This is a genomic window from Comamonas antarctica (genome assembly GCF_013363755.1).
Taxonomy (GTDB): domain Bacteria; phylum Pseudomonadota; class Gammaproteobacteria; order Burkholderiales; family Burkholderiaceae_C; genus Comamonas; species Comamonas antarctica.
This window is the reverse complement of record NZ_CP054840.1, coordinates 1414609-1866429: the sequence shown is the minus strand read 5'-3', so window position 1 is coordinate 1866429 and position 451821 is coordinate 1414609. Positions and strand designations below refer to the sequence as shown.

The 451821-nt window shown below is 66.6% G+C and carries 419 protein-coding genes, 26 tRNA genes, 1 other RNA gene and 6 pseudogenes (2 of these 452 cut by a window edge); 229 read left to right on the top strand and 223 right to left on the bottom strand.

The window, feature by feature from the left end; translation table 11 throughout:
- From HUK68_RS08930 to uvrB, 14 genes are all read right to left on the bottom strand, one after another.
- A protein-coding gene (locus HUK68_RS08930) for a two-partner secretion domain-containing protein (protein WP_175503876.1) crosses the window boundary here: on the bottom strand, positions 1-6210 show its 5' portion. 2235 nt of this gene lie to the left of the window's left edge; the window shows 6210 of its 8445 coding nt (coding positions 1-6210); its start codon is at positions 6208-6210; its stop codon lies off the left edge, out of view.
- Positions 6211-6221: 11 nt separating this feature from the next.
- Positions 6222-7766, bottom strand: coding sequence for a ShlB/FhaC/HecB family hemolysin secretion/activation protein (locus tag HUK68_RS08925; protein WP_175503875.1), 1545 nt, complete (start codon positions 7764-7766; stop codon positions 6222-6224).
- Positions 7767-8154: 388 nt separating this feature from the next.
- Positions 8155-8229: transfer RNA gene (locus HUK68_RS08920), tRNA-Val, on the bottom strand.
- A 30-nt stretch (positions 8230-8259) separates the two neighbouring features.
- Positions 8260-8334 (bottom strand) — tRNA-Val (locus tag HUK68_RS08915).
- A 30-nt stretch (positions 8335-8364) separates the two neighbouring features.
- Positions 8365-8439 (bottom strand) — tRNA-Val (locus HUK68_RS08910).
- Between the two features lie 45 nt (positions 8440-8484).
- On the bottom strand, positions 8485-9195 hold the full coding sequence (dnaQ, locus tag HUK68_RS08905; RefSeq protein ID WP_175503874.1) for a DNA polymerase III subunit epsilon: 711 nt from the start codon (positions 9193-9195) through the stop codon (positions 8485-8487).
- Position 9196: 1 nt separating this feature from the next.
- Positions 9197-9535 carry an ISC system 2Fe-2S type ferredoxin gene (gene fdx, locus HUK68_RS08900; protein ID WP_175503873.1) on the bottom strand — a complete coding sequence of 113 codons (339 nt, stop codon included), beginning with the start codon at positions 9533-9535 and terminating at the stop codon, positions 9197-9199.
- An 18-nt stretch (positions 9536-9553) separates the two neighbouring features.
- Positions 9554-11422 carry a Fe-S protein assembly chaperone HscA gene (hscA, locus tag HUK68_RS08895; protein WP_175503872.1) on the bottom strand — a complete coding sequence of 623 codons (1869 nt, stop codon included), beginning with the start codon at positions 11420-11422 and terminating at the stop codon, positions 9554-9556.
- Positions 11423-11516: 94 nt separating this feature from the next.
- The gene (gene hscB / locus HUK68_RS08890; RefSeq protein ID WP_175503871.1) at positions 11517-12035 is read right to left on the bottom strand and encodes a Fe-S protein assembly co-chaperone HscB; all 519 of its coding nucleotides are present in this window, start codon (positions 12033-12035) and stop codon (positions 11517-11519) included.
- A gap of 77 nt (positions 12036-12112) precedes the next feature.
- Positions 12113-12436 (bottom strand): iron-sulfur cluster assembly protein IscA, encoded by a 324-nt coding sequence (iscA, locus tag HUK68_RS08885; RefSeq protein ID WP_175503870.1) that lies wholly within the window; start codon positions 12434-12436, stop codon positions 12113-12115.
- Position 12437: 1 nt separating this feature from the next.
- Entirely contained in the window at positions 12438-12836 is a 399-nt protein-coding gene (iscU, locus tag HUK68_RS08880) for a Fe-S cluster assembly scaffold IscU (RefSeq protein ID WP_175503869.1), read from the bottom strand.
- Between the two features lie 55 nt (positions 12837-12891).
- A complete protein-coding gene (locus HUK68_RS08875) occupies positions 12892-14112 on the bottom strand; it encodes an IscS subfamily cysteine desulfurase (RefSeq protein WP_175503868.1) in 1221 nt (406 codons plus the stop codon).
- A 99-nt stretch (positions 14113-14211) separates the two neighbouring features.
- Entirely contained in the window at positions 14212-14748 is a 537-nt protein-coding gene (gene iscR / locus HUK68_RS08870) for a Fe-S cluster assembly transcriptional regulator IscR (protein WP_159913519.1), read from the bottom strand.
- Between the two features lie 208 nt (positions 14749-14956).
- The gene (gene uvrB / locus HUK68_RS08865; RefSeq protein ID WP_175503867.1) at positions 14957-17038 is read right to left on the bottom strand and encodes an excinuclease ABC subunit UvrB; all 2082 of its coding nucleotides are present in this window, start codon (positions 17036-17038) and stop codon (positions 14957-14959) included.
- A gap of 115 nt (positions 17039-17153) precedes the next feature.
- On the opposite strand from uvrB, the gene HUK68_RS08860 reads away from it, so the two are divergent.
- Positions 17154-18350 carry an amino acid aminotransferase gene (locus HUK68_RS08860; RefSeq protein ID WP_175503866.1) on the top strand — a complete coding sequence of 399 codons (1197 nt, stop codon included), beginning with the start codon at positions 17154-17156 and terminating at the stop codon, positions 18348-18350.
- A gap of 248 nt (positions 18351-18598) precedes the next feature.
- Here the strand turns inward: HUK68_RS08860 and HUK68_RS08855 are convergent, their stop codons facing one another.
- The 5 genes from HUK68_RS08855 to HUK68_RS08835 all read right to left on the bottom strand — a co-directional run bounded on the left by HUK68_RS08855 (position 18599) and on the right by HUK68_RS08835 (position 23069).
- A complete protein-coding gene (locus HUK68_RS08855; protein ID WP_175505786.1) occupies positions 18599-19603 on the bottom strand; it encodes a tripartite tricarboxylate transporter substrate binding protein in 1005 nt (334 codons plus the stop codon).
- Positions 19604-19692: 89 nt separating this feature from the next.
- On the bottom strand, positions 19693-20409 hold the full coding sequence (locus tag HUK68_RS08850; protein ID WP_175503865.1) for an SDR family NAD(P)-dependent oxidoreductase: 717 nt from the start codon (positions 20407-20409) through the stop codon (positions 19693-19695).
- A gap of 25 nt (positions 20410-20434) precedes the next feature.
- Positions 20435-21637, bottom strand: coding sequence for a 3-oxoadipyl-CoA thiolase (gene pcaF / locus HUK68_RS08845; RefSeq protein WP_175503864.1), 1203 nt, complete (start codon positions 21635-21637; stop codon positions 20435-20437).
- 75 nt (positions 21638-21712) lie between these two features.
- Positions 21713-22357, bottom strand: coding sequence for a 3-oxoacid CoA-transferase subunit B (locus HUK68_RS08840; RefSeq protein WP_175503863.1), 645 nt, complete (start codon positions 22355-22357; stop codon positions 21713-21715).
- 10 nt (positions 22358-22367) lie between these two features.
- Complete coding sequence (locus HUK68_RS08835; protein WP_175503862.1) at positions 22368-23069, bottom strand: 3-oxoacid CoA-transferase subunit A; 702 nt, start codon at positions 23067-23069, stop codon at positions 22368-22370.
- 88 nt (positions 23070-23157) lie between these two features.
- Between HUK68_RS08835 and HUK68_RS08830 the strand changes: the two genes are divergently transcribed.
- Positions 23158-23955: an IclR family transcriptional regulator domain-containing protein gene (locus tag HUK68_RS08830; RefSeq protein WP_175503861.1), complete on the top strand. Its 798-nt coding sequence runs from the start codon at positions 23158-23160 to the stop codon at positions 23953-23955.
- Between the two features lie 136 nt (positions 23956-24091).
- On the top strand, positions 24092-25018 hold the full coding sequence (locus HUK68_RS08825; RefSeq protein WP_244146293.1) for a CoA transferase: 927 nt from the start codon (positions 24092-24094) through the stop codon (positions 25016-25018).
- 15 nt (positions 25019-25033) lie between these two features.
- Here the strand turns inward: HUK68_RS08825 and HUK68_RS08820 are convergent, their stop codons facing one another.
- Together HUK68_RS08820 and HUK68_RS08815 are read right to left on the bottom strand one after the other, a co-directional pair.
- Entirely contained in the window at positions 25034-27532 is a 2499-nt protein-coding gene (locus HUK68_RS08820; RefSeq protein ID WP_175503860.1) for a YgiQ family radical SAM protein, read from the bottom strand.
- 229 nt (positions 27533-27761) lie between these two features.
- A complete protein-coding gene (locus HUK68_RS08815) occupies positions 27762-27959 on the bottom strand; it encodes a hypothetical protein (protein ID WP_175503859.1) in 198 nt (65 codons plus the stop codon).
- A gap of 117 nt (positions 27960-28076) precedes the next feature.
- Between HUK68_RS08815 and HUK68_RS08810 the strand changes: the two genes are divergently transcribed.
- The 5 genes and pseudogenes from HUK68_RS08810 to HUK68_RS08790 all read left to right on the top strand — a co-directional run bounded on the left by HUK68_RS08810 (position 28077) and on the right by HUK68_RS08790 (position 31778).
- Complete coding sequence (locus HUK68_RS08810) at positions 28077-28667, top strand: IMPACT family protein (RefSeq protein ID WP_175503858.1); 591 nt, start codon at positions 28077-28079, stop codon at positions 28665-28667.
- Positions 28668-28737: 70 nt separating this feature from the next.
- Complete coding sequence (locus HUK68_RS08805) at positions 28738-30174, top strand: dihydrolipoyl dehydrogenase (RefSeq protein ID WP_175503857.1); 1437 nt, start codon at positions 28738-28740, stop codon at positions 30172-30174.
- A 98-nt stretch (positions 30175-30272) separates the two neighbouring features.
- Complete coding sequence (locus HUK68_RS08800; protein ID WP_175503856.1) at positions 30273-30485, top strand: hypothetical protein; 213 nt, start codon at positions 30273-30275, stop codon at positions 30483-30485.
- 30 nt (positions 30486-30515) lie between these two features.
- Positions 30516-30701 (top strand): annotated as a pseudogene (locus tag HUK68_RS08795) (helix-turn-helix transcriptional regulator); the annotation flags it as partial.
- Positions 30702-30794: 93 nt separating this feature from the next.
- On the top strand, positions 30795-31778 hold the full coding sequence (locus tag HUK68_RS08790; RefSeq protein WP_175503854.1) for an aldo/keto reductase: 984 nt from the start codon (positions 30795-30797) through the stop codon (positions 31776-31778).
- Between the two features lie 6 nt (positions 31779-31784).
- Here the strand turns inward: HUK68_RS08790 and rlmB are convergent, their stop codons facing one another.
- Positions 31785-32540: a 23S rRNA (guanosine(2251)-2'-O)-methyltransferase RlmB gene (rlmB, locus tag HUK68_RS08785; protein ID WP_175503853.1), complete on the bottom strand. Its 756-nt coding sequence runs from the start codon at positions 32538-32540 to the stop codon at positions 31785-31787.
- A 196-nt stretch (positions 32541-32736) separates the two neighbouring features.
- Between rlmB and sstT the strand changes: the two genes are divergently transcribed.
- Genes sstT through HUK68_RS08770 form a run of 3 tightly spaced genes read left to right on the top strand, consistent with a single transcriptional unit; the run spans position 32737 to position 35337 of the window.
- Positions 32737-33966, top strand: coding sequence for a serine/threonine transporter SstT (gene sstT, locus HUK68_RS08780; RefSeq protein ID WP_175505784.1), 1230 nt, complete (start codon positions 32737-32739; stop codon positions 33964-33966).
- Between the two features lie 10 nt (positions 33967-33976).
- Complete coding sequence (locus HUK68_RS08775; RefSeq protein ID WP_175503852.1) at positions 33977-34447, top strand: CopD family protein; 471 nt, start codon at positions 33977-33979, stop codon at positions 34445-34447.
- A gap of 53 nt (positions 34448-34500) precedes the next feature.
- Positions 34501-35337, top strand: coding sequence for an ABC transporter substrate-binding protein (locus HUK68_RS08770; protein WP_175503851.1), 837 nt, complete (start codon positions 34501-34503; stop codon positions 35335-35337).
- 176 nt (positions 35338-35513) lie between these two features.
- Here HUK68_RS08770 and HUK68_RS08765 read toward each other — a convergent pair whose 3' ends face one another.
- Together HUK68_RS08765 and HUK68_RS08760 are read right to left on the bottom strand one after the other, a co-directional pair.
- On the bottom strand, positions 35514-35762 hold the full coding sequence (locus HUK68_RS08765) for a DUF3297 family protein (RefSeq protein WP_175503850.1): 249 nt from the start codon (positions 35760-35762) through the stop codon (positions 35514-35516).
- A 62-nt stretch (positions 35763-35824) separates the two neighbouring features.
- On the bottom strand, positions 35825-36742 hold the full coding sequence (locus HUK68_RS08760) for a LysR family transcriptional regulator (RefSeq protein WP_175503849.1): 918 nt from the start codon (positions 36740-36742) through the stop codon (positions 35825-35827).
- A gap of 161 nt (positions 36743-36903) precedes the next feature.
- On the opposite strand from HUK68_RS08760, the gene HUK68_RS08755 reads away from it, so the two are divergent.
- From HUK68_RS08755 to HUK68_RS08725, 7 genes and pseudogenes are all read left to right on the top strand, one after another.
- A complete protein-coding gene (locus HUK68_RS08755) occupies positions 36904-38427 on the top strand; it encodes a CoA-acylating methylmalonate-semialdehyde dehydrogenase (protein WP_175503848.1) in 1524 nt (507 codons plus the stop codon).
- 28 nt (positions 38428-38455) lie between these two features.
- Positions 38456-38866 carry a lysozyme inhibitor LprI family protein gene (locus HUK68_RS08750; RefSeq protein ID WP_175503847.1) on the top strand — a complete coding sequence of 137 codons (411 nt, stop codon included), beginning with the start codon at positions 38456-38458 and terminating at the stop codon, positions 38864-38866.
- A gap of 8 nt (positions 38867-38874) precedes the next feature.
- Complete coding sequence (locus HUK68_RS08745; protein ID WP_175503846.1) at positions 38875-40041, top strand: acyl-CoA dehydrogenase family protein; 1167 nt, start codon at positions 38875-38877, stop codon at positions 40039-40041.
- Positions 40042-40047: 6 nt separating this feature from the next.
- Complete coding sequence (locus tag HUK68_RS08740; protein WP_175503845.1) at positions 40048-40422, top strand: TfoX/Sxy family protein; 375 nt, start codon at positions 40048-40050, stop codon at positions 40420-40422.
- A gap of 21 nt (positions 40423-40443) precedes the next feature.
- Positions 40444-41370 (top strand): annotated as a pseudogene (gene mmsB / locus HUK68_RS08735) (3-hydroxyisobutyrate dehydrogenase); the annotation flags it as partial.
- A gap of 167 nt (positions 41371-41537) precedes the next feature.
- Positions 41538-42098, top strand: coding sequence for a PepSY domain-containing protein (locus HUK68_RS08730; protein WP_175503843.1), 561 nt, complete (start codon positions 41538-41540; stop codon positions 42096-42098).
- A gap of 93 nt (positions 42099-42191) precedes the next feature.
- A complete protein-coding gene (locus HUK68_RS08725) occupies positions 42192-42521 on the top strand; it encodes a cupin domain-containing protein (RefSeq protein ID WP_175503842.1) in 330 nt (109 codons plus the stop codon).
- Here HUK68_RS08725 and HUK68_RS08720 read toward each other — a convergent pair.
- Positions 42518-44011, bottom strand: coding sequence for an aminotransferase-like domain-containing protein (locus HUK68_RS08720; RefSeq protein ID WP_175503841.1), 1494 nt, complete (start codon positions 44009-44011; stop codon positions 42518-42520). The two genes, HUK68_RS08725 and HUK68_RS08720, sit on opposite strands and share 4 nt — an antisense overlap.
- Before the next feature lie 147 nt (positions 44012-44158).
- Between HUK68_RS08720 and HUK68_RS08715 the strand changes: the two genes are divergently transcribed.
- A complete protein-coding gene (locus HUK68_RS08715) occupies positions 44159-44773 on the top strand; it encodes a LysE family translocator (protein WP_175503840.1) in 615 nt (204 codons plus the stop codon).
- Here the strand turns inward: HUK68_RS08715 and mnmH are convergent.
- A complete protein-coding gene (mnmH, locus tag HUK68_RS08710; protein WP_175503839.1) occupies positions 44764-45819 on the bottom strand; it encodes a tRNA 2-selenouridine(34) synthase MnmH in 1056 nt (351 codons plus the stop codon). The genes HUK68_RS08715 and mnmH overlap by 10 nt on opposite strands.
- A gap of 201 nt (positions 45820-46020) precedes the next feature.
- Here mnmH and HUK68_RS08705 point away from each other — a divergent pair, with 201 nt between their 5' ends.
- From HUK68_RS08705 to HUK68_RS08680, 6 genes are all read left to right on the top strand, one after another.
- On the top strand, positions 46021-46713 hold the full coding sequence (locus HUK68_RS08705; RefSeq protein ID WP_175503838.1) for a DsbA family protein: 693 nt from the start codon (positions 46021-46023) through the stop codon (positions 46711-46713).
- Between the two features lie 135 nt (positions 46714-46848).
- A complete protein-coding gene (locus HUK68_RS08700; RefSeq protein WP_175503837.1) occupies positions 46849-48033 on the top strand; it encodes an imelysin family protein in 1185 nt (394 codons plus the stop codon).
- Between the two features lie 61 nt (positions 48034-48094).
- Entirely contained in the window at positions 48095-49516 is a 1422-nt protein-coding gene (locus tag HUK68_RS08695) for a di-heme oxidoreductase family protein (RefSeq protein WP_434082466.1), read from the top strand.
- An 11-nt stretch (positions 49517-49527) separates the two neighbouring features.
- On the top strand, positions 49528-50616 hold the full coding sequence (locus HUK68_RS08690; RefSeq protein ID WP_175503835.1) for an imelysin family protein: 1089 nt from the start codon (positions 49528-49530) through the stop codon (positions 50614-50616).
- A 3-nt stretch (positions 50617-50619) separates the two neighbouring features.
- Positions 50620-51789 carry a DUF1513 domain-containing protein gene (locus HUK68_RS08685; protein WP_434082463.1) on the top strand — a complete coding sequence of 390 codons (1170 nt, stop codon included), beginning with the start codon at positions 50620-50622 and terminating at the stop codon, positions 51787-51789.
- A gap of 112 nt (positions 51790-51901) precedes the next feature.
- Positions 51902-52492 (top strand): hypothetical protein, encoded by a 591-nt coding sequence (locus HUK68_RS08680; RefSeq protein ID WP_175503834.1) that lies wholly within the window; start codon positions 51902-51904, stop codon positions 52490-52492.
- Positions 52493-52528: 36 nt separating this feature from the next.
- Here HUK68_RS08680 and HUK68_RS08675 read toward each other — a convergent pair whose 3' ends face one another.
- Positions 52529-53500 (bottom strand): Bug family tripartite tricarboxylate transporter substrate binding protein, encoded by a 972-nt coding sequence (locus tag HUK68_RS08675; protein ID WP_175503833.1) that lies wholly within the window; start codon positions 53498-53500, stop codon positions 52529-52531.
- 25 nt (positions 53501-53525) lie between these two features.
- Positions 53526-54740, bottom strand: coding sequence for a M20 aminoacylase family protein (locus HUK68_RS08670; protein ID WP_175503832.1), 1215 nt, complete (start codon positions 54738-54740; stop codon positions 53526-53528).
- Positions 54741-54842: 102 nt separating this feature from the next.
- Between HUK68_RS08670 and HUK68_RS08665 the strand changes: the two genes are divergently transcribed.
- Both HUK68_RS08665 and HUK68_RS08660 read left to right on the top strand, forming a co-directional pair.
- Entirely contained in the window at positions 54843-55808 is a 966-nt protein-coding gene (locus HUK68_RS08665; RefSeq protein WP_175503831.1) for a LysR family transcriptional regulator, read from the top strand.
- A gap of 117 nt (positions 55809-55925) precedes the next feature.
- A complete protein-coding gene (locus HUK68_RS08660; RefSeq protein WP_175503830.1) occupies positions 55926-58220 on the top strand; it encodes an FdhF/YdeP family oxidoreductase in 2295 nt (764 codons plus the stop codon).
- Between the two features lie 215 nt (positions 58221-58435).
- Here HUK68_RS08660 and HUK68_RS08655 read toward each other — a convergent pair.
- Positions 58436-58512 (bottom strand) — tRNA-Met (locus HUK68_RS08655).
- Between the two features lie 355 nt (positions 58513-58867).
- Between HUK68_RS08655 and HUK68_RS08650 the strand changes: the two genes are divergently transcribed.
- Complete coding sequence (locus HUK68_RS08650; RefSeq protein ID WP_175503829.1) at positions 58868-59929, top strand: hypothetical protein; 1062 nt, start codon at positions 58868-58870, stop codon at positions 59927-59929.
- A gap of 50 nt (positions 59930-59979) precedes the next feature.
- Here HUK68_RS08650 and icd read toward each other — a convergent pair whose 3' ends face one another.
- Positions 59980-61242 (bottom strand): NADP-dependent isocitrate dehydrogenase, encoded by a 1263-nt coding sequence (gene icd / locus HUK68_RS08645; RefSeq protein WP_175503828.1) that lies wholly within the window; start codon positions 61240-61242, stop codon positions 59980-59982.
- Between the two features lie 221 nt (positions 61243-61463).
- Between icd and HUK68_RS08640 the strand changes: the two genes are divergently transcribed.
- On the top strand, positions 61464-61979 hold the full coding sequence (locus tag HUK68_RS08640) for a DUF192 domain-containing protein (RefSeq protein WP_175503827.1): 516 nt from the start codon (positions 61464-61466) through the stop codon (positions 61977-61979).
- Positions 61980-62059: 80 nt separating this feature from the next.
- Here HUK68_RS08640 and HUK68_RS08635 read toward each other — a convergent pair whose 3' ends face one another.
- From HUK68_RS08635 to xseA, 3 genes are all read right to left on the bottom strand, one after another.
- Complete coding sequence (locus HUK68_RS08635; RefSeq protein WP_175503826.1) at positions 62060-64297, bottom strand: NADP-dependent isocitrate dehydrogenase; 2238 nt, start codon at positions 64295-64297, stop codon at positions 62060-62062.
- Positions 64298-64601: 304 nt separating this feature from the next.
- Positions 64602-65183 (bottom strand): Fe-Mn family superoxide dismutase, encoded by a 582-nt coding sequence (locus HUK68_RS08630; protein WP_175503825.1) that lies wholly within the window; start codon positions 65181-65183, stop codon positions 64602-64604.
- A 202-nt stretch (positions 65184-65385) separates the two neighbouring features.
- On the bottom strand, positions 65386-66699 hold the full coding sequence (gene xseA, locus HUK68_RS08625; protein WP_175503824.1) for an exodeoxyribonuclease VII large subunit: 1314 nt from the start codon (positions 66697-66699) through the stop codon (positions 65386-65388).
- A 133-nt stretch (positions 66700-66832) separates the two neighbouring features.
- Between xseA and HUK68_RS08620 the strand changes: the two genes are divergently transcribed.
- From HUK68_RS08620 to kdsB, 5 genes are read left to right on the top strand one after another with little or no spacing between them, the layout of a single operon-like run.
- A complete protein-coding gene (locus tag HUK68_RS08620) occupies positions 66833-67468 on the top strand; it encodes a MotA/TolQ/ExbB proton channel family protein (protein WP_175503823.1) in 636 nt (211 codons plus the stop codon).
- The gene (locus HUK68_RS08615; protein WP_175503822.1) at positions 67465-67890 is read left to right on the top strand and encodes an ExbD/TolR family protein; all 426 of its coding nucleotides are present in this window, start codon (positions 67465-67467) and stop codon (positions 67888-67890) included. Before HUK68_RS08620 ends, HUK68_RS08615 begins: the two co-directional genes overlap by 4 nt.
- A gap of 26 nt (positions 67891-67916) precedes the next feature.
- Complete coding sequence (gene lpxK / locus HUK68_RS08610) at positions 67917-68900, top strand: tetraacyldisaccharide 4'-kinase (protein ID WP_175503821.1); 984 nt, start codon at positions 67917-67919, stop codon at positions 68898-68900.
- An 18-nt stretch (positions 68901-68918) separates the two neighbouring features.
- The gene (locus HUK68_RS08605; RefSeq protein WP_175503820.1) at positions 68919-69101 is read left to right on the top strand and encodes a Trm112 family protein; all 183 of its coding nucleotides are present in this window, start codon (positions 68919-68921) and stop codon (positions 69099-69101) included.
- Positions 69098-69919: a 3-deoxy-manno-octulosonate cytidylyltransferase gene (gene kdsB, locus HUK68_RS08600; RefSeq protein WP_175503819.1), complete on the top strand. Its 822-nt coding sequence runs from the start codon at positions 69098-69100 to the stop codon at positions 69917-69919. The genes HUK68_RS08605 and kdsB overlap by 4 nt, the downstream gene beginning before the upstream one ends.
- A gap of 70 nt (positions 69920-69989) precedes the next feature.
- Here kdsB and HUK68_RS08595 read toward each other — a convergent pair whose 3' ends face one another.
- Positions 69990-70205 carry a hypothetical protein gene (locus tag HUK68_RS08595; protein ID WP_175503818.1) on the bottom strand — a complete coding sequence of 72 codons (216 nt, stop codon included), beginning with the start codon at positions 70203-70205 and terminating at the stop codon, positions 69990-69992.
- Here HUK68_RS08595 and adk point away from each other — a divergent pair.
- Complete coding sequence (adk, locus tag HUK68_RS08590; RefSeq protein ID WP_175503817.1) at positions 70204-70860, top strand: adenylate kinase; 657 nt, start codon at positions 70204-70206, stop codon at positions 70858-70860. The genes HUK68_RS08595 and adk overlap by 2 nt on opposite strands.
- Positions 70861-70947: 87 nt before the next feature.
- Here the strand turns inward: adk and HUK68_RS08585 are convergent, their stop codons facing one another.
- Positions 70948-71931 (bottom strand): asparaginase, encoded by a 984-nt coding sequence (locus HUK68_RS08585; RefSeq protein WP_244146292.1) that lies wholly within the window; start codon positions 71929-71931, stop codon positions 70948-70950.
- Between the two features lie 93 nt (positions 71932-72024).
- Between HUK68_RS08585 and lexA the strand changes: the two genes are divergently transcribed.
- From lexA to HUK68_RS08570, 3 genes are all read left to right on the top strand, one after another.
- Positions 72025-72699 (top strand): transcriptional repressor LexA, encoded by a 675-nt coding sequence (gene lexA / locus HUK68_RS08580; protein ID WP_175503816.1) that lies wholly within the window; start codon positions 72025-72027, stop codon positions 72697-72699.
- A 107-nt stretch (positions 72700-72806) separates the two neighbouring features.
- Positions 72807-73097 carry a hypothetical protein gene (locus HUK68_RS08575; protein ID WP_175503815.1) on the top strand — a complete coding sequence of 97 codons (291 nt, stop codon included), beginning with the start codon at positions 72807-72809 and terminating at the stop codon, positions 73095-73097.
- A gap of 93 nt (positions 73098-73190) precedes the next feature.
- The gene (locus HUK68_RS08570; protein WP_175503814.1) at positions 73191-73946 is read left to right on the top strand and encodes a PP2C family protein-serine/threonine phosphatase; all 756 of its coding nucleotides are present in this window, start codon (positions 73191-73193) and stop codon (positions 73944-73946) included.
- A gap of 30 nt (positions 73947-73976) precedes the next feature.
- On the opposite strand, the gene HUK68_RS08565 is transcribed toward HUK68_RS08570, so the two are convergent.
- The 5 genes from HUK68_RS08565 to HUK68_RS08545 form a co-directional block, all read right to left on the bottom strand.
- Entirely contained in the window at positions 73977-74732 is a 756-nt protein-coding gene (locus tag HUK68_RS08565) for a hypothetical protein (protein ID WP_175503813.1), read from the bottom strand.
- An 11-nt stretch (positions 74733-74743) separates the two neighbouring features.
- Positions 74744-75847 (bottom strand): cell division protein ZapE, encoded by a 1104-nt coding sequence (zapE, locus tag HUK68_RS08560; protein WP_175503812.1) that lies wholly within the window; start codon positions 75845-75847, stop codon positions 74744-74746.
- Positions 75848-75957: 110 nt separating this feature from the next.
- Entirely contained in the window at positions 75958-77385 is a 1428-nt protein-coding gene (gene lpdA, locus HUK68_RS08555; RefSeq protein ID WP_175503811.1) for a dihydrolipoyl dehydrogenase, read from the bottom strand.
- A gap of 95 nt (positions 77386-77480) precedes the next feature.
- Positions 77481-78746, bottom strand: a complete 1266-nt coding sequence (odhB, locus tag HUK68_RS08550) for a 2-oxoglutarate dehydrogenase complex dihydrolipoyllysine-residue succinyltransferase (RefSeq protein ID WP_175503810.1) — start codon at positions 78744-78746, stop codon at positions 77481-77483.
- Positions 78747-78790: 44 nt separating this feature from the next.
- Positions 78791-81667: a 2-oxoglutarate dehydrogenase E1 component gene (locus tag HUK68_RS08545; protein WP_175503809.1), complete on the bottom strand. Its 2877-nt coding sequence runs from the start codon at positions 81665-81667 to the stop codon at positions 78791-78793.
- A gap of 230 nt (positions 81668-81897) precedes the next feature.
- Here HUK68_RS08545 and HUK68_RS08540 point away from each other — a divergent pair, with 230 nt between their 5' ends.
- The 9 genes from HUK68_RS08540 (at position 81898) to selD (ending at position 93689) form a co-directional block, all read left to right on the top strand.
- On the top strand, positions 81898-82983 hold the full coding sequence (locus HUK68_RS08540) for an AI-2E family transporter (protein WP_175503808.1): 1086 nt from the start codon (positions 81898-81900) through the stop codon (positions 82981-82983).
- A 274-nt stretch (positions 82984-83257) separates the two neighbouring features.
- Positions 83258-86323 carry a formate dehydrogenase-N subunit alpha gene (gene fdnG / locus HUK68_RS08535; protein WP_175503807.1) on the top strand — a complete coding sequence of 1022 codons (3066 nt, stop codon included), beginning with the start codon at positions 83258-83260 and terminating at the stop codon, positions 86321-86323.
- Between the two features lie 10 nt (positions 86324-86333).
- The gene (fdxH, locus tag HUK68_RS08530) at positions 86334-87290 is read left to right on the top strand and encodes a formate dehydrogenase subunit beta (protein WP_175503806.1); all 957 of its coding nucleotides are present in this window, start codon (positions 86334-86336) and stop codon (positions 87288-87290) included.
- A complete protein-coding gene (locus HUK68_RS08525) occupies positions 87287-87913 on the top strand; it encodes a formate dehydrogenase subunit gamma (RefSeq protein ID WP_175503805.1) in 627 nt (208 codons plus the stop codon). Before fdxH ends, HUK68_RS08525 begins: the two co-directional genes overlap by 4 nt.
- 125 nt (positions 87914-88038) lie before the next feature.
- Positions 88039-89004, top strand: coding sequence for a formate dehydrogenase accessory protein FdhE (gene fdhE / locus HUK68_RS08520; RefSeq protein WP_175503804.1), 966 nt, complete (start codon positions 88039-88041; stop codon positions 89002-89004).
- Positions 89005-89019: 15 nt separating this feature from the next.
- The gene (gene selA / locus HUK68_RS08515) at positions 89020-90456 is read left to right on the top strand and encodes an L-seryl-tRNA(Sec) selenium transferase (protein ID WP_175503803.1); all 1437 of its coding nucleotides are present in this window, start codon (positions 89020-89022) and stop codon (positions 90454-90456) included.
- Positions 90453-92387 carry a selenocysteine-specific translation elongation factor gene (gene selB, locus HUK68_RS08510; protein WP_175503802.1) on the top strand — a complete coding sequence of 645 codons (1935 nt, stop codon included), beginning with the start codon at positions 90453-90455 and terminating at the stop codon, positions 92385-92387. The genes selA and selB overlap by 4 nt, the downstream gene beginning before the upstream one ends.
- A gap of 38 nt (positions 92388-92425) precedes the next feature.
- Positions 92426-92521: transfer RNA gene (locus HUK68_RS08505), tRNA-Sec, on the top strand.
- A gap of 100 nt (positions 92522-92621) precedes the next feature.
- Positions 92622-93689 carry a selenide, water dikinase SelD gene (gene selD, locus HUK68_RS08500; protein ID WP_175503801.1) on the top strand — a complete coding sequence of 356 codons (1068 nt, stop codon included), beginning with the start codon at positions 92622-92624 and terminating at the stop codon, positions 93687-93689.
- A 39-nt stretch (positions 93690-93728) separates the two neighbouring features.
- Here the strand turns inward: selD and msbA are convergent, their stop codons facing one another.
- Entirely contained in the window at positions 93729-95534 is a 1806-nt protein-coding gene (msbA, locus tag HUK68_RS08495) for a lipid A export permease/ATP-binding protein MsbA (RefSeq protein WP_175503800.1), read from the bottom strand.
- 120 nt (positions 95535-95654) lie between these two features.
- Between msbA and tolB the strand changes: the two genes are divergently transcribed.
- The 5 genes from tolB (at position 95655) to HUK68_RS08470 (ending at position 99289) form a co-directional block, all read left to right on the top strand.
- Entirely contained in the window at positions 95655-96974 is a 1320-nt protein-coding gene (gene tolB, locus HUK68_RS08490; RefSeq protein WP_175503799.1) for a Tol-Pal system beta propeller repeat protein TolB, read from the top strand.
- A 62-nt stretch (positions 96975-97036) separates the two neighbouring features.
- A complete protein-coding gene (pal, locus tag HUK68_RS08485) occupies positions 97037-97579 on the top strand; it encodes a peptidoglycan-associated lipoprotein Pal (RefSeq protein WP_175503798.1) in 543 nt (180 codons plus the stop codon).
- 8 nt (positions 97580-97587) lie between these two features.
- Positions 97588-98349, top strand: a complete 762-nt coding sequence (gene ybgF, locus HUK68_RS08480; protein ID WP_244146291.1) for a tol-pal system protein YbgF — start codon at positions 97588-97590, stop codon at positions 98347-98349.
- Positions 98346-99167 carry a tRNA threonylcarbamoyladenosine dehydratase gene (locus HUK68_RS08475; protein ID WP_175503796.1) on the top strand — a complete coding sequence of 274 codons (822 nt, stop codon included), beginning with the start codon at positions 98346-98348 and terminating at the stop codon, positions 99165-99167. The genes ybgF and HUK68_RS08475 overlap by 4 nt, the downstream gene beginning before the upstream one ends.
- Positions 99168-99213: 46 nt before the next feature.
- Positions 99214-99289: transfer RNA gene (locus HUK68_RS08470), tRNA-Lys, on the top strand.
- Positions 99290-99368: 79 nt separating this feature from the next.
- Here HUK68_RS08470 and HUK68_RS08465 read toward each other — a convergent pair.
- On the bottom strand, positions 99369-99698 hold the full coding sequence (locus HUK68_RS08465; RefSeq protein WP_175503795.1) for a hypothetical protein: 330 nt from the start codon (positions 99696-99698) through the stop codon (positions 99369-99371).
- A 449-nt stretch (positions 99699-100147) separates the two neighbouring features.
- Here HUK68_RS08465 and HUK68_RS08460 point away from each other — a divergent pair, with 449 nt between their 5' ends.
- Together HUK68_RS08460 and mqo are read left to right on the top strand one after the other, a co-directional pair.
- Positions 100148-101464, top strand: coding sequence for a dicarboxylate/amino acid:cation symporter (locus HUK68_RS08460; RefSeq protein WP_175503794.1), 1317 nt, complete (start codon positions 100148-100150; stop codon positions 101462-101464).
- Between the two features lie 170 nt (positions 101465-101634).
- Positions 101635-103335: a malate dehydrogenase (quinone) gene (mqo, locus tag HUK68_RS08455; protein ID WP_175503793.1), complete on the top strand. Its 1701-nt coding sequence runs from the start codon at positions 101635-101637 to the stop codon at positions 103333-103335.
- A 102-nt stretch (positions 103336-103437) separates the two neighbouring features.
- Here the strand turns inward: mqo and HUK68_RS08450 are convergent, their stop codons facing one another.
- Positions 103438-105723: a DUF6351 family protein gene (locus tag HUK68_RS08450; RefSeq protein ID WP_175503792.1), complete on the bottom strand. Its 2286-nt coding sequence runs from the start codon at positions 105721-105723 to the stop codon at positions 103438-103440.
- Positions 105724-106216: 493 nt separating this feature from the next.
- Here HUK68_RS08450 and HUK68_RS08445 point away from each other — a divergent pair, with 493 nt between their 5' ends.
- Both HUK68_RS08445 and HUK68_RS08440 read left to right on the top strand, forming a co-directional pair.
- Complete coding sequence (locus HUK68_RS08445) at positions 106217-106390, top strand: hypothetical protein (protein ID WP_175503791.1); 174 nt, start codon at positions 106217-106219, stop codon at positions 106388-106390.
- Positions 106391-106485: 95 nt separating this feature from the next.
- Positions 106486-106665, top strand: a complete 180-nt coding sequence (locus tag HUK68_RS08440) for a hypothetical protein (RefSeq protein ID WP_175503790.1) — start codon at positions 106486-106488, stop codon at positions 106663-106665.
- A gap of 20 nt (positions 106666-106685) precedes the next feature.
- Here the strand turns inward: HUK68_RS08440 and HUK68_RS08435 are convergent, their stop codons facing one another.
- The 6 genes from HUK68_RS08435 to mltG form a co-directional block, all read right to left on the bottom strand.
- Positions 106686-107429, bottom strand: a complete 744-nt coding sequence (locus HUK68_RS08435) for an ankyrin repeat domain-containing protein (RefSeq protein ID WP_175503789.1) — start codon at positions 107427-107429, stop codon at positions 106686-106688.
- The gene (locus HUK68_RS08430) at positions 107426-108232 is read right to left on the bottom strand and encodes a TatD family hydrolase (protein WP_175503788.1); all 807 of its coding nucleotides are present in this window, start codon (positions 108230-108232) and stop codon (positions 107426-107428) included. Before HUK68_RS08430 ends, HUK68_RS08435 begins: the two co-directional genes overlap by 4 nt.
- An 84-nt stretch (positions 108233-108316) precedes the next feature.
- Positions 108317-108676 carry a PilZ domain-containing protein gene (locus tag HUK68_RS08425; RefSeq protein WP_175503787.1) on the bottom strand — a complete coding sequence of 120 codons (360 nt, stop codon included), beginning with the start codon at positions 108674-108676 and terminating at the stop codon, positions 108317-108319.
- A gap of 46 nt (positions 108677-108722) precedes the next feature.
- A complete protein-coding gene (locus tag HUK68_RS08420) occupies positions 108723-109721 on the bottom strand; it encodes a DNA polymerase III delta subunit-related protein (protein WP_175503786.1) in 999 nt (332 codons plus the stop codon).
- The gene (gene tmk, locus HUK68_RS08415) at positions 109718-110389 is read right to left on the bottom strand and encodes a dTMP kinase (RefSeq protein WP_175503785.1); all 672 of its coding nucleotides are present in this window, start codon (positions 110387-110389) and stop codon (positions 109718-109720) included. Before tmk ends, HUK68_RS08420 begins: the two co-directional genes overlap by 4 nt.
- A 33-nt stretch (positions 110390-110422) precedes the next feature.
- Entirely contained in the window at positions 110423-111451 is a 1029-nt protein-coding gene (mltG, locus tag HUK68_RS08410) for an endolytic transglycosylase MltG (RefSeq protein ID WP_390887793.1), read from the bottom strand.
- A gap of 9 nt (positions 111452-111460) precedes the next feature.
- On the opposite strand from mltG, the gene ygfZ reads away from it, so the two are divergent.
- Entirely contained in the window at positions 111461-112393 is a 933-nt protein-coding gene (gene ygfZ, locus HUK68_RS08405; protein WP_175503783.1) for a CAF17-like 4Fe-4S cluster assembly/insertion protein YgfZ, read from the top strand.
- A gap of 72 nt (positions 112394-112465) precedes the next feature.
- Here ygfZ and HUK68_RS08400 read toward each other — a convergent pair whose 3' ends face one another.
- From HUK68_RS08400 to HUK68_RS08370, 7 genes are all read right to left on the bottom strand, one after another.
- Complete coding sequence (locus HUK68_RS08400) at positions 112466-113326, bottom strand: YbgC/FadM family acyl-CoA thioesterase (RefSeq protein WP_390887792.1); 861 nt, start codon at positions 113324-113326, stop codon at positions 112466-112468.
- Between the two features lie 4 nt (positions 113327-113330).
- On the bottom strand, positions 113331-114260 hold the full coding sequence (locus HUK68_RS08395) for an alpha/beta hydrolase (RefSeq protein ID WP_175505780.1): 930 nt from the start codon (positions 114258-114260) through the stop codon (positions 113331-113333).
- Positions 114261-114450: 190 nt separating this feature from the next.
- Complete coding sequence (locus HUK68_RS08390) at positions 114451-115122, bottom strand: hypothetical protein (protein ID WP_175503782.1); 672 nt, start codon at positions 115120-115122, stop codon at positions 114451-114453.
- A 48-nt stretch (positions 115123-115170) separates the two neighbouring features.
- Complete coding sequence (locus HUK68_RS08385; protein ID WP_175503781.1) at positions 115171-115653, bottom strand: hypothetical protein; 483 nt, start codon at positions 115651-115653, stop codon at positions 115171-115173.
- A gap of 449 nt (positions 115654-116102) precedes the next feature.
- Entirely contained in the window at positions 116103-118637 is a 2535-nt protein-coding gene (locus HUK68_RS08380) for an AI-2E family transporter (RefSeq protein ID WP_175503780.1), read from the bottom strand.
- A 110-nt stretch (positions 118638-118747) separates the two neighbouring features.
- A complete protein-coding gene (locus tag HUK68_RS23415; RefSeq protein WP_175503779.1) occupies positions 118748-119602 on the bottom strand; it encodes a sensor histidine kinase in 855 nt (284 codons plus the stop codon).
- Between the two features lie 51 nt (positions 119603-119653).
- Positions 119654-120391: a LuxR C-terminal-related transcriptional regulator gene (locus HUK68_RS08370; RefSeq protein WP_175505779.1), complete on the bottom strand. Its 738-nt coding sequence runs from the start codon at positions 120389-120391 to the stop codon at positions 119654-119656.
- A gap of 864 nt (positions 120392-121255) precedes the next feature.
- Here HUK68_RS08370 and HUK68_RS08365 point away from each other — a divergent pair.
- The 4 genes from HUK68_RS08365 (at position 121256) to HUK68_RS08350 (ending at position 125203) form a co-directional block, all read left to right on the top strand.
- A complete protein-coding gene (locus tag HUK68_RS08365; protein WP_175503778.1) occupies positions 121256-121729 on the top strand; it encodes a hypothetical protein in 474 nt (157 codons plus the stop codon).
- A 95-nt stretch (positions 121730-121824) separates the two neighbouring features.
- Positions 121825-122274: a hypothetical protein gene (locus HUK68_RS08360; RefSeq protein WP_244146290.1), complete on the top strand. Its 450-nt coding sequence runs from the start codon at positions 121825-121827 to the stop codon at positions 122272-122274.
- Between the two features lie 77 nt (positions 122275-122351).
- Complete coding sequence (locus HUK68_RS08355) at positions 122352-124055, top strand: DUF4384 domain-containing protein (RefSeq protein ID WP_175505777.1); 1704 nt, start codon at positions 122352-122354, stop codon at positions 124053-124055.
- Between the two features lie 5 nt (positions 124056-124060).
- Complete coding sequence (locus HUK68_RS08350) at positions 124061-125203, top strand: tetratricopeptide repeat protein (protein ID WP_175503777.1); 1143 nt, start codon at positions 124061-124063, stop codon at positions 125201-125203.
- Positions 125204-125224: 21 nt separating this feature from the next.
- Here the strand turns inward: HUK68_RS08350 and HUK68_RS08345 are convergent, their stop codons facing one another.
- The 5 genes from HUK68_RS08345 to HUK68_RS08325 all read right to left on the bottom strand — a co-directional run bounded on the left by HUK68_RS08345 (position 125225) and on the right by HUK68_RS08325 (position 130811).
- On the bottom strand, positions 125225-126049 hold the full coding sequence (locus HUK68_RS08345) for an HDOD domain-containing protein (protein ID WP_175503776.1): 825 nt from the start codon (positions 126047-126049) through the stop codon (positions 125225-125227).
- Positions 126050-126118: 69 nt separating this feature from the next.
- Positions 126119-128461: a Tex family protein gene (locus HUK68_RS08340; protein ID WP_279614299.1), complete on the bottom strand. Its 2343-nt coding sequence runs from the start codon at positions 128459-128461 to the stop codon at positions 126119-126121.
- Between the two features lie 111 nt (positions 128462-128572).
- Complete coding sequence (locus tag HUK68_RS08335) at positions 128573-129823, bottom strand: hypothetical protein (RefSeq protein WP_175503774.1); 1251 nt, start codon at positions 129821-129823, stop codon at positions 128573-128575.
- A 39-nt stretch (positions 129824-129862) separates the two neighbouring features.
- Positions 129863-130309, bottom strand: coding sequence for a type III secretion system chaperone (locus HUK68_RS08330; protein ID WP_175503773.1), 447 nt, complete (start codon positions 130307-130309; stop codon positions 129863-129865).
- A gap of 91 nt (positions 130310-130400) precedes the next feature.
- Entirely contained in the window at positions 130401-130811 is a 411-nt protein-coding gene (locus HUK68_RS08325; protein ID WP_175503772.1) for a type III secretion system chaperone, read from the bottom strand.
- A 148-nt stretch (positions 130812-130959) separates the two neighbouring features.
- Between HUK68_RS08325 and HUK68_RS08320 the strand changes: the two genes are divergently transcribed.
- On the top strand, positions 130960-132033 hold the full coding sequence (locus HUK68_RS08320; RefSeq protein ID WP_175503771.1) for a DUF72 domain-containing protein: 1074 nt from the start codon (positions 130960-130962) through the stop codon (positions 132031-132033).
- A 107-nt stretch (positions 132034-132140) separates the two neighbouring features.
- Here the strand turns inward: HUK68_RS08320 and HUK68_RS08315 are convergent, their stop codons facing one another.
- From HUK68_RS08315 to HUK68_RS08280, 8 genes are all read right to left on the bottom strand, one after another.
- Positions 132141-133619, bottom strand: coding sequence for an efflux transporter outer membrane subunit (locus HUK68_RS08315; RefSeq protein ID WP_279614298.1), 1479 nt, complete (start codon positions 133617-133619; stop codon positions 132141-132143).
- Positions 133616-136789, bottom strand: a complete 3174-nt coding sequence (locus HUK68_RS08310; RefSeq protein ID WP_175503770.1) for an efflux RND transporter permease subunit — start codon at positions 136787-136789, stop codon at positions 133616-133618. Before HUK68_RS08310 ends, HUK68_RS08315 begins: the two co-directional genes overlap by 4 nt.
- Before the next feature lie 14 nt (positions 136790-136803).
- Entirely contained in the window at positions 136804-138054 is a 1251-nt protein-coding gene (locus HUK68_RS08305; protein ID WP_244146332.1) for an efflux RND transporter periplasmic adaptor subunit, read from the bottom strand.
- Positions 138055-138459: 405 nt separating this feature from the next.
- The gene (locus HUK68_RS08300) at positions 138460-139368 is read right to left on the bottom strand and encodes an SDR family oxidoreductase (RefSeq protein WP_175503768.1); all 909 of its coding nucleotides are present in this window, start codon (positions 139366-139368) and stop codon (positions 138460-138462) included.
- Between the two features lie 167 nt (positions 139369-139535).
- The gene (locus HUK68_RS08295) at positions 139536-140555 is read right to left on the bottom strand and encodes an NADP-dependent oxidoreductase (protein WP_175503767.1); all 1020 of its coding nucleotides are present in this window, start codon (positions 140553-140555) and stop codon (positions 139536-139538) included.
- 65 nt (positions 140556-140620) lie between these two features.
- Positions 140621-141013 (bottom strand): PaaI family thioesterase, encoded by a 393-nt coding sequence (locus HUK68_RS08290; RefSeq protein WP_175503766.1) that lies wholly within the window; start codon positions 141011-141013, stop codon positions 140621-140623.
- Positions 141014-141112: 99 nt separating this feature from the next.
- Positions 141113-141904, bottom strand: a complete 792-nt coding sequence (locus tag HUK68_RS08285) for an SDR family oxidoreductase (RefSeq protein WP_175503765.1) — start codon at positions 141902-141904, stop codon at positions 141113-141115.
- A gap of 101 nt (positions 141905-142005) precedes the next feature.
- The gene (locus tag HUK68_RS08280; RefSeq protein ID WP_434082462.1) at positions 142006-143460 is read right to left on the bottom strand and encodes an MFS transporter; all 1455 of its coding nucleotides are present in this window, start codon (positions 143458-143460) and stop codon (positions 142006-142008) included.
- A gap of 186 nt (positions 143461-143646) precedes the next feature.
- On the opposite strand from HUK68_RS08280, the gene HUK68_RS08275 reads away from it, so the two are divergent.
- On the top strand, positions 143647-144219 hold the full coding sequence (locus HUK68_RS08275) for an Lcl domain-containing protein (RefSeq protein ID WP_175503764.1): 573 nt from the start codon (positions 143647-143649) through the stop codon (positions 144217-144219).
- Between the two features lie 93 nt (positions 144220-144312).
- The gene (locus tag HUK68_RS08270) at positions 144313-144618 is read left to right on the top strand and encodes a hypothetical protein (RefSeq protein WP_175503763.1); all 306 of its coding nucleotides are present in this window, start codon (positions 144313-144315) and stop codon (positions 144616-144618) included.
- A 26-nt stretch (positions 144619-144644) separates the two neighbouring features.
- Here the strand turns inward: HUK68_RS08270 and HUK68_RS08265 are convergent, their stop codons facing one another.
- The 3 genes from HUK68_RS08265 to HUK68_RS08255 all read right to left on the bottom strand — a co-directional run bounded on the left by HUK68_RS08265 (position 144645) and on the right by HUK68_RS08255 (position 146280).
- A complete protein-coding gene (locus HUK68_RS08265; protein WP_175503762.1) occupies positions 144645-145118 on the bottom strand; it encodes an ankyrin repeat domain-containing protein in 474 nt (157 codons plus the stop codon).
- On the bottom strand, positions 145058-145672 hold the full coding sequence (locus tag HUK68_RS08260; RefSeq protein ID WP_175503761.1) for an ankyrin repeat domain-containing protein: 615 nt from the start codon (positions 145670-145672) through the stop codon (positions 145058-145060). The genes HUK68_RS08265 and HUK68_RS08260 overlap by 61 nt, the downstream gene beginning before the upstream one ends.
- Positions 145673-145869: 197 nt before the next feature.
- The gene (locus tag HUK68_RS08255) at positions 145870-146280 is read right to left on the bottom strand and encodes a YgiW/YdeI family stress tolerance OB fold protein (protein WP_175503760.1); all 411 of its coding nucleotides are present in this window, start codon (positions 146278-146280) and stop codon (positions 145870-145872) included.
- A gap of 201 nt (positions 146281-146481) precedes the next feature.
- On the opposite strand from HUK68_RS08255, the gene HUK68_RS08250 reads away from it, so the two are divergent.
- From HUK68_RS08250 to HUK68_RS08240, 3 genes are read left to right on the top strand one after another with little or no spacing between them, the layout of a single operon-like run.
- Entirely contained in the window at positions 146482-147360 is an 879-nt protein-coding gene (locus tag HUK68_RS08250; RefSeq protein WP_175503759.1) for a putative selenate ABC transporter substrate-binding protein, read from the top strand.
- Positions 147361-147382: 22 nt separating this feature from the next.
- Positions 147383-148192: a phosphonate ABC transporter ATP-binding protein gene (locus tag HUK68_RS08245; RefSeq protein WP_175503758.1), complete on the top strand. Its 810-nt coding sequence runs from the start codon at positions 147383-147385 to the stop codon at positions 148190-148192.
- Entirely contained in the window at positions 148183-149739 is a 1557-nt protein-coding gene (locus HUK68_RS08240) for a PhnE/PtxC family ABC transporter permease (RefSeq protein ID WP_175503757.1), read from the top strand. Before HUK68_RS08245 ends, HUK68_RS08240 begins: the two co-directional genes overlap by 10 nt.
- Here HUK68_RS08240 and HUK68_RS08235 read toward each other — a convergent pair.
- From HUK68_RS08235 to HUK68_RS08180, 12 genes are all read right to left on the bottom strand, one after another.
- Positions 149708-150061, bottom strand: coding sequence for an ankyrin repeat domain-containing protein (locus HUK68_RS08235; RefSeq protein WP_175503756.1), 354 nt, complete (start codon positions 150059-150061; stop codon positions 149708-149710). The two genes, HUK68_RS08240 and HUK68_RS08235, sit on opposite strands and share 32 nt — an antisense overlap.
- 89 nt (positions 150062-150150) lie before the next feature.
- Positions 150151-151536 (bottom strand): sensor histidine kinase, encoded by a 1386-nt coding sequence (locus HUK68_RS08230; protein WP_175503755.1) that lies wholly within the window; start codon positions 151534-151536, stop codon positions 150151-150153.
- The gene (locus tag HUK68_RS08225; RefSeq protein WP_175503754.1) at positions 151533-152201 is read right to left on the bottom strand and encodes a response regulator transcription factor; all 669 of its coding nucleotides are present in this window, start codon (positions 152199-152201) and stop codon (positions 151533-151535) included. Before HUK68_RS08225 ends, HUK68_RS08230 begins: the two co-directional genes overlap by 4 nt.
- Before the next feature lie 37 nt (positions 152202-152238).
- Entirely contained in the window at positions 152239-154065 is a 1827-nt protein-coding gene (locus tag HUK68_RS08220) for an acyl-CoA dehydrogenase (protein WP_175503753.1), read from the bottom strand.
- Between the two features lie 119 nt (positions 154066-154184).
- The gene (locus HUK68_RS08215; RefSeq protein ID WP_175503752.1) at positions 154185-155360 is read right to left on the bottom strand and encodes an acetyl-CoA C-acyltransferase; all 1176 of its coding nucleotides are present in this window, start codon (positions 155358-155360) and stop codon (positions 154185-154187) included.
- A gap of 37 nt (positions 155361-155397) precedes the next feature.
- Complete coding sequence (locus HUK68_RS08210) at positions 155398-157497, bottom strand: 3-hydroxyacyl-CoA dehydrogenase NAD-binding domain-containing protein (RefSeq protein ID WP_175503751.1); 2100 nt, start codon at positions 157495-157497, stop codon at positions 155398-155400.
- Positions 157498-157861: 364 nt separating this feature from the next.
- Positions 157862-158557 (bottom strand): ABC transporter ATP-binding protein, encoded by a 696-nt coding sequence (locus tag HUK68_RS08205; RefSeq protein WP_175503750.1) that lies wholly within the window; start codon positions 158555-158557, stop codon positions 157862-157864.
- A gap of 2 nt (positions 158558-158559) precedes the next feature.
- The gene (locus HUK68_RS08200; protein ID WP_434082461.1) at positions 158560-159339 is read right to left on the bottom strand and encodes an ABC transporter ATP-binding protein; all 780 of its coding nucleotides are present in this window, start codon (positions 159337-159339) and stop codon (positions 158560-158562) included.
- Positions 159340-159341: 2 nt separating this feature from the next.
- Complete coding sequence (locus tag HUK68_RS08195) at positions 159342-160691, bottom strand: branched-chain amino acid ABC transporter permease (protein WP_175503748.1); 1350 nt, start codon at positions 160689-160691, stop codon at positions 159342-159344.
- Between the two features lie 179 nt (positions 160692-160870).
- Positions 160871-161824, bottom strand: a complete 954-nt coding sequence (locus HUK68_RS08190; protein WP_175503747.1) for a branched-chain amino acid ABC transporter permease — start codon at positions 161822-161824, stop codon at positions 160871-160873.
- A gap of 75 nt (positions 161825-161899) precedes the next feature.
- Entirely contained in the window at positions 161900-163135 is a 1236-nt protein-coding gene (locus HUK68_RS08185) for a branched-chain amino acid ABC transporter substrate-binding protein (RefSeq protein WP_175503746.1), read from the bottom strand.
- A gap of 227 nt (positions 163136-163362) precedes the next feature.
- The gene (locus HUK68_RS08180) at positions 163363-165000 is read right to left on the bottom strand and encodes a 3-(methylthio)propionyl-CoA ligase (RefSeq protein WP_175503745.1); all 1638 of its coding nucleotides are present in this window, start codon (positions 164998-165000) and stop codon (positions 163363-163365) included.
- Between the two features lie 147 nt (positions 165001-165147).
- On the opposite strand from HUK68_RS08180, the gene HUK68_RS08175 reads away from it, so the two are divergent.
- From HUK68_RS08175 to HUK68_RS08155, 5 genes are all read left to right on the top strand, one after another.
- Positions 165148-166641 carry a protein adenylyltransferase SelO gene (locus HUK68_RS08175; RefSeq protein WP_175503744.1) on the top strand — a complete coding sequence of 498 codons (1494 nt, stop codon included), beginning with the start codon at positions 165148-165150 and terminating at the stop codon, positions 166639-166641.
- Positions 166638-167051: a peptide-methionine (R)-S-oxide reductase MsrB gene (gene msrB / locus HUK68_RS08170; protein WP_175503743.1), complete on the top strand. Its 414-nt coding sequence runs from the start codon at positions 166638-166640 to the stop codon at positions 167049-167051. Before HUK68_RS08175 ends, msrB begins: the two co-directional genes overlap by 4 nt.
- A 59-nt stretch (positions 167052-167110) precedes the next feature.
- Entirely contained in the window at positions 167111-167674 is a 564-nt protein-coding gene (locus HUK68_RS08165) for a septation protein A (RefSeq protein ID WP_175503742.1), read from the top strand.
- Positions 167671-167943 (top strand): BolA family protein, encoded by a 273-nt coding sequence (locus tag HUK68_RS08160; RefSeq protein ID WP_175503741.1) that lies wholly within the window; start codon positions 167671-167673, stop codon positions 167941-167943. The genes HUK68_RS08165 and HUK68_RS08160 overlap by 4 nt, the downstream gene beginning before the upstream one ends.
- Positions 167944-168017: 74 nt before the next feature.
- Positions 168018-168803 (top strand): peptidylprolyl isomerase, encoded by a 786-nt coding sequence (locus HUK68_RS08155; RefSeq protein WP_175503740.1) that lies wholly within the window; start codon positions 168018-168020, stop codon positions 168801-168803.
- Between the two features lie 75 nt (positions 168804-168878).
- Here the strand turns inward: HUK68_RS08155 and HUK68_RS08150 are convergent, their stop codons facing one another.
- Together HUK68_RS08150 and HUK68_RS08145 are read right to left on the bottom strand one after the other, a co-directional pair.
- Entirely contained in the window at positions 168879-169118 is a 240-nt protein-coding gene (locus tag HUK68_RS08150; protein WP_175503739.1) for a hypothetical protein, read from the bottom strand.
- Between the two features lie 113 nt (positions 169119-169231).
- Positions 169232-169675 carry a hypothetical protein gene (locus HUK68_RS08145; protein WP_175503738.1) on the bottom strand — a complete coding sequence of 148 codons (444 nt, stop codon included), beginning with the start codon at positions 169673-169675 and terminating at the stop codon, positions 169232-169234.
- Between the two features lie 656 nt (positions 169676-170331).
- On the opposite strand from HUK68_RS08145, the gene HUK68_RS08140 reads away from it, so the two are divergent.
- Positions 170332-170787 (top strand): SH3 domain-containing protein, encoded by a 456-nt coding sequence (locus HUK68_RS08140; protein WP_390887794.1) that lies wholly within the window; start codon positions 170332-170334, stop codon positions 170785-170787.
- A 23-nt stretch (positions 170788-170810) separates the two neighbouring features.
- Here HUK68_RS08140 and thiD read toward each other — a convergent pair whose 3' ends face one another.
- The 4 genes from thiD to HUK68_RS08120 form a co-directional block, all read right to left on the bottom strand.
- Positions 170811-171689: a bifunctional hydroxymethylpyrimidine kinase/phosphomethylpyrimidine kinase gene (gene thiD / locus HUK68_RS08135; protein ID WP_175503736.1), complete on the bottom strand. Its 879-nt coding sequence runs from the start codon at positions 171687-171689 to the stop codon at positions 170811-170813.
- 75 nt (positions 171690-171764) lie between these two features.
- Positions 171765-172562, bottom strand: coding sequence for an ethanolamine ammonia-lyase subunit EutC (gene eutC, locus HUK68_RS08130; RefSeq protein ID WP_175503735.1), 798 nt, complete (start codon positions 172560-172562; stop codon positions 171765-171767).
- Positions 172563-172576: 14 nt separating this feature from the next.
- Positions 172577-173977 carry an ethanolamine ammonia-lyase subunit EutB gene (locus tag HUK68_RS08125; protein WP_175503734.1) on the bottom strand — a complete coding sequence of 467 codons (1401 nt, stop codon included), beginning with the start codon at positions 173975-173977 and terminating at the stop codon, positions 172577-172579.
- 77 nt (positions 173978-174054) lie between these two features.
- Positions 174055-175644, bottom strand: coding sequence for a gamma-glutamyltransferase family protein (locus HUK68_RS08120; protein WP_175503733.1), 1590 nt, complete (start codon positions 175642-175644; stop codon positions 174055-174057).
- A gap of 417 nt (positions 175645-176061) precedes the next feature.
- On the opposite strand from HUK68_RS08120, the gene thiO reads away from it, so the two are divergent.
- From thiO to HUK68_RS08100, 4 genes are read left to right on the top strand one after another with little or no spacing between them, the layout of a single operon-like run.
- On the top strand, positions 176062-177165 hold the full coding sequence (gene thiO / locus HUK68_RS08115; protein WP_175503732.1) for a glycine oxidase ThiO: 1104 nt from the start codon (positions 176062-176064) through the stop codon (positions 177163-177165).
- Between the two features lie 10 nt (positions 177166-177175).
- Positions 177176-177373, top strand: a complete 198-nt coding sequence (gene thiS / locus HUK68_RS08110; protein WP_175503731.1) for a sulfur carrier protein ThiS — start codon at positions 177176-177178, stop codon at positions 177371-177373.
- A gap of 24 nt (positions 177374-177397) precedes the next feature.
- On the top strand, positions 177398-178210 hold the full coding sequence (locus HUK68_RS08105) for a thiazole synthase (protein WP_175503730.1): 813 nt from the start codon (positions 177398-177400) through the stop codon (positions 178208-178210).
- An 11-nt stretch (positions 178211-178221) separates the two neighbouring features.
- Complete coding sequence (locus tag HUK68_RS08100) at positions 178222-179151, top strand: thiamine phosphate synthase (protein WP_175503729.1); 930 nt, start codon at positions 178222-178224, stop codon at positions 179149-179151.
- Positions 179152-179160: 9 nt separating this feature from the next.
- On the opposite strand, the gene HUK68_RS08095 is transcribed toward HUK68_RS08100, so the two are convergent.
- Positions 179161-181611, bottom strand: coding sequence for a hypothetical protein (locus HUK68_RS08095; RefSeq protein WP_175503728.1), 2451 nt, complete (start codon positions 181609-181611; stop codon positions 179161-179163).
- A gap of 309 nt (positions 181612-181920) precedes the next feature.
- Here HUK68_RS08095 and HUK68_RS08090 point away from each other — a divergent pair, with 309 nt between their 5' ends.
- The 8 genes from HUK68_RS08090 (at position 181921) to HUK68_RS08055 (ending at position 192362) form a co-directional block, all read left to right on the top strand.
- Positions 181921-182640 carry a Crp/Fnr family transcriptional regulator gene (locus HUK68_RS08090; RefSeq protein ID WP_175503727.1) on the top strand — a complete coding sequence of 240 codons (720 nt, stop codon included), beginning with the start codon at positions 181921-181923 and terminating at the stop codon, positions 182638-182640.
- A gap of 20 nt (positions 182641-182660) precedes the next feature.
- Positions 182661-183752, top strand: coding sequence for a phosphotransferase (locus HUK68_RS08085; protein WP_175503726.1), 1092 nt, complete (start codon positions 182661-182663; stop codon positions 183750-183752).
- Between the two features lie 93 nt (positions 183753-183845).
- Positions 183846-185120 (top strand): acyl-CoA dehydrogenase family protein, encoded by a 1275-nt coding sequence (locus HUK68_RS08080; RefSeq protein WP_175503725.1) that lies wholly within the window; start codon positions 183846-183848, stop codon positions 185118-185120.
- 332 nt (positions 185121-185452) lie between these two features.
- Positions 185453-187192 (top strand): methyl-accepting chemotaxis protein, encoded by a 1740-nt coding sequence (locus tag HUK68_RS08075; RefSeq protein WP_175503724.1) that lies wholly within the window; start codon positions 185453-185455, stop codon positions 187190-187192.
- 128 nt (positions 187193-187320) lie between these two features.
- A protein-coding gene (prfB, locus tag HUK68_RS08070) for a peptide chain release factor 2 (RefSeq protein ID WP_175503723.1) occupies positions 187321-188425 on the top strand; the annotation gives its coding sequence in 2 pieces (ribosomal slippage) (positions 187321-187401 and positions 187403-188425; 1104 coding nt in all).
- A gap of 12 nt (positions 188426-188437) precedes the next feature.
- Positions 188438-191170 carry an aminopeptidase N gene (gene pepN, locus HUK68_RS08065; protein WP_175503722.1) on the top strand — a complete coding sequence of 911 codons (2733 nt, stop codon included), beginning with the start codon at positions 188438-188440 and terminating at the stop codon, positions 191168-191170.
- A 96-nt stretch (positions 191171-191266) separates the two neighbouring features.
- Positions 191267-192274 (top strand): class 1 fructose-bisphosphatase, encoded by a 1008-nt coding sequence (locus HUK68_RS08060; RefSeq protein WP_175503721.1) that lies wholly within the window; start codon positions 191267-191269, stop codon positions 192272-192274.
- A 12-nt stretch (positions 192275-192286) separates the two neighbouring features.
- Positions 192287-192362, top strand: a tRNA-Thr gene (locus tag HUK68_RS08055).
- Positions 192363-192535: 173 nt separating this feature from the next.
- On the opposite strand, the gene HUK68_RS08050 is transcribed toward HUK68_RS08055, so the two are convergent.
- A complete protein-coding gene (locus HUK68_RS08050) occupies positions 192536-193438 on the bottom strand; it encodes a LysR family transcriptional regulator (RefSeq protein ID WP_175503720.1) in 903 nt (300 codons plus the stop codon).
- Between the two features lie 129 nt (positions 193439-193567).
- On the opposite strand from HUK68_RS08050, the gene HUK68_RS08045 reads away from it, so the two are divergent.
- The 3 genes from HUK68_RS08045 (at position 193568) to HUK68_RS08035 (ending at position 195902) form a co-directional block, all read left to right on the top strand.
- Complete coding sequence (locus tag HUK68_RS08045; protein WP_175503719.1) at positions 193568-194431, top strand: pirin family protein; 864 nt, start codon at positions 193568-193570, stop codon at positions 194429-194431.
- Between the two features lie 135 nt (positions 194432-194566).
- On the top strand, positions 194567-195256 hold the full coding sequence (locus tag HUK68_RS08040; protein ID WP_175503718.1) for a hydrolase: 690 nt from the start codon (positions 194567-194569) through the stop codon (positions 195254-195256).
- Between the two features lie 190 nt (positions 195257-195446).
- Positions 195447-195902 (top strand): VOC family protein, encoded by a 456-nt coding sequence (locus HUK68_RS08035; protein ID WP_175503717.1) that lies wholly within the window; start codon positions 195447-195449, stop codon positions 195900-195902.
- Positions 195903-195928: 26 nt separating this feature from the next.
- On the opposite strand, the gene HUK68_RS08030 is transcribed toward HUK68_RS08035, so the two are convergent.
- Positions 195929-196738: a hypothetical protein gene (locus HUK68_RS08030; protein ID WP_175503716.1), complete on the bottom strand. Its 810-nt coding sequence runs from the start codon at positions 196736-196738 to the stop codon at positions 195929-195931.
- 167 nt (positions 196739-196905) lie between these two features.
- Between HUK68_RS08030 and HUK68_RS08025 the strand changes: the two genes are divergently transcribed.
- Positions 196906-197403, top strand: a complete 498-nt coding sequence (locus HUK68_RS08025; RefSeq protein ID WP_175503715.1) for a flavodoxin family protein — start codon at positions 196906-196908, stop codon at positions 197401-197403.
- A 24-nt stretch (positions 197404-197427) separates the two neighbouring features.
- Here the strand turns inward: HUK68_RS08025 and prpF are convergent, their stop codons facing one another.
- Together prpF and HUK68_RS08015 are read right to left on the bottom strand one after the other, a co-directional pair.
- Positions 197428-198612, bottom strand: coding sequence for a 2-methylaconitate cis-trans isomerase PrpF (prpF, locus tag HUK68_RS08020; protein ID WP_175503714.1), 1185 nt, complete (start codon positions 198610-198612; stop codon positions 197428-197430).
- An 84-nt stretch (positions 198613-198696) separates the two neighbouring features.
- On the bottom strand, positions 198697-199620 hold the full coding sequence (locus HUK68_RS08015; protein WP_175503713.1) for a LysR family transcriptional regulator: 924 nt from the start codon (positions 199618-199620) through the stop codon (positions 198697-198699).
- 111 nt (positions 199621-199731) lie between these two features.
- On the opposite strand from HUK68_RS08015, the gene HUK68_RS08010 reads away from it, so the two are divergent.
- Genes HUK68_RS08010 through HUK68_RS08000 form a run of 3 tightly spaced genes read left to right on the top strand, consistent with a single transcriptional unit; the run spans position 199732 to position 202429 of the window.
- Positions 199732-200724 carry a hydroxyacid dehydrogenase gene (locus HUK68_RS08010; RefSeq protein WP_175503712.1) on the top strand — a complete coding sequence of 331 codons (993 nt, stop codon included), beginning with the start codon at positions 199732-199734 and terminating at the stop codon, positions 200722-200724.
- Positions 200721-201413, top strand: coding sequence for an RraA family protein (locus HUK68_RS08005; RefSeq protein WP_175503711.1), 693 nt, complete (start codon positions 200721-200723; stop codon positions 201411-201413). The genes HUK68_RS08010 and HUK68_RS08005 overlap by 4 nt, the downstream gene beginning before the upstream one ends.
- A gap of 41 nt (positions 201414-201454) precedes the next feature.
- Positions 201455-202429, top strand: a complete 975-nt coding sequence (locus HUK68_RS08000) for a Bug family tripartite tricarboxylate transporter substrate binding protein (protein ID WP_175503710.1) — start codon at positions 201455-201457, stop codon at positions 202427-202429.
- A gap of 57 nt (positions 202430-202486) precedes the next feature.
- Here the strand turns inward: HUK68_RS08000 and HUK68_RS07995 are convergent, their stop codons facing one another.
- A complete protein-coding gene (locus tag HUK68_RS07995; protein WP_175503709.1) occupies positions 202487-203731 on the bottom strand; it encodes an alpha-hydroxy acid oxidase in 1245 nt (414 codons plus the stop codon).
- 94 nt (positions 203732-203825) lie between these two features.
- Here HUK68_RS07995 and HUK68_RS07990 point away from each other — a divergent pair, with 94 nt between their 5' ends.
- Positions 203826-204695 (top strand): LysR family transcriptional regulator, encoded by an 870-nt coding sequence (locus HUK68_RS07990; protein ID WP_175503708.1) that lies wholly within the window; start codon positions 203826-203828, stop codon positions 204693-204695.
- 37 nt (positions 204696-204732) lie between these two features.
- Here the strand turns inward: HUK68_RS07990 and HUK68_RS07985 are convergent, their stop codons facing one another.
- Together HUK68_RS07985 and HUK68_RS07980 are read right to left on the bottom strand one after the other, a co-directional pair.
- Entirely contained in the window at positions 204733-206910 is a 2178-nt protein-coding gene (locus HUK68_RS07985) for a TonB-dependent receptor (protein WP_175503707.1), read from the bottom strand.
- An 81-nt stretch (positions 206911-206991) separates the two neighbouring features.
- Entirely contained in the window at positions 206992-207351 is a 360-nt protein-coding gene (locus HUK68_RS07980) for a DUF2946 family protein (RefSeq protein WP_175503706.1), read from the bottom strand.
- Positions 207352-207499: 148 nt separating this feature from the next.
- On the opposite strand from HUK68_RS07980, the pseudogene HUK68_RS07975 reads away from it, so the two are divergent.
- A pseudogene (locus HUK68_RS07975) lies at positions 207500-208207 on the top strand (class I SAM-dependent methyltransferase).
- Between the two features lie 4 nt (positions 208208-208211).
- Here the strand turns inward: HUK68_RS07975 and putA are convergent.
- The 4 genes and pseudogenes from putA to HUK68_RS07955 all read right to left on the bottom strand — a co-directional run bounded on the left by putA (position 208212) and on the right by HUK68_RS07955 (position 214140).
- Positions 208212-211954 (bottom strand): annotated as a pseudogene (gene putA, locus HUK68_RS07970) (trifunctional transcriptional regulator/proline dehydrogenase/L-glutamate gamma-semialdehyde dehydrogenase).
- Between the two features lie 126 nt (positions 211955-212080).
- On the bottom strand, positions 212081-212716 hold the full coding sequence (gene queE, locus HUK68_RS07965) for a 7-carboxy-7-deazaguanine synthase (RefSeq protein ID WP_175503705.1): 636 nt from the start codon (positions 212714-212716) through the stop codon (positions 212081-212083).
- Positions 212713-213789, bottom strand: coding sequence for a 6-pyruvoyl trahydropterin synthase family protein (locus HUK68_RS07960; RefSeq protein WP_175503704.1), 1077 nt, complete (start codon positions 213787-213789; stop codon positions 212713-212715). Before HUK68_RS07960 ends, queE begins: the two co-directional genes overlap by 4 nt.
- A 108-nt stretch (positions 213790-213897) precedes the next feature.
- Positions 213898-214140, bottom strand: a complete 243-nt coding sequence (locus HUK68_RS07955) for a putative hemolysin (protein WP_175503703.1) — start codon at positions 214138-214140, stop codon at positions 213898-213900.
- 122 nt (positions 214141-214262) lie between these two features.
- On the opposite strand from HUK68_RS07955, the gene HUK68_RS07950 reads away from it, so the two are divergent.
- Positions 214263-215141, top strand: coding sequence for a DNA/RNA non-specific endonuclease (locus HUK68_RS07950; protein ID WP_175503702.1), 879 nt, complete (start codon positions 214263-214265; stop codon positions 215139-215141).
- Between the two features lie 79 nt (positions 215142-215220).
- Entirely contained in the window at positions 215221-215733 is a 513-nt protein-coding gene (locus tag HUK68_RS07945; RefSeq protein ID WP_175503701.1) for a Dps family protein, read from the top strand.
- Between the two features lie 77 nt (positions 215734-215810).
- Here HUK68_RS07945 and HUK68_RS07940 read toward each other — a convergent pair whose 3' ends face one another.
- From HUK68_RS07940 to HUK68_RS07920, 6 genes and pseudogenes are all read right to left on the bottom strand, one after another.
- Positions 215811-218249 (bottom strand): membrane-bound PQQ-dependent dehydrogenase, glucose/quinate/shikimate family, encoded by a 2439-nt coding sequence (locus HUK68_RS07940; RefSeq protein WP_175503700.1) that lies wholly within the window; start codon positions 218247-218249, stop codon positions 215811-215813.
- 208 nt (positions 218250-218457) lie between these two features.
- Positions 218458-218534, bottom strand: a tRNA-Gln gene (locus HUK68_RS07935).
- A gap of 229 nt (positions 218535-218763) precedes the next feature.
- Positions 218764-219165 carry a Bug family tripartite tricarboxylate transporter substrate binding protein gene (locus HUK68_RS07930; RefSeq protein ID WP_244146288.1) on the bottom strand — a complete coding sequence of 134 codons (402 nt, stop codon included), beginning with the start codon at positions 219163-219165 and terminating at the stop codon, positions 218764-218766.
- A gap of 43 nt (positions 219166-219208) precedes the next feature.
- Positions 219209-219781: pseudogene (locus tag HUK68_RS23225) on the bottom strand (LysR family transcriptional regulator); the annotation flags it as partial.
- A gap of 51 nt (positions 219782-219832) precedes the next feature.
- Positions 219833-220042, bottom strand: a complete 210-nt coding sequence (locus HUK68_RS07925) for a helix-turn-helix transcriptional regulator (RefSeq protein WP_175503699.1) — start codon at positions 220040-220042, stop codon at positions 219833-219835.
- Positions 220042-220452, bottom strand: coding sequence for a hypothetical protein (locus tag HUK68_RS07920; RefSeq protein ID WP_175503698.1), 411 nt, complete (start codon positions 220450-220452; stop codon positions 220042-220044). The genes HUK68_RS07925 and HUK68_RS07920 overlap by 1 nt, the downstream gene beginning before the upstream one ends.
- Positions 220453-220618: 166 nt before the next feature.
- On the opposite strand from HUK68_RS07920, the gene HUK68_RS07915 reads away from it, so the two are divergent.
- From HUK68_RS07915 to HUK68_RS07895, 5 genes are all read left to right on the top strand, one after another.
- Positions 220619-221245 carry an ANTAR domain-containing response regulator gene (locus HUK68_RS07915; protein WP_175503697.1) on the top strand — a complete coding sequence of 209 codons (627 nt, stop codon included), beginning with the start codon at positions 220619-220621 and terminating at the stop codon, positions 221243-221245.
- 353 nt (positions 221246-221598) lie between these two features.
- Positions 221599-222843, top strand: a complete 1245-nt coding sequence (locus HUK68_RS07910; protein WP_175503696.1) for a CmpA/NrtA family ABC transporter substrate-binding protein — start codon at positions 221599-221601, stop codon at positions 222841-222843.
- 31 nt (positions 222844-222874) lie between these two features.
- Positions 222875-223813, top strand: a complete 939-nt coding sequence (gene ntrB / locus HUK68_RS07905; protein ID WP_175503695.1) for a nitrate ABC transporter permease — start codon at positions 222875-222877, stop codon at positions 223811-223813.
- A complete protein-coding gene (locus HUK68_RS07900; protein WP_175503694.1) occupies positions 223810-224610 on the top strand; it encodes an ABC transporter ATP-binding protein in 801 nt (266 codons plus the stop codon). Before ntrB ends, HUK68_RS07900 begins: the two co-directional genes overlap by 4 nt.
- 95 nt (positions 224611-224705) lie before the next feature.
- Positions 224706-224915: a hypothetical protein gene (locus HUK68_RS07895; RefSeq protein WP_175503693.1), complete on the top strand. Its 210-nt coding sequence runs from the start codon at positions 224706-224708 to the stop codon at positions 224913-224915.
- Positions 224916-224927: 12 nt separating this feature from the next.
- Here HUK68_RS07895 and HUK68_RS07890 read toward each other — a convergent pair whose 3' ends face one another.
- The gene (locus HUK68_RS07890; RefSeq protein ID WP_175503692.1) at positions 224928-225878 is read right to left on the bottom strand and encodes a LysR family transcriptional regulator; all 951 of its coding nucleotides are present in this window, start codon (positions 225876-225878) and stop codon (positions 224928-224930) included.
- Positions 225879-225985: 107 nt separating this feature from the next.
- Here HUK68_RS07890 and HUK68_RS07885 point away from each other — a divergent pair, with 107 nt between their 5' ends.
- The 7 genes from HUK68_RS07885 to cobA all read left to right on the top strand — a co-directional run bounded on the left by HUK68_RS07885 (position 225986) and on the right by cobA (position 236206).
- Entirely contained in the window at positions 225986-227824 is a 1839-nt protein-coding gene (locus HUK68_RS07885) for a gamma-glutamyltransferase family protein (RefSeq protein ID WP_175503691.1), read from the top strand.
- A 32-nt stretch (positions 227825-227856) separates the two neighbouring features.
- Positions 227857-228825 carry a Bug family tripartite tricarboxylate transporter substrate binding protein gene (locus tag HUK68_RS07880; RefSeq protein WP_175503690.1) on the top strand — a complete coding sequence of 323 codons (969 nt, stop codon included), beginning with the start codon at positions 227857-227859 and terminating at the stop codon, positions 228823-228825.
- The gene (locus HUK68_RS07875) at positions 228818-229351 is read left to right on the top strand and encodes a GAF domain-containing protein (protein WP_244146287.1); all 534 of its coding nucleotides are present in this window, start codon (positions 228818-228820) and stop codon (positions 229349-229351) included. The genes HUK68_RS07880 and HUK68_RS07875 overlap by 8 nt, the downstream gene beginning before the upstream one ends.
- A 299-nt stretch (positions 229352-229650) precedes the next feature.
- Positions 229651-232131, top strand: a complete 2481-nt coding sequence (gene nirB / locus HUK68_RS07870) for a nitrite reductase large subunit NirB (protein WP_175503689.1) — start codon at positions 229651-229653, stop codon at positions 232129-232131.
- Positions 232132-232142: 11 nt separating this feature from the next.
- Positions 232143-232532 carry a nitrite reductase (NAD(P)H) small subunit gene (locus tag HUK68_RS07865; RefSeq protein ID WP_175503688.1) on the top strand — a complete coding sequence of 130 codons (390 nt, stop codon included), beginning with the start codon at positions 232143-232145 and terminating at the stop codon, positions 232530-232532.
- 2 nt (positions 232533-232534) lie between these two features.
- The gene (locus HUK68_RS07860) at positions 232535-235381 is read left to right on the top strand and encodes a nitrate reductase (RefSeq protein ID WP_175503687.1); all 2847 of its coding nucleotides are present in this window, start codon (positions 232535-232537) and stop codon (positions 235379-235381) included.
- Positions 235382-235390: 9 nt separating this feature from the next.
- Positions 235391-236206: a uroporphyrinogen-III C-methyltransferase gene (gene cobA / locus HUK68_RS07855; protein ID WP_175503686.1), complete on the top strand. Its 816-nt coding sequence runs from the start codon at positions 235391-235393 to the stop codon at positions 236204-236206.
- 95 nt (positions 236207-236301) lie between these two features.
- Here cobA and HUK68_RS07850 read toward each other — a convergent pair whose 3' ends face one another.
- From HUK68_RS07850 to HUK68_RS07830, 5 genes are all read right to left on the bottom strand, one after another.
- Positions 236302-236505 (bottom strand): hypothetical protein, encoded by a 204-nt coding sequence (locus tag HUK68_RS07850; protein WP_175503685.1) that lies wholly within the window; start codon positions 236503-236505, stop codon positions 236302-236304.
- Between the two features lie 89 nt (positions 236506-236594).
- Positions 236595-238931 (bottom strand): hypothetical protein, encoded by a 2337-nt coding sequence (locus tag HUK68_RS07845; protein ID WP_175503684.1) that lies wholly within the window; start codon positions 238929-238931, stop codon positions 236595-236597.
- Positions 238932-238946: 15 nt separating this feature from the next.
- Complete coding sequence (locus HUK68_RS07840; protein WP_175503683.1) at positions 238947-239375, bottom strand: type III secretion system chaperone; 429 nt, start codon at positions 239373-239375, stop codon at positions 238947-238949.
- A gap of 29 nt (positions 239376-239404) precedes the next feature.
- Positions 239405-239836, bottom strand: a complete 432-nt coding sequence (locus HUK68_RS07835) for a type III secretion system chaperone (RefSeq protein WP_175503682.1) — start codon at positions 239834-239836, stop codon at positions 239405-239407.
- Between the two features lie 18 nt (positions 239837-239854).
- Entirely contained in the window at positions 239855-240310 is a 456-nt protein-coding gene (locus HUK68_RS07830; RefSeq protein ID WP_175503681.1) for a type III secretion system chaperone, read from the bottom strand.
- Positions 240311-240586: 276 nt separating this feature from the next.
- Between HUK68_RS07830 and HUK68_RS07825 the strand changes: the two genes are divergently transcribed.
- From HUK68_RS07825 to HUK68_RS07785, 9 genes are all read left to right on the top strand, one after another.
- Positions 240587-240982, top strand: a complete 396-nt coding sequence (locus HUK68_RS07825) for a hypothetical protein (RefSeq protein ID WP_175503680.1) — start codon at positions 240587-240589, stop codon at positions 240980-240982.
- Positions 240983-241506: 524 nt separating this feature from the next.
- Positions 241507-241692, top strand: a complete 186-nt coding sequence (locus HUK68_RS07820; RefSeq protein WP_390887827.1) for a YMGG-like glycine zipper-containing protein — start codon at positions 241507-241509, stop codon at positions 241690-241692.
- A gap of 41 nt (positions 241693-241733) precedes the next feature.
- Positions 241734-241892: a DUF3309 family protein gene (locus HUK68_RS07815; RefSeq protein ID WP_175503678.1), complete on the top strand. Its 159-nt coding sequence runs from the start codon at positions 241734-241736 to the stop codon at positions 241890-241892.
- A 242-nt stretch (positions 241893-242134) separates the two neighbouring features.
- Positions 242135-242971, top strand: coding sequence for an STAS domain-containing protein (locus tag HUK68_RS07810; protein WP_175503677.1), 837 nt, complete (start codon positions 242135-242137; stop codon positions 242969-242971).
- Between the two features lie 10 nt (positions 242972-242981).
- Positions 242982-243356, top strand: coding sequence for an STAS domain-containing protein (locus HUK68_RS07805; RefSeq protein ID WP_175503676.1), 375 nt, complete (start codon positions 242982-242984; stop codon positions 243354-243356).
- Entirely contained in the window at positions 243346-243750 is a 405-nt protein-coding gene (locus tag HUK68_RS07800; protein ID WP_244146286.1) for an anti-sigma regulatory factor, read from the top strand. Before HUK68_RS07805 ends, HUK68_RS07800 begins: the two co-directional genes overlap by 11 nt.
- Before the next feature lie 29 nt (positions 243751-243779).
- Entirely contained in the window at positions 243780-244748 is a 969-nt protein-coding gene (locus tag HUK68_RS07795) for an ATP-binding SpoIIE family protein phosphatase (protein WP_175503675.1), read from the top strand.
- A gap of 18 nt (positions 244749-244766) precedes the next feature.
- The gene (locus HUK68_RS07790) at positions 244767-245663 is read left to right on the top strand and encodes a sensor histidine kinase (RefSeq protein ID WP_175505771.1); all 897 of its coding nucleotides are present in this window, start codon (positions 244767-244769) and stop codon (positions 245661-245663) included.
- A 5-nt stretch (positions 245664-245668) separates the two neighbouring features.
- Positions 245669-247645, top strand: a complete 1977-nt coding sequence (locus HUK68_RS07785; protein ID WP_175503674.1) for a response regulator — start codon at positions 245669-245671, stop codon at positions 247643-247645.
- An 11-nt stretch (positions 247646-247656) separates the two neighbouring features.
- Here HUK68_RS07785 and HUK68_RS07780 read toward each other — a convergent pair whose 3' ends face one another.
- From HUK68_RS07780 to HUK68_RS07765, 4 genes are all read right to left on the bottom strand, one after another.
- Entirely contained in the window at positions 247657-248028 is a 372-nt protein-coding gene (locus HUK68_RS07780; RefSeq protein ID WP_244146285.1) for a response regulator, read from the bottom strand.
- Positions 248029-248170: 142 nt separating this feature from the next.
- Positions 248171-249217, bottom strand: a complete 1047-nt coding sequence (locus HUK68_RS07775) for a GGDEF domain-containing protein (RefSeq protein WP_175503673.1) — start codon at positions 249215-249217, stop codon at positions 248171-248173.
- A gap of 49 nt (positions 249218-249266) precedes the next feature.
- Positions 249267-249575: a hypothetical protein gene (locus tag HUK68_RS07770; RefSeq protein WP_175503672.1), complete on the bottom strand. Its 309-nt coding sequence runs from the start codon at positions 249573-249575 to the stop codon at positions 249267-249269.
- Between the two features lie 19 nt (positions 249576-249594).
- Positions 249595-250698 carry a TerB family tellurite resistance protein gene (locus HUK68_RS07765; protein WP_175503671.1) on the bottom strand — a complete coding sequence of 368 codons (1104 nt, stop codon included), beginning with the start codon at positions 250696-250698 and terminating at the stop codon, positions 249595-249597.
- 178 nt (positions 250699-250876) lie between these two features.
- On the opposite strand from HUK68_RS07765, the gene HUK68_RS07760 reads away from it, so the two are divergent.
- Positions 250877-251077, top strand: coding sequence for a hypothetical protein (locus HUK68_RS07760; protein WP_175503670.1), 201 nt, complete (start codon positions 250877-250879; stop codon positions 251075-251077).
- Between the two features lie 83 nt (positions 251078-251160).
- On the opposite strand, the gene HUK68_RS23410 is transcribed toward HUK68_RS07760, so the two are convergent.
- The 8 genes from HUK68_RS23410 to HUK68_RS07725 all read right to left on the bottom strand — a co-directional run bounded on the left by HUK68_RS23410 (position 251161) and on the right by HUK68_RS07725 (position 257676).
- Positions 251161-251295 carry a hypothetical protein gene (locus tag HUK68_RS23410; protein ID WP_279614297.1) on the bottom strand — a complete coding sequence of 45 codons (135 nt, stop codon included), beginning with the start codon at positions 251293-251295 and terminating at the stop codon, positions 251161-251163.
- A gap of 150 nt (positions 251296-251445) precedes the next feature.
- Positions 251446-251625 (bottom strand): CsbD family protein, encoded by a 180-nt coding sequence (locus HUK68_RS07755; protein ID WP_175503669.1) that lies wholly within the window; start codon positions 251623-251625, stop codon positions 251446-251448.
- 157 nt (positions 251626-251782) lie between these two features.
- On the bottom strand, positions 251783-252550 hold the full coding sequence (locus HUK68_RS07750; RefSeq protein ID WP_175505769.1) for an SDR family oxidoreductase: 768 nt from the start codon (positions 252548-252550) through the stop codon (positions 251783-251785).
- Positions 252551-252566: 16 nt separating this feature from the next.
- Positions 252567-253580 (bottom strand): ABC transporter substrate-binding protein, encoded by a 1014-nt coding sequence (locus HUK68_RS07745; protein ID WP_175503668.1) that lies wholly within the window; start codon positions 253578-253580, stop codon positions 252567-252569.
- Positions 253581-253594: 14 nt separating this feature from the next.
- Positions 253595-254371, bottom strand: a complete 777-nt coding sequence (locus HUK68_RS07740) for an ABC transporter permease (protein WP_175503667.1) — start codon at positions 254369-254371, stop codon at positions 253595-253597.
- Positions 254368-255114, bottom strand: coding sequence for an ABC transporter ATP-binding protein (locus HUK68_RS07735; protein WP_175503666.1), 747 nt, complete (start codon positions 255112-255114; stop codon positions 254368-254370). The genes HUK68_RS07740 and HUK68_RS07735 overlap by 4 nt, the downstream gene beginning before the upstream one ends.
- 10 nt (positions 255115-255124) lie before the next feature.
- On the bottom strand, positions 255125-256597 hold the full coding sequence (locus HUK68_RS07730) for an acyl-CoA reductase (RefSeq protein WP_175503665.1): 1473 nt from the start codon (positions 256595-256597) through the stop codon (positions 255125-255127).
- Positions 256594-257676, bottom strand: coding sequence for a LuxE/PaaK family acyltransferase (locus tag HUK68_RS07725; RefSeq protein ID WP_175503664.1), 1083 nt, complete (start codon positions 257674-257676; stop codon positions 256594-256596). The genes HUK68_RS07730 and HUK68_RS07725 overlap by 4 nt, the downstream gene beginning before the upstream one ends.
- Before the next feature lie 345 nt (positions 257677-258021).
- On the opposite strand from HUK68_RS07725, the gene HUK68_RS07720 reads away from it, so the two are divergent.
- Together HUK68_RS07720 and HUK68_RS07715 are read left to right on the top strand one after the other, a co-directional pair.
- On the top strand, positions 258022-258459 hold the full coding sequence (locus HUK68_RS07720; RefSeq protein ID WP_175503663.1) for a YbaY family lipoprotein: 438 nt from the start codon (positions 258022-258024) through the stop codon (positions 258457-258459).
- A 280-nt stretch (positions 258460-258739) separates the two neighbouring features.
- Positions 258740-259549, top strand: coding sequence for a hypothetical protein (locus HUK68_RS07715; protein ID WP_175503662.1), 810 nt, complete (start codon positions 258740-258742; stop codon positions 259547-259549).
- Between the two features lie 455 nt (positions 259550-260004).
- On the opposite strand, the gene HUK68_RS07710 is transcribed toward HUK68_RS07715, so the two are convergent.
- The 5 genes from HUK68_RS07710 to ompA all read right to left on the bottom strand — a co-directional run bounded on the left by HUK68_RS07710 (position 260005) and on the right by ompA (position 263385).
- Positions 260005-260778: a HipA domain-containing protein gene (locus HUK68_RS07710; protein WP_279614296.1), complete on the bottom strand. Its 774-nt coding sequence runs from the start codon at positions 260776-260778 to the stop codon at positions 260005-260007.
- Between the two features lie 93 nt (positions 260779-260871).
- Positions 260872-261249: a transfer-messenger RNA gene (gene ssrA, locus HUK68_RS07705) on the bottom strand.
- Between the two features lie 12 nt (positions 261250-261261).
- Positions 261262-261936: an HAD family hydrolase gene (locus HUK68_RS07700; RefSeq protein WP_175503660.1), complete on the bottom strand. Its 675-nt coding sequence runs from the start codon at positions 261934-261936 to the stop codon at positions 261262-261264.
- The gene (gene ubiG, locus HUK68_RS07695; RefSeq protein WP_175503659.1) at positions 261933-262646 is read right to left on the bottom strand and encodes a bifunctional 2-polyprenyl-6-hydroxyphenol methylase/3-demethylubiquinol 3-O-methyltransferase UbiG; all 714 of its coding nucleotides are present in this window, start codon (positions 262644-262646) and stop codon (positions 261933-261935) included. The genes HUK68_RS07700 and ubiG overlap by 4 nt, the downstream gene beginning before the upstream one ends.
- 82 nt (positions 262647-262728) lie before the next feature.
- Complete coding sequence (ompA, locus tag HUK68_RS07690; protein ID WP_175503658.1) at positions 262729-263385, bottom strand: outer membrane protein OmpA; 657 nt, start codon at positions 263383-263385, stop codon at positions 262729-262731.
- Between the two features lie 227 nt (positions 263386-263612).
- On the opposite strand from ompA, the gene gyrA reads away from it, so the two are divergent.
- The 17 genes from gyrA to HUK68_RS07605 all read left to right on the top strand — a co-directional run bounded on the left by gyrA (position 263613) and on the right by HUK68_RS07605 (position 283367).
- Positions 263613-266309 (top strand): DNA gyrase subunit A, encoded by a 2697-nt coding sequence (gyrA, locus tag HUK68_RS07685; protein ID WP_175503657.1) that lies wholly within the window; start codon positions 263613-263615, stop codon positions 266307-266309.
- 88 nt (positions 266310-266397) lie between these two features.
- On the top strand, positions 266398-267507 hold the full coding sequence (gene serC, locus HUK68_RS07680; protein ID WP_175503656.1) for a 3-phosphoserine/phosphohydroxythreonine transaminase: 1110 nt from the start codon (positions 266398-266400) through the stop codon (positions 267505-267507).
- The gene (pheA, locus tag HUK68_RS07675; protein ID WP_390887769.1) at positions 267482-268618 is read left to right on the top strand and encodes a prephenate dehydratase; all 1137 of its coding nucleotides are present in this window, start codon (positions 267482-267484) and stop codon (positions 268616-268618) included. Before serC ends, pheA begins: the two co-directional genes overlap by 26 nt.
- A gap of 45 nt (positions 268619-268663) precedes the next feature.
- Positions 268664-269647 carry a prephenate dehydrogenase gene (locus HUK68_RS07670; RefSeq protein WP_175503654.1) on the top strand — a complete coding sequence of 328 codons (984 nt, stop codon included), beginning with the start codon at positions 268664-268666 and terminating at the stop codon, positions 269645-269647.
- Positions 269648-269669: 22 nt separating this feature from the next.
- Positions 269670-271679 carry a bifunctional 3-phosphoshikimate 1-carboxyvinyltransferase/cytidylate kinase gene (locus HUK68_RS07665; RefSeq protein ID WP_175503653.1) on the top strand — a complete coding sequence of 670 codons (2010 nt, stop codon included), beginning with the start codon at positions 269670-269672 and terminating at the stop codon, positions 271677-271679.
- Positions 271680-271830: 151 nt separating this feature from the next.
- Positions 271831-273516, top strand: coding sequence for a 30S ribosomal protein S1 (gene rpsA, locus HUK68_RS07660; RefSeq protein WP_175503652.1), 1686 nt, complete (start codon positions 271831-271833; stop codon positions 273514-273516).
- A 139-nt stretch (positions 273517-273655) separates the two neighbouring features.
- Positions 273656-274003 carry an integration host factor subunit beta gene (locus tag HUK68_RS07655; RefSeq protein ID WP_175503651.1) on the top strand — a complete coding sequence of 116 codons (348 nt, stop codon included), beginning with the start codon at positions 273656-273658 and terminating at the stop codon, positions 274001-274003.
- 60 nt (positions 274004-274063) lie between these two features.
- Positions 274064-274378: a LapA family protein gene (locus HUK68_RS07650; protein ID WP_175503650.1), complete on the top strand. Its 315-nt coding sequence runs from the start codon at positions 274064-274066 to the stop codon at positions 274376-274378.
- A complete protein-coding gene (gene lapB, locus HUK68_RS07645; RefSeq protein ID WP_175503649.1) occupies positions 274368-275516 on the top strand; it encodes a lipopolysaccharide assembly protein LapB in 1149 nt (382 codons plus the stop codon). Before HUK68_RS07650 ends, lapB begins: the two co-directional genes overlap by 11 nt.
- Before the next feature lie 131 nt (positions 275517-275647).
- Positions 275648-275980: a ComEA family DNA-binding protein gene (locus tag HUK68_RS07640; protein ID WP_175503648.1), complete on the top strand. Its 333-nt coding sequence runs from the start codon at positions 275648-275650 to the stop codon at positions 275978-275980.
- Positions 275981-276138: 158 nt separating this feature from the next.
- Positions 276139-279063 carry a monovalent cation/H+ antiporter subunit A gene (locus tag HUK68_RS07635; RefSeq protein ID WP_175503647.1) on the top strand — a complete coding sequence of 975 codons (2925 nt, stop codon included), beginning with the start codon at positions 276139-276141 and terminating at the stop codon, positions 279061-279063.
- Positions 279063-279428 (top strand): Na+/H+ antiporter subunit C, encoded by a 366-nt coding sequence (locus tag HUK68_RS07630; RefSeq protein WP_175503646.1) that lies wholly within the window; start codon positions 279063-279065, stop codon positions 279426-279428. Before HUK68_RS07635 ends, HUK68_RS07630 begins: the two co-directional genes overlap by 1 nt.
- Positions 279425-281119, top strand: a complete 1695-nt coding sequence (locus HUK68_RS07625; protein WP_175503645.1) for a monovalent cation/H+ antiporter subunit D — start codon at positions 279425-279427, stop codon at positions 281117-281119. Before HUK68_RS07630 ends, HUK68_RS07625 begins: the two co-directional genes overlap by 4 nt.
- Positions 281116-281604 (top strand): Na+/H+ antiporter subunit E, encoded by a 489-nt coding sequence (locus HUK68_RS07620; protein ID WP_175503644.1) that lies wholly within the window; start codon positions 281116-281118, stop codon positions 281602-281604. The genes HUK68_RS07625 and HUK68_RS07620 overlap by 4 nt, the downstream gene beginning before the upstream one ends.
- Entirely contained in the window at positions 281601-281879 is a 279-nt protein-coding gene (locus HUK68_RS07615) for a K+/H+ antiporter subunit F (RefSeq protein ID WP_175503643.1), read from the top strand. Before HUK68_RS07620 ends, HUK68_RS07615 begins: the two co-directional genes overlap by 4 nt.
- Positions 281876-282274, top strand: coding sequence for a monovalent cation/H(+) antiporter subunit G (gene mnhG, locus HUK68_RS07610; RefSeq protein ID WP_175503642.1), 399 nt, complete (start codon positions 281876-281878; stop codon positions 282272-282274). Before HUK68_RS07615 ends, mnhG begins: the two co-directional genes overlap by 4 nt.
- Before the next feature lie 217 nt (positions 282275-282491).
- On the top strand, positions 282492-283367 hold the full coding sequence (locus HUK68_RS07605; RefSeq protein WP_175503641.1) for an LOG family protein: 876 nt from the start codon (positions 282492-282494) through the stop codon (positions 283365-283367).
- A 17-nt stretch (positions 283368-283384) separates the two neighbouring features.
- Here the strand turns inward: HUK68_RS07605 and HUK68_RS07600 are convergent, their stop codons facing one another.
- From HUK68_RS07600 to HUK68_RS07575, 6 genes are all read right to left on the bottom strand, one after another.
- Entirely contained in the window at positions 283385-284587 is a 1203-nt protein-coding gene (locus HUK68_RS07600; protein ID WP_175503640.1) for an MFS transporter, read from the bottom strand.
- The gene (locus tag HUK68_RS07595) at positions 284584-286197 is read right to left on the bottom strand and encodes a DNA recombination protein RmuC (RefSeq protein WP_175503639.1); all 1614 of its coding nucleotides are present in this window, start codon (positions 286195-286197) and stop codon (positions 284584-284586) included. Before HUK68_RS07595 ends, HUK68_RS07600 begins: the two co-directional genes overlap by 4 nt.
- Before the next feature lie 72 nt (positions 286198-286269).
- Positions 286270-287274, bottom strand: coding sequence for a 2-hydroxyacid dehydrogenase (locus tag HUK68_RS07590; protein ID WP_175503638.1), 1005 nt, complete (start codon positions 287272-287274; stop codon positions 286270-286272).
- Positions 287275-287299: 25 nt separating this feature from the next.
- Positions 287300-288715 (bottom strand): sodium:proton antiporter, encoded by a 1416-nt coding sequence (locus tag HUK68_RS07585; protein ID WP_175503637.1) that lies wholly within the window; start codon positions 288713-288715, stop codon positions 287300-287302.
- A 17-nt stretch (positions 288716-288732) separates the two neighbouring features.
- Positions 288733-289941 (bottom strand): nicotinate phosphoribosyltransferase, encoded by a 1209-nt coding sequence (gene pncB / locus HUK68_RS07580; RefSeq protein WP_175503636.1) that lies wholly within the window; start codon positions 289939-289941, stop codon positions 288733-288735.
- A 94-nt stretch (positions 289942-290035) separates the two neighbouring features.
- Entirely contained in the window at positions 290036-290497 is a 462-nt protein-coding gene (locus tag HUK68_RS07575; protein WP_175503635.1) for an acyl-CoA thioesterase, read from the bottom strand.
- A gap of 242 nt (positions 290498-290739) precedes the next feature.
- Here HUK68_RS07575 and HUK68_RS07570 point away from each other — a divergent pair, with 242 nt between their 5' ends.
- The 4 genes from HUK68_RS07570 to HUK68_RS07555 all read left to right on the top strand — a co-directional run bounded on the left by HUK68_RS07570 (position 290740) and on the right by HUK68_RS07555 (position 293945).
- Entirely contained in the window at positions 290740-291285 is a 546-nt protein-coding gene (locus tag HUK68_RS07570) for a phasin family protein (RefSeq protein ID WP_175503634.1), read from the top strand.
- A gap of 259 nt (positions 291286-291544) precedes the next feature.
- Positions 291545-292594 (top strand): extracellular solute-binding protein, encoded by a 1050-nt coding sequence (locus HUK68_RS07565; RefSeq protein ID WP_175503633.1) that lies wholly within the window; start codon positions 291545-291547, stop codon positions 292592-292594.
- A 134-nt stretch (positions 292595-292728) separates the two neighbouring features.
- A complete protein-coding gene (gene copM / locus HUK68_RS07560) occupies positions 292729-293088 on the top strand; it encodes a CopM family metallochaperone (protein WP_390887768.1) in 360 nt (119 codons plus the stop codon).
- 98 nt (positions 293089-293186) lie between these two features.
- Positions 293187-293945: a 3-hydroxyacyl-CoA dehydrogenase gene (locus tag HUK68_RS07555; RefSeq protein WP_175503632.1), complete on the top strand. Its 759-nt coding sequence runs from the start codon at positions 293187-293189 to the stop codon at positions 293943-293945.
- Positions 293946-293988: 43 nt separating this feature from the next.
- On the opposite strand, the gene HUK68_RS07550 is transcribed toward HUK68_RS07555, so the two are convergent.
- On the bottom strand, positions 293989-295038 hold the full coding sequence (locus tag HUK68_RS07550) for a LacI family DNA-binding transcriptional regulator (protein WP_175503631.1): 1050 nt from the start codon (positions 295036-295038) through the stop codon (positions 293989-293991).
- A gap of 113 nt (positions 295039-295151) precedes the next feature.
- On the opposite strand from HUK68_RS07550, the gene HUK68_RS07545 reads away from it, so the two are divergent.
- The 5 genes from HUK68_RS07545 to HUK68_RS07525 all read left to right on the top strand — a co-directional run bounded on the left by HUK68_RS07545 (position 295152) and on the right by HUK68_RS07525 (position 301340).
- Positions 295152-296180 carry a TRAP transporter substrate-binding protein gene (locus tag HUK68_RS07545; protein ID WP_175503630.1) on the top strand — a complete coding sequence of 343 codons (1029 nt, stop codon included), beginning with the start codon at positions 295152-295154 and terminating at the stop codon, positions 296178-296180.
- 105 nt (positions 296181-296285) lie between these two features.
- Positions 296286-298163: a TRAP transporter large permease gene (locus tag HUK68_RS07540; RefSeq protein ID WP_175503629.1), complete on the top strand. Its 1878-nt coding sequence runs from the start codon at positions 296286-296288 to the stop codon at positions 298161-298163.
- 52 nt (positions 298164-298215) lie between these two features.
- Complete coding sequence (locus HUK68_RS07535) at positions 298216-298758, top strand: VOC family protein (protein ID WP_175503628.1); 543 nt, start codon at positions 298216-298218, stop codon at positions 298756-298758.
- A 10-nt stretch (positions 298759-298768) separates the two neighbouring features.
- On the top strand, positions 298769-300034 hold the full coding sequence (locus HUK68_RS07530) for a ribulose-bisphosphate carboxylase large subunit family protein (protein ID WP_175503627.1): 1266 nt from the start codon (positions 298769-298771) through the stop codon (positions 300032-300034).
- A 7-nt stretch (positions 300035-300041) separates the two neighbouring features.
- On the top strand, positions 300042-301340 hold the full coding sequence (locus tag HUK68_RS07525; protein WP_175505767.1) for a four-carbon acid sugar kinase family protein: 1299 nt from the start codon (positions 300042-300044) through the stop codon (positions 301338-301340).
- Between the two features lie 249 nt (positions 301341-301589).
- Here the strand turns inward: HUK68_RS07525 and HUK68_RS07520 are convergent.
- The 15 genes from HUK68_RS07520 to folC all read right to left on the bottom strand — a co-directional run bounded on the left by HUK68_RS07520 (position 301590) and on the right by folC (position 309856).
- Positions 301590-301666, bottom strand: a tRNA-Asp gene (locus HUK68_RS07520).
- A 47-nt stretch (positions 301667-301713) separates the two neighbouring features.
- Positions 301714-301789: transfer RNA gene (locus HUK68_RS07515), tRNA-Glu, on the bottom strand.
- 30 nt (positions 301790-301819) lie between these two features.
- Positions 301820-301895, bottom strand: a tRNA-Ala gene (locus HUK68_RS07510).
- Positions 301896-301932: 37 nt separating this feature from the next.
- Positions 301933-302009, bottom strand: a tRNA-Asp gene (locus HUK68_RS07505).
- Positions 302010-302065: 56 nt separating this feature from the next.
- Positions 302066-302141: transfer RNA gene (locus HUK68_RS07500), tRNA-Glu, on the bottom strand.
- Positions 302142-302171: 30 nt separating this feature from the next.
- Positions 302172-302247: transfer RNA gene (locus HUK68_RS07495), tRNA-Ala, on the bottom strand.
- Between the two features lie 37 nt (positions 302248-302284).
- A tRNA-Asp gene (locus tag HUK68_RS07490) sits at positions 302285-302361 on the bottom strand.
- A gap of 57 nt (positions 302362-302418) precedes the next feature.
- A tRNA-Glu gene (locus tag HUK68_RS07485) sits at positions 302419-302494 on the bottom strand.
- Between the two features lie 48 nt (positions 302495-302542).
- Positions 302543-302618 (bottom strand) — tRNA-Ala (locus HUK68_RS07480).
- Positions 302619-302692: 74 nt separating this feature from the next.
- A complete protein-coding gene (gltX, locus tag HUK68_RS07475) occupies positions 302693-304096 on the bottom strand; it encodes a glutamate--tRNA ligase (protein ID WP_175503626.1) in 1404 nt (467 codons plus the stop codon).
- Positions 304096-305307 (bottom strand): O-succinylhomoserine sulfhydrylase, encoded by a 1212-nt coding sequence (locus HUK68_RS07470; protein ID WP_175503625.1) that lies wholly within the window; start codon positions 305305-305307, stop codon positions 304096-304098. The genes gltX and HUK68_RS07470 overlap by 1 nt, the downstream gene beginning before the upstream one ends.
- Before the next feature lie 175 nt (positions 305308-305482).
- Positions 305483-306988: an amidophosphoribosyltransferase gene (gene purF, locus HUK68_RS07465; protein WP_175503624.1), complete on the bottom strand. Its 1506-nt coding sequence runs from the start codon at positions 306986-306988 to the stop codon at positions 305483-305485.
- Between the two features lie 73 nt (positions 306989-307061).
- A complete protein-coding gene (locus tag HUK68_RS07460) occupies positions 307062-307553 on the bottom strand; it encodes a CvpA family protein (RefSeq protein WP_175503623.1) in 492 nt (163 codons plus the stop codon).
- Positions 307554-307592: 39 nt separating this feature from the next.
- Positions 307593-308507, bottom strand: a complete 915-nt coding sequence (locus HUK68_RS07455; RefSeq protein WP_175503622.1) for an SPOR domain-containing protein — start codon at positions 308505-308507, stop codon at positions 307593-307595.
- Positions 308508-308530: 23 nt separating this feature from the next.
- On the bottom strand, positions 308531-309856 hold the full coding sequence (gene folC, locus HUK68_RS07450; RefSeq protein WP_175503621.1) for a bifunctional tetrahydrofolate synthase/dihydrofolate synthase: 1326 nt from the start codon (positions 309854-309856) through the stop codon (positions 308531-308533).
- 60 nt (positions 309857-309916) lie between these two features.
- Here folC and HUK68_RS07445 point away from each other — a divergent pair, with 60 nt between their 5' ends.
- The 4 genes from HUK68_RS07445 (at position 309917) to argG (ending at position 313005) form a co-directional block, all read left to right on the top strand.
- Entirely contained in the window at positions 309917-310270 is a 354-nt protein-coding gene (locus HUK68_RS07445) for an ArsC family reductase (RefSeq protein ID WP_175505766.1), read from the top strand.
- A gap of 124 nt (positions 310271-310394) precedes the next feature.
- Entirely contained in the window at positions 310395-311129 is a 735-nt protein-coding gene (locus tag HUK68_RS07440) for a glycine zipper 2TM domain-containing protein (RefSeq protein WP_208458689.1), read from the top strand.
- Positions 311130-311287: 158 nt separating this feature from the next.
- Positions 311288-311605 carry a pyrimidine/purine nucleoside phosphorylase gene (ppnP, locus tag HUK68_RS07435; protein WP_175503620.1) on the top strand — a complete coding sequence of 106 codons (318 nt, stop codon included), beginning with the start codon at positions 311288-311290 and terminating at the stop codon, positions 311603-311605.
- A gap of 62 nt (positions 311606-311667) precedes the next feature.
- On the top strand, positions 311668-313005 hold the full coding sequence (gene argG, locus HUK68_RS07430; RefSeq protein ID WP_175503619.1) for an argininosuccinate synthase: 1338 nt from the start codon (positions 311668-311670) through the stop codon (positions 313003-313005).
- A gap of 73 nt (positions 313006-313078) precedes the next feature.
- Here the strand turns inward: argG and HUK68_RS07425 are convergent, their stop codons facing one another.
- Complete coding sequence (locus HUK68_RS07425; protein WP_175503618.1) at positions 313079-313681, bottom strand: hemerythrin domain-containing protein; 603 nt, start codon at positions 313679-313681, stop codon at positions 313079-313081.
- A gap of 231 nt (positions 313682-313912) precedes the next feature.
- On the opposite strand from HUK68_RS07425, the gene HUK68_RS07420 reads away from it, so the two are divergent.
- Complete coding sequence (locus HUK68_RS07420) at positions 313913-314953, top strand: hypothetical protein (RefSeq protein WP_175503617.1); 1041 nt, start codon at positions 313913-313915, stop codon at positions 314951-314953.
- Between the two features lie 103 nt (positions 314954-315056).
- Here the strand turns inward: HUK68_RS07420 and HUK68_RS07415 are convergent, their stop codons facing one another.
- On the bottom strand, positions 315057-316016 hold the full coding sequence (locus HUK68_RS07415; protein WP_175503616.1) for a LysR family transcriptional regulator: 960 nt from the start codon (positions 316014-316016) through the stop codon (positions 315057-315059).
- 100 nt (positions 316017-316116) lie between these two features.
- Here HUK68_RS07415 and HUK68_RS07410 point away from each other — a divergent pair, with 100 nt between their 5' ends.
- Positions 316117-316884 carry a sulfite exporter TauE/SafE family protein gene (locus HUK68_RS07410; protein ID WP_175503615.1) on the top strand — a complete coding sequence of 256 codons (768 nt, stop codon included), beginning with the start codon at positions 316117-316119 and terminating at the stop codon, positions 316882-316884.
- An 18-nt stretch (positions 316885-316902) separates the two neighbouring features.
- Here HUK68_RS07410 and HUK68_RS07405 read toward each other — a convergent pair whose 3' ends face one another.
- From HUK68_RS07405 to HUK68_RS07395, 3 genes are all read right to left on the bottom strand, one after another.
- Positions 316903-317931 (bottom strand): hypothetical protein, encoded by a 1029-nt coding sequence (locus tag HUK68_RS07405; protein ID WP_175503614.1) that lies wholly within the window; start codon positions 317929-317931, stop codon positions 316903-316905.
- Between the two features lie 369 nt (positions 317932-318300).
- Positions 318301-319371, bottom strand: a complete 1071-nt coding sequence (locus tag HUK68_RS07400) for a hypothetical protein (protein WP_175503613.1) — start codon at positions 319369-319371, stop codon at positions 318301-318303.
- A 130-nt stretch (positions 319372-319501) separates the two neighbouring features.
- The gene (locus HUK68_RS07395; protein WP_175503612.1) at positions 319502-320470 is read right to left on the bottom strand and encodes a LysR family transcriptional regulator; all 969 of its coding nucleotides are present in this window, start codon (positions 320468-320470) and stop codon (positions 319502-319504) included.
- Between the two features lie 186 nt (positions 320471-320656).
- On the opposite strand from HUK68_RS07395, the gene HUK68_RS07390 reads away from it, so the two are divergent.
- From HUK68_RS07390 to HUK68_RS07380, 3 genes are read left to right on the top strand one after another with little or no spacing between them, the layout of a single operon-like run.
- Entirely contained in the window at positions 320657-321880 is a 1224-nt protein-coding gene (locus HUK68_RS07390; RefSeq protein ID WP_244146283.1) for a CaiB/BaiF CoA transferase family protein, read from the top strand.
- The gene (locus tag HUK68_RS07385) at positions 321877-322875 is read left to right on the top strand and encodes a hydroxymethylglutaryl-CoA lyase (RefSeq protein WP_175503610.1); all 999 of its coding nucleotides are present in this window, start codon (positions 321877-321879) and stop codon (positions 322873-322875) included. Before HUK68_RS07390 ends, HUK68_RS07385 begins: the two co-directional genes overlap by 4 nt.
- A gap of 32 nt (positions 322876-322907) precedes the next feature.
- Complete coding sequence (locus HUK68_RS07380) at positions 322908-323888, top strand: Bug family tripartite tricarboxylate transporter substrate binding protein (RefSeq protein ID WP_175503609.1); 981 nt, start codon at positions 322908-322910, stop codon at positions 323886-323888.
- Between the two features lie 28 nt (positions 323889-323916).
- Here the strand turns inward: HUK68_RS07380 and HUK68_RS07375 are convergent, their stop codons facing one another.
- The gene (locus tag HUK68_RS07375) at positions 323917-324816 is read right to left on the bottom strand and encodes a LysR family transcriptional regulator (protein ID WP_175503608.1); all 900 of its coding nucleotides are present in this window, start codon (positions 324814-324816) and stop codon (positions 323917-323919) included.
- A gap of 157 nt (positions 324817-324973) precedes the next feature.
- Here HUK68_RS07375 and HUK68_RS07370 point away from each other — a divergent pair, with 157 nt between their 5' ends.
- Positions 324974-326182, top strand: coding sequence for a CaiB/BaiF CoA transferase family protein (locus HUK68_RS07370; RefSeq protein WP_175503607.1), 1209 nt, complete (start codon positions 324974-324976; stop codon positions 326180-326182).
- A gap of 27 nt (positions 326183-326209) precedes the next feature.
- The gene (locus HUK68_RS07365) at positions 326210-327214 is read left to right on the top strand and encodes a Bug family tripartite tricarboxylate transporter substrate binding protein (RefSeq protein ID WP_175503606.1); all 1005 of its coding nucleotides are present in this window, start codon (positions 326210-326212) and stop codon (positions 327212-327214) included.
- A gap of 134 nt (positions 327215-327348) precedes the next feature.
- Here HUK68_RS07365 and epsC read toward each other — a convergent pair whose 3' ends face one another.
- From epsC to guaB, 4 genes are all read right to left on the bottom strand, one after another.
- Positions 327349-328260 (bottom strand): serine O-acetyltransferase EpsC, encoded by a 912-nt coding sequence (gene epsC, locus HUK68_RS07360; RefSeq protein WP_175503605.1) that lies wholly within the window; start codon positions 328258-328260, stop codon positions 327349-327351.
- A 197-nt stretch (positions 328261-328457) separates the two neighbouring features.
- On the bottom strand, positions 328458-329744 hold the full coding sequence (locus tag HUK68_RS07355) for a M16 family metallopeptidase (protein WP_175505765.1): 1287 nt from the start codon (positions 329742-329744) through the stop codon (positions 328458-328460).
- Between the two features lie 11 nt (positions 329745-329755).
- Positions 329756-331372 (bottom strand): glutamine-hydrolyzing GMP synthase, encoded by a 1617-nt coding sequence (guaA, locus tag HUK68_RS07350; RefSeq protein ID WP_175503604.1) that lies wholly within the window; start codon positions 331370-331372, stop codon positions 329756-329758.
- Between the two features lie 86 nt (positions 331373-331458).
- Positions 331459-332934, bottom strand: a complete 1476-nt coding sequence (gene guaB / locus HUK68_RS07345; protein WP_175503603.1) for an IMP dehydrogenase — start codon at positions 332932-332934, stop codon at positions 331459-331461.
- Positions 332935-333079: 145 nt separating this feature from the next.
- Here guaB and HUK68_RS07340 point away from each other — a divergent pair, with 145 nt between their 5' ends.
- Entirely contained in the window at positions 333080-333757 is a 678-nt protein-coding gene (locus HUK68_RS07340; protein WP_175503602.1) for a DUF4124 domain-containing protein, read from the top strand.
- On the opposite strand, the gene HUK68_RS07335 is transcribed toward HUK68_RS07340, so the two are convergent.
- Together HUK68_RS07335 and HUK68_RS07330 are read right to left on the bottom strand one after the other, a co-directional pair.
- Complete coding sequence (locus HUK68_RS07335; protein WP_175503601.1) at positions 333751-334089, bottom strand: RnfH family protein; 339 nt, start codon at positions 334087-334089, stop codon at positions 333751-333753. The genes HUK68_RS07340 and HUK68_RS07335 overlap by 7 nt on opposite strands.
- Positions 334082-334522 (bottom strand): type II toxin-antitoxin system RatA family toxin, encoded by a 441-nt coding sequence (locus HUK68_RS07330; RefSeq protein WP_175503600.1) that lies wholly within the window; start codon positions 334520-334522, stop codon positions 334082-334084. Before HUK68_RS07330 ends, HUK68_RS07335 begins: the two co-directional genes overlap by 8 nt.
- A gap of 141 nt (positions 334523-334663) precedes the next feature.
- Here HUK68_RS07330 and smpB point away from each other — a divergent pair, with 141 nt between their 5' ends.
- Positions 334664-335137: an SsrA-binding protein SmpB gene (gene smpB / locus HUK68_RS07325; RefSeq protein ID WP_175503599.1), complete on the top strand. Its 474-nt coding sequence runs from the start codon at positions 334664-334666 to the stop codon at positions 335135-335137.
- Between the two features lie 228 nt (positions 335138-335365).
- On the opposite strand, the gene HUK68_RS07320 is transcribed toward smpB, so the two are convergent.
- From HUK68_RS07320 to HUK68_RS07275, 10 genes are all read right to left on the bottom strand, one after another.
- Positions 335366-336460: an enoyl-CoA hydratase/isomerase family protein gene (locus HUK68_RS07320; RefSeq protein ID WP_175503598.1), complete on the bottom strand. Its 1095-nt coding sequence runs from the start codon at positions 336458-336460 to the stop codon at positions 335366-335368.
- 141 nt (positions 336461-336601) lie between these two features.
- The gene (typA, locus tag HUK68_RS07315) at positions 336602-338422 is read right to left on the bottom strand and encodes a translational GTPase TypA (RefSeq protein ID WP_175503597.1); all 1821 of its coding nucleotides are present in this window, start codon (positions 338420-338422) and stop codon (positions 336602-336604) included.
- Positions 338419-339411 carry a tRNA pseudouridine(55) synthase TruB gene (truB, locus tag HUK68_RS07310; protein WP_175503596.1) on the bottom strand — a complete coding sequence of 331 codons (993 nt, stop codon included), beginning with the start codon at positions 339409-339411 and terminating at the stop codon, positions 338419-338421. The genes typA and truB overlap by 4 nt, the downstream gene beginning before the upstream one ends.
- Positions 339412-339413: 2 nt before the next feature.
- Positions 339414-339785 (bottom strand): 30S ribosome-binding factor RbfA, encoded by a 372-nt coding sequence (rbfA, locus tag HUK68_RS07305; RefSeq protein ID WP_175503595.1) that lies wholly within the window; start codon positions 339783-339785, stop codon positions 339414-339416.
- A 3-nt stretch (positions 339786-339788) separates the two neighbouring features.
- Entirely contained in the window at positions 339789-342653 is a 2865-nt protein-coding gene (infB, locus tag HUK68_RS07300; protein ID WP_175503594.1) for a translation initiation factor IF-2, read from the bottom strand.
- A 24-nt stretch (positions 342654-342677) separates the two neighbouring features.
- Positions 342678-344162 carry a transcription termination factor NusA gene (nusA, locus tag HUK68_RS07295; protein WP_175503593.1) on the bottom strand — a complete coding sequence of 495 codons (1485 nt, stop codon included), beginning with the start codon at positions 344160-344162 and terminating at the stop codon, positions 342678-342680.
- 91 nt (positions 344163-344253) lie between these two features.
- Positions 344254-344835: a ribosome maturation factor RimP gene (rimP, locus tag HUK68_RS07290; protein ID WP_175503592.1), complete on the bottom strand. Its 582-nt coding sequence runs from the start codon at positions 344833-344835 to the stop codon at positions 344254-344256.
- 207 nt (positions 344836-345042) lie between these two features.
- Positions 345043-345408: a thioredoxin family protein gene (locus HUK68_RS07285; protein WP_175503591.1), complete on the bottom strand. Its 366-nt coding sequence runs from the start codon at positions 345406-345408 to the stop codon at positions 345043-345045.
- 15 nt (positions 345409-345423) lie between these two features.
- Entirely contained in the window at positions 345424-346695 is a 1272-nt protein-coding gene (locus tag HUK68_RS07280; RefSeq protein ID WP_434082460.1) for a c-type cytochrome, read from the bottom strand.
- Positions 346692-347414 carry a c-type cytochrome gene (locus tag HUK68_RS07275; RefSeq protein ID WP_175503590.1) on the bottom strand — a complete coding sequence of 241 codons (723 nt, stop codon included), beginning with the start codon at positions 347412-347414 and terminating at the stop codon, positions 346692-346694. The genes HUK68_RS07280 and HUK68_RS07275 overlap by 4 nt, the downstream gene beginning before the upstream one ends.
- A 268-nt stretch (positions 347415-347682) precedes the next feature.
- On the opposite strand from HUK68_RS07275, the gene HUK68_RS07270 reads away from it, so the two are divergent.
- Genes HUK68_RS07270 through HUK68_RS07260 form a run of 3 tightly spaced genes read left to right on the top strand, consistent with a single transcriptional unit; the run spans position 347683 to position 349575 of the window.
- On the top strand, positions 347683-348270 hold the full coding sequence (locus HUK68_RS07270) for a lipocalin family protein (RefSeq protein ID WP_175503589.1): 588 nt from the start codon (positions 347683-347685) through the stop codon (positions 348268-348270).
- A gap of 16 nt (positions 348271-348286) precedes the next feature.
- The gene (locus HUK68_RS07265) at positions 348287-349228 is read left to right on the top strand and encodes a DnaJ C-terminal domain-containing protein (protein ID WP_175503588.1); all 942 of its coding nucleotides are present in this window, start codon (positions 348287-348289) and stop codon (positions 349226-349228) included.
- A gap of 14 nt (positions 349229-349242) precedes the next feature.
- Entirely contained in the window at positions 349243-349575 is a 333-nt protein-coding gene (locus HUK68_RS07260) for a MerR family transcriptional regulator (protein WP_175503587.1), read from the top strand.
- Positions 349576-349630: 55 nt separating this feature from the next.
- Here HUK68_RS07260 and HUK68_RS07255 read toward each other — a convergent pair whose 3' ends face one another.
- Positions 349631-349798 carry a hypothetical protein gene (locus HUK68_RS07255; RefSeq protein WP_175503586.1) on the bottom strand — a complete coding sequence of 56 codons (168 nt, stop codon included), beginning with the start codon at positions 349796-349798 and terminating at the stop codon, positions 349631-349633.
- Between the two features lie 168 nt (positions 349799-349966).
- Between HUK68_RS07255 and HUK68_RS07250 the strand changes: the two genes are divergently transcribed.
- Positions 349967-351784, top strand: a complete 1818-nt coding sequence (locus tag HUK68_RS07250) for an ABC transporter ATP-binding protein (protein ID WP_175503585.1) — start codon at positions 349967-349969, stop codon at positions 351782-351784.
- Positions 351785-351957: 173 nt separating this feature from the next.
- Positions 351958-352605: a lipocalin family protein gene (locus HUK68_RS07245; RefSeq protein ID WP_434082459.1), complete on the top strand. Its 648-nt coding sequence runs from the start codon at positions 351958-351960 to the stop codon at positions 352603-352605.
- Here the strand turns inward: HUK68_RS07245 and leuD are convergent.
- Genes leuD through HUK68_RS07225 form a run of 4 tightly spaced genes read right to left on the bottom strand, consistent with a single transcriptional unit; the run spans position 352602 to position 356627 of the window.
- A complete protein-coding gene (gene leuD / locus HUK68_RS07240) occupies positions 352602-353276 on the bottom strand; it encodes a 3-isopropylmalate dehydratase small subunit (RefSeq protein ID WP_175503584.1) in 675 nt (224 codons plus the stop codon). The genes HUK68_RS07245 and leuD overlap by 4 nt on opposite strands.
- Positions 353273-354688, bottom strand: a complete 1416-nt coding sequence (leuC, locus tag HUK68_RS07235) for a 3-isopropylmalate dehydratase large subunit (protein WP_175503583.1) — start codon at positions 354686-354688, stop codon at positions 353273-353275. Before leuC ends, leuD begins: the two co-directional genes overlap by 4 nt.
- A complete protein-coding gene (locus HUK68_RS07230) occupies positions 354685-355590 on the bottom strand; it encodes an alpha/beta fold hydrolase (protein WP_208458688.1) in 906 nt (301 codons plus the stop codon). The genes leuC and HUK68_RS07230 overlap by 4 nt, the downstream gene beginning before the upstream one ends.
- A 47-nt stretch (positions 355591-355637) precedes the next feature.
- Positions 355638-356627 carry a tripartite tricarboxylate transporter substrate binding protein gene (locus tag HUK68_RS07225; RefSeq protein WP_175503582.1) on the bottom strand — a complete coding sequence of 330 codons (990 nt, stop codon included), beginning with the start codon at positions 356625-356627 and terminating at the stop codon, positions 355638-355640.
- Between the two features lie 113 nt (positions 356628-356740).
- On the opposite strand from HUK68_RS07225, the gene HUK68_RS07220 reads away from it, so the two are divergent.
- Positions 356741-357625: a LysR family transcriptional regulator gene (locus HUK68_RS07220; protein ID WP_175503581.1), complete on the top strand. Its 885-nt coding sequence runs from the start codon at positions 356741-356743 to the stop codon at positions 357623-357625.
- A gap of 4 nt (positions 357626-357629) precedes the next feature.
- On the opposite strand, the gene HUK68_RS07215 is transcribed toward HUK68_RS07220, so the two are convergent.
- Genes HUK68_RS07215 through HUK68_RS07200 form a run of 4 tightly spaced genes read right to left on the bottom strand, consistent with a single transcriptional unit; the run spans position 357630 to position 363259 of the window.
- Positions 357630-359255 carry an ABC transporter ATP-binding protein gene (locus HUK68_RS07215; protein ID WP_244146282.1) on the bottom strand — a complete coding sequence of 542 codons (1626 nt, stop codon included), beginning with the start codon at positions 359253-359255 and terminating at the stop codon, positions 357630-357632.
- Entirely contained in the window at positions 359252-360316 is a 1065-nt protein-coding gene (locus tag HUK68_RS07210; RefSeq protein ID WP_208458702.1) for an ABC transporter permease, read from the bottom strand. Before HUK68_RS07210 ends, HUK68_RS07215 begins: the two co-directional genes overlap by 4 nt.
- Positions 360317-360344: 28 nt before the next feature.
- Positions 360345-361376 carry a microcin C ABC transporter permease YejB gene (locus HUK68_RS07205; RefSeq protein WP_175503579.1) on the bottom strand — a complete coding sequence of 344 codons (1032 nt, stop codon included), beginning with the start codon at positions 361374-361376 and terminating at the stop codon, positions 360345-360347.
- A gap of 11 nt (positions 361377-361387) precedes the next feature.
- Positions 361388-363259, bottom strand: a complete 1872-nt coding sequence (locus HUK68_RS07200) for an extracellular solute-binding protein (RefSeq protein ID WP_175503578.1) — start codon at positions 363257-363259, stop codon at positions 361388-361390.
- An 81-nt stretch (positions 363260-363340) separates the two neighbouring features.
- Here HUK68_RS07200 and fabI point away from each other — a divergent pair, with 81 nt between their 5' ends.
- Together fabI and HUK68_RS07190 are read left to right on the top strand one after the other, a co-directional pair.
- Entirely contained in the window at positions 363341-364141 is an 801-nt protein-coding gene (gene fabI / locus HUK68_RS07195; protein WP_175503577.1) for an enoyl-ACP reductase FabI, read from the top strand.
- Between the two features lie 147 nt (positions 364142-364288).
- On the top strand, positions 364289-365335 hold the full coding sequence (locus HUK68_RS07190) for a cation diffusion facilitator family transporter (RefSeq protein ID WP_175503576.1): 1047 nt from the start codon (positions 364289-364291) through the stop codon (positions 365333-365335).
- 11 nt (positions 365336-365346) lie between these two features.
- Here HUK68_RS07190 and HUK68_RS07185 read toward each other — a convergent pair whose 3' ends face one another.
- The 4 genes from HUK68_RS07185 to HUK68_RS07170 form a co-directional block, all read right to left on the bottom strand.
- On the bottom strand, positions 365347-365613 hold the full coding sequence (locus HUK68_RS07185) for a DUF2789 domain-containing protein (RefSeq protein WP_315125448.1): 267 nt from the start codon (positions 365611-365613) through the stop codon (positions 365347-365349).
- A 167-nt stretch (positions 365614-365780) separates the two neighbouring features.
- Positions 365781-366779, bottom strand: a complete 999-nt coding sequence (locus tag HUK68_RS07180) for a Bug family tripartite tricarboxylate transporter substrate binding protein (RefSeq protein WP_175503574.1) — start codon at positions 366777-366779, stop codon at positions 365781-365783.
- Between the two features lie 47 nt (positions 366780-366826).
- Positions 366827-367198: an AtuA-related protein gene (locus HUK68_RS07175; protein ID WP_175503573.1), complete on the bottom strand. Its 372-nt coding sequence runs from the start codon at positions 367196-367198 to the stop codon at positions 366827-366829.
- The gene (locus tag HUK68_RS07170) at positions 367195-368640 is read right to left on the bottom strand and encodes an acyclic terpene utilization AtuA family protein (protein WP_175503572.1); all 1446 of its coding nucleotides are present in this window, start codon (positions 368638-368640) and stop codon (positions 367195-367197) included. The genes HUK68_RS07175 and HUK68_RS07170 overlap by 4 nt, the downstream gene beginning before the upstream one ends.
- A 69-nt stretch (positions 368641-368709) precedes the next feature.
- Between HUK68_RS07170 and HUK68_RS07165 the strand changes: the two genes are divergently transcribed.
- Positions 368710-369645, top strand: a complete 936-nt coding sequence (locus HUK68_RS07165) for a LysR family transcriptional regulator (protein WP_175503571.1) — start codon at positions 368710-368712, stop codon at positions 369643-369645.
- Between the two features lie 70 nt (positions 369646-369715).
- Positions 369716-370156 carry a hypothetical protein gene (locus HUK68_RS07160; protein WP_175503570.1) on the top strand — a complete coding sequence of 147 codons (441 nt, stop codon included), beginning with the start codon at positions 369716-369718 and terminating at the stop codon, positions 370154-370156.
- On the opposite strand, the gene HUK68_RS07155 is transcribed toward HUK68_RS07160, so the two are convergent.
- From HUK68_RS07155 to HUK68_RS07145, 3 genes are all read right to left on the bottom strand, one after another.
- Positions 370137-371030 (bottom strand): dienelactone hydrolase family protein, encoded by an 894-nt coding sequence (locus tag HUK68_RS07155; RefSeq protein ID WP_175503569.1) that lies wholly within the window; start codon positions 371028-371030, stop codon positions 370137-370139. The genes HUK68_RS07160 and HUK68_RS07155 overlap by 20 nt on opposite strands.
- A gap of 97 nt (positions 371031-371127) precedes the next feature.
- Positions 371128-371562 carry a COG4315 family predicted lipoprotein gene (locus HUK68_RS07150; RefSeq protein WP_175503568.1) on the bottom strand — a complete coding sequence of 145 codons (435 nt, stop codon included), beginning with the start codon at positions 371560-371562 and terminating at the stop codon, positions 371128-371130.
- A 138-nt stretch (positions 371563-371700) separates the two neighbouring features.
- Positions 371701-373086, bottom strand: a complete 1386-nt coding sequence (locus HUK68_RS07145) for an aminotransferase-like domain-containing protein (protein ID WP_175503567.1) — start codon at positions 373084-373086, stop codon at positions 371701-371703.
- A gap of 123 nt (positions 373087-373209) precedes the next feature.
- On the opposite strand from HUK68_RS07145, the gene HUK68_RS07140 reads away from it, so the two are divergent.
- Positions 373210-374487: a hydroxymethylglutaryl-CoA reductase, degradative gene (locus HUK68_RS07140; RefSeq protein WP_175503566.1), complete on the top strand. Its 1278-nt coding sequence runs from the start codon at positions 373210-373212 to the stop codon at positions 374485-374487.
- Positions 374488-374660: 173 nt separating this feature from the next.
- Here HUK68_RS07140 and HUK68_RS07135 read toward each other — a convergent pair whose 3' ends face one another.
- The 5 genes from HUK68_RS07135 to HUK68_RS07115 form a co-directional block, all read right to left on the bottom strand.
- Positions 374661-376295 carry an AMP-binding protein gene (locus tag HUK68_RS07135; protein WP_175503565.1) on the bottom strand — a complete coding sequence of 545 codons (1635 nt, stop codon included), beginning with the start codon at positions 376293-376295 and terminating at the stop codon, positions 374661-374663.
- A 19-nt stretch (positions 376296-376314) separates the two neighbouring features.
- Positions 376315-377040: an ABC transporter ATP-binding protein gene (locus HUK68_RS07130; protein ID WP_175503564.1), complete on the bottom strand. Its 726-nt coding sequence runs from the start codon at positions 377038-377040 to the stop codon at positions 376315-376317.
- The gene (locus tag HUK68_RS07125) at positions 377033-378865 is read right to left on the bottom strand and encodes a branched-chain amino acid ABC transporter ATP-binding protein/permease (RefSeq protein ID WP_175503563.1); all 1833 of its coding nucleotides are present in this window, start codon (positions 378863-378865) and stop codon (positions 377033-377035) included. Before HUK68_RS07125 ends, HUK68_RS07130 begins: the two co-directional genes overlap by 8 nt.
- Positions 378865-379785: a branched-chain amino acid ABC transporter permease gene (locus tag HUK68_RS07120; RefSeq protein WP_175503562.1), complete on the bottom strand. Its 921-nt coding sequence runs from the start codon at positions 379783-379785 to the stop codon at positions 378865-378867. Before HUK68_RS07120 ends, HUK68_RS07125 begins: the two co-directional genes overlap by 1 nt.
- A gap of 77 nt (positions 379786-379862) precedes the next feature.
- On the bottom strand, positions 379863-381050 hold the full coding sequence (locus HUK68_RS07115) for an ABC transporter substrate-binding protein (RefSeq protein ID WP_175503561.1): 1188 nt from the start codon (positions 381048-381050) through the stop codon (positions 379863-379865).
- Between the two features lie 277 nt (positions 381051-381327).
- Between HUK68_RS07115 and HUK68_RS07110 the strand changes: the two genes are divergently transcribed.
- From HUK68_RS07110 to HUK68_RS07075, 8 genes are all read left to right on the top strand, one after another.
- Positions 381328-384003 carry a LuxR C-terminal-related transcriptional regulator gene (locus HUK68_RS07110; RefSeq protein WP_175503560.1) on the top strand — a complete coding sequence of 892 codons (2676 nt, stop codon included), beginning with the start codon at positions 381328-381330 and terminating at the stop codon, positions 384001-384003.
- Between the two features lie 102 nt (positions 384004-384105).
- Positions 384106-385158: a phosphotransferase family protein gene (locus tag HUK68_RS07105; RefSeq protein WP_175503559.1), complete on the top strand. Its 1053-nt coding sequence runs from the start codon at positions 384106-384108 to the stop codon at positions 385156-385158.
- Positions 385159-385168: 10 nt separating this feature from the next.
- On the top strand, positions 385169-386416 hold the full coding sequence (locus HUK68_RS07100) for an acyl-CoA dehydrogenase family protein (protein ID WP_175503558.1): 1248 nt from the start codon (positions 385169-385171) through the stop codon (positions 386414-386416).
- A gap of 9 nt (positions 386417-386425) precedes the next feature.
- The gene (locus tag HUK68_RS07095; RefSeq protein WP_175503557.1) at positions 386426-387223 is read left to right on the top strand and encodes an enoyl-CoA hydratase/isomerase family protein; all 798 of its coding nucleotides are present in this window, start codon (positions 386426-386428) and stop codon (positions 387221-387223) included.
- Between the two features lie 9 nt (positions 387224-387232).
- Complete coding sequence (locus tag HUK68_RS07090) at positions 387233-388228, top strand: NAD(P)H-dependent flavin oxidoreductase (protein WP_175503556.1); 996 nt, start codon at positions 387233-387235, stop codon at positions 388226-388228.
- A 3-nt stretch (positions 388229-388231) separates the two neighbouring features.
- On the top strand, positions 388232-389833 hold the full coding sequence (locus tag HUK68_RS07085; RefSeq protein WP_175503555.1) for a class I adenylate-forming enzyme family protein: 1602 nt from the start codon (positions 388232-388234) through the stop codon (positions 389831-389833).
- Positions 389830-390636 (top strand): enoyl-CoA hydratase/isomerase family protein, encoded by an 807-nt coding sequence (locus tag HUK68_RS07080; protein ID WP_175503554.1) that lies wholly within the window; start codon positions 389830-389832, stop codon positions 390634-390636. The genes HUK68_RS07085 and HUK68_RS07080 overlap by 4 nt, the downstream gene beginning before the upstream one ends.
- Positions 390637-390776: 140 nt before the next feature.
- Positions 390777-392081 (top strand): MFS transporter, encoded by a 1305-nt coding sequence (locus HUK68_RS07075; RefSeq protein ID WP_175503553.1) that lies wholly within the window; start codon positions 390777-390779, stop codon positions 392079-392081.
- Between the two features lie 11 nt (positions 392082-392092).
- Here HUK68_RS07075 and HUK68_RS07070 read toward each other — a convergent pair whose 3' ends face one another.
- A complete protein-coding gene (locus HUK68_RS07070) occupies positions 392093-392794 on the bottom strand; it encodes a FadR/GntR family transcriptional regulator (RefSeq protein WP_244146281.1) in 702 nt (233 codons plus the stop codon).
- Positions 392795-392915: 121 nt separating this feature from the next.
- On the opposite strand from HUK68_RS07070, the gene HUK68_RS07065 reads away from it, so the two are divergent.
- From HUK68_RS07065 to HUK68_RS07055, 3 genes are all read left to right on the top strand, one after another.
- Complete coding sequence (locus HUK68_RS07065; RefSeq protein WP_175503552.1) at positions 392916-393884, top strand: Bug family tripartite tricarboxylate transporter substrate binding protein; 969 nt, start codon at positions 392916-392918, stop codon at positions 393882-393884.
- A 6-nt stretch (positions 393885-393890) separates the two neighbouring features.
- Positions 393891-395093: a mandelate racemase/muconate lactonizing enzyme family protein gene (locus HUK68_RS07060; RefSeq protein WP_175503551.1), complete on the top strand. Its 1203-nt coding sequence runs from the start codon at positions 393891-393893 to the stop codon at positions 395091-395093.
- Between the two features lie 109 nt (positions 395094-395202).
- Complete coding sequence (locus tag HUK68_RS07055) at positions 395203-396234, top strand: porin (RefSeq protein WP_175503550.1); 1032 nt, start codon at positions 395203-395205, stop codon at positions 396232-396234.
- Between the two features lie 81 nt (positions 396235-396315).
- Here HUK68_RS07055 and HUK68_RS07050 read toward each other — a convergent pair.
- The 3 genes from HUK68_RS07050 to HUK68_RS07040 form a co-directional block, all read right to left on the bottom strand.
- Positions 396316-396405: transfer RNA gene (locus HUK68_RS07050), tRNA-Ser, on the bottom strand.
- A 62-nt stretch (positions 396406-396467) separates the two neighbouring features.
- Positions 396468-397385, bottom strand: coding sequence for an SPFH domain-containing protein (locus tag HUK68_RS07045; protein ID WP_175503549.1), 918 nt, complete (start codon positions 397383-397385; stop codon positions 396468-396470).
- A gap of 78 nt (positions 397386-397463) precedes the next feature.
- Positions 397464-397889: an NfeD family protein gene (locus HUK68_RS07040; RefSeq protein WP_175503548.1), complete on the bottom strand. Its 426-nt coding sequence runs from the start codon at positions 397887-397889 to the stop codon at positions 397464-397466.
- A gap of 142 nt (positions 397890-398031) precedes the next feature.
- Here HUK68_RS07040 and HUK68_RS07035 point away from each other — a divergent pair, with 142 nt between their 5' ends.
- Positions 398032-400593 carry an arginine/lysine/ornithine decarboxylase gene (locus HUK68_RS07035; RefSeq protein ID WP_175503547.1) on the top strand — a complete coding sequence of 854 codons (2562 nt, stop codon included), beginning with the start codon at positions 398032-398034 and terminating at the stop codon, positions 400591-400593.
- Positions 400594-400853: 260 nt separating this feature from the next.
- Positions 400854-401162: a hypothetical protein gene (locus tag HUK68_RS07030; protein ID WP_175503546.1), complete on the top strand. Its 309-nt coding sequence runs from the start codon at positions 400854-400856 to the stop codon at positions 401160-401162.
- A 15-nt stretch (positions 401163-401177) separates the two neighbouring features.
- Here HUK68_RS07030 and HUK68_RS07025 read toward each other — a convergent pair whose 3' ends face one another.
- The 3 genes from HUK68_RS07025 to HUK68_RS07015 form a co-directional block, all read right to left on the bottom strand.
- On the bottom strand, positions 401178-402077 hold the full coding sequence (locus HUK68_RS07025; RefSeq protein ID WP_175503545.1) for an MBL fold metallo-hydrolase: 900 nt from the start codon (positions 402075-402077) through the stop codon (positions 401178-401180).
- A 486-nt stretch (positions 402078-402563) separates the two neighbouring features.
- Positions 402564-402655 (bottom strand) — tRNA-Leu (locus HUK68_RS07020).
- A 130-nt stretch (positions 402656-402785) separates the two neighbouring features.
- Positions 402786-402861 (bottom strand) — tRNA-Gly (locus HUK68_RS07015).
- 170 nt (positions 402862-403031) lie between these two features.
- Here HUK68_RS07015 and HUK68_RS23405 point away from each other — a divergent pair.
- Positions 403032-403154, top strand: a complete 123-nt coding sequence (locus HUK68_RS23405; protein ID WP_279614295.1) for a hypothetical protein — start codon at positions 403032-403034, stop codon at positions 403152-403154.
- Positions 403155-403203: 49 nt separating this feature from the next.
- Positions 403204-403530, top strand: coding sequence for a plasmid stabilization protein (locus HUK68_RS07010; protein WP_175503544.1), 327 nt, complete (start codon positions 403204-403206; stop codon positions 403528-403530).
- Between the two features lie 150 nt (positions 403531-403680).
- On the opposite strand, the gene HUK68_RS07005 is transcribed toward HUK68_RS07010, so the two are convergent.
- The 8 genes from HUK68_RS07005 to tig form a co-directional block, all read right to left on the bottom strand.
- A tRNA-Cys gene (locus tag HUK68_RS07005) sits at positions 403681-403754 on the bottom strand.
- A 48-nt stretch (positions 403755-403802) separates the two neighbouring features.
- A tRNA-Gly gene (locus tag HUK68_RS07000) sits at positions 403803-403878 on the bottom strand.
- A 64-nt stretch (positions 403879-403942) separates the two neighbouring features.
- Positions 403943-404018: transfer RNA gene (locus tag HUK68_RS06995), tRNA-Gly, on the bottom strand.
- A gap of 64 nt (positions 404019-404082) precedes the next feature.
- A tRNA-Gly gene (locus HUK68_RS06990) sits at positions 404083-404158 on the bottom strand.
- Positions 404159-404264: 106 nt separating this feature from the next.
- Positions 404265-406682, bottom strand: a complete 2418-nt coding sequence (gene lon, locus HUK68_RS06985) for an endopeptidase La (protein ID WP_175503543.1) — start codon at positions 406680-406682, stop codon at positions 404265-404267.
- A 155-nt stretch (positions 406683-406837) separates the two neighbouring features.
- Positions 406838-408100, bottom strand: a complete 1263-nt coding sequence (gene clpX, locus HUK68_RS06980) for an ATP-dependent Clp protease ATP-binding subunit ClpX (protein WP_175503542.1) — start codon at positions 408098-408100, stop codon at positions 406838-406840.
- 101 nt (positions 408101-408201) lie between these two features.
- A complete protein-coding gene (gene clpP, locus HUK68_RS06975; RefSeq protein ID WP_279614294.1) occupies positions 408202-408810 on the bottom strand; it encodes an ATP-dependent Clp endopeptidase proteolytic subunit ClpP in 609 nt (202 codons plus the stop codon).
- Positions 408811-408934: 124 nt separating this feature from the next.
- Positions 408935-410245: a trigger factor gene (tig, locus tag HUK68_RS06970; protein ID WP_175503541.1), complete on the bottom strand. Its 1311-nt coding sequence runs from the start codon at positions 410243-410245 to the stop codon at positions 408935-408937.
- 435 nt (positions 410246-410680) lie between these two features.
- Between tig and HUK68_RS06965 the strand changes: the two genes are divergently transcribed.
- Positions 410681-410757 (top strand) — tRNA-Pro (locus HUK68_RS06965).
- Positions 410758-411269: 512 nt separating this feature from the next.
- Here the strand turns inward: HUK68_RS06965 and HUK68_RS06960 are convergent.
- The gene (locus tag HUK68_RS06960; protein ID WP_175503540.1) at positions 411270-411494 is read right to left on the bottom strand and encodes a hypothetical protein; all 225 of its coding nucleotides are present in this window, start codon (positions 411492-411494) and stop codon (positions 411270-411272) included.
- A 380-nt stretch (positions 411495-411874) separates the two neighbouring features.
- On the bottom strand, positions 411875-412189 hold the full coding sequence (locus tag HUK68_RS06955; RefSeq protein ID WP_175502328.1) for a hypothetical protein: 315 nt from the start codon (positions 412187-412189) through the stop codon (positions 411875-411877).
- A gap of 86 nt (positions 412190-412275) precedes the next feature.
- On the opposite strand from HUK68_RS06955, the gene HUK68_RS06950 reads away from it, so the two are divergent.
- From HUK68_RS06950 to HUK68_RS06935, 4 genes are all read left to right on the top strand, one after another.
- Complete coding sequence (locus HUK68_RS06950) at positions 412276-412857, top strand: cysteine hydrolase family protein (protein ID WP_175503539.1); 582 nt, start codon at positions 412276-412278, stop codon at positions 412855-412857.
- 146 nt (positions 412858-413003) lie between these two features.
- Positions 413004-413378, top strand: a complete 375-nt coding sequence (locus HUK68_RS06945) for an antitoxin Xre-like helix-turn-helix domain-containing protein (protein WP_175503538.1) — start codon at positions 413004-413006, stop codon at positions 413376-413378.
- Entirely contained in the window at positions 413375-414091 is a 717-nt protein-coding gene (locus HUK68_RS06940) for an RES family NAD+ phosphorylase (protein WP_244146280.1), read from the top strand. Before HUK68_RS06945 ends, HUK68_RS06940 begins: the two co-directional genes overlap by 4 nt.
- A gap of 1048 nt (positions 414092-415139) precedes the next feature.
- The gene (locus HUK68_RS06935) at positions 415140-415355 is read left to right on the top strand and encodes a hypothetical protein (protein WP_175503537.1); all 216 of its coding nucleotides are present in this window, start codon (positions 415140-415142) and stop codon (positions 415353-415355) included.
- Between the two features lie 303 nt (positions 415356-415658).
- Here the strand turns inward: HUK68_RS06935 and HUK68_RS06930 are convergent, their stop codons facing one another.
- Together HUK68_RS06930 and HUK68_RS06925 are read right to left on the bottom strand one after the other, a co-directional pair.
- Positions 415659-416690, bottom strand: coding sequence for a phage portal protein (locus HUK68_RS06930; RefSeq protein ID WP_175503536.1), 1032 nt, complete (start codon positions 416688-416690; stop codon positions 415659-415661).
- Positions 416687-418434 (bottom strand): annotated as a pseudogene (locus HUK68_RS06925) (terminase large subunit domain-containing protein). Before HUK68_RS06925 ends, HUK68_RS06930 begins: the two are co-directional and overlap by 4 nt.
- Positions 418435-418753: 319 nt before the next feature.
- Here HUK68_RS06925 and HUK68_RS06920 point away from each other — a divergent pair.
- The 26 genes from HUK68_RS06920 to HUK68_RS06795 all read left to right on the top strand — a co-directional run bounded on the left by HUK68_RS06920 (position 418754) and on the right by HUK68_RS06795 (position 439140).
- A complete protein-coding gene (locus tag HUK68_RS06920) occupies positions 418754-419581 on the top strand; it encodes a GPO family capsid scaffolding protein (RefSeq protein ID WP_175503535.1) in 828 nt (275 codons plus the stop codon).
- 57 nt (positions 419582-419638) lie between these two features.
- Entirely contained in the window at positions 419639-420652 is a 1014-nt protein-coding gene (locus HUK68_RS06915; RefSeq protein WP_175503534.1) for a phage major capsid protein, P2 family, read from the top strand.
- Positions 420653-420712: 60 nt separating this feature from the next.
- Positions 420713-421636: a phage terminase small subunit gene (gene gpM / locus HUK68_RS06910; RefSeq protein ID WP_175503533.1), complete on the top strand. Its 924-nt coding sequence runs from the start codon at positions 420713-420715 to the stop codon at positions 421634-421636.
- Between the two features lie 112 nt (positions 421637-421748).
- Entirely contained in the window at positions 421749-422243 is a 495-nt protein-coding gene (locus tag HUK68_RS06905) for a head completion/stabilization protein (RefSeq protein WP_175503532.1), read from the top strand.
- Between the two features lies 1 nt (position 422244).
- Entirely contained in the window at positions 422245-422457 is a 213-nt protein-coding gene (locus tag HUK68_RS06900; protein ID WP_175503531.1) for a tail protein X, read from the top strand.
- Positions 422458-422510: 53 nt separating this feature from the next.
- The gene (locus HUK68_RS06895; protein WP_244146279.1) at positions 422511-422996 is read left to right on the top strand and encodes a hypothetical protein; all 486 of its coding nucleotides are present in this window, start codon (positions 422511-422513) and stop codon (positions 422994-422996) included.
- On the top strand, positions 422993-423574 hold the full coding sequence (locus HUK68_RS06890; RefSeq protein WP_175503530.1) for a glycoside hydrolase family 108 protein: 582 nt from the start codon (positions 422993-422995) through the stop codon (positions 423572-423574). Before HUK68_RS06895 ends, HUK68_RS06890 begins: the two co-directional genes overlap by 4 nt.
- Entirely contained in the window at positions 423571-424062 is a 492-nt protein-coding gene (locus HUK68_RS06885; RefSeq protein WP_175503529.1) for a lysis system spanin subunit, read from the top strand. The genes HUK68_RS06890 and HUK68_RS06885 overlap by 4 nt, the downstream gene beginning before the upstream one ends.
- The gene (locus HUK68_RS06880) at positions 424059-424559 is read left to right on the top strand and encodes a phage tail protein (protein ID WP_175503528.1); all 501 of its coding nucleotides are present in this window, start codon (positions 424059-424061) and stop codon (positions 424557-424559) included. The genes HUK68_RS06885 and HUK68_RS06880 overlap by 4 nt, the downstream gene beginning before the upstream one ends.
- Positions 424559-425026 (top strand): phage virion morphogenesis protein, encoded by a 468-nt coding sequence (locus HUK68_RS06875; RefSeq protein ID WP_175503527.1) that lies wholly within the window; start codon positions 424559-424561, stop codon positions 425024-425026. Before HUK68_RS06880 ends, HUK68_RS06875 begins: the two co-directional genes overlap by 1 nt.
- A gap of 89 nt (positions 425027-425115) precedes the next feature.
- Positions 425116-425787: a phage baseplate assembly protein V gene (locus tag HUK68_RS06870; protein ID WP_175503526.1), complete on the top strand. Its 672-nt coding sequence runs from the start codon at positions 425116-425118 to the stop codon at positions 425785-425787.
- The gene (locus tag HUK68_RS06865; RefSeq protein ID WP_244146278.1) at positions 425784-426125 is read left to right on the top strand and encodes a GPW/gp25 family protein; all 342 of its coding nucleotides are present in this window, start codon (positions 425784-425786) and stop codon (positions 426123-426125) included. The genes HUK68_RS06870 and HUK68_RS06865 overlap by 4 nt, the downstream gene beginning before the upstream one ends.
- Positions 426122-427039 (top strand): baseplate assembly protein, encoded by a 918-nt coding sequence (locus HUK68_RS06860; protein WP_175503525.1) that lies wholly within the window; start codon positions 426122-426124, stop codon positions 427037-427039. The genes HUK68_RS06865 and HUK68_RS06860 overlap by 4 nt, the downstream gene beginning before the upstream one ends.
- Positions 427032-427580 (top strand): phage tail protein I, encoded by a 549-nt coding sequence (locus HUK68_RS06855; protein ID WP_175503524.1) that lies wholly within the window; start codon positions 427032-427034, stop codon positions 427578-427580. Before HUK68_RS06860 ends, HUK68_RS06855 begins: the two co-directional genes overlap by 8 nt.
- 13 nt (positions 427581-427593) lie before the next feature.
- Positions 427594-430626, top strand: a complete 3033-nt coding sequence (locus tag HUK68_RS23220; RefSeq protein ID WP_175503523.1) for a phage tail protein — start codon at positions 427594-427596, stop codon at positions 430624-430626.
- Positions 430627-430628: 2 nt separating this feature from the next.
- Positions 430629-431447, top strand: coding sequence for a DUF4376 domain-containing protein (locus HUK68_RS06845; protein ID WP_175503522.1), 819 nt, complete (start codon positions 430629-430631; stop codon positions 431445-431447).
- A complete protein-coding gene (locus tag HUK68_RS06840) occupies positions 431444-432634 on the top strand; it encodes a phage tail sheath protein (RefSeq protein ID WP_175503521.1) in 1191 nt (396 codons plus the stop codon). The genes HUK68_RS06845 and HUK68_RS06840 overlap by 4 nt, the downstream gene beginning before the upstream one ends.
- 32 nt (positions 432635-432666) lie before the next feature.
- Positions 432667-433176, top strand: a complete 510-nt coding sequence (locus HUK68_RS06835; RefSeq protein WP_175503520.1) for a phage major tail tube protein — start codon at positions 432667-432669, stop codon at positions 433174-433176.
- A 77-nt stretch (positions 433177-433253) separates the two neighbouring features.
- Positions 433254-433568, top strand: a complete 315-nt coding sequence (locus HUK68_RS06830; protein WP_175503519.1) for a phage tail assembly protein — start codon at positions 433254-433256, stop codon at positions 433566-433568.
- Between the two features lie 8 nt (positions 433569-433576).
- Positions 433577-433696: a GpE family phage tail protein gene (locus HUK68_RS06825; RefSeq protein WP_175503518.1), complete on the top strand. Its 120-nt coding sequence runs from the start codon at positions 433577-433579 to the stop codon at positions 433694-433696.
- A gap of 11 nt (positions 433697-433707) precedes the next feature.
- On the top strand, positions 433708-433875 hold the full coding sequence (locus HUK68_RS06820; RefSeq protein WP_175503517.1) for a hypothetical protein: 168 nt from the start codon (positions 433708-433710) through the stop codon (positions 433873-433875).
- A gap of 42 nt (positions 433876-433917) precedes the next feature.
- On the top strand, positions 433918-436851 hold the full coding sequence (locus HUK68_RS06815) for a phage tail tape measure protein (RefSeq protein ID WP_175503516.1): 2934 nt from the start codon (positions 433918-433920) through the stop codon (positions 436849-436851).
- Between the two features lie 2 nt (positions 436852-436853).
- Positions 436854-437324: a phage tail protein gene (locus HUK68_RS06810; RefSeq protein ID WP_175503258.1), complete on the top strand. Its 471-nt coding sequence runs from the start codon at positions 436854-436856 to the stop codon at positions 437322-437324.
- A gap of 10 nt (positions 437325-437334) precedes the next feature.
- Positions 437335-438486: a contractile injection system protein, VgrG/Pvc8 family gene (locus tag HUK68_RS06805; protein ID WP_175503515.1), complete on the top strand. Its 1152-nt coding sequence runs from the start codon at positions 437335-437337 to the stop codon at positions 438484-438486.
- Positions 438487-438584: 98 nt separating this feature from the next.
- The gene (locus tag HUK68_RS06800) at positions 438585-438857 is read left to right on the top strand and encodes a BrnT family toxin (protein WP_175503514.1); all 273 of its coding nucleotides are present in this window, start codon (positions 438585-438587) and stop codon (positions 438855-438857) included.
- A complete protein-coding gene (locus tag HUK68_RS06795) occupies positions 438838-439140 on the top strand; it encodes a BrnA antitoxin family protein (RefSeq protein ID WP_175503513.1) in 303 nt (100 codons plus the stop codon). Before HUK68_RS06800 ends, HUK68_RS06795 begins: the two co-directional genes overlap by 20 nt.
- Positions 439141-439222: 82 nt before the next feature.
- Here the strand turns inward: HUK68_RS06795 and HUK68_RS06790 are convergent, their stop codons facing one another.
- The 3 genes from HUK68_RS06790 to HUK68_RS06780 all read right to left on the bottom strand — a co-directional run bounded on the left by HUK68_RS06790 (position 439223) and on the right by HUK68_RS06780 (position 440268).
- The gene (locus HUK68_RS06790) at positions 439223-439402 is read right to left on the bottom strand and encodes a YdcA family protein (protein ID WP_175502327.1); all 180 of its coding nucleotides are present in this window, start codon (positions 439400-439402) and stop codon (positions 439223-439225) included.
- A gap of 65 nt (positions 439403-439467) precedes the next feature.
- Positions 439468-439803 (bottom strand): helix-turn-helix domain-containing protein, encoded by a 336-nt coding sequence (locus HUK68_RS06785; RefSeq protein ID WP_175503512.1) that lies wholly within the window; start codon positions 439801-439803, stop codon positions 439468-439470.
- Positions 439804-440010: 207 nt separating this feature from the next.
- A complete protein-coding gene (locus tag HUK68_RS06780; RefSeq protein ID WP_175503511.1) occupies positions 440011-440268 on the bottom strand; it encodes a hypothetical protein in 258 nt (85 codons plus the stop codon).
- Between the two features lie 45 nt (positions 440269-440313).
- Here HUK68_RS06780 and HUK68_RS06775 point away from each other — a divergent pair, with 45 nt between their 5' ends.
- The 13 genes from HUK68_RS06775 to HUK68_RS06715 all read left to right on the top strand — a co-directional run bounded on the left by HUK68_RS06775 (position 440314) and on the right by HUK68_RS06715 (position 447768).
- Positions 440314-440772 (top strand): hypothetical protein, encoded by a 459-nt coding sequence (locus HUK68_RS06775; protein ID WP_175503510.1) that lies wholly within the window; start codon positions 440314-440316, stop codon positions 440770-440772.
- 10 nt (positions 440773-440782) lie between these two features.
- Positions 440783-441328 carry an Ogr/Delta-like zinc finger protein gene (locus HUK68_RS06770; RefSeq protein WP_175503509.1) on the top strand — a complete coding sequence of 182 codons (546 nt, stop codon included), beginning with the start codon at positions 440783-440785 and terminating at the stop codon, positions 441326-441328.
- A gap of 91 nt (positions 441329-441419) precedes the next feature.
- The gene (locus HUK68_RS06765) at positions 441420-441578 is read left to right on the top strand and encodes a hypothetical protein (protein ID WP_175503508.1); all 159 of its coding nucleotides are present in this window, start codon (positions 441420-441422) and stop codon (positions 441576-441578) included.
- Positions 441575-441997: a hypothetical protein gene (locus tag HUK68_RS06760; RefSeq protein WP_175503507.1), complete on the top strand. Its 423-nt coding sequence runs from the start codon at positions 441575-441577 to the stop codon at positions 441995-441997. The genes HUK68_RS06765 and HUK68_RS06760 overlap by 4 nt, the downstream gene beginning before the upstream one ends.
- 2 nt (positions 441998-441999) lie before the next feature.
- Positions 442000-443898: a replication endonuclease gene (locus tag HUK68_RS06755; RefSeq protein ID WP_175503506.1), complete on the top strand. Its 1899-nt coding sequence runs from the start codon at positions 442000-442002 to the stop codon at positions 443896-443898.
- 21 nt (positions 443899-443919) lie between these two features.
- On the top strand, positions 443920-444165 hold the full coding sequence (locus HUK68_RS06750) for a hypothetical protein (RefSeq protein WP_175503505.1): 246 nt from the start codon (positions 443920-443922) through the stop codon (positions 444163-444165).
- A 26-nt stretch (positions 444166-444191) separates the two neighbouring features.
- Entirely contained in the window at positions 444192-444425 is a 234-nt protein-coding gene (locus tag HUK68_RS06745; RefSeq protein ID WP_175503504.1) for a hypothetical protein, read from the top strand.
- A gap of 42 nt (positions 444426-444467) precedes the next feature.
- Positions 444468-444680: a hypothetical protein gene (locus HUK68_RS06740; RefSeq protein WP_175503503.1), complete on the top strand. Its 213-nt coding sequence runs from the start codon at positions 444468-444470 to the stop codon at positions 444678-444680.
- A complete protein-coding gene (locus HUK68_RS06735) occupies positions 444673-444891 on the top strand; it encodes a hypothetical protein (protein WP_175503502.1) in 219 nt (72 codons plus the stop codon). The genes HUK68_RS06740 and HUK68_RS06735 overlap by 8 nt, the downstream gene beginning before the upstream one ends.
- Before the next feature lie 13 nt (positions 444892-444904).
- Positions 444905-445423 (top strand): DUF4406 domain-containing protein, encoded by a 519-nt coding sequence (locus HUK68_RS06730; RefSeq protein ID WP_175503501.1) that lies wholly within the window; start codon positions 444905-444907, stop codon positions 445421-445423.
- Positions 445424-445437: 14 nt separating this feature from the next.
- Entirely contained in the window at positions 445438-445641 is a 204-nt protein-coding gene (locus HUK68_RS06725) for a helix-turn-helix transcriptional regulator (protein ID WP_175503500.1), read from the top strand.
- A complete protein-coding gene (locus tag HUK68_RS06720) occupies positions 445641-447410 on the top strand; it encodes a DNA cytosine methyltransferase (protein WP_175503499.1) in 1770 nt (589 codons plus the stop codon). The genes HUK68_RS06725 and HUK68_RS06720 overlap by 1 nt, the downstream gene beginning before the upstream one ends.
- Positions 447411-447465: 55 nt before the next feature.
- Positions 447466-447768, top strand: coding sequence for a hypothetical protein (locus HUK68_RS06715; protein WP_175503498.1), 303 nt, complete (start codon positions 447466-447468; stop codon positions 447766-447768).
- A 75-nt stretch (positions 447769-447843) separates the two neighbouring features.
- On the opposite strand, the gene HUK68_RS06710 is transcribed toward HUK68_RS06715, so the two are convergent.
- From HUK68_RS06710 to HUK68_RS06690, 5 genes are all read right to left on the bottom strand, one after another.
- On the bottom strand, positions 447844-448080 hold the full coding sequence (locus tag HUK68_RS06710) for a hypothetical protein (RefSeq protein ID WP_175503497.1): 237 nt from the start codon (positions 448078-448080) through the stop codon (positions 447844-447846).
- A gap of 18 nt (positions 448081-448098) precedes the next feature.
- Positions 448099-448332: a hypothetical protein gene (locus HUK68_RS06705; RefSeq protein WP_175503496.1), complete on the bottom strand. Its 234-nt coding sequence runs from the start codon at positions 448330-448332 to the stop codon at positions 448099-448101.
- A gap of 165 nt (positions 448333-448497) precedes the next feature.
- Positions 448498-449514 (bottom strand): tyrosine-type recombinase/integrase, encoded by a 1017-nt coding sequence (locus HUK68_RS06700; RefSeq protein ID WP_175503495.1) that lies wholly within the window; start codon positions 449512-449514, stop codon positions 448498-448500.
- A gap of 185 nt (positions 449515-449699) precedes the next feature.
- Positions 449700-449786 (bottom strand) — tRNA-Leu (locus tag HUK68_RS06695).
- A 92-nt stretch (positions 449787-449878) separates the two neighbouring features.
- Positions 449879-451821, bottom strand: the 3' portion of a protein-coding gene (locus HUK68_RS06690) for an efflux RND transporter permease subunit (protein ID WP_175503494.1). Its footprint extends 1273 nt past the window's final position; only the last 1943 of its 3216 coding nucleotides appear in the window; its start codon lies off the right edge, out of view; it ends in the stop codon at positions 449879-449881.

The window sequence follows — 451821 nt, the reverse complement described above, 5'->3', positions numbered from 1 at the left end:
CGGTGCGACGTTCAGCGTTCCCTGGGTCGGGCCTTCGAGGCGGTAGTTGCCGCTGCCCCAGCCGGCCAGTGACAGCGCAAACGCGTAGCTGCCCGCATTCTGCCGCGCCAGCGCTGCAAGCTGGCCGTCGGCGCCCGGCGCGACCAGCCGGTCGGCCAGGCCCGGGCCGCGCACCAGCACGCCGACATCGTCATTGAACAGGATCCCGCTGGCGTCGAACGTGCCGAAGCTGCCGGCCGTGCCGTAGATGGTGCTGGACTGCGCGGTGGCGGCCACCGCCAGCGGCTTGGGCGCAACCGTCCACTCGCGGTAGGGGTTGGCCAGGGTGTAGTTGGGCGCGGTGCTGCCCGAGAGCGTCAGGTAGTCGAAATAGCGCCCTGCGGGCGTGCGCTCGGAATACCGGGTGGGGTCCTGCTCGAGGAAACCCAATTGCTGGCCCGGCACCACGTTGTCGAAGCTCACCTGCAGTGGCAGATAGGTGCCGTAGGTCCGTTGTCCGACGCCGAAGTCCGCAGTCACCACGCGTTTGTTGACCACCAGTGTGCCGAGCGCGGCAACGCTGTAGTTGCCGGCGCTGGCCCCGGATAGCACGCCGGTGTAGCTGTAGCGCCCCGCATCGAGCATCGGTAGCTGGCTCAGGTCCCGGGCCGCGAGGCTGCCGGTGGCCGTGGCTTCGAGCGGGGTGGCGGTCGGCGTCACGGCCACCGCGTCGCCAGCCAGCACACCGGAAAGCATGCCGGGCAGTGCGATGTAGTCGCCATAGGTCCGGTTCAGGTCGCCAGTGGCAAGGCTGTAGCCCAGCTGTTTCCTGTCGATGGTGTGGACGCTGCTGAAGTTGTAGCCCGCAGGCTGATTGCGCGTCTCGAGGTAATAGTTGCCCGCGGCCGCGCCGGCCAGGCCGGTGATGGCCGTGCCATACGTGCCCGCATCGGTGCGTGGCGCAAGCGTCAGCGACGCGCCCGCGCCGTTCGTGACCGTGACCAGCCCCGACACCTCATCGTCCTCGACCACGCCGAAAAGCCGCGGCGTGGACACCACGGCCTGCGTGCCGTAGGTGCTGCGCGATGCATCGAGCTGCGCGGCCAGCGGCTTGGGCGTGACCTCGAATTTGAACGGAGTCACGTGGGCACGGTAGTTGGCGGCGTCCGCCCCGCCCAGCGCATTGCCCAGCAAGCCAACGCTGTAAGCGCCCACCGCAAGCCGGCTCGGGACGCTCGTGAGCTCGATGCCGCCCGCGGCGACGGCCGCGAATCCGTAGACATCGTCGCCGCCCAGGAACGTGTTGTACATCTGCAGCGTCGTGGCGACGGTATTGCCGTACTGCAGACTGCTGACCGGCGTGGCCTCGCGCCACAGGCCGAAGCGGATGTCGACGTCGCGCGGCCGGATGTTGAGCGTGAAGTCGGTATGGCCGCCGTCGGCAAGCACGTAGTTGCCGGCCTTGTCGCCGGACAATGCGCCCCGGCCCCAGGTATAGGAACCGACGACGTAATTGCCGCCGTTCGACAACCTCAGCGCCGGCGCCGTGGGCTGCATGGCCACGCGCAAGCGATCATCGTTCAGCACGCCGCTGAGCACGCTCGAGGCGTCGAACGGCGCGATGCCGAAGTACGTCCGCAGATCACCGTAGATGTAGTCCTGGCCCAGGCTGCCATTCGAGCGGACCTGCACCGCATAGGTCAGTGGTCGCGGAAGAATGGTGTGCGTGCCCAGCCTCGAACCGGCATCGCTCAGCACATAGTTGCCGGCCTTGCCGCCTTCGAGGCCGCCGACACGGAAGATGTCCGCGTAGGTGCCGGCGTCCCACGGCTGGCTGTAGATCGAGCTGCGCACGGTGGCACCGGCGCGCACGTCGTCGCCAGACAGCAAGCCGGCCAGACTGCCACGCGCCGACAGGTCGGCAACATCGCCATAGATGCTGGTGATGTCGGGCGTCGCATAGGTCAAGGCCCTGGGAGCGATGCTCAGCACCCCGGGCAGGTTGCCGGTGCCAGCCAGCATGTAGTTGGCATTGCCCAGCGCCGTCACCTGCTGCTGGTACTGGCCGGCATCGGTGCGTTCGGTGAGCGTCACCAGCCCGCCGCCGCTGGCGCGGATGGCCAGCGTGGGATTGAGCGTTTCGCCGGGAACCACGTTGGTGAGCGTGATGGCGCCAGCCGTCGCCAGATTGCCATAGGTGACGCCGACATCGGCCACGCTGTAGCCCACGGGCCGCGGCGTGATGACCAGGCCGCCCGCGGCATTGCCGCTGGCCTGCAGCGCATAGTTGCCGCTGGCGCCGCCGCCCAGCGAGGTTACCGCGGCGGTGTAGGCGCTGCCCACCACCGGCCGGCCGACGGTACTGCCGCTGCCATCGATGGCCTGCAACTGGGCGCTGACGTCATCGCCCGCCAGCACACCGCTCAGCGCGGTGGCATTGGACAGCGCATCGCCATAGACCGCCGTGCCGCTGGCGACCTGCCAGGTGACCGGCTTGGGCGCGACCGTCAGCGGAAACAGCGAACTGCCCGCAAACGACACCACATAGTTGCCCGCGCCCAGACCGGTGAGCCCATCGACGCCCCAGGCATAGCTGCCGGCCGGTGTCTTCGCGCCGGGCGCATAGGCGACGCCGACGCGAAACGCGGCCACGCTGCCCGAAATGCGGTCGCCCTCGACGATGTTCGACAACGTGAAATCCGGCAGCACGGGTGCCGTGCCGTAGGTCGTGTTCGACGAACCGCCGCCGAGCGTGAACGTCAGCGGCCGCGGCGTGATGGCCACGCTGTTGGGCGTGTTGCCGCCGGACTGCAGCACGTAGTTGGCGGCATCGTTCCCCGCAAGGCCTGACAGGCCCACCTGGTAGGTGCCGATCGGCAGCGCGCCGCTCTCGCCCGGATTGGCGGCGAAGAACATGTTCAGCTGCTGCGCGCCTGGCCGCACGTCGTCGCCCGGCAGCGTCCCGGCCAGGCCTGGCGACGGCAGTGTGGACTGCCCGTAGACCTGCGTCGACTCGGCGCCGGCAAAGTGGATGGGCTTGGGCGCCACGTCCAGCTGGCCGGCCACATTGCCGCTGGCCGCGACCTGGTAGTTGTCCGAACCCGCACCCGAGAAGCTGCGCACTCCCAGCGCGTAGCTGCCGGCGCGGGTGCGGTCCTCTATGTCATGCGCACCTTGCCAGTCGAATGCCGCGAGATTGCCGGTGATCAGGTCGCCCGCAACCACGTTGCCCAAGCTGGCCGTGGGCAAGCCCGTGGCCGCCGTGCCATAGGTGCTGTTGACCTGCCCGGATACGCCGTAGGTCAGCGGGCGCGGGGTGATGGTCAGCACCGGTGCGCCATTGCCGCTCGCGGCCAGGCTGTAGTTGCCGGCCTGCGCGCCCTCCAGGGAGGTCACGTCGACCGCATAGGTACCTGCCGAGCGCATGCCGCTGCCGCCGGCCGCCTTCACGTCCAGCGCCCGCAGCGCCTGCGTACCGGCCGCCACCGCGTCGCCGGGCAGCACGCCATCGAGGTACATGGTCAGCGGCGTGAACGCGTCGCCATAGACCTGGCTGGCGCTGGACCCGAAGAACGTGACGGGCTTGGGTGCGATGCTGATCAAGCCGCCGATGCCGCGGCTCAGATCGAGCGAATAGTTGCCGGCTGCGGCGCCGGCCAGCCCGGTGAGCGTGTAGGCATGGGTGCCCGCGCCGACGCGGGCTCCAAAACCGTAGCCGGCCCCGATGGCGGACATCGCCACGCCCGTGCTGCTGCCCAGCGTGGCCACGGGCGCCAGCGCATCGCCGTTCACCACGTTGCCAAGGCCCACGGCAGCGGATGGCGAACCATAGACGTAGCTGGGGTTGAGCACCGTGGGAGTCACCACGCGCTTGTCCACGTTCAGCGCCACCGTGCCAGGGCGCAGGTCGATGAAATAGCCGCCGGCCGCGCCGCTGACCGCAGTGCCTTCATCGTTGTACTCCACGGGCTTGAAAGCCACGGATGGATTGGCGGAAAGCGTCAGGCTATGGCTTCCCGCATTTGCCGCGACCCCGGGTCCGGAGACGTTCAGCGAGCCTGCAGCCAGCACCTCGCCCAGCGGCGCGCCGGCCGCAGTGACGTTGTGCGCGGCCTGCTTAAGCTGCAAGGCCCCCAGGGCATACGCCGAGGGATCGGCGTCGCCATAGGTGCGGCTGTAGCTGTCCGCGCTGCCCAGTTCCAGCCGGGTCGCGTCGGCGCCGGCGCCGCCCTTGCCGATGCGCGTGACCTGCCCGTTCTCGATGAACTGGACGATGCCGCCGCGGTAGCGGCCGCCGCTGGTCTCGTTGGTCCAATCGACCGTGGCACCGCGCAGCGTGAGCGTGCTGCCGCCCGCGCCTTGCGAGGCGGTCTGCAGGTTGCCCGTGAGCTGGATGCCCTCGGCCACATCGACATCGTGGTAGAGCAGGATGCGCGCGCCGTCGGCATCCGGCACCGAGGGGTCGATGCTGGCGCTCAGGCCCTTGCCGCTGAATTTTCCGATGCCTATGCTGCCGGCCTGCCGTTCGCTGTTGCCCGCGCCGTCGGCGACGCGCAATGGGAGCTTGCCGTTGTCATTGAGGAACTGGGCTTGCAGCAACTGGATGCCGCCGAAGCCGGCGCCGCGTTGCGCGTCCACCAGCGCAGGCGCGTTGGCCGTCATGCTCCAGTCGCCATCGGCGGTGCTGAACGCGCCCTGCACGTCGATCTGGCGGCCCGCCACCAGATTCAGGTCGCCCGCACGCGCCACGCCCGAATTCTTGGCCACGAACAGGAAGCCGTTGTTCCAGTCGATGTCCTGGTTGGCCTGGAGATTGACCGTGGTCCCCGCGTTGAGCAGCGAGCGGATGTCGTCGTCCGTCAGAAAGGTCGTGGTGGCCGGGTCCTTGTAGCGCGCATTGATCTGGATATCCTGCGGATCCAGCAGAATCTGGCCGCCTGGGCCCAGCTTCAGCTTGTCCAGCGCCACCGTCTGCACCTTGGCAGCCGAGGATATTTCCACCGCGCCGCCAGAAGCCGCGCCCGTGCCGACGACCTGGCCCTGCATTGCGGTGCTTGACTCACTCCAGACCACCGCGCTGCCGCCACGGCCTTCGGCGCCGCGGGCCGACACGTCTATGCTGCTCGCCGAATCGACGCTGGTCTGTTGGGCGCTGTTCAGCGCCGGCGCCTGGATCGCCTGGCCGAAGGCCAGCGCCAGCGGCGCAGCCGGATCGACCTGGGCCTTGCCGCCCTGGAACCCGCCGCCGATGCGCACCGTGCCGCCGGTCTGGTTGCCGCTGGCGTCCAGAACCGCGCCCTGCAGGGCCACGGACTGGCCCGTGATGTCGATGCGGCCGGCGCTGGCCGCGTCGGCGCTGGCCGAGACATCGAGCCGCCCCGCCACCTGCGTCGCGCCGCCGGCTCCGCCATCGAGCACGATCGCGCCGTTGCGGCCCGAGACGCTGCGCGCACTGATGCTGCCCGGCATGTTCACCGCATTGCGCACCGCCTGGGCCACGGTCGCGGCCTGGAGCGTGACCAGGCCGCCCTCGGCCTGGATGGTGCCGCTGTTCGTGACCAGCGCCTGTCCGTCGGCCGTGGTGGCATCCGATGGCAAGGTGACCTGCAGGAAGCCGTCCCCCGACCAGTCCAGCGTCGCCGCCTGGGCCGCGCCCAGGCCAACCTTCCCCAGGGGCGCCATCACGGTGCCGCTGTTGCTCACGGTGCTGCCGATCAGCGCCACCAGCCCGCCCGCTCCGGTCGAGATCCGGCCCTGGTTGGTCACCGCGCCACCGGCACCACTGAACGACAGGCGCCCGGCCATGAAATCGGCTTCACTGAGTCCCAGCGTCGAGGCGACGAATCCACCCGCGGCGTCGATGCGTCCCGTCGGCGTGACATGGATGCCTTGGGGATTGACCAGAAACACGGCGCCGTTGGCATTCATGCTGCCGGCCAATTGCGAAGCCTGGCCGCCGGTGACGATGTTCAATATCGACGCCCCGGGCGCAGCCTGCTTGAACACCACGCTGTTGCCTTGCCCGATGCTGAAATCATTCCAGCGAATGGCGGCGCGCTGGCTGGCCTGGTTGATGAGCAGCGATCCGTTCGCCGGCAGGCCGATGGAGGCCTGGCCCGCCGTGACACGGCCGCCCGACGGAAGCGTCTGCGCGAGCAGCGGCATGGGAATGGCCATCGCGGCCTGCGTGGCGATGACCGGCCAGACAACGGTGCGCCGCAGACGGAACATGGTGGAGCGCTTCAAAATTGCACCTGGCCTTTCACGAAGAACTGGGTGTCATTCAGGGCACTGGGCTGAGTCGTGCGCCGCCCCCACTCCATGGACAAAGACACCGGGCCGAGCGCGGCTCTCAAGCCCACGCCATACGATCGGCTGAAACCATTGGCCGGCAACCCCACTTTTGGACGGGCTTTGCCGCCGGCAAAGAAAACATAGGGAGCCAGTGGCAGCTCCTGCCCGCCGATGGCCCATCCGACCGGACGCGCAAACTCCTGGCGCAGCGTCCAGCCGCTGTCGTTCGACAAGGCGCCGGCGGTGAACGTCGACAACGCATCCTCGCCTTCGAGGCTGAACAATTCGGCGCTGGGCAATACGTTGAATGCCTTCTGCGCACGCAGGATGGAGCGCGACTGCAGCCCCGCAGCCAGCGGCGCAGCGAATGCCGCGCCCAATTCCAGCTTGGTGAAAGCCGGCGTGGCACCGAAGCGCGACAAGGGCACGCCGGAAGCAACGGCGTCGGCTTCGGTGCGGGCGCCCAACGCGTCCAGTCCCCGCGACAAGGTGCCGCTCATGCGCAGGGCCGCGGGTCCCGTGGCGTAGCTCCAGTCGGCACTCGCGCGCAGCACGCGCAGCCGGTCTTCGTTGAGCAAGACACCGAAGTCCGGCGCGGAGTTGCGCTGGTTGGCCACCTCGAAGGCACCGGTGATGTTGAGTTCATTGCCACGCTGCATGACCAGCGGATAGCTCAAACGCAGCGTGGCGCGCTCGAACTCGCTGCGCGTGGGCGGCAAAAAGAACTGCGCAGGCGTGTTGGTGTCCGAGAGCGTGTACTCCGGGTTGAGCGCCAGGCCATTGACTCCCAGAGGAAGGATGACCCCGCCGCCCGCGACACGCCGCGGCGCGTTGCTGTGCAACAGGCGCGCGGGGTTCACCCCACCGGCGAAATAGCCATAGAACTGCTCGCCCCGGCCAAACGGCTGGTTCAGCCGCACCTGCAAGGCCGATTCCCAGGGACCGAGGGTGTCGGAAAGGCGGTTGTCGATGGACAGCGACCCCATCAGCGCACTGAAGCGGCCTTCGACCGCGAGCACCACGCCTCCCGGCTGCAGTCCGGCCGCCAGCGCGCTGCGCAGGCTCAATCCCGGCACACGGCCGGCAAGGGTCAGCGCACGCTCGAGCTCCTCATTGCGCAGCCGGCGCCGACCTTCGAGCGGCGCCAGCAGGGATTCGACAACGGCCCGCGACGCCTCCGGCACGGCCGACAGGTCCACTTTCTCGATGAAGCCATCAACCACCATCAGCTGCAGCGTGCCGCCATCGCGCAGCTGCTGCGGCGGCGCGGTCACTCGGATCAGCGCATAGTCGGCATCGCGGTACAACTGCTCGATGGCTTCGGCCAGCTGGTAGAAATCGGCGACGCTGAGCCGCCGGTCCAGCATGGGCGCGATCAGCGCGCGCGAAGCCGCCGAGAATTCTGGGAAACCATCGATGAGTTCGATATCGGCCAGGCGCACGAACAGATTCTCGGCACCCGCAGGCGCGGTCGCGGGCGCAGGGCGTGGCACTGCTGCCGGTGGCGCTGCGGACGGCGCGGGCCGCAAGTCCCGAGGCGTCACCTGAGGAGCATCCTGGGCCCATGCCCCGGGCATCAAGGCCAATACGGGCCACACCGCCGCCAGCCACGGTGCATTGCTGCGCAAGCTCTGCAGAAAGGAAGTCATGTCCGCCACAACCCACGCTTACTGCAGGTTACCTATTGAAACGATCTGAATCTTACTGATGAGGTTTGGATTTGAATAGTTTTGATCAATATCAAATGTTGTAAATCAAAACGTTTTAACTGTAAGGATTTACATCGTGGTAATCAGTGACATACCCTGGCGTTCGATCGAGGCCGCGATCAATGCAGGCAATAAAAAACCCTCTTGGATCGGGATCCAAGAGGGTTTTGATTGGTGGGCGATACATGGTTCGAACATGTGACCCCTGCCGTGTGAAGGCAGTGCTCTACCGCTGAGCTAATCGCCCGAGTATCCGGACGGAACCGAAACTCGAAAATGGTGGGTGATGCAGGGTTTGAACCTGCGACCCCTGCCGTGTGAAGGCAGTGCTCTACCGCTGAGCTAATCACCCGAGCATCCGGCCGGAACCAGACCTCGAAATTGGTGGGCGATACATGGATCGAACATGTGACCCCTGCCGTGTGAAGGCAGTGCTCTACCGCTGAGCTAATCGCCCTGTCGTTACTGCGACAAGACCTAAATTATGGCACAGCTTTTCGACCTATCCGGCCATGTGGCGCCAAATTGTTTTGTCGCCGCTGGCCTTGTCGATCTGCGCCAGCACGGCTTCGTGCTCCGCGCACTCCTGCTCGCTCGCCCGGATGACCGGCAGCACGATGCTGCGCAGGTCCAGCGCGACGATAGGCAGGCCCGAATCATCCTCTTGCGCGTCGTCGCTGATCAGCAGCGCGTCCTGGCCGCGCGTGAGATTGATGTAGACATCGGCCAGCAGTTCCGCGTCGAGCAGCGCGCCGTGCAGCGTGCGTCCCGAGTTGTCGACGCCCAGACGGTCGCACAGCGAATCGAGCGAATTGCGCTTGCCGGGGTAGCGCTCCTTGGCCATCGCCAGGGTGTCGATGACACCATCGACCCAGCTGCGCAGCGGCGGCTTGCCCGCGCGCTCGAGCTCCTTGTTCAGGAAGCCGACGTCGAACGGCGCGTTGTGGATGATGATCTCGGCGCCCTGCAGGTAGCCGAGGATCTGCTCGACCTGCTGCTCGAAGCGCGGCTTGTCCTTGAGGAACTCGGTGGTGATGCCGTGCACCCGCAGCGCGTCTTCATGGCTGTCGCGCCCGGCGTTGAAGTACATGTGCAGGTTGTTGCCGGTGAGCTTGCGGTTGAGCAGCTCCACACAGCCGAGTTCGATGATCCGGTCGCCGTTCTCGGCCGACAGGCCCGTGGTTTCGGTATCAAGGACGATCTGGCGCGACATCTCAGTGGTTTTCCTTGGCGTGGTTGATCGAGTACTTGGGGATTTCCACCGTCACGTCGTCCTGGGCCAGGATGGCCTGGCAACTCAGGCGCGACAGCGGCTCAAGACCCCAGGCGCGGTCGAGCAGGTCTTCTTCCTCTTCCTCGGCCTCGTTGAGCGAGTTGAAGCCGGCGCGCACGATCACATGGCAGGTGGTGCAGGCGCAGCTCATGTCGCAGGCGTGCTCGATGTTGATGCCATTGTCGAGCAGTGCCTCACAGATCGACGTGCCCGCGGGCGCTTGCAGTTCGGCGCCCTGCGGGCAGTATTCGGCGTGGGGCAGTATTTTGATGACAGGCATGGGTTCTTTTCTTCGAAATCAGGAAATGCTGTGGACGTTCTTGCCCGCCAGGGCCTGCACGATACCGCGGTTCATGCGCTGCGCTGCAAAGGCTTCGGTGCCCTTGGCCAGCGCCTGCGTGGCGGCCTCGACCACGGCCGGGTCGCTCGACTGCTGCTGTTCGCGCAAGGCCGCCATCAGGCCGTCGATGGCCTCGCGCTCGGGCGCCGTGAGCACGTCGCCATCGGCATCGAGCGCGCTTTGCGTGGCAATCAGCATGCGGTCGGCGTCGACACGCGCTTCGACCAGTGCACGCGCCTGCATGTCCTCGCTGGCCGTGGCGAAGCCTTCCTGCAGCATGCGCGCGATCTGATCGTCCGACAGACCATACGAGGGCTTGACGTCGATATGCGCCTCGACACCGCTGATCTGCTCCTTCGCGCCCACCGACAGCAGGCCGTCGGCATCGACGGTGAAGGTCACGCGGATGCGCGCCGCACCCGCCGCCATGGGCGGGATGCCGCGCAGCTCGAAGCGCGCCAGGCTGCGGCAGTCGGCCACCAGGTCGCGCTCGCCCTGCACCACATGGATCGCCAGCGCGGTCTGGCCGTCGACATAGGTCGTGAAATCCTGCGCACGCGCCGTGGGAATGGTTTCATTGCGCGCGACGATGCGCTCGACCAGGCCGCCCATGGTCTCCACGCCCAGCGACAATGGAATCACGTCCAGCAGCAGCAGGTCGCCCGACGCGCTGTTGCCCGCGAGCTGGTTGGCCTGGATGGCCGCGCCCAGCGCCACCACCTCATCGGGGTTCAGATTGGTCAGCGGCGTCTGGCCGAAGAAATCGCCCACGGCAGACTGCACCTGCGGCATGCGCGTCGAGCCGCCGACCATGACCACGCCCTGCACTTCATCCTTGGCAAGATCGGCATCGCGCAGCGCACGGCGCACGGCGGCCAGCGAACGCGCGGTCAGCGCCTGCGTCACCGCATCGAACTGGGCGCGCGTGACTTCGAGCTCCAGCACGCCAGAGGCCAGCTCGGCGCGGAAGACCGCACCAGGCGCATCCGTGAGCGCTTCCTTGCAGCGGCGTGCGGCCAGCCGCAGTGCGGCCTTGTCTTCGGCCGTCTGCGCCTGCGCGCCGCGCTGCTCCAGCACCCACTGCACCAGCGCGGCGTCGTAGTCGTCGCCGCCCAGCGCCGAGTCGCCGCCCGTGGCGATGACCTCAAACACGCCTTGCGTGAGGCGCAGGATGGAGATGTCGAACGTGCCGCCGCCGAGGTCGTAGACCGCATAGACGCCTTCGCTGGCATTGTCCAGCCCATAGGCAATGGCCGCCGCAGTCGGCTCGTTGATCAGGCGCAGCAGGTGGATACCGGCGAGTTGGGCCGCATCCTTGGTCGCCTGGCGCTGGGCATCGTCGAAGTACGCGGGCACGGTGATGACCGCGCCATAGAGATCGTCGTCGAAGCTGTCTTCGGCGCGAAAGCGCAGCGTGGCGAGAATCTCGGCGCTGATCTCGACGGGCGTCTTCACGCCGGCGCGCGTCTGCAAGGACACCATGCCGCCCTGCCCGGCTTCGCGCACGAATTCGTAAGGCAGATTCTGCGCGTCGGCCACATCGGCCAGGCCGCGGCCCATGAAACGCTTGACCGAGACAATGGTGTTCTGCGGATCGGTGCTTTGCGCCGCCACGGCCGCGTCGCCGATCAGGCGCTTGCCCTGCTCGGCATAGCTCACGATCGACGGCAGCAGTACCCGGCCCTGCGCATCGGGCAGGCACTCGGCGACGCCGTTGCGCACCGCGGCCACCAGTGAATGGGTCGTGCCCAGGTCAATGCCCACCGCAATGCGCCGCTGGTGCGGATCGGGGGATTGGCCGGGTTCTGAAATCTGCAAAAGCGCCATGGGAACTCTCGAAAAATGGGATGCAGGCGCCTGCCTCTGCAGTTCGCGCCTTCCAGGGAAACAGCGGATGCGTCAATGCCGCCCGCAGTGATGCCTATTGTTGCAGTTGCTCTCGGCGCGACTCGATGTCGCGCGCAAAACGTGCAACAAACATAAGGGCTCTCACCTGCTGGGCCGCGCCCGCCGGGTCATCGGCTTCGTCGAGCAGGCGCGCGCATTCGGCCAGCAGCCCGCGGCGCGCCGCGCCGACCTCGTCATCCAATGCATCGACATCGGCTTCGGTCTGCGCTTCTTCAAGCGCCTCGCGCCACTCCATCTGCTGCATCAGGAACGCCGCCGGCATGGCCGTGTTGTCCTCGGCGCGCAGCGGCGCGCCGCGCAGCTCGCACAGATAGGCCGCGCGCTTGAGCGGATCCTTGAGGCGCTGGTAGGCCTCGTTGATGCGCACCGACCACTGCATTGCCACGCGCTGCGCGGCTGCGCCCTGCGCCGCAAACCGGTCAGGGTGGGCTTCGCGCTGGAGCTCCTTCCAGCGGCTGTCGATCAGCGCACGGTCTTGCGCGAACCGCGCGGGCAAGGCAAAGAGTTCGAAGTCGTCGGATTGAAGATTCATATCAAGAAAAAACCGCCAGCACGGCAAGTGGTGGCGGTCGTTCGGTACGGGAAAAAAGTCGCCGGCGCCCAGCGCCCTCAGACGCGGAAGCTTTCTCCACAACCACAGCGGTCACGCTCGTTGGGGTTGTTGAACTTGAAGCCTTCGTTCAGGCCTTCGCGCACGAAGTCCAGCTCGGTGCCATCGATATAGGCCAGGCTCTTGGGATCGATGATGACCTTGACGCCGTGGTTCTCGAACACGATGTCCTCGGGCGCCTGGTCATCGACATACTCGAGCTTGTAGGCCAGGCCCGAGCAACCAGTGGTCTTGACACCCAGACGCACGCCGAGCCCCTTGCCCCTTCGGGACAGGTAGCGGCTCACATGCCGGGCCGCGGCCTCGGTGAGCGAGATGGCCATCTCAGGCAGCCGCCACCGCAGCGTGCTTGGCGCGGTAATCGTTCACTGCGGCCTTGATCGCGTCTTCCGCGAGGATGGAGCAGTGCACCTTGACGGGAGGCAGTGCCAGTTCTTCGGCAATCTCGCTGTTCTTCAGCGCCGCCGCCTGGTCGAGCGTCTTGCCCTTGACCCATTCGGTGACCAGCGACGACGACGCGATGGCCGAGCCGCAGCCATAGGTCTTGAAACGCGCGTCTTCGATCACGCCGGTTTCGGGATTCACCTTGATCTGCAGCTTCATCACGTCGCCGCAGGCGGGCGCGCCCACCATGCCGGTGCCGACCGAACCGTCACCCTTGTCGAACGAACCCACATTGCGGGGGTTTTCATAGTGGTCTACCACTTTTTCGGAATAAGCCATGATGTCTACCTCTTCAAATCTTCAATCGTGGAACGGGTCGTGCCGGCGGTGCCGTTCAGTGGGCCGCCCACTGGATGCTGCTGATGTCGACGCCGTCTTGGTACATCTCCCACAGCGGGCTGAGTTCGCGCAGCTTCTCGACGTTGGTGCGGATGGTGCCGATCGCGTAGTCGATTTCTTCCTCGGTCGTGAAACGGCCGATGGTCATGCGCAGGCTGCTGTGCGCCAACTCGTCGCTGCGGCCCAGGGCGCGCAGCACATAGCTGGGTTCCAGGCTCGCCGACGTGCAGGCCGAACCCGACGACACCGCCAGGCCCTTGATGCCCATGATCAGCGACTCGCCTTCGACATAGTTGAAGCTGATGTTCAGGTAATGCGGCACGCGCTGCGTCATGTCGCCGTTGACGAACACCTGTTCGATATCCTTGAGGCCGTCGAGCAGGCGGGCCTGCAGGCGGCGCGCCTTGGCGATGTCCTGGTCCATCTCGAGCTTGGCGATGCGGTAGGCCTCGCCCATGCCGACGATCTGGTGCGTCGCCAGCGTGCCCGAGCGCATGCCGCGCTCATGGCCGCCGCCGTGCATTTGCGCTTCGAGGCGCACGCGCGGCTTGCGGCGCACATACAGCGCGCCGATGCCCTTGGGGCCGTAGGTCTTGTGCGCCGTGAGGCTCATCAGGTCGACGGGCAGCGTGGCCATGTCGATCGGCAGCTTGCCCGTGGCCTGGGCCGCGTCGACGTGGAAAATGATGCCCTTCTCACGGCACAGCGCGCCGATGCGGGGAATGTCCTGCACCACGCCGATCTCGTTGTTGACCAGCATGACGCTGGCCAGAATGGTGTCGGGGCGGATCGCGGCCTTGAAGACCTCGAGGTCCAGCAAGCCGTTTTCCTGCACGTCCAGATAGCTGACTTCAAAGCCCTGGCGCTCGAGTTCGCGCATGGTGTCGAGCACCGCCTTGTGCTCGGTCTTCACCGTGATCAGGTGCTTGCCCTTGCCCTGGTAGAAATGGGCCGCGCCCTTGATCGCCAGGTTGTCGGATTCGGTTGCGCCGCTGGTCCAGACGATTTCACGCGGATCGGCATTGATCAGCGCGGCCACATGGCCACGCGCACGCTCCACGGCTTCCTCGGCTTCCCAACCCCAGGCATGGCTGCGCGATGCCGCATTGCCGAAGTGCTCGCGCAACCACGGAATCATGGCATCGACCACGCGCGGGTCCACCGGCGTGGTAGCGCCGTAGTCGAGATAAATGGGGAAGTGCGGGGTCATGTCCATGGCTGGCTCAATGCAATGTCTGGCTGGCAAAAAACGAAATTTTTCTACACCTCTTTCAGTGCCCCGCCCCCTGGCGCCGGCACCGATCCAGGGCGCGGATTACGACTTGGCGAATACGTTGCCCAGGGCGAACACCGAGTTCGGCGCGTTCACGCGGATCGGCTTGACCACCGGCGCGGTCGAAATCGCACGGCGCACCACGGGCTTGTCTTCGATCTGCACGCCCTTGGCGATCTGTTCGTCGACCAGCTTTTGCAGCGTCACCGAATCCAGGAACTCGACCATGCGCTGGTTCAGGGCGGCCCACAGTTCGTGGGTCATGCAGCGGCCGGCCTCACCCAGACAGTTTTCCTTGCCGCCGCACTGGGTCGCATCGATGGGTTCGTCCACCGAGACAATGATGTCGGCGACGGTGATGTCGGCCGCCTTGCGCGCCAGGGTGTAGCCGCCGCCCGGGCCACGGGTCGATTCGACCAGTTCGTGGCGGCGCAGCTTGCCGAACAGCTGTTCGAGGTACGACAGCGAAATCTGTTGGCGCTGGCTGATGGCAGCCAGCGTGACGGGGCCGTTGTTCTGGCGCAGTGCCAGATCGATCATGGCAGTGACCGCAAAGCGGCCTTTGGTTGTGAGACGCATCGCGAGCTCCTTTGTCAGGCTTGTTCGTTACAGAAATACCCAGTCAGGTTCTTGACCTGTGTGGGCACCGTCTCCGCCCATACTCCGCCCTGCTTAAAGGTCGAGAGCCCTTCTTTCATCGAAGTCTGTTGTTATTGGATGTAGACCCTAGTGTACCACAATCCCCATCAAATTTGTCGGGTACCCCGGACAAACCGCCGGGACCCGCTCACACTACTGGCGACTCGCGGCCGGACGCGCCGAAAAGCCGGGCCTTGAGTTGCGCCAATTGGTCGCGCAGACGCGCTGCCTGCTCGAATTCCAGGTTGCGCGCATGCTCGAGCATCTGCTTCTCGAGCCGCTTGATTTCCTTGGCGACATCCTTCTCGGACAACTCCTCCACGCGCACCCGCTGCGCATCGGCGCGCTGCAGGCGCTCCGCCTCCTTGCCGCTCTTTTCGCTGTAAACCCCGTCAATCAGGTCTTTTACCTGCTTGACAATGGCCTGCGGCACGATGCCGTTGTCTAGGTTGAACTGCGCCTGCTTGGCACGCCGTCGCTCGGTCTCGTCGATGGCCTTGCGCATCGAATCCGTGATCTTGTCGGCGTACAGGATGGCCTTGCCGTTGAGGTTGCGTGCCGCGCGGCCGATGGTCTGGATCAGGCTGCGCTCGGCACGCAGGAAACCTTCCTTGTCGGCATCGAGAATCGCCACCAGCGAGACCTCGGGGATGTCCAGGCCTTCGCGCAGCAGGTTGATGCCGACCAGCACGTCGAACAGTCCCAGCCGCAGATCGCGGATGATTTCCATGCGCTCCACGGTGTCCACATCCGAGTGCAGATAGCGCACCTTGACGCCGTTGTCCGTGAGGTAGTCGGTCAACTGCTCGGCCATGCGCTTGGTGAGCGTCGTGATCAGCACGCGCTCGTCCTTCTCGGTGCGCAGCCGGATTTCCTGCAGCACATCGTCGACCTGGTGCGTCGCGGGCCGGACCTCGATCTCGGGATCGATCAGCCCCGTGGGCCGCACCACCTGTTCGACCACTTGGCTGGCATGGGTTTTCTCGTAGTCGGCGGGCGTGGCCGACACGAACACGATCTGGCGCATGCGCTGCTCGAACTCATCGAATTTGAGCGGCCGGTTGTCGAGCGCCGAAGGCAGGCGAAAGCCATACTCGACCAGCGTGGTCTTGCGCGCGCGGTCGCCGTTGTACATCGCGTTGAGCTGGCCGATCATCTGGTGGCTCTCGTCGAGGAACATCAACGCGTCCTTGGGCAGGTAGTCCGTCAGCGTGCTCGGCGGCGCGCCCGGCGCCGCGCCCGACAGATGACGGGTGTAGTTCTCGATGCCCTTGCAGTGGCCGATCTCGCTGAGCATCTCCAGATCGAAGCGCGTGCGCTGCTCGAGCCGCTGGGCTTCGACCAGCTTGCCTTGCGACACCAGTTGATCCAGGCGCTCGGCGAGCTCGATCTTGATGGTATCGACGGCCGTGAGCACCTTGTCGCGCGGCGTGACGTAGTGGCTGCTGGGATAGACCGTGAAGCGCGGGATCTTCTGTTTGATGCGGCCCGTGAGCGGGTCGAACAGCTGCAGGGTCTCGATCTCGTCGTCGAACAGCTCGATGCGCAGCGCCAGCTCCGAGTGCTCGGCTGGAAACACATCGATGGTGTCGCCGCGCACGCGGAACTTGCCGCGGCTGAAGTCCTGGTCGTTGCGCTGATACTGCATGCGGATCAGCTGCGCGATCACGTCGCGCTGGCCGAGGCGGTCGCCCGCGCGCAGCGTCATGATCATGCGGTGGTAGCTCTCGGGCTCGCCAATGCCGTAGATCGCCGACACCGTGGCGACGATCACCACGTCGCGGCGCTCCATCAGGCTCTTGGTGCACGACAGCCGCATCTGCTCGATATGCTCGTTGATCGCGCTGTCCTTCTCGATGAACAGGTCGCGCTGCGGCACATAGGCCTCGGGCTGGTAGTAGTCATAATAGCTGACGAAATACTCCACCGCATTCTTCGGGAAGAACTCGCGGAACTCGCTGTAGAGCTGCGCCGCCAGCGTCTTGTTGGGCGCGAACACGATGGCCGGCCGGCCCATCTGGGCGATGACGTTGGCCATGGTGTAGGTCTTGCCCGAGCCCGTGACGCCCAGCAGCGTCTGGAACACCTCGCCGTCGCGCAGGCCCTCGACCAGCTGCGCAATCGCCTGCGGCTGGTCGCCCGCGGGTGGATACGGCTGGTAGAGCTCGAAAGGCGAGCCTTCGTAGGTGACAAATTGGCCGGTCAATGGCAGATCAGTGGCTTGTTGCATATCGTGGTGATACTGGCCTGCCGCGCAGGCCGCTAAAATTCGCGGGCTAACCCAAAAGACTAACCGAGCAGCTTGGGGCTGGCAGCACTATTTTCATCCTCCGAGGATTTTTTCCATGTCTTTGTTTACCGCCGTCGAAATGGCCCCCCGCGACCCCATTCTGGGTCTGAACGAGCAATTCGCCTCTGACACCAACCCCAACAAGGTCAACCTGGGCGTGGGCGTGTACTTCGATGACAACGGCAAGCTGCCCCTGCTGCAATGCGTGCAGACCGCTGAAAAGGCCTTGATGGCCCAGCCCACGGCCCGCGGCTACCTGCCGATCGACGGCATCGCCGCCTACGACAACGCGGTCAAGGCCCTGGTCTTCGGCGCTGACAGCGAACCCGTTACTTCGGGGCGCGTGGCCACGATTCAAGCCATCGGCGGCACGGGCGGCCTCAAAGTCGGCGCCGACTTCCTGAAGAAGGTCAGCCCCGATGCCAAGGTGCTGATTTCCGACCCGAGCTGGGAAAACCACCGCGCGATCTTCCAGAACGCCGGCTTCCAGGTGGACTCGTATGCCTACTACGACGCCGCCAAGCGTGGCGTGAACTTCGAAGGCATGCTGGCCAGCCTGAACGCGGCCGCCGCCGGCACCATCGTCGTGCTGCACGCCTGCTGCCACAACCCCACCGGCTATGACCTCACGGCCGAGCAATGGGACCAGGTGATCGCCGTGGTCAAGGCCAAGAACCTCACCGCCTTCCTGGACATGGCCTACCAGGGCTTTGGCGAAGGCATTGCCGAAGACGGCGCCGTGATCGGCAAGTTCGTCGCCGCCGGCCTGGACATCCTCGTGTCGACCTCGTTTTCCAAGAGCTTCAGCCTCTACGGCGAGCGCGTGGGCGCGCTGTCGGTGGTGGCCAAGGACGCCGAAGAAGCCAAGCGCGTGCTGAGCCAGCTCAAGATCGCCATCCGCACCAACTACTCCAACCCGCCGATCCATGGCGGCGCCGTCGTGACGGCCGTGCTCACGAACCCCGAACTGCGCGCGCTGTGGGAAAAGGAACTGGGCGAGATGCGCGTGCGCATCAAGGCCATGCGCCAGAAGCTGGTCGACGGCCTCAAGGCCGCAGGCGTGCAGCAAGACATGTCCTTCATCACCACCCAGGTCGGTATGTTCAGCTACTCGGGCCTGTCCAAGGACCAGATGGTGCGCCTGCGCAGCGAATTCGGCGTCTACGGCACCGACACCGGCCGCATGTGCGTGGCCGCGCTCAACAGCAAGAACATCGACTACGTCTGCCAGGCCATCGCCAAGGTAATTTAAGACACCCCCTGAGCCGCTTTGCGGCGGGGCCGCCCCGGCTTCCCCCTCTCATCCTTCGGTGGAGGGGGACGGCAGCCTCGCTGCGGGGCGGCCCTTGCTCGCTGCCCCCTTGCTGGGCCGCGCCAGTTTCGCAGGACAGGAAACTAGCTGAAAAGCTGCTGATGTCCCTCCCGAGATTCCACAAAAAAACCGCCCTCGGGCGGTTTTTTCATGACCGGCGGACCGAAAAATCTGCCGGAATCATGCGGTCAATCTGCCTGGGCTCCAGACTCGCGCACGACCTTGCCCCACTTGACGCTTTCCTTCTGGATGAAGGCAGCGAATTCGGCCGGGGTCTCGCTGTAGGCTTCGGCGCCCTGGTCGTTGATCTTCTTCTTGGTCTCGGGCTGGGCCAGCACCTTGACCAGCGCGGCGTTGAGCTTGGCGACGATGGGCGCGGGCGTCGCGGCCGGGGCCAGCATGCCGAACCACGACGTGGCTTCATAGCCGGGCACGCCGGCTTCGGCAATGGTCGGCACGTTGGGCAGCTCGGGCGAGCGCTTGGCCGTGGTCACGGCCAGCGGCACCAGCTTGCCCGAGCGCACATGCTGGATGGCGGACGGCATGTTGTCGAACATGATGCCGATCTGGTTGCCCAGCAGGTCGGTCACGGCGGGCGCGCTGCCCTTGTAGGGCACATGCACCATCTCGACCTTGGCCATCGAGTTGAACAGTTCGCCCGACAGGTGGATGGAGCTGCCGCTGCCCGACGAACCGTAGTTCACCTTGCCCGGATTGGCCTTGGCGTAGGCAATCAGCTCCTTGACGGTCTTGTAGGGCTGGTTGGGGTTGGCAACCAGCAGGTTGGGCACGTTGGCCACGCGCGTCAGCGGTGCGAAGTCCTTGACCGGGTCAAAGGACATCTTCTTGTAGAGCGAGGCGTTGATCGCATGCGTGCCCACGGTGCCCATGAACAGCGTGTAGCCGTCGGCCGGGGCCTTGGAGGCCAGCAGGCCGCCGATGTTGCCGCCCGCGCCGGGACGGTTGTCGACCACGACCGACTGGCCCAGCTCGGCCGTGAGGCCCTGCGCAACGATGCGCGCCAGGATGTCGGTGGTACCGCCGGCCGAGAACGGCACGATGATGGTGATCAGCTTGCTGGGGTACGGTGCCTGCGCCAGCGCGGCCGTAGGCAGTGCGGCAGCGCCCAGCGCCAGGCTGGCAAGGGTCGCGAGGGCCGCGCGGCGGCCGGTGAACTTGGCGGTTGTCTTCATCATTATGGTCTCTGTCTCTTTAGTGGTTTGAACCTGCGGCCTTGTGGGCCACAGGTAGTTGGAGGCCCGGGGGCCAATAGCAAGGGGTGCTAGACGCCGGCCACGCCCACGGTCATGCCGCCGCAGACATAGATCACCTGTCCGGTGACGAAGCCGCTGCGCTCGTCCAGCAGATAGGTCGCGGTATGCGCCACATCGTCGGGCGTGCCCACGCGCTTGACCGGCACCGACTCGATGATGGCGCGCGTGCGCGGCGCATCGGGCGGATTGGCGCGGTCGAACAGCTCGGTGCGGATGGGACCGGGGCCGATCGCATTGGCGGTGATGCCGTGGCGGCCGAGCTCCAGCGCCCACACGCGCGTCATGCCGATCAATCCGGCCTTGGTTGCCGAATAGGCGGTGCGCAGCTCCTTGCCCAGCGCAGCGCGCGAGGACATGTTGACGATGCGTCCGAAGCCCGCTTCCTTCATGCCCGGCAGCAGCGCCTGCATGCACTGGAAGGCGCAGCGCAGGTTCAGCGAGATCGCCAGGTCGAATTCGGCCAGGGTCTGGCTCTCGGCATCGGCAGGAACGACCACGCCGACGTTGTTCACGAGGCGCGTGATCGGGCCGCCGGCCAGGGCTTCGCGCAACGCGCGTTCGGTGTCCGCCGCGTCGGACAGGTCGGCACGGATGCCGTCGCCCACGCGGTCGATCACCACGGGCTCGTAGCCTTCGGCACGGCAGCGCTCGGCAATCGCCGCGCCGATGCCGCTGGCGCCGCCGGTGATCAGCACGCGCTGAAGGTTCTGGGATGCATTACTCATGGAAACTCCGGAAAAAACCGCCAGATCAGACGCGCTCGAGGATCACGGCAATGCCCTGGCCCACGCCGATGCACATCGTGCACAGCGCATAGCGGCCGCCAGTGGCGTGCAGGCGGTTGACGGCCGTCGTGGCGAGACGCGCGCCGCTCGCACCCAGCGGGTGGCCCAGCGCAATGGCGCCGCCCCAGGCGTTGACGCGGGCATCGTCATCCTTGAGGCCCAGCGCGCGCAGCACGGCCAGGCCTTGCGCCGCAAAGGCTTCGTTGAGTTCGATCACGTCGATCTGGTCGAGCGTCAGGCCGGTCTGCGCCAGCACCTTGAGCGTGGCGGGCGTCGGGCCGAAACCCATGATGCGCGGCGCGACACCGGCCGTGGCCATGCCGACCACGCGGGCGCGCGGCGTCAGGCCGTACTTGGCGGCGTTCGCTTCGTCGGCGAGCAGCAGCGCGCAGGCGCCGTCGTTCACGCCCGAGGCATTGCCGGCCGTGACGGTGCCATCGGGGCGCACCACGCCCTTGAGCTTGGCCAGCGCTTCGAGCGTCGTCGCCCGCGGATGCTCGTCCTGGCTCACGATGATCGGATCACCCTTTTTCTGGGCAATCGACACCGGCACGATCTCGCGCGCCAGATGGCCTGCGGCAATCGCCGCCGCGGCGTTGATCTGGCTGGCCAGCGCCATGCGGTCCTGGGCTTCGCGCTCGATCTTGAAGTCGTCGGCGACGTTCTCGGCGGTTTCGGGCATGGAATCGACGCCGTACTGGGCCTTCATCAGCTTGTTGACGAAGCGCCAGCCGATGGTGGTGTCATAGACCGCATTGCTGCGGCTGAACGCGCTCTCGGCCTTGGGCATGACGAAGGGTGCGCGGCTCATGCTTTCCACGCCGCCCGCGATCATCAGCCCGGTTTCTCCCGACTTGATGGCGCGCGCGGCGCTGCCCACGGCATCGAGGCCCGAGCCGCACAGGCGGTTGATGGTCGCGCCCGGCACTTCCAGCGGCAGGCCGGCCAGCAGTCCGGCCATGCGCGCCACGTTGCGGTTGTCCTCACCGGCCTGGTTGGCGCAGCCGTAGAGCACGTCGCTCACGGCGGCCCAGTCAACGCCCGGGTTGCGCTCCATCAGCGCCTTGATCGGCAGCGCGCCCAGATCGTCGGCACGCACGCTCGACAGTGCGCCGCCGTAGCGGCCAAAGGGGGTGCGGATGGCATCGCAGATAAAGGCCTGGTTCATGTTTGTCTCCTGAATGGTCTGATGACGAAAAGTGTGCCCCCGCGCAGCTGGCGCGAGGGCCGGTTCAATCGGTGGTCAAGCCTGGATCGGCAAGCCCACGAGCTGTTCGAGTTCGGCGTGGGTGAGGCCAGGCACGAGATCGACCAGCTTGAGGCCTTCGGGCGTGCACTCCAGCGTCGCCAGGTCGGTATAGATGCGCTTGACGCAGCCGATGCCGGTCAGCGGGTAGCTGCACTGCTGGACGATCTTGCTCTCGCCCTTCTTGGTCAGCAGGTCCATCATCAGCCAGGTCTGCTTGGCGCCGATCGCCAGGTCCATTGCGCCGCCCACGGCGGGAATCGCGCCGGGCTCGCCCGTGCTCCAGTTCGCCAGGTCGCCCGTGGCCGACACCTGGAACGCGCCCAGCACGCAGATGTCGAGGTGGCCGCCGCGCATCATCGCGAAGCTGTCGGCATGGTGGAAGTAGGCGCCGCCCGGCAGCAGCGTCACGGGCTGCTTGCCGGCATTGATCAGGTCGTAGTCCTCGCTGCCCGCCGCCGGCGCCGGACCCATGCCCAGGATGCCATTCTCGCTTTGCAGGATGACTTCGCGGCCCGCGGGGATGTGGTTGGCGACCAGTGTCGGCTGGCCGATGCCCAGGTTCACGTAGGCGCCGTCATGGATGTCCTCGGCCACGCGCTTGGCAAGCTCTTCCTTGCTGCGTTTCTGATAGCTGCTCATTGTTCTTTCCTCAAGCTGTCTTCTTGATGCCGCCGGCCTGCGTCGCGACGCGCTCGACACGCACGATCTGGCTCACGAAGATGCCGGGCGTGACGATGTTTTCGGGGTCCAGCTGGCCCAGCTCGACGATGTCGTGCACCGTGGCCACGGTGTGGCGCGCGGCCATGGCCATCACCGGGCCGAAGTTGCGCGCCGACATGCGGTAGTTGAGGTTGCCCCAGCGGTCGCCCTGCTCGGCCTTGATCAGCGCCACGTCGCCGTGGATCGGATACTCGAGCACATAGTGCTTGCCGTTGATCTCGCGCGTTTCCTTGCCCGCGGCCAGTTCCGTACCATAGGCCGTGGGGCAGAAGAAGGCGCCGATGCCCGCACCCGCGGCGCGCAGGCGTTCGGCCAGATTGCCCTGGGGCACGAGTTCGAGCTCGAGCTTGCCACTGCGGTAGAGGCCATCGAACACATGGCTGTCGACCTGGCGCGGGAAGCTGCAGATGATCTTGCGCACGCGGCCGGTCGCGAGCAGCGCGGCCAACCCCACATCGCCGTTGCCGGCATTGTTGTTCACCACGGTGAGGTCACGCGCGCCTTGCGCGATCAGCCCGTCGATCAGTTCGTTGGGGATGCCTGCCGTGCCGAAGCCACCGATCAGCACGGTGGCGCCATCCTTCACGCCGGACAGCGCCTGGGCCACCGAGTCGGCAATCTTGTTGATCATGAAATACGTCTCCTGGAGAATCACGAATGCGCGCAAATGTTCGCTTAGCGAACAAATGTTCGTATAATGAATTATAGAGAGGCACACCATGACCGTCCAGTCTTCCGACCAAGACCCCAAGCCCGGCGACAGCTATGTGCAATCCTTCGCGCGCGGCCTGGGTGTCATCCACTCGTTCAGCGCCGAGGCGCCGCAGCAGACGCTCAGCGAGGTCGCCGCGCGCACCGGCCTCACGCGCGCCGGCGCGCGCCGCATCCTGCTGACGCTGCAGACGCTGGGCTATGTGGAGAGCGATGGCCGGCAGTTCCGCCTCACGCCGCGCATCCTGGAACTGGGGTTTGCCTATCTGTCCTCCATGCCGCTGTGGAATCTTGCCGAGCCGGTCATGGAAGCGCTGGTCGACCAGGTGCACGAGTCCTGCTCGGCCGCGGTGCTCGACGGGCTCGATGTGGTCTATGTGATGCGCGTGCATACGCACAAGATCATGCGCAGCCACCTGGGCATCGGTTCGCGCCTGCCCGCGTGCTGGACCTCGATGGGGCGGGTGCTGCTGGGCAGCCTGTCCGACGACGAACTCGGGCAGCGCCTGCAGGGCCTGGCGGCCGAACCGTTCACACGCCATACGGTCGTCGACACCGACGGGCTGCTGCTGCGCGTGCGCGAAGCCCGGCGCCAGGGCTGGTGCCTGGTGAACCAGGAGCTCGAGGAAGGCCTGATCTCGCTGGCCGCGCCGCTGAAGAACCGTGCGGGCCAGACCGTCGCTGCGCTCAACATCAGCGGTCAGGCCAACCGCACCAGCGCCGAAGTGATGCAGGCGCAAATGCTGCCCGCCTTGCTGCAGGCCGCGCGCGCAATCTCGCAGCGCATGGGAGCGGCGCTGAACTGAGCCTGATGCGCGCTACCGCAAAAAATGTAACTACAACTGCGTAGGTGCAAGCCATTGCAAGGGCTTGTACTGAGGCTGGCCTCCGGGGAGTGTGCGTATAAAGACAGCAACCCGACACACTGGCAGGCGTTGCGCCATGACTATGCACATTCCCTCTTCCTGGTCTGCCATCCCCTTGCAGCCGCTGCGCGGCACGCGCATCCTGAGCCTGGCGCTCAATCTTCCTGGACCGGCGGCGCTGCTGCGCTGCGCAGCCATGGGAGCGCAGTGCACCAAGCTCGAGCCGCTGGCGCCGCAGGGCCACGCCAGCGCCGACCCAATGCACAGCTACTGTCCGCCCGCCTACGAACAGCTGCATGCGGGGATGCGTTGCCTGCAGGCCGACCTCAAGTCGGCCGATGGCCAGGAGCAGCTGCATGCCGAACTGGCACAGACCCAGGTGCTGCTGACGTCCTTCCGGCCCGGCGCGCTGCGCAAGCTGGGACTGGACTGGGAGACGCTGCAGGAACGCTATCCGCAGCTGTCCATGGTGCGCATCTTTGGCGCTACCGGCGCCAGTGCCGACACGCCCGGCCACGACCTCACCTACCAGGCCGAAGCCGGACTGCTGCCCACGGGCCAGATGCCCTCGTCCTTGCTGGCCGACATGACCGGCGCGCTGCTGGCAAGCGAAGCCGTGCTCCAGACGCAGATGCACCGGCTGCGCTGCGGCGCAGGGGCGCTGCTGGATGTGGGCCTGTTCGAAGCTGCGCAGTGGCTGGCCCAGCCGCTGCACTGGGGCATGTCGGCGCCGCAGGGGGTCGTGGGAGGCGCGCACGCGGGTTATCGCACCTACCCCTGCCGCGACGGCATGGTGGCGGTCGCCGCGCTCGAAACCCATTTCGCGGGCCGCCTCTGCGCAGCCGCCGGGCTGCCGGCGGTGGGCGATGTGGCCACCATGCAGCAGGCGGCGACCCACGAGGCCATCAGCAGCTTCCTCTTGGCGCACAGCATGGCCGAGTTGCAGGAGATCGCCGTGCAGCAGGACATCCCGCTGCATGTGATCCCCGCCGCAGCGCACTGAGGCGCTGCCTGCCGCTCAGCGGCCCGGGCGTTTGCCCGTTGCAGGCCGTTGGCTGCCAGCCACCGGGCGGCCGTTGCCTGGCCGTATCGCAGGCTTGGCGCCGGTGCCAGCGCGCGGCGGCAGGCCGGTGTGCTGGGTCAGCAGCTGGCCCTTGACCGGTTTGGCGACGTTGCGTGCGCCAGGTGCCACGGCCTGGGGACGGGCCACGGCCTTGTCCGGCGCGGTGCTGTTCTTGCGCCGCGCACTCTGATAGGTGCCGTCCGTCACCGGCTGGAAGGTCGGAATCAGATGCTGTTTGCCATTGCCGATCAGGTCGGCGCGGCCCATGGTCTTGAGCGCTTCGCGCAGCAGCGGCCAGTTGTTCGGGTCGTGGTAGCGCAGAAAGGCCTTGTGCAGCCGGCGGCGCTTCTCGCCGCGCACGATGTCGACCGATTCGTCCTCGCTGAGCACGCTGCGGCGCACGCGCTTGAGCGTGTTGCGGCCCGAGTGGTACATGGCCGTGGCAGTGGCCATCGGGCTGGGATAGAAGGTCTGCACCTGGTCGGCGCGGAAACCGTTCTTCTTCAGCCAGATCGCCAGGTTCATCATGTCTTCGTCGCTGGTGCCCGGGTGGGCCGCAATGAAGTAGGGAATCAGGAACTGCTTCTTGCCGGCCTCTTCGCTGAACTGTTCAAACATCTTCTTGAACTTGTCGTAGCTGCCGATGCCCGGCTTCATCATCTTCGTCAGCGGGCCCTGCTCGGTGTGCTCGGGCGCGATCTTCAGGTAGCCGCCCACATGGTGCTGCACCAGTTCCTTGACGTACTCGGGCGACTGTACCGCGAGGTCGTAGCGCAGCCCCGAGCCGATCAGGATCTTCTTGATGCCCTTGAGCGCACGGCCGCGGCGGTAGATCTTGATCAGCGGATCATGGTTGGTGGTCAGGTTCTGGCAGATGCCCGGATAGACGCAGCTGGGCTTGCGGCACGCGGCCTCGATCTCGGGCGAGCGGCAGCCCAGGCGGTACATGTTGGCCGTGGGGCCGCCGAGGTCGGAAATCGTGCCGGTGAAACCCGACACCTTGTCGCGGATGTCCTCGATCTCCTGGATGATCGAATCCTCGGAGCGGCTCTGGATGATGCGGCCCTCGTGTTCGGTGATCGAGCAGAAGGTGCAGCCGCCGAAGCAGCCGCGCATGATGTTGACCGAGAAACGGATCATTTCCCAGGCCGGGATCTTGGTCGCGCCGTCATGGCTGCCGTTCTCATCGGCATAGCGCGGATGCGGCGAGCGCGCATACGGCAGATCGAACACATAGTCCATCTCGGCCGTGGTCAGCGGAATCGGCGGCGGGTTGATCCAGACATCGCGCGCGGTCGTGCCTTCGCCATGCGTCTGCACCAGCGCGCGCGCATTGCCCGGGTTGGTCTCGAGGTGCAGCACGCGGTTGGCGTGGGCATAGAGGATGGGGTCGCTCTTGACCTGCTCGTAGCTCGGCAGGCGGATCACCGAACGCTCGCGCGGCGGCACCTTGAGCCGGGTGCGCAGCGCGGGGTTGGCCACGAACTGGATCGGCTGCACGGAATCGCCCTCTTCCACGCCGGCCACAAGCGGAGAGTCGTATTGGCGCCGCGCGGGCGTGTTGCGGCCCACGCCGCAGCTCGGACCCGCGACTTCGGGGATCGCGGCCGCAGCCGCTTCGCCGTCTTCCTTGCTGCAGCTCGCGCCCTGCGCCGCGGCCTGCTCGCTGGTGGTCTGGTAGGGGTTGATATGCGCGTCGACGCGGCCGGGTTCGTCCACGGTGGTCGAGTCGATCTCGAACCAGCCGTCTTCGGAAGCGCGGCGCACGAAGGCCGTGCCGCGCACATCGGTGATGCTCTCGACCGGCTCGCGTGCGGCCAGCCGGTGCGCGACTTCGACCAGCGCGCGCTCGGCGTTGCCGTAGAGCAGCAGGTCACACTTGGAGTCGACCACGACCGAGCGGCGTACCTTGTCGCTCCAGTAGTCGTAGTGCGCGATGCGGCGCAGGCTGCCTTCGATGCCGCCCAGCACCAGCGGCACGTCCTTGAAGGCCTCGCGGCAGCGCTGGCTGTAGACGATGGCCGCGCGATCGGGACGCTTGCCGGCCACATCGCCCGGTGTGTACGCGTCATCCGAGCGGATCTTGCGGTCCGCCGTGTAGCGGTTGATCATCGAATCCATGTTGCCCGCGGTCACGCCCCAGAACAGGTTCGGCTTGCCCAGAGCCTTGAACGCGTCGGCGCTTTGCCAGTCGGGTTGGGCAATGATGCCCACGCGAAAGCCTTGCGCTTCGAGCACGCGGCCGATGACCGCCATGCCAAAGCTCGGATGGTCGACATAGGCATCGCCCGTGACCAGCACCACATCGCAACTGTCCCAGCCGAGCTGCTCCATTTCCTGGCGCGTGGTCGGCAGGAATTTGGCCGTGCCAAAGCGCTTGGCCCAGTACGGACGGTAGCTGGTCAGCGGCTTGGCGGCACGTGCGAAAAAGGAAACGTCAACGGGGGCGTTCATGGCGATGGGCAATCGTGGGAAAGGAACCCGCCAGTGTACGTTTGCATGGGTAGCATTGCTGTGGCAGGGTCTTGCGGCAAGACGGCCTGAGCAACTGCATGGCGGGGAACGCGCCATGGGGGAATGGCCGGATGCCTCGAAACGGGGCCAGCCACGAAATGCAGCAGCTGGAATGTAAATCAAAGCCTGAAAACAGCACCGCCGGCGAGATGCCGGCGGGGGCCTGGTTTCACCACTCTCCCACGTCGCGTATGCGCTGATCGAGATCAGGAGCAGGCATCATTGCCGCCTGCATCTGTTGCCCCGCACTGGCGGCGTCGAACGACCAATCGCGTTCGAGCTGTTCAGGCAGAGGCGGCGGGCTGAAATGGTGGCGCCCGAAAGTGTGCGCGGCCAGGTCAAGGGTTGGGGGTGTGGTACTGGACATGGACGGTCACTCCTATGACCTCGATCCTATGCGTGCATGTCAAGCGTTTTCGTAGGACAAGCGCCAGCAACTTTGTAGCCGTAGAGCCTACCCAGCTGGGTTAAGCTGCGCAGCGCCATGCCCCAGACCCTTGCCGCCCCTGCCCACAGTGAATTGCTGATCAAGAAGAGCCGCTTCATCGGCTGTGTGCAGCCCATGGCCGACCGCGCCAGTGCCCAGCAGGTGGTCGAGCGACTGCGCCGTGAGCATCCCGGGGCGGCCCATGTCTGCTGGGCGCTGCTCGCGGGCGGGCAGTCGGCGGCTGTCGACGACGGCGAGCCCAGCGGCACGGCCGGCCGGCCCATGCTGGACGTGCTGCGCCATCAGGATCTCGAAGGCGTGCTGGCCACCGTGGTGCGCTATTTCGGTGGCGTCAAGCTGGGCGCGGGCGGGCTGGTGCGTGCCTATACCGATTGCGTGGCGCGGGCGCTGCTCGATGCGCCACGGATCGTGCTGCAGCGCATGGTCTGCCTGCGCTGCAGCGTGCCCTATGCGCTCGAGGGCCTGCTGCGCCGCGAGATCGCGGGCGCGCAAGCCGAGCTGATGGAGGTCGCGCACGGCAGCCTGGTGACGCTTCAGTGGCGCATGCCCGAGGCGGCCGGCGCCGCGTTCGTCGCCCATTTGAACGATATCGGCCAGGGCCGCATCGGCTGGCTTGATCCGGAGTAAGCCTGGTCCCGCCGGCGCGCTTCGCGCCTGCCTACAGGGTGCATGGGCCAAGAGCAGGCACAGTGCATGGATGAACGCGCTCCATTCCTACGATTACGACGTACTCATCATCGGCGCCGGCTCGGCAGGCCTAGCGGCGCTGCGCGCCGTGCGCCGCCACACGCAACGCTTTGCGCTGATCGACGCCGGCCCCTGGGGCACCACCTGCGCGCGCGTGGGCTGCATGCCCTCCAAGCTGCTGCTCGAAGCCGCCCATGCCTACGAGCGGCGTCATCAGCTGGAGGCGTTCGGCGTGCACGGCGCCGACCAGCTGCGCGCCGATGTTCCTGCCGTGCTGCAGCGCGTGCGCGACGAGCGCGACCGTTTCGTCGCTGGCGTGCTGAAGTCCATCGAAGCGCTCGGTCCGCGCGCGATCCAGGGCCGCGCCCGCATCGTCGATCCGCATACCGTCGAGATCGACGGCCAGCGGCGGCTGAGCGCGCGCAGCCTGGTCATTGCCACCGGCTCGAAACCGCATGTGCCCGAGGAATGGCAGACCCTGGGCCCGCGCCTGCTCACCACCGACACGCTGTTCGAGCAGCCCGACCTGCCGCGGCGCATGGCCGTGCTGGGCCTCGGGCCGCTGGGTACCGAAATGGCGCAGGCGCTGGCGCAGCTGGGCATCGAGGTCACGGCCTTCCATGCGAGCGCGACACTGGCGGGCCTGGCCGACCCCAAGGTCAACGCGGCGCTGCGGCAAAGTCTGGAGCGGTCGATGCAGTTGCAGGTCGGGCAGACCCCGGCGCTGGGAGAATCCGGCCCAGCCGGCATCACCATCCACGCCGGTGACTTCTCCACGCAGGTCGACGCGGTGCTGGCGGCCACGGGCCGGCGCCCGGCCATCGAAGGCCTGGGGCTGGAGAACCTGGGCATTGCGCTCGACCCGCATGGCCTGCCCGAAATCGACCGCCATACCATGCAGCTCGAACAGCTGTCGGTGTTCTGGGCCGGCGACGTCAATCCCGACCGCGCGCTGCTGCATGAAGCCGCCGACGAAGGCGAGATAGCCGGCAGCAATGCCGTGGCCGAGCATCCGCGTGCCTACAAGCGCCGCACGCCGCTGGCCATCACCTTCACCGAGCCTTCGGTGGCAACGGTGGGCCTGGCCTACGACGACCACTGGAGCGACGAGGTGGCCATTGGGGCAGTGGACTTCGCCAATCAGGGCCGCGCGCGCATGGGGCTGCGCAATGAGGGGGTGCTGCGGCTTTATGCCCGGCGCGACGGCGGCGAGCTGCTGGGTGCGCAACTGTGCGCTCCCGCGGGCGAGCACCTCGCGCACCTGCTGGCCTGGGCCATTGCGCGCGGCAGCAGCGTTGCCGAGCTGCTCGAGCTGCCGTTCTACCATCCCGTGATCGAGGAAGGCTTGCGCACCGCGCTGCGCGACGTCCAGGCCCATGTGCATGCCGCGCGCGATACGGCGCCACCCGCCTATTGCGCCCCGAGCGACCTGGACGGGCTGGAGTGAGGCGCCGAAAAGACGCCTGCACACCGCATTGTTCCGCCCATGGCGCACCCGCAGGACCGCCTACAGTCTCGGCTGCTTCACTCAAGGTCTGCCCCGCCATGGATATCGTCTACGACCGCGCCCTCACCCAAGCCAGCCGCGCCTGGTCGCAGCAACGCGTGGTCGATACCCAGACCCTCGCCGCGCTGCGCCGCGGCGAGCAGACGGCGGCGGACAAGACCGCTGCGGCCACGGCCGCGCAGCAGGCGCTGCTGCAGCCCGAGCTGGCACGCTTCGGCCTGCTGGGAACCCGCCTGAACCTTTTTGCCTGAATCCGGCGGCGATTTCGGGGATGATGGCGCATGACCCATCCCCTGATAGAACAAATGACCCTGGCGCGCAAAGCCGCGCACATGACCCAGGCCGAACTGGCCGAGCGCGCGGGGCTGTCGCGCATGACGGTGCAGCGCCTTGAGAGCGGCGGCCTGGACCCGCGCCTGTCGACCCTGAGCGAGATGGCGCGCGTGCTGGGCCTGGAATTCCATGCGGCCGTGCGCAACGAAGACGGCGCCGCGGCCGGCTAGCCCCTGCGGGGCGGGTTTGCATAATGGTCGGCATTTCCGCACTGCAAAGGAGACCCCATGACCGCCTCCCCGCCCCCGCTTCGAGCGCTTGGCCGCTCGGGCCTGCAGGTTTCGCCGCTGTGCTTCGGCGGCAATGTGTTTGGCTGGACCGCGGATGAACCCACGTCCTTCTCGCTGCTCGACGCCTGGCTGGACGCCGGCTTCAATTTCATCGATACCGCCGATGTCTACTCGCGCTGGGTGCCCGGCCATGAAGGCGGCGAGTCCGAGCGCATCCTGGGCAAGTGGCTGGCACGCAGCGGCCGGCGCGCGCAGGTGGTGCTGGCCACCAAGGTCGGCAAGGACATGGGCAATGGCAAGGTCGGCCTGCGGCCCGAATACATTCGCCAGGCGGTCGAAGCTTCGCTGCAGCGCCTGCAGACCGACTATATCGACCTCTACCAGTCGCATGACGATGACACCGGGGTCCCGTTCGCCGACACGCTGGGCGCCTATGCCGACCTGATGGCCGCGGGCAAGGTGCGCGCCGTCGGCGCCTCGAATTATGGCGCCGCGCGTTTCAAGGAAGCGCTGCTCGCCAGCGAACGGCTGGGGCTGCCGCGCTATGAATGCCTGCAGCCGCTGTACAACCTCTACGACCGCGCCGGGTTCGAGCGCGAGCTCGCGCCGCTGTGCGTGTCGCAGGACATCGGCGTGATCAACTTCTATGCGCTGGCCGCGGGCTTCCTCACCGGCAAGTACCGCAGCGAGGCCGATGCGCGCAAGAGCCCGCGCGGCCCGAACACCGTCAAGACCTACCTGAACGCACGCGGCCTGGCCATCCTGCAGGCGCTGGACACCGTGGCCGAGCGCCAGGCCGTGCAGCCCGGCCAGGTGGCGCTGGCCTGGCAGCTGCAGCGCCCCGCCATCACCGCGCCGATCGCGAGCGCCAGCACGCTGGCCCAGATGGAGCAACTGGTGCAGGCCGCGCGGCTGCGGCTGTCAGCCGACGATCTGGCGCTGCTCAATGCCGCCAGCGCCGAGGACGGCGCGCGCGACTAGGCCGTATCAGGCCGCGGCAATGCGCTGGCGCACGGCCTCGAACAGGCACACGCCGCTGGCCACCGACACGTTGAGGCTCTCGACCGCGCCCTGCATGGGAATGCTCACCAGCTCGTCGCAGGTCTTGCGCGTGAGCTGGCGCATGCCGTCGCCCTCGGCGCCCAGCACCAGCGCCACCGGGCCCTTGAGATCCATCTGGTAGATGTTCTTCTCGGCATCGCCGCTGGTGCCGATGATCCAGATGTTGCGCTCCTTGAGCTCATTGAGCGTGCGCGCCAGGTTGGTGACCATGAAATACGGCACGGTCTCGGCCGCGCCGCTGGCGACCTTGGCTACGGTGGCGTTGATGCCGGCGGCGTGGTCCTTGGGCGCGATGACCGCATGCGCGCCAGCGCCGTCGGCGACGCGCAGGCAGGCGCCGAGGTTGTGCGGATCGGTCACGCCGTCGAGCACCAGCAGCAGCGGGTTCTTCACGCCGCTTTCCTCGAGGTTCTCGAGCAGCTCGTCCAGCGAGGTGACCTGCTTGGTCGCCTCGACGCGCGCCGCCACGCCCTGATGGCCATGGCTGCCGGCCAGCTTGGCCAGGCGCTCGCCATCGGCTTCGACCAGTTTGGCACCGGCCGAGCGCGCACGGTCGAGGAACTGGCGCATGCGCGCATCGCGGCGCGAGGCCTCGTAGTAGATTTCAACGATGGATTGGGGCGCGGTCTTCAGACGCACGCCGACGGCGTGGAAGCCGAAGAGCACTTTGGGGGACGACATAGCCCGCGATTATCGGCGCAAGGGCATGCCCGGCAGATTCCCGGTGGCATCCGCGCAGCCCATGCGGCGCATACCGCGCGCAAATGCGCGGCGCATCAAGGTTTTATACGCAGCGCTTACACTCCGGCTCCCGCAGCACCACCGCCAACTGCGGGACGCCTGCTGCCGCGTCCCCGCCCTTTCGCTCTTCATGTCCATGATATTCAAGTCCTTGCTGCACTGGCTGCGGCGCACCAGTCTCGTCAAGCAAATCGTGATGGCACTGATAGCCGGCATTGCATTTGCCTACCTCTGGCCGTCCGCCACGCCCGCGGTGGCGATTCTGGGCAAGCTGTTCATCTCGGCGCTCAAGGCGGTGGCGCCAGTGCTGGTGCTGATCCTGGTCATGGCTTCGGTCAGCAACCATCGCCCCGGCGAGTCCACGCTGATCCGCCCGGTCCTTTGGCTGTATGCCATCGGCATGCTCTCATCGGCCATCGTGGCGGTGTTTGCCAGCATGCTGTTCCCGTCGACGCTGGTGCTCCAGACCGCGGCGACCACTACGGCGGCGCCGCCGGGCAATGTGCAGGAGGTGCTGCTGGCGCTGCTGCTCAGCGCCGTCGACAACCCGGTCAATGCGCTGCTGACCGCCAACTACATCGGCATCCTGGTCTGGGCGGTGGGCCTGGGCATGACGCTGCGCCACGCCAGCGAAGGCACGCGCCAGCTGCTGACCGACCTGTCGCATTCGATCACGGCCATCATCCAGGGCGTGATCCGCTGCGCGCCGATCGGCATCTTCGGCCTGGTCGCCGCGACCTTTGCCGATGCCGGCACGGCCGCGCTGCTCGGCTATGCCCATCTGCTCGCGGTGCTCGTCGGCTGCATGCTGTTCGTGGCGCTGGTGGTGAACCCGATGATCGTGTTTGCCAAGATCCGCCGCAACCCCTATCCGCTGGTGCTGCTGTGCCTGCGCGACAGCGCCGTGACGGCATTCTTCACGCGCAGCTCGGCCGCCAACATCCCGATCAACCTGGCCCTGGCCAAGCGCCTGAACCTCGACGAAGACACCTACAGCATTGCCATCCCGTTGGGTGCGACGATCAACATGGCCGGCGCGGCGATCACCATCAGCGTGCTGTCGCTGGCGGCGGCGCACACGCTGGGCATCGTGGTGGACATTCCCACGGCCATCCTGCTGTGCATGGTGGCGTCGGTCTGCGCCTGCGGCGCGGCGGGCGTGGCGGGCGGCTCGCTGCTGCTGATTCCGCTGGCCTGCAGCCTGTTCGGCATCTCCAGCGATGTGTCGATGCAGGTGGTGGCGATCGGCTTCATCATCGGCATCGTGCAGGATTCGGCCGAAACCGCACTCAACTCCTCCACCGACGTGATCTTCACCGCCGCGGCCTGCCAGGCCGAGGAGCGCCGGATCGCCGCACTGACCTGAAAGCGCCTGCATGCTTTTCGCGCCGCTGAAATACATCCACCTGCTGGCCGTGATCCTCTGGCTCGGCGGCATGGCGTTTTCCCACTTCTTCCTGCGCCCCGCGGCGCAAACCCTGGAGCCGGCGGCGCGCGTGCCGCTGATGCATGCCGTGCTCAAGCGCTTCTTCGCGGCCATGCTGGTGACGGTTGCCGTGGTGCTGCTGTCGGGTGCGGGCATGGTGGCTTCGGTCTATCACATGGCGTCGCAGGCCGGCCTGCGGTTCCAGATGCCGCTGTCCTGGCATGTGATGGCTGCGCTGGGGCTGGTGATGGCCGGCATCTTCGGCCACATCCGCTTTGCGCTGTTCAAGCGCCTCGACCGCGCCGTGCAGTCCGGCGACTGGCCCGCGGGCGGCAAGGCACTGGCCAGCATCCGTGTCTGGGTCGCCGGCAACCTGGCGCTGGGCGTGGCCATCATCACCGCGCTGCGCCTGGCGCTGTGATGGCGCGGGCGGCGCCACGGCGCGCGTTTCTGCGCTGCCTCGCTGCCGGCGTGATGTCCTGGGCGCTGCTGGCCGCGCCTGCAGCGCAGGCCCACGCCGTACGCGACCAGCAGGGCCGCACAGTGGAAATGGCGCGCGTGCCGCAGCGCATTGTTTCGCTGCTGCCCTCGGCCACGGAATCGCTGTGTGCGCTCGGCGCCTGTTCGCGGCTCGTCGGGGTCGATGCGTTCTCGAACCATCCGCCTGAAATCGCCGCCTTGCCGCGCCTGGGCAGCGTATCCGCACCGCACTTCGAGGCCATCGTGCGCCTCAAGCCCGATGTGGTGCTGATGTCGCATTCACCGCCGCTGATGGCGCGGCTGGCGCAGTTCGGCATTGCGGTGGTGGTGCTGGACGCACAGGATCTCGCGGGGATACGCGCGCAGTGGCAGGTGCTCGACAGCCTCCTGCAGCAGCAACGTGGCGATGACCTGTTCGCACGCCTGCAAGCCGAACTCGGCCGCATTGCCGCCGGCATGCGGCAGCTGCCGGCGCGCCGCGTGTACTTCGAGATCGATGCGACGCCCTATGCGGCGGGCCCGGCGTCCTTCATCGGCGAATTGCTCGCGGCGCTGGGCGCGAGCAACATCGTGGCTCCCGCGCAGGGCGCCTTTGCGCGCCTCACGCCCGAGTACGTGGTGCGCCAGAACCCGCAGCTCATCATCCATACCGCGGAAACAAGCGCCCGCGACCTCGCCCAGCGCCCCGGCTGGGCCGCGACCGATGCCGTGCGCGAAGGCATGATCTGCAGCCTGGGGCGCGCGGACACCGATCTGGTGTCGCGGCCCGGCCCGCGCCTGGCCGAAGCTGCGGCGGTGCTCGCGCGCTGCCTGCAACTGGCGCCCCGATAGGCGCGCAAAAAAAAGCGCCCGCAGGCGCTTTCGGGTGCAGCACGGCGGGGCTTAGAGCCGCCAACACAACCCAGCAAATCGAAGATTTGCGGTTGCTGCTAGGCGCGGAGCCGCAGGCAGTGCGAGTAGCACGACAAGGCGACGCAACGACGCAGCAAGGGTTGTGTTAGCGGCTCTTACTTGTAGAAAGCCTCGACCTTGCCCTTGATCTTGATCAGCAGCGGACGGCCCTTACGGTCGAGCGTCTTGCCGGCGGGCACGCGCACCCAGCCTTCGCTGATGCAGTATTCCTCGACGTCGAAGCGTTCCACGCCATTGAAGCGGATGCCGATGTCATGCTCGAACACCGCCGCCACATGGTGCGGGCTGCGCGGGTCGATGGAGAGATGGTCGGGCAGCGCCGGGGCTTGGGTGGTGTCGCTCATGGAATCCTTTCAGGTGCATCGAAGATGCGTTCAACCCGCCATTTTCGCGGATTTTGCGGGGCTCAGGACGCGCGCTCGTGATTTCCCGGCTGCAGGCGCTGGGCCTCGTCGCGCAGCGTTTCGCGCAGCCAGCGCCAGACGGCCTGGATGCGCGGCACCGACTGGCCTTCCTGCGGCATCGACATCCAGAAGGTGCGCGTGAAGCGCGCCTGCGGCTGGTGCACGCGGCTGAGCAGCGGGTCGCGGTCGGCGAGGAAGGCCGGCAGCACGCCCAGGCCCGCGCCCGCGCGCACGGCCTCGTACTGGGCGGTGATGCTGGTGCTGCGAAAGGCATAGCGCTGTGGCTGGAACAGGCTTTCAATCAGCTGCAGCTCCTTGGTGAACAGCAGGTCGTCGACGTAGTGCACGAACGCGTGGTGGCGCAGATCGGTGGTCTCGCGCACCAGCGGGCGGCGCGCCAGGTAGTCGCGCGCGCCATAGAGATAGAGGTCGTAGTCGGCGAGCCGGCTCACCACCACCGCGCCGCGCTTAGGGCGCTCCAGCGAGATCACGATGTCGGCTTCGCGCCGCGACAGGTGCAGCAGCCGCGGCAGCGCCAGCAGGTCCACCGACAGCTGGGCATGGCGGCAGGTCAGCGCGGCGAGCTTGCCGGCCAGCAGCGAGGTGCCCAGGCCTTCGGTGGTGCCCACGCGCACCAGCCCGCTCGGGCCTTCGGCCGACGCGCCCGCATGGTCGGCGCTGCGCTCGATGCCGCGCGCCGCCTCGGCCATTGCCTGCACCGCGGGCAGCAGCGCGCGCCCGGCTTCGCTCGGCCGCAACCCGCCGGGAGTGCGCGTGAACAACGCCTGGCCCAGGCTTTTCTCCAGCGCCTGGATGCGCCGCGCCACGGTGCTGTGCTCAACCTGCAACACGCGCGCGGCCGCCGACAGGCTGCCTTGCTGGCCCACGGCGGCAAAGAAACGCAGATGTTCCCAATCCATGAAAACCCTTGGTGAATACGCCTGATCCAGCGCTGGCGCGGCCTGTGCGGGCTGTGCATTTTTGCAAAGCCCAAATGCGCAAACCGCTGTTGCCTCGCGAAATATGCACAGCTAGCATAGTGCATCGCTGCTGGATTCCTTACAACACCGGAGACAAAGACATGAACGCCCCTACCGCTGCTTCCGTTCTCGCCCCGAGCGTGAAATTGCTGATCGACGGCCAGATGGTCGAATCGCGCACCACGCAATGGCGCAATGTCGTCAACCCTGCCACGCAGGAAGTGCTGGCGCGCGTGCCATTTGCCACGCCCGAGGAAATCAATCTCGCGGTGAGCAGCGCCAAGAAGGCGTTTGCAACCTGGAAGAAAACGCCCATCGGCACGCGCGCGCGCATCTTTCTGAAGCTGCAGCAGCTGATCCGCGAGAACATGGGCGAGCTGGCCGCGCTGCTCACCGCCGAGCAGGGCAAGACGCTGGCCGACGCCGAAGGCGACGTGTTCCGCGGCCTGGAGGTCGTCGAGCACGCGGCCGGCATCGGCAACCTGCAGCTCGGCGAGCTGGCCAACAACGTCGCCAATGGCGTCGACACCTATTCGATCCTGCAGCCGCTGGGCGTGTGCGCAGGCATCACGCCCTTCAACTTCCCGGCCATGATTCCGCTGTGGATGTTCCCCATGGCGATTGCCACCGGCAACACCTTCGTGCTCAAGCCGTCGGAGCAGGACCCGATGGTCACCATGCGCCTGTGCGAACTGGCCACCGAAGCCGGCTTGCCGCCGGGCGTGCTCAACGTGATCCATGGCGGCGAGGATGCGGTGAACGCGATCTGCGACCACCCCGATATCAAGGCCATCAGCTTTGTCGGCTCGACCCAGGTCGGCACCCATGTCTACAACCGCGCCAGCCTGCATGGCAAGCGGGTGCAATGCATGATGGGCGCGAAGAACCACGCCATCGTGCTGCCCGACGCCAACAAGGAGCAGACGCTGAACGCGCTCGCGGGTGCGGCGTTCGGCGCGGCCGGCCAGCGCTGCATGGCGGTCTCGACGGCGGTGCTGGTGGGCGAGGCGCAGAACTGGATTCCCGAGATCGTCGCCAAGGCGCGCACGCTCAAGATCAGCGCCGGCGTCGAGTCGGGCACCGATGTCGGCCCGGTCGTGTCCTGCGCCGCGCTGGCGCGCGTCGAAGGGCTGATCGCGCGCGGCGAAGCCGAGGGCGCCACGCTCGAACTCGACGGCCGCAAGCCAGAGGTCGCGGGCTACGCCAACGGCAATTTCGTCGGCCCGACCATCTTCAGCGGCGTGAAACCCGGCATGGCGATCTACGACCAGGAAATCTTCGGCCCCGTGCTGTGCCTGCTGGGCGCCGACTCGCTGGACGACGCGATCGCGCTGATCAACGCCAATCCAAATGGCAACGGCACGGCGATCTTCACCCAGTCGGGCGCCGCGGCGCGCAAGTTCCAGGAGGAAATCGACGTCGGCCAGGTCGGCATCAACGTGCCGATTCCCGTGCCCGTGCCGATCTTCTCGTTCACCGGCAGCCGCGCCTCCAAGCTCGGCGACCTGGGCCCCTACGGCAAGCAGGTGGTGCTGTTCTACACCCAGACCAAGACCGTCACGGCGCGCTGGTTCGACGACAGCACCACGACCGGCCGCGTCAACACCACCATCAATCTGCACTGAGGAGCCGCGGCGCTGGGATGATAGGGGCATGAACGTTCTGCTCTCCCCTTCCCTTCTTGGCGCTGGCATGCTCGCGCTGGCGCTGCTGCCCGCCACCAGCCAGGCCCAGGCCGGCGGCGCCTGCGAGCGCGCCTCGAGCGCGGCTGCCGCGCGCAATGCCTGCGCCGTGCTGGACTTCCAGGCCGCCGACACCGCTGGCACCATCCTGTATGGCGACGTCATGCGCGCGCTGTCGGCGCATGAGCGCCCGGCGCTGCGCAAGGACCAGTCGGCCTGGAGCCGTGAGCGCATCACCGGCTGCAAGGCCGCGCATGCGCGCGACGAGGCGCTGGACGACTGGCCCGCGCGCTACCACCATTGCCTGCAGCAGGCCACCGAAGCGCGCCGCGCCGCGCTCATGCACTGGCTGCAAAACGGCGAAGCCCCCCCAAAACAATAGGAACAGCCATGGATTTCGAACTCAGCGACGACCAGCGCGCATTTGCCGACACCGCGCGCCAGTTTGCCCAGGCCGAGCTGGCGCCGCATGCCGCGCGCTGGGATGCCGAGGGCCACTTTCCGCGCGAAGCCATTGCCAAGGCCGGCGAGCTGGGCTTTTGCGGCCTGTATGCGCCCGAAAACGCCGGCGGGCTGGCGCTGCCGCGGCTCGATGCCACGCTGGTGTTCGAGGAAATGGCAGCGGTCGATCCCTCGACCACGGCCTTCATCACCATTCACAACATGGCGACCTGGATGCTCGGCACCTGGGCCCAGGACGCACTGCGCGAGCAATGGGGACCGCAGCTCGCCAGCGGCAGCAAGCTGGCCTCGTACTGCCTCACCGAGCCCGGCGCGGGCTCCGACGCGGCGTCCCTGGTCACGCGCGCCGAGCGCGATGGCGGCCATTACCGCATCAGCGGCAGCAAGGCCTTTATCTCGGGCGCGGGCAGCACCGACCTGATGGTGCTGATGGCACGCACCGGCGAAGCCGGGTCGGGCGCGGCGGGCATCAGCGCGTTTGCGGTACCCGCCGATCTCGAAGGCATCAGCTACGGCAAGAAGGAAGAAAAGATGGGCTGGAACAGCCAGCCCACGCGCGTGATCCACTTCGACAACGTGCAGGTGCCGGCGCAGAATCTGCTGGGCCGCGAGGGCGAAGGCTTCAAGATCGCGATGAAGGGGCTTGACGGCGGCCGCATCAACATCGCCTGCTGCTCGGTGGGCGCGGCCCAGGGCGCGCTGGCCCAGGCCCAGGCGCATCTGCATGCGCGGCGCCAGTTCGGCAAGAGCCTGGCAAGCTTCCAGGCGCTGCAATTCAAGCTGGCCGACATGGCCACCGAACTCGTGGCCGCGCGCCAGATGGTGCGGCTGGCCGCAGCCAAGCTCGACGCCGGCGCGCGCGACGCCTCGACCTACTGTGCGATGGCCAAGCGCTTTGCCACCGACGCCGGGTTCATGGTCTGCAACGAGGCGCTGCAGCTGCATGGCGGCTACGGCTACATCCGCGAGTACCCGCTCGAGCGCCTGATGCGCGACGCGCGCGTGCACCAGATCCTCGAAGGCACGAACGAGATCATGCGCGTGATCATCGCGCGGCGCATGCTCGAGGACGATGCGCCCGATGTGATCCGCTGAAGACCCATGCCACGCGATCCCGATGCCTTTTCCCCCGGCCTGGTGGCCGCGCTGCGCCAGGCGCTGGGCGGCCGCAGCGATGTCGAGGAGCGCCCGCTGTTCGGCTGTCTGTGCTTCATGGTCGGCGGCAAGCTGTGCCTGGGCGTCAAGCGCGACGAACTGCTGGTGCGGCTGCCGCCCGCGCGCCACGACGAATTTCTCGAGCAGCCCGGCGTGCGCGCGCTGTCGCCGCAGGGCGGCATGCCAGGCTACTTCTTCGTCGAACCCGATGGCTATGCGCGCCGCGAACGGTGGGAAGCCTGGATCGGCGAAGCCCTGGCCTACAACCCGCTCGCTCGCGCCACGCCGCGGCGCCGCGCCAAACAAGCTGCCGAAGACTGAGCACCCCACTTCCATCACAACCAGGAGACAAAAATGAAAATCGCCTTCATCGGCCTCGGCCACATGGGCGGCCCGATGGCCGTCAATCTGCAAAAAGCCGGCCACAGCGTTGCGGCTTTCGACCTGTCCAAGCCGGCCTGCGACAAGTTCGCGGCCGCGGGGCTCACGATTGCCGCCAGCGCCGAAGCCGCCGTGCAGGGCGCCGAGGTCGTGATCAGCATGCTGCCCGCGAGCCGCCATGTGCAGGCGCTTTACCTCGGCGCGGCCGGCGCAGGCGCGACGGGCGAAGGCGGGCTGCTGGCGCACATCGCACCGGGCACGCTGGTGATCGACTCCTCGACCATTGCCGCCGCGACCAGCCAGCAGGTGGCGCGCGCCGCCGGTGCCGCCGGCATCGATTTCATCGATGCGCCGGTCTCGGGCGGCACGGGCGGCGCCATTGCCGGCACGCTGACCTTCATGGTCGGGGCGAGCGCAGCGCAACTGGAACGCGCGCGCCCGGTGCTGGAGAAGATGGGCAGCAACATCTTCCATGCCGGGACCGTGGGCGCGGGCCAGACCGCCAAGATCTGCAACAACATGCTGCTGGGCATCCTGATGATCGGCACCAGCGAAGCCATTGCGCTGGGCGTGGCCAACGGGCTCGACCCCAAGGTGCTGTCCGAGATCATGCGCCGCAGCTCGGGCGGCAACTGGGCGCTGGAGAAATACAACCCCTGGCCCGGCGTGCAGGAGAACGCGCCCAGCAGCAAGGACTATGCGGGCGGCTTCGGTACCGACCTGATGCTCAAGGACCTGGGCCTGGCGCAGGAGAACGCAGGCGCGGTGCAGGCCAGCACGCCGCTGGGCGGCCTGGCGCGATCGCTCTATGCCATGCATTCGATGTCCGGCCATGGCGGACTGGACTTCTCCAGCATCGTGCAAAGCCTGCAAAAGCGCGCCAGCTGAGCGCCAGGGGCTGGGCGCCGCGCGGACAATGGGCAACAATGCGGGTCGCGGGCCGGCATGGCGCGCACCGGCGGCCCTGACAGGCGGCGCGGCACGGCCGCGCGGACAATCGGGGCGCGCCACCCCAATCCGCGCGGTGCGCGATTTCCGCCTGAAAGGAGTTTCGGATGAAATACCTGCAACCTTCTGCCATTGCGTCGGCCCTGCGTGCCGGCGGGCTGAGCCTGATCAGCATGGTCGTGATGGGCACGGCCAGTGCGCCCGCCTACGCCGAGACGCCGGCGCAGTGGCAGGCCGCGCTGCAGCAGTCCCGGCTGTCGCTGGGCCAGGCCATCGATGCAGCGGAAAAGGCCGTTCCGGGGCGCGCGTTCGAAGCCCAGCTCGACATCGATAACGGCTCGCCGCACTTCGAGGTCGATATCCTCACCGTCCAGGGCGAGCATGTGGAGGTGCATGTCAACGCCGGCACGGGCGCGGCGCAGCAGCACAAGAACCGCGGCGCGGCCTCGGCCAAGGACAGAAAGCGCCTCGACGCCAGCAAGATCAGCTTGAACCAGGCGCTCGATGCGGCGCTCAAGCACACGCCGGGCACCGCCGTCGATGCCGAACTGGGCAACGACTGGGGCCGCGCGGTGATTGCGGTCGATGTGTTGACCGCCTCCGGCCAGCGCATGGAAATCAAGATCAGCCCCATCGATGGTTCGGTGGTGAGCGCCAAGGCCGACTGACGGCTCGGGGGAAAAGGCAAACGCGCGCGCCGCATCTTGCCGATGGGCGCAAGAACCGCCAGAATTTCCCCATCCCCTTCCGGAGCGCTTGCCATGGCCCTTCCCCACGCCTTGCCCGCCGAGGCCATCGACGTCCTGCCCTTCGGGCCGCAACTGGCCCACGAACGAAGCGTGGCACTGTTCAAGTCGGATGACCTCGAAGTCATCCGCATGGTGCTGCCTGCGGGCAAGCGCATGCCCGAGCACAAGGTCACGGGCGGACTGGTTCTGCACTGCATCGAGGGCCGGCTACGGGTCGATATCGACAGCCGCCAGCATGCGCTGGGCGCGGGCCAGTTGCTGCATCTGCCGGGCAATGTCGCGCATGCGGTGTCGGCGATCGAGGATTCGTCGGCACTGCTCACGCTGGTCGTGCGCCGCTAGGCCTTCGCTCGCGGCCCACCGCCCAGGGACTGCGCCAGCAGCGCCCAGGCCGCGGCGTCATCCACCATCGACACCGGCACGCGCAGCATGCGGCTGGGTTCCGGTTGCGGCGAGAAAAGCACTCCGGGCGCCAGCAGCAGTCCACGCGCCACGGCCTCGGCCGCCAGTTGCTGCGAATCACGTCCGCAATCCGCCCAGACGAACATGCCCGCATGGGGCGGGTGCGGCACCTCGCAGCCCAATTGCACCAGCCCTTCGATGCAGCGGCCGCACGCCTGGTTGATACGCTCGCGCAGCCGGCCGACATGGCGCCGGTATTCGCCATCGGCAAGGATACGGTGCACCACCTGTTCGCCGAGTTCGGGCGAAGTCGGGCCGCCCAGCAGCTTGCCGTCCACAAGGCGGCGTATCAGATCGGGCCGGCCCGCGACATAACCCACGCGCAGGCTGCCTCCGAGGGTCTTGGAATACCCGCCGATCAGCAGCACGCGGCGCAGCCGGTCCAGCGCCGCCAGCCGCACCGGCATGCCGGGGTGGAAGTCGGCAAAGGTATCGTCCTCGGCCAGCAGGAAGTCGAAGCATTCGGCAATGCGCAGGACTTCATGCGCCACGCCGGCCGACAGCGTGAAGCCCGTGGGATTGTGCACCGCGCTGTTGACGATGAACAGCCGCGGCCGGTGGCGCTCGGCGAGCTGCGCCAGCGCTGTGCAATCCGGTCCGTCCTGGCGCCGCGGGACACCGATCACCTGCATGCCCTGGGCCTTGAGCAGGCCGTGCACCAGGAACCAGCCCGGGTCCTCGACCAGAACCGCATCGCCGGGCCGCAACAGCTTGCGCACCAGCAGGTCCAGCCCCTGGGTCACTCCGGCCACGGTCATCAAATGCAGGTCGGGATGGGCGGGCACATCCTGGGCTTGCAGCAGCGTGGCGATCTGCTGGCGCAGCGGCCGATAGCCCAGGGGCGTGCCATAGCTCAACAGGCTGGAGCCGGCCGTGCGGCCCACGCGGCGGATCGCGCTGCCCAGCATCTCCAGGTCCAGCCAGGCGGGGGGCAGCAGGCCTGCGCCCGCGGGGTGCCCGCCATGCCACGGGCCGCTGAACATGCTGCGCAGCAAGAAGGCGGCATCGAATACTGCAGGCACCGCACAGCCGCTGCCGGCCTCACGCTGGCCTTGGGCCGCCGCAGGCCGCGCACAGACAAAGAACCCCGCACCCCGGCGCGACCAGATCAGGCCTTGGGCCTCGAGCAAGCCGTAGGCCTGCACCACGGTGCAGCGGCTCATGCCCGATGCCCCGGCCATCACCCGTACCGACGGCAGGCGCATGCCCGGGCGCAGCCCCTGGTTGTGAATCAGCCCGCCGATGTGCGCACTCAACTGCTCCGCCAGCGTCGGCTGCGCGCCACGCCGGGGCTCCCAGCCGCGGGTGAAACCGCACTGGTTTCCGTCCCGCCCAGGGGGCACGGCATGTCCGGGGTCGTCAGGTGTCATGGTCTTGCGGGCAGGACAGTCAGGCCGAATTATTGCCAAACTGTATCGACATGATTATTTCAATAGTAAATAGCATGGCATAACTCGCGCGGTTTTCCTAGCCCCCGGGCGGGGCCACCGTCCCTTCGATCTCGACAGGAACCAGCCATGAATGCAACCGTCTTCTATCCGCTGCTCATGTTCACCGTTGTCTACTCCATCACGCCTGGACCGAACAACCTGTTGCTGGCGGCCTCGGGCGCGGCCTTCGGCTATCGCCGCAGCCTGCCGCACATGCTGGGCGTGAGCATCGGGTCGGCGCTCATGCTGTGGGTGGTGGGCTGCGGTCTTTGCACTGCGTTCGACCGCGTGCCGCAGCTGCACATGGCGCTCAAGTATCTTGGCGGCGCCTACATGGTCTGGCTGGCATGGGACATCGCGCGCTCAGGCCACGCCGGCCACCGCGAGGCACGCCGGCCGCTGCGCTTTTGGCAGGGGATGGCATTGCAGTGGATCAACCCCAAGACGTGGGTGATGGCGGTGGGCATCGCCGCAACCTACACCCCGCGTGACGGCTATCACGCCCATCTGCTGCAGGCCGGCCTGCTGCTGGCGCTGGTGAGCTTTCCCAGCATCAGTTTCTGGACCCTGTTCGGACAATGCGTGGCCTGCACGCTGCGCTCGCCCGCAGCCGTGCAGCGCTTCAACCGTTGGATGGCCTGCCTGCTGCTGCTGTCGCTGTATCCACTGGGCGTGGAAGTGTGGCAGGGGGCCTATGCCTGATGCAGCGCGGCCACCTGCCGCGCCAATTGCGCGATGCCGGCATCGCTCAGATCCGCACAGGCAATGCGCGTGCGTGCGGGCCAGCCGTGGAAATGGCGCGCCTGCGAACGCTCGTACTGCGGGTCGTAATGCAGTTCCATGAGCTCGGCAAACAGCGGCGCCAGGGCTTGCTCCTGCGCCCATGCCTGCCAACGCGCGACGCAGGCGTTGCCCTGGAGTTCGCGCAGCCGGTCGAGCTGCTGCGAAAGCGCGGCCACGTCATCGCCCAGATAGGCATAGTCGCGCAGAAGATAGTCGAGCCGCGCTGGTGCGGTGGCCTCCACCTCGATGCAGGGTGCGCCGCGCATGCGCTCGACCAGCGCCAGCGGCAGGACGACGCGGCCGATGCGCGGGCTTTCGCCTTCGATATAGACCGGGCGTGCCAGGTCCAGCTGTTCCAGGCAGTCGGCAAGCTGGGTCTCGAAGGCCTTCTGCGAGGGCTGCGCAATGCCCGGCAACTGGCCCAGCAGCGAGCCCTTGTGCCGTGCCAGGCCTTCGAGATCGAGCACCTGCTCGCCCTGCGCGGCCAGCGCATGCAGCACGCGCGTCTTGGCGCTGCCGGTCGCGCCGCACAGCACGCGCAGCTGCAATTGCGGCACCAGCGCCTCGAGCTGCTGCATCACGTGGTGGCGAAAGTATTTGTAGCCGCCCGTGAGCTGTTGCGCATCCCAGCCCACCAGCCGCAGCCAGGTCACCATCGAGCCGCTGCGCAGTCCGCCGCGCCAGCAATAGACCAGCGGCTTCCAGTTGGCAGGCTTGTCGGCGAAGGTTTCGCGCAGATGGCGCGCCAGGTTGGCCGAGACCATGGCCGCGCCCAGGCGCTTGGCTTCGAACGGGCTGACCTGCTTGTAGACCGTGCCGATGGTCGCGCGCTCATCGTTGTCGAGCACCGGGCAGTTGATGGCGCCGGGGATGTGGTCCAGCGCGAACTCGGCGGGCGAGCGCGCGTCGATCAGGGTGTGGAACTGGTGGCGGTCGGTGATGCGCACCGGCGGGCGAGGAGACATGCGAGGCTTTCGGATGGAATCAGGGCATTCCGTGATCGAGCCTCGATACGAACGGAGCGCCGCAACTGCGCGCGCCGTGGGCACGAAACGTACGCCATGCGAGCGGCGGCAGGGGGCGGCCATTGTCGCACTGTGCGCCAGACATTGCTCGAAGGCTTAGCATGGGCCCGCACTCCACTTCGCCACTCCGCCCTTGCCGCCATGCCTTCCAACAACGCTCCCGTCCTGCATTACATCTTCGATCCACTGTGCGGCTGGTGCTATGCCGCCGCCCCGCTGCTGGCGGCCGCGCGCGCGCTGCCCGGGCTTGAAATCCAGTGGCATGCAGGCGGCATGCTCAGCGGCCCGGCGCGGCGCACCATCACGCCCGACTGGCGCGCGCATGTGATGCCGCACGACGAGCGCATTGCCAAGCTCACCGGCCAGCCCTTTGGCGACGCCTACTACAACGGCCTGCTCAACCAGGTGGGCGCAACGCTGGACTCGACACCGCCGATCGCGGCCATGCTGGCCGCAGAGGCCATGGACGGGCGCGGGCTGGATTTCCTGGCGCGCGCCCAGGCCGCACACTATGTCGAAGGCCGGCAGATCGCCACGCTCGCGGTGCTGCAGGCGCTGGCGCATGAGCTGGGCCTGGATACGCTGAGCTTCACCACGCACTATGAGATTGCGCTGGCCGGCGATACCGCGCGCCACATCGAGGAAAGCCGCGAATGGCTGCAGGCGTCGGGCGGCCAGGGCTTTCCGACCTTCGTGTTCGAGTTCACCGACGGCGCCAGCGGCCGGCGCGTGGCCCAGCGCATCGACATGGGCCCGTGGCTGGGCAATCCCACAGGTTGGCAGGAGCATCTGCGCCAGGGGCTGGCCGCAGCCGAAGACGCCGCGCAAGGCTGAACCAGCACGCGCCAGCCGTTACCACAGCATCTGGACGGAATTGCGCTCAACGATGAGAAAAATTCTCATTACAATTTCGGGTTCACCTTCGTCAAACCCTATCTCGTCGGGCCTTGCGCCCTGGCCATTCCAGATATGCACAAACTGCTGTTGATCGCTGCGCTTTTCGCTGTTCCCGCGGCCGCCCCGCTTGCCCAGACCGTGGCCCCCGCCGCTGCCCAGAAGGCGGCCGTCACGGCCCCTCAGGTCGCAAGCCACTACGCCCAGCTGGTGCATGCGGGCTACAGCGATTCGCTGCAGTCGGCCCAGGCCATGCAAAAAGCCATCAACCGCCTGCTGGCCCAGCCCAGCGCCGAATCGCTGGCGGCGGCGCGCAAGGCCTGGCTGCATGCGCGCGACTTCTACGGTCAGACCGAAGCCTTCCGCTTCTACGACGGCCCGATCGACAGCGACGAAGGCCCCGAAGGCCGGATCAACGCCTGGCCCATGGACGAGTCGTATGTCGATTACGTCGAGGGCAACGACACCGCCGGCATCATCAACGACCGCCAGCAGCCGATCACGGCCGAGGCCCTGTCCGAACTCAACGAGAAGGACGGCGAGGAAAACATCGCCACCGGCTGGCATGCGATCGAGTTCCTGCTGTGGGGCCAGGACCTGAGCGCCACCGGCCCGGGCGCGCGCCCGTATACCGATTTCGTCAACGGCAAGAAGCCCAATGCCGACCGCCGGCGCGAATACCTCAAGGTGGTCACCGACCTGCTGGTCAGCGACCTGCGCGACGTGCAAGCCGCCTGGGCTCCCAATGTCAAGGACAACTACCGCGCCGAATTCGTGGCTGGCGGCAATGAGTCGATCCGCAAGATCTTCGTCGGCCTGGGCTCGCTGTCGCGCGGCGAACTCGCGGGTGAACGCCTGGAAGTGGCGCTGGCCAGCCAGGACCAGGAAGACGAACACTCGTGCTTCTCGGACAACACCCACAATGATGCGATTGCCAATGCCAAGGGCATCGAGAACGTCTGGCTCGGCCAGTACAAGCGCCTCGACGGCAAGCTGCTGAGCGGCCCCGGCCTGCGCGACCTGGTCGCAGCCAGCAATCCCGCGCTGGCGCAGGAAACCACGCTGCACATCCGCGCCTCGGTGGCCGCGGCGCAGCAGATTCCCGCCCCGTTCGACCAGGCCATCCAGGGCGAACGCTCGGCGCCCGCACGCGCCAAGATCCAGACCGTCATCGACCGGCTGATCCAGCAGAGCAAGGACCTCGCGGCCTCGGCCCAGGCCGTGGGCATCGAGCGCCTGAACATCGTTCAACCCGAGTGACTTGGCAGTTTCCATGAACCGTTTGACAGGCCGACAGGCCCTGGCCTGGGGCCTGGCAGGCATGGCCGTGCTGGGCATGCAGGTGTATGCCGATGCCCGCCCGGGCGTGGATGCTGCGGCGGGCAAGGCGGCATCTGCCGCGCCCGCCGACCATCTGCCCGGCGGCAACACCACGGTGTTTGCCACGGGGAGCAATGCCTTTTCCTTTCCCGCGGCCAATCTGGCCGATGCCGAGCGCACGCGCTTCGTGATCGGCAACTCCTTCTTCAAGCGCAACTGGGTGCAGGCGCCCGCGTCGACCACGGCGCGCGACGGCCTGGGCCCGCACTTCCTCGCGCGCTCGTGCGGCGGCTGCCATGTGCAGGACGGCCGCGCGCAGCCGCCCGACTTCCACAACGGGCTCGAGCCGCGCGCCGTCGCCGGCCTGCTGATGCGCCTGTCGGTGCCGGGCAGCAATGCCGTGGGCGGCCCGCTGCATGAGCCCACCTATGGCGATCAGCTCAACGACCTGTCCATCAACGGCGTGCGCGCCGAGGGCAAGCTGCACATCCGCTATGAAACGATCGCCGGCAAGTTTGCCGACGGCACGCCCTACACCCTCGAAAAACCCATCTATACGGTGCGCGAGCTGGGCTACGGCCCGCTTTCGCCGGACACGCTGTTCAGCCCGCGCATTGCCCCGCAGGTGATCGGCCTGGGCCTGCTCGAAGCCATTCCCGCGGCCGAGATCGAAGCCAACGCGCGCGCGCAGCAGGCCGCGGGCGGCCCGGTGCGCGGCGAGGTCAACCGCGTGTGGGATGCGTATGCCAACGCCATGCTGCCCGGGCGCTTTGGCTGGAAGGCCAACGTCGCCAGCCTTGCGCACCAGACGGCCTCGGCCTTCCAGGGCGATATCGGCATCACTTCGCGGCTGTTCCCCGACGAGGCCTGCATGCCCGCGCAAAAGGATTGCCTGCAGGCGCCGCGCGGCGCCAAGGGCCAGGGCGTCGAGATCGACGACAAGACGCTCGACGACGTGATCTTCTACCAGGCGACGCTCGCGCCGCCGGCCCGGCGCGATCCGGCCGATCCGCAGGTGCTGCAAGGCCAGCAGATCTTCATGCGCGCGCAATGCGCGAGCTGCCACCGTCCCAGCTACGTGACCGGCGCGCCGCTGTTCCCGCGCCTGAGCAGCCCGGCGCTGTCGGGCCAGACCATCTTCCCGTACACAGACCTGCTGCTGCACGACATGGGCCCGGACCTGGCCGACGGCCGGCCCGACTTCCTGGCCAACGGCAACCAGTGGCGCACGCCGCCGCTGTGGGGCCTGGGGCTGATCAAGGCCGTCAATGGCCACAGCCGGCTGCTGCATGACGGCCGTGCACGCGACCTGCTCGAAGCCGTGCTGTGGCATGGCGGCGAAGCCAGCGCCGCGCGCGACGCGGTACTGCAACTCGATGCCCAGGAGCGTGATGCACTGGTGCGCTTCCTCGAATCGCTTTGAACCGGAATTCCATGAACCACCTCCTGCATCGCGCCCTGCGTCCGCTGGCCTGGGCCGGCACCGCGCTGGCCCTTGCCGCCGGCGCGCTCACGCCTGCCGCCGCCCAGGGCATTCCCGCGGCCTACGCCGAAGTGGCGCTGCCGTTCTACACCCCGCCGCATTTGAGCGCGGGCCTCGTCACCCAGTGGTATGGGACCAATGCCGCGGCCTTTGCCGGCAGCGCGCAGGCGCTGATCGGCGGCTGGCAGCAGTACTGCGCGGGCCAGGGTGCGATCGGTGGCGTGCAGCAACGCTGGCGCGCCGCGGCCACCGACTGGGAGCGCCTGTCGGCCGTGGCGCTCGGGCCGCTGGTCGAGCGCCGTTCGATGCGCCTGCTGGACTTCCAGCCGCTGCGGCCCGCAGCCGTGCGCAAGGCCATCACCACGGCGCCCAGGGATTTGCGCGCCATGGAACGCGTGGGCGCGCCGGCCAAGGGTTTTCCGGCGCTCGAGTGGCTGCTTTGGACCGAACCCGCGGCACCGAACACGCCCGCCTGCAGCTATGCGCTGATGGCGGCGCGTGAAGTCCACGCCGAAGCGCAGGCGCTGCAGCAGGCGTTTGCCCAGCTGGCGCAGACGCCGTGGGACGAAGACGAGTCCGAAGTCGCGCCGAATCTCATGGCCGAGTTCATCAACCAGTGGATAGGCGGGCTCGAGCGCCTGCGCTGGCAGCAGATGGAAAAGCCGGTGCGCAGCCAGGGCAAGGCCGCGGCGCCCGACTACGCGCGCAGCGCCAGCCAGACCAGCCTGCCATCGTGGCGCGCGCAATGGTCGGCGCTGCAGGCGCTGGCCGTGCACCGCGGCGCCGCCGTGCCCGTGCCGGGCAAGGACATCGTGCCGATCGAGCTCTACCTGCGCGGCCGCGGCCTCAACGACCTGGCCCAGCAATGGGTCGATGCCGTGCAGGCCGCCGACCAGGCCATGGCGCAGCTGCAGTCGACCGACAAGGAAGCGGTACTGCAGGCAGTGAAGGCATTGAACCAGGTCAAGCAGCAGATGCAGGACAAGGTGGCTCCCGCACTGCAGGTCAACATCGGCTTTTCCGACGCCGACGGGGATTGAGCCATGCATGAGTCGATGCATCGCCGGCAGTGGCTGCTGCAGGCGCTGGGCTGGTCCATGCTGCCCGCATTGCCCTGGGCCGCGCGCGCGCAGGCGGGTGCGGCGGAGCGGGCCTTGCCGCGCTTCATCGCGGCCTGGCAGCGCGATGGACAGCAGCATATCGGCCAGCTCGGCTGGTCGGGCGCGACGACCTCCGCAACGCCGCAACTGCTGCCGTTGCAGACGCTCGAAGTTCCCACGCGCGCGCACGCGCTGCTGCAGGAAGCTTCGGGCGCCATCGTGGCCGTCGCGCGCCGGCCCGGCGACTGGCTGGTGCGCTGGCATCCAGGCGGGGAGCCGCAATGGTGCTGGATCGAGCCCGACCGCGTGTTCAACGGCCATGTACTGGCCAGTGCCGACGGCCGCCATATCTACACCACCGAAACCGACCTGGCCGACAGCCAGGGCCTGATTGGCGTGCGCGACGCGGCCAGCCTGGAAAAGCTCGCCGAATGGCGTACCGGCGGCATGGACCCGCATCAGCTGCTGCTTGACGGCGACGGCAGTCTGATCGTCGCCAACGGCGGTATTCCAACGCAGGCTGAAACCGGCCGGCGCAAGCTTCGCCTGGACCATATGGACTCGTCTATCGTGCGCCTGGCGCCGCAGGCGCGCGGCGAGCGCGTGGGCCTGTGGCAGTTGGCCGACCCGCGGCTGAGCCTGCGCCATCTGGCCTGGGGCGCTGCGCTGCGCTCCGGCGCGACGCGCCGCTGGCTGGGCGTGGCGCTGCAAGCCGAGCATGACGATGCGCAGGCCAAGCGCCACGCACCGGTGCTCGCGGTATTCGACGGCCAGTCGCTGCGCGCCGTCGCGTCACCCGAGCCGCTGGCGGGCTATGGCGGCGACATCGCCTTCACCGGCAGCGGCTTTGCCGTCAGCTGCCCGCGTGTCGATGGCATCGCGCTGTACGGTTCTTCCGCGCTGAGCGCGGATATCGCCTGGCAGCGCCTGCAGCCGCTGGCTGGCGCCTATGCGCTCGCGGCCGGCGCCGATGCCTCGGGTGCGCGCTTCTGGGTCGGCGGCACGCAGCAGGCGCAAGGCTTCGATGCCTCGGGACATGGGGCGCGCCTCGCGCCCGCGGAAGTGGGCGCCATTCAGATCGACAACCATTGGCTGCGCATGCAGATGGCCTGAACCAGCTGCGGATACGGCGCGAATGCTTACAGCAGCGCGCCCGCATGGATGACGTCGAGAGCGGCGAGAAAATGCGACAGTTGCATGGTCTGATCTTCCATCGAGCACCACCATGGCCTTCCCGCACGCCCAGCCCCTGCCGCCCTCCTCCCTGCCGTTGCGCGGACTGGACACGCATGTCGCCACGGGCCTGAGCTCGCTGCAGGATGAAGCCCAGGCCACGCTCGCGCCGTTTGCGCCCGGCTCCGCCGCCAGACGGGATGGCGCTGGCATGCCCCGGCACACGCGCGCCTGGCAGGCCACGTCGACCGTTCCTGACATGTCGGCAGCATCCGCGCTGCTGCGACTTGCCGCAGACGATGGCGATACCGCCGGGCAAGGCCTGATGACGCTCGATATCGACGACACCGATCCCCTGGGACGGCTCGACGAATTCCTGTGCAGCTTCTGGGACACGCGCCACCTGCTGTTCATGCATCCCCAAGACATGGCGGACCGCGGCCTGGCCGAAGGCGGCGCCGTCCTGGTGAGCGCTGCCACATCGGCAGCGCAGGTGCTGCAGGCGCTGCGCCTGCGCGTCGTTCCTTACGACGTGCCGCGCGGCACCGTGCGCGGCTTTGCGCGCGAATGCCAGCCCCTGCTGGCAGCGCAAGGGGGCGTCGCCGCCGCCCTCAGCGTGCGCGTGGCCAATATTTCCGCGTAGTCCACGCCATCCGCCTGGTCGTGAAGGCGGCCGTCTTCAGTCCTTGATATTGGCGAACTTCACCAGTTCGGCGTACTTCCTGCCGTCTTTCTGGATGATCGCGGCAATATCCTCGTTGCCGGACGCGGGCACCAATCCCCCGTCTTCGAGCCGGCGGCGGTAGGCGGCATCCTGCAGCGCGGCGCGCAGGCCCGCACGCAGCTTCTCGGCGGTCTCTGGCGGCAGGCCGCGCGGTGCGGCCAGCGACAACCAGCCCGTGAGCTCATAGCCTGACAGCGCGGGATGCTCGGCAATTGCGGGCACATTGGGCGCGGCCGGGCTGCGCCTGGCGGAAGTGACACCCAGCGCCACCAGGCGTGCGTTGGCCACGAACGGATTGGCCGCCGTGGTCGTGATCATCGCGAAGTCTAGGTTGCCGCCCACCAGATCGGTCAGCAGCGGCGCCGTGCCACGGTACGGGATGTGGCTCATGAAAAGGCCGCCGCGCTTTTTCAGCAGCTCACCCGCGAAGTGCAGCGTCGAGCCCACGCCCGAGCTGCCATAGCTGTACTTGCCCGGATGCTTCTTCACCAGCGCCAGGAACTCGTCCATGTTCTTCACCCCCAGCTTGGGGCTGGCGACAAACAGCACCGGCGATTCCGACACCATGCCAAGATGCGTGAAGCCCTGGACGGGGTCGTACTTCTGCGCCGGGTTGACATGCGCCGTCGCGCAGAACTCATTGCTCGAGCCGACCATCAGCGTGAAGCCGTCGGCCGGTGATTGCGACACCCGCTGCGCGGCAATGACACCCGCCGCACCCGACATGTTTTCCACCGTGACGATGGCGCCTGCCAACCGCGATGCGAGGAAGTCGGCCGTGGCGCGGCAGGCCAGGTCCACCGAGCCGCCGGGTGCATAACCCACCACCATCTTGATGGGCTTGGCTGTGGGCCAGGCGGGCTGTGCCTGCAGCGCCAGCGGGCTGGCGGCGAGGGCGCCGAGAAGAGAGCGTCGTGTAAGGTTCATGGTGATGCAAGGAGAAGGAAAAGCGTCAGGCCGCGGGCGCCAGAAGGCGCCGCACCAGCTGCACCCAGTAGCTCGAGGCAATGGGCAGGATCGCGTCGTTGAAGTCGTAGCCCGGGTTGTGCACCATGCACCCGCCGGTGCTGTGGTGGCCGCCTTCGCCATTGCCGACGATCAGGTAGCAGCCCGGGGTCTGCTCCAGCATGAAGGAGAAGTCCTCGCTGCCCGTGAGGGGCTGCATGTTCTGGATCAAGGCGTCCTCGCCCAGCCAGTCCGCGGCCACGCTGCGCGCCAGTTCGGTGGCGGCGTGGTCGTTGATCAGCGCCGGGTAGCGCCAGTGGTAGTCGACCTCGGCGCGCACCCCCAGCGCCACGGCCTGGGCCTGGACCAGTGCGGTGATGCGCTCGCGCAGCATCTGGCGCACTTCGGGGCGGTAGGCGCGCACCGTGAGGCGCATCTGCACGCTGTCGGGAATCACATTGGGCGCGTTGCCGCCGTGGATCGAGCCGACGCTCACCACCGCCATCTCGCGCGGATCGTTGTTGCGCGCGACGATGGTCTGCAGCGCCACTACGATATAGGCCGCGGCCACCACTGGATCGGCCGCCTGGTGCGGCGCCGAGCCATGTCCGCCCTGCCCCTGCACGGTCACCGTGACCGAGTCGGACGAGGCCATGAAAGAGCCGCCCAGGAAGCCGAACTTGCCCACGGGAAAGCCCGGCATGTTGTGCAGCGCGAAAATCATGTCGCACGGAAATTTCTTGAACAACCCGTCCTCGACCATATGCCGGCCGCCGCCCAGGCCTTCTTCCGCGGGCTGGAAAATCAGGTGCACCGTGCCGTCGAAATCCGCCGACTGGGCCATCACGCGCGCTGCCGACAGCAGGATCGCGGTGTGGCCGTCGTGGCCGCAGGCATGCATTTTTCCTTCGTTGCGGCTTGCATACGGCAGGCCGGTGGCTTCCTGGATCGGCAAAGCATCCATATCGGCGCGGATACCGATCGAACGCCGGCCCGTTCCCCGCTTGAGCGTGCCGACGACGCCCGTCCCGCCCAGCCCGCGATGCACGGCATAGCCCCATTGCGCGAGGCGGTCGGCCACCAGGTCAGCAGTGCGGAATTCCTCGAACGCCAGTTCGGGATGGGCATGAAGATCGCGGCGCAGGCGCACCATGTCGTCGGCGGCGTCACGGATGGCCGGCAGCACTTTGTCGGCAAGGGCAAATTCAGGGGTGGGATGCATGTTTGAAGTGTATGCATCGATGCTTTGTTGCTATAGATTTGAAAAACCGTTCATTGATTGGATTTGCCATTCAATGACAGCACGGCATGCTAAGTTCCGTACATGAAACTCCATCAGTTGCGCTATCTCGTCGCGCTGGGCGCCGAAGGCAGCATCCGGGCCTCGGCGCGCTCGCTCGGCTTGGCCCAAGCCACCGTCACCCAGGGCCTGAGCGAGCTGCAAGTCAGCGCCGGCGTCGTGCTGCTCGAGCGCCGCGGCCGCGGTGTACAGCTCACGCCCGCGGGGCTTGAGTTGCTGGAGCAAGCCAGAAGCATCGTCGGACAGGTGGCGCTGGCCGAGCAGCGGCTCGAACGCCACCGCGAAAGCGGCGCGCAGCGGCGGCTGGCGGTGGGCGTGACGCCCTGGGTCGGCCAGACGCTGCTGGCGCCCGTTGTATCGGCTTTCAGGAAAGCGCTGCCGCATGTCCGATTGGAGTTCGTCGATGGATTTGCCGCGCTCACCTATCCGCGCCTGCGCGACGGCAGCCTGGACCTGATGATCGGCCGCATCGCGCCCGCAGCGCTGCTGCAGGGGCTGCAGGCCGAGCCGCTGTTTCGCTACGAGATGACGGTCGTGGGGCGCGCGCAGCATCCGCTGGCGAAAGCGCGTTCGTTGTCCGAGTTGCTGGAGACCGACTGGATACTGAGCCACAGCCCGCATGAAGATGAAAGCGTCATGCAGGATCTCTTTGGCAAGCATGGGCTCGCACCGCCGCACGCGCGCATCCAGCTTGCGCATTCGGGCTGGCTGGCACTGGCGCTGATGAAACGCATCGACATGCTCAGCTTCTGGCCCTGGCCGCTGCTGGAAACGCAGAACTTCAACGGCGACTTTGTCGCCTTGAACCTGAACGAGCGCTTCGCCCACCACGAGGTCGGCATCGTGCGGCGTGCGCAGGAGACGGCCAGTCCACCCGCGGCGCTGTTCATCGAACTGTTCCGCGAACAGGTGCGCCAGGCGGCGGTGAGCACCGACCCGGCATGGAAGCGGTTCTTCTACACCCTGGACTGGCTGCCGGGAGACAGCTAGCGGCGCACAGCGGCTGCCCCATCAGCGCAAGCGCCTACGCCGCGTGGTCCGCGTGGATGACGGAGGATGCAAAAGAAAGCATGGACAGTCAATGGTCTCTATTTCACAAGCCGGCCCATGGACTCCCAGAACACTGCACCGACCCTGCCACCCTATCCCCATCCCGCCGGCGGCTGGGGCTCGATCAAGGCGGTGGGCGTCAGCGTCGTGCGCGACGGCGCGCCACTGGCGACCGTCAATGCACTGCGCAAGCAAAACCAGCCCGGCGGCTTTGCCTGCGTGAGCTGCGCCTGGGCCAAATCCAGCAAGCCAAAGCATGCCGAGTTCTGCGAGAACGGTGCCAAGGCCACCGCCTGGGAACTGACCGACAAGCGCGCCGAGCCGGATTTTTTTGCCGCGCATACGCTGAGCGAACTGCGCCAATGGAGCGACCTCGAACTCGAAGGCGCCGGCCGCCTGACGGAACCGCTGCGTTACGACCCGACCACCGACCGCTACCAGAGCGTCAGCTGGGACGAAGCGTTTGCCGGCATCGGCCGTGCACTGGCCGCGCAACGCGCCGCCGATCCTCGGGCCACGGTGTTCTATGCCTCCGGGCGGGCGTCGCTCGAGACCAGCTACATGTACCAGTTGCTGGCGCGGCTATATGGCAACAACAACCTGCCCGACAGCTCCAACATGTGCCATGAAAGCACCTCGGTGGCGCTGCCGGAGACGATTGGCGTACCCGTTGGCACCGTGCGGCTCGATGATTTCGAGCACACCGACGCCATCTTCTTCTTCGGCCAGAACGTCGGCGTGAGCAGCCCGCGCATGCTGCACCAGCTGCAGCAAGCGCGCCAGCGCAACGTGCCCATCGTTACCTTCAACCCGCTCAAGGAAGTGGGCCTGGTGCACTTCGCCAATCCGCAGTCGCCGGTGCAGATGCTCACCCCCGCAGAAACCGCGATCAGCACCCAATACCTGCAGGTGCGCAACGGCGGCGACCTGGCAGCCCTCACCGGCCTGTGCAAGTGGCTCATCGAAGCCGACGATGCGGCGCGTGCGGCGCAGACTGCACCGGTGCTGGACCACGGCTTCGTTGCCGAGCACACGCAGGGCTTCGATGCGTTTGCCGCGGCAATGCGGGCTGCCGACTGGGCCGAGATCGAACGCAGCAGCGGGCTCACGCGCGCCGCGCTCGAACAGGCCGCACGCACCTACGCGCAGGCCAGGGCCGTGCTGGGCATCTACGGCATGGGCCTGACCCAGCACCGCGAAGGCGTGGCCAACGTGCAGATGGTCAGCAACCTGCTGCTGCTGCGCGGCAACATCGGCCGTCCGGGCGCCGGCATCTGCCCGGTGCGCGGGCACTCCAACGTCCAGGGCCAGCGCACCGTGGGCATCACCGAAAAGCCCGAGCTGGCGCCGCTCGACAAGCTGGCCGAACTCTATGCATTCGAGCCGCCGCGCGACAAAGGCCGCAACACCGTGGCCACCTGCGAAGGCATTCTGGACGGCTCGGTACGTGCCTTTGTCGGCCTGGGCGGCAACTTCCTGCGCGCCACGCCCGATACCCCGCGGCTTGCCGCCGCCTGGCGCAAGCTGGACCTGAGCGTGCAGGTGGCCACGCGGCTCAACTTCACGCATGTGGTGCCGGGCGGCGACACCTGGCTGCTGCCCTGCCTCGGACGAATCGAGATCGACCAACAGGCCGGCGGCCCGCAGACCGTATCGGTCGAAGACTCCACGGGCTGCTTCCACGCATCGGATGGCGTGGCCGACCCCGCAGCGCCCTCGATCCGCTCGGAAGCGGCCATCGTTGCCGCCATTGCCAAGGCCAGCCTGCCGCCCAATGCGCGCGTGCCCTGGGATGACTGGGTGGCCGACTACGCGCGCGTGCGCGATGCCATCGAAGCCACCTGGCCCGATGTGTTCGAGGGCTTCAACCAGCGCTTTCGCGCACCGGGCGGCCTGCCCAAGCCGAATGCCGCGCGCGAACGCAAATGGGAAACCGCCAGTGGCAAGGCCCAGTTCCAGCGGCCACCGCCCTTCCCCGCCGAGACCGATGCCCGCGTGCTGCGCCTCATGACGCTGCGCAGCGACGACCAGTTCAACACCTCGGTCTACAGCCTCGACGACCGTTTCCGCAATATCTGGGGCACGCGCAAAGTGCTGTTCATGCACCCGCAGGACATGGCCGCGCGCGGGCTGGCCGACGGCGACATGGCCGAGGTCACTACCGCGATCGATGACGGGTTCCTGCGCCAGCTGACCGATCTGCGCGTAGTGCCCTTTGACCTGCCGCGCGGCAGCGTGGGCGGCTATTTTCCGGAATGCAATCCACTGATGCCCGTGCAGCATCACGCACTCCAGAGCCAGGTGCCGGCCGCCAAGAACATCCCGGTGCATGTCGCGCGCGCCGCCGCATGATGCCACGGCGCAGCGAAAACCCATCCATCTGCCGGCCTGCGCGGCAAGCCATGGCCCGCCGCCCACCGGGCGAACCGGAGGCGAAGTCCTCGCGGGCCATGTCGCCAACGCCGACGGCATATTGACGTCGGCGGGCGCGGTCCCGGGTGCCGGAAATGCAAAAAGCCCACCGAAGTGGGCTTTTTTTTGCATTTCCGGCCGAAGCCAGAACGGATTGGTTGCGCGAGAAGGATTTGAACCTACGACCTTTGGGTTATGAGCCCAACGAGCTACCAGACTGCTCCATCGCGCGGTATTTGATCAGCGGGGAAGCGTTGGCTGCATCCCCTGCGTCGATGAGTGAACTATAGCACAGTGCGGCGCCCCTCTTGGGGCTAGGCGGAAAAAATCAGCCAGAACCGGCCTCCGGACAAATGTCGGCTTCATGCCAAACCATGCAATTAAACTATCACTTTGTATACTTTGATAGTATTATTCAATTTCTCTGAAGCGCTGGTGAAATGCGTTTGCACGTAAGACCGCTTTCCTGCGCAGGTCGAGACCCGCGCGCCTCCAAGTGCCGAGGCGCATTTTTCCGTCCGATTGTCTTTGCCACGACATCTCTCCAAAGCTCCTGCTCGCAGGAGAACCACTGCAGCGATAACCAAATGCCTAAAAAACAACGCGCTTCCGATAAGAACATCCAGGAAATTGAACTGACTGGTTTCCAAGACCCTGCGGCACTCGACGGCGAAGACCAGGACTACGTCATCCTGGACGATCCCGCGTCCCCGTTGGGGCCCCAGGACGACGGCGGCCATGCGCCGCGCGGCATGGAGACAGGGTACGCTGACCCTGCGATTCCAGCACACACTTCGTACCCCGGTGGAAATTACCTGACGCCGATGTTGAACGCCGCTCAGAACTTGCAGAACATCCTGTGGTCGGCAGGCAGTGATGTGTACCGTGGGTCCGAATACATGGGCCCCATGACCAACCACTATCTATCGCACTCGCTGTCCGAGATGCCCTCAGCGCTGTCGGTTCCAATACGTTGGGGTTTCGAGGCCTCCTTTTACCTGTCCTCGCAGATCTTCTCTGCCATCGCCGGAGAGCCCGTCCATACGCCCACCCAGCGCAGCCTGGACCTTGCCGACGCCCCACCGCATTGGACCTACGACGCTCAATGGCACGACGAGGCACAGGCGTTGCACGCGCAGGTACTGGCCCGATTCCCGGGGCTGGACGACATCGACGTAGATGGTCCGGACAGCACTGCAGCTTGGGAAAATCCGAGCGACTCCGACTCCGACTCCGACTCCGGCTCCGGCTCCGGCGGCGATGACAGCTACGATGGCCTCGACAGGCTGCCGCGCGACGACCATGCCGATGCCTCCAGTGGCGCGGCGGGCGCCCGCTCGGCGGGGGCTTTGGAATCTGTCACCGGCGCCGGCGCTGCGTCTCCCGGCAGCGCGCAGCGCCCGGCGCCACCTCATCACACCGCAAGCGTCCCCATGCAGGATGCAGAGCCCTGCGATGCGCTTCTCGCCCCTGCGGCCAGCGCCACCCACTGGCTTGCTGATACCGGCCTGGACCGCGCTGCGCCGGGGCTGACGGTCGGAGCAGCCGTCGTTGCCTATCTGCTGTTCAACGAGGTCCATGACTGGAACGCCGTCGACTGCCATCTCACCGGCAGTCCCTGCAGCCTGTTCTTCGACATGCCCGTCTGATACGGAAACGTTGACCAGGCAGGGCCGCGATGCCGCGACCCGCCGCCGCTTCAGTCCATCTTTTCGATCATCACCGCCCCGAACCCCGAGCATGAAACCTGGGTCGCGCCTTCCATGAGGCGCGCGAAGTCATAGGTCACCTGCTTGCTCAGGATGGCTTTTTCCAGCGCATCGATGAGCAGGTCGGCGGCCTCGGTCCAGCCCATGTGGCGCAGCATCATTTCGGCCGACAGGATCTCCGAACCCGGATTCACATAGTCCTTGCCCGCGTACTTCGGCGCCGTGCCATGCGTGGCTTCGAAGCAGGCGACCGAGTCGGACATATTGGCGCCCGGCGCAATGCCGATGCCGCCGACCTGGGCCGCGAGCGCGTCGGAAATGTAGTCGCCATTGAGGTTGAGCGTCGCCACGACCGAATACTCGGCCGGACGCAGCAGGATCTGCTGCAGGAAGGCATCGGTGATCGAATCCTTGATGACGATATCCCTGCCGGTCTTGGGATTCGTGAACTTGCACCACGGGCCGCCGTCGATGGGCTGGGCTCCGAACTCCTTTTGCGCCAGCGCATAGGCCCAGTCGCGAAAGCCGCCTTCGGTGAATTTCATGATGTTGCCCTTGTGCACGATGGTCACGCTGGGCTTGTCATGGTCGATCGCGTACTGGATGGCCTTGCGCACCAGTCGCTCGGTGCCCTCGATCGACACTGGCTTGACGCCAATGCCCGAAGTCTCGGGAAAGCGGATCTTGCGCACGCCCATTTCCTGCACCAGGAAATCGATCAGCTTCTTGGCCTTGTCGCTGCGGGCCTCGTATTCGATGCCGGCATAGATGTCCTCCGAGTTCTCGCGGAAGATCACCATGTTGGTCTTCTCGGGTTCCTTGAGCGGCGATGGCACGCCCTGGAAATACTGCACCGGGCGCAGGCAGACATAGAGATCGAGCTCCTGGCGCAGCGCCACGTTGAGCGAACGGATGCCGCCGCCCACGGGCGTTGTCAGCGGTCCCTTGATCGACACCACGTATTCGCGCAGCACCTCCAGTGTTTCCTCGGGCAGCCAGACATCGGGGCCGTAGATGCGCGTCGATTTCTCGCCTGCATAGACTTCCATCCACTGGATCCTGCGCTTGCCGCCATAGGCCTTTGCCACCGCGGCATTCACGACCTTAAGCATGACCGGCGTGATGTCCTGGCCCGTGCCGTCGCCCTCGATGTAGGGAATGATGGGTTCGTCCGGCACGTTCAGCGACATGTCGGCGTTGACCGTGATCTTCTGGCCCTGGGCGGGCACCTGGATATGCTGGTAGCGGGTCATTGGCAGAATTCTCCGGTGAGCGCGCCAAACGGATGCAGCGCGCAAAGGCCTTAGGATTCTAGCGACAAAGACCCGCCGGGTTGCACCACGATGGAGCAGCCGCAACTGCCGGATTTGCACGGCGTCTGCACCGGCACACGCCTTCCTCTGGCAGACTAGGCGCAGCCGGTGGCGCCGTCCGCCCGCCCTTCTTCCATCACCGCTTGAACACCGTCCACACCATGCCCGCTTCTTCTGCCCGCCTCGGCCTGCTGCGCCAGGCGTTTTCCCGCCGCGCCGCGCTGCCCGTGGCCGCCCTGTGCCTGTCCGCCCTGCTGGGCAGCGGCGCATGGCGCCCGGTCCACGCCGAAGGCAGGCCCCAGCTGCAACTGCCGCGCACCGAGCTGCGCGCGGGCATGTACCGCATCGATGCCCAGGTCGCGCAGACGTTCGGCGAGCGCCAGACGGGGCTCATGCACCGCGAGCAGATGCCCGCGCACGAGGGCATGCTGTTCGTGTTCGAGCAGCCCGCACGCCAGTGCTTCTGGATGAAGAACACGCTGCTGCCGCTCACCGCCGCGTTCGTCGAAGATGACGGCACCATCGTCAACCTGGCCGACATGCAGCCGCAAAGCGAGGCGTCGCACTGCTCCGCCAAGCCGGTGCGCTACGTGCTCGAGATGAACCAGGGCTGGTTTGCGCAGAAGAACCTCAAGCCTGGCGCCAAGCTCACCGGCCGGCCATTCACCAGCCGCTGAGCGGCGCATTAAAAAAGCCGGCGGTTCCTTTGCGGGAGCCGCCGGCTTTTTGCATGCCCCGCGCACGGGGCGCGCCACGATCAGCCCTGGGCTGCTTCGAGTGCTGCGTTGAGCGTCTTGCTGGGGCGCATGACGGCATCGAGCTTGGCCAGGTCGGGCTGGTAGTAGCCGCCGATGTCGGCGGGCTTGCCCTGCACTTCCAGCAGCTCGGCAACGATGGCTTGCTCGTTGTCCGCGAGCTGCTGGGCCAGCGGTGCGAACTTCGCGGCCAGTTCGGCGTCTTCGGTCTGCGCGGCCAGGGCCTGGGCCCAGTACAGCGCCAGGTAGAACTGGCTGCCGCGGTTGTCGAGCTGGCCGGTCTTGGGCGACGGGTTCTTGTTGTTGTCCAGCAGCTTGCCCGTGGCTTCGTCGAGCGTCTTGGCGACGATCTTGGCCTTGGAGTTGCCGTTCTTGATACCCAGGTCTTCCAGCGACACGGCCAGCGCCAGGAACTCGCCCAGCGAATCCCAGCGCAGGTGGTTTTCCTCGACCAGCTGCTGCACGTGCTTGGGCGCCGAGCCGCCGGCACCGGTTTCATACATGCCGCCACCGGCCATCAGCGGCACGATCGACAGCATCTTGGCGCTGGTGCCCAGTTCCATGATGGGGAACAGGTCGGTCAGGTAGTCGCGCAGGATGTTGCCGGTCACCGAGATGGTGTCCTGGCCGCGGATGACGCGCTCGAGCGTGTAGCGCATGGCGCGCACCTGCGACATGATCTGGATGTCCAGGCCCTTGGTGTCGTGGTCCTTGAGATAGGCCTCGACCTTCTTGATCATCTCGGCTTCGTGCGGACGATAGGGGTCGAGCCAGAACACGGCCGGCATGCCCGAATTGCGCGCGCGCGTCACGGCCAGCTTGACCCAGTCGCGAATGGCGGCGTCCTTGACCTGGCACATGCGCCAGATGTCGCCGGCCTCGACGTTCTGCGACAGCAGCACTTCGCCCGTCGCCAGGTCGACGATGTTGGCCACGCCGGCTTCCGTGATCTCGAAGGTCTTGTCGTGCGAGCCGTATTCCTCGGCCTGCTGCGCCATCAGGCCGACGTTGGGCACGGTGCCCATCGTGACCGGGTCGAAGTTGCCGTTGGTCTTGCAGAAGTTGATGACTTCCTGGTAGATGCGCGCAAACGTGGACTCGGGGATGACCGCCTTGGTGTCCTTGGGCTTGCCGTCGGCGCCCCACATCTTGCCGCCGATGCGGATCATGGCCGGCATGGAGGCGTCGACGATCACGTCGTTGGGCGCATGCAGGTTGGTGATGCCCTTGGCGGAGTCGACCATGGCCAGCTCGGGACGGTGCTCGTGGCAGGCGTGCAGGTCGCGGATGATCTCTTCCTTCTTCGACGTCGGCAGCGTGGCGATCTTGTCGTAGAGGTTGACCATGCCATTGTTGACGTTCACGCCCAGTTCCTCGAACAGCTTGCCGTGCTTCTCGAAGGCTTCCTTGTAGAAGATGCGCACGGCGTGGCCGAAGACGATGGGGTGCGAGACCTTCATCATCGTTGCCTTGACGTGCAGCGACAGCATGACGCCGGTCTTGCGCGCGTCTTCGAACTGGTATTCATAGAAGTCGCACAGCGCCTTCTTGCTCATGAACATGCTGTCGATGATCTCGCCGGCGAGCAGCGAGACCTTGGGCTTGAGCACCACGGTCTTGCCGCTGGCGGTCACGAGCTCCATCTTGACGTCGCGCGCCTTGTCCAGCGTCATCGACTTCTCGCCATGGTAGAAGTCGCCATGCGTCATGTGCGCCACGTGGGTGCGCGAAGCCATGCTCCACTCACCCATGCTGTGCGGATGCTTGCGCGCGTAGTTCTTCACGGCGGCGGGTGCGCGGCGGTCGGAGTTGCCTTCGCGCAGCACCGGGTTCACGGCGCTGCCCAGGCACTTGGAGTAGCGCTGGCGGATGGCCTTTTCCTCGTCGGTCTTGGGATCTTCGGGATAGTCCGGCACGGCATAGCCCTTGCCCTGCAGTTCCTTGATCGCGCTGACCAGCTGGTGCACCGAGGCGCTGATGTTGGGCAGCTTGATGATGTTGGTTTCGGGCAGCAGCGTCAGGCGGCCCAGCTCGGCGAGGTTGTTCGGAACCTTCTGCTCTTCGGTCAGGAACTCGGGGAACTCACCCAGGATGCGGCCTGCGACCGAGATGTCGCTGGTTTCGACATTGACGCCTGCGGGTGCGGTGAAGGTCCGCACGATGGGCAGGAAGGCGCTGGTGGCAAGGCGCGGCGCTTCATCGGTCAGGGTGTAGATGATGGTGGATTGCTGGGTGCTCATCTCTTGTCTCAGGGTAGTAAAAAGGGTGTTCGAGCCGCCGGCCGGCATTTCGCGCCGCGCAGTCCCTCGAGGTAAACCAGCGCATTGTGCGCGCTGTGCAGACAGTCGGCAATTTTTTTGCAACGGCCTCTCACAATGCAAAAATTCTAACCCGAGCGCGTGGGTTTTTTTCTATGTCTTGTATAAGACTTGGTCTTTTTGCGCGCACCGGTGCCGTGCCGTGCAATGGCGCCAACGAAAAAGGCCCGCGGCTTGCACCGCGGGCCTCTTGTCGAGCATGGGCAGCCTGCGCTGCCCGCAGCCATCAGGCGAAGTTGGCCTGGGCGAACTTCCAGTTCACCAGCTTGTCGAGGAAGGTCTCGACGAACTTGGGACGCAGGTTGCGGTAGTCGATGTAGTAGGCGTGCTCCCAGACGTCCACGGTCAGCAGCGCCTTGTCTTCGGTCGTCAGGGAGGTGCCGGCTGCGCCGGTGTTGACGATGTCGACCGAGCCGTCGGGCTTCTTCACCAGCCAGGTCCAGCCCGAACCGAAGTTGCCCACGGCCGACTTCACGAACGATTCCTTGAACGCGGCGTAGCTGCCCCACTTCTGGTTGATCGCGTCAGCCAGCGCGCCGGTGGGCTCGCCGCCGCCGTTCGGGGTCATGCAGTTCCAGAAGAAGGTGTGGTTCCAGATCTGGGCGGCGTTGTTGTAGATGCCGCCCGACGAGCGCTTGATGATCTCTTCAAGCGTCATGGTCTCGAACTCGGTGCCCTTTTGCAGGTTGTTCAGGTTCACGACGTAGGCATTGTGGTGCTTGCCGTGGTGGTACTCGAGCGTTTCCTGGCTGTAATGCGGTGCCAGGGCATCGATTGCGTAAGGCAGTGGTGGCAGGGTATGTTCCATCGTGGTTCCTCGTGGTGGTTTGAATTCTTGCAAGCCCGGCAGGACCTTGCGGCTCGCGCGGCGGATGGGGCCATGCCGCGCTGGCGCGCAGCATGGGCCTCACGACAGCCATTGTAGGAACAACCGCGCGGCATTTGCGGCTGCGGCCCCATGTTTCGCCGGTGTCCGACACCGGGAGCGCAGTTTTGGTGGTGCGCGCGGCCTAAAGCAGCCGGGGCTGGGTCACGGCGAGATCGATATCGCCATCCGACAGCGACGCACGCAGCCGATCGCCGGGCCGCGCCTGCGCCACACGCGTGACGGCGTGGCCCTGGGCATCGGTCAGCAGCGCATAGCCGCGCTGCAGCGCATGGCGCGGATCCAGCAGCTCGAGCCGCAGCGCCGCACGCTCGAGCCGGCGCTGCTGGCCTTCGAGCGCGCGCAGCAGCCCCTGGGGCAATTGCTGCCCGCGCTGCTCCAGGCGATGGCCTTGCTGCTGCAGCCGCAGCTGCACCGCGTGGCGCAGGCGCTGGGCGCTGCGCGCCAGCAGCAGCTGGTTGCGCGCCAGCTGGCCCGAAGGCCGGCCCAGCCGCTGCGTCGCATGGTCCAGCCGCTGCTGGTGGCGGTCGAGATGGCGCTGCGCCGCGGCTTGCAGGCGCTGCGCGCGCTGGGCGAGTTCCGCAAGCCAGCTGTCACGCGGCAGCGACACCAGCTCGGCCGCGGCCGTCGGGGTGGGCGCGCGCAGGTCGGCGCAGAAGTCGGCAATCGTGAAATCGGTCTCATGGCCCACGCCACTGATCAGCGGCACGGGGCTTTGCACGATCAGCCGGGCCAGTTGCTCGTCGTTGAAGGCCCACAGGTCCTCCATCGAGCCGCCGCCGCGCACCAGCAGGATCACATCGATGGCCGGCCCGGCTCCCGGCTCCTCGGCCATGCGGTAGAGCTGCACCAGCGCCTCGCGCAGCGACTGCGGCGCCTGGGCGCCCTGCACCAGCGCCGGCGCCAGCACGACGGGAATGTGCGGCACGCGCCGGCGCAGCGCCGTGACCACATCGTGCAGCGCGGCTGCGCCCGGCGATGTGACCAGGCCGATGCCGCGCGGCATGGCCGGCAGGCGGCGCTTGCGCTCGGCATCGAACAGTCCCTCGGCCTGCAGCTGCGCCTTGAGGCGCAGGAACTGCTCGAACCAGGCGCCCTGCCCGGCGCGCTGCAGGCTGTCGACGATCAGCTGCAGGTCGCCGCGCTGCTCATAGACTCCCAGCTTGCCGCGCAGCTCGACGAGTTCGCCGTCGCGCGGCGTGAAATCCATCTGCAGCGCGGCGCGGCGGAACATCGCGCAGCGGATCTGGCCCTGTGCATCCTTGATGCTGAAGTAGCAGTGGCCGCTGCCGGCACGCGAGAAGCCGCTGATCTCGCCGCGCACCGTGACCGGGTTGAAGCGCGCCTGCAGCGCATCCGCCACGGCGCGGCACAGCGCGCCCACTTCCCAGACCGTGGGCCGCGGCGCTGCACGCGGCGGCTCGAAAAAATCATACATAGGGCAAAACGCTTTCTCAGGGGGCCCGGTCGGCGGCGGGGCCGCAGCCCCGGCATTCGATTGGAATTTGCGCTTCCACGCGCCGGCACCTCGGTCATAATCCCGGCTGCACCCCTTCGCGTGGAGAGAGTAATTGCTGTCGATCATACAAGCCGCAGGCTGGCCCATCTGGCCGCTGATTGCCTGCTCCATCCTGGCGCTGGCGCTGGTTTTCGAACGTTTCATGGCGCTCAAGACAGCGCGTGTGGCCCCGCCGCAACTGCTCAGTGAGGCCGTCGCGGTATCGTCGCGCGGCGTGCCCGCGCCCGATGTGGTGCAGCAGCTGGCGCAGAACTCGGTGCTCGGCGAAGTGCTGGCCAGCGGCCTGCAGACGCTGCATGCCCACCCCAATGCCTCGGAAGAAGAGTTGCGCGCAAGCGTCGAGGGCGCGGGCCGCGCCGCCGCGCACAAGCTGGAAAAATACCTGGCCGCGCTGGCCACCATCGCTTCGGCCGCGCCGCTGCTGGGCCTGCTGGGCACGGTGATCGGCATGATCGAGATCTTCGGCTCCCAGGGTGGCGGCCAGGCCTCGGGCACGGGCGACCCGGCCCAGCTCGCGCACGGCATCTCGATCGCGCTCTACAACACCGCCTTCGGCTTGATCGTGGCGATTCCGGCGCTGATCTTCTGGCGCTATTTCCGCGGCCGCATCGACGAATACCTGCTCACGCTGGAACTGTCGGCCGAGCAGTTCGTGCGCCATCTGTCGCGGCTGCGGGCGGCGCGATGAATTTCCGTCCGCGCCACCGCGATGAACCCGAGATCAATCTGATCCCGTTCATCGACGTGCTGCTGGTGGTCCTGATCTTCCTGATGCTGTCGACCACCTACAGCAAGTTCACCGAACTGCAGCTCACGCTGCCGGTCGCCAATGTCGAGCAGCAACGCAACCGGCCGCAGGAAATCATCGTGTCCGTGGCGGCCGACGGCCGCTATGCGATCAACAAGACCGCGCTGTCGGACACCAGCGTGGCCGCGCTGACCCAGGGCCTCGCGGGCCTGGCGCAAAGCCGCCCCGACAGCGTGCTGATCATCAGCGCCGACGCCACGGCGCCGCACCAGGCGGTGATCTCCGTGATGGAGGCCGCGCGCCGCACAGGCCTGGCGCAGATCACCTTCGCGACGCAGTCGTCGCAGGCCCAGCGGCGTTGAGCACGCGCCGGCCGCCCGAGACTTCCATGCCCTTGGACCTGCGCACAGCCTGGCAGCGGCGCGGTGCGCTCGCCTGGGCCCTGTGGCCGGCGTCGCTGCTCTATGGCGCCCTGGTGCGCACGCGCCGTGCGCTGTACGCCGCGGGCCTGCTGCGCCAGCAGCGCGCCGGCATTCCCGTCATCGTCGTCGGCAACGTGATCGTGGGCGGCGCGGGCAAGACCCCGGTGACGCTGGCCGTGGTGCGCCACCTGCAGCGGCGCGGCCTGGCGGTGGGCATCGTCTCGCGCGGCTACGGCCGCAGCACCGGCGACTGCCGCGAGGCTACCGCCGACAGCACGGCGGACAGCGTCGGCGACGAGCCCGCGCTGCTGGCGCGGGCCAGCGGCGCTCCGGTGTTCGTGGCGCGGGCCCGCATCGATGCCGTGCGCGCGCTGCGTGCGCGTTACCCGGCAACGCAGCTCATCGTCTGCGACGACGGCTTGCAGCACCTGGCGCTGGCGCGCGATGTCGAGCTGTGCGTGTTCAACGACGAAGGCACGGGCAACGGCTTCCTGCTGCCTGCAGGCCCGCTGCGCGAGCCGTGGCCGCGCGAGGTCGACCTGGTGCTGTATGCGGGCCCGCGTCCGAACGGCACCGCCCCCGCATTCGCGCTGCGGCGTGCGCTGGCCAGCCATGCACACAATGCGCGCGGCGAACGCATCGCGCTGGCGGCGCTGCGCGGCCAGCCGCTGCACGCGCTGGCCGCCGTGGCCCGGCCCGCCGATTTCTTTGCCATGCTCGCTGCCCAGGGGCTGACGCTGGCCCGCGCCGAGGCCCTGCCCGATCACTATAATTTTGCGAGCTGGAGCGGCAAGGACGGCGCCGCGGCCGCGTTGATCTGCACGGAAAAAGACGCGGTCAAGCTGTGGACGCGCCACCCCGAGGCCTGGGCCGTGCCGCTGGAAATCTCCATTGCCGAAGGATTTTTTCCCGCGCTCGACCAGGCACTGTCTCTATCATCGAATCACTGATCATCATTTCCAACCGCCATGGACGCCAAATTCCTCGAACTGCTCGTCTGCCCCGTCACCAAGGGCCCACTGACTTTTGACCGCGAGCGCCAGGAACTGGTCTCGCGCAGCGCACGCCTTGCCTACCCGGTGCGCGACGGCATGCCCATCCTGCTGGAAAACGAGGCGCGCACGCTGACCGACGAGGAACTCGAAGCGTGACCGCTGCCGCGCCCGCCCACGCCGCGCCCGCGCTGTTCGCCAGCAGCGGCTTCACGGTACTGATCCCAGCGCGCATGGCGTCGAGCCGCCTGCCCGACAAACCGCTCGCGGATATCGCCGGCCTGCCGATGGTGGTGCGCGTCGCGCAGCGCGCGCTGCTGAGCCAGGCGGCCAAGGTCGTGGTCGCCGCGGACGACGCCCGCATCGTCGCGGCCTGCGAGGCGCATGGCGTGCAGGCGCTTCTAACCCGTACCGACCATGCAAGCGGCAGCGACCGGCTCGCCGAAGCCTGCGAGCAGCTGGGTCTGGACGGCAGCGATTGCGTGGTCAACGTCCAGGGCGACGAGCCGCTGATCGATCCGCAGCTGATCGACGCTGTGGCACAGGTGTTGGCGCAGGTCCCCGAAGCCAGCATGGGAACAGCTGCGCACCCGATTGCCACGCTGGACGACTGGCGCAACCCGAACGTGGTCAAGGTCGTCCTTGACGCACAGGGTCTGGCGCAGTATTTCAGCCGCGCGCCGATTCCGTTCGCGCGCGACCATGCCGACCAGGCATGGTGGAACGATGCTGCGGCACTGGGCGGCCACGCCGGCTTCGCCCCGCTGCGCCATGTCGGCATCTACAGCTATCGCGCGGGGTTCCTGCGCAGCTTTCCCCATCTTGCTGCCGCGCCCACCGAAGCCATCGAGGCATTGGAGCAGCTGCGCGCCCTATGGCACGGCCACCGCATCGCGGTGCATGTCACGCACGATGCACCGGGTGCGGGCGTCGATACCCCTGCCGACCTGGCACGCGTGCGCGCGCTGCTGGGCTGACCCAGGGCTTGAAGGGCAAGGCGATATCCCTGCGCGGCAGCCATGCTTGGCGCCGCAAGAGACGTCCATTTCACAGATAACAGAAAATACGAAAATCTGAGGGAAGGATTGCACCTACAGCGTGCGCTGGCGTGGCGCCTGTCACGAAACCATCACGCGGTAGGTCCCATCGCGGTGCACGCGTGCTATCCTTGCCGCGAAAAAACGCGACATGGACCCGGCCGGCTCGGCTGCCCGCCGGGTCATTTGTTGCCCAAAAGAATTTCAACTCTTCGAGGATTTCCATGAAACTGATTTTGTTGGGCGCGCCCGGCGCCGGCAAAGGCACACAGGCTGCTTTCATCTGCCAGAAGTACGGCATCCCGCAGATCTCCACCGGCGACATGTTGCGCGCGGCCGTCAAGGCCGGCACGCCGCTGGGCCAGCAGGCCAAGGCGGTGATGGATGCAGGCCAGCTGGTCAGCGACGAGATCATCATCGGCCTGGTGAAGGAACGCATCCAGCAGCAAGACTGCGCCAACGGCTTCCTGTTCGACGGCTTCCCGCGCACCATCCCCCAGGCGGACGCAATGAAGGCCGCCGGCGTCAAGCTCGACTACGTGCTGGAGATCGACGTGCCGTTCGAGGCCATCATCGAACGCATGGGCGGCCGCCGCTCGCACCCGGCTTCGGGCCGGACCTACCACGTCAAGTTCAATCCGCCCAAGGTTGCCGGCAAGGACGACGAAACCGGCGAGGAACTGGTGCAGCGTGAGGACGACAAGGAAGAAACGGTGCAAAAGCGCCTGCAGGTCTACAGCGATCAGACCCGTCCGCTGGTCGACTACTACCGCCAATGGGCCGAGCAAGATCCGGCCCAGGCGCCCAAGTACCGCGCCATCAGCGGCATGGGCTCGGTGGAGGAAATCACCGCGCGCGCGCTGCAGGCCCTGGCCGAGTGATCGCCAGCCCGGCGCGGTATTCGCCGCTTCTGGAAAACAGGCCGCGCCTTCTGGCAGCGGCCTTTTTTGTGCCGCGCGCTCGCCGCGTCAGGCACTGCGCGCCAGCAACGCGAGCTGCAGGCTGATGCGTGCCTTGAGCGGCGGCAGATCGACCGGGCGCAGCACCGGCGCATCCAGCGCCCCCTGCGGGCCTTCGGACGCCAACACCAGCTGCCCTTCGGCGCAGCGCGTGCCCATCCAGACCGGCACGCCGGCCTGCAGGGCGCGCCGCAGCGCGGCCTCGAGTGCATGGTGCAGCGTGCCGTTGCCCGTCGCGGCCACCACCAGGCCCTGTACACCGTGGGCCAGCAATGCATCGACCGCGCGGCCATCCGCACCCGCGTGGCTGGTCACCAGCTCGACCCAGGGCCATGGGCCTGCTGCGGCCAGCGCCGCGATGCTGCCCTGCCATGCGGCAGCGCTGTCGGCGCAGGGGCGCTGCTGCCAGCGCACGCGCCCTTCCTCGACCCAGCCCAGCACGCCCAGCCCGGCCGACGAGAATGCATCCACGCGATACGGGTGGAGCTTGCGCACGGCCCGTGCGCCATGCACCGTCCCCGCTGCCACCACGAGCACGCCCGCGGCCTGCGCATCGACGGCGCAGGCCACGGCATCGCGCAGGTTCTGCGGACCGTCGGCCAGCAGCGCTGTGGCGGGCCGCATGGCACAGGTCAGGACCACAGGTTTGCCGGTGCGTGGCAATACCTGCTCCAGGAACCAGGCGGTTTCCTCCAGCGTATCGGTGCCGTGGGTGATGACCAGCGCACGCACGTCATCACGCGCGAGCCAGTGGGCACAGCGCTGCGCCAATGCCACCCAGGTCGCGTTGTCCATGTCCTTGCTGTCGACCTGGGCGACCTGCTCGGCCAGCAGGCCCCCGCCGGCCACCTGGGCCAGGTCGGGCACCGCCGCCAGCAATTGCTCCACCCCGAGCTGCGCCGCCGTATAGCCGACCGCCTGCGATGCATGGGCTGCCGTTCCCGCGATGGTGCCGCCTGTGGCCAATATCACCACATTATTTGAATTGCCCACTTGCGGCTCCTTGAAAACTGGTGAAAAATACAGTCACTGTATAAAAGAACAGATTGATAGCAGCTTGCCGTTGCAAGCCTCTTAAGGACCGCCATGCTCGACCACCCCAAGCTCACACCGCGACAGCAGCAAATCCTGGATCTGATCCAGTCTGCCATCGAGCGCACCGGAGCGCCCCCGACCCGCGCAGAGATCGCTGGCACGCTGGGCTTTCGCTCCGCCAATGCCGCCGAGGAACATCTGAAGGCCCTGGCACGCAAAGGCGTGATCGAACTGGTCAGCGGTACGTCGCGCGGCATCCGCCTGCGGCATGACACCGTGCGCAACATCAACGCGGCGCGCGGCGCGAGCTTCACTTCGCCGCTGGCCGCGGTGGCCTCGCTGGTGCTGCCGCTGGTCGGCCGCGTTGCAGCCGGCTCGCCCATCCTGGCGCAGGAGCATATCGACCAGACCTATGCGGTCGAGCCCACGCTGTTCCAGGCCAAGCCCGACTACCTGCTCAAGGTGCGCGGCATGTCCATGCGCGACGCCGGCATCATGGATGGCGACCTGCTGGCCGTACAGGCCAGCCGCGAAGCGCGCGACGGACAGATTGTAGTCGCGCGCCTGGGCGACGAAGTCACGGTCAAGCGCCTGCGCCGCACGCGTACCGGCATCGAACTGCTGCCCGAGAATCCCGATTTTCCGGTCATCCATGTCCGTCCCGACGAGCCATTCGCCATCGAAGGTCTGGCCGTGGGCCTGATCCGCAACACCCTGTTCATGTAACAGGCGCGCTTTCCCTCGCAGGGCCGCTGGCCCATGCATTGCACCCCTCGACCTTATTGGTCGAAGCACGGCTGCGGCCGTCGTAATCACCTTGCTGGAGATATCACATGCAATTCGCTTTGCAGGCCCTGCCTTTCTCGCGCCACGCCCAAAATGACATGCTTTTCGGCCATGCCCCGGTCGCGCACGGCCTCACCTCCCTGCCGCTGCGCAGCGCTTCGATGCGCCAGGTACGGCATCCCGTACGCCAGGCGCGCCCCTCGGCGGTCCATGGCGGCGTGCGCATCCTGCGCAACGAGGGCCAGACCCAGGGCGGGAGGCTGCTGATCTCAGGCCGCATGGCCGATGTCTGCGCCGCGCTCAACCGGCTGGATTTCAACGAATACGCCTGCGGCTGAAGCCGCTCCAGGTGGACTGCGGGTCAGCGGAAAATCCGGTTGCTACACTCTTGCACTGCACGTTTCGAACAGCCCTTCGGGCCTTCTTGTTCCATGCACTCGTCCTTTCGCCTCTTTGCAGTAACCGGTACCCACCGCGGCGACCGCGCCTATCAGCAGGATCAAGTGGCGTTGCTGCAGCACGCACGCGTGCATGGCTGCGTGCTCGGAGTGGTGGCTGACGGCATGGGCGGACGCAGCGGCGGCCGCAAGGCCTCCGATCAGGTCATGCTGACCTGCCACCAGCTGTTCGAGCGCTATGACCCGGCCAGCGACGATGCGGCCCAACTGCTGCAGAACATGGTGCGGGAGGCGCATACCGTCATTCGCCTCACCGCGATCTCGGCAGAGCAGGAACCGCACAGCACCATGGCGGCGTTCCTGGTCCTGCCCAGCGGAGCATGCCACTGGGTGCATTCAGGCGATTCGCGCATCTACCATTTCGAGCAGGACAAGCTGGTGCACCGCACGCGCGACCACTCCTATGTCCAGTCGCTGGTCGACCGCGGCGAACTGAGCGAAGCCCAGGCGCAGGACCATCCGCATGCCAACATCCTGGCCGGCTGCCTTGGCAGCCACACTTTGCCACCGGCCACGCCGCACCACATCGAGCGGCTGGCGCCCGGCAGCACGCTGCTGGCCTGCAGCGACGGGCTCTGGCACTACTTCGACACCGAGGAGCTGGGCATGCTGCTGCAGGCGCTGGCACCCCGCGATGCGGCCGAATTGCTGGTGCGCCAGGCGCGCATGCGCGCGCAGGGTCGCGGCGACAATCTCAGCCTGGTCATCGTGAAAATCGAGGCGCGGTAAAAACCGCAATGCGGCTCGCGCCGCGGTGGCTCAGGGCGCGGGGGGCCGGGGCAGCGGCGCCGCTTTGGGCTTGTCCGATTCCGCGGCCTTGGCGCGCTGGCGTTCGCGGTTTTCCTGCGCCTCGCGCTGCTTTTCCTCATAGCGCTGGCGCGAGGCTGCGCGGCGCTCGGCCTCGCCGCTTTGCTTGCGGGACTGCTCGGCGGCATGTGCCTCGTTGCGCTGGCTTTGCGCCTGGGCACGCTCGCGCGCCTGCTGTGCGCGCTGGGCCTGCACCTCGACCAGGTCCTGCGCCGTGGGCGCCGCGGGCGTGGACTTGGGTGTGGACTTGGGTGGGGGCGCAGCGCGCACCGTGCTTTGGACGCCCGGCTGGGCGGGTGCCTGCTGGTTTTTTTCCTGGACCTTCTCTTCGATCGAATGCAGCCGTGCCGCCGACTTCTCGCGCCGCTCGACGGCGTTGATGGCACTTTCCTCGTCGCGCAAGGCATTGTCGGCCAGGCGCGCCTGGTTGCGCGCCTCGCTCAGGCAGTTCTCCACCGCAAAGCGCTGGTAGCAGACGGTTTCCTGCTGCTTGAGTCGCTGCTGTATGACCGCACGTTCGGCGGATATGCGCGCACGCGTCGCGTCGCGCTCGGCCTTCACGGTCGCGCGCTCGGCTTTGCTGGCCGTGGGCGGCAATTGCGCGGGCTGGGCCTGCGCCAGGCCCGCCGCCAACGGCAGGGCCAGCGCCACGGCAGTCGTGCGCAGCCATCGCGTTGCGGCAAAGCAAGGGAAAGACAGGCGGATCATGGGCATGGACCTCAGGTCAGGCTGGTGTCGACCAGGCGGTGCTCGAGCGACAGGAACTCCTGCGACTGCATCTCGTTGAGCCGCGAGACGGTGCGCGGGAACTCGTGCGCCAATGGACCTTCAGTGTAGAGCTGCTCGGGAGGCACTGCTGCCGAAAGGATGAATTTCACGCGCCGGTCGTAGAGCACATCGACCAGCCAGGTGAAGCGCCGCGCGGGCGAGGCCATGTTGACCGGCATGAACGGAACATCGGACAGCAGCACGGTGTGGAACTGGGTGGCGATCTCGAGGTAGTCGTTCTGCGAGCGCGGGCCGCCGCACAAGGTCTTGAAATCAAACCAGACCACCCCGCCCGCGCGCCGGCGCGCACGGATCTCGCGCGCCTCGATATGCAGCACCGGGTCCTCGTCCTGCACTTCCGCGAGGCGGTTGAAGGTCTCCTCCATCGCGGCATCGGCTTCGGGGCCCAGCGGCGTGTGGTAGAGCTTGACCATCTCCAGCGTGCGCCGGCGGTAGTCGGTGCCGTTGTCGACGTTGACGATCTCCATGCGCTCGTTGAGCAAGGCAATCGCCGGCAGGATGCGGTCGCGGTGCAGCCCGTTCGGGTACAGGCCGTCGGGCGTGAAATTCGACGTGGTGACGAAACCCACGCCGTTGTCGAACAAGGCCACCAGCAGCCGGTAAAGAATCATCGCGTCGGTGATGTCCGCGACGTGGAACTCGTCAAAGCAGATGAGCTTGTACTTCTTGGCGATGTTCGCGCCCAGCACATCGAGCGGGTCCTGGACGCCTTGCAGCGTGGCCAGTTCGCGGTGCACTTCGCGCATGAATTCATGGAAATGCAGGCGCACCTTGCGCTTGAGCGGCACCGCATTGAAGAAGCACTCCATCAGGAAGCTCTTGCCCCGGCCGACGCCGCCATACATGTAGACGCCGCGTGGAATCTCCGGGCGGTTGATCAGCTTCTTGAGCGCATTCGAACGCTTGCCCTTGTAGGCCGCCCATTCATCCGCACAGCGCTGCAGTGCATCGACGGCACGCAGTTGGGCGGGATCGCTTTGAAAACCCTTGGCAAGCAATTCGGCCTCGTAGGCCTTTCGGACGGACTGGGACATGCGGGCTTGGTATGAAAAGAAAAAAGCCGAAAGCGCCCGGCAAGCAGGCAATTTCGGCCGGGCCGCGAACGGCGGGAGCGGCGGCACAAGCCCCCACAGGCGCAGGCAGATCAGAAGTTCAGCGTGCGCTTGTCCACGGCCAGGGCCGCTTCCTTGGTCGATTCCGACAGCGACGGGTGGGCGTGGCAGATGCGCGCGATGTCTTCGCTCGATGCCTTGAACTCCATGGCCACGACGGCTTCGGCAATCAGTTCGGAGACCATCGGGCCGACCATGTGCACGCCCAGGATCTCGTCGGTTTCGGCATCGGCCAGGAACTTGACCATGCCGGTCGTGTCGCCCAGCGCGCGCGCGCGGCCGTTGGCCAGGAACGGAAAGGTGCCGGCCTTGTACTTGACGCCGTCGGCCTTGAGCTGCTGCTCAGTGCGGCCCACCCATGCAATCTCGGGGCTGGTATAGATGACCCAGGGCAGCGTTGCGAAGTTGACATGGCCGTGCTGGCCGGCAATGCGCTCGGCCACGGCCACGCCTTCTTCCTCGGCCTTGTGCGCCAGCATCGGGCCGCGCACCACGTCGCCCACGGCCCACACGCCCGGCAGATTTGTCTTGCAGTCGTCGTCAACGATGATCGCGCCGCGCTCGTCGAGCGCCAGGCCCACGGCTTCGGCATTCAGGCCGATGGTATTGGCGGTGCGGCCGATCGAGACGATCAGCTTGTCGACGGCCAGCGTCTGGGCTTCGCCCTTGGCATTGGTGTAGGCCACGCTCACGCCCTGGTCGTTGACCTTGACTTCGCCGACCTTGACGCCGGTTTCGATCTTCAGGCCCTGCTTGTCAAACGCCTTCTTGGCTTCCTTGGCGATCTGCTCGTCCACCACGGGCAGGAACTTGTCCATGCCTTCGAGCACGGTGACGTCAGTGCCCAGGCGGCGCCAGACCGAGCCCATTTCGAGGCCGATCACGCCGGCGCCGATCAAGGCCATCTTGGCAGGCACGTTGCCCAGGCGCAGCGCGCCGTCGTTGGACAACACGTTGACTTCGTCGAAGGGCACGCCCGGCAGCGCGCGCGCGTTGGAGCCCGTGGCGACCACGACCTGCTTGGCGGTGAGCGTTTCTTCTTCCTTGCCGGCCACGCGGATTTCGTAGCCGCCATCAGCGGCCTTCACGAACGAGCCACGGCCGTGGAAGAACGTGACCTTGTTCTTCTTGAACAGGTACAGGATGCCATCGTTGTTCTGCTTCACGATCGCATCCTTGCGGCCGATCATCTTCGCCACGTCGATGCCGACTTCGCCGGTCGAGATGCCGTGGTCCGCGAAGTGAAGCCTGGCGTGCTCGAAGTGCTCGGACGACTGCAGCAGTGCCTTCGAAGGAATGCAGCCGACGTTGGTGCAGGTGCCGCCGGGAGCGGGACCGCCCTTTTCGTTTTTCCACTCGTCGATACAGGCGACGTTGAAGCCCAGCTGGGCGGCGCGGATGGCGGCGATGTAGCCGCCGGGGCCGGCGCCGATCACGATGACATCAAATTGCTTGCTCATGTCTCAATACTCTCTCAATGCATTTGGGAAAAAACCCACCGCCGGGCACCTGGCCGCAGGGGGTGGGTTTCTCGAAGACCGTGGACCTGCGGGGATTACAGGTCGAACAGCAGGCGTGCGGGATCTTCCAGCGCGTCCTTCATGGCCACCAGGCCCAGCACGGCTTCGCGGCCGTCGATGATGCGGTGGTCATAGGACATGGCGAAGTAGTTCATCGGGCGCACCACGACCTGGCCGTTCTCGACCACGGCGCGGTCCTTGGTGGCGTGCACGCCCAGGATGGCCGACTGGGGCGGGTTGATGATGGGGGTGGACATCATCGAGCCGAAGGTACCGCCGTTGGAGATGGAGAAGGTGCCGCCGGTCATGTCTTCGATGCCGAGCTTACCGTCCTTGGCCTTCTGGCCGAATTCAGCGATCTTCTTCTCGATTTCGGCAAAGCTCATCTGGTCGGCGTTGCGCAGGATGGGCACCACCAGGCCGCGCGGCGAGCCGACGGCGATACCGATGTCGAAGTAGCCGTGGTAGACGATGTCGTTGCCGTCGACCGAAGCGTTCAGCACCGGGTACTTCTTCAGCGCGTGCACTGCGGCCTTGACGAAGAAGGACATGAAGCCCATCTTGACGCCGTGTTCCTTGGTGAAGTCGTCCTGGAACTTCTTGCGCATGGCCATCACGGGTGCCATGTTCACTTCGTTGAACGTGGTCAGGATGGCGTTGGTCGATTGCGACTGCAGCAGGCGCTCGGCGACGCGGGCACGCAGGCGGGTCATCGGCACGCGCTGCTCTGGACGCTCGCCCAGGTCTTGCTTGCCAGCCGCCGCGGACACCTGCGGCAGCGCCTTGGTGGGCACGCCGGTGGGGATCACGGCAGCGGTGGACTGCACGCCGCCCTTGATCGCGTTCAGGGCGTCGCCCTTGGTCACGCGGCCGTCCTTGCCCGAGCCAGCCACGTTGGCGGCCGACAGGTTGTTCTCGGCCAGCAGCTTGGCAGCGGCAGGCATCGCCACATCGCCCTTGCTGCCGCCGGTGGCGGCAGGCGCTGCGGCGGGGGCCGAGGCGGCTGGTGCCGAAGCAGCAGCGGGAGCAGCGGCTGCCGGGGCGGCAGCGCCGGCAACGGCTTCGGTGTCGATCTTGGCAATCAGCTGCTCGGCGGTGACGGTGGCGCCGTCGCCCTGCACGATCTCGGTGATCACGCCGGCCGAAGGCGCGGGCACTTCAAGCACGACCTTGTCGGTTTCGATCTCGATCAGGATTTCATCGACTGCAACCGCTTCGCCCACCTTCTTCTTCCAGTTGAGCATGGTCGCTTCGGCGATGGATTCGGACAGCTGGGGGACTTTGACTTCTACGATAGCCATGGTTTTTCTTTCAAAAGGTTTGTACTGAGTTCGGGTTTCCGGCCTTACTTGGTCAGAACAAAACCCTTGAGCTTGGTGAATGCGCCTTCGACCAGCGCCTTTTGCTGTTCCTGGTGCAGGTGCGAATAGCCGACGGCCGGCGATGCCGAAGCGGCACGGCCCGAGTAGCCCAGCTTCTGGCCGTCCAGCATGTTCTCGTGGATGTTGTGCTGGATGAAGAACCAGGCGCCCTGGTTCTGCGGCTCATCCTGGCACCACACGATGTCGGTGGCTTGCGGGTACTTCTTCAGTTCCGCGGCAAAAGCCTTGTGCGGGAAGGGATACAGCTGCTCGACGCGGATGATCGCGACGTCGCTCTGCTCGCGCTCGGCACGCTTCTTCACCAGATCGTAGTACACCTTGCCGGAGCAGGCGATCACGCGCTTGACCTTGTCGGCGTTGGCGACGATGGCCTGGTCTTGCTCGGGGATCACGGTCTGGAAGCAACCGGCCGTGAACTCGGACAGCGGCGAGGTCGCATCCTTGTTGCGCAGCAGCGACTTGGGGGTCATGATGACCAGCGGCTTGCGCAGGTTGCGCACCATCTGGCGGCGCAGCACATGGAAGATCTGGCTGGCCGTGGTCGGCTGCACGATCTGCATGTTGGTGTCGGCAGCCAGCTGCATGAAGCGCTCGAGGCGCGCCGAGCTGTGCTCGGGGCCCTGGCCTTCGTAGCCGTGCGGCAGCATCAGCGTCAGGCCGTTGATGCGGCCCCACTTGACTTCGCCCGAAGCGATGAACTGGTCGATCACGACCTGGGCGCCGTTGGCGAAGTCGCCGAACTGGGCTTCCCAGATGACCATGGTGTTCGGATCGTTCGACGAGTAGCCGTACTCGAAGCCCAGAACGGCTTCTTCGGACAGGATCGAGTCGATCACGACGAACGGTGCCTGGTTGTCGGCCACGTTCTGCAGCGGCACGTAGGTGCCGGTGTCCCACTTCTCGCGCTTTTGGTCATGGATGACCGAATGGCGGTGCGTGAAGGTGCCACGGCCGCAGTCTTCGCCCGACAGGCGCACGGGATAGCCCGAAGCGACCAGGGAGGCAAAAGCCATGTGCTCGCCCATGCCCCAGTCGACGTTGACTTCGCCGCGGCCCATGGCTGCGCGGTCGTCATACACCTTCTTGACCAGCGCGTGCGGCGCCACGGATTCGGGGATGGTGGTGATGCGCTCGGCCAGGCGCTTCCACTCGGTCAGCGGGATCGAGGTGTCGCCGGCATCGGTCCAGGGCTTGCCCAGGAACGGGCTCCAGTCCACGGCGTACTGGCTCTTGAAGTTGGTCAGCACCGGATCGGCGGTGTGCTTGCCTTCGTCGAGCGCGGCGCGGTAGGCCTTGGCCATGTCGTCGCCCAGCGTTTCGCCCAGGCCTTGCGTGGCCAGCTTGTCGGCGTACAGCTTGCGCGTGCCGACATGGGCACCGATCTTCTTGTACATCAGCGGCTGGGTCAGCGCAGGCGTGTCCTGCTCGTTGTGGCCCAGCTTGCGGAAGCAGATGATGTCGACCACGACGTCCTTGGCGAACTCCATGCGGAATTCCAGCGCCAGCTCGATGGCCAGGGCCACGGCTTCAGGATCGTCGCCGTTCACGTGCAGCACGGGCGACTCGATCATCTTGACGATGTCGGTGCAGTACAGCGTCGAACGCGTGTCGCGCGGATCGGAGGTCGTGAAGCCGATCTGGTTGTTGATGATGATGTGCACCGTGCCGCCCGTGGTGTAGCCACGGGTCTGGGCCAGCGCCAGCGTTTCCTGGTTCACGCCCTGGCCGGCAAAGGCCGCGTCGCCGTGCACCAGCACCGGCAGCACCTGCTTGCCGTGCGGGTCGCCGCGGCGGTCCATGCGCGCGCGCACCGAACCTTCGACCACGGGGTTGACGATTTCCAGGTGCGAGGGATTGAAGGCCAGCGACAGGTGCACCGGGCCGCCGGTCGTCGACACGTCGGAGCTGAAACCCTGGTGGTATTTCACGTCGCCCGAGGGCAGGTCTTCGGGGGCGGTATGGTCGAATTCGGCAAACAGGTCGCGCGGGGTCTTGCCCAGCGTGTTGACCAGCACGTTCAGGCGGCCGCGGTGGGCCATGCCGATGACGATTTCCTGCACGCCGCGAGCACCGGCGCACTGGATCAGTTCGTCCATTGCCACGATGAAGCTTTCGCCGCCTTCCAGCGAGAAGCGCTTCTGGCCGACGTACTTGGTGTGCAGGAAGCGTTCCAGGCCTTCGGCGGCCGTCAGGCGGTCGAGAATGCGGGTCTTCTTCTGTGCGTCGAACTGGGGCTTGCTGCGAATGGTTTCGAGCTTTTGCTGCCACCAGCGCTTCTGGTTCTGGTCGGTGGCATACATGTACTCGGCGCCGATCGTGCCGCAATACGTTTCGTTGAGCGCGTTGAGCAACTCGCGCAGGGACATGGTCTCCTTGCCGAAGAAGGTGTTGCCCACGTTGAACACGGTTTCCTGGTCGGCGTCGGTGAAGCCGTAGAAGGAAGGCTCGAGTTCGGGAATCTGGGGGCGCTCGGTGCGCTTGAGGGGATCGAGATCGGCCCAGCGCTGGCCGACGTTGCGGTACGCGGCAATCAGTTGCTGCACCGCGGTGCGCTTGCGGCCCAGCTCGGAATCCGCACCCGAGGCCACGACGACCTGGGTGCCGCCCTGCTTGGCGCGCTCGGCAAAAGCGTTGACCACGGGCAGGTGGGGCACGTCGCGGGCATTGGAGCCGTCGACTGCGGGCACGTGCTGCAGTGCGTCGAAGTATTCACGCCAAGAATCCGGCACGCTGCCGGGATTGGCCAGATAGTTCTCATACATCTCTTCGACATACGGCGCATTGCCGCCGAAGAGATAGGTATTGCCTTGATAGGCTTGATAGACAGTTGTCTCGCTCATATCTCGCTGACCTCCGCTTTCCTGGAGAAAGCATTAGCTGGTGGGTAGACCTTCCGCGACACGGCTGTACCGATTGGCGGATGCGACGGTGGCATGGGAAGGGCCTTGTTGCGACCGCCATTGTGCCACTGAACCGGCATGCCCACCTACACGCCCCCGGGACGGCCCGATTACATTTGCAACTATATTTAACGCCTGCGATCGATCGCAGGCGTCCAACTGTCGCGAACATGAAAAGCACTACCCTCTACCACCGCGTCTTTCTCCTGCTGCTGTGCCTGGTCACTGCCGGCTTCCTGGTCATCCTTTGGCCATTCTGGGCCGCCGTGTTCTGGGGCGTCGTACTGGCGGTGCTGTTTTCCCCGCTGCACCAGCGGCTGCTGGCACGCATGCCGAACCGGCGCAACCTCGCGGCGCTGACCACGCTGGCCCTGTGCCTGGTGATCGTGATCCTGCCGCTGGTGGCCATCGGCGCCTCGCTGGTGCGCGAGGCCGGGCTGATCTACGAGAACCTCAACACCGGCGAGATCAACATCGGCGCCTACTTCCAGCAGATCATGGCGGCCCTGCCCTCCTGGGCGCTGCGCGCGCTCGACAGCCTGGGCCTGGCGTCGGTCACCGAAGTCCAGGACAAGCTGTCGAGCGTGGCCGTGCAGGCCAGCAAGGTCGCCGCGGCCCAGGCCGTCGGCATAGGTCAGAACACGCTGGGCTTCGTCGTCGGCTTCGGCGTCATGCTGTATCTGCTGTTCTTCCTGCTGCGCGACGGCGCCCAGCTCGCGCGCCGCATCCGCTACGTGTTTCCGCTCGAACCCACGCACAAGACCGCACTGGCCAGCAAGTTCACCACCGTGGTGCGCGCGACCATCAAGGGCAACATGGTCGTCGCCATGTCGCAGGGCGCGCTCGGCGGACTGATCTTCTGGATCCTGGACATCCAGGGGCCGGTGCTGTGGGCCGTGGTCATGGCCTTCCTGTCGCTGCTGCCGGCCGTGGGTGCGGGCCTGATCTGGGGCCCGGTGGCGATCTATTTCCTGGCCACGGGCGATGTCGTCAAGGGCAGCGTGCTTGCGGCCTACGGCGTGCTGGTCATCGGCCTGGTCGACAACGTGCTGCGGCCGCTGCTGGTGGGCAAGGACACCAAGATGCCCGACTATATCGTGCTGATCTCCACGCTCGGCGGCATGGCGCTGTTCGGCCTGACGGGGTTTGTCGTGGGACCGCTGATCGCGGCGCTGTTCATCTCGGTATGGGATCTGTTCGGGCAGGACCTCAAACCCGGCGCCGACGGCGCGCCGCCGCTGCCGCCACAACAGTGAACGAGGCGGCGCGCCAGTGCGTTTTGCGCTGGGCCCAGGATCTACGGGCAAACCCCAGGCCGGTTTGCATCGGCTCTGACAGATAAGTGACAGATGTTGCGGCAAGCAACTCTTGTATAAAAGTCCTTATATATAAGAATGGACTTGGACAATATGTCAAGCCCAAAAGAGAACCCGACCTGCGGCATGAGGCAGTGGCGCCCGCCCAAGCCCGATTCCCGTCCTGCTTCTAGAATCGAGCGACAAGCGTCATTTCTTATAAAAAGGTACCCCCATGGTGCAATTTTCCAGACGCCAGTTCATGAAAGTGACTGGCTCCAGTCTGGCGGCATCCAGTCTCGCGGTCATGGGCTTCTCGCCCACGGCCGCGCTCGCTGAGGTGCGCCAGTTCAAGCTGGCCGCGACCACGGTCACGCGCCAGACCTGTACCTACTGCTCGGTAGGCTGCGGCATCCTGATGTATTCGCTCAGCGACGGCGCGAAGAATGCCAAGCTGTCGGTGATCCACGTCGAGGGTGACCCGGACCATCCGGTCAACCGCGGCACGCTGTGCCCCAAGGGGGCATCGCTGCTGGACTTCGTCCACAGCCCCCACCGCCTCAAGTACCCTGAGTACCGTGCTCCTGGCTCCAACGAGTGGAAGCGCATGTCCTGGGACGAGGCGCTGACGCGCATCACCAAGCTGCTCAAGGACGATCGCGACGCGAACTTCGTCGAGCGCAACGACAAGGGCCAGACCGTCAATCGCTGGCTCACCACCGGCATGCTGGCCGCCTCGGCCTCCAGCAATGAAGCCGGTTACATCACGCACAAAGTGGCCCGTTCCTGGGGCCTTCTTGCACTCGACAACCAAGCACGTGTCTGACACGGCCCGACGGTGGCAGGTCTTGCCCCGACGTTTGGCCGTGGAGCGATGACGAACCATTGGGTCGACATCAAGAACGCGGACGTTATTTTGATCATGGGCGGCAATGCCGCCGAAGCCCATCCCTGCGGCTTCAAATGGGTGACCGAGGCGAAGGAGCACAACAATGCGCACTTCATGGTGGTCGACCCGCGCTTCAACCGATCTGCATCGGTGGCCGATTTCTATGCCCCCATCCGGTCGGGCAGCGATATCGTGTTCCTTGGCGGCGTGATCAACTATCTGCTCACGAACAACAAGATCCACCACGAGTACGTCCGGAACTACACCGATTTCACCTACATCGTGCGCGAGGACTTTGCGTTCGACGAAGGCATCTTTGCGGGCTACGATCCGGAAAAGCGCGCCTACGACAAGACCTCGTGGGACTACGAGCTCGACGCCGACGGCTACGTCAAGACCGACCCGACGCTCGAGCATCCGCGCTGCGTCTACCAGTGGCTCAAGCGCCACTACGCGGGCTATACGGCGGAAAAAGTCGAGAGCATCTGCGGCACGCCCCAGGCGAAGTTCCTGCATGTCTGCGAGCAATTCGCGTCGACCGCCGAATCGGGCCGCGTGGCGACCATCCTGTACGCGCTCGGCTGGACCCAGCACACCACCGGCGCGCAGATCCTGCGCACCGGCGCGATGATCCAGCTGTTGCTGGGCAACATCGGCGTCGCGGGCGGCGGCATGAACGCACTGCGCGGGCACTCGAACATCCAGGGCCTCACCGACCTGGGCATCCTGTCGGCGAGCCTGCCTGGCTACCTGTCGCTGCCCAATGAGGCCGAGCAGGACTACGCCAAGTACCTCGAAGCGCGGACCCCGAAGCCGATGCGGCCCGGGCAGATGAACTACTGGTCGAACACGCCCAAGTTCCATGTGAGCCTGATGAAGGCCTGGTATGGACCGGCGGCGACGGCAGAGAACAACTGGGCCTTCGACTACCTGCCCAAGCTCGACCGCCAGTACGACATGCTCCAGGTCTTCGACATGATGAACCAGGGCAAGATCAACGGCTACATCGCGCAGGGCTTCAACCCGCTGGCGGCGCTGGCCAACAGCAACAACGTGCGCAAGGGGCTGTCCAAGCTCAAGTTCCTGGTCATCATGGACCCGCTGGTCACGGAGACATCCGAGTTCTGGAAGAACCACGGCGAGTTCAACGACGTTGACACCGCCTCCATCCAGACCGAGGTGTTCCGCCTGCCGACCACCTGCTTCGCCGAGGAAGATGGCGCAGTGGTGAGTTCCTCGCGCGTGCTGCAGTGGCACTGGAAGGCTGCCGAGCCGCCGGGCGAGGCCAAGACCGACATCGCCATCATGTCGGCGCTGCACCTGCGCCTGAAGGCCGCGTACGCCAAGGACGGCGGCAAGTTCGCCGACCCCATCGCCAACCTGTACTGGCCCTACGCCGAGGCGGCGCACCCGACCTCGGAAGAAGTCGCCAAGGAGTACAACGGACGCGCGCTGGTCGATCTGTACGATCCCAAGGATCCAACCAAGCTGCTGCGCAAGGCCGGCGAACAGCTGTCGAGCTTCGGCGAGCTGCGCGACGACGGCAGCACGCTCAGCGGCTGCTGGATCTGGACCGGCAGCTGGACGACATCGGGCAACCAGATGGCGCGCCGCGACAACTCCGACCCGACCGGCATCGGCAATACGCTGAACTGGGCCTGGGCCTGGCCGGCAAACCGCCGCGTGCTCTACAACCGCGCCTCGTGCGACCTGCAGGGCAAGGCCTTCAATCCGAACCGCAAGCTCGTCGAGTGGAACGGCAAGGCCTGGGGCGGCGCCGACGTGCCCGACATGGGGCTCAACATGGACCCGGCCACCGTGGGCCCGTTCATCATGAACCCCGAGGGCGTGGCGCGCTTCTTCTCGCGCAAGGGCATGAACGAAGGCCCGTTCCCGACGCACTACGAGGCGTTCGACAACCCGCTCGGCTACAACCCGATGTACCCGAACAACAAGCTCGCGGTCATCAACCCGGCGGCGCGGATCCTCGAGTCGACCAAGGGCACCGACGGCACCGCCGCCGAGTACCCGCACGTGGGCACGACCTACCGCCTGACCGAGCATTTCCACTACTGGACCAAGCATGTTCAGCTGAACAACATCGTTCAGCCCGAGCAGTTCGTCGAGATCGGGGAAGCGCTCGCGCAGGAGCTGGGCATCGCCACCGGGCAGCAGGTCAGGGTGACGTCCAAGCGCGGCTACGTGCGCGCCGCGGCCGTCGTGACCAAGCGCCTCAAGCCGATGAAGATCGAAGGCAAGACCGTGCACCATGTCGGCATCCCCATCCACTGGGGCTTTGCATCGACCGGGCGCAAGGGCCACATGGCCAACAATCTCACGGCATCGATTGGTGACGGCAACAGCAACACACCAGAATCCAAGACCTTCCTCGTGAAGGTGGAAAAGGCCTAAGGAGTCGCTGATGTCTTCTACACACTCTCTCGATATCAAGCGCCGTTCGGCCACCACCACCCCCTCGCCCAGCATGCGTGAAGCGCATTCGGGCGAGGTGGCCAAGCTGATCGACGTCTCCAAGTGCATTGGCTGCAAGGCCTGCCAGACCGCCTGCATGGAATGGAACGACCTGCGCGACGACATCGGCACGGCAGCGGCGGGGGTCTATGACAACCCCACCGACCTGACGGCCGCGTCGTGGACCGTGATGCGTTTCACCGAGTACGAAAACGAGGCCACGGGCAACCTGGAATGGCTGATCCGCAAGGACGGCTGCATGCACTGCGAAGACCCGGGCTGCCTCAAGGCCTGCCCTTCGCCCGGCGCCATCCTGCAGTACAGCAACGGCATCGTCGACTTCCAGCAGGAGAACTGCATTGGCTGCGGCTACTGCGTGACCGGCTGCCCGTTCAACATCCCGCGCATCTCGAAGAAGGACCACAAGGCGTACAAGTGCACGCTGTGTTCCGACCGCGTCGCCGTGGGACGCGAGCCGGCCTGCGTGAAGACCTGCCCGACCGGAGCCATCCAGTTCGGCACCAAGCAGGCGATGAAGGAGCACGCCGAGCACCGCATCCAGGACCTGAACCGCCGCGGCTATGACAAGGCCGGCCTGTACGACCCCGCCGGCGTGGGCGGCACGCACGTCATGTATGTGCTGCACCATGCCGACAAGCCCTCGCTCTACAAGGGCCTGCCGGATGATCCCAGGATCAGCCCGATGGTCTCGCTGTGGAAGGGCGTGGCCAAGCCGCTGGCACTCGCAGCGCTGGGCGCGGCCGCCGTGGGCAGCTTCTTCCACTACGTGACCAAGGGCCCGCACGACGTGCCCGCGGAACTCGAGCGCGAGGAAGACCGCATGGAAGAACGGCTGGAGCAGCAAGCGCTGAGCCAACAGATGCTCGACAAGGAGGACGCAAAATGAAGCGCAGCCCCCGTGACCTGAAGCGCTACACCGCCGGCGAGCGCGGCAACCACTGGCTGGTGGCCATCACCTTCGTGCTGCTCGCGCTGTCGGGCCTGGCGTTCTTCCACCCGGCGTTCTTCCCGCTGGTGCAGCTGTTCGGCGGCGGCACCTGGGCACGCATCCTGCACCCCTATATCGGTGTGGTGATGGCGCTGGGCTTCGTGCTGATGGTGATCCGCTTCTGGCGGCTCAACCTCATCCGCGACCGTGACGTGCAGTGGCTCAAGGAAGCGCCCAAGCTTGTCACCGAAGAGCACCATGTGATGCCCGAGCAGGACAAGTACAACGGCGGCCAGAAGGTGCTGTTCTGGCTGCTGATCGCCTCGATGCTGGGCCTGACGCTGTCGGGCGTGCTGATGTGGCGCGCCTGGTGGAACCTGCCCGTGGAAATCGTGCGCGCGAGCGTCGTGCTGCACGCGGTCTCGGCCGCAGCGCTGTTCGGCCTGATCATCCTGCACATCTACGCCGCGATCTGGACCCGCGGCACGCTGCGCGCGATGGTCTACGGCACCGTCAACCGCGCCTGGGCCAAGTACCATCATCCGATCTGGTACCGTCGCATGACCGGGGAAAAGGAGTGACGATGAACTCCGTTCGTCCTGAGCCTGGCGCAGGATGAATGGCCGGTTCTAGAAATCCTTGACGGCCCCCGCCGCCGGACGCCTTCACAGGGTGTGCCGGCGGCAACTTTTTTGGAAAAGACACCATGCAACGCATTCTTCAACGCGGCGAGATCGAGGCCATCGACCAGATCAATTTCCCGCGCATCCGTCTGCCCGAGGCCGGCAGCCTGTTTGCCGAGCGCGCCGCGCGCCTGCGCCAGCTCGCCGAAGGCAATCCGATTGCCGACTACATCCTGTTTGTCGCGCGCCTCGTCGACGCCCAGCACCAGGCGCTGGCCACGCTGCCCGCGCCGGTGCTGCCCGAAGCCGCCATTGCGCTGGCCCAGCAGCATTCGATGCCGCTGCTGCCCGCCGCCGACCACCTCGACCCGGCCTGGCTGCAGGTGCTCGACACCATGCTCACGCGCCTCGAAGGCGAGCACGGCCTGCCCGCGCCGCTGCAGCCGCTGCTGGGCGCCTTGCGCGAAATGCCCCAGGCCGAGCGCGAAGCCGTCGCCAAGCGCCTGCTGCAAAAGGAAGTCGCCGCGCGTGACGTCGGCATGGCGCCGTTCGTCATGGCCGCGCTGCAGGTCGTGTTCACGCAGCGCGCCGCGCAGCTCAGGACCGGCGACGTGCCCTATACCGAACCGGCCTCGATCTGCCCGGTCTGCGCGAGCGAACCCGTGGCCAGCGTGCTGCGCATCGGCGGCAAGGCCAACGGCCACCGCTACCTGCACTGCGGCACCTGCTGCACCGAATGGCACATGGTGCGCGTCAAGTGCTCGCACTGCGAGTCGACCAAGGGCATCCAGTACCAGGGCGTCGAAGGCGCGGGCGACGTGGTCACGGCCGAGACCTGCAGCGAATGCGGCAGCTACCGCAAGGTCGTCAACCAGGAAAAGGACCCGATGGCCGAACCCCTGGCCGACGACCTGGCTTCGCTGATGCTGGACCTGCTGATGAGCGAGACGCCGTTCAAGCGCGCCAGCACCAATCCCCTGCTCTACGTGGCATTTGCCGAGGAGCAAGCCGAGGGCGATCAGGCTTTGGTCGATCCGGCCGCGGAATAGGCTGAAAATAGCGGGATGCGAACCGATTCCAGCGTTTCCTCCCCCCGCTCTCCTCTCCCCTCCGTCGACCGTCTGCTGGGCAGCGCCGCGCTCGCGCCGCTGCTCGCGCGCCATGGCCGCCAGGCCTGCACCCAGGCCGTGCGCGACACGCTGGAGGCGCTGCGCGCCCGCTTGCGCGCCGGCGAGACCCTCGCGCCCGATGCCTGCGAGCCCGAGCGCATCGCGGATACGGTCCAGCAACGGCTGGCGGCACGCTTCGCACCGAAGCTGCAGGCGGTTTTCAACCTGACCGGCACGGTGCTGCACACCAATCTGGGCCGCGCGCTGCTGCCGCAGGAAGCGGTGGATGCAGTGGTCGAGGCCATGCTGAGCCCGGCGAACCTCGAATACGACCTCGCCACCGGCGGCCGCGGCGACCGCGACGACCTGATCGAGGCGCTGATCTGCGAGCTCACGGGCGCCGAGGCCGCCACGGTGGTCAACAACAACGCCGCGGCCGTGCTGCTGACGCTGGGCTCGCTGGCCCAGGGCAAGGAGGTGATCGTCTCGCGCGGCGAACTGGTGGAGATCGGCGGTGCGTTCCGCATCCCGGACATCATGGCGCGCGCGGGCGCGCGGCTGGTCGAGGTCGGCACCACCAACCGCACCCATGCGCGCGACTACACCGAAGCCGTCACCCCCGATACCGGGCTGTTGATGAAGGTGCATTGCAGCAACTACGAGGTCACGGGCTTCACCAAGAGCGTCAGCGACCAGGAGGTGGCCGACATTGCGCATGCGCAGGGTCTCGACATGGTGGTCGACCTGGGCAGCGGCACCCTGGTCGACATGCGCCAGTGGGGCCTGCCATACGAAGTCACGGTGCGCGAAACCATCGCCGCGGGCGCCGACATCGTCACCTTCAGCGGCGACAAGCTGCTCGGCGGCCCGCAGGCCGGTCTGATCGTCGGACGCAAGGACCTGATTGCGCGCATCAAGAAGAATCCGCTCAAGCGCGCGATGCGCGTGGGCAAGCTCACGCTGGCCGCGCTCGAACCCGTGCTGCGGCTGTATCTGCACCCCGAACAGTTGGCCGAGCGCCTCACCACGCTCAGGCTGTTCACGCGCAAAGCCGCCGAGATGCAGGACCAGGCGCAAGTGCTCGCGCCGCAACTGCAGGCTGCGCTGGGCGCGGCCTATGTGGTGGAAACCGCGGCCATGGCCAGCCAGATCGGCAGCGGCGCGCTGCCCGTCGAATCGCTGCCCAGCCACGGCCTGCGCATCCACCCGGCCTCGGGCCGGCAGGCCGGGCGCCAGCTGCTGCAGCTCGAAGCCGCGCTGCGCGCCCTGCCCCGGCCCGTGATCGGCCGCATCCACGCCGATGCGCTGTGGCTGGACCTGCGCTGCCTCGAAGCCAGCCAGCAGCCGCGGTTTGCCGAGCAACTGGCCTTGCTGACCGAGGCCCTCGCATGATCATTGGTACCGCCGGCCATATCGACCATGGCAAGACCACGCTGGTGCGCGCGCTCACGGGCGTCGACACCGACCGCCTCAAGGAAGAGAAGGCCCGCGGCATCTCGATTGCACTCGGCTACGCCTACACCCCGCTGCCCAACGGCGATGTGCTGGGCATCATCGATGTGCCCGGGCACGAGAAGTTCGTGCACACCATGGCTGCGGGCGCGGTCGGCATCGACCACGCCTTGCTGGTGGTCGCGGCCGATGACGGCGTCATGCCGCAGACGCGCGAACACCTCGATATCCTCCTGCTGCTGGGCGTGACGCAGGCCAGCATCGCGCTGACCAAGGCCGACCGCGCCAGCACCGAGCGCATGGCGCAAGTGCGCGCCCAGCTGACCGCATTGCTCGCTCCCACGCCTTTTGCGGGCGCCCGCATTTTTGCCACCAGTGCCAGCCAGCCCGACGACCCTGGCGTGGCCGCGCTGCGCGCGCACCTGCACCTGCTGGCGCAGCAGATGCCGGCGCGCCCACGCGGCGGCCTGTTCCGGCTGGCCGTGGACCGCAGCTTCAGCCTCGCGGGCCAGGGCACGGTGGTCACGGGCACGGTGTTCGGCGGCAGCGTGGCCGTGGGCGACAGCCTGGTGCATTCGGGAACGGGCCAGAGCCTGCGCGTGCGCAGCATCCATGCGCAGAACCAGGCCAGCGACCGCGCGGTGGCCGGGCAGCGCTGCGCGCTGAATCTGGTCGGCCTGGGCAAGGACGAGATCCAGCGCGGCGACTGGATTGCCGAGGGCGCGCTGCTGCAGGTCAGCGAGCGCATCGATGTGCAGCTGCAATTGCTGTCCGATGCGCCGGAAATCCGCCAGTGGACGCCCGTGCATCTGCACTTGGGCACCGCGCATTACACGGCCCATGTCGCGCTGCTCGAAGGCGAGCGCATCGAGCCCGGCAGCGAGGTGCGCGCGCAGCTGGTGCTCGATGCACCGGTGTTCTGCCTGCCCGGCGACCGGCTGATCCTGCGCAATGCCCAGGCCAGCCGCACGATTGCCGGCGGCAGCGTCACCGACCCGCAGGCGCCGGCGCGCAAGCGCCGCAGCGCCGCGCGACTGGCTTATCTCCAGGCGCTGGATGGGCTCGTGGACACCGGCAGCGCCGAGCAGTTGCTGGCGCAGTCGCCGCACGGCCTCGCGCTGTCGCAGCTGGTGCGTCTGTCGGGCCGAAGCTGGCCCGCGCAGGATCTGCCTGCAGAGGCGCTGCAGCTGCCCCTGGGCGCCGACACGCTGCTGCTGTCGAAGCCGCGTTGGCAGCACTTGCGCGCCCAGGTGCTGGACACGCTGGCCCAGTTCCATGAAAAGCAGCCCGATGAACCCGGGCTCAATGCCGCGCGCCTGCGCCGCATGGCCTGGCCGGGGCTGGTGCAAGCCGCGCATGATGCGCTCTGGCGCGGACTGATCGACAGCCTGCTGCGCGATGGCGAACTGGCGACCAGCGGCGCCTGGCTGCATCTGCCCGGGCACACGGCCGAGCTGAGCGCGCCCGAGAGCGCGCTGGCCGAGCGCCTGCTGCCGCTGCTCGATGAAGGCCGCTACGACCCGCCCTGGGTGCGCGATCTGGCGGCCACCACCGGCGTGGCCGAAGACAGCGTACGCCAGCTGCTGCGCAAGCTCACGCGCCGCGGCCAGGTGTTCCAGGTGGTCAAGGACCTGTTCTACAGCGCCGCGCGCATGCAGGAACTCGCCCGGCTCGTGCATACCATCGCCGCCGCCGACGCGCGCGGCGAAGTCGAGGCACGCGCCTTTCGCGATGCCACCGGCCTGGGCCGCAAGCGCGCGATCCAGATCCTCGAATTCTTCGACCGCGTGGGCTACACGCGCCGGCTGCGCGATGCGCACCTGCTGCGCCCAGATGCGCGCTGGCAGGACGCCGCGGCGCCCTTACAATAGCGCTGCTTGTCCGCGCCGCAACGGCGCCGGGCTCGAATGGAAGGCATGCACACCCGGTGGTGTGGCCGGGCTTCAAACCCGGTGAGGGGCGTCAGCCGCTCCTGGGTAGGTTCGACTCCTGCTGCTTTCCGCCAGTTTCTCGCCCGGCTGCCGTCCTTTGCCGCGCCTGGCCATAATGGCAGGCGCAGTTCCACCGGCGCGCCACCCGGCACGCAGTTCCCGCGAGAAAACACCATGAATGACTCCTCCAGCGTTTCCCCGGCCGCTCCGCGCCTGACCTCCTTGTCCCATGGCGGCGGCTGCGGCTGCAAGATCGCTCCCGGCGTGCTGGCGCAGCTGATCGGACAGAGCGCGCTGCCTAAACAGTTCTTTCCCGATCTGCTGGTGGGCAACGAGACCGCCGACGACGCCGCCGTCTACCGCATCAACGACGAGCAGGCCATTGTTGCGACCACCGATTTCTTCATGCCCATCGTCGACGACCCGTATGACTTCGGCCGCATTGCCGCGGCCAATGCGCTGTCGGACATCTATGCGATGGGCGGCACGCCGCTGATGGCGCTGGCCATCGTCGGCATGCCGATCAACGTGCTGCCGCATGCGACCATTGCCAAGGTGCTCGAGGGCGGCGAATCGATCTGCCGCGAAGCCGGCATCCCGCTGGCCGGCGGCCACTCGATCGACTCGGTCGAGCCGATCTACGGACTGGTGGGCATAGGCATCGTCAACCCTAAGCACATGAAGCGCAATGCCGATGCCCAGGCTGGAGACCTTCTGGTGCTGGGCAAGCCGCTGGGCGTGGGCATCCTGTCGGCGGCGCTGAAGAAGAACCTGCTCGATGGCGACGGCTACCGCGCCATGGTGGAAACCACGACCCAGCTCAACCGCCCTGGTGCCGCGTTGTCGCAGATCGACGGCGTGCATGCGCTGACCGATGTGACCGGCTTCGGCTTGCTGGGCCATGCGCTGGAGCTGGCGCGCGGCGCAGGCCTCACGGCGCGCATCGACAGCCGCGCACTGCCCTTGCTGCCCACGGTGCAGGCATTTGCCGAGCAGGGCGTGGTCACCGGCGCCTCGGGCCGCAACTGGGCCGCGTATGGCGCGCAGGTGGCAATGGGCGCGCAGGTGCCGGCACCGCTGCAGGCCTTGCTCACCGATCCCCAGACCTCGGGCGGACTGCTGGTGTCATGCACGCCCGAGAGCGTGGACCAGGTGCTGGCACTGTTTGCCGCGCAGGGATTTGCACACGCCACGGTGATCGGGCGCATGGACAGCGGCACGGCGCAGGTCGTGGTCGACTGACGGCCAGCGGCCTCAGGCCGGCGGCCTCAGGCCACTGGCTCAGGCTTGCGGCGCCGATTTCAGCGTGCCGCCCGTGGCGTGCAGGCGCGCATACAGGCCGCCCTGGGCCAGCAGCTGCGCATGCGGCCCCTGCTCCACGATATGGCCGCGCTCCATGACCACCACGCGGTCGGCATGCTCGATGGTCGACAGGCGGTGGGCAATGACCAGCGTGGTGCGGCCCTGCATGAGGCGTTGCAGCGCGTCCTGCACCAGCCGCTCGGATTCGGTGTCGAGCGCCGAAGTGGCCTCGTCGAGAATCAGGATGGGCGCATCCTTGTAGATCGCGCGCGCGATGGCCACGCGCTGGCGCTGGCCGCCCGACAGCTGGGCCGCGTTGTGGCCGACCAGCGTCTGCAGCCCTTGCGGCATGCGGCGCACATGCTCGCCGAGGTTGGCCGCTTCGAGGCTGGCCCACACCTTGGCCTCGTCGATGTCCGCGCCCAGCGCCACATTGGCGGCGATGCTGTCGTTGAACATCACCACGTCCTGGCTCACCATGGCAAACTGCCGGCGCAGATTGGACAGGTCCCAGTCGGCCAGCGGATGATCGTCCAGCAGCACTACGCCGCTGGTGGGGGACAGAAAGCGCGGCAGCAGATTGACCAGCGTGGTCTTGCCCGCGCCCGACGGGCCGACCAGCGCCACGACTTCGCCCGGCTGCACGCGCAGGTTGACCTGGGCCAGTGCGGGCGCATGGTCCTCGCCGAAGGACACGCCCACGTCGCGCAACTCGAGCGCGCCGCGCGCGCGTTCGCTGCGGTGCGCCCCGCCCTGCTCGGCGCGCGTGCTGTCGAGCAGCGCCAGGCCGCGCTCGAGCGCCGCGACGCCGCGCGTGATCGGGTTGGCCACATCGGCCAGACGGCGGATGGGCGCCACCAGCATCAGCATGGCGGTGATGAACGACACGAATCCGCCCACCGTGACATCGTCGGTGCGCAGGGCCTGGCGGCTTTGCCACAGCGCAATGCAGATCACTGCCGAGAGCGCGACCGCGGACAGCAGCTGGGTCGCCGGTGTCATGGCGGCCGAGGCAATGGTCGACTTCACCGCGAGGTGGCGCAGCCGCTGGCTCAGGCTGCCAAAACGCTGCTGCTGCAACGGCTGCGCTCCATGCAGGCGCACCATGCGATGCGCGAGCACGTTTTCCTCGACCACATAGGCCAGCGAATCGGTGGCCTCCTGGCTGGCCTTGGTGATGCGGTACAGGCGCCGCGACAGCGTTTTCATGATCCATGCCACCCCGGGCACCACCAGTCCCACGACCAGCGTCAGCTGCCAGTTCAGGTACAGCAGATAGCCCAGCAGCGCGATCAGCGTGAAGCTGTCGCGCGACAAGCCCATCATGGCCTGCACCAGCAGCGTCGAGCCGGTCTGTACTTCATAGACCACGGTATTCGACAGGCTGCTGGCCGACTGGCGCGAGAACAGTGCCATGTCGGCGGCCAGCAGGCGGTCGAACAGCGCCTGGCGCAGGCTCAGCATGCCTTCGTTGGCAATGCGCGCCAGCGCGTATTGCCCGACGAACTGGGCAATGCCGCGCAGCAGGAACACGCCGATGATGGCCACCGGCACCAGCCACAGCTCCAGGCTGCCGTCGGTAAAACCGCTGTCCAGCAGGGGTTTGAGCAGCGCGGGGATCATCGGCTCGGTCGAGGCGCCGACCAGCATCGCGGCCACGGCCAGCACCCAGGTCCAGCGGCGCCCGCCAAAGTAGGGCGAGATGCGCTTCAGGCGCTGGCGCATGCTCAGAGGCGGCCGAGGCGTCTGGCCGGCGGAATCGGGGGCGGGTGGGGTTGCTTGCATGAGAGGCGAATTCTACGGCCCTACAGCGCGCCTGTTCATCCACTTACAGTCAGCCCGGGCCGGATTGTGTAACATCCGCTGCGTACGCACCGGGATTAACCCGCACTATGATGGTTGCCAATGACTATTGACCGAACTCCATCCACTTCCTTTTCCGCGGCGGTGCCGCATCCCTCGCGCCGCACCCTGCTGGCGGCGCTGGCCTCCACTCCCGCCCTGCCGGCGCTGGCCCAGTTCCGGGTCGAAGTCACGGGCGTGGGCTTGACGCAGCTGCCGATTGCGATCGCGCCGTTCCGCGGCGAGCCGCAGTCGCCGCAAAAGCTCGCGGCCATCGTGCAGGCCGACCTCGAACGCAGCGGCCAGTTCCGCGGCGTCGACGCGTCGGGCACGCAGCTCGATGAAACCTCGCGTCCCGACGTTGCGCTGTGGAAGCAGAAGATGGCCGACTCGCTGGTCACGGGCAGCGTGACGCGCCTGGCCGATGGCCGCTACGACGTGCGCTTTCGCCTGTGGGACGTGGTGCGCGGCCAGGACCTGGGCGGCCAGGGCTTCGCGGTCACGACGGGCGACCTGCGCCTCGTCGCCCACCGCATTGCCGACTATGTCTATGAGAAGCTCACCGGCGAGCGCGGCATCTTCTCCACCCGCATTGCCTACGTGACCAAGGCCGGCAAGCGCTACAGCCTGTGGATTGCCGACGCCGACGGCGAAAACGCACAATCGGCGCTGTCGAGCCCCGAGCCCATCATCTCCCCCGCCTGGTCGCCCAACGGCCGCCAGGTCGCCTATGTATCGTTCGAGTCGCGCAAGCCCGTGGTCTACGTGCACGACGTGGCCAGCGGCCAGCGGCGCCTGCTGGCCAACTTCCGCGGCTCCAACAGTGCTCCCGCATGGTCGCCCAACGGCGAATCCCTGGCGGTGACGCTGACGCGCGATGGCGGCTCGCAGCTCTATAGCATCAGCGCCCAGGGCGGCGAGCCACGGCGCCTGATGCAAAGCAGCGGCATCGACACCGAGCCGGTGTTCTCCAGCGACGGCCGCACGATCTTCTTCGTCAGCGACCGCGGCGGCGCACCGCAGATCTACAAGGTGCCGGCCAGCGGCGGCAGCGCCGAGCGCGTGACCTTCACCGGCAACTACAACATTTCTCCCACTGTCAGTCCAGACGGACGCTGGCTCGCGTATATTTCGCGCGTGGGCGGAGGCTTCAAGCTGCATGTAATGGACCTGAGCTCAGGCACCGTGACAGCGATCACCGATACCACGGCCGATGAGAATCCGAGCTTTGCGCCCAACAGCCGCCAGATCGTCTACGCGACGCTGCAGCAAGGGCGTGAATCCCTGATGACCACGACCCTGGATGGAAAGATCAAGGCACGGCTGGCCGGCCAGGGTGGTGACATCCGCGAACCGGACTGGGGCCCGTTCCTCAAACACTGATTTTGTCTTTTCTTTCTTAAACGCTATTGCTCATACGTTCCTCGAGAACGCGGAGTCTTTCCATGATTACATTCAAGCGCCTTTCCATTGCCCTGACCGTTGCCGCCCTGATGGCGGGTTGCAGCTCGGGCGTCAAGCTCGACGAAACCCCTGTCACCGACAGCTCGGCCCTCAGCAGCGGCGCGGGTGCCGGTGCCAATGGCAGCGGCGCGGGCCAGAGCGGCGTCTCCGGCGTGGACCTGACCCAGTCGGGCGGCGACAAGGCCGGCCCCCAGGGCGTGAGCCGCATCGTCTATTTCGACTATGACTCCTACGTCATCAAGGCCGATGCGCAAGCCCAGATCGAAGCCCATGCACGCTTCATCAAGGCTTCGCCCAGCCGCAAGGTCGTGATCGAAGGCCACACCGATGAGCGCGGCGGCCGTGAATACAACCTGGCTCTGGGCCAAAAGCGCGCCGAAGCCGTGCGCCGCTCGCTGGGCCTGCTGGGCGTGTCCGACGCCCAGGTCGAAGCCGTGAGCTTCGGCAAGGAGAAGCCCGCCATGCAGGGCATGACCGAAGAAGCCTTCGCCCAGAACCGCCGCGCTGAAATCTCCTACCGTTGATGACCGCAATGCCGTTTTTCCGCATTTCCCGGGTGGTGCTGGCCCTGGCCTGTACCGCGTCCTTCGCAACCGCCAGCCAGGCGGCGATCTTCGGCGACGACGAGGCCCGCAAAGCCATCATCGAGTTGCGCCAGCGCCTCGATGCCATGCAGCAGGCAAACCAGCGCGCCGCCGAAGACACGTCGCAGCTGCGCCGCAGCCTGCTCGATCTGCAGGCGCAGATCGAGACGCTGCGCCAGGACCAGGCACGGCTGCGCGGCTCGAATGAGCAATTGCTGCAGCAGTCCTCGGAACTGCAGCGCCGGCAAAAGGACATTGCCCAGGGTGTGGAAGAACGGCTCAAGCAGTTCGAGCCGGTGGCGGTCACCGTCGACGGCCAGCAATTCACGGCCGATCCGGCCGAGAAGCGCGACTTCGAAGCCGCGCTGGAAGTCTTCCGCGCCGGCAAGTTCGCCGACGCCAACAAGTCCTTCGCTGCCTTCATCCGCCAGTATCCGCGCAGCGGCTACCTGCCGTCGGCGCGCTTCTGGCTGGGCAATGCCCAGTATGCGGAGCGCGACTACAAGGAAGCCATTGCCAACTTCCGCTCGCTGCTCACCGCCACGCCCGAACACGCGCGTGCGCCCGAGGCCGCGCTGTCCATTGCCAATTGCCAGATCGAGCTCAAGGACAACCGCGCCGCGCGCAAGACGCTCGAAGACCTGGTCAAGGCCTATCCGCGCAGCGAAGCCGCAGTCGCGGCCAAAGAGCAGCTTTCGCGCCTGAAATGACGCAGGTCCCGAGCAGCACGCCCAGCGACCCGCTGTCCGATCCCGATCTCCAGCGCCGCTTCGGCGGCCTGGAGCGTCTCTATGGCGTTGCCGGGGCGGCACGCATCCGCGCGGCCCATGTGGCCGTGGTCGGCATTGGCGGCGTCGGTTCCTGGGCGGCGGAAGCTTTGGCGCGCAGCGGCGTGGGCCGCATCACGCTGATCGACCTCGACCAGGTCGCCGAATCCAATATCAACCGACAGATCCACGCGCTCACCTCGACCGTGGGCCAGGCCAAGGTCGATGCGATGCGCGAGCGCATCGCGCAGATCAATCCCGGCTGCGAAGTGCACTGCATCGAGGAATTCGTCGAGCCGGACAACTGGCCCGCGCTGCTGCCGCAGGGTGTGACCGCCGTGATCGACGCCTGCGACCAGGTCAAGGCCAAGACCGCGATGGCCGCGCACGCGCGCCGCCACAAGCAGCTGTTCATCAGCGTGGGCGCGGCCGGCGGCAAGCGGCTGGCGCACAAGGTCGATATCGACGACCTGAGCCAGACCACGCACGACCCGCTGCTCGCCCAGTTGCGCTACCGCCTGCGCCGCGAGCACCAGGCGCCGCGCGACGGCAAGAAAATGGGCGTGGCCTGCGTCTTCAGCCGTGAAGCCGTGGCCCCGCCCGATGCTTCCTGCGCCATCGATGGCGCCGACGGTACCCTCAACTGCCACGGCTATGGCTCGGTGGTTGCCGTGACGGCAAGCTTCGGCCAATGCGCGGCCGGCTGGGTGCTCGACCAGATTGCGTCCACCGAGCCAAAAGTGCTTCAAAATCCATGCTAGAATCGAGTTCTTCGCCAAACAGAGAAGTTGTTCTGTGAGGCAGGTGGGGTCGTTAGCTCAGTCGGTAGAGCAGCGGACTTTTAATCCGTAGGTCGCGTGTTCGAATCACGCACGACCCACCAAGGCATACAAGCAAAGCCTGCTATCCAAAAGATAGCAGGCTTTTTGTTTTATTCCCCATTTGGGAATATGGCTGCGCCATCACTTGGGGCAGGCCTTGCCGTGGTCGGCGCGGTAGCCCTTGGCCCTCGCCGCGGCTTCGGCCATGTACTCGCCGTCCTTGGTTTTCCCGTAATGCCGCGTGCCTTCACAGTGGTACGTCTTGGTGCTGGTGTTGGCCCAGACCTTTCCTTTGCCCCCACCGGCTTTCGGCGCGGTGCCGGGGGTGCTTATGTCAGGATCCGGCGCGGGCGTGGCGGCTGTCGCTGCGGTGTCCGGTTTTTTTGCGGGAGCCGTTGCTGGCTGGGAAAAAGCAGTAGTGGCACAGCACAGGCCCACCACCAAAGCCGGAATATGCAGATGCAATTTCATGGAGACTCCCTTGGAAGTTGATTTGCTCGAACCCAAAAGCATCACGGCGCTTCGGCGACAACGCTTCAAAAGTCGCAGCAATGACAATTCACCTGTTTCACTGAAATTGTCAAGAGAACAAACCCTTGGAATATCCAGGGATGTCTGGAGCGCCTGCTAGAATCGCGCTCCTTTGCGTGAACCTTTCACGCCTGGGAGATCACTGCTGTTGCGAAGCCTGCTATTCAATATATAGCAGGCTTTTTTTGTATGTTTTCCGAGGCCGCGCTTACATCGGCTTGCTTTATGAAATGACCCCACTGCGCGATATGGGCGCTAAATCCGCAGTCTCTCTCTGTGCTTTGCCCCACCGCCGGTGTTCACCCCTCCCCAACCCTTACCTATTGCGCTTTCGCTCTGCGAACGCATGCGCGCCTGTCGGCACGTGCGGCAGAGAACCCGGAGACAGAATGAAATTCAACAAACTCACGACCTGGGTACTGGTGGCGCTGGTCGCCGGCGTGCTCGTCGGCTACGTCTGCCACACCGCCTTTCCCGCCGCCACCGCCAAGGAAATCGCCAGCTATTTCTCCGCGCTGACGGAGATCTTCCTGCACCTGGTGAAGATGATCATTGCGCCGCTGGTGTTTGCGACGCTGGTGGTCGGCATTGCCAGCATGGGCGACGCGAAAAGTGTGGGCCGGGTGGGCGCGAAGGCGCTGGGATGGTTCGTCACCGCTTCGCTGATCTCGCTGATGCTGGGCCTGCTCTGGGCCAATGTGTTCCGCCCTGGCGACGGCACGCACCTGACGCTGCCCGATGCCGGCACGGCCACGCACCTCAAGACGGCCTCGCTGAACTTCAAGGATTTCATTGTCGGCATCTTCCCGAAAAGCATTTTTGAAGCGCTGTCCGGCAACTCCGTGCTGCAGATCGTGGTGTTCTCGCTGTTCTTTGGTTTCGCACTGTGCACGGTGAAAAGCAAGACCGGCGACGTGATCAAGTCGTTTTTCGAAGAGCTGGTGCACGTGATGATCCGCGTGACCGACTACGTGATGCTGTTGGCACCGGTCGGCGTGTTTGCGGCCGTGGCGGCGGCGATCACGGTGCAGGGCCTCGGTGTCCTGGCGACCTATGCCAGGTTCATTGCAAGCTTCTACTTTGCGCTGGCAACGCTTTGGCTGGTGCTGATCGGCGCCGGCTACATCGTGCTGCGCAAGCGCGTTTTCACACTGCTGGGCATGGTCAAGGCGCCGACGCTGATCGCGTTCTTCACCGCCAGCAGCGAAGCCGCCTACCCCAAGACCATGGAACAGCTCGAGAAGTTCGGCGTGAAGGATGAGGTCACGGGCTTCGTGCTGCCCATGGGCTATGCCTTCAACCTCGATGGCTCGATGATCTACCAGGCGTTTGCCATCCTCTTCATTGCGCAGGTCTACGGCATCGAGATGTCCTTTGCCACGCAGCTGTCGATGCTGCTGGTGCTGATGATCAGCAGCAAGGGCATGGCCGGCGTGTCGCGGGCTTCGCTGGTGGTCGTGGCGGCCACGCTGCCGCTGTTCGGGCTGCCCGAAGCCGCGCTCTTGCTCATCATGGGCATCGACGTGTTTCTCGACATGGGCCGCACCGCCACCAACGTCATCGGCAACAGCATCGCGACCGCTGCGGTCGCGAAGTGGGAAGGCAAGCTGGGGGAACCCAAGCCGGATACCGACGACTTGCTGGCGGACGAGGCCATCCCCGCCGAGGGCGCCGACGCGTCCGCAACCCAAGGCCATCCTGCATGACCTTGAAGGCGGGATGCCACTGATGTCCGCGATTGCTGCCGGCGCGCGGGCTGGGCACACTGTCGTCCCCGCGACAGCTTCACCCGGCGACATGCCCGCAGTGCATGCGGGCGGCAGGTCTTGCGCAGTTTTTTCTTTTCAACGATTCGCCAAAGAGACGGAGTATTCTGATGCGGAAATTCAAGATATGGGGTGGCAGCCTGCTGGCCCTGTGTGCGGTTGCGGGTGTGCTGTTCCTGTACTGGCCGCTGCATGAGCGTTCGGTGCCTGCCGCCGGCAATGAGAAGCCGGTGGATGTGGTGCTGGTGGGCGGCGGCATCATGAGTGTCACGCTGGCCACCTATCTGCAGGAACTGCAGCCGGACCTGCATGTGGAGTTGTTCGAACGCCTCGACGGCGTGGCGCTGGAAAGCTCCAACGGCTGGAACAATGCCGGCACCGGCCATTCGGCCTTTGCCGAATTGAACTACACGCCCGAGCTGCCCGACGGCTCGATCGAGACCAAGCGCGCGGTCGGCATTGCCGAGCAGTTCGAGGTCTCGCGCCAGTTCTGGGCCCATCAGGTCAAAAACGGCCGCCTGTCGCAGCCCACCGACTTCATCAACCCGACCCCGCACATGAGCTTTGTCTGGGGCGAGGACCGCATCGAATACCTGCGCAAGCGCTACGAGGCCCTGGTCAAGAACCCGCTGTTCTACGGCATGCAATTCACCACCGACCCGGCGCAGATCAAGCAATGGGCGCCGCTGGTGATGGAAGGCCGCGATCCCGGCCAGAAGGTGGCCGCGACCTATATGCCACTGGGCACCGACGTCAATTTCGGCGTGATCACCAACCAGCTGACCGCAGGCCTGCAGCGCAACAGCAACTTCAAGCTGCAGCTGCAGCATGAAGTCACCGCCCTGCGCCAGGATGCCGACAAGCTCTGGAACGTCACCGTCAAGGACCTCAGGAACGGCCAGGAGCGCACCATCAAGTCGCGCTTCGTGTTCATTGGCGCGGGTGGCGCGGCCATCAAGCTGCTGCAGCTGTCGGGCATTCCCGAAGCCAAGAACTACGCGGGTTTCCCGGTGGGCGGCCAGTTCCTCGCATTCAAGGCCCCGGCCGTGGCGGATCGCCACAAGGTCAAGGTCTACGGCATGGCCGAAACCGGCTCGCCGCCGATGTCGGTGCCGCACATCGACGCGCGCAAGCTCGACGACAAACCGGTCGTGCTGTTTGGCCCGTTCGCACTGTTCAGCACCAAGTTCCTCAAGGAAGGTTCGTGGTTCGACCTGCTGTCGTCGGTCACGCATGACAACGTGGGCGGCATGCTCAAGGTCGGCGGCGAGAACCTCGACCTGGTGAAGTATCTGATGCAACAGGCCGAGCTGACCGACGACGACCGCCATGCCGAGTTGCTCAAGTACTACCCCAACGCCAAGCGCGAGGACTGGCAGCTGGTCACCGCCGGCCAGCGCGTGCAGATCATCAAGCGCGACCCCGAAAAAGGCACGACCAGCCTGCAGTTCGGCACCGAGATCGTGACGGACAAGGACAAGACCATTGCCGCCCTGCTGGGCGCCTCGCCCGGCGCATCGACCGCGCCGCCGATCATGCTGAACCTGCTGGCGCAGGCATTCCCCAAGGAGATGGAAGCCGGCTGGAAGGCCAGGCTTAACCAGATCGTTCCCTCCTATGGCCGCAAGATCAATGACAGCGCGGCACTGACCAACGAGATCCGCGGCATGACAAGCCAGGCGCTGAACCTGCCCTACGTCGAGGTGCCCGCGAATGCGCCCGCTGCGGCGGCTGCCCAGGAGCCGGCAGTGCCGGCGCCAGCCGCACAGCCTCAGCCACGCAACGCCAACACCGAGATGCAGGCGCTGTAAGCCAGGCACTGCGGCTTGAACGGCTCCCCGACAGCAGGACCACGGTCCGGCTCTCGGGGAGTTTTTCATGGCGGCTGCAGCAGCTCCTGCACGCCGGGCGCTTCAATGCGACACTGGCATGGCGCCCAACGGCCTTCCTCCAGGTCCGTCGGCATAGCTCAGCCACTGCCGGGGCGGCGCGTTCTGGCCGCGGCCCGGTTTTGCATAGTCGCAGACGCCATCGGCAAAGACGGCATTCAGGCGCGACCACTGCGCCGGCGAAAAGCTGGCTGCGTAGTCGCTGGCCGCCAGCGGCTTGAGCTGGCACTGCATGATGTCGCTGGTGAGATCCTCGCCCGCCGCCACGCGCGTATCCCGCCACACGGGCCATTCATCGGCAGTCGGCTCGTACAAGGCAGTGGCGCCGGCGCCCGTGACGCTCGAGCGGGTATGGGGATTGGCGGCCGTATTGCAGCGCGCGGCGTCGGTGATCCATCCCGAAGTGCTGTTCCAGCAGCTGTCCACCGCAATCGCCGGCTTGTTGGCCACGATCTTCTCGCGCAGCGATTTCGCGCTGGTGTCGGCTTCGACGGCGGCAAGCCAGTCGTTCATGGCACCGAACCTGCGATCCGCAAATTCAGGCGGCGTGCCCTTGTAACGCCACAGCACCTGGTTGTCGTGGTTGCCATGGTGTTCCAGGATGCGATTTCGGATCACATAGTTGCGGAAATCGTAGTGCTCCTCGAGGATCTGCCAGTTCACACCGGCAATGATCGCCACCTCGCCCAGGCCCTTGCCGTGCGCGACCCGGCCCGAAGCATGCGCAATCTCGGCCGCGCCATCGTCGGCACGCATGCGCGCGGCCTGCCACTGGCCGTTGATGTCGTAGCCGCCGATCTTCTCGTTCAACGACACGAACTGCTCGGCGTCGATCTCACCCTTGTTGAGCGCCGCCAGCCCGTACTGGATGCCGACGTTGTCCAGCGGAGTCTTGGCATAGCCGCTGGCGCCACGCGGGCCAAAGACGGCGATGTTGAAGTCCTGCAAGGTGCAGCGCAGCCCCGCGGGATTGGCCAGCGACCAGCGGTTGGGGTGCGTGCCACAGCCGCCGCCGCCCACCGCGGGATCGATGTAGAAGGCCGTGCGGCTTGCCATGTTGACGCTGGCCGGCCCTTCGCAGACCTGGTTCCAGCGATGGCCTGCGATGTTCGCCCGGTTCATCACGGTGTAGCTCAGGCCTGCCGAGCCGCCGTCGTAGAAGCGCTTGAGCAAGCCGCAGTCGGCAAACTCCCGCCCCGTGGTCCAGGTATCCTGCCAGCCATTGGACGGGAGGATGCCCTGGAGCAGTCCCGGATAGTTGCTGGCGTGCAGGTGCTGCTGGTGGGCCCCGCCCGAGTTGCCCTCGCCTATCGTGTAGCGGATGGGACCATAGGTCTCGGCGATATGCTCCTTGACCATCATCACGGTCTCGGCCGAGGTGACGTCGTTGCAGTGCGAGCCGTAGTTCGTCATCTCCGAGCTGGCCACCATGAAACCGCGGCTGAGCGCGACGTCATCGAGCACACTGCCCGGGTTCGACTGGGTGCGGCCGAACTCGCAGCCCGAGCCGAACTTCCAGTAGAGCTTGCGGTTCCAGTTGCCTACTTCCTGCCAGGGCTGCCAGCGCGCAGTGGCGTCACCCGGGCTGGCCAACATCGCGATGTCGTACTTGCCGCGGTTGATCACACCCCGTTCGATCCGGACGATGTAAGGCACGGCGCTGCCGGCATCGGTCGTGGTCATTGCAATCTGCTCCCGCGCAGGTGGGCTTGCCGGGTCGTACGCGGCAAACCCGCCTGCCAGCGTCCTGTATTGGTAGCGCACCACGGGCGCCGCGATATTGCACTGCGCGTCCAGCGCATCGCCAAGATCGGGGTTGGCCGCGCTGGGCGCGGCGACCTTGGTGGCGCACTCCCAGAACGGCAGTTGCGGGCCCGAGAACACCGGGCCGCCCAGCGGGTGGTTGGTGATTTCCAGCGTCGCTGCCCGGCTCTTTGCCGAGCGCGCGACCAGGGTGTTCTTGCCCAGTGCCAAGCCCTGCACCAGCCCCATGAAGCGGCCATTCTCGCGCAGCGCAAACGCACGGCTCACGTCCTGTCCGCCCAGCGTCACCTGCATGGTCTGGAGATCGCTGGCGTCGGCCACGATCTCGACCAGCGCATTGCCGCCCGACACCAGGTCGGCGCGGTTGGAGATCACGCTGATGGCCGGCGCCGCGCCCGGTTCAGGCTGAGGCTGAGGCTCGGGCACCGGCTCGGCGGGCACCGGGCCCGGTTCGGATACTGGCGGCTTCGGATCATCGCCACCGCAGGCGGCAAGCACCGCCAGGCAGATGGCCAGCGCCGCGGGCAGCTGGATATTGCGTCTCATCATTGCTCCTTGCTTTCGATGGGAAATCGAACGCCTTCGGCACAGTCAGCCGATGGCGTCGTCGGTCTGTGTAAAGACAAGGCAGCGTTTTGTGGACGCAGAGAAGCAGGCGGCGCTCGCGGGCCGGCGCTTCCTCGGGCCGTGGTTTTTTGGCGGTCCCTTTGTCTCCTGGAGCGAATGTAGGGAGGGTCGGTTAATCTGTGAAATGGAAAGAATGAATGAATCTATCTGCGATTCGGATCAATTGCCCCGGCACGCGCGCGCGCCAGAAGCGAAGCCCGAGGCCGCGCTTCGGTGCGCGGTGCCGGGGAGCCTATGTTTCGGGAAAATCCCTAGCCCGCGGCGGGCGCGTGACCAATCCATACCAGCCCCGCGGCTGGATTGCCGTCGAGGGACCGTGCCATCGCCTCTGCCGGGTCGACCTTCCTACAGAAAACCAATGTGTTCCTGCGCTGCGCGTGCATGATGGGGCGTACTTGCAAAGGAGCTGACCATGACACCGACCGAATCGTTCAACACCGAGGAAGAGGCCCATGCCTATGCACTGCAGGCGGGCCTGAGCAACTACCGCGTCGTCGCCGAGCCCGGACCGATCACGGACATGATGCCGCTGGGCGGGCAAGACGGCATTCCCGCCATGCGCTTCGTGATCGAGTACCTGACGTAGGCACGGCGCGCGCCAGCGGCAAGCGGGGCAGCACTCCTACAGCGGATGCGGCCAACTTGCGTCACGCTGGCATCTCCATCCGCCAAAGGAATGCCATGAACAAGCCAACGCCGCCGCAATCGTTTCCAGAAGATGAAGATATGGACCCGGTGGGCAAGCCCTACCCCGAGCAGGAGCAGAAGCAAGAGCAGGTGCCGCAGCCTCCCAACGATGGCGACGATCCGCCCCACCCGCCCTTCTCGCTTGAAAACGAGCCCGATATCGCGCCGGAATAGACCACAGGACAGCGCCGCGCTTACCAGCCTGGACGGCGCTGCTGCTGCTGCGGTTGTTGCTGCGGCTGCTGCTGCTGCTGCGGCTGGGCCGGGCTGCTGCGCTGGCGCTGCTGCGCGCGCGTGAGGCTTTCGACCAGATACTCGCGCGATGCCTGGCGCGCGAAGTCGACGGCCGTCCAGCCGCGCTGGTTCTTGGCCAGCGGGTCGGCGCCATACTTGAGCAGCTGGGCCACGACATCCTCGGAGCCGTACTGCGCCGCCATCATCAGCGCCGTCGTGCCGTTGGGCGACGGCGCATCGACACGCGCGCCCTTGCGCACCAGCAGCTGCACGATGGCCAGGCTGTCTGGCAACGCTGCCGACGTCGCGTAGTGCAGCGCGTTCCAGCCCTCGTTGTTGACGGACGCGCCACGGTCGAGCAGCGTGCGCACGATCTCCAGATGGCCCTTGAGCGCCGCCATCATCAACGCGCTCTCGCCCTGGTCGCTGGTTTCGTCGAGGCGGATGCCGGGCGCCTTCAAAAGCACGTCGAACACGCGCAGCGAATCGCGGTGCAGCGCCGCCACCAGGCCGGGGCGCCCGCGCGAATCGCGCGTGTTGGGGTCGACGCCGCGGAAGATCAGATCCAGCATCGCGCGGTGGTTGTCGCGGATCAGCGCGCGCTCGAAATCCACCTGGTCGTCGGCCTGGGCCATGCCGGCAGCGGTCGCGGCGGCCAGGGTTGCGGCTTGCAGCCAGCGGCGGCGGGTATGCCATCGGTTCATGAAACCACCCCCTTGAACAAGGCGTCGAAATTGGCGCTGGTGAGCGCCGCGATCTCTTCCACCGGCAGGCCGCGCACCGCGGCAATCTGCTTCGCCACATACGGCACATAGGCCGGGCTGTTGGTCTTGCCGCGGTACGGCATGGGTGCGAGATACGGACTGTCGGTCTCGATCAGCATGCGGTCGAGCGGTACGAAGGCCGCGACATCGCGCAAGTACTGCGCATTCTTGAACGTGACGATGCCCGAAAACGAGATGTAGTATCCCCGATCCAGCGCCGCGCGCGCGACCTCGGCGGTTTCGGTGAAGCAGTGCAGCACGCCGCCGGCCTGGCCGGACGAGCCGTCCTCGCCCTCCTCGCGCAGGATGGCCAGCGTGTCGTCCGATGCGCTGCGCGTGTGGATCACCAGCGGCTTGCCGCAGGCACGCGCGGCACGGATATGCACGCGAAAGCGCTCGCGCTGCCATTCGAGGTCGGCCACCGAACGGCCGCCCTTGCGGTCTTCCATGCCATAGTAGTCCAGGCCGGTTTCACCAATCGCCACCACGCGCGGCAAAGCGGCGCGGTCCAGCAGGTCCTGCACGCCGGGCTCGGTCATGTCCTCGGTGTCGGGATGCACGCCCACCGTGCACCAGAAGTTGTCATAGGTGGTGGCCAGCGCATGCACATCGCCGAACTCTTCCATGGTCGTGCAGATGCACAGCGCGCGGTCGACCTGGGCCTCGGCCATTGCGGCGCGGATTTCCGGCAGCTTGTCCGCGAGCGCGGGATAGTTCAGGTGGCAGTGGGAATCGGTAAACATTGCTAACTCTCAAAACAGGAAATGCCGAGCCGCAGCTCCGGACCGGGAGACTGCGGATCGGCATGCAGCCGCACGCACCAGGCGTCAGACGGTCTGCGTGGCCTTGTCCCAAGCCATGGCACTGCCCAGGATCTGCTCGATCCGGGCCCTGAGCTGGCTCGATTTCTCGTCCGGCGGAAACTGTATGCCTATGCCCTGGGTGCGGTTGCCCGCGGCGCGCGCCGGCGTGACCCAGGCCACCTTGCCGGCAATCGGGTAGCGCTGGGTGTCCTCGGGCAGCGTCAGCAGCACGTAGACATCGTCGCCCAGCCGGTACTCGCGCGGCGTGGGCACGAAGATGCCGCCATTGGAAAAGATCGGGATGTAGGCGGCGTACAAGGCTGCCTTTTCCTTGATGGCCAGCTGCATGACGCTGGGACGCGGCGTGTTGGGAATCTGGCTCATGGGAATGCTTGGAATGAAGGGCCGCGGGCCCGCGGCATGCAGGTCCTCATGCCCTGGAGTTTAGGACGCTTCGGCCCCGGGCGACAAGCGCGTCGAGCATCAGGCCCGCATTGAAGGGATGTTCGGCGGTGCGCAGCGCGGCCGTGAGTTCCTTGCTCCAGGCCGCAAGCACTGCGAGCGGCGCGGGCGCGGGCAGGTCCGAAGGCGCGAAGTAGCGCGGCGCGGCGCCGCCGGCGCGCGCCAGCTGGTCATGGCAGATCTTCTGCAGCACGCCGATCAGCTGCGCGGGCGCGAAGTCGGCAAATGCCGTGGCATCGCCCTGCGCCAGCGCGCGCGGCAGCTGCGTCCAGGCCTGGGCTGGCTTGCCGCTGCGCGCCAGCGCCAGCGCGTCCTCGGGACGCCCGCCCGAGGCCTTGAGAAACGCCTGGGCCGCGGCAGCGTCCACGCCCTGGGCTTGAAGCCAGTCACCCATGGCGGCCTCCTCGGGCCAGGCCATGGTGTGGATCAGGCAGCGGCTGCGGATGGTCGGCAGCAACTGGTGCGCCGATTCACTGGCCAAAACGAAGCGCACGTCGCCAGGCGGCTCCTCCAGCGTCTTGAGCAGCGCGTTGGCGGTGATCGCATTCATTTGCTCGGCCGGATACACCAGCACCGCCTTGCCACGGCCGCGCGCGCTGGTGCGCTGCGTGAACTCGACGGCATCGCGCATCGCATCGACACGGATTTCGCGGCTGGGCTTGCGCTTCTTGTCGTCGATGTCGGCCTGGGCCTTCTCCGACAGCGGCCAGCCCAGCGCCAGCATCTGGGTTTCGGGCATCAGCACGCACAGGTCGGCATGGGCCCGCACGTCGATCGCGTGGCAGCTCGCGCACTGGCCACAAGCCGCGCCGCCCTCGGCGGCTTCACAGAGCCAGGCGCGCACCATTTCCAGGCCCAGCGCGTACTGGCCCAGGCCTGACGGGCCCTGCAGCAGCCAGGCATGGCCGCGCTGCGCCAGCAGCGCCCGGCGCTGGGCCGCGATCCAGGGCGCAACGGCGGCGCTCATTGCGGGTCCTGGCCCGCGGCGGCGGGCAGCCAGCCGCGCTGCGCAAAGACCGCTTCGAGCTGCTGCCAGACCAGCGCGCGCGCGTGGTTGGCGTCGATGCGCGCAAAGCGCTGCGGCGCGGCCCCGGCACGGTCGGCATAGCCCTGGGCCACGCGGCGGAAGAACTCCAGCGGCTGGGCTTCGAAGCGGTCGGGCAGCCGGGCATGCGACAGGCGCTCGGCCGCGACTTCGGCGGGCAGGTCGAACCAGACCGTGAGATCGGGTTCGCGCAGCTGCGCGGGATCGGGCGCCACGCCGGTCTGCACCAGGCGTTCGAGCTGGGCGAGCGGCGCGCGGTCGAAGCCGCGGCCCGCGCCCTGGTAGGCAAAGGTGGCGTCGGTGAAGCGGTCGCACAGCACCACGTCGCCCCGCGCCAGCGCCGGCTCGATGACCTGCACCAGGTGGTCGCGCCGGCCCGCGAACGCCAGCAGCGCTTCGGTCAGCGGGTCCATGGCATCGCCCAGCAGCAGTGCGCGCAGCTTCTCCGCAAGCGGCGTGCCGCCGGGCTCGCGCGTCAGCACCACCTCGCGGCCCTGCGCGGAAAACGCATCGGCCAGCGCCTTGATGTGCGAGGACTTTCCCGCGCCATCGATGCCTTCAAAGGAAATAAACAGGCCAGTACGGCTCATCGACAAACTTTCTCAATAGCTGCGGCGCTGCGCTCAGCGTCCGCGCTGGTAACGGTTCACGGCCCTATTGTGCTCGTCCAGCGACGCGCTGAAGTGGCTGCTGCCATCGCCGCGCGCGACGAAGTACAGCGCCTTGGTGGCGGCGGGCTGCACCGCGGCCATCATCGAGGCCTTGCCGGGCATGGCGATCGGCGTGGGCGGCAGGCCGCTGCGGGTATAGGTGTTCCACGGCGTATCGGCGCGCAGGTGGCTGCGGCGCAGGTTGCCGTCAAACGCTTCGCCCAGGCCGTAGATCACCGTGGGATCGGTCTGCAGCGGCATGCCGATGCGCAGCCGGTTGATGAACACGCCCGCGATCTCGGCGCGATCGGCGGCGCGGCCGGTTTCCTTCTCGACGATGCTGGCCAGGATCAGCAGATCGTCGGGCGTGCGCAGCGGCAGGTCGGCGGCGCGCATTTCCCACACCTGCTGCAGGCGCCGGTCCATCGAATGCAGGGCGCGGCGCAGCACGGCCACGTCGCTGCTGCCCTTGGCATAGGCATAGGTATCCGGGAAGAAACGGCCTTCGGGCGCGACGCCGGGGCGGCCGAGCTCGGCCATCAGCGCTTCGTCGCTGAGCGCGGCCGCATCCTGGCGCAGGAACTCCTCGCGCGCCAGCGCCGCGCGCACCTGGCGCCAGTTCCAGCCTTCGACCAGCGTCAGCGCGCGCAGCGACTCCTCGCCGCGCGCGAGCTTCTGCAGCAAGTCGTAAGGCGTCGTGCCCGCAGGAATTTCGTAATTGCCGGCCTTGATCTGCCGGTCCTGCCCCGAGAGCCGGAACCAGGCATAGAGCAGACGCGCATCGGTCTGCACGCCGGCCTTGACGACATTGCGCGCAACGCCGCGCGGCGTGGTGCCGGGCTCGATCTCCAACTCCAGCACGGGCGCGCCCTGCGGCAGCGGCCGAAGCAGCCACCAAGCTGCCGCGCCCCCGGCCACGAGCGCCATCACCAGCAGAAAAAGCAGTCCCTTGAAGAATCTACGCACAACCTTTACCGCCCCTTGAAAATGACCGGGCATCATAATTCACCCATGACCCAGTCCCTTCATGGCATTGCCCCCATTTCCCATCTCGGCGTGATCCGCGTGCAAGGCGATGACGCCGCCAGTTTCCTGCACAACCAGCTGACACAGGACTTCGCGCTGCTGGATCTGCAGCATGCGCGCCTGGCCGCCTTTCTGTCGGCCAAGGGCCGCATGCAGGCCAGCTTCATCGGCTTCAAGCGCAGCGCCACCGAAGTGCTGCTGGTCTGCAGCCAGGATCTGCTGGCCACCACGCTCAAGCGCCTGTCGATGTTCGTCATGCGCGCCAAGGCCAAGCTCAGCGACGCCACGGCAGAGTTTGCGCTGTACGGTCTGATCGGCGACGCCGTGGCCGCGGCCGGCGGTCCGGCGGCGGGCGGCCAGCCCCAGGCCGCGCCCTGGGACAAGCAGGACGTGGGCGAAGTCAGCCTGGTGCACCTGTATCCCGCGGCGGGACAGCCGCGCGCGCTGTGGGTCGCGCCCCAAGGCACACCCCTGCCCCAGGCCGCAGCCCTGCCGCCCGAAGCCTGGCTGCTGAGCGAAGTGCAAAGCGGCGTGGCCACGCTGAGCGCGCCGCTGTTCGAGCTGTTCGTGCCGCAGATGCTCAACTACGAATCGGTGGGCGGCGTGAACTTCAAGAAGGGCTGCTATCCAGGACAGGAAGTCGTGGCGCGCAGCCAGTTCCGCGGCACCCTCAAGCGCCGCGCCTATCTGGTGCAGGCCGATGCCGCGCTCACACCGGGCATGGAAGTATTCGCCGCCAGCGACGCCGAGCAGGCCACGGGCACCGTGGTGCAGGCCGCGCCCACGCCGGACGGCCATTGGCTGGCCCTGGTGTCGATGCAGATCGCCTCGGCGCAAGAAGCGCTGCATGCGGGCAGCGCAAGCGGTCCGGTGCTGGCGGTGCAAGCGCTGCCTTACGCGCTGCTGGAAGATATCTAGGCCAGGACGTTCATCCTTCGACGAAGCTCAGGACGAACGGCTCCGAACAGCGCATGCAATGAAGGGCATGCCTCAGAAGCTGCGCACCATGGTGATGTGCGCAATGCCGGCTTCCTCGTAAGCCTCGCCCAGCACGCTGAAACCCGCGCGGCGGTAGAAGCCCTCGGCGCTGCGCTGGGCGTGCAGTTGCACTTCGCGGTCGCCACGTGCCTGCGAGGCGGCCACCAGCGCATCGAGCACCTGCCGGCCCAGCGCGCTGCCGCGCAAGTCCTTTTCCACGGCCATGCGGCCGATGCGGCCCACGCCTGGCGACTCGGTGATCAGCCGGCCCGTGGCGACGGGCATATCGAGGCGGTTGTACAGCACCACATGGCGCGCGGCCTCGTCGCGGCCGTCGACTTCGATGGCCGGGTCGATCTGCTGCTCGCGCACGAACACGTCCATGCGCAGCCGCATCGCATCGCGGCCCAGCGCATTCCAGTCGCCGGTGCGCACTTCGCTCACGCTGCGCCCCGCCTCGTAGTCGTCGATCAGTCCGCGCAGCGCCGCAGGCACAGGGCGCGAAGTTTGTTGCGCGGGATCGGCAAACACATACACCAGCTCGACACTGCTGAGCAAGGCCTGGCCGTTCCAGATGCCGATCTCGAAGCGCAGCGACGAGTTGCCAATGCCGGCACAGCGCACGCCCACGTCCAGCACGTCGCCATAGCGTGCCGACGCGTGGTATTCCACCGTGGCCTTCTTGACATACAGCTCGCCCTCCAGGCGCGCGAAGCCGCTGTCGTAGGGCAGCGCCAACGCACGCCAATAGGCGCTGATCGCGGTGTCAGCGTACATCATGTAATGTGCATTGAACACGATTTTTTGGGCATCGACCTCGGCCCAGCGCACGCGCAGGCGGTCGAAGCAGCGAAACGATTCTTGGCACAGCATCAATCTAGTTCTCCGTTGAAAAAGCCAGGCGCAAGGCGCGCGCGCAGTCCGCATGGGCCTGCAGCGCCTCGGGGATCGCGCGGCCCATCTTGATGAATTCGTGGGTCACCCCGCGGTAGATCTCGAGGTCCACCGCCACCCCAGCGGCGCGCAGGCGGTCGGCATAGGCCACGCCCTCGTCCACCAGCGGATCGCATTCGGCCAGGCACACGAAGGCCGGCGCGACACCCTCGAGATCGGGTGCATTCAGCGGCGCGAAACGCCAGTCGTCGCGGTCGGCGGGGCTGCGCACATACTGGTCGAAGAACCAGGTGATGCCGGCTTCCTCGAGCACCATGCCATGCGCGAAGCGGCGGTGCGAATCGGTGTCCTGGTGCGCGGTGGTGCCCGGGTAGATCAGCAGTTGCAGCGCCAGCTCGATGCCCGCATCGCGCGCCAGGATGGCATTCACCGCGGCCAGCGTGCCGCCCGCGCTGTCGCCGCCGACGGCCAGGCGCGCGGGGTCGGCTCCCAATGCGGCAGCGTTCTGCGCCAGCCATTGCAGCGCATCCCAGGCGTCATTGCTGGCAGTGGGAAAGCGGTGCTCGGGCGCAAGCCGGTAGTCCAGCGAGAGCACCATGCAGCCAGCCTGGCGCGCAAGCTCGCGGCACAGCACGTCGTGCGTCTCGATGCTGCCGATGGTGAAGCCGCCGCCATGCAGGTACAGCAGCACCGGCAGCGGAGCGTGCGGCGCAGGCGCCGGAGAATACAGGCGCGCTGGCAGCGGCTGGCCGTCGCGTGCCGGCACGCGCAGGTCTTCTACGCGGGGCAGCGCCGGTTTGGCGATTTCCAGCACGCCGGCGCCAGCGGCATACGCGGCGCGCGCGGCGTCAGGCGACAGGCTGTGCGAGGGCGGGCGCGCAGCACGCTCCATGCGGCGGATCACATCGCGCATGGGCGCGGTCAACAGGTTTTGGGCAGCAGTCACGGTAAGAAGGGGCATGCTGCCGCGCGCCACCAGGCAGGTGCAGCAGATCATGCGGACAAGGGATAAGCCGACACCGGCAGCCGCCATCATGCCGCAAGCTGCGCGCCGTGCGGGACTGGAGGGCGCCGGCAGCTGTCCCCCAGGCCTCATTCATCGCTCAATCGCACCCTTGCGTGAAGTTCACGGCCACCGGGCTCGAAGCATCGTCGCCAAGCACGACGGCCACACCCTCATAGCGGCAAAAGCCTTGCGACGTTTCGGCCGGCCGCAGGCTCAGCGTGGACCGCGGCTGCAGCAAGAAAGCCGGATCCTGCGCGAACTGCGGCCAACGCTGCGGCATGTCTGGGTCGGGCACGGCTGCGGCGAGATCGCTCTCGGTCGCATATTCCGGCCATCGGATATAGCCTGAATAGTCCGGCTGTGGCGCGGCTCGAGGTTTGGGCGCACGCCAGAAGTCGGGCCGTACGCCGGCCCAGGGAAAGCGGTTGTAGAAACCTGAACCGATGCGCTTGCGCGCCCGGGAGCCCGCACCTGCAGCGGTATACGGGCCCGCCATGGTGGCAAATCCACGCTGCCGTGTCGCCAGCGCAATCCTGAAGCCCGCACTGAAATGCCGCGCTGCAAGTCCGCTGCCATCGGCTTCCGGCGCCAAGGGGCAGTGCAGCGCCGGCGCGGTGATGTCGTGCAACGGCACCTGCTCGATGCCTACGCCCAGCCGGAAGGCGATTTCCTTGGCCATCATCTTCTTGAGCACCTCGGCGTCCGGGGGAGCGGCTGGGGAACAGGCCATGCCGCACAGCGGCGCGGCGAAGGCAACTGCGCCCAGCATCGCGCCCGCGATGGATTGGATGGAAGAGTGCATAGCAAGCCCTCCTGCTCAACGGCAGCGCCGGCTGAAGTGCACAGCTACGGGGCTGGAGTAGTCGAAACCCAGGACGACCGCGACCCCCTCGTAGACACATTGCCGCGGCGCTGGGGCCCGGGCCGCACTGCCGGGCAGCATCCGCGCCACTTCCGGCTCGGCGCCGATGACCGGCTGGAGCGCGGGGGGCGATGGCAGCGGCCCATATCCCGATCGTTCGGCCACGGACCAGCGAAAGCCCGCACTGTGGTGGTAGGCGCCCAGTCCGCTGCAATCCGCCCCCAGCGGGTACGGGGTATGCAGATGCGGCGCCGAAATGGCGCCGAGCGGAAACTGCGCCGCGCTCATACCCAGGCGGTGCGCGATCTCGCGCGCCATCATCTGCTTGATGCGGTCTGGGTCGGAGGGAACGAGCGAACAGGCCATGCCAGCGGCCGAAGCCGCGAGAGCGGCAATGCCCACGGTGCTAGCGGTAAAACGTCGGGTGTTGCGATTCATGGGACCTCCTTTGCAATCACCAAGCCGGCGGGCACGGGTCGCGCGTCGCCACGCCGGGCATGAATGAAACCGTGACCCAAGGACATCGGCGCCCGCAATTCACGGACACCGGCTTGAAGGCCATGGCCCGGCACCACGGCTGCGGGTGCAGTGCAGACCGGACGCGTGGCTGCCACCAGGCACGGCGCGTGATTTGCAGTATGGGAAGCGGCGAGGACGCAAGAAGCAGTAAGACTGCTGCCGGCATTGGCTTCGCCCGGCGCGTGAATCCGCTGCGGCAAGGCAGCGCCGCAAGCGGTTTGCCTCTGGCAAGCTAAAGCAGGCAGGAATGCGTCAGGACAATGCAGTGCCCGCGCGCGTTGTCCTCGATTTGCAACAACTGGCGCAATGCGCGGTCCATGCCGCGCTGCCAGCCGGTGCGTCAGCGCCCTGCGCTGCAGCCAATCGCCTCAGACCATTGCCGCGCCAGGCGGCGGACCCAGCAAGGGGTCGGAGGGCAGTTCTTGCGCCGGAGCCTTGGGACCGGCATCGGACGGCGGCGGCACCTCGGCGGGCGTCGACAGCGCAGCCTGCAACTGGCGTGCCATGTCGTGCAGCAGCTCGAATTCGCTGTCGGCGAGGCTGCGCGGTTCGGTGTCCATGATGCAAAGGCTGCCCAGCACCGCGCCATGCCGGTCGCATAGCGGCACGCCGGCATAAAAGCGGATCTTCGCGGCCTGCAGCACCGGGTTGTCCGCGAACCGCGGATCGCGCGCGATGTCCTCGACCTCGATTTCCTCTCCATCGTGCACTACATACGAGCACACCGACAGCGCGCGTTCGAGCCCGGGATGATCGGGATCTCCGCCCAGCGAGGGCATCAGGCTGCCCGGCGTATGCACCCAGTCGGCATCGACCAGCGACACCTGGGCGAAGGGCACGTGGAAGGCGTTGGCTGCCTGGACCACCATGTCGCGGATATCGTCCGTGTGGCCAGGTTGCAGCCACCCGCTCGCATGCAGCGCCGCGACCCGCGCCGCATCTCCCTCGCCGACCGGCGCGGGGCGCGGGCCGCCCCCGGGTGCCGGCGCGAGCAGCGCGTCGATGCGCAGCAGCAGTTCGCGCACGCTGGTGGTGATCGCGTCGACGCCGAGCTGCGCAGCCGCATTGTCGGCCAGCAGTTCCGGCGGAGCATTCCACAGCACCAGCACGATGCGCAGGTCCGGCCAGCGCCGGCGCAAGCGCCGGCAGATCTGGCGTACCTGGGCCTGGGGCTGCGGCGTGAAGACCGACAGGCACAGCAGCTCGACCTTGTCCCAGCTGCGTTCATCCGGGGCCTGCACGCGCGGCGTGAGTGCATGCGGCGAGTGGCTCACGTCCTGGCCGGCCAGCGCCAGGGCATGCGCCATGGCGGTGGCGGCAAGCGCATCGACCTCCCAGCGCGCGCCCACGCAATGCACGCGCGCGCGGCGCGCCGGCGCGGCGTCAGGATGGGGGCGGGCCGGGTACTGCTCCGCGAGCTCGGCCAGCAGCAAGTCCATTCCCTGCGCCAGGCGCAGCCGGTGCGCGGCCGTGGCCGCACCGGTATGGTGGCTGGTGGCCACGCGCAGCGTCGGCATGACGACCTCGTCATACATCCGGGTCACGGCATCGCTCCACTGGGTGGGCGTGGGCTTGGCCGGCACCAGCGCTTCCACGGTCTCGGTGCACAGCTCGATGGCTTCCTCGACATCACCGCCCAGCAGACGCTGGTAGAGGCGGTGCGGCGCATCCAGTACCGGCGTGTTGCCCAGCAGCACCTCCATGAACTGCAACGCCGGCAGATAGCGTCCCAGCACCAGCAGGCAGACGGTCAGCGGCGTCGACAGGATCAGCCCCACGGGACCCCACAGCGCCGTCCAGAAGGTGGCCGCCAGGATGATCGACAGCGTCGACAAGCCGGTGCTGGTGCCGTAGAGCCAGGGTTCGATCACGTTGTTGCTGACCAGCTCGAGCACGAGGATCAGGCCCAGCGTCCAGAGAAACATGTTCCAGCCGGGATCGACCGCGAAGGCCAGCGCCAGCGGAAACACCGCGGAAATCAGCGGCCCCACGTAAGGAACGAAGCGCATGATCGCGGCCACCACGCCCCACAGGATGGCGCCCGGAACGCCGATGAACCAGAGCGCGGCCGCCATGGGAATGCCATAGCTGGCGTTGACGATGAACTGCATGCGCAGATAGCGGCCGATGCGCTGCGAGGCTTCGTCAAGGGCGTTGGTGGCCAGATGCAGGTTGCCGCCCATCAGCCGCACCAGCCGGTCGCGCAGGTCGTCGCGGTCCAGCAGGATCAGCACCACGAACAGCAGCACGATGCCGGCCATCAGCACGGGTTCGCTGACGCGGTCCAGCCAGGCCGTGAACTGTGCCAGCGGCTTGAGCTCGACGGGCTGGATCTCGACTCTTTGCACGCGCGGCGCCGCGGCGCGTCCGACCGGGCCGACGATTTCCTTTTCCACGGTGTCGTAGGTCTTGCGCGCCCCATCCCAGACACTCGGGCCGGAGACATACTTGCGCAGGTCGCGCAGCTTGGTGCGGATGGTGTTCTGGTAGGTCGGCAGGTCGGCGCTGAGCTGGCTCACCTGGTTGCCCAGGTAGGCCCCCATGCCCCCGAGCGCGCACAAGGTGATGGCCACCACCACCAGCGTCGAAGCCAGGCGCGACAGTCCCCAGCGCTTGAGGCGGCTGACCGCGGGATCGAGCAGGAAACCCAGCAGCAAGGCCAGCGCCAGCGGCACCAGCAGGTCGCGGCCGAAATACAGCCCGACGATGACCAGCGCGGCAATCAGCATGCCCACCAGTACCCGCAGCGCCGGCAGCATCGCGGCCAGCTGGGCGAACATGGGAGCCTCCACGGCGGCCGGCTCGGGCGCCGGGCCGCGGCGCGATCCTCCCGGCACGGGCTGCGCGGCGGGCACCGCCCCGGATGTGGAAGCCGCGGCAGTGGCGTTGGAGGTATCGGGCATGGCAGGAAAAAGAAATGGGAGGACGTGGCGCCTGGCGTCAATTGCATCCCAAACCCGGTGGCCATCCTGTCAGCCAGGACCGCGAAACCGTCGCCGCTGGCGCCGGTTCCTCATCCACGCGCTGGCGGCACAGGCCAGTGCACGTGCACGCATACACCGCGCCCGCCCGCGCCCTGCCCGCAGGCAAACTGCGCACCGGCACGCGCGGCCCGGTAGGCCATGCCCTGCAGGCCGTTGCCGGACGCCGCCGGGTTGCGCGCCTGCGCAATGCCCACGCCATCGTCCTGTACGCGCAGATGCCAGCGGCCTTGCGCATGCTCGAGCGTGACTTCCAGGCGTCCCGCCTGGGCGTGCTGCAGCGCATTGCTCAATGCCTCCTGCACGATGGCGGCAATGTGCTGTGCCGCCTCGCCCGTGGGCAGTCCCGCCTGGTGCTGGTCGGGCACCTGCCAATGCAGCGCCAGGCCGCGGCGCGCCAGCACCGGGTGCAGGCGGTGGCGCAGCGTCGCAAGGCGGTCGACCAGCACGCAATGGTCGCCATCCATGGTGTCGACCAGCAGGCGCAGGTCGAGAAGGCAGTTCTCCAGCACCGACTGCAGTTCGCGCTGGCGCGCGTCGGAACCATCGAGCAGCATCGATGCATTGACCAGTTGCGAACCCACGGCATCGTGCAGCGCACGCGCCAGGCGCTGGCGCTCGGCCTGGATTTCGCGCGAGGGCCGAGGATTGCGCCGGCGCCGCCAGATCCAGGCGCGGCGCGCCTGCAGCGCCAGCCAGCAGCCGACCAGCACCGCGGCTGCCAGGCTGGCCCACCACCACGCACGCAACCCGGACACGCCTTCGCGCGGCGCCTCCAGCCGGTCGCTGCCGATGAGCCAGCAGAGCAGCGCGAACGGCACTCCCCAGAGCAGCAGCACCAGCAGGGCCAGCGCAGCGGCCCAGTCAGCCCGGTGCAGCGTACGCACGGCGAGGAGGCGTCCCCGGCAAGCACCGGGTGCGGGCTTGTGGCGCGGGCATCAGAACATTCCGCGCAATGATGCGAAGCGCACGGCCTGGGCGCGCGTGCGCACCTGCAGCTTGCGGTAGATGTTCTTGATATGCGTGTTGACCGTCATGCTGCTGATCGACAGCCGCACGCCGATCTCGACGCTGGTGTAGCCACCGGCCACCATGCGCAGCACTTCGCGCTCGCGCGCCGACAGCCGTTCGGCCTCGTCGGGCTGGCGCCGGCGCGACTCCTCGACGGCGGTCTTGTCGAAGCGCTGAAGCAGCCGGCGCGCCAGATTGGGCGTGATCGATGCGCCGCCGTTGGCGACTTGCAAAACAGCCATCGGGTAGTTGCCGAACCAGGAGTTCTTGATCAGATAGCCGGTGGCGCCCAATTCGAAAGCGCGCAGCACCAGATCGTCGCTTTCCATGATCGACACCACCACCGCTTCGGCCGACGGGTGCACGGTCTTCATGAAGTCGATCAGATCGAGCCCCTCGCCGTCGCCCAGGTGCATGTCCACCAGCATCACGTCGAATGCATGCTGGCGGATGGCCTTGCGCCCTTCCTTGATGCTGCCGGCCTGCGCCACCAGCAAGGTGCGCTCGTCGGCCATCAGTTCCTGGGCAATCACCATGCGGATGTGCGCATCGTCATCGACCAGCAGCACGCGCACGGGCTTTTCGATCTGGCCCACGAGGAAATTGGGCCAGATGCGCGCACCTGGATAGCCCGGCATGGCGGGAAAAGACAGCGGCTGCAACATCGAGGCCGCAGCGGGAGGAATGGCCGAGGGGGCCTGCTTGACGGTAGGACTGTCGAGGGACATAGCAATCACCTTCCAGAGAAACAGGCGCCATCGGCTTACAAACCTAGGGCACCGAGAAACAAATCAGACATGAAAAAGATAATGAAACAAATATCTACATTACGTTGTGTAAACATCAATTCATTACCAAATTTACTTTCTGATACGACCAAACGAGGTACTGGTGCATTTTGATGTGGCGACGGGGCAAAAAGCCGGGTTTGGTCTATGGTCTGAGCACAGTTCATAAGGTACGCGGGAGCAAGCGCGCGGATGCACGGGTTCGGCAACCACCCATGCCGCTCGCGCCTGCCGCCTGTAACCCAAGCAAACCAGGGGTTTAGGCTGGATCAGTTAGGCACCTCGCGCTTGGGAAAGCGGGCCGGGGCGCAGGCCCTGGCACTCACGCTCGCATCAAGATGGCTTATGCCGCATATCCGTCATTCGAATAGTCCGCCGTCCATTGACAAAGCGCTGACAAATCCAATTACAAAAACCAAAATAATTTTCATTTCACACGCTCCAATAGATATTTAATCTTCAATGTTGCTTTGGTTGCATTTAGTTACTACCGTTTTGCAAAATCTATCGCCGGCATCTTCGGACAACGCCGCCGCCCGTCTTGCACACCGCATCGGCAGCTTCGCATCGGCGTTTTGGCCCCGGAAAGGCTACCGTCAACGAGCGATACCCCGAACCCGCGCCGGGCTGCACAGTAGCGACCAGGCAAAGCGCAATGGCGCTGATTCCTCCCGGAACCAGCAGCGCTTTGTCCGTAACCGCCCGAGCATTACACCGCTCTTTGCAACCAAGGAATCTGTCATGAAAAAGCTTGCCCTCCTCTCCCTGAGCCTGATCTCCGCAGCTGCATTTGCCGCAGGCCCCAGCTACGGCCCCGGCAACGGCGGCCCTGGCAACAGCGGCTCCACCACGCCCCAGATCAACATCGACGCGCCTTCGGTGCAGATCACCTCGCTGTCGCACTCCTCGCTGCAAAACAGCTCGTCGGGCACGGCCTCGGCACGCCAGAACGTGGCCAGCAACTCCGGCAACGTGAACATCGATGCCCTGTCGCTGCAGGTCGCCTCGATCAGCAGCAGCGGCGTTTCCAACTCGGCTACCGACAATTCGGCTGCCACCCAGAGCCTGGCCTCCAACCTCGGCAAGGTCAACGTCAACGGCGGCCAGCTGCAACTGGTGGCGGCACGCAACTCCTACATCGGCAACTCTGCCTCGGGCACTTCCAGCGCCGTGCAGAACGTGTCGAGCAACAACGGCTGCCAGGCTTGCAACTGATCCAGGCTTGAACCGGCTGCCAGCAGCCCGGGCCGGCGGTTGTACGTTGCCATCGCAACGTCAACCCCGGCCTTTTCTTTGAATGGAGGCTTGCCATGAGATTCACCACCATCCGCGCCCGCGCGTGCATGCCATGGACCCTGCCGCTGCTTGCGGCCGCGGCGCTTCTCGCACTGGCCGCGCCGCCCGCCGGCGCGCAGGTCCCGGGCGCCCCCGGCGAAGACCCGCTGGTGCTCAAGGGCCGTGTCGAGCACCTGAACATGCCGTGGGCCGCGGCCGCGCCTTCCAAGGGTCTCGACACCATGACCGACATACCGGTCGGCATCCAGGCCAAGGTCACGCGCTACCTGGCCAAGTCGATGTCCACCAATACCGAAGGCATCCACACCGATGCCGATGTGGTCACCACCAACACCGTGCAGGGCATGCGCAAGACCTGCACCCAGGAAATCGCCAGCAACACCGCCACCGGCGGCAATGGCGTCACCACCAATGGCCCGCAGGTCGTGGTGCTGCGCGGCGACCTGATAAATGCCTGCCGCTGAATCCCTTGTTTCCCGGCGTTGACCGACTGCCCCTGCGGAGCCGCACCATGCAATACCCCTCCTGCCTCACGCACCCGATGGCGCTGCCCTCCCCCCCGGCACGGCCGCAGAAGCCGCGAGGGTGGCGCGGCCTGCTCAACGCCACGCTGGCCCTGAGCGTGCTGCTGGCCGGCTGCAGCACGCCGCTCGACGCGCGCAAGGATGCGCAGTTCCAGAGCCACGGCTACGCGGCCGACCGGCCATCGGTGCGCCCGGTGCGTTCGATTTCCAGTTTCTCGGACTCGCTGATGTGCATGGACCGGCTGCTGCGCGAGACCGGCATGCCGACGACGCTGATCACCAGCAAGCAGTTGCCCGATTACTCGGGGCGCGTGGCCGTGGCGACCAAGGAAATGGTCGTCACCGCGCTGTCGCAGATGTCTCGGCTGAGCAATGCCTTCCGCTATGTCGACTATGAAGTCGATATCGCGCGCCAGGACACGGTGCAGAACCTCACCACCATCCTGCTCAACAACAACCAGATGCAGTTGCAGCGCCCGGCGCTGTATATCTCGGGCGCCATCGCGTTTGTCGACCAGAACGTGCTGCGCAACCAGTTCGACGCCGGCACCTCCGCAAGCCGGCTCGAGACCGGCTACAGCCGCAACCACAATGCCACGGTGATCGGGCTCGAGATGCACCTGGGCGAGTTCCGCAACCGCACCCTGATTCCCGGCCTCGACTCGGCCAACGAGATCATCATCGGCAGCGGCGGACAGGGGCTGGACCTCGCGGGCCGCATCGGCGACTACGGCGTGCAGTTCACCGTGGGCCGCGACTACGCCCAGGGTTCGGGCCCCGCGGTGCGCACGCTGGTCGAGCTGGGAATGATCGAGCTGCTGGGCAAGTGGGCGCGCGTGCCCTACTGGCAGTGCCTGACGCTGGAGCAGAACCATCCCGACTTCCAGCGCCAGCTGCGCGACTGGTACGAGGAATCCGACCCGCAGGCGCGCCAGCAGCTGGTGCAGCGCTCGCTGATCCGCAAGGGCTATCTCGCGAACTCCGCCCAGGTGCTGGGCCCGCAAAGTCCGGCGCTGCGCACCGCGCTGGCGCGCTTCCAGGCCGACCAGGGCATGGTGGTCAATGGCGTCATCGACTTCAGCACCTACGAGCGCGCGCTCAGCGGCTTTGTCGGCGTGGGCGAAGACGGCAGGCTGGCGCGCGTCGGCTGGACCAGCAAGAACGGTCAGAGCCTGGAGCTGCCCGGCGCGGTCGACGCCAGCGGCACGCAGGTGAAGGTGGCCGAGCGCGTGATCGACATGCAGATCGAGAACATCATGCTGGACCGCACGGCGTTCGAGGTCGGCGAGCAGATCTTCCTGTCGGCCACGGTCTCGCGCACTTCCTATATGAGCTGCTACATGGTCAGCGCCCAGAACAGCGTGATCCGGCTGCTGCCCAACGCCACCAATCCGTCGGGCTGGGTGTCGGCCAACCAGGCGCTGCGCATTCCCGACTGGATGAGCCCGCAACCGGGCTTCGTGATGGACGCGGGCAGCCCGGGCAGCGAAGGCGTGGCCTGCTTTGCCGCCGGCACCGACCTGAGCGCCCAGTTGCCTGCGGCATTCCGTGGCGCACCCTTCGTGCCCATTGCCGGAATGCGCACGCTGGACGATGTCGCCGCCGCGCTGCAGCAAGCCGCCGGTGCGGAGCCGGTAGCCAGCCAGCGCGTGAACTGGCAGGTGGTGCCGCGCCGTGCCGCGGCCGCCGCACCCGCAGCCGCCGCCTCCGCCGCACGGTGAACGGCATGCGCACACGCCGCACCGCACCGCGAAGCCCCGCCCTGCGCGGCCTGCGCCCGGCGCTGGGAACTCTGCTCGCGCTGGGCCTGCAGCTCGGCGCCTGCGCGCAGGCGCTGGCCACGGGCCCGATTGCCGATGACCGCGGGCTGCAGCGCCCCGCGTCCAGTCCTCCCACCGCCGCCTCTCCCAGCATCGACCGCGCGCATGTCCAGCCGGCGCCGCCGACGCTGGGGGGCAATGGCCGCCCGCAGCAGCATGCGGCGCTGGAACAATTGCGCGCCCAGGCCGAGGGCGGCGGCAAAGCCAGCCAGGGCCCGCCCGCCGCGCGCAAGACGGCGCAGCGCGACGCGGCCTGGCTGCTGGCACTGCTGACGCTGCACGGCGCCGGCACCCCGGCCGACCCCGCGGCCGCGCGCCAATGGTTCCAGCGCGCGCACGAACTGGGGCACCCGCTGGCGGCGGCCGGCCTGGCCTGGTGCGCGATCGACGGTTGCGGCTCGGCGCCGCAGCCCGTGGCCGCCACGCCCTGGATTGCCGCGCTGCGGCGCAGCGACCCGGCACGCGCCAACTATCTCGAATGGCTGCGCGCCCGGCATCTCGCGCCGCTGCAGGGCACCCCGCGGCCACCGCCGCCCGATGGCTTGCTGGCGCGGGCCGCCGCCGGGGGGAATCCCGCGGCCCAGGTCGACTACGGACTGGCGCTGCTGGAGAACAACCAGCGCGCGGCGGCGCTCAAGCAGTTTCGCCAGGCCGCAGCGCGCTCTCCCGCGGCGGCAGCCAATGCCGAGTGGCTGAGCAACCGCGAGGCCGGTGCCGAGGGCGTGGCCGATGGCGCCGCGGGCGCGCGTTGGCTGGCCGAGGCGCGGCGCTACCACCGCGGCGACGGCGTTCCCGCCAACTACGCCGAAGCGCTGCGGCTGTACCAGCGCGCGGCCAATGCCGGCAACGCCGAAGCCCGGCGCATGGTGGAGACCATCTTCTCGCGCCGCGCTCCCGACGGCGGCCTCGACATCAGCTGGATGCAAAAACTCGCGCGCATGAACCTCGATGCGCAGGGCCAGGCGGTGCCCGACACGCTTGCCGGCGCGCACGCGTTCGCGCACGATCCGACACCGCTCTACGACCTGGTGCCGCCGCAGTGGCGCTGATGCCGGTGCGCGGCGCCGCGGTCAATCGTCGTCGGCTTGCGATGCGGGCCGCGACCAGTCGATGGGCTGCTGCTGCAGCACCATGTCCATGTCCAGCCCCAGCGCCAGTCCCACCTGCGCCGGAAACGACACCGCCAGCTCACGCTCGCCCAGCTCGGCCCGGCGCGCGCGCACGCACCACGCCGCCAGATGCAGCAATCCCGCGAGCGGCTCGCTGGCCTCGCCCTGCAAGGGGTTGTGCATCTGCCGCAAGCCGTCCACCAGCGCCTGGGGGTATTGCCAATCGCGCGCCAGACCGGCCGTGACCTGCGCGTAGGTCAGGTGCCAGGCCGCCAGTTGCTCGAAGGCACGGTCCGGGTCCAGCAGCGCACTGCGCTGGTTGAGCGCGGCCGCGCTCAGCGGCGCGCGCAGGTGGATCACCCATTCACCCAGCCCGTGCACCAGCGCGGCCGCATAGGCATGCGCGGGGTTGTAGCGCACCATCGCGGCCAGCGCGCGGGCAAGACGCGCGGTCTGCTGGCTGTAACTCCAGAACTGCGCCAGCTCGATGCCGGGCACGGCGCGCGCGCCCCCGCCGCTGCGCGCTGCGGCCACCAGCGCCTGCAGGCGTTGCGGCGCAATGACCACCAGGGCTTCGGCAATGCCGCCAATGCGGCCCGACAGCTGGTACAGCGGCGCATTGGCTTCGCGCAGCAGCTGCGCGGTCAGCGCGGGGTCGGCAGCAAAAAGCTGGGCCAGCCGGCGCAGGCCGGGCGCGGGCGCAGCCAGCTCGGCGCTCAGCAGCGCCACTGCGCGCGGCGAGCCCGGCAGGAATACGGGCGTGGCCAGCAGGTCCGACAAATCCATGGCGTGGCAGCCCTTCTGATAGCGTGGGAATGGTGGGGGCATTATGGCCGCCCCCAGACCTCCCTCAGGCTATTTGCGCTGCAGTTTGGCAAAAGCCGAAGCCATGGCGTTCTGCGCCACGGGTTCGCTGCGCCGCGGCGCCGCATATCCGCGGCCTGCGCCCTCGAATCGGTTGTCGCGCGGGCCGTCGCGGCGCGCGGGCGCGGCATCGAGCTTCATGGTGAGGCTGATGCGCTTGCGTGCGACATCGACCTCCAGCACCTTGACCTTGACGATCTGGCCGGTCTTGACCACCTCGCGCGCGTCGCCGATGTACTTGTGGCTCATCTGGCTCACATGCACCAAGCCATCCTGGTGCACGCCCAGGTCGACAAACGCGCCGAACTGCGCCACGTTGCTCACGGTGCCTTCGAGCGTCATGCCTTCCTTGAGGTCCTTGATGTCGTCGACGCCGTCATTGAAGCGCGCCACGGCAAAGTCGGGACGCGGGTCGCGGCCCGGTTTCTCGAGCTCGCCCAGGATGTCGCGCACGGTGATCGCACCGAACTGGTCGTTCGCAAACAGCTCGGGCCTGAGCGTCTTGAGCATGTCGGCGCGGCCCATCAGTTCGGACACGGCCTTGCCCGTGGTGGCGATGATCTTCTCCACCACGGGATAGGTTTCGGGGTGCACGCCGGTCATGTCCAGCGGATTGTCGCCGCCGCGGATGCGCAGGAAGCCCGCGCTCTGCTCGAAGGTCTTGGCGCCCAGGCCGCTGACTTCAAGCAGCTGCTTGCGGCTTTTGAAGCTGCCGTTGGCATCGCGCCAGCGCACCACCGACTTGGCCACGCTGCCCGACAGGCCCGACACGCGCGCGAGCAGCGGCGCACTCGCGGTATTCAGGTCCACGCCGACCGAGTTCACGCAGTCCTCGACCACGGTGTCCAGCGTGCGCGCGAGCTCGCTCTGGTTCACGTCATGCTGGTACTGGCCCACGCCGATGCTCTTGGGGTCGATCTTGACCAGTTCGGCCAGCGGGTCCTGCAGGCGCCGCGCGATGCTGGCCGCGCCGCGCAGGCTCACGTCGACATCGGGCATTTCCTGCGAGGCGAACTCGCTCGCGGAATAGACCGAAGCACCGGCTTCGCTCACCACCACCTTCTGGATGTTCTGCTCGACCTTGGCCATCAGCTTGATCAGCTCGCCCGCGAGCTTGTCGGTCTCGCGGCTGGCGGTGCCGTTGCCGATGGCGATCAGGTTCACGCCATGCTTTTCGCAGAGCTTGGCCAGCGTGTGCAGCGCGCCGTCCCAGTCGCGCCGCGGTTCGTGCGGGTAGACGGTGGCGGTATCGACCAGCTTGCCGTTGGCATCGACCACGGCCACCTTGACGCCGGTGCGGATGCCTGGATCCAGCCCCATGACGGTGCGCGCGCCCGCAGGCGCGGCCAGCAGCAGGTCGCGCAGGTTGTCGCCAAACACCTTGATCGCGACCTTCTCCGCATCCTCGCGCAGCCGCGAGAACAGGTCGCGCTCGGTAGACAGGCTCAGCTTGACGCGCCAGGTCCAGGCCACGCACTTGCGCAGCAGGTCGTCCGAGGGACGCTTGGCATGGCTCCAGCCCAGGTGCAGCGCGATCCGGCCTTCGGCCAGGCTCGGCTGGCCGGGTTCGGGCTCGACCGGCAGCACCAGCTTGGCTTCGAGAATTTCCAGCGCGCGGCCGCGGAACACCGCCAGCGCGCGGTGCGAAGGCACGCGGCCGATGGGCTCGTCGTAATCGAAGTAATCGCGGAACTTGGCGACCTCAGGATCGTTTTCATCCTTGGCGTCGACCTTCTTGCTGCGCAGCAGGCCTTCGTCCCAGAGCCATTCGCGCAGCGATTGCACCAGCACGGCGTCTTCGGCCCAGCGTTCGGACAGGATGTCGCGCACGCCGTCGAGCACCGCCAGCGTATGCGAGAAATCCGGCCCGGGCTTGCCGTCGTCGAGCAGCGTGGCCGGGCGGCAGAAGGCCTGGGCTTCGGCATGCGGATCGAGGGTGGGGTCGGCAAACAGCTTGTCGGCCAGCGGCTCGATGCCGAACTCGCGCGCGATCTGGCCCTTGGTGCGGCGCTTTTGCTTGAACGGCAGATAGATGTCTTCGAGTTCCTGCTTGGTCGGCGCGCCCGCGATGGCGGCGCGCAGCGCGTCGGTGAGCTTGCCCTGCTCGTCGATGCTCTTGAGCACCGTGACGCGACGGTCTTCGAGTTCGCGCAGATACGACAGCCGGGCTTCGAGCTCGCGCAGCTGCACGTCATCGAGCCCGCCCGTCACTTCCTTGCGGTAGCGGGCAATGAAAGGCACGGTGGCACCCGAGTCCAGCAACTCCACGGCCGCTGTGACCTGCTGCTGGCTGACTTTGATTTCTGCGGCAATTTGCCCGATGATTTTTTGCATGCGTTGCTCGCCCCACGGCGATGGATCAAGGGAAGCCTGCGAGTGTGCCATAGGCGCGCAGGCCGAAAAGTGCAACCGGGTTCACGCCGGCCGCACGGCCGGCGAGAGCGCTCACCAGCCGCCGCCGTCTGAGAAGTCGATGTCGGACACCAGGTCGGCCAGTACCATGCCGAGCAGCGCATCCCTGACCCAATCCACGCCGGAGTCACTCCACGCCGCAAGCCTTGGCTTGAGCCCCTGGCACAGGGCATCCGCGACATCGCAGGCAGTGAAAGGGTGCAGCCCGGGCACCGCGGCACGCAGTGTCCAGGCCATCAATGCCGTCAAGCCGATGCCTGCCAGTTTCTCGCCCTGTTTCTTCACCTGGTTTTCACCCTCGGCCGCAACCGAAATCAGAGCTTTGCAGATCGTGCGCTTCCAATAGGTGCTCAGGTCCACATCGAGGTAGCTCAGCAGCGCCACATTGGAGTTCTTCAACAGCGTCTGCGCGGCCTGGTTGCAGATGGACTTCCATTTCCCGATGCCGACATCCACCAGCAGTTCCGTCACATCATTGGCAACGTTCTCGGATAACTCCGGCACTGCCTCCAGAAGGATTCGGCGCAGATACATGTTGGTCAAGGTCTTGGTGCCTTGCTTGAAGCCCTTGGCCGTCAACAGTGCGTTCAACTCGCGCTCCAACGCCCTGACGTCGCGCTGCCCGCCGGGCGGCTGCGCTGGCGGCGAAGCCGCATCGCCGCCGGCAAGCGAGGTTGCAATGTCGCGTACCGCCTGCTGCAGCGGACGGGTCGTCCATTCGAGCAAGGGCACCAGCACGGTGGCGATCTCTTCGGCCGCATCGAACCCCAGCCAGGGCGCAATCTCCATCAGCTCGCATCTGACGGCATGCACGCATGCCCGGCGCAAGACCTGATCCAGGTTCTGCCACACGGTGTTCGTCAGGTCAGCTGCCATACCCCAGGCCGTGGAGACGCCCTGCTGCAACCACGCCTGCAATCCCTGCTGCTGCAGGGCGATCTCCGCCGCCGCGGCTTGGCGCGGAATATCTGCGCTGCCAGGCAGCGATCCGCCTGCACGCGCCTCTTGCGTCGGCGCCGCGAGCGCTGCGTCGACGGAATCCAGCGTCTCGACGGCGCGCGGCATTGCCGCTGGCGAACCCGTGGCGCCGATGCGCTGCAAGGCGCAGGCATCCTGCGCCAGCCCGTGCTTCGTCGTGCCATCGCCCACGGCCACATGCAGGCTGCCAAGAGGCCACAGGTCCACCATCAATGCCGATGGCGCGGCCTTCGCCGGCGCCTCGCCACCGCTTGCGGCCGCAATGCCGGCACGGCGCGAGGCGTCGAGCGGAAAGAGGGCACTCATGGTGTTCCAGTGTCTGCCCTCATGGGCGCAGCGCTGCCATCAGGCGCGCAAGCCATGCGCCGGCGCGCGCTTCGGCGCCGCAGGCGTGCGGCCGTGCAGGGTGGCCGCCCAGCGCCGCGCATCCTCGGCCATGCGCTCCAGCAAGGCCTGCAGGCCGCAAGCATCCAGCGATTCCAGGCGCTGGGCCACACTCAGCATCACGGTGTCCGGGCCGCGCAGGCCGATCGCGCCGCCATGGATTCCGGACCAGAAGGCATTGGCCCGCAGCAGTTGCCGGCACAGCGCGGGCGATGCCGGGGCGTCCAGCCGCGCTACGTCGGTGCGCGCCATCAGCCGGGCGTCCACGCCGTCACGCGCGGGTATCAACCACAAGGCGATACGCCGAGCGTCCACCTGGATCTCCTGCTCCCAGCCGATGCGCCCGGCCGTGGCGCTGCGGCGGCAGCCGATGGCCGCCAGCAGATTCGTGTAGTGCTGCCACTCCATTTCCCGCGCCCCCTTCCCTCACAATCCCTGCACACTAACTATGTAACCCGCACGCGTGAAAGTTCCACCGCGGCCCGGGCGCGGAACGCGCTCACGGCGGCAGCGGTCCGCCCTGCTCCGCCGGCGGCAGCAAGGCCTTCCAGGCCAGTGCCGCTGCTGCGAGGTCGCGGCAGCTGCGCAGGACCTCGGCAGCGGGCGCGTCGAGTGGAACGCGTTGTCCCAGCACCAACGCATCCCGGCTGCCCAGCAGCCCCAGCGCCGCGCCCCGGGTGGCCGGCCCCAGCGTATTGGCCTGCAGCAGCCAGCGCCACTGCGCCGGCGCGGGTTCCCGCGCCAGCGTGGCGACCTCGCACACGCATTCCAGGGCCGCGTCGGTCGCAGACAGCACGATCACCACGCCGTCGATCACGATTTCCTGCTGGGCCAGCAACTCGGCGGCATCGAGGCCGGCTTGCGCAGCCAGTGCTTCAAGCAGGGCCGCATAGGCAATGGACGTCGGCACGCACCGGCTCCTTGAAATGTTCCGATGGCGTGTTGGTAACGGCGGGAAAGCGAAGTTCCCCTTCCGGGCGCACCGTCAAGCGTGCGGCATCGAGCGCAAGCTGCTGCCCCGGCCCAGAATGGGCCTTTGAACCACCCTGCACCACTCCATGCAAGACGGGCTTTTTGACGATCTTCCTCCGGTTCCGGCTCCCGAACCCGCGGCGCGGCAGCGTCCCACGGCTGGCGCCAAGCCGCGGGCCGCAGCCAAGCCGCCAGAATCGCGCCCCGGCGTCGCCGCATCTGCGGCGCAGCTGTCGGGGATTGCCGCGCAACTGCCGCCGCTGCTGCGCATGGGCTGCTCGACCTGGTCGTATCCGGGCTGGGAAGACCTGGTGTGGGACGGTCCCTATGACTCCAGCGTGCTGGCAAAACATGGACTCGCCGCCTATGCCCAGCATCCGCTGCTGCGCACGGTCTGCATCGACCGCAGCTTCTGGCGCCCGCTGACAGTGAGCCAGTACCTGGCGTACGCCGGGCAGTTGCCCGAGGATTTCCGCTGCGTCGTGAAGTGTCCGTCGGTGGTCACGGATGCGCTGGTGCGCGCCGAGGACGGCCGCGGCCGCGAAACCAATCCCGCCTTCCTCGACGCGCAACTGGCCGTGAGCGCCTTCGTGCAGCCCACGCTCGAGGGCCTGGGCCAGCGGCTGGGGGTGCTGGTGTTCCAGCTCAGCCCGCTGACCTGGGACTGGCTTACCCGACCAAAGGATCTCTTTGCGCGGCTGCAGGCGCTGCTGGAAGCGGTGCAGGCGCAGCTCGTGGATCACCCCGAGGTGATTGTCGCCGTCGAGGTGCGCGACCCCGAGCTGCTGGTGCCGGCATTTGCACAGGCGCTGCGCGCCGCTGGCGCAACGTTCTGTCTGGGCCTGCACGGCAAGATGCCGCCCATCGAGGACCAGTTGCCGCTGCTGCGCTCGCTGTGGCCCGGGCCGCTGGTCTGCCGCTGGAACCTGAACCGGCGCTTCGGCCCCTATGGCTATGAAGATGCACAGAAGGCGCATGCACCGTTCAACGCCATCGTCTCGCCCGATCCGCATACCCGCGCGCTGCTGGCGCGCACCATTGCCGGCATCACCGGCGCGGGCCAGCGGGCTTATGTGACGGTAAGCAACGATGCCGAAGGCTGTGCACCGCGCTCGATTGCGCTGCTGGCCGAGGAACTGCTGAAGAACGACGCTTCCTAGCAGCCCACCCGCATTGCCGGCGACCTGGCGCGCTTGCTCGCCGAAAAACAAGCTTCCACCGGCACCCGGTAGCCGGCAGGCGCGCGGCGCGGCGCCTGCGAAGCCGTTCAGCGCGGCAGCGGCGTGGCTGCCACGGCCTGCGCGGGCGCGGGCGCGCCGCCCAGCACCTTGACCAGCGTCACGCGGTTGATCTGCTCCAGCAACTGCAAGCTGATCTGCGTCTGCTGGGCCGCGTAGAGGCTGCGCTGCGCATCGAGCACCGCGAGGTAGTTGTCGACACCCGACTTGAAGCGCGCTTCCGACAGCTCGAACGCCTTGCGTGTCGAGGTCACGAGCGAGGCCTGGGCGTCCAGGCGCTCGGCCCAGTGCGCGCGGTCGGCGAGCGCGTCGGCGGTCTCGCGGAACGCGGTCTGCACGGCTTTTTCATATTGCGCCAGCGCGATCTGCTGGTTGGCCTCGGCCACGGCAATGTTGGCGCGGTTGCGCCCGCCGTCGAAGATCGGCAGGCGCACCAGCGGCACGAAGCTCCAGGTGCCGTTGCCGCTGCCGAACAGTCCCGACAGCTCGTTGCTGCCCGTGCCCACCGCGGCCGTGAGGCTGATGGTGGGAAACAGCGCGGCGCGCGCCGCGCCGATATTGGCATTCGTCGCGCGCAACTGGTATTCGGCGGCCAGCACGTCGGGGCGTTGCAGCAGCACGCTGGACGGCAGGGGAACGGGTAGCGGCTGCAGCGCCGCGGCCGGTGCGGCCGCCGACAGCTGCAGCGGCGCGGGCAGCGCGCTCTCGGGCAGCGGCCCGCCCACCAGCAGCTGCAGCAGGTTGCGCCCGCGCTCCACCTGGCTGCTGAAGCCGGCGACATCGGTGCGCGCGGCATCGACCGTGGTGCGGTTTTGCTCCAGCACCAGTCCGGAGGTGGACCCCAGCTCATGCATGCGCTCGGTGCGCGCGAACGACTGGCGCCGCGTCTCGAGCGTCTGCTGCGCCAGCGCCAGCCGCGCCTGGTCGGCCGCGAGCGTGAGCCAGGCGCTGGCGACATCGGCCATCAAGCTGAGCTGCACATTGCGCTGGTTCTCGCCCGACTGCAGGAAGGCCTGCAGCGCGGCGTCGTTGAGATTGCGTACCCGGCCCCAGAAATCGATCTCGTAGCTGGTCATGGCCAGCTGCGCGGTGTATTGGCTGCTGGTCACCGAACGGCCCGAGCTGTTGAGATCGGCCGCGGTGCGGCTGCGGCTGCCTTGCGCGTTGGCATTGACGCCAGGCAGCAGATCGGCCTGCGCAATGCCGTACTGCGCGCGCGCACGCTCGATGGTGGCGACGGCCACGCGCAGGTCGCGGTTGTTGGACAGCGCCAGCGCGATCGCCTCGCGCAGTCCCGGCGACTGCACCCAGGCCTGCGCCTGCGCCGCATCGAGCCCGGCCGGCGTGGCCTGCGCGGGCGCGGCGCCGACGCCGATCTCGGCGGGCACCATGCCCGTGGGCGCCACATGAGGCGGGGCGAAATTCGCGCAGCCGGCCAAGGCTGCGGCCAGCGCCGCGGCGCCGGCCAGGGCCGCGAGCCGGCCCGGGTTGGTGGTTTCCATCATCATGCAACGCCCCTGCCTTCCACCCGCTCCGCTGCGGGTGCGTCGCTGCGGCTGCGCGTGGCAAACCAGCTGCGCACCAGCAGGAAGAACACCGGCACGAAGAAAATCCCCAGCACCGTCGAGAACACCGTGCCGCCCAGCACGGCCGTGCCGATCGCCTGGCGGCCGGCTGCGCCCGCGCCGCTGCCGATGGCCAGCGGCAGCACGCCGAAGCCGAACGCCAGCGAGGTCATCAGAATCGGCCGCAGGCGCAGGCGTACCGCCTCGACGGTCGCGTCGCGCAGATCGCGCCCTTGCTCCTGAAGCTGCGTCGCGAACTCGACGATCAGGATCGCGTTCTTCGACGCCAGTCCCACCGTGGTCAGCAGCCCGACCTGGAAGTAGACGTCGTTGTTCATGCCGCGCAGGCCGGTGAAGATCAGCGCGCCCACCACGCCCAGCGGCACCGCCAGAATGACGGCCAGCGGCACGGTCCAGCTCTCGTAGAGCGCGGCCAGGCACAGGAACACGAACAGCACCGAGATCGCATACAGCAGCGGCGCCTGCGCGCCCGACAGCCGCTCCTGGTACGACGCGCCGGTCCACTCGTAGCCGATGCCCACCGGCATCTGCTTCATCATGCGTTCGATCGCATCCATGGCCGCGCCCGAGCTCACGCCCGGCGCCGCGTCGCCGACGAACTCATAGGCCGGGCTGCCGTTGTAGCGCAGCAGCTGCGGCGAGCCATAGGTCCAGTGCGTCGAGGAAAATGCCGAGAACGGCACCATCTCGCCCTTGTCGTTGCGCACCGTCCACTGGCCGATGTCCTGCGGCAGCATGCGGTACGGCGCGTCGCCCTGCACGTAGACACGCTTGACGCGGCCCTGGTTCAGGAAGTCGTTCACATAGACGCCGCCCATCGCCGCCGACAGCACGCTGTTGATATTGGCCGTGCTCACGCCCAGCGCCGCGGCCTTGCGGTCGTCGATGGTCACGCCCAGCTGCGAGCTGTCTTCGAGGTTGTTGCTGCGCAGGTTCTGGATATCGGGCTCGCTGGGCGCCAGCGCCAGCAGCTTGTCGCGCGCCGCCACCAGTGCCTCGTGGCCCAGGCCGTTGAGGTCCTTGAGCTGGAAGTTGAAGCCGGCGTTCGCCCCCAGGCCGCGCACCGCGGGCGGCAGCATGACGAAGATGCGCGCGTCGCGCAGGCGCCGCAGGTCCTGCGTGGCCTTGCGCGCGATGGCATCGGCCGTCTGATGCTTGCCCGGCCGCTCCTCCCAGCTCTTGAGCCGCACGAACCCGCGTGCCGATGCCTGGTCGCCGCCCAGCCCGGTGATCGAGTTGAAGCTCACGACATCGGGCTGTTCGGCAAAGTACTTCTGCACCTCGCCGATGACCGCCTGCAGGCGCGCGTTGGTACTGCCCGAAGGCAGCGTGATCTGCACCTGCATGTAGCCCTGGTCCTCGGTCGGCAGGAAGGACGTCGGCAGCCGCGAGAACAGGAAGGCCGTGCCGGCGCAGATCAGCAGGAACACCAGCGCCATGCGCTTGCTGCGCGACAGCAGGCGGTCGACCGCGCCTTGCGCCTTGTGCGAGCTGTAGTCGAAGCCGCGGTTGAATGCGCCAAAGAAGCGGTCGATGCCGCCGCGCAGGCCGGGACGCGGCGCGCCGGCATGGCCGTGGCCGTGGCCCTTTTCCACGGGCTTGAGCAGCGTCGCGCACAGCGCCGGCGTGAGTGTCAGCGCGACGAACACCGACAGCACCATCGCCGAGACGATGGTGATCGAGAACTGGCGGTAGATCACGCCGGTCGAGCCGCCAAAGAAGGCCATGGGAATGAACACCGCCGACAGCGTGAGCGTGATGCCGACCAGCGCCGGCGTGATCTCGGCCATCGACTTGCGCGTCGCTTCCTTGGGCGACAGGCCCTCCTCGCTCATCACGCGCTCGACGTTCTCCACGACCACGATCGCATCGTCGACCAGCAGGCCGATCGCCAGCACCAGGCCGAACATGGTCAGCGTGTTGATGGAAAAGCCCGCGACCGACAGCACGCCGAACGTGCCCAGCAGCACCACCGGCACGGCAATCGCCGGAATCAGCGTTGCGCGCAGGTTCTGCAGGAACAGGAACATCACCACCACGACCAGCAGCATGGCCTCGAACAGCGCCTTGACCACCTCCTCGATCGACGCGCGCACGAAGGGCGTCGAGTCCGAGCTGATGAAGGGCTTGAGGTCGTTCGGGAAGAACGGCTGCATCTCGGCCAGCTTGGCGTTGACGGCGTCGGACACGGCCGTGGCGTTGGCGCCATCCGCCAGCACGATGCCCATGCCCGCGCCGGGGCGGCCGTTGAGGCGCGAGGTGATGCTCAGGTTGTCCGCGCCCAGCTCCACGCGCGCCACATCCTTGAGCAGCACGGCCGCGCCCTCGGGCGAGGACTTGAGCAGGATGTTCTCGAACTCGTCCACGGTCTTGAGCTTGGTGCGCGCGGTGATCGTCGCGTTGAGCTGCTGGTCGGCCACCGCGGGCAGCGCGCCGAGCTGGCCGGCCGAGACCTGCGCGTTCTGGTTGTTGAGCGCGGCGATCACGTCCGAAGGCATCAGCGCGTACTTCTGCAGCTTCGCCGGGTCGAGCCAGATGCGCATCGCGTAGCCGGTGCCGAACACCTGGATGTCGCCCACGCCGTCGACGCGGCCGATGACGTCGACGATGTTGCTGGTCAGGTAGTCGCCGATGTCGACCTGGCTCACGTTCGGGTCGGGCGAGGTGAAGCTGTAGGTCGTGAGGTAGTCGTTGCCGCCCTTGTTGACGAACACGCCGCGGCTCTTGACGGCCTCGGGCAGGCGGTTCATGGCCGACTGCAGCTTGTTTTGCACCTGCACCTGGGCCACGTCGATGTTGGTGCCCGGGCTGAAGGTCAAGGTCGTGCGCGAGCGGCCGGACTGGTCGCTGACCGAATCCATGTACAGCAGGTTGTCGATGCCCTTGAGCTGCTGCTCGATGAGCTGGCTCACCGAGTTCTCGACGGTTTCGGCCGAAGCGCCGGTATAGGTCGCGGTGATCGTCACGCGCGGCGGCGCGATGTCGGGGTACTGCTCCAGCGGCAGCGTGAAGATCGACAACGCGCCCGCCAGCATGATGACGATGGAGATGACCCACGCGAAGATGGGCCGGTTGATGAAGAACTGTGCCATGGCGTGCGGCTCTCTCAGGGCTTGGGTGCGGCGGCCGATGCCGCGGCAGCCGGGGCTGCGCCGGCCGATGCCGCGGCAGACGGAGAGGCCGGCATGGCGGCGCCGTTGGCCTGGGCCGTGGCCGCGTCGGCCGCCCTGGCCTTGGCGCGCAGGTCGACTTCCTGCGGCTCGACCGCGTCGCCGACCTTGATGCGCTGGAAGCCGTCCACCACGATCTTCTCGCCGCCCTTGAGCCCGGACGTCACCATCCAGCGGCTGCCTACCGCGCGGTCGACTTCGACCGGCTGGCGCTGCACCTTCGAGTCGGCGCCGACGACCAGCACGCTGGCCTTGCCCGCGATGTCGCGCGTCACGGCCTGCTGCGGCACCAGCAGCGCTTCAGGCGCAATGCCCGTGGGCAGCTGCGCCTGCACATACATGCCGGGCATCAGGAGGCCCTCGGGGTTGGGCACCACCGCGCGCAGCGTCACCACGCCGGTGCTCGGGTTGACGATCACGCCCGCGAACTGCAGCTTGCCGGGGTGCGGATAGGTACGGCCGTCCTCGAGCTTGAGCTGGATGGTCATGGCATCGCGCTCGAGCTTCTGGAAGCGGCCTTCGGCGATGTCGCGGCGCAGCTGCAGCAGTTCGGTGCTGGACTGCGTGAAGTCGACATACATCGGGTCGAGCTGCACGATGGTGGTGAGCGCATCGGCCTGGTTGGCCGTGACCAGCGCGCCGGGCGTCACCGTCGACAGGCTGGTCTGGCCGCTGATAGGCGCCTGGATGCTGCTGTAGCGCAGGTTGATGCGCGCGTTCTCCAGCGCCGCCTGCGCCGCCGCCACGTCGGCCACCGACTGCGCGGCCGCGGCCTGGCTTTCCTCGTTGGCCTGGCGGCTGATCGCGTCGATCTTCACCAGCTCGGCATTGCGCGCGGCCGTCGCCTGCAGCGTGCGCTGGCTCGCGCGCACCTTGGCCAGCGCGGCCTCGGCGCTGGCCTGGGTGGCGCGCAGCGAAGCGGAGTCGATCTGGTAGAGCGGCTGGCCGGCCTTGACCAGCGCGCCCTCGGTGAACAAGCGTTTCTGCACGATGCCCGACACCTGCGGCCGGACCTCGGCGGTCATGAAGGCGCGCGTGCGCCCCGGCAGGCTGGCATCGAGCTGCTGACTCTGCGCCACCAGCGTCACCACCCCGACCTTGGTCGGTGCCTTGGCGGCGGGCGCCGGCGCGGCCTTGGGCGAACAGCCCGCGGTGGCCACCACCGCCGCCGTGGCCAGCGCCGCCATGCGCCATGCCGTACACCTTGCGCTCGAACCGGGGGAAAGACCATCGGGCAGCAGGCGCTTGCGCAGCGCGAAAGACAGGGCAGACGTCATGGGGTGCAACTTGAATTGGAAGGCAGGCACCATTGTGCAAGCCTAATATTTACTTTTTGTAAAGCAGGCACGACCTCGGTGGACGCGCATGCAGCCGCTGGATCATGCCACCAGGTAGCGACTGGTTACATTCGCCGCAGGCGTTTTCAGCATGCAAACGACGTTTTTTCGGGAAGTCACCGAGCCGGGGATCACTGCAACATGGAGCGCAGCCGCAACCCCCGAGTTCCCGCCGCGCCCACGCCGCGGATGCATTTTTGGCGCGCCCATGAAAAAGGGCCGTTGCAACGGCCCTGGATGGCAGGCGCGGCGTATTCAGCCCGGCGTGCGCAGCGCGGCGCGCAGGCTCGCGCCCAGTTCGGGCTTGTGCGCGAACGGGTCCGACGGATTGCGGCCCTGCACCACATCTTCCATGCGGCTTTGCACCGCGCCCAGCGCCTGGGGATGGCTGAAGATATAGAACTGGTTGGCGGCCACCGCGTCGAAGACCTTCTGCGCCACCTCGGCGGCCGTGACCTTGCCCGAGGACACGGCCTTGTCGGTCATCGCCTGGCCGATCTTCTGGCTTGCGGTCTGCTCCTCGGCAGGCCGGTTTTCGGGCCGGTTGCGCTCGCTGTGGCTGATGCCCGTAGGCACGAAGTACGGGCACAGCAGGCTCGCGCCGACCTGATCGGACACCAGCGACAGGTCCTGGAACAGGGTTTCGGTCAGGCTCACGACCGCGTGCTTGCTCACGTTGTAGATGCCCATGTTGGGCGGCGTGAGCAGGCCGGCCATGCTGGCGGTATTGACGATATGGCCGCGCCAGGCCGGATCGGCTTGCGCCGCCTCGAGCATCATCGGCGTGAACAGGCGCACGCCGTGGATCACGCCCCAGACGTTCACGCCCAGCACCCACTCCCAGTCGGCGACCGAGTTCTCCCAGATCAGCCCGCCCGCGCCCACGCCGGCGTTGTTGAACACCAGGTGCGGCGCGCCAAACGTCTCCTGCACGCTGCGCGCGAGCACCTCCATCTGCATGCGGTTGGACACATCGACGCGCTGCGCCAGCACCTGCACGCCGGCGGCACGCATCTCCTCGGTCGCGGCCTCGAGCGCCTCGCGCTGCACATCGACCAGCACCAGGTTCATGCCCAGCTTCGCGCCGATGCGCGCGCACTCCAGGCCGAAGCCCGAGCCCGCGCCGGTCAGCACCGCGGTCTTGCCTTGAAAGTCCTGAATCATCTTGTCGTCTCCTGCGGGCCAGTCGGCCACTTCTCAACATTATTTGAGAAACATCTGTCTTCTAAAACTGGCATGTCTCAGCTCAGGGGCGCCGAGCAAGGGCCGCCCCGCAGCGAGGGTGCCGTCCCCCTCCACCGAAGGTTGAGAGGGGGAAGCCGCGTAGCGGCTCAGGGGGTGATTTTTACCAGTTGTTTGCCGAAGTTCCTGCCCTTGAGCAGGCCCAGGAAGGCGCCGGGCGCGGCCGCCAGGCCCTGCGCCACGGTCTCGCGCGGGCGCAGCTTGCCCGAGCCCACCAGCGTGCCCAGTTCCTTGAGCGCCTCGGGCCAGACCTCCATGTGCTCGCTGACGATGAAGCCTTCGATCTTCATGCGGTTGATCAGGATCAGCGCCGGGTTCTGCAGCGGCAGCGGCTGGCCGTCATAGCCGGCGATCATGCCGCAGACCGCGACGCGCGCGAACGCATTGGCGCGCAGCAGTACGGCGTCGAGGATGTAGCCGCCGACATTCTCGAAGTAGCCGTCGATGCCGTCGGGGCAGGCCTCCTTGAGGGCCCGCGACATCGCCTTGATGTCGCCATGCTCGCGGTAGTCGATGCAGACATCGAAGCCCAGTTCCTCGGTGGCATAGCGGCATTTGTCCGGTCCGCCCGCAATCCCCACCACGCGGCAGCCGCGCGCCTTGGCCAGTGCGGCGAACGCGCTGCCGACCGCGCCCGTGGCAGCGCTCACGACGACCGTCTCGCCGGCCTTGGGGGCGATGATCTTCACCAGCCCGTACCAGGCGGTGACGCCGGGCATGCCGACCGCGCCGAGGTAATGCGACAGCGGCACATGGGTCGTATCCACCTTGCGCAGCATGCCGGGCGCGTCGCCGTCCACCACGCTGTACTCCTGCCAGCCGCCCATGCCCACGACCTGGTCGCCCCTGGCGAATTTCGGGTTGCGGCTTTCCACCACCTCGCCGACGGTGCCGCCGATCATCACTTCCCCCAGGGGCTGCGCGTCGGCATAGCTCTTGCTGTCGTTCATGCGCCCGCGCATGTACGGATCAAGGCTCAGATAGTGGTGGCGCACCAGCACCTGGCCGTCTTGCAGCGCCGGCACCTCAGCCGTCACGAGCCGGAAGTTGCTTTCGGTGGCTTCGCCCTGCGGGCGGTTATCGAGAAGAATCTGCTGATTGCGGGTCATGAACGGTCTCCTGTTGATAATTGCAATGCCATGGAAAGCGCAGGCCGCGGGCGCCGGCGCTCCCGCTAAACCGGGTCGCGGCGCTTGAGCTTGAAGGTGCCCGAGGCCTTGCAGCACAGCAGGCCCTGGGCGTCGTACACCGCGCCTTCCACGTAGGCCATGCCGCCATGGGTCTTGTGCAGCAGCTGGCCCTTGGCCACCAGCGGTCCGCGCGCGGCCTGCATGAACGAGGTCTTCATCTCGATCGTCACCCCGCCGGTGTTGGGCGCAACGCTGCTGGCCGCCTGGGCCAGCGTCACGTCGAGCAGCGCCATCAGCGCGCCGCCATGCGTCACGCCAAACGAGTTCAGGTGTTCGGGGCGCGGCGTGTAATGCAGCTCCGACTCGCCGCCGGCACGCTTGTGCAGCGTGAAGCCCAGCTCGGTCACAAAGGGAATGTCTGCTTCAAAACTCAACACCGGAAAGGCCTTTCTTGGATTCGGGGCGGCACCCGCCCACGCGGGGCCAGCCGCGGGGCGCGCGCTGGCGGCCCTATTGTCGGCGCAGATCGGGGCTGTTCAGCCGCCGGTGACCACGCTCACGCCGCCGTCGACCGCCATCCACTGTCCGGTGATGTGCTTGCCGGCCGCCGAGGCGTAGAGCAGCGTGATGCCCTTGAGGTCTTCGTCGTCGCCCAGGCGGCGCAGCGGCGCGTGCGCGGCCATCTTCTCCTCGCCCAGGGTTTCGATCAGCACCGACGCCATCTTGGTCTTGAAGAAGCCCGGGCAGATCGCGTTGACGTTGATGCCATGCACGCCCCACTCCGCCGCCAGCGCGCGCGTGAAGTTGATCACCGCGCCCTTGGAGGTGTTGTAGGCGATGGTCTTCATCTCGGTCGGATTGCCGGCCAGGCCCGCGATCGAGGCGATGTTGATGATGCGCCCCGAGCGCCGCGCGATCATGCTGCGCTTGGCGATCTCGCGGCTCAGCAGGAAGTAGCCGCGCACGTTGAGGTTCATGACCTTGTCCCAGGCCGCGGTCGGGTGCTCCTCGGCCGGCGCGCCCCAGCTGGCGCCGGCGTTGTTGACCAGGATGTCGACATCCCCCACGCGCTCCAGCGTGGTCTCGACCAGCCGCAGGATGTCTTCCTCCTGCCCGCAGTCGGCCGCGATCCAGCTGGCCTCGATGCCCGCGGCCTGCAGCACGGCCGCGGACTGCTCCAGGTCGGCCGCCTTGCGCGAGCTCAGCACGATTTTCGCGCCGGCCTCGCCCAGCGCCTGCGCCATCTGCAGCCCCAAGCCGCGCGAGCCTCCGGTCACCAGCGCCGTCTTGCCGCTGAGATCAAACAGTTCTTGCACCTTACGCGTCATCTCGCTGTCTCCTTGGATTTTGTGGTTCGCGCGCCGCAAGGGCCGCTGGCACATTGTGCGATGACGCTCCGCCGGCCCGTGTCGCCAGCGTGTCGCGCGACTCAGTGCAGCGGCTGGCGCACGCGCAGGCTGCTGCAGACGCCCGCCACCGCGGCGAACAGGCCCGCGCCCGCGAGCGCCACCATCTCGGCCGTGCCGTCATGGCAGGGCCAGACGGCGAACAGCGTGGCGAGAATGACCGCCCCGAGCGTCTGCCCCGTGAGCCGCGCCGTGCCCAGCATCGCGCTGCCCGCGCCGCTGCGCTGCACCGGCGTCGAGCGCACGATGGTGTGGTTGTTGGGCGACTGGAACAACGCGAAACCCGCGCCGCACAGCGCCATGCGCCAGATCACGTCGAGATCCGACGGATGGGCCGGCATCAGCGCCAGCAGCCACAGCCCGGCGGCAAACACCGCCATGCCCAGTCCGCCCAGCAGGCCGTCGGGATAGCGGCCGATCAGCCGCCCCGACAGCGGCGCGATGGTCACGATGGCCGCGGGCCAGGCGGTGAGCAGCAGGCCCGCCTCGATCGCGCTGCGGCCAAAGGTTTCCAGCAGCAGGAAAGGCAAGGCCAGGAAGGCCAGCGTCTGGGCGCAGAACGCATTGACCGACGAGGCCATGGACAGCGCGAACACCGGAATGCGCAGCAGGTCCACCGGAAACAGCGGCCGCGGCTTGCGGCTCTGGCGCGCCAGGTGCCAGGCGCCGATCAGCAGCCCCGCGCCCAGCATCAGCGCCCCCGACAGCATCGAGCCGGCCTGGTCCTTGCGCGCCACGCCCAGCGCATCCGCGCCGAGAAACACCAGCGCGAACATCGCCATGTTGAGCACCAGGTCCAGCGCGGAAAACGCGCGCGCGCCCGGCTCGGCGGCCAATCGCGGCGTCTCGGGCAGGGTCTTGCGCCCCAGCCACACCGTCAGCAGCCCCAGCGGCACGTTGGGTGCGAGCAGCCACGGCCACGAACCCACGGACAGGATCGCGGCAGCCAGGGTCGGCCCGGCCACCGAGGCCCCGGCCACCACCGCCGAATTCAGCGCCAGACCGCGGCCCAGATGGGCGCGCGGGTAGATGAAGCGCACCAGCGCCGCGTTCACGCTGAGCACACCGGCCGCGCCCAGGCCCTGCAGCGCGCGTGCAGCGATCAGCGTTTCCAGCGAGGGCGCGAAGAATGCGCCCAGCGCCGCCAGCGCGAACAGCGCCATGCCGGCCAGATAGACGTTGCGGTAGCCGATGCGCTCGCCCACCGCGGCCAGCGGCAACAGCATGACCAGCGTGGCGATCTGGTAGGCATTGACCACCCAGATGGTGTGCGAGGCCGGCGCCGCGAAGGAGCGCGCAATGGCCGGCAGCGCCAGGTTCAGCAGGCTGCTGTCGAGCACCACGACCGCCAGCCCCAGCAGGATCACCAGCATCGCGCCCGCGCGCCGCCCGTCGGGCAGGCCGTCGGGTGCGGCATCGGTGGGAATGGTTGGATCTGTGGCGGCTATCGGCTGTGGCTTCTCGGCGGACTCTCGCATGGCGTTCCCTGGCTGGCTGGGGCGGCTCTGTGCGCGCCCAGGGGGCGATGGTAGTGGCTTGCGGCCCCCGCTGCCGAGCATACGTCGCACGCCGCCACGCTGCGGCATCTCGATCCAGCAGGCAAGGCATCGCCGGCTGCGCGCGCAGGTCACAATGCCGGCTGCTGTTGCCATACCGAACTTCCCATGCTGCCTGCCACTTCCCTGCGCGTTCCTCGCCTGCTCCTTTGGAGCCTTCTTGCCGGCGCGCCGCTGCACGCCCAGACCGCCACTGGCGCCGCCACGCCGCAGCTGCAGCTCTCGGCCGATGGCAGCGAAGTCCATGACCTGCGCGCGCGGCTCGCGTGGCCGCGCTGCCTGCAGGGCATGCAATGGCGCCAGCAGCGCTGCGAGGGCACGCCGCAACGCCTTTCCTACCGTGAGGCGCAGAAGCTGGCGCAGTCGCTGCAGCAGGCCGACGGGCTGCGCTGGCGGCTGCCGCGCGCGAAGGAACTGCAGCGGCTGCGCCAGCAAGCGGCGCCGGGGGACGAGGCAACACTGTTGCCCGGCGTGCCGGGAGACTGGCACTGGACGGGCACGGCCGCGGTGAATGCCGCGGCCGTCAACCCGTACAGCTATGACCAGACCGGCCCGGCGAGAAACCGCCTGGCGGCGCAGCAGGCCTGGGCCGTGGACTGGGCCACCGGCCGGGCCGATGGCGAGACCGGCCGCGCAAATCTGCTGCTGGTACGGCTGGTACGGCCCTTGCCTGCGCCGTGAGCCGCCCAGGCTGAAAAATACCTGTGAAAAACAACAGTTGATGCTTGAAATCTACTGTACATTTTCCCAGTCAACTTTTCTTACCTGACCACCATGGACACTGTTGAAACCTTCTACACCGTTTCCCTGTGCGACTATCCCGGCCTGCCCGAGCAGGAGCGCCAGCGTGCCGAAGCGCGCTATGCGCGCGTCATGGAGCGCCAGCTGGGCGGCGCCGAGCAGGTGGCATTGGCATTGGAATGCGTGCTGGGCCTGGAGGACACGCCGCCCGAAGAAATCACCGAGGAAGCCAAGGCGCTGTTCGCGCGCTGGACCAAGGCCAGCAACGCCGCCATTCAGGCCGGCATGCAGGGGCTGGGCGATGGCGAGAGCAGCTTCTTCGAGGTGCGCTTCAGCTGAGGCCCGGTTCTTCCCTGGGTGGCGGGTCACTGGCTGTAGAGGCTTGCCGGCAGCGCCATCCCGGTGAATTGCGGCTCGGACAGTAGGACAACATTCAGCAGGTCCGACCTTATGCCCAGGCCCGGGCCCGGCAGCAGTTCCCTGCAGCGGGCATGGCTTCGGGCATCGGGCGCGGCATCGTGGTGATCCGAGCGAGCGCCGGTTTCCATGTTGCCGTACGTCGTCCCACCCTCGTGCCTTCCCGCAGCATGGTCGCAGCCACCGTGCCGGTCGCTGCCGGAACCGGATTCCTGCAGGCCATTGCCATGGCCCCCTTCCGAGCCGGGGTCCGAATCGCCTTCGGTCCCGCGGTCCGCCCGGCTTTCGGGAGCCGACTGCTCCAGCGCCGCGGCCAGCAACATCTCGACCACTTCCGGGTGCCCCTGTAGGGATGCCAGCATCAAGGCGTTGAGTCCTTGCCGATCGAGGGCATGGATGTTTGCACCAGCCTGCAGCAGCATCTGCACCGCGGCCGGATAGCCCCCAAGATTTGCACCACCGCCAGGTTCTTCTCGCGCACCGCCAGCATCAGCGGCGTGCTGCCATCGAGTGCGCGCGCATCGATGTCCGCATGCAACGCCAGCAGGAGCGCCACCATGGAAGACTGGCCGAAGAGCACGGCATGGAACAAGGCAGTCCATCCCAAGACCGTGTCGTGTGCCTCGGTGTCGGCACCCAGGGCACACAGCACGGACACGATGGTCCCATTGGACTTCGACGCCGCCAGCATCAGCGCCGTCAAGCCCCGGTCGGTGGCTGCATTGACCGGGGCCTGCGCGCGGCCCCGCGCCCACACCACCTGCGCCACTCCGCTGGCGACGGCACACATCAGCGCGCTGGTGCCATCGGGCGCGGTGGCATCGACCGCCGCCTGCAGTATCAGCAACGCGTTCACCCGCGCCAGCGATCCATCTCCTGCCGCATGCATCAGGCGCGTGAAACCGCGGGCGTCCGGGGCATTGACCGCATTGGCAGGCAAGTTGCCAGCGACCTTTTCGTTCGGAGAGATTGGCATGGAACTCGCGGACCGGCACCCATGGTGCTACCCAGTGGCCGATGAAGAATCATTGAACTGCTGAAACTTTGATAGTTTTTAACTATTAATTCAAGCATTTCATTGAACGGTCTCTTCTCACGTGGTGCCCATCAGACACCCCATATAGCCGCATGAAAACGCGCGGGCATCCCAGCCATGCCCGCGCGTGCTCCGGATCAGCGCAAAAGCGTGATGCGGTCCACCTCGAATTCGGTCTTGCGCAGACCCTTGTCGAATTCGCCCAGCAGTTCCACGCGCTGCTCGGCGCTCACCGTCTGGCCGGCGGGGAAATCCTTGTCGTCGATTTCCACCGCAATGCGGCCCGTCGCGTCCTCGAAGCTGTAGTTGTCGCCGCCGTCGTGCGACACGATGCGCCCCTGCAGGCGCGCATGCTGGTCGTCACGGCCGGTATCGAGCAGCTGCTTGACGGTCATCAGCGGCACATTGCTCGGGCCGCTGTAGCTGCCATGGCTGCCGGCCTGGGGCGTCTGGCTCGGACCGGTGTAGGCCGCGGGCTGGGCCGTGGCCACGGTGGCGCCGAACGCCAGCAGACTGGCAAGGGTCAGGGTGGAAACGATGGCACGCATGGCAATACTCCTTCAGGGTTGTCGATCGGTGCCGCGGTTTGCGGCATGGAGGTATTTGACGATCCGAAGCTGAAGGCAATCTGATGCGCAGCGGATATTCTCCATGCCGCGCTTACCCGCGCCGTCTTCTGCGGCAAACGCCGCGTGGTCCGCCGGCGGTGGGCGCCGTCGCTAGAATGCCCGCAACCGAATTGGACCTCCATGACCACACTTTCCGCACGCCGCCTTGCGCTCAAGGCGATTTCCTGCGCCCTGGCGGCCGCCTCCCTGTCCACCCTTCCCGCGCTGGCCGCGGACAATGTGCTGCGGGTGTCGGCCATTCCCGATGAAGCCCCGACCGAGCTGCAGCGCAAGTTCGCGCCGCTGGGCAAGTATCTCGAGGCGCAGACCGGCATGAAGGTGGTGTTCACGCCCGTGACCGACTACGCCACCGTGGTCGAATCGCTGGCCACGCGCAAGCTCGATCTGGCCTGGCTTGGCGGCTTCACCTTCGTGCAAGCCAAGATCCGCACCAACGGCACGGCCATTCCCATCGTGCAGCGCGAGGAAGATGCACGCTTCACCTCCAAGTTCATCACCGCCAATCCGCAGGTCAAGGAACTGGCCGACCTCAAGGGCAAGAGCTTTGCATTCGGCGCGCCCTCGTCGACTTCGGGCAGCCTGATGCCGCGCTTCTTCCTGCAGCAGGCGGGCCTGAACCCGGAAAAGGACTTCCGCAACGTCGCATTCTCGGGCGCGCATGACGCGACGGTGGCGTTCGTGGCCGCGGGCCGCGCCGAAGCCGGCGTGCTCAATGCGTCGGTGTGGGACAAGCTGGTCGAGGAAAAGAAGGTCGACACCAGCAAGGTGCGCGTCTTCGCCACCACGCCGCCCTATTTCGACTACAACTGGACGGTGCGTGGCGACCTCGACCCGGCGCTGGTGAAGAAGCTCACGCAAGCCTTCCTGCAGCTCGATCCGGCCAACCCCGAGCACAAGGCCATCCTGGGCCTGCAGCGCGCGTCGAAGTTCATCCCGACCGAGGCGAAGAACTACGTCGGCATCGAAGACGCGGCCAAGTCGGCCGGCCTGCTGAAGTAATCACCGCGCCCCGCCACCCCGCATGAGCTTTGCATTGGAGAGCGTGGGCCTGACCCATGCCGATGGCAGCACTGCGCTGGCCGATATCCGGCTCGCGGCGCGCCAGGGCGAAAGCATTGCGCTGATCGGTCCGTCGGGCGCGGGCAAGACCTCGCTGCTGTCGGTACTGGGCACCGCCTGGGCCGATCAGGCCACGGGCACGCAGCAACTGCTGGGCAGCGAACTGCGGGCCCTCGATGCGCGCGCGCGCCGTGCGTTGCGCGCCCGCATCGGCAGCGTGCACCAGGCTCCGCCGCTGCCCGGGCGCCAGCGCGTGGTCACCAGCGTGCTGGCGGGCCGGCTGGGCCAATGGCCGGCCTGGAAGGCGCTGGCCTCGCTGGCCTATCCGATGGACAGTGCGGGCGCGCGCGCGGCGTTGGCGCGGGTCGAACTCGAAGACAAGCTGTTTGCGCGCTGCGACCAGCTCTCGGGCGGCCAGCTGCAACGCGTGGGCATTGCGCGCGTGCTGTACCAGCAGCCGGCGCTGGTGCTGGCCGACGAGCCGGTATCGGCGCTGGACCCGGCATTGGCATTGGCCACGGTGAAGCTGCTGGTGGAGGACGCGGCACAGCGCCATGCCACGCTGGTCGCGAGCCTGCATGCGGTCGATCTGGCGCTGGGCTGCTTCGCGCGCATCGTCGGCATCCGCGGCGGACGCATCGCGTTCGACCTGCCCGCGACGCAGGTCAGCCAGGCGCAGTTGCAGGCCCTCTATGCGGGCGAAGACTTGCCGCAGCCCACGCAGGCGCCGCAGCCGTCCGCCGCCGTGCCGCCGATGAACGCATGCCGCTAGATCCCGCGCTGCGCGACCCTGCGGCCCGTGCGCGCCTCGCATACGGAATGCTGGCGCTGGTCGTTCTCTGGCCGCTGTTCGCTGCCGCCCAGGTGCGGCCGGGCGCGCTGTTCGAGGCGGGCAATCTCACGGTGATCGGCAACTTCCTCGGCGCCTTCCTGCCGCCCGCCACGGGCCGCGAGTTCCTGGGCTATCTGGGCCAGGCCACGCTGCAGACCCTGGCGATCGCCACGGCCGGCATGGCCCTGGCCTGCGCGCTGGCCGTGCCGCTCGCGTATCTGGCCAGCGCCGCGGGGCGGGAGCGGCCCACGCTCAATCCGCTCACGCGCGGTGTGCTCACGGTGCTGCGCGGCATTCCCGAACTGGTCTGGGCGCTGGTGTTCGTGCGCGTGTTCGGCCTGGGCCCGGCCGCGGGCGTGCTGGCGCTGGGGCTCACCTATGGCGGCATGCTGGCCAAGGTCTATGCCGAAATCCTCGAATCCACCGACCCGGCGCCCGCGCGCGCGCTGCTGCGCAGCGGGGCGCGGCGGCCGCTGGCGCTGCTCTACGGCCTGGTGCCGCAGGCGGCCAAGGAGCTGGTGTCGTACACCGTATACCGCTGGGAATGCGCGATCCGCGCCTCGGTGGTGATGGGCTTTGTCGGCGCAGGCGGCCTGGGCCAGCTCATGGACCAGTCGATGAAGATGCTCAACGGCGGCGAAGCCGCGAGCATCCTGCTGTGCTTTCTGGTGCTGGTGTTCATCGCCGACGCGCTGTCGCAGGGCTTGCGCCGCGCACTTGATACACCGCCCGCGGCCCGGCCCTCGCACTGGGGCTGGCGCAGCGCCGGCGGCCTGCTGGCGCTGATCCTGGCGGTCTGGGCCAGTTTCCGGCTTTTGGACATGGACCTGGCGGCGCTGCTGTCGCGCGAGTCGGCCGGCGCCATGGGCGAGTTCATTGCCAGCTTCTTTCCCATGGACCTGGGCGCCGACTGGCTGCGCCGCGTGGCCATGGGCACCTGGGAGACGCTCGCGATCTCGGTGGTCGGCACGCTGCTGGCCGCGGTGCTGGGCCTGCTGCTGGCACTGGCGCCGCTGCGGCCCGCAAGCCACTTCGTGCTGAACCTGCTGCGTTCTGTGCCCGAGCTGGTGTGGGCCACCATCACCGCGCTGGCCGTGGGCCTGGGGCCGTTTGCCGGCGCGCTGGCGCTGGCGCTGCATACCAGCGGCGTGCTCGGCCGGCTGTATGCGCAGGCGCTGGAGAATGCGCCGCGCGCGCCGGCCTCGGCGCTGGTGCTCAGCGGCTCGGGCAAGGGCCTGGCATTCCTCTACGGCACGCTGCCCGGCGCGGCGCCGCAGCTGCTGGCCTATACGCTGTACCGCTGGGAGATGAACATCCGCATGGCCGCGATCCTGGGCTTCGTGGGCGCGGGCGGGCTGGGGCAGCTGCTTTATTTCGAGCTGTCGCTGTTCCACTACGCGCAGGCCGCCACGGTGATCACGGCCATGCTGCTGCTGTCGATGGCCGTCGACCAGGTCAGCGCGTGGCTGCGCCGGCGCATGGGTTGAGCCGCCTGGCGCGCGCGTGCGCCAGCAGCCGCACGCTGGGCAGGCGTCCTTCGTGCGCGGCAATCATCAGCGCCGACCAGTTGCGTGCGTCCCTGACCTCGATGTCGGCCCCCGCCGCCGCCAAGGCGCGCACGACGGCCGTGTGCCCGCCATGCGCGGCATGCATCAGCGCGGTCCGGCCCGCGGCGTCTCTCGTCTCCAGATCCACGCCGGTGCCGATCAGGCAACGGACCGCGGCCAGATCGCCGGCAGCCGCGGCCTGCAGCAGCGCATCGCCGGCATCCGGCGCCGGCCACGATTTTTCAACCGGCAGCCAATTCATCCACCTTGCTTTCCACCTACGCATCGTCGTTGCAATCGCCATGCAGCCATTGGAGCCGGCGAAACTGAAGGCAATCTGATGCGCATGCCTCAGCCCGGCGGGAAATCCAGCACCACCCCGAGTCCGCGCCCATCGAGGCCGGACTCGAAACGCAGCGCCGCGCCATGCAGCGCCGCGATGCGCGCCACGATGGACAGGCCCAGGCCGTTGCCCGGCTGGCCCGTGCCCAGCACGCGGAAAAAACGCTCGCCCAGGCGTGCGCGCTGCCCGGCCGGCACGCCGGGCCCGTCGTCGCGCACCGCCAGCCGCACGCCGCCCCCCGGCAGCGGCGCCGATTCAACCCGCACCCGGCCGCCTGGGCCGCCATAGCGCACGGCGTTGTCGACGAGATTGCGCAGCGCGCTGGCCAGCAGCGCGGGCGCGGCCTCGATGGTGGGCACGGCCAGCGCGCGTTCCAGCTGCAGGCCCTTGGCGTGTGCGGGCGCAAGGTCCAGCGTGTCGATCAGCGCCTCGAGCGCCACGGTTTCGCGCGGCAGCGCCTCGGCCTGCGGCTCCAGGCGCGCCAGCGCCAGCAGGCTTTCGATCAACGCGGTGCAGCGGTCCAGGTCCGCGCGCAGCTGCTGCAGATGGTGGCCGGGTAATTTCAGTTCGCGCTCTATCAGCTGCACGCGCATGCGCAGCGCGGCCAGCGGCGTGCGCAACTCGTGCGCCGCGTCGCTGGTGAAGCGGCGTTCGCTGTCGAGCGCCACGCCCAGCCGCGCCAGCAGCGCATTGAGCGCATCGAGAATGGTCTGCAGCTCGCGCGGCGGATCGGGCACGGCAATCGGCGACAGGTCCTGCGGCGTGCGCGCGCCGATGCGGCCCGCGGTGTCCTCGAGCGGCCGCAGCAGCCGGCGGATCTGCCACCAGCTCACGAGGCCCAGCAGCACCAGCAGCGCCAGCGCGGGCCAGGCCAGGTTCTCGGCCATGTCGCCCAGCAGCTCCAGGCGCTCCTCGACCGGCTGCGCAACCTGCGCCGTGTTGCCGCCGGCGCCGCGGCGCGTGTGCACGCGCCACAGTTCGCCCCCGACCCAGACATTGGCGAAGCCCTTGCTGCGCTCCACGCGGGGCACGAAGGCGGCCTCGGGCGTGTCCTCGCCGCGCAGCAGCACGCGGCCGTCGGGCGCGACGATCTGGTAATACATGCGCAGCTTCATTTCCTCGCCGCGCCGGTCATGCAGCCCGCGCCCCGCGCTGGCGTGCGCGTCGGCTTCGGAGCCCAGTTGCAGCACCAGGCGCGAGCCCTCCTCCAGCGCATCGTCGAACACATCGCTGGTCGCGAACCAGGCCACGCCAATCACGATGGCCAGGCTCACCAGCCACAGCGTGATGCTGGTGCCCATCACCATCAGCAGCAGACGCCGGCGCAGCGACCAGCCGGTGGCGCGCGGCCTGCCGGCCCGGGGGCGCCACTGGCGCCAGTCACGCGGCTTCATGCCGGCGCGAGCCCGTAGCCCTGGTTGCGCACCGTGACGATGAAGCCGCTGCCCAGCTTCTTGCGCAGGTTGTAGACATGCGCCTCGATGGCATTGCTCTCGACCTCCTCGCCCCAGCCATAGAGCGCTTCCTCGAGCTGGGCGCGGCTCAGGATATGCGTGGGATGGCGCATCAGCGCCTGCAGCAGCGCGAATTCGCGCGCGGTCAGCGTGACCGGTGTGCCGTTGAGTTCGACGCGTTTGGCGGCGGGGTCCAGCGCCACGCTGCCATGGCGCAGCGCGGGCGCTTGCTGCGGCGTGCCGCGGCGCAGCGCCGCGCGCACGCGCGCCGACAGCTCCTCCAGATCAAAGGGTTTGACCAGATAGTCATCGGCGCCCAGGTCCAGCCCCTGCACGCGGTCGGCAAGCGTGTCGCGCGCGGTGATCACGATCACGGGCAACGGGGCGCTCGGCGCGCTTGACGCGCGCAGCGCCTGCAGCACTGCATCGCCGTCGAGGCCCGGCAGGCCGCGGTCGAGCAGCACGCATTGGTAGGAATGGGTGGCCAGCGCAGCCGCGGCCTGGTCGCCGCGCTGCAGCCAGTCGACCGCATAGCCGTCGAGTTGCAGCCACGATTGCAGGGAATTGCCCAGCGAGGGGTCGTCTTCGATCAGGAGGAGGCGCATCCCTGCACCCTAACGCACAAAGCTGATGCGAAACTGATCAGAACCCCGATTCGTCCATCTCGGCGCAGGTCAGGTCGCGTTCGCGCACCACCTTGAGCCAGGCGCCGATGCGCGGCAGCTCGTAACGGAAGAAATAGCGCGCGGCCGCCAGGCGCCCCGCATTTGCCGGCTGCGCGCCATCGCCGCGCAGCGCGGCCCGGGCCACATCCAGCCACATCCACGCCAGCACCACATGGCCCAGCGCCTGCATGTAGGGCACGGCATTGGCCAGCGCCTCGCCCGGCTCGCCCGTGGCCCACGCGGCGTCGGTCGCGCCAAGCGCCTGCTGCAGCGCATCAGCCAGCGCGGCCGCTTCTGCGTCCAGTCCCGGCGTGGCGGCTGCGGCGGCAATGCCGGCTTCGATGCGCGCGGCCAGCAGCTGCAGGCCGCGGCCGCCTTCCATGCGCACCTTGCGTCCGAGCAGGTCCATGGCCTGGATGCCATGCGTGCCTTCGTGGATCATGTTGAGCCGGTTGTCGCGCCAGTACTGCTCCACCTGGAAGTCGCGCGTGTAGCCATAGCCGCCGTGGATCTGGATGGCCAGCGAATTCGCCTCGAGGCAGAACTCGCTCGGCCAGCTCTTGGCGATCGGCGTCAGCACTTCCAGCAGCAGCCGCGCCTCGTCCGCGGCTTCGCCCTGCCCGGTGTGCTGCTCGTCGACCAGCCGCGCGCAGTACAGGTTCAACGCGAGCGCGCCTTCGCCATAGGATTTCTGCGCCAGCAGCATGCGCCGCACATCCGCGTGATCGATGATGCGCACCTGGGGCCGGGTCACATCCTTGCCGCCGGCACCCGTAGGCCGGCCCTGGGGCCGCTCGCGCGCATAGTCGAGGCTGGCGTAATACCCCGCCAGCCCCAGCATGGTGGCGGCCATGCCGATGGCGATACGGGCCTCGTTCATCATGTGGAACATGCACTGCAGGCCCTGGCCCGGTGCGCCGACGAGATAGCCGATGGCGCCGGCCGCGCCGCGCACCGGATACCGGCCCTCGCCGAAATTGAGCAGCGTATTGGTCGTGCCGCGCCAGCCGAGCTTGTGGTTGAGGCCGGCCAGCGCCACATCGTTGCGCTCGCCCGTGAGCCGGCCTTCGGTGTCGACGAGGTGCTTGGGCACGATGAACAGCGAGATGCCCTTGACACCGGGCGGCAGGCGGCCCTCGGCGTCGGGGATCTTGGCCAGCACCAGGTGCACGATGTTCTCGGTGAGTTCGTGGTCGCCCGACGAGATCCACATCTTGTGGCCCTTGAGCCGAAAGCGCGGCCCCAGCGCGTCGTCCTGCGCGCCCGCGCCATCGGGCGTGGCGCGCGTGGCGATATCGGACAGCGACGAACCCGCCTGCGGCTCCGACAGGCACATGGTGCCGGCCCAGCGGCCGTTGAATTCATTGAGCGCGAAGACCTGCTTTTGCAATGCGCTGCCATGCGCCATCAGCGCGCTGGCATTGCCCGAGGTCAGCATGTTCGAGCCGATGCTCACGGACGCCGCGGCAAAGAAGCTGTTGGCCGCGGCCTCGAGCACATAGGGCAGCTGCATGCCGCCGATGTCGTAGTCCTGCGCCGCGCCCAGCATGCCCGACTCGGCATAGGCCAGGCGCGCCGCGTGGGTGCAGGCCGGCAGGATCACCTTCTCGCCGTCGAAGCGCGGCTCCTCGGTGTCGACCGTGCGGTTGAACGGCGCGTACTTCTCGCGCGCGATGCGCTCGCAGGTGTCGAGCACCGCATCGAAGGTCTCGCGCGAATGGTCGGCAAAGCGCGGGCGCGCATTCAGCGCCTGCACTTCGAGCCAGTCATACAAAAGGAAATCCAGCGTTGCGCGCAAACCCATGATCCACTCCTCGAGCGTCGAAAAAAATGGGCCGCAGCAAGCGGCCCTGACCCGTTCGCCCTGAGCCTGACGAAGGGTGAACTTCGAGAGATCCAGGGACAGGCAGCCCGTATCCGCGCTTACAGCACTTCGAAAATGCCGGCCGCGCCCATGCCGCCGCCGATGCACATCGTCACGCACACGCGCTTGGCGCCGCGGCGCTTGCCTTCGATCAGCGCGTGGCCCGTGAGGCGCTGGCCCGACACGCCATAGGGGTGGCCCAGCGCAATCGCGCCGCCGTTGACGTTCAGGCGGTCGGCTGGAATGCCCAGCTTGTCGCGGCAGTAGATGACCTGCACGGCAAACGCCTCGTTGAGTTCCCACAGGTCGATGTCCTGCACCGTGAGGCCCAGCTTCTTGAGCACCTTGGGCACGGCAAACACCGGACCGATGCCCATCTCGTCGGGCTCGCAGCCCGCCACCGCAAAGCCCAGGAAGCGGCCCAGGGGTTGGAGGCCGTTGCGGCCCGCATAGTCCTCGCTGACCACGACGCAGGCGCCCGCGCCGTCGGAGAACTGGCTCGCGTTGCCGGCCGAGATCAGGCCGCCGGGCAAGGCGCTGCGCAGGCCGCTGATGCCTTCCTTGGTCGTGCCCTCGCGCGTGCCTTCGTCCTTGGCGACGGTGACTTCGCGCGTGATCAGGCCGCGCAGCTTGTCGACCACGCCGGCGGTGACGGTGATGGGCGCGATCTCGGCGTCGAACAGGCCCGCGGCCTGCGCCGCGCAGGCCCGTTGCTGGCTGGCCGCGCCGTATTCATCCATCGCGTCGCGGCCGATGCCGTAGCGCTGGGCCACGGTTTCGGCGGTCTGCAGCATGCTCCAGTAGATCTCGGGCTTGCTGCGCAGCAGCGCCGGGTCTTGCAGCATGTGCGTGTTCATCTCCTGCTGCACGCAGGAGATGGACTCGACGCCGCCGGCCACATAGACATCGCCTTCGCCGGCAATGATGCGCTGCGCCGCGGTGGCGATGGTCTGCAGGCCCGAGGAGCAGAAGCGGTTGATGGTCATGCCCGAGGTGCTCACCGGCAGGCCCGCGGCCAGCGCGATCTGGCGCGCGATGTTGGCGCCGGTCGCGCCTTCGGGCGTGGCGCAGCCCATGATCACGTCGTCGACGGCGGCGGCATCGATGCCGGCGCGCTGCACGGCATGCCTGACGGCATGGCCGCCCAGCGTCGCGCCGTGGGTCATGTTGAACGCGCCCTTCCAGCTCTTGGCCAGGGGGGTGCGGGCGGTGGAAACAATCACTGCGGATGTCATGGAATATCCTTGATTCGGTTCTGTACGGGGCGGCGCTTCAGCTGAACGACTTGCCTTCGGCGGCAAGGCGCGCGAGCAGCGGCGCGGGCTGCCAGAACGCGGCGTCGTCGTGCGGGTTCTGCGCAAAGCGGTTCATGGCCTGCACCACGTTGACCAAGCCGACCTCGCCCGCATAGTGCATGGGGCCGCCGCGGTGGATGGGAAAGCCATAGCCCGTCAGATACACCATGTCGATATCGCCGGACTTGCCGGCAATGCCGTCTTCCAGGATGTGCGCGCCCTCGTTGACCAGCGAGAACACCAGGCGCTGCACGATTTCCTCGTCGGAGATCTTGCGCGGCGTGATGCCTTGGTCCTTGCGGTGCTGCTCGATCATCTTGTTGACCAGTTCCGAGGGAATCGCATCGCGCTTGCCGGCCTCGTAGTCGTACCAGCCGGCGCCGGTCTTCTGGCCGTAGCGGCCCAGCTCACAGAGCTTGTCGGCCGTGGCGCTGTACTTCATGCCGGGCTGCTCCACCGCGCGGCGCTTGCGGATCGCCCAGCCGATGTCGTTGCCGGCCAGATCGCCCATGCGGAACGGGCCCATCGCGAAGCCGAACTTCTCGATGGCCTTGTCGACCTGCTGGGGCGTGGCGCCCTCGTCGAGCAGGAAACCGGCCTGGCGGCTGTACTGCTCGATCATGCGGTTGCCGATGAAGCCGTCGCAGACGCCCGAGACCACAGCGGTCTTCTTGATCTTCTTGGCCAGCTTCATCACGGTGGCCAGTACGTCCTTGGGGGTCTGCTTGCCGCGCACGACTTCGAGCAGCTTCATCACGTTGGCCGGGCTGAAGAAATGCATGCCGACCACGTCCTGCGGGCGCTGGGTGAAGGCCGCGATCTTGTCGACATCGAGCGTCGAGGTGTTGGAGGCCAGGATCGCGCCGGGCTTGGCCACGGCGTCGAGCTGCTTGAACACGGCTTCCTTCACGCCCAGTTCCTCGAACACGGCTTCGATGATCAGGTCGGCGTGCTTGAGGTCGTCATAGGACAGCGTGGGCGTGAGCAGCGCCATGCGCTCCTCGTACTTCTCCTGCTTGAGCTTGCCCTTCTTGACCTGTGCCTCGTAGTTCTTGCGAATGGTCGCCTGGCCGCGGTCGAGCGCTTCCTGCTTCGTTTCCAGGATGGTCACGGGAATGCCGGCGTTGAGGAAGTTCATGGCAATGCCGCCGCCCATGGTGCCGGCTCCGATGACGCCCACGCTGCGGATCTCGCGCACCGGCGTGTCCGAAGGCACGTCGGCGATCTTCGAGGCCGCGCGCTCGGCCATGAACAGGTGGCGCAGCGCGCGCGACTCGGGCGTGAACATCAGCTGCGTGAACAGCTCGCGCTCGGTCTGCATGCCGGCATCGAACTTGCCCTTGACGGACGCGGCCACCGCATCGACGCACTTGGCGGGCGCGGGGAAGTTCTTCGACATGCCCTTGACCATATTGCGCGCGAACTGCAGGTAGGCTTCGGCCTGCGGATGCTTGCAGGGCAGGTCGCGCACCAGCGGCAGCGGCCGCTGCGCCGCGATCTTCAGCGCAAACGCGCCCGCTTCCTCGCGCAGGCTCTCGGCCGACGCCGCCACCAGGTCGAACAGCTTCTGGCCGGGAATCGCGGCCAGCATTTCGCTTTGCACGGTTTCGCCGCTGACGATGATGTTCAGCGCGGTCTCCAGGCCCAGCAAGCGCGGCAGGCGCTGCGTGCCGCCGGCGCCGGGCAGCAGGCCCAGCTTGACTTCGGGCAGCGCCACCGCGGTGCCCGGTGCGACCACGCGGTAGTGGCAGCCCAGCGCCAGCTCCAGGCCGCCGCCCATGCAGACCGAGTGGATCGCTGCCACAACCGGCTTGCCCGACAGTTCCACGGCGCGGATCACCGACAGCAGATGCGGCTCCTGGGTCGCGCGCTCGGTGCCGAACTCGGTGATGTCGGCTCCGCCCGAGAACGCCTTGCCCGCGCCGGTAATGATGATGGCCGTGATGTCCGCATCGGCATTGGCCTGGTTCAGCCCCTCGACCACGGCCCGGCGCGTGGCGAGGCCCAGGCCGTTGACCGGCGGATTGTTCAGCGTGATGACGGCAATCTGCCCGTCCTTCTGGTAGTCAGCGCTCATGCGGTTGTCCCTTGTGAATGGAAAAGAACGATCGTGCGATTTTTCATTGTAGAAACTTGCGCCCAAATGACCAGTGGGGTTTGTCTCGCCAGGGACAAGGCCCTTCGACCGGGCCGCGCAGGCAGGCTCAGGGCGAACGGAGGGTAAGGACAGTGAGCTTGCAAACGCCGCGTTTGTCACTTGACCGGACAGCAAACTCAAAAAATCCCGTTCGTCCTGAGCTTGTCGAAGGATGGACGGCCTGTCCTCGAAACAGGAGAACGCAGCGAAGGATTTGCCAGCACTTCAGAACAGGCCGTCCATGGTTCGACCGGGCCGCGCAGGCCGGCTCGCCACGAACGGGTCTGTACATCGCGCCCGGTGCCTACACCTCCAGCCACTCCTTGCGCACGCGCTCATCCGCCCGCAACCCGTCCGGCGTCCCATCGAACACGATGGCCCCATGCCCCATCACCAGCGCCCGGTCCGAAATGCGCATGGCAATGGTCAGCTTCTGCTCGATCAGCAGCACCGCGATGCCGCGCGACTTGATGGTCTGCAGGTACTCGCCGACCAGCTCGACGATCTTCGGCGCCAGGCCCTCGGTGGGTTCGTCGATGATGATCAGGTCGGGGTCGCCCATCAGCGTGCGGCACAGCGTGAGCATCTGCTGCTCGCCGCCCGACATCACGCCGGCCTCGGTGTGCTGGCGCTCCTTGAGGCGCGGGAACATCGCGTACATGTCGTCGAAGCTCCAGCGGCTGCCGCGGCCCTTGCCCTTCTGGCCCAGCAGCAGGTTCTGGTGCACCGTGAGATTGGGAAACACATCGCGGCTCTCGGGCACATAGCCGATGCCGCGGTGCGCGATCTCGTAGGCCTTGCGGCCCTGCAGCTTCTCGCCCTTCCACTCCAGCGTGCCCTCCCAGTCGACCAGGCCCATCACGGCCTTGGCCGTGGTCGAGCGGCCCGAGCCGTTGCGGCCCAGCAGCGCGACGATTTCGCCCGGATTCACATCGAAATCCACGCCATGCAGCACATGGCTCTTGCCGTAATAGGCATGCAGATTGGCAATCTTCAGCATCTTCAGTGCGCTCCCGCCTGCTGATCGGCCACGGCCGATCCCAGATAAGCTTCCTGCACGCGCGCATTGGCGCGCACCCGGTCCGGCGTGTCGAAGGCAATCACCTCGCCATAGACCACCACCGCGATCTTGTCGGCCAGGCCGAACACCACGCCCATGTCATGCTCCACCGTGAGCAGCGTGCGCCCTTCGGTGACCTGCTTGATCAGCTGGATGAAGCGCGCGGTCTCGCTGTTGCTCATGCCGGCCGTGGGTTCGTCCAGCAGGATCACGCTCGCGCCGCCCGCAATGGTGATGCCGATCTCGAGCGCGCGCTGCTCCGCATAGGTCAGGTTCATGGCCAGCACGTCGCGTTTTCGGTCGAGCTGGATCATCTGCATCAGCTGCTCGGCGCGCGCATTCGCGTCATGCAGCCGCGACAGGAAGCGCAGGAAGCTGTAGCCATAGCCCATGCTCCACAGCACGCCGCAGCGCAGGTTCTCGAACACGCTGAGCTTGGGGAAGATGTTGGTGATCTGGAAGCTGCGCGACAACCCCTGGCGGTTGATCTCGAACGGCTTCTTGCCGTCGATGCGCTGGCCGTGCAGCAGCACCTCGCCGCTGCTGGGCGGAAAGCGGCCGCTGATCAGGTTGAACAGCGTCGACTTGCCCGCGCCGTTGGGCCCGATGATGGCCACGCGCTCGCCGGCCTCGACGGCCAGGTTCACGCCGCGGATGATCTCGGTCTTGCCAAAGCGCTTGCGCAGGTCCTTGAGCTCGAGCGCATAAGTGGGTTGTGTCATGGTCATGCCTCCGCGCGCTTGATCTGCAGTTCGATTTCTTCCTGGACCTGGCTCCACTGGCGCACGAAGCGCCGGCGCACCAGCTCGAAGGCCGCGCCGCCGACCAGCAGCAGCGCCAGCGCCCCGATCCAGCTGCCGGCGCTGCGCGTGTCGAGCGACACTCCCATGAAGCGCAGGTGGTCGCCGAGCGCGGCGTTGAGCTGGAGGTGGTAAATCATCTCGACCATGGCCGCCAGGCCCACGATGGCCGCCAGCGCGCAGACGGCCAGCGCCGCGTAGCCCGGCAGCAGCCGCGTGAGCTTGCCGAATTTCGCCACGCGCAGGTTCATCATGACCAGGCTGGCCACGCCGCCGGGCGCATACATCACCATGAACAGGAACACCAGGCCCAGGTACAGCAGCCAGGCCTTGGACAGCTCCGACAGCAAGATGGAGGCAAACACCAGCAGCACCGCGCCGATGATCGGCCCGAAGAAGAAGGTCGCGCCGCCGAGGAAGGTGAACAGCAGGTAGCTGCCCGAACGCATCACGCTCAGGGTGTCGGCCGCGGCGATGATCTCGAAGTTGATCGCCGCCAGCCCGCCGCCGATGCCCGCGAAGAAACCGGCGATGATGAACGAGAAGTAGCGCACGCGCTGGGTGTTGTAGCCCACGAACTCGACCCGCTCGGGGTTGTCGCGCACCGCGTTGAGCATGCGTCCGAGCGGCGTGCCGGTGAACGCGAACATCAGCGCCGTGCAGACGAAGCAATACACCGCGATCAGGTAGTAGACCTCGATGGCCGGGCCGAACGTCATGCCCAGGAAAGGCTGGCCGTAGACCCGGTCGGTGGTGATGCCGCCCTCGCCGCCGAAGAACTCGGGAAACATCAGCGCCATCGAGGCCACGAGCTCGCCTATGCCCAGCGTGATCATCGCAAAGGTGGTGCCCGACTTGCGCGTGGTCACATAGCCCAGCAGGATCGCAAAGAACATGCCGCCCAGGCCGCCGATGATGGGAATCAGCACCAGCGGAATCTCCAGCCCGCCGATCCTGTTCATCGCATGGATCGCAATGAACGAGCCCATGCCGGTATAGACCGCATGCCCGAAGCTCAGCATGCCGCCCTGCCCGAGCAGGATGTTGTACGACAGGCAGATGATGATCAGGTAGCCGATCTGGCTCAGCATGGTCAGCGCCAGGCTGCTGGTGAACAGATGCGGCGCGACGGCCAGCGCCAGCGCGAACAGTGTCCAGATGACGAAGCGGCCGATATTCAGCGGCTTGAAGCGGTACGCATGATCGGCGTCGGCGGGCCGCGCGGCGATGGGAACGGCGTGACCGGCAGCCAGAGTGCTTGGTGATGTATTCATGATCTCAGTTGTCCATTCGGCGTTCGCCACATGCGCGGCGTAAGAAACCGGCGCGTCCCGGCAGGGGGGCAGCGAGCAAGGGCCGCCCCGCAGCGAGGCTGCCGTCCCCCTCCACCGAAGGATGAGAGGGGGAAGACGGGGCCGGCCATCCGGCGCAGCGGCTCAGGGGGTACTTCATATCAATCCTCTCTGGTGCCCAGCAGGCCCTTGGGCCGGAAAATCAGGATCAGCACGAGAAACAGGTAAGGCAGGATGGGTGCGACCTGCGACAGCGTGAGGCGCAGCACCGGATAGCCAAAGGTCTGGTCCGTCACCTGCGTGCCCAGCGCGCCGAGGAAATTGACCAGCGAATAATCGATGGCCACCGCAAAGCTCTGCACGATGCCGATCAGCAGCGAGGCCAGGAAGGCGCCGGCCAGCGAGCCCATGCCGCCGACCACGACCACCACGAAGATGATCGAGCCCACCGACATCGCCATCGCCGGTTCGGTCACATAGGTGTTGCCGCCGATCACGCCGGCCAGGCCCGCGAGCGCGCAGCCGCCGCCAAACACCAGCATGAACACGCGCGGCACGTTGTGGCCGAGCGCCTGCGCCATCTCGGGGTGCTTGAGCGCGGCCTGGATCACCAGCCCGATGCGCGTGCGCGTGAGGATCAGCCACACGGCCAGCAGCATCAGCAGCGCCACCAGCATCACGAACGAGCGCGACTTGGGAAACTGCGTGCCGTAGAGCGTGAACAGCGGCCCCTGCAGTTGCGGCGGCAGCGCGTAAGGGACCGTGCCGCGGCCCCAGACCAGTTGCACGATCTCGAGGATCAGATAGGACAGCCCGAACGTGACCAGCAGCTCGGGCACATGGCCGAACTTGTGCACGCGGCGCAGGCTGTAGCGCTCGAACAGCGCGCCCAGCGCGCCGACCAGCAGCGGCGCGATGAACAGCGCGGGCCAGAAACCCACCACGCCGCTGAGCGTATAGGCGAAATAGGCACCCAGCATGTAGAAGCTGGTGTGGGCGAAATTGAGCACGCCCATCATGCTGAAGATCAGCGTCAGGCCCGAGCTGAGCATGAACAGCAGCAGCCCGTAACTCACGCCGTTGAGCAGCGAGATCGTCAAGAATTCAGCATTCATCGCAAGACCCAGGGAGAAAAAGCCGGAAAAAATGAGGGGGCCCCGGCCCCCTCGGCGTCACCTAGCCACGGGGGCTCAAGACGGGCGCTTCATCTGGCAGGAAGTTGGCGTGCTGGCCACATAGGGCTCGAAATACTTCACCGGCGCCAGCGTGTAGCCGGTGTTCTCCGAATCCATCGGGTACTTGCCGCCGGCCTTTTCCCAGCGCGTGATGTACAGGCCCTGCTGCAGCTGGTGGTCGGCCTTGCGCATCTCGACCTCGCCGTTGAAGCCCTTGAACTTCATGCCTTCCATGGCCGCCGCGACCTTGACCGGGTCGGTCGACTTGGTGCGCACGAAGGCTTCGGTCAGCATGGCGTAGGTGTTGAACACCGAGGCCGTGTACATGTCCTCGTTGAAGCGCTTCTTGAAGTCGGTGACGATGCGGCCAATGTCGCCAGGCAGGTTCAGGTGGCCGTAGCCCACGGCATAGACCTTGCCCGCCGCGGCCGCGCCCATGGCCGTCGGCGCGCCCGTGGCAATCGCGTAGTAGGTGTAGAACTTGACGTTGTTCAGGCCCGCATCGTTGGCGGCCTTGATCAGCAGCGCCAGGTCCGAACCCCAGTTGCCGGTGATCACCGAATCGGCGCCCGACTGCTTGATCTTGGCGATATAGGGCGAGAAGTCGCGCACCTGGGCCAGCGGCGCGAGGTCGTCGCCGACGATCTCGACGTCGGGGCGCTTTTGCTTGAGCATGTCCTTGGCGTACTTCGAGACCTGGTGGCCATGCGCGTAGTTCTGGTTGATCAGATAGACCTTCTTCACATCGGGAAGGTCCTTCATGTAGGTGGTCAGAGCCTCCATCTTCATCGAGGTGTCGGCGTCGAGGCGGAAGTGCCAGTAGCTGCACTTGCTGTTGGTGAGGTCGGGGTCCACGGCGGCGTAGTTGAGGTAGACCACCTCCTTGCCCTTGTTGCGCGCGTTGTGCTTTTCCAGCGCATCCATGATGGCCAGCGCCGGGCCCGAGCCGTTGCCCTGCACGACGTAGCGCGCGCCCTGGTCCATGGCCGAGCGCAGCGCGCTGGTGGTCTCCTGCGGGCTCAGCTTGTTGTCAATGCCGATCACTTCGAATTTGACGCCGGCCGGGTTCTTCTTGCTGAACTCCTCGGCGAGGAACTGGAAGCTCTTGAGCTGGTTCGAGCCCAGCGCCGCCATCAGTCCCGACAGCGGGTCCAGCCACGCGATCTTCACGGTCTCGCCCTGCTGCGCAAACGCCCCGCCCGCGCCTGCCAGGATCACCGCTGCCGCCACTGCCTTGAAAGCGAACTTCATTGTTTGTCTCCTTGTTGATGGATGAGCAAATGCAGCGTAGCGGCTCCACCTGAAGCTCTGGATGGGGAATGCCCTAGCCCCTATCGCCTAGGTGACTGGCTGCGAACGGTTCGCGCAAAACCATGGCTTTTCCAGCGCAAAACTACCTGTCGGCAGGCTGGCGGAAAATGCAAAAAAAAGCCTGGTCCGCAGGGACCAGGCTTGCTTGCAAGCACGAGGCGCGGGAATCAAAGACCAGGCAGCTGGTAGTCCGCCAGTTGCTCGCGCAGGCGCGTCTTGAGCATCTTGCCCGTCGCCCCCAGCGGAATCGCGTCGACGAACACCACGTCATCGGGAATCTGCCACTTGGCGGTCTTGCCTTCGTAGAACTTCAGCAGTTCCTCGCGGCTCACCTGCGCGCCGGGCTTGAGCGCCACGGCCACGATCGGGCGCTCGTCCCATTTGGGGTGGCTCATGCCGATGCAGGCGGCCATGGCCACGGCCGGATGCGCCATCGCGATGTTCTCGATGTCGATCGAGCTGATCCATTCGCCGCCGGACTTGATCACGTCCTTGCTGCGGTCGGTGATCTGCATGTAGCCGTCGGGATCGATGGTCGCGACATCGCCCGTCGGAAACCAGCCGCGGCCCTGCTCGTCATAGACCAGCGGGCTGCCTTCGCCCTTGAAATAGCTGTCGATGATCCAGGGCCCGCGCACCAGCAGGTCGCCATAGCTCCTGCCGTCCCAGGGCTGCTCCTTGCCCCCGTCGCCGACGATCTTCATGTCCACGCCATAGATGGCCCGGCCCTGCTTTTGCCGGATCTTCATCTTCTCCTCTTCAGGCAGGTCCTGGTGCTTGTTCTTGAGCGTGCTGAGCGTGCCCAGCGGGCTCATCTCGGTCATGCCCCAGGCATGCAGCACCTCGACACCCAGGTTCTGGAAGGTGGTGATCATCGCCGGCGGGCATGCGGAGCCGCCGATGACGGTGCGCTGGAGGGTGCTGAAGCGCAGATGCTTGGGCTGCATGTAGCCCAGCAGCATCTGCCAGATGGTGGGCACGCCCGCGGCATAGGTCACGCTCTCGGCCTCGATCAGCTCGTAGAGCGACTTGCCGTCGAGCGCCGGGCCGGGATAGACCACCTTGGCGCCGGTGAGCGCCGCCGAATAGGGCACGCCCCAGGCATTGACGTGGAACATCGGCACCACCGGCAGCACCGAGTCGCGCGCCGACAGGTCCATGACGTCGGGCAGCGCCGCCGCGTAGGCGTGCAGCGTGGTCGAGCGGTGGCTGTAGAGCGCGGCCTTGGGGTTGCCCGTGGTGCCGCTGGTGTAGCACATGCTCGAGGCGGTGTTCTCGTCGAACTGCGGCCAGTCGTACTCCGCCGATTGCGCGCCGATCCAGTCCTCGTAGCTGATCAGGCCGGGAATGCCCGAGTCCGCGGGCAGCCGGTCGGCGTCGCACAGTGCCACCCACTGGCGCACCGTGGGGCAGCGCGCATGCACGGCCTGCACCAGCGGCAGGAAAGTGAGGTCGAAGCACAGCACCTGGTCCTCGGCATGGCCCACGATCCACGCGATCTGATCGGGATGCAGGCGCGGATTGATGGTATGGAGCACGCGGCCCGCGCCGCTCACGCCGAAATACATCTCCATGTGGCGGTAGCCGTTCCACGCCAGGCTGGCCACGCGCGCGCCGTGCGCCACGCCCATGGCCTCGATGGCGTTGGCGAGCTGCTTGGAGCGCGCCGACAGATCGCGGTAGGTATAGCGGTGGATATCGCCTTCGACGCGGCGCGAGACGATCTCGGCATCGCCGTGGTGGCGCGCGGCAAAATCGATCAGCGATGAAATCAGCAGCGGTTGGCTTTGCATCAGTCCCAACATGGGTGGTCTCCTAGTACTCAGGTTTTATCCATTCATCCTAACGTGCCATTTTGACCTCGGGCCAGCGGAGTGTCACCAAGGCGCGCGGGCAATGCGGCGATGGCCCGACACGCGCCCGGGCTGAACGCCGTGGGTGACAATCCCGGCATGAATTCGCTCGACCCCGCCCACTCCGATCCCGCCGCGCGTCCCGACTGGGGCTGGCAGCCCGGCTTTGCCGCGCTGGGCCCGGCGTTCTTCACCGCGTTGCAACCCACGCCCGTGCCCACGCCCCATTGGGTGGGCACCAGCGCGTCCGCGGCCCGCTTGCTGGCGCTGCCGCCCGGCTGGCTGCACAGCGACGAGGCGCTGCAGGCGCTGAGCGGCAACCAGTTGCTCGCGGGCAGCCAGCCGATGGCCACCGTCTACAGCGGCCACCAGTTCGGCGTCTGGGCCGGGCAGCTTGGCGACGGGCGCGCGATCTTGCTGGGCGAAACCGCGCAAGGCATGGAAATCCAGCTCAAGGGCGCGGGCCGCACGCCCTACTCGCGCGGTGGCGACGGCCGCGCCGTGCTGCGCTCGAGCATCCGCGAGTTCCTCTGCAGCGAGGCCATGCACGCGTTGGGCATCCCGACCACGCGCGCGCTGTGCGTGACCGGCTCGCCGCTGCCGGTGCGGCGCGAGACGCTGGAAACCGCGGCCGTGGTCACGCGCCTCGCGCCCAGCTTCATCCGCTTCGGCCATTTCGAGCATTTCGCCGCGCGCGACATGCAGCCCGAACTGCGCGCGCTGGCCGATTACGTGATCGACCGCTACTACCCGGGCTGCCGCGCCGACGCCACGCCCTACGCCGCGCTGCTGCAGGCGGTGAGCGAGCGCACGGCGGAGCTGCTGGCGCAATGGCAGGCCGTGGGTTTCTGCCATGGCGTGATGAATACCGACAACATGAGCATCCTGGGCCTGACCATCGATTACGGCCCGTTCCAGTTTCTCGACACCTTCGACCCGGGGCATATCTGCAACCACAGCGACGCCCAGGGCCGCTATGCGTTCAACCGCCAGCCGCAGGTCGCCTACTGGAACCTGTTCTGCCTGGCCCAGGCCCTGCTGCCGCTGATCGAAGACGAGGAAGCGGCGCTGGCCGCGCTCGCGGTCTACAAATCCCGCTACGCACTGGCCTTTCTCACGCGCATGCGCGCCAAGCTGGGCCTGGTGTACCGCCAGGACGACGCGCAGCACAGCGACAGCGACGGCGCGCTGGTCGAGCAGCTGCTGGGCCTGCTGGCCGCCAACCGCGTCGACTACACGGTGTTCTGGCTGCGCCTCACGGACGCCGTCGACAGCGGCGATTTCACGCCCGTGCGCGACCTGTTTCTCGACCGCGAGGGCTGGGACGACTGGCTGCGCGGCTATTCGGCGCGCCTGGTGCAGACCGATGGCGCCAGCGCCGTCGCGGTCATGCGCACCAGCAACCCGCGCTATGTGCTGCGCAACCACCTGGGCGAACTGGCCATCCGCGCCGCCCAGGATGGCGACTTCAGCGTGCTGGAGCAACTGCAGCAGGTGCTCGAACGTCCCTACGAGATCCATCCGGAACACACGCAGTGGTCCGGATTTGCGCCAGAATGGGCCTCATCCATCGCCATCAGCTGTTCATCATGAGCTTTCCTACCCAGAAAACCGACGCCCAGTGGCATGCCGTGCTCCAGGAAAAGGGCGCCGAACCCGGCGCCTACCAGATCACGCGCCACGCGGCCACCGAGCGCCCCTACACCGGCAAGTACGAGCAGCACTGGGCCGACGGCAGCTACCACTGCATCTGCTGCGGCGCCAAGCTGTTTGCCTCGGGCACCAAGTTCGACGCCGGTTGCGGCTGGCCCAGCTTTTCGCAGGCCATTCCTGGAACCATCCGCGAGATCATCGATCACAGCCATGGCATGACACGCACCGAAACCGTCTGCGCCGAGTGCGGCGCCCACCTGGGCCATGTGTTCGAAGACGGCCCGCAGCCCACGGGCCTGCGCTACTGCATGAACTCGGCGTCGCTGGACTTCACGCCCAGCACGTCCTGAACCCCGGGCCGCTGTGACCGCAGCGGCCCTGCCCTTTTGTTCCTTGGCCCGCGAGCCCCATGAAACTCCTGATCGACTTCTTCCCCATCATCCTGTTCTTTGTGGCCTTCAAGGTCTGGGGAATCTATGCCGCCACTGCCGTGGCGATTGCCGCCACGGTGGTGCAGATCGCCTACCTGCGCATCCGCAACGGCCGGGTCGAGCCCATGCAATGGGTCAGCCTGGGCGTGATCGTGCTGTTCGGCGGCGCGACGCTGCTGGCCGAGAGCGAAACCTTCATCAAGTGGAAGCCCACGGTGCTGTACTGGCTCATGGGCGGCGCGCTGCTGTTCGGCCAACTGATCTTTGGCAAGAACCTGCTGCGCTCGGTCATGGGCGCGCAGCTGCAGCTGCCCGAAGCGGTGTGGCTCAAGCTCAACTGGGCGTGGACCGCTTTCTTTGCCGTGATGGGCGCGCTCAACCTCTGGATCGCCTTCCACTTCGACACCGACACCTGGGTCAACTTCAAGCTGTTTGGCGGCCTGGGCCTGATGCTGGTGTTCGTGATTGCCCAGGCGCTGTACCTGAGCCGCTACCTCAAGGACGACACCGCCGAAGCGGCCGCGCCCAAGGAACTGCCATGAGCGCGCTGCCCTCCATCAGCGCGGCCGCCATGGAGGCCGCGCTGCGCGCGCGCCTGGCGCCCACGCAGCTCGAAGTCATCGATGAAAGCGGCCTGCATGCCGGCCATGCGGGCGCCAACGGCACCGGTTTCGGCACGCATTTCCGGGTGCGCATCGCCACGCCGGAATTTGCGGGCCGCACGCGCATTGCACGCCATCGCCTTGTGTATGATGCGCTGCAAGACTTCATTGACCAGGGTGTTCATGCCATCGCCATTGAAGCGCTTTGACGACATGCATGCCTGAAGCTGCATGGCAAGGTTGAAGACAACAAACGTCTCTTATTTTTCTTTCGGAATCTCGCATGAATAAACAGATCCTGTCCAGCCTGGTGACGGCTGCCGTCCTGGGTGGCGCTGCCTTTGGCGCTGCGGCGCAAAACCTGGCCGTGGTCAACGGCAAGCCCGTTCCCAAGGAACGCGTGGAAATCCTCAAGCAGCAGATCGAGCGCTCGGGCCGCCCCATCTCTCCCGAGATCGAAGGACAGATCAAGGAAGAAGTCATTGCGCGTGAAGTCTTCATGCAGGAAGCCCACCGCCTGGGCCTCGAAGCCTCGCCCGAATACAAGTCGCAGATGGAACTCGCACGCCAGACCGTGCTGATTCGCGAGCTGTTCGAGGACTTCAAGAAGAAGAACCCGGTCACCGACGCCGAGATCAAGGCCGAGTACGACAAGTTCGTGGCCGCCAACCAGGGCCAGGAATACCGCGCCAGCCACATCCTGGTGCCCACCGAGAACGAAGCCAAGGCCATCATCGCCTCGCTGAAGAAGGGCGGCAACTTCGCCGAGATCGCCAAGAAGCAGTCCAAGGACCCTGGATCGGGCGCCCGCGGCGGCGACCTCGACTGGGCCAATGCCAACAGCTTCGTGCCCGAGTTCACCGAAGCCATGATCAAGCTGCAAAAGGGCAGCTACACCCAGACGCCCGTGAAGAGCCAGTTCGGCTATCACGTGATCCGCCTGGACGACACGCGCCAGGCCGAACTGCCCAAGCTCGAAGACGTCAAGCCGCAAGTGGCCCAGCAACTGGAACAGCAAAAGCTGATGCAATTCCAGGAAGGGCTGCGCGCCAAGGCCAAGGTCGAGTAAGACCGGCCAGCGCCTGCGCTGCGCCAATGCAAAAGAAGCGGCCTCGGCCGCTTTTTTGCGTTTCAGCGGCGCGAATCAGGGACGCGGCGCGTCGGCCCATTTGCGCAAACCGTCGGTGCCCGCCGCGGCGCGCGCCAGCAGCATGCCGGCCAGCGTCGCGTGCAGCACTGCGCGGCCGCGGCCATGGGCGCGCAGCGCGCACAGAAGCAGACCCGCGCCCAGCACGGCCGTGGTGCAGTGCTCATACGGGGCGCTGGCGCGCGAATCGTCATAGGTGATCAGTTCGTGCACGTATTCCTTGACGCTCTTTTCCATGGAATCCTCCTGGAGGCATTGAAAGAAAGCCCCAAAAATAACGCCGTGGGCGCGGCGGCGGAGACAGTTGAGACGGCTGCTGCGTAGTCCCGCGCTGAAGCCGCGGACGCTGCCTACAGCTTGGAGAGGGATTTTTCTGGCCGCGGCATGGCCGCAGTCTGCACGGCGCTGGCAAAGCCGGTGATTTCCTGCGCCGGCCTGGCGGGATGGAACGCGGGCTGGGCAGAATTGAGCGCAAACAGAATACGCCCTTCGCGCGTGCCGCCCAGACGCTGGATCACGATGGCGCCATCGTCATGCACATAGATGCGCAGCTGCGGCACCTTGGGGCTTTGCCAGTAGCAGGGGTTGCTGTCGAGGCAATGCCAGTCGTTTTCTTCCGACATGGTCTTGTGCAGCAGCGCATCGAGGTAGTCTTTGTCGTCGTGGTAGCTGGATTCGACCGCGTGCCAGTGTTTGAGCAGGCTTTCATAGGCCTGCTGGCGCGAAGCACAGGGCTCCATGGCCTCGACACGCTTGAGGAAGGCGACTGCACGGCGCTCGAACTCGTAAAACAATCTGACCTCCTGATATGTAAGCCGATTTCGCCCCAGTGGGTTACGAATAGTCGTCAGTGCGTCTGTTCTAACAGACCGGACTGCCGTCTGTCGAGTAACGTCAACGTAAGTTTCAACCGGTTTCATTTACATCCGGGATTTGCAACCGGCGCTGTATGGTGGGCAGGGTGAAACCAGACAGTGAAAAGGAAGTTCGCATGCACCGTCCGCAGCCCACCGATCCGCCGACTCCTGCCCCCCCTCCACCCGCCGGCCCGGAGGAGACACCGATTGGAGATCCTCCGCCCAGCCCGGCGACAGCCCCGCCGATCGAAGATCCGCGGCCGGCACGCGGCTCGCATTGAGCCCCGCGCTGGAGACACGCACAGCCCTACCGGAAGCGAAAAAGGACGATGTAACCAGATGGTAACAATGGTGACTTCAGGGCATTTCCACGCCGGGATCTAATCCAGTTGGCCGTTTGCTGCGTACCCGCGGCCTCGGTTTGTAACTGGACTTGCGGGCGCACGCCGGCGCCGCAACGGCACGATGCCGAGCCGGCGATGCCGAATTCCGCGCGGTTTCCGGCGTCGCGCGGAACTTCGCTCCAAAGCCAGCACTCCCACAGGCTCTTTCCACCCCCCGACTCTGAGATTGGAGCTGTTTCCGTGCTGTCTTTGACCCGCCGTTTCTCGCATTTCCTTGCCGCTGCCAGCCTGTCCCTCGTGGCACTGGCTCCCACCCTGGCCCAAGCCGCCGAATTCGTCAGCATCAAGGGCAGCACGGTGAACGTACGCGAGAAACCCAGCACCCGCTCGGCCACGCTGTGGGAACTGGGCCGGGGCTACCCCCTGCAGGTGACGCAGCGCCAGGGCAAATGGCTCAAGGTGCGCGATTTCGAGTCAAGCCTGGGCTGGGTGCATGCGCCGCTGACCGCCAAGACGCCGCACATGGTGATCACCGCGCGCACCGCCAACCTGCGCTCGGGTCCGGGCCAGAAATTCAAGCGCGTGGCCCGGCTGGAGCAGCATGAAGTGGTGCGCACGCTGAAGAAGTCCGGCAACTGGGCCCAGGTGCGGCGCGAGAACGGCCAGCAGGGCTGGGTGGCACGCAGTCTGGGCTGGGGCTGGTAAGCCAGGCCAGCCGCGGCCGCAGTTCAGCGGTTGACGATCTTCTGCGCCACCGGCGCATAGCCATGGTTCAACGGGCCATGGCCCGCGCCGGTGCGCACATGGGCGCCGGCGGCAATGGCGCCCAGGATGTAGCTGCGCGCGCGCGCCACGGCCTCGGCCAGCGGCGCACCCGTGGCCAGTTCGGCGGCAATGGCCGATGACAGGGTGCAGCCGGTACCGTGGCCGTTGTGGGTCAAGATGCGCGCCGACTCGAAGCGCTGGCTCAGCCCGCTGCCGTCGACCAATTGGTCCACGACCCAGTCGCCGGGCAGATGCCCGCCCTTGAGCAGCACCGCGGGCGCGCCCAGCGCCAGCAGTTCGCGCGCCGCGCTTTCCAGCGCCGTGAGGCCGTCGATGGGCCGGCCCAGCAGCCAGCCGCCCTCGTCCAGGTTGGGCGTGATCAGTTCGACCAGGGGAAACAGCTCGCTCTTGAGCGCATCGGCGGTTTCGGGCGCGATCAGCCGGTCGCCGCTGGTCGCCACCATGACCGGATCGAGCACCACATGCGGCAGCTTGTATGCGCGGATGGCATCGGCCACCACGCGCACCGTCTCGGGTGTGGCCAGCATGCCGATCTTCACGGCATCGACGCCGATGTCCTGCACCACGGCATCGATCTGCGCCTTGAGCATTTCCGCGGGCACGGCGTGGATCGCGCGCACGCCGCAGGTGTTTTGCGCGGTGATGGCGGCAATGGCCGTCATGCCGAAGCAGCCCAGCGCACTGAAGGTCTTGAGGTCGGCCTGGATGCCGGCGCCGCCGCCGCTGTCCGAGCCGGCAATGGAGAGCACGCGCAGATAGTGCGCCGGGCGCACGGGGGCGGGAGCGGATGGGGCGCAGGCCGCCGGGTGAGGGTTGGTCATGGGGCAAAATTATGGCTGATCTTGGCATCGCCAAAGCCCTTCGGCCGGTGCGCCATGCCGCCGCGGCCCGCGCCGCTATGCCAGGCGGAAGTCCGAGGCGTTCTCATGCGCGAGGCGCGGCAGCGGCGCACTTTCATCCTTGAGCATCACGCCCGTGAGCCCGCGTTCGCGCGCCGCGCGCAGCAGCCAGGCGGCGCGGCGCGCGGCCCCGGGATAGTCCAGGCCCTCGGGCCGCACGTTGGAGATGCAGTTGCGCTCGGCATCGCTGCGGCCGCGCCGCGGCGCCCAGGTCAGGTAGAGACCCAGGCTGTCGGGCGAACTCAGGCCCGGGCGTTCGCCGATCAGCACCAGCACCAGCTGCGCGCCCAGGCGCTCGCCGATATCGTCGCCTATGGCCACCCGCCCCTGCTCCACGAGCACGGCTGGCGTGAGGCGCCAAGCCCGCATATCGGCCTGCAGTTCGGCCAGCAAGGCCGCGAGCAACGGCGCCGCATGCCGCTCCACCGCCAGCGCGGACAATCCGTCGGCCACCACGATGCACAGGTCCTGCGGCTGGCCCTGGCGCTCGGCTTCCAGGGCCGTGGCCGATGCCGTATCGAGCCTGCGGCCCTGGTCCGGGCGCTGCAGGTAGGCCGCGCGATCGCTGGCCTGGCTGTGCGCGCGCAGCGTCGGCACGCCCAGCGCTTCGATGGCGTCTGCCACGGCGCGCACATCGAGCGGCCGATGCACCGCGTCGCGCGCCTGCGCATGGGCCAGCTGGAACGCCAGATGCTGGGCCGTCGGCACGCTGATGCCGCTGCGGCCCAGCGCGATGCGTGCGGGCGTGTGCCGGCGCAGCCGCTCCCAGGGGCTGGCAATCACTTCATCAGGCATGGTCCGCTTCTCCTTCAGCGCAGCAGGTGCGCAAACGGGCCCGCGCCCGCGTCCGCCAGGCGCGCCGTGGCGCCAGGCACGAAGATGCCGGAGCGCTCGAGCCAGGCTTCGAATTCGGGCGCGGGCCGCAGCCCGAGCACGCGCCGCGCATAGAGCGCATCGTGGAACGAGGTGCTCTGGTAGTTGAGCATGACATCGTCCGAACCCGGGATGCCCATGACGAAGGTGCAGCCGGCCACGCCCAGCAGCGTCAGCAGCACGTCCATGTCGTTCTGGTCGGCCTGCGCATGGTTGGTGTAGCAGATGTCGCAGCCCATGGGCAGGCCCAGCAGCTTGCCGCAGAAATGGTCCTCGAGCCCGGCGCGGATGATCTGCCGGCCATCGAACAGGTATTCGGGGCCGATGAATCCGACCACGGTGTTGACCAGCAGTGGATCGAAGCGCCGCGCGACGGCATAGGCGCGCGCCTCGAGGGTCTGCTGGTCGCAGCCATGGTGGCCGTCGGCCGACAGCGCACTGCCCTGCCCGGTCTCGAAATACATCACGTTGCGCCCGCGCTCGCCATCGGCAAACACACTGCCGCGCTGCAGCGCCAGCGCTGCGGCCTGCGCCTCGGCCAGCAGCGCCAGGTCGATGCCGAAGCTGCGGTTGGTGGCCTCGGTGCCGCCGATCGACTGGAACACCAGGTCCACGGGCGCGCCGCGTTCGATGGCCTGCAAGGTGTTGGTCACATGGGTCAGCACGCAGGACTGGGTGGGAATGCCGTACTGCTGGATCACCGCGTCGAGCATCTCCAGCAGGCGCATGACCTGCGGCACGCTGTCGGTGGCCGGGTTGATGCCTATCGTCGCATCGCCCGCGCCGTACATCAGGCCGTCGAGCACGCTGGCCGCGACGCCTGCGGCCGCGTCGGTGGGATGGTTGGGCTGCAGCCGCGTCGACAGGCGCCCGCGCAAGCCGATGGTGTTGCGAAAGCGCGTGGTGACCTGGCACTTGCGCGCCACCTGGATCAGGTCCTGGTGGCGCATCAGCTTGGACACCGCCGCCGCCATCTCGGGCATGAGGCCGGGCGCGAGCGCGGTGAGCGCGGCACCGTCCACGGCGTCGGACAGCAGCCAGTCGCGAAAGCCCCCCACGCTCAGATGGGCCACCGCGGCGAAGGCTTTTGCATCATGGCCATCGATGATCAGCCGCGTGACCTCGTCGGACTCGTAGGGCACCAGCGCTTCCTGCAGGAAGCGCGCCAGCGGCACGTCGGCCAGCGCCAGCTGCGCGGCCACGCGCTCCTCGGCCGAGCGCGCGGCCACGCCCGCGAGCTGGTCGCCCGAACGCTCGGGCGAGGCCCGCGCCAGCAGCTGCGCGAGGCCGTCGAAGACATGGCGGCGCGCGCCTATGGTCTGGTGGTAAACGGTCATATCGGCAAGCGCCCTCCTCCAGGGAATGCGTCCATTGTCGGCATCCTGGCGGCCGGCGCAAGGGCAGACGGCCGCAATCAATAGCCCAGCGCGCAACCGTCCTTGCGGGGATCGGAGCCGCCCTGCAGCACGCCCCGCTCCCAGTCGATCAGGATGGCCTGCGCGCCGCCGATCGCCATGCCGGGCTTGATCAGCGTATGGCCCATGCGCACAAGCGCCGCGCGCGTGGCCTCGGGCAGCGTGGCTTCGGCTTCGACCTGGCGGGTTCCAGGCACCGGAAACACGCGCGGCAGGTCGATGGCCGTCTGCGGGTCGAGGCCGTAGTCGAACACCTTGGCCACCAGGTGCGCATGGCCCATGGCCTGGTAGTGCCCGCCCATCACGCCAAACGGCATGCGCACCCGGCCGTCCTGCACCGCCATGCCGGGAATGATGGTGTGCAACGGGCGCTTGCGGCCCGCGATGGTGTTCGCATGGCCGGGCTGCAGCGAGAAGCTCTGGCCGCGGTTGTGCAGCAGCACGCCGCCAGGCGCGACCAGCCCGCTGCCGAACGGCTGGAAGATCGAATTGATGAAGCTCGCGCAGTTGCGCTCCTTGTCGACGACGCAGATATAGACCGTGTCCTTGTGCGCGGCGGGCTCGGGCATGTCGACGCGTGGCGCGGCCTGCTCAGGGTCGATGCGCGCGCGCAGCTCCTGCGCGAACTCCATGGACAGCAGCCGCTGCACATCGACCGGGCCGTGCAGCGGATCGCCGAGCCAGGCATCGCGCGCGGCATAGGCCAGGCGCGTGGCCTCGATCTCCAGATGCAGGCGCTCGGGCGAGGTCGGATCGCCATCCGCCGGGAAACCCGACAGGATGTTCATGATCAGCAGCGCGATCAGGCCCTGGCCGTTGGGCGGGCATTCGAGGATGTCCACGCCGCGAAACCGCGTGCGGATCGGCGTGACGTATTCACCGCGGCACGCCGCGAAATCCGCGGCCGTGTGCAGCCCGCCGCGCGCCTGCAGGAAGCCGACCATGCCGTCGGCGATCGTGCCCTCGTAGAACGCGTCGCGCCCGCCGGCGGCAATCGCGCGCAGCGTCGCCGCGAGCTCGCGCAGGTGGTGGACATCGCCCGCGGCGGGCGCCTGGCCGCCGCGCAGATAGATGCGCGCGGCCTCGGGGTCCTGGCGCAGCAGCGCGGCATTCGCGGCCCAGTCGGCGGCGCAGCGCGGCGCCACCGCAAAGCCCTGCTCGGCCAACGCGATCGCGGGTTGCAGCAGCTCGCCCAGCGGCCGCGTGCCATGGTCGGCGGCCAGCGTCGCCCAGGCATCGACCGCGCCGGGCACGCTCACCACATGCGCCGAATGGCGGGTCCATTCGGTCACGCCCTTTTGCGCCAGCGCCGCGGGCGTCGCCGCGGCCGGCGCGCGGCCCGAGCCATTGAAGGCCAGCACATCGTCGCGCCCGCCACGCGCGTAGAGCGCAAAGCAGTCGCCGCCAATGCCGGTCGAGCCGGGTTCGACCACGCCCTGCACGGCGCACGCGGCGATGGCGGCGTCCATGGCGTTGCCGCCGGCCTGCAGCACGTTGACGGCTGCGAGCGTGGCCGCCGGGTGCGAGGTCGCGGCCATGCCGTTGCGGGCCATGACCAGAGAGCGGCCGGGAAGTTCGAAATTGCGCATGGTTCGAGAGGGGGTTGTGGATGCAAGGGCTGCGCTGTCGGCGGCGCCACCAGGGCCGCGCGCGGCGCGGACCATTGCTTTTTACCAAGACTCCCGCAAAACCCTGCTGCCGGTGCAGCCGGATAGCGGGCGAGGATGTTGACCTGGATCGACGCAGCATGGCCGCGCCTGTGCTGTAATTCAGGTTCAACGGACGAAACAGGGGTGTCCCGCTGCCCGCCGCTTGCCTTAGCGCAAACGGATCGCGCAGCGCGCGACTGAGAAACACCCTGGGGCACGGGCGCATGCGCCCCCGGCTGTGCGCAGCCGCGGCCCCGACACCCGATCCAGGTCATACTGGCGTGGGGAGTTTCCTGCAAAGCGTGGCCACGCCTTTTTGTCCTGCCGTATCGAACGGGACTAATCGACGGGACTCCCATGCCTTGCCTTCAACCTTCCTCGCGCATTGCCATCATGGGCGCGGGTCTCATGGGCCGCCTGTTGGCCTGCACGCTGGCGCGCCAGGGCCACCGCATCGCGCTGTACGACGCGCAGGGGCCGCAGGCCGATGGCGCGGCGGCGCGCGTGGCGGCGGCCATGCTCGCGCCGCTGGCCGAATCGGCCGTCACCGAGCCCGGCGTGGTGCGCATGGGCCAGCACGCGCTGCAGCGCTGGCCGCAGCTGATTGCCGAACTCGACGCGCCGGTGTTCTTCCAGCAAAACGGCACGCTGGTGCTGTGGCACCGCCAGGACGCGGGCGACGCGCAGCGCCTGTGCGGGCTGTTCGAGAAGAACCGCCGCATCAATTCCACGCTGCCGGCCCTGCAGATGCTGTCGGGCCAGGATCTGCATGCCATCGAGCCCGCCACCACGCATCGCTTCGCCCAGGGCGCCTACCTGCCCGATGAAGGCCAGCTCGACAACCGCCAGCTGCTGGATGCACTGCTCGCCACGCTGACCCGGCTGGGCGTCGAGATGCACTGGCAGGCGCCGCGCGAACTGGCCGATTTCACGCCCGGCGGCGCGGGCCAGCCCGACTGGGTGCTGGACTGCCGCGGCCTGGGCGCGCGCCGCGCCTGGCCGCAGCTGCGCGGCGTGCGCGGCGAAGTGGTGCGCGTGCATGCGCCCGAGGTCACGCTGCAGCGCCCGACGCGGCTGGTGCATCCGCGCTACCCGCTGTACATCGCGCCCAAGGAAGACCATCTGTTCGTGATCGGCGCCACGGAAATCGAGTCCGACGACATGTCCCCGCCGAGCGTGCGCTCCACGCTGGAGCTGTTGAGCGCGGCCTACACCGTGCACTCGGGCTTTGCCGAGGCACGCATCGTGGAAATCGCCACCCAGTGCCGCCCGACCCTGCCCGACAACCTGCCCGCGGTGCGCCGCCTGTCCGAGCGCGTGCTCGAAGTCAACGGCCTGTACCGCCACGGCTTCATGATCTCGCCAGCCATGCTCGACATCGTGCTCGAGCTGCTGGCGACGGGCGACTCCGCGCTGGCGCGCCGCTTCGACGTTCCCGTGCATACCGCCCCCGCCCCTTGACGAGCCCACCATGAACATTCTTCTCAACCAACAGCCCCTGGCCCTGGCCGAAGGCGCGAGCCTGGCCGACGCGCTCGCGCAGCTGGCGCTGCGCCCGCCCTATGCGGTGGCCCTCAACACGCAGTTCGTGCCGCGCACGCACTATGCGGCCCGGCCGCTGCAGGAAGGCGACCGTGTCGAGGTCGTCTCTCCCGTCACCGGCGGCTGACCCCTGTATCCACCCATTCAAAAAATGAACGCCACTGCCACCACCGCCGATCCGCTGGTCCTCTACGGCCAGACCTTCCATAGCCGCCTGCTGCTGGGCACCTCGCGCTATCCCTCGCCCGCCGTGCTCGAAGCCGCCGTCAAGCGTTCGCGCCCGGCCATGCTCACCGCCTCGCTGCGCCGCCAGGGCAGCCAGCCGGCCGAGACCGGCGCGAGCTTCTGGGAACTGCTGCGCCGCCTCGACGTGCCGGTGCTGCCCAACACCGCGGGCTGCCTGAGCATCCAGGAGGCCGTGACCACGGCGCAGATGGCGCGCGAGGTGTTCGACACGCCCTGGATCAAGCTCGAGCTGATCGGCGACGACTACACGCTGCAACCCGACACGCTGAACCTGGTCGAGGCCGCATCGATCCTGATCAAGGACGGCTTCCAGGTGCTGCCCTACTGCACCGAGGATCTGGTGCTGTGCCAGCGCCTGGTCGATGTTGGCTGCCAGGCCGTGATGCCCTGGGCCGCGCCCATCGGTACCGGCCGCGGCCCGGTCAACCCCTATGCGTTGCAGACGCTGCGCGAGCGCCTGCAGGTGCCGATGATCGTCGACGCCGGCCTGGGCCGTCCGTCCCATGCCTGCCAGGTCATGGAATGGGGCTTCGATGGCGTGCTGCTCAACACCGCGGTGGCGCTGTCGCAAGACCCGGTGGCCATGGCCGGCGCGTTTGCCGACGCCACCCATGCGGGCCGCGCGGCCTGGCATGCGGGCGCGATGGCCGAGCAGCATTCCGCCCAGCCCAGCACGCCGGTGCTGGGCACGCCGTTCTGGCACCATGACAGCCAGTGAAAGCCGCCGCCATGACCCCTGCCGAAATCGACGCCCTGGCCCACGCCATCGTCCAGCACCACGCCCCGGACTTCGCGCCCGCAGGCAGCGAGCGCGGCGCGCTGCCGCCCCAGCCCGTGCCGTCTCCCAGCCAGGCGCAGCCCGCCTATCTGGCCGCATTGCAGGCCTGCAGCGCGCTGGGCTTCATTGCCGTCGACGCCGAATGCCTGGCCCGGGCCTGGCAGGCGCAGACCGAGCGCACCGGGCATTTCGACGCCACGCACTGGCCGGACGACCCGCGCGACTTCGGCATGGTCGAGGCCGGCGCCGCCCTGCCCCCGGCATTTGCCGCCTGCCCGCGCTCGCTGGGACTGTATGCGGTGCTGCCCGACGCGCAATGGGCGGGCCGCATGGCGCGCGCCGGCGTGCCGACGGTGCAGCTGCGCTTCAAGTCGGAAGACCCGGTCGCCGTCGAGCGCGAAGTGCGCGCCGCGGTGGCCGCGGTGCAGGGCACGCCCGCGCTGCTGTTCATCAACGACCACTGGCAGGCGGCCATCGACGCCGGCGCCTATGGCGTGCACGTGGGGCAGGAGGATCTCGACGCGATGCAGGCCGAGGACCTGGCGCGCATCCGCGCGGCAGGCCTGCGCCTGGGCGTCAGTACCCATGGCTACGCCGAGATGGTGCGTGCCCAGGCGGTGCGTCCGAGCTATGTCGCGCTGGGCGCGGTGTTCCCGACCACGCTCAAGCGCATGGCCACGGCGCCGCAGGGCCTGACGCGGCTGGCGGCCTACGTGCGGCTGATGCAGCAATACCCGCTGGTGGCGATTGGCGGCATTGGCGCGGAGCAGTTTCCCGAGGTGTTGGCCACGGGCGCGGGCTCGATTGCCGTGGTGCGCGCGCTGGTCAACGCCGCCGACCCCGAAGCGCAAGCCCGCGCGCTGCAAGCCGCCTGGGGCTGAGCGCCGGGTTCAACCGCGGCCGGGTTCGGGCTTGTCCTTGTCGCCGTCATCGGCCGGCGGCTTGGCGATCACCCGGTCGGTGCGCGCCGCATTCCAGGCCGAGAAGATGCTGTCGGGCGACTCGTCCTCTTCCCAGGGCGTGAGCTCCAGGCCGGACGCGGGCGGCAGCTTGGGATCGGCGGCGTTGAAACCAGGCACCTGATCGACACCCGAGCCGACGATGCTGCGCTTGGGGAACTCCTCCAGATCGAACGGCAGGGCCTCGACCTCGGGCAGGTCCAGCGGCTCGAAACGGCCGACATCGCTCAGGTCGATATCGAGCAGCGAGGGCACGGGCGGCTGCGCGGTGTCGGTGCTTTCCGTCGACAGCGGTGCCGAGCGCGCGAACGCGCCCTCGGGGACGTCGAACGTGGATGGAATATCCAGCGACAGCGGCTCCGGCGCCAGTACCGGCGGCACCGGCACCAGCGTCGGCACGGCGGTCTGGGCACGCTCGAGCGTGGCCCAGGGCGCATCCGGCGGCACCTGGCCCACACCCGTGCTCACCGCCGCGGCGGCCAGGGCCACGTCGGCGAGCGCAGACGGTGGTGTGGGCTGTGCTTCGGCTTCGGGTTCGGGCGCGGCGTCGGGCGTGGTGCGGATGCGGCCGACGGCCACGCCGCGCGCGCTCGCCGGCGTGGTGCGCGCCACGGCCTGCAGCAGCATCAGGTCATCGAAGGCCTCGAGGTCGAACAGCACGCCGCCCGGCTGGCCGGCATTGCGCAGCAGATACCCTTCGATCAGTTCGCAGACCTGCTCGGTGGGCCACTGCGCCTCGATGCGCGCCAGCAGTTCAGGGTAATGCGCGAGCGAGCGGCCGCGCTGCGCAAACTGCGCCATCTCGGGCACATGCGCGGCGAAATACTGCTCGAACTGGGTGCGCAGCGCGTCGTAGTCGGCGCGGCGGCTGAGCTGGTAGAACAGGCCCAGCAGCTCCAGGTAGGCCAGCGGCGAGGAATCCTGGTGTTCGTCGATATGCTTGCGCAAAACTGCAATGGCCTGCTCGTATTCGCCCACCGAGGTGAAGAATTCGGCCTGCTGGCGCACGTCGAACAGGTCTTCGGGCTTGACCAGTTCACGCGCATGGTGGACGGGCATGGGGTGGTAGTCGTGCACCTCGGAAGCGTGCAGCGTCGACTGCCCGAAATCTTCCTTGGCCGCCGCAAAGGCCGAAGGCAGCGAGGTCACGGTCACGGGCCCCGACACCGACGCGCCCTGAGCGAAGACGCCCGGAGAACTGCCGCCATCGTCGCCGCGCGCACCGCCACTGACCGAATGCAGCCAGGCGCTGGCCGGCGGAGCCTGCGTGAGGCTGCGCAGGCGCATCAGCAGCCACGCCAGCACGAGCAGTGCAATGGCCAGCGCCGCCAGCAGAGGAATGGTCCAGCTGCTGCCCTGGTCGGATTGCAAGGCCTCCAATTGGCTGCGCATCTGCGCCAACTGGGCGTTGTTGCGTGCCTCGGCCGCCCGCAGGGCCTTCATCTCGGCCTGCAGCGCCAGCAGCGCCGGGTCGGCGCCGGCCGCGCTGGAATCCGTGGGCGCTGCCACGGCGGCAGCGTCTGCGCCCGGCGCCGGGCTCGCGGCCATGGCCGGGGCCGCAGGCGCGGCGACGGGGGCCGCCGGGGCTGGTGCCCCCGCGGCGACGGCCGCCGGGGCAGCGGCCCCCGGGGCAGCGGCCGCGGCAGTGCTGGTCGCAGGGCTTGCAGACGCCGCCGGTGTGGGCCGTGCCGTCGCAGTTCGGCCCGTTGCCGCCCCATCCGCCGCATTGGGCCCCAGCCAGGCATCCAGGGGCTCCATGCGCAGGCGCGACTCGCCGGGTGTCGCCGGGGCCGCAGCCGACGCTGCGGGCACGGCGGGGGCAGCGGGAGGTTTGGGCGCGGGCTTGCGCGGGCGCGGTGCGGGCGCGGGCGCCGCTTCGTTTCTGGCGCTGGCGCTGGCGGCCGCTGGCGCCGGCGGGCGCGCACGCCGCGCGGGTTCGCGCGCCGCCACGGCGGGTGGCGTGGCGCTCAGTTGTGCAATATCGAGCGGCATGGCGCTGCGCGCCACGGCATCGGGGAGTTCCGCAAAAAAGGTATAGCTGCGCGACATCTGGCCGTCGCAGCCGGCCGTCAGCCTGACCACGACCACGGGCTCGTCGATCACGACCGCAGCGCGCACGCGCACCGCCGCGGGCTGGCCCGCCCGCGTCGACAGCGGCCGGACGCTGATGCGGCTGGCATCCACCCGGCGTTCGCCCATGACCACTTCGGCGGCCACGCAGGAAGAAGCTGCATCGAGGCCGGGGTTCGGCTCGAGCTGGAACACCAGATCCAGCGGCGCGCCCAATACCGCCTGGCCCTGGCTCTGCCCCAGCGACAACGCTGACGCGGTCAACGACAGCGCGAACAGTCCCACCCCGCCAAACGTGTTACGAATTTTCAAAGCAGCTTTCCCCCTGGCTTGAATTTTGGCATATACGGATGCCGCGGCGCCCCAAGCCGCATTTTTGCGGCTTTTTCCGGCAAAAGCAGCGCTGCTGCCGTCCTGAACGGTACCTGTCGCGGACAAACACCCGCCCGCCAGCACGCGCGCGCTGCGCGCAGCAAACGCCGGCGCAGTTATCCTTGGGGCGTCACACCGCCCGGTCGCTGCGCAGACACCCATGCGACAAGCAAGCCGACGGTCCGGCCCGCCACCCCCGGTCCCGCACGCGACAATCATCCCAGTCATCAGTCACGCAAAAGACAGGCCATGGACGACCCGATTCTTACTATCGAAGAACGTGAAGCGATCAACTCCGGTCGCTGGTTCACGTCTCTATCTCCTTCACTAAGGCACGACATTCTCCGATGCGCCTATGTCAAACGTTACAAGGACGGCACGCTGATCTGCGCACGCGGAGAGCCGCCCGAGGAATGGATTGCCTGCGCCAGGGGCGCGGTGCGGGTGAGCTCGACCTCGATTTCGGGCAAGCTCATCACGCTGACCTATGTCGAGCCGGGCATCTGGTTCGGCGATGTCGCGATCTTCGACGGCGACCGGCGCACGCACGATGCCTATGCGCATGGCGAGACCACCATCCTGTGCGTGTCCAAGGCCGATTTCAAGAAGATCCTCGCCACGCATGCCGAGTTCTCCGAAGCCATGCTGCGCCTGCATGCGCGCCGCATCCGCCAGCTTTACGGCCTGGTGGAAGACCTCAACACCCTGCCGCTGCGCGCGCGGCTCGCCAAGCAGCTGCTGCACCTGGTGCGCAGCTACGGCGTGCCCAGCCTGTCGGAGGCGCAGGAGATCCGCATCGGGCTGCAGCTTGCGCAGGAGGAGCTGGCGCAATTGCTGGGCGCCTCGCGCCAGCGCGTGAACCAGGAACTCAAGGCGATGGAGCGCGAGGACATCATCCGCATCGAGCCCGGCGGCCTGGTGGTGCGCGACCGGCCGACGCTGCTGCGCATCGCAGAAACCGACCATTGACTACAAGGACCCGCTGAGCCATGAGCAATTTCGACCACTTCGTAGGTACCCGTCCCCTCTCGGAGCAGCACGCGCTGGACACTGCGGCGCTGTCGGAGTGGCTGTCGCGCCATGTCACGGGCTTTGCCGGCCCGCTGAGCGTCGAGTTGTTCAAGGGCGGGCAGTCCAATCCGACCTACAAGCTGGTCACGCCCGGCCGCAGCTACGTGCTGCGCGCCAAGCCCGGGCCGGTGGCCAAGCTGCTGCCTTCGGCCCATGCGATCGAGCGCGAGTTCGCGGTCATGAAGGGCTTGTATGGCACCGACGTGCCCGTGCCGCGCATGTACGCGCTGTGCGAGGACGAATCGGTGATCGGCCGCGCGTTCTACGTCATGGAATACATGGAAGGCCGCGTGCTCTGGGACCAGTCGCTGCCGGGCATGGGCCCCGATGAACGTGCGGCCATCTACGACGAGATGAACCGCGTGATCGCGGCGCTGCACTCGGTGAAGTATGCCGAGCGCGGGCTGGCCGACTACGGCAAGCCAGGCAATTACTTCGATCGCCAGATCGCGCGCTGGAGCAAGCAGTACCTGGCCTCGGTGACCCAGCCCATCCCCGAGATGGACCAGCTCATGGCCTGGCTGCCGGCCCACATGCCGGCCAGCGCGCGCGACATGTCGCAGGTGTCGATCGTGCATGGCGACTACCGCCTCGACAACCTGATGTTCCATCCCACCGAGCCGCGCGTGATCGCGGTGCTGGACTGGGAGCTGTCCACCCTGGGCCATCCACTGGCCGACTTCAGCTACCACTGCATGGCCTGGCACATCCCGGCCACGCTGGGGCGCGGCATCGGCGGCCTCGACATCGCCGCGCTGGGCATTCCCGACGAGGAAAGCTACATCCGGCGCTACTGCGAGCGCACCGGCATCGCCTCGCCCGAGTCGCTGCGCGCCGACTGGAACTTCTACCTGGCCTACAACCTGTTCCGCATTGCCGCCATCCTGCAAGGCATTGCCAAGCGCGTCGAGGCCGGCACCGCATCGAGCGCCCAGGCCAAGGCCTCAGGCGACACCGCGCGGCCCATGGCGGAGTTGGCCTGGTCGTTTGCGCGCAAAAGCGGCGCCTGAACCCTTTTCTCAGACATACCGACGGCTAGCCCACGCGCCCGGCGCGGGCCGGGCTGCGCGCGCGATCTTCATTGCAACCACGAGGAGCTCTCCATGGACTTCGAATATTCGGCCAAGACAAAGGACCTGCAGGCGCGCCTGCAGCGCTTCATGCAGGAGCACATCTATCCCGCCGAAGCCGGCTACGCGGCCGAACTGGCGGCGAACACCGCCGCGGGCCGGCGCTGGAGCGCGCTGCAGACCATCGAGCAGCTCAAGGCCAAGGCCCAGGCCGCGGGCCTGTGGAACCTGTTCCTGCCCGTGGACAGCGCCGCGGCATCGGGCTACGAGGGCGCGGGCCTGACCAATCAGGAGTACGCGCCGTTGGCCGAGATCATGGGGCGCGTGCCCTGGGCGTCCGAAGTCTTCAACTGCTCGGCGCCCGATACCGGCAACATGGAAACCATTGCGCGCTACGGCGACGAGGCCAACAAGCAGCGCTGGCTCAAGCCGCTGCTCGAAGGCCGCATCCGCTCGGCATTCGCCATGACCGAACCCGAGGTCGCGTCGAGCGATGCCACGAACATCGGCACGCGCATCGAACGCCAGGGCAACGACTACGTCATCAACGGCCACAAGTGGTGGATCTCGGGCGCGGCCGATCCGCGCTGCGCGGTGTTCATCGTGATGGGCAAGACCGATCCCGAAGCCGCCAAGCATTCGCAGCAGAGCATGGTGCTGGTGCCGGCCGACACGCCCGGCATCCGCATCGTGCGCCCGCTCAACGTGCTGGGCTACGACGACGCGCCGCACGGGCATGTCGAGATGTACTTCGAGAACGTGCGCGTGCCGGTCGCGAACATCCTGCTGGGCGAAGGCCGCGGCTTCGAGATCGCGCAGGGCCGGCTGGGCCCAGGCCGCATCCACCACTGCATGCGCCTGATCGGCCTGGCCGAGCGCGCGCTCGAGCTGATGTGCCAGCGCGCCAGCTCGCGCACGGCTTTCGGCAAGACCGTGGCCCAGCAGTCGGTCACGCAGGAGCGCATTGCCGAGGCGCGCTGCCGGATCGACATGGCGCGCCTGCTCACCCTCAAGGCCGCGTGGCTGATGGACACCGCGGGCAACAAGGTCGCGCGCAACGAGATCGCGATGATCAAGGTGGTCGCGCCCAGCATGGCCTGCCAGGTGATCGACTGGGCCATCCAGGTCCACGGCGGCGGCGGCATGTGCGACGACTTCCCGCTGGCCTATGCCTACGCCACCGCGCGCACGCTGCGCTTTGCCGACGGCCCGGACGAAGTGCACCGCAATGCGCTGGCCAAATGGGAGCTGGGGAAATACGGCAGCTATGGCAAGGACGCGGACGTGCCGGTGACGCGCGGCAGCTGAGCCGGTGAAAGGGGCGCCCGGCGAGGGGCGCCCGGCATCAACCGTTCGTCCTGAGCTTGGCGCAGGGCAAGCTGTCGAAGGATGAACGGGCGACGGCTGCGGATACGACACTCCTCGACAAGCTCAGGGTACACACGGAGCATCCCGCGGGCGGCTCTTGACCCGCGTCATTTCCCAAACGCGCGCCCCGGATTCATTTTCCCTTAAGGGTTTGCTGGTAACGTCCGATAAGTCCTACAAGGAGATGCCGGAGCGGAAAGCCATCGGCCGCATTTCCCCGGTCCCCAACCCTTACCGAACCGCGCCGCGGCCTGGCCGCCATTTCCTCCTCCATGAAGTTCTTTCCTAACTTGAAGCTGGCCAACAAGCTGCTGCTTTCCTTTGCAGCCGTGCTGTTGCTGTCCGCCAGTGTCGCCCTGTTCGCGCTGTTCCAGCTCGACAGCGTCAACCAGACCTCCACCGACCTCACGCGCCAGGCCCTGCCCGCAGCGCGCTCGCTGCAAGACATCAAGTACCAGCTGCAACGCCACCGCGCGCAGATGACCCAGCACCTGCTGGCCGCCACGCCCGACGAGGCCGCCGGCTATGAAAAGTCCATGCCCCTGCTTTGGGACATCGTGAACAAGGAGCACACCGCCTACGCGCAGTTTGCCAAGACGCCGAAGGAGCAGGAACTGCTCGCCGAGATCGGCGCCGACCTCAAGCGCTACGCCGCCCATGCCGCCACCATCCTGCAGCTGTCGCGCGACGTGCAAAGCGAGCAGGCCGCCTACCAGCTGCGCGGCGACTCGCTCAAGGTCACGCTGGCGATCCAGGACAAGCTCGACCAGCTCGACAAGATCAACAACGAACGCACCGAGGCCATCAACACCCGCGGCGACGACCTCTACGAGGCCGCGCGCTGGTGGATCGGCGGCCTGCTCCTGGGCTCGATCGTGATCGGCCTGGCGCTGGCGCTGGGCATCGCCCGCGCGGTTTCGCGCCCCCTGCAGCATGCCGTCAAGCTGGCGCAGCAGGTTGCCGCCGGCAACCTCGGCAGCCGCATCGAGGTGCATTCGCGCGATGAGACCGGCCAGCTGCTGCAGGCCCTCAAGGACATGAACGGCAGCCTGCTGAAGATCGTCGGCCAGGTGCGCCAGGGCACGGACTCGATTGCCACGGCCAGCAGCCAGATTGCCTCGGGCAACCAGGACCTGTCCTCGCGCACCGAGGAGCAGGCCAGTTCGCTCGAGCAGACCGCGGCATCGATGGAAGAGCTCACGGCCACCGTGAAGCAGAACGCGGCCAGCGCGCAGCAGGCCAACCAGATGGCCAGCGCCGCATCCCAGGTCGCGGTGCGCGGCGGAGACGCAGTCTCCAAGGTCGTGCAGACCATGTCCGACATCAATGCCTCGTCGCGCAAGATCGTCGACATCATCGGCGTCATCGACTCGATTGCCTTCCAGACCAACATTCTTGCGCTCAACGCCGCCGTCGAGGCTGCGCGCGCCGGCGACCAGGGCCGCGGCTTTGCCGTGGTGGCCTCCGAAGTCCGCACGCTGGCCCAGCGCTCGGCCTCGGCGGCGAAGGAAATCAAGCAGCTGATCGACGACTCGGTGCACAAGGTCGAGGAAGGCAACGGCCAGGTCGAGCAGGCCGGCAAGACCATGGAGGAAATCGTGCTGAGCGTGCGCCGCGTGACCGACATCATGGGCGAGATCACGGCCGCGAGCCATGAGCAGACCCAGGGCATCGAGCAGGTCAACCAGGCCATCACGCAGATGGACCAGATGACGCAGCAGAACGCTGCGCTGGTCGAGGAAGCCGCCGCCGCCACCGATGCGCTGCAGGGCCAGGCCTCGGCGCTGCTGAAGGTGGTCAGCGTGTTCGACCTGGGCGGCGCGGCAGCCCTGCCCGCCTCGGCTGCGGCCGTGGCTGCACCCGCTGCCGTGGCCATTGAGCCCGCCGCCAAGCCCGTGGCGCCCCCGGTGCGCCCGGCCCCGGCAGTGCGCGCCGCGCCCGCGCCCGCCCCGGCCGCCGCGCCGCGCGCGCCCAAGGCACTGGGCAACGAAAGCGACTGGGAAAGCTTCTGAGCCGCGCGGGGCGGCCGCGCCCCGCGTTTTTTCCCGCATAAATGTCCCGCTCCCGGGGCTTTGCGCCGAACCATGCCCTGTGCATGAGAAAATCGCCGATTCATTCTCAAGAACACACAGGACGCATCATGGAAGCAGAACGCATCAACCTCATCGGCAACACCCTCGAAGATCTGACGCAGCGCGCGGCAGATCTACGGAGGTATCTTTGACTACGATGCCAAATACGAACGCCTGAGAACCGTCAACGCCTCGCTCGAAGACCCCGCCGTCTGGAATGATCCGAAGAAGGCGCAGGAACTGGGCAAGGAAAAGAAGTCGCTGGACGGCGTCGTGCTGACGCTGGAAAAGCTCGCCAACGAACTCGCCGACAACACCGAGCTGTTCGAGATGAGCCGCGAGGAGGACGACGAGGACGGCCTGCGCACGATCGAAGCCGAAACCGAGAAGCTGCGCCCGCTGGTGGAGGAACTCGAATTCCGCCGCATGTTCCGCCATGAGGCCGATCCGCTGAACTGCTTCATCGACATCCAGGCCGGCGCCGGTGGCACCGAAGCCTGCGACTGGGCCAGCATGCTGCTGCGCCAGTACCTCAAGTACGCCGAGCGCAAGGGCTTCAAGACCGAAGTCCAGGAAGAAACGCCAGGCGACGTTGCCGGCATCAAGAGCGCGACCATCCGCGTCGAAGGCGAGTACGCGTTCGGCCTGCTGCGCACCGAAACCGGCGTGCACCGCCTGGTGCGCAAGAGCCCGTTCGACTCCTCGGGCGGCCGCCACACCAGCTTTGCCTCGCTGTTCGTGTATCCCGAGATCGACGACTCGATCGAGATCACGATCAACCCGTCGGACGTGCGCACCGACACCTACCGCGCCTCGGGCGCGGGCGGCCAGCACATCAACAAGACCGACTCGGCAGTGCGTCTGACACACATCCCGACCGGCATCGTGGTGCAATGCCAAGACGGCCGCAGCCAGCACAGCAATCGCGACGTGGCCTGGCAACGTCTGCGCTCGCGCCTCTACGACTTCGAGATGCGCAAACGCATGGAAGAGCAGCAAAAGCTCGAAGACACCAAGACCGACGTCGGCTGGGGCCATCAGATCCGTTCGTATGTGCTGGACAACAGCCGCATCAAGGACCTGCGCACCAACGTTGAAATCTCCGCGACGCAGAAAGTGCTCGACGGCGACCTCGACGCGTTCATCGAAGCCTCGCTCAAGCAAGGCATCTAAGGGAGGAACATCATGCTGCGTGAAGGACAAGCGAAACCGACCCAACGTGCCGACTACCAGGCCCCTGCCTGGTGGATCGACACGGTGGACCTGACTTTCGATCTCGACCCGGCCAAGACCCGCGTGCTCAACCGCATGCGCGTGCGCCGCAACCCCGGCGTGCCGGCCCAGGCCCTGCGTCTCGACGGTGACGAGTTGAATCTCGCGCGCGTGATGGTCAACGGCGGCGGCACGTCATTCAAGATGGATGGCAGCGCGCTGGTGCTCGAGAACCTGCCCGCGGGCGAGGAGCCCGTCGAGCTGGAGATCTTCACCACCTGCTCGCCGGTCAAGAACACCAAGCTGATGGGCCTGTATGTGAGCGAGGGCACGTTCTTCACGCAGTGTGAAGCCGAGGGCTTCCGGCGCATCACCTACTTCCTCGACCGCCCCGACGTCATGGCGATGTATACCGTGACGCTGCGCGCCGACAAGGCGCAGTTCCCGGTGCTGCTGTCGAACGGCAACCTGGTCGACAGCGGCGATCTGGCCGGCGCGGGCAACGAGGGCCGGCACTTCGCGAAGTGGGTCGATCCGCACCGCAAGCCCAGCTACCTGTTCGCGCTGGTCGCGGGCCAGTTGGTGGCGCGCGAGCAGCGCATCACCAGCCGCGCCGGCAAGGAGCATCTGCTGCAGGTCTTCGTGCGCCCTGGCGACCTCGAGAAAACCGAACATGCGATGAACTCGCTGATGGCCAGCGTGGCCTGGGACGAAGCGCGCTTCGGCCTGCCGCTGGACCTCGACCGCTTCATGATCGTCGCCACCAGCGACTTCAACATGGGCGCGATGGAGAACAAGGGCCTGAACATCTTCAACACGAAGTATGTGCTGGCGAACCAGGCCACGGCCACCGATGTCGACTACGCGAACATCGAGAGCGTGGTCGGCCATGAGTACTTCCACAACTGGACCGGCAACCGCATCACCTGCCGCGACTGGTTCCAGCTGAGCCTCAAGGAAGGCCTCACGGTCTTTCGCGACCAGGAATTCAGCATGGACCTGGCCGGCACGCCCTCGGCGCGCGCCGTCAAGCGCATCGAGGACGTGCGCGTGCTGCGCACCGTGCAGTTCGCCGAGGACGCGGGCCCGATGGCGCACCCGGTGCGCCCCGACAGCTACCTCGAGATCAACAACTTCTACACCGTCACGATCTACGAGAAGGGTGCGGAGGTCGTGCGCATGATGCACACGCTGGTCGGCCGCGAAGGCTTTGCCAAGGGCATGGCGCTGTATTTCGAGCGCCACGACGGCCAGGCCGTGACCTGCGACGATTTCGCCCAGGCCATTGCCGACGCCAACCCCGGCAGCGAACTGAGCCAGCGCCTGGAGCAGTTCAAGCGCTGGTACAGCCAGGCCGGCACGCCCCAGGTCGCGGCCAGCGGCAGCTATGACGCCGCCGCCCAGACCTATACGCTGACGCTGCGCCAGAGCTGCGCGCCCACGCCCGGCCAACCCGAGAAGCTGCCGTTCGTGATTCCCGTCGAAGTCGGCCTGCTGACCGAGGACGGGCAAGCGCAGACCGTGCAGCTGCTCGATGCCGCGGGCGTGGCCCGCAGCCCCGCCGCCAGCTCCCTGCTGGTGCTGAGCGAAGCCGAGCAGTCGTTCCAGTTCAGCAACGTGGCGCTGGAGCCCGTGCCCTCGCTGCTGCGCGGCTTCACCGCGCCGGTCGCGCTGCATTACGACTACAGCGAAGACGCGCTGCTGACGCTGCTGGCGCAGGACAGCGATGCGTTCAACCGCTGGGAAGCCGGACAGCAACTGGCCCAGCGCATTGCCCTGGGCGCGATCAACAACCCGGCGGTCATCGTCGACGCCAACGGCGAGATCGCCGAGAACCTGCTGCCAGAGCGCTTCGCGCAAGCCATGCGCGAGGTGCTGCGCCATCCCACGCTGGACGCGGCCTACAAGGAACTGGTGCTGACCCTGCCCTCGGAAAGCTATCTGTCCGAGCAGCTCGAAGTCGTCGACCCGCAGCGCGTGCACGCGGTGCGCGAGACCCTGCGCCAGCAGCTGGCCGCGGCGCTGCAGGGCGACTGGGCCTGGGCTTGGGAAAACCACCGCGACTCGGGCGCCTACCGCCCCGATCCGGTCTCGTCGGGCCGGCGCGCGCTGACCGGCATGGCGCTGCACATGCTGTGCCTTGACGCGCGCCGCAGCGGCGATGCCGTGTGGCCGGGCCGCGCCTACCAGGCGTTCAAGGACGCAGGCAACATGACCGACCGCTTCAACGCGCTGTCGGCACTGGTCAACAGCGGCCACCCGCTGGCCAACGACGCGCTGGCGCGCTTTCACGCGCTGTTCAAGGGCGAAGCGCTGGTGCTGGACAAGTGGTTTGCGCTGCAGGCCGGGGCCACCGACCGCGGCGGCCAGATCCTGCCCGCCGTCAAGCAGTTGATGCTGCATCCGGACTTCCAGCTGCAGAACCCGAACCGCGCCCGCAGCGTGATCTTCAGCTTCTGCAACGGCAATCCCGGCGCGTTCCACCGCGCCGATGCCGGCGGCTACCGCTTCTGGTGCGAACGCGTGCTCGAGCTCGACGCCATCAACCCACAGGTCGCGGCGCGCCTGGCGCGCGCCCTCGACCGCTGGAAGAAGCTGGCCGAGCCCTACCGCAGCGCCGCGCGCGAGGCGATCGCGCGCGTGGCCGCGCGCCCGGACCTCAGCAACGATGTCCGCGAGGTCGTGACCCGCGCTTTGGCGGACTGACCGCAAGCCATCGCCCGGGCGCAGGCGGAAAGGCCGGCGTCCGGGTTTTTTGCGGCATCTGCCCTCCCCCTTTTTGATATCCCAAGGATTCCCGCCATGAGCAAACGTCCCAGTTTCACCCGCTATCTCGTCGAGCAGCAACGCGTCGACGGCCGCATCCCGCCGCAGCTGCGCCTGCTGCTCGAAGTCGTCGGACGCGCCTGCAAGCGCATCAGCTTTGCCGTCAACAAGGGCGAGCTCGGCGATGTCATGGGCTCGGCCGGCTCCGAGAACGTGCAGGGCGAAGTGCAAAAGAAGCTCGACATCATTGCCAATGAAGTGCTGATCGAAGCCAACGAATGGGGCGGCCACCTCGCGGCCATGGCCTCCGAGGAAATGGAAGGCATCTACGTGGTGCCCAACCGCTACCCGCAGGGCGAATACCTGCTGATGTTCGATCCGCTCGACGGCTCGTCGAACATCGATGTCAATGTCTCGATCGGCACGATCTTCAGCGTGCTCAAGAAGCCCGAGGGCCATCCCGGCGTGCATGACGAAGACTTCTTCCAGCGCGGCGCCGAGCAGGTTGCCGCGGGCTACTGCATCTACGGCCCCCAGACCACGCTGGTGCTGACGGTGGGCGACGGCGTGGCGATGTTCACCCTCGACCGCGAGCAGGGTTCGTTCGTGCTGGTGCGCGAGAACATCCGCATCCCGGAAGACACCAAGGAATTCGCGATCAACATGTCGAACATGCGCCACTGGGACGCCCCCATCAAGCGCTACGTCGACGAATGCCTGGCCGGCGAGGACGGCCCGCGCGGCAAGAACTTCAACATGCGCTGGATCGCCTCGATGGTGGCCGACGTGCACCGCATCCTCATGCGCGGCGGCATCTTCATGTACCCCTGGGACCAGCGCGAGCCCAACAAGCCCGGCAAGCTGCGCCTGCTGTACGAAGCCAACCCCATGAGCTGGCTGATCGAGCAGGCGGGCGGCGCGGCCACCAACGGCAAGCAACGCATCCTCGACATCAAGCCCACGCAGCTGCATGAACGCGTCAGCGTGATTCTTGGCTCAAAAAATGAAGTCGATCGCGTGACCAGCTATCATTCTGGTATATAATTTAATTCTTCAGCCGGTGTAGCTCAGTCGGTAGAGCAGCTCATTCGTAATGAGAAGGTCGGGTGTTCGATTCATCTCTCCGGCACCAAAATTTGATAGCAATATCAAGCAACAAAAGCCATCCTTCGGGATGGCTTTTTTGCGTCTGGCTTGAGATGCGGCGGATGACGAGCCGCTAGCCGTTGATCCGAACCCGGTGCAAGCGCGCGCACCGCAGTTCATGATGTCGATGACCGCGAGCCGGGCGTCGATGCAAGCGCATCAATCCTCCTGCAACGCCTCGAAACGCACCACCAGGAAGTCCACGAGCGCCCGCACGGCCGGCAGCAGGCCTCGGCGCGAGGCGAACACGGCATGGATGATCTCGCTGCGCGGCGCCCAGCCCGGAATCACGTGCACCAGCTCACCGCGTTCGATCTGCTCGCGCACCATCATCATCGGCAACTGCACCACACCCACCCCTTCCACGGCCGCCGCGCGCAGCGCCAGCATGTCGCGCGTGATCAGGCGCGGCTTGTGGCGGATGGCCGCTTGCGCGCCATCGGGGCCGAACAGATTCCATACGTGCTCATGCTGCGGCAGCCCCAGGTCCATGCTCGGCAAACCGGCCAGATCGGCGGGCACCTGAGGAACGCCTCCGGCCAGCAGCGTGGGACTCGCCACCAGACATTGCCCGCGCTCGGCGAGCACGCGCATCACCAGCTCACTGTCTTCTAGCGGCGCAGGCCGCACGCGGATCGCCACATCGATGCCTTCGCCCACCACGTCCACGCGCCGGTTGGTTTCTTCGAGGTGGATCTCAACGCGTGGGTGCGCGGCCATGAACGCCGCCAGCATTTGGGCGATGCGCGCATCGAGCAACGCCACCGGACAGGCCATGCGCACGATGCCGCGCGGCTCGGCGTGCGTGAGCGCGACGGCCTCGTCGGCGGCATCGGCCTCGACCAACATCGCCTTGCAGTGGCCATAGTAGGTCTGACCCGTCTCGGTGACGGCAAAGCGCCGCGTTGAGCGCTGGATCAGGCGTGTGCCCAGGCGCTCTTCGAGCAGCGCGATGCGCCGGCTCAGCTTGGATTTGGGCATGCCCAGGGCCCGGCCCGCGGGCGCGAAACCACCATGGTCCACTACTTGCACGTAGTAATAGAGATCGTTCAGGTCTCTCATCAGCAAAAACCTATCGTTCTTCAAATGGAACGCTGAAGCCAAAAATTGGCCTCTACCGCATTCATCGTTCAAATCATATTCTCTATCCATAGGCCAAGACCTTTGTCTCGGCAATGCAAGGAGATGAACATGAAGAAAGTGCTCGGTATCTACAGCGCCCCGCGTCCGCATTGGGTGGGCGATGGCTTCCCGGTGCGCTCCCTGTTCGGCTACAACGATCTGGGCAGGCACCTGAGCCCGTTCCTGCTGCTCGACCACGCGGCGCCAACGTCCTTCGAGCCCGCGGTGCGTCCGCGCGGTGTAGGCCAGCATCCGCACCGCGGCTTCGAGACCGTGACGATTGTGTTCCAGGGCGAACTCGAGCACCGCGATTCCACCGGAGCGGGCGGACGGATAGGCCCGGGCGATGTGCAATGGATGACCGCTGGCGCCGGCATATTGCACGAGGAGTTCCACTCGAAGGCCTTCACCGAGCGCGGCGGCACCATCGAGATGGTGCAGCTCTGGGTCAACCTGCCGGCAAAGGACAAGATGGCCGAGCCCGGTTACCAGACGCTGCTGGATGCGGACATCCCTTCGGTGGATCTGCCCGAGGGCGCGGGCCGCGTGCGCGTGATCGCCGGAGCGTTCGATGGGAATCAGGGTCCGGCGCGCACCTTCACGGCAATGGACGTCTGGGACTTGCGCATCCGCCAGGGCCGCGTGGGCCGGTTCGCAGCGCACGAAGGTCACACGCTCGCGCTGGTGGTGCTGCATGGCACGGTGCTGGTCAACGGCACCGCGGCGGGCGAAGGGCAATTGCTTCATCTTGACCGCGCCGGCAGCGCAGTGGAGATCGAGGCCAGCAGCGATGCCACCGTGCTGTGGCTGTCCGGCGCGCCAATCGACGAGCCGGTTGTGGGCTATGGCCCGTTCGTGATGAACAGTGAAGCCGAAATCCGGCAGGCCATGGGCGACTTCAACAGCGGACGCTTTGGCCAGATGCCCGCTTGAGCGCCAGCCCACCTTCCAAGTGGACGCCTGCATGCCTTTTCCGACGCAGGCTGCGGTTCGGTTCCGCCGCACCGGGGACACGCCTGCGTCCCACCCGCCCGCTTCGGGCATTTCTGCAAGCCAAGGAGATAGACCATGAGCACACCGAACACCATCGCCAACTTCAACGGCGCTCGCCCGATCATCGATCCAGACAATGCCGCGATGCTGCTGATCGACCATCAGAGCGGTCTGTTCCAGACCATCAAGGACATGCCCTTCACCGAGGTGCGCAGCAACGCCACCACGCTGGCCAAGGTCGCGAGCCTGGCCAAAATCCCGGTCATCACCACGGCCTCCGTGCCCCAGGGGCCCAATGGGCCGCTGATTCCCGAGATCCACAAATACGCGCCCCATGCGCAATACGTGGCGCGCAAGGGTGAAATCAACGCCTGGGACAACCCCGAATTCGTCGCCGCGGTCAAGGCCACGGGCCGCAGGCAGCTCATCATCGCCGGCACCATCACCAGCGTGTGCATGGCATTTCCGAGCATCGCGGCGGTGCACGACGGCTACCAGGTCTTCGCCGTCATCGATGCCTCGGGCACGTACTCGAAGATGGCACAGGAAATCACGCTCGCGCGGATTGTTCAGGCCGGTGTGGTGCCGATGGATACCGCCGCCGTGTGCTCCGAGGTGCAAAAGACCTGGAACCGCGAGGATGCGCTGCAATGGGCTGAGGCCTACAGCGCGGTGTTTCCCCCGTACCAGCTATTGATCGAGAGCTACGCCAAGGCACAGGAAGTGGCCAGGAACGGCGAGCAGCTGGATTCGCAGCGCACCTGAGAAATGGCGACAGGGGCAGGATGCCGGCAGGGCATTCGTGCCCGTGGCGCCTGCACGCGTACGCCGCCGGTGTGGACGGTGCTCAGCCGGAGTGGCCCGGGATTGCAAAAGCCAGGCGGCAGTGGACAATGACAGGTCTGCCCGCGCCTGCACTTCATGCCAACGCCTTCAACCCACCCAGGAGCACTGCATGGCCACCACCCTCACCCCCTACCTGAGCTTCGCGGGCACGACCCGGAAAGCATTTGCGTTCTATGAGCAAGCGCTGGGCGCGAAGATCCAGGCCATGCTGCGCCATGCCGATATGCCCGCGCCCCCCGAAGGCAGCGCGGCCGACGGCTGTGGCGGTCAGCCCCAGCCCTCGGGCGACGGCATCATGCATGCCTGCCTGGAGCTGCCCGGCGGCGCGATGCTGTTTGCGGGCGACGTGCCGCCCGGCGTGCCGTTCAAGGGCATCGAAGGCGCGATGCTGGCATTGCAGTACGACACCACGGCGCAGGCCGAAGCGGCATTTGCGGCGCTCGCCGAAGGCGGACAGGTCACGATGGCGCTCGCGCCCGCGTTCTGGGCCAAGACCTTCGGCATGCTCACGGACCGCTTCGGCGTGAGCTGGGCGGTCAACGGCGAGCCGATCCCGCTGGCATAGGCTGCCGCCCGCCATTCGCGCCCGCGTTACTGGATGTGGCTGCCGCCATTGGTGGCCGCAGCTTCCTTCGCGCCGACGAAGACCGCGCCGTTACTGCGCGATGCGTCCAGCGCCGCGGCAAACAGTCGCTTGCCGTCGGCATCGAGATAGGCCACGCCATTGATCGTGGCCGAGCCCTGCTCGCAGATGCCGCCCAGGAACGACAGGCTCAGGTCGTAGACCGCCACCGTGCCGCGTGGCGACACGTTGCCGGTGAAACGGCAGCCGGTGGCGCCCACGCCGCTCACGCTTCCTGTCGGGGACACGGTGAAGCTGGCAGGCTCGTTCTCTCCCGCCGTGGCCGACTGGCCGCTGTAGCTGCCGGCAATGGCAGCCAGCGTTGCCGGCTGGGTATAGCGCGCGTCATAGGTGCCGGTGAAGGCCGTCGGCTGGCCGCGGCCGTAGTCCAGCTTGCCGGCAATCGACTGCCCTGCCGCGTAGGTGCCGGCGATCGACACATTGTTGATGCCCAGGCCCTCGAAGTTGAAATCCCGGCCATCGGAGGAAGTAAAGGTGCCGCTGCTGGAGTTGCTCGTGCCCTGGATCACGCCGCCCACCGCCGCGCTGTTGTTCGGCTCGGAATACAGCACCCAGTAGTTGCCGTTGTCGAGCATCAGCCCGGTCATGCTCTGGCCGATGTCGGTCGTGCCGGTGTAGAGCCCTTCGGCCGTGGCCACCGGGGTGGATCCGCTCGCGCTCTCGTCGGTTCCATCACCATCGCCACCGCCGCCGCAGGCTGCGAGTGCGGACAGGGCCACCATGCCGAGTGCGGTACGGATCTTGTTTTCCCAAATCATTCTTGCTCCATGGTCGTGACAGAAGCCGGCCATGCTAAGCCGGATCCATCGACCCATCCGGTCAGCCGCCGTCCACGTTACAGCGGCTTGCACTTTGCGAACGGTTTGCATTTTCGGCATTTCCTCATTGCGCGAAAGCGCACACTTTCGCGCGCTATGCTTGGCCCATGCCGCGCAAAACCCTGTTGATCGTCTACCACTCGCTCACCGACGGCACGCGCCAGATGGCGCAGGCCGCGAAGGACGGCGCCGCCGCCGAGGGCAGCGTCGACGTGCGCTTGCTGCATGCGCGCGAGGCCGGAGCAGGCGACGTGCTGGCGGCCGATGGCTATCTTTTCGCCACGCCCGAAAACCTGGCCGCCATCAGCGGGCAACTCAAGGATTTCTTCGACCGCAGCTACTACGGCGCGTTGGAGCGCATCAACGGCCGGCCCTATGCAAGCCTGGTCTGCGCCGGCAGCGACGGCCAGAACGCCGCGCGCCAGATCGCGCGCATTGCCACCGGCTGGCGCCTCAAGCCCGTGGCCGAGCCGCTGATCGTCTGCACGCATGCACAGACGCCCGAAGCGATTCTCGCGACGAAGCAGATTGCCGCCACCGACCTGGCGCAATGCCGAGCGCTGGGAGAAGCCATGGCGGCGGGTTTGGCCATGGGCGTGTTCTAGGCTGCGCGGGCAATCACTGGGATCTCAGAAGCAATCGCCCGGCACCCGCACCCAGCCTTCCATCAGGATGCGCGCGCTGCGGCTCATCAAGGCCTTGGTCACCTGCCACTGGCCATCGACCTCGCGCGCCTCGGCGCCCACGCGCAGCGTGCCCGAGGGATGGCCAAAGCGCACCGCGGCGCGCTCGCCGCCACCCGCGGCCAGATTCACCAGCGTGCCCGGGATAGCCGCCGCCGTACCTATGGCCACGGCAGCCGTGCCCATCATCGCGTGGTGCAGCTGGCCCATCGACAGCGCGCGCACCAGCAGATCGACATCGCCGGGCTCGATGCGCTTGCCGCTTGACGCGGTATAGCCCGCGGCCGGCGCGACAAACGCGATCTTGGGCGTGTGCTGGCGCAGCGCCGCCTCGGCCAGCGACTGGATCAGGCCCATGCGCAGCGCGCCCTGGGCGCGTATCGCCTCGAAGCGCGCCAATGCCCCGGGGTCGGCATTGATGTCCTGCTGCAGTTCGCAGCCGGTGTAGCCCAGGTCGCGCGCATCGAGAAAGATGGTGGGAATGCCGGCATTGATCAGCGTCGCGGCCACGCGGCCCACGCCGGGCACCTCGAGTTCATCGACCACATTGCCCGTGGGGAACATCGCGCCGCCCTGCCCGCCTTCGTCGGCCGGGTCGAGAAACTCGAGCGCCACTTCGGCCGCTGGAAACGCCACGCCATCGAGCTCGAAATCGCCGGTTTCCTGCACCTGGCCGTTGGTGATCGGCACATGGGCAACGATGGTCTTGCCGATATTCGCCTGCCAGATGCGCACCGTGAACGTGCCGTCGCGCGGCAGGCGCGCTGCGTCAATCAGTCCCATCTGAATGGCGCACGGCCCGACGGCAGCCGAGAGATTGCCGCAATTGCCGCTCCAGTCGACAAATGGCTGGTCGATGGACACCTGGCCAAACAGATAGTCGACATCATGGCCCGGCCGCGTGCTGGCCGAAAGAATCACTGCCTTGCTGGTGCTGGAAGAAGCATTGCCCATGCCGTCGATCTGCTTGCCATAGGGATCGGGGCTGCCAAGCGTGCGCAGCAGGATGGCATCGCGCGCGGCGCCGGGCTGCTGCGCGCTGAGCGGCAGGTCGTGCAGGCGAAAGAACACGCCCTTGCTGGTGCCGCCGCGCATGTAGATGGCGGGAATGCGGATCTGGGGAACGCTCATCGGGTCTCCTGGGTCTGGACAAGAAAGTCCTGTGGTGCATTGCATTGTCTCTCGCGGCGCGCGGCACCAGGCCGGAGCACCTGATCAGCGGCCGCGCTGCGAACGCGGCGCCGTGCCTGAGCCGGCCTCCCCGCGCAGCAGGCCCACGATGCGCCGCGCGGCAGGAGACAATTCACCATTCGCACGCACCGTGACGCCCAGCTTGCGCCGCAGCGTCGTGGCTTTGAGGGGCACCTCCTTGAGCTGGTCGCCGCGGTGCAGCTCCAAGGTATGGCGCGAGACGAAACTCAGCAGATGGGTGCTGGCGATCATGCGCGGCAGCAGCGCAATCGAGCTGGCCTCGATCTGCACGCTGGGCGTGGCCAGGCCCTTGTTGGAAAACGCCATGTCCAGCCAGGCGCGGCTGGGAATGTTGGGCGCGGGCAAGGCCCATTCATAGTCCAGCAGCGTCTGCATGGTGATGCGCGGCTCGTCGAACACCGGGTGCGTGCGGCTGGCGGCAACGACCACCACGTCCTCCATGATGGGATAGGAAATCGTCGTTGGATCGCCCTCTATCGTCAGCCCGATCAGCAGGTCGATGCGGCCTTCGCGCAGCTGCTCGCGCAACTCCCAGCTGGGCCCGACCACGATGGCGAGCGTGTTCCTGTGGCCGTCCGCGAGCGCCAGGCTGCACAGCTGCGGCAGCAGGTGGTCGGCGGCCACGGGCCCGCTGCCCACGCGCACATGGCCCGCATGGCCCTGCGCGAATTCATTGACCTGGCGCACCAGTTCGTCGGCGGTGTTGCGCAGCAGGCGCGCGCGCGCCAGCAGCATCTCGCCCACGGGCGTGAGCTTGACGCCGCGGCCGTCGCGCTCGAACAGCGGGCTGCCGAACGCATCTTCGAGCCGCTGGATGCATTTGGTGAGCGCGGGCTGGCTGCGCGCGAGCTGCTCCGCGGCCTGGCCGAAATGCCCCAGTTCGGCCGCGGTTTCAAAGTAGCGCAGATCGCGCAGATGCAAGTCCATGGCAGGCCTCGTTCAATTACCAAAAGAAATGAATGAATGAACATTATCGAATGGACCGAATGAATGCCGCTGCGCAGAATGCGTCTTCATCGGGAACCAACACGAGACAACATGCCATTCACGATTCTTGTCACCGCCACCAGCCTGGCACCTGCGGGCCTGCGCATCCTGGAACACGCGGGCTGCCGCGTGCTCTTCCTGCGCGATGGCAACAGCGCCGCCGAAGTCGAAGGCATCCTGGCGCGCGAGCCTGTCGACGCGGTCATCTCGCGCACCGTCGAACTCTCGGGCGCCGCGATCCGTTCCTGCCCCACGCTCAAGGTGATCTCCAAGCATGGCGTGGGCGTGCCCAACATCGATGTGGCCGCGGCCACTGCGGCGGGCATTCCGGTCTATGTGACGCCGGGCGCCAATGCGCAGTCGGTGGCCGAACTGACGCTGGGCCTGATGCTGGCCGCGGCGCGCAAGCTCGCCTGGATGGACGGCGAGCTGCGCGCGGGCCGCTGGACCCGTGCGCAGGACGGCCTGCAGCTGTCGGGCCGGCGCCTGGGCCTGGTCGGCTTCGGCCAGATCGGCCAGCGCGTGGCCAGCGTGGCGCGGGCGCTGGGCATGCAGGTGCATGCCTTCGATCCCGCCCTGCGCGGCCCCTGCCCCGTCGAGGGCGTGGTGCTGCACGCATCGCTGGAAGCGCTGCTGCCGCAATCCGATGTGCTGAGCCTGCACATCCCGCTGAACGCGCACACGCGCGGCCTGCTCGATGCGCAGCGCCTGGCGTTGCTGCCGCGCGGCGCGATTGTGGTCAACACCGCACGCGGCGAAGTCATCGACGAGCCAGCGCTGATCGACGCGCTGCGCTCGGGTGCGCTGTTTGCCGCAGGCCTGGACACCATGGCCGTCGAGCCGCTGCCCGCAGGCAGCGCGCTGGCCGCACTGCCCAACGTCGTGCTGACTCCGCATGTCGGCGGCTCGACGCCCGCGGCGCTTGAAGGCATGGCCACGGGCGCGGCGCACAACGTGCTGGGCTTCCTCGCCGGCCGCCACCCTGATCCCCTTTCCTGCGTGAACCCGCAGGTGCTTTCCCAGAACGAACGGAGCATCGCATGAGCGACCACAAATCCTGGCCCGCGGGCTATCGCATCAACCCGCGCGCCGCGGGGCCAGACGCCGAAACCGTCGCCGCCTTCCGCGAGATGCCGGTCGCGGCGATTGGCGATTCGATGAGCCGCAATGTCGGCACCGTGGGCCTGCGCCAATACCACCAGCGCCTCGACACCGTGCTGTGCGGCCCGGCCGTCACGGTGCGCGTGCGGCCCGGCGACAACCTGATGATCCACAAGGCGCTGATGATGGTCGAGCCCGGCGACGTGCTGGTCATCGACGGCGGCGGCGATGTCTCGCAGGCGCTGGTCGGCGGCCTGATGCGCACCACCTGCGTGGCCAAGAAGCTTGGCGGCCTGGTCATCGACGGCGCCGTGCGCGACCTGTGCGAATGGGCCGAAGACGGCATGCCGATCTTTGCCAAGGGCCACACGCACCGCGGCCCAAGCAAGGACGGCCCGGGCGAAGTGAACATTCCCGTGTCGTGCGCCGGCCTGGTGGTGATGCCCGGCGATCTGGTCGTGGGCGACGCCGACGGCGTGATCGCCATTCCCGCCGAGCACGCCGCCGATGTGCTGGCCAAGACCCGCGCGCATCTGGCGAAGGAAGCAAAGATCCGCGAAACCAACCGCACCGGCACAGCCGACCCCGAACGCTTCGACGCCGTGCTGCGCGAAAAAGGTTTACCCATCTGAAACCCGCCCCGCAGGAACAACAAAACACAAGGAGACATTCCATGCAACGACGCCACTTCCTCCAGACCGGCGCCCTGGCGCTGGCGGCTTCCGCCGCCGGCGTGCGCGCCCAACCCAACTGGCCGTCCAAGCCGATCCGCTTGATCGTGCCTTTCCCGCCGGGCGGCGGCACCGATGCCACCTCGCGCCTGATGGCCGAGAAATTCACCGTGCTCAACCAGTGGACCGTCGTGGTCGAGAACCGCCCGGGCGCGGCCGGCAACATCGGCCTCGACGCGGTCGCCAAGGCGCCTGCCGACGGCTACACCATCGGCATGGGCCAGGCCTCGAACCTGTCGATCAACCCGGCGCTCTACGCCAGGATGCCCTTCGACCCGCTCAAGGACTTCACGCCCATCGTCGAGATCGCGGTGCAGCCCGTGGTGCTGGTGGTGCGCGCCGATTCGCCGTTCAAGACGCTGGCCGATTTCATCAAGGCCGCCAAGGCCAAGCCTGGCGAGTTCAGCATCGCGCATGCGGGCAACGGCACCGTGGGCCATCTGGCCGGCGAGATGCTGGCGCGCCGCGCGGGCATCGAAGTACTGCAGGTGCCCTACAAGGGCGCGGGGCCGGCCATGAACGAGCTGCTCGGCGGCCAGGTCCAGCTGTATTTTGGCAACAGCATCTCGGTGATGTCGCAGATGACTGGCGGACGCGTGCGCGCGCTGGCCGTGAGCTCGGCCCAGCGCCTGCCGGTGATCGGCCAGGTGCCGACAGTGGCCGAACAGGGTTTCCCGGGCTTCGATGCCAGCACCTGGCTGGGGCTGGTCGGCCCCGCCGGCCTGCCCGCCGAGGTGGTGGCGCGCGTCAACAAGGAAGTCGTCACGATGCTGGGCCGCAAGGATGTGCAGGAGAAGCTGGCCTTCGAAGGCAGCATTCCCACGACCGGCACGCCCCAACAGTTCGCCGCGTTCATCAAGGCCGAACACACGAAATGGGGCAATCTGATCCGCGAGGCCAACATCAGGCTCGAGTGACGCGTCCCGCATCGCACCCGGCACGCCGGCATCCCGAGGATGCCGGCGTGCGTTGCTTCAGGCGCCAGAAACTTTCGCCACCAGCATGTCGCGGTGCAGGCTGGCCGGGCTGGTGGCGCCCAGCAGCGCCATGTTGCGCAGCATTTCCGCGCCCAGGATACCGATCGCATGCCGCACGCCGGCCTCGCCCGCCACCGCGCCCGCGTAGTTGAAGGGCCGGCCGACAAACACGAACTTCGCGCCCAGCGCGAGCGCCTGCAGCACATCGTTGCCGCGGCGAAAGCCGCTGTCGATCATCACCGGGTAGTCGGGTCCGAGCGCTTCGACGACACCCGGCAGCACCTGCATGGGCGAGACCGCGCCATCGAGCTGGCGGCCGCCATGGTTGGAGAGAATGATGCCGTCGGCGCCGTGCTCGCGCGCCCTGAGCGCGTCGTCGCGGTGCAATATGCCCTTGAGCACCAGCTGGCCCTTCCAGCGTGCGCGGATCAGGTCGAAATGCCCCCAGTCCAGATGGTCGCGCGCGCCAAAGTCGCGCGTGACCGTGGACGACAGGATGGGCGCGCCGCGTTGTGCCTGCGAATTCTCGAAGTGCGGCATGCCATGCCGGAGCAAGGTGCGCAGCGCCGTGCCGCAGAGCCAGCGCGGGTGCGTCAGCCCATCCCACGCCAGGCGCAGGCTGGGGCGCAGCGGCGTGGAGAAACCGGCGCGGATGTTGTTCTCGCGGTTGCCCGATACCGGCGTGTCGGCCGTCACCACCAGCGTGCCGAAGCCGGCGCGCTCGACGCGGTCGAGCAGCTGCAGGATGCGCTCGGGCTCTCCCGGCACATAGGCCTGGAACCAGGCTTTGGGATTGGCGCGCGCCACCTCCTCCATGGGAATCAGCGAGGTGCCGCTCAGGATCATCGGAATGCCGGCCGCGGCCGCGGCCTGCGCCTGCACCAGGTCGCCGCGGTAGGCCGACAGCGCGCTGATGCCCATGGGCGCGATACCGAAGGGCGCGGCCCAGTCCTGGCCCAGCAGTTTGGTGGCCAGCGTGCGTGCCGAGGTACTGGTGAGAATGCGCGTCTGCCACGCGTAGTCGGCAAACACGCTGCGATTGCCCTGCAGCGAGCGGTTGGTCTCGCAGCCGCCGGATACATACGCAAAGATCGGCCTGGGCAGAAAGGCCCGTGCCGCATGCTCGAAATCATCGAGCGACAACATGCGTCGCAGCCGGCGCGGCGGCCGGGGGGCGCTCGCGCCGGCGGGCGCGGAGGAACTGGGCGCGGAGTAATCCTCGAGGCGGAAAGTGGGTTGCATGGAACAGCCGAAAAGCATGGAACAAGCCACCATGCTAGGAGACAATACTGCGTCGTAGCTTGATCATTCGTCGTTCGATCCACGAGAAAAACTCATGAAAATGCAACTGCTTGCCACCCTGTCGGCGGTCGTGCAGCAAGGCAGCTTTGCGCAGGCCGCCGAGCAGGTGAATCTCACGCCCAGCGCCGTGAGCCTGCAGATGAAGCAGCTCGAACAGTACTTCGGCCAGCCGCTGTTCGACCGCTCGGCGCGCAATGCGCGGCCCACGGCGTTTGCCATCGAACTGGCGGCCGTGGTCGAGCGCAGCCTGGCCGAGCTGGAGTCCATGCGCCACGCCAGCGATACCGCGCCGGCCGGCAATGTGCGCCTGGGCATCACCGAGTCGGCCATGACCACCCTGCTGCCGCAAGCCTTTGCGCAACTGCAGCGCAATGCGCCCGGCATTGCACTGCAGATCGACCGCGGCACGACGCCCGACCTGCTGCAAAGCCTCAAGGCCGGCCGCGTCGACGCGGCCCTGGTGGTGCGGCCGCTGTCGGGCGGCTCGAGCCGCCTGCTGTGGACACCGCTGCTGCGCGAGCAGTTCGTGCTGGTGGTGCCCGCGGGCATGGCGCCCGGCACCGCCAAGCAGATCCTGAGCAACTCGCCCTGGATACGCCTGCACCGCTCGGTGGTCGCGGGCCAGATGGCCGCGCGCTACGTCAACCAGCTGCTGCCGCAGCGCCAGCCGCTGCTCGACGTGCCGGGTATCGACGCCATCGTCGCCATGGTGGCCGCGGGCCTGGGCGTGTCGGTGCTGCCCAGGATCCGCTACCAGCTGCGCGATGCCTACGGCGTGCGCGAAATCCCCCTCGGACGCGGCGCGCCGGTGCGCCAGATCTGCATGGTGCGGCGCGGCGCCGATGCCGGCATGCGCAATCTCGACGCCGTGGAGCAGGCGTTCGTCGCGTCGGCGGGCATGTAGGCGCGCCGCCGCTCCCGCGCACGGCCGCAGCGCGCGCTCAGAAGCGGTGGTTCAGTGTGACTTCGACGCGCCGGCCCTCGCCCGCGAGCCATTGCGTGGTCGTGTAATAGGCCGTCGAGAAATAGTGCTTGTCGAAGACATTGAAGCCGCGCAGCGCAAGCGTGGTGTCGGCATCGGCCTGCCATTGCAGCGCGAGATCGGCCGTGGTGTAGGCCGGCAGCTTGAGCGTGTTCGCATTGTCGGCATAGCGCTTGCCGACATAGCGCAATCCAGCCGACAGCGTCCAGGCCGGCTGGAACTTCCACCCGGCCCACAGATTGGCCACGCGCTCGGGCACGTCGGTGGGCACATTGCCGTTGCGCGAGACGCTGCGCCCGCCCGCCGCTTCACTGAAATCGTCGTAGCGCGCCCTGAGCAGCGCCACATTGGCATCAATGTGCAGTGCCTTGCCGGCCTGCAGCGACAGCGTGCTTTCGATGCCCTTGGACGAGCGCTCGCCGACCTGGATGCGCAGCGCGGGGTTGTTCGGGTCGCGCGTGAGCAGATTGTTCTTGGTGATGGCGTACGCGGCCAGCGTCCAGTCGCCGCGGCCCTGCCAGAACGCCTGCTTGAGGCCGATCTCGAACTGCCGCCCCGTCGATACATCGAACTCAGCGTTCGCGGCCGACAGCATCAGCAGCCCGCTGACCGGGTCGGCGGCTTCGGCGGCCTGCGCATAGAGCGCGAGATCCGGATTGACCAGGAACACCGTGCCCAGCCGCCAGCCGGTGTTGGCATAGCTGCGCGAGAAGGCCTGGCTGCCCGCCAGCAGGTCCTGGCGCGACAGCTGCGTGTGGTCGAAACGCACGCCGCCCACCACCGACCAGCGCGCGCTCAATTCAAGCCGGTTCTCGGCAAACAGCGCGTACTGCTCGGCTTCATTGCGGTAGCGGGGAATGAAGGGCGCGGCACTGCTGAAGTAGCCCGGGTCGGGCTGGTAGCGGTCCACCGGGCCCGAACTGCCGGCATAGGTATTGTTGCTGTGCTGGAATTGCGCGCGGTTGATGTCGAAGCCCAGCGATACGCGGTTCGGCCGGCCCCACAGAGTGCCGTCGATGCTGACATCGGTGGTGTTGCCGGTCTGCGTCTGGTCATGGCCGATCTCGGTGTTGTCGGAGCGGTCGATCAACCCGCTGGCGGCGTTGAACGCGTAGGCCTCGGCGTTGCGCCACTGGCGCGCGCTGCGGATGTGGTAGAGCTTGCTGCGCACGATGACGCCGCTGCCCGGCGCCCATTGCGCGGCCAGTTCGGTCCAGCGGTCGCGGTACTCGATGCGGCTGTCCGCGACGTTGTAATTGCGCTCGCGAAGCGCCGGGTCCTGCGCGCCGTTGATCAGCGGCGTGCCGAAGTAGCGCATCGGTTTTTGCCGGCCCTCGGCATGCGACAGCTGCAGGCTCAGATCCCGATTCGGGTCCCAGCGCAGCGCGGCCGACAGCGTGCCGGCGCTGGATTCGCCGCGCTCGACCCATCCGTCCGACGCAACACCGCTGGCATCGACACGGTACGACCACTGTTCATCGATCGCGCCGCCGCTGCCAAACGCCAGCGCGCGCTTGCCCTGCGTGCCCAGCGTTGCCTGGACCTCATTGCGCACCGCGCCGCGCGTGGGCTTCTTGGGAATCACATTGACCACGCCGCCAATGGCGCCATCACCGTAGACCACCGCGGCCGGTCCGCGCAGCACCTCGATGCGCTCTATCGACCAGGTATCGAAGGGGAAGCTCACGCCCACACCGCCATACTGGCGCGCGCCGTCATACAGGCGCATCACCGAGGCGGTGTCGGTGAAGCCGCGCACCGACAGCGAACTGCCGCTGTTGCCGGGATGGCCCAGGCTGGTGATGCCCGTCGAACGCGTGATCGCGTCGACGACGGCGGTGTCGCCACGCGCCTCGAGCTGCGCGCGCGTGATCGCCTCGACACTGGCCGGGGTGTCGCGCACGCTCAGATCGAGGCGGCTGCCGATGTCCACGGCTTGACGCAGCGAGCTCTCGCCTGACGAGTGCACGGTCACGGCGTCCAGGCTCGCATCGGCCAGGGCCCGGCCCGGCAAAGGCGCGGCAAGTGCAAGGGCCACCAGCCAGGGCAAGGGGCGCGCGGCCGCAAGGCCGGGCACGGCGGGCAAGGAAAAACGGGCAGCACCTCGCGGCGCCGCAGCGGAAAGAAGACGGTTCATGGCAATCTGCGTGCAAGTGGAATCGGCCGGGCAGGACGACCCGGCAGCGATGGCGCGGCCGGCGGGCCGGCAGCGCAGGACTTACACGCGCGCGGGCGGACCGCGCGGGGGCAGCGGCGCCCCGACCAGCGCGGCAATGCGCGCCGCCGCCACCGGCTGCAGCGCATGTCCCAGCGGCTGGGGCTGCGTGAGATGCGGGGTCGAGTAGACCGGCGGCGTGGTGATGGACAGGCACAGCGGGCAGTCCAGCGAATGGTGCGCGCCCGCGACCAGCTCGCCCTCGTCATCGAGCACGACCATCTGCATGCTGCCGCCCGCTCCGCAGATCATCTCCAGATGCTGCGGTTGCACGATGGGCGACGCCACGGCAATGCCCAGCGTCAGCGCAAACCACGCCATTACCAGGCGGGTCAGGGACAGGGAGTTGCGCAGGGCTTGCATGGTTGGGCATTATGGCGCCGCGCCGCCCTGGATGCCGCCAAGCCAACGCTTATTGTTGGATGAAGCGTCGCATGCACTCGGCAACGGCGATGGGACCGATCGCACACGACGGCTTTTTGTGCGCGCAGTCGCTGCCTAACATCGGCCGATGACCAACGAAGAATCCATCCGCAAGTTCGACCCTTCGCGTGCCCGGGAGTACGCCACGCAAAGCCGCATCGCGCTGGCCGGCTACGACGCCTGCCATGAACTCGCGGCCTGCCTGCTGTCCGCGCAGCTGGGCGCGGGTCCGCGGCGCGTTCTGGTCGGCGGCGCGGGCGGCACGGGCCAGGAGATCATCGCCATCGCAGGCCTGCAGCCCGACTGGCAGTTCGTCGCCGCCGATCCCGCGCAGGCCATGCTCGAAGCGGCATTGCAGCGCATCGCGCACGCCGGGCTGGCCGAACGCGTGCAGCCTTTCGCGGGCACGCTGCAGGCACTGCCGCCAAGCCCTCTCTCCGACGCCGCCACGCTGATTGGCGTGCTCCATCACATCCCCTCGCCGCAAGCCAAGCTGGAGATCCTGCAGGCCGTTGCCCAGCGGCTGCTGCCTGGCGCCCCCTTCATCCTCGCCTGCAACCGCTGCGCCTACGCGTCCCAGCCGCTGTTTCTGGCGGCCTGAGCCGAGCGCTGGCGCATGGCGGGCGCGGGCGACGCCGAGGTGCAAGCCAAGCTGGGCAAGATACGCGCGGGCGCGGTGCCGCCGGCGTCCGAGACCGAGGTCGAAACCCTGCTGCGCGACGCCGGCTTCGCGGCGCCCGCACGCTTTTTCTCCAGCCTGTTCTGGAGCGCGTGGATTGCATTCAGGCAGGCTTGAACGTTCAGATGCCAGGCGCATCCAGGGCCAACAGCGACGCGTTGCCGCCCGCCGCGGCCGTGTTGGTGCTGACCGCACGCTCGATGAGCAGGCGCTCGAGCGGCACCACCGCGTCTTCGCGCTCCAGCGCAATCAATGCCAGCAACGGACCGCTGCGCGCCGCAAGCCGGCGCTGCAATGCCAGCAGCGCGTCGGCCGGGCCCGCGTGCACCACCGCATCGAGCGACAAGCGGTTCTCGGCCAGCGCCTGCGCCCAGGCGCCGACCAGCACCAGCTGCTGCGTTACCGCGGCCGGCAGGCGCCCATGCAGCGCCAGGTGCTCGGAGGGCCAGAGCGCCTTGCCGCCCACGGCCAGCACGGCGGCCAGTTGCAGCAGCAGTCCTTCGGGTGTGCCGGCCAGGCACAGCGTGGCGGCACGAGGCACCAGGCGGTACTGATTGCGCTCTCCCGTGGGTCCGGGCAGCAGCACTTCCAGTCCGGCTGGCGACGCGCGCGCGTAGAGCGCGCAGCGCAGCGCCAGCTGCTGCATCGCGGCATCTTCCTGCGCCGCGGCCCATTGCTGCAATGCCGCGAGCGCCGGGCGGTGCGCCGGCTCGGGCACCGTTTCGGCGGCGGACGCGGCGCGCAGCACGATGGCGCGCGCGTCATGCGGGTGCCGTGCCAGCAGCCGGCGCAGGTACAGCGGCCCGCCCGCCTTGGGCCCGGTGCCGGACAGCCCTTCGCCGCCAAACGGCTGCACGCCGACCACGGCGCCAATGGTGTTGCGGTTGATATAGAGATTGCCCGCACGGCAGGCCGCCGTGACCTGGGCCGCGGTCGCGTCGAGCCGCGAGTGCAGGCCCTGGGTGAGGCCATAGCCGGTGCCGTTGACCTGGGCCAGCACAGTGTCGAAACGCGCGCGCGGGTAACGCAGCACATGCAGCACCGGGCCGAAGACTTCGCGGCCCAGATCGGCGATGCGCTCGATCTCGATCACCGTGGGCGCAACGAAGCTGCCCTGCGCCGCGACGTCGGCGCGCAGCGGCGCACGGCGTAGCCCTTGGCCTGGAACGCCGCGATGTGCTGCTCGATGGCGTCCCTGGCCTTGGCATCGATCACCGGCCCGACGTCGGTGGCCAGCTGGCGCGGGTCGCCGATCTGCAGCTGCTGCATCGCGCCATCGAGCATCTGCAGCAGCGCATCGGCGCAGTCCTGCTGCACGCACAGGATGCGCAGCGCCGAGCAGCGCTGGCCCGCGCTGTCGAACGCCGACGCCAGCACATCGGGCACGACCTGCTCCAGCAGCGCCGACGAATCGACCAGCATGGCATTCTGTCCGCCGGTTTCGGCGATCAGCACCACGGGCTGGCCATCGGGGCGCAGCCTCTGCGCCAGCGTCTGCGCCAGCTGCCGCGCGACTTCGGTCGAGCCGGTGAACACCACGCCCATCACGCGCGCATCGGCGACCAGCGCCGCGCCCACGGCCGCGCCCGCGCCGGGCAGCAGCTGCAGGGCCTGCGCCGGCACACCGGCTTCGAGCAGCAGCGCCACGGCGCGCGCGGCAACCAGCGGCGTCTGCTGCGCGGGCTTGGCCAGCACCGTGTTGCCCGCGGCCAGCGCCGCCGCGATCTGCCCGGTGAAGATCGCCAGCGGGAAGTTCCAGGGGCTGATGCAGGCCACGGGCCCGAGCGGCACATGCGTGCCCTCGGCGAAATCGCGCTGCGCCTGGCTTGCGTAGTAGCGCAGGAAGTCGACCGCCTCGCGCACTTCGGCCAACGCATTGGCCGCGGTCTTGCCGCCCTCTCGCACCATCAACGCCATCAACGCCAGGGCCTGCGCCTCGTAGGCATCGGCCGCGCGCAGCAGGCACTGGGCGCGCTCGGCCGCGGGCGTGGCCGACCAGGCCGCGAAACCGGCGCTGGCTTCGGCCAACGCAGCCTCGAGATGCGCCGCATCGGTCTCGTGCACCTTGCCCACGACGTCATCGCGCTGCGCGGGATTGCACACGGCGCGCGCCGGTCCCGACGAGGTGGCGGGTGCCTGCGCCAGCAGCGGCCGCGCATGCGCCGGCCCGGCCAGCGCCAGCGTGTTCGCAAAGGCCTGCAGCGTGGCTTCATCGCTCAGATCCAGCCCGCGCGAATTGGCGCGCTGCCCGGCAAACATCTCGCGCGGCAGCGCGATGCGCGGATGCGGGGTGCCGGCCACGCCATCGCACGCCGCGGCCTCGACGCGTGCCAGCGGCGACTGCACCAGCGACTGCAATGCCACCGAGGGGTCTGCCGCCTGGTTCACGAACGAGGAATTGGCGCCGTTTTCCAGCAAACGCCGCACCAGATAGGCCAGCAGATGCGCGTGGCTGCCCACGGGCGCATAGATGCGGCAGCTGCACCCCAGGCCGCCGCGGCTGCCCACGACCTGCTCGTACAGCGGCTCGCCCATGCCATGCAGGCACTGGAACTCATAGGGTGAGTCAGGATGCTCGGCCGCGGCCAGGTGGTAGAGGGTGGCGAGCGTGTGCGCATTGTGGGTGGCGAACTGCGGATAGACCGCATCGGGCGCGGCCAGCAGCTGGCGCGCGCCGGCGATATAGGCCACGTCGGTATGCTCCTTGCGCGTGAACACCGGGTAGTCGTCGAGGCCCAGCACCTGCGCGCGCTTGATCTCGCTGTCCCAGTACGCGCCCTTGACCAGGCGCAGCAGCAGCCGGTGCTGGCTGCGCCGCGCGAGATCGATCACGAAGTCGATGGCGCGCGCGCAGCGCCGCTGGTAGGCCTGCAGCACGAAACCCAGGCCGTTCCAGCCCGCCAGCTCGGGCGCATGGCACAGCTTTTCGAGCAGGTCCAGCGACAGCTCCAGCCGCTCGCATTCCTCGGCATCGACGTGGATGGCAATGTCGTAGCGCCGCGCCGCGACGGCCAGCCGCAGCAGCCGCGGGTAGAGCTCGGCCATGACGCGCTCGCGCTGCGCGCGCGCATAGCGTGGATGCAGCGCCGACAGCTTGATCGACAAGCCCGGGCCGTCCAGCGGGCCCCGCCCCGCGGCCACGCGGCCGATGGCATCGATGGCGTGGCAGTAGGCGGTGAGATAGTGCTGCGCCTGCGCCTCGGTCAGCGCGGCTTCGCCCAGCATGTCGTAGGAATGGCGAAAGCCCTGCGCTTCGCGCGCCCGCGCACGGACCAGCGCCTGCTCAATGCTTTCGCCGGCCACGAACTGCCGCGCCATGAGCCGCACCGCCGTATCCACAGCAGCGCGCACCAGCGGCTCGGCCCCCCGGGCGCCCAGCCGGTGCAGCGCGGCGCCCAGGTTTTCCTGCGCCGGCGGCTCCACCAGCTTGCCCGTGAGCAGCAGCCCCCAGGCGGCGGCATTGACGAACAGCAGCGGGCTCTTGCCCAGGTGCGCCTGCCACTGGCCGCCGCCGATCTTGTCGCGGATCAACGCATCGCGCGTCTCGGCATCGGGAATGCGCAGCAGGGCTTCGGCCAGGCACATCAGCGCGATCCCTTCCTCCGAAGACAGCGAGAACTGCTGCAGCATGCCCTGCACCAGCCCGCTGTGGAAGCCGCCGCTGCGCGCGCGCAGCCCGCGTGTCAGGCGCGCTGCGGTGGCTTCGATGGCCTGCTCCATCGCCGGCGGCACGCGCGCCTGTGCCAGCAGCGGCGCCAGCGCTTCGGGTTCGCTCAAGAACTGTGCCTGGGCAATCGCCTGGCGCAGCGGGCCGTCCACGATTGCGCGCGGCGCAAAGGCAGGGGTCGTATCGGCATGAAGCATGGCTTTGCAGACGCAGCCCAGGGCCTTGCCGGGGCTGCCTCCGCCCTCCTGGAGAGTGGAACCTGGGCTTCAGCGTAGCCGTTTCTGCTTGCCGCGGTAAGCAAGACCACGGCCCGACAAGGCGTGTCAGGCGATGCCGACGACCTTGTGGGTCTGGATGGATAGCCGCCACTGCGGATGCGCCATGCAGTACTCGACCGCCAGCCGCATGTTGCGCTGCTGCTCGGGTCCGTCCATGGGCTGCAGGAAATGGTGCGTGAATGCCAGATGCGCAAACTGCTCGGGCATCGCGCCAGGCTGCGGGAACACCAGTTTGAGCTCCGCGCCCTCGGTCAGCACCAGCGGCGCGCCGGCCTTGGGGCTCACGCAGATCCAGTCCAGGCCGCGCGGCGCGGGCTGGGTGCCGTTGGTTTCGACGGCAATCTCGAAGCCGCAGGCATGCAGCGCATCGACCAGCGCCTGGTCGAGCTGCATCAACGGCTCGCCGCCGGTGCAGACCACCAGCGGCTTGCCCGACGGCGTGTCGGGCCAAAGCGAGCGCACCTTGGCTGCCAGCGCCTGGGCCGTCGCGAACTTGCCGCCGCCTTCGCCATCGGTGCCGACGAAATCGGTATCGCAGAACTGGCAGATGGCCTTGGCGCGGTCTTTCTCGCGGCCGGTCCACAGGTTGCAGCCGGCAAAGCGGCAGAACACCGCCGCGCGCCCGGCCTGGCCGCCCTCGCCTTGCAGCGTGTAGAAGATTTCCTTGACGGAGTAGGTCATGCCCAGCCCTCCTGCACCGCAACCCGCGCGCCACAGCCGCGGGTCTCGAACAGATCCACGCCCGCGAGCTGCGGCAGCCCGGCGCGGCCCTGGGCCAGGATCCACTGCGCAAGACTGGCGGTGTCGCAGTCTTCGAGGCCGCCGATCTCGTGCAGCGGCTGATGGTCGAGCGCCTGGAACAGCGGGTTGAAGAGCTGCTTCACATCGCCAAAGTCCACCGTCCATCCCATGACCTGGTCCAGCGGCGCGCTCAGGTGCAGGCGCAGCGTATAGGTGTGGCCGTGCAGGCGCCGGTGCGCGCTGCCTTCGGGCGCGCGGCGCAGGCGGCGCGCGCTGTCCAGCGTCATGTCCTTCCAGATGCGGTAGTGCGTGCCGTCGAAGCGCGCGCCGCAGGACGCGGTCTCGAACACCGTGACCTGCGACAGCGAGGGCAGCGCAGGCTGCAGCCGCTGCCAGATCCAGCTCGACAGCATCTCGCTGGTCGGGTTCTGCAGCCCCTCGATCTCGTTGAGGCAGGCGTAGTGCAATTGCTGCTGCAGCGGCGCCCACAGCGCATCGAGCCGCTCGTAATCGACGGCACCGTCCTCCTCACCGGCTTGCACGATGGCCTCGAAGCCATGGCCGTGCATGCGCCCGCACTTGTGGCCCGCGGGCACGTTCGGCAGCCGGTGCGCGGACTGAAAAACATAGCGGCGCCAGACATGCATCCGGCCCGCCGCATCGCGCAGCGCGCCCTGCCGGTCGGTGCTGTCCACGCCGATTTCGAGCGCGCCCAATGCCGGATCGGCCAGTTGCTGCGCCAGCCAGCGCGCAATGTTGCCGTCGCTGGGCTCGGCAAGATGCTCGTTCAGACAGCGATAGTCCAGCGGCGCAAGGACTGCGGCCAGCCGTTGCTGGAGCTTGTCGACTTCGCCGCCCGGGAAATCGGCCCAGTCCGGGGCAATGGCGCACTGCACGCGCGCCGTGAAGCCATGCCCATGCAGGCGGGATGCCGGGTGCGCGGGCGCGCACTGGCCTAGTTGCCGCGCCGCCTCGAAGGAGGCCGCAGCGGCATGGAGAGTCGTGGTATTCATATCGATCGATCACAAACAGCAAACCAGCAGGGGTGGCCGGCGCAGACGCGCATTCTGCCTGCCATGGGAAGACCGCAGAACCTGCACGGGCCTGCTGCGGCGCCAGCGCTATCGGCAGGGGTGATCGCCGCGATACAGCTGCCACTCGTCGACCAGCGCGCCATCGGGCAGAAAGCACAGGCCTTCGCGGCCATCGGCCGTGTAGCCCAGCAGCGTGCGTCCGCCGCGCGCATGGCAGTAGCTGGTGGCTGGATTGACCAGGCCAGCGGGCCGGGGCGGCTGTGGCGCGCAGGCGACGAGCAACAGCGCCGTGGCGACGCCGGCCAGGGTGTGCAGCGGACATTGGTGCATGGTTTCTCCCCGGTGCTGAAACCTCTGCCTCCTATGATAAAAATCCACCGGTTGCGCCATGCCAGACACTGCCGTGTCGCCATGCGCGCAGCCATGCGGCCCAGCGCCGAAAGGATCGATGCATGCACGCTGTCCGGGCGGGAGCGGCTGAAGCCGCGTGGCGCAACGCGCTGCATTGCTGTGCGGCCGCAAGCCTGCTGGCGCTGCTGGCCGGCTGCGCGCTGCGCCCGGCGCCGCAGCTGTCGATCGTCGATACGCGGTTTGCCGAATGCCCGCAGTTCTTTCCGGCACAGACCGCGCCCGTGGTGCCGCGCGCGCCGCAACTGCGCGAACTGTGCTACAGCGCCTTTGCGATCCTGCACAGCGGCGAAACCAAGACCCCGGTGTTCGTTGCCGAGCATCTCGACCGATCCATGATCCACGCGGCACGCGCACAGCAGCGCAGCAACCGCTTCTTTGCCGATGCGCGCCTGCCCCGGGGCGAGCGCGCCGAACTGGCCGACTACCGCGGCTCGGGCTACTCGCGCGGCCACATGGCGCCGGCCGGCGACATGAGCACGCCGGATGCCATGGCGCAAAGCTTCAGCCTGGCCAACATGGTGCCGCAGGACCAGATCTTCAACGGCGGCGCCTGGGCGCAGGTCGAGCAGGAGACGCGCCAGTACGTGCTGCGTGCGCGCGCCGATGTCTACGTCTTCACGGGCCCGGTATTTGCGGCCGGCGCGCCGGCGATAGGCCCGAACCGGGTGCAGGTGCCCAGCCATCTGTTCAAGCTGGTCTACGACCCCTGCACGGGCAGGAGCTGGGCGCACTGGCTGGCCAACGCACCCGACACCCGCGTGTTGCCGCCCATCAGCTACGCCGAGCTGGTGCAGCGCACGCGCATCCAGTTCCTGCCGCCCAACGCACGCGCGGCACATTCCGACAATGGCTGCCCGCATCCGACGCCTTCGCAGGGTGAAATCCGTGCGACGATGGAGCGTGAGGACGCAGCGCGATGACGCGACGCGATAAAGTCGCAGGCGTCGCGTTCATGCGTCCGATTTCATCCACCCCTGGTTTCATTGCAAAGGAGTCAGCATGCCCAAGAAGTCCGTTCCAGCCACCGCAGCGCGTTCCAGCGCCATCAACATCGGCATCTCGGCCGAAGACCGCCAGGCCATTGCCGACGGCCTGTCGCGCCTGCTGGCCGACAACTACACGCTGTACCTGACCACGCACAATTTCCACTGGAACGTCACCGGCCCGATGTTCAACAGCCTGCACCAGATGTTCATGGAGCAGTACACCGAGCTGTGGAATGCGGCCGACCCGATTGCCGAGCGCATCCGCGCGCTGGGCCATTTCGCGCCCGGCTCGTACGCGCAGTACGGCCAGCTGGCGTCGCTGGACGACGCCCCCACCACGCCGCCCGCGGCGCTCGACATGGTGCGCATCCTGGTCAACGGCCACGAAGCCGTGGCGCGCACCGCGCGTTCGCTGCTGTCCATCGCCGACGAAGCCCAGGACGAACCCACCGCCGACCTGCTGACGCAGCGCCTGGCGGTGCATGAGCAGACCGCCTGGATGCTGCGCTCGCTGCTCGCGGAATAACTCCGCGCCCCTGCGGCAACGAAAAAGGCCACCCGAGGGTGGCCTTTTGCGTGGGCGCCGGCATGCGGCAGCTGCGTTCAGCGCTTGTCAGGCAGCGCGTACGCAATCACATAGTCGCCGCGGTCGGGCGACTGGCGCGCGCCACCGGCCGAGATCACCACGTACTGCTTGCCCGTCTTGGGCGATTTGTAGGTGATGGGCGTGCCCTGGCTGCCCACGGGCAGACGCTGCTTCCACACCTCCTTGCCGGTCGCGCTTTCCAGCGCGCGCAGGTAGTAGTCCTGCGTGCCGGCAAAGAACACCAGGCCGCCCTGCGTCGCCACCGAGCCGCCCAGCGTCGGCATGCCGACTTCCATGGGCAGCAGCATCTTGATGCCGAACGGGCCGGTGTCCTGCACCGTGCCCAGCGGCACCTGCCACGCCACCTTTTGCGTCTTCAGGTCCACGGCGGTCATCGTGCCGAACGGCGGCTTCTGGCAGGGAATCTGCAGCGGCGACAGGAAACGGTTCTTCACCACCGAATAAGGCGTGCCGCCCAGCGGCACCTCGCCCATGCCGGCGTTCGGCGACTCGCCGCCGTCCGAGAGCTTGGCTTTTTCCTTTTGCTCGACCATGGTCACCCACAGGCCCAGGCGCATGTCGTTGATGAACAGCAGGTGGTTGTTCGGGTCGGTCGACATGCCGCCCCAGTTCATGCCGCCCAGCGAGCCGGGGAAAGACAGCGACTTGTCGGTGTCGGGCACGGTGTACAGGCCGTCGTAGCGCATGCCCTTGAACGCAATGCGGCACAGCAGCTGGTCGAACGGCGTCGCGCCCCACATGTCGGCTTCGGTCAGCGTCTGCGCGCCGATCTGCGGCATGCCCACCGAGAACGGCTGGGTCTTGGAATACGCCTCGTTGGCGATATGGCCCGGCTTGACCTCACGCTCCTCGACGGCCGTCAGCGGCTTGCCCGTCGCGCGGTCGAGAACATAGATCTGGCCGGCCTTGGTGGCGACCGCCACGGCCGGCACCTTGCTGCCGTCGGCCTTGGGGAAGTCGATCAGCGAGGGCGCCATCGGCACGTCGAAGTCCCAGAGGTCGTTGTGCACGGTCTGGTAGACCCACTTTTCCTTGCCCGTCGAGGCATCGAGCGCCAGCACCGATGCGCCGTACTTGCGGTCCAGCGCGGTGCGCGTGCCGCCATAGAGATCGACCGAAGCCGAGCCCACGGGCAGGAACACGGTGTTCATGGCCGGGTCGTACGAAATGCCGGCCCAGACATTGGGCGTGGAGCGGTGGAAGTCCTTGCCTGGCTCGAGCTGCGCATTTGGATCCTGCGTGCCCGGATCGAAGTGCCAGCGCATCGCACCCGTCACCACGTCGAAGCCGCGCATCACGCCGCCGGGCATGTCGACCTGCACGTTGTCGGCCACCCGGCCGCCCACGACGATGGTCGTGCCGGCCACCGTGGGCGCCGAGGTCATGGTGTAGTAGGCCTTGTTGGCCACGGCGCCCATGTTGGCCGTGAGATCCACCACACCCTGATTGCCGAACTCGGCGCACATCTCGCCGTTGTCGGCGTTGATGGCGACCAGGCGCGCATCGATGGTGTTCATGACCACGCGGCGTTCGCAGCCGCCCGAAGCCGGCAGCGACACCGGCGTCACGGGCGTCGAACCGGCCACCGTGGGCGCGGCAATTGCGGCGTTCACATCGAAGTACGCCAGGCCGCGGCAGCGTTCCCAGACCCCGCCCACCGATGCGTTGAAATCACGGCGCCACAGCTGCTTGCCGCTGTCGACATCGAGCGCGATCACATTGTTGTGCGGCGTGCAGATGAACAGCTTGTCGCCGATCTGCATGGGGGTGAGCTGGTCTTCGGCGCCCGCGCCCGTCGATTGCGGCACATCGCCGTGCTGGAAGGTCCAGGCCACGGCGAGTTGCTTGACGTTCTCGGGCGTGATCTGGTCGAGCGCGGCAAAGCGCTGCGTGCCGGCGTCATTGCCATAGTGCGCCCAGTCCTTTTGCTCGGTGCCCGGAGCAATCGGCACCTGGTTTGCCGCGGGAGCGGCTGCCGCCACCTCGGGGTGCTTCTGGAACATGCCGACGAAGCCCCACAGGCCCAGCACCACCAGTACCGCGCCGATCACGATGCCTGGGCGGCTCGCTGCAGCCCGGCCTTCGGCGCGGCCCAGCAACGGCAGCGTGAACGCCACCAGCGCACCGATGAACACCAGCGCCAGCAGGCGCGAGATCAGGCCCCAGAAATCAAAGCCGACTTCCGCCAGCGCCCAGGCCACCGTGCCGGCCAGCGCCAACAGGTAGAGCCAGGCGCCTGAAGCGCGGGCGCGCGCGATCTGCACTGCAGACGCCACGAAGAACACGCCGGCAATCACGAAGTACCAGCTGCCGCCACGCGACAGCAGCACGGCGCCGCCAATCACGAAATACAGGCCGGTGGCCAGCAGCAGCAAGGCCAGCGCAAGAAGCCAGGCGCGCCAGCCGCCAATGCTTGAGGATTTTTGTTTTTCCATTGATCACTCCAATTCCAGAGAATGGGTTGTCGGCCTGCCCGCGCGCGGCGCAGCCCGCCATCCTAATGAGCCGGCGATTGTGACGACAAGCGCTCATCCATGGCTGCAGCGCGGTCAATTCGGGTATACCCCAGGATCATGGAGGCACCGCATTTCAGCGGCACAACGAAAAAACCCCGGCTGCTTGACGCAACCGGGGTAGATATCGTGGCAGGGGAAGAAGGATTCGAACCTTCGCATGCTGGAATCAAAATCCAGTGCCTTAACCAACTTGGCGACTCCCCTGCAATACCGCAATCATAGCATCGCGAAAATGCGCTTCCGGCGAGATGGTTGAAAAAAATCAAAAAACTTTGCTGCCATGCAATTCCCGCCCCGCCAGCGGGACGGGCGCCCTTGGGCGATCAAAGCCCAAGACTGTTACTCCCACCACCTACATGTAAGCTGCATCCAAAGAACTGCGCTATGCGCGTGACGGGGACCCGCACAGCGACGGCGGGTGCCGGTCCGGGGCTCAATCCAGTTTCGCGCCCAAGCGCCGGATCACATCGGCCCAGACCGGGCGTTCCCTTTTCGCCAGCTCGAACAATGCCTGGCGCGGGCCGACATGCACGTCGTAGGCCTGCGCATTCAACTGCTGCTTGACCGCGGGCGACGACAGCGCCTTGCTGAAGGCCGCATTCAGGAAGTCCAGCGTTTTCGCGTCGACACCTGCGGGCGCGACATAGCCGTTCCAGGCCACGGCCTGGTAGCTGGTCAGGCCCGACTCGGCCAGCGTGGGGAGTTGCGGCAGGCGGCTGTCGCGCGCGGCGCCGGTCACGGCCAGCGCCGTCAGCTTGTCGCCCTTGAGGTGCGGCGCAATCGAGGTGATGTTCTCGAACAACAGCCAGGTTGCCGAACGGCGTGTCGCCGCCATAGCTGATGAAGGTCTGGCCCAGCAGATCGGCCGCGCCCACCGATGCGGCCTGCGCCAGCGGGTGGCGCTCGGGCACCGCGCACTCGATGAAGCCCTGGCCGATGGCGCGCGCCACCACATTGGCGCTGGGCGGCGCGGGCATGGACGAGATCGCCAGGTCGGCATGGCCCAGCAGCACATGCGGCAGCAGCGCATCGAAGAGCAATGGCCGGTACTTGATGCGCACCTCGGGATAGCGCGCGCGAAAGCGCCGGATCGCCATGGGCATCAGCCATTCGGCATAGCTCGGACTCGACACCAGCGACAGCTCGCCCTGCGCGCCTGCCACCAGGTCCGCGGTCAGCGTGTTGAAGTGGCGCACGCCGTCGATGATGCCCTGCACTTCGCAAAACAGCCGCCGCGCCTCGGGCGTGGGCTGCAGGCGGCCGCGCACGCGCTCGAACATCAGCATGCGCAGCCGGCTTTCGGCCGTCGCCAGCATGCGGCTCACCGCGGGCGGCGAGACGCACAGCATGCGCGCCGCACCGCTGAGCGTGCCGGCCATCATGATGGCGTGGAAGACTTCGATCTGCCGCAGATTCAGCGGCACGGGAGAGGGCAAGGCGGCGGAGGTCATCGCCGCACCCGGCAAGCAATTAGCACGCCAGACGCAGGCGTGCCACGCGCATCAGCGGGACCGGGCCGCGTGCGGATTCTCGAAGATCTCGTCCACTGGCCGCTGGAACACGCTGCTGATGCGAAACGCCAGATCCAGCGAGGGATCGTGCTTTTCGGTTTCCACGGCGTTGACCGCCTGGCGCGAGACCCCCAGGCGCTCGGCCAGATCGGCCTGGGTCCAGCCGGCTGCGGCGCGCAGCACGCGCAACTGGTTCTTCATCAGCGGCTCTGGCGCACGAAGGGGGCCACCAGCGCATAGGCGGCCCAGAAGAAGGGATAGCAAAGCCAGCCCGGCAGATGGGGCGCGGCCGCGTAGGTCTCGCCAAAGCCCCAGGCGGTCCACAGCGCCAGCGTCGCACCCGACGCCAGGATGAAGCATTTGGCGATGATGGCACGCAGGTACTCGTCGCTTTGCGCCATCAGCCGCAGGGTCGCGCGGATCTGGCCGGCCACGGTCAGCGCCAGCAGCAGCGCCACGCCCCAGCCCGCGGGCTGACCGAGCATGCCGTCGAACACGCCCAGGATGGCGGCCAGATGGATCGATACGTAGATCGCCATCAGGATCGCGGTGTGAAGCAGATAGCTGCGGCCTGGGGAGGGGACCGGCGTGTGCGGAGCTGGAGAGTGCATGGTCGTGGCGATGTAAAGCAAACCTGACTGTATCGATGTCAAAAGAACCTGTCAATAAGTCATGTTCACCTTACATTCATCCCACGCGGCGTTGCCCAGGGCAATCATCCAGCGCTTGCGCCTTCCCTCCCGCCACCACTGGCATTTTTCTTGCATCACTTTACCCATGAGCCAACCCCTGCGCATCGTGGTCATCATTCCCGACCTGGCCGTCATGGACGACCAGGAAGACCATGTGCGCCAGCAACTCGAGCGCTCGCGCGCGCTGCGCATGGGACTGCTCGAGGCGCAATACGATGTGGTGGCCACGCTGCCCGCGGACGTATTCCTGCACGAGCGCATCGCCCAGCTGCGCCCCGACCTGATCATCGTCGACGCCGAAAGCGAGGCGCGCGACGCGCTCGAGCATGTGGTCTTGGCGACGCGCGACGAGCGCCGGCCCATCGTGCTGTTCACCAACGACCCCGACACCACCCATGTGCCCGATGCCGTGGCCGCGGGCGTCTGCGCCTATATCGTCGAAGGGCTGGCGCCGCCGCGCATACGCCCCATCCTGCAGGTCGCGATGGCGCGTTTTCAACACGAGCAGGCGCTGCGCGCCGAGCTCAAGGATGCCCGCGACGAACTCAAGGACCGCAAGACCATCGACCGCGCCAAGGGCATCCTGATGCAGCGCCAGGCGCTGAGCGAGAAGCAGGCCTATGACCGGCTGCGCAAGCTCGCGATGGACAAGGGCGTCAAGATGGTGCAAATCGCCCAGCGCATGATCGACGCCGCCGAACTGCTCGGCTGAGCGGGCCGTTCATGCTGAGCCGCCCATTCGGGGCGAGCCTCCAGTTCATGGTGAACTTCCCGTTCATGGTGAGCTCCCCGTTCATGGCGAGCCTGTCGACCCATGTCCGACCCGCATGCCCTGATTCAGCGCATCCGCACCCAAATGGCGCAGCCGCAGCGGCCTGCAACGCCGAATCCGCTGGCACCGAACTTGCTTGATATCCGGCAAGGTCAACGAAGACCCCACGGCGTGCAAGCAACGACTGACTGCGCGCCACCGGACAAAGGCGTCCCCATCCACCAGCCCGGCTCGATGCCCGGCCCAGGATGTGGACGCCTTTTTTATTTGCCACCTTTTCGCCGAGACTGCATATGCCCGACCTGATGAAAACCGGACTCCAGCGCCGCACCGTATTGCAAGCCGCCACCGTGGGCGCCGCGGGAATCTCCCCCGCGCTGCGCGCACTGGTGCATGCCCAGGGGTCGGATGCGCCCGAGAAGAAGGAGGTGAAGATCGGCTTCATTCCGCTGACCGACTGCGCCAGCGTGGTGATGGCCTCGGTGCTGGGCATCGACCAGAAATACGGCATCAAGATCATTCCGACCAAGGAAGCGAGCTGGGCCGGCGTGCGCGACAAGCTGGTCAATGGCGAGCTGGACTGCGCGCATGTGCTCTATGGCCTGGTCTATGGCGTGCACCTGGGCATCGGCGGGCCGAAGAAGGACATGGCGGTGCTCATGAACCTCAACAACAACGGCCAGGCGATCACCTTGGCCAAGAAGCTGGCCGACAAAGGCGCGGTCGACGGCCCGGGCCTGGCCAGGCTCATGGCCAGCGAGAAGCGCGAATACACCTTTGCCCAAACCTTTCCCACGGGCACGCATGCGATGTGGCTCTACTACTGGCTCGCGGCCAACGGCATCGACCCGATGAAGGATGCGAAGGTCATCACCGTGCCGCCGCCGCAGATGGTGGCCAACATGCGCGTCGGCAACATGGACGGCTTCTGCGTGGGCGAGCCCTGGAACCACCGCGCGATCATGGACGGCATAGGCGTGACCGCGGCCACGACGCAGCAGATCTGGAAGGACCACCCCGAGAAGGTGCTGGGCACCACGGCCGAGTTCGCCGACAAGTACCCGAACACCGCGCGCGCGGTCACGGCCGCGATTCTCGAGGCCGGCCGCTGGATCGATGCCAGCTTGGCCAACAAGACCCGCATGGCCGAGACCATTGCCGCCAAGTCCTATGTGAACACCAGCGTCGACGCCATCAACCAGCGCATCCTGGGCCGCTACCAGAACGGCATGGGCAAGACCTGGGACGACCCCGACCACATGAAGTTCTACAACGAGGGCATGGTCAACTACCCCTATCTCTCGGACGGCATGTGGTTCCTGACCCAGCACAAGCGCTGGGGCCTGCTCAAGGAGCATCCCGACTACCTGGGCGTGGCCAAGTCCATCAACCGCATCGAGCTCTACAAGCAGGCCGCCGCGGCCTCCAAGACGCCGCTGCCCAAGAGCGACATGCGCAGCAGCAAGCTGATCGACGGCGTGGTCTGGGACGGCACGCAGCCGCAGAAATACGCCGACAGCTTCAAGATCAAGGCCTGAGCCCGGCCCACATCCACAGAGAGAACGCACGATGAACACTCAGACCCTGCTGCCCGCCGCCGCGCCGCCGGGCGCGCGCCCGGCCCGCCCCGTGGAATCCGTGGAACCCGCTGCCGAGCCCACGCTATCGGCGGCGATACCCGTTGCCGCCCCCTCCTCCCCACGGACTCCCAGCCCGCTGTCCGCCAAGGCCGGCCAGTGGGTGCAGGCCGCGGTGCCGCCGTTGCTGGGCCTGGCGCTGCTGGTGCTGGCCTGGGCCGGCATCTCCATGGCCACCAGCGGCAGCATTCCCGGCCCGGCCGCGACCTTCGACCAGGCCGTGGAGCTGTTCAGCGACCCGTTCTACCGCAACGGCCCGAACGACCAGGGCGTGGGCTGGAACGTGCTGGCCTCGCTCGAGCGCGTGGCCATCGGCTTCGGCCTCGCGGCCATCGTCGGCATTCCCGCGGGCTTCCTGATCGGGCGCTTCCGCTTCCTGTCGAAGATGTTCAACCCGATCATCAGCCTGCTCAAGCCGGTATCGCCGCTGGCCTGGCTGCCGATCGGCCTGCTGGTGTTCAAAGGAGCGAATCCCGCGGCCATCTGGACCATCTTCATCTGCTCGATCTGGCCCATGGTCATCAACACCGCCATCGGCGTGCAGCGCGTGCCGCAGGACTATATGAACGTGGCACGCGTGCTCAACCTGTCCGAATGGAAGATCGCCACCAAGATCCTGCTGCCTTCGGTGCTGCCCTACATGCTGACCGGCGTGCGCCTCGCGGTGGGCACGGCCTGGCTGGTGATCGTCGCCGCCGAGATGCTCACCGGCGGCGTCGGCATCGGTTTCTGGGTCTGGGACGAATGGAACAACCTGAATGTCATGAACATCATCATCGCGATCGGCGTGATCGGTGTCGTGGGGCTGGGGCTGGAGCTGCTGCTGGTGCAGATCGCCAAGGCGTTTACCTATGAGGAGGTGAAGTCATGAACGACCGATTCATCGAGCTGCAAGGCGTCTCGCAAAGCTTCAAGACCGCCAAGGGCCAGTTCCTGGCGCTCGACAACATCGACCTGCGCATTCCCAAGGGCGATTTCGTCGCGCTGATCGGGCACTCGGGCTGCGGCAAGTCGACGCTGCTCAACCTGATTGCCGGCCTCACCACGCCGAGCACGGGCGTGCTGCTGTGCGCCAACCGCGAGATCCAGGGTCCCGCGCCCGAGCGCGCCGTGGTGTTCCAGAACCACTCGCTTTTGCCCTGGCTGACCTGCTACGAGAACGTATACCTGGCCGTGGAACGCGTGTTCGGCCAGGCCGAAAACCGCGCCCAGCTCAAGCAGCGCACCGAGGCGGCGCTGGCCCTGGTCGGGCTGGCCCATGCGCAAGGCAAGCGCCCGGGCGAGATCTCGGGCGGCATGAAGCAGCGCGTGGGCATCGCGCGCGCCCTGTCGATGGAACCCCAGGTGCTGCTGATGGACGAGCCGTTCGGCGCGCTGGACGCGCTCACGCGCGCCAAGCTGCAGGACGAGTTGCTGGAGATCGTGGCGCGCACGCGCAGCACGGTGGTCATGGTCACGCACGATGTCGACGAAGCCGTGCTGCTGTCGGACAGGATCGTGATGATGACCAACGGCCCGGCCGCGCATATCGGCGAAGTGCTGCATGTCGACATCCCGCGCCCGCGCAAGCGCGTCGAACTGGCCACCGACCCCGAGTACCTGCGCTGCCGCCAGGCGGTGATGGACTTTCTGTACACGCGCCAGAGCCACGTGGAAAAAGCCGCCTGAACCCGGCTCCGGGTTCGCTTTTGCGGCCCGGAATCGGCGGTATATTGAGGTCAAGGCCGCGCAGCCTCTTTGCGCAAACCCTAGCAGGCGACCCCATGAAGACCATCGATGAAATGCTGCACCTCGACCTGCTGACTCCCGAACAGCACCGCGACATCGGCGCCTGGATCGCCAACGCCGACTCGCCCGAGGAAATCCTCAAGATGCCCGCGGCGCTTTGGTCCGCCGTGGAACGCGCCAGCGAAGTGATGGGCGTGGACAACGACCTGCTGCGCCCGCCGGCGCTGGACGCCTCGGGTATCTAGCCGCGGCAGCCCTCAGTCCGGACGCGCCAGGATCGCCTGCCTCAGTCCGTCTATCAGCTCGATCTTCGGTGAATTGCGCAGCCAGGCCAGGCCCACGGGCGGCAGGCTCCAGGGCAGCGCCTGCTCCAGCACCTCGGCCGCGCCGCCCACGCAGACGGCTTGCGCAATGTCGTCGGGCAGCACGGTGATGCCGCGCGGCAGGTTGCGCAGCGCCGAGGCAATGGTGCGCACCGCATAGGCTTCGAGCGTGGGCACGGGCACGCGCTGGCCCGCGGCGGAAAAGATCGCGTCGATCATGCCGCGGATCGGCGTATCGGCAGGCGGGAAGATCCAGTCCATCTCCGACAGCCGGGCGATGTCGACTTCGGGAAAGCGCGTGAGCAGCGCGGCGCTGGGCCGGGCCACGACCAGCCGCGGCTGCTGCTGGTAGAGCAGCACCTGCTCGATGGCCTCGTCCTCCAGGCCGTTCGGCGAAAAACGGCAGATCGCGCAGTCCAGCGTGCGCGCGCGCAGCGCCGCGAGCAGATTGCCGGTGACATCTTCCATCGATACCGTGGCAATCTTCGGCCGCAGCGCGAACAGGTACGACCAGGTGGGGTCCAGCACCCGGGTCGAGGCATAGGGCAGCACGCCCACGCGCAGCCGGCCCTGGCGCCCGGCGCGCACGCCGTCGAGCTCGATCAACAACTCGTCATTCTCGGCAATCGCATAGGCCGCGCGCGCGATCACCACCCGGCCCGCGGCCGTGGGCTCCAGCCCGCGCCCGGTGCGCTCGAACAGCACGGCATTGAAGATCGCTTCGATGTCGGCCAGCGCGCGCGTCACCGTGGGCTGGCTGCTGCCCAGGATCTCGGCCACGCGCGTGACCGAGCGGTAGCGGTCGAGCGCGACCAGCAGCCGGTAATGGCGCAGTTTCAGGCGCGCATCGATAGCGCGCGCCACATCGGGCAGCGGAAGAGTCATGCTCCAACTATAGCCTCCAGTACATATACCGATGCAAAGACATTCACCCTGGCCTATTCCGTGCTTCTATAGTTCCAGGCTCATCCAACCCTAGCCCAACGCACCTCATGAGCGCATTCACTACCCGTCCAGAAATCACCGGCACCTTCGGCGTGGTCTCGTCCACCCACTGGCTGGTCTCGCAAACCGCCATGGGCGTTCTCGAACGCGGCGGCAACGCCTTTGACGCCGCGGTGGCCGGCGGCTTCGTGCTGCAGGTGGTCGAGCCCCACCTCAACGGCCCGGGCGGCGAAGTGCCCATCCTGCTGTGGAGCGAACGGCTGGGACAGACCCAGGCCATCAGGGGCCAGGGCGTGGCGCCGGCCGAGGCCAGCGCCGAAGCCTTCCGCCGGATGGGCTTCGAGCAAGTGCCGGGCATAGGCATGCTGCCGGCCACGGTGCCCGGCGCCTTCGGTGCCTGGATGACCATGCTGCGCGAGCATGGCACCTGGTCGCTGGCCGAAGTGCTGGCACCTGCCATCGGCTATGCGCGCGACGGCTTTCCGCTGATTGCGCGCGCCGTGCAGGCGATCTATGCGGTGCAGGACCTGTTCCGCGAGCAATGGACCAGCTCGGCCCAGGTATGGCTGCCCGAAGGCCGCGTGCCCCAGCCCGGTGCGTTGTTCCAGCTGCCGCGGCTCGCCGACACCTTCGAGCGCCTGCTCGAGGAAGCACAGGGGCGGGCCACCGGCCGCACGGCGCAGATCGACGCCGCCATCGACATCTGGTACCGCGGCTTCGTGGCCCGGGAAATCGACCTCTACTACCGCACGGAAAAAGTACAAGACAGCAGCGGCGAGCGCCATGGCGGCCTGCTGCGCTACGACGACATGGCGCACTGGCAGGCCACGGTCGAGACCCCGCTGACGCTGGACTTCGGCCGCTACACGCTGGCCAAGTGCGGCTTCTGGAGCCAAGGCCCGGCCTTCCTGCAGCAGATCGGCATGCTGCGCCACGCCGACCTGGGCCGGCATGCGCCGCATACCGCGGGCTTCGTGCACCGCATCGCCGAAGCCGCGAAGCTGGCCATGGCCGACCGGCTGGCCTGGTATGGCGACGCCCCCGGGGCGCGGCGCGACGCGCAGCTGGCGCTGCTGTCCGACGAATACCTGCGCGCGCGCTGGCTCGAGACCAGCGCACGCGCCTCGGCCGAGCTGCGCGCGGGCGCGCCGCTGGGCCTCGCGCCGCAGCTGCCCGACCTGGACGTGGCCGAGCGCACGCTGCGCACGGCCGACACCCGCTTCGGCATCGGCGAGCCGACGTTTGCGGCGCTGCCCCCGGTGTCGGAATGGGCCGAGCGCGAAGTGTTCGTCGGCGACACCTGCCATATCGATGTCATCGACCGGCACGGCAACATGGTGGCCGCCACGCCATCGGGCGGCTGGCTGTCGTCCAGCCCGGTGGTTCCCGCGCTGGGCTTCGCCGTCAACACCCGGCTGCAGATGACCTGGCTGGACGAGGGCCTGGCCAATACCGTCACGCCGCGCGTGCTGCCCTGCACCACCTTGTCGCCCTCGCTGGCCCTGCGCGACGGCGAACCCTACATGGTGTTCGGCACGCCCGGCGGCGACCAGCAGGACCAATGGTCGCCCGCCTTCTTCCTGCGCCACGCGGTGCACGGCATGAACCTGCAGGAGGCCATCGACGCGCCCGCCTGGCATGTCGACCACTTCCCGGCGTCGTTCTGGCCGCGCCAGACCCGGCTCAACCAGCTGACCGTCGAATCGCGTTTCGCGCCCGAGGAAATCGCCGCGCTGCGCGCTGCGGGCCACCAGGTCAAGGTCGGCGACGCCTGGTCCGAGAGCCGCATGTCCGCCTGCAGCCGCGAACGCGACGCGCAAGGCCGGCTGCTGCTGCGCGCCGCGGCCAACCCGCGCGGCATGCAGGGCTACGCCGTCGGCCGCTGACCCCCTTTCCTCTTTCAACCACTGGAGCTTCCATGATCTCTCGCCGTATCCGCGCCCTGTGCGCCACCGCCTTGCTGGCCGTTGCCGGCGCGGCGTCCGCCGCCTACCCCGACAAGCCCATCACGCTGATCGTTCCCTGGGCGCCCGGTGGATCGACCGACATCCTGGCGCGCGCGCTGGGCGAGCGCATGTCCAAGTCGCTGGGCCAGACGGTGATCGTCGACAACCGCGCGGGCGCCTCGGGCAACATCGGCTCGAACCTCGTGGCCAAGGCGCGGCCCGACGGCTACACGCTGCTGGTGGGCTCGATGAGCACGCATGCCATGAATCCGGCGCTGATGGCCAGCATGCCCTTCAAGGGCGTCGAGGACTTCACGCCGATCGCCCAGCTGGCCAACGTGATCAACACCATGGTGGTGAGCACCTCGGTGCCGGCCAACAACCTGCAGGAATTCATTGCCTACGCCAAGGCAAATCCCGGCAAGCTGAATTACGCCACCGCGGGCCAGGGCTCGACCAACCACCTGAGCGCCGTGCTGTTTGAAAAGGCCGCCGGCATCTCGATGGTGCATGTGCCCTACAAGGGCGGCGCGCCGGCCGTGGTCGACACCGTGGCCGACCAGACCCAGGTGCTGTTCTCGGCCGGCACGCAGACGCTGCCGCATGTCAAGAGCGGCAAGCTCAAGCTGCTGGCCGTGACCGAGGCCAAGCGCTCGGCGCTGATGCCCGAAGGCGTGCCCACGGTCGGCGAGACGCTGCCCGGCTACGAGCTCGGCGTCTGGTACGGCCTGTTCGGCCCGGCCCACATGCCCAAGGAGCTCGTGGACCGGCTCAACGCGGCCGCCAACGCCGCCATGGCCGATCCCGCCGTAAAGGCGCGCATGGACAGCCTGGGCGTCGAGGTCGTCAAGACCACGCCGGCGCAGTTTGCCGCGGTGCTCAAGTCCGATGCCGAACGCTACGGCAAGATCATCCGCGAACTGGGTATCAAGGGTGAGTGAAGACCGCGACCTGAGGCTGCCGGCGGCCGCGGCCACGGCGCTGTGCCGCGAACTGCCGCGCGCGGCCGATCTGACGGCCGCGATGCAGTTGATCGAGGCCCAGCGCCAGCTGCTGCTGGGCGACGGCCTGCTCACCGTGAACCATGTGCTGTGGCCCGATGCCGCCGGCGCGCCCGAGGCCATCGAGCTGCAGCGCATCTGGTCCTCGCGCCCGGCCGAGTATCCGGTCGCGGGCCGCAAGCGCAAGACCCTCACGCCCTGGACCCGGCAGCTGCTGCTGGACAGTGAAATCTTCATTGGCGAAGGCCAGGCGGCGCTGCAGCAGGTCTTCGACGACCACCGGCTGATCCTGTCGATGGGACTGCAGTCGGTGCTGAACGTGCCGCTGGTGCGCGCCGATGGCCGCTGCTTTGCGACCTTCAACGTGCTGGGCACCGTGGCGCAGTGGAGCGTGCTGGACAAACTGCGGATCGAACTGCTGGCGGCGCTGGCCCGGCCTTTCGTGGCGCGGCATGTGGAGGGTTGAATCCGTGGGGCAGTGATCGGCCTGCGCGCGCACCGCGCTGGCCAGTCGCCCCGGGCCATGCACCCGAATGCGGCGGGCGGTTCACCATCGCGGTGCACCGATCCGCCGCGAGCGGCCAGCGGCGCTCTGGCGTCAGGCTGGCCCGCAAATTGCTTCATACGCTGCGTGGCCACCGACGGCCACAGGGTTTCGGTGCAACGGTGGACCTGAACCCATGACGAAGGCGTCTTTCCCCGCAGCTTTGCTGTGCCGGGACGGACGCCTTTTTTGTTTTCAGCACTGCCCACGAAAGACGGAAGATGAAGCAATCCAGACTGGTCATGGTCGGCAACGGGATGGCAGGCGTGCGCGCGCTCGAGGAACTGCTCAAGCTCGCGCCCGACCTGTACGACATCACGGTATTCGGCAGCGAGCCGCATCCCAACTACAACCGCATCATGCTGTCGCCGCTGCTCGCGGGCGAGCAGACGCTCGAGCAGATCGTGCTCAATGACTGGAACTGGTACACCGACAACGGCATCACGCTGCACGCCGGCTGCACGGTCACGAAAATCGACCGCCAGACGCGCAGCGTGCATGCGGTCAACGCCGCGGGCGAGCCATTGAGCGCGCCCTACGACCGGCTGATCATGGCCACGGGCTCGAATGCCTTCATCCTGCCGATTCCGGGCAGCCAGTTGCAAGGGGTGCTGGGCTACCGCGACATTGCCGACACCCAGGCCATGATCGATGCCGCCACGCAGTACCCGCATGCGGTGGTGATCGGCGGCGGGCTGCTGGGCCTCGAAGCCGCCAACGGGCTGATGAAGCGCGGCATGCAGGTCACGGTGGTGCATGTCGGCGACTGGCTGATGGAGCGCCAGCTCGACGAAACCGCGGCAAAGCTGCTGCGCAAGTCGCTGCAGGAGCGCGGCATGCGCTTCCTCATGGGCGCGCAGACGCAGGAGCTGCTGGGCAATGACGCCGGCCGCGTGCGCGCCGTGCGCTTCAAGGACGGCAGCGAAGTGCCGGCCGATCTGGTGGTGATGGCCGTGGGCATCCGCCCCAACACCGCGCTGGCCGAGTCGGCGCGGCTGCATGTGAACCGCGGCATCGTGGTGCACGACACATTGCAGACCACCACCGACCCGCGCATCTATGCGGTGGGCGAATGCGCGGCCCACCGCGGCGTGGCCTATGGGCTGGTCGCGCCGTTGTTCGAGCAGGGCAAGGTGCTGGCGAACCACCTGGCCGAGCTGGGCATCAGCCGCTACGAAGGGTCGGTCACCTCGACCAAGCTCAAGGTCACGGGCATCGACCTGTTTTCGGCCGGCAACTTCCAGGGCTCGGCCGATACCGAGGAAATCGTGCTCAGCGACCCGATCGGCGGCGTCTACAAGAAGCTGGTCATCGAGAACGACAAACTGGTCGGTGCCTGCCTCTATGGCGACACGGTGGACGGCAGCTGGTACTTCAAGCTGCTGCGCGAAGGCCAGAGCATCGCCGGCATCCGCGACCGGCTGATGTTTGGCGAATCGAATCTCGGCGACAGCGGGCACGAGGGCCACAGCAAGGCCGCGGCCATGGCCGACAGCGACGAGGTCTGCGGCTGCAACGGCATCACCAAGGGCAGCATCTGCCAGGCCATCAAGGACAAGGGCCTGTTCACGCTCGAGGAAGTGCGCAAGCACACCAAGGCCAGCGCCAGCTGCGGCTCGTGCACCGGGCTGGTCGAGCAGATCATCATGTTCACCGCGGGCGGCGACTATTCGGCCAAGCCCAGGCTCAAGGCCATGTGCGGCTGTACCGACCACGGCCACCAGGCGGTGCGCGACGCCATCCGCGCCAATAGGCTGCTGAGCATCCCGGCCGTCTACCGCTTCATGGAGTGGCGCACGCCCAACGGCTGCGCGAGCTGCCGCCCGGCGATCAACTACTACCTGCTGAGCACCTGGCCCAAGGAGGCGCAGGACGACCCGCAAAGCCGCTACATCAACGAGCGCAGCCACGCGAACATCCAGAAGGACGGTACCTATAGCGTGATCCCGCGCATGTGGGGCGGCGAGACCACGGCCGACGAGCTGCGCCGCATTGCCGACGCGGTCGACAAGTACCAGATTCCCACCGTCAAGGTCACGGGCGGGCAGCGCATCGACCTGCTGGGCGTGAAGAAGGAAGACCTGGTCAACGTCTGGCGCGACATCGGCATGCCCAGCGGCCACGCGTATGCCAAGGCGCTGCGCACCGTGAAGACCTGCGTCGGCTCGGAATGGTGCCGCATGGGCACGCAGGACAGCACGCAGATGGGCAAGGACCTGGAGCGCGCGATGTGGCGCATGTACGCCCCGCACAAGGTCAAGTTCGCGGTGTCGGGCTGCCCGCGCAACTGCGCCGAAAGCGGCATCAAGGACGTGGGCGTGATCGGCGTCGACAGCGGCTGGGAGCTGCACATCGCGGGCAATGGCGGCATCAAGACCGAGGTCGCGCACTTCTTCACCAAGGTCAAGACCGCGGCCGAGGTGCTCGAGTACACGGGCGCCTTCATGCAGCTGTACCGCGAGGAAGGCTGGTACCTCGAGCGCACCGTGCATTACGTCAACCGCGTCGGCCTCGACTATGTCAAGCAGCGCATTCTCGAGGACCACACGGGCCGCGCCGAACTCTGGGAGCGGCTGCAGTTCGCGCTCGACGGCGAGCCCGATCCCTGGTTCGAGCTGCAGAAGGCGGCCGTGGACGAACGCCAGTTCACGCCCGTCGCCCAGGTGTCCCATTCGGCCGCCACCGCCACCCTGCCCGCCTGAGAGGAAAGAACATGTCCGACTGGATCCCTATCTGCGCCCTGGACGACATCCCGGTGCTGGGCGCGCGCCGCGTGGCGCGCGCGCGCGGCCTCGATGTCGCCATCTTCCGCAACGAAGCCGATGGCGTTTTTGCGCTGCTCGACCGCTGCCCGCACAAGGGCGGGCCTCTGTCCCAGGGCATCGTGCTGGGCAACAGCGTGGCCTGCCCGCTGCACAACTGGACCATTGGCTGCGACGGCCAGGCCGCGGCGCCCGACGAGGGCTGCACGCCGGGCTTTCGCGTCAAGCTGGAACAAGGCCAGGTCTATCTCGATGCCGGGGAGTTGGCCGAACACGCCATCACCCAGACCCGCCCGGTGGCCGGCCCGGTCTCGCGCAAACCGGCCTGCGCGCCCGCCTGAGCATGCGCGCCGCCCCCGTCACGCAAACGCGCTCGACCTGCCCCTATTGCGGCGTGGGTTGCGGCGTGATCATCGAGGCGCAAGACGGCCGGATCACGGGCGTGCAGGGCGACCCGCTGCACCCCGCGAACTTCGGCAAGCTCTGCACCAAGGGCAGCACGCTGCACCTCACGGCCACGGCCGAAGTCACGCGCCAGGCGCGGCTGCTGCAGCCGCTGCAGCGCCTGGCGCGTGGCGCGCAGCCAGTGCCCATCGGCTGGGATGCGGCGCTCGACCAGGCGAGCAAGCAACTGGCGCGGATCATCACCGACCATGGCTCGGATGCCGTGGGCTTCTACCTCAGCGGCCAGTTGCTGACCGAGGACTATTACGCGTTCAACAAGCTGGTCAAGGGCCTGATCGGCACAAACAACCTCGACACCAATTCGCGGCTGTGCATGAGCAGCGCCGTGGCGGGCTACAAGGCCACGCTGGGCGCCGATGCGCCGCCGGCCTGCTATGAGGACATCGAACGCGCGCACTGTGTGTTCCTGGTCGGCAGCAACGCCGCGTGGGCGCACCCCATCCTGTTTCGCCGCCTCGAAGCCGCCAAGGCTGCGAACCCGGCGATGAAGATCATCGTCGCCGACCCGCGCCGCACCGATACCGCGAGCCTTGCCGACCTGTTCCTGCCGGTGGCTCCCGGCACCGATGTGCTCATGTTCCAGGGCCTGCTGCATCTGATGCTCTGGGAAGGCTGGATCGACCACCACTACATTGCCGACCACACCACGGGCTTCGATGCGCTCAAGCGCCTGGTGCGCGACGCCACGCCCGAGCGCGTGGCGCAGGAATGCGGCCTGCGCGAAGCGGACCTGCTGCAGGCCGCGCGCTGGTTCGCGCAGTCGCCGGCCACGCTGAGCCTGTACTGCCAGGGCCTGAACCAGAGCAGCAGCGGCACGGCCAAGAACGCCGCGCTGATCAACCTGCATCTGGCCACGGGCCAGATCGGCCGGCCCGGCGCCGGTCCCTTGTCGCTCACGGGCCAGCCCAATGCGATGGGCGGGCGCGAAGTCGGCGGCATGGCAAACTTGCTCAGCGGCCACCGCGACCTGGCCAACGCCGCGCACCGCGCCGAAGTCGCGGCGCTGTGGGGCATTCCCGCGGTGCCGTCGGCTCCCGGCAAGACCGCGGTGGAGATGTTCGAGGCCGCGGCGGACGGCGAGATCAAGGCCCTGTGGATTGCCTGCACCAACCCCGCGCAAAGCATGCCCGACCAGCGCACCGTGCAGCGCGCGCTGGAGCGCGCCGAACTGGTGGTGGTGCAGGAAGCCTTCGCCACCACCGAAACCGCGCGCCACGCGCACCTGCTGCTGCCGGCCACGACCTGGGGCGAGAAGATCGGCACCGTCACCAACAGCGAACGCCGCATCTCGCGCGTGCGCGCCGCCGTGCCCGCGGCCGGCGCGGCACGCCATGACTGGCAGATCGCGGTGCAGCTCGCGCAGCGCCTTGAAACGCGGCTGCGCCCAGGCCGGCCGACGCTGTTTCCGTATGCCATCGAGCCCGCAAGCGCAGGCGCACAGGCGCTCTGGGAAGAGCATCGCGCCAGCACCGCAGGCCGCGATCTCGATATCACGGGACTGTCATGGGAGCGCCTCGAACAAGGCCCGCAGCAATGGCCGATGCCGCACGGCGCGGCCCAGGGCCAGTCGCGTCTCTACACAGACGGCGTGTTTTCCACGCCCGATGGCCGGGCCCGATTCGATGCCAGCCCCTACCGGCCGCTGTCCGAGCCGGTCGATGCGCGCTATCCCTTCAGCCTGACCACGGGCCGCCTGCGCGACCAATGGCATGGCATGAGCCGCACCGGCACGCTGGGCCGGCTGTTTGCGCATGCGCCCGAGCCGCGCATGCACATGCACCCGCAGGACATGCAGCGCCGCGGCTTCGCGGACGGCGAACTGGTGCAGGTCAGCAGCCGGCGCGGCGCGCTGCGCGTGGTGCTGCAGGCCGACGACCAGCTCGCGCCCACGCGGCTGTTCATGGCCATGCACTGGGGCAGCGAGTTTTTGGGCGGGCGCGGCGAAGACGGCCAGCCGCTGCTGGGCATCAACGCGCTGACCCAACCCGCGTTCTGCCCGGTCTCCAAGCAGCCCGAACTCAAGCACACGGCGGTGAAGATTGCCAAGGTGGAGCTTCCCTGGACGCTGCTGGCCATGGCCTGGCTGCCCGCGGAACGCGTGCTCGAAGTCCGCCAGGCGCTGGCGACGCTGATGGGGCATTTCGGGTTTGCCAGCTGCGTGCCCTTCAGCAACCAGGTGCCGCTGAGCGACGCTGCGCAGACGCGCAGCGGCGTGCTGCTGCGCGCCGCGGCCCATGAGGCACCCGCGCCCGAAGTGCTGCAGCGCGTCGAGCAGCTGCTGGGCCTGGACGGCCTGGAGGTGATCCGCTACGTAGACAAGCGGCGCCAGCAAAGCCGCACGCTGCAACTGCAGCGCACCGACGCGGGCGCGCTGCGCCTTGAAGCCCTGCTGCTGGCCGGCGACACCGCCGCGGGCACCTGGCTGGCCCAGCTGCTGACCCAGGAGCTGGCCCCGCCCCAGCCCTTGCAATTGCTGTTGACGCAGGGAGCCCGGCCGCCTGGGGGCGCCGCGCCGCGCAGTCCCCAGGTCTGCAGCTGCATGGATGTGCGCGCCGACAGCATCGCGCAGGCACTGGCGCAATGCGCGGGCAGCGCCGGCGAGCGCCTGGCGCAGCTGCAGCAGCGCCTGGGCTGCGGCACGCAGTGCGGCTCCTGCATTCCCGAACTCAAACGCCTGGTGCAGGCCACGGATGTGGCCCCGACGCCGGAAACCACCCACGCCTGAGGCCCCGCCATGTCCACCTTCTTGCCACCCTCCTCTTGCTTCGGCCGTTGCACACTTGTGGGCGCGGGCCCGGGCGATCCGGAACTGCTGACCATCAAGGCCCTCAAGGCCATTCAGGCCGCCACGGTGCTGCTGGTCGACGATCTGGTCAGCGAAGCCATCGTGGCGCTCGCGCCGCGCGGCGCGCGCCGCGTCTGGGTCGGCAAGCGCGGCGGCTGCAAGAGCACGCCCCAGGCCTTCATAGAAAAACTGATCCTGAGCCATGTGCTGGCGGGCGAACACGTAGTACGCCTCAAGGGCGGCGACCCGTTCATCTTCGGCCGCGGCGGCGAGGAGGCCGAACACCTGCGCGCCGCGGGCATCGACGTCGAGGTCGTCAATGGCATCACTGCGGGCCTGGCCGGCATGACCCAGCTGGGCGCGCCGCTGACGCACCGCGACCATGCGCATGGCGTGCTCTTCATCACCGGCCATACGCGTCCCGGCGCGGCGCCCGTCGACTGGCCGCAACTGGCGGCCACGGCCGCGGCCGCGCGGCTCACGCTGGTGGTCTACATGGGCATGAAGGGCGTGGCCGAGATCGCGCACGGCCTGGCGCAGGGCCTGCCCGCCGGCACGCCCGTGGCCGTGATCCAGAATGCCTCGCTGCCGCACCAGCGCCATGCGATCGCGCGCCTGGACGAGCTCGTGCAGGTCGTCGCGCAAAAGCAGCTGGGCAGCCCCAGCGTGCTGGTGGTCGGCGAGGTGGTGCGCTGCGCGCGCAGCTTTGCCCAGTGGATGGACCGCACGCCGCTCGAAGCCGGCACGCTGCAGGCCTGGGCCTGAACTCCATTGCCGTTCGGACTGCGCCTGTCCGTTCGGACTGCGTCTTGCCGTTCGGACCGAGCCCGTCAAAGGCCGTCAAACCCGCCCGCCGTGGCCTAGCGCTCCTCGATCCCCAACTGCTCCAGCTGGGTCTCGAGCACCTTGCGCCGGCGCACCGCCTTGGCCGCGGTTTCGCTGGCCAGCGCGATGGCGCGCGGGCCCTTGGCCGCGACGACGCGCACCAGCTGCTCCTTTTGCGCGGCTTCGGCCGCCGCCTTGCGGTAGCGGTTCAACAGATCGGCATGGGCCGGATGGTTCATAAACGCCTCGATGGTGCAAAAGCGCCATTCTCGCGCCATAAGGCCGCGCCTGCGGCTTTCGCGCGCGACGTTTCGTCGGCGCCCCAGGCTCAGCCTGCCGCCGGGCCGCGCCAGTTCTCCAGCGCTTCGCGCTGCGCCGTGTCGGCCTTGTGCAGCGCCAGCAGCGGAGCGAGCTGCGTCTCCAGCTGGGCCTCCCGGGCGCGCAAGGCTTCGGGCGACATCTTTGCCAGCGCACTGGGTGAGGGCCCGGCCGTCGCGTCCGTGCCGCGCAGTGCGATACGCAGCCGGTCCAGTGCGCCCTTTTCGTTGGCCAGCGGCGTGAACACCTGGCTGACGCTCCTGGGAACAAAAGACAGCCGCAGCACATCGCCGGCCTGCTCCACACCGGCCTCGAATTGCATTCCGTACTTTCCGCCCGGCATGCCGGGCGAGTGATCGTCGATCACCATGGCGCCCGACGGCGTGGCGCCTGCGCCTTGCATCCAGGGCGAATACGCGGTGGGCGCACCCATCAGAAAGCTGTGCAGCTTGCGCCCCGGATCCGATACCGTAAGGCTGCCATCGTCGTGGCGCACCACCTGCGGCGCGTTCGGATGCTGCGCGCGCTGCGCCGGCGACAGATCCGCCAGCGCGTCGAGATAAGCGGCCAGCGCGCGCGCCGTGGTCAGCGTGGCATGCACGGCATGCACGCCATGGAGCGCCCCCCCATCGAACGCCGCGACACCAAAATTGTGCTGGTTTGAAGCCCGCAGCGCATGCGTCAGGTTCTCGCCCTGGCACAGTTGCTGCCGAAGCACGTTGGCATCGAGCCTGGGCTGGCCGGTGCGCACGCGCCGCTGCTCGGCCGAGTCCTCGAGACCATCCAGCCTGACGGGATCCGCAACCTGGCCCAGGGCCGCGAACATGTCCTTCTTTGCGGCAATCTGGTCAAGCTCCTGGCTGGCCGCGCGGCGGCGGCCCAGGAAGAAATCGGCCACCCGGCTGAAGAGGCGGGAGAACAACCCGCGTGTGGCCTGGGCTTCCTGCACCAGCTTGCGGGTCGCTTCGCCCTTGCCCAGCGTGACGCTGATGCGCCGGGACGGCACCGCACCGGGCAAGGCATCGGCTCCCAATGCCTTCCTGACCACAGCCAGCTGCGCCTGCAGCGCGTTGATCTGCAGCCCGCGGCTGCCGCCGGACAGCACGATGCGGTCGTCGGCCCGAAGGCGCGCGCGCTCCTGCTCCTTCAGCGTGTCGAGCTGCTGCTGCAATGGCTTGCGGCTTTGCTCCGTGCCATCCTTGAGGCTCTGAATCCCCCGTTCATTGCCGTCGGATGGCAAACCCGCCACCGTCTTGGAGAGCAGATAGGTCCCCCCCGTATACGCCGCCCCCTGCAACAACACCCCTGCGACAGTGCCAAAGATGGGAGCCACCGCACCGGCCACCACCGGAGCCGCCATGGACACGGAGGCCCAGCCCAGGGCCGACGTCGCTGCGGACGCATAGCCGCCGGCGGTGTGCCAGGCGTTGAACATGTGGTCTCCCAGGCCCTGCTTCGCCGGCGTCAGCAAGGTCGTGGAGGAATTCTTAGGCTTTCCGGTCTTGCCTGCGAGTTGTGCATCGAGCACCTGGTCCATGTGGCTCAAATTTGCCGTCAGCGCGACGATCTTTTCGAAACCCTCGTCGCGCGCCGTTTTCTGCTCCGCCTGGGACTGAGGCGCGGGCGGGCTGCGCACCAGCTTCGAGGCGCCATCCAGGACGCTGCCTCCGGCATTCAGCAGGCCTCGGCCCAGCAGGTCCGGCCCGTGGTTGATCGTATGTCCCATCCACATCGCGGCTTTCAGCCCGGTACTGGCCAGGCTGTACAGCTGGTCCGTCACGCTGCGCTGCTGCTGCTCGGTCTGGGTTTCGGCGCGGTCGCGCTGCCCGGAGGTATCGGGCTGCGTCACCGGAGGCGTCTCCTTGCGCACCCCGCCCAGGGCATTGGATTTTTCGTGTTCCGCGCGCTGCGCCTGCCGGTCTTTGATGCCCTGGATCACCTCGGTCCCGGTGGTGGCACCGCCATGGTCTGAAGACCCTGGCAACGGCACAGGGCTGGAGTCGGGCAACCCGGTTTCCGCGAACGGTTCGCAATCGAAGAACTCGTCGTCGGCCGCCACGGGCTGCCAGCTCCCGGGCGTGTCGCGGCTTGCGGACAGGGCCCGGAAAACGTCCTCGTTGCTGGCCTCATGGAGCTCGAAATACTCCTCCACCTCCGTGTCGAAACCGCCCAGGGGCGCGCTTTTGGGGCCACTGGGCACCTCCAGCACGCAACCTTGCATCGCGCCCTTTCCGGCGCTGCTGCCCTGCCCCGGCTTTGCAAGCAGCTGCGGCGTGCTCTCATGCATTACATCGAGGGACGGCAGTTGCGGGCTGCCGGTACGCGCGGAGATGGATTCGTTGGCCATGAGTCTGCGCTTTCCTCAAACGGCCAGTGTTGCCATATTGGCCGTCTCGCGCCCCTGCACGATCTCGCGCCAAAGCAGCGCCACCTCGGCGAATGCCTCGACCACGACCGCCAGCGCCGGCGCATCGCACAGCGCCAGCGGCGCGCGCGCGCAGACCAGCACCGCGCCGGTATGCGCCTGCAAGCCCAGCGTGCAGCCACCCGTGCCAACCCAGAAGGCGTTGGCTTCGAGCATCAGCTGCATCAGGCGCTCGCGCGGCACTTCGGGCGCTGGCAGGCCCAGGCTGGTGAACAGCATGATGCTGCCGTTTTCCTCGTCGCCTTCGACATTGAATCCAATGCTCAGGTCTGCAACCTGCACCTCCTGGACGGCGGTCAGCTCGGAGGCGGGTTCGATCTCCATCAGCCGGGCGTAGTTTTCAAGCAGATGCTGGTAGCGGGTCATGGTGGCTCCTTCAACAAGACAGGGATCGGTCAGGACAGCGCCGCAGTGGCGCCCGGCTGACCCAGGCCGCGTTCGAGCGCCGAGGTCCACAGGGCGGCCGCTTCGACCAGCACGCGGCAGACGCGTGCCAACGCGGGTGCAGGCGTCTCCAGCGCATGCGTGCTGGACAGCACCAGGTCATCGGTGGCCTGCTGCAGGCCCAGTGTCGCGCCCCCGGTGGCGGCCCCCAGCGTGTTGGCCTGCAGCAGCAGCCGCAGCAAGGACAACGGCGCCTGGGAAGACAAGCTGCCTATCCTGCAGGCCACCTGTATCGCGGGCGTGCCGGTGCGCTGCACCGCCGAGAACGCCAGTGCAACATCGTTCACAAGCAGTTCCTCGCGTTCGGCAAACGCGTCCGGATCGACGCCGATCTCCAGTGCCAGCGCGGCGAGCGCCTCGCGGTAGGTCATGGGACTTGGCATGGCAGTTTGGGGGCACGCTCAGGCGCGCAGATGAAGGGAATGGGACGGCGCATCGGGTGCCGACAGGGCCGAACGCGCGATTTCCTCGGTCCAGCGCTCGGCCTGGCGCAGCAATCCGGTGATCGCAGTGGCAAGCCGTGCGGCATCCAGCGAGCCGACGCGTGCCGCCACGCTGAGCATGACCGCTTCTTCGCCGCGCAGACCCAGCGTGGCGCCGCGCGTGCCGGACCACAGGTTGTTGGCGTGCAGCAGGAGGCGGCACAGGGGCTCCGACGCACTGGCAGGAAGATGCGTCACGTCGCAGCGCAACACGATCCGGTCCTCCGCGCGATCATGGAGATCGCGCTCGAGAAAAAAATCGACGCGCCGGCCGCGCACTTCCAGGGTCTGGGCCCTGCGAAAAGCCGCCGGGTCCATCCCGCGCACGCCTTGCGCCAATGCTTCCAGCAAACGGAAATAGGGATCATCAAGCAATTGGGACTCCTGCGATGCATAACGCCGCTCGCCGATGCAAGCCCCCATGAGTGGCGGTTGCGGTGCTCAAGTTCCAATGCCTGCAGATCCCCGCTTCCAGCAGCGTGGTTTTTTGAGCAAAAACACATCATTGGCGTTTGCCCAAGTTGACAAGGGAGCAACAAAAGGTAAGAGCCGGACCGTCCTACACCTCATCTTTGGACCGGCGCGCATAGTAAGGGTTCAGTGGCAGCCGATCACTGAGCAACATCGCCAACACCCTCAAGGAGTATGGAAATGACACAGCAAGACCAGAACCGCAATTCGGGCATGGGCCAGCAGCAGCAAAGCAATCCCAATCGGGAAGGCCAGCAACAGCAAAGCAGCCCGGGCCAGCAGCAATCCGGCAGCAACACCCCTGGCCAGCAGCAGCAGAGCAATCCCGGTCAGCAGCGCACCGGCAGCAACTATCCGGGCCAGCAGCAGCAAAGCAATCCCGGCCAGTACCAGCCCGGCAGTTCCAGCAATGCAAGCCAGGCGCAACAGCAAAACAACCCGGGTCAGCAACAGCAGACCAATCCAGGCCAGCAACAACCTGGCAGTTCCAACAATCCCGGGCAGCAGCAGCAGTCCAACCCAGGCCAGCAACAGCCGGGCGGCAACAACCCCGGCCAGCAGCGCACGGGACAGTGATGCACTAGGGGCTTGCGCCCCGATGTCGTGAGTGGCAGGCGTTCTCGCGCCCGGCCATTCGAAGGGCCTGCGGGCCCTTTTTTCATGGCGCTGTCCCCGTACTTCCAGGAAGCGCGCGCATCGATGCGGCGGCCTCCTACCTTGGCGCCTGCGTCCAAGCGCTATGGTTTGCACCAGGGATGCATGAAGCCGGCAATGTCGGCGCAAGCGACCAAAACCGGCTTGTCGTTCACGGAATTTGCTGCTATCGCGATCGATCGGCCCACGCTGCCAGGAGCTGGGTTTCATGCCCGGCACCATGGGTTCACCGCCTGCGGTGCGCCCCCCCGGCCGGCAATTGCCGCCGGGCAGGCCCGTACAGAGTGCATGTTGCATGCGCCTGCTGCACGGGTGGTCCACAAAGGGATGCCCCCCGGACCATGACAGTCGAGGAAACATCCATCCAACCCCATGGCCGCCAAAGCCATGACCTACAACAAAGAGGCCCGCCAATGACCACCATCAAACGAATCACCCTCACCGCGATGACCGCCGCCATGGTTATGAGCCTGGCCGCTTGCAGCGGCATGTCCACCCGCGACCGCAACACCGCCATCGGTGCAGGCGTCGGCGCCGTGGGCGGTTCGGTGCTTTCGGGCGGCAGCGCTCTGGGCACGGTGGGCGGCGCCGCCGTGGGCGGCGTGATCGGCAACCAGGTCGACAAGCGCTGAGATCGCCTTCAATTCCACTAACCACCTAGAAAGGGTTGACTATGGCCATTAGCACCATCTTGCTGATCGTCCTCATCCTGCTCCTGATCGGAGCACTTCCATCCTGGAACTACAGCCGGAGTTGGGGCTATGCGCCCAGCGGCGTGCTGGGCCTGGTGGTCGTGGTACTGATCGTGCTGCTGCTGATGGGCCGCATATAGCGTCCACTTTCTGATCGCGCGGCCCCCGGTTGCCTGGCACCGGGGGCCGCGCCGCTTTTGGCTGGCTACGGGCAACACGCCACTGCCCAAGGCACTGAAAGCAGCTTTAGAGTGAGTGAAATCAATTTCCGCTTGTAGGCCAACATGCCGAGTTACTTCGGTCGCCACGCTTCGAGGCCGGCAGGCAATGCGCTTGCCCCATAATCCTCCGGGGTAAATAGAAGTAACTTAAAGAGGTTGCAGTGAGCAATAGCTATGACACTTTGGCGCGTTTGTTGCAACGCGAATCGTCCGAAATCGTGGACGGCTGGGTTTCGGCAGCTGGCGGCGTCAATGCCTCGCCGAAAGTGCGCGCCGAGGCCGTCAACATCCTGGCAACCTTGCTGCCAGCCATTCAATCCGAAACGCGGCATGACTCCGGCTCCAATGGCTGGCAACCGGTCAAATCCGCATTGGAGCAGCTGTCTGCCTCGCGCGCGGCGCAAGGCACCAGTGCCGGTAGCACCAGCGCCTTCGTGCTGGCGCTGAAGCAGCCGGTGTTCACCGCACTGCAAAAGGACCTGGCGTCCGACAGCCAGGGTCTGGTGCAGGCCATTGCCGAAGTCACCGGCTTGGTCGATGCGATGGCGCAATGGACCGTGGATGCCTACCAGCGCACCCGCGAACAGTTGATCGCGCGCCAGCAGGAAGAACTGCTGGAGCTGTCGACCCCGGTCATCAAGCTTTGGGACGGGGTGCTGGCGGTCCCCATGATCGGCACGCTCGACTCCAACCGCACCCAGCTGGTGATGGAAACGCTGCTCCAGCGCATCGTCGAGACGGAGGCTTCGCTGGCCATCATCGACATCACCGGCGTGCCCACGGTCGATACGCTGGTGGCCCAGCATCTGCTCAAAACCGTCACCGCGATCCGCCTGATGGGCGCGGACTGCATCATCAGCGGCATCCGTCCTCAGATCGCGCAGACCATCGTCCACCTGGGCATCGATCTGCAGACTGTGACCTCGAAAGCCACGCTGGCCGACGCGCTGGCGCTGGCGCTCAAGCGCAACGGCTACGTCGTCACCAAGCCGCGCTGAGCCCGACGCCATGTACCGCATTCCAATCCTGCGCATGGGGCGCTCGCTGCTCGTGACCATCCAGTACGACATGGAGGACCAGACCGCCATGGCGCTGCAAGACGATCTTGCCGAGCAGATCGCTGCCACCGGCGCCAATGGCGTCCTCATCGATATCTCGGCGCTGGAAATCGTCGATTCGTTTGTCGGCCGCATGCTGGCCGCAATTTCCGGCATCGGCCGCATCCTCGATGCCACTACGGTCGTGGTGGGCATGCAGCCCGCGGTGGCCATCACGCTGGTGGAACTGGGCATGTCGCTCGACGGCGTGAAGACCGCCCTCAACGTCAGCCGTGGAATGGCGCTTCTCGAAGCCGCTGCCGAGGGAGAATTCCTTGTCGAATGACACCCAGGGTTCAGTGCCGCTGCGCAGCGAGGCCGACATCGTGACCTGCCGCCAGATGGTGAGAAAGCTGGTGGTTCAGCTCAAATTCTCGCTGGTCGACCAGACCAAGATGATCACCGCGGCCAGCGAACTGTCGCGCAACACGCTGGTGTATGGCGGCGGCGGCGAGATGCAATGGGAGCTGGTCACCGACATGCTCAAGCAGGGGCTGCGCCTGCGTTTCAAGGACCAGGGCCCGGGCATTCCCGACATGGCGCTGGCTCTCAAGGACGGCTGGACCTCGGGCAAGGGAATGGGCCTGGGACTTTCCGGCAGCAAGAGGTTGGTTCATGAGTTCGAACTCGAATCCACCGTGGGTGTAGGTACATGCGTCAGTGTGACACGGTGGAAATAATTCAAGGATCCAGCCACACCTCGTTTCCGATGGGCGATCCGAGTTGTGTGGGCGAAGCGCGCAGGCATGTGGCAGCGTTGTGCCGCGAGCTGGGATTTGGCGAAGTGGCCTGCGGCCAGGCCGCGATCCTGGTCAATGAGCTCGGCACCAATCTGTGCAAGCATGCGCAGCAGGGCCAGCTGTGGATTGCATCGCGCCAGGCCGATGGCCCGGAAATCGAGATCCTGTCGGTGGACAATGGCCCGGGCATACGCGACCTGTCGCTGGCCATGCGCGACGGCTTTTCCACGGCCGGCTCACCCGGCACCGGGCTGGGCGCGGTGCAGCGGCTTGCCACGGATTTCGACATCCACTCCGAAGTCGGCAAGGGCACCGTGATCCTGGCGCGCCTGCGCGCCAGTCCACGCCCGAAGCAGGCGTTCCAGTGGGGCGTGGTCGCCCTGCCCGCTCCGGGCGAGACGGTCTGCGGCGACAGCTGGGGGGTGGCCTTTGACGGCCAGCGCGCAGCCATCCTGGTGGCCGACGGCCTCGGACACGGCGTGCACGCCGCGCAGGCGTCGCAGGCAGCAGCCGACCAGTTCGTCAAGAAGCCGTTTGCCGAGCTCAGGAGTGCGCTGGATGAAGCGCATGTGATCCTGCGCATGACGCGCGGCGCGGCAGTGACGCGCGCGCTCATCGATGCCGAAAGCGACACCCTGCTGTCGGTCGGCGCGGGCAATGTCGCGGTCCGCGTGGTCAGCGGCACTTTCAACCGTTCCATGCTGGCGCAATACGGCACCGTCGGTGTCCAGATGCGGCGCGTGGAGGAAACCCGGATGGCCTGGCCACCGCATGCACTGGTGGTGTGCCATAGCGACGGCTTGCAGTCGCGCTGGCCTCCCGCGGCAGTGGAGCCGCTGATCGGGCACGATCCCACGCTGGCTGCGGCGGTTCTGGTGCGCGACTTCGGCCGCGGCCGCGACGATGTCACCGTGCTCGTGGTGCGCCGCAGCGACTAGGAATCTCCCATGAACGATATGACCCGAACAGAAGCTGAGGGCGCCCCTGTCGCCAGCGAAGACCTGGCGCGGGCGCTGGCCGCCGCCGAGGCGGAGCTCGATGCCCTGCGCACCGAGCTCGAGGAAACCAACCGCGGCGTGCTCGCGCTTTATGCCGAGCTTGACGCGCAGGCCGAGCACCTGCGCCAGGCCACCGAGCTCAAGAGCCGCTTCCTGGCCTATATGAGCCACGAGTTCCGCACGCCGATCGGCGCCATCCAGAGCATTGCGCGCATCCTGCAGGACCGCGTAGACGGACCGCTGACCGAGGAGCAGGAAAAGCAGGTGCGCTTCATCCAGACCACCTCGGCCGAATTCGCCGAGATGGTCAATGACTTGCTGGACCTGGCCAAGGTCGAGGCCGGACGCATCGAGGTCTCGCCGGACTGGTTCGAGATGGTCGACGTGTTCTCGGCGCTGCGCGGCATGTTCAAGCCGGTGGTGTTCAACCCGGACGTGACCTTGATCTTCGAGGAACCGGTGGATGTGCCCAAGCTGTTTTCCGACGACCGCAAGCTGGCGCAGATCCTGCGCAACTTCATCAGCAACGCGCTGAAATTCACGCTGCGCGGCGAGATCCGCGTCAGCGCGCGGCGCTTTTCGGAGGAATCCGTGCAGTTTGCCGTGGCCGACACCGGCATCGGCATCGCACCGGAGTTCCACGGCGCCATCTTCCAGGACTATTCGCAGATCGATTCGCCGATCCAGAAGCGCCTGCGCGGCACCGGGCTCGGACTGTCGCTGAGCAAGCGCCTGGCCGAGCTGCTGGGCGGCGACGTGTCGGTCGAAAGCAAACCGCAGAAAGGATCGACGTTCTACGTCACCATTCCCATCCGCGTCACGCCCACGGCCGCCGACCCGCGCACCCTCTCATAAGCACCATGCCACCCACTTCCGCCAGGCTCAATGTCAGCATCGACCGATCCAAGCACACCGTGCTGGTCGTCGATGACAATCCGGTCACCTGCTATGCGACCTCGCGTGCGCTGCGCGCCGCCGGATTCCGCACGCTCGAAGCCGGCACCGGGCAGGAGGCACTGGATCTTTCTCTGGGCGACATTTCCGCGGTGGTCCTTGACGTGCACCTGCCGGACATCGGCGGCTTCGAGGTCTGCCGCGCCATGCGCGAGCGCGAAGCAACCAGTGCATTGCCCATCGTGCATCTGTCGGCGGCCTTCATCGCCGAAACGGACAAGGTCGCCGGCCTGGATGCAGGCGCAGATGCCTATCTGACCCACCCGGCCGAGCCCGCAATGCTGGTGGCCACCGTGCAGGCGCTGGTGCGCGCCCGGCTGGCTGAGGACCGCGTCCACCACAGCGAAGCCAAGTTCCGCTCGATCTATGAACAGGCGCAAAGCGGCATTGCACTGATCGACGAGCAAGGCCGTTTTGTCGACGCCAATCCCGCGATGCTGGAGATGATGGGGCGCGGCGCCGAAGAGGTGCTGGGCCGCCCGCTGACGGACTTTTCCGCGCCCGGGCATGAGGAGCAGATCCAGCGCATCGGCACGCCGCAAAATGTGCAGCCGCTGTGGCGCGAGGAAGTCGTTTTCCTCGACGCACAGGGCAATCTGCTGCACCTCGAATGGAGCATGGCGCCCAGCGCCGACGGCGAACTGCGCGTGGCCGCGGTGTCGAACGTCTCCAACCGCATCCAGCTCGAACAGGAGCGCAAGCTGCTGCTCGAGCGCGAGCAGGCCGCGCGCGCCGCTGCCGAGCGCTACAGCCGCTCGAAGGACGACTTCGTCGCCGTGCTGTCGCACGAGCTGCGCAACCCGCTGAGCGCGATCATGATGAACGTGCACCAGCTGCTGCGCAAGTCGCCGCCGCCCGAGTTCGCGCGCAGCCTGGACGCGATCAAGCGCAATGCAAGCACCCAGGCGCGCATCATCAGCGACATCCTGGACGTCTCGAGAATCAACTCGGGCAAGCTGGCGCTGGAGCGCGAATGGATCGAGCCGGCGGCGCTGATTTCATCGTCGCTCGACTCGCTCAAGGCGATGATGGAGGCCAAGCGCCTGACGCTGCGCCTCGACACCCACACGCGCGGCATCAAGGCGTTCCTCGACCCGGCCCGCTTCCAGCAGATCTTCTGGAACATCCTCAACAACGCGATCAAGTTCTCCAACGAAGGCGGCGCGCTCGAAGTCGGCCTCGAGGCCCGCGACAGCGATCTGGTGCTCACGGTGCGCGACCATGGCAAGGGCATCGAAGCGCAGTTCCTCGACCGCATCTTCGAGAAGTTCACGCAGGCGGCCACACCCGGAAGCCGCACGGCGGGCGGCCTGGGGCTGGGCCTGTCCATCGTCAAGCACCTCGTCGACCTGCACTCCGGACAGATCTCGGTCACCAGCCCCGGCCTCGGCCAGGGCGCCACCGTCACCGTGCTGCTGCCGCAGGGCCAGTCGGAGTCGCCGCACCAGGAACCGGGATGGACCGGGCTGGGCGACGATGCCGACATGCTGCCGGGCGTGCGCATCCTGGTGGTCGAAGACGATACCGAAGCCGCCAATTTGCTGGTGCTGATCCTGCAGGAGCGCGGCGCAACGGTTTCCATGGCCGGAGACTACGACGCCGCCATGGCCTCGCTGCAGGCCCAGGGTGCCGACGTCATCGTCAGCGACATCGGCTTGCCCGGCAAGGACGGCTACGATCTGATCCGCGAGGTGCGCGCGTCGCAGCAGGCCTTTTCCCGGGTGCCGTCAATTGCCTTGACGGCGTTCGGCCGTGAAGCCGACCGGCAACTGGCGCTGGAGGCAGGTTTCGATCACCACCTCGCCAAGCCGCTGCAGCCGCAGAAACTGCTCGATGCGATCAAGTCGCTGCTGGCGCGACCGGCGCAGCCCGGCGAAGGCTGAGCCGCCGGATCCTAGGCGACGCGGGAGGGCAAGGCGCGCTCGATCGACTGCAGCATGCTTTCAAGCTCCTCGGGTTCCATGCTCTTGAGCAGCGCACGCACGTTGGGCCCGATCGCGTCCAGCCCGTGGTTGAGCTCATAGCCCGAAAACAGCAGCACATGCCGCGCGGGGTCGCGCTCCAGCCAGACGCGCGCCAGCTCCACGCCGGACATCCCGGGCAGGCTGATGTCGGTGACCAGTACATCGAAACGCGCGGTATCGGCCAGGGCCAATGCTGCTTCGGCATGCGGCACCGTGACGATCTCGCGGTGCGCGGCCTCCATGACCGACGCCACGCCCTCGCGGATATCTTCGTCGTCTTCTACGTATAAATAGGAAATCATTCGTGCGGCTTGATGGCAAAAGGTTTGCGTCACTCAGGCACGCAAAGGGTTTTCCCGATTCTAGGGCTTGTGCGCGCGACAAGTAAGGCAATGTCCGGCCGGTTGCAGGACATCGCGCAGCGCTCGCTGCCGCCACCTCGGTTCAGGAAATGACAGTGCTTACCGCGCCGGCCGCAACCCGCTGCTGCCGCCGCGCCTTCTTGACCCGGTACATGGCCGCGTCCGCGGCTTCCAGTGCCTGCAGCGCGCCCAGCGTGCCCGGGGCCACGCCCAGCACGCCGACGCTGGCGCCAGCGTAGGCAATGCGCAGCGCCTCCAGCAGGTAGTCCCCCTGCGTGGCCTCGAACACGCGCTGCTGGAATGCGCTTTCGGCCGCAGCGAGCGCACCGCCGGCCTCGGGGCCCGGGGCGATCACCACGAACTCGTCGCCGCCCCATCGCGCCGCCAGGTCCTCGGCGCGCAGCATGGCGCGCAGGCGCTCGGCCACGGCGCGCAGGAATTGGTCGCCGACCTCATGCCCGTGCGCATCGTTGATGTCCTTGAAACCGTCGAGGTCGACAAACGCCACGAGCACCGCAATGCCGCGCCGCCGTCCTTGCTCCTGCAAGCGGGTGAGCGCCTCCTGCAGCGCGCGCCGGTTCGGCAACCCGGTCAGAGGATCCGTCGACGCATAGGCGCTCAGGCGGGCATTGGCCTCCATCAACTGATGCACCAGTTGCTCGCGCTCGATCTGCTGCGCAATCAGCGCCGCGAACAGCGCCAGGATGCGCTGTGCCTGCGCGGGCATCTCGTGGTGCGCCGAGCTGGCGGCGCACAAAGTGCCGTAGAGCGTACCGTTGGCCAGGCGCACGGGCGTGCTCACGTAGGAATGGATATGCAGGTCCCGGGCCACCGGCACGTCGCCACCCCAGCGGGCATCGACATCGTTGGCAAACAGATGTTCCTCATCGAGCGCGCGCTTGCACAGCGTGTGGCCCCAGGGTACGGAAATTCCCTCGGGAATGTTCATCTCGCCGCTGTTGCGCGCGTACAGGACGTGCTGCAGGTCGCGCTGCCAGTCGATGGCGGTGAGATAGGTCGACTCCATGCCGGTGACTGCGGCCAGCATGTCGAGCAGCGGCCGCGACAGCTCCTCCAGCGACTTGGCACGGGTGACCGTGGCGGACAATTGTTCTAGTAAAGGCTCCATCCGGCATTATTGTCATGCAGCCGACACAGCTGCAAGCCGGCGGCGCGGTTCATGCCGGCGCCGGCCGGCGCTTGCGCAGCAAGGCCCACACCGCAGTGCAGGCCAGCGCAGGCGCCATCCAGTCCATCATCGACCCGAGGTCCCAGGCGTTGGCATCGAACCCACCCCACCAGGGCAGGTTGGCACGCAGACCCGCGCCGAACTGCGCAATCCAGCGGTACTCGGCCTGGGTATGCTCCCGGGCCAGGAACCAGCAGCAGCCGAGCAGTCCGCCAAGCCACCAGTTGCGCAGGCGCATGCCCACGGCCAACTGCAGGCCGACCGCAATGGCTGCATGTTCCAGCGGCGTCCAATCCATTGCGCGGCTGCCCCCTGGCTCAGGCGCCGCGCACCATGGCCATGATCTTGGCCGTGTTCAGGCCGCGCGCGGTCTCCTGCATCTGCGGCAGATAGCGCGACTGCAGCGCGCGGCCGTCCTGCATCACATGCTGGTAGGCGTCCTTGAGCATGGCCGTCGACAGCGTGCGGCCGCCCGCGTAGTACTGGTTTGCGACATGGCCCAGCGCGTAGGTGGCGGCAAAGCTCATGCCGCTGCTCACCGCCTGCCGACCCAGGCCGCCCAGCAGGCCCTTGCCGGCCTTGCCCAGCAAGCCGCCCAGCAGCTTGCGCCCGGCTTCTTCGAGGTATTGCGAAGTCAGTCCCACGCCCAGTGCGCCCAGCAGGTCCTTGATGTGGCCGCGGTCGAGTTCATAGCCATAGCTTTGCCCGATCTGGTAGACCAGCCGCATCTGCAGCGGAATGATGGCCAGCGTCGACAGGTTTTCCGGCAGCAGCTCGATGGCGCCGTTCATGATCGACGACTTGAGGATCTTGCTGTCCATCTCCGCGGCCGAGAGCGTGCCCGGGCGGCGCTGCGCAGCGGTGGCCGCGAGGCTGTCCACTGATTCCGGATGCGGCACAAGCGCATCCTGGTCGAAGCCGCCGTGCGCCAGCTGCGGCTCGGGCAAGCGGCTCTGCAATGGCGCATCGGCCACGGCGCGCGCCTGCACATCGAAGCTCTCGTCCGAGCGGCCCCAGTCGGTACCGGCCGCGGTGATGCCCGCCGCTGCGGCCGTTGCCCCACCCATTGCGGGCCCCTCGCCTGCGTTGCCGGACACGCCCATTGCCCAGGCCTGGCGCACCTGCGCCAGGAAAGCTTCTTCCTTGGGGCTGGTCTGGCCGTCGGCATCGCATACGCACACGGCCATCTCATAGGCCAGCTGGCGGGCCTCGGTGCTGCCCAGGCGCGCCAGCACATCGTCGAGCTTTACACGGCGCAGCAGGACGTCCTGGTACAGGCCCGGCAGGTTGACGGATTGGTCACCCGCCAGGCCTTCGGCCACGTCGCGGATCTGCTCGCGTTCACGGTCATGCTTCTCGCCGTCGGCAAATGAGGCCAGCAGGCACAGGGTGAGAGTGGCGCGGATTTCGTCATGTGTCATGGTTGCTTCAGCTCCTGGATGGATAACAAGGCAGTTGGAGCCTCGAACGCGCCGCGGGTTCCGCAAGTTTGCCGCCATGGCGCCGCGCCGCAGGAAGAACATACCAAGTTCGGGAACCACTCGCCTGCCCCGGTTACTGACACCACATGACAACGCGTTCTGCGCGCAAAGGCATCGCATGACTCCGCTGGAAAAACTTCGCTTTGAAGCCTATGCCCGCAACTGCGGGTACAACCTCAACAAGGAAGGCGACCGCTATTGCCACGGCGTCGTGAACCAAATGAAGGATACCTGGGCGGCGGCGCTCAACGCTTTGCCCGCATCACCGCACGGCGCGACTTCGGCGCCGCCGCAGGCGCTGTCGGCAGCACCGCACTGAGAGCGCCGGGGCGATGCTGACGCGAACAACAAGGCCCTGGCTGTCTTCACAACCAGGGCCTCATGTCATGGAGTGGCTCCGGCTTACCAGGGCACGAAGATCGCGATCAACAGGAAAATCAATACGCCGGCAATGACCGTGAGACCGCGGGAGGTGAAAAAGCGGCTGCGGAAAGACGCGTTGCGCTTGGCCTGGTTTTCGTCGGGAGGTGTATTCATGCAGGTACCTTATGGGGCTTGCATGCGCCGGGATGTCGGACATCGGCGCATTTGACGCGCCGCAGCGCGCCTGTGAAAAAGCCCAGGCTGCATACGCATGCCTGGGCTCGTGCTCACCGGTTACCTAGCGGTAACCGGCACGAACAACGGTTACTTCGTTGCGTCCTTCGCGGCTTCCTTCACGTCGCCCACGGCCTTCTGGGTCTTGCCCTCGACCTGCTTGGCAACGCCCTTGGCTTGCTGCTCGGGGCTGTTGACCACCTCGCCAGCCTTTTGCTGCACCTTGCCGGCTGCGTCCTTGAGGGTACCCTTGACTTGATCGGTGTTCATAACGGTTCCTTTGTGGCTTGGATCCTTCGCGGGGATCCATGGGTTGGTGTATGACTCAAGGATGCATCAGCCCGGGCGGCGCCGCGGTAGGAGCAAAAGCGGATGCGTGGTCGGCCCTGGCTTACACCCCGATACCGCCATGATCGCAATGGGCAATTCAGCGCATCACCAATCCGCCATCCACGAGCAGCACCTGCCCCGTCATGAAACCGCTGAGCTCCGATGCCAGGAACAGGACCGGCCCTGCGACATCCTCAGGGCGCGCCAGCCGCCGCAAGGGCGTGGCCGCCATGAGCGCCTCACGGAACGACTCCTTCGTACCCAGGCTGCCCTGGGTGGGATAGACCAGCCCTGGCGCCACGCAGTTGACGCGGATGCCCACCGGCCCGAGTTCGCTGGCAAGGTTGCGGCTGAAAGCCACCAGCGAGGCCTTGGCCGTGGTGTAGTCGTGGTACGGCACGACCGGATGCTCGACCAGATTGCTGGCGATGTTGACGATGCTGCCGCGCGCGCGCCGGCGCATTTGCGGCAGCGCCGCATGGCACACGTTGTAGGCCGCGCCCACGGCACCGTCGAACTGCGCCTGGTAGTCGCTCCACTCCAGGTCCTCGAAACGGCGCCGGCGCTCGGGGTCGAATGCAAAGGGCTTGAAGGCGTTGTTGACCACGATGTCGATGGTTCCGGCCTCGCGCACGATGCCGTCCACCATGGCCTGCACCGCGGACCGGTCGCCGACGTCGGCCTTGGCGGCCCAGGCATCGCCGCCCGCAGCCACGCAGGCCGCGACCGTCTGCGCCGCGGCCGCATCGTTGGACAGGTGGTTGACGGCCACCGTCGCCCCCTGTCGCGCGAACGCCACGGCAATGGCCGCACCGATGCCCCGGCTCGCTCCCGTGACCAGCACCACCTTGCCGCGCAGGCCCATGGCAGACGCATCCATCTCAGGCTCCCGGCAGCAGGCTGGTGTCGACCACGTCCGCCACCTTGATCTGCCGCTGCACCAGTCCCAGCGCCCGATACGCATCGGCGCCCTTTTGCAGCGCCGCGAGGTCGAAGCTGCCCAGCCGCGAGGCAGCGCCCGGCCCCGTGGGCAGCGAGGACGCATTGCGCAGCCGGATCACATCGAGGTTGATGTCGCGGTGCGTGCCGTCGATCGCGTGCTTGACCGCCAGCTGCGCGGCCTCTTCGGGGTGGGCGATCATCCATGCCGCGCTGTCGCGGTAGCCCTGAAGGAAGGCCTTGAGCAGGTCCTTCTTCTGGCGCAACACTTCCTCGCGCACCACGAACAGGTCGCTGGACATGTTCAGGTGCTCGCGCACCGGCATGACGTTCACGTCGCCAATGCCCTTGCGCAGGCCCACGGCCAGCCCGGTGTCGGTCGCCGCCGTGGCATCGACCTGGCCCTGCATCAGCGGCGCGAAGTTCAGCAGGCCGGTGACCACGATCTGCACATCCGACTCCTTGAGGCCCGCCTGGTGCAGCATGACCAGCAGGTTCTGGCGCGTGCCGCTGGACAGGCTGTAGACACCGATCTTCTTGCCCTTGAGGTCGGCCGGCTTGCGGATGCCCGAGGTCTTGAGCGAGACCACGTTGAACACGTTCTGCGGGTAGATGTCGTAGATCGCCACCAGCTTCTCGCCCTTGTCCAGCGCCATGAAGAACGAGCCGGGATCGGTGAACGCCACATCGGCCTGGCCGCTGAGCGTGTTGCGGATCGCGTCGCCGCCACCCGCACCCGGCAGGTAGACCAGTTCGACGCCGCGCGCCTTGAAGAAACCCTTGTCGGGTTCGGCCAGCAGGTTGGTGATCTCGCTGATCGGCTTGCTCCAGCCGGCCAGGCGGACCTTGCCCAGGCCCTGGGCGGTGGCGGAATTTCCCGCAAGCGCCAGGCCGGCAAGACCCGCGCCCAGCAGGCGGCGGCGCGAAAGGAAAAGAGGCGGCAGGGATGTATGCATGGCGTGTAGCGCAATCAAGCGGGGTCGTTGGAAATGGCGTGGGCGCGCAGCAGCCGGCGTTCGAGCAGCAGGCAGCCCTGGTACAAAAGCAGGCCGATGGCGGCGATCAGCACCAGCGCCGCGAACATCAAGCTGGTATCCATCATTCCCTGCGCGGCAATGACCACCGCACCCAGGCCGCGGCTCGCGCCCATGAACTCGGCCACCACCACGCCCACCAGTGCCAGCACCAGCGCTACGCGCAGGCCTGCAAGAATGGCCGGCAGGGCCGTGGGCAGCTTCAGCCGCAGCAGCGTCTGCATTCGCGTCGCGCCCAGCATCCGAAACAGCTGCAGCCGCTGGACATCGGCCTGGCGCAGGCCCGTCAGCGTGTTTTCCATCAGCGGGAAAAAGCAGATCAGCGCCGTGATCAGCACCGTCGGCAGCAAGCCGAAGCCGAACCAGAGCACGAACAGCGGCGCCAGCGCCAGCTTGGGCACGACCTGGCTCACCACCACATAGGGCTTGAGCACGCGCTCGAGCAGGGGTGATTCGGCCAGCGCCATGCCGGCCAGCAGCCCCACCACACTGCCCGCCGCGAACCCGAGCAGCAGCGCCTGCAGCGTCGCCGCCAGGTGCGGCCAGAAATAGCCCGAGGCCAAGCCCGACCACAGCGACATGGCCACGGCCGAAGGCGCGGGCAAAACCAGCGCCGACAAACCCGCGCTGCGCACCACGAGTTCCCACAGGCCCAGCAACGCGAGCAAAAGCGCCGCGGAAAGCAGGCGAACCTGGAATGCCGAGGGACTCATGCGCCGCTCCGGTCCATCGCAGCGCGCACGCGCGCGCAGTATTCATTGAAGGCCGCGCCGTGGCGCATGGCCTGGCTGCGCGGCGCGGGCAGCGCGACGGCAATATCGTCGACGATGCGCCCGTGCTGCATCAGTGCGATGCGGTCGCCGAGGTAGACCGCCTCGTTGATGTCATGCGTGACGAACAGCACCGTCGTGCCGCGCGCGCGGCAGGTACGCAGCAGATCGTCCTGCAGCTCGGCTCGCGTGATCGCGTCGAGCGCCGCAAAGGGCTCGTCCAACAGCAGCAGCGGCGGCTCGAGCATCAGCGCCCGGGCCAGCGCGACGCGGCTTTGCTGCCCCCCGGAGAGCTGGCGTGGATGGTGTGGCGCATGGTCCTCAAGTCCCAGTTGCGCCAGCAGCTGCAGCGCGCGCTGCCGGTCTTGCGTCGTGGGCCGGCGCTGCAGCGATACCGGCAGCAGCACGTTGTCCAGCGCACTCAGCCACTCCAGCAGCGTCGGCGCCTGGAACATGAATCCGAGCTGCGGCCCGGGCGATGCCAGCTCGCCGCCGCGCAGCAGGATGCGCCCGGACTGCGGCCGCAACAGCCCTGCGGCCAGCTTCAACAGCGTGGTCTTGCCGCAGCCGCTGCGCCCCAGCAGGCAGTGGAATTCGCCCGCCAGCATGCGCCAGTCGACGCCGTCGACCACGGGCTTGCGGCCGGGATAGGTGAAGCGCACCTGCTCGATAGCGAGAAATGCCATACCCGGCCCGTCAGTCCGCATAGCCGGCAAACGGCTGCGCCGCGGCTTCGGCCGATGCTTCGATCTCGGCCATGCGCACCAGATCGAGCAGATTGAAGCGGCCGTCATGGTGCCAGCCGGCTTCGGGCATGCTCATCGATCCAATGGCGCTGATGCGCGTGACGCCCGCTGCGCCCAGCAGGCCGGCCAGCCGGTACAACTCCTCGGGGCCGGCGGCCACGCCCGCGGTCTGCAGGAACGCACGCTGCGCCGCCACCACGGGCACCACATCATCGAGGCGTTCGACCGCCACGACCGCAATGCTGCGGTACAGCGCGGTGGGCGCCAAAGGCGCCAGCTTGTCGCAGTACGCCACGCTCCAGGCTGCATCGGCCGGTCCGATCAGCAGATCGTCGGCACCGCCGCCCCACTCGGCGGTCTGCTGCCACCTGGCCACCGCCGCGCCCTCCTCCAGCGCCAGCGGCCGGCGCGCGAAGCGCCGCTGCAGATTCGCCAGCTCGGCCGCAAGATGGTCGGCAAACGCGCGCGGCGCCACGGGAGCGCCGCGCTCGACATAGAACACATGCGGCGAATAGCAGCCCTGCTGGTCATAACGCATCACGTCCCAGGCGGCGAGCCGCGCCACGGCCGGCGCCTTGAGCGCATCGAGCGCCTGCGCACTCACCATGCCAAAGCCCAGCTTGTGCCCATGCGGCAGGAAGCGCGTGGTCACGGGCAGGCGCCGGCGCAGCGCGTCCAGGGTCTCGTTGCCGCCATACGCCAGCACCGTATCGGCCTGTGCGAGCAGCACCTGCGCGCCCTTGGCGCCCGCACCGTTCGATCCGCCCGCGCCGCTCCACCAGACCACGGCCAGGCATTCGGCCAGCGGCGGATGCACCTCGGCCAGCAGCTGGGCAAACCAGCCCGCGAACAGCGGCTCGGCGCTGGCCAGCTTGCCAATGGCGGGCGCCTTGACCAGCAGCCCGCAGACCAGGCTCCACAGCGACAGCGCGGGCACGTTGCCGGCCCAGCTGTGCATCAGCAGGTCGGGCCCGAAGGCCCGGACCGCGCCGCCCTTGGGCGCGGGCTCGAAACCGTCAAGCACGGCTGGATTGGCAAAATCCTCGGCCACGAAGCGCCGCAGCTGCGCCGCGCGGAAGGTCTTGAAGAATCCCGTCAGGCCCAGCCGCACCATGTCGGCGTCGTAGCCGCTGACCACGGGCAGCCAGGTTTCGGCCTGGCGCCGGTACGGGTCGTCACGGTCCAGCAGCCGCATGATGGCGCGGTCGATCGCGGCAATGATCTCGGCCACCGGCATCGCGCGCAGATTCCGGTGCGCGGCCGCGCGCACGCGGTCGGCGAGCGCCTGCATCTGCGCAGCCGTGAGCACCGGCACGGCCACCTCGAGCCGCCCACGCTCGTGCGCGAACGGCAGCACGTGCCACTGCACCGCCCCGTCTTCGAGCCCCGGCAGATACCCGGCCTTGATGCGCTCCAGCCTCATGCGGCCGAAGCCTTGACAAATTCATCCACTGCCAGCGAACAGCCCTTGGCCGCCGCGCCCTCGGCGCGCCCCAGCAGCAGGAAGCCGCCCTCGGCCCACAGGCCCACATCCTCGGTCAGGATGGTGGTCACCGCGTTGTAGTTGGCCAGGTCGCAGTGCACCAGGATGCCGCGCTCGCCGGGCGCGACGCTGCGTCCCGTGACCGGCTCGACCAGGCGCGAACGTATCCAGTGCGGCCCCGACTTGACCGACGGCAGCGTGGCATTGCCATCGTCATAGAACTGGGTGCTCAGCTCGGTCATGCCGTACATGTTGATGCAATGCGAATGCGGCACGCCCAGCAACTGCGACAGATCGGCATAGAACTGCTCGAGCGGCAACTCGCGCGACTGGCCCTTGTAGCCGCCCGTGTCGAGGATGCGGCTGCCCGCGGGCAGCCGGAAGCTGCGGCCCTGGGCGCGCAGTGCGTCCATCACATGCACCAGGCTGAAACTCGCGCCCAGCAGCGCATAGGGCTGGCCGCTTTGTTCAGATGCTTCCAGGGCCGCGCACAGGCCGGGCATGTCCAGGCCCTCGGGCGTGAGGAAATAGCGGCTGTCCGCGCTGCCGAACGCGGACTTGGCCAGTGCCAGGTAATGCGCCAGCGACGAGTTGGGCATCGCCTGCTCGTCGGGAAACAGGATGCCCATGGGCAGGCGCGCCTCGCCGTGCATGAAGCGCTGCGCGAAATTGCGCGTCATCGACAGGTCGTACACCTCAAGTGCCGGATGGAAGTGGCGCCCGCGCGTGGTGCGGCCCGTGGTGCCGCTGGTCATGAACACCCGCTCGGCCGGCGACGGCGGCGCGCTGCGCAGTTCCATGGCCTTGAACGCATCGATGGGCACGGCGGGAATGTCGCTCCAGGTCTTCACGTTGCGCAGCGTCGCGCCGCGGCGCTGGCAGAAGCTGCGGAAAGGAAGATTGGATTCGTACTGGTAGGCAAACAGCTGCAGCGCCAGCGCGTCGAACTGTTCATCGGTGCAGCCATCGAGCGCGATGAATGCAAGCAGGTCTGCGACCAGCGAGGCGGCCTTGTCCATGGAATTCCTTCAAGAGCGGGACGTGATGCTCCGAAGGCCCCTCGCCCGGGCGCGCGCAAGGCGCAGCCACGTCGAGACGCAAGCTCTTCTTCCGCCGGAATGACCCGGTTCAAGTTCTCGGGTATGGATCTCAGCACTGGCGTGCACCCCGGAGCGAAGCGCTATCTTAACGCAGCCCCGGTGGACGGGTGGGTTGCAACGGTATTGCCTTCGCGGGTGCCGCCGTGTGCTTGGGAGGTCACGGCATTTAAGAAATTACAGCGGTGCTTGCTGACCCTCGTCCTACAGCCAACCCCTGCGCCATGCGCCGAGACTTCAGTCTCTGCACCAAGAAGAAGGATTGAAATGATTGCAAACATCACTCCACGCCGCGCCGTCCTGGCGAGCATCATGTCTGCGGCCGCACTGCTGGCCGCCTGCGCCAACACCGACCGCACGCCCGCGCCCCAGGCCAATGCCATCGTCGGCACGGTGGATCTGACGCAGCCCATGATGGTGCCGCCGCAATCCACGCTGATCGTCGAACTGCATGAGATCTCCAGCGTCGGCGCTCCGGCGCGCGTCGTGGGCCAGACCGCGCTGCAGATCGAGAACCTGAAGCCGCCCTACAAGTTCATGCTGCCCACCAACGCCGCTCCCATCAACGCCGATGCCGAATACCGCGTCAATGCGCGCATCACGCTGGGCAACCAGACGACCTATGCCAGCGATACCGCCTACCCCGTGCTGACCCGGGGCGCGGGCAGGACCGCCCACCTGTCGCTGGTGCGCGTCGCACCCTGACGTTCACCTGTATTGCCTCGAACCCGCCGGCAAACCCGGCGGGTTTTTTCATTTCGGATTTCGGAAGTCTGTAAGCCAGCCGCAGAGCAAACTTACATTCGTAGCACCTCGCTAAACGATGAAAGCCCTGGTAACCAGCGCGGTCGCCGTGCTGACAGCCAGGACGGCGAGCTCCTACAAATCAAGGAAAAACCCTGATCCAAAGTGGCTCTACCGGGTACGCGGAATTTCCTCGTACGGGCTTGCAGCCAGGCTGCGTCACTTTCTTTTGGAGATGGATATGGCTTCTCGTGACCACAACGAACATCAACGCCGCAACCGAGGACAAGAGCAATACGACGATCGCCCGTCTGTGCGCGGCGAGAACGGCGGCGGGGGCCAGATCGGCGCACCGCGTGGCCAGCACAATTACCAGGAACGCGAATACGGCCAGCAATCGCAAAGCGACTTCGACAACTATGGCGGCCGTGCCGGCCGCCACGACTTCGGTTCCGACTACGGCTCGAGCCGCTACAGCGGCTCCGGCACATCGACCTATGGCGGCTACGGCGGCGGCCAGAACTACCAGGACGACCGCTCCGGCTGGGACCGCCAGTCCCAGGGCCATGGCCAGGGCGGCGGCCAGCAATACCAGGATGACCGCTCCTACGGCGGCTGGGACCGCCAGCAGCAGGCCTTCGACCAAGGCAGCGGCGGCCGCCAGTCGGGCTACGGCCACAGCACCCGCAGTGAGCAATTCGGTGGCGGCCAGGGCGGCTTCGGCCGCGGTGGCTACGGGGGCGGCCAGTCCGGCGACCGCTACAACGAAGGCTTCTATGGCGACGCCAGCCGTTTTTCGCGCGGCGGCATGCGCGACGAGGGCCACCAATCCCAGTCGCACAACCAGCACGACCCCGATTACCAGCAATGGCGCAGCGAACAACTGCGCAACCTGGACAACGACTACGAAAGCTGGCGCGCCGACCGCTACAAGAAATTCTCGGATGAGTTCAACACCTGGCGCAGCAATCGCAACCAGGAAAACAGCAAGAACCTGGAGCAGCAGCAGCAAAACAGCGGCGGCACCAAGGGCAAGGATCAATCCTCCTGAGTGACCTTGGCTCCCCGAAACGGGGGCCTGCGCCACGGAACGAACGGGCCCGCCATGCGCGGGCCTTTGCCGTTCATCCCCGGCAGCGAAAAGCTTGCCATCCAGAACACGCGCGGACGATCGGGGAACTTCGACACCTCATCCAACACAAACGGCGTTGTAACGAGATGTTGGCCTACGTCCAGCGTGGCCAACCGCACCAAGAATGGACGCGTGAGCACGCGGGGCCCGTCCTTCGGCATCCGCTTGCGCCATCAAGGTGGCTCATGCGCGCGAGCCACCAGACAAGGAACAAATCAACACTTCGATTGCCTTTTCTCGGCCCGGATCATCCATGTCCCAAACGATCAAATTCCTGTTTTACTTGCTGCTTTGGCTTTCCATCATGGCATTCGGCTTCATTGCCGCGGTTGCCACCAAAGGCAACATGCCGCCTTTGCTCTGAGTGGTTTTCGTCATGCAGCAAAACCCGCCGTGGCGATATGGCAGCGCTGCGCCGCCAAAGCCACTATGCGCGGGACCAATGTCATCTCGGCAAACCCCAGGTCGTGCCGCAAGGAGAGCCGGCGTGCCGCCACCGGCAGTGTTCGCGCCATCTCGAGTACCTGCGTGCGTACCCGTGCTTCGCCCAGGCCGGTTTCCTGCGCGAATCGCATCCAATTCTTCGCCTCAAGCTCGCTGAACCGGTATTGGCCGCCGATGCCCATGGCCATGCGGCCATCGCCCGGCACGTCGATCGCCGTCGACAACGTGCCATGCAGCGGCGCCAACACGGCATTCCGGTCAGGGTACAGCAGGCAATAGCTGCCTGCGTGGGCGTCGTCATTGCCGATCAACGCATTGAAAACCACATAATCCAGAAAACGCAAAAGCTGCGGCATCGCGGGACAAGCGGCACTGCGCAACAGTGCAAAGCATTGCGCCAGACCCAGCTCGCCATTGCGCTTGCCCGTAGGCTGCGGCACAGCAGCCAGCGCGGTGCGGAAGTCTCCCTGCCGCAACTGCCGGGCCACCCCCGGCGCGTCGGCTGCCACATCAAAGCGCTCGACCTGCAAAAAGTTTCGCCCGCCAAATGCCTGCAGTTGCACGGCCACGGGACGCAGTCCCATCACCATGGCCAGCGTCTGGCAGAAAGCCTCGTTGAACAGGCGATCTTCGAGACCTGGGTCAGCGCTTTTCAACAGGAAGGAACGGGGCATGGCGTCATTGGCAAGATGGCTTGCAGCCATCTTAGCTATCCGGGGCCTTTGAAAGACCGGTTTGCGGCCATTTAACGACGCAACGAAAAAGGCCAAGTGAATCAATCACTTGGCCTTCATGGATGGTGGAGCTGGCGGGAATTGAACCCGCGTCCGCAAGCCTTTACCGGGCAGATCTACATGTTTAGCGCTCTGTTTTGAATCTCGCCCCGGTCACCGCGCAGGCACACGCTGTGAACAAGGCCAGTACCCTATTTTCTCGTTCCATACCAAGGTACCCGGCACAGAACCAGTTGATGAAAATTCCTTTGCAGCCGGGAGGTCTTGCGACCCCCTTGCCCAGCCCATCAACGTGCTGTTGCAAAGCTCACCGGATTAAGCGGCGAGTGCGAAACGTTCGTCGTTTGCAGTTACTTTTGTTGAACGGAGATTTACGAGCGTCATTCAAGCTCGACATGCACCACACCGGCTCCGAACCCACGTCGAAACCAGGACAGCCCCATGACTCACATTTTAGGCCACATCGAGCCATTGCAAGAGCTCGTGGGGGTATTTAATTGCAGCGTCGGCGCCCCAGTGTTCGGTGGTGTCGACGGCGCCGAGGTAGCCGTAGAGTGCGGCCACCGTTTTCATGCCGGCGGCGCGGCCGGCCACGATGTCGCGTTCGTCGTCACCGACATAGATGCAGGCTTCGGGCGGCAATGCAAGGCGGCGGGCGGCTTCGAACAGCGGCTCGGGATGGGGCTTGGAGTGCGGCGTGGTATCGCCGCTGACCACGGCGCGCGCACTCTTGAGCAGCGGCATGGCGCGCGTCAAGGGGTCGGTGAAGCGCGCGGATTTGTTCGTCACGATGCCCCACGCCAGGCCGCGCGCCTCGATATCGGCCAGCAATTGCGCAATGCCGTCGAAGGCATAGGTGGTCTGCGTCATGCGCAATTCGTAGTTGCGGAAGAACTCTTCGCGCAGCACATCGTAGTCGGGCGTGTCAGGAGTGATGCCGAAGGCCACGCCCAGCATGCCGCGCGCGCCGGCGCCAGCCATGGGACGGTACTGCGCCAGCGGCAGAGACGGCAGGCCGCGCGCCACGCGCATCTGGTCGGCCGCCGCGCCGAGGTCGGGGGCACTGTCGATCAAGGTACCGTCGAGATCGAACAGTACGGCCTTGATGCCTGGGAATCCTCGGTTCATTGCGCCGGCCTTTGCGTGGCAATCATGTAGTTGACGCTGGTATCGGCGCTGAGCCAATAGCGGCCCGTGAGCGGGTTGTGCTGCAAGCCCTTGGCATAGAGCACATTCAGGCCCGCCGTGCGGCAGTAGCCGGCCAGTTCGCTGGGCCGGATCATCTTGGCGTACTCATGCGTACCACGCGGCAGCAGATTGAGCAAGTATTCGGCTGCAACAATTGCTTGCGCAAAAGATTTCACGTTTCTATTCAAGGTGGAAAAAAACACCCATCCGCCCGGCTTGACCAGGTCCGCGCAGGCTCTGACCACCGATTCCGGGTCGGGTACATGTTCCAGCATTTCCATGCAGGTCACTACATCGAAGCTCGCGGGCTGGCGCGCGGCCAGCGCCTCGACGGCGACTTCCTCGTAGCGGATGCGCGGGGTCTCGGCTTCGAGCGCATGCAACTGCGCCACGCGCAGCGACTTGGTGGCCAGGTCGATACCGGTCACCACGGCCCCCTTGCGCGCCATCGCATCGGCGAGGATGCCGCCGCCGCAGCCGACGTCCAGCACATCGAGATCATGCAGCGGCGCAATGCCGTTGATCCACTCCAGACGCAGCGGATTGATCTGGTGCAGCGGCTTGAATTCGCTTTCCGGATCCCACCAGTGGTGGGCCAGATCGGAGAACTTGGCCAGTTCGGCCGGGTCGACATTGATCGCGTCTTGCATCGGTGCTTTTCCTTCACGCTGAAGATGGGCTGGGGCATAAAAAAAGCCCCGTCTCCGGGGCTTTTTCAGAGTAATCCGGAGATTACTGAGCGGCGCGGGTGCCCACCACTTCGATTTCCACGCGGCGGTTCTTCGCGCGGCCTTCGGCCGTACGGTTGTCGGCCACGGGCTGCTTCTCGCCCTTGCCTTCAGTGTAGACGCGGTTCTTTTCGATGCCCTTCGACACCAGGTAAGCCTTCACGGCTTCGGAACGGCGCACCGACAGCTTCTGGTTGTAGGCATCGGTACCGATGGAGTCGGTGTGACCCACGGCAATGATGACTTCCAGGTTCACGCCCTTGACCTTGGAGATCAGGTCGTCCAGCTTTTCGCGGCCAGCAGGCTTCAGCACGGACTTGTCGAAGTCGAAGAACGCGTCAGCAGCGTAGGTCACCTTCGATGCGACTGCAGGAGCGGGTGCCGGTGCAGGTGCGGGAGCCGGTGCGGGCGCAGGAGCGACCACGGGTGCGGGTGCCGGGGGTTGCAGGGCGCCGTCGCAGTTGGCAGCAGCCGTTGCGGGGGTCCAGTTGGTATCGCGCCAGCACAGTTCGTTCGTGCCGTTCTTCCAGACCAGCTCGCTGGTGCCGTTTTGCCAGTTGTCGATGACATTGCCGCCATTGGCAGCCTTGACTTGAGCGCCGGCAGCCGTTGCCAGTGCAGCGCAGGCAAACAACATCGCTACTTTGTTCAGTTTCTTCATGGTTCTCCTCTTGGGGAAAAAGTCACAGCAGCGCTGCGAATCTGTGGACGTCATTAGTGGCCATCACCAAGAACGTTGGAAATGATTGTGCCATACGTAACATGCGAATGCGGCGGGCTCGGCGGTGGGCTGCGCGCGACAAAAGCGTAATTCCCAGGATATGTTGCGCAGCAACTACAGCCCAATGACTCTAAAATGAGCCTCCCTTGCCGTCAAAGTCGCACTCAATGACCCAGTTCGCTAAAGAAACTCTGCCCATCAGCCTAGAAGAGGAGATGCGCCGCAGTTATCTCGATTACGCCATGAGCGTGATCGTGGGCCGCGCGCTTCCCGACGCGCGAGATGGCCTCAAACCCGTGCATCGCCGCGTGCTCTATGCGATGCACGAACTCAACAATGATTGGAATCGGCCCTACAAGAAGTCGGCACGTATCGTCGGCGATGTGATCGGTAAATACCATCCGCACGGCGATTCCGCGGTGTACGACACCATCGTGCGCATGGCGCAGGACTTCTCGCTGCGCCACATGCTGGTCGACGGCCAGGGCAACTTCGGCTCGGTCGACGGCGACAGCGCAGCGGCAATGCGCTACACCGAAATCCGCCTGGCCAAGATCGCGCACGAGATGATTGCCGACATCGACAAGGAAACCGTCGACTTCGGCCCCAACTACGACGGCAGCGAACGCGAGCCGCTGGTGCTGCCCAGCCGCCTGCCCAACCTGCTGGTCAACGGCTCGTCCGGCATTGCCGTGGGCATGGCCACCAACATCCCGCCGCACAACCTCAACGAGGTCGTCGATGCCTGCCTGCACATGCTGCAGAACCCCGAGGCCACCATCGACGAGCTGATGGAAATCGTGCCCGCGCCCGACTTCCCCACGGCCGGCATCATCTATGGCATCAACGGCGTCAAGGATGGTTACCGCACTGGCCGCGGCCGCGTGGTGATGCGTGCCAAGTGCCACTTCGAGGACATCGACCGCGGCCAGCGCCAGGCGATCATCGTCGACGAGCTGCCCTATCAGGTCAACAAGAAGACGCTGCAGGAGCGCATGGCCGAGCTGGTGCACGAGAAGAAGATCGAAGGCATCAGCCATATCCAGGACGAATCGGACAAGTCCGGCATGCGCCTGGTGATCGAGCTCAAGCGCGGCGAAGTGCCCGAAGTGGTGCTCAACAACCTGTACAAGCAGACCCAGCTGCAAGACACCTTCGGCATGAACATGGTGGCGCTGATCGACGGCCAGCCGCGCCTGTGCAACCTGAGGGAACTGATTGCCGTCTTCCTGCAGCACCGCCGCGAGGTCATCACCCGCCGCACCGTGTTCGAGCTGCGCAAGGCGCGCGACCGCGGCCATGTGCTCGAAGGCCTGGCCGTGGCGCTGGCCAACATCGACGAATTCATTGCCATCATCCGCAATGCGCCGACGCCGCCCGTGGCCAAGGCCGAGCTGATGGCGCGCGCGTGGGACAGCAAGCTGGTGCGCGAGATGCTCACCCGCACGCGTGAAGACGGCGGCCTGGTGAGCGCCGACGACTACCGTCCCGAAGGCCTCGAAGCCGAGTTCGGCCTGGGCAAGGACGGCCAGTACCGCCTGTCCGAAACCCAGACGCAGGAAATCCTGCAGATGCGCCTGCAGCGCCTGACCGGTCTCGAGCAAGACAAGATCGTGGCCGAGTACAAGGACGTCATGGCGATGATCGAGGACCTGCTCGACATCCTGGCCAAGCCCGCGCGCGTGTCCGTGATCATCGGCGAGGAACTGACCGCGCTCAAGGCCGAGTTCGGCCAGAGCAAGATCGGTGCGCGCCGCAGCTCGGTGGAATACAGCGCCCAGGACCTGTCCACCGAAGACCTGATCACGCCCACCGACATGGTGGTCACGCTGAGCCACACCGGCTACATCAAGAGCCAGCCGCTGTCCGAATACCGCGCGCAAAAGCGCGGCGGCCGCGGCAAGCAGGCCACGGCAACCAAGGAAGACGACTGGATCGACCAGCTGTTCATCGCCAACACGCACGACTACCTGCTGTGCTTCTCCAACCGCGGCCGCCTGTACTGGCTCAAGGTGTGGGAAGTGCCGGCGGGTTCGCGCGGCTCGCGCGGCCGCCCCATCGTCAACATGTTCCCGCTGCAGGAAGGCGAGAAGATCAACGTGGTGCTGGCGCTCACGGGCGACATGCGCACCTTCCCGGAGGACCGCTACGTGTTCATGGCCACCAGCATGGGCACCGTGAAGAAGACCGCACTCAACGAGTTCAGCAACCCGCGCAAGGCCGGCATCATTGCCGTCAACCTCGACGACGGCGACTACCTGATCGGCGCGGCGCTGACCGACGGCGCGCATGACGTGATGCTGTTCAGCGATGGCGGCAAGGCCGTGCGCTTCGACGAGAACGACGTGCGCCCGCTCGGCCGCCAGGCGCGCGGCGTGCGCGGCATGACGCTCGAGGAAGGCCAGAGCGTCATCGCGATGCTGGTCGCCGAGGACTCCGACAGCAACCCGCAAAGCGTGCTGACCGCCACCGAGAACGGCTATGGCAAGCGCACCAGTATTGCCGAGTACACGCGCCACGGCCGCGGCACCAAGGGCATGATCGCCATCCAGCAGTCCGAGCGCAACGGCAAGGTCGTCGCGGCCACGCTGGTGCGCGCCGACGACGAGATCATGCTGATCACCGACAAGGGTGTGCTGGTGCGCACCCGCGTCGCCGAGATCCGCGAGCTGGGCCGCGCCACGCAGGGCGTGACGCTGATCGCGCTCGATGACGGCGCCCAGCTCAGCGGCCTGCAGCGCATCGCCGAGAACGATGCGCCCGCGGAGGCCGAGGCGGTTGATGCTGCGGCAGCCGATGCCGCGGCGGCCGATGCCGCGGCGGCCGGCGCCGCGGCGGACGGCGACGCCGCGCCCCAGGCCTGATCCGCCCCACTCCGAACACGCCGGCATTGCCGGCGTGCCTGTTTCCCCCTCCCGCAAAGTACGCGGCCGAACGCCGCACGCAGACACCATGAACCGTCCGTACAACTTTTCCGCCGGCCCCGCCGCCATTCCCGCCGAAGTCCTGGAACTGGCGGCTTCCGAGATGCTCGACTGGCACGGCAGCGGCATGGGCGTGATGGAAATGAGCCACCGCGGCAAGGAGTTCATGTCGATCTACGAGCAGGCCGAAGCCGACCTGCGCGAGCTGCTGGCGGTTCCGGCGAACTTCAAGATCCTGTTCATGCAGGGCGGCGGGCTTGCCGAGAATGCCATCGTGCCGATGAACCTGGCGCACCTGGGCACGGCGGACTTCGTGCTGACCGGCAGCTGGAGCCAGAAGTCGCTCAAGGAGGCGCGCAAGTATGTGTCCGAGGCGCATGTCGCGGCCAGCGCCGAAGACAGCAACTTCACCGCGATCCCGCCGACCTCCAGCTGGGACCTGAGCCGCGGCGCAAGCTATGTGCACCTGTGCACCAACGAGACCATCCATGGCGTCGAGTTCCATGAGCTGCCCGACCTGAAGGCGCTGGGCTCCGATGCCCCGCTGGTCATCGACTTCTCCTCGCAGGTGGCTTCGCGTCCGGTCGACTGGAGCCGCGTCGGCCTGGCCTTTGGCGGTGCGCAGAAGAACATCGGCCCGGCCGGGCTCACCATCGTCGTCGTGCGCGAAGACCTGCTCGGCCATGCCCTGCCCGTGTGCCCCAGTGCATTTGACTACAAGATCGTGGCCGATAACCAGTCGATGTTCAACACGCCGCCGACCTGGGGCATCTACGTCGCCGGCCTGACCTTCCAGTGGCTCAAGCGCCAGCGCGAAGGCGAGCTGTCCGGCATTGCCGCAATGGAGCAGCGCAACATCGCCAAGGCCGAGCTGCTGTACCGCAGCATCGACCAGTCGCAGCTGTATGTGAACAAGGTCGCAGCCAACTGCCGCTCGCGCATGAACATCCCGTTCTTCCTGCGCAACGAGGCGCTCAACGACGCTTTCCTGGCCGGCGCCAAGGAGCGCGGCTTGCTGCAGCTCAAGGGCCACAAGTCGGTGGGCGGCATGCGCGCGAGCATCTACAACGCCATGCCGCTGGCCGGCGTCCAGGCGCTGGTCGACTACATGCATGCCTTCGAACAACAACACGCCTGAGAGACACTCTGTGATCAACACGCCCCAAGCCTCGCCCGACCTCGCCGACCTGCGCCAGCAGATCGACAGCATCGACCAACAGCTGCTGTCGCTGGTCAACCAGCGCGCGCGCGTTGCCGAGCAGGTCGGTGAAGTCAAGAAACGCGAAGGCACACCGTTCTTCCGGCCCGACCGCGTGGCCCAGGTCATCCAGAAGATCGAGGCCGCCAACCCCGGCCCGCTGAAGGCCACGCACGTCTCGGCCATCTGGCGCGAGATCATGTCCGCCTGCCTGGCGCTGGAGTCGCCCCAGCGCGTGGCGGTGCTCGGCCCGGCAGGGACCTTCTGCGAGCAGGCCGCGGTCGACTATTTCGGCGGCGCCGCCGACCTGATGTATTGCGCCAACTTCGACGAGGTGTTCCACGCCACGGCCGCGGGCAGCGCCCAGTACGGCGTGGTCGGCGTCGAGAACTCGACCGAAGGCGTGGTCACGCGCTCGCTCGACATGTTCCTGCACACGCCCTGCCATGTGGTCGGCGAGGTCAGCCTGCTGATCCGCCACAACCTGCTGCGGCTGAGCAACTCGCTGGACGGCATCGAGGTCGTGGTCGCGCACCCGCAGGCGCTGGCGCAGTGCCAGGGCTGGTTGTCCAAGCACCTGCCGCATGCCGAGCGCCGCCCGGTCGACAGCAATGCCGAGGGCGCACGCCTGGCCTCGCTGAACCCGAGCTGGGCCGGCCTCGCCGGCGAGCGCGCGGCGCAGCAGTTCGGCCTGCATACCGTGGCCCATGCGATCCAGGACGAAGCCTACAACCGCACGCGCTTCGCCATCATCTGCCTGCCGCAGACGCTGGCCATGCCACAGGCGACGGGCAAGGATTCGACCAGCCTGATCATTTCCGTGCCCAACCGCCCCGGCGCCGTGCACGACCTGCTGGTGCCGCTCAAGACGCACGGCGTGTCGATGACGCGCTTCGAGTCGCGCCCCGCGCGCACCGGCCAGTGGGAGTACTACTTCTATATCGACCTGGCAGGCCACCCGAGCGAGCCGCATGTGGCCAAGGCGCTCGCGGAACTGCAGGGCCTGTGCGCGTTCTACAAGATGCTGGGCGCCTACCCCACGCCGGCATGATGCGCATGCCTGGCCTCTTTCCCCTGCCGTCGCCGGAGTCTGTGGATGTTTGAACAACTGGGGCTCATCGGCTGCGGCCTGATGGGCGGATCGTTTGCGCTGGCTCTGAAGAAGGCCGGCTTGGTCAAGCGCGTGGTCGGCTACAGCAAGTCGCCGTCGACCACCGAACGCGCGCGCCAGCTGGGTGTGATCGACGTCGAAGCGCCGTCGGCGCTGCTGGCCGCCGCGGGTGCGGACATCGTGCTGCTGGCCGTGCCCGTGGCTTCGACCGAAGCGACGCTCAAGTCCATCCGGCATCTGGTCACTCCGCAGATGCTCATCATGGATGTGGGCTCGACCAAGGCCGACGTGGTGCAGGCCGCGCGCTCGGGACTGCGCGACCGGATCGGCTCCTTCGTGCCGGCCCATCCGATCACCGGCAAGGAAGTCGCGGGCGTCGAGCATGCCGAGGCCGACCTCTACGTCGGCAGCCATGTGGTGCTCACCCCTACCGAGCGCACGCTGACCGTGCAGTTGGAGCAGGCGCGCCGCATCTGGCAGGCACTGGGCTGCAACGTGCACAGCATGTCGCCCGAGGCGCATGACGCGACGCTGGCCACCGTGAGCCATCTGCCGCACCTGCTGGCGTTTGCCATGATGCAGAGCGTGCTGACCCAGCCGGATGCCGACGCCACGCTGGCGCTGGCGGGCCCCGGGTTCCGCGACTTCACGCGCATTGCCGGCGGCAATCCGCAGATCTGGCGCGACATCCTGATGGCCAACCGCGAACAGGTGCTGGCCCAGTCGGCGCAGTTCCGCGCGGCGCTGCAGAACCTCGAGGAACTGATGCAAGCCGGCGATGCCCAGGGCCTGCAGGACCGGCTCACGCTGGCCAGCGCCGCACGCGCGGGCTGGCGCATGGGTGCGGCCGGCTCAGGTGCGGCCGGTACAGGCACGGCCGGTACAGGCGCGGCCGGCTCAGGCGCGGCCGGCTCCGGCGAGAGCCGCGCGGGCGCACCCGCCCATTCCCCCCATTTCCAGGGCGCCTGAGCCCGCACGCTGCAAAGGCGCCATGTTCCAGACCGAATTCCTCGATATCCCCGCCCTGGCCTCGGCCGGGGGCGAAGTCCGCCTGCCGGGCTCGAAAAGCATCTCCAACCGCGTTCTGCTGCTGGCGGCGCTGAGCGAAGGCACGACGCAGGTACACGACCTGCTCGATTCCGACGACACGCGCGTCATGCTCACGGCGCTGGAGCAGATCGGCTGCAGGCTCGAGCGCGAGGGCGACAGCCTGCGCATCACTGGCATCGGCGGCGCGCTGCCCCCAGGCACGGCGGCCGAGCTGTTCCTGGGCAACGCGGGCACGGCCATGCGTCCACTCACGGCGGCGCTTGCACTGCTGGGCGGCGAATTCACGCTCAGCGGCGTGCCGCGCATGCACGAGCGTCCGATCGGCGACCTGGTCGATGGCCTGCGCCAGCTGGGCTGCAGCATCGACTACCTGGGCAACGACGGCTATCCGCCGCTGCGCATCGCGCCCGCCGACTTCCGCGCCGCAGCGGTGCAGGCGCCGATCCAGGTGCGCGGCGACGTCTCCAGCCAGTTCCTCACCTCGCTGCTGATGGCGCTGCCGCTGCGCGCGGCCGCGCAGGACATCACCATCGAAGTCGTCGGCGAGCTGATCTCCAAGCCCTATATCCACATCACGCTGGAGCTGCTCGCGCGCTTCGGCATCGCGGTGCGCAACGATAACTGGCAGCGCTTTCAGATTCCCGCCGGCAGCCGCTACCGCTCGCCCGGGGAGATCCATGTCGAAGCCGATGCGTCTTCCGCCAGCTATTTCATTGCACTGGGGGCGATTGCCGCGGGTCCCGGCGTGCGCATCCTGGGCGTGGGCGCGCAGTCCATCCAGGGCGACATCCGCTTCGTCGAAGCCGCGCAAGCCATGGGCGCCGAGATCGAGAGCGGCCCGAACTGGCTGCAGGTGCGGCGCGGACGCTGGCCGCTGCAGGCCATTGATCTGGATTGCAACCACATTCCCGATGCGGCCATGACGCTGGGCGTGATGGCGCTGTATGCCGAGGGAACCACCACGCTGCGCAACATCGCCAGTTGGCGCGTCAAGGAAACCGACCGCATTGCGGCCATGGCCTGCGAGCTGCGCAAGCTGGGCGCGAGCGTGGAAGAAGGCGCGGACTATCTGCGTGTGACGCCGCCGGCCCGGCCCGCCGATTGGCGCGCGGCCAGCATCCATACCTATGACGACCATCGCGTCGCGATGTGTTTTTCGCTGGCCGCGTTCAATCCGCAGCAGCTTCCGGTGCGCATCGAAGACCCGAAATGCGTGGCCAAGACCTTTCCCGATTATTTCGAGGCGCTGTTCTCGGTCTGCGAGACGCCGCGCGAGCGCATTCCGGTGATCTGCATCGACGGGCCGACGGCGTCGGGCAAGGGCACGATTGCCGCCGAAGTCGCGCAGCGCCTGGGCTATGGCATCCTGGACTCGGGCGCGCTCTACCGGATTGCGGGCCTGGCGGCGCATCGCGCCGGCATTGCCATCGACCCGGTGCACGAAGAAGAGATCGCGGCGCTGGTGCGCACGCTGCCGATCCGCTTCACCGCCACGCAGCAGATCCTGCTGGGCGACGAGGACATTGGCCACGCGATCCGCAGCGAGACCGCCGGCATGGACGCTTCGCGCGTCTCGGCACTGCCCGCGGTGCGCGCGGCGCTGGTGTCGCTGCAGCTGAACTTTCAGCGCCTGCCCGGCCTGGTGGCCGATGGCCGCGACATGGGCACGGTGATCTTTCCCGCGGCGCCGCTCAAGGTCTACCTGATCGCTTCAGCCGAATGCCGTGCTGCGAGAAGGTATAAACAGTTGATTTCCAAAGGAATTTCGGCTAACATAACCGCGCTTCGTGCTGACCTTGAAGCACGCGACGCGCGCGACATGCTGCGCAGCGTGGCACCGCTCAAGCCCGCACCAGACGCACTGTCCCTCGACAGCTCTGAACTTTCCATCGAACAGGTGGTCGAACAGGTGCTGCACTGGTGGCAGCAGCGACAACCCTTCAAAGGTTGAAACCAGTCCCCTGTGCCGCTTTTTCGCCCGGGCTAGCGAATGGCAGAGGGTCTTTAACTATAGCCTGCGGACCCGTCCGCAACCTCCGCAAGCAGTCTTAAAAACGTGGGCAATCGTGCTCCCGGAAACCTGTTTGCGGCCAAGGAAATACATGTCTGAATCTTTTGCCGCCCTGTTCGAAGAATCGTTGCAACGCACGGAAATGCGTCCTGGCGAAGTCATCACCGCTGAAGTCGTGCGCGTCGAGCACAACTTCGTGGTGGTCAACGCCGGTCTGAAGTCCGAAGCCTACGTGCCCCTCGACGAATTCAAGAACGACCAGGGCGAAGTCGAAGTCCAAGTCGGTGACTTCGTCTCGGTGGCCATTGGCTCCATCGAAAACGGCTACGGCGACACCATCCTGTCGCGCGACACCGCCAAGCGCCTGGCCTCGTGGCTGGCCCTGGAAAAGGCCCTGGAATCGGGCGAGTTCGTGACCGGCACCACTTCGGGCAAGGTCAAGGGCGGCCTGACGGTCCTGGTCAACGGCATCCGCGCATTCCTGCCCGGTTCGCTGATCGACACGCGTCCGATCAAGGATCTGACGCCTTACGAAAACAAGACCCTGGAATTCAAGGTCATCAAGCTCGACCGCAAGCGCAACAACGTGGTGCTGAGCCGCCGCGCTGTCGTGGAAGCCTCGATGGGCGAAGAGCGCGCCAAGCTGATGGAAACGCTGAAGGAAGGCGCCATCGTCCAGGGCGTGGTCAAGAACATCACCGAATACGGTGCGTTCGTCGACCTGGGCGGCATCGACGGCCTGCTGCACATCACCGACATGGCATGGCGCCGCGTGCGTCACCCCTCGGAAGTGGTGACGGCTGGCCAGGAAATCACGGCCAAGATCCTGAAGTTCGACACCGAGAAGAACCGCGTGTCCCTGGGCCTGAAGCAAATGGGTGACGATCCCTGGATGGGCGTTTCGCGCCGCTATCCTTCGGGCACGCGCCTGTTCGGCAAGGTCACGAACATCGCCGACTACGGCGCGTTCGTGGAACTCGAACCCGGTATCGAAGGCTTGGTGCACGTCTCCGAAATGGACTGGACCAACAAGAACATTGCTCCTTCGAAGCTGGTGTCGCTGGGCGACGAAGTCGAAGTCATGGTTCTCGAAATCGACGAAGACAAGCGCCGCATCTCGCTGGGCATGAAGCAATGCAAGGCTAACCCCTGGCAAGAATTCGCCCAGAACACGAAGCGTGGCGACCGCGTCAAGGGCCCGATCAAGTCGATCACCGACTTCGGCGTGTTCGTTGGCCTGGCTGCCGGCATCGACGGCCTGGTGCACCTGTCCGACCTGTCGTGGAACGAAACCGGCGAAGCCGCGGTTCGCAACTACAAGAAGGGTCAAGAAGTCGAAGCCATCGTGCTGGCCGTGGACGTCGAGCGCGAGCGCATCAGCCTGGGCATCAAGCAGCTGGACAGCGACCCCTTCACGACCTTCGCCACTGTCAACGACAAGGGCCAGATCGTGACCGGCAAGGTCAAGACCGTTGACGCCCGTGGCGCTGAAATCGACCTGGGCGACGACATCGTCGGCTACCTGCGCGTTTCGGAACTCTCGCGCGACCGCGTGGAAGATGCCCGCTCGGTGCTCAAGGAAGGCGACGAAGTCACTGCCGTGGTGCTGAACGTGGATCGCAAGACCCGCAACATCCAGCTGTCCATCAAGCAGAAGGACATGGCTGAGCAGCAAGAAGCCATGGCTTCGCTGTCGGCACAGTCGTCGCGCGAAAGCGCTGGCACGACCAGCCTGGGCGCCCTGCTGCGCGCCAAGCTGGACAACTCCGACAAGTAAAGCGCGGGAGCGTCAGGTGCCACCTCGTGATGCCTGAGCTCCTGCCGCAAGGCTTGAGTTGGATGCGGCGGGCGCTTATGGCGCCCGCCGCTTTTTTCTTCAAAACCGGTTGTCCCGGTGCTAACTGGATTTGCTTTCGATGACCCGCTCTGATCTCGTCGAAGAACTGGCCGCGCGTTTCGGCCAATTGACGCAACGCGACGCCGAGCTTGCCGTCAAGACCATCCTGGATGCGGTGGGCGATGCCCTGGTGCGCGGGCAGCGCATTGAAATCCGTGGCTTTGGCAGTTTCTCCATCAACCACCGCCTCGCGCGCATGGGCCGCAATCCGCGCAGCGGCGAGGCCGTGCACATTCCGCAAAAGCGCGTGCCCCACTTCAAGCCCGGCAAGGCCCTGCGCGAAGCCGTGGACCAGCGCACCACCGAACTCGGCGGTGCCCAAGCCCTGGCCTCTTTGCCGGCACAGCGCAACAGCCACCAGCCTTGAACCTGCAAGCCCCAGAGTGGAAACAAGGCCTATAGAATCAGGCCGTCACGAAGGGATTGCATGAAATACATCCTGTGGCTGCTCAAGGCGGCCATTTTTTTTACGCTGTTCGCCTTTGCGTTGAACAATCAGCAAAACGCCACGGTGCATTTCTTCTTCGGCACCCAATGGACCGCACCGCAGGTGCTGATCGTGCTCACGGCGTTTGCCGCCGGGCTCGTTGCCGGGGTGCTGGGCATGGTGCCGCGCTGGCTCAAGCACCGCAGCGCCGCACAGCGCGCCGCGCAGCCCGCAGCGGCGACAGCGCCTGCATCTGCCGAAGCCCCGGCAGCACCCGCGCCCTCCCTGCCTCCGCACGATCTCCATGGAATTTGATCTCAACTGGATCCTGCTGGGTTTGCCGCTTGCCTTCGTGCTGGGCTGGCTGGCCTCACGCTTCGATGCCCGGCAGATGCGCGCGGAAAACCGCAGCGCCCCCAAGGCTTACTTCAAGGGACTGAACTTCCTGCTCAATGAGCAGCAGGACAAGGCCATCGATGCCTTCATCGAGGCGGTGCAAAACGACCCCGACACGTCGGAGCTGCATTTCGCACTGGGCAATCTGTTCCGCCGCCGCGGCGAGTACAACCGCGCGGTGCGCGTGCATGAGCACCTGCTGTCGCGCGGCGACCTGACCCGGCCTGACCGCGACCGCGCCCAGCATGCGCTTGCGCTCGACTTCCTCAAGGCAGGACTGCTCGACCGCGCGGAGGACGCACTGCGCCGCCTCGAAGGCACGAGCTACGAGGCCGAGGCCCGGCTTGCGTTGCTTGCCATCTATGAACGCTCGCGCGATTGGAAGCAGGCCAGCGACATTGCCCACCGCATGCAGACCGCGCGCCAGGGCGATTTCAGCGTGCGCCTGGCGCACTATCTGTGCGAAGGTGCCGATGTGCTGGCTGCGAGCGGCCAGCTCGAAGCCGCCATGGCACAGTACCAGCAGGCACTGCTGCTGGCCCCGGCCGCCGGACGCCCGCAGATCGATCTGGCCAGGCTGCAACACCGTCTGGGTCAGACCGCGCAGGCTTGGACCACCTTGCAGGCACTGGCCGAGAAAAGCCCCAACGCACTGCCGCTCGCCGCCGGCTTGTTGCCCGAGATCGCCCAGACACTTCCCGATGCGCCGATCCGGCCGTGGCTCGAAGCGCAATACCTGCGCTCGCCCTCGCTGGATTTGCTGCAGGCGCTGGTGGCGCTCGATGCCGGCAAGCCCGACGCTCCCGGACGCCAGCGCTATGTCGAGCATCTGGGCAAGGAGCCCTCGCTGGTGGCCGCCACGCGCTGGCTCGCGGACGAGCCTTTTGCCGAGGAAGAACACCACCCCGCCGTGCAGCGCGCGCTCGAACATGCGAGCAAGCCGCTGACACGCTATCGCTGCGCGGCCTGCGGCTTCGAGGCGCGCCAGCATTTCTGGCATTGTCCCGGCTGCCAGAGCTGGGACAGCTATCCGGCACGGCGCGTGGAAGAGTTGTAGCGGCTGGCAAACGCCAGCAACCCCGCACTTTCTCCGGTTTTCCTGCTCAATGTAGTGCAATGTCCTACATTAACGATCGCCTGAGGGGACTTGCAGTTCCAAGTCTTGGATGCCCCTCGCGAGGAAGCGCGATGTTCAAGCCAGTCCTTACCACCTTTGCAATGCTCCACGCAGCCTGCGTTTTTGCCGCGACCGATGTCAATATGGCAACGCTGGCTGAACTCGATGCCATCCCGGGTATCAGTCCCGCGCTGTCGCAGCGCATCATTGCCCAGCGGGACCGGGCGCCTTTTGCCGGCTGGCCGGACCTGATTGCACGCGTGCACGGCATCGGAAGCGCCGCCGCGGCCAGATTCTCGGCAAATGGCCTTACGGTGAACGGGAAAACCTTTTCCGGCAGCAGCGTACTGGCCGCCGAAACCTCCGCTGCCGGGCCTGCGCCCAACAGCACCAAAGCCGATTGAAAAAGGGTTCCCACCCCCGTGCGCCCGGCTCTCCCGGGAAGCCGCTACAGCCCTTGCGCTGCAGCGGCTTTTTTTCTGTCTGCGCCATGACCCTAATTGAAAACATGCTCAGATTTTCATAGCGGAATTCGGCAGCTTGCCCCTAAAATGTCACGCACATGCCGTTGATCTTCCTCATTATTCTGCCCTTCCTCGGCAGCCTGCTGGCTGCCGTATTGCCGACCAACGCCCGCAATACCGAGTCCACCTTGGCCGGAGTGATTGCCCTGGGCTGTGCCATCCAGGTGGCACTGTTGTTTCCCGAGGTCGCCGATGGCGGCGTGCTGCGCGAGGAGATAGATTGGATACCGGCATTGGGCATGAACCTGATCGTGCGCATGGATGGCTTTGCGTGGATGTTCTGCATGCTGGTGCTGGGCATCGGTTCGCTGGTGGTGCTCTACGCGCGCTACTACATGTCGCCCGCCGATCCAGTGCCACGCTTCTTTGCGTTCTTCCTGGCATTCATGGGCGCCATGATGGGCGTGGTGCTCTCGGGCAACGTGATCCAGCTGGCGTTCTTCTGGGAGCTGACCAGCCTGTTCTCGTTCCTGCTGATCGGCTACTGGCACCACCGCAAGGACGCGCGCCAGGGCGCGCGCATGGCGTTGACGGTCACGGGCGCAGGCGGGCTGTGCATGCTCGCCGGCATGCTGGTGCTGGGCCATATCGTCGGCAGCTACGATCTCGACCATATCCTTGCCGCGGGCCAGCAGATCCGCGACCATCACCTTTATCTCACCGCGCTGGTGCTCATCCTGCTCGGCGCCTTGACCAAGAGCGCGCAGTTCCCGTTCCATTTCTGGCTGCCCCATGCCATGGCCGCGCCCACGCCGGTGTCGGCCTACCTGCACTCGGCCACCATGGTCAAGGCCGGCGTATTCCTGCTGGCGCGCATGTGGCCGGTGCTGGGCGACACCGAGCCCTGGTTCTGGCTGGTCGGCGGCGCAGGGCTGTGCACGCTGCTGCTGGGCGGCTATCTGGCAATGTTCCAGAACGACCTCAAGGGACTGCTGGCCTACTCCACCATCTCGCACCTGGGCCTGATCACGCTGCTGCTGGGCCTCAACAGCCCGCTGGCGGCCGTGGCCGCAGTGTTCCACATCATGAACCACGCGACCTTCAAGGCGTCGCTGTTCATGGCGGTGGGCATTGTCGACCATGAAAGCGGCACGCGCGACATTCGCCGGCTGTCCGGGCTGCGCACCATGATGCCGGTCACTGCCACGCTGGCGATGGTGGCCAGCGCGGCAATGGCCGGTGTGCCGCTGCTCAATGGATTCCTGTCCAAGGAAATGTTCTTTGCCGAGACCGTCTATCTCGACGCCGCGCCCTGGGTGCGCTCATGGCTGCCCGTGGCGGCAACCCTGGCCGGCATGTTCAGCGTGGCCTATTCGCTGCGCTTCACCGTCGACGTGTTCTTCGGACCCAAGGCCACCGATCTGCCGCTCACGCCGCACGAGCCGCCACGCTGGATGATCGCCCCGATCGCACTGCTGGTGGTGGCCTGCGTCGTGGTCGGCATCGCCCCGGCCTGGGCCATGGGCGACTTCCTGCGCGCCGCCGCCGCGCCCGTGGTGGGCGGCACGCTGCCCGCGTTCAGCCTGGCCGTCTGGCATGGTGTGAACGCACCGCTGATCATGAGCGTGCTGGCGCTGCTGGGCGGCATTGCAATCCATTGCCTGCTCGGCTGGCTGCGCAAGGCCGGACATGTCGAAACCGCCCCCATCCTGCGCCATTTCGACGGACGGCGCTTTTTCGACTACGCGCTGGCGTTGGCCCAAGCCGGCGCGCGCCAGGGCCGGCGCCTGCTGAGCACCATGCGCCTGCAGTGGCAGATGCTGTGGCTGGTGTGCCTGGCGCTGGCCGCTGGCTTCCTGCCACTGTGGACCAGCGGCCTGGAACTGGGCGACCGGGGCACGCTGCCGGTATCGCCGGCCTTCGTGCTGCTGTGGATCATTGGCAGCACCTGCGCGCTGGCCGCGGCCTGGAAGGCCAAGTACCATCGGATGGCCGCGCTGATCATGCTCAGCGTGTCCGGCCTCTGCGTCTGCATCACCTTTCTCTGGTTCTCGGCACCCGACCTGGCGCTGACCCAGCTGGTGGTGGAGGTCGTGACCACGGTGCTGATCATGCTGGGCCTGCGATGGCTGCCCAAGCGCGACAAGAACCTGCACATTCCCGCGCTGTCGACCCAGATCCGCGCCCGGGCGCGCCGGCTGCGGGACTTCGCGCTGGCGCTGGCGGCAGGCGGCGGCATGGCCTGGCTCGCGTTTGCGATGATGAGCCGCCCGTTCCACGACAGCACCTCGACCTTCTTCCTGGAAAATGCGCTCAGCGGCGGCGGCGGCACCAATGTGGTCAACGTGATGCTGGTCGACTTCCGCGGCTTCGATACCTTTGGCGAGATCGTCGTGCTGGGCGTCGTGGCGCTCACGGTGTATGCGCTGCTGCGGCGCTTCCGGCCGGCGCGCGAGACCATGGACCTTCCCGAGCAGCAGCGTTACGTGCCCGGCGACCTGCAGACAGACCTGCTCAACCCGCGCCATGCGGGCGACACCGCCGTGGGTTACCTGATGGTGCCGGCGGTGCTGGTACGGCTGCTGCTGCCGTTCGCCACGCTGGTGGCGATCTACCTGTTCATGCGCGGCCACAACGAGCCCGGCGGCGGCTTCGTGGCCGGCCTGGTGTTCTCGGTGGCGCTGGTCCTGCAATACATCATCTCCGGCACGCAGTGGGTCGAGGCCCACTTCGCGCTCTACCCCCGGCGCTGGATTGCCGCGGGGCTGCTGTTCGCGCTGCTCACCGGCTTCGGCTCGGTGGTGGTCGGCTACCCGTTCATGACCAGCCACAGCTTCCATTTCACACTGCCGCTGGTGGGCGAGATCCACCTGGCCAGCGCCACCTTCTTCGACCTGGGCGTGTTCACGCTGGTCGTAGGTTCCACGATGTTGATACTGACGGCCATTGCCCACCAATCCGTACGCGGCCACCGCTACCATGCGCGCCTGCTCGAAGACGAAGCCAACGAGGGAGCCCACTGATGGAGATCGTGCTTGCTCTTGCCATTGGCGTGCTGACCGGCTCGGGTGTCTGGCTTCTGCTGCGCCCGCGGACCTACCAGGTCATCATGGGCCTGTCGCTGATGGCCTATGCCGTCAACCTGTTCATCTTCAGCATGGGCCGCCAGGGGCTGGCCATCGACAAGGAACCGGTGCTGCGCGCCGGCGTGCCGACGGATCTCGTGAACTACGCCGACCCCATGCCCCAGGCCCTGGTGCTCACGGCCATCGTCATCGGCTTCGCCATGACGGCGCTGTTCCTGGTGGTGCTGCTCGCCTCGCGCGGCACGGCCGGCAACGACCATGTGGATGGAGTGCACTCGCGTGATGTGCAGGAAATGCCATGATGGAGTTCATTTCCCTGCTCATGCCGCACCTGATGCTGGCACCCATCATGCTGCCCATGCTGACTGCGGCGCTGATGCTGCTGATGCGCGAGGAACTGCAACGCGTCAAGCTGACGCTGAACATCCTGTCGACGCTGATCGGACTGGTGATTGCCGTGGCACTGTTGCTGTGGACCGACCAGGCCGGTGCGCCCGTGACCATGGGCGTGTACCAGCCGGGCAACTGGCCGGCGCCATTCGGCATCTCGCTGGCGCTTGACCGGCTGTCGGCGCTGATGCTGGTCACCACCAGCATCGTCGCGCTGGCATCGATCGTGTTCGCGGCCGTGCGCTGGCACCGCGCGGGCGTGCACTTCCACCCGCTGTTCCAGTTCCAGCTGATGGGGCTGGCGGGCGCCTTCCTCACGGCCGACCTGTTCAACCTGTTCGTGTTCTTCGAGATCACGCTGGCGGCATCGTATGGCCTGCTGCTGCATGGCTCGGGCCGCGCGCGCATCCAGTCGGGCCTGCACTACATCGCCATCAACCTGGCCGCGTCCTCGCTGTTCCTGATCGGCGTGTCGATGCTCTACGGCATCACCGGCACGCTGAACATGGCCGACCTGGCCAGCGCGATTCCGCATGTCGATCCCGCCGACCGCGGCCTGCTGCACGCCGCCGCGGGCATCCTGGCAATGGCCTTCCTCATCAAGGCCGCACTGTGGCCGGTGAACTTCTGGCTTGTTCCGGCCTACAGCGCGGCCACCGCCCCCGTGGGCGCGCTGTTTGCGCTGATGACCAAGCTGGGCGTCTATACCGTGCTGCGGCTGTGGACGCTGATGTTCAGCAGCCAGGCCGGCGAGTCCGCGCTGTTCGGCAGCAACTGGCTGATCTGCGGCGGCCTGCTGACCATGGCCTTTGCCGCCGTCGGCATGCTGGGCACGCAGCGCCTGACCAACATGGCGGGCTATGCCGCCATCCTGTCGTCTGGCACGCTGCTGGCCGCCACGGGCTTCGGCCAGAACCTGCTCACGGCCGGCTTGCTCTACTATTTGCCCAGTTCGACCTTTGCCGTGGCCGCGCTGTTCCTGCTGGCCGACCTGCTCGACCGCTGGCGCAATGCGGGTGCACGCACCGCGCCGTATGAAGACGACGAAGCGCCGTTTCTCAACGCCGAACTGGTGCCCACCACCGGCCTGAACCTCGACGAGGACGAGGAAGTGCTGATCGGCCGCGTGATTCCCGCTGCCGCGGCCTTTCTAGGCCTGGCGTTCCTGGTCTGCACGCTGATCATTGCCGGCCTGCCGCCCTTGTCGGGCTTTGTCGGCAAAATCGCCATGCTCAATGCCGTGCTCAACCCCATGGGCGTAGGCACCTCGGCGGGCCACCAGCCCGGCATGCTCGGCTGGACCATGCTGGCGCTGATGATAGCCACCGGCCTGGTCGCGACGATTTCGCTGGTCCGCGTCGGCATGCGCCATTTCTGGGCCAGCCATGATCGCAACACGCCGCAGCTGCGCGTGGCCGAAGGGCTGCCGATTGCGGTACTGCTGGGCTGCTGCATTGCCTTGACCGTGCAGGCCGGCCCGGTGCTGCGCTATATGCAGAACGCTGCCGATGCGCTGCATGCGCCCGGCACCTATATCCATGGCGTGCTCACGCAGGCGCCGGTGCCCAATCCCGTTCCCGTTCGCGCAAAGGAGCAGCCATGAAACGCATCCTGCCGGCCCCGCTGCTGTCGGTGGCGCTATTCCTGCTGTGGCTGCTTCTCAACCATTCGCTGAGCGCAGGCCATGTGGTGCTGGGTGCGATCGCAGGCCTGCTGGTGCCGGTGCTGCTGCGTGGCCTGCGGCCGCTGCCGGTGCGCATCCGTCGCCCGCTGAGCATTCTCCGGCTGGCGCTCAACGTGGCCTACGACACCTCGCTGTCGAACCTCGTCGTGGTGCGCTTCCTGCTGATCAAGTCCTATCGCAAACACAGCGCCGACTTCGTGCACATTCCGCTCGAACTGCGTGATCCAAATGCACTGGCGGTGCTGGCGATGATCGTCTGCATCACCCCCGGTACGTCTTGGGCCGAGCTGTCGCGCGACCGCTCGATGCTGCTGCTTCATGCATTGGAAGTCGGCGATCCGCAGAAGCTGATCGACCATGTCAAGAACCGCTACGAGCGCCTGTTGATGGAGATTTTTGAATGAGCCCGTATTTCATCGGGACGCTGTCCTTTGCGCTATTCCTGCTGGTGCTGGCCATGACCTGCGCACTGTACCGGCTGCTCAAGGGTCCGGCGGCACAGGATCGGGTGCTGGCACTCGACTGCCTCTACATCATCGGCATGCTGGCCATGCTGGTGCTGGGCATCCTCTACAGCAGCACCGATTATTTCGAGGCCGCGCTGCTGATCGCCATGTTCGGCTGCGTGAGTTCAACGGCCATGGCCAAGTTCCTGCTGCGTGGGGAGGTGATCGAATGACGCCGTCGGCCATTCCTCTCTGGGCACAGGCCGTGGTCGGCCTGCTGGTGCTGATCGGCGCGCTGATCACCCTGCTGGGAGCGCTGGGGCTGGTGCGGCTGAAAAGCTACTTCGAGCGCGTGCATTCGCCGTCCATCATCGCCACGCTGGGCTGCTGGTCCATCATGCATGCCACGGTGCTGTTCTTCTCGGTCCTGGAATCGCGCCTGGTGCTGCATGCGCTGCTGATCGCGGTATTCATCTCGGTGACCGTTCCGATCACGACCATTTTCCTGATGCGCGCGGCGCTGTTCCGCGCGCGCCGCAACGGGCAGAACGTGCCGCCGGCCACCAGCCGCGTGGTGTCCAGCGATCCCGACCATGGCGATGCCGCACACGTGGACAACCGCTTCTGACACTCCGCATTCCGGATGAAGCCGTGCCCCCGTCGCCCGCCGCGCCGGGGGCACGCGTTTTTCCGGCCTTCGATGACGCTGGCACCAATTGGCGGCGCCAGTCCGAAGCTATGAGTTTGTGAGCGTATAGTGGACTCAGCGGCAGTGCACGGCGTGCGCGCCGCAATGGGGATCGTGGTGTCCGGCGCCCAGCGCGCTTTCAACTTGTCGAGGCTACATGAAAATTTCCACTCCACTTTCCGAACTCGATGTCGCCGATGCCTGGGCTCAGTTGCACGACCAGGCCCACAACGGCGCCGTGCTGCAACCCAATTCGAACCGCCTCGCATTTGCCGACCCGGAATTCATGTTCCGGCGCGAAACCCGCGGCATCCGCATGCAGCTCGAACTGCTCAAACCCGACGTCGCGCAGCGCGAACACGGCATAGAACACACCGTGGTGGTGTATGGCAGCGCGCGCTTCGTCGATCCCGAGCAGGCGGCGATCCAGCTCGAGGAGGCGCAGGCCAGCGGCGACGCGGCGCGTGTGCTGCTGGCCCGGCGGGCGGTGCGCAACGCCGAGCGCTATGACCAGGCACGCCAGTTCGCGCGCATCGTGGCCACCGACAGCCTGAAGCAGGCGCCGCAGGAGCGCCTCTACATCTGCACTGGCGGCGGCCCCGGCATCATGGAAGCCGCGAACCGCGGCGCGCACGATGTCGGCGTGGACAACATCGGACTGAACATCGCCCTGCCCCACGAGCAAAGCGGCAACCGCTTCATCACGCCCGACCTGAGCTTCAAGTTCCACTACTTCGCGCTGCGCAAGATGCACTTCCTGATGCGCGCCAAGGCGCTGGTGGCGTTTCCCGGCGGCTTCGGCACGCTGGACGAACTGTTCGAGGTGCTGACCCTGGTGCAGACGCGCAAGAGCCGGCCCGTGCCGGTGATCCTGTTCGGCAGCGAATTCTGGAAGAAACTGCTCAACTTCGATTTGATGATCGAAGAAGGCACGATCTCGCCCGCGGACCGCGACCTGTTCCACTACACGGACGATCCGGCCGAAGCCTGGATGCTGATCAAACGTTATTACGAGATCGGGCAGAAGACCTAGGGGTCTCCCCCCTGCGCTCAAGGCGGCAATTCAGCCGCCTTTTTTTCGGCCTCCGGCGCCCGCAGCCCGATGCCCCAGGCCGCGCGGATGCCGCACGACACGCCCACGCCCACGGACCAGAACAAGGCCGAGATGCCGATGACGCCGCCAGCCGCGCCAAACAGCATGGGCATGGCCACGCTCGAGGCATTGATGACCATCAGCCGCAGTCCCAGCGCCTCGCCCTGGCGGTGCGGCGGCGTGATCTGGTGGAGCATGCTCATCACCATCGGCTGCACCGAGCCCAGCGAAAAGCCCAGCAGCACCGAGCAGATGCCCATGGTCAGCGCACCCTGCGTGAACGGATAGATCACAAACAGGCAGGCCGTCGCGGCCATGGCCACTGCAATGACCGCGCCTTCGCGCAGGCGGTCGGCAATCAGCGGCATCAGCAGCCGCACCGCGGTGGCCGCCACCGCAAACAGGCCCAGCAGCGTGCCGATGACCGAAGCGCTCATGCCGCGCTCGTGGCCCAGCAGCGGGAGCACGAAGGTGTGCACGTCCCAGCTCGCCGACTGCAGCCAGTTGACGATCAAGATGGTGCGGAACGCCGGATCGTTGAGCAGATCCCAGGCGCGCTGGCCGTCGGGCTGGGGCTGGCGCGGCGCGGGCGGCGTCTCGCGCGTCTGGCGCACCCAGAGCCAGGCGCAGACCGGGCTCAGCGCCAGCAGCCCGAAGGCCACGCGGTAGCCCGACAGCGGACTTTCGCCAAACGTTGCATGGTCGATGAGCAAGCCGGTGAAGAACGGGCCGATGAAATTGGCAATGGCCGGGCCGATGGCCAGCCAGCTGAACACCTTCTTGAGTTGCGCCGGGTCGTGCGTGGCGCGGCCTGCATGGCGCTGCACGGCGATCACGACGATGCCCGCGCCCCCGCCGGTGCACAGCGCCGCGAAGCACAGCACGGCAAAGGTCGGCAGCAGCATGGCCGCGGCGCAGCCGGTGCTGGCCATCAGCATGCCGATGAAGAACGGCCGGCGCAGCCCGTGGCGATCGGCAAAGCGTCCCGCGGGCAGCGCCAGGAACACCTGGGTCAGAGCAAACAGCGCCAGCAGCACGCCGACCGCGGACGCGCTGTAGCCCTGCTTGAGCGCCAGCAGCGGCGCGGCCAGGCGCACGCCGGCCATGGTGGCATGCACCGCGACCTGGGAAGCAATGACCTTGAACAGCGCCGCGTTCACGGCGCGCTGTCCGGCTGCCCGGCGTCGGCGTCGGCCTCCGCGTCGTCGTGGTCCGGCAACGCCAGCACCGAAACCGCCGTGGCCACGGGCGCGGGCAGGTCCTGCACATCGCGCAGCTTGCGCTGGATGGCGCGCGTGCGCACACCCACTTCATCGAACTTGCGCGCCGCGGCATCGATGGATTTCTTGGTCGCGGCCACCACGTCGCCGAACTTGGCGAATTCGGTCTTCACGGCGCCCAGCAGCCCCCAGACCTCCGACGAACGCTGCTCGATGGCCAGCGTCTTGAAGCCCATCTGCAGGCTGTTGAGCATGGCGGCGAGATTGGCGGGGCCGGTGATCATCACGCGGCAGTCGTTCTGGATGGCTTCGACCAGGCCGGGCCGGCGCATGACTTCGGCGAACAGGCCTTCCGTGGGCAGGTAGAGCACGGCGAAGTCGGTGGTGTGCGGCGGCGACACGTACTTCGCGTAGATCTTGCGGGCCTCGAACTTGATCGAGTTCTCGAACGCCACGCCCGCGCTCTGCACCAGCGCACGGTCCGCCACATCCTGCGCATCCATCAGCCGCTGGTAGTGCTCGACCGGGTACTTGGCATCGATCGGCAGCCACACCGGCTGCTCGCCCGACGGGCCCGGCAGGCGGATCGCGAACTCGACCAGCTCGTCGCTGCCCGGCACGGTCTTCACATTGCGCGCGTACTGCGCCGGCGTGAGCACGTTGTCGATGATCGCGCCCAGCTGCATTTCGCCCCAGGTGCCGCGCGACTTCACATTGGTCATCACGCGCTTGAGATCGCCGACGCTGCCGGCCAGGGTCTGCATCTCGCCCAGGCCCTTGTGCACCTGCTCGAGCCGGTCGCTGACCAGCTTGAACGACTCGCCCAGCCGCTGCTCCAGCGTGGCATGCAGCTTTTCATCGACCGTGCGGCGCATTTCCTCGAGCTTGGCCGAGTTGTCCGACTGGATGGCGGCAAGCCGCTCGTTGAGCGCGCTGCGCAGCTGCTCGGCGCTGCTCTGGCTGCCCTGCACCAGGCCGCCGAGCTGCTGCGTCACGGCATCCTGCAGCACGCCGAACTGATGGCGGATCTGGTGGCCGTTGCCTTCGAGCTGGTCCTTGAGCGCGGTCGACATGGCCGTGAGCTGGCTCTGCACATCGCCCTTGAGCGAGTCGAGCGTGCCGCGCGTGGCTTCGGACAATGCCTCGAAACGCTGCTGGATGCGCTGCTCGAACAGGCTGGTGCTGTCGGATAGCGCCTGGCGCGAGCGCGTGCTCTCGCCGGTCAGCGCCGCCGTCGTCGCCGTCAGTTCGCGGCGAAAACCCGACAGCGCATCGCCCAGCGCGGCGCGCGTGGCGTCGGCATCGGCGCGGGCCTGGGCCAGCTGCGCGCGCAGCTGCTGGCCCATGCTCTCGAGTGCGCCGTCGCTGCGCGCGATGGCCAGCTGCGTGGCTTGCACGCTGCGCTCGAGCGCCTGCAGCTGCGCCTGGATTTCGCCCTGGATCCCGGCGGCCTCGCCGCCATCGCTGCCCTGGCGCCGCAGCAGGGCCAGGATCTGCAAAACCACCACCAGCGCAAGCGCTGCGAGCACGACAAGGGATTCGAAAGACAAGGTGATACTTCAAGAAGAGGAGCGCCGCGCGGCACTCCGGACCGCAAGGAATGGGCCGCCCGCGGCCCGCCGTCAGGCCGCGGCGCGCCCGCGCGCGGCGCCGGTATCGGGCGTGTTCACCGCCGTGAGCACGTCTTTGCCGGCAAAGAACGCCAGCAGATTATCCGCCGCCAGACGGGCCATTGCACAGCGTGTGGCCAGGGTGGCGCTCGCGATATGCGGTGTCAGCACGATATTCGGCACGCTGAGCAGGTCGGGATGCACCTGTGGCTCGCCCTCGAACACATCGAGCCCCGCCGCGGCAATGGTGCCCGCGCGCAGCGCCTGCGCCAGCGCCGCGTCGTCGACGATGCCGCCGCGCGCGATATTGATCAGCGTGGCCGTGGGCTTCATCTGCGCCAGCTCGGCCGCGCCGATGCTGTGATGGCTTTCGGCCGAATACGGCAGCACCAGCAGCAGATGGTCGGCGCGGCGCAGCAGCTCCTGCTTGCCGACATAGCGCGCCTGGCATGCGGCTTCGAGATCGGGCGCGAGCTGCGAACGGTTGTGGTAGAGCACCTGCATGCCGAAGCCCAGCGCGCCGCGCCGCGCAATCGCCTGGCCGATGCGGCCCATGCCCAGGATGCCCAGCGTCGAGCCATGCACCTCGGCACCCGCAAACAGGTCGTAGCGCCAGGATTGCCACTTTCCCGCGCGCAGATAGTGCTCGCTTTCGCTGATGCGCCGGGCCGTGGCCATGAGCAGCGCGAAGCCGAAGTCGGCGGTGGTCTCGGTCAGCACATCGGGCGCATTCGTGCCCTGCACGCCGGCCGCGGTCATGGCGGGCACATCGAAGTTGTTGAAGCCCACGGTCATGTTGGCCACGATCTTCAGCCGCGGGCAGGCGGCCAGCAGTTCGGCATCGATGCGCTGCGTGCCGGTATCGAGCAGCGCGTCCTGGTCCTGCAGGCGCGCGATCAGCTCGGCGCGCGACCAGTGCACATCATCGGGGTTGGCCTGCACCTCGCAATGCGGCGACAACTGCGCCACGACCTCGGCAGGCATGGCGCGCGACAGGAGAACACGGGGACGCGGCATCGGCATCGTTCCTTCTTGCGGCTCCTCAAAGGAACCAGATCCAGGTCATCACGGCAAACAGCGGCAGCAAAATGCCGCCCGACCACAGCATGTAGCCGAAGAAACTCGGCATCTTCACGCCGCGGTCCTCGGCGATGGCCTTGACCATCAGATTGGGCGCGTTGCCGATATAGGTGTTGGCGCCCATGAACACCGCGCCCGCCGAGATGGCCGCCAGCGTGGGCGCCAGCGTGGTCATCAGCAGCTGCGGGTCGCCGCCCGCGGTGTTGAAGAACACCAGATAGGTCGGCGCATTGTCGAGGAAGGAGGACAGCGCGCCCGCGGCCCAGAAATACATGGCCGGATCGGGCGTGCCGTCGGCCCGGGTGACCGCGCGCACGATGGCGCCAAACGGGCCATCGACGCCGGCCTTGAGCATGGCGATGACGGGGATGATGGTCAGGAAGATGCCCGCAAACAGCTTCGCGACTTCGGCCATCGGCGCCCAGCCGAACTGGTTGCGCTGGTGTACCTCGAGCGGCGTGATCCGCAGCGACACCCAGACCACCGCCAGCAGGCCCAGGTCGCGCACCAGCCCCGGCAGGCCAACGGCCGTGCCGGCGATGTCGAACGCCACCTGCGACTTCCAGAAGCCGCTGAGCAGTACCAGCGCAACGATCACGCCCAGCAGCGCGAAGTTGGCCTTGCCGTCAAAGCCGAAACGCTCGGCGCCGCCGCTGGCATCGGCTGCGGGCAGCGCCCATTCGCCGGGCCGGCGCATGAACCAGCTGTCGAGCGCGAAAAACAGCACCAGCAGGCAGCCCACCAGGAACAGCGTCTCCGGGAAGATGTGCCGCAGCGTCCAGAAGAAATCGACGCCCTTGAGGAAACCCAGGAACAGCGGCGGATCCCCCAGCGGCGTGAGCGACCCGCCCGCGTTCGACACGATGAAGATGAAGAACACCACGATATGCGCGGTGTGCCGCCGCCCCTCGTTGGCGCGGATCAGCGGGCGGATCAGCAGCATCGACGCGCCGGTCGTGCCCATGAAGCTGGCCAGCACCGCGCCGGTGGCAAGAATGCCGGCGTTGAGCGCCGGCGTGCCGCGCAGGCTGCCGCGGATGTAGATGCCGCCGGCCACGGTGAAAAGCGCCAGCAGCAGGATCACGAACGGCAGGTACTCGGCCAGCAGCGCATGCACCAGGCCCACGCCCGCCGCGCCCAGGCCGAAATGCGCGGCAAACGGCAGCAGAAAGGCCAGCGCCCATCCCGCGGTGACCTTGCCGAAATGGTGGTGCCAGAAGATCGGCGCGAACAGCGGCACCAGCGCGATCGACAGCAGCAGCCCGGCAAAGGGCACGCCCCACCAGACCGGCAGGGCGCTGCCATCGATGTCGGCCGCCAGTGCCCAGCCGGGCAGCAGCGCCAGAGCGGCCAGCGCCGCGACACGCAGAAGTTTCATAAACACGGGGTCCTGATTCAGTTCGATGGGGCAATCTCGAACACCTGGCGCAGATAGGCCAGGTATTTTTCATCGTCGCACATGCTCTTGCCCGGCGAATCGGACAGCTTGGCCACGGGCTGGCCGGCGCAGCGCGTCATCTTGATCACCACCTGCAGCGGCTCGTAGCCCAGGTCGTTGGTCAGGTTGGTGCCGATGCCGAAGGCCAATAGGCAGCGCCCGCGGAAACGCTCGAACAATGCAATGGTGCGTGGAATGGTGAGTGCATCGCTGAAGATCAGTGTCTTGGTCAGCGGGTCGACGCGGTTGATGCGGTAGTGTTCGAGCAGCCGCTCACCCCAGGTGAACGGGTCGCCGCTGTCATGGCGCGCGCCATCGAACAGCTTGCAGAAATACAGGTCGAAGTCGCGCAGGAAGGCGCTCATGCCGTAGACATCGGACAACGCAATGCCCAGATCGCCGCGGTATTCGCGCGCCCAGGATTCGAAGCCGAACACCTGGCTGTCGCGCAGCCGCGGCCCGAGCGCCTGGCAGGCCTGCAGGTATTCGTGCGCCATGGTGCCCAGCGGCGTCACGCCCAGCTTCATCGCATAGAGCACATTGCTCGTGCCCGCGAACTGGCCTTCGAGGCGGTTGCCCGCCGTGCGCCCTTCCCCCGTGCCCAGGCGCGCGCAAAGCACGCGCAGCACTTCCTCGTGCCAGGCGCGGCTGAAACGCCGGCGCGTGCCGTAATCCGCAATCTTCAGCGTCTCGAGGCCCGGCGCCTGCAGCTGCTGCACCTTTTCCTCGAGGCGCCGGCGCCCTTCGGGGAAGTCGGGCGCCTTCTGGGTGTTGCGGAAGTACACCTCGTTGACGATGGCCAGCACCGGGATCTCGAACAGGATGGTGTGCAGCCAGGGCCCGCGGATGGTGATGTCGATCTCGCCACTGGGCAGCGGCGTGACCTCGATGTACTTCTCGTTGAGCCGGAACAGTCCGAGGAAGTCGATGAAGTCGCTCTTGATGAAGCGCAGGCCGCTCAGGTAGGCCAGCTCGGCATCGCGGAACTGCAGGTCGCAGAGGCAGCGGATCTCCTCGCGGATCTCGTTCACATAGGGCGCCAGTTGCACGCCCGGGTTGCGGCACTTGAAGCGGTATTCAACCTGCGCACTGGGAAACTGATGCAACACGACCTGCATCATCGTGAACTTATACAGGTCGGTGTCGAGCAAACTGGTGATGATCATGGACGCGACGAGGGAGGGTTCCCCCCGGCTGGCAATGGCAGGCAACCCACAGTGTAGGCGAATTGACCCCGGCGCCGGGCCGGGGACCGGGGACTCAGGCGCCGGTCAGCGCCTGCAGCACCTCGCGCAATCTGGCCGGCAAGGCACACGGCCGACGGGTCTTGCGGTCGACATAGACATGGATGAAATGGCCGGCCGCGGCGGTGCTGGCTTCGCCCTGCGCAAACAGCCCCACCTCGTAGCGCACGCTGCTGCCGCCGATGCGCGCCACCCGGATCCCGGCATCGACCGCCTGCGGAAAGGCCAGGGGCGCGAAGTAGTCGCACTGGGTCTCGACCACCAGTCCGATCACTTCGCCATGCTCGATATCGAGCGCACCCTGCTCGATCAGGTGCGCATTCACCGCGGTATCGAACCAGCTGTAGTAGACGACGTTGTTGACATGTCCATAGACATCGTTGTCGCTCCAGCGCGTGGAAATGCTGCGGAAGGCACTGTAGGAAGAACGTGGCTGCGGGGCGGGCCGCACGGCGGCAGGGGAAGAAGCTTCAGGCATGGCCCGGCATTGTGCCGTGCTGCCACGCGGTTGTCGCTCCCTTCGAACCCGCACGCCGCATGGCAAGCCCGTGACAGTGCCACAGCCGCCAGGGTCATTTGCTGCGTTGCAACAAAAAACTTGCAGCGCCACGCGAAATGCCTAGAATCGCCGTTATGCTGCACTGCAACATGACCGAGGTCATCAGCGCAGATGTGTCGCCCGCTGGGTTCTTTCCACAACGCCACTCAAGGAGAAATCACATGTCGCTGACCCCCGAAGCCATCCTGAACGCCCACAAGTCCAACCTGGAGACCCTGTTCGGTCTGACCCAGAAAGCCTTTGACGGTGTGGAGAAGCTGGTCGAACTCAATGTCGCTGCCTCGCGCGCCGCCCTGTCCGATGCCGCCAGCCACAGCCAGCAACTGCTGGGTGCCAAGGATGCCCAGCAACTGCTGGCGCTGCAGGCGCAATGGTTCCAGCCCCTGGCCGAGAAGACCGCTGCCTACAGCCGCAGCCTGTATGACATCGCCAACGGCACGGGAGCGGAACTCGCCCAGACCGTCGAAGCGCGCTCCGCCGAACTGCAGAAGAACCTTGGCGACCTGATCGACAGCACCACCAAGAATGCGCCTCCAGGCACCGAAGCCGCCGTGGCCGTGCTGAAGAACTCGATCTCCGCCGCCAACAACGCCGCCGAATCGGTGCAAAAGGCCGTGAAGCAGGCATCGGACATGGCCCAGGCCAATATCCAGGCGGCTTCGCGCAATGTGTCCGACGCGGTCAAGAGCAGCACGCAACAAGGTTAATTGCTGTTTTTTTTGTTACGGGTCTTCCCTAGTGCAGGGATTACCCGCATAATAGACCCATCGTTCAGGCGCAAGCCCGAACCACCAGTTGTCTCCTTGGATCCTCTCGAAACCCCCGTTTCCTGGATCCTTTCAAGCCCGGTCTTTGGCCGGGCTTTTTTTTTGCCTTTTCGGCGGCAGGGCAATCGCGCCGCGTTTTATTGAGAACAATTCGCGTCTGCCGTATGATCGCCCGATTCCATTCCACTCCGGTCACTGCATGACGAAGATTCTCCATACCCTGGTCGCGGCCTGCGCGTTTGCCGCCACCGGCGCCGCTTTTGCCGATGCCGGCGTTGTCAACCTCTATTCCGCCCGCCACTACAGCACCGACGAAGCGCTGTATGACGGCTTCACCAAGGCCACGGGCATCAAGGTCAATCGCGTCGATGCCGACGATGCCGGCATTCTCGCGCGCCTGAAGGCCGAAGGCACGGCGTCGCCGGCCGATGTCATCCTGCTGGTCGACGCCGCGCGCCTGTACCGCGGCGAGGTCGACGGCCTGTTCAAGCCGATCCACTCCAAGGTACTGGAAGACGCGATTCCCGCCAACCTGCGCAGCAAGCCGGCTGCCGACGGCGGCATTTCCTGGTTCGGCCTGTCGACCCGCGCACGGGTCATCGTCTATAACAAGATCAAGGTCAAGCCCGAAGACGTGCAGACCTACGAATCGCTCGCCGATCCCAAGTTCAAGGGCAAGCTGTGCATCCGCTCGGGCTCGCATCCCTACAACCTGAGCCTGTTCGGCGCCGTGACCGAGCACATGGGCGAGCAACAGGCAGAAGCCTGGATCAAGGGCCTGGTGGCCAATCTGGCGCGTCCGCCCAAGGGTGGCGATACCGACCAGATCAAGGCCGTCGCGTCGGGCGAGTGCGATATCGCCGTGAGCAACAGCTATTACCTGGCGCGCATGATCCGCTCGAACAAACCCGAGGACGTGGCGGTTGCCAACAAGGTCGGCGTGGTGTTCCCGAACCAGCAATCCTGGGGCACGCACATGAACATCGCCGGCGGCGCCGTTGCCCGCTACACCAAGAACGAAGCCAACGCGGTCAAGTTCCTCGAGTACCTGGCCAGCCCCACGGCGCAGAATTACTTTGCCAACGGCAACAACGAGTGGCCCGCGGCCAAGGGCGTGCAGCTCGACAACCCGGCGCTCAAGGCCATGACCAACGGCAAGCCGTTCAAGAGCGAGACCATTCCGATCAGCGCCGTCGGCGCCAACATGACCAAGGTCCAGCAAATGCTCGACCGTGCTGGATTCAACTGATCCGGCATCTCATGCACCAAGAGCCCGGCTTCATGCCGGGCTTTTTTTCGCCTCCATCCTGGGTCTTCCAGCGCTTGACCTTGCCACAGTGGCAAGCTTTAGCATCGGTTTTTTGCAGTGACCAGGAAACCAAGATGAAGCTTCTCCCGCCCACCCTGCTGGCCGCCCTGCTGCTGGCCGCCAGTGCCGCCAGCCATGCCCAGCCGCACCAGCACCACGCTGGCGCACCGGCCGCGGCCAACCCGGTGGCCCAGGCCTATCAGCAGGCCAACGACCGCATGCATGCCGATATGTCCATCACGTTCACGGGCGATGCCGATGTGGATTTCATGCGCGGCATGATTCCGCACCACCAGGGCGCGATCGACATGGCGAAAGTGGCCTTGCAGTATGGCAAGGACCCCGAAGTGCGCAAGCTCGCACAGGAGGTCATTGCCGCGCAGGAGGAAGAAATCCAGCGCATGCGCAAGTGGCTCGCGGCGCGCGGCAAATGACACCGGCCTTGCCGCGCTCCAGGTGACAGCGTTTGGACATGGTTTCTTGCCATAATCGGCGTTTACGTTTACGTTCACGTCAATCTAGGAGACAGACCATGGATATCGCAGGCAAGGTTTTCATTGTGACGGGCGGCGCATCGGGCCTGGGCGAAGGCACGGCGCGCATGCTCGCGGCCAAGGGCGGCAAGGTGGTGATTGCCGACATGCAGGATGAAAAGGGCCGCGCCGTGGCGCAGGACATCGGTGGTGCCTTCGTGCATTGCGACGTGAGCAGCGAAGCCGATGCCCAGTCCGTGGTCGAGCAGGCAACGCAACTGGGCAAGCTGATGGGCCTGGTCAATTGCGCCGGCATCGCGCCCGCCGAGAAAACCGTGGGCAAGAACGGCGCACATGCGCTGTCGGTGTTCAGCAAGACCATCAACGTCAACCTGATCGGCAGCTTCAACATGATCCGCCTCGCGGCCGAGGCCATGAGCAGGAATGAGCCCGAAGCCACGGGCGAGCGCGGCGTGATGATTTCCACGGCCAGCGTTGCGGCCTATGACGGCCAGATCGGCCAGGCCGCCTACGCCGCATCCAAGGGCGGCATCGTCGGCATGACGCTGCCGATCGCGCGCGACCTGGCGCGCAACGGCATCCGCAACATGACCATCGCCCCCGGCATCTTCGGCACGCCCATGCTGTTTGGCATGCCGCAGGAGGTGCAGGACGCGCTCGCGGCCGGCGTGCCCTTCCCCAGCCGCCTGGGCACGCCGGGCGACTATGCCAAGCTGGCCTGCCATATCTTCGAGAACGACATGCTCAACGGCGAAGTGATCCGCCTCGACGGCGCGATCCGCCTCGCACCGCGCTGAGCGCGCGCACGCCGGGCCGCAGCAGCCCGGAGCTCCAACCGGCTCAAGGCAGGTTTTCGCGAAAGATCACCAGCGTTCGCGCGGGATCGACGCCGATCATGGCATCGCGCCTTTCCCGCAGGTTGGTGAAGATGCGCACGCAGCCCATCATCGCAGCTTGCGGGCTTTGCGTGATGACCGCGTCCATGCTGCCATCGATCAGCATGGCGCGCGTGTCGGGCGTGAGACCGTGGCCAATGAACACGACCCTGTGCGCGCGCCCCGTTTCCTTGAGCGCACGCGCCACTCCGTCGGAGGCACCGCCGATGTTGTAGATGCCCGCGAGGTCCGGATACTGCTCGAGCAGCGTGCGCGTCTGGGTGTAATTCTTCTGCGCGTCGTCATGCCCCTCGCGCAGCCCCACCACCTGCAGCGCCGGGAACATTTCCTCGATCACATGCAGGAAGCCCGCCTCGCGCTCCTCATGCGCGCTGTAGCTGCGCGAACCGGCGATCAGCGCCACCTTGGCGGAGCGCGCTCCCGCGCCAATGAAGCGCCCGACCAGATAGCCTGCGGTGCGGCCCGCGGCCCGGTTGTCGAGCCCGACATAGGCGGCGCGGCGCGAGCCGGCCAGGTCGGAGATCAGCGTGATGGTCGGCACGCCGCGGTCGGCCAACTGGCTCACGGCCTCGCGCACCACGGGATGCTCGAGCGCCATGAAGACAATGCCATCGCAGCGCTCGCCCAGGCGCAGCAAGCGCTCGGCAAGCCGGTGTGGATTGAAACTCTCGAATTGCTCGCTGCGGCATTTGACGTTGAACGGCGCCAGCTGCTCCTGCGAATAGTCCAGCGTGTCGCCGAGCATGCGGATGAAGCGGTTGTTGCCGTCGGGCAGCAAAAATACCAGCCGCATTGGCGCCGCCGCGAGCGCCGCGTACAAGCCGGTCTCGGGCAGGTAGTCGAGCTCGGCCGCGGCCTTGAGGACCTTTTGCGCCGTGGCATCGCGCACGCCGGGGCGCCGGTTGAGGACGCGGTCGACCGTGGCCGTCGATACCTTGGCGGCGCGCGCGATGTCCGCGACACGCGCGCGCTGCGGTTCAGGGTCTGCCCTCATACATCAAAACCCATCATTTTTTTGATTTGACGATCCATCGACCAACGCCTATCGTTGCGTGGCTTTCATCCAATGATGCATCAAAACGCATCAAAATAAAACTGGAGACAAACATGGCCGAAGTCACCCGCCGCAGCCTGCTGCGCAGCCTGTCAGTGGTTCCCGCAGCTTCCATTGCCACCGGCATGGCGGCTTTTCCATCGATCGCGCGCGCTGCGGAGTTCTCGTACAAGTACGGCAACAACCTGCCGGTGACGCACCCGCTGAACATTCGCGCCCAGGAAGCGGCCGACCGCATCCTCAAGGAAACCAAGGGCCGGGTTGAAATCAAGATCTTCCCGAACAACCAGCTCGGCGGCGACACGGACATGCTGGCCCAGGTGCGCTCGGGCGGCATCGAATTCTTCACGCCCTCGGCCCTGGTGATTGCGACCCTGGTGCCGGTGGCGGCGATCAACGCCATCGGCTTTGCGTTTTCCGACTACAACCAGGTCTGGGCGGCCATGGACGGCAAGCTCGGTGCCCATGTGCGCGCCGCGATCGGCAAGATGCGCCTGCATGCCTTCGACAAGATGTGGGACAACGGCTTTCGCCAGACCACCAGCAGCAAGGCGCCCGTGACCGGAGCCAGGGACCTCGACGGCCTGAAGATCCGCGTGCCCGTGAGCCCGCTGTCGATCTCGATGTTCAAGGGCCTGGGCGCCGCGCCCGCGAGCCTGCAGTTCAGCGAGGTCTATTCGTCCCTGCAGACGAAGATCGTCGATGCACAGGAAAACCCGCTGCCCATCATCCAGGTGGCCAAGCTCTACGAAGTGCAGAAATACGCATCGCTGACCAACCATATCTGGGACGGCTACTGGTTCATTGCCAACGGCCGCGCCTGGGACCGGCTGCCGCCCGACCTCAAGGCCATCGTCGCGGCGGCCATCAACGACGCGGGCATGCAGCAGCGCGAAGACATTCGCAAGCTCAACGAATCGGTGGTCGCGGACCTGCAGGCCAAGGGCCTGCAGATCAACCGCCCCGCGGCCGACAGCTTCCGCGCCAAGCTGCGCGAATCGGGCTTCTATGCGGAGTGGAAGAACCGCTTCGGCAACGAGGCCTGGGGCCTGCTCGAGCAGACCGTCGGCAAGCTCGCCTGAGCCGGGGCGGCCATAGTCCGGCCGTCCGCCCCTTCCAATCGCCGTCAAACGCTGCGCCTGCGCACTGGCGCAGGCCCGTCCCTGCCCCGTAGAAAGCTTTCGTCCATGTCCCTCAGTTCAGCCCACGACCCCCACGCACCGCCGGCGAACCCGTTCAGCGCGCGGGCCAGCCGCATCGACCTGCGCCTGGGCGCCGTGGTCGAGGCCATTGCCGCGGCCATCGTGCTGGTGGAGATCGTCATTCTTTTCGCGGGCGTGGTCTCGCGCTACGCGCTGCATGCGCCGCTGGTCTGGTCGGACGAGCTGGCCTCGATCTTCTTTCTCTGGCTGTCGATGCTGGGCGCGGTCGTGGCGCTGCGCCGCGGCGAGCACATGCGCATGACGGCGCTGGTCAGCAAGGTCGGGCCGCAAACGCGCGGTCTGCTCGAAGCACTGGCCATCACCGCCGCGCTGGCCTTTCTGGTCCTGGGCATGGCGCCGGCCTATGAGTACGCCGATGAGGAATCGTTCATCGTCACGCCAGCGCTGGAGATCAGCAATGCCTGGCGCGCTGCGGCCATTCCGGTGGGCGTGGGTCTGATGGCGTTGTTTGCCGTGCTGCGGCTGCTGCGCCTGTGCAGCCTGCGCCAGATCGCGATCACCGCCGCGGCCACGGCCGCCGTCATCGGCGCGTTCTGGCTCGGCCAGCCGCTGTTTGCCACGCTGGGCAAGCTCAATCTGGTGGTGTTCTTCCTGATCGTCGTCGCGGCAACGGTGTTCGCGGGCGTGCCGATCGCGTTCTGCTTTGCGCTGGCCACGTTCGGGTATCTGGCGCTGACCACGCACACGCCGATGGTGGTGATGGTCGGGCGCATGGATGAAGGCATGTCGCACCTGATCATGCTGGCCGTGCCGCTGTTCATCTTCCTGGGCGCGCTGATCGAGATGACCGGCATGGCCAAGGCCATGATCCAGTTCCTCGCGAGCCTGCTGGGCCATGTGCGCGGCGGCCTGAGCTATGTGCTGATCGGCGCGATGTACCTGGTCTCGGGCATCTCGGGCTCGAAGATCGCCGACATGGCGGCCATCGCGCCCGTGCTGTTCCCCGAGATGAAAAAGCGCGGCGCCAAGCCTGGCGACCTGGTGGCGCTGCTGTCGGCCACAGGAGCGCAGACCGAAACCATTCCGCCGTCCATCGTGCTGATCACCATTGGCTCGGTCACGGGCGTGTCGATTGCGGCGCTGTTCACGGGCGGCATGCTGCCGGCGCTGGTGCTGGGCCTGTGCCTGTGCACCGTGGTCTGGTGGCGTTACCGCAAGGAAGACCTGAGCGGGGTGACACGCTACAGCAAAAGCCAGATCGGCAGGTTCTTCGTCATCGCGCTGCCGGCCATTGCCCTGCCCTTCGTGATCCGCGCGGCCGTGGTGGAAGGCGTGGCCACGGCCACCGAGGTCTCGACCATCGGCGTGGTGTATTCGGTGCTGGCCGGCCTGCTCGTCTACCGCCAGTTCGACTGGCGCCGCCTCAAGCCGATGCTCATCGAGACCGCCTCGCTGTCGGGCGCGATCATGTTCATCGTCGGCTGCGCCACCGCCATGGCCTGGGGGCTCACGCAGTCGGGCTTTTCCACCGACCTCGCGCAATGGATGGCCGACATCCCCGGCGGCGCCTACGGGTTCCTGGCGATCTCGATCCTGGCCTTTGTCGTGCTGGGCTGCGTGCTCGAAGGCATTCCGGCCATCGTGCTGTTCGGGCCGCTGCTGTTTCCAATTGCGGTGCAGGCGGGCGTGCATCCCGTGCACTACGCGATGGTCGTGATCTTCGCGATGGGCATCGGCCTGTTTGCACCGCCGATCGGCGTGGGCTACTACGGCGCCTGCGCCATCAGCAAGGTCGATCCCACCGAAGGCATGAAATACATCTGGGGCTACATGGCCGCATTGCTGGTCGGCCTGGTGCTGGTCGCGGCCATCCCCTGGATCTCGATCGGCTTCCTGAAATAGGCGCCGCGCGCACTGCAGTTTCGCTTCCTCTCTTTACAACACGGAAAAAAACATGAGCCGCCATTTTGGAGAAATCCGCCAGCTGGGTTACGTCGTGCACGACATCGAAGCCGCCATGGCGTACTGGAGCAGCACCCTGGGCGTGGGCCCGTGGTTCTACAACCCCAAGGTGCCTATTGAAAACTACCGCTACAACGGCGAGGAACATGCACCGCACAACTCGGTGGCTCTCGCCAACTCGGGCTTTGTCCAGGTCGAACTGATCCAGACGCGCAACGACGTGCCTTCGATGTACCGCGACTTCCTGCAGGCCGGGCGCACGGGGCTGCAGCATGTCGCCTACTGGACCAACAGCTATGACGCCGACCTCGAACGCCTGTTGCAGCAAGGCTTCCAGCCAGTGATGAGTGGCGAAGTCGGCCAGAACGGCCGCTTCATCTACTTCGATACCGAGTACCACCCGGGCACCGTCATCGAGCTGTCCGAAGTCGCCGGACCCAAGGGAAAGATGTTCGACCTGATCCGCGCCGCCTCCGAAAACTGGGACGGCGTCACCGACCCCGTGCGCCCGTTTCCCGACCTGAGCAAACTCTGAACCGCTGCCCATGATTGCCGACCGCTTCGAAGCCACCTATCTGATTGAAACGCCGCTCGCGCCAGCCCATGTCGCCGAGGTCATGGCGGGGGAACAGTCCTGCGGCACCTTCACCCGCGTCGAAGGCGAGACCGATGCGCTGCGCGAGCGCGCGCGCGCCACCGTCGAAGCCATCGACGAACTCGAATCCGTGGCCGCGCCCAGCCTGCCCAATGCGCTGCTCGAGCGCCAGGGCCGCAGCGGCCCGTGGCGGCGCGCGCGCGTGCGGATCTCGTTTCCCGTGGCCAACGTGGGCGCCAACCTTCCAACGCTGGCCGCCACGGTAGCCGGCAATCTCTACGACCTGGGCGAGGTCAGTGGCCTGCGCCTGGAAAGCCTGCAGATTCCCGCGAGCTACCGCGCGCAGTTCGACCTGCCCCAGGTCGGCATTGCGGGCACGCGCCAGCGCACGGGCGTAACCAGCGGCGCGATGGTCGGCACCATCCTCAAGCCCAATGTCGGTTTTTCGCCGGCGCAGACCGCGGAACTGGTGACGCGGCTGTGCGCCGCCGGTGTCGACTTCATCAAGGACGATGAAGTCTGCGCCGACCCCGCCCATGCGCCGCTGGCACAGCGCGTTCCGGCAGTGATGGCCGCCGTGCGCGAGCACCAGCAGCGCACCGGCAAGCATGTGATGGTGGCGTTCAACATCACCGATGAAACGGATGCGATGAAGCGCCATGCCGATCTGATCGAGCGCGAAGGCGGCAGTTGCGTGATGGCCAGCCTTAACTGGTGCGGCTACTCGGCACTGCAGACGCTGCGCCGCCACACCGGCTTGGCACTGCATGGCCATCGCAACGGCTATGGCGCGCTGTCGCGCCAGCCATTGCTGGGCATCTCCTTTCAGGCCTACCAGACGCTGTGGCGACTGGCTGGCGTGGACCATATGCATGTGCATGGCCTGCAAGGCAAATTTTCCCAGTCGGACGAAGAAGTCATTGCTTCGGCGCAGGACTGCTATACGCCGCTGGCCGATGCCATCGACGACCGCGTGCTGCCGGCGTTTTCCTCGGGCCAATGGGCCGGCACCGTGCCTGCGACCTGGGCGGCAGTGCAAAGCGACGATCTGCTGTTCATGTCGGGCGGAGGCATTCTTGCCCACCCGGGCGGGCCGGCCGCGGGGGTGGCGAGCATCCGCCAGGCCTGGGCCGCGGCGCGCGAAGGTGCAGCACTTGCCGACTATGCGCGCAGCGCGCCCGAGCTGGCCGCAGCGCTGGCCTTTTTCGGCAAGTGACCGAACCATGGCTTCTTCTCTGAAGATCGCCTACTACGGCGACGATTTCACTGGCGCGACCGATACCCTGGCCACGGCCACGCGTGCCGGGCTGCGCACGCTGCTGTTTCTCGGCTTGCCCAGCGCCGCGCAACTCGAGCGCGCGGGCCCGCTCGACTGCATCGGCATTGCGGGCGCAGCGCGTGCGATGTCACCTGCCGAAATGCAGGCCGAGCTCGAACCGGTGGGCCGGCTGTTTGCGCAACTGGGTGCACCGGTCATGCATTACAAGACCTGTTCGACCTTTGACAGCGCTCCCCATGTCGGCAGCATTGGTGCGGCGATACGCATCTTGCAGCCCCATTCGGCCAATGCTTTCGTGCCGATCGTGGGCGGGCAACCCAACCTGAAGCGCTACTGCGTGTTCAGCAACCTGTTTGCCAGCGCTGGCGAACCGATACACCGCATCGACCGCCACCCCACCATGCGCCAGCACCCGGTGACGCCGATGGCCGAGGCGGATCTTCGTTTGCACCTTGCCGAGCAGGGCTTGGCCCATGTGGCAGGCATCCACTATCCAGACTACGCGCAAACATCGGACACGCTCGATCTGCAGCTATCTGCGCTCATTGCACAGAAACCGGACGCCGTTCTATTCGACATTGCCGGCATTGACCACCTTGCCACGGTGGGCCGATCGATCTGGCAGCAGGCCTTGCGTCAGCCCTTGCTTGCCGTCGGCCCGAGCGCAGTGGTACAGGCGCTGGCTGCGCACTGGGAGAGCAAGCCAGCTGCAACCCGTGAAGCGATTGCGCCTGCCCAGGGCCCTGTGCTCGTACTGGCCGGCAGCCTTTCGCCCGTGACTGCGCGGCAGGTCGCAGCCGCGAGCTCCTACGAGCACATGTTGCTGGACGTCGCACGTCTCACCAACGATGCGGCCGATCGCCGGCAGATGGCGCTGAACATTTCGGCACGGTTGCTGCAAGGCATCAGCGTGCTGGCTTGTACCTCCGGCGCAGGCCCAGCCGGCAATGCGGACGCGTCGGCCTCCCCCCGTGAACTGGCATGGGCCTGCGGTGATCTGCTGGCCCAGGTGCTTGAGATGTCCCCCGTCCAGCGGCTGGGCATTGCCGGCGGCGACACCTCCAGCCACGCCGTGCAGGCTTTGGATGCCTGGGGACTGTCCTACCAGGCACAAATCGCCCCCGGCGTCGCACTGTGCCGGCTGCACAGCGACGATACCCGACTCGACGGTCTTGAAATCATGCTCAAGGGCGGGCAGATGGGCGGAGAAATGCTGTTTGAGGAATTGCTCACAGGTCGCTGATCAGACCGGCAACTGGAAACAAGCCCTCTTGAATCTCCGTTCGCCCCGAGCCCTGAGCTTGGCGAAGGGTGAAACCATGAGCGGCCTGTCCAAGGCATGGGGACAGCCTCTTCATGGTTCGACAGGTTCACCAGGAACGTTGGGTGCCGTTCCGATGCGCTCGTCAACACAACGAAAAAAGGCACCGTGCAAAACACGGTGCCTTTATCGTAATCAGCGAAATCAACGCAGGCGTCAATTCACAAATCATGGCGGAGTGGACGGGACTCGAACCCGCGACCCCCGGCGTGACAGGCCGGTATTCTAACCAACTGAACTACCACTCCTGGTAGAAGCTTTTTGCCTGTACTCGATACAGGCCAAGTGCTCAACTTGGCGACCCTACGGGGATTCGAACCCCGGTACTCACCGTGAAAGGGTGATGTCCTAGGCCTCTAGACGATAGGGTCGTAGCCTTGGAACTTCCGTTCTCAATTTTTTGGTGGAGGTAAACGGGATCGAACCGATGACCTCTTGCATGCCATGCAAGCGCTCTCCCAGCTGAGCTATACCCCCAAATGGAGCGATGCAAAATGCACACTTCCAGAAACTGTGGCGGAGTGGACGGGACTCGAACCCGCGACCCCCGGCGTGACAGGCCGGTATTCTAACCAACTGAACTACCACTCCTGGCAGAAAGCGTTGTGATTGGACAAATATTCTTGCCAACCCAAGTGCTTCAAACTTGGCGACCCTACGGGGATTCGAACCCCGGTACTCACCGTGAAAGGGTGATGTCCTAGGCCTCTAGACGATAGGGTCGTAACCTAAGAACTTCCGTTCTGATTTTTTTGGTGGAGGTAAACGGGATCGAACCGATGACCTCTTGCATGCCATGCAAGCGCTCTCCCAGCTGAGCTATACCCCCAAAGGATTCGTGCTATGAGGCATGAAACCGTAAACTGTGGCGGAGTGGACGGGACTCGAACCCGCGACCCCCGGCGTGACAGGCCGGTATTCTAACCAACTGAACTACCACTCCTGGCAGAAAGCGTTGTGATCCGGCAAATATTTTTGCCAAACCCAAGTGCTTCAAACTTGGCGACCCTACGGGGATTCGAACCCCGGTACTCACCGTGAAAGGGTGATGTCCTAGGCCTCTAGACGATAGGGTCAAAACCTTGGAACTTGTCCGTCTTCAACGCACTCTTAACAGAGTATCTTGGTGGAGGTAAACGGGATCGAACCGATGACCTCTTGCATGCCATGCAAGCGCTCTCCCAGCTGAGCTATACCCCCCCGAAATCTCCATCTTGACAACACGTTCAATTTCTTGCTGTGTGTCGTTGAAGACTCGAATTATAGACAGGTTTTTAAGCGTTTTGCAATCTCGCAGCAATTTTTTCGCGACCGAGCAATTCAAGCACTGAATCGACCGATGGCGTGTGCGCCGTGCCCACCGTCAGCACCCGCACCGGCATCGCCAGCTGGGGCATCTTCAGGCCCTGGGCCTTGAGCACTTCCTTGAATGCGGCGGAGATCGCTTCGCGGCTCCATTCGCATTCGGCCAGCGCCGCGGCCAGCGCCGCAATCGCGGGTTGCACGGCTTCGGTCACATGCTTGGCGCGCTCTTCCTCGTCGGGCGTCACATCCCGGTAGAACACCTGCACCCAGTCGGCCAGCGCCACCAGCGTGTCGCAGCGGTCCTTGAACAAGCCGCAGATGCGCACCAGGCGATCGTCGGCATCCAGTTCAGCGGCCGCAATGCCGCGCTTTTCCAGGAAAGGCTTGACCTGCGCGGCAAGCGCCACGTCGTCCATGGCCTTGAGGTGCTGGGCGTTGACCCAGCGCAGCTTGGCTTCGTCGAACTGGCCCGCGCTGCGGCCCAGATGGTCGAGGTTGAACCACTCGAGGAACTGCGCGCGGCTGAAGATCTCGTCGTCGCCATGGCTCCAGCCCAGGCGTGCCAGGTAGTTGACCATGGCATCGGCCAGATAGCCTTCGTCGCGGTACTGCGTCACGGCCTTGGCGCCGTTGCGCTTGCTCATCTTCTCGCCCTGCTCGTTGAGCACCGTGGGCAGATGGGCGAACACCGGCACCTGTGCGCCCAGCGCTTCGAAGATATGGATCTGGCGCGGCGTGTTGTTGATGTGGTCGTCGCCGCGGATCACATGGGTGATCGCCATGTCCATGTCATCGACACAGACGCAGAAGTTATAGGTGGGCGTGCCGTCGGGACGCGCGATGACCAGGTCGTCGAGCTCGCTGTTCTGGAATTCAATGCGGCCCTTGCACTTGTCTTCCCACGCCACCACCCCGCCCTGCGGGGTCTTGAAACGCAGCACCGGCTGCACGCCTTCGGGCACGGGCGGCAGCTGCTTGCCGGGCTCGGGGCGCCAGGTGCCGTCATAGCGCGGCTTCTCCTTGTTGGCCATCTGCTTCTCGCGCAGCGCGTCGAGCTCGGCCATGCTCATATAGCAGGGGTAGACCAGGCCCTTGTCCTGCAGTTGCGCCAGCACCTGCTTGTAGCGCTCGATGCGCTGCATCTGATAGAACGGACCCTCGTCGGGCGTGAGCTGCAGCCACTTCATGCCTTCGAGGATCACGTCCACCGAGGCCTGGGTCGAACGCTCGAGATCGGTGTCTTCGATGCGCAGGATGAAATCGCCGCCATTGGCGCGCGCAAAGGCCCAGGGATAGAGCGCCGAGCGGATGTTGCCCAGGTGGATGAAGCCCGTGGGTGACGGGGCGAAACGGGTACGTACTTTGTTGTTCATTAGAGGGTATCCAGTCCACGGCAGAGGTCTGCCTTGATGTCTTCGAGATGTTCGAGGCCGACCGAGAGGCGGATCAGGCCCTGGCTGATGCCGGCGGCCTGGCGCTGCTCCTCGGAAAGACGGCCATGCGACGTGCTGGCCGGATGGGTGATGGTGGTCTTCACATCGCCCAGATTGGCGGTGATGCTGCACACGCGCGTGCTGTCGATGACCGTGAACGCGTTGGCGCGCAGCGCCTCGGGCGTGGCGCCGATCACATCGAAGGCCAGCACGCCGCCGCCCATGCCCGACTGCTGGCGCATGGCCAGATCGTGCTGGGGATGGCTGGGCAGTCCGCAATAGTGCACGCGGGCAACCTTGGGATGCGCTTCAAGCCATTGGGCCATTTCCAGCGCTGCGGCGCTCATTGCCTTGACGCGCAGCGACAGGGTCTCCATGCCCTTGAGCATGACCCAGGCGTTGAACGGCGCGACGTTGAGGCCGGCGGTGCGCTGGAAGGCACCCATCCTCTCTTCGACCAGCGCTTTCGGGCCGCAGACCGCGCCCGCCATGGCCCGGCCCTGGCCGTCGAGCAGCTTGGTGCCCGAATGCACGATCAGGTCGGCGCCGAATTCCGCGGGGCGCTGCAGCACCGGCGAGGCAAAGCTGTTGTCGACGGCCAGCAAGGCGCCGTTGGCATGCGCCAGCTCGGCCAGCGCGGCGATATCGCAGAGGTCGCCCAGCGGATTGGTCGGGGTTTCGGCAAACAGCAGGCGCGTTTCGGGGCGCATCGCGGCCTTCCAGGCGGCGACATCGGTCTGCGACACGAAGCTGGTGCTCACGCCAAAGCGCGCCATCTCGCTGCCCAGCAGCTTGATGGTCGAGCCGAACATCGATTGCGAGCAGATGATGTGGTCGCCCGACTTGAGCATGGTCATGGCCACCATCAGGATGGCCGACATGCCGGTCGAGGTGGCGATCGCGGCTTCGGTGCCTTCCATGGCCGCGAGGCGGCGCTCGAAGCTGGTCACCGTGGGATTGGAGGTGCGGCTGTAGGTATAGCCCGGCTCCTCGTTGCCAAAGCGGCGCGCGGCCGTTGCGGCATCGGGCTGCACGAAGCTGCTGGTGAGGTACAGCGCTTCGCTGTGCTCGCCCCATTGGCTGCGCTCAACGGCTTCGCGCACCGCGAGGGTATCGGGATGCAGGCCGGCGGGAAGGGTTCGTTCGGTCACGGTGGAATTCCTGGTTGTCGTGCGGCGCACGCAGGCCGGCGCCATGAAAAACGAGCCAAACCCGCTCGAGGCCAGGCCCTTTTGCGTTTTTGGCTCTTCTTCACTGCCTGCCAGCGCGCTGGCGCACCCTGGTGCGCCCCGCTGCATTGCTTGCAATCGTGCTTACTGTAACGGCTCAGGCGTCCTGCGCATTGGGCAGCGACAGGCGCGAGGTATCGGCATCGCCTTCTTCGGCGCCGGTGCGGCCGGCGTTGAGCGCGGCGATGTCGCCCTCCGAGATGTCGCCGGTCACGTAGACGCCATCGAAGCACGAAGCCTCGAAGCCGTTGACGGCCGGGTTCAGCGCGCCAATGGCCTTCTTCATGCCGTCGACGTCCTGGTAGATCAGCGCATCGCAGCCGATGACCTGGCGGATCTCTTCCACCGTGCGGTCATGCGCGACCAGTTCGCTCTTGGTTGGCATGTCGATGCCATAGACGTTGGGAAAGCGCACCGGCGGCGCGGCGCTGGCCAGGTAGACCTTGCTCGCACCGGCATCGCGTGCCATCTGCACGATTTCCTTGGAGGTCGTGCCGCGCACGATGGAGTCGTCGACCAGCAGCACGTTGCGGCCCTTGAACTCGCTGCTGATGGCATTGAGCTTCTGGCGCACCGACTTCTTGCGCGCGCCCTGGCCCGGCATGATGAAGGTCCGGCCGACGTAGCGGTTCTTGACGAAGCCTTCGCGGTACGGCAGGCCCAGCAGCTGCGCCAGCTGCATGGCGCTGGGGCGGCTCGACTCGGGAATCGGGATGATCACGTCGATTTCGTTCGGCGGCACGGTGGAGATCACGCGCTTGGCCAGCGACTCGCCCAGGTTCAGGCGCGCCTGATAGACCGAAATGCCGTCCATGACGGAGTCGGGACGTGCCAGGTACACGTATTCGAAGATGCAGGGGTGCAGCTCGGCCTTGTCCGCGCATTGCTCGGTCTGCACGCTGCCGTCGGTGCCGACAAACACCGCTTCGCCCGGGGCGATGTCGCGCTCGAGCGTGTAGAGGTTGCCCTCCAGCGCCACCGATTCGCTGCCCAGCATCACGCTGCCATCGGCGCCGCGGCCCAGGCACAGCGGGCGGATGCCGTAGGGGTCGCGGAACGCCAGCAGGCCGTAGCCGGCGATCAGCGCGATCACTGCATACGAGCCCTTGACGCGCTTGTGCACCGCGCGCACCGCCTTGAACACATCGACGGTCTTGAGCGGCGCACCGCTGGTGGCGCGTGCCAGTTCATGCGCCAGCACGTTCAGCAGCACTTCCGAGTCGCTGTCGGTGTTGGTGTGGCGGTGGTCGGTGTCGGCCAGCTCGGCCCGTAGCTGCTTGGCGTTGGTCAGGTTGCCGTTGTGCACCATGACGATACCGAAAGGCGCATTGACGTAGAAGGGCTGCGCCTCCTCCTCGCTGTGCGCGTTGCCGGCGGTGGGATAGCGCACCTGGCCCAGGCCGATGTTGCCCGGCAGCGCGCGCATGTTGCGCGTGCGGAAGGTGTCGCGCACCATTCCCTTGGCCTTGTGCATGTAGAACTTGCGTTCCAGTTGCGTCACGATGCCGGCTGCATCCTGACCACGGTGCTGCAGCAGCAGCAATGCGTCATAGATCAGCTGATTCACGGGAGAAGTGCTGACTACACCGACGATTCCACACATAGTTGCGTTCCATCCATCCGCGGGAAAAGTCCCGCCATTCTTGCAAGGCCGCCCGGCGCGGGCCACCCTGCCCTCATCTCGAAGGTAGATACCTTCCCAATTCCTGCGGCAGCGCGGGCATGAAACCCTGCACCGCGGCCGACAGCTGCGGCGCCATCAGCGACTGCTGCCACCACTCGCTTTGCTGCAGCGGCGTATATCCCACCACCAGGGTCACAACGACCAGCAGCAGCGCCGCGCGCAGCAGGCCAAAAGCCGCGCCCAGCGTGCGGTCCACGGGACGCAGGCCGACGCTGTCGATCAAGCGCTTGGCCAGCGCCGAGACCAGGCCCCAGGCAAACGCCACGCCGATGAACAGCACGACAAATCCCGCCGCATACTGCAGGGCGGGATCGCTGTTGCCCAGCGGCAGCCACTGCGCCATGCCCGCAGCGCCATAGCGCGCCGCGACAAACGCCACGATCCACCCCACCAGCGACAGCAGCTCATATACCAAACCGCGCCAGGCGCCCAGCACCAGCGATGCCAGCACCACGGCCAGAAAAATCCAGTCGAGCGTCCCCATGCTCACACGCCCTTCTCAGGGCACCCCGCCGCCATGGCGTCAGGGCTTGATCACCGAGGCCGGCAAACCCAGCCCCTTGATGCGTGCCGCCGCCTTGTCGGCTTCGGCGCGGCTGTTGAACGGGCCGACCCGCACCCGGGTGCGCTGACCGTCCTTGGTCGAAACCGTCGTGGTGAACGCGTTCAGGCCGGCACCCGCGAGCTTGGCGCGGATCTCGCGCGCCTTGTCCGCATCGCCAAACGCACCCACCTGGACCACGACCCGCTCGCTTGCAGCCGCTTCGCTGACAGGACGGCCTTCGAGCAGCGCACGGGCCCGCGCCGCTTCATCGGCCTTCTTCGGCTCGGCCTTTGGTTCCGGCTTCGGTTCGGGCTTGGGCTCCGGTTTCGGCTCCGGTTTCGGTGCGGGCTTGGGCTCAGGCTTGGGTTCGGGCTTCGGCTTGGCCGGCGGCTCCACCTTGGGCGTTGCCGGCTTCGGTGTCTCCGCAACGGCAGATGCGGCCACAGGCGGCGACATCAAGGGGGGGACCGGCGGCATGGGCACGGGTACCGCGGCAGTGCGCGGAGTGACGGCGCCCGGCGCAGTGGCGGCCACTGGCGCAGAAGGCTCGAAGACCTCTTCGCCCTTGTCCAGCGAGGCATGCGTCGCCACCGAGCCGGAGGGCGCAGCCGGGGCCGGCTTGGCCGCGGTGTCGCCCGGCACCATCAGGGGCGCGACCTGGCCCTTGTCGGGAATCTCGATGGGGATGTCGACCGGGATGGGACGCGGCTGGGTGTCGAACAGCAGCGGGAAGCCGACCACGCCCACCAGCACCAGCACGGCTGCACCGATCAGGCGGTGGCGTGCGCGACTGCGCATCACGTCCACGCTTTCCACCTGTGCAGAGCGCGAACGCGGCGCGGATTTGTCGGCAGCCTCTTTTTTGCCAGGCCAAGAGAACTTGAAAAATGCCATGAAGTGCAGACTCGTTCCAGGGCTTATTCGCCCAGATGCTTGGCTTGCAGACGCGGCGTGCCATGAAGCAGCACCCCGCCCACCGTATAAAACGAGCCAAAGACCACGATTCTATCAGCCGGGTCGGCGGCGGCGACGGCAGCCTGCAAGGCAAGCTCAGGGGTGGCGTGCAGGCTGGTGGTCACTTCCCTGCGTCCGCCGGCCACCATCTGCACCGCATTCCACTTCTGCTGCAGGCCGGCAGCCGTGTCGGCACGCGGCGTGGGCAGGTCGCAGAAGTACCAGCGGTCGACCAGCGGACCGACCTTGGCGAACATCGGCGCGAGGTCCTTGTCCGCCATCGCGCCAAAAACCGCATGGGTCCTAGGGAAAAACCCCATGGCATCGAGGTTGGCCGTGAGAGCCGCCACCGAATGCGGGTTGTGCGCGACGTCCAGCACCAGCGTCGGCTGGCCCGGCACGATCTGGAAACGGCCCGGCAGCTCGACCATGGCCATGCCGGTACGCACCGCCTGGGCCGTGACCGGCAGGCGCTCGCGCAGCGCCTCGAAGGCAGCCAGCGCGCCCGCGGCGTTGACCAGCTGGTTGGCGCCGCGCAGCGCCGGATAGGCCAGGCCCGCGTAGCGGCGTCCGCGCCCGGCCCAGCCCCACTGCTGCTTGTCGCCGGAAAAATTGAAGTCCTTGCCGAACTGCCACAGCTCGGCGCCGATCTCCTGCGCGTGGTCGATGACGCTTTGCGGCGCCACCGGGTCGCTCACGATGACCGGGCGGCCAGCACGCATGATGCCGGCCTTCTCGCGGCCGATGGTCTCGCGGTCCTTGCCCAGCAGTTCGGTATGGTCGATGTCGATGCTGGTGATGATCGCGCAGTCGGTATCGATGATGTTGGTGGCGTCGAGGCGCCCGCCCAGGCCGACCTCGAGAATCGCCACATCGAGGCGCGACTGGCTCAGCAGGTGCAGGATGCCCAGCGTGGTGAACTCGAAATAGGTCAGCTGGATTTCATTGCCGCCCTGCACGCGCGCGCTTTCCACGGCCTCGAAGCTCGACATCAGCTGCTGCGCGCTGCAGATCTCGCCGCCGATGCGGCAGCGCTCCTCGAAATGCACCAGATGCGGCGAGGTGTAGACGCCAGGCTTGTAGCCCGACTGCAGCGCCACGGCCTCGAGCATGGCGCAGGTCGACCCCTTGCCATTGGTGCCGGCCACGGTGATCACCGGACAGTCGAAACGCAGCGCCAGCCGCTGGGCCACTTCGCGCACGCGCTCCAGGCCCATGGCGATGTTTTGGGGGTGCAGGCGCTCACAATAGGCGAGCCATGCGTCCAGAGTGGGAAATGTGGTGTGCATACTGCGCGCATTGTCGCCCAGCAGCGGCAGGACCACGGCTTTCGCTTTACTATCCCCTACATGATTGTTTACGGCATTCCCAACTGCGATACCGTCAAGAAAGCCCGGCTGTGGCTCACCGAGCACGGCCAGGAGCACCGGTTCCACGACTTCAAGAAACTGGGCGTCCCTCCCGATGCGCTGGCGCGCTGGATGCAAGCTGTAGGCTGGGAGAAGCTCGTCAACCGCCAGGGCACGACCTGGCGCAAGCTCGATGCCGCGGTCCAGGCCGGCGTGCAGGATGCGGGCAGCGCCAGCGCCCTGGTGCAGGAGCAGCCCAGCCTGATCAAGCGTCCCGTGGTCGAGTGGCCCGACGGCAGCATCACGGTCGGCTTCAAGGCCGACGACTGGCAACAGCGCGTGGGCGCAGGCTGAGACCTGGTCCTGCTACAAACTCTTACGGCCGTTTACCCCGCTGGAGCGTGCGGTTCACCGACCACGCCTAGAATTTCGGGTATAGCCAGAGCAGGATTGCCGCGGCAACCAAGGAGCTTGAGCCATGAAGAAATTGATCTGGATCGGGGCTGCAGCCGCGCTGTCCACGGGCGCTGCAATGGCCCAGGAACAAGGACGGGTGCTGTCCGTGACCGCGGTGCAGCAGCAGGTGGCGTCCCCCCAACAGGTCTGCCAGGATGAAACCGTGCCGGTGCGCCAGCGCAGCTCGGGTGCGGGCGCCGTGATTGGCGCCGTGGTCGGCGGCCTAGCCGGCAATGCCATCGGCAGCGGCGGCGGGCGTGCAGCCGCCACGGGCGCCGGCCTGGTCGGCGGCGCAATGCTCGGCAACCAGCTCGAAGGCAATGGCGACGTACGCTATGAAACCGTGCGCCGCTGCAGCACGCAGAACTACTACCGCAGCCAGACCACGGGCTATGACGTGGTCTACGAATACGCGGGCCGCCAGTACACGACGCGCACCGCCACGCCTCCGGGCGACTGGATCGCGCTGAACGTGCAGCCGGCGCAGGCCCAGGGCTACGCGCCCGGCTACTACGCGACGCAGGACAGCTATGGCTACCCGGTGCAGAGCTATCCGCCGGTGACCTATTCCACGCCGCAACCGGTCTACACCACGCCCGTCGAGCGCGGCTATACCGCCGCGGACTATGTCGCACCGGTGCTGATCGGCGCGACCATCGCCGCGGGCGCGCACTACATCTTCAGCCCGCGCAACCGCTGGAACGGCCCGCGCTACTACGAGCGCCCACGCCACTACGGCGGCGGCTGGCGCCGCTGATCTCCCGCGGCGCGGCGCGCGCTGCGTGAGCCTGCAAAGCGCCCCTGGAATCGCGTTTCCAGGGGCGCTTTGCGTTTGGACGCCCATGCATGCAGCAGGGGGCTGCCGGGCTGGCCTAAAATCGACGCTTTGCCCACTTCCACGGACCGCGTTCTTCCATGACCACCGAAACCTTTGCCGGCGTTACCCTCACCACCAAAGCCAACGTCTACTTCGACGGCAAGTGCGTGAGCCACAGCTTCACCCTTGCCGACGGTACGAAGAAATCGGTGGGCGTGGTCCTGCCTGCCACCCTGACCTTTGGCACGGCTGCGGCCGAGATCATGGAATGCGTGGGCGGCTCGTGCGAATACCGCCTCGACGGCTCCGACCAGTGGCTCACGTCCAAGGCCGGCGACTCGTTCCAGATTCCCGCGAATTCGAAGTTCGACATCCGCGTGGACGAGGCCTACCACTACATCTGCCACTACGCCTGAGCGCCCGCGCACCTTGCGCGCTGCCCCCGGCCGCCCTTTTCACTTACCCAGAGTGCCCTGATATGGAAACCATCCTCAAGAACCTCCCCGCCGGCCAGAAGGTCGGCATCGCCTTCTCCGGTGGCCTCGACACCAGCGCCGCGCTGCGCTGGATGAAGAACAAGGGCGCCGTGCCCTATGCCTACACCGCCAACCTGGGCCAGCCCGACGAAGCCGACTACGACGAGATCCCGCGCAAGGCCATGGAATATGGCGCCGAGAAGGCGCGCCTGATCGACTGCCGCACGCAGCTGGCCAACGAAGGCATTGCCGCCATCCAGGCCGGCGCCTTCCACATCTCGACCGGGGGCATCACCTACTTCAACACGACGCCGCTGGGCCGCGCCGTGACCGGCACCATGCTGGTCGCTGCGATGAAGGAAGACGACGTCCATATCTGGGGCGACGGCTCGACCTTCAAGGGCAACGACATCGAGCGCTTCTACCGCTACGGCCTGCTCACAAACCCGGCGCTGCGCATCTACAAGCCCTGGCTGGACCAGGCCTTCATCGACGAGCTCGGCGGCCGCGCCGAAATGTCGGCATTCATGACGAAGGAAGGTTTCGGCTACAAGATGAGCGCCGAGAAGGCTTATTCGACCGATTCCAACATGCTCGGCGCGACCCACGAGGCCAAGGATCTGGAACTGCTGTCGAGCGGGATCCGCATCGTGAACCCGATCATGGGCGTGGCTTTCTGGAAGCCTGAAGTCGAAGTCAAGGCCGAGGAAGTCTCGGTGAGCTTCGAGGAAGGCCGTCCGGTCGCACTCAACGGCAAGCGCATCGAAGACCCGGTGGAACTGTTCCTCGAGGCCAACCGCATCGGCGGCCGCCACGGCCTGGGCATGAGCGACCAGATCGAGAACCGCATCATCGAAGCCAAGAGCCGCGGCATCTATGAAGCGCCCGGCATGGCGCTGCTGCACATCGCCTACGAGCGCCTGGTCACCGGCATCCACAACGAAGACACCATCGAGCAGTACCGCATCAACGGCCTGCGCCTGGGCCGCCTGCTGTACCAGGGCCGCTGGTTCGACCCCCAGGCCATCATGCTGCGCGAAACCGCCCAGCGCTGGGTCGCGCGCGCGATCACCGGCACCGTGACGCTGGAACTGCGCCGCGGCAACGACTATTCGCTGCTCAACACCGAGTCGGCCAACCTGACGTACCAGCCCGAGCGCCTGTCGATGGAAAAGGTCGAGGACGCACCGTTCTCGCCCGCCGACCGTATCGGCCAGCTGACCATGCGCAATCTCGACCTGATGGACACGCGCGACAAGCTCGCCATCTATGCGCAGACCGGTCTGCTGTCGATGGGCAGCGGCTCGGCGCTGCCGCAGCTGGGCAACGAGAAGAACTGATCTTCCGCTGCGCTCTCGCGCAAGCCACGCCGTCGCGAGATGGCGTGGCTTTTTTCATGGCCGCGGCAACGGCCTATTGGCGCAGTTTCTTCTCAATCGTCGCGCCGGCCTTCTCCTGCTTCTTGCGCCGCTCGAACACCGCGCGCATGTAGCGCAGGTCGCTGTCCGACAGATGTTCCTGCGCCGCGACGAACTGCTCCTGCTCCTCCTCACGGATATGGTGCAGGTACTCGTCGCGCAGCGTCGCAAAGCGCCGCAGCCAGCCGGGCGAGGCCATGTCGCGCGCGGCCAGATCGGCCATCAGCTCGTCCATTTCCTTGTGTTCGGCCACGGCATGGCGCGCGTCCTCGGTCGTGTCGGGATTGCGCATGACACTGGACCAGAGCGCCTGCTCCTCGGCCGCGGCGTGGCCCTTGATTTCCTTGACCAGTTCCACGAACAGCCGTTCGCGCTCCGGCGAGTGGCCGTGGGTGGCAGAGATCATGGCCAGCAACGCGCGGTGGTGGTCATGGTCTTCGACCAGCCGGCCAAAGATGTCGGGATCGCCGCGGAACTGCGTGGCGGGAGTGCTGCCGATATGGGCGGGCACTTCGGTGGCCAGCGCCTTGGCCTTGGCAATCGCAGCGCGCTTGGCTTGCTGCGGGGGAATTCTTGTGGCAGTGACAGCTGTATTCATGGGGGGACCTGGGTATTGACAGTGGGAACCCCATCCACCATTGGGCCGCTCGCTTGCCGGCAATGTCAGCCGCAGCCGCATTACGCGCTCATCCACCGGCGCGACCTCGGAAAATTCCGCGTTTTGGCACGTACGCAGGCAAGAACCGGCGACGTTTGTTCCTGTTTGCTTACAAACCGCGTTGAACCATTGCACCAAGATGGGGTTTTGCAACTCACCGCGAGGCTTTCCATGACGGCACCTACCTATGTCCAGTCTGACCCGATCGCAGCTTCCACCGTGCCCGCCGCCAGCGTGGGCATCAGTGGCGTTTCCTGGGCCGCGATCTTCGCCGGCGCCCTGGCGGCGGCAGCGTTATCACTTGTGCTTTTCATCCTGGGCATAGGGCTGGGCCTGTCGTCGATTTCGGTCTGGTCGAACCGCGGCGCCGAAGGCGATACCGTCGGCTGGGCTGCCATTGCCTGGCTGGCCTTCACGCAGCTGGCCTCGGCCGGCGTGGGTGGCTACATTGCGGGCCGCCTGCGCGTGCGCTGGCAAGGCGTGCATACCGATGAAGTCTATTTCCGCGACACCGCCCACGGCTTCCTGTCGTGGGCCTTTGCCACGCTGGTCATGGCCGCACTGATGGGCTCGGTGGCCGGCAGCGCCATCACCGGCACGGTCAAGGCCGCGGGCAGCGTTGCCGCCGGCGCCGCCACCGCGGCCGTGGGCAGCGCAGGCGCCATCGGCGCGGCCGCCAACGCCAATTCCGATGATTCCTCGAACCCCATGGGCTATTGGATCGACAGCCTGTTCCGCCAGGACGCTGCCGCTCCCGCAGCCGCCGCACCGACTGACGCCGCGCCTGCGGCAGACGCCTCGGCCGATGCCGCCGCTGCAAGCGCTGCGCCCGCCCCGGTTGCCAGCACCCCGGCTGCGACGGCCACGCCTTCGCGCCGCGCCAACGTCGATGCGACCCGCGAAGTCACGCGCATCTACGCCCAGGCCATCCAGACCGGCACGCTGCCCCCCGAAGATGCGCGCCACGTTGCCAACCTGATCTCCGAGCGCACCGGCATGCCCGTGGCCCAGGCCCAGGAACGCGTGCAGCGGTCGTTCGACCAGGCCCGCCAGCAGGTCGAACAGGCCAAGGAAAAGGCCAAGCAAGCCGCTGAAACCGCACGCAAGACCGCGGCCCACACCGCGCTGTGGCTGTTTGTCGCGCTGCTGATCGGCGCCTTCGTCGGCAGCTTCTGCGCGACCATCGGCGGCCGCCAGCGCGACGCCTACTGAACGCTTTGACATCCCGCCGGCCTGAACGGGCCGGCTCCATCATCCGGAGGTAATTTCATGCGATCCATCCTGCTGTTTCTGCTGGGCATTCCAATTCCCATCATCATCCTGATCGCGCTGCTGACCTGAACGGCCGCGACGCATCTCCCGCCAGCCCGCCTCGCGCGGGCTTCTTCGTGGCCGCAGACAGCAGATGCTGCAGCAACTGCTGCGCGGGTGCGGGCAATGCGCCGGCATCGCGCACGCACAGCACCAGATGGCGCGCGGCCCACGCATCGAGCAGTGCCAGGCGCTTGATCCCGGTGGTGCGGCCGCTGCGAACGGCAACCGTGCGCGGCACGATGCCAATGCCGATGCCCTCCCCCACCATGCGGCAGACCGATTCGAAGCTGCGCAGCCGGATGCGATAGGCGAGCCTGCGGCCCAGCCGCCGCGCGTGCTGCGCGATGTGGGCCTGCAATGCACTGCCTTCGACCAGGCCGACAAACGGTTGATCCACCACCTCGTCGAGACGCACCGCGCGGCGCTGCGCCAAAGGATGGCGGCGCGGCACCACCAGCACCAGCGGATCGGCGCAAAAGGCAAAGGTCTGCAGGCCTTCGAGATCCACCGAATCGGAGACCATGCCGATATCGCAGAGCTCGCGGCGCAGCGCATCGACGATCTCGGCGCTGGCGCGTTCCTCCAGGTCGACGGACATGCCCGGATGCTGAAGGAGAAAGCTGCCCAGCACCGAGGGCAGATGCTCGTTCAGCGCCGAGGTGTTGCACAGCAGCCGCACATGGCCCTTGACTCCCGCAGCGTAGTCGCCGAGTTCGGCTTGCAACTGCTCCATCTGCGCCAGCATCAGGCGCGCATGGTGCAGCAGCGTGCGCCCGGCAGGCGTGGGCTGCACACCGCGCCGTTCACGCAGCAGCAGGGGCCCGCCGAGCGCCTGCTCCATGCCGCGGATGCGCTCGCTGGCCGAGGCCAGCGTCATGTGGCTGCGCCCGGCCCCGCCCGTGATGGTGCCTGCCTCATAGACATTCAAAAACAGCCGCAGGTCGGTGAGGTCGTAGCGCATGGCCGCCAAAGTACCACAGCCTGGCTCAGGCAGGCCCTGAGGCAGGCTGCGCCACTTCCGCATTCCGCTTTGCGCCGCGGCTGCGCAGAATTACGGTCCTATGCCTGAATTCCTCACATTTTCCGATGCCGGCGTGCCGCTTCTCATCACCCTGGTGTTTGTGCTGGCCGGCGTCGTCAAGGGCGTGGTCGGACTTGGATTGCCGACGATCGCCATGGCACTGCTGGCGCTGATGATGGCTCCGGCCCACGCGGCGGCGCTGCTAATCGTGCCGTCGCTGGTCACCAACATCTGGCAGCTCAGCCCCTGGGCGGGATTGAATTCGTTGCTGCGCCGGCTCGCGCCGATGCAGTTGGGAATCTGCGCCGGAACGCTGGCCGGCGCCTGGCTGCTGGGCGCCCCGGCGGGCGCCTGGGCCTCGGTCTGCCTGGGCGTGGCGTTGGTCGCATATGCGGCCTGGGGATTGGCGGGCGCGCGGCTTGCCGTCAGCCCGGCCAGCGAACGCTGGCTGGGCCCGCTGATCGGCGCGAGCACGGGTCTGGTGACGGCCGCCACGGGCGTGTTCGTGCTTCCCGCCGTGCCCTATCTGCAGGCACTGGGCCTGCAGCGCGATGCGCTGGTACAGGCCATGGGCCTCTCGTTCACGGTGTCGACGCTGGCGCTCGCGGCCGGGCTCTACGCCAATGCGCAATTCTCGGGCGCCAGCCTGGGCGCGTCGGCGTTGCTGCTGCTGCCGGCGCTGGCCGGTATGGCGGCGGGCCAATATCTGCGGCGCAAACTGTCGCCCGTGCTGTTTCGGCAGGTGTTTCTGATCAGCCTGGCACTGCTCGGCAGCCATATGCTTGCCAAGCCGCTCCTGGCGCCTTGAGCGCGCCAACGCGCTGCGTCAGCCGGCGCCGTTCATGCAGGGCGATGCCGCCAGCCACACCTCAAACAACTGTTCGCAGATCTCGTCGAAGTCGCCGGGCCGGTCGTCCTGGCTGGTGGGTACATCCTCTTTGAGGTAGCAGTCGCGGAATTCCTCGAAGCCGCGCACATGCATGGGCACATGCGGGCAGCGCACCAGCTCCTCGATGGTCTTGCGGCGGGCAGCGCCTGCGCCTTCGAGCAGGTGGCGCTGGTTTTCCAGCAGCCAGCGCGGGAAACTGCCTTCCCACTGGCGCAGGCGTTCCGCATGACTCATGCTCGGGCGATACAGCAGCAGGGTGCTGTCCGTGGAGCTGTCCCAGTTCCAGCCCGGCAGGCGCGTGGCCGTCCAGCCAAAGATGCCGGCCATGGTTTCGGCACTGGCCAGCAGGTCCTGCGTGTTGTTGTCACCGCTGGGCATGGCAATCACGGCGCTGGTGTACTGCACATGGCCGCCGCCGGACAGCGGCAGCGAGCGGAAGAAATACAGGTCGTTGCAGCCCGGATGGAAGCGAAAGAAATGACCGTCCAGCATCGCCCCCCAGCCCGGCAGGCAGGCACTGTGGTCGGCCCCTGCATACCAGCGCTGCACCGCATCGCCCATGGTGCGCTCCTCGGGCTCCCCCAGGTCATGGGCATCGGCAAACACATGCGCGCACTGCTGGTGCAAATAGCGCCCCCAGTCGATATGCTCCGATTTCAGGTTCTTCAGAGTGGCCGCCCAGACGCGCAGCGACGCCTGCAGGTCGACAAACGACGGGACCGGCTGCGCGAGTTCCGCCGCCACGGGGCGCACGAAGCTGCTGCGCGGGTCATAGCCCAGGGCCGTCAGGCGCTCGAGAAAGTCGACCACGTTGAAGGACGGCAGCGCCGCGCCAGCCGCAGCGTCATTGGACAGGCGGTTGCGCAGCGCGGCATGGGTGGACGAGCCCAGCCCCGCGGCAATGGCTTCGGTCAAATGGGCGGATTTGGCTTCCGGGAACCGGGACTGCAGACGGCTCTTGAGCACTCGCAGTGCTTCGGAAAGGTCCGGAGGCAGGATTTGCGCTGGCGATGATGCAGCCAAGGGCGCTTGTGAAGACATGGCATTCAGTCCTGTGAAGCCGGTGTCCCCCGATTACGCACCAGCTTTGCGACAGAATGCAAAAGCAGAAGTGGCGTGAAATGATGAATTCCGATTTCACTCGAGGGCAAGTGGGGCCGGATGCCAGGCAGCGATTATGGTTGAAAACTACGCCGTGCGTGCGAGCACGGCGCTCGCCGCCTCGGCCCCGGGCGTCTGCGCCTGTGGAACGGGACGAGTGACCCGGTGTGTGACTAGGGTACAAATACTTGCGTTTTGAGGTACTCGCTGACGCTTTTTTGCTTGACGCCGGCTTTACCCTCGCCACATAGCCAGCAGGTAGTGGCAGTTGTCATCGAAGTGGTCCGGACGCCGCAGCAGGAAAAATGGCTTCTGCTCGCTGAGATAGGCGCCATGGAAATCCTCGAAGCTGCGTACCTGCAGCGGCAAATGCGGGCAGGCAATCAGCTCCTTGATGACCTGCCGGCGCGCGGCCGATGCGCCTTTGAGCAGGTAGCGCTGGTTCTCCAGCAGCCAGCGCTGGAACGATCCTTCCCACTGATGCAGGCGCTCGCTGTGGCTGATGTTCGGCCGGTAGAGCACCAGCGTGCCGTCGTCGGCGGTGCGCCAGTTCCATTGCGGCAGGCGGGTAGAGGTCCAGCCCAGCACGCCGGCGCGCATCGCGGCTGCGGCCAGCAGTTCCTCGCGGTTTTGCACGCCGGCCGGCGTGTCGACCACGGCGCTGGTGTAGTGCACATGCCCTCCATCGGCCAACGGCAGGGAACGCAGGAAATGCAGCTGGCTGCTGCCAGGCCCGAAACGCAGGAAGCGGCCCTGCAGCAAGGCGCCCCAGCCGGGCAGGCACGCGCTGTGGTCGGCGCCACTGTGCCAGCGCCGCCGGGCATTGCCGGCACAGCGCTCGGCAGGCTTGCCCAGGTCATGCGCTTCGCCAAACGCGTGGGCACAGCGCCCGTGCAGATAGCGGCCCCACTCGACATTGCCGGAAGTGGAGTTCTTGGTCCGCGCCATGCCCAACACCCGCAGTGCCGCCTGCAGGTCCGCAAACGCAGCATCTGGTTTTTCCATCGGCGCCGCCACAGGCCGGCGGAAACTGCCCAGGGGTTCGTAACCCAGCGCCGCAAGCCGGCCGAGGAAATGCATCGCATTGAAGGGCGGCAGCCTGTTGGACGGCAAGCTGCCCAGGCGGGCGCGCAGTGCGGCATGGCTGGCGAACCCCAGTCCCGCCGCGATGGCTTCCGTCAGATGGGACGATCTTCCTTCGGGAAAGCGCGCGTGCAGGCGGTTCTTGAGCGCCCGCAGTGCGTCGGCATGGGCGGGCGGCTTTTGCGCGGTCGCTGACGCAACGCAAGGAGCTTGCGAAGACATGGGCATTCACTCCTGTGAAGCCGGTGTCCCTCGATTGCGCACCAGCTTTGCGATGGAATGCAGATAGCACAGATGACGTCAGATGCTCGTTCCGATTTCACTCGAGGGCAAGTGGGGCCGGATGCCTGGTTCAATTATCCAATGGATTTTTTGACCTCGACAATGCGTCAGGCGCGTATGCGGGAAGTCCCGAAGCCGCCGGCCCGGCAGGGGCTGCTGGCGCAATCAGATGCTCCACCAGTGCGCGCGCCACGGGCGGCAGCGCTTCCAGGGAGCGCAGGCACAGCACCAACTGGCGCTGCGCCCAGGGTTCGTTCAGGCGCAATGCGGTGATTGCCAGCGTGCCCGCATACAAGGCCGCGCTCTGGCGCGGCAGCACGCCTACGCCCAGGCCGGCAGCCACCATCAGGCACAGGGCGTCGTAACTGGTCACCTGGATGCGCAGCCGCAGCGGCATGTCCAACTGCGCAGCGCTGCGCGTGAGCAGCGCGTTGATCACGCTGCCCACATGGGCGCCAACGAAGTCGTAGGCCAGCGCCTGCTGCATGCCGACTTCCTCCTGCTGTGTCAGCGGGTGGCCCTGCGGGGCAATCAGGATCAACTCGTCCTGCCGATAGGGCAGATAACTCAGGTCGCCGCCATAGCGCCCGGCATTCAGGATGCCGAAGTCGGCCGCGTTCTGCGCCACCGCCAGCGCAATCTCGCTGCTGACCTTTTCCTGCAGGTGCACCTGCACCTCGGGATGCTGGGCCATGAATCCCTGCAGCTGCGCCGGCAGGAACTGCGTGATCGCCGAGATGTTCGCCACCATGCGCACATGGCCGCGCATGCCGCTGCCGTACTCGCGCATCTGCCGCGCAATGCCATCGATTTCACCGAGAACGCTGCGCGCCAGGCCCAGCAAGGTATAGGCGGCTGGCGTGGGCGCGATGCCGCGGTTGCTGCGCGCGAACAACTGCACCTTCAGCTGCGCCTCGAGCTCCGCCAGGCGGCGGCTCGCGGCGGACGTGGCGATGTGCTCGCGCACGGCGGCGCGCGCGATGGCCTGCTCTTCCATGACCGCCACGAACAATCTCAGGGAAACGGGATCAAGTCGCATGCAGGTATTTTGCATTGCCCGATCAGCAATGCGACTGTCTTTTCAGTGCCATAGATATAAGGGTTTCTCCGCATTATTCGAAGTGCTATGCCCAAACGCGATGGCAGGCACGCAAATCAGCGTTTTGCATTCGCTGCGGTGTTTTGCATCATGGCCGCCTTCGCTCAGCGATACCTCGAGGAAAGAATGCAGGAAACTCTGGAACATGACCCATCGCTTCATGCGGGCGCACTGGCGGGCGTGCGGGTGGTGGAAATGGGGCAGCTCATTGCCGGCCCCTTTGCGGGCAAGACGCTGGGCGAATTCGGTGCCGACGTGATCAAGATCGAGGCGCCGGGCGCGGGCGATCCGCTGCGCAACTGGCGCATGATCAAGGAAGGCACCTCGGTGTGGTGGCAGGTGCAGTCGCGCAACAAGAAATCGGTGGCGCTCGACCTGCGCCAACCACAAGGCCAGGACCTGGTGCGCCGCCTGCTCCAGGAAACCGACGTGCTGATCGAGAACTTCCGGCCGGGCACGCTCGAAGGCTGGGGCATGTCGCCCGACGAACTGCATGCCATCAATCCCGGCCTGATCATCCTGCGCATCTCCGGCTATGGCCAGACCGGCCCGTACCGCGACCTGCCCGGATTCGGCGTGGTGGGTGAAGCCATGGGCGGGCTGCGCCACCTCACCGGCGAGCCAGGGCGGGTGCCGGTGCGCGTGGGCGTATCGATAGGCGACACGCTTGCCGCCCTGCACGGCACCATTGGCGTGCTCACCGCGCTCTACCACCGCAAGGCGCATGGCGGCAAGGGCCAGGTGATCGACGTGGCGCTGCACGAAGCCGTGTTCAACGTCATGGAAAGCCTGGTGCCCGAATACAGCGCCTTTGGCGCGGTGCGCGAAGCCGCAGGCAGCGCGCTGCCCGGCATCGCACCGTCGAACGCCTACCCCTGCTCCGATGGCTGGGTGCTGGTGGCCGGCAATGGCGACAGCATCTTCAAGCGCCTGATGCAGGCCATCGGGCGTGAAGAGCTGGCCAACGATCCCGATCTCGCCAGCAACGCCGGGCGTGTTGCACGGGTGCAGGAAATCGACGCCGCGATTGGCGCCTGGACGCAATCGCGCGGTATCGCGCAGGTGCTGGAGCAACTGGGCGCGGCGCGCGTGCCGGCCGGCCGTGTCTACACCGCGAAGGACATCTGCGAAGACCCGCACTACCGCGCGCGCGACATGATCCTGCAGCAGCAGACGCGCGACGGCTACAGCGTCGAAGTGCCGGGCGTCGTTCCCAAGCTGTCGGGCACACCGGGCACGGTGCGCTCGAGCGCGCCCGGGCTGGGCGACGACACCGATGCGGTGCTGGCCGGCATGGGCCTGGACGCCACGCAGATCGCCCAGCTGCGCGAAAAGGGGGTGATCCAATGAGCACGGCCGTCTGGAATGGCGCCGGCAGACGCATCCATATCCAGGAAGTCGGCCCGCGCGACGGCCTGCAGATGGAGAAGGCTTTCGTGCCCACGGCGCAGAAGATCGCGATGGTGAATGCGCTGTCGGCCGCAGGGCTGGCCAAGGTCGAGGTCACGGCATTCGTCTCTCCCACGGCGATTCCCGCGCTCGCGGATGCCGAGTCGGTGCTGCGCGGCATCGAGCGCCGGCCCGGCACCGTCATGACCTGCCTGGTGCCCAACGTCAAGGGCGCGCAGCGCGCGATGGGCGCCGGTGCCGACGAGCTGAACCTGGTGATGTCGGTCAGCGAGACGCACAACCTGTGCAATCTGCGCATGCTGCGGTCGCAGTCGTTTGCCGGCTTGCAGGAAGTGATCGCCGTCGCGCAGCAAGGCCAGGCAGCCGTCAACGTCTCGCTGTCGTGCAGCTTCGGCTGTCCGATGGAGGGCGATGTGCCCGAGCAGGTCGTGCTCGACTGGTCGCAACGTTTCATCGCGCTGGGCGTGCAAGGCATCACGCTGTGCGACACCACGGGCATGGCCCATCCGGCGCAGGTGCATGCACTGGTACGCGCCTTCAAGGCGCGCTGGCCGCAGACCCCATTGACGCTGCATTTCCACGACACGCGTGCCATGGCGCTGGCCAATGTGCTTGCCGCCATCGATGCCGGCGCAGACCGTTTCGACGCCTCCGTGGGCGGCTTGGGCGGCTGCCCCTATGCACCCGGCGCCAGCGGCAATGCCTGCACCGAGGAACTGGTGCATGCGCTGCAGCTCATGGGCTACGACACCGGCGTGGACCTCGCCGCGCTGACGCAGGTCGCGGCGGGGCTGCCGGCGCAGATCGGCCATGACATCCCCAGTGCGATCGTCAAGGCAGGCCCGGTGCACCAGCTGCACCCTGCGCCCGCATCGCTCGAAGAAATCCGCAGCCGCGCGCACGAGCGGCTGCAGGCAACGGCAAACGGGCTTTGAGGCCCGTCATTACAAAACCAAGGAGACACACAATGACAATCAACCGTAAGCAATTCTCGCGTCTGGCAGTGGCCACCGGCCTGGCCCTGGGCCTGGCTGGCACGGCCATGGCGCGCGCCGACTATCCCACCAAGCCCATCACCATGGTGGTGCCGGCCGCGGCCGGCGGCACCACCGACCTGGCCGCGCGCATGACGGCGCAGGCGCTGAGCCCGGTGCTGGGCCAGTCGATCGTGGTGGAGAACAAGGGCGGCGGCAACGGCAATATCGCCGCGGCCCAGGCCAAGCGCGCCGAAGCCGACGGCTACACACTGCTGATGCAGTACTCGGGCTTTCATGTGATCTCGCCGCATCTGGCGAAAAGCGCCTGGGAGCCAGCCGATTTCGTGCCCGTGGCCAACGTGCTGTCGGCACCGCAGATCATCGTCGTGCGCCGCGACCTGCCGGTCAACAACATGCAGGAACTGGTGGCCTACGCCAAGGCCAATCCCGCAAAGCTCAACTATGCTTCCTCGGGAAATGGCTCGCTGCAGCATGTGACCGGCGTGCAACTGGAGCAGGCGGCCGGCATCCGCATGGTGCACGTGCCCTACAAGGGCACGGGCCCGGCGCTGCAGGATCTGCTTAGCGGCCAGGTGGACCTGACGTTCGGCACCGCGCCACCCTTCATGCCGCATATCCAGGCCGGCAAGCTCAAGGTGCTGGCCGTGACCGGCAAGGAGCGCCTGCCCAGCCTGGCCAACGTGCCGACCACGGCCGAAGCCGGCCTGCCGGGCGTCAACGCCACCTCATGGTTCGCGCTGTTCGCACCGGCCAAGACCCCCAAGGACATCGTGCGCAAGCTCGAAACCGATGTGCGCAACATGCTCAGCGACCCGGCTTTCCAGAAGAAGGCGCTGGACCAGGGCGCGACCGCGGACTTCAAGGACAGCAAGGCGCTGGGCGCCATGGTCAAGCACGACTGGGATATGTGGGGCAAGGTGGTCAAGGAGGCGAATATCCAGGCCGAGTGACGCGCGCCTGCGCCTGCGGGGACCGGCCTCAGCCGGCCCCCTGCTGCGCCGCCTTGGCCAGCAGGAAATCGATCAGCGTCGCAATGGCCCGGGTCTGAAAGCGCGTGGGCATGTACAGCAGGTATTTGTGGGTGGACAGGAAGTCCAGGCTGCCCGGCGCAAAGGGCAGCCGCACCAGATCGCCGCGCTGCAGTGGCTCGCGCACCATGTAATCGGGCACGACGCCCACGCCCAGGCCTTGCAGGATGGCGTCGCGCAGGAAATAGAAATTCGCCGACATCAGACGCGGCTTGATGCGCAGCTCGGTGCCGCCCAGGTGGTGGCCGGCCAGGCGCAGCTTCTGGCCCGTGAGATTCGAGGTGATCAGCGGTACCTGGTGCAGGTCCGCAAGGCTGCCGGGCATGCCGTGCTGCTGCACCAGCGCCGGGGCTGCGCACGCCACGTAGTGCACCGGCCCCATGTTGCGCGCCACCAGGTTCAGCGGCGGCTCGGCCATCACGCGCATCGCGAAATCCACTTCGCCCTCCAGCAGGTCGGCCATGTCGTTGTTGAAAACCACCTCCAGCGTCACGCCCGGATAGATCTGCATGAACTCGGTGAGCCATGCCGACATCGTCAGCTGCCCGTAGCCGCTGGGCACCGACAGGCGCACCGTGCCCTGCAGGCCCTGGCCCAGCGTGCTCACGGCTTCGCTGGCAGCGAGCAACTCCTTGCGCATCGCGCGTCCATGCTCATACAGCTTCCAGCCGAGTTCGGTGGGCTCGATCTGGCGCGTGGTGCGCCGCAGCAGTTGCTGGTCCAGTTCCCGCTCGAGCTGGTTGAGCCGCTGGCTCACGCTGGCGCGGCTCACTCCCAGCCGGGCTGCCGCCTTGCTGAGATTGCCGGCTTCGATGATGTCGACCAGCAGGGACAGGGTGGCCAGGTTCATTGTCAAATTTTCGATTACACAATGTTCAATTTTTATCACAATTGATAAATTTTCTAAACATATCAAAATACGCACCAGCTTGGCGCAGCGCTGCGTGCGCCGGCAAATAGAGGGGTCTGCGTGCCTCGTTGTTGATCTGTTGGACAAGGCCCTTCCCATGAGCGCTTCCCTTCCCCTCCAGCCGCTGGCTGGCCTGCGTGTTCTCGACCTGTCGCGTGTGCTGGCCGGCCCGATGTGCGCCATGTCGCTGGCCGACCTGGGCGCCGACGTCATCAAGGTCGAGCACCCGAGCCGCGGCGACGACACGCGCGACTGGGGCGTGCGCGTCGGCAGCCGCAACACCTCCTACTTCAACAGCGCCAACCGCAACAAGCGCTCGATCAGTCTGGACCTGCAATCGCCCCGGGGCCAGGAAATCGCGCTGCAGCTCGCGGCGAAAAGCGATGTAGTGATCCAGAACTTCAAGGTCGGCGGCGCCGAGAAGCTGGGCCTGGGCTATGAGCAGCTCAGCGCGCTCAACCCGCGCCTGGTGTACTGCTCGATCTCGGGCTATTCGCGCTCCGGCGCAGAAGCCAAGCGCCCGGGCTACGACCTGGTCGTGCAGGGCGAAGCCGGCCTGATGGCGATGAACGGCGACGAAGGCCAGGGCCCGCTCAAGTTCGGCGTGGCCGCCGTGGACATGTTCACCGGCATGTATTCCGCGCAGGCCATCCTGGCCGCGCTGTACGAGCGCCACAGCACCGGCAAGGGCCGCCATGTGCAGATGGCGCTTTATGACTGCGGCCTGATGATCACCAGCTACTACGGCATGGAAGCACTGCTCAAGGACGGCGACCCGCCGAAGTTCGGCAACGCCCACCCGTCCATCGTGCCGTACGGCGTATTCGAAGCCGCCGACGGCCCGCTGGTGATCACCGTGGGCAACAACGGCCAGTTCCAGCGCTTTTGCAACGAGATCATCGGCCACCCCGAATGGGCCACCGACGAGCGCTTCGCCACCAACACCGCACGCTCGGCCAACCGCCATGTGCTGATGCCGCTGATCCACGCCGCGCTGGCGCGCAAACCGCGCGCAGAACTGCTGGCGCAGCTCACGGCGGCGCAGATTCCCTGCGGCGAGGTGCTGGGCCTGCTCGATGCGCTGCAGTCCGAACGCGCCCAGGCGGCAGGCTTGCTGCACCGCTATGACGACAGCGAAGCCGGCGCGCAGGCCGTGCTCGCGCCCCCTTACGCGATGGATGGCGAACGCCTGCCCGTGCGCATGCCCCCGCCCCATCTGGGCGAACACACCGACGCCGTTTTGAGCGAGCAACTGGGACTGGCGGCCGACGCCATTGCCGACCTGCGCGCGCACAACATCATCTAAGTACAGGTTTTTTACCGGAGACAAGTCATGACCAAGCCACAAGCTTCCCTCAATCGCCGCCACCTGCTGGCCGCCGGCGCCGCTGGCGCGCTGAGCGCCCTGCCGGGCATCAGCTTCGCCGCCGACCCCGCCTGGCCCAACAAGCTGGTGAAGATCGTCGTGGCCTTCCCGCCGGGCGGCCCCACCGACACCGCCGCGCGCATCGTCGCGCAAAAGCTCAGCGAGCGCCTGGGCCAGACCATGATCGTCGAGAACCGTCCCGGCGCGTCGGGCTCGATCGGCACGGCCGCGTTCATCAAGTCGCCCGCCGATGGCTACAACCTGTCGATGTTCGGCATGCCGGCGCTGCTGGCTCCGCTGCTGTTCAACAACAACGCCTACGACGTGCGCAAGGACTTCATGCCCGTGGCCACGGTCTATGACCTGCCGATGGCCATCGTGATCAACCCGCGCGTGCTGCCCGACGTCACCAACCTGCAGCAGCTGATCGCGCACGCCAAGGCCGCCGAAACGCCGCTGAACTACACCAGCTCGGGCACCGGCAGCTTCGGCCACCTGTCGATGGAACAGCTCAAGGATCTGGGCGGCTTCCAGATGCAGCACATCCCCTACCGCGGCAGCGCACCGGCCGTGACCGACCTGATCGGCGGCCAGATCCCCGTGATGTTTGCCGATGTGGTTGCCGCCCTGCCCCACATCCAGGCCGGCAAGCTGCGCGCCATCGCCGGCAGCTCGAACAAGGCCAAGCTGCTGCTGCCGGGCATCAAGTCCGTGGCCGAGCAAGGCTTCGCCGGCTTCGATGCCGACACCTGGGGCGGCCTGATTGCGCCGCTGGGCACGCCGCGCGCCATCATCGACCGCCTCAATGCCGAGCTGAAGGTCATCCTGGCCGATGCCGAACTGCAGAAGAAGCTGATCGGCGCTGGCGCCGTGGCCAGCTACCAGGACTCCGAAACCATGCGCAAGCGCCTGGCCGCGGATTACACGCGCTGGAGCAAGATCGCCAAGGACAAGAACATCTCGGCACTGTAAGGCGCTGCTCCCTGCAGACGCAGGGTGTGCCAACGACAAAGCCCCGGCAAGTTCAGCGCTTGCCGGGGCTTTTTTCACACCATGCGGCGCCTTGCTGGTGTGCGCGAGCCCCGCCCTCTGTAGCTATCCGCGCGTCACGGCGCCGGCCGCGGCGCCTTCTGCAAACTCGCCTGCGTCACGCTGGCGCCCGGCGCCACGTCTTCCGTGATCCAGACATTGCCGCCAATGGTCGCCCCCTTGCCCAGGGTCACGCGGCCGAGGATGGTGGCGCCCGCATAGATCACCACATCGTCCTCCACCACCGGATGGCGCGCCAGGCCCTTTTTCAGCTGCCCGTCGCTGCCGGTGGGAAAGCGCTTGGCGCCCAGCGTCACGGCCTGGTAGACGCGCACATGCCGGCCGATCACCGCCGTCTCGCCGATCACCACGCCCGTGCCATGGTCGATGAAGAAGCTCGCGCCAATGCGCGCGCCCGGATGGATGTCGATGCCGGTCTGCGCATGCGCCAGCTCGGCGACGATGCGCGCCAGCAAGGGCAACCCCAGTTGGTAGAGTTCATGCGCGAGCCGGTGGTGGATCATGGCCAGCACGCCCGGATAGCACAGCAGCACTTCATCGACGCTGCGCGCGGCCGGGTCGCCCTGGTAGGCGGCGAGCACGTCGGAGTCGAGCAAGCGGCGCAACCCGGGCAGCGCGGCCGTGAACCGGCGCACGGCATCCGTGGCCTGCGCCTCGATCTCGGCGGCGGGCAGCGGCGCATGGCGCGCGTTGTAGTGCAGCTCCAGCCGGGCCTGGCCCAGCAGTTCCTGCAGCGCAGCGTCCAGCGTGTGGCCGACATAGAAATCCTCGCTCTCATGGCGCAGGTCGGTCGGCCCCAGGCGCATGGGGAACAGCGCCCCCTTGAGTCCTTCGACGATGCGCACCAAGGCGTCGCGCGACGGAAACTCGCGGCCGCCCGGATCACGCGAGCGCTTTTGCTGGTCGCGCCATTCCTCGCGCACGCTGCGCAGCGCACGCACGATCTCGCCCACTTCGAAATTCGCCATCTGGCTTCCTTGTTGTTCTTGCGGCACCCGGCCTGGAGCCGGCGGGGACTGCACGAGGGTGCACGGTCTGCCGCCCATCGCCACGATGGCCCCACCACAATGTAGGAGCGCCGCAGGAAAAGTCCAACGATTTAAATTTCCAGCCCAGATGACAAATCTATCTGAAAGCACCTGTGCGCGCAGAGCGACGCAAGCGCTCAGCCGGCCAGACTGGCCACGAGCTGGCGTGCCGCCTTGGCCGTGGCCCCCTTGCCGGTGATGGCCAAGGCGGGCGGGTGGGCCAGCATGTGCTCGAAGACCTGGCGCACTTCGTCGGCTTCGATGCCGTCGATCAGCGCCAGCGCCTGCGACATGGGCGTCACGCTGCCGACGGCAAACAGCTCCTCGACCGCCTGCTCCATCGTCGCATAGGGCCGCTCTGCCGCGCGCACCCGCGCCACCGTCAGCTGGTTCTTCGCGCGCTCCAGATGCACGGGATCGATGGCCGCGGCCTGGGCGCGCAGCAGCCGTCCAGTCGCCGCGAACAGTGCCTCGAGCTTGTCCGGCGTGGTGACCGCATGCACGATGAAATTGGCCCAGACATCGCCGCTTTCGGTGGCCGCATAGGCGGTGTAGGCCAGGCCCATCTGCTCGCGCACGGTGTCGACCAGCGGCGACGACATCCCCTCGCCGAATACATAGGCCGCCAGCGCGGCCGTGAGGCGCCAGCGCGGTCCCGCCCGGTCTTCGGCAGCCGCCGGATACAAGGGATAGGCAAGGTTCACGAACACCTGTGAAACCTGGGGAAAACGCCGCGCCAGCGCCTGGCCGACATACCTGGCAGGCTCCGGTTTCTGCGGCACCGGCAGGTCGTCGGAAGCCCGCATGCCCGAAAACAGCTCGGCCGCCAGCGCCATCCAGGCGTCGACGTCGAAGTTGCCGGCCGCCACCACCAGGGTTTTGTGCGCGACATAGTGCCGCTGCACATGGCGCACCAGGTCCTGCCGCGTGAATCCTTCGATGTTGGCGACGGTGCCGATCACCGGCATGCCCATAGGGTCGTTGCCCCAGAGGGCGCGGTCGAGCACATCGTTGGCGCTGTCTTCCGGATCCTCGTCGTATTCGATCGCCTCCTGGCGGATCACCTCCAGCTCGCGCTGCAGCTCGGCCTCGGGAAAGGTGCTGTTGAGCACGATGTCGGCCGTCATGCGCAGCAGCGCCGGCGCATGGCGGCCGAGGCCGGTCATGAAGTAACCCGTGGTGTCCTTGCCGGTGAAGGCATTGACTTCCGCGCCCAGGCGCTCGGCATCGAGGTTGATGGCCTGCACCGAACGCGTGGCCGTGCCCTTGAACGCCATGTGCTCGAGCACGTGGCTGATGCCGTTGGTGTCGGGCGTCTCGTCACGCGAGCCCACGCGCAGGAACACGCCCACGCTGGCACTGTGCACGTGGGGCATGGGCAGGGCCAGCAGGCGCACCCCGTTGGGGAGCGTGCGCTGGACCATGGTCGTCGGACTCACTCCCACTCGATCGTCGCTGGCGGCTTGGTCGAGACGTCGTAGGTCACGCGGTTGATGCCGCGGACTTCATTGATGATGCGGCCGGAGACCTTCTTCAGCAGCGAGTACGGCAGCTCGGCCCAGTCGGCCGTCATGAAGTCGCTGGTCTGCACGGCGCGCAACGCCACGACATAGTCGTAGGTGCGGCCGTCGCCCATCACGCCCACGCTCTTGACCGGCAGGAACACGGTGAACGCCTGGCTGGTCAGCTCGTACCAGGTCTTGCCCGTGGCCGGATCGACGGCGTTGTAGAGCTCCTCGATGAAGATCGCATCGGCGCGGCGCAGCAGGTCCGCATATTCCTTCCTGACTTCACCCAGGATGCGCACGCCCAGGCCCGGGCCGGGGAACGGGTGGCGGTAGACCATGTTGCGCGGCAGGCCCAGCGCCACGCCGAGTTCGCGGACTTCGTCCTTGAAAAGGTCGCGCAGGGGTTCGAGCAGCTTCAGGCCCAGTTGTTCGGGCAGGCCGCCGACATTGTGGTGGCTCTTGATGGTCACGGCCTTCTTGCTCTTGGCGCCGCCCGACTCGATGACGTCGGGATAGATCGTGCCCTGGGCCAGGAAGGTCGCGCCCTTGCTGCCGGCGTTCGCGGCCTTGAGCTTGCCGGCTTCGGCCTTGAAGACGTCGACGAACAGGCGGCCGATGATCTTGCGCTTTTGCTCGGGGTCGGCCACGCCGGCGAGTTCGCCCAGGAACAGGTCGGCGGCATCGACGCGCAACACCTTGGCGTGCAGCTTGCCCTCGAACATCTCCATGACCATGTCGCCTTCGTTCAGGCGCAGCAGGCCGTGGTCGACGAACACGCAGGTCAGCTGGTCACCGATCGCGCGGTGGATCAACGCAGCAGCCACGGACGAGTCGACGCCGCCCGACAGGCCCAGGATGACCTCCTCGTCACCGACCTGTTCGCGGATCTTCGCGACCGCTTCCTCGATGTAGTCGCCCATGATCCAGTCCGGTGCCGCGCCGCAGATGTCACGCACGAAGCGGTTGAGCATCGCCTGGCCCTGCACGGTGTGCGTGACTTCGGGATGGAACTGCACGGCGTAGTAGCGGCGCGTTTCGTCGGCCATGCCGGCGATGGGACACGACGGCGTGGAGCACATGACCTTGAAGCCTTCGGGCAGCTGGGTCACCTTGTCGCCGTGGCTCATCCAGACCTTGAGCATGCCGTGGCCTTCGGCCGTGGCGAAGTCCTCGATGCCCTTGAGCAGTTCGGTCTGGCCATGCGCGCGCACTTCGGCATAGCCGAATTCGCGGTTGTTCGAGCCTTCGACCTTGCCGCCGAGCTGAGTGGCCATGGTCTGCATGCCATAGCAGATGCCCAGCACCGGCAGGCCCAGCTCGAACACGGCGTCGGGCGCGCGGTCGTCGACCTCATAGACGCTGGCGTGGCTGCCCGAAAGAATCACCCCCTTGAGCTTGCCGTCGGCGGCAAACTCGCGCACCCACTCGCTGCTCACGTCGCAGGGATGGACTTCGCAGTAGACATGGGCTTCGCGCACGCGGCGCGCGATCAGCTGGGTGACTTGGGAGCCGAAGTCGAGGATGAGGATCTTGTCGTGTTGCATGGTCTGGAAAATGGCAAGGCCCGATCCTCCTGCCGGGGCAGAGAATCGGGCCGTTGAATGGCGATCAACCGATTTTAAAGCGGCTCTTAATCCGCGCGGTAGTTCGGTGCTTCCTTGGTGATCTGCACGTCGTGGACGTGGCTCTCGCGGATGCCGGCCGTCGTGATCTCGACGAACTCGGCCTTGTTGTTCATCTCTTCGATGCTGGCGCAGCCGCAGTAGCCCATGGCCGCGCGCACGCCGCCGGCCATCTGGTAGACGATGGAGACCATCGAGCCCTTGTAGGGCACGCGGCCTTCGATGCCTTCGGGCACGAGCTTGTCGGCGGTGGGGTTGCCGGTCGTCGATTCCTGGAAGTAGCGGTCGGCCGAGCCTTGCTGCATCGCGCCGATCGAGCCCATGCCGCGGTAGCTCTTGTACGAGCGGCCCTGGTACAGGATGACTTCGCCCGGCGCTTCCTCGGTGCCCGCAAACATGCCGCCCATCATGATGGTCGACGCGCCCGCAGCCAGCGCCTTGGCGATGTCGCCCGAGAAGCGCACGCCCCCGTCGGCAATCAGCGGCACGCCCGTGCCCTGCAGCGCCGTGGCCACGCTGTCGATGGCCATGATCTGGGGCACGCCCACGCCGGCGACGATGCGCGTCGTGCAGATCGAGCCCGGGCCGATACCGACCTTGACCGCATCGGCACCGGCTTCGACCAGCGCCAGCGCGGCCGCGCCGGTAGCAATGTTGCCGCCGACGACGTCGACCTGCGGGTAGTTCTGCTTGACCCAGCGCACGCGCTCGATCACGCCCTGGCTGTGGCCGTGGGCGGTGTCGACGATGATCGCGTCGACGCCGGCCTTGACCAGCAGTTCCACGCGCTCTTCGGTGCCCGCACCCACGCCCACGGCAGCGCCCACGCGAAGCCGGCCGGCGCCATCGCGCGCGGCGTTCGGGAAGGTGGTCTGCTTGTTGATGTCCTTGACGGTGATCAGGCCCTTGAGCTCGAAGTCATCGTTCACGACCAGGATGCGCTCGAGCTTGTGCTTGTTGAGCAGCGCCTTGGCTTCGGCGGGCGTGGTGCCGGCCTTCTCGTTGACGGTGATGAGCTTCTCGCGGCGCGTCATGATCTCGCTGACCTTGACGTCGTAGCGCGTCTCGAAGCGCACGTCGCGGCTGGTGACGATGCCGACGACCTTGCCGCCATCGCAGACCGGGAAACCGGAGATGCCGAGGTTTTCCGACAGCTGCAGCACTTGCAGCACGGTGTGCTCGGGGGTGATGACCACGGGGTCGATCACGACGCCGGATTCATGGCGCTTGACCTTGGCCACTTCGGCGGCCTGCTCCTGGGCCGTCATGTTCTTGTGGATGATGCCAATGCCACCCTCTTGCGCAATGGCGATCGCCAGGCGCGCTTCCGTCACGGTATCCATCGCAGCGGACACCAGCGGAATGTTCAGGGAAATATTGCGCGAGAAACGGGTCGCGAGGGACGTATCCTTGGGCAGGATTTGGGAGTAAGCGGGAACCAGCAACACATCGTCGAAGGTCAGTGCTTTTCCAAGAAGGCGCATGTGAAAGCTCCAAAAAAACGATTGTACCCGTGCCAGCTATTCTTAGAGGGCGCACCCGGTTTTTGCCGCCTGTCTTGGCAGGCCCGGCGCGAAGTGCGAAGATTCCGCGCTGACGCCTGCTCCTCCACTTTTCCCGACCGCCGCCATGAAGCTTTCCACGCTTGTCCTGTTCTGCGCCAGCAGCCTCGTATCTGCGAGCGCCCTGGCGCAGTGGCAATGGCTCGACGCGCAGGGGCGCAAGGTCTATAGCGACCTGCCGCCCTCGAACCAGGTGCCGGCCGACCGCATCCTGCAGCGGCCTGGTACTGCACGCAATCCCGTGACCGCAGCACCCTCGTCCCCTTCCCAGCCGGCGCAGCAGCCGGACGGCCGCGGTGTCGACCGCGACCTGCAGGCGCGCAAGGCAGCCGAAGAGGCCGAGCAGGCGCGGCGCGAACAGGCCCAGGCCCATGAACAGGACAAGCGCCAGGCCCTGCTGCGCCAGGACAACTGCGCGCGCGCCCGTGCGGCGCTGGCCGCGCTGGCCGACGGTCAATTGGTGGCGCATACCAATGCGCTGGGTGAGCGCGTCTACATGGACGACCAAAGGCGCGCGCAGGAGCGCCAGCGCGCCCAGGGCATGGTGGCCAGCGACTGCGGCCCGGCGCCGGCCACGCAGCCAGCCACTGCGCAGCCTGCGCCGGCCCAGCCCGCGGCCCTGCAGCCTAGCGCCGTGAATCCACCTGCGGCATCGCGGCGCGACCCCACCCCGCCCGGCGCGTCAGGCGCCGGCCTGCCGCGGCCCGGACGTCCCGACGAACCGGCCGTGCCGACGGTTCAGTAACCGGCCTTGCCGCCGGGGCGCTGGCGCGAGAACAGGCCAGCGCCACGCGCGCCCTGGCGCGCAAAGCGCTCGCGCCGCGCGACCTTGGGATCGACCAGCAGTGGCCGGTACAGCTCGACGCGGTCCCCGTCCTCAAGCAGCTGGTCGTGCTCGGCGCGCCGCCCCCAGATGCCGGTGGCGCAGGCGCTGTCCTCCAGATGCACGGCGCGCAGCGCATCGCGCAGGCGCGCGCTGGGCGGCAGGCGCAAAGACCATTCCTGTACCTGCCCGGCCGCGGCCGAAAACACCACCTCCACGCGCAGCGGCGCGGCGGCGGCCGCTGCTTCAGCCATAGACCTGTTCCGCGCGCTTGATGAAGGCGTCGACCATCGAGGACGCAATGCGGTCGAACACCGGGCCGACCAACGCCGCCAGCGCGATATTGTCGAAGCCGTAGCTCAGGCGCAGTTCAACCTTGCAGGCGCGCTGCGAGCCATCGCCCACGGGATGGAAGAACCAGTCGCCCTCGAGGTGCGAGAACGGCCCTTTGACCAGGCGGATGGTCACGCGCCGGCCTGCTTCGTGGGTATTGCGCGTCACGAACGATTTGCGCAGCCCGCCCATGGCCATGCCCACTTCGGCCGTCATGCCCTGCTCGTCCTGCTCCAGGATGCGCGCATGGTCGCACCAGGGCAGAAAGTCGGCGTAATGGTCCACATCCGTCACCAGTGCATACATTTCTTCGGGGCTGTACCAGATGAGGACGGATTTGTTGACTGTTTTCATGAAAAAAGGGCCGGAGTAGGGCCGCTGGAAAGGCTATCGCAGCAGCCGGGGCCGATGGAAACTAGAATCTCTGCAGCGAGACGACAAACTACATTGTAGGGAGACCTTTTATCTCCTGGATTGCGCCGCACTTATTCATACATGGCCAAAAAAACCGATTCCCCGTCCCGCATTGCCGACAACAAGAAAGCGGCCTACAACTATTTCTTCGAGGAGCGCCACGAAGCCGGCATGGTGCTGCACGGCTGGGAAGTCAAGGCGCTGCGCGAAGGCAAGGTGCAGCTGACCGACGGCTACGTTGTCATCAAGGATGGCGAGCTGTTCCTGATCGGCTGCCAGATCAACCCGCTGCGCACCGCCTCGACGCACGTGAGCCCCGATGCCGCGCGCACAAAGAAGCTGCTGCTGCACAAGGAAGAGATCAAGCGGCTGATCGGCAAGGTCGAGCAAAAGGGCTATACCCTGGTGCCGCTGAACCTGCACTGGAAGAATGGCCTGGTCAAGGCCGAGATCGCGCTGGCCAAGGGCAAGGGCGAGCACGACAAGCGCGACACCATCAAGGACCGCGAAGGCAAGCGCGAGGTCGAACGCGCGATGAAGAGCCGCAACCGCTGAGGAGGCAAATTGCGGGAAGTCAGGGCGTGCGCCGAAACCGTTCGTGGTGAGCTTCCCTGGGCGGGCGCGTCGCACCATGAACGGCCCGTCCTCATGCTTTGAGCGCAGGCCGTTCACCCTTCGACGCGGCCGGCGAAGCAGGCTCAGGGCGAACGGAGATTTTGAAGCCCACTGTTTCTTTTGAATGCCTGGCGAGAACCAGTCTCGTTTTTCCTTTTCACGGCCGCATCAGTCCGCCAGACCCGCCAGCGGGTGCGCATACGCCGGCCAGGGGCTCGCAAAGAACGCCTGCCAGTCGGCATCCTGCACGTCCTCGATGCGGGCCGGATTCCAGCGCGGCGCATGGTCCTTGTCCACGGCCAGCGCGCGGATGCCCTCCACCGTCTCGCTCTGGCCCGGGCGCAGATAGAAGCAGTGGCGCACCATGTCGCGCTCCATGCGCAGGTCGTCGGACAGACCCATCGCACGCGCGCGGCGCATCTGTTCCAGCACCACATGCAGCATCAGCGGCGAGCGCTTGCGCAGCGTGGCCACGGTTGCCAGTGCCCAGTTGCTGCCCTCGGCCTCGAGCGCGGCGACGATCGCCGCGACGGTGGGCAACGCAAAGATGCGGTCGATCGCGGTCTGATGCACCGAGAGATGGGTCTCGGCCGTGCCCAGCTGGGCGTCGATCCACTGCTGGACCGCGGCGCCGTCTGTGAACGCTTGCGTTGCCAACCCTTCCCAGATCTCGGCCAACCGGCCTGAAGGCACGAAGCCGTCGGCCAGATTCAGCGCAATGGCGTCGCCCGCGCCAATGGTGTCGCCCGTCAGGGCCAGCCATTCGCCGGCGCGGCCCGGGCAGCGGCTGAGAAAGTAGCCGCCGCCGACATCGGGGAACAGGCCGATCGCGGTTTCCGGCATGGCCATCTTGGTGCGCTCGGTCACGATGCGCGCGCTCGCGCCCTGGCTGATGCCCATGCCGCCGCCCATCACGATGCCGTCCATGAACGCGATATAGGGCTTGGGATAGTGGTGGATCAGGTGGTTGAGCGCGTACTCCTCGGTGAAGAAGTCCTCGAGCTGCGGGTTGCCCGTACTGCCGGCCTGGTGCAGGAAGCGGATGTCGCCACCGGCGCACAGCGCGCCGAACACGCCTTCCTTGTTGCTGCCGCGCAGCGCCACGGCCAGCACCTGCGGGTCGTCCCGCCACGTCAGCAACGCGGCCATCAGCTCGCGCACCATCTCCAGCGACAGTGCATTGAGCGCGCGCGCGCGGTTCAAGGTGATGCAGCCGATACGGCCGCGCACTTCGGTCAGGACCAGTGCATTTGTCTCCGTCATCTTGTGTTCCTCTAGCAGTGATCGAGCGCAGCCCCATGGCTGCGCGCCAAGCTTAAACCTTAACCGAGGCCGCACCCTTCACCCTGTCGCAGACGCAAAAAAAGCCGCACACGGCGGCTTTTTTTGTGAACGCGAAGCGTATCAACGCGAGGCACGCTTGCGATCGCTTTCCTTGAGGTGGCGCTTGCGCACGCGAATGCTCTTGGGCGTGATCTCGACCAGTTCGTCTTCCTCGATGAACTCGACGCCGTATTCCAGCGACAGGTCGATCGGGGGGGTGATCTTGATCGCGTCTTCCTTGCCCGAGACACGGAAGTTGGTCAGCTGCTTGGTGCGCGTGGCGTTGACCACCAGGTCGTTGTCACGGCTGTGGATACCGATGATCATGCCTTCGTACACCGGATCGTTGGCCTTGACGAACATGCGGCCGCGGTCGTCGAGCTTGCCCAGGGCGTAGGTGAAGATTTCACCGTCGTCCATGGAGATCAGCACGCCGTTCTTGCGGCCGCCGATGTCGCCCTTGTGCGGTTCGTAGCTGTCGAAGATGTTCGAGATCAGGCCAGAACCACGGGTCAGGTTCAGGAATTCGTTGGTGAAGCCGATAAGGCCACGCGCCGGAATGCGGTACTCAAGGCGCACGCGGCCACGGCCGTCGGACTCCATGTTGACCAGTTCGCCCTTGCGCTCGCCCAAGGCCTGCATCACGCCGCCCTGGCTGGTTTCCTCGACGTCAGCCGTGACCAGCTCGATAGGCTCGTGCTTCTCACCGTTGATTTCGCGGAACACGACGCGCGGCTTGGACACTGCGAGTTCATAGCCTTCGCGGCGCATTTCTTCCAGCAGAATCGTCAGGTGCAGTTCGCCGCGGCCGGACACTTCGAAAATGCCGTCTTCGTCGGTTTCCTTGACGCGCAGGGCCACGTTCGAACGCAGTTCCTTTTGCAGGCGGTCCCAGATCTGGCGGCTCGTCACGAACTTGCCTTCACGGCCGGCCAGAGGCGAGTTGTTCACGCAGAAGTTCATGGTCAAGGTCGGTTCATCGATCTTGAGCATGGGCAGGGGCTGCGGATTCAGCGGATCGGTGATGGTTTCACCGATGCCCAGGTTCTCGATACCGTTGACCAGCACGATGTCGCTGGGGCCGGCTTCGTTGACCTGCACGCGGTCGATACCCTGGAACTTGTGGATCTGGTTGATCTTGCCCTTGTAGGGCTTGCCTTCGGGACCGGCCATGATCTGGACTTCCTGGCCCATCTTGATCGTGCCCTGGGTGATGCGGCCCACGCCGATACGGCCGACGAAGGTCGAGTAGTCGAGCGCCGACACCTGCATTTGCAGCGGGGCCGTCGCGTCGCCCTGCACCGAAGGCACATGGCTCAGGATGGTGTTGAACAGGGCGGACATGTCCTGGCCCCACTGCTCCCCGGGAGCGCCTTCTTCGGTCGACGACCAGCCGTTGATGCCCGAGGCGTAGACCACGGGGAAATCGAGCTGCTCATCGGTCGCGCCGAGCTTGTCGAACAGGTCGAAAGCGGCGTTGACCACGTAGTCGGGACGCGCACCGGGCTTGTCCACCTTGTTGACCACGACGATGGGCTTGAGACCCAGGGCCAGCGCCTTCTTGGTCACGAAGCGCGTCTGGGGCATGGGGCCTTCCTGCGCGTCGATCAGCAGCACCACGCCGTCGACCATGGACAGCGCGCGCTCGACTTCACCGCCGAAGTCCGCGTGACCGGGCGTGTCGAGGATGTTGATGTGGGTGCCTTCCCAGCTCACGGCGCAGTTCTTCGCCAGGATGGTAATGCCGCGCTCGCGCTCGATGGCATTGTTGTCCATGACGGTGTCGACCACCTTCTCATGTTCGGCAAACGTGCCGGACTGGCGCAGCAGCTGGTCGACCATGGTGGTTTTGCCGTGGTCAACGTGCGCGATGATTGCGATGTTGCGGATTTGTGTACTCATAAAGTTTCCAAAATGCCGCGGTCTGTTGGGCGCGGCGTGCCTTCCAAAATTTGTTGAATTTCCAAGGGGCTCAGCAGGCGGTCGGGAATCAGTTCCCCGGCCCGCACATGGCCTACTCCCAATAAAGCGTGGGGTTGCGCACCGTAGACGGCCACGGCGTCGGCATCCGGCCAGTCGCCCGAGCGGCGCATGCCCGACAGAAAACGTCCGGCATCGTACTCGCTCAGCGTGACCGGCGTGTGTTCATGCAACAACAGTTGCGGCGGTTGTACCTGCAACAAGCGCTGTTCTTCGTCCATCGCTTCGAGCGCTTCGAGCGTGACGCAGCCATCCAGCCCCAGTCCACCGGTGTCGGTGCGGCGCAGGAAGCGCAGGTGCGCACCGCAGCCCAGGGCCTCACCGATATCCTCACCCAGGGTGCGGATATAAGTGCCTTTGCTGCAGGTCACGACCAGCTTCACGGCGGCAAAACCGTCCGCGTCCTCGCACAGGCTCACGGCCAGCGCGTGGATCGTGACCGCACGCGCGGGGCGCTCGATCTCTATGCCTTCGCGCGCATATTCGTAGAGCGCCTTGCCATCCTTTTTCAAGGCGCTGTGCATCGGCGGCACCTGCGAGATCGCGCCGGTGAACTGCGCGGCCACGGCCTGCAGCCGCCCGGGCGTGAACGCGGCGAGGTCCACGGGCCGCTCGCGCACCACCTCGCCCTCCGCATCGGCAGTGGTCGTGGTCGTGCCCAGTCGGGCAATGGCGACATAGGTCTTGGCGGCTTCAAGCTGCAGCTGGCTGAACTTGGTGGCGGCGCCAAAGCACAGCGGCAGAACGCCGCTGGCCAGTGGATCGAGGGTGCCGGTGTGTCCGGCTTTTTCCGCGCGCAACAACCACTTCACCTTCTGCAAAGCGTCATTGCTGGAAAACCCCAGCGGTTTGTCGAGCAGCAACACCCCATGCACAGGGCGGCGCTGCACCCTGGTGCGTGGCGCGTTCATGCTCAATCTTCTTTCGCGCGCGAAGAAACCGCCTTGGCGATCAAGGCGTTCATGTCGGACGCGCGCTCCGTCGTACGGTCGTAGACGAAGTGCAGCGTCGGCACGGTGTGGATATGCAGGCGCTTGAACAGGCCGTTGCGCAGAAAGCCCGCGGCCTGGTTCAGGCCTTCGAGCGCCTGGTCGGGATCTCCCGTGAGGACGCTGAAGAACACCTTGGCGTGGGCATAGTCGGGTGTGACCTCCACCCCTTGCAGGGTGATCATGCCCACGCGCGGGTCCTTCAGTTCCCGGGCGATCAGCTCCGACAGATCGCGCTGGATCTGGTCGGAGACCTTGAAGCTGCGATTCGGCGCAGCGCGTTTCTTGGCAGCCATCGATTACAGCGTCCGGGCGATTTCCTTGATCTCAAAGACTTCCAACAGATCACCTTCCTTGATGTCGTTGTAGTTCTTGAGCTTGATACCGCACTCGAAGCCTTCCTTGACTTCCTTGACGTCGTCCTTGAGGCGCTTGATCGATTCGATCTCGCCGGTGTAGATGACGACGTTGTCGCGCAGCAGGCGGAAGCGAGCGTTGCGGGTGACATGGCCGGACAGGATGTACGAACCGGCAATCGTGCCGATCTTGGTCGCCACGAACACGGTGCGGATCTCGGCCATGCCGATGATCTCTTCCTTCTGCTCGGGTGCCAGCATGCCGGACATCGCCGCCTTGAGTTCGTCCACAGCGTCATAAATGATGTTGTAGTAACGGATCTCGACGTCGTTGTTCTCGGCCGTCTTGCGGGCGTTGGCATCCGCGCGGACATTGAAGCCGATCACGATGGCCTTCGAAGCGATGGCCAGGTTGATGTCGGACTCGCTGATACCGCCCACGCCGGCGTACACCAGCTGCACGCGCACTTCGTCGGTCGACAGCTTGAGCAGCGACTGGCTGAGCGCTTCCTGCGAACCCTGCACGTCGGCCTTGACGATGATGGGCAGCGTCTGCACTTCGCCCGCCGACATTTCGGCAAACACGTTCTCCAGCTTGGCAGCCTGCTGCTTGGCCAGCTTGGTGTTGCGGAACTTGCCGGCGCGGTAGGTGGCGATTTCACGGGCGCGGCGTTCGTCGCCCAGCACCATGAATTCGTCGCCCGCGAGAGGCACGTCCGACAGGCCCTGGATTTCAACCGGGATCGAAGGACCGGCGGACTTGGTGGCCTTGCCGTTCTCGTCGACCATGGCACGCACGCGGCCATAGGTCTGGCCTGCCAGCACCACATCGCCGACCTTGAGCGTGCCGGACTGCACCAGCACGGTCGCCACGGGACCACGGCCCTTGTCGAGCTGGGCTTCGATGACCAGGCCCTTGGCGGCGGCATCGACCGGCGCCTTGAGTTCCAGCACTTCGGCCTGCAGCAGCACCTGCTCGAGCAGGTCGTCGATGCCCATGCCGGTCTTGGAGGACACGGGCACGAAGGGCGACTCGCCGCCATACTCTTCGGGCACGACCTCTTCCACCACGAGCTCCTGCTTGACGCGCTCGGGGTTGGCATCGGGCTTGTCCGACTTGGTGATGGCCACGACGATGGGAACACCCGCCGCCTTGGCGTGCTTGATGGCTTCCTTGGTCTGGGGCATGACGCCGTCGTCGGCCGCCACCACCAGGATGACGATGTCGGTGGCCTGCGCACCGCGGGCACGCATGGCCGTGAAGGCCTCGTGGCCCGGGGTATCGAGGAACGACACCATGCCGCGCTCGGTCTTCACATGGTAGGCACCGATGTGCTGGGTGATGCCGCCGGCTTCACCGCTGGCCACCTTGGAGCGGCGGATGTAGTCCAGCAGCGAGGTCTTGCCGTGGTCGACGTGGCCCATGACGGTCACGACCGGCGCACGCGGCAGGGCTTCGGCGTCCTGCTGCGACACTTCCTCGATGGTGAACGCTTCGGGATCGTCCAGCGCCGCGACCTTGGCGGTGTGGCCCATTTCCTCGACCACGATCATGGCCGTATCCTGGTCCAGGGGCTGGTTGATGGTGACCATCTGGCCCATCTTCATCAGCACCTTGATCAGCTCGGAGGCCTTGACCGACATCTTGTGCGCGAGCTCGGAAACCGTGATGGTTTCAGGCACGTGCACTTCGATCGCGCGGAATTCCGCGGGCGCATGCTGCTGGTGGTCGTGGCGGTCGTTGCCGCCGCCACGGCGGCTGCCGCCGCGCGGGCCGCCGCGCCAGTTGCTGCCGCCGCGGCCGGGCGTGGCCGCGCTGTCGCCGCGGGTCTTGATTTCCTTCTTCTTGCCGTCGCCTGCCCAGCTGGAGGACAGCTTGGCGGACTTGACTTCCTTGCCCGCACCGGCGGCCGGCGCCGCGGCGGTGCCAGGGCGTGCCGAGGTCGAACCGGTGGCCGGCTTGTGCAGCGTGCCCTTCTTGGCGTCGCCCGCAGGCTTGGCCACGGCCGCCGGCTTGACCGGCTCTTCGGGCTTCTTGGCCACGAGCACGCGCTTGGGCGCAGCCATCATGGCGCGGATGGCTTCGGCTTCGGCCTGGGCCTTGCGGCGGCGCTCGTCGAGATCCTTGGCACGCGCGGCCTCTTCGGCAGCGCGGCTGCGCGACTCTTCCTCGGCCTTTTCCCGGGCAGCGGCCTGGGCGGCATTGCGTGCCGCGGCCTCTGCCTTGTATTCGCGCGAAGCTTCTGCCTTTTGCGCGTTGGCCTGGGCAATCTTCGCGGCTTCCTGGGCAGCATAGGCCGCAGCCCGCTCCTCGGCTTCGCGCTCGCGGCGTTCGCGCTCTTCGCGCTCACGGCGTTTTTCCACCAGTTCTTCCTCCTGCTGGCTGATCAGCTGCACCTGCTGGCGCGCGGCTTCCTCGCGGCGCGCCAGTTCGACGGATTCGCGCTCGGCTCCGGCCTGCTCCTGGCTGGCCTGTGCTTCGCTTTCCGAGGTGGCTTCGCCAGTCTCGTCACGCTTGATGAAGGTGCGCTTCTTGCGCACTTCCACTTGAATGGTGCGGGCCCGGCCAGTGGCGTCAGCCTGCTTGATTTCGCTCGTCGACTTTTTCGTCAATGTGATTTTCTTGCGGTCAGCTCCGCCTGTGCCATGGCTGGCCTGCAGGTGCGAGAGCAGTTTCTGTTTATCGGACTCTGTCAACGCGTCAGAAGCCGATGCCTTGGCAACGCCGGCGGAGCTCAGCTGTTGCAACAGGGTTTCGGGGGTTTTCTTGAGTTCGGCGGCAAACTCGGCAACGGTGTTACTCGACATATTTGGTTCGTTCCTCCCTGACCTTTACTCTTGCCCGGTGAACCAGTGTTCACGTGCCTTCATGATCAAAGCTTTCGCTTCGTCGGCAGACTGCCCGGTCAGTTCGGTCAGTTCGTCAATGGCCAGATCGGCCAAGTCATCCCGTGTATGCACGCCACCGTCGGCCAGCTTGGCCACCAGTTCAGGGGTCAGGCCCTCGAGGTCGCGCAGATCCTGCGAAACCTTGTCGACATTTTCCTCGCGTGCGATTTCCATCGTGAGCAAGGCGTCCTTGGCACGCGCCCGCAGCTCGTTCACGGTGTCTTCGTCGAAGCTTTCGATCTCCAGCATTTCCTGCAGCGGCACGTAGGCCACCTCTTCCAGGCTGGCGAAACCTTCTTCGATCAGGATGTCGGCGATTTCCTCGTCCACATCCAGGTTCTCCATGAACAGGCGACGCGCCGTGTCGGTCTCGTCGGCCTGTTTTTGCGCAGACTCGGCTGCGTCCATGATGTTGATCTTCCAACCGGTGAGGTCGGAGGCCAGGCGAACGTTCTGGCCGCCGCGGCCGATGGCGATGGCGAGGTTTTCCTCGTCGACGACCACGTCCATGGCATGTTTCTCTTCGTCCACCACGATGGACGACACGTTGGCGGGAGCCAGCGCACCGATCACGAACTGGGCCGGATCTTCGGACCACAGCACGATGTCGACGCGCTCGCCGGCCAGCTCGTTGGTCACGGCGTTCACCCGCGTGCCGCGCACGCCGACGCAGGTGCCGATCGGGTCGACGCGCTTGTCATGCGAGATGACGGCGATTTTCGCACGGCTGCCGGGATCGCGGGCGCAGCTCTTGATTTCCAGCAGGCCTTGCTCGATCTCGGGCACTTCATTGCGGAACAGCTCCACCATGAATTCGGGCGCCGAACGCGACAGGATGATCGGCGCGCCGCGCAGCGTCAGGTCGACTTCCATGATCATGGCGCGCACGCGGTCGCCATTGCGCAGGTTTTCCTTGGGGATCATCTCGCTGCGGCGCAGGCGGCCTTCGACGCGGCCGCCTTCGACGATGATGTCGCCCTTGTCCATGCGCTTGACGGTGCCGGTGAAGATCTTCTCGCCGCGCGCCATGAAATCGTTGAGCAGCATCTCGCGCTCGGCGTCACGGATCTTCTGCAGGATGACCTGCTTGGCCGCCATCGCGCCGATGCGGCCGATGGGCACCGACTCGACTTCTTCTTCAATGTGTTCGCCGACCTCGATGCCGGGAACGCGGTCTTGCGCGTCCATCAGCATTTCCTCGGCTTCGGGGTTCTGCAGGCCCGCGTCATCGGGCACCACCAGCCAGCGACGGAAGGTGTCGTAATCACCGCTATCACGGTCGATGGCCACGCGGATATCCACTTCGCCCTGGTACAGCTTCTTCGTGGCCTGGGCCAGCGCCAATTCCACGGCACCAAAGACCACATCGCGCTCGACGTTCTTCTCGCGCGAAATGGCCTCTACCAACATCAACAATTCGCGATTCATGCGATGACTCTCCTATTTCAATCACTCCGAGGGGGCACCACCCTGACGCATCCGCTTTGCCCCCCTGCTATTTGACCCGCAGCGCAGCCGCCTACGAGGCGGCCTTGCCTGCCCTGCCCTTGAAGTCCACCAGCGGCGCAAGGCGCGCATCGCGCAGCTCGTCGAGCGTGAAGCCCAGTGCCTGCAAGGGCGCGGGCACGCGCTTCTTGCTGACGCGCTGGCCCGGCTTGACGGCCGGCTCATCGCTCCAGACGATCTGCCAGCCTCCGGACTCGCTGCGCTCGAGCGTGCCGCGGAATTTCTTGCGGTTAGCGCTGACCTGGCCAGCGGCCGCCTCGCCCATGGGCTGCTTGAGCGTCAGATCGATGACCGAGCCCTCGAAGCGCACGAAATCCTGTTCATGGCGCAGCGGCCGGTCGATGCCCGGCGACGAGACTTCCAGGCGCTTGTATTCGGCGCCATCGACCTCGAGCGCGAACTGCAGCTGGCGCGTGACCTTCTCGCAGTCTTCGACGGTGATGAACTGCTCTGGCAGTTCCTGCGTCTCGGGGGTGGGCTGCTGCCATGGCAAATCGATGGTGACGCGCAGCAGCCCGCCCGCGGAGCGTTCGATCTCCACCAGGTCATAGCCCAGGCCTGCGACTGTTTCTTCAACGATTTGCTGTAGTGCCACGTGTATCCAATTCCATCTTGCAAATACAAAAAACCCGATAACCCCCGGAAAACCCATCCGACAGCTTCGAGCTACAAATGCAACCGACCAAAAAAAACGGGCGGTATGTACCCGCCCGCTTGGTCGTGAGTTGCATATTGTACCCGCAAACCATTGTCGGGGCTTGCATCCAGGCGGCCGGCATGGCCTGCCGGCGGGGTACTTGGCTCAGGCCAGGTCGGCAGCGAGAACGCGTTCGCGCAATGCCTGCGCGGTCGCGGACACGGCTTGCGGCGCCGGGCCGGCGTCTTGCAACGACTGCAGCAGGCGCGCCAGCACCGGCAGCTGCGGCAGCAGCGGGCCCAGGAAACGTGCGTGCTGCGCGTCGGAAATCAAGAGGGAGGGAAAGGTTTCGATGTCGAGATCGCCGGCAACGTCCTCGCGGTCTTCGATGTCCAGCCAGACAAAGCGCGCTTCGGGATGGGACTGCGCCAGCTTCTCGAAACCCTCGCGGTATTCCTTGCAGGTTCCGCACCACTGCGCGCACAGGCACACCACCAACCATTGCCCCGGCTTCAGGGACTCACTCGCCATTCCGATTCCTTTGCTTCAGCGTCCGCGCTTCTCGCGGGCCCGATAAATCTCGATGGTACCAACCGCTGGCGCCATGTTGCCCCAGGATTGTCGAACAAAGGAAGACACCGCCGCCACCTCCGCGTCGCTCAGTTGATGGGAAAACGGGGGCATTCCATAGGGCCGGGGATTTCCCGCCGTGGCCGGAGGGTAGCCGCCTTGCAGCACCATGCGCACCACGTTGCTCGGGTCCTGCAGCGTCACGGCACGGTTGCCGGCCAGCGCCGCGAAAGCACCAGGCCGCCCTTCGCCCTGTTCGCCATGGCACTGCGCGCAGTGCTGGGCGTAGACCTTGGATCCCAGCGGGGCATCGCGGGCCCGCGCCACGGGCGCTGCCGCAGGCACCGGTGCGGGCAGGGTTTGCAGATACGTGGCCATGGCGCGCAGGTCGTCGCCGGACAGGTACTGGGTGCTGCCGAACACCACTTCGGCCATCGGCCCGGTGGCCGAGGCCGTGGCAGCGACACCGGTCTGCAGCAGTTGCACCAGTTCCTGCTGCGGCATCTGCGTGCCGCCCAGCGCGGGCGCGTGCCAGCCTTCGAGCGCACCGCCCAGCAGCAGGCCTTCCTGGGCCAGCCCGCCCCAGCGGTTGCGCGCCGAATGGCAGGCGGCGCAATGGCCCAGGCCCTGCACCAGATAGGCGCCGCGGTTCCACTCGGGTGCGGCGCCGGCGGCCGGCTGCCACGCTCCGGCGCGGAAATACAGCGCGCGCCAGACCGCGAGCGCGGCCTGGGTGTTGAAGGGAAACTGCAGCTGATGGGGCTTGGCCGGCGCCTTGACCGGCGCCAGGCTTTGCAGGTAGGCAAACAGCGCGTCCGAATCCTCGCGCAGCACGCGGGTGTACTGCGGGTAGGGAAAGGCGGGATACAGCAGCCGGCCGTCCAGCGAGCGGCCATGGTGCAGTGCGCGCCAGAACGCATCGGGTGTCCAGCGGCCCAGGCCGGTGTCCGCGTCGGGCGTGAGATTGGGCGCATAGACCATGCCAAACGGCGTCTCGATGCCGCGTCCGCCCGCGTACTGCGCGCCGCCGGGCACGGTGTGGCAGCCCATGCAATTGCCGGCGCGCGCCAGGTAGGCGCCCTTCTCCAAGACGGTCGGGTCTGCAGGCGCGGTCGCAGCGCCGGATGCGCGCAGCAGCTGCGGCGCGGGTGCCTCGCCGCGCAGATTGAGCCAGGCCACGGCAGCCACGCCGGCAACGAGCAGGGCGGCCAGCAGCACCAGCACATGCCTTATGCGCGTGCGCATCATGGCTTCTCCCGCGCTGTGGCCCCGGCTGCGGGCGGCGCGGCCTCCAGGCCCGCGCAGGCCATGGGCGCGGGCGCGGGCTGTTGCGCCAGCGGCTTGCCGCCGAGCGGGGCGCCGCCCAAAGGCACGGGCTGCGCGGCCAGCCAGGCCGAGATCGCGCCGACCTCATGCACCGACAGCTTGCGCGCGATCTCGGACATGCAATCCGGCGACTGCGCGCGCCGCGCCCCGGTGCGCCAGGCGCCCAGCTGGCTGTTGAGATAGTCGCGCGACAGGCCCAGCAGCCCGGGCACCGCCGGCAATACGCCCGTCATTGCCGGCCCGTGGCAAGCGACGCATGCCGGCAGCGCGCGCGTCGCGTCACCCTGCAGCACCAGCGCCCTGCCCTGCGCCAGCACCGGCGCCGAAGCCTGCGCGCCCAGCGGTGGCGAATAGGGGACCTCGCGCTGCGCGAAGTAGCCGGCGATCTCGCGCAGGTAATCGTCGCTCAGATGGGCCATCAGATAGCGCATCTGCGTATGGTTGCGCCGGCCGTCGCGGAAGTTCTGCATCTGCCGGAACAGATAGTCCGCGGGCTTGCCGGCGAGGCGCGGGAAATACCCCTCGGGCGTGGCCCGCCCCCGGTCGCCGTGGCAGGCGCTGCAGGCCTTCACGCGCCACGCCATGGAGTCGACGGGCTCCACCTCCTGGGCCTGCACGCACGGCAGCAGACCAGCCAGCACAACGGCGGCAGCCCACCGCAGGCGTGCGCCCCAGGTGCCACCAGGCCTGCCCCTTACCCTCTCCTTGATACCCCCCATGGCTCACCTATCATGATGCAACGGTCTTGAATCTACGGCCTGTCCCCGAGTCTGGACAGAGGGACAACCAGGGCCGCACCCCGGATTTCCCGTACCGACAGCCCAAGCCAGCAATTGCCTACAAGCCCTGATGCCAGCACTGCATACATTGTCCTCAAACGCCGCCTTGCGGCTGTCCAGGGAGTTGCCCATGCCTGCTGCCTTTTCCCTCCCAAGCCAGCTGCCACGCCACTGGCTGCTGACATGGCTGCTGTGCAGCCTGGTACTGGCATGCAGCTTCGGCGCGCATACGCACTCCGCAGCGCGCGCGGTGGAAGTGGTCCAGAACTTCGATGTCTCCCGGTATGCCGGGCCCTGGTATGTCCTCGCGCGCATGGACAACCCCACGGAGCGCGGCCTGATCCAGACCGGCGTGTATCACCGCAGCAATGCGGACGGCTCGCTGAGCATGGTGCAGCGCGGCCTCGACACCTCGAGCGGGCAATGGACCAAGCGCGAAAGCCTGGCGCTGCCGGCGCGCTCGCCGCACGAAGGCGCGATGAAGCTCTCGCCGCAAGGCGCCTTTCCCAGCGACTACAACATCGTTGCCATTGACGCCGACTACCGCTGGGCGGTGGTGTTGGGCTCGAGCGCCGCACGCTCGTGGGTGCTTTCGCGCACGCCCACGCTCGACGCACAGGCCCGCAGCAACCTGCTCCAGCAGGCACGCGCGGCGGGCGTCAATACCGACAAGCTGCTGTGGGTGCCGCAGGAACGCGCGCCCATGCCTTTGCTTTGAGCCGGAGCACCCGTACATGGATTACAAGGACTATTACAAGATTCTGGGCGTCGAACGCTCGGCCAGCGCGCAGGAGATCAAGAAGGCCTACAGACGGCTGGCGCGCAAGCACCATCCCGACATGAGCAAGGAAGCCGATTCCGTGCATCGCATGGCCGAGATCAACGAGGCCAATGCCGTGCTGTCGGATCCCGAAAAACGCGCGGCCTACGACGAGTTGGGCACGCAAGGCATGCGCGGCGGGTTCCAGCCGCCGCCGCACTGGGACGAGGAGCACACGTTCCACCCGGGCGGCGGGCGCGGCGCGGACAGCGAGGACTTCAGCGACTTCTTCGACCAGCTGTTCGGGCGCAGCGCCTTTTCGCGCCAGTCCCACGCGCGCGGCCAGCAGCCCCCCGACCTCAAGGGCCGCGACCAGCATGCGGTGATCGAGCTGGACCTGGAGGACAGCTACCGGGGCACGCAGCGTTCGATCCAGGTGCGCAGCAGCGCGCTCGATGCCTACGGCGAACCGCAGGAAACGACACGCGAGCTGCAGGTCACCATTCCCAAGGGCGTCAAGGAAGGCCAACTGATACGCCTGGCGGGCCATGGCGGAGCCGGCCTGGGACAGGGACCCGCCGGCGACATGTTGCTCGAGGTGCGCTTTCGCCCGGACCCCCGCTGGTACGCCAAGGAGCGCGATGTATACCAGCACGTGCCGATCGCCCCCTGGGAAGCCGCATTGGGCGGGCCCATCGAGGTGCAGACGCTGGCCGGAACGCTGGAGGTGAACGTGCCGGCCGGCTGGAAGAAAGGCCGGCAGCTGCGTTTGCGCGGCAAGGGCCTGCCGGCCAAGACCCCGGGCGACATGTACCTGCTGCTTGAAGTCGCGCTGCCGCCGGCCGATGATGCCGCCAGCCGCCAGGCCTATGAGGCATTTGCCCAGGCCTTTCCCCACTTCCATGCACGATCCTGAAGCGAGGCGCACCCATGACTTCGGCCCCCTCCCCTTTCTTCACCCCCTGCGAAGTGCTGGATTCGGCGGCACTGGACCTGGCCGAGCTGGCCCATGCCTGCCGGCAGCCAAAGGAATGGGTGGTGCAGCGTGTGCGCGAAGACGTGCTGCAGATCGATACCGATGCGGGCACCGGCAATGCCGGCTGGCGTTTCAGCAGCCGCATGCTGCTGCGCGCGCGGCGCATTGCCCATCTCGAAGATGCCTACGATGCCGATCCGCAACTGGCGGCGCTGGCGGCAGACCTGATGGAGGAAGTGGCGGCCTTGCGTCAGCTGCTGGGCCAACGCGGCCCGCATTCACCCTGAAAAGCAAAAAGCCCTCTTGCGAGGGCTTTCGTGCTCACGGCAAAGCCGCTGCGGCTCAACCTTGGTGCGCGCGCTTGCCAGGGTTCTTCTTCGAGCGCGTGGCCACGCCGCGTTCCAGGCTGCGGCGCTGGCCGCGGCCAGCGCTGGGCAGGCTGTAGCCGTTGGGCAGGGGGGGCTGGGGCGTGAACTTGCGGTCGGCTTCAGTAACGATCTTGTTGCCCATGGGACATCCTTCAATGAAAAAAGCAATTTGAAGGCGCTATTAGGCCACAGCCTGGCACCTTCTTGCACGGCAAAGGCATGCGGCGGCCCCAGTTATCCCGACCTCATGCCGCGCAATGCGCCTGCGTCCGACAGCCCGGCCCCTCGGGACAGGAGATAAGAAGGCCCTATGCATATTCTCTGGTCCTATCTCAAACCCCACTCGCGGCTGGCCTGGCTGGCGCTGCTGCTGGCCGCCATCAGCCAGGTGCTGGCCCTGGTCGATCCCATCATCTTCGGCAAGATCATCGACGGCTATGCCGTGCATCCTGGCGACAAGACCGAAAGCGAACTGATTTCCGGCGTGCTGCGCCTGCTGGCCCTGGCGGTGGCCGTGGCGATCGGCTCGCGCCTGGCCAAGGCGTTGCAGGAATACGTGACGCGGCTGGTCGTGCAAAAGCTCGGCACGCAGCTGTTCAACGACGGCCTGCGCCAGGTGATGCGCCTCAAATACCAGGAATTCGCGGAGATGCGCACCGGCGAGACGCTGTCGCTGCTGCAAAAGGCGCGCGCCGACAGCGAGCGCTTCATCAACACCTTCATCAATACCGTGTTCGCGGCCATTGTCGGCATCTGCTTTCTGGTCTGGTACTCGGTCACGCGGCATTGGGCGCTGGTGCCGGTGTTCCTGATCGGCGTGCTGGTGCTCGGCGGACTCACCGGCCTGCTGAGCCGCGAGATCCGCACCCAGCAGCGCTCCATCGTGCGCGAGACGCACCGCAACTCGGGCTTCATCACCGAGTCGCTGCGCAATATCGAGCTGATCAAGAGCCTGGGGCTCACCTTCCCCGAAGTGCGCCGGCTGCAGGCGCAGACCGAGCGCATCTTTGCGCTCGAGATGCTCAAGGTCAAGCGCATCCGGCTGCTGTCCTTCCTGCAGGGCTCGACGCTGAGCCTGCTCAAGCTGGGCATCCTGTTCGCGCTGCTGTGGCTGATCTTCCGCGACGTGCTCAGCACCGGCGAGCTGATTGCCATGCAGTTCATCTCGGTGGCGATCTTCGCGCCGCTGCAGGAGCTGGGCAACATCATCATTGCCTGGCGCGAGGCCGAAGCCTCGCTGCAGAACTTCGCGGCGCTGATGCGCAAGCCGATAGAGCGGCGCCCGGCCCATCCGCGCCGCGTCGGGCCGCTCGAGAGCCTGAGCTTCGACCAGGTCGAGTTCCAGCACCAGGGCGCGGACGACAAGGCGCTCGACGGCGTGTCGTTCTCGGCCAAGCTGGGCGACACCATCGCGTTTGTCGGGCCGTCGGGTTCGGGCAAGTCGACGCTGATCAAGCTGCTGGTCGGCCTCTACACGCCGCAGGCCGGCAGCATCTGCTTCAACGGAATACCCACGCAGCAGCTGCGCTACAACGAGGTGCGGCGCCAGATCGGCTTCGTGACCCAGGAAACCCATCTCTTTGCCGGCACGCTGCGCGAGAACATGCTGTTCGTCAAACCCGATGCCACCGATGCCGACATCCTCACGGCGATGGAGCAGGCCTCGTGCCTGCACCTGCTCGAGCGCTCGCCGCTGGGGCTCGACACGCCGATCGGCGAATCGGGCGTGCGCCTGTCGGGCGGCGAAAAGCAGCGGCTGTCGATTGCGCGCGCGCTGGTGCGCGATCCGCGGCTGCTGATCTTCGACGAAGCCACATCCGCGCTGGACTCGCTGACCGAGGAGCAGATCACCGCCACCGTGCGCCGCGTGTCGCAGCAGTCGCAGCGCATCACGCTGCTGATTGCGCACCGGCTCTCGACCATCCTGCACGCGCAGACCATCATCGTGCTCGAACGCGGCCGCATTGCCGAATTGGGCAGCCACGCCGAACTGCTGGAGCGCAAGGGCCTGTACTACGCGATGTGGCGCCAGCAGATCGGCGAACGCCCGTCGGGCCGGCCGCTGGGCGCGCTCGCGCCCGAGGAGCCGCCCGCACCGCCCGCGGACGAAGACGTCATCCTGCGCTGACCCGCGCATGCCAGCAAACACCTACACCCGCAAATGTCAACACCGGGTAGATTGGTGGCAGAGGCAGTAACCGGGCCTTCCGGCACCGCCCGACCATAAAAAGAGCTGACCACATGCATGCGCCGCCATGGCCGCATCGGGTTTTTTCCATTCATGCCATCCGAGGATGTTCTATGCCCCGTAACCACCAATGCCGCCTGCTGACCCTGGACGACCTGCGCAGCCGGCTGGACCGCGACCATGCACCTGTACCTGCCAGAAGCCATGGCAAGGCCGTGGCGCTTGCCGTAGGTGTGGGCGCCATCGGCTATCTCGCCTGGATGGCCCTGCGCACGCCGCCGCGGCCCGCTTCGGTGCAGCCGGTCGGCAATTTCGATGTGACCCGCTATCTGGGTCGCTGGTATGAGGTGGCCCGCATCGACCAGCGTTTCGAGAAGGGCCTGGTGCGCACGCGTGCCGAATACACGCTGGGCGCCAACGGCAGCATGCATGTCGTGAACCGCGGTTTCGACCCGCGCCGCAACCGCTGGGACGAAGCCCGCGGCAAGGCGCAGTTCGTCGGCAGCAGCAGCGAGGCGGCTTTGAAGGTGTCGTTCTTCGGCCCGTTCTATGGCGGCTACAACGTCGTCGCACTCGACGAACAGTACCGCTGGGCCATGGTGGTCGGCTCCAGCCTCGACTATTTCTGGATCCTCTCGCGCACCCCGGTGCTGCCCGCGGGGGTGCGCCAGCACCTGCTGGCGCAGGCGCAGCAGATCGGCATCGATCTCGAACGCATCCACTGGGTGATGCAGGACGGCGCCAACCCCACGGGCGGCTAATCCAGCCGGCTGCGCACCCGGGCCGCGACGTCGCGGACCCAGGGCTGGCGCTGCCAGTGCGCATGCGCGAATGCCGCGATCTGCGGCGCATGGGCCATCGATGCCGCAATCCAGTCCTGGCCCTGCAGGAACATCTGCTGGTGGCGCGGCGATATCGAGAACGCTGCCTGGTGGCCGGCGCTGCGCACCGTCATGCCGGCGACATCGATTTCCAGGGCCAGCGGCAGGCCCCGTGCTTCCAACGCGGCTGCCTCGGCATGGAAGATGCGCGCATCCTCGGGCGACACCATGGCCAGCAGCAAGCGGTTGTTCATGGCGTTCGAATAGAAGATCTCGCCAAAGCTTTCGGCCACCACCGCCTTGAAGCCGAACTGTTGCATGCCCCATACCGCGTGCTCCCGGCTCGAGCCGCAGCCATAGTTGGCGCCCGCAAGCAGCACATCGACATCGGCGAAACCCGCGCGGTTGAGCACGAAGTCCGGGCGCTTGACGCCCTGCGCGTCGTAGCGCAGGTCATACAGCAGCCCCTGGTCGAGGCCGGCCTTGTCGATGCCGCGCAGGAACTGCTTGGGCATGATCTGGTCGGTGTCGAGATTGGCGATGTCGAGGCGGGCCGCGTGGCCGCGCACCATGGCGTTGCCGGCTTGTGCGCCGGTGCTGTCCTGTGTCATTGGATGTCCTTCCATGCGCGCACGTCGGTGATATGCCCGTTGATCGCCGCCGCGGCCGCCATGGCCGGGCTCATCAGATGGGTGATGGCGCCGCGCCCCTGGCGGCCTTCGAAATTGCGGTTGGTGGTCGAGGCGCAGCGCTGGCCCGGCGCGAGCACATCGTCGTTCATGGCCAGGCACATCGAACAGCCGGGCTGGCGCCATTCGAAGCCCGCGGCCAGCAGGCGCTCGGCGATGCCTTCGGCCTCGGCCTGGGCCTTGACCGCGCCCGAGCCCGGCACGACCATGGCGCGCACGCCGGCCGCGACGCGTCGGTTGCCCACGATGCGGTCCACCTCGCGCAGGTCCTCGATGCGCGCATTGGTGCAGGAGCCGATGAACACATGGTCCACGGCCAAGCCCTGCAGCGGCTGGCCCGCGGCCAGCGCGGTATAGCGCAGCGCCTGCTGCGCGCTGGTGCGCGCCACGCCTTCGGCCAGCGCCTGCGGGTCGGGCACCAGGCCGTCGACGGCCACCGCCTGGTCGGGACTCGTGCCCCAGGTGACGAAAGGCGCGACCTCCTCGGCATTGAAACGATGCTCGACATCGAAGCGCGCATCCGCATCGCTGTGCAGCCCGCTCCAGTGCGCCAGCGCTGCCGCGCGCGTCTCGCCCGCGATGTCGGGCGCGCGCTCGAGCACATAGGCCAGCGCCTTTTCATCGGGCGCGATCAGCGCGCCGCGCGCGCCGGCTTCCACGGCCATGTTGCACAGCGTGAAGCGCGCCTCGACCGACAGCGCGTCGATGGCCGTGCCGCAGAACTCCACGGCGAAGCCGCGCGCGCCCTGGGCACCGATGCGGCTGATGATCATCAGGATCAGGTCCTTGGCCGTGGTGCCGCGCGGCAGCCGGCCGTCGACGCGGATGCGCATGTCCTGCGCCAGCCGGTAGACCAGGGTCTGCGTGGCCAGCACATGCTCGACTTCCGAAGTGCCGATGCCGAAGCCCAGCGCACCGAGCGCGCCGTAGGTCGTGGTGTGGCTGTCGCCGCAGATCACCACCATGCCGGGGCGGATCATGCCGTGCTCGGGCGCGACCACATGCTCGATGCCCTGCCAGCGGTCGTTGGTGTCGAACAGCGCGATGCCGTGGCGCTCGCAGTTGGCGCGCAGATTGCTGGCCTGCAGCGCCGAAGGCGGGTCCTGGATGACACGCTGGCGCACCGGGTGCGTGGGAATGATGTGGCTCACCACCGCCACGTTCTGCCCCGGCATGGGCACGCCGCGCCCCGCCGCATGCAGACCGGCAAAGGCCTGCGGGCTGGTGTATTCGTTCATCAGGTGCAGGTCGCAAAACAGCAGCACGTTCTGCGCGTCGAGCACCGCCACGGTATGCGAGTCGACCAGCTTGCGGTACAGCGTTGCCGCGGTCATGCGCCTTCTCCTTGCAGGAACGGCAAGGCCGCATCGAGCAGGGCCCGGGGCGCCTCTTCCGCGATGTAATGCCCGCACGGCAATGGCCAGCCGCGCACGTCATCGGCAAGCCGCTGCCATTCCTGCAGCGGCTGGAAGCAGCGGTGCACCACCCCCTGCTCGCCCCACAGCACCAGCAGCGGCATGGCCAGGCGCCGGCCCTCGGCGCGGTCTTCGCGCTCATGCGCCAGGTCGATGCCGGCCGAGGCGCGGTAATCCTCGCACAGCCCATGCGCCGCGCCCGGCAACGCCAGGCAGCGGGCGTATTCGGCCAGCGCGCGCGCATCGAAAGGCGCAAGCCCCGCGCTGCGCCCGCCCATCACGTCGCGCACATAGGCGCCAGGGTCGGCCTCGATCAGGCGCTCGGGCAGCGGCGCGGCCTGGATCAGGAAGAACCAGTGCCAGTAGGCGCGCGCGAAGTCTTCGCTGGTCTGCTCGTACATCGACAGCGTGGGTGCGATGTCCAGCAGCACCAGACGTTCGACGGCGCCGGCATGGTCCATGGCCAGCCGGTGTGCCACGCGCGCGCCGCGGTCGTGCGCCAGCACGCTGAAGCGGGCATGGCCCAGCTGCTGCATCAGCCGCAGCAGGTCGCGCGCCAGCACGCGCTTGCTGTAGTTGGCATGGTCGGGCGCCCCGCGCGGCTTGGACGAGTCGCCATAGCCGCGCAGATCGGCCACCACCAGCGTGAAGTGCTGCGCCAGCGTGGGCACGACGCGGTGCCAGATGGCGCTGGTCTGCGGGTGCCCGTGCACCAGCAGCAGCGCCGGCCCCTGCCCTCCTACCCAGGCGTGGAGTTCCACCCCCTCATCCACCGCGATGCGCTGCGCGCGCAATCCGGCCATCAACTCTTGTGCATGCATCCAATCGCTCCTGGCGCGGGCCGGCATCGGCCGCGCGCCCCTGTCACTCACTCGCCGGTAATGCCCCGGGTCTTGATCAACTCGGCCCACTGGCCCAGTTCCTGTTGCAGCCGCTGCTTCGCGGCGCCAGCGGTCGATGGCACGGCATCGAAGCCCTCGCGCGCCATGCGCTCCTTGAGCGGCGGATGCGCGAGCGCCTTGTTCAGCGCCGCGTTGAGCTGTTCGAGCACCGGCGCCGGCGTGCCCGCGGGCGCGAACACCATGAACCAGGTCTCGAACTGATAGCCTGGCACGCCCGCTTCGGCAATGGTCGGCACATCCGGCAGCAAGGCCGAACGTTGCGCGCCCGTCACGCCCAGGGCGCGCAGCTTGCCGCCCTGCACATGCGGCTTCGCCGCAGCCAGCACCGGAAAGCTCAGCGCCACCTGGCCCGACATGGTGTCCAGCAGCGCCGGCCCGCCGCCGCGATAGGGAATATGCGTCACCGGCGCATCCGCCACGGCCTTGAACAGCTCGGCCGACATGTGGAAGGTGCTGCCCGCACCCGCCGAGCCATACGAATATTTGCCCGGATTGGCACGCAGCAAGGCCACGAGTTCCTTGACGTTGCGCGCCGGCACGGCATTGCCGACCACCAGCACATGCTGCGAACTCGCCACCATGCCAATGGGCGCGAGGTCCTTGAGCGTGTCGTAAGGCATGCGCGCCGTCAATGACGGATTGATGGCCAGCGAGACCGACTGGATGCCCACGGTGTAGCCGTCGGCCGCTGCCTTGGCCACCTGGTCGACGCCGATATTGCCGCCGGCCCCGCCCTTGTTCTCGATGTACATGGTCGTGCCCAGCGCCTTGGCCCACTCCTCCGACATCAGCCGCGCGGCAATGTCGACGCTGCCGCCGGGAGCGTAGGGCACGACCAGTTTGATTGGCTTCGCCGGATAGGCTGGCTGTGCGTGCGCCGACAAGCCGGCCAACGCGACGGCGGCCGCCAGCGCAGCGCGCCGCGACCATGAGAAGTGGGAAGGGGTGGGTCGCATCTTGTCTCCTTATAGAAATAGTGCCTCCATGATATGAATAAGAAAATTTGTATAAATGGCATGATCTTTATTTCATTAATCATTTAAATTAACGAATCAAACCAGGAGACTTCATGGACGGGTTTTCCGATCTGCGCTTCTTCTCGCTGCTGCTGCGCGAAGGCAGCCTGGCCGCGGCCGCGCAGCAGATGGGGCTGACGCCACCGGCCGTGAGCCGGCGGCTGGCGCTGCTGGAGCAGCGGCTGGGCGTGCGCCTGCTCAACCGCACCACGCGCCGCATGCATCTCACGCCCGAGGGCGAGACCTATCTGCTCGAAGGCGCGCGCATCCTGTCCGAGCTCGATGCGCTCGAACGCAGCGTTGCCGGAGCGCGTTCGCTGCCGCGCGGTCCGCTCAAGATCGCGGCCACGCTGGGCTTTGGCCGCACGCGGCTGGCGCCCGCGCTATCGGCTTTTGCGCGCGCCTATCCCGAAGTACAGGTGCAGTTGCACCTGACCGAGCGCCCGGTGAATCTGGTCGAACAGGGATTCGACGCGGTGGTGCGCTTTGGCGAGCAGCCCGATTCACGCCTCACGGCGCGGCGCCTGCTGCGCAACCGGCGTGTGCTGTGCGCCTCGCCCGTCTACCTGGCGCTAGCGGGCGAGCCGCGGCTGCCGTCCGACCTGCTGGCGCACCGCTGCATCGTGATCCGCGAAAGCGACGAGACCTACGGCACCTGGCATCTGCGCCAGGGCAGCACCCAGGAAACGGTCAAGGTCAACGGCGCGCTGAGCACCAACGACGGGGGTGCGGCGCTGGCCTGGGCGCTCGATGACCAGGGCATCCTGCAGCGTTCGCTCTGGGACATTGCCGCGCTGCTGGCGTCGGGGCAGCTGCGCGAGGTGCTGCCCGACTGGAAGCTGCCGCCGGCCGACATCTACCTGGTGCATGCCAGCAAGAGCGAACTCTCGGCCAAGATCCGCGCGCTGTCGGACTTCATGCGCGACTGGTTCGCGTAGCGCTTCACGCCACGCTGGCCGCCGCCACCAGCCGCTGGGTATAGGGATGGCGCGGCGCATCGAGCACCTGCGTGACCGGACCAGTTTCAAGCACCTCGCCGTCCTTCATGACCATCACGTCATGCGCCATCGCGCGGATGACCTCGACATCGTGGGTGATCAGCAGATAGCTCAGGCCGCGCTCCTTCTGCAGCCGCTGCAGCAGCGCCAGCACCTGCTGCTGCACGGTCACGTCCAACGCGCTCGTGGGTTCATCGAGCACCAGCAGTTGCGGCTGCACGATAAGCGCGCGCGCAATCGCCAGGCGCTGGCGCTGGCCGCCCGAGAACTCATGCGGATAGCGCTGCAGCAGGCCCGGGTACTGCAGCTGCGTCAAGCCGACGTCGGCCAGCACCTGCTCGACACGCTGGCGGCGTTCGGCGGCGGCGCCGTCCGGCATTTGCAGGCGCAGGCCTTCGCCGACGATCTCCTCCACCGTGAGCCGCGGCGAGAGCGAGGAAAACGGGTCCTGGAACACCACCTGCACGCGCCGGCGCAGCGCCTGGTTGGCGGGACTGTTGCGCGTGGCGGGCTGCTGCCAGGCCTGGCCCTCGATGCGCAATTGGCCGTCGCATGGCAGCAAGCCCAGGATGGCCTGCGCCAGCGTCGACTTGCCCGAACCCGATTCGCCGACGATGCCCAGCGTGTGGTGCGGCAGCAGTTTCAGATCCACGCCCTTGACGGCCACGAACTCGCCCTTGCGCAGCCAGCCGCGCAGCCCGGGCAGCGGCGTGGCATACCGCACCTGCAACTGCTGCGTCTCCACCAGCGGCTGCGCCGCGCGCGCCGGGGCTTCGACCACGTCGCGCCGCGGCACGCTGCCGATCAGCCGGCGCGTATAGGCATGCTGCGGGTTGGCGAAAACCTCGTGCACCGGGCCCTGCTCGACCAGCTGGCCATGCTCCATGACCGCGGCGCGGTCGGCGAAGCGGCGCACCAGGTTGAGGTCGTGCGTGATCAGCAGCAAGGCCATGCCGGTCTGGCGCTGCAGGTCGCCCAGCAGTTCGAGGATCTGAACGCGCAGGGTCACATCGAGCGCCGTGGTCGGCTCGTCGGCCAGCAGCAGCTTGGGCGACGAGGCCAGCGCCATGGCGATCATCGCGCGCTGGCGCTGGCCGCCGCTGAGCTGGTGCGCATAGGAGCGCGCGCGCCGTGCGGGGTCGGGAATACCGGTCGACGCCAGCAGCTCGACCGCCTGCGCGCGGGCCTGGGTCTGCGACAGCGCCTGTTTGAGCTGCAGCACTTCGGCCACCTGGTTGCCGATGGGCATCAGCGGGTTCAGCGCCGTCATCGGCTCCTGGAAGATCATCGCGATATCGCCGCCGCGCACGCCGCGCATCTCGCGCTCGGGCAGCGCCAGCAGGTCGCGGCCGTCGAACAGCGCCTGGCCTGCCAGCTGGGCATCGCCTGCGAGGCGCAGCAGCGACAGCGCGGTGATGGTCTTGCCCGAGCCCGATTCACCGACCAGCGCCAGCTTCTCGCCCGCGTCCACGCTGAAGCTCACGCCATGCACCACCGGCTTGTCGCCAAAGCGCACCTGCAGGCCGCGCACCTCGAGCAGCGGCGAAGATGAGGAAGTCATTTGCGTCATGGCTTGTCCGATACCTGGGCCTTGCGCGGATCGAGCGCATCGCGCAGCGCGTCGCCCATGAAGGTCAGCAGCAGCAGCGTGGTGACCAGCACCGCAAACGTGCTGAGCGAGATCCACCAGGCGTCGATGCTGTTCTTGCCCTGGCTGAGCAGCTCGCCCAGGCTCGGCGTGCCCGGCGGCACGCCCAGGCCGAGGAAGTCCAGCGAGGTCAGCGCCAGGATCGCCGCGCTCATGCGAAACGGCAGGAAGGTCACCACGGGCGTGAGGCTGTTGGGCAGGATGTGGCGCCAGATGATCTGCGCGTTGCCCACGCCCAGCGCGCGTGCGGCCTTGACGTAGTCGAGCTGGCGGTTGCGCAGGAACTCGGCGCGCACGTAATCCGACAGCCCCATCCAGCCGAACAGGCTCAGCAGCACCAGCAGCAGCGCGATGCTGGGCGCGAACAGCGCGCTGAAGATGATCAGCAGGTAGAGCTCGGGCATCGAACCCCAGATCTCGATGAAGCGCTGGAAGGCCAGGTCGGTGCGGCCGCCAAAGAAGCCCTGGATGGCGCCGGTGATGACGCCCAGCAGCACGCCGGTCCCGGTGAGCGCGAGCGCGAACAGCACGCTCACGCGAAAGCCGTAGATCAGCTGCGCCAGCAGGTCGCGACCGCGGTCGTCGGTGCCAAGCCAGTTGGCGGCGCTCGGCGGCGATGGGTTGGGCAGCTCGGCGAAGTAATTGATCGACTGCGGCCCGTAGCGGTTGGGCGTGTAGACGGCCCAGTTGCCGGGCGCGGCCAGGCGTTCGGCAATGAACGGGTCGAGATAGTCGGTGCTGGTCTGGAAGTCGCCGCCAAAGGTCGTTTCGGGATAGTCGTTCCACAGCGGCCAATAGGTCTGGCCCTGGTAGTGGACGACGATGGGCCGGTCGTTGCTCAGCAGCTCCGCTCCCAGGCTCAGCAGCACCATGACGCAGAACGCTATCAGGCTGCCGTAGCCCAGGCGATTGCGCTGGAAACGCTGCCAGGCGCGGCGCGCGGGCGACAGCGAAGGCTTGGGGGCCGGCGCTGGCGGGGGCATGGCCTGCGCGGGCAGGCCGGCAACGGGATCAATCGAACTTGACACGTGGGTCCACCCAGACATAGCAGAGGTCGCTGATCAGCTTGGTCACCAGACCGATCAGCGTGAACAGATACAGCGTGCCCAGCACCACCGGGTAGTCGCGCCGGATCACGCTTTCATAGCTCAGCAGCCCCAGGCCATCGAGCGAGAACAGCGTCTCGATCAGCAGCGAGCCGGCAAAGAACGCGCCGATGAACGCCGCGGGAAAACCGGTGATGATCGGAATCAGCGCATTGCGAAACACATGCTTCCACAGCACCTGGCGCTCGCTCAGGCCCTTGGCGCGCGCGGTGAGCACATACTGCTTCCTGATTTCCTCGAGAAACGCGTTCTTGGTCAGCATCGCCGTGACCGCAAAGCTGCCGGCCACCATGGCCGTCACGGGCAGTGCGATGTGCCACAGGTAATCGACGATGCGCGCGCCCCAGCCGAGTTCGTCCCAGTTGGCCGATGTCAGCCCGCGCAGCGGGAACCACTGCAGCTGGCCGCCAAAGATCACCAGCAGCGCCACGCCCAGCACGAAGCCCGGAATCGCATAGCCCACCAGGATGATCAGCGAAGTGATGAAGTCGAAACGCGTGCCCGCGCGCACCGCCTTGGCCACGCCCAGCGGCACGGCCACCAGATAGCTGATGAAGAAGGTCCACAGCCCCAGGCTGATCGACACCGGCAGCTTTTCGATCACCAGCTCCCACACGCCCTTGTTCTGGAAGAAGCTGCGGCCCAGGTCGAATTGCGCGAACTGGCCCAGCATCTGGAAGAAGCGCTCGTGCGCGGGCTTGTCGAAACCATAGAGCGCCTTGATCTGTTCGAGGCGCTGCGGATCGACGCCTTGCGCGCCGCGGTAGCTCATGCCGCCGCCGCCGCCCGTCGCGCCGCCCGCGCCGGCCTTGGCCTCCGCCAGGTACTGCTCGACCGGCCCGCCGGGCACGAACTGGATCACGACAAAGGTCAGCAGCAGCACGCCCAGCAGCGTGGGCACCATCAGCAGCAGCCGTTTGAGGATATAGACGAACATCTGCGTTCCTCCTAGCGCCCTTGCGCCTCAGCCGGGGGCGCCTCAGCCGGGGGCGCCTTAGCCGGGGGCGCCTTAGCCGGGGGCGCCTTAGCCCACCAGGTATCCAGCGCCCAAAGCTCTCCACTGCTGTAGGGCGGCAGCGCCGCGGGGCGCGCGAGGCGCCAGTTGTTGTAGACCATGCGGTGCGTGGCAGCGCTCCACTGCGGAATCAGGTAGTGGCTGTGCGTGATGACGCGCTCCAGCGCATGGCAGGCGGGCAGCAGTTCGGCCTCGGTCTTGGCCGAGGTCATGGCCTGGATCAGCGCATCGACGGCCGGGCTCTTGACGCCCGCCAGATTGCCTGAATCCTCGGTATCGGCGGCTTTGCTGCCGAGCAGGTCGGCGAACTCCTGGCCCGGGTTGTGGGTGCCCAGATAGACGACGGTGGCAATGTCGAAATCGAACTTCTGCAGCCGCTGCTGGAACAGCGCGAAATCGACGGCGCGGTAGCGCAGGCGTATGCCCAGCTTCTCCAGGTTGCGCTGCCAGGGCGCCAGCGTGCGGATGCTGCCCTCGCCGCTGTCCATGTATTCGAGTTCCAGCGGCTGGCCCGTGGCGTTGCGCAGCACGCCGCCGTCCACGGTCCAGCCCGCATCGCTGAGCAGCTGCTGCGCGCGCCGCAGGTTGCCGCGCAGCGAGTTCGGCGGCTCGGTGTTCGGCGGCCGGTACATCTCGCCAAACGCCGCGGCCGGAATCTGCGCGCGCCAGGGCTCCATCAGCGCCAGCTCGGCCGCGCTGGGCAAGCCGCGCGTCTCGCAGGCCGTATTGCCGAACATGCCATTCACGCGCTGGTAGGAGCCATAGAACATCTGGCGGTTCATCCACTCGTAGTCCAGCGCCAGGTCCAGCGCCTCGCGCACGCGCGCATCCTGCAGCAACGGGCGGCGCGTGTTGAGCACATAGCTCTGGAAGCCCGTGGGCAGCTTGTGCTGGAACTCGCCCTTGACCAACTCGCCCGTGGTGAAGCGCTTGCCATCGATGCGCCGCGCCCAGTCGCCCGCGCTGTACACGCGCATCAGGTCGAACTCGCCGGCCTTGAGCGCTTCGAGCCGCGCGGTGTTGTCTTTGTAGATCTTGACGGTGACGCGCGCGAAATTGGCCGTGCCCTTGCGCACGCCCAGGTCGCGGCCCCAGTAGCCGGGGTCGAGCACATAGGTGATGTCCTTGCCGAAACGCACCGGGCCGATGCGGTACGGGCCGCTGCCGATGGGCGTCTCCATGACCACCTGATCGAACGGCTTGATCTTGCCGTCCGCGCCGCGGCCCCAGTCCGGGCTGAAGACCGGCAGCGCGCCCACGGTGAGCGGCAGTTCGCGATTGGGCACGCGGAAGCGAAAGCGCACCGTGCGTTCATCGAGCACATCCGCGCCCGCGACATCGACCAGCAGCGTCTTGTAGCCAGGCGTGGTGTAGGGGCCGATCAGCGTTTCGTAGCTGTATTTCACATCCTTGGCCAGCACGGGCTGGCCATTGTGGAAGCGCGCCTCGCGCCGCAGCCGGAACGTGGCCGACAGCCCGTCGGGCGCGACGCTCACGTCCTCGGCCAGCAGGCCGTAGCCGGTCGCGGTCTCGTCAAGCGAGCCGCTGAGCAGCGTGTCGAACAGCAGGTTCGACAGATACGCCGGCGCGTTGCCCTTGATCGTGAACGGGTTGTACTTGTCGAACGTCGATATCCGCAGGTTGCTCACCAGCCGGATCTCGCCGCCCTTGGGCGCCGCGGGATCGACATAGTCGAAGTGCGTGAATCCCTCGGGATAGCGCGGCTGGCCCCACAGCGCATAGGCATGCGCGGCCCAGGCAGGAGAAGCACCCAACAGCAGCAGAGAAAACATCCAGTAGCGCATGCGACAATTCTGCCCTACGAATACCTGCTGCGCGCGCGACTGTTGCCGCGCGGCATTCCTATCCCCTTCTGGAGAAAAACAATGGGCTTCCTCACCGGCAAGAAACTGCTGATCACCGGCGTCCTGTCCAACCGCTCGATCGCCTATGGCGTGGCCAAGTCCTGCCATGCGCAGGGCGCCGAGCTCGCGTTCAGCTATGTCGGCGAGCGCTTCAAGGACCGCATCACCGAATTCGCCGCCGACTTCGACTCGAAGCTGGTGTTCGACTGCGACGTGGGCGACGACGCGCAGATCGAGAAGCTGTTTGCCGAACTGGGCCAGACCTGGGGCACGTTCGACGGCTTCCTGCACTCGATCGGCTTCGCGCCGCGCGAAGCCATCGCCGGCAACTTCCTCGACGGCCTGAGCCGCGAGAACTTCCGCATCGCGCATGACATCAGCGCCTACAGCTTCCCGGCCATGGCCAAGGCGGCCCTGCCCTACCTCAACGACAAGTCGTCGCTGCTGACGCTGTCGTACCTGGGCGCGCTGCGCTCGATCCCGAACTACAACACCATGGGCCTGGCCAAGGCGTCGCTCGAAGCTTCCGTGCGCTACCTGGCCGAAGCCGTGGGCCGCACCGAAGACGGCCGCTGCATCCGCGCCAACGGCATCTCCGCCGGCCCGATCAAGACCCTGGCCGCGAGCGGCATCAAGGACTTCGGCAAGCTGCTCAGCCGCGTTGCCGATGCCTCGCCGCTGCGCCGCAACGTGACGCCCGAAGATGTGGGCAACGTCGCCGCCTTCCTGTTCTCCGACCTGGCCGCAGGCGTGACCTCCGAGATCACCTATGTCGACGGCGGCTTCAGCCAGACCGCGGGGCTGAGCGCCGATCAGGTCTGATCGACGCAGCCTTCCATCAAGGCCATGGGCGCGCAGCCCATGGCCTTTTTTCATGGACTTGGCAGGTGCAGGGACATGGTGGCGGCACTGGTCACCTGCTGCATGACGAATTAAGCTGGCTGTACCTTCAGCTCCCGCGCCGACCAGATGCCATCCAGCGAAAACCGCCCGCACTCCGATCACGATCACGATCACGATCACGATCACGATCACGATCACGATCACGATCACGATCACGATCACGATCACAAAGACGATCAAGACGCCCATCACGGCCACGGCCACGGCCACGACCACGGCCCGGGCGGGCACTCGCATGCGCCCTCGGTCACGGCCTCGAACGCGCGCCGCATCAAGTGGGTCTTCGGCATGACGCTGGGCTATGCCGTCATCCAGGTGATCGGCGGCTGGCTGTCAGGCTCGCTGGCGCTGATTGCCGATGCGGGCCACATGCTGTCCGATGCGGCCGCGCTGCTGCTGGCGCTGATCGCCTACCGCATTGCCGAGCGCGCGCCCGACAAGCAGCGCACCTATGGCTTTCACCGCGTGCGCGTGCTGGCCGCGCTGGCCAACGGCGCCTCGCTGCTGCTGCTCGTGGCCTGGATTGCCTGGCAGGCGGTGACACGCTTTCGCGCGCCCACCGAGGTGCTGGCCGGGCCGATGCTGGGCGTGGCGGTGGTGGGGCTGCTGGTGAATGTGGTCGGTGCCTGGGTGCTGATGCGCGGCAACCAGGGCGACGGCAATCTGCGCGGCGCGCTGCTGCATGTGGTGGGCGACCTGCTGGGCTCGGTGGGTGCGATTGCCGCGGCCATCGGCATCCTCTATACCGGCTGGACGGTGCTGGATCCGATTCTTTCGGTACTGGTCTCGGTGCTGGTGGTGCGCTCGGCCTGGAGCCTGGTGTCCGATGCGCTGCTGATCCTGCTGCAGGCCGTGCCGCGCGGCCTCGATGTGGAAAACGTGCAGGCCGACATCGCGGCCCTGCCCGGTGTGGCCGAGGTGGGCCACTTCCATGCCTGGACCCTGACCGATGACCGGGTGGTGGCCACCGTGCACGTGACGCCCGCGCCGGGCGTCGATCCGCTGCTGCTGCCGGCGCGCGTGGCGCAGCAGTTGCGCGAGAAGCATGCCATTGCGCATGCCACCGTGCAGGTCGACCCTCCGGGCGGGCTGCAGGGCCCGCACGGAGGGTGAATGCCTGTGCCTCAGGCGATGTGCGAGGGAGCGGGCGTGGCCTCGCCGTCGTTGGCGCGCAGCGAAACGTTGAGCTGGTCGATCACCGGCGCCCATTCGGCGTCGGCGCCCAGGCCTTCGCGCAGCATGCGCGCCTGCGCCGGGCTCCAGAACGGTGCATCGGGCAGCAGGATGGCCGAGTCCAGCGGCGCATGCTCGCGGATGAAGTTGGCAATGCCCGCATCGTCGTCGGGCAGGCCCAGTTGTGCAAACAGGGCGGAGAAGGTGGGAGGGTTCATGGTATCCATCGCAAAGCCCTTTTATCGGTTCAAGTTGATGACTTCGCACCCAAGAATGCGAGGTGACTGCGCTGTCCGGCGGCATTGCCGCGCGGACAGTTCTGCCAAAGCATTGTGCAGTAAAGCCCCGGGCTCCACGCCCCCTGCGCTGTCGGAGAAAGCCTCGATTACTCGGGCTCGATTCCCGCGGCCTTGATCACCTTGCCCCACTTCGCGGTTTCCTCGGCCTGGAAACGCGCCAGCTCCTCAGGCGAGCCATGCCAGCGCGTCGTGCCCGACAGGCTGTAGAAGCTGGCCGCCTGCTTGCTTTCGACGGCCTTGCCCAGCAAGGTGCTGAGCTGGCTCACGAGCTGCGGCGGAGTGCCCGCGGGCAGATAGGCGGCAAACCAGTAGCCCATGTTGTAGCCCTTGACACCGGCTTGCTCGATGGTTGGCACGTCGGGCAGCATGCTGCTGCGCTCCTGCGTCGAGAAACCCAGCGCCTTGAGCTTGCCGGCCTGGACCTGCGGCAAGCCGGTCGAGACATCGGTGATCATCAGGTCGATCTGGCCGCCCATCAGGTCGGTGAGGGCCAGCGGGTTGCTCTTGTAGGGAACGTGCAGGAGGTCGACGCCCGCGAGCTGCTTGAGCATCTCGCCGGCCATGCGGCTGGACGAACTGCCGCTGCCGAAGCTCAGCTTGCCCGGGTTGGCCTTGGCATAGGCCACGAGGTCCTTGACCGACTTGTGCGGCGAGGCCGCGCTCACCACCAGCACCTGGCCGCCCTTGCCCAGCCCGGTCACGGGCGCGAAATCCTTGACCGGATCGTAGGGCAGCTTCTTGTACAGATGCTCGTTGGCCGCATGCGTGGTGTTGGTGGTGATCAGCACCGTATAGCCATCGGGCGCGGCGCGCGCCACGCCCTGCGCGGCCAGCATGCCGCTCGCGCCGCCCTTGTTCTCGACGACCACGGCCTGGCCGGTTTCCTGCGTCACGTACTGGCCCAGCGCGCGCGCGATCTGGTCGGTGGCGCTGCCGGCCGCGAACGGCACGACGAAGGTCAGCGCCTTCGCCGGGTATTTGGCCGCGTTCTGCGCGAAGGCCGCGGGCGCGGCAAGCACCAGCGCGGTGGCAATGCCCGCGCCCAGCGTGCGGCGGCGCGAGAAAGAGGGGAAGGTCTTGTTCATGGCTTGTCTCCTGGGTTGTAGTAGTTGGATGAATGAACGTGAAAAAGCTAAGCCGCCTGCGGCCCGCGGCAATGGACCAGCAGATCGCGCGGCAGTGCCACCGTCATCTGCAGCAGATCAAAGGCCAATGCCTTGCCGTGGCTGTCGAGATTGAGCGCGCTGTTGACACCGCCCTCGAGCACCTCGTCCAGCACGAAGTTCAGCGCCTGCAACTGCGCCAGCACGTAGCGCGCGACATGGCTGGGCGCGCGCGCCGCGAAATGCGCGGCCACGCGTTCGGCTGTGACCTGCGCCTCGATCACCGGCCAAAGCGCCGGGTGGAAGGCAATCACGCTGATGTTGCTGCGGTTGCCCTTGTCGCCCGTGCGGCCGTGGGCCAGCCGGTACAGCGGCATCTCGATGGATGCGGAAGAATTCATGCGCCCTCCCCGGCCGCGCGCCACCAGCGCCAGCCACAGTGAACGAGGTCCCGGCCGATCAGGCACGAGACGGTGGACAGGCGCGAGCGCAGCTGGGTGCGCACGCCGCCCCCGCCGCCCGGCCCGCAGGTATAGAGCGCATTGACTTCGCGCAGCAGCACTTCGGCGGCCTTGGCCGTGGGCTGCTCCCAGGCCCAGCGCACGCGCACGTCGCGCAGCGCCTCGGCGCGCGCGCTGCCCGCTGCCGGCAGCCCGGCAAGCCACTGGCCGGCATCGTCGCCCAGCACGCTGGTCACGCCGATGAAGTCGCAGCGCAGCGTGCCCTGCCCGGCCAGCCGCGTGGCTATCACCTCGCGCGCGAGCTGGGCGCGGGCCAGCGCATGCGCGCCCGCATAGGAAATCTCGGCTTCGGCGAGCCAGCCGCGTTCGCTGCAGACATTGACCTTGAGCTGCGCGGGCCGCGCGTGGCCGCGCACGCCATCGAGCCGCACTTCATCGGGCCCGACCTCGGTGACCCAGGCCTGGCTGATATCGGCCACCACGTCGGGCGTGAGATAGGCCGCGGGGTCGTGCACCTCGTAGAGCAGCTGCTCCTTGACGGTACGCGCATCGATCACGCCGCCGGTGTGGGCCGGCTTGCCGATGGTGCACTGGCCGTCGGCCTCGATGCGCGCGATCGGGAAACCGACATGGGCCAGATCGGGCACGTCCTTGTAGCCCGGGTCGGCAAAATAGCCGCCCGACACCTGCGCGCCGCATTCGAGCAGATGGCCGGCCATGGTGCCGCGCGCGAGCCGGTCCCAGTCGTCCCAGGCCCAGCCATGCCAGGCCGCGGCCGGGCCCAGCACCAGCGCCGGGTCGGCCACGCGGCCTGCGATCACGATCTCCGCGCCTTCCTGCAGCGCCTGCGCGATCGGCTGCGCGCCGATATAGGCGTTGGCGCTGACCACGCGCGCTGCGGGCCAGTCCGTGCCGCAGGCCTGCTGCAGCGCCGCGCGATGCGCGTCGCCCATCAGGTCGTCGCCATGGACCAGCGCCATGCGCGGCAGGCGCAGGCCCAGCTCGCGCGCCAGTGCCGCGATGCAGGCCGCCGCGCCCTCGGGATTGGCGGCGCCGAAGTTGCTCACGATGCGGATGCCGTGCGCCAGGCAATCGGCCAGCACCGGCCGCAGCAGATCGGCCAGCAGCGGCTCGTAGCCGGCCTGCGGGTCGCGCTCGCGCGCCAGCTGGGCCAGCGCCAGCGTGCGCTCGGCCAGGGTTTCAAAGATCAGTACCGCGGGCCCGGGCGCGGCCATCAGCGCGTCGACCACCGGGCGCGCCGCATCGGTGCGGTCGCCGGAAAAGCCCGCGCCGCAGCCCACCCGCAGCGCGGCGCGCGGCGTGGCAGGCGCGGGGCCCGGAGGCCAGCGCAGGGAGAAGGAAGCGGAATCAGGGGTTGCCATGGGAGCAATATAGGCAAAGCTTTTTATGCTGTAAATTCGATGCTTTGGATGGTTTTATCGGGAAATCCAATGAATTTGACAACGCGGCAATTGCAGGCGTTCGAAGCCCTGCACCAGCATTTGAGCTTCACGCGCGCTGCGCAGCAGTGCTGCCTGTCGCAGCCTGCGTTCAGCGCGCTGATCCAGGGCCTGGAGCAAGGCCTGGGCGCGCAGCTGTTCGAGCGCAGCACACGCCATGTGGTGCTCACGCGCGCGGGCCAAGACTTCCTGCCCCATGCCCAGCGCCTGCTGGCCGGCATCGACCAGGCGCTGCAGTCGCTGCAGGGCGCGGCCCAGTTGCGCGCCAGCCGCGTCACGGTGGCGCTGCTGCCCTCGCTCGCGGCACACTGGCTGCCCGCAGTGCTGGCGGAGTTTGCGCAGACCCATCCCCGGATCCAGGTGCAGGTGCGCGATGCGCTGAACACGCCCTGCCTGGAAAGCGTGCAGCAGGGCCTGGCCGACTGGGCGCTGTGCACTGCGCTGGCGCGCCACCCCGATCTGCATGCGCAGGCCGTTGCCGAGGAAAGCTATTACCTGGTTTGCGCGCGCGACCACGCCCTGGCGCAGATGCAGGCGCCGATCGCCGCCGGGACACTGCTGGGCCTGCCCTTCGTGCAGCTTGCCGCGCATACCAGCGTGCGCGCCAGCGTCGACCAATGGCAGGCGCAGGTGTACGGCAAGCCGGCACTGCAGACCTGCATGGAGGTGGAGCAACTGGCCACCGTGATGGGCATGGTGCGCGCGGGCCTGGGCGTGAGCCTGGTGCCGGCGCTGTCGCTGGCGTACTTCCAGGACCCGGGCATTGCGATCCGCCGGCTCGAGGGCCTGGCGCCCCAGCGCACCATCTACTGGGTGCGCCACCGCCACCAGGGCCTCGGCCCGGCCGCGCAGGCGTTCTATGAAAGCGCCCAGCATTCGCTGCAGGCCTGGCTGCAGGGCCAGGCCGATCCGTTCACGCGCGCCTGAAAACCGCGCCGCCGTGTACCTGCAGCCTTGTGGCTATGATGGTTTGCGTTGCCGCCAAGACTGCGCCCCGATGAACTCCCAGGCCATTTTCCCGCTGCGCTCCGAATGCCCGCCCGCCCTCTGCGACTGCGGCCGCGGCGCGCTGCTGGACGCATCGCCGGCCGATCTGCGCATCCTGCGGCTCACGCGCGACGAGGAAAAACGCCTGCTGCAGCGGCTGGAATCGCTGGACAGCCTCGCCGACCTGCGCCACATGCAGCGGCGCATGGAGCAGCAACTGGGGCTGCAGCTGGTGATCGGCACCAGCCCGCGCGAAGTGCGCACGCTGCGCGGCATCACCATCCTGGTGGCCGAGCGCCCGGGCCTGTGCCGCAAGACGCGCCAGGCGATTCCCGCGGCCATCAAGCGCAGCCTCGAGCAGCGGCCCGAGATTGCATTTGCCTTGCTGGACGAGGACAGCCTGTTCGCGCGCCTGCCCGACCACGCGGGAACTATCCCAGCTTCGCCTTGAAGAATGCCACCGTCCGGTCCCAGGCCAGCTTGGCGGCCGCCGCGTCGTAGCGCGGTGTCGTGTCGTTGTTGAAACCATGCTGCGTGCCCGCGTAGTGGTGCACCTCATAGGGCACGCCCGCGGCCCGCAGCGCGGCTTCATACGCGGGCCAGGCCGCATTGATGCGCTCGTCCACGGCCGCCAGATGCACCAGCAGCGGCGCCTTGACCTGTGCCGCCAGCGCAGGATCGGGCGTGTTGCCATAGAACGGCACGGCGGCGCGCAACTCGGGCAGCTCGGTCGCAAGCCAGTGCGCCATGCCGCCGCCATAGCAAAAGCCCACCACGCCCAGCTTGCCGTCGCCATCGGCGCGCATGCGCAGCCACTGCGCGGCGGCCAGGAAATCCTGGCGGGTCTTGGCTTGGTCGAGCCTGGCGAACGCTTCGCGCGCCTTGTCTTCGTCGCCCGGGTAGCCGCCCAAAGGTGTCAGCGCATCGGGCGCCAGCGCCATGAAGCCTTCGAGCGCGAGGCGCCGGGTGATGTCTTCGATGTGCGGATTGAGGCCGCGGTTTTCATGCACCACCAGCACCATGGGCAGGCGCGAGGCGCCGGCCGCAGCCGGGCGGGAGAGATAGGCATTGATGCTGCCGTAGCCGGACGGCGACGGCAGCGTGACGCGCTGCGTCTTCACGCGGCTGTCGTCGGCCGGAACCTGCTGCCCCGCGGCGAAGTTCGGGCTCAGCGCGGCCAGCAGGCCGGCGGCCGTGACGCCGGCCTTGGCATAGCGCTGGGCCTGCCCCAGGAAGCTGCGCCGGTCCATGTCGCCATGCACATAGGCATCAAACAGAATCAGCAGTTCCTGGTCGAAATCGGCGGCGGTCAGGCGTTGGGTCATGGTGGTTCCTGAAAACGAGGGTTGGAGAGAGGTTCCAACCCTGCATTAGACCGGCAAGCGCCGCCATGCGCCATAGGCCGGCCGCCGCGTGCCCGGGTCAGGGCCGCGCCAGGCGCCAGGCGTTGCCGACGCCGTCACCGGTGGTGTCGCCCGGCTTGCCGTCCTTGGCCCAGTAGTAGAGCGGACGGCCCTTGTAGGCCCACTGGCTTGCGCCATCGTCGCGCGTGACAACGCTCCAGTCGCCGATGGGCTGCGCGCCGGGCGGCGCCATCAGCGGCGGCCAGTTGGTGGCGCAGCCGCCATTGCACACGCTCTTGCCGGCGCCGGTGGTATCGCGGTCGAACACGTAGAGCGCCATCTGGTTGGGGCCGACCAGCATGCCGTTCATGACGGTCGCGGGCGAAGCCGGCGCCATGGTCGACGGGGATGCCATGGTCGCACCGGGCGCGGTGCGCGACGCGTTGCCCGGCGCCGTGTTGCACGCGGTCAGCGCGACCGAAGCGATGAAAGCCAATGAAGCCATACGCAGCATGAAGTTCTCCTTGGGGGTGGAATGCCGAACAGGACGCTGGCGCTGCCAGGCTGCTGCCTGGCGGACGCCGCACGGAAAGTATCTGCCTTTTTTCACCACAGCTTGTAACCAAGTTCTCCGCCGCGTGGCTCGTCGACCTCACCACAGCGGCCGCTGCCGCAGCATTGCCTGGAACTTCTCGTGCACCACGATGCCGCTGTTGAGCCGCATCCAGGGACTGGTGATGCTGGGATCGACCTGGAAGATGCGCCCCGGCGCGACGGTGATCTGCTGCGCCGTGAGATGCTCCGACAGCGCCAGCGAGTCGTCGAGCCCGTCGAAGCGCACCCACATGTAGAGGCTCTCCTGGGGATCACAGAAGAAGCGGGCGCCCGCATCGGCCAGCAGCTGGCGCGACTGCCGCGTGGCCTGGGCCACATGCGACTTCAGCGCGAGCAGATGCTTCGCATAGGTGCGCTCGCGCAGGATGGTGTCGACCGTGCGTTCGGCGTACTCCGAGCTGTTGACATGCACGATGGACTTGAGGTCGGCCAGCTCCGACGCCATGTCGGCGCTGCAGGCGAGGAAACCCACGCGCAGCGCCGCCGACAGCGACTTCGAGAACGAGCCGATGTAGATGGTGCGTTGCAGCTGGTCGAGCGCGGACAGCCGGGCCTGCTCGTGCGGCTTGAGATCGGCCAGCGGGTCCATCTCGACCAGCAGCAGGTTGTACTTCTCGGCCAGCTCGAGCAGCCGCCGCGCCTTGCCCGCGCTCAGGTCCGATCCCGTGGGGTTGTGCCCCACCGACTGCACGAAAAAAAGCCGCGGGCGCTTGCGGATCAGCACCTGCTCGAGCATGTCGAGGTCCGGGCCATCGGGCTGGCGCGCGATGCCGGCGATCTCGGCGCCGTGCACCTTGAGCTTGGCAAACAGGAAGTAATAGCCAGGGTCGTCCACCAGCACCGTGGCGCCCGGCGGAATCAGATAGCGCAGCACCAGGTCCATGGCCTGATTGGCGCCATGCGTCAGCAGGATCTGCCGCGGATCGGCCTCGATGCCCAGGCCGCCCAGCTTGCGCACCAGTTGCTGGCGCAGCGGCAGATAGCCGTAGCGGTTGCCGTAGCTGAACAGCGCGCCCAGGCCGCCGCGCGCGACCTTGTGGTGCACGCGGTCCAGGCGCGCGCCCGCCAGCCACTCGGCGGGCGGCATGCCGTCGGCGGCGCGTATGGCCTGGGGATTGTCATTGAGCTGTTCGCGGATCAGCCACACCAGGTCCCCGGCGCGGCCCAGCGCATGGACGGGCGTGTCGGCTTCGCCGGGCGCAGCGATGTCCTTCACATAGAAGCCCGCGCCGCGGCGCGGCTCCACCAGCCCGCGCGCCACCAGCAGTTCGAACGCGGCAATCACCGTGTTCTTGCCATAGGCGCGCTCGCGCGTGATCTCGCGCAGCGAAGGCAGCTTCTCGCCAGCCTTGTAGGCGCCCTGGCGGATTTCCCGCTCCAGCGATTCGGCGAGGATCTTGAAACCTGCAACGGTCGTCGGCATGGATCTGTTCTCGGTAACTGTACCTGCTGCAAAGGGTACAGCAGTCCTAAAGTAGCCAGCGCCACCAGGGCCCCGCCTGCGGGAAGACCCTGGGATCTTCGCCAATGCCACACAAGGACTTCCATGACCCGTGATTCCCGCCTGCCCAACCTGCGTTCCCTGTCCCCCTCTCAGCGCCTGGAGCGCATTGGCGACGCCGCCGGCCTCGATGCCGCGGACCGCGAACTGCTGGCCCGGCCCGGCGCGCTGGCGCTCGATGTCGCCGACGGCATGATCGAGAACGTCGTCGGCACCTTCGAGCTGCCGCTGGGCATTGCCAGCAACTTCCGCGTCAACGGCAAGGACGTGCTGGTGCCGATGGCGGTGGAGGAGCCCTCGGTCGTGGCCGCGGCCTCGTTCATGGCCCGGCTGGCGCGCGACAGCGGCGGTTTCTTCACCTCATCGAGCACGCCGCTGATGCGCGCCCAGATCCAGATCGTCGGCATGGGCGACCCGTATGCCGTGCGCCAGGTCGTGCTGGCCCACAAGGCCGAGATCATCGAGCGCGCCAATGCCAAGGACACCGTGCTGATCGGCATGGGCGGCGGCTGCAAGGATGTCGAGGTGCATGTGTTCGACAGCACGCCGCGCGGCCCGATGGTGGTGGCGCACCTGATCGTCGACGTGCGCGACGCGATGGGCGCCAACACCGTCAACAGCATGGCCGAGGCGGTGTCGCCCTATATCGAGCAGATCACCGCGGCCACGGTGCGGCTGCGCATCCTGTCGAATCTGGCCGACCTGCGCCTCGCGCGCGCGCGCGTGACGCTCGCGCCCGAGACGCTCAAGACCGCCGAGTACAGCGGCGAGGAAGTCATCGAAGGCGTGCTCGATGCCTATACCTTCGCCAAGATCGATCCCTACCGCGCGGCCACGCACAACAAGGGGATCATGAACGGCATCGATCCGGTGATCGTCGCCACGGGCAACGACTGGCGCGCGGTCGAGGCCGGCGCCCATGCCTATGCAGTGCAGTCGGGCCAATACACCTCGCTCACGCGTTGGGAGAAGAACAGGCAGGGGCACCTGGTGGGCAGCATCGAGCTGCCGATGCCCGTCGGCCTGGTCGGCGGCGCGACCAAGACCCATCCGCTGGCGCGCTGGGCGCTGCGCGTGATGCAGGTGCAAAGCGCGCAGGAACTCGGCGAGATCGCAGCCGCCGTGGGCCTGGCGCAGAACCTGGGCGCGCTGCGCGCGCTGTCCACCGAAGGCATTCAGCGCGGCCACATGGCGCTGCATGCGCGCAATATTGCGCTGCTGGCGGGCGCGAGCGGCGCCGATATCCAGCGCATCGCGGCGCAGATGGCGCAGGAAAAAGAGGTCAGTGTGGACCGGGCGAAGGTGTTGCTGGGCGCGGTTTGACGGGATATGCGCCCTGGGTCTGACGCAGGGTCGGGCTTGAGCGCAGGCCGTCCATGGTTCGACGCGGCCGGCGAGGCAGGCTCAGGACGAACGGTCGTTCCGTTCGTGCTGAGCCTGGCGCGACGGAGAAACCCGTTCGGGCCGAGCTTGTCGAAGCCCCCGGCGGCGTCTCCTCACCCGCGCTTCTTCATCCCGCGCAAATCCACCATTCCCGCCGCCTGACGCGGATCGGCGCCGCGCGCAAAGATCGCATGCTTCTGGATCTTCTGCGTGCCGGTCGTGGGAATCTGCGGCGTGAACCAGATCCAGCCCGGCGCCTTGTAATACGCGAGGGCCTGGTGGCAGTGCTGGAAGATGTCCCGCGCCAGCGCGGCCCGGGCATCGTCGGCCGGCACGCCGGCCCTGAGCACGATGCAGGCCAGCACCTCCTCCTCGCGCACCTCGTCGGCCACGGCCATGACCGCGGCCTGCTCGATCAGCGGATGGGTCAGCAACTGGGCCTCGACTTCGGCCGCGGCGATGTTCTCGCCCGAGCGCCGGATGATGTTCTTGCGCCGGTCGACGAAATGGAACATGCCGCCCGCGTCGCGCACCACCACGTCGCCGGTATGGAACCAGCCGTTGCGCCAGGCGCTTTCGGTGGCCTGCGGGTCGTCCAGGTATTCGCTGAAGAAATCCTTGCGCGGCGTCTGCGCCGAGTGGCGGATCACCAGTTCGCCGGGCGTGCCGTCGGGCACGTCCTGGTCCAGGTCGTCGACGGCGCGCGCCTGCACGCCTTCCACCGCGCGCCCGAAGGCGCGCGTGCCGACCTGGCGCGGCGCATGGCAATCGACCATGATGCGCACCATCTCGGTCATGCCCCAGAGCTCGAGCAGCGGAAACCCGAAGCGTTCCTCGAACGCCGCATGCAGCTGGGGCTCGACGCCCGCGCCAAAGCCGAAGCGCACGCAGTGTTCGCGGTCCGCGGGCGACGGCGGCTGCAGCAGCAGCAACTGGATCACGACACCGAGGTAATGCACGATGGTGGCACGCGTCTCGCGCACTTCCTGCCACCAGCGCGAGGGCTGGAAGCGGTCGGTCTGCACCTGGCAGCCGCCCGTGAGCAGCATGCAGTAGAACGACAGGATCGACGCATTCACATGGAACAGCGGCAGCGGGTTGTACAGGCGCTCCACTCCCTCGCGGATGTGGGCCAGCCCGCCGCGCGTGGCGTAGGCCTGGCCCGCGGCCAGCTCGTAGCGGTGCGACAGCACGCAGCCCTTGGGCCGGCCCGTGGTGCCCGAGGTGTAGAGGATGCTGGCCGGGGTGTCCGGCCCCGGCTGGCCGGGCTGGGCGGGCCGCGGCGCGCGCGCCACGCCCTGCGCCCACTGCTCCCAGACCATCACTTCGGGACGGTGCCGGCTTTCGCGCAGCGCGGCCTCGGCCGCGGGCAGATGGCTTTGCAGCACCAGCAGCAGATCGAGCCGCGCATGGTCGATCAGGTAGGCGAACTCGCCCGCGCGGTAGTCGGGATTGACGGGCACGCAGCACACGCCCAGCGCATTCAGCGCCAGCTTGTGCAGCATGTGTTCGGGCCGGCTTTCCAGCAGCAGGCCGACGCGGTGCCCCAGGCCGTAACCCGCCTGGCGGTAGTCGTGCATCAGCTGCTTGACCTGGGCGGCGGCATCGGCATAGCGGATCTCGCAGCCCTGCGGGTGGTAGCTGCGCGCCGGGTTTGCCGGCACGGCCAGCAGGCTGTTGCCGGCATAGGCCCGCGCGGCCTCGAAAAACACGTCGCCGATGCTGCTGTCGTCATGGATGGCAATCACACGGAGTCCTTGCAGAGGTTCAATGGCTGCCCAGGTAGGCAGCGCGGATCTTCGGGTCGGCGCGCAGCGCCTGTCCGGCGCCCTGCATGGTGATGCGCCCGGTCTCCAGCACATAGCCACGGTCGGCCACGGCCAGCGCCTGGTTGGCCATCTGCTCCACCAGCAAGATGGTGACGTCCCTTTGCTGCAGCCCGCGGATGATGGCGAAGATCTCCTTGACGATCAGCGGCGCGAGTCCCAGCGAGGGCTCGTCGAGCAGCAGCAGCTGCGGCCTGGCCATCAGCGCGCGCGCGATGGCCAGCATCTGCTGCTCGCCGCCCGACATGGTGCCCGCCATCTGGTCCTGGCGCTCGCGCAGCCGCGGGAAGGCCGTGAACTGGGCCTCGACATCGGCGTCGATCTGCTGGCGGCTGGCCTTGCGGTGGTAGGCCCCCAGGATCAGGTTGTCGCGCACCGTCTGGTCGGCAAACACCTGCCGGCCCTCGGGCGACTGCGCGATGCCGCGCGCCACGCGCTGGTGGCCCGGCAGGCGCGTGATGTCCTCGCCGGCAAACACGATGCTGCCGGCGCTGCACGGCTCCAGCCCCGACAGCGCCTTCATCAGCGTGCTCTTGCCCGCGCCGTTGCCGCCGATGATGGTGACGATCTCGCCGGCGCGCACTTCGAGGCTGATGCCGCGCAGGGCCTGCACCGCGCCATAGTGCACTTGCAGGTCGTCGACTTTGAGCAGGACGTTCTCAGACATGGCGGGCTCCCGCAAGCGCTTCGGGGTTGTGCAAGGCTTCCTCCTCTTCTTCATCGGTGCCCAGATAGGCGGCGATCACGCGCGGGTTGCCCTGCACCGCCGCGGGCTGGCCCTCGGCGATCTTCTCGCCGTAATCGAGCACGATCACATGGTCCGAGATGGCCATGACCAGGTCCATATGGTGCTCGATCAGCAAGATGGTGATGCCCAGGTCGCGGATGCTGCGGATCACGTCCACCAGCTCCGCGGTTTCCTGGGGATTGAGGCCGGCCGCGGGTTCATCGAGCAGCAGCAGCGCGGGCCGCGTGGCCAGCGCCCGCGCGAGTTCCACGCGGCGCTGCAGCCCGTAGGGCAGGCTGCCGGCCAGCGCCTGGGCATGGGCTTGCAGCCCGAGGAACTGCAGGATCTGCCGCGCCTCGGCCGTGGCACCGGCCTCGTCGCGCGCCGCCGCGGGCAGCCCGAGAAGGTAGGACCAGAAGCCGGCGCGGATATGCTGGTGCAGGCCCACCTTGACGTTGTCGATGACCGACATGTCGGCAAACAGCTTGAGGTTCTGGAAGGTGCGGCCCAGCCCCATATTGCAGATGCGGAACACCGGCCGCCCAACGATGCTGGCGCCGCGGAACTCGATGCTGCCACGGCTCGGCGGCACGATGCCCGAGAGGATGTTGAGCAGCGTGGTCTTGCCCGCGCCGTTCGGGCCGATCAGCGAATGCACATGGCCCGACTGGATCTCGATGTCGAGGTTGTTGGTCGGCACCACGCCGCCATAGGCCTTGTACAGCCCCTGCGTACGCAACAGCACCTGGCTGCCGTAGGCGGCGGCTTCGGCCACGCGCGCGCGCCAGGCGGCCAGGAGTTCGGGTGCATCGCTTGCCGCAGGGCCCGGCTTCGCGCCGAAGCGGCGCGCCCAGCCGGACAAGGCGCCCGACAGCCCGTCGGGCATCGCATACAGCGCAAACAGCAGCAGCGCGCCATAGGTGAAATGCTGCACGCCGGGCCAGCGCGCCAGGAATGCATCGAGCAGCGTCAGCACCACCGCGCCCAGCAGCGGCCCGTAGACCGAGCGCCCGCCGAACAGCACGATCAGCAGGAAGAACACCGACAGGTTGAAGGTGATGAAATCGGAATTGATGTACTGGTTCTGCTGGGTGATCAGCGCGCCCGCGAAGCCGCAGGTCACGGCGCTGATCACGAAGGCCAGCACCTTGTAGCGGTAGACGCTCACGCCCACGCTTTCCGCCGCCACCTCGGCGGTGTTGACGGCCATGAAGGCGCGGCCGTACTTGCCGCGCAGCAGCGAGCGCAGCATCAGATGCGCGGCGATGCCCAGCGCCAGCACCACCCAGACCCATTGCCGGGAATCCAGCGGCTGGCCTTGCCAGGTCAGCGGCAGCACGCCGTAGATGCCCTGCTGGCCCGCGAACACGTCCTGCCATTCGGAGACCACCTTCTCCACCACCACGCCAAAGCCAATGGTCACCATGGCCAGCGCCGGGCCGCGCACGCGCAGCGCGGGCAAGGCGATCACCACGCCGAACAGCCCGGCCATCGCGCCCGCGGCGGCAAATGCAAGCCAGGGGTTCCAGCCCAGCCTGGCCGTGAGCAGCGCGGCCGTATAGGCGCCCACGGCAAACAGGCCCGCATGGCCCAGCGATTTCTGGCCCGCGTAGCCGACCAGCACATTGAGGCCGGCGGCGGCCAGGTAGTTCACGCCGATCAGGAACAGGACCTTGAGATAGAACCCGTTGTCGGTGAGCACCGGCACCAGCCCCAGCACGGCGGCAAACGCGATGACACCCAGAAGATGCTTGAATTTGTGCATCAGACCTTCTCCACCACGCGTTGGCCCAGCAAGCCTTCGGGCTTGAGCACCAGCACGAAAATGATCAGCACGAAGATGCTGATCTCGCGCAGCTCCGCATGCCACAACCCGACCATGGCCTCGATCAGGCCGAGCAGGAAACCGCCGAGCATGCAGCCGCGCGGGTTGCTCAGGCCGCCGACGATGGCCGAGGAAAAGGCCTTCAGCGCCAGCGTCAGCCCCATGAACACCGACGCCGTGGTGATCGGCGCGATCAGCAGTCCGGCAATGCCCGCCAGGCTGGCGCTGACGACAAACGCCAGCACCACGATGGCCGTCACGTTGATGCCCATCAGCGTTGCGGCCGCGCTGCTCTGCGCGACGGCGCGCACCGCCTTGCCCAGGCGCGTCTTGCGCATCACGACGTCGAGGCACAGCATCAGCGCGATGCTCACGCACAGCACCAGGATCTCCTGCGGCAGCACGCCCGCGCCGCCGATGCGCAGCACTTCGTTGCCCAGCGGCGACGGCATGACCATGGGCGACGGACCCCAGATGGCCAGCGCGACGTTCTGGATGATGATGCCGAAGCCGATGGTGCTCATGACCCAGGCCAGCCCGCCCTGGCCGATGAACGGCCGGATCGCGGCGTAGTACACCACCACGCCCAGCAGGCCCATGATCGCCACGGTGGCGATCAGGCTCAGGCCGTAGCGCGCCAGCGTGACTTCGGCCTGCTGCAGGCTGCCCTTGAGGTCATGGCCGGCCAGCAGCAGCAGCGCCGATACCGCGATGAAGGCGCCGGCGACGAGAAACTCGCCCTGCCCGAAATTGAAGGTCTTGGTGGTGTTGTAGGTGATGTTGAATCCCAGCGCCACCAGGGCATAGATGCTGCCCAGCGCCAGGCCACTGAACATGGCCTGAAGAATACTGACTGCCATACGCGCAACTCCGATCGCTCGTCATGCCAATGCCAACGCCGGCGGACCGCGGGTTGCGGACCGCCGGCGGCAGCGGCTTACTTCTTGAAGTCGGCAGACTGGAAGCCCTTGGTCACCGAGTCCTCGAACTTCACGACGCTGTCGCCCTTCCAGCGCGCGAGGTAGAAGTCGTTGACGTTCAGCCCTTCATGCATGGTCTTGGTGAAAGGCTTGTTGTAGGTCTTGATCACGCCCTCCACGCCCTGCAGGTTCTCGAGCGCCGCGGCCACCTTGGCGCCGTCGGTGCTGTTGGCCTGCTTCATCGCCGCGGCCAGCAGCATCACCGAGTCGTAGCTCTGCGCCGCGCACGGGAAGGTGGTCAGCGTGGGGAAGTTCTTGCGCACGCGCTCGCCCAGCGCGCGGGTCTTGGCGTTGGTGTCTTCCGTGGTCGACGCCGCCATGATCAGATGCTCGGACAGCTTGGCGCCGGTCATCTTCGGGAACAGCGAACTCAGATTGCCCCAGGCGCCCAGCGTGGTCGGCAGGTAGTTGATCTTCTCCATGCTGCGCAGCACCTGCGCCGTGCCGTCGGCCAGGCCGTAGACGATCACCGTATCCGCGCCCGCGGCCTTGATCTTCGACAGCTGCGAGGTGATGTCGGTGTCCTTGGGGCCGAACTTCTCGACGGCCACCGGCTTGACGCCATGCAGCTCGAGAATCGCCGTCGCATCCTTGGTGCCGCCCTGGCCGTAGCCTGTGGAGTCGGCCAGCACGGCAATCTTCTTGCCTGCGGAATGCTTGACCGCATACGCGGCCAGCAGCGCCGACTGCTCGCGGTCGACCATGGAAATGCGGAACAGGTAGTTCTGCGCATCGTTGGCGTAGCGCGTGGTGATCTCCGAGCCGGTGGCGATCGGCACCACCACCGGGATCTTCTTTTGCTGGGGCAGGTGCAGCCACGCCAGCGCATTGCCCGAGTTGGCCGGGCCGACCACGGCCGCGACCTTTTCGTTGTCGATCAGCTCGGTCATGTTCTGGATCGACTTGGGCGGCGTGCCCAGGTCGTCGCGGATGACGCCCACCACCTTGCGGCCCATGATGCCGCCGGCCTTGTTGATGTCCTCGATGGCCGCCTCGAAGCCCCAGCGCCCCGAGATCCCCAGCTCGGCCACGCCGCTGCCGGACATGTCGGCGTTGTAGCCGATCTTGATGTCCTGCGCATACGCCGTGCCCGACACGATGGCCGCAGCCAGCGCCACCTTGGCAAATCCTTTGAACCCGTTCATGCTTGTCTCCTTTGACGGTTTTTGTGTTTGAGCAGTCCAGGCGCGCCGGTCGGATGGACCCGCGGCCTTCTGGTCAATATAGACAAACTGTATCCATTCCAATAGGTACAGTTGCGCGGTACAGCGCAGTGCCAGGCCGACACACCGGACGCAGCGTACGGCTGCCGCGCCGCAGCTTCCGAAGCCGCGCCAACAGGTCGCTTGCCGATGCGACACGGCGGCAGCCCGCTGCCATGGCACCATAGCGCCTCGACCAAGCTGACCCATTACAAGAACGGTGACCGAGACAAACCCTCATTCCCTCCGGCTGGAGCCCGGGCGCATCGAGCGCCGGCAACTGCTCGCGCGCCTGGCCGAGGCGCGCCACAAGAAATGCGTGCTCATCCACGGGCCGGCCGGCAGCGGCAAGACCTCGCTGGCGCTGCAATGGCGCGCACAGGCGCTGGCGTTCGGCCAGGACGTGGCCTGGCTCACGGTGCAGCCCGGCGACGACGGCCAGGCGCTGCTGCAGCCGCTGCTCGAGGCGCTGGACCGCGTCGATCCCGACATCGCGCATGAAGCCCGGCTGCTTTACAACCGCGGCGGCAGCCTGCGTGCCGATGCGATTGCCATTGCGCTGCTGCGCGCGCTGCTGGCGCGCAGCCGGCCGCTGCTGATGGTGATCGACGACTGGCAGAACGTCACGGACACGCCGGCGCATGCGGTGCTGCAGACGCTGCTGGACTTCGCGCCGCCCGCGCTGCATCTGGTGCTGGTGTCGCGCAGCGTTCCCGCGCTGTCGCTGGCGCGGCTGCGCGACCAGGGCATGCTGGAGGAACTGGGCCCGGCCGAACTGCGCTTCACGCTCGAGGAGGTGCAGCAGTTCATGAAGGCGCGGCCGCAGCGCCACGACGCGGGCGTCGACGCGCGCCGGCTGCTGGAGATCACCGACGGCTGGGCCGCGGGTCTGCAGCTGCTGGCCCTGCAGCCGCGCACGCCGGCCTCGCCGGTGCAGAACGCGCAGGACTTTGCCGCGTATTTCAACCGCGAGGTGCTGTGCCGGCTGGACAAGGGCGCGATCGACGCGATGACGCGCCTGGCCGTGGCGCGCGGCTTCAATCAGGCGCTGGCCAATGAACTCGCGGGCGCCCGGATCGGCCCGGCGCTGCTCGAGCGCCTGCAGCGCGAGCATCTGTTCGTGCTGCCACAGCACGATGCGGCAACGCCCGGCTGGTTTCGCTTCCATCCGCTGTTCCGCGAACTGCTGCTCGAGCGCTTCAAGGGCTTGCCGCCGCGGCAGCAGCAGGCAACGCATGCGGTGCTCGCGCGCTGGCTGGGCCAGCGGCGCCATCTGCGCGAGGCCGTGCACCATGCGGTGGCCGCGGGCGATGTCGAACAGGCCGCGGCCTGGGTCGAGCGCTGGGCCCGCACGCTGTTTCTGCACGGCGAGCTGCAGCAGATCGTGCGAGCCGTCGCCGAGCTGCCGCGCGCCGTGCTGCACGCCCGCCCCTCGCTGCTGCTGTGGCTGGGCTGGACCCAGCTTTGCTACAACCAGTTCGCCGCCTGCCACGGCACGCTGGCGGCGCTGCAGTCGCAGCAGAATGCGGGCGACGGTGAAGGCCGCGCACATGCCACGCTGCTGGCGTTCTCGCTGGCGCTGCAGGAGGACGATCTGCTCACCGCGCAGGCGCTGCTGCCGGCGATGAAGGCGCTGCGCGAAGCCGAGGACGTGGTGCTGGTCGGCGGGCGGCGCAACCTGCTGGGCTGGATGCATGCGCACATGGCCGACTACGCCAGCGCGCGCGAGGTGCTGCAGGGCCCGCCGCTGCTGCGCGACGACGGCACGCCGCTGCTGGATTCGGCGTTCGGCCATCTGATGAACCAATGCCTGCTGGGCCTGTCGTGGCTCTATGCCGGCGATGTGCGCTCGGCCGAGCCGGTGCTGCGCGATGCGCTGGCCCGTGCCGAACGCGAGCTGGGCCGCTACAGCGAACTGGCCTGCAATGCCGCGGCCTATCTGTCGGCCACGCTTTATGAGACCAACGCCCTGGACGAGTTGCGCCAGTTGCTGGACGGCCGGCTCGACACCATGGAGCGCGTGGTGCTGCCCGATGCGCTGGTGACGGTGGCGCTGGCCAGCGCCCGGCTGCGCCGCGCCGACGGCAACCCGCTCGAAGCCATCGAAGGCCTGGAGCGCATCGACGAACGCGCCCAGCGCCGCTCGCTCGACCGGCTGCAGGCATTTGCGATCAGCGAGCGCGTGCGCTGCCTGCTGCACATGAATGACCTGGCCGGCGCCGCCGCCATGCTGGGCAGGCTCCAGGCCCTGGCCGCGCGCCATGCCGGCGGCCAGGGTCCGGTCAGCCAGCGCATCCAGGGCCTGGCGCGTTTCATCGAGGCGCTGTACCACGCGGCGCAGCTTGACGACCGCGCCGCGCTGCTGGCGCTGGGCGAGTGCGGGCGCGACGACACCGCCTTGCTGCAGCGCCGCGACCGCTGCGCGACGCGGGTGCTGCGCGCGCTGCTGCTGGCGCGGCTGGGCGAGCGCGCGCAGGCGCTGGCCATCATGCGCGACGCGCTGCAGCAGGGCCAGCAGCAGGGCCTGGTACGCACCATTCTCGACCTGGGTGACGAGGCCCTGGCGCTGGCCGATGCCTGCGCCGATGCCTATGGCGCGCAAGACCCGGTGCTGCCGTTCTATGTCGAACAGTTGCACCAGCAGCGCCAGCGGCACCAGCCGGCCGCGCGCCCGGCGGGCGCCGCGGCCCCCGAGCCCTTGTCGGAACGCGAGACGGAAATCCTGCGCGCGCTGGCGCAGAGCATGTCGAACAAGCGCATCGCGCAGGCGCTGGGCATCTCGCCCGAAACCGTCAAATGGCATCTGCGCAATGTCTATGCCAAGCTGGGCGTCATGGGCCGCGACGATGCGGTGGCCAGCGCGCGCAGCCTGGGCCTGGTGTCGGCCCAGGCCTGACAGGGCTTGCCCCGAGAGGGCAAACCCGACCTACCCGCCGCGGGGGGGTGGGTGGCAGGGGGCGGCCCGCATGATGGACCCAAGCCCACTCCCTGCCACTCCATGCGCCCCTCTTCTTCCGCCTCCCAGGCCTTCGACCCCCGGCGTCTCGATGCTTTCCTGCGTGCGCGCCTGCCCGGGCTTGACGGCGCCATGCAGCTGCAGGCCATTGGCGGCGGCCAATCCAACCCGACATTCTTCGTGAGCTATGGCCCGCGCCGGATGGTGCTGCGCAAGAAGCCCGCGGGCGAGGTGCTGCCCTCGGCGCATGCCGTGGACCGTGAATACCGCGTGATGCAGGCCCTGGCTTCGACGGCGCTGCCCGTGCCGCCCGTGGTGCTGTACCACGCCGAGCCCGAGGTGATCGGCACGCCCTTCTATCTGATGGAGCGTGTCGAGGGCCGCGTGTTCAACGACAACGACCTGCCGGGCCTGGCGCCCGCGCAGCGCCGCGCGCTGTACCTGGCGATGGCCGACACGCTGGCGACGCTGCATGCGGTGGACTGGCGCGCCGCGGGCCTGGCCGGGTTCGGGCGCACCGAGGGCTACTTCGAGCGCCAGCTCAAGCGCTGGCGCCAGCAGTGGGAGCTGTCGCGCACCCGCGCCAACCCGCCCATCGATGCGCTGCTCGAATGGCTGCCCGGAAACATCCCGCCAGGCGATGAAGTCACGCTCACGCATGGCGACTTCAAACTCAACAACCTGCTGTTCCATTCCACCGAGCCGCGCGTCGTCGCAGTGCTCGACTGGGAGCTGTCGACGCTGGGCCATCCGCTGGCCGATGTCGCCTTCAACACCGCCGCCTGGCGCACGCTGCCGGCGGAATTCGGCGGCATCCGCGGACTCGATCTCGAGGCGCTGGGCATTCCGTCCGAAGGCGAGTACCTCGCGCATTACTACCGCCGCGCGGGCCGCGACGATCCCGCACGGCAGGCCACGGCGTTCCACTGGGCCTTTGCGTTCATGCGCTGGGCGGTGATCTTCGAAGGCATTGCCGCGCGCGCCGCGCAGGGCAATGCCGTGGCCGACAACGCCGCGCAGATCGGCGCGCTGGGCCGGGCCATGGCCGAACGCGGCCTCGAAGCGCTGGAATCCCCGGCCGAATCGTTTCATTGAGGAGAGCGACTTGCATTTCGAATACCCCGAAGACACCCGTCAGATGCAGGCCACGCTGCAGGCCTTCATGCAGCAGCATGTGATCCCGCGCTACCACGACTTCGACCGCATCGCGGCCACCGGCATCTTCCCCAGCGAGGTGGTCGAGCCGCTGAAGGCACTGGCGCGCGCGGCCGGCCTGTGGAACCTGTTCCTGCCGGGCCTGCGCGACGACGAGCCCGGCACGCGCCTCAGCAACATGCAGTACAGCCCGCTGGCCGAGATCATGGGACGCGTGCCCTGGGCCGCCGAGGTGTTCAACTGCAATCCGCCCGACACCGGCAACATGGAACTGCTGCACCTGTTTGCCACGCCCGCGCAGCGCGATCGCTGGCTGGTGCCACTGCTCGAGGGCCGTATCCGCTCATGCTTCTCGATGACCGAACCCGATGTCGCGTCGTCGGACGCCACCAACATCTGCACCACGATACGCCGCGAAGGCGACGAATATGTGATCAACGGCCGCAAGTGGTTCACGACGGGGGCGCTGCATCCGAACTGCAAGTTCGCCATCGTGATGGGCGTGACCAACGAGGACCCCGACGCCGCGCGCCACCAGCGCCATTCGATGGTCATCGTGCCGCTCGACACCCCGGGCCTGCGCATCGTGCGCAACGTGGCGATCATGCACCACCATGCGCCGGACGGGCATTGCGAGGTGGTCTACGACAACGTGCGCGTGCCGGTGGACCATCTGCTGGGCGAGGAAGGCGCGGGCTTCGCGCTGGCCCAGGCGCGCCTGGGCCCGGGCCGCGTGCACCACTGCATGCGCACCATCGGCCAGTGCGAGCTGGCGATGGAGCTGATGTGCGAGCGCGCGCTCACGCGCCGCGCCTTCGGCAAGCACCTGAGCGATTACGCCAACGTGCAGGACTGGATCGCGCAGTCGCGCGTCGAGATCGACCAGGCGCGGCTGCTGGTGCTGCAGGCCGCGTGGAAGATGGACACCTACGGCAACAAGGCCGCGCACATCGATGTATCGGCCATCAAGCTGGTGGCCGCGCAGCTGCAGACGCGCGTGGTCGACCGCGCGATCCAGGTGTTCGGCGCGATGGGCATCACGCCCGACACGCCACTGTCGTACCTCTGGTCGTGGGGCCGCGCCATGCGCTTCTTCGACGGTCCCGATGAAGTGCACCTGCGCGCCATCGCGCGTGCCGAACTGGCACGCGCCCGCGAACATCTCGGCGCCACCGCGCCCTACTACGCCGCAGCCTAAGGAGTGTCCATGGCCTATCCCGACAAACCCACGGACGGCAGCGTGCTGCACTGGCGCGACGGCGCGGTCGCGCACATCCGCTTCAACCGGCCCCAGGCCCTCAACGCCATCGACCGCGACATGGCCGCGGCCTTCGCGCGCGCCTGCAAGGAGGTGCAGGCCGATGGCGCGGTGCGCGCCGTGCTGCTCAGCGGCGAAGGGCGGGCCTTCATGGCCGGCGGCGACATCGGCGAGATGCGCGCCGACCCGGCACGCGCCGCGGAGGAACTGATCGCCGGCATGCATGGCGGCATCCGGCGGCTTGCCGCCCTGGATGCGCCCGTCATCTGCGCGGTGCAAGGCGCGGTGGCGGGCGGCGGGCTGGGCCTGATGCTGGCCTGCGACCTGGCGCTGGCCGCCGAGGGCACGCGTTTGAGCGTCGCCTACCCGGCCATTGGCGCGAGCTGCGACTGCTCCACCTCATGGAGCCTGCCGCGCGTGCTGGGCCTGCGCAAGGCCATGGAACTCGCGCTGCTGGGCGACACCGTGGATGCGGCACAGGCGCTGCAGCTGGGCCTGGTCAACCGCGTGGTGCCGGCCGCGCAGCTCGAGGCCGAATCCCATGCGCTGGTGCAGCGGCTGGCGCAGGGCCCGACGCGCGCCTTGGGCAGCATGAAAAAGCTGCTGCGCAGCGCCGCGCAGCACAGCCTCGACGAGCACCTCGATGTCGAAGCCGCGGGCTTCATTGCCTGCACCCAGACCGAGGATTTCCACGAAGGCACGCGCGCCTTTTCCGAAAAGCGCGCGCCGCAATTCCAGGGCCGCTGAGGAGAGACCATGAAAACACGCATCACCGAACTGCTGGGCACGCGCTACCCCATCATCCAGGGCGGCATGCAATGGGTGGGCACGGCCGAACTCGCGTCCGCGGTCTCGAACGCGGGTGGCCTGGGCGTGCTGACCGCGCTGACCCAGCCTACGCCCGAGGCGCTGGCGCGCGAGATCGCGCGCTGCCGCGACATGACCGATCAACCGTTTGGCGTGAATCTCACCATCCTGCCCTCGGTCAACCCGCCGCCCTATGAAGCCTATCTCGATGCGGCGCTCGACAGCGGCGTGCGCGTGTTCGAGACCGCGGGCAACAGCCCGGCGGCGTTCATCGAGAAGATCAAGCGCCGCGGCGCGCGCATCATCCACAAATGCACCAGCGTGCGCCATGCGCTGTCGGCCGAGCGCCGCGGCGTCGACGCCATCAGCATCGACGGCTTCGAATGCGCGGGCCACCCGGGCGAAGACGATGTGCCGGGCCTGGTGCTGATTCCCATCGCCACGCGCGCGCTGCGCATTCCGGTCGTGGCGTCGGGCGGCATAGCCGACGGCCGCGGCATGGCGGCCGCATTGGCGCTGGGCGCCGAAGGCGTGAACCTGGGCACGCGCTTTTGCGCCACGCTCGAAGCGCCTATCCATGCGCAGATCAAGCAGGCGCTGGTGCGCGCCAGCGAACGCGACACGCAGCTGATCTTCCGCACGCTGCACAACACCGGCCGGGTGCTGAAGAACGCGATCTCCAACGAGGTCGTGGCCACCGAGCGCCGGCCCGGGGGCTGCGAGTTTGCCGATATCCAGCCGCTGGTCTCGGGCCGGCGCGGCCGCGACGCCCTGCACAGCGGCGAAGTCGATGCGGGCCTGGTGTGGGCCGGCCAGGTCGTGGGCCTGATCGACGACCTGCCCTCGTGCGAGGTGCTGATCGAACGCATGGTGCGCGAATGCCGCGAGGCCCTGGCCCGTGCCAGCCGGCTGGCGGCCGCGGCCGAACTTTGCGAGGAGGCCTGAGCCATGTACGAGACGCAGACCGAAATCCATTACGGCGAGCGCCGGATGCGCTGCTTCCGTGAGCGGCCGCGCGACCTGGTGTCGCTGTGGCGCGCCACGGCAAAACGCCGGCCCCAGGCCGAGGCCCTGGTCTGCGGCGAGCAGCGCCTGAACTGGGCCGAACTCGACGAGCAGGTGATGCGCGTGGCCGCGGGCCTGCGCGCGCAGGGCGTGGAGCGCGGCGACCGCGTGGCACTGCTGCTGGCCAACGGCGCGGAGTTCGTCATTGCCAGCTATGCGATCCTGGCCCTGGGCGCGGTGCTGCTGCCGCTGAGCGTGCGCGAACAGACGCCGGGCCTGGCGTACATCCTGCGCAACGCGGGGGCGCGCGCGCTGATTCTCGACGCCGAGCTGCGCAATCTCGCGCCCGATGCCGAGGCGCTGCCCGATCTGCAACTGCGCGTGTTCGTCGGCGAGGCCGACGCGGGTGCCGGCACCTGTAGCTTTGCCGCGCTGCTGGCCCACGCCCCGCTGCTGGAGCCGGTCGACATCGATGAGGAGGACCTGGCGCTGCTGGTCTACACCTCGGGCACCACCGGTTTTCCCAAGGGCGCGATGCTGACCCATCTGGGCGTGGTGCACACCATCTTGCACTATGCGCAGGCGCTGGGCCTGGATGAAAACGTGCGCGGCTGCGTGGTGGTGCCGCTGAGCCACATCACCGGGCTGGCGGCGCTGATGGCGGTCTCGCTGGGCCTGGGCGGCACGCTGATCGTGGTGCCGCATTTCAAGGCCCAGCAGTTCCTGCCGCTGGCCGCGCGCGAGCGCATGAGCTACACCATCATGGTGCCGGCCATGTACCAGCTGTGCCTGCTGCAGCCCGACTTCGCGCAGCACGACCTCTCGGCCTGGACCGTGGGCGGCTATGGCGGCGCGCCCATGCCGCCCGAGACCATCGACCGCATGGCGCACCTGCTGCCCGGCCTGCGCCTGTCCAACTGCTATGGTGCGACCGAAACCACCTCGCCCGTGGCCGTCATGCCGGCGCAGCTCACGCGCGCCCATCTCGACAGCGTGGGCCTGGCCCTGCCCTGCGCCGACATCGCCGTGATGGACGACGACGGGCAGCCGGTTGCCGCGGGCGAGATCGGCGAGCTGTGGCTCAAGGGACCGATGGTCGCCAAGGGCTACTGGCAAAACCCGCAGGCCACGCGCGAGGGCTTCATCGACGGCTATTGGCGCAGCGGCGATGTCGGCAAGGTCGATGCAGAAGGCTTCGTCTACGTGCTCGACCGGCGCAAGGACATGCTCAACCGCGGCGGCTACAAGATCTTCAGCGTCGAGGTGGAGAACACGCTCAGCGAGCACCCGCAGGTGCTCGAAGCCGCGGTGGTCGCCCGGCCCTGCCCGGTGCTGGGCGAGCGCGTGCATGTATTCGTCACGGCGCGCGAAGGACAGGTGCTCGATGCCGAGGCACTGCGCAGCTTCTGCGCCGCGCGCCTGGCCGACTACAAGGTGCCCGAAAGCTTCACGCTGCGCGCCGATCCGCTGCCGCGCAACGCCAACGGCAAGCTGCTCAAGCGCGTGCTGCGCGAGGAGCTGCTGGGCACGGGGGCCGCGGCATGAGCGCCGCGGTCGTCTCCTGCCGGCAGCTCGAGCCCGGCATCGGACTGTTGCAACTCCAGCAGCCCGCGCGCCGCAACGCGCTGAGCCTGGCGGCGATGAACGAACTGCATGCGCAGCTCGACGCGCTGCTGGCCGACCGCGGCCTGCGCGTGCTGATCATCACCGGCCAGGGCGAAGGCTTTTGCGCCGGCCTCGATCTCAAGTCGGTGCTCGACGCCGAGGGCGTGTTCACCCCCGACGTGCGCGAGGCCATGGCGCTGCAGCACCGGTTTGCCGGGCTGATGCAGCGGCTGCGGCAATCCGACGTGGCGGTGATTGCCGCCGTCAACGGCGCGGCCGTCGGGGCCGGCATGGCACTGGCGCTGGCGGCCGACATCCGCCTGGCCGCGCCCGAGGCCGCCTTCCATGTGGGCGCGGTGAAGATCGGCCTCACCGCTGGCGAATGCGGCCTGAGCTACCACCTGCCGCGGCTGATCGGCGCGGGCCGCGCGTTCGAGATCATGCTCACGGGCCGGCCCGTCGAGGCTGCCGAGGCACTGCGCATCGGCCTGGTGGCAGACGTCGTGGAACGTGCTGCGCTGCCGGCGCGCGCCCTCGCCTGCGCGCAGCAGATTGCCGCGCAGGCGCCCTATGCGAGCGCGCATACCAAGCGCGTGATGTGGCAGAACCTCGACGCACCCAGCCTCGATGCCGCGATCGAACTGGAAAACCATGCCCAGGTGCTGGGCCTGATGACCCAGGACTTCCAGGAGGCGGCGCAGGCCTTCGCACAGAAACGCGCGCCGGTCTTCATCGGCCGCTAAGCCAGTCGACAGACGCTGCGGGCGCCCGGTTCGCGCGAAGGAAAGGAGGTTGGGCTTCCCCAGGGAAGCGTCTTGGACAGCAATGCAGAGGGGTGGCAATCAGACCATCCACGAAACCATCAACGAGAAATGGACGAGACATGAGCAATGCCAGTGTTCTGGGTGCAACCCACAAGATACCCGCCAAGACCGCGCACGCGGATTCCAAGCGCGCCGCGGCCTCGGGCTTCGTCGGCACGCTGATCGAGTATTACGACTTCAGCCTCTATGGCTACATGGCGGTGGTGATCGCACCGCTGTTCTTTCCCAGCGGCGATCCCACGGTCTCGCTGCTGGCCGCGCTGGCGGTGTTCGGCACCGCGTATTTCGTGCGCCCGCTGGGCGGCATCGTGTTCGGCCATATCGGCGACAAGTACGGCCGCAAGACCGCGCTGCTGGGCACGCTGATCTGCATGGGCGTGGGCAGCACGCTGATGGGGCTGCTGCCGACCTTCGACCAGGCGGGCTACTTCGCCACCGCGCTGCTGGTGCTGGTGCGGCTGCTGCAGGGCTTTTCCGCGGGCGGCGAAGTCGGCGGCTCGGCGACCTTCATCTCCGAGTCCTCGCCGCCGCACCTGCGCGCCACCTTCGGCTCGTTCACGCCCATGGGCTCGACCGGCGGCTTCGCGCTCGCGGCCGCCGTGGCCGGCGCCGTCACGGCCCTGACCACGGCCGAGCAGATGGCCAGCTGGGGCTGGCGCATTCCCTTCCTGCTGGCCCTGCCGCTGACGCTGCTGTGCATCTGGGCGCGCACCCGCGTCAAGGAAACCTACGAGGGCACGCCCGAGAAGAAGGAGCACTCGCCGGTGCGCGAACTGTTCCGCTTCCAGGGCAAGGCGCTGCTGCAGTCGACGGCCATCAGCGCCGCGACCAACGGCACGGCCTATATCGGCCTGACCTACATGAGCATCCATCTGGTCAAGCAGCTGGGCTATCCCGCGAGCAGCGTCTACTGGGTCGCCACGCTGGCCATCGGGCTGTCCGCGCTGCTGATGCCGCTGGGCGGCTACATCGGCGACCGCATCGGCCTGCGCCGCCTGATGCTGGCGGGCCTGGTCGGCTACATCATCGTCACCTACCCGGCCATGGCCTTGATGGAGCGCGGCCTGGCGATGGCCACGCTGGCCTATATCGTGCTGATGCTCAACACCGTCGCCACCCAGGTCAGCGCCTATACCATCCTGCCGGTGCTGTTCGAGCCCCGGTACCGCTACACCGGTGTCGCCAGCGGCTGGAACTTCGGCGTGATCATCGCCGGCGGCACCGCGCCCTATATCGCGGTCAAGCTGGTGCAGCTCACCGAGAACCGCCAGTCGCCCGCGTACTTCGTCATCGCGGCGGCCATCGTCGGCCTGATCGGCATCCTGTCGATCCGGCGCGACCAGTGCAAGGCGATCGCGTATTGAGCCGATGCGCGCTAGCGCGGCTCGATATGCTCGATGCGCACCACCGCGCGCGCGATCAGCGCCAGCACCGCGGCTTCCGCGGCGGGCGCATCGCGCATTTCAATCGACTGCAGCAGGGTCCGGTGCAACGCCAGGGCCTCGGCATCGGAGCCCCAGGCATCGCTTGAGGCCTGGAAGCTGGTTTTCCAGACGGCCGACAGCGCCGTCTCCAGCTGCATGATGAACTGGTTGCCGCACGCGCGCACGACGGCGCCGTGAAAGCGCAGATCGGCTTCGATATAGGACGCCTGGGTACGGGCCTTCTCCATGGCCTCGAAGGCCGCGCGGATCTCGGCCACCTTCTCGGGCCGGGCCCGGGCGGCGGCCAGCCGCGCCGCCAGCGGCTCGATGGTCTGGCGCAGCTCCATCAGGTCGGCAATCAGCTGCCTGTCAGGCGGCGCCTCGCTCTGCCAGCCCAGCACCGCGGGATCGAACAGATTCCACTCGGCGCGCGGCAGCACATGGGTGCCGGTGCGCGGGCGAATCGACACCAGTCCCTTGGCCGCGAGGCTCTTCATGGCTTCGCGAATGATCAGCCGGCTCGCGCCATAGGTTTCGGCGAGTTGCGGTTCAGTGGGCAGCTTCGCGCCTTCAGCGTAGCGCCCGGCAACGATGCTCGCGCCGACTGCATCAACGATTTGGTGGTGAAAGTTGCGCAGGCGTGGTGGAGGCATAGGCTGCAAGCATAACCGCAGCCCTGCGCAAGACTGGCTTGCGTCAATCATATGATGATTGTATTATTGCGACCGACGATCAGCACCGTCCCATAAATCAACCAAGAGCTGGAGACAAATCATGAAAAAGAAACTTGTCGCCCTCGCGCTGGGCTTTGGCGCGACCCTGGCCTGGCACCCGCTGGTGCATGCCCAGGACTTTCCCAACAAGCCGATCCGCATGATCGTGCCGGTACCGCCGGGCGGCTCGGGCGACCTGGTCTCGCGCCTCACCGCCACCGCCGCGGCCAAGGAGCTGGGCCAGTCCATCGTGGTCGAGAACCGCCCTGGCGCCACCGGCAACATCGGCACCGCGGCGGCCGTGAAGGCGCCAGCCGACGGCTACACCATCTTCCTGTGCAGCATCGGCAACTGCTCGGTCAACTCCAGCCTCTACGCCAACCCCGGCTTCGACCTGTTCAAGGACATCGCCCCGGTGGTGCTGCTGGGCGCCTCGATCAACGTGCTGACGGCCAGCCCCAAGTCCGACATCAACAGCGTCGAAGACCTGGTGGCCAAGGCGAGGCGCGGCCAGTTGAGCTACGCCTCCTCGGGCGTGGGCGCCTCGAACCACCTTGCCGGCGAGCTGTTCAAGAAGATGGCCGGCGTCGAGCTGCTGCATGTGCCCTACAAGGGTTCGGGCCCGGCGATCACCGATTTGCTGGGCGGGCAGATCGATGTGTTCTTCGACAACGAACCGTCCATCGCCCCCTTCGTCAAGACCGGCAAGGTCAAGGGCCTCGCGGTCACGGGCAAGGGCCGCTCGGCCAACCTGCCGGAGCTGCGCTCGATGGAGGAGATCGGCTACAAGGGCTTCGTCATCGAGCCCTGGTTCGCGATCGGCGCGCCGGCCGGCACGCCCGCGGCCGCGATCCAGAAGCTCAACGCCGCGTTCAACAAGGCCTTGAAAGACCCGGCGGTGCACAAATCCATGGTCGATGCCGGCATCAACCCACTGGGCGGCGCGCCTGCGGTGCTGGGCAAGCACATCCGCGCCGAACACGACAAATGGGCGGACCTGATCCGCTCGCAAAAGATTTCCGCGGAGTAAGCACGAATGCGCATCACAGCGATTGAAACCACACGCCTGCAGACCCAGCCCAACCTGCTGTGGGTCGAAATAGAAACCGAGGCCGGCATCGTCGGCCTGGGCGAAACCTTCCGCGGTGCCGAAGCCGTCGAAACCTATATCCACTCGATGGCCGCCCCCTTGATCCTGGGACAGAGCGCGCTGGACATCGAGCGCCTGCACAAGATCCTGCTGCGCGGCTATCTGGGCTTCAACGGCAGCGGCGTGGAAACGCGCGCCGCCTCGGCCATCGACATTGCCCTGTGGGATATCCTGGGCCAGGTCACGGGCCAGCCCATCTACCAGTTGCTCGGCGGCGCCTGCCACGAGCGCATGCGCGCCTACAACACCTGCGCCGGCGTCGACTACAACAGCAAGAGCATCCAGCGCCGGCTGGTGCAGCCCGGCGACGCAAAGGTGCGCCATCGCTACGACGACCAGATCGCCTTCATTGAAAGCCCGGGCGAACTGGCGCAGAGCCTGGTGGAAGAAGGCTTTGGCGCGATGAAGATCTGGCCCTTTGACGGCGCCGCCGCGGCCTCGGACGGCCAGTACGTGAGCGCGCAGGCCATGCGCCAGGGCCTCGAGGTGTTCGAGAAGATCCGCCTGGCCGTGGGCGACAGAATCGAAGTGATGTGCGAGTTCCATTCGATGTGGAACGTGACGTCGGCGCTGTCGATTGCACGCGAACTCAAGCAATACCGTCCCTTCTGGGCCGAAGACCCGCTCAAGATGGACAGCCCGGGCGCGCTCGCCGACTACCGCCGGCTGGCGCAGATCCCGGTCTGCGGCAGCGAGACGCTGGCCGCCCAGGGCGCGTTCCGCGACCACCTGGCGGCACACGCGCTGGACTACGTCATGCTCGATCTGTCGTGGTGCGGGGGCATCACCGAAGCGCGCAAGATCGCGAGCCTCGCCGACGCCTACCAGAAGCCGATTGCACCCCATGACTGCACCGGCCCGGTCGTGCTGATGGCTTCGCTGCACCTGGGCCTGGCCTCGCCCAACGCCATCTTCCAGGAAGTGGTGCGCGCCTTCCTCAGCACCTTCTACAAGGACCTGGTGACCGAACTGCCGGTGCTTGAAAACGGCTACCTGCTGCGCCCTGACAAGCCGGGCCTGGGCACTTCGCTGGCCCCGGGCGTCAAGCGCGACCCGGCCGCCAGCACGCGCCGCAGCACGGCCGCCTGAGACCCGCACCCGGGCCGGCGCCGACCGGCCCTCCCCCGCTACGCCCCACAACAAAGCCGCAGTGACGGCTGGGCGCAGCCATGCCCGATTTCAACGAGGAGACAAAGAAATGAGCCAAAAGATCCAGCACGGTATCGCCCTGGGCGCGCTGCTTGCCTGTTCCTGCACCGCGTTCGCGCAGTCCGGCGTCACCCTGTACGGCCGCGCCGACGCCGGTGTTTTCTACCAGTCGCGCTCCAACCCCGGCGCCAACCAGTGGACGGTATCTTCCGACACCAGCTACTTCGGCCTGCGCGGCCAGGAGGACCTGGGCGGCGGGCTCAGCGCCACGTTCAAGCTCGAAAGCCAGCTGGACCTGCCCAGCGGCAACTCCAGCGCGGCCTTTTTCAACCGCGAAGCCTATGTCGGCCTCTCCGACCGCCGCCTGGGCACGCTGCAGCTGGGCTCGATGTGGGGCCCGTCGGTGTGGATCTCGGGCAAGTCCGATGCGTTTGGCCGGGCCCAGTTGGGCGCGGTGCAGACCCTGCTGCAGGGCGCGAACAACCGCGGCAACACCTTCAAGTTCGACAACTCGCTGCAGTACATCAGCCCGAAGATCGGCAACGTATTTGGCCGCGCCTATGTCCAGGCCGCCGAAGGCGCGGACACGGGCCGCAACTATGCGCTGGCCCTGGACTACACCAGCGGCCCCGCGTTCCTGGGCCTGGCCTTCGACAGCGCGCAGATCCCCGGCGCGGCCGTGGGCCTGCCCGGCAGCGCGGTGCGCGCCAAGACGCTGGGCATCGGCGGCGCCTACAACTTCGGCGTGGCGCGCATCTACGGGTACTACCAGCGCAACAGCATTGCGGGCCTGGACGACGCCAACTCCCTCAACGCCAGCGCCGCCCTGCCCGTGGGCTCGGGCGAATTCCGGCTGGCATTGGGCCGCTGGTCGCGCCCCGGCGACGCCGACGCCAGGCGCCTGGCGCTGGGCTACGCCCACTTCCTGTCGAAGCGCACCCAGGTCTACGGATCGTTCGCGGTGCTGAAGAACGGCGGCCGCTCGACCACCATGCTGTTTCCCATTGGCCAGGACTCCGCGCCGGCGGTGGCGGGGCAGGATGTGAAGGCCGTGGGCGTCGGCATGCGGCATATGTTCTAGGCTGCGGCGCAGGCCGACCAACAAAAAAGCCACCCGGGGGTGGCTTTTTGCTTTCCAGATCAGCGGACCTGGAAACTGTTTTGGCGGAGAGGGCGGGATTCGAACCCGCGGTGGGGATTAGCCCACACACGCTTTCCAGGCGTGCGACTTAAACCGCTCATCCACCTCTCCGAAGACCGCAATTGTAGCAACAGTTTCGGGGTCCGAAAGCGAAGCGCGCGAAATTTGCGAAATTAGTTGCGCGCGCCGCCGACCTGCACCATCTTCATGGCCGAGGTGATCAGGCTCGACACCTCGGTCATGTTGCTGGGCACGATCAGCGTGGTCTGGGCATCGGCCGCGACCTTGCCGTAGGCTTCCACCGCGCTTTGCGCGACCTTGAGCTGTACCGCCTGTTCGCCGCCGGGCTGGCGGATGGCTTCGGCCACGCGCTCCAGCGCCATGGCAGTGGCTTCGGCCACGGTGGTGATGGCGGCGGCCTCGCCCTGGGCATTGTTGATGGCGGCCTGCTTCTCGCCTTCGGAACGCGCGATATAGGCTTCGCGTTCGCCGGTGGCGATATTGATCTGCTCCTGGCGGCGGCCTTCCGATGCGGCGATCAGCGCGCGCTTTTCGCGCTCGGCGGTGATCTGGGCCTGCATCGAGCGCAGGATCTCGGCCGGCGGCGTCAGGTCCTTGATCTCGTAGCGCAGCACCTTCACGCCCCAGTTCAGCGCGGCCTCGTCAATGGCCGACACCACCTGGGCGTTGATCATGTCGCGTTCCTCGAAGGTCTTGTCGAGTTCGAGCTTGCCGATCACGCTGCGCAGCGAGGTCTGCGCGAGCTGCGTCACGGCCATGATGTAGTTCGACGAACCATAGCTTGCGCGCATCGGATCGGTGACCTGGAAGTACAGGATGCCGTCGACCTGCAGCTGCGTGTTGTCGCGCGTGATGCAGACCTGGCTGGGCACGTCGAGGGGGATTTCCTTGAGGCTGTGCTTGTAGGCCACGCGATCGACGAACGGCACGAGGAAGTTCAGCCCCGGCGTGAGCGTGCCTGCGTACTTGCCCAGGCGCTCCTTGACCCAGGCGTTTTGCTGCGGCACGACCTTGATCGAGCGCGCGATGAAGATGGCCGCGATGACCAGCAGGACGATGGCAATTTCCATAATGTTTCCTTCCCGGAGGGATGAGTTGCAAGTGAGGGAAAAGGGTTCCGCGGCGAGCGCCTCGCGCCCGCCCCGGGTTCACAGCTTGTCGACCAGCAGCCGGTTGCCGATGATCTCGGCCACGCGGTGCGTGCCGGGCGTGGGCGCATTGCCCGGGCGCAGCACCACGGTCCACTGCGCGCCGCGGTAGCGTACCTGCGCCGTGCCGTCGGCGGCCCAGTTGTCGACCTGCACGGACTCGCCGATGTCCAGGTTCATGCTGCGGTCGCTTTCCGCGGGCTGGCGGCGTGCATTGCGCCGGCGCAGCAGATAGCAGCCAGCCACGGCGGCGGTGCCCAGCAGCGCCGCCGTGACCATCTGCACGCTCTCGCCTGCGCCCGCGTGCGCGGCCAGCGCTGCGGCCACGGCGCCGGTGGCCAGCATCAGCAGATAGAAGCTGCCGGTCAGCAACTCAGCCACCACCAAAACCCCTGCAATGAGCCACCACACGGTGAAACTTGCCATACATCCCTCTCAGTCTGTTCCAATGTTTGCAGTTCACCACATTCGCGCGGTGATAAGGTCCTGCTTTCACAGGCGCCATAAGGATATTCCTTACACTCGCGCCTGTTTCGATTTTTTGAGCCCGGTACAACGGAGGCTGCCGATGAAATTCCGCTTTCCTATCATCATCATAGATGAGGACTATCGTTCCGAGAATACCTCGGGTCTGGGTATTCGTGCCCTGGCACAGGCCATCGAGGCCGAGGGTTTCGAAGTGCTGGGCGTGACCAGCTACGGCGACCTGACGCAGTTCGCGCAGCAGCAGAGCCGGGCCAGCGCTTTCATCCTGTCGATCGACGACGAGGAATTCACTCTGGGCTCGGGTCTCGATCCCATCGTGCTGAGCCTGCGCAACTTCATCGAGGAAGTGCGCCGCAAGAATGCCGACGTGCCGATCTACGTGCATGGCGAGACCAAGACCAGCCGCCACCTGCCCAACGACATCCTGCGCGAGCTGCATGGCTTCATCCACATGTTCGAGGACACCCCCGAATTTGTCGCCAAGCACATCATCCGCGAAGCCAAGAACTACCTCGAAAGCGTGCAGCCGCCCTTCTTCAAGGCGCTGCTCGACTACGCCGAGGACGGCTCATACAGCTGGCACTGCCCCGGCCACTCGGGCGGCGTGGCCTTCCTGAAGAGCCCCGTGGGCCAGATGTACCACCAGTTCTACGGCGAGAACATGCTGCGCGCCGACGTCTGCAATGCGGTCGAGGAACTGGGCCAGCTGCTCGACCACAACGGCGCGATCGGCGAGAGCGAGCGCAATGCGGCGCGCATCTTCAATGCCGACCACTGCTTCTTCGTCACCAACGGCACCTCGACCTCGAACAAGATCGTCTGGCACCACACCGTGGCCTCGGGCGACGTGGTGGTGGTCGACCGCAACTGCCACAAGTCGGTGCTGCACTCGATCATCATGACGGGCGCCATTCCGGTGTTCCTCAAGCCCACGCGCAACCACTTCGGCATCATCGGCCCGATCCCGCAAAGCGAGTTCGCGCCCGAAACCATCCAGGCCAAGATCGAGGCCAACCCGCTGCTGCAGGGCGTCGATGCGAAGGCCGTGAAGCCGCGCGTGCTGACGCTCACGCAGTCGACCTATGACGGCGTGCTCTACAACACCGAGACCATCAAGAGCATGGTCGACGGCTATGTCGAGAACCTGCACTTCGACGAAGCCTGGCTGCCGCACGCCGCCTTCCACCCGTTCTACGGCAGCTACCACGCGATGGGCAAGAAGCGCGCGCGGCCGAAGAACTCGGTGGTGTACGCGACGCAGTCCATTCACAAGCTGCTGGCCGGCATCAGCCAGGCCTCGCATGTGCTGGTGCAGGATTCGCAGACGCAAAAGCTCGACCGCCACCTGTTCAACGAGGCGTATCTGATGCACACCTCGACCAGCCCGCAGTACAGCATCATTGCCAGCTGCGACGTGGCCGCGGCCATGATGGAGCCGCCCGCGGGCACTGCCCTGGTCGAGGAAAGCCTGGCCGAGGCGCTGGACTTCCGCCGCGCGATGCGCAAGGTCGAAGAGGAATTCGGCAAGGACGACTGGTGGTTCAGCGTCTGGGGCCCCGAAGACATCGTCGAGGAAGGCCTGGGCACCGCCGAAGACTGGATCTTCCGCGCCAAGGCCAAGGCCAAGGGCAAGCAGGCCTCGGCCAAGTGGCATGGCTTCGGTGATCTTGCCGACGGCTTCAACATGCTCGATCCGATCAAGTCGACCATCGTCACGCCGGGCCTCAACCTGGACGGCGAGTTCGACAAGACCGGCATTCCCGCCTCTATCGTCACCAAGTACCTGGCCGAGCACGGCGTGGTGGTCGAGAAGACCGGCCTGTACTCGTTCTTCATCATGTTCACCATCGGCATCACCAAGGGCCGCTGGAACACCATGCTCACGGCCTTGCAGCAGTTCAAGGACGACTACGAGAAGAACCAGCCGATGTACCGCATCCTGCCCGAGTTCTGCCAGCAGCACCGGCAGTACGAGCGCATGGGCCTGCGCGACCTGTGCCAGCATGTGCACCAGATGTATGCCAAGCACGACATCGCGCGCCTCACGACCGAGATGTACCTCTCGGACCTGACGCCGTCGATGAAGCCTTCGGACGCCTACGCGCACATCGCCAAGCGCCTGACCGAGCGCGTGGAGATCGACAACCTCGAAGGCCGCACCACGGTCGGCCTGGTCACGCCCTACCCGCCCGGCATCCCGCTGCTGATTCCCGGCGAAGTCTTCAACAAGAAGATCGTCGACTATCTGCTGTTTGCGCGCGACTTCGCCAAGGAATGCCCGGGCTTCGAGACCGACATCCATGGCCTGGTCGAGGAGCAGGACGAGGCTGGCGTGGTGCGCTACTACGCCGACTGCGTGGCCGAAGTGCCGAAGTCCGAAGCCGCGCCCAAGCCGGCCGCCAAGACCCGCGCCAAGGCGCCGGCGAAGACCGCTGCAAAGACGGCGGCAAAGACGGCTGGCAAAACGGCGGCGACGAAGGCCTCGGCCAAGCCCGCGGCCAAGAAGCCGACGCCTGCCGAAGTGGCCAACATGACCGAAACCCGCACCACCGCCAAGCGCGCGGCGCGCGCCACGGCCACGCCGGGCAAGGGCAAGAAGACGCTGGTGGAAGTCGGCTCCGACGTCTACAGCCGCAAGATCTGAGGCCACAGGCCGAAAGAGCTTGCACGGCCGCCACCGTTCGCCCTGACCGCGCCTGCGCGGTCCGGTCGAAGGGTGAACGCCCCTGGCGCCAGTCACTCAGCGGCCTCCGGGCCGCTGAGTGCTTTTGGGGCGCCCGCCTTTCGCCGCCTGTCGTCCCCATCAGGTCCGCCCCAGCCCGGCGCTGCGAAGCATTCCCACGCAAAATGCGGGTGTGCAGTGCCCTCCCCGGCGCTGCATGTTCTTTCCCCACGACCCGAAAAATGACCGCTCTGCCTCCCATCCTGCTGCACGCCCCCACGCTCGAAGCCCTGGCCCGCGCGCGCAACAGCCTCATGAACGCCCAGCAAGCCGATCCTGGCTGCCGCATCCGCATCATTGCCAACGCCCAGGCCGTCGCCGCCGCGCTGGACATTCCCCATGCCCAGGCCGACGCCCATACCGCGCTGTGCCCGAACACGCTGCAGCACCTGCAGCGCGTGCCGCATGCCCCGCTGCAGGTACTGCCCGGGCCCGCAGTGCTGGAAATCGCCGCGCTCCAGGCCGCGGGCTGGGTATATATCCGTTCGTGAGCTGCCGCCAGCGCCTCAAAGCCCCGGCGGCAAGCCGGCATCCTTGAGAAACGCGTTGATCGGCACCTGGATGTACGCACGGCCATCGTCCTCGGCGGGCGGCAGTTTGCCCGCGCGCACATTCACCTGCACGGCCGGCAGGATCAGCGTCGGCATGGCCAGGCCCGCATCGCGCTCGGTGCGCATCTGCACGAACTGCTCCTCGGTGATGCCGTCATGCACATGGATATTGCTGTCGCGCTGCCGCCGCACGCTGCTGGTCCAGGCCACGGCACGCTCCGGCGGCGGGTAGTCGTGGCACACAAAGAGGCGCGTGCCGGGCGGCAGCGCCAGCAGGCGGCGTATCGACTGGTACAGCGTCGCCGCATCGCCGCCGGGAAAATCCGCGCGCGCCGTGCCCACATCTGGCATGAACAGCGTGTCGCCGACAAACACCGCATCCTCGACCCGGTACGCCATGTCGGCCGGCGTGTGCCCCGGCACCCACAGCGCCGTGACCTCGAGTCCGCCAATGCGAAAGCGCTCGCCGTCCTCGAACAGGTGGTCGAACTGGCTGCCGTCCGGCAGGAACTCGCGCTCGAAATGGAAGATGCTGCGGAACATGCGCTGCACTTCGCGGATGCGCGCGCCGATGGCCACCTTGCCGCCCAGCGCGTGCCGCACATGCTGGGCCGCGGAGAGGTGATCGGCATGGGCATGCGTCTCCAGCACCCACTGCAGTTGCCAGCCGCGCGCGCGCACCAGCGCGATCACGCGGTCGGCTGACGCGCTGGTCAACGTGCCTGACTTCGGCTCGAAATCCAGCACCGGATCGATCACTGCGGCGTGGCCGGTGTGCGCGTCGGCCAAGACATGCGTCACCGTGCCGGTGACGGGGTCATGGAAAGATTCGATCTGCATGCGTTGTGCGCTCATTCGATGTTCCTGCAAGCTTTGCGGCGTGGTGCGGCGCCTGGCCCTCGCGCGCCAAAAGCGTGATTGTCTCAGCCTTGCGCGGCTGCCAGCCAACTGCAAAGCGCCGGCGCCGCGGCGGGGCTTGCGCCCATTCACCGCAGGTCGGGACCGGAAAGCCCTGCATCGGCCCACGGGCCAAAGCGGGCGGTACGGCGATCGCCGCATCCACGCTCCGTGCCCGGTCCGGCGCCGCGCGTGATGCCGCCGGAGTCGACAAGAAATACTTCCAGTTCGGGGACTTGCACGGCCGTGAAAAAAGCCGATGGCATCCAAATCGGGCCAGACCCCGCAAGCGATGAGCACGGTATGTCCGTCAAGCGGTCGGAAAGAAGCCCGAGCCGGCTGAATCATCGCGGCTCACCATGATGAACTGCGGAACAAGCGCAAACCCTCGGGCGTGCGCTATCTGCTTTCGTCAGCTTGCAAGGTGTTGATTCTGAACAGGTTTGGTGCCCCGAGCCGGGATCGAACCGGCACGCCCCTTAACGGAAAGCGGCGGATTTTAAGTCCGCAGTGTCTACCAATTTCACCATCGGGGCGCCATGCGGCGCGGCGTTGCGCCACACTGCAAGACATGATTCTAGCGCAACGCTTTTTTTGTCAGACCGGGGAAACGGTCGCGCAACGCGCAATGAAAAAAGGGAAGCTGTGCAGCTTCCCTTTCAAATCTGGAGCGGGAAAACGGGTTCGAACCGTCGACCTATACCTTGGCAAGGTATCGCTCTACCAACTGAGCTATTCCCGCATCTTCTGCCCACGTTGCCGTTTGCAGAACAAGAAAAAATTATAGCCGGAAATTTTGGCGATTCAGCTCTGCGCCAGCATTTTTCTTCACACTTCGTTGCCTCACTATGCCTGCTGTCCTACCCATGCGCTTGCAGGCGCTGGGTACAACCGCAGAAAGGAAACCGACCCATGACCCTGCAGCACAAGGACCCGCGCAAGGAAGAAGAGCCCTCGCCCGAGCCCATCGATCCGCCCACCGACATTCCGCCACTGGAGTTGCCAGCCAACCCAGCCCAGGAGCCCAACATCTGAACGCACGGCCCTGCGGGCAGGTGCGCCATCCCCGACCGAGGAGAGTTTCATGCCACGAGGTGAAAAATCGTCCTATACGGACAAGCAAAAACGCCAGGCCGAGCACATCGAAGCCGGCTACGAAGAGCGCGGCGTAAGCCACCAAGAAGCCGAAAAACGCGCCTGGGCCACGGTCAACAAGGAAACCGGCGGTGGCAAGAAATCCGGCTCGGGCCGCGGCCAGCCCGTGGACCACTCCGCTTCGCGCAAGGGCGGCAAGGCCGGCGGCGCAGCCTCCGCGTCACGCACAGCCGAACAGCGCTCGGCTTCGGCAAAGAAAGCCGCGGCAACACGCAAGCGCAATGCAGAGGCAAAGAAAGCGGGTGCCGCATCTTGATCTCGTCTGGACGGCAAAACAGCAGGACCACGCGTGGTTTGACCGCAAATGGCGTGCGGTTTGAAGCGTCTTGTGGCTGGATGTGAGCGTGCAAAAACAAAAAAGCCACCCGCGAGGGTGGCTTAAGTTGTTGATTTCCTTGCAGAAATCTGGAGGCGCGAACCAGAGTCGAACTGGTCTAACCGGATTTGCAATCCGGGGCATAACCGCTTTGCTATCGCGCCGAAACTCTCTCTTGCAAAAATGGGAAGCAAGCGCTTCCCATTCTAAACTGGAGCGGGAAAACGGGTTCGAACCGTCGACCTATACCTTGGCAAGGTATCGCTCTACCAACTGAGCTATTCCCGCACATCCTGAAGAAACTCTCATTTCTCCGGGATCTGCAGACCACCGAAGCGGCCCACTGAAAACCTGGAGCGGGAAAACGGGTTCGAACCGTCGACCTATACCTTGGCAAGGTATCGCTCTACCAACTGAGCTATTCCCGCAAACCCTCGACAAACTTACATTTCTCGAGATTTGCGCCAGCCGCCGAAGCCACTGGCTAAAACCTGGAGCGGGAAAACGGGTTCGAACCGTCGACCTATACCTTGGCAAGGTATCGCTCTACCAACTGAGCTATTCCCGCATTTCCTTGTGCAGCCTCACATTCTACAATGTTTCGTTGCTGCGATGGAATGAATTGTAGCGTACTTTTTTGCCCGCTTTCGCCGAGTACCGAACTTTTTCGAAATTCAGTGCTGCACCTGCGCGCTGCTCGATGTCGCCTTGGCGTTTGCCACCATGGCGGCAACTTCCTCATCCGTCAGCGGCTCGGGCATGCGCTCCAGCGCGTGCTTGAGCACCTGGTCCACCCAGCGCACCGGCACGATCTCCAGCCCGCTCTTGACGTTGGCCGGAATCTCCTGCAGGTCCTTGACGTTTTCCTCGGGGATCAGCACCGTCTTGATGCCGCCGCGCAGCGCCGCCAGCAGCTTTTCCTTCAGGCCGCCAATGGCCGTGACCTCGCCGCGCAGCGTGATCTCACCGGTCATCGCGACATCGGCGCGCACCGGGATCCCCGTCAGCGCCGACACGATGGCCGTGGCCATGGCCGCGCCCGCGCTCGGGCCATCCTTGGGCGTGGCGCCATCGGGCACGTGCACGTGGATGTCGCGCTTCTCGAAGGCTTCGTCCTTGATGCCCAGCCCGCGCGCGCGGCTGCGGATCACGGTGCGAGCGGCTTCGACCGACTCCTTCATCACGTCGCCCAGCGAGCCGGTGCGCGTGATCACACCCTTGCCGGGCATGGTCGCGGCCTCGATGGTCAGCAGGTCGCCGCCGACTTCGGTCCACGCCAGGCCAACGACCTGACCGACCTGGTTCTGCTGCTCGGCCCGGCCATAGGTGTACTTTTGCACGCCCAGGAACTCGGCGAGGTTTTCCGCCGTGACCACCACGGGTGCGGCCATCTTGCCCAGCTGGATGCCCTTGACCACCTTGCGGCAGATCTTCGACATTTCACGCTCGAGCGAGCGCACGCCGGCTTCGCGGGTGTAGTAGCGCACGACGTCGCGGATGGCCGACTCCTGCACTTCCAGCTCGCCTTCCTTGAGGCCGTTGTTGGTCAACTGCTTGGGCAGCAGGTAGCGCATGGCGATGTTGACCTTCTCGTCCTCGGTGTAACCCGACAGGCGGATCACTTCCATCCGGTCCAGCAGTGCCGGCGGGATGTTCATCGAGTTCGAGGTGGCAACGAACATCACGTCGCTCAGGTCGAAGTCCAGTTCCACATAGTGGTCGCCAAATGCATGGTTCTGCTCCGGATCGAGCACTTCGAGCAACGCGCTCGACGGGTCGCCACGGAAGTCCATGCCCAGCTTGTCGATTTCATCGAGCAGGAACAGCGGATTGCGCGTGCCGACCTTCTCCAGGCTCTGCAGCACCTTGCCCGGCATCGCGCCGATGTAGGTGCGGCGGTGGCCGCGGATCTCGGCTTCGTCGCGCATGCCGCCCAGGGCCATGCGCACGTACTTGCGGCCCGTGGCCTTGGCGATCGACTGGCCCAGCGAGGTCTTGCCCACGCCCGGAGGCCCGACCAGGCACAGGATGGGCGCCTTGACCTTGTCGACGCGCTGCTGCACGGCAAGGTATTCCATGATCCGGTCCTTGACCTTGTCGAGGCCGTAGTGGTCCTCGTTGAGAACCTCCTCGGCATTCGCCAGATCGTGCTTGATCTTGGTCTTCTTGCTCCACGGCAGGCCGGTCAGCACATCGATGTAGTTGCGCACCACCGTGGCTTCGGCCGACATGGGCGACATCAGCTTGAGCTTCTTGAGCTCGCCTTCGGCCTTCTTGCGCGCCTCGGCGGGCATCTTGGCCAGACGGATGCGCTTCTCGATTTCCTCGAGGTCGGCACCCTCCTCGCCTTCGCCCAGTTCCTTCTGGATGGCCTTGACCTGCTCGTTCAGGTAGAAGTCGCGCTGGCTCTTTTCCATCTGGCGCTTCACGCGGCCGCGGATCTTCTTGTCGACATTCAGGATGTCGACTTCGCGGTCGAGCTGCTCGAACAGGTTTTCGAGACGCGCCTTGATGTCGGCCAGATCGAGCACGGCCTGCTTGGCTTCGAGCTTGAGCGGCAGATGCGCGGCGATGGTGTCTGCCAGGCGGCCGGCATCGTCGATGCTGGAGATCGAGGTCAGGATCTCTGCAGGGATCTTCTTGTTCAGCTTGACGTACTGGTCGAACTGCTGCGTGACCGCGCGGCGCAAGGCCTCGATTTCGCTGGGCTTGTGCGCTTCTTCGTCGACCTCGACCGGCAGCACCGTCGAGAGGAAGTGCGTTTCATGGTCGACGATGGCCTCGACATGCGCGCGCTGCTGGCCTTCGACCAGCACCTTCACCGTGCCGTCGGGCAGCTTGAGCATCTGCAGGATCGTGCAGATGCAGCCCACCTCGAACATGTCCGATACGGCGGGTTCGTCCTTGGACGCTGTTTTCTGCGCCACCAGCATGATGCGGCGGTCGCCCTCCATCGCCAGTTCCAGCGCCTTGATGCTTTTGGCGCGGCCGACGAACAGCGGGATGACCATGTGCGGAAACACGACCACATCGCGCAACGGCAGCAGCGGCAGATCGAAAGAGGAGGAAGACAAGGGCTTGGGTCCTGACATGGAATTCCTTGGTAACTGTGCGGAATATGGTCCGCTTGCAGCGTATTTCAACCCGATGACCATGCCAACCTATAAGACATGGCCGCCGGGCTGGCGCCACCGTCCGGAACCCTCACGAGGCTTTCCGGTGGCGCCAACGCCAGGCGTGGCAAAGATCAGGCTTTCTTCGCGGCTTCGCGGTACACGAGCAGCGGCGCCTTGCCATCTTCGATGGTGGACTCATCGAGCACCACCTTTTCCACGTTGTCGGCATTCGGCAGCTCGAACATGGTGTCGATCAGCGCCTGCTCGAGCAGCGAGCGCAGGCCGCGCGCGCCGGTCTTGCGCGCCAGCGCCTTGCGCGCGATGGCGCGCAGCGCTGCGGGACGGATCTCGAGCTCCACGCCTTCCATGGCCAGCAGCTTGCTGTATTGCTTGACCAGCGCGTTCTTCGGCTCGGTCAGGATCTGCACCAGTGCATCCTCGCTCAGCTCGGCCAGCGCCGTGACCACGGGCATGCGGCCCACGAGTTCGGGAATGATGCCGAACTTGATCAGGTCTTCGGGCTCGATTTCCTGGAACATGTCCGAAACCGAGCGCTGCTTCTTGCTTTTGACGACGGCGCCAAAGCCGATGCCCGAGGCCTCGGTGCGGTTCTCGATGACCTTTTCCAGGCCTGCGAATGCGCCGCCGCAGATGAACAGGATGTTGGTGGTGTCGACCTGCAGGAAGTCCTGGTTCGGGTGCTTGCGACCACCTTGCGGCGGAATGCTGGCCATCGTGCCTTCGATCAGCTTGAGCAGCGCCTGCTGCACGCCTTCGCCGGACACGTCGCGCGTGATGCTGGGATTGTCGGACTTGCGCGAGATCTTGTCGATCTCGTCGATATAGACAATGCCGCGCTGCGCGCGCTCGACTTCGTAGTTGCAGCTTTGCAGCAGCTTCTGCACGATGTTCTCGACGTCCTCGCCGACATAGCCGGCTTCGGTCAGCGTCGTGGCATCGGCCATGACGAACGGCACGTCCAGCATGCGTGCCAGGGTCTGCGCCAGCAGCGTCTTGCCCGACCCGGTGGGGCCGATCAGCAGAATGTTGCTCTTGGCGAGTTCGACATCGTCCTTGCCCGCCTTTTCCTTGTGGCGCAGGCGCTTGTAGTGGTTGTAGACCGCCACCGACAGCGTGCGCTTGGCGACTTCCTGGCCAATCACATAGTTGTCCAGGTTGGCCTTGATCTCGGCAGGAGTGGGCAGATCGCCACGTGCATCGGCCTTGTCATCGGCGGGCTTCTCGTCCCGGATGATCTCGTTGCACAGATCAATACACTCGTCGCAGATAAAGACCGACGGACCGGCGATCAGCTTCTTCACTTCGTGCTGGCTTTTGCCGCAGAAAGTGCAGTAGAGGTTTTTTTCGCTGGAGGTGCCTTTTTTCTCGGCCATGGAAGCGGTGCCTTGTTACAAAAGTGTGGAGAACGATGATACCGAAATAAAAAGCGGCGCTTTCCTTAAGGAAAACGCCGCCGGCCCGGAAAGCGCCAGGATCAGCCGCGCTTGTTGATCACCTGATCGATCAAGCCATAGTCCTTGGCTTCATCGGCCGACAGGAAGTAGTCACGCTCGGTATCGCGCTGGATCTTTTCCAGCGGCTGGCCGGTCTGCTCCGCCAGAACGCGGTTGAGCTGCTCACGGGTCTTGAGGATCTCACGTGCGTGGATCTCGATTTCCGTGGCCTGGCCCTGCATGCCGCCCAGCGGCTGGTGGATCATGACCTTGGAATTGGGCAAAGCATAACGCTTGCCCTTTGCCCCTGCCGACAGCAGGAAAGCGCCCATGCTGGCGGCCATGCCGGTGCACAGGGTCGAGACATCGGGCTTGATGAAGTTCATCGTGTCGAAGATCGCCATGCCGGCGCTCACCGAGCCGCCAGGAGAGTTGATGTAGAACGAAATGTCCTTTTCCGGGTTTTCGCTCTCCAGGAACAGCAACTGGGCGACAACCAGGTTGGCAGACTGGTCATTGACCGGGCCGACCAGGAAGATCACGCGCTCCTTGAGCAGGCGTGAATAAATGTCGTAAGACCGTTCGCCACGACCCGACTGCTCGATCACCATCGGAATCATGCCCAGGCCTTGAGTTTCCAGTGCGCTCATGTTTTCTCCATTCAATGGGGTACTGTACCCAGAAAAGAAATGGGGCCTGTGCACAAAAGCACAAGCCCCAAGCTAGGGTTTTCCCGTAAAACGCAGCACGTTCACGGGAATCAGGGCCCCAGGCTTACGCTTGACCCATCAGTTCGTCGAACGACACCGACTTGTCGTTGACCTTTGCCTTGCCCAGCACGAAGTCGGTGACGTTGTTTTCAACCACCACGGCTTCGACTTCGGCCAGACGCTGGCGGTCGCCAAAGTACCAGCGCACGACTTCTTCAGGCTTCTCGTAGCTCGCTGCCAGTTCCTCGACGTGGGCCTTGAGTTGCTCGGGCGTGGCGTGCAGTTCGTTGGCGCGCACCAGTTCGGCCACCACCAGGCCCAGGCGCACGCGGCGCTCGGCTTGGGGGCGGAACACGTCTTCAGGGATCTCGGCCTTGTCGGCGTCCTTGATGCCGCGCTGCTTGAGTTCGGCGCGCGCGCCTTCGAGCAGGCGGGCCACTTCGGCTTGCACGCTGGCGTTGGGCAGGTCGAGTTCGGCCTTGGCCACCAGCGCGTCCATGACGGCTTGCTTGTTGCGTGCCTGCAGGCGGAACTTGACTTCGCGCTCGAGGTTCTTCTTGATGTCGGCGCGCAGGCCGTCAACGGTGCCGTCGGCGATGCCCAGCGACTTGGCCAGGGCTTCGTTGACTTCGGGCAGGTTGGCGGCTTCGATCTTCTTCAGGGTCACGAGGAAGTCGGCGGTCTTGCCGGCCACGTCCTTGCCGTGGTAGTCCTCGGGGAAGGCCAGCGGGAAGGTCTTGCTTTCGCCGGTCTTCATGCCGCGCACGGCGTCTTCGAATTCCTTGAGCATCTGGCCTTCGCCGACCAGGAACTGGAAGTCCTCGGCCTTGCCGCCGGCAAAGGTCTCGCCGTCGATCTTGCCTTCGAAGTCCACGGTCACGCGGTCGCCATCGGCAGCTGCTTCGTCTTGGGCGCGCTGGGCGAAGGTGCGACGCTGCTTGCGCAGGATGTCGATGGTCTTGTCGATGGCGGCGTCGTCGACTTCAGCCGTCAGCTTGTCGACTTCGGCGGTCGACAGGTCTTCGATCTTGACTTCGGGCAGCACTTCGAACACGGCGTCGAACTGCGCTTCGCCTTCAGGCGCGCCTTCCTTTTCCGTGATGCGCGGCTGGCCGGCCACGCGCAGCTTGGCTTCGCTCACGGCCTGGGCAAACGCTTCGCCGACCTTGTCGTTCAGCACTTCGTACTGCAGCGAGTAGCCATAGCGCTGTGCCACCACGTTCATCGGCACCTTGCCGGGACGGAAGCCGTCCATCTTGACCGTGCGCGCAACGCGCTTCAGGCGCGTTTCGACTTCGGACTGGATTGCGGACAAAGGCAAGCTCAGCGTGATCTTGCGCTCGAGCTTTTCGAGGGTTTCAACAGTAACGGCCATGGTTCTTCCTAATCAGGGATATGTGGACCGTGCCGGCTGCAGTGCAGCCTGCACCGTGTTCCGCAAAGTCTCACATGGATGGTGCGCGAAGGCTTCCGCGCACCAAGAAAATCAATAGCTTAGGCAGCGGGCGCGCATTCCATACAGGATGAAAGCGCCTCGCGCACTAAAAATCGAATCCGCAATTATAGCGAGCCGCCAAACGCCCCGAACGCGAGCAATGCCCGCAGCCCATCGCGGCCACCGCACCCGGCGCTGTCCGTGGGCGGGACGGCAAGGCCCGCGGCAGTGCCCTTCCCCCCGGACGGGCAATGACATTGACCGGCGCACGGACACGCCCTGCAGGCGCATCGATATCGCGGCGGATGCCGAATCAGGAAAATCGCGCCAACTTCCAAAAGTAGTGGAATGTTTGGCATACAATAGCGTTCTCGTCGGCGTGTAGCGCAGCCTGGTAGCGCACTTGCATGGGGTGCAAGGGGTCGAAGGTTCGAATCCTTTCTCGCCGACCATAGATTCAAAAGGACTTGGCTTTCGCCAAGTCCTTTTTTGTTTTCGCCGTTCACCACGGCACGCCAATCCGCATCGCCCGGACGTGGCGCCAGATAAAAAATGTCTGGGCAACCACCATTGCCCAGACATCTCAAGAAAAATCCTTGCAACCCCACAATGGCTGCCAGGATTTCCCTCCCCCGCTTCCCCTTTTCAGAACGCGAACGCCCTCCTCTCACTCCATGGAATACGCCGCCGGTTTTCGCACCGGAGCGGAAAACTGCCTCTCACCTGCCATACCCAGATCAGGAACGATATTTCCCTCCCGCATTTGCGCTGGCAAAGGACAGTGGCGGACAGGAGCAAAAAAGTCATCCTGCCCGCCACACCCAGCCAAATGAATACCCTTATCACGCAAGCAAAGCGGGATGACTCCGCGGCACCAAAGCGCGATTTGAATATTCATTAAAGCCATTTTTACAAATAATGAATTCAACGGTCAGCGCATTGACTGCGTTGAATCCATCGCCGCTCAGCCGTCGCTTTTCTGGCCCTGGCGACCTGCCTGGCCCGCCGACGACTTGTCGTCATTCTTGTGGCTTTGGCGGCCTGCCTCGGCATGCTGTTCACTGGTGCCGCCGCGGGTGCTGCCGGCGCTGCCGGCGCTGCCGGAAGTCGCGCGCTTGCTGGGATCCGCGTTCTCGGTCTTCTTCTTGTCGGTGTACTGATTATGTCCATGAGGGTTGTTTACAGCCATTTTTATCTCCTTGGAAGTTGAATGCGCAGAACGCTCTGCACGGTTAAATTCTATAAACCACTTCTTTTGGATAATGTCGTCAACAACCTACTTTCTTGCCAGACAAGCGCTTCACGAAAGGCAAGATGAATCAATAACCATGCCAGCCAATTACTGGCAGGGAAAATACGGAGATTGTCATAATAGCCGAGAGCGCGCCGGATATTCGTTCGGGTAATCACGCAAATAGAAACAACGAGTGCCTGGGGTAAATAAGCAGGGGATTACCCAGCAGGAGCCCGATCCACATGAGCCAAGCCAAAAAGCAACAAGCTCGCAGGCCGCATCAACGGCGCTGGAGCTTGCAGGGCCCGCGGCAGAGAACGAAGGATGCGGGACGGCTACTTGTTTTTCTCCTTGCCACGCGGAATCACCGTGGTGACCGGCGCCATCGGGCGGTCGGAAGGACTGCCGCCCTTGGGAGGCGAAGTGTCCTTCTTCGGCTTGCGGGACATTTTTTCGTTGCGCTGTTCCTTACCCATGATGGCTCCTGAAGATGTCTTGAAACAAGACGAATGACGCCGATGGTAAGCCACCGGCAAAGCCCCGCCCGCGCGGGATTGCAGCAACTGCGCGCCAGGCACCGGACTACGCTCCGACCGGAAAAAAAACTGACAGTCGCAGGTGTCCAGCAGAGGAATGATGAACTGGTTCACCACTCCCGGATCGACACATGACCAAGATGACCGATATCGAAGCACGGTGCACGGATCTGGCAGTGCAGACGATGCGGTAACCCACCATGACACGTGCCCGTTCCCTCAAGCAGACCGCCCTGCCGCACAGCCCCGAAGTGCTGTTGCTGGTGGATGTGATCAACCCGCTGGATTTTCCGACGGCCCAGGACATCCTGCCCACAGCGCTGCAGGCTGCGCATGCCATTGCCAAGCTCAAGAACCGCTGCACCAGGCGCGGCATGAGCTGCATCTATGCCAATGACAACTATGGCACCTGGCACAGCGAGTTCCGCGACATCCTGGCCGCGTGCCGCGACCTCAAGGGTGATCGCGGCGAGATCTCGCGGCTGCTGACGCCGGAACCCGACGACCTGGTGATCCTCAAGCCCCAGCACTCGGCTTTCCATTCCACGCCGCTGCAGCACCTGCTGACCGAAATGAAGGCCGAGAAGCTGACCATCGTCGGCTTGGCCGCGGACATGTGCGTCATGCTCACCGCCACCGACGCCCGCATGCTCGGCTACGAAGTCTGGGTGCCCGAGGATTGCACGGCCGCCGAATCGCCCGAACGCAAAAGCAATGCCTTGCAGCAACTGCATGGCGTTTTCAAGTGCTCCATCCGCCGCGCGAACCGAAGCGAGAAATAGGCTGTTCCATACATGCCGTCTTGCACAGGAGGCAAATGAAATAACTTTCACGAAAAATTTCATATGCATGACAAGCTGCCGAGATCCGCGTACCATTGGCAACAGCAAAAGCCCCTCGAACCAGCCACTTGTGCAAGGACCACACAATGCCCGCCGCCCCCCGCCCTGCTCCCGACCCCGCAGTTGTATTGACGAAAGCCACGTTGCGCGCGGCCGAACAGCTGGGCCTGAGCAGTGCCGACCTGGCGACGGTGATTGGTGTCAGTGAAGCCACGGTGTCACGGCTCAAATCCAGCGGCCGGGCCATACAGCCCCAGACCAAGGAAGGCGAACTGGCACTGATGCTGATCCGCGTATTCCGTTCGCTGGATCCACTGATCGGCGGCGATGACGGCAAGCGGCTGCAATGGATGGACAGCTACAACAAGGGACTGCTGGGCAGCCCCGCCCAGTTGATCCGCAAGGCGGACGGACTGGTCAGGACACTCGCCTATCTCGACGGCATGCGCGCAGCCACATGAAATCCCCCTGGAACCCCGCCTGGCTGACGCAGCATTGCCTCGAGCTGGGCATGGAAAACGCGTGGCGCGGCGTCGAAACCCAGTACATCGCGGCGTCGATGAAGCTGGTGGACACGCTTCAGGAACAGGCAGTGCTTGAACAGCTGCTGGAGGGCAGCAAGCCCGCTGCGCCGCCTCACGAGGCGGGCATGCACTATCTGCTGCTGAGCCCTTTTCGCTATTTTCCACAGCACAGTTCGCGCTTTCGGCCGGCGGGTCGAAGCGGTCTTTGGTATGGCTCGTCGACACTTGCGGGCGCCTGCTCGGAAATCGCCTACTGGCGCATGCGCTTCATCCAGGACAGCGCCGGCCTGGTCAACCATGGCGAACTGCTGACCGAACTGACGTTCTATCAGGCATCGGTGCGTGGACGCGCCATCAACCTGATGGCAGCGCCCTGGGCCGACCTGTCCCCACTCTGGAAACACAGCGCCGACTACAGCGCCACGCACCAGCTTGCAGAAGCCGCGATGGCGGCGTCGATCGACTGGATCCAGTATGAATCGGTACGCGCCCCCAGCTGCGCACTGGCCGTTGCCCTGACTGCGCAGGCCTTGTTTGCCGACCATGCGGCCCTGGAGCAATCGCGCCAGGAGTGGATCTGCAAGGCCACCCGGGACCAGGTGATGATGATCAGCAAGCGCGGCGACGAGCGCTTCGAGTGGTGCGAATAGCGCACCTGCCAGCGCCAGGAAAAAAGGCCGCTGCCCAAACAGGGAAGCGGCCTTTTTCGCAGCAAATACGCGACTCGCAAGGAGTCGGCACTTGCCTGATCTGGTGCGCGAGGGGGGACTCGACCAACCTTATACATCAATAGGTTACGACTAAAAAGCGGGATATGCGCGGGATGCAAACTCATGTTCAGCACTATCCGCCAAATCCCCTATCGCTTCCCTCGACACTGCAACACATACATTTGCCTCAGCCGCCTAGGGTTTGCCCGACGACTATCCTTCGCCCTCTCGAAAGCATCAACAGTACACTTCCATCCGTAGAAATTCGATCGTTTAAAACGGAGGGAAATCTCATGGCCTATGGAGTTATCTGCACATTTGACTTGAAAAATGCCTCTAGTGCTGACTATGCAAATGCTTATGCAGCACTTGAGGCACTTGGTCTCCGTCGAGCGCAAGGCAATACTAGCGGTGGACAAACCGTTATCCCCACTACTACGGTTCTTGGGTCTTACACCGGGGCCAGTGCTGATGCCATCCGAGATGATGTGCGGGGCAGGATCAAGGCCGCTTTCCAGGCACGAGGTTTTCGTTCGGAAATCTTCGTTGTGGTGGGCGGACAGGATTGGACCTGGGGCTCCACTACGTCCTAAAGATAGAAATCGTCGCTATGTCGTCTGCTAGAACCCTTTAGTCGCCTAGGCAGGCCACGCCATCAGTAGCGAGCCTGAAGCGTCGCGGCGGGGACTCAAAATCCCCCGCCGCAAGGCGTGCCGGTTCGATTCCGGCCCCGGGCACCAGATCAAAAAGCCGTTAAGTCTCAATGACTTAACGGCTTTTTTCATTTCCGAATCAGGACCTGGCCGGCGCCAAAATAGGCGCGAAAAAACAAACCGTAGGCGCAAAGAACTAAAGCCGCTTCCCCGTCCGCATCTGCAGTGCCGCCCACTGCCATCGTTCAAAGAAAATGTTTTGTTGCAACTGTAAGTACAAGTCCGCACCTATATACTGTACGGAAATACAGTAACAAGCTTTCCAAGGTGGCGCTATGCGTTTGATCCAGGCAGTTCGAGACGAAGTGGAGACAGCGAGTGGGAGCGTGGATGCGCTCTGCGACATCCTTGCGGCAGCGAGCGACGAGACCATTCGCGCATCGTCTGTGCGAGCGCTGCTGCAGCCGGTCGCGCGCCAGCTGAACATGGCCGCCAGCCGCATTGCAGACCATGTGGAAACGCCGCCACCAACCGACAACACTTTCCCGTAATTTTCCGTAACGTGAAAAATCCTCGGATCGCATCGCCCCGCCAGGACTGGCGCGGAATCGCCGGTGCCGACCAACTCGTAATTTGCGCGCTGCGAAGCGGGGAGGCGCGGCGGGGGCGATGTGGCGCGCCGCGGGGTAAAGGGTCACGGCTTTGGGATGGGGGGCCAAAAGGCCCATCCGCCCCCAAAATCGGGCCAGGAGGCCGCGCGCGCGGCCCCGGCGGGAGGTGGGGTGGTCCAGGCGTGAAAAAGGGCGCCTAGGCGCCCTGGTGAGGTGGGAAGACGGCTGCGGTGGTTTGGCGCGTCAGCTTGCTCCCTGCCCGCCGGGCTGGTACGGCTCAAACCGGACCACTTCATCCCCGGCCCAGTCATTGAGCGTCTCGAAAAGCGTCTGCAGCGGCGCGATCTCGTTTTCCATGAACACGCCCAGGGCCTCCTTCGCATTGCCGAAGCCGCCGGTGTTGTTCGGGATGATGCCCAGCAGCCCAGGCGGAACCCGGTGGGCCGCCAGTACATCGGCCATGCTGGCGCTCTTGATGGCGCCGAAGTCATCCTTGGCCGCCACCTCGCTGACCGGGATCAGCTTCAGGCCTTCCGGCTTGCCATTGGGCGCGTGCACGAACAGATTGCGGAAGTTGCCTGGCCCTTTGGCACGGCGCAGCTGCTCGCGCAGCGTCTCCACATCCGCGTTGCCGATAGCCCCGTCGGTCAGGTACATGATGAAGCCAGCATGGCTGCCGTTCTCGTAATAGCGCCGGCGGAACATCGTGGCCGATTCGTTGAGCAGCGCGGACTGCAGCGCGCTCAGATACTCCGGCAGACCGTAAAGCTCTTGGTTGATATCGGGCTCGCGCAAGTGGAACACCGAATGCGCTGGGAATTCATGTTCCTCGTTCCAGTTGGGCACGTAGAAGTAGCGCTTGTCCTTGCCCCGGCGCGTATAGCGACTGAGCGCGTGCTCGAAACGCATGGTCCGGCCGGTGACGGCGCGCCGCCCTTCCAGATAGCCATTGCCGAACACCAGGAAATCAAGCGCCCATGCCTTGAAGGTCTCGCGCGACAGGAGCGGATGCGGGATGAAAGCCGCGGTCAGGATGTTGCGCTTGAGGTAGATCGCCGAACCGTGATGCGGCGAAGCGCGAAACGCGCCGGCCAGCCCTTCCAGCGGGAAAGGCGGCTCATACCAGCGACCGTTGAACATCGCTTCGACGTAATCGAGCAGGCGTAGGCGGCTGATGGGTTCGGGCTCGCCGAAGGTGAAGACCTCCAGCCCAGCAGACTGGTCGGCGCCGGTAGCTGCGGCGTGATGGGTGGCTTGAGGTGCGTTCGTCGTCATTCGTAGATCTCCACAGAAGAATTTCCGCCGAGGACATCCCCGGCCAGGTTTTCGTTATCCAGTGCGTGCATGACCGCCCAGGCCAGATCGGCGTGGCCAATGGCGTCTGAGCGGCCGGATTGATAGGTCACATGGCGCTGGCTCGGCGTCAGCACCTTCTTGATGGCCATGAAGGCCGCAGCCACATCGGTGCAGTCCGCGTCCATTTCCAGCCGGCCCTTGGTGATGACCTGCTGCGCCTTGAGCACCAGGCGCGACTTGAGCGCCAGGTCATAGTGGTAGGAGCGGGCCTGCCGGATAGAACTTGATGACGTTCTGGTAGACCCCCTGACCAAGGCCGGTGGTGTCGATGCCCATGAACGTCACGTTGTACTTCTGAGTAATGCTGCGGATGTACTCGGCCTGGGCCTCGAAGTCCGCGCCGCGGAACTGCTGGCGGTGCAGCAGGCGGAACCTGCCGCCCGGCACCTTGGGCGGCGCAATGACCACCAGGGCGGCCGTGTCGCCCGTGTGCGATGGGTCATACCCGACCCAAACCGGCTCCCAGGCAAAAAGGACGTTCCGCTGTCGGCTTGAAGTCGTCGGCCCAGACTTCCCACGAATCCACCATGCAGGCCTGCATTACCTTCAGGCTGAAAATCGAATTGCTGTCGTCGATGAAGTCGCACATGAACAGGTTGGCGAACTCGTCGTCGGGATACTCGGCCTGCAGCTCGGCCAAGTCGAACAGGTTGCACCCCTGGCGCAGCGCGTCCTCGATGGTCACGATATGGCGGAAGCGGCCATCCAGACAGCGCATGCCGGCGGCCAGCGCCTTGTGGCTGAGATCCAGCTGCACATGCTTGGACCTATCCCGGCCGCGGTTGCGGTCCTCGCCAGTCCAGAAGGGATAGGCCTCGTGGCTCTTGGCGGAGGGCGTTGAAAAATAGGTCTTGCGCCAGTGCTTGTGCGTAGCCATGGCGCTGGCCACCTTGTTGAGTTCCTTGAAATTCCCGGTCCAGAAGAACTCGTCGAAGTAGAAGTCGCCGCTTCGGCCCTGGGCGGTCTTCGCGTTGGTGCCCAGGAAATGCAGTTCGGCGTTGTTCCAGAGCACCATGGGGTCGCCACTAAGGTCGACATCCACCTCGCGCGCAAACGCGATCATGTAGTTCTTGAACTGGTGCGCCTGGGCCTTGGATGCCGACAGGAAAATCTGGTTGCGGCCCTCTGTGACCGCGCGGATCAGCGCTTCGCGGGCGAAGTAGTAGGTTGCCCCGATCTGCCGCGACTTGAGCAGAATGCGCGTGCGCTCCTTCTGCGCCTCGAACCATCGGTTCTGATAGCCGAAGTTCCCTTCATGGAACAGCTCGACCAGGCGCTCGATCTGCTCGGCCGAGAACTCGTTGCGCTTGGGCTTGCGCTTCGGCGTGGCGTTGCGCCTGGCGATGTTGGGGTTGAGGTCTCCTTCCTTGCCGGTGTCCTGATAGCGCTCGATGCGCGCGGTGCGCTCCAGCTGGCGGCCCAACAGGTCGATTTCCTTGAAATCGCCGCCGCTCTTTTCCTCTTTCATGATGAGCTGGACCATGCGCAACTCGAGCGCGCCATTCACGCGCTCCAGCGGCGTGAACTTGTCCCATTCCTCTGCATCCCGCCAGCCGTAGACCGTGGTCGCCGGAATGCCCAGCTTCTCGGCGATCAGCTTGGGCCGCCAGCCCTGCCAGTAGAGATGCCGCGCCACGGTGCGCGGCTGCGAGTCGGTGACCAAGGCGGCGGCCTGGCGCGCGGTGCTCTGGGCCTGCGCTTGTGCGATCACCAGCGCGCCGAAGTCGGCCGCCGGCGGTTCGGCCGCGGCAACCGGGACAGGATCGCCAGCGGCAACAGGGACGCGCGCGCGTCCCGGGGTCTTCGTTTGTGCCATGACGGCAAGTCTTCCGGCTGCACCCGCGATCAACCAGCACTCGCATCCGTCCCCGGCCGCGCCACACATGGCATTGCTTGAGAGGGCCAGGACTGCCGGACACCATGGAAGTCCACAGTCATCCCAGCAAGTTCATCGCAAGTTCACCAGCGAGGTCCACACCACCATGCCCAAGAAATCCAAGTTCTTCCGTGTCGCCGTCGAAGGCGCCACCTCCGACGGCCGCACCATCGACCGCGATTGGCTGCTGCAAATCGCCAAGCACTACGACCCGAAGCTCTACGGCGCACGCGTCAACATGGAGCACATCCGCGGCTATGGTGCAAGCAGCGATTTCCGGGCCTACGGCGATGTGCTGGCCGTGAAAACCGAAGAAGTCGAGATCGGTGGCAAGAAAAAGCTTGCGCTGCTGGCTCAGATCGACGCCACCGACGAACTGGTCGAACTGAACAAGCGCAAGCAGAAGCTCTACACCTCGATCGAGGTGCGCCCGAGCTTTGCCGACATCGGCGAGGCGTACCTCGTTGGCCTGGCCGTCACCGACAACCCGGCCAGCCTGGGCACCGAAATGCTGGCCTTCGCCGCGCAGCACCCCGACGCCAATCCGTTCGCAGCGCGCAAGGAACACCCGGATGACCTGTTCACCGCGGCCGAAGCCTTCACGCTGGAAATGGAGGAAGAAGCCGAAGCCAGCATGGTGGCCAAGTTCAAAGCACGTCTCGAAGGCGCAATCGCCAAGTTCACGGGCAAGTCCCGCGCGGATGACGCACGCTTCGACGCCATTGCCGACGGCATGCAGGAATTCGGCGACAGCTTCGCAGAGCACGCCGACGAGGTGGACAAGTACCACGCCAAAACCGACGCATCCCTGCGGTCGTTGCGCGCCGACGTCGACAAGCTGAAGCAGCAGTACACGCAACTCGACCAAACGGAACAGCTCAACCGCCGCCCCCCGGCTACCGGTGGCGACGGCCAGCAGCAGGCCGACTTCTAAGCGCACCAGCCCCATCCCCGCCACCTCACCGTCCCACCATCCGACAAGGAAACCCCTATGCGCAACGATAGCCGCCGCGTCTTCAACACCTATATGGGCCGCGTCGCCACACTCAACGGCATCGACCTGGCAGATACCAACAAGTCGTTTGCCGTCATCCCCAGCGTCCAGCAGAAGCTGGAAACGGCAATGCAGGAGTCCAGCGAGTTCCTGAGCAAGATCAACGTCATCCCCGTGACCGAGCAGCAGGGCGCCAAGCTGGGCCTGTCGCTGTCCGGCCCCAGTGCCGGCCGCACCAACACGGCGACCAAGGAACGCCAGACGCGCGACCTCACCGACATGAGCGAGCGCGGCTACATCTGCACGAAGACCAACTTCGACACCCACCTCTCCTACGCAAAGATCGACGCCTGGGCCAAGTTCCCGGACTTCCAGGTCCGCGTGGCACGCATGCTGGCCCAGCGTCAAGCACTGGACCGCATCTGCATCGGCTTCAACGGTACGTCCATCGCGCCCGACACCGACATTGCTGCCAATCCGCTGCTGCAGGATGTCAACAAGGGCTGGCTGCAGCACCTGCGCGAGGAAGCGGCCGAGCGTGTGCTTTCTCAAGGCAAGGCAGGCGGCAAGTTGCTGATCGGCAGCGCTGGTGACTACAAGAACGTGGATGCCGCAGTCTTCGACGCGCGCGAGCTGTTGGACCCCTGGCACCGCAACAACCCGAACCTGGTCGTAATCCTGGGCAGCCAGCTGCTGCACGACAAGTACTTCCCACTGGTCAACACCAACCAGGCCCCCAGCGAAACCATGGCGGCCGATATCGTCATCAGCCAGAAGCGCGTGGGCGGCCTGCAGGCCGCGCAGGTGCCGTTCTTCCCCGAGGACGCCATGCTGATTACCACCTTCGACAACCTGTCGGTGTACTGGCAGGAAGGCGGCCGCCGCCGCCACATCAAGGAAAACCCGGCGCGTGATCGCGTCGAGGACTTCCAGTCCAGCAACGATGCCTACGTGATCGAGGACGTTGGTCAGGCGGTGCTGGTGGAAAACATCGAGTTCGCCGACGCATAAGCCGCACTGGGCCGCCCTGCGACGGGCGGCCCGCCTCCGCAACCCACACCAGACATCACCATGGCACTCACCCCCGCCCAGCGTCACCGCGCCCGCGTCATGGCCGAAAAGGCCCAGGCGGCCAGCCCGTTCGGTATCGAACTGCAGGGCAGCGACTACCAGCTGATGCTGGCCAAGCTCGCCACCGATAAACGCACGCTCAAGACCCTGCAATCCGTGCAACTCAAGCGCCAGACCAAGGCGCAGTTGCTGCCCGAATACCTGCCCTGGATCGAGGGTGCATTGTCCAAGGGCCAGGGCGCGCGGGATGATGTGTTCACCACCACCATGGTCTGGGCCATCGACGCTGGCGCCTACGGCCTGGCGCTGCGCATGGCGGCCTACGTGCTCCAGCACAAGCTGCCGCTGCCCGACCAGTACCAGCGCGGCGCCGCGGCGGTGCTGCTGGACGAATACGCCGACGCCTACCTGCGCGGCCAGTGGCAACCACTGCGCCCAGGCACCGACGAGAAAGGCCAGCCAGCACTGGTGGCCGACGAAACACACCCGGCCGAACACCTGACGGCCCTCGCCGGCCTGACCACCGGCCAGGACGCGCCCGACCAGGCCCGCGCCAAGTTGCTCAAGGCAACGGCCTATGCGCTGCTGGGCAAGATCCAGACCGCCGAAGACCCACAGTTGGACGGCTTGCCGCCCGAGATCCTGGGCGATGTGCTGGCCCTGCTGGTGCAGGCGCTGCACCTCGACGCGCAATCCGGCGTGAAAAAGGACATCGAACGCATCGAGCGCAAACAGCGCGCACTGGCCAACCCTGCCTCACCCGCTTCCCAGGCAGTGCAAGCGGCAACCGACCAGGCCGGCACACCAACCGCCACGGCCGACACCGCCAAGCCCAAGCCGGCCACGGCCGCAGGTCGGGGCAAGCCTGCCGCCAAGCCCGCCCGCCGTCCCGCGGCCAAGACGGGAAACGCCGCAAAGACCTGACACCACCGAGCACCCCCAGTGCCGGGCGGCTCGCCAGGCCGCGCGAAGGTTCATTCCCTGCAGCAACGCCTGGCGACCACCGCCCACCTATTCACCGCAGCCACGCATCACCATGACCTTTTTGATTGCCAACGGTCCCCCTATCGTGAGGACCAGCCCGCCTGAAGACCCGGCACCGCTCGGCACCCTGTCGGCGGGCGGCTTCTGGCCCGAGATCGACCTGGCGAAGCTGCGCGCCGACGTTGCAATCGATGGCGTCGTGACGGCGGCGCGCCTCGAGCATGCGGCCACCGATGCACTGGCGAATGTCCTTGATGAACTCGGCCCGTGGGCCATGGCACAGCAGGCCACAGGCTATGCAACCCTGGCCAGCGTGCCAGCCGATGCCATCAATGGCGTGAGCGTGCAGGTCCGCCGCTTCGAGCGGGCCGTGTATGCCTACGCCAAGGCCAACATCACCGAACGCTATGCAGATGCCGACGCCACCGGCAGGGCCGAACGCGGCGATGCCGGCCGGCGCCTGTCGGCCGATGACTACCGCCGCGATGGCCTGCATGCGCTGCGCGACATCCTGGGCGTGTCACGCATGACATCGGAATTGATCTGACATGCCCACCACCGTACGCACCCAGCAAGGCGACACCGTGGATCTGCTGTGCTGGCGACACCTTCGCACCACGGCGGAAGTCACCGAAGCTACGTTCGCGCTGAATCCTGGTCTGGCTGCCTACGGCACCACCCTGCCCATGGGCCTGCAGGTCACCCTGCCCGACCTGCCCGCCGCCCCCACCGCAACCCAAACCGTAAAGCTATGGGACTGATCCGCCCTCACCCTCTCACCCACCACCGCTACCACCAACCGACGCGCACCACCATGACCGAACCGACCTCCGCTGCCGGCACCTTCGCCGGCTACAAGATCGCCCTTTTCTCGCTCCCCATTGCGGCCAGCCTCCTGGCCTTCTGGCTGGGCCTGCGCTTCGTGCCGCTGCGCGTCACGGACCCCCGAGGCGACCTGCTCAACCGCGTGCTGGCCTGCCTGGTCAGCGGTTTCGTTCTCGGCGTGCCCGCACTGGTCATGCTTATGCAGCACTGGCCGGGCATCTTCGATGCCGGTGCGCGCCTGGCCATCCTGGCGGCTCTGCCGGCCATCGCGGGATTCTTCGTCATCACCGGGTGCGTGTTTGTGGTTTGTTCCATTCCTGGCCCGTGGGTAGTCGCCGGAGTGTTCCTGTGGCTGAAACGCAGCGAGGGCAAGACCATCACGGAGATCGCGCGGGACGCGCGGCAGGAACTGGCCGAGTCGAGCCGCGGCGCGTCTGCCGGCAGCAACGCGAGCGCGACAGGAGGCCGTCCATGACCGCCGAGACCATCCGCTACATCGATGACCTTATCGAGCGTGAAGGCGGCTACGTACATGACCCGCAGGATTCCGGCGGCGAGACCAATTTCGGCATCACGGTGGCCACCGCGCGCGCCTATGGCTACAAGGGCGACATGCGCGACCTGCCGCGCGAAACCGCGCAAAGCATCTACCTCAAGCGCTACTGGGTCGAACCCGGTTTCCACCGCGTGGCGCAGCTGTACCCTGGCCTGGCCGACTGCCTCATGGATTTCGGCGTGCTCGCGGGCCAAAGCACCGCCGTACGCCATCTGCAGCGCGTCCTCAATGTGCTCAATCGCAACCAGGCCGACTACGCCGACATCACGGCGGACGGTCGGATCGGCACGCTGACCCTGGGCGCCCTGCAGGCGTTCCTGGGCAAGCGCGGCCGCGAAGGCGCGAACGTGCTTTTCGGCATGGTGGCATCGCAGCAGTCGAACTATCTGCTGGAGTTGGCGGAGCGCCGCCCCAAGGACGAACGCTTCCAGTACGGCTGGCAACTCAATCGCGCACTGGGCGAACTGCTGAGCGACAAACAGTTCCTGCCCGCATGAAAGCCGCCGCCACATTGATCCTGAAGACGGTGCTTCCACTGGCCGTGCTGGGCGCACTCTACTGCGCCGACCAGCGCGGCGAGGAACGCGGCCGCTTGCAGGCACAAAACAAGCAGCTGGACGGCACCGTGCAGCAGCTATCCGAAGCCCTGGAGCGTAGCGGCCAGCTGGCCGACTCGCTCGAACAGATCCTCGATACCAACCGAACAGGACAGAACGATGCGAAAAGCTCTATCGACAGCCTGGCTGCTGGTCTGCGCAGCGGGTCTATCCGCCTGTCAGTCCGCACCGCGCCAGAGCCAGGCCCTGACGCCGGCGCCGAACGTCCCCGCCCTGGGAATCCAGAAGCGCGCGCCGAACTTGACCGAGAGGATGCTGAAGCGCTTCTTGGACTCACCGGCGAAGGCGATGCCGCCATCCGGGATCTCAACACCTGTATCGACGCCTACGGCGCCGTCCGGGCAATTGTGAACAAGGCCGCACCATGAAGAAACCGCACGCGCTGCGCGCATTCCTCGCCGGCGCGGTGCCCGCGCTGCAGACCGATCCGCAGCGCCTCAAGATGTTTGTCCAGGGCGGCCATATCGTGGCGCGCAGCGGCGAAACGCTTTCTTTCGAGTACCGCTACACGGTGCGCCTGATACTGCTCGACTTCGCGGGCGATCTGGACCTGATCGCCGTTCCGCTTCTGGCTTGGCTACACACCTACCAGAACGAACTGTTCCAGAACAAGGAGCGCGCCGCCAAGGCTATCCGCTTCATTGCTGAGCCACTGGCCGACAACCTGATTGATCTGGAAATTGAGGTCGATATGACCGAAGCCGTGGCCGTGGAAGAAGGCCGCGACGAACAAGGCCGGCAGACCCTGACCACCAGCCACCGCGGCGAGACCTACAGCCCCAAGCCCTACGCCGAAGGCGACTACACCCTATACCTTGGCGGCAAGATCGGGGCCGAGTGGCACACCACGCAAGGCATCGGGTAATGGCCGAGTCCGTCGATCAGATCGCCGAATGGGCCACGCCGCTGCTTGCGCGCCTCGCGCCGGCCGCGCGCAAGGCTGCCATGGCGGAGGTGGCCGACTATCTCCGGCGCAGCCAGACCCAGCGCATTGCCAGCCAGCGCAACCCTGACGGCACACCCTATGAGGCGCGCCGGCCCCGCGCGTCGCTTGCCGCCAGCAGGGGCAGCATCCGGCGCGGGATGTTCCTGGGCCTGCGCAAGGCACGCAACCTGCAGCGCAAGGCCACCAGCGACTCGGCCATGGTCGCAATGCAACCGCGTGCGCTGCGCGTGGCGCGCGTGCACCAGTTCGGCCTGACCGACAAGGTGGACCGGCGCGACCCGGGCAGCCCGTCGGTGCGATACGCCCGCCGCGAACTGTTGGGTTTCACGGCCGCCGACCTCGAAACGGTCGCAGACATCCTGATCCGGCACGCAATGCCGGGCTGATCGGCTGTGATCGCGGCCCGCTTCCGTCCAGGCCACCGCCACACATAGGTTTCCTCGCGCGCCAGAGCGCCAAACGGCAAATTAGGGGAATGTCTACGCCCGACCCCATCCTTGCCCTGTCCGAGCTGCAGCGCCTGGTGCATAACCTCATTCGCGTGGGCTCCATTCATGAAGTGGACCATGGCGGCCCAGGCCAGCCCGCCCGGGTGCGTGTGCAGATTGGCGAGTTGGTCACCAACTGGCGCCCTTACCACGAATGCCGCGCAGGCGGCACCAAGACCTGGAACCCGCCCACCGTGGGCGAACAGGCAACAGTGCTTTCCCCCAGCGGTGACCTGGGCGCCGCCGTGGTGCTGGTCGGCCTGAACAGCACCGGCAACCCAGCACCGAGCAACGACCCGAACAAGACCGTCAGCCAGTACCCAGACGGCACCGTCGTGGAATATGACCACGCCTCGCATGCCCTGCTGGTGACGCTGGTGGCTGGTGGGGCAGCCACGCTTGCCGCGCCCGGCAGTGTCACCGTGGACAGTCCCGAGGTCACCATGACCGGCAACTGCACCGTGGATGGAACGCTGACCTACAAGGGCGGCATGCGTGGCAGCGGCAAGGCCGCAGGCGCCACTAGCTCGGCGGAAATCGACGGCACGATGCGCGCGAGCGAGGATGTGGTGGCCGGCGGCGTCAGCCTTCGCAACCATACCCATCCGGGTGTGCTGCAGGGCGGATCGAACACCCAGCCACCAGGGGGCGCCGCATGATGAACGCCACCACCGGCCGCAGCATCGCATGGGCCGAACACATCGGCCAATCCATCGCCGACATCCTCACCACGCCCATCGGGTCGCGCCTCATGCGCCGCGGCTACGGCAGCTACATCCCGCAGATGATCGACCAGCCGATGACGCCGGCCAACATCCTGCGGCTGCAGGCGGCAACGGCCCAGGCCATCATGAAGCATGAGCCGCGCACCCGGCTGCGCCGCGCCACGCTGCAGCTCGGCGCCGACGGCCGGACAGTGCTGACCATCGAGCGGACCGACAAGGGCCAATCGAGCATCACGCGCCAGACAGTCGAACTCCGCGGGAGCCAGGCATGAGCAGCGCCCAACTGATTGACATGAGCAAGCTGCCGGCCCCGACCGTGGTCACGGTGCCCGATGCCGAAGCCATCCTTGCTGCGCTGAAAGCCGACCTCATTGCGGCCATGCCGGTCGAGCTGCGAACCCTCACCGCAGCCACGCTGGGACTCGAATCCGAGCCGCTGACAAAGTGGCTGGAACGCCTGGCCTACCAGCTTGTGGTGGAACGCAGCGCGCGCAACGACAGCGCGCATGCTGTGATGCTGGCATACGCCCAAGGCAGCGACCTCGACCAGCTGGCGGTGTTCTTCGGCGTCCAGCGGCTGACCATCACCGAGGCCGACCCCGCCGCCGTGCCGCCGGTCGCGGCAGTGATGGAAGATGATGCGACCTTTCGCACCCGCATCCAGCTTGCGCCGCGCGGCTACAGCGTGGCCGGCCCGGTCGGCGCGTACGTCTACCACGCCAAGACGGCCGACGGCCAGGTGCTCGATGCCGCGGCCACCAGCCCCTCACCCGGCACCGTCATCGTGTCCGTGCTGGCGCGCGATGGCAGCGGCGTCCCGCCGCAGGCGCTGCTGGCCAAGGTCGCCGCGGCCGTGAATGCCGAGGATGTGCGTCCGCTCACCGATGAAGTCATCGTGCAGGCGGCCGGCATCGTGCCCTATCTGATCTCGGCCAAGGTCTACACCCTGCCCGGCCCCGATTCTTCGAGCGTGCTGGAAACCGCGCTGATGCGCGTGCGGGCTTACGCCGAAGACATGCACCGCATCGGGCGCCGGCCCACGCTGTCCGGCATCTATGCAGCGTTGCACATCGAGGGCGTGCAACGGGTGGAACTGACCAGCCCGACCGCCGATGTGGCGGTGAGCGAAACCCAGGCCAGCTGGTGTACAGCCATCGACGTGACCTATGGGGGCACCGTTGACTGATTCGCTGCTTCCGCCCAATGCCTCGGCGCTCGACCGCGCGGCCGAGAAAATCATGGCGACGCACCTGTCGGCCATTCCCCAGCCTCACCGTGCGCTGTGGAATCCCGACACCTGCCCGCTCTCCCACCTGCCATGGCTGGCCTGGTCCATGGGCGTCGAAGCCTGGCGTACCGAGTGGCCCGAAGCCATCAAGCGCGCCATCGTGCGCAATGCCATTCAAGTCCAGCGCCAAAGGGGAACCATCAAGAGCGTGCGCGACACCGTGGCCAGCTTCGGCGGCGCGATCAGCATCCGCGAATGGTGGCAGACCACCCCCAAGGGCACGCCGCATACCTTCGAGCTGGTCTTCACCATGACCGGCCAGGACGGCGCGCAGTCGAGCGCCGCGTTTGTTCAAGACGTGATGGCCGAGGTGGCGCGCGTCAAGCCGCTGCGGTCGCACTTCACATTCATCCAGGGGCTCAACGCCTCGGCATCCATCAAGCTCGCAGCGGTCGGCCGGCCCATGGCCTATGCCCGCCTCGACATGGCCGCGCAGTGATCGGCGAATCCACATGAACATCATCTTCAAACTCACCACTGCCGGCCGGCAAGCCCTCATCAATGCCAAGCAGGACGGCAGCCAGGCGCGTACCATCACCAGCGTGGGCGTGACGGCCGCCACGTTCACACCGACCGACGCGCTGGCCAGCATCCCAAACGAAATCAAGCGCCTTCCGTCCATTGCCGGCGATGTGGTGGCCAAGGACACCATCCACATCACCATCCGCGACGATGGCGAGGACACCTACACCGTGCGCGGGCTGGGCGTCTACCTCGATAACGGCGTGCTGCTGGGCACCTACAGCCAGGCCGCGGTGATCCTCGAAAAGTCGGTGGCGTCCATCCTGATGCTGGCGACCGACATGCGCGTGCTCGACGGCAGTGTCGACATCAGTACGCTGCATTTCGGCGAAACCAACTTCATCAATCCCCCGGCCACCACCGAGCGCCAGGGCGTGGTGGAACTGGCCACCGCGGCCGAGGCCGAGCAGCTGAAAGACGGCCAGCGCGCGATGACGCCGGCCAGCGCGGCCAAGCTGTTCAAAGATCGCGCGCTGGTCTCCACCAGCATCAAGGCCGGCACAGGCCTGAAAGGCGGCGGCGACCTGGCCGCTGATCGCACGCTCGAACTGGACAAGTCTGGCGTGACCGCCGACAGCTATGGCACCGAGACCGAGACACCCGTATTCAAAGTGGACGAATTCGGCCGGGTTATCGAAGCGGGAAAAAAGACCATCAAGCCCAGCTGGAGCAACGTGCAGAACAAGCCGACAACGCGGAACGGCTACGGCATCACCGATGCGGCTCCCAGCGACCATGTGGGTTCGCGCGGCGGCGCGCATGCCCTGGCGACCACTACGGAGGCGGGCTTCATGTCCGCGGGTGATCGCACGATGCTCGACGCCCTACCCCAAGACCTGGCCAACCGCGTCGCCATCGAAAGCGGCAGCGCTGTGCTGATCGAAGGCCAGAACGTCAACGACCTGCGCCGTACAGGTTTCTTCCGCGGCCACAGCATGCCAGGTGCCCCCAGCATGGGATGGTGGTTTGTGATCCACATCCAGCACGGCTGGGATTGGGCAACGCAATTCTTCACGGCGTTCGGCACCGATAGCCAGTACACACCCGGAACGTGGTTCAAGAGAATGCGCACGGGCGCGGCCGGCTGGCAGGCTTTCCAGCGCGTACTTGACAGTGAAAATTTCAACAACTTCGCACCGACCCTTACGGGCGCGGGCGCCATGGGCACCTGGCCTGTGAGCATCACCGGCGATGCGCAGACCCTGGGCGGCAAGGGCCAAGCCGACTATCAACGCTATCGGGGATCGATCACAGCGGACCAGATGGATGTCGCTCTCGACCGTGGCACCTACCATGTCCACAAGGGCAATTACTCCACCGCCCTGGACACGATTGCCGCCGGCGGCTCGACCTCTCGCGTGCAGACCGAATACAAGTACGACGGGGAAGTGCGTTGGCGCGCGCGCATCGATGACGCAGCTTTTTCGCCGTGGTGGTATTCCCTGCACTCGGGAAACTTCAACAGCTATGCGCCCGCGCTCAACGGTGCCGGCGCCTATGGCACCTGGAGCATCCGTTCTTTGGCGGCCAACTACGCGGACAACGCGGCAGCCGTGTCGTGGGGCGGCGTCAGCAGCAAACCGATCTATCTCATGTCGCATGCGGGCGGGGCCGCGCACGCCGACACCATGGCGCCAAATACCGCCGGATTCACGCGCAGCGCCGGGGCGCCGTATTCGGGGCCAGTAGTGCGCTTTGCCGGGGCCGCCGACAGTGCGTCGAATTGCAGCCTCTGGCTGAACGCTCTTGCCGGGGACAGCCATCACATAGCAGCACGCACGCAGGCGGAGGATGGCTCCATCGGGCCATGGACCCGGCTGGCTCCGTATCGCGAACGCTCCGAATGGGTAGCCAACAACACCGCGCAAAAGCAGGTGGTGGGGCAGATTGGCTGGAACGCCTACGGCAATGGCCACACCATCATTGAAGCGAGCGCTGGGGTCGCGCCTGACGGAGTAGCCGTCAACCGCGACACACCCACATTCAGCCCGCAGAAGGCAGTCGCCGACGGGGTGGCCATCCCCACACTCATGGGCTACAACGGCAGCAAGACCTACCCGGTGCGTGTGGCTCTGGCGCAATACATGGACCGCGGCCAACACTGGTCCCAAGATGTCGGCGCGTACGGCTCCGCGGCCGCTGGCATGGTCCGAGAGAACGCTCATGCAAGCTCTACACAGACCAGCAACGACTACGCACCACGCTGGGCCTTCCAGTGGAACAGCCGCGTTCTCAACCAGCTTGGCATGGACGCCAACGGCATCTTCCACATGTGGGGAGACTGGGCGCGGGACGGCAAAGACGATCACCGTGATCTATGGCTGCGGCACCTGCGCACGCTGGGCAGTGTCACCGTCGACGAATCGCTTACCGTCGCAGGCTGCACTGGCGGCGTGGTCCCGCCCGGCGCTTACCTCGACTATGCCGGCGAAGGCAACCCCGTGGGCTACTTGCGCTGCAACGGCGCAGCCTACTCGCGCACCGTCTATGCCGCCCTCTTTGCCGCTATTGGGACGCGGTACGGCGCGGGTGACGGCTCCAACACCTTCAACGTGCCTGACCTGCGCGGCCTGGTATTGCGCGATCTGGACGAAGGCCGCGGCGTCGATGGGGGCCGCGTGCTGGGAAGCTATCAAGCCAGTGCGCTGGGATCGCACACCCACACCGGCACGACTGTCGGCGCGGGCGACCACACACACGCCGGCTACACCACCAGCGGCGGCGAGCACGGCCACGTAATGCGGCGCGATTCGGGCGGCGGAACCTGGGACGGACAACTCGGGATTGTCGCCGCCGAAGGCTGGGAAGGGCTTGTCGCAACCGCCGAAGGCACCGGGACCCATGCCCACGGTGTGCAGACCTATGGCGGCGGTACGCACTCGCACTCCTTCACCACCAACGCAACCGGCGGCAGCGAAACCCGCATGGCCAACCTTTCCGGCCGAGCTTTCATCAAGTACTGACCATGACCAAAAGCACTACCGAAACACCCGCGGCAGAAGCCACCGACATCGAGCAGGCGCCGCAGCAGCCCGCGCCGGAGTTCAAAGTCGTTCCGCAGCTCAACATGGCCGGCTTTTTCTTGGGCGCCACCCACGCCTATGCCAGCCCGCTGGAGCCCGGCTTCTATCCCCTGCCCACCCTGGCAGTGGATGCGCCCCTGCCCCGCGCGCTGGGACCGCTGGAATGCGCCCGCTACAACCCCGCCGGCGACCAGGCCGACCCCTGGGACTACCTGCCCGACTACAGCGCCGCGACCGTCTACGACGCAACCACGGGCAAGCGCATCGGCGTGCCGCCAGGCTCGACCCTCGCGGAAGTGGGCGGCACGCTGCAGGCGCCCGAGGAAGTCACCAGCACACCGCAGGCCGCCACGCTGGCCGACCTGCAGGGCGAACTGCTGCGCGCTGCAGCTGCGCACCGCTGGGACGTGGAGACCGGCGGCATCGTCGTGGCTGGCGTGCGCCTGGCCACCGCCATCGAGGACCAGAACCGCATCACCAGCGTGGTGGCCAACGCCACGTTGGCCGGCGTCGAATCGGTCGACTTCAAGGCCGCGTCCGGCTGGGTGTCGCTGACCATCGCGCAGCTCACCGAGATTGCCGGCGCCATCGCCCGCCATGTGCAGCGCTGCTACACCGCCGAGCGTGCCCACGCCGACGCCATCGACGCGCTGGAGTCGCTGGAAGAAGCCCGCGCCTACGACATCACCAGCGGCTGGCCTTCTGCCCAAGCCGCGGCCACCACGCAAACCACCACCACGCAACAGGAGTCCCAGCCATGAGCACCGAATACCACCACGGCGTACGCGTCATCGAAACCACGGGCGCCGGCGCGGCCATCCGCGTGGTGTCCACCGCCGTCATCGGCCTGGTGGGCACCGCGCCCGATGCCGATGCCGACGCGTTCCCCCTGAACGTGCCTGTCCTCCTGACCAACCCGGCCGGCTCGGTCGGCAAGGTGGGTGCGGTGGGAACGCTGGCCGACGCGCTCGCATCAATCGGCAAGCAAAGCCGCGCGCTCACCGTCGTGGTGCGCGTGGAGCAAGGCGTGGACGCGGCGGCAACCACGACCAACGTGATCGGCACGACCACCGCCGCCGGCCAGCGCACCGGCCTGCAGGCCCTGCTGGCGGCCGAAGGCGCGCTCGGCGTCAAGCCGCGCATCATCGGCGTGCCCGGCCTGGACACCAAGGCCGTGGCCACCGAGATAGCCAGCATCTGCCAGCAGCTGCGCGCGTTCGGCTACATCGCCGCGCGCGGCGCAAATGACCAGTACGCAGCGACCAAGGAAGAAGCCGCCGCATACCGCCAGGAATTCGGCCAGCGCGAGCTGATGGTGATGTGGCCCAACTTCCTGGCGTGGAATGGCGAGGCCGGCGAAGCGGCCGAAATGCCGGCCGGCGGCTATGCCCTGGGCCTGCGCGCCAAGCTCGACCAGCAGATCGGCTGGCACAAGTCGATTTCCAATGCCGTCGTGAACGGTCCCGAGGGCATGACGAAGGATGTGTTTTTCGACCTGCAGAACCCCGCGAGCGATGCCGGCTACCTGAACAGCAAGGAAGTCACCACAATCATCCGCCGTAGCGGCTATCGCTTCTGGGGCTCGCGCACCTGTGAGGAACAGGGCGGCAAATTCGCCTTCGAGAACTACACCCGCACCGCCCAGGTGCTGGCCGACACCATCGCCGAAGCGCATTTCACCTTCATCGACAAGCCGATGCACCCCAGCCTGGTGCGCGACATGCTGGGCTACATCAACAGCCGCTTTCGCGACCTTGTGTCCGGCGGCTACCTGATCGGCGCCGAAGCGTACTTCGACCCCGACCGCAACAGCAAGGAAGACCTGGCGGCCGGCCGCCTGCTCATCGGCTACCGCTACACGCCCGTGCCTCCGCTGGAAAACCTGATCTTCGAGCAGACCATCACGGACGAATACCTCGCCGAATTCGCCCTGTCCATCCAGGCATAAGCCACCAACCACCCACATAGGAGCACCACCCCATGGCAATGCCATCCAAGCTCAAGAACTTCAACCTGTTCGGCGACGGCAACAGCTGGCGCGGACAGATCGATTCCGTCACGCTGCCCAAGCTCACGCGCAAAGTCGAGGAATGGCGCGGCGGCGGCATGCACGGTCCCATCGAAGTGGATCTCGGCCTGGAAAAGCTCGAGATCTCCTTCAAGGCTGGCGGCCTGTTGCTGGACGGCTACCTCGCCTTCGGTGGCACGACGCACAACGCCAACCAATGGCGCTTTGCGGGAGCCTATCAAGACGACAGCACAAACGAGGTGATGTCTGTTGAGGTGTTGGTCAGCGGCCGAGTGCGCGAACTCGACCCCGGCGATGCCAAGGCCGGCGATGACACAGAGCACACCCATACGGCCAGCGTCAGCTACTACAAGCTGGTGGTCAACGGCGCCGACATCATCGAAATCGATATGCCGGGCATGGTGTTCCGCGTCAACGGCGTGGACCAGCTGGGCGCCATCCGCCGCGCCATCGGCTTGTAAGGCCGGACGTTTCGCCACCAACCCACCACGGCGGGCCGCACGGCCCGACCTTCAAACCACAGCCACCGAGAACCGACATGACCGAAAACCAGACCACCGCCAACGACGAAAACACCGTGAAGCTCGACCAGCCCCTCAAGCGTGGCGAGCAAAACATTGAATCCGTGACCCTGCGCAAACCACGCTCGGGCGAACTGCGCGGTATCAAGCTGACCGAATTGCTCAACCTCGATGTGGTTGCGCTGCAGCTGCTGATGCCGCGCATCACCACGCCAACGCTGACAGCCCAGGACGTCGCCGCGCTCGACCCTGCCGACCTCACCGAACTGGGCGTGCGGGTGGCCAGTTTTTTCGTGCGCAAGAGCATCCGCGAGGAATACCAGACTGCATAGAGGACGCCATGGCCGACCTGGCCATGGTCTTCCACTGGCGCCCGGTGGACATGCACGACATGGCCATCGAGGAGCTTATGGAATGGAGAGAACGCGCCCGGGTGCGCGCCCAGACGCGAAGCGTGTAGCATCATGACCCATGACATTGTTGATCGTCGTCCTCGCAATCCTGGCCGCCCTGGTCCTGCTGGGCTTTGCCCTGGCGCCGCTGATGGCAGCGTCGGGCTTGTGGGCTGCGGCCACCGCCAAGGGCAATGCGGCCAAAGCCGCCGAGATTCAGCGGCTGCTGGACGTGCCCGACCGCTGACGCGCGCCGCCCTGCGCGCTCACCGTATGAACGGGGGCGCTCATGGCTGATATGCGCATGCAGCTGGTTCTCGATCTGCGCGAGAAAGTCCTAGAACCACTCAAACGAATCCGCGGCGGCAGCCAAGAAGCTGCACAAGCGCTCAAGTCCACGCGCGACCAGTTGCGCGACTTGGACAAGGTGCAGCAGGACGTCAACGGCCTGCGCACCACGCGCATCCAACTGCGCGGCCAGCAGCGCGACCTGCAGGAACTGCAGAGCAAGTTGAGCGGCCACAATGCCGGGCTGCAGGATCAGCAAGCACGCCACCGCCAGATCGTGGCCAGCCTCAAGACATCGCGGGAATCCCACGCGCGCCTGACCAAAGCCATGCAGGAGGGCGCCGCGGTCACGCCCGAATTCTCCCGCCAGCTGGAAATTGCCCGTGTCGCTCTACTCAGCAGCCAGGGCGCCTATGAACGCTCCAAAGCATCCATTGGCAAGTACGGCACGCAGATCAAGAACACCCAGCGAGACATTGGCCAGCTGACGGGAAAGATTGCCAGCGGGCAGGAGCGCCTGCAGGGCTACGAGCGGCGGTTGCAGGACGCGGGCATGGGCACCGACCGCCTGGGTGCCAAGTCTCGCAGCCTGAAGTCCCAGATGGACACCGCGACCGCGGCGATGGAAAAGCAAAAGCAGGCCCTGGCCTCGCTCAAGGCGCAGCAGGATCGCGTTGCCGCGCTGAAGGAACAGCACGGCAAGGCAATGAAGCACACCGGGATGATGGTCGCAACGGGCGTGGGCATGGTTGCTGCCGGTCGCACCATGGCGCGGCCCGTGAAGGCGACATTGGGCACCTATGCTGAACAAGAGAACGCATCCACCCAGCTGCGCGCCAGCATGATGCAGGCCGACGGCGGCGTGTCCGCGGAATTCACGCAGATCGATGCGTTGGCCAAGCGCCTCGGCGACCGCCTCCCCGGCACCACGGCCGACTTCGTGAACATGATGACGGTGCTGCGCAAGGAAGGCATTTCCGCGCAGGCCATTCTGGGCGGCACCGGCGAGGCGGCGGCGCTGCTGGGCGTGCAGCTGGAGATGCCGGTGGTAGAGGCTGCTGCCTTTGCCGCCAAGATCCAGGATGCCACGCAGGCCACCGAGGGCGAGATGCTGGGCCTGATGGACATGCTGCAAAAGAACGCCTACCTCGGCGCCGATCAGAACTATCAGCTGTCCGGCATCACCAAGATGGCCGGCGCCATGAGCCTGCTGCGCAAAAAGGGTGTGGACGCATACAAGGATCTGTCGCCGCTGCTGGTGATGATGAACCAAGCTGGCATGACCGATGGTGCCAGCGCAGGTAACGCCATCGACAAGATTTTCGCTGCGGGATTGAACGGCAAGAAACTGCAAAAGACCAATGCGATGTTGAGCGGCAAAGGCATCAAGCTGAACTTCGCCGACAAGCAGGGGAAGTTTGCCGGCATCGAGAACTTGTTCAAGCAGCTGGACAAGCTCAAGGCGCTGGGCGACAACGACATCCTGAAGACCGCGGTGCTATCCGAGCTGTTCGGCACGGATGCGCAGAACATGCAGGTGCTGCGCAATTTCATGGCGAAGGGATTCGACGGCTACAAGGAAACCACGGCCAAGATGGACGCCCAGGCCAGCCTGCAGCAACGCGTCGAATCGCAGCTCGGCACGCTGTCCAACGTGATGGAAGCGGCGCAAGGCGGCTTCACCAACGTGATGGCCAGCATTGGTGAAACGGTCCAGGGCGACGCCAAGGGCATCATCAACTGGATCGGCGAAATCACCAGCAGCATAGGTGCCTGGGTCAAGGAACATCCAGGTATCACCGCCGCCATTGTTCGCACCGTGGCTGCCTTGGCGACATTGACGGCAGGACTCGGCCTGTTGCTTGTTCCTTTGGCCCTTTTTGTGGGCAAGGTGATGCTGGTCCGTTTTGCTTTTGGGATGCTGGGCGTCAAGCTGCCAGGCATTATTGCGGCCCTGCGAGGGCTGACCATTGTGTTCATGCGCCTGGGGCTGGCCATGCTGACCACGCCGCTTGGCTGGTTCATCATTGCGGCGGCCGCAATGGGTACCGCTGCCTACTTCATCTACAAGAACTGGGAGCCGATAACACAGTTTTTCAGCAGCATGTGGCAGACGATCGCATCGACCATCGGCAGCGCCTGGCAGTCCATCACCGCCACGCTCGCCAACGCCTGGGCGCAACTGCTGGCCGGTGCCACCGGCATCTGGCAACGGCTGCGCGGGATGATTTCCGGGGCGCTTCTTTCCATCGGTGCGGCTATCGTCAACTGGTCCCCCGCTGCCCTGCTACACCAAGCATTTGCGGCGGCGATGGCCTATCTGGGGTTCGAGCTGCCCGCGCGCTTCACCGAGTTCGGCTCCAACATCCTGCAAGGGCTGGCCAACGGCATCACCAGCCGACTCGGCGCGGTACGCGAAGCCATTGGCGGCGCTGCCGACTCCGCAATCGGATGGTTCAAGGAAAAGCTGGGGATCCACTCGCCAAGCCGCGTATTTATGGCGGCGGGCGCCAATGTAGGCGAAGGCGCAGCCCTTGGCATTGGCAGCACTTCCGATATGGTGCGCAAGTCAGCTGCGGCAATGGCAGCCGCGGCGGCGGTTTCGCTGCCAGCTGCAGCGCTCGCCATCCCGGCGGTGCCTGGAATGCCCTATTTCCCGGCCCTGCCCGCCGTGTCGACCATAGCGCCCCAGGCGGAAGGAATGCAGCCTGCCCCACCGGAGGCCATCCGCATCGACAGGCGCCCCCCACTGGCCGCAAACTGGTCGCCCCGCCCGGCTCCCATCATTCAGGGCGACACCATCACGCTGCAGATCCACGCCGCACCCGGCATGGATGAGCATGCCATTGCCCGCATGGTGACCGCCGAACTCGAACGCCGCGAACGCACCAAAGCGGCACGCGCGCAATCTGCCTTCTACGACTGGAACAACTGACCATGCAGCTTTGCCTCGGCCTTTTTGTCTTCGGCCTCGACACCGCGTCCTATCAGGACCTGCAACGGCGCACTTCCTGGAAGCACCCAACCCAGGCCCGAGCCGGCGCGCGCGATGCTTCGCAGTTCATGGGCGCGGGCGAGGACACCATCAGCCTGCGCGGCAGCATCGTCCCGGAATTCGCCGGCGATGTTGCCAGCCTGGACGAACTGCGCCGCATGGCCAACACCGGCCATGCCTGGGCGCTGGTCGAGGGAAGCGGCACCGTCTACGGCGCTTTCGTCATCACCGAGCTGGAGGAAACGAAAACCCTGTTTTTCGTTGACGGCACGCCGCGCAAAGTGGAATTCAGCCTGAACCTGCGCCGCGTGGACGAAGACGACAGCGAAGCCGATTCCGACGATTCCGATGAATCCAGCGAATACAACTCCATGGGGGAGTTGGCGGGCTACGAGGGAATCAGCATCACCTGATGGAGCCACCATGAGCGACGTTTCCGACATCGACGCGACCCTGCCCAAGGCCAGCACCACCGGCCGCCGGCGCGGGCGCACATTGAGCCACCTGCGACCCATTTGGCAGATCACCGTCAAAGGCCAGGACATATCCGCGCGGCTCAACCCGCGCCTGGTCAGCCTGACCATCACGGACAACCGCGACGGCGAGGCCGACGAAGTGGAAATCGTCATCAGCGATCACGACTGCGCTGTCGAACTGCCAGAAACCGGCGCCCCTCTCACGGTGGCTATCGGCTGGACGGTCAGCCCTTCGACCGGGCCATTTCAAGCTGCTACCCAGGCCGAGATGGGAGACTTTCCCCTCGGCCTGGTCGACAAGGGCAGCTACAGCATCCAGGCCGTCGAATACAGCGGCAGCCCGGACACCATCACCCTGCGCGCACGCGCGGCCAACCTGCTCGATGAACTGCGCACGATCAAGGATCGCAGCTGGCACAAGACGACTCTGGGGACCATCGTCCGCAGCATTGCCGCGCAGAACAAGCTCAAGGTCAGCATCGACAAGGAAATCGCCGGGCGCAAGGTCCCGCACGCTGACCAGGCGCACGAATCCGATGCGTCGTTCCTGCGCCGCCTAGGCCGGCAGTTCGACTGTATGTGCAATATCAAGGGCGGTACGCTGCTTTTCAGCCAGGCGCGCAAGACGCGCACGCCCAGCGGCAAGGATTTGCCCACGGCAAGCATCGTGCGCAGCGATGGCGACCAGCACCGCTGGGCCAGGTCCGATCGGGATGCCTACAGCGGCGTCAAGGCGTACTACAACAACGTCAAGCGCGGCACGCGGTCCAGCGTGGTGGCCGGCATCAGCGGCCGCGCCAAGACCCTGCGACAGACGTTTGCAAGCCAGGCCGATGCCCTGGCCGCGGCACGCGCCGAATGGCTGCGCATCCAGCGCGGAATCTACTCTTTCGACATCGCCCTCGCCTACGGCCGCGCCGACCTGATGCCACAGCGGCCGGTGGTGGTCAGCGGCTACAAACCCCAGATCGACAAGACGGCTTGGATCATCACGGCCGTGCGGCATTCGCTGAGCAGCAGCGGCTATACCAGCCAGATCACGCTGGAAACGCTGCAGGCCGAGGGGGTGGATGGTGGAGACGAAGCGGGCGAGGATTGACAGGCTGACCTGATTGTTGCCGTGCCCAACTGGCAGCCTGTTTATGTACGTACAAAAATAGATTGCACGATGCTGTATGTGTACGTACAATAAATAGTATGAAGACAGAATTCGATGCCATCAAGGACGCCGCGAACCAGCAAAAGCATGGCGTGTCGCTTTCGCTGGCAAGCATGATCGAATGGCAGGACGTGCTCTGTTTCGTGGACGATCGCGCCGATTACAAGGAAGTGCGCGAAGTCGGTTTCGCTGTGATCGATCAGCGCCTGTACGTGGTGGTGTTTGTGCAGCGCGGCGACACGATGCGAATCATCAGCCTGCGCAAGGCCAACAAGCGGGAGTTAAAGCACTATGAACAAGCGTCTGAATAAATCGGGGCTGATCGCCCCTACGGATGCCGAGGATGCAGCGATCAATCGCGGTATTGCGGCAGACCCCGACACAGTGGAAATCACGGCGGAACTGGCTGCCCGTATGCAGCCATTGCGCCGGCGTGGACGGCCGGCGGTCGAGCGCCCCAAAGCGCCTATGACGACGCGTGTCGATGCCGATGTCCTCGATGCCATCAAGCACAGCGGCAAGGGCTGGCAAACCCGCTTGAACGATGTGCTGCGGGAGGCAGTTCAAAAGGGAAAATTCAAGGCTGCGGCATAACGTCCTGCCGGCCAATCCACTTAGGCCCGCCACGCGCGGGCCTTGTCACATACAGCGGCCGCATACGGCCTCAGGCTTAGGCTTAGTTGCAAACCTTCTTGCTCGCGCTGGTGGTGCCATCCTTGCAGATGAACTTACCAGCCGAGCAGTGCGACACGCCGCCCTTTTTGCCCGAGCATGGCGTGTTGGCAGCGTGGCTCGCCATGGGCACGGCGCATGCCATGAACAGCGCCGCGAGCTTCTTCAGTGCGTTCGACTTCATCTTTCTTCCTCCCTCATTGCTGACTTCGGCCTCTGCGGGCCATCAATAGGTAAGTCAGATCGGACTTACTCGGGCATCAAAACATTTACCGCTGCAGTCAACAGAGCACGCCCCTTGTCGGACCCATGGCGCCAGGCCTGTAGCAGTTCACGTTCGGCTGGTGCGAGTGTGCTGGCGGACTCACCAGTCCGGGCACCCGTAGCAATGTAGAGGACATCTACCCCCATGCTGGCCATAACGCCAAGCATGGCTGCGTTGGGCGTTGTTTCTCCCCTCTCCCACTGAACCAAGCCGTTGCGGGAAGCGGCAATGGACTCTGCGAAATCGACCTGCGACATCCCCACTCGCTGTCGTTCCTCGCGCAGCCTTTCCCCTATCTGCACGTATTTAAGTTCTCTCATTTGTTGACATGCACGTGTTTACGTGCAATGATTTGCCTACGTTGTAAAAATTAGTCTCCATCGTACATGACCGCCAACACCGCCAATACAGGCTCTCCCCAGCCATGGGCCGAATTCGATGCCTGCGCCAAGCGCGTTGGCGATGAAACCAGCAGCACTGAAATTTCCCAGCGACGTCGGGAACGGCGCGAGCAAAGGCGCAAGTACTCAGAGCAGGTACTTGCCGAAGCGCGGCGTGCCCGTCTGATCAGCGACGACCATCCCAACGTAGCTGGTAAGCCCGGCGGTCACACCCTCCATCACGGCAGAGACATCAGGACTGAAACGTTCGTCGTCAATCCATGCGTCCAGCGTGCGCCGGGTCTCGACGATTCGATCCAACTGTGCCCCCGGTGTGGTCTGGTCGTAAACGGCAAGAGCAAACCCCAACGCTCTCCCCAGCGTATCGAGCGCATCGTCATCCATATCCGTTCCTTCTTTCGCAAACAGTAAATATCTGTTACATCGTACATGACCATCGCTATGCACATGACGCGCCATCGCTCGGGAACGCTGGACCGCCCTACCCGCATCTCGCACATCGCGTTAAGGCTGGCAGAAACCGAATTGGTAGAAGCCCTGACTTTCGCCCAAGCCGAAGGCCGCTCGGCTGGTAACTTCGCCCGCCTGGTCTACTTGATGGGCGTCAATGTTTACCGCGCCCAGGGCTACCTCGCGATGCCAGAAGGCGCTGCGCAACCGCAGCGCAGCCGCTGGCAGCAGCGCAGTGGACTCGTGAACGAGAAACCCATAGCTCTGCGGCTCACCGCCGAGGAATTGGCAGAGGCTCAAGTCCTTGCCGCCAGTGAGGAGCGCACGCCCGGGAATCTGGCGCGCGTGTTGTTCCATATGGGAATGCAGGTCTATCGCAAGACCAGCCGAATTGTGCTGCCCAAGGCCCCAGCTGTCGCCGGCCTCCGCCTGAACTGAGGTGTCCTTCATGTATAGCCCTTTTGATCTGGACACCACCCGCGCCCAACAGGCCCATAGTAGTTTTGTGCTCTCGGCAGTAGGCGTCGGCGTGCGCCGTGTGGTCATCGGAAAAAAGCCAGCGGGCAATGCCGGCGGAAGCTCACAAACGTGTAACAACGTAGAGACCGGAAGCCAAAGCACAGTTGAGGCCGAAACGCGTCATGGCGCAGAGCTGCCTAGCGAGCGCACTCGGCTTGAGTGCCCGCACTGTGAACTGCCCTGCATCATCCGCAGCAGCCGCCGTATGAGCAAGCTTACGCGAGAGACTGTCTATAGCTGCCTCAACCCCGAATGCGGTCATGCGTTCGTGGCGTTGACCGAGATCGTGCGCACGACATCGCTCAGCTCAGCGCCTGATCCAACCGTCCATCTCCCATTGTCTGATCGGTTGCGCCGTGACCTTCTGCGCGCGCTATTGGACTACGCGCCGCAGGCAAAGCATATCCCGATGTTCGCTAAGCCCAAGCCCGTGACCGGCGACCTGTTCTCCGGCAACGCGCCACCAGCCGACTAAGGCGCTCGCCACTCCCTTTTTCTTGACCTTGCGGGGCCTGTTTCAGGCCCTGCGGGATGCGCACATCCAAAAAACTTTGAAGGACAGCCCCATGAGCAGTTTTGCCGTGACCCACATCGACGCACAGCGCGTCCGCCGGCGCCTGGTGATTGGCGCCGCCACCCGCGACATGGCAATCGACTTCGCCGAAAGCCTGTATGGGCTGGCCTTGTACCTGTGCGCCGTGCGCGTGAAGGACAGCGCGCAATGAACCTGGCCGATATGCGTCTCGATGAATTCCTGCGCATGGTGAACACTGGCGCGCAAGCTGCTCATGCACCTGCCCTGGCGCCTGCGCGCATGCTGCCCACGGAACGCGCCTTGCCCGAGCCCTACCGCCGCATGTCGCCGCAAGAAGCACGGGCGCGACTGCGCAGCCTGAAAAGTGAAGCCGTACAGCGCGCCAGCAACCAACGCTGGAGCGACGCCGAAAGCAAGGAATGGGCAGCGCTGTCGCGCGAGCATCGCATGTGCCTGCATCTACTGGCTGGCATCGATGGCGACCTGCCAGAGCTTGCACTGCGCGAATGGCGCGAGCTGCCAGAACCCGAGCGCGTGCGGATCAAGGCCGAACTGCGTGCCATGCGTCAGGCTATGAAGGGCGTATTCAGTCTGTCGGGGAACTGGTAGCCATGTCCCGCCAATTGCCCACCCACAGCCTGCAGGCATGGGAGAAAAACAAGCCCCGTGCATGGCACGTTGCCACCGCGCTCGGAGCACTGCTCAAGGCCGTGCCGGCACAGTGGCGCGAGCCCATGCAGCGTATGGGCCTGGGTCAAATGGGCAAGGAAGGACCGGAATGGCTGACCGCGCATGATGCGCTGCTCGCCATTGAAGAATTCGACGAGAACTATGGCCAGGCCGCGCGCTGGAGCATGAGCGACGACGATATCCGCGCCATGGCCAAGCGTCTGGCCGCAGAGGCGGACGAACTCGATGACCAAGCCATCGGCCAAGGCCTGCCGCTGTCTGAGCGCGTGGACGCGATTCGCCTGCTTGTGCGCCTGGTGGGTGTGCACGAAGAAAAACCCATCATCGGCGAGCCCGCCATCAAACGCGCGCAGGACGCCGCCTGGTGGCGCCGCGTGCTGCGCACCCATGTGGCGCGCGTAGTCGAGGCCGGCGCGGTTCGGCTGGGCATTGTCAACCGCCGCGCCGGCGGCTATGTCAGCAATGCCGGGCTGGCAAGGCGAACCGCCCAGTTGCAGCGCAACGCTGAGGGTCTGAAGCGCACCCTCTACCGCAACGAAGCTGGTCAGGTGTTCAACCTCGCCGAGCTGGCGGCCCTATCGCCGTCCAACCCGGTAATCCGTGGCGGCGAGTTGATGACGCGCATCCGCGGCGCCGAGGAATACGCCGACCACCGCGCCCATGTGGGTCTATTCCTTACGCTGACCACCCCCAGCCGTTTTCATGCCGTCAGCGTAGGCAAGAACGGCCGCGGACGGCCGCGCCTCAATCCTCGCTATGACGGCCGTAGCACGCCGCGTGATGCACAGCTGTGGCTGCGCGCCATGTGGGTCAAGGTCCGCGCGAAACTCAAACGCCAGGGCGTGAACACCTACGGCATTCGTGTCGCAGAGCCTCACCACGACGCCACGCCCCACTGGCATGCGCTGCTCTGGGTTGAAACCGAGCAGCAGGCACAGCAGTTGGACGCCGCAGTGCGCGAATACTGGTTGAGCGATGACGGGGACGAACCAGGCGCGAAGGCCAACCGCGTGAACATCAAACGCATGGTTGCTGGCGGCGCCGCTGGCTACGTGGCCAAGTACATCGCCAAGAGCGTGGGCCATGCCGCACTGGCCGACCACCTGGATGTGGTGCAAGGCGATCTGTTCGATGTGTCCACTGGCGATGTGCCCGGCCATGTCCGTGTCGACGCATGGGCCAGCACCTGGGGCATTCGCCAATTCCAGGCTGTCGGCATGCCCAGCGTGACGGTATGGCGCGAACTGCGCCGCGTGGGTAAGGATCAGGTCGAGCGTCTGCACTTCGATGGCGACAAGATCACTTCCCAGGCTTGGCATGCATGCCACCGCACCGGCGATATCAAGGCGGACTGGTGCCGCTTCATGGGCGCCATGGGCGGCCATTGCGTGCCGCGCGGCCGCTGGCATTTGCGCATTGCGCGCCGCGATGTGCCGATGGGCGCGGTGAACGCCTACGGCGAAGAGATAACCGAAGGCCGCGTCGTCGGCCTGGAAGCGCGCACCGGCCGCTGGCTGGTCAGCCGCCGCATTGCCTGGAGCCCTGTTGCCCAGGAATCCCTTGCCGCCGATGTTGCCGCGCCGGCAGGCGCTGCTGCGCTGGATACCGCCGCGGTGCCAGTGCTGGGCGCTGAACGGGCGCCGCTGGCGCCCGCTTGGACTCGTTTCAATAACTGTACGGCCCGCCTCACCGGCGAGCTGCGCCGGGCCTTCATGGGCCGCGGCCGGCACGAAAAAGAAGACTGGTCCAGCCCCGACAGCCGTGATTCGGTGCTCTACCGGCCCGAATCGACCGCCACCACCCCCGTTTTTTCGCACTGATCCGTCAAAGGAGGAATGGCCATGCCCGCAGCACTCACGACCACCCGCCACACCGGGGAAACCCGCCGCCCACCCGAAGACGAGAAAGGTTCATCGCTGCGCGCGCAGGTGCTGATGGCGGCCCGCCGCCGGTGCGACGACATGCAGGACGGCCAGCCGGCGCGCGACCAGATGAAACGCGAGGTGATGGAGACGCCGGCGGATCTGCTGGCGGACCTGCTGATAGCCCTTTCCACCGTGCGCGTGCTGCGCATTGATTTTTTCTAACCCCACCACCTGCAGGAGCTGAGGCCATGCCCGCAAAACGCACCGAACCCACCCGCCGCGCCACCGATATGGCGGCCGGCTTCAAGTACACGAACGCCGTGAGCACTGACATCGGCAAGCGCTTCGCGGCCATTCGCCGCGCCGAGGCGAAGACGGCGCGCGCGCAGCAGCCCGCGGCCACCCATCCCGGCCAGGGCCAGCTGGATCTGGACGCCGGCGCCCAGGTGCTGCCGTTGTTCAAGCAGGCCAGCGCCGCGTAAGCCCCCCCCTCACCCGACACCCATCCAACCAGAAAGCCAACCATGCATCACAACATCCAGGCGCTCAAGAGCTACCGCGCCTTCCTGATTCCCGAAAACGCTCACGCGGCCGATGTCGAGGACTTGGCCGACGCGGGCCTGCTCCGCAGCATCCGCGTGAAGGCGGCCAATGCCGACCAGGCCGAATGCCGCGCCCATTTGGTCAGCGGCCAGCAGGTGCTGCGCGTGGAACGCGTGGAGGCCATTCATGCGTGAACCGACGTTCCGCGAAGTGCTGGCGCACATCGATGCGAAGCACAAGGTTGCAGCCAGCGAAGTCGCACACCTGCCCGCGGCGGAATGGCGCACTGCTCGCGGCTACGAACTGTGCAACCGCGAAAAAGAGTTGCACATCGCCCTGGTGGTCCTGCTTGAGCTGGCCGCCGAACAAGCTCCCCAGGCCGCGCCCGTGGCCACCTCGCACTGAAAGGACCCTGACCATGGGGACTCAAATTCTTCGCATTGTGCTGCTCAAGCTGGCCCTGGTCGGCGGTGGTGCCATGGGCTGGCGCATCGCGCGCCATGTGCTCGCCGATCAGGTGCGCCGCGCAGGCCAGGTGCTGCTGGGCAAGCAGGACTTGCGCTGCATCGTGTCGATGCTAAGCGTGATCCAAACGCGCCAGGGCGCCAAGCGCGTTTACCTGGCCGGTCCCATGTCCGGCCTGCCCGAACTGAACTACCCGGCTTTCAACGCTAAGGCCGCGGAACTGCGCGCCCGTGGCTGGCATGTCGAAAACCCAGCCGAGAACCCTGCCCCGCCCTGCGGCACCTGGCAAGGCTACATGCGGATGAGCCTGTGGCAGCTGATGACCTGCGAGGCCATCTACCTGATGCCTGGGTGGGCGGCGAGCAAAGGCGCAGCCATGGAATTCAGCGTTGCCCAGCAATTGGGACTCGAAATCATTGAATCGGTCAGCGTGCTGACCTCCCCGAAGGCTGCAGCAATCAGTGCGGCTTGAAATTAGGTAGAAAAATGAGCCACCACGTCACCGATACAAGCATTTCTGCCCGGCTGGACACGGCAGGAATTGCCCAGCTGCTGGGCCTGGGACGCGAGCATGTCACGAACCGCGTGACCAAGCGCCTCGATTTCCCCAAACCGTTCATCAACGTCAGCCGTCGTACCCGTTTCTGGCGCACCAGCGACGTCGTGCAATGGATGAAGGGGGCCAAATAATGCGGCGCGACGACTTCACCCTGCCGCTGGCCTTCCCGGGCGAGCTGATCATCGACAACTTCGCCGGCGGCGGCGGTACCAGCACCGGCCTGGAAGCCGCGTTCGGGCGCCCGGTCGATATCGCCATCAACCACGATCCCCAGGCGCTGGCCATGCACGCGCTGAACCACCCACACACTCAGCACCTGTGCGAAAGCGTGTGGGAGGTCGACCCGATCAAGGTCACGCGCAATCAGCCCGTGGCGCTGGTCTGGCTGTCACCCGACTGCAAGCACTTCAGCAAGGCCAAAGGCGGCACGCCGGTGGCGAAGCACATCCGCGGCTTGGCCTGGGTCGGCATGCGCTGGATCGCCCTGTGCAAGCCCCGTGTGCTGATGCTGGAGAACGTCGAGGAATTCCAGGACTGGGGGCCGCTGATCATCGACGCCGACGGCAACGCACGGCCATGCCCGCACCGCAAGGGCAAGACCTTCGAGAGCTTTGTGCGCCAGCTGCGCGCCCATGGCTACACAGTCGACTGGCGCGAGCTGCGCGCCTGTGACTACGGAGCCCCGACGATCCGCAAGCGCCTGTTCCTGATCGCGCGCCGCGACGGCCTGCCCATCGTGTGGCCCGAGGCCTCGCACGCGGAGCCGGCGAACCGCGCGGTACTGGCCGGCAAACTGGCTGCGCACCGTTCGGCCGCCGAATGCATCGACTTCGACCTGCCCGCGGAAAGTGTTTTCGGCCGCAAGAAGCCGCTGGTGCCCAACACCATGCGCCGCGTGGCAAAGGGTCTGTGGCGCCATGTGCTGACCACTGCCAGCCCGTTCATCGTCGGCGTCGGCGGGCGCATGGGCCAATCGCCTGAGCGGTCGGTGCGCACGCCGATGCAGACCATCACATCCAAGGCCGACAGCTGCGTGGCAATGCCGATCCTGGCCGCCCTGCGTGGCACCAGCGAGCAGCACCTGAGCAGTCACGACGTCTGTGCGCCGCTATCCATCGTCTCAGCCGGCGGCACACACCACGCGCTGGCCGGCGCCCACCTAGTGACGATCGGCTATGGCGAGCGCGAGGGCCAGGCGGCGCGCGCGCAGGACCTGAGCCTGCCGCTGGGGACGGTGGTGGCCGGCGGCGTCAAGAGCGCACTGGTCGCGGCCTGCCTCGAGCAGGCGAACGGCGGTTTCTACGAGGGCGACGGTCGCGCCGCTGATGACCCTATGTCGACCATCACCGCAGCCGGCAGCAACCAGCGTCTAGTCGCGGCCTACCTCGTCAAGTATTACAGCGAAGGTGGCCAGGACAGCGCCTGCAGCGAGCCCATGCACACCGTGCCCACCAAGGCGCGCATGGGCCTGGTGCAGACCCAGCAGGTGCCGGCCGCGCTGCTAAGCGATGACCAGCGCGAGCGCGCGCGCCTGTGCGCCGAACTGCTGCATCAGCACCTGCCCGAGCACTTCCCCGAGGCCGCCGCCCTAGTGCTGATGTGGCATGCAGAGCAGTGGTGGGTGCTGGTCGACATCACGCTGCGCATGCTCAAGCCGCGCGAGCTTTATCGGGCCCAGGGCTTCCCCGAGGGATACCAGATCACCGAGATCCCGGACCCGGCCCTGCTGTTTGTCGACGGACAGCAAGCCGCACACCCACTGGACCTGCCCCGCATCCCGCTGACGGCCACGGCCCAAGTCCGCATGTGCGGTAACAGCGTTTCCCCACCAGTGGCCGAGGCACTGGCGGCAGCCAACTTCGCCCATGAGGCGCTGATCTATGGAACAGCAGCGGCGTGATACAAGGCCGCGTCCTACAAATAAGCCTATAAAATGACGTCAAAGCAATCATCGCATGTATGAGGGACACATGGTGGATTCGCCGCTGCTGATAGGATTTGTTGTACTGGTAGTGCTAATGCTGACAGTCGTTTTAATGGGTGCATTTGGCGCTGCCGACCGTTTCATGTTCGTGTTGCAACTGGCATTTGTGTGCGCAGCCGCTTCCGCTGTTTGGGGCGCCATGAATGAGCTTGCAATGACCGAGTACGCCGTTTGGACCATGTATGCAGTCGGCGTCTCGCTCGCTGTACTCATGATTCTTCGCTCGCATCAGAAAGATCCTCCGCACGAAGTCGACGAATCCAAGTTGCCTTGATCACTTATGCGTCTTGACGGCACTAGGCAACGTGTCGGGCTGGCTTTCCCGCTTTAGGCGCAGTAAAGAAGGCGCTCAGATTTGAGAGGTGCCTTTGAGATGATGGTCCACCCAGAACTTAGCGTGTCTAAGAACTTGGGTCTCGGCCAGCAGAATATTCTCGAAGCGTGACGGCGGTATCGACATCACCTGGATGTTGTTCTCCAAGATAACCGCGGTGCCTACCGGGATGCCATCGTCCTGTGCGAAGACCCAGATTTCATGCCCTCGGTAGAGAACTTTGACTGGTGCAACCACCGCTTCTCCTTCCATATAGCCTCCCCTGGCGACTCAACGTTCAAGCCTCAGATCTTCAGGCAATACCCCAGCTTGAGAGGTTCGCATCTCGATCAGCTGCTGCTCAAGCTGTCTGATCTTTCGAATCACATCTTCGACTCCGGCTTGTGCCAGAGCTTCTGGCTCCATCAGCCCGCGATACAGCTTCTCAATATCTTCCTGCACCTCCTTCATTGCAGGGGTAACCGAGGACAGTGGCTTGACGCTTAGAAAAGGCACGCGCTGCATGGATACATCTTGATGCATTCTGCAGCGCATGCAATACCGGGACACTACTTAGTCACTTTTCACCCCGCTTTCGAGCGATCTTTTTTGGAGCATTGAAAATCACCATCAAGACCCTGCTACCGCATTTGGAGGATGGTCAAAAGTCCGCTCTGCTGGATTATTACCTCAGAGACGGGCGGCTATAGCTTCTTCAGTTTCGCGGTAATAGGTGTTGAAAAGTTCATTAATGTTTTTATGCCCACTGATCTTGGCCAGCGTCATCACATCCACGCGTTTGCTCAACATCGTCAGCGCGGTAGCTCGAAGATCGTGGAAGCGCAACCCCTTCACCATGGTGCGGTCGCGCAGCTTGCGATAAAGCGTGTCCCGGCTCGCATCGCTGATGGTGAAGTAGCTCTCCCGCTTCTCGTTCACTGCCTGGGCCTCCAACACCCGCAGCAGGCGCACGGCGCGGCCCGGCAGCGGAACGCGACGGGCACCGACCACCGCTTCGGTCTTGTGGTGGCGCAACTCGTAAACCTTACGTTTCAGGTCTACTGTGGTTGTGGACATGCGCAGAATCTCCCCGCTGCGCAGTGAAGTGGCCAGCGCAATCAGCATGGCCCATGCCGCCTCCTGCTGTGGTGTTCTGGGCGCCACGCGCGGTGAAGTCCCTGCCGACCGAAGAATCAAACGGATTTCCTCCCAACCACCTACTCGGCGCCGCGCGTGGCCCTTCGTGGGCAGCTTAATGTCTTTCCACGGGCTTTGGCCTGCCCACTTCCATTGCCTTACCGCCAACGTCCAGATAGGGCGGAATTGCTGCGCCTCGCGCAATACGCTGGAGCCGGAGACCAGTTTTAGCCTGGCATCGCGCCAAGCCGCCAGGTCTTCGCCGGTGATCTTGTGGAAGGTCTTGCCGGCGAGATCCGGGTAGTCACGCAGCCAGGCGTCGAAGCGTAGGTTGTCCGCCCGGGAAACTCCGGCCGGCTTTTTGTCGGTGACCTCCACGCGGTAGCGTGCCACCGCTTCAGCAAGCGTGCGAGACGGATACTCACCGCGGGTGCCGGCCAGAATCGCGGCCTCCTCGGCCACGGCCCATGCCTGTGCTTCGGCTTTGGTCGGCCGGGTCGCCGTGCGGCGCACGCCGGCGCGCTCCACCTCAGCCCGCCACCCGTTCTTTACTTTCCTGAAATACGCCATTCGTGCTCCTGTTTTCCCGCGCGGGATCGCATGCGGGATCTGCGCGGGATGAGGATGTAATTCTGCGTGGTTTTATGTCGGATTCGGTCAGCCAAGCACCACCGCCGAGGGCAAGAAAAAAGCCCGTTTTCAGAGGAGAAAACGGGCTTCTGTAAGGTTCAGCTGTTTTTGCTGAGTTTCATATGTGGTGCGCGAGGGGGGACTCGAACCCCCACACCATTGCTGGCGTCAGGACCTAAACCTGGTGCGTCTACCAATTTCGCCACCCGCGCAGTTTATGGATTGCAGCCGCTGGCCGCAATCCTAGGTCAACCGCCTATTTTACCTGCGCGAAAATGCCCTTCAGGCCTTCGGCTGCAAGTTTTTATGCCTCGGGTTCGGGCCGGCGCACGCGGAACACGGCTGCGTACATGGCCGGCAGCGCCAGCAGCGTCAGCACCGTGGCCACGAGCAGCCCGCCCATGATGGCCACGGCCATCGGGCCCCAGAACACGCTGCGCGACAGCGGGATCATGGCCAGCACGGCGGCGGCGGCGGTGAGCACGATGGGCCGCAGGCGGCCGACCGTGGCTTCGATGATGGCGTTCCAGGTCGGCATGCCGCGCGCACGGTCGACCTCGATCTGGTCGATCAGGATCACCGAGTTGCGCTGGATCATGCCCATCAATGCAATCACGCCCAGGAGCGCGACGAAGCCGAACGGGCGGTTGAGCAGCAGCAGCGCGGCGGCCACGCCGGCAATGCCCATCGGGCCGGTCAGGAACACCAGCAGCGCGCGGCTGAAGCTGTGCAGTTGCAGCATCAGCAGCGTGAAGGTGATGAACAGCATGACCGGCAGGCCCGCGGCAATGGAGGAGGCGCCCTTGGAGCTTTCCTCGACCGCGCCCGCGACTTCGATGCGGTAGGCGTTTGCCCCCTCGGCATGCCAGCGCTGCTCGATCGCGCGCAGCCCGGGCAGCAGCGCCTCGGTCACCGTGGCGCCCTGCAGGCCTTCGCGCACGTCTCCCTGCACCGTGATCGCATAGCTGCGCCCTTCGCGCCACAGCACGCCCGGCTCCCAGGCCATGACCGGCTTGGCGATCTGCGTGAGCGGAATCGACTGGCCCGAAGCCGTGGGGATGTAGGCGTTGCCGATGTCGGTGATCGCGTCGCGCTCGTCGAGCGGCGGCCGCAGCACGATGTCGATCAGCCGGTCGCCTTCGCGGTACTGGCCGACCGTGGCGCCGCTGAGCAGCGTGTTCGCCGCCTTGGCGATGGACTGGCTGCTCACGCCCAGCGCGCGCGCCTTGTCCTGGTCGACCTCCAGGCGCAGCGCCTTGACCGATTCGTTCCAGTTGTCGTTGACGCCGCGCATGTCGGCGTTGTCGCGCAGCAGCTGCTTGACCTCGTCGGCATGCGCGCGCAGCGTGGCCGGATCCGGGCCGACGACGCGGAACTGCACCGGGTAGGGCACGGGCGGCCCCGAGGACAGCAGCGTCACGCGTCCGCGCGCCTGCGGAAACTCCTGCGCCAGCATCTCGGGCAGCTGCCGGCGCAGGCGGTCGCGCTGCGCGAGGTTTTCGGCCACGACAATGAACTGCGAGACATTGGTCTGCGGGAACACCTGGTCCAGCGGCAGATAGAAGCGCGGCACGCCCGAACCGAACCAGGTGGTCACGGTCTCGACGCCGGGCTCGGCCAACAGGCGCTTCTCCGCGGCTTCGGCGGTCTGCGCGTTGGCGGCAAACGAGGTGCCTTCGGGGAACCACAGGTCGACCATGATCTCGGGCCGCGTCGAGTCGGGGAAGAATTGCTGCTGCACGCGCGTCATGCCGAACACGCCCAGCGCCAGCACCAGCAAGGTGACGCCGATGGTGATCCAGCGATGGTCGATGCACCAGTCGACGGCGCGCCGGAAGCGGTTGTAGAACGGACTGTCGAACACTTCGTGCGTGGCATGTGCGGCAGGAGCACCGGCGGTTGCGGTGCCGGCAGAAGCATCCTCCGCCAGCGTCTCATCGGGCGGCGTGCTGCGCGCATGCGGCGGGCGCTTGAGCAGCAGCAGGCCCAGATAGGGCACGAAGAACACCGAGGCCAGCCAGCTCAGCAGCAGCGCCACCACCGTGACCGCGAAGATCGCAAACGTGTATTCGCCCGTCATCGACTTGGCCAGGCCGATGGGCAGGAAGCCCGCGGCCGTGATCAGCGTGCCGGTCAGCATGGGCATCGCCGTGATCTCGTAGGCAAAGGTGGCCGCGCGCAGCTTGTCGTAGCCCTCCTCCATCTTGCGCACCATCATCTCGACGGCAATGATCGCGTCGTCGACCA

Bases quoted from the DNA above. Each gene is read 5' to 3' on its own strand.
- HUK68_RS07035 (WP_175503547.1), top strand. From the start codon at position 398,032: ATGAAATTCCGCTTTCCTATCATCATCATAGATGAGGACTATCGTTCC.
- HUK68_RS07180 (WP_175503574.1), bottom strand. From the start codon at position 366,779: ATGAACAAGACCTTCCCCTCTTTCTCGCGCCGCCGCACGCTGGGCGCG.
- guaA (WP_175503604.1), bottom strand. From the start codon at position 331,372: ATGCAACACGACAAGATCCTCATCCTCGACTTCGGCTCCCAAGTCACC.
- HUK68_RS07620 (WP_175503644.1), top strand. From the start codon at position 281,116: ATGAAACGCATCCTGCCGGCCCCGCTGCTGTCGGTGGCGCTATTCCTG.
- xseA (WP_175503824.1), bottom strand. From the start codon at position 66,699: ATGTATGATTTTTTCGAGCCGCCGCGTGCAGCGCCGCGGCCCACGGTC.
- HUK68_RS23410 (WP_279614297.1), bottom strand. From the start codon at position 251,295: ATGAATACACCTCCCGACGAAAACCAGGCCAAGCGCAACGCGTCTTTC.
- HUK68_RS07820 (WP_390887827.1), top strand. From the start codon at position 241,507: ATGACCGCCGCCATGGTTATGAGCCTGGCCGCTTGCAGCGGCATGTCC.
- HUK68_RS08635 (WP_175503826.1), bottom strand. From the start codon at position 64,297: ATGAGCACCCAGCAATCCACCATCATCTACACCCTGACCGATGAAGCG.
- HUK68_RS06825 (WP_175503518.1), top strand. From the start codon at position 433,577: ATGGCCGACCTGGCCATGGTCTTCCACTGGCGCCCGGTGGACATGCAC.
- HUK68_RS08860 (WP_175503866.1), top strand. From the start codon at position 17,154: ATGTCTTTGTTTACCGCCGTCGAAATGGCCCCCCGCGACCCCATTCTG.
- HUK68_RS08085 (WP_175503726.1), top strand. From the start codon at position 182,661: ATGAGCAATTTCGACCACTTCGTAGGTACCCGTCCCCTCTCGGAGCAG.
- fabI (WP_175503577.1), top strand. From the start codon at position 363,341: ATGGGCTTCCTCACCGGCAAGAAACTGCTGATCACCGGCGTCCTGTCC.
- HUK68_RS07390 (WP_244146283.1), top strand. From the start codon at position 320,657: ATGCAGGAAACTCTGGAACATGACCCATCGCTTCATGCGGGCGCACTG.
- iscU (WP_175503869.1), bottom strand. From the start codon at position 12,836: ATGGCTTATTCCGAAAAAGTGGTAGACCACTATGAAAACCCCCGCAAT.
- HUK68_RS08665 (WP_175503831.1), top strand. From the start codon at position 54,843: ATGAAACTCCATCAGTTGCGCTATCTCGTCGCGCTGGGCGCCGAAGGC.
- HUK68_RS08750 (WP_175503847.1), top strand. From the start codon at position 38,456: ATGAACGTTCTGCTCTCCCCTTCCCTTCTTGGCGCTGGCATGCTCGCG.
- HUK68_RS07320 (WP_175503598.1), bottom strand. From the start codon at position 336,460: ATGACGGAGACAAATGCACTGGTCCTGACCGAAGTGCGCGGCCGTATC.
- HUK68_RS08830 (WP_175503861.1), top strand. From the start codon at position 23,158: ATGACCGTCCAGTCTTCCGACCAAGACCCCAAGCCCGGCGACAGCTAT.
- HUK68_RS07370 (WP_175503607.1), top strand. From the start codon at position 324,974: ATGAGCGCTTCCCTTCCCCTCCAGCCGCTGGCTGGCCTGCGTGTTCTC.
- HUK68_RS07785 (WP_175503674.1), top strand. From the start codon at position 245,669: ATGCCACCCACTTCCGCCAGGCTCAATGTCAGCATCGACCGATCCAAG.
- HUK68_RS06705 (WP_175503496.1), bottom strand. From the start codon at position 448,332: ATGCAGCGCGTGCCTTTTCTAAGCGTCAAGCCACTGTCCTCGGTTACC.
- HUK68_RS07650 (WP_175503650.1), top strand. From the start codon at position 274,064: ATGAAATACATCCTGTGGCTGCTCAAGGCGGCCATTTTTTTTACGCTG.
- HUK68_RS06830 (WP_175503519.1), top strand. From the start codon at position 433,254: ATGACCGAAAACCAGACCACCGCCAACGACGAAAACACCGTGAAGCTC.
- HUK68_RS08575 (WP_175503815.1), top strand. From the start codon at position 72,807: ATGCAATTCGCTTTGCAGGCCCTGCCTTTCTCGCGCCACGCCCAAAAT.
- HUK68_RS08195 (WP_175503748.1), bottom strand. From the start codon at position 160,691: ATGAATACATCACCAAGCACTCTGGCTGCCGGTCACGCCGTTCCCATC.
- iscA (WP_175503870.1), bottom strand. From the start codon at position 12,436: ATGGCCATCTCGCTCACCGAGGCCGCGGCCCGGCATGTGAGCCGCTAC.
- lapB (WP_175503649.1), top strand. From the start codon at position 274,368: ATGGAATTTGATCTCAACTGGATCCTGCTGGGTTTGCCGCTTGCCTTC.
- HUK68_RS06820 (WP_175503517.1), top strand. From the start codon at position 433,708: ATGACATTGTTGATCGTCGTCCTCGCAATCCTGGCCGCCCTGGTCCTG.
- truB (WP_175503596.1), bottom strand. From the start codon at position 339,411: ATGAACGCGCCACGCACCAGGGTGCAGCGCCGCCCTGTGCATGGGGTG.
- HUK68_RS07550 (WP_175503631.1), bottom strand. From the start codon at position 295,038: ATGAGGGCAGACCCTGAACCGCAGCGCGCGCGTGTCGCGGACATCGCG.
- HUK68_RS07625 (WP_175503645.1), top strand. From the start codon at position 279,425: ATGATGGAGTTCATTTCCCTGCTCATGCCGCACCTGATGCTGGCACCC.
- HUK68_RS08630 (WP_175503825.1), bottom strand. From the start codon at position 65,183: ATGGAACATACCCTGCCACCACTGCCTTACGCAATCGATGCCCTGGCA.
- gyrA (WP_175503657.1), top strand. From the start codon at position 263,613: ATGACCCAGTTCGCTAAAGAAACTCTGCCCATCAGCCTAGAAGAGGAG.
- HUK68_RS06795 (WP_175503513.1), top strand. From the start codon at position 438,838: ATGAACAAGCGTCTGAATAAATCGGGGCTGATCGCCCCTACGGATGCC.
- dnaQ (WP_175503874.1), bottom strand. From the start codon at position 9,195: ATGTCGCGCCAGATCGTCCTTGATACCGAAACCACGGGCCTGTCGGCC.
- HUK68_RS08000 (WP_175503710.1), top strand. From the start codon at position 201,455: ATGCAACGACGCCACTTCCTCCAGACCGGCGCCCTGGCGCTGGCGGCT.
- HUK68_RS08120 (WP_175503733.1), bottom strand. From the start codon at position 175,644: ATGCGCAATTTCGAACTTCCCGGCCGCTCTCTGGTCATGGCCCGCAAC.
- HUK68_RS06845 (WP_175503522.1), top strand. From the start codon at position 430,629: ATGACCAAAAGCACTACCGAAACACCCGCGGCAGAAGCCACCGACATC.
- HUK68_RS07045 (WP_175503549.1), bottom strand. From the start codon at position 397,385: ATGGAAATTGCCATCGTCCTGCTGGTCATCGCGGCCATCTTCATCGCG.
- selB (WP_175503802.1), top strand. From the start codon at position 90,453: ATGATCATTGGTACCGCCGGCCATATCGACCATGGCAAGACCACGCTG.
- HUK68_RS08385 (WP_175503781.1), bottom strand. From the start codon at position 115,653: ATGAATCGCAACACCCGACGTTTTACCGCTAGCACCGTGGGCATTGCC.
- HUK68_RS06730 (WP_175503501.1), top strand. From the start codon at position 444,905: ATGGGGACTCAAATTCTTCGCATTGTGCTGCTCAAGCTGGCCCTGGTC.
- nirB (WP_175503689.1), top strand. From the start codon at position 229,651: ATGAAGCAATCCAGACTGGTCATGGTCGGCAACGGGATGGCAGGCGTG.
- HUK68_RS08875 (WP_175503868.1), bottom strand. From the start codon at position 14,112: ATGGACATGACCCCGCACTTCCCCATTTATCTCGACTACGGCGCTACC.
- HUK68_RS08445 (WP_175503791.1), top strand. From the start codon at position 106,217: ATGACACCGACCGAATCGTTCAACACCGAGGAAGAGGCCCATGCCTAT.
- fdhE (WP_175503804.1), top strand. From the start codon at position 88,039: ATGCAACGCATTCTTCAACGCGGCGAGATCGAGGCCATCGACCAGATC.
- HUK68_RS08320 (WP_175503771.1), top strand. From the start codon at position 130,960: ATGCAAGACGGGCTTTTTGACGATCTTCCTCCGGTTCCGGCTCCCGAA.
- hscB (WP_175503871.1), bottom strand. From the start codon at position 12,035: ATGAATCTTCAATCCGACGACTTCGAACTCTTTGCCTTGCCCGCGCGG.
- HUK68_RS07930 (WP_244146288.1), bottom strand. From the start codon at position 219,165: ATGGCGGCGACACGCCGTTCGGCAACCTGGCTGTTGTTCGAGAACATC.
- argG (WP_175503619.1), top strand. From the start codon at position 311,668: ATGGAAACCATCCTCAAGAACCTCCCCGCCGGCCAGAAGGTCGGCATC.
- HUK68_RS07330 (WP_175503600.1), bottom strand. From the start codon at position 334,522: ATGAAAACAGTCAACAAATCCGTCCTCATCTGGTACAGCCCCGAAGAA.
- HUK68_RS08840 (WP_175503863.1), bottom strand. From the start codon at position 22,357: ATGAGCAGCTATCAGAAACGCAGCAAGGAAGAGCTTGCCAAGCGCGTG.
- lpdA (WP_175503811.1), bottom strand. From the start codon at position 77,385: ATGAGCAAGCAATTTGATGTCATCGTGATCGGCGCCGGCCCCGGCGGC.
- clpX (WP_175503542.1), bottom strand. From the start codon at position 408,100: ATGGCCGAGAAAAAAGGCACCTCCAGCGAAAAAAACCTCTACTGCACT.
- serC (WP_175503656.1), top strand. From the start codon at position 266,398: ATGAACCGTCCGTACAACTTTTCCGCCGGCCCCGCCGCCATTCCCGCC.
- tmk (WP_175503785.1), bottom strand. From the start codon at position 110,389: ATGAGCCGTACTGGCCTGTTTATTTCCTTTGAAGGCATCGATGGCGCG.
- HUK68_RS08175 (WP_175503744.1), top strand. From the start codon at position 165,148: ATGAATTCGCTCGACCCCGCCCACTCCGATCCCGCCGCGCGTCCCGAC.
- HUK68_RS08685 (WP_434082463.1), top strand. From the start codon at position 50,620: ATGCATGAGTCGATGCATCGCCGGCAGTGGCTGCTGCAGGCGCTGGGC.
- ygfZ (WP_175503783.1), top strand. From the start codon at position 111,461: ATGACCCAGTCCCTTCATGGCATTGCCCCCATTTCCCATCTCGGCGTG.
- HUK68_RS06740 (WP_175503503.1), top strand. From the start codon at position 444,468: ATGCATCACAACATCCAGGCGCTCAAGAGCTACCGCGCCTTCCTGATT.
- HUK68_RS07765 (WP_175503671.1), bottom strand. From the start codon at position 250,698: ATGACACATGACGAAATCCGCGCCACTCTCACCCTGTGCCTGCTGGCC.
- gpM (WP_175503533.1), top strand. From the start codon at position 420,713: ATGGCACTCACCCCCGCCCAGCGTCACCGCGCCCGCGTCATGGCCGAA.
- pheA (WP_390887769.1), top strand. From the start codon at position 267,482: ATGCCTTCGAACAACAACACGCCTGAGAGACACTCTGTGATCAACACG.
- HUK68_RS08440 (WP_175503790.1), top strand. From the start codon at position 106,486: ATGAACAAGCCAACGCCGCCGCAATCGTTTCCAGAAGATGAAGATATG.
- HUK68_RS07225 (WP_175503582.1), bottom strand. From the start codon at position 356,627: ATGCGACCCACCCCTTCCCACTTCTCATGGTCGCGGCGCGCTGCGCTG.
- sstT (WP_175505784.1), top strand. From the start codon at position 32,737: ATGATATTCAAGTCCTTGCTGCACTGGCTGCGGCGCACCAGTCTCGTC.
- HUK68_RS07665 (WP_175503653.1), top strand. From the start codon at position 269,670: ATGTTCCAGACCGAATTCCTCGATATCCCCGCCCTGGCCTCGGCCGGG.
- HUK68_RS08670 (WP_175503832.1), bottom strand. From the start codon at position 54,740: ATGCATCCCACCCCTGAATTTGCCCTTGCCGACAAAGTGCTGCCGGCC.
- HUK68_RS07425 (WP_175503618.1), bottom strand. From the start codon at position 313,681: ATGAATACAGCTGTCACTGCCACAAGAATTCCCCCGCAGCAAGCCAAG.
- HUK68_RS07120 (WP_175503562.1), bottom strand. From the start codon at position 379,785: ATGGCAGTCAGTATTCTTCAGGCCATGTTCAGTGGCCTGGCGCTGGGC.
- HUK68_RS06715 (WP_175503498.1), top strand. From the start codon at position 447,466: ATGTATGAGGGACACATGGTGGATTCGCCGCTGCTGATAGGATTTGTT.
- HUK68_RS07250 (WP_175503585.1), top strand. From the start codon at position 349,967: ATGCATATTCTCTGGTCCTATCTCAAACCCCACTCGCGGCTGGCCTGG.
- HUK68_RS06875 (WP_175503527.1), top strand. From the start codon at position 424,559: ATGGCCGAGTCCGTCGATCAGATCGCCGAATGGGCCACGCCGCTGCTT.
- mnhG (WP_175503642.1), top strand. From the start codon at position 281,876: ATGACGCCGTCGGCCATTCCTCTCTGGGCACAGGCCGTGGTCGGCCTG.
- HUK68_RS07710 (WP_279614296.1), bottom strand. From the start codon at position 260,778: ATGGCTGCAAGCCATCTTGCCAATGACGCCATGCCCCGTTCCTTCCTG.
- selA (WP_175503803.1), top strand. From the start codon at position 89,020: ATGCGAACCGATTCCAGCGTTTCCTCCCCCCGCTCTCCTCTCCCCTCC.
- HUK68_RS07575 (WP_175503635.1), bottom strand. From the start codon at position 290,497: ATGCCTGAAGCTTCTTCCCCTGCCGCCGTGCGGCCCGCCCCGCAGCCA.
- thiS (WP_175503731.1), top strand. From the start codon at position 177,176: ATGAACATTCTTCTCAACCAACAGCCCCTGGCCCTGGCCGAAGGCGCG.
- HUK68_RS07395 (WP_175503612.1), bottom strand. From the start codon at position 320,470: ATGCGACTTGATCCCGTTTCCCTGAGATTGTTCGTGGCGGTCATGGAA.
- HUK68_RS08770 (WP_175503851.1), top strand. From the start codon at position 34,501: ATGTCCTGGGCGCTGCTGGCCGCGCCTGCAGCGCAGGCCCACGCCGTA.
- HUK68_RS08680 (WP_175503834.1), top strand. From the start codon at position 51,902: ATGGCCTTCCCGCACGCCCAGCCCCTGCCGCCCTCCTCCCTGCCGTTG.
- HUK68_RS07155 (WP_175503569.1), bottom strand. From the start codon at position 371,030: ATGACCCAACGCCTGACCGCCGCCGATTTCGACCAGGAACTGCTGATT.
- HUK68_RS08740 (WP_175503845.1), top strand. From the start codon at position 40,048: ATGCCACGCGATCCCGATGCCTTTTCCCCCGGCCTGGTGGCCGCGCTG.
- HUK68_RS08240 (WP_175503757.1), top strand. From the start codon at position 148,183: ATGCCGCTAGATCCCGCGCTGCGCGACCCTGCGGCCCGTGCGCGCCTC.
- HUK68_RS08275 (WP_175503764.1), top strand. From the start codon at position 143,647: ATGCTGCCTGCCACTTCCCTGCGCGTTCCTCGCCTGCTCCTTTGGAGC.
- HUK68_RS07995 (WP_175503709.1), bottom strand. From the start codon at position 203,731: ATGCAACCCACTTTCCGCCTCGAGGATTACTCCGCGCCCAGTTCCTCC.
- nusA (WP_175503593.1), bottom strand. From the start codon at position 344,162: ATGAATCGCGAATTGTTGATGTTGGTAGAGGCCATTTCGCGCGAGAAG.
- HUK68_RS07760 (WP_175503670.1), top strand. From the start codon at position 250,877: ATGACTCCGCTGGAAAAACTTCGCTTTGAAGCCTATGCCCGCAACTGC.
- HUK68_RS06750 (WP_175503505.1), top strand. From the start codon at position 443,920: ATGCCCGCAGCACTCACGACCACCCGCCACACCGGGGAAACCCGCCGC.
- HUK68_RS06920 (WP_175503535.1), top strand. From the start codon at position 418,754: ATGCCCAAGAAATCCAAGTTCTTCCGTGTCGCCGTCGAAGGCGCCACC.
- HUK68_RS07460 (WP_175503623.1), bottom strand. From the start codon at position 307,553: ATGGGGACGCTCGACTGGATTTTTCTGGCCGTGGTGCTGGCATCGCTG.
- HUK68_RS07985 (WP_175503707.1), bottom strand. From the start codon at position 206,910: ATGAACCGTCTTCTTTCCGCTGCGGCGCCGCGAGGTGCTGCCCGTTTT.
- HUK68_RS08675 (WP_175503833.1), bottom strand. From the start codon at position 53,500: ATGAACCTTACACGACGCTCTCTTCTCGGCGCCCTCGCCGCCAGCCCG.
- HUK68_RS06895 (WP_244146279.1), top strand. From the start codon at position 422,511: ATGACCGAACCGACCTCCGCTGCCGGCACCTTCGCCGGCTACAAGATC.
- HUK68_RS07750 (WP_175505769.1), bottom strand. From the start codon at position 252,550: ATGGGCCTGCGCGGCAAGGTGGTGCTGGTCACGGGAGCGAGCCGGGGC.
- HUK68_RS07950 (WP_175503702.1), top strand. From the start codon at position 214,263: ATGCACGCTGTCCGGGCGGGAGCGGCTGAAGCCGCGTGGCGCAACGCG.
- HUK68_RS08045 (WP_175503719.1), top strand. From the start codon at position 193,568: ATGAAGAAAGTGCTCGGTATCTACAGCGCCCCGCGTCCGCATTGGGTG.
- HUK68_RS06790 (WP_175502327.1), bottom strand. From the start codon at position 439,402: ATGAAGTCGAACGCACTGAAGAAGCTCGCGGCGCTGTTCATGGCATGC.
- lpxK (WP_175503821.1), top strand. From the start codon at position 67,917: ATGCCCTTGGACCTGCGCACAGCCTGGCAGCGGCGCGGTGCGCTCGCC.
- HUK68_RS07900 (WP_175503694.1), top strand. From the start codon at position 223,810: ATGAACGACCGATTCATCGAGCTGCAAGGCGTCTCGCAAAGCTTCAAG.
- ubiG (WP_175503659.1), bottom strand. From the start codon at position 262,646: ATGCAAGACGCGATCAATGTCGACCCGGCCGAACTGGCCAAGTTCTCC.
- HUK68_RS06735 (WP_175503502.1), top strand. From the start codon at position 444,673: ATGCGTGAACCGACGTTCCGCGAAGTGCTGGCGCACATCGATGCGAAG.
- HUK68_RS06935 (WP_175503537.1), top strand. From the start codon at position 415,140: ATGCGTTTGATCCAGGCAGTTCGAGACGAAGTGGAGACAGCGAGTGGG.
- HUK68_RS07090 (WP_175503556.1), top strand. From the start codon at position 387,233: ATGAAAACACGCATCACCGAACTGCTGGGCACGCGCTACCCCATCATC.
- HUK68_RS07835 (WP_175503682.1), bottom strand. From the start codon at position 239,836: ATGCCAAGTCCCATGACCTACCGCGAGGCGCTCGCCGCGCTGGCACTG.
- HUK68_RS07455 (WP_175503622.1), bottom strand. From the start codon at position 308,507: ATGGCATTTTTCAAGTTCTCTTGGCCTGGCAAAAAAGAGGCTGCCGAC.
- HUK68_RS07730 (WP_175503665.1), bottom strand. From the start codon at position 256,597: ATGAGGCTGGAGCGCATCAAGGCCGGGTATCTGCCGGGGCTCGAAGAC.
- HUK68_RS07795 (WP_175503675.1), top strand. From the start codon at position 243,780: ATGGGCGATCCGAGTTGTGTGGGCGAAGCGCGCAGGCATGTGGCAGCG.
- iscR (WP_159913519.1), bottom strand. From the start codon at position 14,748: ATGCGTCTCACAACCAAAGGCCGCTTTGCGGTCACTGCCATGATCGAT.
- HUK68_RS08265 (WP_175503762.1), bottom strand. From the start codon at position 145,118: ATGCTGCTGCAGGCTGGTGCAAACATCCATGCCCTCGATCGGCAAGGA.
- HUK68_RS07585 (WP_175503637.1), bottom strand. From the start codon at position 288,715: ATGAAACTTCTGCGTGTCGCGGCGCTGGCCGCTCTGGCGCTGCTGCCC.
- HUK68_RS07770 (WP_175503672.1), bottom strand. From the start codon at position 249,575: ATGGATTGGACGCCGCTGGAACATGCAGCCATTGCGGTCGGCCTGCAG.
- HUK68_RS08660 (WP_175503830.1), top strand. From the start codon at position 55,926: ATGGACTCCCAGAACACTGCACCGACCCTGCCACCCTATCCCCATCCC.
- HUK68_RS07140 (WP_175503566.1), top strand. From the start codon at position 373,210: ATGACCCGTGATTCCCGCCTGCCCAACCTGCGTTCCCTGTCCCCCTCT.
- HUK68_RS08650 (WP_175503829.1), top strand. From the start codon at position 58,868: ATGCCTAAAAAACAACGCGCTTCCGATAAGAACATCCAGGAAATTGAA.
- HUK68_RS06885 (WP_175503529.1), top strand. From the start codon at position 423,571: ATGAAAGCCGCCGCCACATTGATCCTGAAGACGGTGCTTCCACTGGCC.
- HUK68_RS07545 (WP_175503630.1), top strand. From the start codon at position 295,152: ATGGCCGAAGTCACCCGCCGCAGCCTGCTGCGCAGCCTGTCAGTGGTT.
- HUK68_RS07165 (WP_175503571.1), top strand. From the start codon at position 368,710: ATGAATTTGACAACGCGGCAATTGCAGGCGTTCGAAGCCCTGCACCAG.
- HUK68_RS08335 (WP_175503774.1), bottom strand. From the start codon at position 129,823: ATGAGTGCCCTCTTTCCGCTCGACGCCTCGCGCCGTGCCGGCATTGCG.
- HUK68_RS08605 (WP_175503820.1), top strand. From the start codon at position 68,919: ATGGACGCCAAATTCCTCGAACTGCTCGTCTGCCCCGTCACCAAGGGC.
- HUK68_RS07200 (WP_175503578.1), bottom strand. From the start codon at position 363,259: ATGCGCTACTGGATGTTTTCTCTGCTGCTGTTGGGTGCTTCTCCTGCC.
- HUK68_RS06805 (WP_175503515.1), top strand. From the start codon at position 437,335: ATGAGCGACGTTTCCGACATCGACGCGACCCTGCCCAAGGCCAGCACC.
- HUK68_RS07720 (WP_175503663.1), top strand. From the start codon at position 258,022: ATGATTGCAAACATCACTCCACGCCGCGCCGTCCTGGCGAGCATCATG.
- HUK68_RS07190 (WP_175503576.1), top strand. From the start codon at position 364,289: ATGCCATCCAGCGAAAACCGCCCGCACTCCGATCACGATCACGATCAC.
- mnmH (WP_175503839.1), bottom strand. From the start codon at position 45,819: ATGTCTCCTCGCCCGCCGGTGCGCATCACCGACCGCCACCAGTTCCAC.
- guaB (WP_175503603.1), bottom strand. From the start codon at position 332,934: ATGCGCCTTCTTGGAAAAGCACTGACCTTCGACGATGTGTTGCTGGTT.
- HUK68_RS08565 (WP_175503813.1), bottom strand. From the start codon at position 74,732: ATGATCCGCCTGTCTTTCCCTTGCTTTGCCGCAACGCGATGGCTGCGC.
- HUK68_RS07075 (WP_175503553.1), top strand. From the start codon at position 390,777: ATGAGCAATGCCAGTGTTCTGGGTGCAACCCACAAGATACCCGCCAAG.
- purF (WP_175503624.1), bottom strand. From the start codon at position 306,988: ATGTGTGGAATCGTCGGTGTAGTCAGCACTTCTCCCGTGAATCAGCTG.
- HUK68_RS07160 (WP_175503570.1), top strand. From the start codon at position 369,716: ATGAACTCCCAGGCCATTTTCCCGCTGCGCTCCGAATGCCCGCCCGCC.
- HUK68_RS08150 (WP_175503739.1), bottom strand. From the start codon at position 169,118: ATGGAAAAGAGCGTCAAGGAATACGTGCACGAACTGATCACCTATGAC.
- fdx (WP_175503873.1), bottom strand. From the start codon at position 9,535: ATGCCTGTCATCAAAATACTGCCCCACGCCGAATACTGCCCGCAGGGC.
- HUK68_RS06775 (WP_175503510.1), top strand. From the start codon at position 440,314: ATGACCATCGCTATGCACATGACGCGCCATCGCTCGGGAACGCTGGAC.
- HUK68_RS06700 (WP_175503495.1), bottom strand. From the start codon at position 449,514: ATGGCGTATTTCAGGAAAGTAAAGAACGGGTGGCGGGCTGAGGTGGAG.
- HUK68_RS08595 (WP_175503818.1), bottom strand. From the start codon at position 70,205: ATGGAAATCCTCGAAGAGTTGAAATTCTTTTGGGCAACAAATGACCCG.
- HUK68_RS06860 (WP_175503525.1), top strand. From the start codon at position 426,122: ATGAGCAGCGCCCAACTGATTGACATGAGCAAGCTGCCGGCCCCGACC.
- HUK68_RS07530 (WP_175503627.1), top strand. From the start codon at position 298,769: ATGATTGCCGACCGCTTCGAAGCCACCTATCTGATTGAAACGCCGCTC.
- prpF (WP_175503714.1), bottom strand. From the start codon at position 198,612: ATGAGCGTTCCCCAGATCCGCATTCCCGCCATCTACATGCGCGGCGGC.
- HUK68_RS06815 (WP_175503516.1), top strand. From the start codon at position 433,918: ATGGCTGATATGCGCATGCAGCTGGTTCTCGATCTGCGCGAGAAAGTC.
- HUK68_RS08015 (WP_175503713.1), bottom strand. From the start codon at position 199,620: ATGGACTTGCATCTGCGCGATCTGCGCTACTTTGAAACCGCGGCCGAA.
- ppnP (WP_175503620.1), top strand. From the start codon at position 311,288: ATGACCACCGAAACCTTTGCCGGCGTTACCCTCACCACCAAAGCCAAC.
- HUK68_RS08300 (WP_175503768.1), bottom strand. From the start codon at position 139,368: ATGATTCAGGACTTTCAAGGCAAGACCGCGGTGCTGACCGGCGCGGGC.
- HUK68_RS07790 (WP_175505771.1), top strand. From the start codon at position 244,767: ATGACCCGAACAGAAGCTGAGGGCGCCCCTGTCGCCAGCGAAGACCTG.
- typA (WP_175503597.1), bottom strand. From the start codon at position 338,422: ATGAGTACACAAATCCGCAACATCGCAATCATCGCGCACGTTGACCAC.
- HUK68_RS07265 (WP_175503588.1), top strand. From the start codon at position 348,287: ATGGATTACAAGGACTATTACAAGATTCTGGGCGTCGAACGCTCGGCC.
- HUK68_RS07255 (WP_175503586.1), bottom strand. From the start codon at position 349,798: ATGGGCAACAAGATCGTTACTGAAGCCGACCGCAAGTTCACGCCCCAG.
- HUK68_RS06915 (WP_175503534.1), top strand. From the start codon at position 419,639: ATGCGCAACGATAGCCGCCGCGTCTTCAACACCTATATGGGCCGCGTC.
- HUK68_RS07825 (WP_175503680.1), top strand. From the start codon at position 240,587: ATGACACAGCAAGACCAGAACCGCAATTCGGGCATGGGCCAGCAGCAG.
- HUK68_RS08215 (WP_175503752.1), bottom strand. From the start codon at position 155,360: ATGACATCCGCAGTGATTGTTTCCACCGCCCGCACCCCCCTGGCCAAG.
- leuC (WP_175503583.1), bottom strand. From the start codon at position 354,688: ATGACCGCGGCAACGCTGTACCGCAAGCTGGTCGACTCGCATACCGTG.
- HUK68_RS06725 (WP_175503500.1), top strand. From the start codon at position 445,438: ATGAGCCACCACGTCACCGATACAAGCATTTCTGCCCGGCTGGACACG.
- HUK68_RS07635 (WP_175503647.1), top strand. From the start codon at position 276,139: ATGCCGTTGATCTTCCTCATTATTCTGCCCTTCCTCGGCAGCCTGCTG.
- HUK68_RS08260 (WP_175503761.1), bottom strand. From the start codon at position 145,672: ATGCCAATCTCTCCGAACGAAAAGGTCGCTGGCAACTTGCCTGCCAAT.
- rpsA (WP_175503652.1), top strand. From the start codon at position 271,831: ATGTCTGAATCTTTTGCCGCCCTGTTCGAAGAATCGTTGCAACGCACG.
- HUK68_RS07605 (WP_175503641.1), top strand. From the start codon at position 282,492: ATGAAAATTTCCACTCCACTTTCCGAACTCGATGTCGCCGATGCCTGG.
- HUK68_RS06785 (WP_175503512.1), bottom strand. From the start codon at position 439,803: ATGAGAGAACTTAAATACGTGCAGATAGGGGAAAGGCTGCGCGAGGAA.
- HUK68_RS07895 (WP_175503693.1), top strand. From the start codon at position 224,706: ATGAAGACCATCGATGAAATGCTGCACCTCGACCTGCTGACTCCCGAA.
- HUK68_RS23405 (WP_279614295.1), top strand. From the start codon at position 403,032: ATGACCCTGCAGCACAAGGACCCGCGCAAGGAAGAAGAGCCCTCGCCC.
- HUK68_RS08210 (WP_175503751.1), bottom strand. From the start codon at position 157,497: ATGAGCGCTGACTACCAGAAGGACGGGCAGATTGCCGTCATCACGCTG.
- HUK68_RS08720 (WP_175503841.1), bottom strand. From the start codon at position 44,011: ATGACACCTGACGACCCCGGACATGCCGTGCCCCCTGGGCGGGACGGA.
- HUK68_RS08185 (WP_175503746.1), bottom strand. From the start codon at position 163,135: ATGAAGTTCGCTTTCAAGGCAGTGGCGGCAGCGGTGATCCTGGCAGGC.
- HUK68_RS06930 (WP_175503536.1), bottom strand. From the start codon at position 416,690: ATGACGACGAACGCACCTCAAGCCACCCATCACGCCGCAGCTACCGGC.
- HUK68_RS08315 (WP_279614298.1), bottom strand. From the start codon at position 133,619: ATGATGATGGAAACCACCAACCCGGGCCGGCTCGCGGCCCTGGCCGGC.
- ntrB (WP_175503695.1), top strand. From the start codon at position 222,875: ATGAACACTCAGACCCTGCTGCCCGCCGCCGCGCCGCCGGGCGCGCGC.
- HUK68_RS08285 (WP_175503765.1), bottom strand. From the start codon at position 141,904: ATGACGCGTAAGGTGCAAGAACTGTTTGATCTCAGCGGCAAGACGGCG.
- HUK68_RS06865 (WP_244146278.1), top strand. From the start codon at position 425,784: ATGATGAACGCCACCACCGGCCGCAGCATCGCATGGGCCGAACACATC.
- HUK68_RS08615 (WP_175503822.1), top strand. From the start codon at position 67,465: ATGAATTTCCGTCCGCGCCACCGCGATGAACCCGAGATCAATCTGATC.
- HUK68_RS07775 (WP_175503673.1), bottom strand. From the start codon at position 249,217: ATGGAGCCTTTACTAGAACAATTGTCCGCCACGGTCACCCGTGCCAAG.
- HUK68_RS08060 (WP_175503721.1), top strand. From the start codon at position 191,267: ATGAGCAAACGTCCCAGTTTCACCCGCTATCTCGTCGAGCAGCAACGC.
- HUK68_RS08800 (WP_175503856.1), top strand. From the start codon at position 30,273: ATGGATATCGTCTACGACCGCGCCCTCACCCAAGCCAGCCGCGCCTGG.
- HUK68_RS08460 (WP_175503794.1), top strand. From the start codon at position 100,148: ATGAAATTCAACAAACTCACGACCTGGGTACTGGTGGCGCTGGTCGCC.
- HUK68_RS08270 (WP_175503763.1), top strand. From the start codon at position 144,313: ATGGACACTGTTGAAACCTTCTACACCGTTTCCCTGTGCGACTATCCC.
- HUK68_RS08105 (WP_175503730.1), top strand. From the start codon at position 177,398: ATGAACGCCACTGCCACCACCGCCGATCCGCTGGTCCTCTACGGCCAG.
- tolB (WP_175503799.1), top strand. From the start codon at position 95,655: ATGACTATTGACCGAACTCCATCCACTTCCTTTTCCGCGGCGGTGCCG.
- HUK68_RS23220 (WP_175503523.1), top strand. From the start codon at position 427,594: ATGAACATCATCTTCAAACTCACCACTGCCGGCCGGCAAGCCCTCATC.
- HUK68_RS08295 (WP_175503767.1), bottom strand. From the start codon at position 140,555: ATGACCCGCAATCAGCAGATTCTTCTCGATAACCGCCCGCAGGGCGAA.
- HUK68_RS08430 (WP_175503788.1), bottom strand. From the start codon at position 108,232: ATGTTTACCGATTCCCACTGCCACCTGAACTATCCCGCGCTCGCGGAC.
- HUK68_RS08190 (WP_175503747.1), bottom strand. From the start codon at position 161,824: ATGAATGCTGAATTCTTGACGATCTCGCTGCTCAACGGCGTGAGTTAC.
- HUK68_RS08305 (WP_244146332.1), bottom strand. From the start codon at position 138,054: ATGGCGGCGCTGGCCACGGCGGCGGTGGTGGCCACCGCGGGCTGTTCG.
- HUK68_RS08075 (WP_175503724.1), top strand. From the start codon at position 185,453: ATGAAGTTCTTTCCTAACTTGAAGCTGGCCAACAAGCTGCTGCTTTCC.
- HUK68_RS08790 (WP_175503854.1), top strand. From the start codon at position 30,795: ATGACCGCCTCCCCGCCCCCGCTTCGAGCGCTTGGCCGCTCGGGCCTG.
- HUK68_RS06870 (WP_175503526.1), top strand. From the start codon at position 425,116: ATGTCTACGCCCGACCCCATCCTTGCCCTGTCCGAGCTGCAGCGCCTG.
- HUK68_RS07420 (WP_175503617.1), top strand. From the start codon at position 313,913: ATGACGGCACCTACCTATGTCCAGTCTGACCCGATCGCAGCTTCCACC.
- HUK68_RS08235 (WP_175503756.1), bottom strand. From the start codon at position 150,061: ATGAATTGGCTGCCGGTTGAAAAATCGTGGCCGGCGCCGGATGCCGGC.
- mqo (WP_175503793.1), top strand. From the start codon at position 101,635: ATGCGGAAATTCAAGATATGGGGTGGCAGCCTGCTGGCCCTGTGTGCG.
- lon (WP_175503543.1), bottom strand. From the start codon at position 406,682: ATGTCAGGACCCAAGCCCTTGTCTTCCTCCTCTTTCGATCTGCCGCTG.
- HUK68_RS08340 (WP_279614299.1), bottom strand. From the start codon at position 128,461: ATGCAAAAAATCATCGGGCAAATTGCCGCAGAAATCAAAGTCAGCCAG.
- HUK68_RS07125 (WP_175503563.1), bottom strand. From the start codon at position 378,865: ATGCACAAATTCAAGCATCTTCTGGGTGTCATCGCGTTTGCCGCCGTG.
- mltG (WP_390887793.1), bottom strand. From the start codon at position 111,451: ATGATGCCCGGTCATTTTCAAGGGGCGGTAAAGGTTGTGCGTAGATTC.
- ybgF (WP_244146291.1), top strand. From the start codon at position 97,588: ATGCCGTTTTTCCGCATTTCCCGGGTGGTGCTGGCCCTGGCCTGTACC.
- HUK68_RS08165 (WP_175503742.1), top strand. From the start codon at position 167,111: ATGAAACTCCTGATCGACTTCTTCCCCATCATCCTGTTCTTTGTGGCC.
- HUK68_RS08400 (WP_390887792.1), bottom strand. From the start codon at position 113,326: ATGCTGTGCCAAGAATCGTTTCGCTGCTTCGACCGCCTGCGCGTGCGC.
- HUK68_RS07880 (WP_175503690.1), top strand. From the start codon at position 227,857: ATGATCTCTCGCCGTATCCGCGCCCTGTGCGCCACCGCCTTGCTGGCC.
- HUK68_RS07260 (WP_175503587.1), top strand. From the start codon at position 349,243: ATGACTTCGGCCCCCTCCCCTTTCTTCACCCCCTGCGAAGTGCTGGAT.
- HUK68_RS08050 (WP_175503720.1), bottom strand. From the start codon at position 193,438: ATGAGAGACCTGAACGATCTCTATTACTACGTGCAAGTAGTGGACCAT.
- pal (WP_175503798.1), top strand. From the start codon at position 97,037: ATGATTACATTCAAGCGCCTTTCCATTGCCCTGACCGTTGCCGCCCTG.
- HUK68_RS08765 (WP_175503850.1), bottom strand. From the start codon at position 35,762: ATGAGCGACACCACCCAAGCCCCGGCGCTGCCCGACCATCTCTCCATC.
- HUK68_RS07940 (WP_175503700.1), bottom strand. From the start codon at position 218,249: ATGGAAAAACAAAAATCCTCAAGCATTGGCGGCTGGCGCGCCTGGCTT.
- HUK68_RS08205 (WP_175503750.1), bottom strand. From the start codon at position 158,557: ATGCTGAAGATTGCCAATCTGCATGCCTATTACGGCAAGAGCCATGTG.
- HUK68_RS08155 (WP_175503740.1), top strand. From the start codon at position 168,018: ATGAATAAACAGATCCTGTCCAGCCTGGTGACGGCTGCCGTCCTGGGT.
- HUK68_RS07535 (WP_175503628.1), top strand. From the start codon at position 298,216: ATGAGCCGCCATTTTGGAGAAATCCGCCAGCTGGGTTACGTCGTGCAC.
- HUK68_RS07890 (WP_175503692.1), bottom strand. From the start codon at position 225,878: ATGACTCTTCCGCTGCCCGATGTGGCGCGCGCTATCGATGCGCGCCTG.
- HUK68_RS07365 (WP_175503606.1), top strand. From the start codon at position 326,210: ATGACCAAGCCACAAGCTTCCCTCAATCGCCGCCACCTGCTGGCCGCC.
- HUK68_RS07840 (WP_175503683.1), bottom strand. From the start codon at position 239,375: ATGACCCGCTACCAGCATCTGCTTGAAAACTACGCCCGGCTGATGGAG.
- HUK68_RS07850 (WP_175503685.1), bottom strand. From the start codon at position 236,505: ATGAACCATCCGGCCCATGCCGATCTGTTGAACCGCTACCGCAAGGCG.
- HUK68_RS07175 (WP_175503573.1), bottom strand. From the start codon at position 367,198: ATGAATTCTTCCGCATCCATCGAGATGCCGCTGTACCGGCTGGCCCAC.
- HUK68_RS07060 (WP_175503551.1), top strand. From the start codon at position 393,891: ATGCGCATCACAGCGATTGAAACCACACGCCTGCAGACCCAGCCCAAC.
- HUK68_RS08080 (WP_175503725.1), top strand. From the start codon at position 183,846: ATGGACTTCGAATATTCGGCCAAGACAAAGGACCTGCAGGCGCGCCTG.
- HUK68_RS08640 (WP_175503827.1), top strand. From the start codon at position 61,464: ATGCCCGCTTCTTCTGCCCGCCTCGGCCTGCTGCGCCAGGCGTTTTCC.
- HUK68_RS07230 (WP_208458688.1), bottom strand. From the start codon at position 355,590: ATGCATGCACAAGAGTTGATGGCCGGATTGCGCGCGCAGCGCATCGCG.
- HUK68_RS08420 (WP_175503786.1), bottom strand. From the start codon at position 109,721: ATGAGCGCCGCCGTTGCGCCCTGGATCGCGGCCCAGCGCCGGGCGCTG.
- HUK68_RS07115 (WP_175503561.1), bottom strand. From the start codon at position 381,050: ATGAACGGGTTCAAAGGATTTGCCAAGGTGGCGCTGGCTGCGGCCATC.
- HUK68_RS06835 (WP_175503520.1), top strand. From the start codon at position 432,667: ATGGCAATGCCATCCAAGCTCAAGAACTTCAACCTGTTCGGCGACGGC.
- HUK68_RS08540 (WP_175503808.1), top strand. From the start codon at position 81,898: ATGAAAAGCACTACCCTCTACCACCGCGTCTTTCTCCTGCTGCTGTGC.
- HUK68_RS08700 (WP_175503837.1), top strand. From the start codon at position 46,849: ATGCACAAACTGCTGTTGATCGCTGCGCTTTTCGCTGTTCCCGCGGCC.
- HUK68_RS07945 (WP_175503701.1), top strand. From the start codon at position 215,221: ATGCCCAAGAAGTCCGTTCCAGCCACCGCAGCGCGTTCCAGCGCCATC.
- HUK68_RS07380 (WP_175503609.1), top strand. From the start codon at position 322,908: ATGACAATCAACCGTAAGCAATTCTCGCGTCTGGCAGTGGCCACCGGC.
- HUK68_RS08225 (WP_175503754.1), bottom strand. From the start codon at position 152,201: ATGCGCCTCCTCCTGATCGAAGACGACCCCTCGCTGGGCAATTCCCTG.
- icd (WP_175503828.1), bottom strand. From the start codon at position 61,242: ATGACCCGCTACCAGCATATCCAGGTGCCCGCCCAGGGCCAGAAGATC.
- HUK68_RS06800 (WP_175503514.1), top strand. From the start codon at position 438,585: ATGAAGACAGAATTCGATGCCATCAAGGACGCCGCGAACCAGCAAAAG.
- HUK68_RS08360 (WP_244146290.1), top strand. From the start codon at position 121,825: ATGAGATTCACCACCATCCGCGCCCGCGCGTGCATGCCATGGACCCTG.
- HUK68_RS07145 (WP_175503567.1), bottom strand. From the start codon at position 373,086: ATGCCGACGACCGTTGCAGGTTTCAAGATCCTCGCCGAATCGCTGGAG.
- HUK68_RS07980 (WP_175503706.1), bottom strand. From the start codon at position 207,351: ATGCAAGCCCTGCGCAACTCCCTGTCCCTGACCCGCCTGGTAATGGCG.
- HUK68_RS07245 (WP_434082459.1), top strand. From the start codon at position 351,958: ATGCCCCGTAACCACCAATGCCGCCTGCTGACCCTGGACGACCTGCGC.
- HUK68_RS08545 (WP_175503809.1), bottom strand. From the start codon at position 81,667: ATGAGCGAGACAACTGTCTATCAAGCCTATCAAGGCAATACCTATCTC.
- msbA (WP_175503800.1), bottom strand. From the start codon at position 95,534: ATGCAAGCAACCCCACCCGCCCCCGATTCCGCCGGCCAGACGCCTCGG.
- HUK68_RS07590 (WP_175503638.1), bottom strand. From the start codon at position 287,274: ATGCCGCGTCCCCGTGTTCTCCTGTCGCGCGCCATGCCTGCCGAGGTC.
- HUK68_RS07080 (WP_175503554.1), top strand. From the start codon at position 389,830: ATGAGCGCCGCGGTCGTCTCCTGCCGGCAGCTCGAGCCCGGCATCGGA.
- HUK68_RS07215 (WP_244146282.1), bottom strand. From the start codon at position 359,255: ATGACGCAAATGACTTCCTCATCTTCGCCGCTGCTCGAGGTGCGCGGC.
- HUK68_RS07385 (WP_175503610.1), top strand. From the start codon at position 321,877: ATGAGCACGGCCGTCTGGAATGGCGCCGGCAGACGCATCCATATCCAG.
- lexA (WP_175503816.1), top strand. From the start codon at position 72,025: ATGCTCGACCACCCCAAGCTCACACCGCGACAGCAGCAAATCCTGGAT.
- HUK68_RS07615 (WP_175503643.1), top strand. From the start codon at position 281,601: ATGAGCCCGTATTTCATCGGGACGCTGTCCTTTGCGCTATTCCTGCTG.
- HUK68_RS08035 (WP_175503717.1), top strand. From the start codon at position 195,447: ATGGCCACCACCCTCACCCCCTACCTGAGCTTCGCGGGCACGACCCGG.
- HUK68_RS07040 (WP_175503548.1), bottom strand. From the start codon at position 397,889: ATGGCAAGTTTCACCGTGTGGTGGCTCATTGCAGGGGTTTTGGTGGTG.
- HUK68_RS08690 (WP_175503835.1), top strand. From the start codon at position 49,528: ATGAACCACCTCCTGCATCGCGCCCTGCGTCCGCTGGCCTGGGCCGGC.
- HUK68_RS07925 (WP_175503699.1), bottom strand. From the start codon at position 220,042: ATGAAGAACCAGTTGCGCGTGCTGCGCGCCGCAGCCGGCTGGACCCAG.
- HUK68_RS07565 (WP_175503633.1), top strand. From the start codon at position 291,545: ATGACGAAGATTCTCCATACCCTGGTCGCGGCCTGCGCGTTTGCCGCC.
- fdxH (WP_175503806.1), top strand. From the start codon at position 86,334: ATGTCTTCTACACACTCTCTCGATATCAAGCGCCGTTCGGCCACCACC.
- HUK68_RS08425 (WP_175503787.1), bottom strand. From the start codon at position 108,676: ATGAGCCAGATTCCCAACACGCCGCGTCCCAGCGTCATGCAGCTGGCC.
- HUK68_RS08230 (WP_175503755.1), bottom strand. From the start codon at position 151,536: ATGAAGCCGCGTGACTGGCGCCAGTGGCGCCCCCGGGCCGGCAGGCCG.
- HUK68_RS07030 (WP_175503546.1), top strand. From the start codon at position 400,854: ATGACCGCTCTGCCTCCCATCCTGCTGCACGCCCCCACGCTCGAAGCC.
- HUK68_RS07920 (WP_175503698.1), bottom strand. From the start codon at position 220,452: ATGCACTCTCCAGCTCCGCACACGCCGGTCCCCTCCCCAGGCCGCAGC.
- HUK68_RS07285 (WP_175503591.1), bottom strand. From the start codon at position 345,408: ATGGCGAGTGAGTCCCTGAAGCCGGGGCAATGGTTGGTGGTGTGCCTG.
- HUK68_RS08820 (WP_175503860.1), bottom strand. From the start codon at position 27,532: ATGAACGCCCCCGTTGACGTTTCCTTTTTCGCACGTGCCGCCAAGCCG.
- HUK68_RS07445 (WP_175505766.1), top strand. From the start codon at position 309,917: ATGATTGTTTACGGCATTCCCAACTGCGATACCGTCAAGAAAGCCCGG.
- HUK68_RS08025 (WP_175503715.1), top strand. From the start codon at position 196,906: ATGCCGCGCAAAACCCTGTTGATCGTCTACCACTCGCTCACCGACGGC.
- gltX (WP_175503626.1), bottom strand. From the start codon at position 304,096: ATGAACAACAAAGTACGTACCCGTTTCGCCCCGTCACCCACGGGCTTC.
- HUK68_RS07960 (WP_175503704.1), bottom strand. From the start codon at position 213,789: ATGAATACCACGACTCTCCATGCCGCTGCGGCCTCCTTCGAGGCGGCG.
- HUK68_RS08345 (WP_175503776.1), bottom strand. From the start codon at position 126,049: ATGGATTTGTCGGACCTGCTGGCCACGCCCGTATTCCTGCCGGGCTCG.
- HUK68_RS08850 (WP_175503865.1), bottom strand. From the start codon at position 20,409: ATGAGTAATGCATCCCAGAACCTTCAGCGCGTGCTGATCACCGGCGGC.
- odhB (WP_175503810.1), bottom strand. From the start codon at position 78,746: ATGGCTATCGTAGAAGTCAAAGTCCCCCAGCTGTCCGAATCCATCGCC.
- HUK68_RS07780 (WP_244146285.1), bottom strand. From the start codon at position 248,028: ATGATTTCCTATTTATACGTAGAAGACGACGAAGATATCCGCGAGGGC.
- HUK68_RS08805 (WP_175503857.1), top strand. From the start codon at position 28,738: ATGAACGCGCTCCATTCCTACGATTACGACGTACTCATCATCGGCGCC.
- leuD (WP_175503584.1), bottom strand. From the start codon at position 353,276: ATGACACAGGACAGCACCGGCGCACAAGCCGGCAACGCCATGGTGCGC.
- thiD (WP_175503736.1), bottom strand. From the start codon at position 171,689: ATGACCAACCCTCACCCGGCGGCCTGCGCCCCATCCGCTCCCGCCCCC.
- HUK68_RS06710 (WP_175503497.1), bottom strand. From the start codon at position 448,080: ATGGAAGGAGAAGCGGTGGTTGCACCAGTCAAAGTTCTCTACCGAGGG.
- HUK68_RS07220 (WP_175503581.1), top strand. From the start codon at position 356,741: ATGGACGGGTTTTCCGATCTGCGCTTCTTCTCGCTGCTGCTGCGCGAA.
- HUK68_RS08370 (WP_175505779.1), bottom strand. From the start codon at position 120,391: ATGTTGCAGCCGCTGTCTTTTCCCGCCATGCCGGGCTATCCAGGTGCG.
- HUK68_RS06900 (WP_175503531.1), top strand. From the start codon at position 422,245: ATGCCCACCACCGTACGCACCCAGCAAGGCGACACCGTGGATCTGCTG.
- HUK68_RS07055 (WP_175503550.1), top strand. From the start codon at position 395,203: ATGAGCCAAAAGATCCAGCACGGTATCGCCCTGGGCGCGCTGCTTGCC.
- copM (WP_390887768.1), top strand. From the start codon at position 292,729: ATGAAGCTTCTCCCGCCCACCCTGCTGGCCGCCCTGCTGCTGGCCGCC.
- HUK68_RS07415 (WP_175503616.1), bottom strand. From the start codon at position 316,016: ATGCGCTACGACCTCACCGACCTGCGGCTGTTTTTGAATGTCTATGAG.
- HUK68_RS08330 (WP_175503773.1), bottom strand. From the start codon at position 130,309: ATGGAGTGGCAGCACTACACGAATCTGCTGGCGGCCATCGGCTGCCGC.
- HUK68_RS07025 (WP_175503545.1), bottom strand. From the start codon at position 402,077: ATGAGCGCACAACGCATGCAGATCGAATCTTTCCATGACCCCGTCACC.
- pncB (WP_175503636.1), bottom strand. From the start codon at position 289,941: ATGATCATCACCAGTTTGCTCGACACCGACCTGTATAAGTTCACGATG.
- uvrB (WP_175503867.1), bottom strand. From the start codon at position 17,038: ATGCAACAAGCCACTGATCTGCCATTGACCGGCCAATTTGTCACCTAC.
- queE (WP_175503705.1), bottom strand. From the start codon at position 212,716: ATGACCTACTCCGTCAAGGAAATCTTCTACACGCTGCAAGGCGAGGGC.
- HUK68_RS07725 (WP_175503664.1), bottom strand. From the start codon at position 257,676: ATGGACAAGGCCGCCTCGCTGGTCGCAGACCTGCTTGCATTCATCGCG.
- HUK68_RS08395 (WP_175505780.1), bottom strand. From the start codon at position 114,260: ATGCGCGATGTGATCCGCCGCATGGAGCGTGCTGCGCGCCCGCCCTCG.
- HUK68_RS08390 (WP_175503782.1), bottom strand. From the start codon at position 115,122: ATGCTGGGCGCAGTTGCCTTCGCCGCGCCGCTGTGCGGCATGGCCTGT.
- HUK68_RS07375 (WP_175503608.1), bottom strand. From the start codon at position 324,816: ATGAACCTGGCCACCCTGTCCCTGCTGGTCGACATCATCGAAGCCGGC.
- tig (WP_175503541.1), bottom strand. From the start codon at position 410,245: ATGGCCGTTACTGTTGAAACCCTCGAAAAGCTCGAGCGCAAGATCACG.
- HUK68_RS07185 (WP_315125448.1), bottom strand. From the start codon at position 365,613: ATGAACCCTCCCACCTTCTCCGCCCTGTTTGCACAACTGGGCCTGCCC.
- HUK68_RS08220 (WP_175503753.1), bottom strand. From the start codon at position 154,065: ATGGGTTTGCGCGCAACGCTGGATTTCCTTTTGTATGACTGGCTCGAA.
- HUK68_RS08570 (WP_175503814.1), top strand. From the start codon at position 73,191: ATGCACTCGTCCTTTCGCCTCTTTGCAGTAACCGGTACCCACCGCGGC.
- HUK68_RS07865 (WP_175503688.1), top strand. From the start codon at position 232,143: ATGTCCGACTGGATCCCTATCTGCGCCCTGGACGACATCCCGGTGCTG.
- HUK68_RS08475 (WP_175503796.1), top strand. From the start codon at position 98,346: ATGACGCAGGTCCCGAGCAGCACGCCCAGCGACCCGCTGTCCGATCCC.
- HUK68_RS08255 (WP_175503760.1), bottom strand. From the start codon at position 146,280: ATGCGTGCCATCGTTTCCACCCTGACCCTTGCCAGTCTGCTGGCGTTC.
- HUK68_RS07400 (WP_175503613.1), bottom strand. From the start codon at position 319,371: ATGTCTTCGCAAGCTCCTTGCGTTGCGTCAGCGACCGCGCAAAAGCCG.
- zapE (WP_175503812.1), bottom strand. From the start codon at position 75,847: ATGTCCCAGTCCGTCCGAAAGGCCTACGAGGCCGAATTGCTTGCCAAG.
- HUK68_RS08355 (WP_175505777.1), top strand. From the start codon at position 122,352: ATGGCGCTGCCCTCCCCCCCGGCACGGCCGCAGAAGCCGCGAGGGTGG.
- HUK68_RS07700 (WP_175503660.1), bottom strand. From the start codon at position 261,936: ATGAACCGAGGATTCCCAGGCATCAAGGCCGTACTGTTCGATCTCGAC.
- HUK68_RS06905 (WP_175503532.1), top strand. From the start codon at position 421,749: ATGACCTTTTTGATTGCCAACGGTCCCCCTATCGTGAGGACCAGCCCG.
- HUK68_RS06945 (WP_175503538.1), top strand. From the start codon at position 413,004: ATGCCCGCCGCCCCCCGCCCTGCTCCCGACCCCGCAGTTGTATTGACG.
- epsC (WP_175503605.1), bottom strand. From the start codon at position 328,260: ATGGCGAATTTCGAAGTGGGCGAGATCGTGCGTGCGCTGCGCAGCGTG.
- HUK68_RS07670 (WP_175503654.1), top strand. From the start codon at position 268,664: ATGTTTGAACAACTGGGGCTCATCGGCTGCGGCCTGATGGGCGGATCG.
- HUK68_RS07640 (WP_175503648.1), top strand. From the start codon at position 275,648: ATGTTCAAGCCAGTCCTTACCACCTTTGCAATGCTCCACGCAGCCTGC.
- HUK68_RS07205 (WP_175503579.1), bottom strand. From the start codon at position 361,376: ATGTTCGTCTATATCCTCAAACGGCTGCTGCTGATGGTGCCCACGCTG.
- HUK68_RS08760 (WP_175503849.1), bottom strand. From the start codon at position 36,742: ATGGATTGGGAACATCTGCGTTTCTTTGCCGCCGTGGGCCAGCAAGGC.
- HUK68_RS07065 (WP_175503552.1), top strand. From the start codon at position 392,916: ATGAAAAAGAAACTTGTCGCCCTCGCGCTGGGCTTTGGCGCGACCCTG.
- HUK68_RS08350 (WP_175503777.1), top strand. From the start codon at position 124,061: ATGCGCACACGCCGCACCGCACCGCGAAGCCCCGCCCTGCGCGGCCTG.
- HUK68_RS07410 (WP_175503615.1), top strand. From the start codon at position 316,117: ATGCCTGAATTCCTCACATTTTCCGATGCCGGCGTGCCGCTTCTCATC.
- HUK68_RS07150 (WP_175503568.1), bottom strand. From the start codon at position 371,562: ATGCTGCGTATGGCTTCATTGGCTTTCATCGCTTCGGTCGCGCTGACC.
- HUK68_RS08010 (WP_175503712.1), top strand. From the start codon at position 199,732: ATGCCATTCACGATTCTTGTCACCGCCACCAGCCTGGCACCTGCGGGC.
- HUK68_RS08755 (WP_175503848.1), top strand. From the start codon at position 36,904: ATGAACGCCCCTACCGCTGCTTCCGTTCTCGCCCCGAGCGTGAAATTG.
- HUK68_RS07170 (WP_175503572.1), bottom strand. From the start codon at position 368,640: ATGGCAACCCCTGATTCCGCTTCCTTCTCCCTGCGCTGGCCTCCGGGC.
- HUK68_RS08200 (WP_434082461.1), bottom strand. From the start codon at position 159,339: ATGACACAACCCACTTATGCGCTCGAGCTCAAGGACCTGCGCAAGCGC.
- HUK68_RS06960 (WP_175503540.1), bottom strand. From the start codon at position 411,494: ATGGCTGTAAACAACCCTCATGGACATAATCAGTACACCGACAAGAAG.
- HUK68_RS08090 (WP_175503727.1), top strand. From the start codon at position 181,921: ATGGACGACCCGATTCTTACTATCGAAGAACGTGAAGCGATCAACTCC.
- infB (WP_175503594.1), bottom strand. From the start codon at position 342,653: ATGTCGAGTAACACCGTTGCCGAGTTTGCCGCCGAACTCAAGAAAACC.
- HUK68_RS08100 (WP_175503729.1), top strand. From the start codon at position 178,222: ATGACCCCTGCCGAAATCGACGCCCTGGCCCACGCCATCGTCCAGCAC.
- HUK68_RS07525 (WP_175505767.1), top strand. From the start codon at position 300,042: ATGGCTTCTTCTCTGAAGATCGCCTACTACGGCGACGATTTCACTGGC.
- HUK68_RS08815 (WP_175503859.1), bottom strand. From the start codon at position 27,959: ATGTCCAGTACCACACCCCCAACCCTTGACCTGGCCGCGCACACTTTC.
- HUK68_RS08725 (WP_175503842.1), top strand. From the start codon at position 42,192: ATGGCCCTTCCCCACGCCTTGCCCGCCGAGGCCATCGACGTCCTGCCC.
- HUK68_RS06950 (WP_175503539.1), top strand. From the start codon at position 412,276: ATGACACGTGCCCGTTCCCTCAAGCAGACCGCCCTGCCGCACAGCCCC.
- HUK68_RS06840 (WP_175503521.1), top strand. From the start codon at position 431,444: ATGAGCACCGAATACCACCACGGCGTACGCGTCATCGAAACCACGGGC.
- HUK68_RS07095 (WP_175503557.1), top strand. From the start codon at position 386,426: ATGGCCTATCCCGACAAACCCACGGACGGCAGCGTGCTGCACTGGCGC.
- eutC (WP_175503735.1), bottom strand. From the start codon at position 172,562: ATGCCTGATGAAGTGATTGCCAGCCCCTGGGAGCGGCTGCGCCGGCAC.
- cobA (WP_175503686.1), top strand. From the start codon at position 235,391: ATGTCCACCTTCTTGCCACCCTCCTCTTGCTTCGGCCGTTGCACACTT.
- HUK68_RS07630 (WP_175503646.1), top strand. From the start codon at position 279,063: ATGGAGATCGTGCTTGCTCTTGCCATTGGCGTGCTGACCGGCTCGGGT.
- HUK68_RS07815 (WP_175503678.1), top strand. From the start codon at position 241,734: ATGGCCATTAGCACCATCTTGCTGATCGTCCTCATCCTGCTCCTGATC.
- HUK68_RS07340 (WP_175503602.1), top strand. From the start codon at position 333,080: ATGAAGCTTTCCACGCTTGTCCTGTTCTGCGCCAGCAGCCTCGTATCT.
- hscA (WP_175503872.1), bottom strand. From the start codon at position 11,422: ATGGCGCTTTTGCAGATTTCAGAACCCGGCCAATCCCCCGATCCGCAC.
- HUK68_RS07335 (WP_175503601.1), bottom strand. From the start codon at position 334,089: ATGGCTGAAGCAGCGGCCGCCGCCGCGCCGCTGCGCGTGGAGGTGGTG.
- HUK68_RS08250 (WP_175503759.1), top strand. From the start codon at position 146,482: ATGACCACACTTTCCGCACGCCGCCTTGCGCTCAAGGCGATTTCCTGC.
- HUK68_RS06755 (WP_175503506.1), top strand. From the start codon at position 442,000: ATGTCCCGCCAATTGCCCACCCACAGCCTGCAGGCATGGGAGAAAAAC.
- HUK68_RS08365 (WP_175503778.1), top strand. From the start codon at position 121,256: ATGAAAAAGCTTGCCCTCCTCTCCCTGAGCCTGATCTCCGCAGCTGCA.
- HUK68_RS08435 (WP_175503789.1), bottom strand. From the start codon at position 107,429: ATGAACCGATGGCATACCCGCCGCCGCTGGCTGCAAGCCGCAACCCTG.
- rlmB (WP_175503853.1), bottom strand. From the start codon at position 32,540: ATGTCGTCCCCCAAAGTGCTCTTCGGCTTCCACGCCGTCGGCGTGCGT.
- HUK68_RS07440 (WP_208458689.1), top strand. From the start codon at position 310,395: ATGAAGAAATTGATCTGGATCGGGGCTGCAGCCGCGCTGTCCACGGGC.
- folC (WP_175503621.1), bottom strand. From the start codon at position 309,856: ATGCACACCACATTTCCCACTCTGGACGCATGGCTCGCCTATTGTGAG.
- HUK68_RS07070 (WP_244146281.1), bottom strand. From the start codon at position 392,794: ATGCCTCCACCACGCCTGCGCAACTTTCACCACCAAATCGTTGATGCA.
- HUK68_RS07130 (WP_175503564.1), bottom strand. From the start codon at position 377,040: ATGTCTGAGAACGTCCTGCTCAAAGTCGACGACCTGCAAGTGCACTAT.
- HUK68_RS08180 (WP_175503745.1), bottom strand. From the start codon at position 165,000: ATGTTGGGACTGATGCAAAGCCAACCGCTGCTGATTTCATCGCTGATC.
- HUK68_RS08005 (WP_175503711.1), top strand. From the start codon at position 200,721: ATGAGCGACCACAAATCCTGGCCCGCGGGCTATCGCATCAACCCGCGC.
- smpB (WP_175503599.1), top strand. From the start codon at position 334,664: ATGGCCAAAAAAACCGATTCCCCGTCCCGCATTGCCGACAACAAGAAA.
- HUK68_RS08730 (WP_175503843.1), top strand. From the start codon at position 41,538: ATGAAATACCTGCAACCTTCTGCCATTGCGTCGGCCCTGCGTGCCGGC.
- HUK68_RS07655 (WP_175503651.1), top strand. From the start codon at position 273,656: ATGACCCGCTCTGATCTCGTCGAAGAACTGGCCGCGCGTTTCGGCCAA.
- HUK68_RS07740 (WP_175503667.1), bottom strand. From the start codon at position 254,371: ATGAGTCCCTCGGCATTCCAGGTTCGCCTGCTTTCCGCGGCGCTTTTG.
- HUK68_RS07805 (WP_175503676.1), top strand. From the start codon at position 242,982: ATGTACCGCATTCCAATCCTGCGCATGGGGCGCTCGCTGCTCGTGACC.
- HUK68_RS07355 (WP_175505765.1), bottom strand. From the start codon at position 329,744: ATGGTCCAGCGCACGCTCCCCAACGGGGTGCGCCTGCTGGCCCTGCCC.
- HUK68_RS08745 (WP_175503846.1), top strand. From the start codon at position 38,875: ATGGATTTCGAACTCAGCGACGACCAGCGCGCATTTGCCGACACCGCG.
- pepN (WP_175503722.1), top strand. From the start codon at position 188,438: ATGCTGCGTGAAGGACAAGCGAAACCGACCCAACGTGCCGACTACCAG.
- HUK68_RS07915 (WP_175503697.1), top strand. From the start codon at position 220,619: ATGAGCCAACCCCTGCGCATCGTGGTCATCATTCCCGACCTGGCCGTC.
- msrB (WP_175503743.1), top strand. From the start codon at position 166,638: ATGAGCTTTCCTACCCAGAAAACCGACGCCCAGTGGCATGCCGTGCTC.
- HUK68_RS07280 (WP_434082460.1), bottom strand. From the start codon at position 346,695: ATGATGCGCACGCGCATAAGGCATGTGCTGGTGCTGCTGGCCGCCCTG.
- HUK68_RS08705 (WP_175503838.1), top strand. From the start codon at position 46,021: ATGCCTTCCAACAACGCTCCCGTCCTGCATTACATCTTCGATCCACTG.
- HUK68_RS08835 (WP_175503862.1), bottom strand. From the start codon at position 23,069: ATGATCAACAAGATTGCCGACTCGGTGGCCCAGGCGCTGTCCGGCGTG.
- HUK68_RS08125 (WP_175503734.1), bottom strand. From the start codon at position 173,977: ATGACCGTTTACCACCAGACCATAGGCGCGCGCCGCCATGTCTTCGAC.
- adk (WP_175503817.1), top strand. From the start codon at position 70,204: ATGAAACTGATTTTGTTGGGCGCGCCCGGCGCCGGCAAAGGCACACAG.
- HUK68_RS08465 (WP_175503795.1), bottom strand. From the start codon at position 99,698: ATGAAATTGCATCTGCATATTCCGGCTTTGGTGGTGGGCCTGTGCTGT.
- HUK68_RS08715 (WP_175503840.1), top strand. From the start codon at position 44,159: ATGAATGCAACCGTCTTCTATCCGCTGCTCATGTTCACCGTTGTCTAC.
- HUK68_RS08380 (WP_175503780.1), bottom strand. From the start codon at position 118,637: ATGCCCGATACCTCCAACGCCACTGCCGCGGCTTCCACATCCGGGGCG.
- HUK68_RS06745 (WP_175503504.1), top strand. From the start codon at position 444,192: ATGCCCGCAAAACGCACCGAACCCACCCGCCGCGCCACCGATATGGCG.
- HUK68_RS07555 (WP_175503632.1), top strand. From the start codon at position 293,187: ATGGATATCGCAGGCAAGGTTTTCATTGTGACGGGCGGCGCATCGGGC.
- HUK68_RS07715 (WP_175503662.1), top strand. From the start codon at position 258,740: ATGGCTTCTCGTGACCACAACGAACATCAACGCCGCAACCGAGGACAA.
- HUK68_RS07845 (WP_175503684.1), bottom strand. From the start codon at position 238,931: ATGGCCAACGAATCCATCTCCGCGCGTACCGGCAGCCCGCAACTGCCG.
- HUK68_RS07755 (WP_175503669.1), bottom strand. From the start codon at position 251,625: ATGAACACCGATCAAGTCAAGGGTACCCTCAAGGACGCAGCCGGCAAG.
- HUK68_RS07270 (WP_175503589.1), top strand. From the start codon at position 347,683: ATGCCTGCTGCCTTTTCCCTCCCAAGCCAGCTGCCACGCCACTGGCTG.
- ompA (WP_175503658.1), bottom strand. From the start codon at position 263,385: ATGAAGAAACTGAACAAAGTAGCGATGTTGTTTGCCTGCGCTGCACTG.
- HUK68_RS08825 (WP_244146293.1), top strand. From the start codon at position 24,092: ATGACTATGCACATTCCCTCTTCCTGGTCTGCCATCCCCTTGCAGCCG.
- HUK68_RS07860 (WP_175503687.1), top strand. From the start codon at position 232,535: ATGCGCGCCGCCCCCGTCACGCAAACGCGCTCGACCTGCCCCTATTGC.
- HUK68_RS07570 (WP_175503634.1), top strand. From the start codon at position 290,740: ATGTCGCTGACCCCCGAAGCCATCCTGAACGCCCACAAGTCCAACCTG.
- HUK68_RS08810 (WP_175503858.1), top strand. From the start codon at position 28,077: ATGCCCCAGACCCTTGCCGCCCCTGCCCACAGTGAATTGCTGATCAAG.
- HUK68_RS06880 (WP_175503528.1), top strand. From the start codon at position 424,059: ATGAAGAAACCGCACGCGCTGCGCGCATTCCTCGCCGGCGCGGTGCCC.
- HUK68_RS08855 (WP_175505786.1), bottom strand. From the start codon at position 19,603: ATGAAGACAACCGCCAAGTTCACCGGCCGCCGCGCGGCCCTCGCGACC.
- HUK68_RS07085 (WP_175503555.1), top strand. From the start codon at position 388,232: ATGTACGAGACGCAGACCGAAATCCATTACGGCGAGCGCCGGATGCGC.
- HUK68_RS06765 (WP_175503508.1), top strand. From the start codon at position 441,420: ATGAGCAGTTTTGCCGTGACCCACATCGACGCACAGCGCGTCCGCCGG.
- HUK68_RS08245 (WP_175503758.1), top strand. From the start codon at position 147,383: ATGAGCTTTGCATTGGAGAGCGTGGGCCTGACCCATGCCGATGGCAGC.
- HUK68_RS08450 (WP_175503792.1), bottom strand. From the start codon at position 105,723: ATGAGACGCAATATCCAGCTGCCCGCGGCGCTGGCCATCTGCCTGGCG.
- thiO (WP_175503732.1), top strand. From the start codon at position 176,062: ATGCCTTGCCTTCAACCTTCCTCGCGCATTGCCATCATGGGCGCGGGT.
- HUK68_RS08310 (WP_175503770.1), bottom strand. From the start codon at position 136,789: ATGGCACAGTTCTTCATCAACCGGCCCATCTTCGCGTGGGTCATCTCC.
- HUK68_RS07540 (WP_175503629.1), top strand. From the start codon at position 296,286: ATGTCCCTCAGTTCAGCCCACGACCCCCACGCACCGCCGGCGAACCCG.
- HUK68_RS07735 (WP_175503666.1), bottom strand. From the start codon at position 255,114: ATGGCATTTCTCGCTATCGAGCAGGTGCGCTTCACCTATCCCGGCCGC.
- rbfA (WP_175503595.1), bottom strand. From the start codon at position 339,785: ATGGCTGCCAAGAAACGCGCTGCGCCGAATCGCAGCTTCAAGGTCTCC.
- HUK68_RS08160 (WP_175503741.1), top strand. From the start codon at position 167,671: ATGAGCGCGCTGCCCTCCATCAGCGCGGCCGCCATGGAGGCCGCGCTG.
- HUK68_RS07210 (WP_208458702.1), bottom strand. From the start codon at position 360,316: ATGCCCCCGCCAGCGCCGGCCCCCAAGCCTTCGCTGTCGCCCGCGCGC.
- HUK68_RS07105 (WP_175503559.1), top strand. From the start codon at position 384,106: ATGCGCCCCTCTTCTTCCGCCTCCCAGGCCTTCGACCCCCGGCGTCTC.
- pcaF (WP_175503864.1), bottom strand. From the start codon at position 21,637: ATGAACCAGGCCTTTATCTGCGATGCCATCCGCACCCCCTTTGGCCGC.
- HUK68_RS08030 (WP_175503716.1), bottom strand. From the start codon at position 196,738: ATGATTTGGGAAAACAAGATCCGTACCGCACTCGGCATGGTGGCCCTG.
- HUK68_RS08775 (WP_175503852.1), top strand. From the start codon at position 33,977: ATGCTTTTCGCGCCGCTGAAATACATCCACCTGCTGGCCGTGATCCTC.
- HUK68_RS07910 (WP_175503696.1), top strand. From the start codon at position 221,599: ATGCCCGACCTGATGAAAACCGGACTCCAGCGCCGCACCGTATTGCAA.
- HUK68_RS07010 (WP_175503544.1), top strand. From the start codon at position 403,204: ATGCCACGAGGTGAAAAATCGTCCTATACGGACAAGCAAAAACGCCAG.
- HUK68_RS06780 (WP_175503511.1), bottom strand. From the start codon at position 440,268: ATGGATGACGATGCGCTCGATACGCTGGGGAGAGCGTTGGGGTTTGCT.
- HUK68_RS06720 (WP_175503499.1), top strand. From the start codon at position 445,641: ATGCGGCGCGACGACTTCACCCTGCCGCTGGCCTTCCCGGGCGAGCTG.
- HUK68_RS07990 (WP_175503708.1), top strand. From the start codon at position 203,826: ATGAAAATGCAACTGCTTGCCACCCTGTCGGCGGTCGTGCAGCAAGGC.
- HUK68_RS08525 (WP_175503805.1), top strand. From the start codon at position 87,287: ATGAAGCGCAGCCCCCGTGACCTGAAGCGCTACACCGCCGGCGAGCGC.
- HUK68_RS08280 (WP_434082462.1), bottom strand. From the start codon at position 143,460: ATGCGAGAGTCCGCCGAGAAGCCACAGCCGATAGCCGCCACAGATCCA.
- selD (WP_175503801.1), top strand. From the start codon at position 92,622: ATGAATGACTCCTCCAGCGTTTCCCCGGCCGCTCCGCGCCTGACCTCC.
- HUK68_RS07885 (WP_175503691.1), top strand. From the start codon at position 225,986: ATGAGCGCATTCACTACCCGTCCAGAAATCACCGGCACCTTCGGCGTG.
- HUK68_RS06810 (WP_175503258.1), top strand. From the start codon at position 436,854: ATGCAGCTTTGCCTCGGCCTTTTTGTCTTCGGCCTCGACACCGCGTCC.
- clpP (WP_279614294.1), bottom strand. From the start codon at position 408,810: ATGAGCGCACTGGAAACTCAAGGCCTGGGCATGATTCCGATGGTGATC.
- HUK68_RS07955 (WP_175503703.1), bottom strand. From the start codon at position 214,140: ATGCACCAATGTCCGCTGCACACCCTGGCCGGCGTCGCCACGGCGCTG.
- HUK68_RS06760 (WP_175503507.1), top strand. From the start codon at position 441,575: ATGAACCTGGCCGATATGCGTCTCGATGAATTCCTGCGCATGGTGAAC.
- HUK68_RS08040 (WP_175503718.1), top strand. From the start codon at position 194,567: ATGAGCACACCGAACACCATCGCCAACTTCAACGGCGCTCGCCCGATC.
- HUK68_RS08695 (WP_434082466.1), top strand. From the start codon at position 48,095: ATGGCCGTGCTGGGCATGCAGGTGTATGCCGATGCCCGCCCGGGCGTG.
- HUK68_RS06940 (WP_244146280.1), top strand. From the start codon at position 413,375: ATGAAATCCCCCTGGAACCCCGCCTGGCTGACGCAGCATTGCCTCGAG.
- HUK68_RS07745 (WP_175503668.1), bottom strand. From the start codon at position 253,580: ATGCATACATCCCTGCCGCCTCTTTTCCTTTCGCGCCGCCGCCTGCTG.
- HUK68_RS06890 (WP_175503530.1), top strand. From the start codon at position 422,993: ATGACCGCCGAGACCATCCGCTACATCGATGACCTTATCGAGCGTGAA.
- HUK68_RS06770 (WP_175503509.1), top strand. From the start codon at position 440,783: ATGTATAGCCCTTTTGATCTGGACACCACCCGCGCCCAACAGGCCCAT.